A 452260-nucleotide genomic window follows, 5' to 3' on the forward strand; every position below is an offset into this window, starting at 1 on the left:
ACACACCGAGTACCGGGTGCCGTCGGCCGCGGTCGGCGGAGTCGAGGGCGGTGCGGTCGAGGGCGGTGCCGAAGGGGTGGGCGTCGGGGGCGGATCGTCGGTCGCCGACGATGCGGTGACGGAGCCGGAGGGGCGCGGATCGGCGGAGGCGGCGCCGTCCGACGCGGAACCGCAGCCGGCCAGGAGCAGCACGAGGGCCAGGACACCTACGGAGGAGCGGTACATGGGAACTCCCTGGCTGGAGGAGTAGGGGGAGAGGGCACACCAGGGAGTACCAGCGGGTGATCGGGACCCCTCCCGAGGGCCACCCGGGTGATCAGCCGGTCAGGGTCGGCTCGGACGGGACGTCGTCGTCCAGGTCTCCGCGCAGGGCGGCCAGGACGAAGGCCACCATGGACGCCAGGAGGAGCAGCGCGAGCGGCCCCCAGATCGCCGGGATCGCCCACATCGGCCAGTCGTTGGCCGACTGCGCCCAGAGCGTCAGGATGGCCGCGCCGCCGATACCGACGCCGTGCCACCGCACCACGGTCGCCGCCTTCGCGTGCCGCCGGTTGCCCCGTGCGAAGAGCGGCCACAGCGATCCGACCAGGGCGGGCAGGCCGAACGCGATACAGGCGAGCGCGCCGCCGAGGCGGTCCTCGGGCCACCCCACGGGCCCGGTAGAGGTCTGCTGCCGCCGTCCGTCGGCGTCCCGGACCTCGACGACCTGACCGTGCCAGATCAGCCCGACGACCTTGTCGCCCGGCTCCATCTCCGAGACCACCGGATCCGTGTCCCGGAACGTCACCCCCCACGGTTTGCCGGTCGGCAGGAGCAGCTCCGCCTCCGGTGGCCCGTTTCTCCTACCGCGGTTCAAATCCGCCTTCCGAACGGTGAAGTCCTGCTCCCACAGGCACCCCGAAGCCGTCACCGGGACGGAGGCGCACTTCGGCGCGGCACGGAACTCCCGCTCCCGCTCCAGCGCTCCCTGGACCTCGAAGGCCATCACCACTCCCGCGACGAGAGCCACGATCGACAGCACCAGCCATATGACGGTCCGCACGACCGTGTTCCCCGTCGCCCCCACCGTGTTCCCTGTCGCCCCCACCGTGTTCCCTGTCGCCCCCACCGTGTCCCCTGTCGCCCCCACCATGCTCCCTAGGCCCGCGGATATCTGGCCAGCCACCCCGGAGACGAGCCCCCCGGCCCGTGCAGGGCCGGCCCCTGGGTCATCTCCATGGCGAAGTCGTCGGCGAGTTCGAGGATGGTGGGGCGGCCCTCCAGTTCGGCCAGCCAGGCCGGGGGCAGAGCCGTCTCGCCGTGCAGGGCGCCGAGCAGGCCGCCGGTGAGGGCGCCCGCGGCGGCGGAAGGGCCGTCGTGGTTCACGGCGAGGCACAGGCCGTGCCGGACGTCCTCGCCGACCAGGGCGCAGTACACGGCGGCCGCGAGCAGTCCGTCCGCCGAGCCGTCGGCCGCGAGCTCCTCCACCCGGGCCGGGGTGGGCATGCCCTGCCGTACGGCACCGAGCGCGTGCTGCAACGCGTCCGACACGGGCTCGTGCCCGGGCCGCAGGGCGAGCAGGGCGCGCGCCCGCTGCACGGCGCCGTCGAGGCTCTCCCCGCAGGCGAGCCCGTGCACGATCACGGCGTACGCGCCCGCCGACAGGTAGGCGACGGGGTGTCCGTGGGTCTGCGTCGCGCACTCCACGGCGAGCTGGACGACGAGCTGCGGCTCCCACCCGACGAGCAGCCCGAACGGCGCGGACCGGGCGACGGCCTCGGGCCCGAGCTCGGCGGTGTTCTTGGGCGACTCCAGCGTGCCCATGGTGTCGTCACCGAGGCCGAGCAGGAGGGCGCGCGTGGGATCCCGGCGCGCGTACAGCCACTCCTCGCGCGCCAGCCAGCCGTCGTCCTTACGGCGCTCGTCGGGCCCCCAGTCGCGCTGCGTGGCGGCCCAGCGCAGATACGCCCGGTGCACGTCGGTGGGCGGATGCCAGGCGCCTGTGTCCCGTCTGACCTGGGCTCTTATCAGCCCGTCCACGGAGAAGAGGGTGAGCTGGGTGAGGTGACTCACGGCACCGCGCCGCCCGTACCCGAACCCGAGATCGACCAGGCCCTCGGCGCCGTACTGCTCCTGGATCTCCTCCAGCCCGAGCCCGTCGACCGGCGCTCCGAGGGCGTCCCCGACGGCCGCGCCCAGCAGCGTCCCGCGCACCCGGCTGCGGAAGTCCTGCTGTTCGGTTCGGCCCCAGACGGCGCCGGCTGTCGCACTCATCAGGACCTCCCCGTGGCACCGTCCGGCCGTTCGACAGTTCGCCACTGTAATCGACCGGAGACGATCGGTTCAGGGGGCTGATCGGTATGCGAGGTGTGCCCGAAGTGGGCTCAAGCGGTCAAGTGACGTCGGCGGCGTACACCGCCCCGGTGCCGGTGTACGCCGCCTCGCCTCCCGTGGCCGTGCGCTACTTCGGGTCGCGGCCGAACAGTGACCTGGACCAGAGGTAGCCGAGCGCGGTCAGGCCCAGGCACCAGGCCACGGCCAGCCAGCCGTTGTGGCCGATCTCGGTGCCGAGCAGGAGGCCTCGTACGGTCTCGATGGCCGGGGTGAACGGCTGGTACTCGGCGATCGGGCGGAACCAGCCGGGCATCGCGTCGACCGGTACGAAGGCGCTCGACAGGAGCGGGAGGATCATCAGCGGCAGGGCGTTGTTGCCGGCCGCCTCGGCGTTCGGGCTGGACAGGCCCATCCCGACCGCGATCCAGGTGAGCGACAGGGAGACGAGCGCCAGCAGGCCCACCGCCAGGAGCCACTCCAGGGCGGTCGCGTCCTTGGCCCGGAAGCCGATGGCCACCGCGACGGCCCCGACCAGCACCACGCTCATCAAGCACTGCAGCACGCTGCCGACGACGTGCCCGATGAGCACGGACCCACGGTGGATCGCCATCGTGCGGAAGCGGGCGATGATGCCCTCGGTCATATCCATGGCGACGGACACCGCGCTGCCGATCGTGGTGCCGCCGATGGTCAGCATCAGGATGCCCGGGACGAGATACGCGAGGTACCGGGACCGGTCCGCCCCGCCGCCGGTGATGCCCGCGCTCATCACGTCGCCGAAGACGTAGGCGAAGAGCAGCAGCATCATCACCGGCGTGAGCAGCAGGTTCAGGGTGAGGGACGGGTAGCGCCGCATGTGCAGGAGGTTGCGGCGCAGCATCGTGGACGAGTCGCGCAGGGTGAGGGAAAGGGTGCTCATCGGGCGTCCTTGGGCTGGTCGCGGCGGCCGCGCGGGCTCGGCACGGTGGAACTGGTCAGGGCGAAGAACACGTCGTCGAGGTCGGGGGTGTGCACGGTCAGCTCGTCCGCCTCGATGCCGAGCGAGTCCAGCCAGTCGAGGATGGAGCGCAGCTCACGCTGGCTGCCGTCGCTGGGGATCTGCAGCGCGAGCGCCTCGTCGTCCCGGGTGACCTCACGCAGGGCCTCGGCCGCGGACCGGTACGCGGAGGGGTCGCAGAAGCGGAGCCGCACATGTCCGCCGGGGATCAGCCGCTTGAGCTCCTCGGCGGTGCCCTCGGCGGCGATCCGGCCGTCGTTCAGCACCGCGATCCGGTCGGCGAGTTCGTCGGCCTCCTCCAGGTACTGCGTGGTGAGGAAGACGGTGACGCCGTCGGAGACGAGCTCGCGGATGATCTGCCACATGTTGTGCCGACTGCGCGGGTCGAGACCGGTGGTCGGCTCGTCGAGGAAGATGATCCGCGGATCGCCGACCAGGGTCATGGCGATGTCGAGGCGGCGCTTCATGCCGCCGGAGTAGCTCTGGGCGGGCTTCTTGGCGGCCTCGACGAGGTCGAACCGCTCCAGAAGCTCGGCGGTGACCCGCCGCCCCTCCCGCTTGGACAGGTGGTGCAGGTCCGCCATGAGGAGCATGTTCTCCTCACCGGTGATCAGCCCGTCGACGGCGGAGAACTGCCCGGTGACGCCGATGGCGGCACGCACTCCGTCCGGTGCCGCGGCGACGTCGTGGCCCGCGACCTGGGCCTGCCCGCCGTCGGCGGAGACGAGGGTGGACAGGATCTTCACGGCGGTGGTCTTGCCGGCTCCGTTGGGCCCGAGCAGCGCGAAGACCGAGCCGGCCGGGATGTGCAGGTCGATGCCGTCGAGGACGGTCTTGTCGCCGTACGACTTGCGCAGGCCGATGGTGGAGACGGCGGCGGGGGATGGGTGGCCGTCGGATCGACTCGTCGTGGGCATGACAGATGAAGGCACGGGGCCCTCCCGTTCGAGGGTGTGATGAAGGGGCGTGATGAAGGGGTGCGATGAGGGGGGTGGGTGAGGGTGAGCGCGGAGGGTCAGGGCCGGGCGCGGCGGACGTCGATGTTGCCGTGCCGGGTGCGGGCCCGGATCTTGACGGTGTCCTCGGTCCCCTCCGGTGCCCCGGACTCGGTGAGCGCGTTGCGCACCTGGCCGGAGCCCGCGTGGACGTCGAGCCAGGCGGCCGTGCCCTCGCGGACGCCGACGTCGATGGCACCGTAGGAGGTCTCCAACTGGACGGTGCCGCGGGTCACTTCACCCACGCGCAGGGTGCCGTGGGCGGTGGTGGCGGTGACCGAGTCCGCCGCGCGCCGGATCTCGATGTCGCCGTTGGCCCCGCTCACTCGCAGCTCGCCGGTCACGGCATCGACGGTCGTGGTGCCGTGCGAGTTCTTCAGGACGGCGGGGCCGTCGACGACGCCGACGCGCAGGCTGCCGGAGCTGGTGGTGATCTCGGCCGCGCCCTCGACCCGGTCCACGGTGATCGACCCGTGCGCGGCGGTCAGGTTCAGCGGGCCTGCCGTGTCGAGGCGGACGTCACCGGACGAGGTCTTTACGCGGACCTCACCGAGCCGGCCCTCGCCGAGCACCTGGGTCCAGGCGCCGCTCAGGTCGACGCGCGAGCCCGTGGGCAGGTCGACCGACACGTCGACGACGCCGGTGCGCAGGCCGAACAGGTTGGACTTGGGCGTCGTGATCGTCAGCACGCCGCTCAGGTACGTGACCTCGGTCTGGTCGGCCGTCCGTACGTCCAGGTCCTTCTTCGGGTTGCGGGGCCGTACCTCGACGACGGTGTCGCGGCGGTCGCTCGCGGTGAACTGGATGGAACCGGCCTCCACGCGCGCCGTGGCCGAGATCGGTTCAGGAGTGTCGAAAGAAGGCATGGCTGTCCCGTCCTCTTGAGTCATGGGAACGTCCCCGCTGGTGGGACGTGGTGTGGGTGAAGTGGTGCGGGCGCAGGCGCGGCTAGCGCACCCAGCCCGTGAAGCTCTGTCCGAAGGTCTGGGCCTTCTCCGGCGTACGCGGCCGCGTGCCGCCGTCGACCGCGGCCGACACGGCCCGCACCAGCCACGCGTTGACCGACAGCCCCTCGCGGCTCGCGGCCTCCTCGGCGCGCGCCTTGAGGTGGGCCGGCAGACGCAGGTTGACCCGGGCGGTGCCGCTCTCGTCGCCCTCGGCCGGGGCCCTGAGCGGTTCGGCGGGCGCGGCCCGCTCCTCGGGAGCACGGTCGTAGGTGGGCGGTGGTGTCACCACGAAGTCGGGGTCGAGCCCGCGCAGCCGTACGTCGACCGAGCCGGGGGCGAGTTCGCGGGTGATCTCGTCCATCGCGGCGGAGAGCACGTTGAGCATGGTCAGCCGGGTCGCCGACTCCAGGGGAGCGGTGAGCCTCTCTGCCAGCTCGCGGGCTTCGTCGCCGCCCGCCTCGGCGGCCACCGCGAGTTCGCGGCGGAGGGTGTCGACATACGGGGTGAGGTCCATGACGCCATCATGGCACCACACTGGCGCCACCCGCAAGCCGCGAGGCGCCATTCCTGGTGCGGCCCTCGAGAGCACCCTTCCGACCTGCACAAACACACCGGCACCCACCTGGGCGAATGTGGCACCACGTACACCCACACGCCTTCTGAGGCGCAAAGTGGCACCGGATGGCACCGAGCGACGCCAGATTGACGCCAGCCCTGCGCCACCCGATGTCAGGTGCCGCCGGTCCCCGCGTAACGCGCCCGCACCGCCTCGCAGGCCTCGGTGACCGCCGCCAGGCGAGGGGCGAGGTGGGTGGCGTCCGCGTCGGGGCTGTCCAGGATGTCGGTGAGGACGGCGGCGAGCCTCGCCAGCTCGTCCCAGCCGGGCTCCATGGCCAGGAGGCCGGCCAGCCCTTGATCGGCCTCGGACCACTCGGCGAGGGCGCAGGCGATGAAGCACCGTGCCTGGGCGCGTTCCAGCTCCCCCAGCTCATCGTCCTCGTGCACCAAGCGCGCCAACTCCCGCCAGAGGGGTTCCGCGGCCCGCAGTCCCTCGGACCGGCTCACGGTCGAGGCCAGTTGGAAGGTACCGGTGAGCGGCTCCGCCTCGCGCAGCCGCTCAGCGATCCGTCGCGCCTGCGCCCAGCGTCCGCTGTGACGGTGCATCTCGATGCGCAGATCGTCCAGGTCGGCGTCGGGTGCCCCGGCCCCTTCCGCGTCGGCCAGACGGACGGACGCCTCCTCCCGACGGCCGCAGAGCACCAGCACCTCGATGGCCGTGCGGCGGGCCCAGTCCGTCTCCGACTCCAGAGCGATGCACCGGTCCAGGTCGGCGAGAGCCTGCTCGCTCCGCCCGATCGCCAGACGGACTCGCGCCCGCCGGCCGTAGGCCCACCCGTAGTCCGGATCCTGTTCCAGTGCCCGGTGGAATGCGGTGAGCGCCTCGTCGTAGCGGCCGGTGAGCCAGTAGGCATGGCCCAGCTCACCGGCGGCCCATCCGCCTGCCGTGTCCACCTCGGCGGCTCGCCGAAGGTCCTCGAACCTGCCCTCCTGGTCATCCAGTCCGTCCCTCACCTGGGCTCGCATGACCAACGCCCAGGTGTAGTCGGGCTCCAGCTCGATGGCACGGCCGAGATCGGCCAGAGCTTCCTCGTGCCGGCCCAGCTCATGCTGGGTCCAGCCGCGGCTCGCGAGCGCCGAGCTGTAGTCGGGCCTGAGGGCGATCGCCCGGCCGAGCTCGGTGACGGCCTCCTCGAACCTGCCCGTGAGCCGGTAGGCGTCACCGCGTTCCGAGGCCGCCCAGGGAGAGTCGGGCGCGATGCGGACAGCGCGGTCGAAGTCCGCGAACGCCTCGTCCCACTCCCCCCGTATCCGGCGCAGCCGCGCTCTGCGCACGAGCGGCCACACGTGGTCCTCGTCGAGGCTCAGCGCCTGATCGAAGTCGGCGAGTGCCTCGTCGTACTGCCCGAGCTCCTGTCGGCACACCCCTCTGGCGGTCAGAAACGCCGGATCGGTCGGGTCGAGGGCGACAGCCCGGTCGAAGCCGGCGACGGCTTCCTCGAAACGGCCCGCCATCCGGCAGGTCTGCGCCCGCTCGGCGATGATCCACTCATCGTCGGGGGTCAGCTCGTCCGCGCGGTCGAGGGCGGCCAGCGCCGCCGGGAAGTCATGGAGGGCTCGGTGGGCAAGACCCCGGCCGGCGTAGGCCGGGGTCAGCTCCGGATCGAGCTCGATCGCCCGGCCGGAATCGGCCAGGGACAGCTCGTACTTGCCCGCGTGGCGCAGTTCCCTCGCCCGGAACGTGTACGCGACCGCCCGCCCGTGCGCGTCCAGCCCGGGACGGGACAGGACGAGGTCAGCCAGCTCGGCCATCGCGGTCGCGTCGTCCGCGAGCGCCTCGCGCAGCAGTCGGCCCCACTCGCGCAGGGTGGGGTCGTCCGTCGCGTCGCCCGCCTCCGCCAGCATCCGCGCCCAGCGGCGACCGGCCACCTCGTCCGCGGCGCACACCCACACCAGATCCCGCAGTGCCCCGCCGAGCGCGGTGCGCGGGCGGGCGCACAGCGAGTGGTACGTCTCCTCCAACCGCAGCTCGCGCCACGGCTCGTCCTCCCACTCCGTATAGGCGCGCAGGCCACTCGCCGCCTCCTCGCGCCAGCGCCCGAAGACTCCCGCGAGCCTCTCGTGACGCTCGGACCACCCTCGGGGAGAGCGCCGCCGCTGCATCCGGAGCATCGGCTCACGCACCAGGTCGTGATAGCGCAGCCGGTCCCCGCGGTCGTCCACGAACGCCAGGCCCCGCAGCCAGCCGAAGAGCGGGTCGACGTCCTCGTCCGCGCATTCCACGGCCGCCCGGAAGACATCCACGTCGAGGCGCCGGGGCAGCGCGCAGGCGAGGGCCACCGCCTTGCGGACGGGATCCTGCTCCCACTTCAGGAAGCGTTCGACGGCCGTGGTGCTGGGGTCACCTATGTCGTCCGGGCCACTGGGACGCTGCTCGGCCAGGGTCGAGACCAGCACGGGGAGCCCGCCGGTGAGGCGGAGCACCTCCTCGACGACCGGTTCGGCCACCACACCCTTGTCCGCGAGCAGACCGCGCGCCTCGGCCTCCGTGAACGGGCCGAGCGGTACGTCGGTCATGAAGTCGGCGAAGCCGGCCCAGCGGGCGGTGTCGAAGGGGTGCTGGCCGGCGGTGACCACGACGACCGTGGCGGGCAGCGTGCCGTGGCGGTCGGTGGTCATCACCTCGTGCAGCCAGCCGTCGAGGAACGGGCCGGTGCGTTCGTAGGTGTCGAAGAACAGGACGATCCACGGCGCAGCCGATGCCGCGTCGGACAGCTCCGTGAGCAGCGCCGGCGTGAGTACGCGCTCCGGTGACAGCACCAGCTGCACGTCGTCCTGGTTACGGAAGCGGACACTGAGCCCGGCCCGCAACCGATCGGCGCCCTGCGCGAGTTGGGCCGCGTCCAGCGCCCCGGCGAAAGCGCCGACCCCCGGCACCATGCCCAGCCCCACCAACCCGGCCCGCACCACGGCCGTGCTGCCGGCCGACGGTCCCTGCGGCTCGGGCTCCAGCGCGGCGGCAGCGGCCTCCGCCTCGTGCCGTCGCTCCCGATGGGCGGCCAGCAGCCGCTCCAGGTCCTTGAACCTGTGCCCCTGTGCGGCGAACTGACGACTGATCATCGTCATCGCCTCCGGCACACTGCCGACGGTCTCGTCGACGTAGGCGGTGAGCGCCCCCTTCTCCCGGGCCAGTTGCTCCCACTCCCGGACCAGGAAGGTCTTCCCGACCCCCGCATTCCCGTGCACATGAAACAGGAACCGGTGCCGCTCGTCCTCCGGCCCAACCTCGAAGTTCGCCCGGAACACGGCCCGTTCGTCGCTGCGGCCCACGAACCCGGCACGTCTGCGCCGCGCGATCAGCTCCTGCATCGACGGCCGTGTCGTCCTCACCCGCACCCCCGTACCCCGCAGCCGGTCGCCCGAAAGCCTCGCTCCGATTCTGGCTCACATCGATTCTGGCTCAATGCGTTCCGAACACACGGCCCGCACAGGGAAGATGACCATCATGCCTACGACACCCCCACGCACCGCCCTCCGCCTCGCCGCCACCCTCCTCACGGCGACCGCCGCCCTCTACATCACCCTCGTCGCCTTCGGGAACATCACCGATTTCGGGACGAACCAGCAGTTCGTGCGGCACGTCCTGGCGATGGACACCACGTTCAAGGACGAGGACCTGATGTGGAGAGCCATCACCAGCAAGGGACTTCAGGACGCGGCGTACGTCGCCATCATCGTCTGGGAGACCGTCGCCGCCCTCGTGCTCATATACGGCACCTGGCTCTGGTTCCGCCGGGACGACTCGCGTGCCCGCCGCTTCTCCACCTACGGCCTGCTGATGCTGATGCTGCTGTTCGGCGCCGGGTTCATCGCGATCGGCGGGGAGTGGTTCTCGATGTGGCAGTCCGGGGACTGGAACGGGCTCGACGCGGCGACCCGGGTGTTCCTGTTCAGCGGGATCGTGCTGATCGTCAACCACCTGCCCTTCGGGCAGGGACGACAGGCCGACGCCTGACCGGTGTCAGTGGCGCAGGGCCCATTTCTGGACCGACTCCAGGGGCCCTGCCGAGAACCGCCGCAGCCACAGCGTGGAGCCCACCATCAGCACCGCGCAGACCGTGACCCAGAGGCCCACGACCCACCACGGGCCCGTGTCGTCCAGCCGCTGCGCGAGGCCCAGCCCGATGCCGTACGAGATCAGCACGCACAGCACGTTCTGGAGAACGTAGCCGGACAGGGCGGTCCGGCCGACGGAGGTCAGGCCCGTCATCAGCGGGCCCGGCCGCCGTACCCGGTCCACCACGGCACCGATCAGCCCGATGTACCCGAGGGCCAGCAGCGGGGCGGTGCCGTAGCGGGCCAGCAGGAACAGGTCCGGACCGGCCAGTACCGCCGCCACGTTGAGCGGCAGCCCGAGGCCGATCCCCCACGCCAGCAGACGGGCGCGCAGCCGCCGCCCGGTCTCGTCCGCGCCGAACGCCCCCGCGCGGAACAGCCGGACGCCCAGCAGGAACAGGAAGACCAGCAGGAAGAAGGTCAGCACCGGCTCCATGCGCAGGGCGATCGCGTTCTCCAGGCGGAAGGCGATCTGGTCGGGGTAGCCGCCGTGCGCGTACAGGTCGACGACGTCCTGGGAGACGGTGCCGCCGCCGTCGTCGTCCGAGAGGGCCAGGCCCGCCGTCAGCAGGCCGATCACCGTCAGATGCGCCCCCGCCGCCCACCACATCACCCGCCGCTGCGCCCGCTCGGAGCGGGTCAGCAGCCAGGCGACGAGCAGTGCGGTGACCGCGTACCCCATCAGCACGTCCCACGCGAAGACCAGGACGAAGTGCACCGTGCCCTCGCCGAACAGGAACAGCGCCCGCCACCGGTAGCGCCCCGGCCACGGCTGCCCGCGGCGCGCCGCCGAGCCGTACTGGATGGCCAGCCCGACGCCGAACAGGATCGTCAGCAGCGAAAGGAACTTGCCGTTCGCCAGCACGCTGAACGTGCCTTCGACGGCCCCCGCGGCCGACCCGAACGACGGCTCGCCCGAATCCGACTGCAAGGCGCCCCACTCCGCCCCGGGACCGGTGAAGATCCATACGTTCGTCATCAGCGTGCCCAGGATGGCCGCCCCGCGCAGTACGTCGAGGAGGGGAAGCCGTCGTCCGGTGGGCCGCGCGGACTCCGATGTCCGCGAGACCGTGGCGTCCGTGTGCGTCATGCATCCATCGTCACGGCGGCACCGGCGCCGATCGTCATGAGCGAAGCCGAACCTGCCCTACATCGAAGGATGCAGCGGCCTCCTACGACTCCTACTTGACCACGACCACGGTCGTACCCGTCTCCCCGAACGTCCACAACGCCGCCCCGTCGGCCGCCCGCATCCGGACCCCGCCGGTCTGCTTGCCCTCGGCGGGCGGCGGCGAGGAGCCGTCCACGGCGTTGGAGAAGGCTATGGAGATACCGGACTTCGCCGCGAAGTAGACGATGTTCTCGATCTCCACGCCGTCCGAGCCGGTGGTGGCCTCGTTGCGGGACGACACCGTGTAGCTGCCGAGGTCCGGGCTCACCGTGCCCGGCCAGACGGTGAAGGTACGGCGGGCCGCGTCGCTCGCGTCGACCAGCCAGACCCGCTTCTGGCCGAGGGAGTAGACGATCCGCGCCCCCGTACCCGAGCCGTCCGGCACGGCGACGGGCCCGGCGGACTTGGTCGGCGCGGGACTCGCACCCGCCGACGCCGACGCACTCGGCCGGGCCGCCGCGGCCGTCGGATGCGGCCCCTTGTCGGCCTGCACGGCGAGAACGGCGACGGCGGCTGTCGCACCCACCGTCAGACCGGTCACCCAGACCTTGGGAGCAGGCACGGGCACGCATCTCCTCGGCTACGGAAGGCTATGAAACGCTACGGAACGCTACGGCCCCCTCCAGCGGGGGTCGGATCATCGTACCGACCCCCGCGGCACGCTCCTCCTCAGTCCAGCACCGGCAACAGCTCCGGCAGATGCCCGTCCGACGCCGCCGCGGCCCGCTGCCGCTCCTCGGGCACCTCGCCGTACAGCGTCGTACGGGGCCTGGCCGGGCGGCCGGCGGTTTCGGCGACGGTGATCAGGTCGCGTACCGACTTGTAGGAGCCGTACGACGAACCCGCCATCCGCGAGATCGTCTCCTCCATCAGGGTGCCACCCAGGTCGTTGGCGCCGGAGCGGAGCATCTCGGCCGCGCCCTCCGTGCCCAGCTTCACCCAGCTGGTCTGGATGTTGGGGATCCAGGGGTGCAGCAGGAGGCGGGCCATCGCCGTGACCGCGCGGTTGTCGCGGGTCGTCGGGCCGGGGCGGGCGATGCCCGCCAGGTACACCGGCGCGTTGGTGTGGATGAACGGCAGGGTCACGAACTCCGTGAAGCCGCCCGTGCGTTGCTGGATGCCGGCCAGGGTGCGCAGATGGCCGAGCCAGTGGCGGGGCTGGTCGACGTGGCCGTACATCATGGTCGAGGACGACCTGAGGCCGACCTCGTGCGCCGTGGTGATCACCTCGATCCACGTCGCCGTCGGCAGCTTGCCCTTGGTCAGGACCCAGCGGACCTCGTCGTCGAGGATCTCGGCGGCGGTGCCCGGGATGGAGTCCAGGCCCGCCTCCTTCGCCGCCGTCAGCCACTCGCGGATGGACATGCCGGTACGGGTCGCGCCGTTCACGACCTCCATGGGCGAGAACGCGTGGACGTGCATGCCGGGGACGCGGTCCTTCACCGCCTTCGCGATGTCGAAGTACGCCGTCCCGGGCAGGTCCGGGTGGATGCCGCCCTGCATGCAGACCTCCACCGCGCCCACGTCCCAGGCCTGTTGGGCGCGGTCCGCCACCTGGTCCAGGGAGAGCGTGTAGGCGTCGGCGTCCGTGCGGCGTTGCGCGAAGGCGCAGAAGCGGCAGCCCGTGTAGCAGACGTTGGTGAAGTTGATGTTCCGGGTGACGATGTACGTGACGTCGTCGCCGACCGCCGACTTGCGGACGTCGTCCGCCACCGCGCACAGCGCGTCCAGCGCCGGGCCGTCCGCGTGCAGCAGGGCGAGGGCCTCGTCGTCGGTCACCCGGGTCGGGTCGTCGGCCGCGACGCGCAGCGCCTGGCGGACGTCGGTGTCGATGCGCTGCGGCACCATGCCGGGGGCGGCCGCCTCACGCAGGGCACCCCAGTCGCCGTACACCTCGTCGAAGTCGTCGCGGCGGTCGGACGTACGGCCCTCGGTGTCGATGGTGCGGTGCAGGTCGGTGCGGCCGGACGCCTCGAAGGCCTCCTCCGGCTCCTGCCACGGGTGCCCCTCGACGGTCGCGTCCGCCAGGGCCAGGCCCGTCCGCGGGTCGGCGAGCGCGCGCACGTGCGGACGCAGCCGCGGGTCCAGCCAGGGCTCGCCGCGCTGGACGAACTCCGGGTACACGCAGAGACGTTCCCGCAGCTCGAAGCCGACGGCCGCCGACCGCTCGGCCAGTTCCTCGATCTGCGGCCACGGCCGTTCGGGGTTGACGTGGTCGATGGTGAGCGGCGACACCCCGCCCCAGTCGTCGATCCCGGCCCGGATGAGCCGCTCGTACTCGGAGTCGACGAGGTTGGGCGGGGCCTGCAGGCAGGCGGACGGGCCCATGATGAGCCGTGCCACCGCCACCGTGGCGACCAGTTCGTCGAGTTCCGCGTCCGGCATGCCGCGCATCGCGGTGTCGGGCTTTGCGCGGAAGTTCTGGATGATGAGTTCCTGGATGCCGTGGTAGGCCCGGGAGACCCGGCGCAGCGCGAACAGGGAGTCCGCCCGCTCCTCGTACGTCTCACCGATCCCGATCAGGATCCCGGACGTGAAGGGCACGGAGGAACGGCCGGCGTCCTCCAGGACGCGCATGCGTACGGCGGGTTCCTTGTCCGGGGAGCCGTAGTGCGGGCCGCCGGGTTCCGACCAGAGGCGGGTCGCGGTGGTCTCCAGCATCATGCCCATCGACGGGGCGACGGGCTTCAGTCGCTGGAAGTCTGTCCAGGTCATGACGCCCGGGTTGAGGTGGGGCAGCAGGCCCGTCTCCTCCAGGATGCGGATGGAGATGGCGCGGACGTAGGCGATGGTGTCGTCGTAACCGTGCGCGTCGAGCCACTCGCGCGCCTCCGGCCAGCGGTCCTCGGGCTTGTCGCCGAGGGTGATGAGGGCTTCCTTGCAGCCGAGGGCGGCGCCCTTGCGGGCGATGTCGAGGACCTCGTCCGGGGACATGAACATCCCGTGCCCTGCGCGGCGCAGCTTGCCGGGGACGGTGACGAAGGTGCAGTAGTGGCACTTGTCACGGCACAGCCGGGTGAGGGGGATGAAGACACTCTTCGAGTACGTGATGACGCCGGGCCGGCCGGCGGCTTCGAGGCCCGCGTCGCGCACCCGGCCGGCGGAGGCGACGAGGTCGCCGAGTGCCTCGCCGCGGGCCTGCAGCAGGACGGCGGCCTCGGAGACGTCGAGGGCGACGCCGTCCCGGGCGCGTTTGAGGGCGCGACGCATGGAGTTCTCGGTCGGGCCAGGGGTCGAGCCGGTTCCGGAGGTCGCGGAAGTCGTCATCCTTCGAGCATACGGTCGGGCTCCGCCGGTTCAGCGGGGGCCGGGGGGGTCCTGGGGACCCAGGTGCGTTGCCGGGTGCGGGCTCGTTGTGGCTGGTCGCGCCCACGCGGCGGAGCCGCATGTCGATACGGCCCCGCGCCCCCAGGTCGGCTGCTCGCCCGCTCGGCTACAAGTACTCGGCACAGTCGTCCAACACCCGCAGAACCTCGGCCTCCTCTGCCGGAGGCAGTTGCACCACGACCTCCTCGATCCCCAACTCCGCGTAGTGCGCGAGCTTCCCGGGGTTCGGGTACACGGCGTACGGCACGACCTGCAGGGCGTTCGGGTCGCGGCCGGCGTCGGCCCAGACGATGCGCAACCGGGGAAGGGTTTCGGACAATCCTCGGCCGCCGATGGGGAGCCAGCCGTCGGCGTACTCGCTGATGTGCGCGAAGAGCTTCGGCCCGGCGGCTCCGCCGATGAGTGTGCGGGGGCCGACGACCTTGGGCGCGCGCGGCTTCTGTGCGGGTTTGGGGTAGGCGAAACTGGCGCGTACGGCGCCGAACTCGCCCTCGTGGGCGGTGGGTTCGTCGACCCACAGGGCCCGCATCAGGGCCATCCGGTCGCGGACGAGTTCGCGGCGGGCCTGCCAGTTGACGCCGTGGTCGGCGGCCTCCTCGACGTTCCAGCCGAAGCCCAGGCCGAGGGTGAACCGCCCGCCGGACAGGTGGTCCAGGGTCGCGATCTGCTTGGCCAGGTCGATCGGGTCGTGCTGGGCGACCAGCGTGATGCCGGTGCCCAGCCCGAGCCGCTCGGTCACGGCGGCCGCCTGGCCGAGGGCGACGAAGGGGTCGAGGGTGCGGCCGTACTCGGGCGGCAGCTCGCCGCCGGCCGGGTACGGGGTGGTGCGCTCGACGGGGATGTGGGTGTGCTCGGGCAGGTACAGCCCGGCGAACCCGCGCTGCTCCAGCTCACGGGCGAGCCGGATCGGGGTGACGGTCTCGTCGGTGAGGAAGATCGTGACGGAGATGCGCATGCCCCATCTGTACCGGTCCGGGGGTCATATGTCGATACCGACCGGTCGGCACACCTCACTCAGGACGTACGCTCCGCCGACCTCCCCGCCGCGACCCCCAGCCGTGCCGGACGCCGCGCGGCTCGGGGCCGTCGGTGCGGGCGATCTCGGGGGTGTCGAAACTCCGGGTCAGCAGCAGGCTCCACAGGGTGCCCCAGCCGAACAGGACGGTGGCGGCGGCACTGCCGGCCATCGCCAGGAACTCCCCGCCGCCCAGCCCGTCCCCGCCACGGACCACCTCGACGAGGCCCCACCCGCTCAGCACGGTCAGCAGCGCCGACACCTTCCACAAGGGCCGGTACGGACGCCGTCTGCGCTCCACCTCGGCCGCGGACCGGAGCGTCACCCGCAGCCGCGCCGCGCAGTGGTCGCAGCTCACGGCCTCCTCGCTCGGCCGGTCGGCGAGCCGGTCCAGTCCGCTCGCCCGCTCGTTCGCCGAGCTCTTCGTCAGTGTGCGCCCGTCACCGGTGTGCCGTATCACCGCGGTGTGCGTCAGTACGTACGAGAATCTGTCCGAAACCCCACTCGCCACAGTGCCTCCCCCTCGCTCGATGCCCGCTGATTTCCTTCCCTTCCTTACGAGTTCACACCCACGGGGAACGCTCACGGGCATGTGTGATGACGACGCAAGACTCGGAAGACGCGCCCTGTTCGTGACGGGCGCCGCGGCCGCGCTTACGTTGGGAAGCGTGACCTTTGCGAGAGGGGCGGACGACATGCACGACGCCGAGACCCGCACGGTGCGCGGGACTCTGCCGCCCGGATCGCCCGACTTCGTGTACGTGCCGGTCGAAGTCCCCGACGGAGTCCGGGAGATCAAGGTCTCGTACACCTACGACCGTCCGTCGGTCCCGGCCGGCACCCCGGGCAACGCCCTCGACATCGGCATCTTCGACCAGCGCGGCACCGACCTCGGCGGCAGGGGCTTCAGGGGCTGGTCGGGCGGCGCGCGCACGGAGTTCTTCATCCGCGCCGACGAGGCGACCCCGGGCTACCTCCCCGGGCCGATCGACGCGGGCACCTGGCAGATCGCCCTCGGCCCCTACACGGTGGCCCCGCAGGGCCTCGGCTACGAGATCACGATCACGCTGACGTACGGCGAGCAGGCGGAGCCCGTCGAGCCGACGTACCCGCCGGAGCGGGCGAAGGGCCGGGGCCGTGCCTGGTACCGGGGCGACTGCCACCTGCACTCCTGGTACTCCGACGGCCGCCGCACCCCCGCGGAGATCGCGGCCCTGGCCCGCGAGGCCGGTCTGGACTTCATCAACAGCTCCGAGCACAACACGCACTCCGCGCACGCGCACTGGGCCGACGTGGCGGGCGACGACCTGCTCGTGATGCTGGGCGAGGAGATCACGACGCGCAACGGCCACGTGGTGGCGCTGGGCGTCGAGCCGGGCACGTTCATCGACTGGCGCTACCGGGCCCGGGACAACCGCTTCGGCAAGTTCGCCCGGCAGATCCGCAGGGCGGGCGGCCTGGTCGTGCCGGCCCACCCGCACGCCACCTGCGTCGGCTGCAACTGGAAGTTCGGCTTCGGCGAGGCGGACGCGATCGAGGTCTGGAACGGCATCTGGACGCCGGACGACGAGATGGCGCTGGCCGACTGGGACAGCACGCTGGTGGCGTCGGTGCGCGAGAACGGCCGCGGCTGGATCCCGGCGATGGGCAACAGCGACGCCCACCGCAGCCCCGACCCGGTCGGCTACCCCCAGACCGTCGTCCTCGCCGACGACCTCACGCGCGAGGCGATCCAGGAGGGCATCAAGGCGGGCCGCTCGTACATCGCCGAGTCCAAGAACGTCTCCCTCACCTTCACGGCGTCGGGCGGCCGGGGCCGGCAGGCGGGCATCGGCGGACGGCTGGAGGTCGACCGGGACACACCGGTGACGGTCCGTCTGGAGGTCACCGGCGCGCCGCGCTGCACGGTCCGCTTCGTCACCGACCAGGGAGTGCTGTTCACGAGCGCGCCGCTGCCGGTGGGCGGATCGGGGGTCGTGGAGTGGCGTACGACGCCCTCGTACGCGGCGTACGTACGGGCGGAGTTGCGACACGAGGCGGCGGCGGGGCCGCTGCCGGGGACACCGGCGGCGATCACGAACCCGATTTTCCTGGGCCGTTCGTAGGAGCCGGAATCCACTGAACGAGTTCTGCTGGTTCGCAGGACTGGCGCAAGGCCACGAAGATGTCCGTCGACGGCCATCCGATCGGCGGCGTGAGCGACTTGGCGAACCCGGTGTACCCGCCGGGCACGCGTGCGCGACCGCCGCCGTCAGGGCATCGGCCCATCCCCCAGGTCGGCCACGACGGCCGCGTGGTCGGACGGCCAGACGCCGTCGACCGGGCCGGCTCCCGCCCGTCGTACGCCGCGTACATGGCCCAGGCCGCCCGTCCCGGGTGGTCCCACGTGGATGTAGTCGATGCGCACGCTCGGCTCCAGGCCGGTCGCGACGTACGGGTTCTCGCGGTCCCAGGTGGCGGAGGGCGCGTGCGGGTCGGCGTACTGCCAGGCGTCGAAGAAGACCTGGCCGGGGACGACCGGCGCGGTGCGGTGGCCGCCGAAGAGACGGATCTCGTCGGAGTCGGGCCAGGCGTTGAAGTCGCCGGTGACGATCGTCGGGAAGGGCGTGTCCCCGCGGTTCTCCCCGACGAACTCGGCGAGGGCGGTGACCTGGCGGCAGCGTACGGCCGAGCCGTGCAGGGCGGAGGTGAGGTGGGTGGTGAAGAAGGGGATGTCGTAGGAGGGGGTGGACAGGCGGGTGAAGAGGGCGAGGCGGCCGTCGTCGACGTCGGAGGGGGCCGGGAGGCGCAGGGTGCGCTGAGCGGCGACCGGCCAGCGGCTCAGTACCGCGTTTCCGATGTCGACCGTGGGGTCGCCGATCCGGCGGCGCCAGCGCTCGGGGGCGGGCGAGGGGGCCCACGCCCAGTGCATGCCGAGTTCGGTGGCCAGCCACTCGGCCTGGTTCTCGCCGTCGGCGGCCCACACCTCCTGCAGGCCCACGATGTCGGGGCGCAGGTCGCGCAGCTCGGCGAGGATGGCCTTCTGCCGGGCCTCCCAGGGGCCGAAGCGCCACCACAGGTTCCAGGTCACGACCCGCATCGGCAGCCACCCGCTCTCGTCACGCCGCGTCGGGGACCATTGAAGCAACAGTTCGACCGTCGCGCCCTGATCCTCAGAACGAGACAGCGCAAGACAGTACGAGACAGGAGACGCACCCACCATGTCCCGCCTCGCCGACCTCAGGTTCCGCGCCGCCACCACGTTCCAGCGCCACGTCGGCAATCCGGTCCTGCGCCGCCTCCCCCTCCAGACCGTCCTGGAGACCACGGGCCGCGTCTCGGGCCGGCCCCGGCAGACACCGGTGGGCGGACGCCGGGTCGGTGACTCCTTCTGGCTGGTCTCGGAGTTCGGCGAGAAGTCGCAGTACGTCCGCAACATCAAGGCCGATCCGCGGGTGCGGGTGCGCCTGCGGGGGCGCTGGCACAACGGCACGGCCCAACTGCTGCCGGACGACGACCCGGTCGCCCGCCTGCGCGGCCTGCCCCGCCTCAACAGCGCCGGGGTGCGGGCGTTCGGCACGCACCTGCTGACGATCCGGGTGGACCTCACCGACTGACGCGTACGGCGCCGGTCACGCGGCCGGCGCCCGCTCGCACAGCTCCGTCACCAGCCGTACGAGAGCCTCCGGCGCCCGCAGCGTCGGGAAGTGGTCGCAGTCCGGCCGACGGAGCAGCCGGCAGCCGGGGATCCGGGCCGCCATCTCCTCGTTGCAACGGATCACCTCGGGCTGGTCCTTTTCGCCGAGGAGGAGCGTGCAGGGAGGTCGAGTTCGCCGAGCCGGTGAAGGCCCGGCGACCGGGCACACAGCCCAGCTCATTAGCCATACCCCCGGATGTTGAGGCTGATATGATGGGAGCATGACGGTGAACATGACGATGAGCCTGCCCGATGACGTGGCTGCCTTCGTGAAGGCGAAGGGCAACGCATCGGCCTACACGGCTCGCATACTGCGTCGGCAGATGCTCTCCGAGGAACTGGAGAAGTCCGCGCGGGTGCGAGCCGAGGCCGGAATCGTGCCGACGATCGCAGAGCCCGCCGAAAGCGAGGAAGCCACCCTGGAGCGGTGGGGCCGGGTGGCAGGCCGGTGAAGCGGGGGCACGTCTACGAACTGTCCTTCGCCGGAGGTCCCGCGCACGTCCTGGTGATCTCCTCCGATGCGCTCAACACCCAGAACAAGTCCGCGACCTGCGTGTTGATCTACCCACAGCAGGTGCGTGAGGCCACACTTGTGGACATCCCGGTCGATTCACCATCGGCAGGCACCATCGTCCTCGGCGAGTTCCGCACACTGTCCGCTGTCCGCTTCACCGACGACCTGGGCCCCGTCAGCGAGCGGATCATGGAAGCAGTGGAGATCGGCCTCCGCGCCGTGTTCGACCTCTGACCGGGGCGAGCGGACTCCCCTCATCCCGGCCACACGATCGCCTGCACCTCGCTGTACGCGTGCAGCGCGTACGACCCGACGTCCCGCCCGACCCCGCTCTTCTTGAACCCCCCGAACGGCGCCTCCATGTTGCGCCCGACGGTGTTCACCCCCACCCCGCCGGCCCGCAGCCGCCGGGCGACCCGGAAGGCGCGGGCCACGTCGCCGGACCAGACGTAGTCGATCAGTCCGTAATCCGTGTCGTTGGCGAGGGCGATGCCCTCTTCCTCCTCGTCGAAGGGGATGACGGACACCACCGGCCCGAAGATCTCCTCCCGGGCGACCCGCATGTCGTTGGAGCAGTCCGCGAGAAGAGTCGGCGCGACGTAGAAACCCCGCTCGTACGGCGGCCGTTCACCCCCGGCCACCACCACCGCGCCCTCCTTGCGGCCCGCCTCCACGTACGACTCCACCCGGTCCCGGTGCTCCGCGGAGATCACCGGCCCGACGATCGTGGACGCCTCGCGCGGGTCCCCGACGGTCAACCGGCGTGCGTACGCGGCGAGTTGCTCGACCAGCCGGTCGTACACGCCCCGCTGGGCCAGCACCCGGGTGGGCGCGGTACAGATCTGCCCGCTGTAGAAGGAGAAGGTCGTGCCGATCCCGGCCACCGCCGACCCGAGATCGGCGTCGTCGAAGACGAGGGCCGCGCCCTTCCCCCCGAGCTCCATCAACTGGCGTTTCATGTCCCGTCCGCACGCCTCGGCGATGCGCTGCCCGACGGCCGTGGACCCGGTGAAGCTCACCATGTCGACGTCCCGGGAGCCGACGGCCGCCTCCCCCACCTCCACCGCCCGCCCGGAGACCACGTTCACCACACCCGCCGGCGCCCCCGCCGCCTCCAGCGCCTCCGCCATCCGGTAGACGGACAGCGGATCCTGCGGGGCGGGCTTCACGACCACGGTGTTGCCCATGGCAAGCGCGGGCGCGATCTTGCCCGCCGGATTGGCCCAGGGGTTGTTGTACGAGGTGACGCAGGCGACGACCCCGACGGGCTGCCGCACGGCCAGCGCGCCCATCACGCCCGCCTTCCCCATCGGCCCGGCCTCGTTGATCTGCGGCGGGATCGCCCACTCGGCGGGCTCCACGCGCGCGTACCGCCGGAACCGGGCGGCGCCGACGCCCACCTGCATGCCCCGGGCCGTTCCCATGGTCGCGCCGGTCTCGGCCTGGGCCAGTTCGGCGTACGGCGCGAGGTGGCCGTGGATGATGTCCGCCGCCCGCGCCAGCACGGCCGCCCGCTCCTCGGGCGCGGTACGCGACCACGGCCCGAAGGCCTCGCGGGCCGCGGCACAGGCCGCGTGCACCTGATCCCGCGAGGCCTCCGGAGCCCATCCGACGGTCTCCTCGGACGCCGGATCGATCACGGCGTAGTACCCGCCGTCCGGCTCCACCCACGAGCCCCCGACGAACAACCGCTGCCGATCGACCGCCTTGGAGCTCACCGTGTGGCCACCGTCCTGGTGTCCCGCCCCGAACGCAGCACCCGCCCCGGCACGGCCCCGCTCACCACGTCGTCGCGGATCGCCTCGACCCCGTTGACCCACACGGCCCGCACCCCGATCGCCTTGGAGTCCAGCCGCGGACTGTCACCCGGCAGGTCGTGCACCAGGGTGGCCGTACCGGCATCGATCCGCTCCGGATCGAAGAGGACGAGGTCGGCATGGAAGCCCTCCGCCACCCGCCCCCGCTCCCGCAGCCCGAAGAGCCGCGCGGGGTCGTCCGTCAGCATCTTGACGGCCTGCTCCAGGCTGGTGAGCCGGCGCCCGCGCAGACAGTCCCCGATGAACCGCGTCGTGTACGGCGCCCCGCACATCCGGTCCAGATGCGCCCCCGCGTCCGAGCCGCCCAGCATGACGTCCTCGTGCTGCCAGGCCTCGGCACGCAGCGCCCAGGACGCGGGGTCGTTGTCGGTGGGCATGGGCCACAGGACCGTACGCAGATCGTCGGCGGCACAGATCTCCACCAGGCACTGGAAAGGTTCCTGCCCGCGCTCCTCGGCGATGTCCTCCACGACCCGCCCGCTCAGCCCGCGGTTGGCCTCGCTGTAGGTGTCGCCGATGACGTACCGCCCGAAGTTGGTCAGCCGCCGGAAGACACCCGCCTCCTTGGACCCGGCGTGCCGGAGCAGCTCCGCCCGCACGTCCGGATCCCGCAGCCGGGCGATCCGCTCGGGCACGGGCAGCCCCAGGACCGGCCCCCAGCCGGGAATCAGGTTCAGCGCGCAGAAGGTGCCCAGCGACATGTTCATCGGCGTGAGGATCGGCATGGTCAGCGCCACGACCCGCCCGCCCGCCTTGCGCGCCCGCTCACTCGCCAGCAACTGCCGGGGCACCCGCTCCGGAACCGCCGAGTCGATGGTCAGCACGTTCCAGTTGAGCGGCCGCCCGGCAGCGGCGCTCATCTCCACGAACAGCTCGATCTCGGCATCGCTGAACTGATCCAGACACCCGGCGACGATCGCCTCGATCTGCGTCCCCTCGTGCTCCCCGACCGCCCTGGACAGCGCCAGCAGCTCCGCCGGACCGGCGTGCCGCGAGGCGACCGGCTTCCCGTCCCCGTCGGAGTGGGTGGACGACTGGGTGGTGGACAAGCCCCACGCCCCGGCGTCCATCGCGTCGTGCAGGAGGCTGAGCATGGCGGAGAGCTGCTCGCCGGTGGGCTGCCCACCGATCGCGTCCGGCCCCATGACGTACCGCCTGAGCGCACAGTGCCCCACCATGAACCCGGCGTTGACCGCGATGCGCCCTTCAAGAGCGTCCAGATACTCCCCGAACGAACTCCAGCTCCAGGGCGCCCCCTCCTCGAGCGAGACCAGGGACATCCCCTCGACCTTGGACATCATGCGACGCGTGTAGTCGGCGTCCTCGGGCCGGGCGGGATTGAGCGGCGCCAGCGTGAAGCCACAGTTCCCGCCAGCGACGGTCGTCACCCCGTGATTGAGGGACGGGGTCGCGTACGGATCCCAGAAGAGCTGGGCGTCGTAGTGGGTGTGGGGGTCGACGAAGCCGGGGGCGAGGACGAGACCGGAGGCGTCCTCGCTGGTCCGGGATTCCTCGGTGACCGAGCCGATGACGGCGATACGGCCGTCGCGTATCCCCACGTCGGCGGTGTAGGCAGGCGCGCCCGTGCCGTCGACGACGGTCGCGCCTTTGATGAGGTGATCGAGCATGACGTCAACTCCTCAACTCACGTGTGGGATATGCCGCTAAGGGGCGCGGGGAACTGCGCGACCAGCCCCCACGAACCCGCAGCCGCCGACGGCGATCAAGCAGCGCTACGGAACCGCGAAGTCCGATGAACAGGATCCGTGTCGATCTTGGGAATGACGTGCTCCCCGATCATCCGAATCGTCTGCAACGTCTCCTCCTTCGGCACCCCCACCGGCAACCCGAAACTCAACTGATCGGCCCCGGCCTGCTCCCACCGCTTGCACTGGCGCAGCACCTCGTCCGGATCCCCGCAGATCACGAGCTCCTCCTCGATGAGCAGCTCGACGAACTCCTCGGTGTACTCCGGCAGCGTCTCCGGCCACACCGGAAAGCCCTCGGGCCGCGGGAAGGTGTCGTGGTACCGGAACACGAGCGACGGCAGATAGTGCAACCCCCCGCTCGCCGCGATCCGCACGGCCTCCTCGTGCGTGGGCGCGCATATGGCGGTCGTCGTCACCATCACGTTGTCGTTGACGAAGTCCCCCACCGGCTCCGCGTCCACGATCGCCGTCTTGTACTGCTCCAGCACCCACTCCATGTCGGCGACCTTCTGCACGCTGAACCCGAGCACCCCGAGCCCCTTCTTCGCCGCCATGGCGTACGACGGCGGCGACCCGGCCGCGTACCACATCGCGGGATGCGACTTCCCGTACGGCTTCGGCAGGACCTTGCGCGGCGGCAGCTGCCAGTGCTTGCCCTGGAAGCCGACGTACTCGTCCTGGAGCCACATCTTGGGGAACTCGGCGATGGTCTCTTCCCAGATCTCCTTGGTGTGGTTCATGTCGGTGATCCCGGGCAGGAACCCGAGGATCTCGTGCGACCCGGCCCCCCGCCCGCTGCCGAACTCGAACCGGTTGCCGGTGAGATGGTCGAGCATGGCCACCTTCTCGGCGACCTTCACGGGGTGGTTGACCTGGGCGAGGGGGTTGAAGATCCCGGACCCCAGATGGATCCGCTCGGTCGCGTGGGCCAGATAGCCCAGGTAGACGTCGTTCGCCGAGAGGTGCGAGTACTCCTCCAGGAAGTGGTGCTCGGAGGCCCACGCGTACTTGAAGCCGGACTTGTCCGCCTGGATGACGTACTCGGTCTCCTCCATCAGCGCCTTGTGCTCGGCGAGCGGGTCGGTCTCGGCACGCTTGCCCACGTATCCCTGTACAAAGAGCCCGAATTCCAAGGAGGTTCACCGTCCCCAGTAGTTTCTGACGCTTCGTCAGATTGCGATCTGCCGCCGACTGTGGCACCGGGCGCATGGATGGTCAATAGTTGACGAGCAGTCACATAGCGTTCAGATGACGGAGACCCCGGCCAGCCAGCCCCCGTCGATCACGAACGGCTGCCCGGTGATGTAAGAGGAGTCCTCCGAGGTCAGGAACAACGCGAGCCGCGCCACCTCCTCCGGCTTCCCGATCCGGCCCAGCGGCACGAGCTTGCGGTAGAGCCCGTCGAGCGCCCTGGACGTCTCCTCGGCGTCCGCCCCCGGATCCAGCAGCGACGGGTTGGACATCGCGGTGTCGATGGCGCCTGGGCACATCGCGTTGACGCGGATTCCGCGGGGCGCCAGCTCCAGGGCGGCGACCCGAGTGAGGCCGAGGATGGCGTGCTTGGTGGCGGAGTACGTCCCCACGGCCGCCATGCCGGTCACCGCGGTGTACGAGGCCGTGTTGACGATCGTGCCGCCGTCGACCATCTCCGGCGCGACGGTCTTGATGCCGAGGAAGCAGCCGACTTGGTTGACCCGTACGACCTGCATGAACTCATCGAGGGGCGTGTCCACGAGGGAGTTGAAGCGGAGGATGCCGGCGTTGTTGACCAGCCCGTCGACGTGACCGTGGGCCCTCCGTGCGGCGGCGACGGCGGCCTGCCAGTCGACCTCCCGGCCCACGTCAAGGTGGACGTACAGCGCGCCTATCTCCTCAGCGAGGGCCGCGCCCTGGTCGTCGAGCACATCGGCGACGACGACTTTCGCGCCCTCCGCGGCGAAGAGGCGCGCCTCCTGCTCCCCCTGTCCGCGCGCCGCCCCGGTGACGATGACGACCCGTCCGTCGAGCTTGCCCATCACGGCCCCTCTCACACGGTGGACTCAGCATCGTAGCGCCATACCTGACGATGCGTCAGATGCAAGTCGGTCGGGCAATCTCAGGCGTTGCTGAGGCGAATCTCACGTGACTCACAAGTAGGGACGTTTGACCCTGTCGGTGCCGGTCAAGGGAATCCAAAATTCTGCTCATGTCCAAGCGGAGACTGAAGAACAAGAAGATCCGGATTGTGGCGATCGGTTCGGCGCTCGCCACCGGCGGGGTCGTCATCGCGTTGCTGCCGTCGGCGAACGCTGCCGATGAGAAGACGCCGGAGCAGATCACGTCGATGTGCGAACGGTCTGCGGTGGTCAACGGAAAGCAGCAGTCGGTGAGTGATTTCGGTGGCGGTCTGGGAGACGGTTTCGCGGCCGACAACTGCGATTTCGTCGAGACGAAGTTCGAGACGTTCGACGGGCCCACCGAGAAGTCGTCCATCGATTTCCCGAACTGCGAGCCGAACGCCACCGAGCCGGCGAAGGTGTCCGTCACCTGGTCGGCGACGGCGGCCCAGGGCGAGGGCAAGTACACGTCGACCAAACAGGGCGCCGGTGGCGGCCTCTTCGGTTTTCTCAGCGGATCCTGGCAGTCGCACAAGGGAACGCTGGACATGACCGTCAGGTCGGCGACCGCCGGCGACACGGAACAGCGGGAAGTGCCGGCCGGCAAGGTGCTCCACATGGAGTTCACGCCGAAGATGCAGCGCATGACCGGTGAATGGCGGGTGCGGATCGACGCCCGCGAGGCGACGACCGTCACCAACGCCACTCCGGAGCAGAACTTCGTGGCCCCGGAGGTCGTCGAGGGCCCCGTCGTCCTGCCGGGCGCGGCGGGCGCCCCCGGTGTCGTGGACGGCACCTCCAAGGCCGTACTGGCCGACTGCTGAACCCCTGATCTCCCCTGACCTCGCACAATCCACAGGAGAACCCCATGACACGCGCCGGCCGCACCAGAAGCCACCGGAGCAAGAAGAAGCGCATCACCCTGGCCCTGTCCCCGCTTGTCGCCGTCGCGGTGGCCGTCCCGCTGATGAACTCGGCGGGGGCCGCCACCCCCTCCGAGGTGACCGCCGACTGCTCGGCGAACTCCGACAAGCTGGAGAACTGCGAGTTCGTCGATGTCCAGTTCAAGCGGAACAGCCTCGGGCCCAATGAACGGGTCTCCGCGGTGACCGACAACTGCGGATCGACGAGTACCGCCTCGAAGACCTTCAACGTGAGTACGTCCGTCACCCGGACCATCCAGCTCGAGAACGGGTTCTCCACCGACTCCTCGACGATGCTCGGGAACTCCTTCTTCGAGATCGGCGGGAAGTTCGCCACGTCGGAGATCAACATCACACGTGACGACAAGACGACCACTCTGGCGTTCAGCAGGACGGACACCGTACAGGCGGACAGCATCGGCTTCTTCATGTGGTCCGCGAAGCGTACCGATGTGAGCGGCTTCATACGGGCCACGTACAAGGAGCCACAGGACGGCCAGAAGGTGTTCTTCTCGCCGAGCGAGGGCGCCGCGAGCGTGCACGTCTTCTATCCGCAGATCCTGAAGAACGGCACCCCCGACGGGCGTCTGTGGCTGCGCAATGTGAAGTGCGGGACCCCCGAGGCCGCGGGACTGCGGAATTCCACGCGGGCCCTCAGGTCGGAACCGGCATTCGGTGCGGGCGGCGAGAACGTCACCGACGTGGAAGTCCCGCTGTCGGAGATTCCGGCACCGTAGCCCCGAAAAATCACTGTTCTCAGGTGCGAAGCGCGGGCGCGGCTCCCAGCCATCGCAGGACCGCGTCCGTCCTTCCGCGTGCGTCCAGCTTGGCGTAGATGTTGCTGAGGTTGTTGCGGACGGTCTTCTCGCTCAGGCGTAATCGCAGCCCGATCTCCTGCGCGCCCAGGCCGGTCGACAGCAGGTCCATGATCTGCCGCTCGCGCGGTGACAGCGGCGCCCGCAGCCGCTCCGTCACCTGACCGCCGGCCGGCCCCCGCAGGGCACCCTCCCGCAGGGCGGCGCAGGCCGCCGGGGAGAGGTAGGTGTGCCCCACGCCGGCGCCCACGACGGCCGACGAGAGCATGCAGGTGCAGTAGTCGCCCTCGACGAGGTAGCCGGCCCCGCCGCGGAACACCTCGACGATGGTCCCGGTGTCCCGGCGGGGGCTGATCACGATCACGGGGACGTCGGCGGCCGACAGACCGGCGAGGGCGTCCACCGGGTCGTCGCAGCACAGCACGACGGCGTCCGTGCCCTCGGGGACCCGGAAGGGCGGGTCCAGCCGCACGACGCGGCCCACGTACGGATCGTCCCGGGCCGGCCAGTCGTGCGGCCACTCGGTGCCGGAGCAGGCGATGGCGACGGAGAGTCGCTGGGAGGATCGCACTTCACGTGTCCTTCCGCCGGAGCCATGACGTCCGTACGTCCGTACATACGCGAACCGGCGTGGACATGTTCAAAGTTCAAGCTCCGGAGTTCCGCACGCCGGAGGCGATGCGCCGCCTACCTCTCCAGGAAGGCGAACAGCGCTTCCCACCTCTCGGCGATCTCCCGCGCCCCGTACCGCCGGATGTTCTCCCGCGCCGCCTCCCCCATCCGCTCCCGCAGCCCCGCGTCCGACATCAGCAGGTCCAGCTTGCGGGCGAGTTCGCCGGTGTTGCCGGGGGCGGCGAGGAGGCCGTCCTCGCCGTCGTGGACGATCTCGTGGACACCGGGAGCGCAGTCGAAGGCGGCACAGGGGACGCCCATGGCCATGGCCTCCATGAGCGCGAGGGGGAAGCCCTCGCTCCGGGAGGACAGCGCGAACACCGAGCCGCCCCGCAACGCGCCCGGCACATCGCCGGTACGGCCCATCCACACCACCGAGTCGTCGAGGCCCAGGGCGGTGCACTGCTTGCGCAGGATCTCCTCGTCCTCCCCGGAGCCGTAGACCTTCAAGGCCCAGTCGGGGTGCCGGGGGGCGACCTCGGACCAGGTGTCGAGGAGCATGTCGACGCCCTTCTCGTCGCTGAGCCGGCCGATGCTGACGACGGCCTTCCCGGTGCGCGGCGAGGGCTCGTCCGGCAGCCAGGGCACGGCGTTCGGCAGGAACGAGGCGTTGTTGAGGCCCGCGCCGATCCACAGGTCGGCGTCCTCGCGGGTGAGGACGAGCATGCGGTCGACGTCCCGGTAGTGCCGCAGGACCCGCTGGAAGCGCGAGGACCGCTTCGAGGCCTCGAAGGACTCGTGGCTCATCCCGATGACGGTCAGCCCGGCCGTGTCGGCGAGCTTGACCCACTCCATCGCCCACACCTGGGTGACGATGACGACCGCACCGGGGCGTGCGGCGCGGAACAGGCCCGTCAGCACGGTCGCCCTCTCCCGCATGCTCGCGTCGCGTGCCCGGCCGGGGCCCGGGGGCTGGCCGTCGTACAGCCGCGTGGTGGGGTAGGGGAGTTCGCCGAGGTCGTGCGGGTCGTCGGGGGTGGTGATGCCGATGACGTGCACGCGGTGGCCGCGCTCGGTGAGGAGCCGGGCCATCTGATGCGACCAGCTGGTCACCCCGCCCAGTTCGTCCACGCTGTTGGAGACCAGGAAGATGTCCCGCCCCGTCATGCCTTCCTCCACTCGGCGAAGAACTCCTCGACGATGTCCCGCGCGGCCGTGCCCTTGTCGTACTCGCCGAAGTCGGCCACGAACCGCTCCCGCTCCGCCGCGTACTTGACCGTCTGCTCCTCCAGCGACGACTCCTCCAGCAGGGAGGTCAGTTCGTCCTCCGTGCGGACGACCGGGCCCGGTGCCCGTTCCAGCAGGTCGAAGTAGGTGCCGCGGCCCGTGTGCACGTACTCCTCGTAGTCATAGGGGAAGAAGAGCATCGGCCGGTCCAGCAGGGCGTAGTCGAACATCACCGACGAGTAGTCCGTGATCAGTGCGTCGGCCAGGGCGAGGAGCGGGGTCACGTCGTGGTGGTCCGACACGTCGATGACGCGGCCGCGTACGGACGGCGGGAGGACGACGTGGTTGAGGTAGTGCGCGCGGACGAGGAGGACGTACCGGTCGCCGAACTCCTCCGCGAAGCGCTCCACGTCGAAGGGCAGCTCGAAGCGGCGCCCGCCGTGCTGCCGGAAGGTGGGCGCGTACAGCAGCACCTTCTTGTCGGCCGGGATGCCCAACTCGGCCGCCAGCGGCGGGCGTTCAGCCGATTCCCGGGCTCGCACGAGTTCGTCGTTGCGCGGGTAGCCCACCCGTAGCAGCGCCTTCTCCCGGAGCCGGAAGGCGCGGGCGAGGGTGCGGACGTCGTGCTCGGAGCGGACCAGGAAGTGGTCGAAGCGGTCCAGGGAGCGCTGCTGCTCCGCCTGCTCGGGCCGGGACTTGAGCTTCCAGCCGGGTTCGTCGAAGCCCATCCGCTTGAGCGCGGAGCCGTGCCAGGTCTGGATGTACGTCGTCCCCGGGCGTTTGGTCAGCTTCAGCGGGTAGCTCTGGTTGTCGATCCAGTACTCGGCGCGGGCCAGCGCCCTGAGGTAGGGCAGCGACCAGCGGCGCACCGGCGTGGCGTCGGCGGGGAAGCCCTTCGGGCTGCCCGTGTACGACCACACGGCCTCGAAGTCGAGCCCCTGACGGCGCATCTCCTCGTAGATCGCCCGAGGGCTGTCGCTGTACTGCCGGCCCAGATGGCTCTCGAAGACCACCAGCCGCTTCTGCACCGGCATGCGCAGGAACAGCTCGTGATAGATGCGGAGCTTGGTGTCGCCGGAGGTGGCCTTCTTGCGCAGCGCCTTCGCCTTGCGGTAGCCGGTCTTGGCCAGGCGGCCGGGGGCGCCCTGCAGGCCACGGGTGACGACGGCGTTCGCCTTCTTGTCGGGGACGAGGCGGAAGGCGAGGTGGCCCCGCGCGGACACCTGCGGCTCGATCCGGTCGGCGACGAGCCGGGTGAGGCGGGGGCGCACCGGCACCTCGCCGGAGGCCAGACCGGACCGGGCGGCGGTCAGGCGCGTCGTCGTGCGCTCGCCGTCGACGTCCAGGTGGAGGCGTACGTCCCAGACGGCGTCCACGATGCCGAGCGGGCGCAGGCCCTTCGTCAGGTCTGCCGAGGCCCCCCAGGACACGTGCGCGCCCTCGTGCCGGACCGTCGCCACCGGGAAGCGGAAGGTCTGCAGGCGAACGCCCTGCCGACGGGCGTAGAACTCCAGCTCGGCGGTGAGCCGGGCGCCGGGCGGGACGACACCGAGGGGGTTGGTGACGCGGCCCGCGAGCCGCACGGCACCGCTGCCCGCCTCGTGCCGGTACTCGGTCAGTTCGTTGCGCAGGAACAGCTTGCCGACCGGCCGGGCGTGGTAGCCGAGCGCGGTGACGTCCAGGATCCGGCGGGCGAAGGGGTCCTCGTCGATGTGCTCGGCACACCAGTAGACGCGCCCGTCGCGCTCGGCGAGCGGGGCGGAGACCTTGTCGCGGTTGGTGAGCGTGTCCACGGCCGGAAGCAGGTTGTCCCAGTCGCTCACCCGCAGCAGATACGCGCAGATGGCGTGGATGGGCTCGACCTCGTCGTAGGCGGCCGGGTCGATGGAGGCCAGGTAGGTGCGGGCGAGGGCGGCGAACTCCTGGCGGTAGGCGGCGTCCCTGAAGGGAAGGTCGCGCAGGTGCAGCACCAGGTCGTGCTTGAGGAACTTGACGTCCTTGCGGAACTTCAGCTCCGTGAGGCCCTTCTCCGCGAGCAGCGCGTCGACCCGGCGGTGGATCTCCATGCGGTGCGCGAAGTTGGCGATCTCGGCCCGGCGGTTGCTGATCGACTTGGTGCCGGCCTTCTCGGCCACGTTCCAGTCGTAGACCCGGTTCGGTATCAGCGTGATGCGGCGGGCCGCCGTGTACGCCCGGGCGGAGAAGAGCAGGTCCTCGTAGTGGATGCCGACGGGGAAGTCCAGGCCGCTGTCGACCAGGAACTCCCGGCGGTAGCACTTGTTGGTCGACAGGGTGTCGTAGACCAGCAGGTCAGGCAGCTCGGCGATGGAGTCGAGGGTGCGGGTGCGGGCGTACAGCCACGGGTACCACTTGACCTCCTTGCGGTGCCGCGAGTCGACGTGGACGCGCACGCACATGCCGGAGACAAGGTCGGCGCCGGTGGTCTCGGCCGCGTCCAGGAAGTTGCGGCAGGCGTCGCGCTCCAGGACGTCGTCGCTGTCGAGGAAGAGGACGTAGTCGCCGCGGGCCTTGAGGATGCCGTGGTTGCGGGGTGCGCCGCAGCCGCCGCTGTTCTCGGGGAGCCGGTACGCCCGCACCCGGTCGGGGTGCTCCGCGGCGAGACGGCGGGCCACCTCGTACGAGCCGTCCGTGCTGTGGTCGTCGACGATCACGACCTCGACACCGCGCAGCGTCTGCTCCAGCACGGAGCGTACGGCCGTGGACAGCCTGGCCTCGTCGTTGTAGACGATCACGACGACGGACATGGCGACGCCGGGCACGGCGACGTCGGATATGGAGGCTCGCTGATCCGCGTCCACCTTCACCCCATTCATCCCTGTTTCCACCCTGTAAGCGCGATGAGCCGCTTGAGGGTCACTTCAGTAGATGTCGATGGCGCCGCCCGGGTTGCCTGACGGACCGTCAGCTACGACTATGTAGTCCGCGTCAGTCCACCCGCCGGACCTCGACCGCGAACGAAGGGGGCACCATGCCGGCCCTGTCGTATGGCATCCAACTCCCGGTCCAGTCGCAGAGCACGATCTACGCCGAACCCTGGGAGGCCGCCGCCGGCCCCGAGGACCTCCTCGCCGTCGCCCGCGCCGCCGACCGCGCAGGCTTCGCCTACCTCGCGAGCTGCGACCACGTCGGCATCCCGCGCCGCCTGGCGTCCGCGATGAGCACGGTCTGGTACGACCCGGTGGCCACGCTGGCCTTCCTGGCGGCGGCCACCGACCGTGTACGGCTGCTCACGCACGTCGCGGTGACGGGGCTGCGGCATCCGCTGCTCGGTGCCAAGCAGTACGCCACCCTCGACCATCTCAGCGGCGGCCGGCTGATCCTCGGGGTCGGGGCCGGTCATGTGCGGGAGGAGTTCGAGGCGCTGGGGGTCGACTTCGAGCGGCGCGGGGTCGTGCTGGACGAGTCGATCGACGCCCTGCGGGCCGCCCTCGGGCCGGACGAGTTCCCCGAACACCACGGCAAGCTCTACGACTTCGAGGGGCTCGGCCAACGCCCGCGACCCGCTCAGGACCGTGTCCCGGTCTGGGTCGGCGGGTCGTCGCCGGCCGCCGTGCGCAGGGCCGCGCTCAAGGCGGACGGGTGGCTGCCGCAGGGCGATCCCCGGGACCGGCTGCCCGCGCAGATCGCCCGGATCCGGCGGCTCAGGCAGGAGGCCGGCATCGAAGGGCCGTATGTCATGGGCGCCATCGTCGAGCCCCTGTACGTCGGCACACCCGCCTGGGACGTCGGCCGCCGGACGCTCACCGGGCCGCCGGAGGCCCTCGCCGAGTCCCTGCGCGCCTACCGCGCGATGGGGGTGGACCAGATCCAGGTGCGGTTCCGCAGCCGGAGCCGCGCTGAACTCACCGACCAGATCGGGGCGTTCGGGGCGGAGGTGGGGGGCCTGCTGTAACGGCCTCAGAGGTGCGACGGCGCGGGAGCGCTCAGTTCCAGCCCGCCCACGCCGACGAGATCATGTCGTCCACCCCGTACCGCGCCTTCCAGCCCAGCTCCGCCGTGCTGCGGTCGGCCGAGGCGACGACCCGGGCGGGGTCGCCCGGCCGCCGGTCCACGACCACGGGGGCCAGGGCGTGGCCGGTGAGCGCGGTGATCCGGTCGATCATCTCGCGCACCGAGACGCCCTCACCGCGCCCGATGTTGAGCGTGAGGTCCGTGCCCGGTGCCTCGCGCAGGCGCCGCGCGGTCGCCACATGGGCCTCGGCCAGGTCGACGACGTGGATGTAGTCGCGGACGCAGGTGCCGTCGAGGGTGGGGTAGTCGTCGCCGAAGATGCGCGGGGGCGCGTTCTCGGTGAGCTTCTCGAAGACCATGGGGACGAGGTTGAAGACGCCGGTGTCGGCCAGTTCGGGGGTGGCCGCGCCGGCCACGTTGAAGTAGCGCAGCGATGCCGTGGACAGGCCCGTCGCGCGGCCCGTGGCCCGGACCAGCCACTCGCCGGCGAGCTTGGTCTCGCCGTACGGCGACATCGGCGCGCACGGTGTCTCCTCCGTCACCAGGTCGACGTCCGGCATGCCGTACACCGCCGCCGAGGACGAGAAGACGAAGGACCGTACGCGGGCGGCCCCGGTCACCGCTTCCAGCAGGACGCGCAGGCCCTCGACGTTCTCCCGGTAGTAGTGCAGCGGCAGGTCGACGGACTCGCCGACCTGCTTCTTCGCCGCGAGATGGACGACGCCGGTGATCCCCTGGTCCCGGATGACGCGTCCGAGCAGGTCACCGTCGAGCGTGGAGCCGACGACCAACGGCACGTCCTCGGGCACGCGCTCGGCGACGCCCGTGGACAGGTCGTCGTAGACGACGGTTCGTTCGCCCGCGTCGAGCATCGCGCGCACGACATGCGCCCCGATGTAGCCGGCGCCGCCGGTGATCAGCCAAGTCATGGACGAACGGTCCCTTCCCGGGGAGGTGATGTCGTGGATGCGTGCGAGGGGATCGCGCGGTCAGCGGAAGAGGCGCTTGACGCGCCGTTCCACGACGTCGGCCAGGCCACGCCAGCCGGGGGCGAGCCGCACCGCGAGCGACCCCGAGTGGGTGGCGTACGGCTGCACCAGCAGCACACCGTGGCGCGCGCTCGGCAGTGCGCTCCGGCGCAGCAGCCCGGCGCCCGCGACCGCGTGGGCGGTGGTCTCCCGGTGGCTGCCGTCCTTGAAGCCCAGCCGCAGCCGCAGGTCCCAGGTGCCGCGGCCGAGCGCCGCCAGGTCCAGGGGGAACTCGGCCGACCAGGTGTCGGAGACCGTGTCGGCCGCGAGGGGCGCCGTACCGGCGAATCCCACCCGTCCGCTGTCCCGCTCCACGAGCTGCGCCTGGACGGTCGCCGGCCCCGCGTCCGCCATCCGCCCGTACAGCTCGTGCAGGCGCAGCCGGAGCGCCGTCCCGCGTACACGCGGCCGCAGTTCGGCGTCGACGGCGGCGGGCAGCAGGTGCACCGGGCGGACGAGAAGGTGGTCCAGTTCCACCTGGGGCAGGTCCGCCGACCAGACCGGGCAGCCGTCGGCGGCGCGCGCGTACGGCGGGTTCAGCCGGGCCGGGCGGGCCGCGATCTCCCTGAGCCGGCCCACGTCGCGCGGCTCCTCGGCGGCCAGCACCACGCGGGCGACGACGCTGCCGGGCGACGGCGACGCCGCGAAGTCGCCCTCGTCGAAGGAGGCCAGGTACGCGCGGGTGAGGGTCCACCACTCGCGCCGGTACTCCGCGTCGCGCTGTCCCAGCTCGCGCGCGTACATCCGCAGCGAGTGGTCGAGGAAGCGCGCCCTGGCGGCCCGCGCCAGCCGCTTCTCCCCGGAGCCGCACAGGATGTCGTACGACAGCTGCTCGGCCTCGATGCGGGCCCGCCAGTTGGCGATGCCGGAGCGGTCGAGGGATATGGAGAGCCGGTCCGCCGACCGGCGCACGTGCCAGAGGTACACCGGCTCCGGGACGATCGCGACGCGGGGCCCGGCGGCCAGCACCCGTGCGGTGAACACGAAGTCCTCGTACGGGAAGGCCCCCTCGGGGAAGCGGATCGCCCGCTCGCGCAGGAACGCGGTGCTGTAGAGCTTGTTGACGCAGAGCGTGTCGTGGACCAGGCGCACCCGCCGGGCCGGGTGGGTGACCAGGGTGCGCCGGGTGTACACCTTGGGCTGCCAGGGGGTCTCGCGCCCGGACGGCAGCTCCTTGCGCAGGCACAGCCCGGCCGCGACCGGGGCGTCGTCGTCCAGGGCGGCGCCCAGCAGCGCGTCGACGGCGCCCAGCGGCAGCAGGTCGTCGCTGTCCAGGAACATCACATACGGCGAGGCGGCGGCGTTCAGCCCGTCGTTGCGCGGGGTGCCGCAGCCGCCGCTGTTGACCGGGCGACGGATCACCTTCAGGCGCGGTTCCTCGGCGGCCAGGCGTTCCAGCAGCTCCCCGCTGCCGTCCGTCGAGCAGTCGTCGACGGCGATCACCTCGCGGACGGCCGGCCCCTGCGCGAGCGCCGAGCGCACCGCGTCCGCCACATGGGCGGCGTCGTCGTAGCCGATGACGACGACGGTGACCTGCGCGCGCTGAAGAGCCATGTCTGCCCCGACCGAAGTGTGGTATGTGCCGATTTCTCACTTACGAGATGCTTCGCACCTCGGCCGGGAAGACGGTGCCTCTGGGGTCGGGGTTCCGTTCAGAAGTCCTTGATTACGTTTTGATTGCCTACCGCCCGGACCACAGCCCCTCCCGCGTCAGCCCCAGCAGCTCGATGGCGTTGCCGCGCACGATCCGCTCGACGACGTCCGCGTCCAGGTGCCCCATCTGCGCCTCGCCGACCTCGCGGGACTTCGGCCAGGTCGAGTCGGAGTGGGGGTAGTCGGTCTCGTACAGGACGTTCCCGACCCCGATCGCGTCCAGGTTCCGCAGGCCGAAGGCGTCGTCGAAGAAGCAGCCGTACACGTGGTCGGCGAACAGCTCGGACGGCGGCCGGTGCACCTTGTCGGCGACCCCGCCCCAGCCGCGGTTCTCCTCCCACACGACGTCGGCGCGCTCCAGGATGTACGGGATCCAGCCGATCTGGCCCTCCGCGTACATGACCTTGAGGTTCGGGAAACGCTCGAACTTGCCGCTCATCAGCCAGTCGACCATCGAGAAGCAGCAGTTGGCGAAGGTGATCGTGGAGCCGACGGCGGGCGGCGCGTCGGCGGAGGTGGAGGGCATACGGCTGGAGGAGCCGATGTGCATGGCGACCACCGTGCCGGTCTCGTCGCACGCGGCGAGGAAGGGGTCCCAGGCGTCGGTGTGCACGGAGGGGAGCCCGAGGTGCGGGGGTATCTCGGAGAAGGCGACGGCGCGCACGCCCCGTGCCGCGTTGCGGCGGACCTCGGCGGCGGCCAGCTCGGCGTCCCAGAGGGGGATGAGGGTGAGCGGGATGAGCCGGCCCCGCGCGTGCGGGCCGCACCACTCCTCCACCATCCAGTCGTTGTAGGCCTGGACGCACAGCAGCCCCAGCTCGTGATCGTGGGCCTCGGTGAAGGTCTGGCCGCAGAAGCGGGGGAAGGTCGGGAAGCAGAGGGCGGACTGGACGTGGTTGACGTCCATGTCGGCGAGCCGGGCGGGGACGTCGTACGAACCGGGGCGCATCTGCTCGTAGGTGATGACCTCCAGCTTGATCTCGTCCCTGCTGTAGCCGACGGCGGTGTCGAGGCGGGTGATCGGCCGGTGCAGGTCCTCGTACACCCACCAGTCGCCGACCGGACCGTCGTCTCCCGGCCGGCCCATGACGGGCTTGAACCGCCCGCCCAGGAAGGTCATTTCCTTCAGTGGCGCCCGGACTATGCGCGGCCCGACGTCCTGGTACTTCTTCGGGAGCCGGTCCTGCCAGACGGCCTGCGGCTCCACCGTGTGGTCGTCGACGGAGATGATCAGGGGAAACGTCGTCTCGGTGTCCATGGCGCTCACGGTAGCGCCGATCTGACGGTCCGTCAGCTACGCGGAAGGGGAGCCGTCGTGCGAAGACCGCGTGAGGGCCTTGTGATATCCCGCGCGTCCACCTGTGATCAGCCCATCCACAGCTGACGCATCAGCCGGAACAAGGCAAACTGGCGTCGATGTAAACGGGTCCTAGGGGGACTGCGATGGGCGGGGTACCGCGAGTGCCGGAGCAGAGGCGTCCCGGCTCCTCGACAGATGCGGCGGAGCCTGCGGCGACGCTGCGCTTCAGCGTGCTCGGTCCGGTACGCGCATGGCGCGGAGACGAGCGGCTCTCCACCGGCTCCCCCCAGCAACGCGCCCTGCTCGCGGCCCTGCTGCTGCGCGAGGGCCGCACGGCGACCGCGGCGGAGCTGATCGACGCCCTGTGGGGCGAGGAGCCGCCCTCGCAGGCGCTGGCGGCGGTCCGGACGTACGCCTCCCGGCTGCGCAAGGTGCTCGACCCCCAGGTCCTGGTGAGCGAGTCGGGCGGCTACGCGGTGCGGGGCCTGGCCGAGGGCACGCTGGACCTGGCGGTGGCTCAGGAGCTGGCGGCGGAGGCGGAGAAGGCGCGCGGCGCCGGGGATCTGTGCCACGCCCGGGAGGTGCTCGGGCGGGCGCTGGCGCTGTGGGACGGCGAGGCGCTGGCGGGGGTCCCGGGGCCGTACGCGGAGGCCCAGCGGGTCCGGCTGGAGGAGTGGCGGCTCCAACTGCTGGAGTCCCGCCTCGACATGGACCTGGAGCAGGGCTGCCACGCCGAGGCGGTCTCGGAGCTGACGGCGCTGACGGCGGAGCACCCGCTGCGCGAGCGGCTGCGGGAGCTGCTGATGCTCGCGCTGTACCGCAGCGGCCGGCAGGCGGAGGCGCTGGCGGTGTACGCGGACACGCGGCGCCTGCTGGCGGACGAGCTGGGCGTGGACCCGCGCCCGGGTCTGAAGGAGCTCCAGCAGCGGATCCTGCAGGCGGACCCCGGCCTCGCGGAACCGTCGGCACCGGCCGCGGAGCCGACGGTGGTCCCGGTGCGCCCCGCGCAACTCCCGGCGAGCGTCCCCGACTTCACGGGACGCTCCGCCTTCGTACGTGAGCTGAGCGAAGTGCTGGCGGGGGCCTCCGGGACCGAGGGCCGGGTGATGGCGGTGTCGGCGCTGGCCGGCATCGGCGGCGTGGGCAAGACGACGCTGGCGGTGCACGTGGCGCACCAGTCACGGTCGGCCTTCCCCGACGGGCAGCTCTACGTCGACCTGCAGGGCGCCGGTCCGCGGCCGGCGGAACCGGAGACGGTCCTGGGCTCCTTCCTGCGCGCGCTGGGCACCGCGGACTCGGCGATCCCGGACTCGCTGGAGGAGCGGGCCGCGCTGTACCGCTCGCTGCTGGACGGCCGCCGGATCCTGGTCCTGCTGGACAACGCCCGCGACGCGGCCCAGGTACGCCCGCTGCTGCCGGGCATGGAGGGCTGCGCTGCGCTGGTGACGTCCCGGGTGCGGATGGTGGATCTCGCCGGGGCGCATCTGGTCGACCTGGACGTGATGTCCCCTGACGAGGCGCTGTCCCTCTTCACGAAGATCGTGGGCGAGGAGCGGGTCGCGTCCGAGCGGGAGGCCGCGCTGGACGTGGTCGCCGCCTGCGGCTTCCTGCCGCTGGCCATCCGCATCGCCGCGTCCCGGCTGGCGGCCCGCCGCACCTGGACGGTGTCCGTGCTCGCCGCCAAGCTCGCCGACGAGCGGCGCCGGCTGGACGAGCTCCAGGCCGGCGACCTCGCGGTGAAGGCGACCTTCGAGCTGGGGTACGGCGCCATGGAGCCGGCCCAGGCCCGGGCGTTTAGGCTGCTGGGGCTGGCGGACGGGCCGGACATCTCGCTCGCGGCCGCCGCGGCCGTACTGGATCTGCCGCCGGAGGACACCGAGGAACTGCTGGAGTCCCTCGTCGACACGTCCTTGCTGGAGTCGGCGGCGCCCGGACGCTATCGGTACCACGATCTGGTCCGGCTCTACGCGCGTGCGTGCGCGGAGCGGGACGAGCAGCCGCCCGGCGAGAGGGACGAGGCGTTGTCGCGGTTGCTGGACTTCTATCTGGCGACGACCGCGCAGGTGTACGCGATCGAGCACGGCGAGGACCGGCTCACCGACCACCTGGAGCCCACCCGCTATCCGGGGCTGCGCTTCACCGAGGCGGCGGCGGCCCTCGACTGGCTGTACACGGAGGCCGGGCAACTCCTGGCCTGCGTACGGCAGGCGGCGGGGACGGAGCGACTGCGGCGGGCCGTCGATCTGCTCTGGGCGGCGAAGGACCTGACCGAGTCGGGCGCCAACTCGCATCAGTACGAGATGACGGCCAGGGCCACCTGCGAGGCGACCCGGGTCGCCGGCCACGAACGGGCGGAGGGCAGGGCCCGCACGGTGCTCAGTGATGTGCTGCTGGTCTCCGGCCGTGTCCAGCAGTCGGAGCAGGAGGCGCGGGTCGCCATGGAGCTCGCGGCGCGCGCGCAGGACTCCATCGCCGTCAGCTGGGTCGCCAACAACCGAGGGCTCATCTGCCTGCACGAGAGCCGGTTCGCCGACGGCAAGGTCTTCTTCGACCAGGCCCTCGAAGGTCTGCGGGCGGCGGGGAACCGACTGTTCGAGGCGACCGTCCTCGGCAATCTGTCCCGTGCCCACCTCGGTATGGGCAACATCGCGAAGGCCGTGGAGATCGCGCAGCGCGGTCTCGCCGTGCACACCGCGGTCGGCCGGACCGTGCGGCTGGCCAACGGCCACTTCCAGCTGGGCGTCGCACTGACCCGGGCGGGGCGTTCCACCGAGGCGCTGAGCCAGTTCTCCGACGCGCTCGGCCTCTTCAACGACCACCGGCAGCGGCTGTGGGAGGGCGTCACCCACTTCCGTATCGCCGAGGTGCACGCGGCAGAGCGCCGCCCGGCGCAGGCCGCCCAGCACGCCGAACAGGCTCTCGCGCTGGGCTGCATCGGCGGAGACCGTATGCAGGGCAACGTCCTGACGCTGCTGGGGCGTTCGCTGGCGGCCCTCGGTCAGGCGGACCGGGCGCGCGCGTGCTGGCGTGAGGCGCTCAGCCTCTACGAGCAGAACGGCTCGCCGGAGGCCGAGGAGGTGCGGGTGCTGCTCACGTCGGCCGCGGCGGCCTGAGCGCTCCGCTGGATTTGCCGCGACAGGAGCGCCGATCGTCTGCGGGGCCGTCGTGGCTGGTCGCGCCCCGCGGCGGATCCGCATATCGATACAGTCCCGCGCCCCTTAGGGACGCTGCCGAACCGCAGCCGACTACGCCAGGGCCACTCAGGTCGGACACGGCCAAGCGGGCGGGGCGCGCTCCCCACCTGGGGATCTCGGGCGTTCAGCGTTCGTTTATCTCCGCCCTACAGACTCTTACCCAGTCGGACCGTCGCCACGGGGGGCAGGCAGTTCGACGCGGAGCCCGGCCGGTTAGCCTGCGGCTCCGGACGCCCGTCCGGCAATACTCGGGGGAGTTACCGGACGGGCGTTCCTCACTCATCACCGAAAAAGAGGAACACGAGCCCATGAGCGACCAGAAGAAGGACGAGACCGTCTCTCCGGACAACAACTCCATGCCCAGCGAGCCCGTCGTGGACGAGACGATCACCACGCTGAACAACTCCATGCCGAGCGAGCCGACCAAGGTCAAGGGCGAGACGATCACGACGCTCAACAACTCCATGCCGGCCGGGCCCGCCGCTCTGGACCTGGACGACAAGTAGACCTCATCCCACGGGGATCGGCCGCGGTGGCTCGGAGGGGGAGCCGCCGCGGCCGAGGCATGTCCGGCGGGGGTCGGTGACTCCTCACGCCCTCCCGCGCAACTCGCCCTTCACCACCTTGCCGCTGGCGTTCCGCGGCAACTCCCCCAGGAACTCCACCGCCCGCGGCACCTTGTAGTTCGCCATCTCCCGGCGTGCCCAGGCGATCAGGTCGTCCCCGGTGAGCACCGCTCCCGGCCGGCGCACCACGTACGCCTTGCCGACCTCGCCCAGCCGAGCGTCCGGTACGCCGATCACCGCGACGTCGGCCACCTCGGGGTGCAGCCCCAGGACCTGCTCTATCTCCGCCGGGTACGCGTTGAAGCCGCCGACGATGAACATGTCCTTGATGCGGTCGGTGATGCGCAGACAGCCGTCGGCGTCGAGCACCCCGACGTCCCCCGTCCGCAGCCAGCCGTCCGGCGTCAGCACCTCCGCCGTCGCCGCCGCGTCCTCGTAGTAGCCCCGCATGACGTTGAAGCCGCGGACCAGGACCTCGCCGGGCTCGCCGAGGGGAGCCTCGACGCGTACCTCCGTGCCGGGGATCGCACGGCCCGACGTCGAGGCGATGACCGTCGGGTCGTCGCCGCGCCTGCACATCGTGACGATGCCGCTGGCCTCGGAGAGGCCGTACGCCGTCAGGACCGTCTCCACGCCCAGCTCCCCGCGCAGGCGTTCCACCAGCCGCAACGGCACGACCGCCGCGCCGGTCACCACGAGCCGCAGCGCGGAGAGGTCGTGCGCGTCGCGTGCCGGGTGGTCGAGGAGCGACTGGTGCAGGGTCGGCGGGCCTGGCAGCACCGAGACCCGTTCCGCCGCGATGTTCGCCAGGGCCGTGCTCACGTTGAAGACCGGCTGGGGGATCATCGTCGCGCCCCGCATCAGACAGGCGATCACCCCGGCCTTGTAGCCGAAGGTGTGGAAGAAGGGGTTCACGATCAGATAGCGGTCGCCCCGCCGCAGGCCCGCCAGGTCGCTCCACACCTCGTACGCCCGCAGCGTCTGCGCGTGGGTGATCACCGCGCCCTTCGGGCGGCCCGTCGTCCCGGACGTGAAGACGATGTCCGAGGGCCAGGAGCCGGCCACCGACTCGGCCCGTGCCCGCACCTGCGCCTCGCCCACCCCGTCCCCGCTCGCCAGGAAGTCCTTCCAGGTACGGAAGTCCGCCGGCGCGTCGTCCGACAGCACCACCACCTGTTCCAGGTCCGGCAGTCCGGGCCCCTCAGCGACCGCCCGCCGCAGCGACGCCACGTACGACGTCCCCAGGAACGTGCCCGTCACGAACAGCAGCCGCGCCCCGCTGCGCCGCAGCACATCGGCCGCCTCCCCGCCCTTGAAGCGGGTGTTGAGCGGCACCAGCACCGCGCCCGCCGACACCGCGCCCAGCGCCGCCACGATCCAGTCGAGCGTGTTCGGCGCCCAGACGGCGACCCGGTCGCCGGGCTCGATCCCGTTCGCCATACAGGCCGCCGCCGAGCGCTCGACGCGGGCGCCCAGTTCGGCGTACGAGATCCTCGTGCGGCCCTCCACCACCGCCTCGACGTCCGCGTACCGCTCGGCCGCGGTCCGGACGAGTTCCGGGATGCTGCCCCACTCCAGATCACCGCGCACAGTACGCCTCCCGACCCCTGAGCTGACTACCCGTCAGATTAGCTGTACCCTGACGGCCTGTCAGCAGCCCTTCAGCAGCGTGGAGGTGTGCGCATGGCCGGACTCAAGGACGCCGCCGCGATCGTCGGCATAGGTCAGACCCCCTTCGCCAGGCACCTCCCCGAGGACGAGAAGACCCTCGCCTGCCGTGCCGTCCTCGCCGCCCTCGACGACGCAGGGATCTCGCCCGGCGAGGTCGACGCCCTCGCCTCCTACACCATGGAGGAGACGGACGAGGTCGAGCTCGCGAAGGCGGTCGGACTCGGGGACCTCACCTTCTTCAGCAAGGTGGGGTACGGGGGTGGCGGGTCCTGTGCCACCGTCGCGCATCTCGCCGCCGCCATCGCGAGCGGTCAGGCCTCCGTCGGCGTCGCCTGGCGCTCGCGCAAGCGCGGCTCCGGGCCCCGCCCCTGGACCAACACCAGCGCTCAGCTCCCCACTCCGGCCCAGTGGACCCGCCCGTTCGGGCTGCTCCGGCCCGCCGACGAGATAGCCATGCTCACCCGCCGCTACATGCACGAGTACGGCGCGACCCGCGACCACCTGTTCAACGTCGCCCTCGCCTGCCGCAACCGGGCCAACCAGAACCCGGCCGCGGTGATGTACGAACGGCCCCTCACCCGCGAGATGTACATGACCTCCCGGTGGATCAGCGAGCCGCTCTGCCTGTTCGACAACTGCCTGGAGACGGACGGGGCGTTGGCCTGCGTCGTCGTCAGCCGCGAGCGCGCCCGCGACTGCCGGCACGCTCCCGTCTACGTCCACTCCGCCGCCCAGGGCCTGCCCGCCCAGCACCACGGCATGGTCAACTACTGGAACGACGACCCGCTCACCGGTCCCGCCTGGACCGCCGCCCGGCATCTGTGGAAGCACGCCGACTTCACCCCGCAGGACGTGGACGTCGCCCAGATCTACGACGCGTTCACGGCGCTCATACCGCTGTCACTGGAGGGCTACGGCTTCTGCGGCAGGGGCGAGGGCGGGGCGTTCACCGAGCAGGGGGCCCTGGAGATCGGCGGGCGGCTGCCGCTCAACACCAGCGGCGGCGGGCTCAGCGAGGCCTACGTCCACGGGTTCAACCTCATCAACGAGGGCGTACGGCAACTGCGTGGCACCAGCACCGCCCAGGTCCCGGGCGCCGCCACCTGTCTCGTCACCGCCGGCGAAGGCGTCCCCACCTCCGCGCTGCTCCTGAGGAGTTGACCGAGCGATGCTCTCCCCCGTCACCGATCCCGACGGCGCCCCCTTCTGGCAGTACGCGGCCCAGGGCGAACTCCGCGTCCAGACCTGCGCCGACTGCGACGAACCCCGCTTCCCGCCCCGCCCCTGCTGCCCGCACTGCCAGTCCTTCGCGTGCGAGTGGCGCAAGACCTCGGGCCAGGGCCGCGTCTGGTCGTACGTCGTCCCGCACCCGCCCCTGCTGCCCGAGTACGCGGAGCAGGCGCCGTACAACGTGGTCGTCGTGGAACTCGCCGACGCGCCCCGCATCCGCCTGGTCGGCAACCTCGTCACCGGCCCGGACGCACCGCTGGACTCCCTTCCCCCGGCGCGGATCCGCATCGGTGCGAAGGTCCAGGCCGTCTTCAGCGGCACCGGGCTGCCGCAGTGGGTCCTGGAGCGCCCATGAGCCTCGACCTCACAGCCGACAAGGACACCGGCGTCGCCGTCGTCACCCTCGACCGGCCCGACCGGCTCAACGCCATCGACCTCACCATGCGGGACGAACTCGTCGCGGCCTGGCGGGAGTTGCGGTTCGACGACACCGTACGGGCCGTCGTGCTCACCGGCGCCGGGGAGCGTGCCTTCTGCACGGGGCTGGACCGGGACGCCGTCGTGCCGCAGCCCGGGTCTCCGTACATGATGGACGATCCGCTGCTGCGGGTCGGGCCGAAGTCCAACGACCTGTGGAAGCCGGTCGTCGCCGCCGTGAACGGCATGGCCTGCGGGGGTGCCTTCTACCTCCTCGGCGAGACGGACTTCGTCGTCGCCGACCCGACCGCCGCCTTCTTCGACCCGCACACCACCTACGGCATGGTCAGCGCCTACGAGTCGATGCTCATGGCGCTGCGGATGCCGTACGGGGAGGTGGCGCGCATGGCCCTCATGGGGAGCGCGGAGAGGCTGTCGGCGCGGCGGGCGCATGAGATCGGGTTGGTCTGCGAAGTCACCGAGCCCGGTGGGGCGTTGGCCGCAGCGGTCGACTGTGCCGCCGTCATCGCCGGGTTCCCGGCGGAGGGTGTGCAGGGCACCGTGCGGGCGCTGTGGGCGGCCAAGGAGGCCGCCCTCACCCACGCCTTCGCTCAGGCGCCGCACCTGATCGCGCTGGGGAACCTGCCCACCGAACGCCAGGCCGAGCTGTTCGCGGCGCGGCGAGCCGGCGGGTACCGGGTGCGGTGAGCGGATCGGGCATCAGGGCATCAGGGGATCAGGGGATCAGGGGATCCGAACAGCTTCCGGGTCCAGGACGCAGGTGGCGACCTTCGCGGCGTTCTTCTCGGCGTTGTACATGGGCACCTGGACGGTCTTCGTCTGCCTCGCGGGCACGCTGAACTCCTGTGTGTTGTCGCTGAGCGCGCGGTCCTTCACATCCTCGAAGACGATGTGCACCTCGAAGCTCCGCCTGACGCCGTTCGGGTTGGTGACCTCGATGGTCGCGTACGACTTCTCCACCGTCGCGCAGGTCACGAGCCGCGCCGACCCGTCCTGAAGGTTCGAGGAACTGGAGCTGCCACTGCCACTGCCACTGCCACTGCCACTGCCGGATCCTCCGCCCGAGGTCGACGACGACGAACTGTCGTGGTCCTGGCTGGAGCTGCTGCACCCGCCGCCGCTGCTGTCGCCGTCGGATTTGCCATGACCGCGCCCCTTGGAGGAGAAGCCCGTCAGCGCCATGACGACCAGGACCGAAACCGCCGTGAGTTTGAGAATGTGCCCCCGTCGATGCATGGCGATCACTCTAGCGATCGACTGTCACGGTCATGTCACCGCGTGGCGACCTCCGGGTACCCGGCGTAGCGTCTGCCGTGGGAGCCGGTGCACAGTGCCGCTCCCAGCGGTGACGGCCGCCGTCCGGACCCTTCCGTGCGCCGGTACGACGGCCGTCACAAGCCTTGACTAGGCGTTGCGGGCCGTGCCCGTGCCCTTCTCCGCGTCCAGCGCGTAGACGCATCTGTCCTTGCTGCACGCGTACACGACGCCGTCCTTGACCACCGGCGACCCGGTGATCTCGCCGCCGGTCGCCAGCTTCCAGCGCAGGCGGCCGTCGTCGGCCTTCAGGGTGTACAGCAGGTGGTCGGTGGAGCCGAAGTGGATACGGCCCTCGGCCACCGCGGGCGCGCCCACGATGTCGCCGCCCGCCTGGAAGCGCCACTTCGGCGTCCCGGTGACCGCGTCCAGCGTGTACAGGCCCTTGCCGCTGCCGACGTGCACATGGCCCGCGGCCACCAGCACCGGCTCGATCGAGGAACGGGACTCCGTGGCGATGCGCCAGCGGTCGCGGCCGTCGGCGGCGTCCAGGGCGTAGACCGTGCCGAGGTAGTCGGCGAGGTACACACCGCCGCCGGTCACCGCGGGGCCCGGCACGAAGGCCGGCGGGCACAGGAAGACCGCGGGGGCCTCGAAGTGCCAGCGGACATGACCGCTCGCCACGTCCAGCGAGAGGACGCGCGTCCCGGCCGAGACGTACACATACCCGTCCGGCGCCTGCGCCACCCGGACCGGGACGCCGCCGCAGGAGGCCGCGTCGCCGATGGGGTAGGACCAGCGCTCGTCGCCGGTACGGGCGTCCAGGGCGCGCAGCCGGGCGTCCTGCCAGACGTACACCGTGCCGTCGTACAGCGCGGGCCCCGCCTCCGGGGACTCGAAGTCGGACTGCGCCCCGGTGATCTCCCACAGCTTCTGGCCGGTCGAGGCCTCCCAGGCCTGGACGCCGCCGCCGCGGGTGCCGGTGACGACGGTGCCGCGCTCGGCCTTGAGCGAGTAGACCCAGGCATCCGTCTGGAGCCGCCAGAGGTCCGCGCCGTCGCGGTGGTTCAGGGCGAACAGGGTCGGACCGTCGGAGGCGTGGATACGGCCGTCCGCGACCGCCATCGACCAGGCCACGTCCCGCGTCTTGAAGCGGCGGCGGCCGGTGGCCACGTCGAGGGCGTGGACCTCGAAGGAGGTGACGTAGACGAGGTCGTCGGCGACGGAGGGGGTGCCCCAGACGTCGTTCGACATGCGGAAACGCCAGGGGCGCCAGCCGGTCGCCGGCTCCTGGGGCACGGGCGGGGCCGCCGGGACGGCAGGGCCGACGGCAGGGTCCGTGCCGTTGACGCCGGGGCGGGGTTTGGACCAGGAGGCGACCAGGCCGGCCTCCGGAGGGGGCGGCTGCATGGCGGCGGCGCGGGCGTCGGCGACGCGCGGGCCGGGGCCGATGGGGACCGCTGCGCCGGCCAGCCGGACGGGGCCGATGTCGGGGGCGCCGACCGGGACGGGGGCAGGCTGCGGGCCGGGCACGACCGGGTCGTGCGCGGGCGGGGGCGGGACCGGCGCGGGGCCGGGGCCGGGTGCCGGGGCGATACGGCCGCCGCTGCGGCCCGAGGACGACGAGGGCTTCGCCGCCGGACGGCCGCCGCGCCGCGCCTCGATCAGGCTCACCGCCCGCTCGGGCAGCCACGCCGACGCCGTACCGCTGTCGTCGGAGCCGGAACCGAAGAGGTGCGGGGCCAGCTGGGCCTGGAGGTCGGCGGGGTTGGGGCGGCCCGTCGCCTCCATCTGCATACAGGACTCGATCAGCGGACGCAGTTCGTCCGGGAGGCCTTCGAGGTCCGGGCCCTCACGCAGCAGCATGAAGACCGTCTCGACCGGGTTGGCGCCGTGGAAGGGCGGGTGTCCGGTGGCGGCGAACACCAGCATCGAACCGAGCGAGAAGACATCGCTGGCGCCGGTGACGCTGCGGGAGTCCTTCGCCTGCTCCGGGGACATGTAGGCGGGCGTACCGACGGCGACGTTCGTCATCGTCAAACGGGTGTTCGAGACGCCGGACGCGATACCGAAGTCGATGACGCGGGGGCCGTCCTCGACGACGAGCACGTTGGAGGGCTTGAGGTCACGGTGGACGAGACCGGCGCCGTGGATGGACTGCAGCGCCTCCGCCACACCCGCCGCCAGCCAGCGCACCGCCTGGGCCGGGAGGGGCCCGCACTCGTTCACTATCTCCTCGAGCGAGGGCGCCGGGACGTACGCGGTGGCCAGCCACGGCACGGCCGCGCGCGGGTCGGCGTCGACGACGGCCGCCGTGTAGAAGCCGGAGACCGCCCGGGCCGCCTCCACCTCACGCGTGAAGCGGACGCGGAACAGCTGGTCCTCGGCGAGCTCGGTCCGGACCGTCTTGATCGCCACGCGCCGGCCCGAAGCCGAGCGCGCGAGATAGACCAGCCCCATGCCGCCGGCACCCAGCCGTCCGAGCACCTCGAACGGCCCGATCCTGCGCGGATCGTGCTGTGTCAGCTGATCCACCACTCTGCCTGCCACCTCCCCGTACGGGCCCCGTCACCCAGATATGTACGCGACCCCGTGCAGCGTCTCACCACCGCACCGCCTCGGCGGCACGCACCCTGATTCTTCCTGTCCGAGGGCGTGGTTGCGAACCCGAGGGCGGAACGGGGTGTCTTGGGACAAAACCACACCCCGGCACCCGACGGAAAGCGCCGGTTCGCATGGTGGGACGCCGGAGGTAAGGGTCAGGTCAGGTTTTCCCGGGCCGCCCGGCGCTCCAGGACCGCGAAGGACGCCCCCTGATTGTCGGTGACGACGGCGACCGTTCCGTACGACGTTTCGAAGGGCGGCACCTGGACCCGTCCGCCGAGCCGGTTCACCGTGCCGAGGACCTCCGCGCAGTCCGCCACCTGGAAGTGGACGACGAAATGGGGCGGCATCATCGCCGAGAAGCGCTCCGCGACCGCCGCGCGCCCGAAGTCCGGCTCGGCGTCCGGCCCGAACAGGGCGTCGGCGAAGAGGCCGCCGTAGAAGGTGTTGGCGACCTCGGTGTCCCGGGCGTACAGCTCGACCCAGCCGAAGGTGCCGGGCTCGTGCCGGCGCCCGAAACCCTGGTGCCCGCCCGCCTGCCACAGCCCGAAGACGGCGCCCTCCGGGTCGGTGACCAGCGCGGCCCTGCCCAGCCCTTCCCCGATCTCCACGGGCGCGGTGACCACCTGGCCCCCGGCCGCCCGGATCCGCCTGACCAGCGCTTCCGCGTCCGGGGTGGCGAAGAACACGGTCCACACCGTGGGAAACCGCCCGTCCGCCTTGCGGGCGAGCGAGGCGACGGGCTCGCCGTCCAGCCGGGCCAGCACGGTGGAGTCGTACACCTCCTCGAAGTCCCACCCGAAGAGCTCTCCGTAGAACCGCTTGCCCGCCTCGACGTCGGGAAGCTGCGCGTCCACCCAGCACGGGACGCCCTCCGCGTACCCCTCCCCGTTTCCCGTTCCGTCTGCGGATGCCCTGTTTTCGGCCATGTCGCCAAAGTAACGGCCTCTCACGCAACCCGCAGACCAGGCACACCAGCCTCCGCATCCCCGTGCACCCCATTTGCAGTCGGCCGAATCGCGCCCCGATCACGCCTCGGTAAGCTGACGGCATGACAGGACAAGTGCGTACCGTCGACGGCCGCGTGGCCGGCCGGCGTGGGCAGGCGACCCGGCAGAAGCTGCTCGACTGCCTCAGCGAGATGCTCAGCTCCTCCCCCTACCGGGACGTCAAAGTCATAGATGTCGCCCGGAAGGCGGGGACTTCACCCGCGACCTTCTACCAGTACTTCCCGGACGTCGAGGGCGCCGTCCTGGAGATCGCCGAGCAAATGGCCACCGAGGGCGCCGGGTTGACCGAGCTCGTCGAGGGCCGCAGCTGGGTCGGCAAGGCCGGCTGGCAGACGGCACAGGAACTCGTGGACGGATTCCTGGAGTTCTGGCGCAAGAACGACGCGATCCTCAGGGTCGTCGACCTCGGCGCGTCCGAGGGCGACAAACGGTTCTACAAGATCCGTATGAAGATCCTGAACTCCGTCAACAACTCCCTTTCGGAAGCCGTCACTCAGCTGCAGTCCAAGGGCAAGGTCGACAAGGACGTCAACCCGGCCGCGGTCGCGGGTTCGATCGTCGCGATGCTCGCGGCGGTGGCCTCGCACCAGAAGGGCTTCCAGACGTGGGGCGTGAAACAGGCTGAACTCAAGCCGAACCTCGCGCTGTTGGTCCACCTGGGCGTGACCGGCAAGAAGCCGACGAAGTAGCGCCGGGCGGCCGACGGTTCGGTCGCCGGGTTCCCAAGTCCTGTCTTGCACGCGGTGGTTCACACGTGTGGGCCACCACCTGCCGCGCGTCAGCGCCCCGAAGGGGCGCGGGGCTGCGTTCGACATGCGGCTCCGCCGCGCGGGCGCGACCAGCCACGACCGCCCGCAGACGATCGACGGCATATCGCGGCACATCCAGGGGAGCGCCTACGCGGGAAGCGGCCGGTCCTTCACCACGTGCTTCATCACCAGCGTCGACGTCAGCCGCTGCACCCCCGGCAGCGTGGCCAACCGCTCGTCGTACAACCGCTGGTAGGAGCCGAGGTCGGCGGCGACGATCCGCAGCAGATAGTCCGGCTCCCCGAACAGCCGCTGCGCCTCCAGCACCTCCGCCACCTCGCCGATCGCCCGCTCGAACTCGGCGACGGTGTCCCGGTCCTCCTGCCGCATGGAGACGAAGACCAGCGCCTCGAAGTTCAGCCCGACGGCGGCCGGGTCCACGACGGCCCGGTATCCGCTGATGGCGCCGGCCCGCTCCAGCTCCCGCAGCCGCCGGTGGCACGGCGAGACGCTCAGCCGCACCCGCGCGGCCAGCTCGGTCACGGTCAGCCGCCCGTCCTGCTGGAGCTCGGCAAGAATCTTTCTGTCCACGTCATCCATGAGGCAGATCTTCCCTCAGTTCGACGGATCATGGGCAAACTTCGACAACACTTTCGGGCCATTCCCGCCTAATGTCCCCAGCATGGACTCCGCACTGCTCCTTTCCTTCCTCGCCATCGACCTGCTGCTGGTCTGCATACCGGGCGCCGACTGGGCGTACGCGATCTCCGCCGGGCTGCGCGACCGCTCGCCGGTGACGGCGGTGGCGGGTCTGGTCACCGGGTACGCGCTGCACACGGTCCTCGCGGTGGCCGGTCTCGCGGTGCTGGTGGCGGGCGAGCCGGCGCTGCTGACCGTGCTGACGGCCGCCGGCGCCGCGTACCTGGTGTGGCTCGGGTGGGGAGTGCTGCGCCGGCCGGGCACGCCGGGGGCCGCCGAGGAGACGGTGGCCGCGAGCCCGGCCCGCGCCTTTGTGCGCGGTGCCACGATCAGCGGCCTGAACCCCAAAGGCCTGCTGCTCTACCTCTCCGTGCTGCCGCAGTTCCTGGTGACGAAGGGCGACCACCTGCCGGTCCCCGCCCAGACCGCCGTACTCGGCCTGCTCCACATGGCGTGCTGCGCCGCCGTCTATCTCACGGTGGGCCTCGCGGCCCGCGCGGTCCTCGGCGCCCGCCCGGCGGCGGCGCGGGCGGTCGCGCGCACGTCCGGGGCGGCGATGCTGGGGATCGGCGCGTTCCTCCTCGTCCAGCGCCTGGCGACGCTGTGACCCGCGGACACCGTCGCTATGACCTGCGGACGATCCTGAACAGCCGGATCTCCCGCTCCACCCGCGCCTGATACGTCGCGTACGGCGGCCAGAACACGAGCAGCTTCTTCCAGACGGCCGCCCGCTCCTCACCCTCCAGCACCTGCGCCCTGACAGGGATGTCGGTCCCCTTCCAGTTGATCTCGGCGTCCGGACGCGCCCGCAGATTCGCGGTCCAGGCGGGGTGGCCGGTGCGGCCGAAGTTGGAGCCGACCAGGATCCAGGAGCGGCCGTCCTCCTCGGGCATGCAGGCGAGCGGCGTGCGGCGGGGCAGTCCGCTGCGGGCGCCGGTGGAGGTCAGGATCACGCCGGGCAGCATCTGGGCGCTGAGCAGCACCTTGCCGCGGGTGAGCCGGTGCACGGCGCGGTCGAGCGCGGGGACGACGTGCGGGGCGACCCGGGCGAAGCCGCGTGTCGAGGACACCTTCTGTACCGCGCGCACGACCACCGGAATGCCGATCACACCGCCACCTCCCGGGCATCGGACGTCTCGAAGAGCCGGGCGGTGTCGGCGGCGTACGCCCGCAGCCGGTGCACCGGCCCGAAGAGCAGTTCGTCGCCGGCCGCCCGCTTGAAGTACAGGTGGGCCTCGTGCTCCCAGGTGAAGCCGATGCCGCCGTGCAGCTGGATCCCCTCGGCGGCCGCGGTCCGCGAGGCCTCCAGGGCCTGCGCCAGGGCGAGCCCGCCGACACCGCCCCCGTGCGCAACCGCCCAGGCCGCGTAGTACGCCGCCGAGCGCGCCGCCTGCACCCCCACGTACACATCCGCCAGCCGGTGCTTCACCGCCTGGAAGGACCCGATCGCCCGCCCGAACTGCTCCCGCTGCTTGACGTACTCCACGGTCCGCTCCAGCGCCCGGTCGGCGGCGCCCACGGCCTCGCAGGCGAGGACGGCCGCGGCCACGTCTCCCGTGCGGGAGAGGGCGGCGGGCACATCCGCGCCCTCCTCCCCCAGCAACTCGGCCTCCACGTCGCGCAGTTGCACGCGGGCCTGCGGCCGGGTGGCGTCCAGGGCGGTCTGCCGTACCCGTACCACCCCCGCCGCGTCCCCCGGCACCAGGAACAGCAGCGTCCGCGACCGGGCGAACCCCCCGGCGTGCGCGGCGACCACCAGGAGCCCCGCGCTGTGCCCGTCCAGTACCTGGTCGACCTGCCCGTACAGCCGCCAGCCGCCCGCCGCCCGCCGCGCCTGCACGCCCCCGGCCCGCCCGCCGCCGGCCCAGTCGCCGTCGCCCGGGCCGGTGAGGGCGAGGGCGGTGGCGAGGGCGGGGCCGGGGACGGCGAGGGCTGCGGTGAGGGCGCCGGAGGCGATGCGGGGCAGCAGGTCGGCGCGCTGGGCCTCGGTGCCGAGCGAGCCGATCAGCGGTGCGGCGAGGACGGCGGTGGCGAGCAGCGGCGAGGGGGCCAGGGCCCGCCCGGTCTCCTCGCAGGCGAGGGCGAGTTCGGTCGCCGAGCAGCCGACACCGCCGTACGCCTCGGGGAGGGCGAGCCCGGGCAGGCCGAGCCGGCCGGCGAGTTCGGTCCACAGGGCGGGGTCGTGTCCGGCGGGGGTGTCGAGGGCCGCGCGCAGCTCACGCGGGCCGCAGCGGCTGTGGAGCAGCTCGCGGAGGGTGCGGCGGATCTCGTCCTGCTCGGGGGTGAAGCTGGCGTCCATGGCTCTTCCCTCCGTATCTGACGGGCCGTCATATTAGGAGGGTCACAGCGAGATGCACAGAGGTTGGAGGCCTCCCTGTCATGACTCCCGCGAGCCGGAAAGTCGCCGTGGTCGGGGTCGCCCTCTCCGACTGCGGTCGGGTGGACGACGCGACCCCCTACGCCCTGCACGCCCAGGCGGCCCGCCGCGCCCTGGCCGACGCGGGTCTGGACCGGGCGGTGGTGGACGGCCTCGCGTCCGCCGGTCTCGGCACCCTGGCCCCCGTCGAGGTCGCCGAGTACCTGGGCCTGCGCCCCACCTGGGTCGACTCCACCTCCGTCGGCGGCTCGACCTGGGAGGTCATGGCGGCCCACGCGGCGGACGCGATAGCGAGGGGGCACGCGAACGCGGTGCTGCTGGTGTACGGCTCGACGGCCCGCGCGGACATCAAGGCCGGCCGGCGGACCGGGAACCTGTCCTTCGGCTCCCGGGGCCCGCTGCAGTTCGAGGTCCCCTACGGCCACACGCTGATCGCCAAGTACGCCATGGCCGCCCGCCGCCACATGATCGAACACGGCACGACCGTCGAGCAGTTGGCGGAGGTGGCGGTCCAGGCGAGGGCGAACGCCGCGCTGAACCCGGAGGCGATGTTCCGCGACCCGATCACCGTGGACGACGTCCTGTCCGGCCCGATGATCGCGGACCCCTTCACCAAGCTGCAGTGCTGCATCCGCTCCGACGGCGGGGCGGCGGTGCTGCTGGCCACCGAGGAGTTCGTACGGGACTGCCGTACGGCACCCGTGTGGATCCTCGGCACCGGGGAGCACGTCTCGCACGCCGCCATGTCCGAGTGGCCCGACTTCACGACGGGCCCGGCGGCGGTGAGCGGACGCCTCGCCTTCGAACGGGCCGGGGTACGGCCGCAGGAGATCGACTTCGCGGAGATCTACGACGCGTTCACCTACATGACCCTGGTGACGCTGGAGGACCTCGGCTTCTGCGAGAAGGGCGAGGGCGGGGCGTTCGTGGAGAAGGGACGCCTGCTGGTGCGGGGCGGGGAGCTGCCGGTCAATACGGACGGGGGTGGGCTGTCGGCCCAGCATCCCGGGATGCGAGGGCTGTTCCTGCTGGTGGAGGCGGTACGGCAGCTGCGCGGCGAGGGCGGGGAGCGGCAGGTGCGGGGGCGGGACGGGGAGTTGCCGCGGCTGGGGGTGGCTTCGGCGACCGGGGGGTGGTTCTGCTCTTCGGGGACGGTGGTGCTGGGGCGGGACTGAGGGACTGAGGGGGCTCAGCGCGCGGACTCGGGGGCCTTGCGGTCGGGTCCGTCGGGCAGTTCGCGTACGGTCCGCAGCGGCGACAGGAGGACCGGGAGGACGCTCAGTGTCATCCCGGCCGCACCGATCCACAGCGTGGCCGCCGCTCCGAACACGGAACCCGAGACGCCGCCCAGAAGCCCGCCCAGCGGAATGCCGCCCCAGGACACGAACCGTGCCGTCGCGCTCATCCGCCCCAGGAGGCGATCCGGGGTGAGGGCCTGCTGAAAACTCGCTTGGGCCACGAAGCGGACGACACCGCCCAGCGAAAGGGCCGCGAGTCCGATCGCGGCCACGTACACGCTCCAGCCAGGGTGCGCCATCGGCATCAGGACGGTCAGCGGACAGGTGACGAGTGAAGCGAGCCATACGGTCGGCCCTTGCCCGACGGTCTTCGAGATCCTGGTCGCCAAGAGCGCCCCCAGCAACGCACCGCACCCCATGCCCGAAAGGACGAGACCGATACCGAAGGACTCCAGTCCCATCTCCCTCTCCAGGAAGACCAGCAGCATGGTCTGGTACAGGACGAGGAAGAGGTTGAAGATCGCGTCCCCCAGCATGATCGCGCGCAGGGCGGGATGCGTGAGAACGAACTTCAGCCCTTCCTCGATGTCGCGGACCAGTCGAGGGCGCGCGCTGGACTCCGGCTTCGGCTCACGCTTGCGGATACCGCCCGCGAGCAGGCCGGACAGGGCCATACCCGCCGAACTCACCAACAGCGTCACAGGTGCTCCGACCCAGCCGACCAGCGGTCCCGCCATCGCCGGCCCACTGATGCTGGTCACCGAGCGTACGGCCGAGAGCTTCGAGTTCCCTTCGAGGAGATGGTCGCGCCCCACCAGGTGCGGCAGATAGCTGACGTGTGCGACGTCGAAGAAGACGGTCAACGTCCCATGGGCCAACGCGACTACGTAAAGCCAGCCGACGGTCAGCAGGTCTGCCCACCATGCCGCCGGGATCGTCATCAGGACGCACGCCCGCATGAAGTCGGCGCCGATCATCACCGAGCGTTTGCGCATACGGTCCACCCACGCGCCCGCCGGCAGTCCGACCAGCAGCGAGCCCGCCGAGGTCATCGCGGTCAGCAGTCCGACCTGGAACTCATCGGCGTGCAAGGCGACGATCGCGACCAGCGGCAACGCCAGGAAGACGATGCGATCGCCCAACTGGCCGAGCGCGGTGGCGGCGAACAGACGCCGAAAGTCCGGGTCACGTAAAAGACCGATTCGGGAAGGTGCGGGTGGTGTGGGCGCTGTGGGCATCACGGCTTGTCGACCTTGAACTCGTAGACGACTTCCCTGCGCGCGTCCGGGATGACGAGGTCGGCGGTCTCGACCGGCCGGCCGTCGATGTCGTAGATGGTCCGCTCGATTTCCAGCACCAGATCCCCGACGCCGATCCCCAGCAGATTCGCCCGTTCCTGGCCGGCCCGGGCCGGCCGCGGCACCTCGACCACCGTCTCGACGTCCACGCCGATGGAACGCATGCGCTCGACCACGCCCCTTCCCGCGAGAGGACCCTCCTCGGGCAGCACGACCGGGGTTCCGGCCGTGATGGCCATCGGCTCCCAGGACTCGGAGAGCTGGACGGGGTGCCCGTCGGCCAGGAACTCGTAGTGCGTGGTGACACACAGGTCTCCGGGGCCGATGGCGAGCCGCTCGGCGATGGCCTCGGGTGCGGGCACCCGCGCCTGGCTGTGCCAGTCCCAGGAACCGGCCCTGCCCCGTTCCCTCCCGTCGGCCCCGTACGGGGATCCGCCGCGCCGTTCCCGGTACCGCGAGCGGACCATGCGCAGTCGCTCACGCGGCACCCGCACATAGGTGCCCGAGCCCGCGCGCCCCTCGAGCAGACCGTCGCTGATCAAGTGGTCCACGGCCCGCTGCGTGACATTGCGCCCGACCCCGTACTCCTCGGCAAGCCGCACCCGCGACGGCAGGCGCTCCCCGATCCCCCACTCCCCGGCGAGAACACGCTCACGCAACGCGTCCGCCACTGCAAGATACGGCGCCTCTCGGGGCATTCACGACTCTCCGGGTGCTGTGCTGCGGGTCCGCCGCCGATGTGGGACGGCGTGGGAAAGCTAGTGCACCGCGAGAGAGCTACTGGAGTAGGAATACGTTCGGTGCGGGGCGCGGCTTCTGATCGGAGCGAACGGAACGGTCGGCCGTACGGCCGTAACTGCCGTGCGGGCGGCCCCACTTCGCGCCGAGGCCCCAGGGAACACGCAGTGCCCGAGACGTGTTGTGGTGCATCGGAAGTTCGTCCGACGCCCTGGAGGAGACTGGAATGGCCCTGACCCGGGAAGAGCGGGAGCAGTTCCTGGCCGAGCCGCACATCGCCGCGCTGGCGGTCGACGCGGGTGCGGGGCGGGCTCCGCTGACCGTGCCGATCTGGTACCAGTACGAGCCCGGCGGCGACGCGTGGATCATGACCGGGCTGGACTCCCGCAAGAGCGGGCTGATCCAGGCGGCCGGACGGTTCTCCCTGCTGGTGGACCGGACCGAACCCACCATGCGGTACGTGTCGGTCGAGGGGCCGGTCGTCGGGACGACGCCCGCCACGCTGGAGGAGCTCCGCGAGATCTCGGCCCGCTACCTCCCGGCCGAGAAGGTGGAGGCGTACGTCGACTTCAGCTGGAAGAACCACGGCGAGCAGGTCGTCTTCCGCCTGCGGCCCGAACGGTGGGTGTCGTCCGACCTCGGTCAGGACTGAGCGGCCCCCGCAGGCGACAATCGGGGCATGGGAACGGATCATCACGAGCGGGATCTTCACGAGCCGGGTCTTCATGAGCCGGATCTTCATGAGCTGCTGAGGTCGCTGCGGGTGTGGGACATCGACCTGCCCTCCTTCGACCCGGCGGCCGCGCCCGCCGGACCACTCGCCCTCTTCACGGCCTGGTTCGCGCAGGCGGTCGCGGCCGGGCAGGTGGAGCCCCACACCATGTCCCTCGCCACGGCCGACGAGGCGGGCCTGCCGGACGTACGGACCGTGATGCTGCACGGCGCCGACGCGTCCGGCTGGTCCTTCGCGACGCATGACGGCAGCCGCAAGGGACGCCAGCTGGCCGCCCGCCCGTACGCGGCCCTCGGCTTCTACTGGCCGGCGCAGGGCCGTCAGGTGCGGGTGCGCGGGCCGGTCACGAGCGCCCCGTCCGCCGAGTCCCAGGCCGACCTGCACGCCCGCTCGACCGGCGCGCTGGCGGCGGCGCTGACCGGGCGGCAGAGCGAAGTGCTGGCCTCGTTGGAGGAGTTGGCGCGCGAGTCACAGGCGGCCTGGGAGCGGGCCCAGCGGGAGCCGGACGCCCCGGTCCCGTCCTGGACCCTCTACCGCCTGCGCCCCGACGAGGTCGAGTTCTTCCAGGGCGACGCGGCGCGACGGCATGTGCGGCTGGTCTACCGGCGTACGGAGCAAGGGTGGGCCAAGGAGCTGCTCTGGCCCTGAGAGCCTGTCCACGGGCTCTCAGGGCCGGTGGGCTGTCAGAAGCCCCGGTTGCCCCGGAAGTCGTAGGCCGTGAAGTCGGCCACCGCCCGGTACCCGATGCGCTGATAGAGGCTGTTGCTCGTCTGGTTGGCCAGGTCCGTGAAGAGCAGCACCTCGCGCACCCCGGAGGCGAGCACGGCTCGGCTGACCTGTGCGGTGACCGCGCCCGCGTAGCCGCGTCCGCGCAGGTGAGCCGGGGTGTAGACGGGAGCCACCCGGACCTGGCCGGCGACCGTCGGGGTCACGCCGGCCATGGAGAGGGGAGTGCCGTCCTCGCCCTCCCACAGGGTGACGCCCCCGTAGGAGATCCGTGAGTCGGCCCACCCGGCGGCGTCGCGGGCGGCGGCATGGCCGGCGTCCTCGACGAACTCGCCGTACCAGCGGGCCAGTTGCTCCCGGTCCTCCTTGCCCGCGACCCGCGCCCGGCCCGCCGGAAGAGGCTGCGGAACGGTCAGGTTGCCGAGCCGGTACAGGCGTTGGCGCTGGCTGACCGCGCCCCGGGCGCCCGCCTGCCGGCGCCAGGCCGCGACGAAGGCCTCGGCGGTCTCGCTCGCCGCGATGACGCCGGGGACCGAGTGGCCGAGGGCGACCAGGTGGGCGGCGAGGGACTCGGCCTCGTCGGGGTTGAGGGGTGTGACGTTCAGGCGGTAGGGCGGGGTGCGGAAGTAGGCGGCTCGCACCTGTCCGCCCACCTCCAGCACGCCGAAGACGGGTGCCTCGTCGCCGTACGCACGCAACCCGCTCCTGCGCAGCGTCTCGGTCACCGTCAGGGCGACGGTGTGCAGGTCGGGGCGTGAGCGCAGGAAGCCACCGGCACGGGCGAGGAAGCCGGTGAGATCCTGGGTGCAGTACCAGTCGTCCGGGCGCATACCTCATGATCCCGCGCCCGGGCGGAGGTTGTGCACCCTTTTCCGCCGTGGACACCAAGCCGACACAAGACCCCACTCCCAGGCGGGGGTTGAAGGGCTCGGGGTTCACGCTCCGGCGGGTCTACAGGTTGACGTCCGGGGCCGGGGCCGGGTGCCCGTTCGGGCCCGGTTCGGGGTCCGTCGCCAGCCGCGCGTGCAGGTGCATGTCCCGGTACGCGTCGTGCCGCCCCGCCTGCCACATCGCGCCCCGCAGGGTCCCCTCGTAGCGGAAACCGCACCGGTCGGCGATGTGGCAGGAGGAGTCGTGGCCGACGGCGTGGTCGAGTTCGAGGCGGTGCAGGCCCAGGTCGGTGAGGGCCCAGCGGGCGGTGAGGGCGAGGGCGCGGGTGGCGACGCCGCGGCCGCGGGCCTCGGGCAGAACCCAGTAGCCGACGCGGGCGGAGTTCATCATCGGGTTGACGACGTTGACGGCGATGTGTCCGAGGAGTGCGCCGGTCGTCGCGTCGGTGACGCAGTACGGCGCCCCGGCACCCTCCGCCGAGTTCCGTGCCGCGTCCCGCAGGGAGCTGCGGGCGCCCTCGAGGTCCGTGGTGATCCGCAGCGGCGTGTTCCAGCGCCGGAAGTCGGGGTCGGTGCGCCCGCGGAACCAGGCGTCCACGTCGGCCTCGGAGTCCGGGTCCCAGGGGCGCAGGCGCAGACCGTGTCCGTGCAGGTCGGGGAGGGGGTGCCCGGCGGGTCGTATGTCGGCGTGGGTCATGGGGCCATTGAAGCCCGCGCCGGTCACCTCACAGGGCGGAACACCGGCATCCCGTCCCGGAAGGCGACCTCCAGCTGCGCCCCCGCCCGCAGCCGCGAGCCGTCCCCGCACTCCACGACCTCGGTCATCATCCGCGGCCCCTCCGCGAGATCGACGACCGCGGCGACGTACGGGGTGCGCGCCCCGAAGGGCGGCAGGTCGTTGCGGTGGACGACGGACCAGGTGTAGAGGGCGGCCCGGCCGCACGCGGGTTCCCAGTCGACGTCCTCGCTCCAGCAGTGGGGGCAGAACTCGCGGGGGTAGTGGTGGGCGCGCCCGCAGGTCCGGCAGCGGCGGACGAGGAGGCGCCCCTGCGCGGCGGCGTCCCAGTAGGTCTGCGTGAAAGCGTCGGCCTCCGGCAGGTCGTAGCGCATCAGAACAACCCCAGCGCGCTGTCCACCGACCACGACTGCCATGACATCCCGAACAGCGCGACCACCGAGATCAGCGCCATCATCGAGTTCTGCCCCTGCTCGGCCCAGTCGTGGATCATCAGGGCGAAGTAGAGGCCGTTGAGCAGTAGCCCGCCGACGAGGGCGAGCGGGGTCAGGAAGCCGAGGATCAGGCCGAGGCCCAGGGCCAGCTCCGCGTACAGGACGACGTACGCCATGGTCCGCGGCCGCGGCGTCACCACGACCTCGAAGCCGGAGCGTACGGCGTTCCAGCGGTGCTTGCCCGCCACGTCCGCCGCCCAGGCGATCCCCGCCCCCTCGGACCAGCTCTTCTTGTCCTTGTGGCGCCAGCTCTCCAACCACCACAGCCCGAGGCCTATGCGGAGCACGGCCAGCCATTGCGCACCTGTGAGCCAGATCGCGTCCATGAATCTGACGGTACGTCAGATAAAGGGAGTCTGACAATCGCCTGTGCGTCCGTGACGAGTTCACAGAATCGTCGGCAACGTCGTCCGCGCTCCGGTTGGGTTCACTCACGCAGACCGAGACCACGAGGAGCCGGACGTAAAGCACACGGCAGTCGAGCGCAGGAGCGTCGTCATGGGGATCGGGGCGACACACAGGTCCCCACCCGAACGGATCGGGCGATTCCGGCCCGGCGCACCCACACCCCACAACCACAACCAGGAGACCTACGCCACAAACCCCACCCACCCCTCCTACAGCCGTGATCGATCCGCAATCAATTCCGGGCTTGACCGAGACCCATCAACCGGCAGCGTGATTACGCTCCGGAGCATGGCCGACACCCCCCAGCACCCGGACCGCCCCGCCACGGACCAGCCCGCAACGGACCGCCCCGTCTACGTCATAGGCGGCGGCCCCGGCGGACTCTCCGTCGCACACGCCCTGCGCGCCCAGGGCATACGGGCCGTCGTGCTGGAGAAGTCGGACCGGGTCGGGGCCTCCTGGCGGCGCCACTACGACCGCCTCCATCTGCACACCACCCGGCGGCTGTCCGGGCTGCCCGGCCTGCCGATGCCCCGCCGCTTCGGGCGCTGGGTGTCCCGCGACGACGTGGTGCGCTACCTGGAGAAGTACGCCGAGCACCACGACCTGGAGATCGTCACCGGTGTCGAGGTGTCCCGGGTCGAGCCCGCACCCGACGGCTCCGGCTGGCTGCTGCGCGCCACCGGCGGGCGTGAACTGACCGGCGCCGCGGTCGTCGTGGCCACCGGGCACAACCACACCCCGCGCGTCCCGGACTGGCCCGGCCACGCCACGTACACCGGCGAGTTCCTGCACGCCGGGGAGTACCGCAACCCCGCGCCCTACGCCGGCCGCGACGTCCTGGTCGTCGGGGTCGGCAACACCGGTGCCGAGATCGCCGTGGACCTGGTGGAGGGCGGGGCCGCGCGGGTACGGCTGGCGGTACGGACGGTTCCGCACATCGTGCGGCGCTCCACCGCGGGCTGGGCCGCGCAGTTCACCAGCATCCTCGTACGGCGGCTGCCGGTCGGCCTCGTCGACCGGCTGGCCAGACCCGTGGCGAAGCTCAGCGTGCCGGACCTGTCGGACCACGGGCTGCCCCGCCCCGACACCGGCCTCTACAGCCGCGTCAAGGAAGGCTCGATCCCCGTCCTGGACGTCGGTCTGATCGACGCCGTACGCAAGGGGCGTATCGAGATCGTGGCCGCCGTCGACGGGTTCGAGGACGGCAAGGTCATCCTCGCCGACGGCACCCGCGTGTCACCGGATGTCGTCATCGCGGCCACGGGTTACGTCCGTGGGCTCGAAGGCCTCGTCGGCCATCTCAACGTATTGGACGCCCGGGGCAGACCAGTCGTGCACGGCGCCCGCACCCCGCAGCACGCGCGAGGCCTCTACTTCCAGGGCTACACCAATCCGATCAGCGGCAATCTCCGCGAGATAGCGATCGACGCGGAGAAGATCGCGAAGGTGATCGCCCGCGAGGGCGGCGGCCGGGTCTCCCGGCTTCCGGTGACGTAGCCGCCCTCGACGCTCGTAGGCACCCTCGACTCCCGCGGACACCCTCAACCCTCGTAGACGCCCTCAACTCTCGTAGACGCCCTCAACTCTCTTACGTAGATCTCCTGTTACTTGCGGGTCAGTTGTGACGGGAGAGCTGTACCGCGCCGCCGCACGGGGCCAGAATGTGAGCACTGTTCAACTTTTCTGCTCCGCCCCCTCTCGCCCCGACGGAGGACGCACGTGGCAAGCGAAAGACAGCTCCCCCGAACCTCCCGGCTCTCCCGAGCCCCCCGGCTCTCCCGCCGCTCCCTCCTGGGCAGCGCTGCCGCGGCCGCCGGCGCCGCGACCCTCACCGCGACCGGCGCCGGCACCGCCTCGGCCGCGGCCACCCTCCCCCACTCTCGGCTTCGCTCGAGCGGGGGGACCCCCACCGTCGACGTCGCGATCGTCGGCGCAGGCCTCGCCGGCCTCACCGCGGCCCGCGACCTGGTCGCCGCCGGAAAGTCGGTCGTCGTCCTGGAGGCCCGGGACCGGGTCGGCGGCCGGGTCCTCGGCCTGAACCTCGCGGGCGGCGGCGTCACCGAGGGCGGCGGTGAGTTCATCGGCCCCACCCAGGACCGCATCAAGGCCCTCGCCGACTCCCTCGGCGTACAGACCTTCGCGACCTACAACACCGGCAACAACCTCCTCTACAAGGACGGCAGGAAAACCCCCTACGCCACCGACGGCATCCTCGGCTCGGTCCCGCCCATCGACGCGGCCGGACTCGCCAACGCCGCGATCGTGCAGGCCACCCTCGACGACCTGGCCAAGCAGATCCCGGTCGACGCTCCCTGGACCGCCGCCAAGGCCGACGAATGGGACCGGCAGACCTTCGAGACCTGGCTGCGCGCCAACGCCGTGATCCCGTCGGCCAAGTTCCTCTTCGACGTGGCCTGCACGTCGATCTTCTCGGCCGAGCCCCGCGAACTCTCCTTCCTGTTCGTGCTCTTCTACATCGCCGCCGCCGGCAACGCCGCCAACCCCGGCACCCTGGAACGCCTCACCGAGACCGCGAACGGCGCCCAGGAACTGCGCTTCGTCGGCGGCTCCCAGCTGGTGCCGGTCAAACTCGCCGCGACGCTCGGCGACCGGGTGGTGCTCGGCGCCCCGGTGCGCACGATCGCCAGGTCCGGCGCCGAGTACGTCGTCACGGCCGACGGCGTCACCGTCACCGCCAAGAAGGTCGTCGTCGCCGTACCCCCGCCCCTCGCCGCCCGCATCACCTACGACCCGCTCCTCCCCGCCGCCCGCGACCAGCTCACCCAGCGCCTGCCCATGGCCTCGGTCGGCAAGGCGATCGCGATCTACGACACGCCCTTCTGGCGGGCCGACGGACTCAACGGCCAGGTCGTCAGCGACACCGGCGTCGTCAGCTCCACCTTCGACAACTCCCCGCCCGACGCCTCCTACGGCGCCCTGATGGGCTTCATCGAGGCCGACGAGGCCCGCAAGCTCGACGCGGCGAGCGAGGCGGAGGTCCGGGCCGCCGTGCTGAAGGACTACGCGACGTACTTCGGCGAGAAGGCGGCCTCCCCCACCTCCTTCGTCCTGCAGCGCTGGAACAACGAGGCCTACACCCGAGGCGGCCCCGTCTCCATCGCCGCCCCCGGCGCCCTGACCCAGTACGGCCCCGCCCTGCGCCGGCCCGTCGGCGGCATCCACTGGGCCGGTACGGAGACCTCCACCTACTGGATGGGGTTCATGGACGGGGCGGTGCGGTCGGGCGAGCGGGTGGCTGCGGAGGTGCTGGCGGTGCTGTGACGCCGTGATGCCGTGATGCGGGTGCGGGTGCGGGTGCGGTGATCTCAGCCGGGGGACGGCCAGGTCGGGGGAGGCTCCGGGACGTCTTCGGGGAGGAACTCGGCGCGGGAGGGACGGGAGGGATCGACCGGCGCGGCGCGGTGGTAGCGGGGGGCCTTGTACGTCTCCATCAGGTGGAGGAGACGGCGGACGGTGCGGGCGTTCTCGAAGCCGGACGGATCGGCGCGGCGGACGGCGTCCAACCAGGCTGCCGCGCGGGCCGGGACACCCGGAGCGAGCACGTAACCCCGCTCGGCGGCCATGCGCCGGAGGATCTCCACGAGGTCCTCGGTGTCGTGGTCCGGGAAGGACACGCGAGTGGCGAAGCGGGAGGCCAGCCCAGGGTTGGCGGCCATGAAGGCGTCCATCTCCTGCGGATATCCGGCGACGATCACACACAGGCGGCCCCGCCGGTTCTCCATCTCGCGCATCAGCGCGTCGATCGCCTCGGCTCCGAAGCCGCCGGCGCCTTCCCTGGGCGGCCCCAGGCTGTAGGCGTCGTCGATGAACAGCACGCCGTCCAGAGCGTTCTGCACCAGATGCTGCACCCGCTCCGCGGTCTGGCCCACATAAGCGGACACCAGGTCGGCAGGCGTCACCTCCACACAGTGCCTCCCGCGGAGAAGGCCGAGATCGTGGAACAGCCTCCCGACGAGCCGGGCCACCGTGGTCTTGCCCGTGCCGGGCGGCCCGGTGAACACCATGTGGGGCGGAGTGACTCCGCTGTCGTCCAAGACCTGCCGCATGCGCACTTGGACGGTCAGGTCCTCCAGGATCTCCCGGACCGGCTGCATGCCGACGAGGCCGTCGATTTCGGCGAGCACCGCGGACGGGTCGGGCACGGGGTGGGGCAGCTGGACGCGGTAGGCGTCGGGGATGTCGTCGGCGGTGACCGGTTCCTCCACGTCCCCTCCCGACCGGTCCGCCCAGCGGTTGACGACGGCATCAGCGAGGTCGCGCATGGCGCGGGCGTTGGTGAAGCCCTCGTCGCTCGTCCGCTGCATGGCCGTGACGACGAGCCGCAGCCCGTCCGCAGCCTCCTCTTCGAACCGCAGGCCACGCTCCTCGACGAGCCCTTCCAGGATCGTCATCAGGGTGTCCGGGTCGAGGTCGGGAAACTGGATGAAGTTCTCCGGCGGAAACCGTCCGGCGAGCCCTGGATTGGCCGCTAGGAGATCCCTCATCTTTTGCGGAGATCCGGCGAGGATCACGACCATGCCCCTGGGCATGGGCGGCATGTGACTGAACAGTGCGCTGGTCAGCTCGTCGCCGAACTGCCTGTGCTTGGAGGCGAGTTCGTGGACCTCGTCGATGAACAGGACGCCACCCCTGGCACGTTCGATCACGCCGTTCATCAATATGGCCGTCTCGCCGACATATTGGCCCACCAGGTCGCTCACCCGTGCCTCGACGACATGCCCGCTGTCGAGCAGGCCCAGGTCACGGCAGATCTCGCCGACCAGCCTCGCCGCGGTGGTCTTTCCGGTGCCGGGGTTGCCGATGAACACCAGATGGGGGTTCACCTGGTCGACGGCGCCCGGGAGACCGGCCACGCGGAGGTCCTCGGCCATCTCGGTCTGGGCCCTCAAGTGCTCCAGGAACTGCTTGATCCCACTGAGCCCCGGCAGGGCAGCCAGCCGCTCCCAGGCGCCACGCCGATCGCCCAGCGCCTCGGTCCGCTGCGCCTCGCGGGACGCGGTCAGTTCCTCCAGTTCGTCCAGGAACTGACGAGCCGTCGGGCGTCGGCGTGGATCCGTGTCGAGGCAGCGGCCGATCAGTGTCCGGAGGCCGCTCAGGTGGCTCGGCAATCGCGACAGAGCCCGAGGGGAGGGCGAGAGGATGCTGTCGCGGGTGGCCTCGTGAAGCACGATCGCCCCAAGCCCGTAGATGTCGAAGGACGGGTCCAGCGGCGCGTCCTGCGGGTATCCCTCGGGCGTCCGGTAGCCGGTGGCACGTTCGCGGTACTGCGGGTAGGGGTGGGGGCGCCCGTCGAACTGGGCGTAGACCCAGCTGATGAGCACCACCGTGTCGGGGACGACGAGTACGGCGTGCGGCGAGAGGTTGCCGTGCACGATGCCCGCCGTGTGCGCCCGGTCGAGGGCTTCGGCGAGTCTGCGGGCCAGCAGGGTCAGGGCGTGGAAGTCGTCCGCGGGGCCGTTGCTCGACCAGGGTCCGTGGATCAGGTTGGGCGCCGCGCGGCCGGTGACCGAGGTGACGTAGCCCATCGCCAGCCAGGTCGGTTCGACGTCCGGGTCGATGCCGAGAAGCGGCGGCGCGAACCGGCCGGCCATACGGCGCAGTGCCTCCGCCTCCACCCGCAGGAGCGCTTGGAGCACCGCGGGATCCAGCTCGGTGTAGCGCGGCTGGGTCTTCACCACGGCCCGGTTGCCGTCGGCGTCGATCCCGAGGTGCACGTCGGAGAAGTCCGCGATGGTGATGATGCCGCTCAGCCGGTACGGATTGTCCGCGCCGCGCGCAGCGGGGTCCGTGCGCACGGCGGAGTCCGTACGCACAGCGCGGTCCGCGTGGCCGGCGCGGTCCGCGTGGCCGACGCGCGGTGACGGAGCGCGTTCGGCGGGCGGCGCTGTCAGTCCGGCCCGGAGGAGGGCCTCTTCCCGCAGGAGCGCCCAGGGGAGCCCGTCGGCGGAGAGTTCCGCGTCGCCGGTGGGGTCGGGGAGCAGTCCTGAGACGCGTCCGGCCACGGCGCCTCCGCGTTCGACGAAGCGGGCGACTTCGCGGAGGATCTGGTCCACCTCGTGCGCGCGCAGCGACTCCAGGAGCGCCGCCCGCACGCCGGGCAGGAAGTCGTGCGGGGCGTCCGCCGGCGCGGTGGGGCCGTCCGTCGCCGTCGGGGTGATGAGTCCGCTGAACAGGACCTCGGCCAGCACGGTGGGCGGGGTCCCCGGCAGCATGGCCGCCTGTACGACCCGCATGATGGCCACGGTCAGCGGCACGGCCGACAGACAGGCCAGCAGTCTGAACGCCTGCGGCGTGGCGGTGGCGTGGAAGTCCTGCAGGCGCCGCTCCGGCGACCTGGCGTCGGTGACGGACTGTGTCGGCCGGGGGTCGGCGGCGAGGAGGGTGACCGCGGCGTCGGTGACCGGTGATCCGGCCCCGGCGACCAGCTGTGCCCAGGGCTTGAGCCACTGCGGACTCAGCTCCAGTACGGGGACGGGGATACTGCCCGCGGGCAGCTCGCGCTTGCCGCGCCGACGTCCGCTGTACACGAGATCCGTATTGGCCGCCGAGTTGGGTGCGCGACGCAGCCGGGCGGGGACGGCCGGCAGGGCGGTACGGCTCCAGAGACGTTCCGGCAGCGCCTGGAGTACGACGAGGGGCCCGGTCGCCGCCCACTGCCTCAGCGCCTCCCGGACGGCAGGGTTCTGCCAGCCGGGAGCCACACCGTCCGTGAGGACGAGCACCAGCCGGCGGCCCGACGGGTCGTGGATCTCGGACGTGCCCCGTATCCGGTCCGGGCGCGGGGCGGGGAGCGCGCTCAGTCCCGGTGAGCCGTCGGGTCGAGTGTGCAGGTAGCGCAGCCGTACGTCGCGGAAGGCGCCCAACTGGACGAGCAGGCGGTGCACTTCACGGGCCAGTGGGCTCCACAGCAGCAGGCCGGTCGGGTGGCCGTCCACCACGAGGACGGCGTCGAGCCAGCGTTCGGCCGACGGCCGCAGGACGGGCAGCAGGGCGCCCTTGCGATGCCGTACGGACCGCTGGGCCATGGATTCGAGGGTGGCCTCCTCGTCGAACTCGGCGACGCATGAGGAGGGGACCCGGCGCTTGAGCGGCCGAAGGGCGCGCAGCAGCTCCAGTTGGCGGGGAAGAAGCGGATCGGCGGCCAGCCGCACCGGTTTGGCGGCCGGCCGGGAGGCGTCGCCCGGTGTCGGGGCCGGCGCCGGAGCGTAGACGGGGACCTCCGGCGCGGCGACCGGGGCCGGCTGCTCCTCCGCGGGCTCCGGGAGGGTGTCGTCCGCCGTCTCGGCAGCAGGTGGCTGCGGGGAGTCGGTTTTTGGTACGTCCGCGGCGGCGGTGGAGGGGGCGGCGGGCAGCCGGGTCGCGAGCCAGAGGATCTCGGCGACCTCCCTCGGCGTGGGGTCCAGCCCGAGCCCCGCGAGGACGGACCGGAACGGCTCCACGCTCATCGGCGGTCCTGGTTGAGATATTGCAGGACGAGTTCGGCGACGTGGCCGCGGTCCGCCGCCGCCTCCCCGGCCGCGTGCCGGGCCAGGTAGACGGCCTGCAGGAGCTGGTCGGTGGCCAACTCGCCCTTGCTGCGCCGCTCGAGGAAGAGCGAGATGAGCGTCTCCGCGTGCGGGGCCGCCTCGCCCAGGTGGGCATGGACGATGGCGCGGAGGCGGTCGGGACCGGGCGCCGGAAGGTGCAGGCGCACACAGCGGCGCAGGAAGGCGGGCGGGAAGTCACGCTCTCCGTTGCTGGTGAGCACCACGAACGGGAACGCCCTGCACCGCACTCGGCCGGCCGTGACCGCCACCCGTGCCCCGTCGTCCGCGGGGCGCACCTCCGCGTGGGCGAAGGTGTCGGCCACGCGCGACAACTCGGGGATCTCGAAGAGACCCTCCTCGAAGACGTCCAGCAGGTCGTTGGGGAGATCGATGTCGCTCTTGTCGATCTCGTCCACGAGGAGGACCCGCGGCAGGGAGTAGGGCGCCATGGCGGTGCCGAGGGGCCCCAGCCGGAAGTACCGTCCGACGTCGGCGGGAGTGGCCGCGGACACCTTGTCGACCTCTTCGAGGCGGCCGATGGCGTCATAGCGGTAGAGGCCGTCCTTGAGGGTGCTCCGGCTGGTGATCGGCCAGCGCAGGACCGAGCCGAGCCGCAGTTCGTGGGCCACCGCGTAGGCCAGGCTGGACTTTCCCACTCCCGGATCGCCGGTGACGAGCAGCGGACGCCGCAGATACAGGGCGGTGTTGACCATTTCCACCGCGTGCCGGTCCACCTGGTAGGCGGCGGCCCGCAGCGGCCAGCGGGCGGAGAGGCCATAGTCGTGGTCCCGGTCGAAACGGGTCGGCTCGTCCGTGTAGAAGACACGCCAGGGCGGGGGCTCCGGCAGATCCGCGATGCCGTCGTGGGGTTCGCCGGTACCGCGGTAGACCAGCCAGTCACTCATCGGGCGTTCCTCTTCCTACGCGTAGCGCAACGGGGCTTCCGGGAGCCGCCGCTCGGGGTCGTCCCACAGCAGCACAAGGTCCTTGGCGTGGTGTCCGCCGGTCGAGCCGGCCGCGGCCTTTCCCCGGAGCTGCCTGACCCGTTCGGGCCACTGCGGAGGTTCGGTGGCCGCCACATCGGTGCGCAGGTCGGTGAAGAAGGCCTTGGCGGGGCAGGACCCGGCGTCCTCGGCGGTGGAGCAGTCGCGCGGGATCCGGTGCGGGCATCCGGAGTACGCGGAAGCCGAGCAGCGCTGTGGATCGGAGCGACGCCACAGGATCACCGGCACCCCCGACGCCAGCGCCACTTCCAGCACGGCTCCGGAGGACGGGATCCGCAAGGAGCCGGCGAGCACCAGCGCGGCCAGGGACGGCTCGGACTCGATCCACCCTTCGAGCATCTCCTGGTCGGCCTCGGCGTCGCAGGCGAGGGCCATCGCCGGTCCGCCCGACGCGGCCCCGGCCATGAACCGCTGCCAGCGGCTGCGCCAGTACTGGTGGAGTTCGTCGTCGTCGAACCGCTCCAGGTCGCGCAGCACCACCGGATGTTTGCGGCCCAGGCTGGACCAGGCCTTGCGCGCCCAGGGCTTCCACTCGTCGAAGTCCTGCTCCATGAGGTCCTGGGGGACGATCAGCTCCACCATCGCGGGGTCGCCGCCGGAGCGGCCCAGTATGGCCAGTTGCTCCGGAAGCAGGCTCCGCGCGTGCTCCAGTGCCTCCTGGAGGGGAAGCGCGTCCGACTCGGCGGCCGCGGGCGAGATGGCGTCCGGACCCGCGTAGCGCCACATCGCCACGTGGTAGCGGCTCGGATCGACCGCGGACGGCTTGAGGCGGATCATCACGGATCGCGGAACGCCGGAGCGGGTGCGCGGAGCCTTGAGCTCCCGGGCCAGCTCATGGCCGTCGAGGCCCAGTGACTCGACCCGCATCTCGATCCAGAAGCGGAGCCTTTCCGCGGCAGGACCGGACAACTCGCGGGCGACAGCCGCGGCATACAGCAGGGAGCCGGGCACCCGGCGCTCCGCGACCACGAACGCCTGCAACTCGCTGATGACGTCGCGGTGTTCGTGCAGCGGGAGCCGAGGCGGGGCCGCATAGCGTCCGGCCGCCTCGTGGAAGGCCGGCAGCAGGCTCTCCGGCGCGGGTGCGGAAACGGCGGCCAACAGGCCGAACAGGGTGCGCTGCGTGCGCGGCGGAAGGATCGCACGCCCACGGGGCGCGTCCTGGTGCGCCAGGGTGTCGGGCCAGCGCGGATCCGCCGCGTGATGGGCGTCATGGGCCCGCACCAGCGTCCGGTACGCGGTCGGGTCGAGGCAGCGCAACGCTCCCACGGGTGTGGCCAGACCACCCATGTCCGTGCTGTCCATGCGCGTGGCCTTCACCACCGCGCAGACTCCGCCGGCGCTCAGGTCGAGCACCGGCCCGCCCGACATGCCCGGGGTGACCTCGTCCTGCTTCAGCCGGAGCATCAGGCCGTCGTGGAAGTCCTGGTCGCCCTGATAGGTGAAGGTGGAGGTGACGATTTCCGGTTCGTAGGTGTACTTGTCGGAGTACCCGGCTGCGGTCAGCTGCTGGCCTCCCACGGGGATCTGGTCGTGCCACCAGGCGCACGGGTGGTCCTCGGGCGGGTCCTGGAGTTCCACGATGGCCAGGTCGGGATAGGGCCACAGGCCCTCGTCGTCGGGAGCGGGCGAAGCGGCCCGTACCGTGCCCCGCAGTTGGCGCCCCTGCCAGTACAGCTCGACGGCGCTTCCGGTGACCCCGGAGACATGGGCGCAGGTGACGACGTACCCGGGCGCTGCCAGGAATCCGCTCCCCGCCGTCCTCCCCCGCACCTGGACGAGGCAGTCCCGCGCGGATCTGATCAGCTGTGCCGATGACATGGACCGGTCTCCGGCTCGAGTCGACAGCGCCTCATCACTGCTGCGCCCCGCCCCCCGTCGGCCCGTTGCTCCACGTGAGGGTCACCTTGAGGGCAGCGGTGCCGCTCGTTCCGGCAAGGGCGGCGACCAGCCCTTCTTTCCCCAGGGACAGTTCCACCCCGAACTCCACGCTCACCTCGTCGGGGGCCGCCTGCGCCACGGCGTCGCGGACGTTGGCGGCCACCGACCGCAACGTCGTCTCGAACCCGCGCAGTGCCCGGGCTCCGCCGTCCAGGAGGCCGGAGTCCTGCGGCCCGCCGGGGGATTCGATCCGTGCCCAGATCTCCTGCCCGTCCGGAAGGCGCACTTCCACTAATCGCTGCATATCCCCCGTCCAGCCCTGTTCCGGCGTTCCCGGCTTCCACGATAAAGGTGTCGCACGGCGGCCCGCAGGGCATTCGACGGGCACCGGCAACAACTGCCCGACCGTGCACCGAACCCTCACAACGGTCCGGCGGAACAGTTGAATTCAGGCTCCGACCAGTTCCTGACTGTGCGTCAGTTCTGTAATCTGACACTGCGTCAGTTAATTGGCTGTCACACAGGAGCGGGGCGGACCGATGCTTGGATCAACCCACGGCACCCTCACCACCGACTCCCGCCGGGCCCGGGTCATCGCATGCGGCGAGCAGCCCGGACCCGCCGTCCACGGCCGGCCGGCCGAGGTCGACGATCTCGACGTCAGCGGCCGTCCCCTGTACTCCGACGTTCCCGATCTGGACCGCTTCTTCCGGCCGGAGTCGGTCGCCGTGATCGGCGCCTCGGACGCCGAGGGCCGGCCGAACACCGGTGTCACCCGCCAGCTGATCGCCTGGTCCGAGCGGGTCGGCGCCCGGCTCCACCCGGTGCATCCGAGCCGTCCGTCCGTCTTCGGCATCCCCTGCCGCCCTTCCGTCGCCGCCCTGCCCGAGCAGGTCGATCTCGCCGTACTGCTGGTCGCCGACCCCCTTCCGGTGATCGAGGAACTGGCCGAGGCCAAGGTGAAGTTCGCGGTCGTCTTCGCCTCCGGGTTCGCCGAGACCGGCGAGGAGGGCGCCGCCGCCCAGAACCGGCTCACCGCCGCCGTCGCGCGGTCCGGGATGCGGCTGCTGGGCCCCAACACCAACCTCAACGCCTTCGAGCGGTTCCGTGACGACCTGGACGGCCCCGCTATCGCCCTGATCACCCAGTCGGGCCATCAGGGCCGCCCCGTCTTCGCCCTCCAGGAGCTCGGTATCCGCCTCTCCCACTGGGCGCCCACCGGCAACGAGGCCGACCTGGAGACCGCCGACTTCATCTCCTACTTCGCCGAGCAGCCCGAGGTCGGCGCCATCGCCTGCTACGTGGAGGGCCTCAAGGACGGCCGTTCCTTCCTGCTCGCCGCCGACCGCGCCGCCCGCCGCGCAGTACCGGTCGTCGCCGTCAAGGTGGGCCGCACCGAGACCGGCGCCCGCACGGCCGCCTCACACACGGGCAAGCTGACCGGCGCGGACACGGTGGTGGACGCGGCGATGCGGCAGTACGGGGTGATCCGGGTCGACGGCCTGGACGAACTCCAGGACACCGCGGCCCTGTTGGCCCGCGCTCGCCCGCCCCGCGCAGACGGCGTGGTCGTCTATTCGATCTCGGGTGGCACGGGCGCGCACTTCGCGGATCTGGCGAGCGAGGCGGGCTTGAACCTGCCGGTGCTGTCGCAGGCCAGGCAGGCCGAGCTGCACCAGTGGATACCCGAGTACCTGAGCGTGGCCAACCCCGTGGACAACGGCGGCCATCCGGTCGGTGACCACCGTGGCCGGAAGATCATCGACGCCATCCTCGACGACCCCGCGGTGGGCGTGCTGATCTGCCCGATCACCGGGCCCTTCCCGCCCCTGAGCGACAGGCTCGTCCAGGATCTGGTGGACGCCGCCGAGCGGACGGACAAGCTGGTCTGCGTGGTGTGGGGGTCGCCGGTCGGCACCGAGCAGGCGTACCGCGAGGTCCTGCTCGGCTCCTCCCGCGTGGCCACCTTCCGCACGGTGGCGAACTGCATCACGGCCGTGCGCGCCTACCTCGACCACCACCGCTTCGTCACCGGCTACCGCTCCCCCTTCGACCGCGCACCGCGCACCCCGTCGCCTTCCTTCCGCAAGGCGCAGCCACTGATGCGCCCGGGTCAGCAGCTGAGCGAGCACGCGGCGAAGCAGCTGCTGCGGGCGTACGGGATCCGCGTCCCGCGCGAGCAGTTGGTGACCAGCGCCGCGGCGGCCGTACGGGCCGCCGGACAGGTCGGCTACCCCGTGGTCATGAAGGCGTCCGGCGCGCGGATCGCCCACAAGACCGAGCTGGGGCTGGTCAAGATCGGGCTGACCTCCGCCAGTCAGGTGCGCGACGCCTACCGGGAGCTGACCGACATCGCCCGCTACGAGGACGTCTCCCTGGACGGCGTCCTGGTCTGCCAGATGGTCGAGCGAGGCGTCGAGATGGTCGTCGGCGCCACGCACGACGAGCTGTTCGGACCGACCGTGACGGTCGGGCTCGGCGGGGTGCTCGTGGAGGTGCTGGGCGACGCCGCCGTACGTGTGCCGCCCTTCGGCGAGGAGCAGGCGCGGGACATGCTCGCCGAACTGCGCGGGCGGGCCCTCCTCGACGGGGTCAGGGGGCGCCCCCCGGCGGATCTCGACGCGCTCGTCGAGGTCGTCCTGCGCGTGCAGCGCATGGCCCTGGAACTGGAGGTCGACCTCGCGGAGCTCGACATCAACCCGCTGGTGGTGCTGCCCAGGGGGCAGGGCGCGGTGGCGCTGGACGCGTTGGTGGTGTGTCGCTGAGATGCCGGCCGACAATGAAATGAGCATGCCCGATTCCCCCCGTGTGCCCGGAAATTCCGTCGATTCCTTGGTACAGCAGGCCACTGACAATCAGGTCTGCCGCATCACCCTCAACCGCCCTGATGCCCTCAACGCCATCACCCCTGACCAGCGAGAACGCGTGATCCACCTGCTCGCCGACGCCTCCGCGGACCCGGACGTACGGGCCGTCGTGCTGACCGGAACGGGCCGGGGCTTCTGCGCGGGCGCGGATCTGCGCGGGACCACGACCGGCACGGAACGTCTCGCCGGCGACGTCGCCCGCACGATCCGGCTCGGCGCCCAGCGGCTGATCGCGGCCGTCCTGGACTGCGAGAAGCCGGTGATCGCCGCGGTGAACGGCACGGCGGCCGGGCTCGGCGCGCATCTCGCGTTCGCCTGCGACCTCGTACTGGCCGCGGAATCGGCGAAGTTCATCGAGGTGTTCGTCCGCCGCGGCCTCGTCCCCGACGGCGGCGGCGCCTATCTCCTGCCCCGCCTCATCGGCCCCCAGCGGGCGAAGGAGCTGATGTTCTTCGGCGACGCGCTCACCGCCGCGGACGCCGAGCGGCTCGGCCTCGTCAACCGCGTGGTCCCGGACGGCGAGTTGGGCAAGACGGCCCGCGAGTGGGCCGAGCGCCTCGCCACCGGCCCGACCCGCGCCCTCGCCCTCACCAAACAACTCGTCAACACCTCTCTCGACACCGACCGCACCACCGCCTTCGCGGCGGAGGCGACCGCGCAGGAGATCAACATGACGACGCAGGACGCGCGGGAAGGGGTGGCGAGCTTCGTGGAGCGCAGGAGCGCCGAGTACAAGGGGCGGTGAGGGCGAACGCTGAAGCGGAAGGACGGGGGCGCGGGGAGCGCGAACGCTGAAGCGGAAGGGCGGGCGCGGTGAGCGCGGGAGCTCAGCCCCGCACGAGGATCCACACCTCACCCGCGTCCGGGTCACCGAACCGGGCGAAGAGCTCGGGCTCGCGCTCGCTTCCGCCGATCATCCAGTACGTGCCCTGCCCGCATCCGTCGTCGAGTCGTACGACCACGGCGTCGCGACCACCCTCTTCGCCGGGCGACCAACGGCCTGCCCCCTCGCACACGGCGTAGGGCGGGTCGGCGGACCAGTCGCCGGACTCGGTGGGCAGCCCGGTGAGTTCGGCCCTGCCGCCCGGGTCCAGTCGCAGCACCGCCCCCTCCGTGCCCCGCCAGACCCCTGCGAGTTGCCGGGCGGACAGCACAGGGGGCTCGTAGCCGAGGACCCCCGTGACCGTGCCCAGCATGCCGCCGACGACGACCAGCAGGAACAGGGCGGTGCAGGCGGAGAGGGAGGGCGCCCATACACCCCAGAAACCCCGCGCCCGCCCGGTGATCCGCGTGAGCCTGCGGAAATACGCGAGGCCCAGGACGGGCAGCACGCCGAGGGCCGCGAGGATCAGTGCCGTGCTGGTGAACGGCATGTCCCACAGCACGGCGGCGAGTCCCGCCCCCAACGCGCCGAGCGCCACGACGGACACCAGGTGCCAGGCCCACACGGGCCCGCGTACATGACGGGCGGCGAGGCGCGCGAGGTGGTCCGCCGGGACGATGTGGACGACCGCGTGCGCGAGGGCGACGAACGGCAGCGCCAGCACCGCCATGCCGAGCAGGAAGACCGCGGCGATGACGACGTAAGGGCCAAATGGACCGGCGGCGTAGTCGTCGTAGCCCACGTAGGTCCCGATCCACCAGATCAGAGCGGCCGCCGGCAACTGGGCCGCGCACACCGCGGCCGCGGCGTTCACCTGGAAGAACGCCCTGATCGCAGCGCCCGGTATGCCACCCGGCCCGCCGCCCGGTCTGCCACCGGGCGGGTCGTCGCCCGCGCCGCCCTGCCCCATGTCGTCCCACCCCATACGCGGAGCGTACGCGCGCATGCCCCGCGCCTCGCACACCCCTTCCGATCTGACACTCCGTCAGCTTCAATGGGTGGCGTGATGGGACACGCAGGGATGGCGGCCGCCGCCGTCCGCTACCTCAGGTCGGTCGAGGCAGCCCCCGAACGGGAGCCCGTGGAAGTGCTGCCGCGCCCTGATCTGCGGTGCGTCGGCGAGGACGAGCGGGCGCCCGTCGGGCAGGCCGAGTTCCGGCGTGTGCTGGGGAACTTCGCGACGGGCGTCGCCGTTGTCACGGCACCGGCCCCCGCCGGTGCCCCCCACACCCCGGCCGGCTTCGCCTGCCAGTCCTTCTCCGCCCTCTCCCTCGACCCGCCCCTGGTCGCCTTCATGGTCGGCCGTACGTCGACGACCTGGCCGCGCATCGCGCGCGCGGGCGTCTTCTGCGTGAACGTCCTGAGTGCCGGCCAGGGCGAGCTGTGCCGTGGCTTCGCGGTGAGCGGCGCGGACAAGTTCGCGGGGGTGGCGTACGACGCGGCTCCCGCGTCCGGCTCCCCCCGCCTCGCGGGCACGCTCGCGTGGATCGACTGCACGATCCACGCGGTGCACACCGGGGGCGACCATCTGATCGTGGTGGGCCGGGTGGACGCCCTGGGCGCGAGCGACGGGGACGAGGCACCGTTGCTGTTCCACAAGGGGCGGTTCCTCCAAGACGTCCCCGGGAGGGCTTGACCGGGGCCACAGGAGTCAGGAGCGGCCACGGGCCTGCCGACGCCGTTCCTCCGCGTCTTCCTCGGCGCGCACCTGCCGACCGGCTCGAAGCAGCCCCACGGCGACGGAGACGGACAGCACCACGACCCCGATCCACACCCATGCGGGATCCGAGCCGTGGGCGATCCACGCGAGCAGCACCAGCACCACCGCGGCCTGCGCGGTGCACTTGAGGGCGGACAGCGCACGGCTGGCGGGAGGGTACGTGGAGAACACCAGGAGGGCGCACGGGTAGGTCAGAGCGGTCACCACGCATATGGCCTGCCAAGGCCAGTCACCGCTGTCGTACACCGTGTCCATCCGCAGCGCCACGGCGACCAGGTCCGCGGTCAGCAGCGCCCAGAACGCGAAGGCGCGCCACCTGATCGAGGAATCGGTCTCCCGGCCGGACTCGTCCCAGACCCTCGGCATGCGACCACCTCACCCCACCCGCCGACAGAACCAATGCGTCGGCACCCGGCCGAACTCCCGTCCCGCACATGCTCGAACCGCCCTCACGGGAGGGGTCCCGGCACGGCCCCGTCACCAGGCGCACTGATACGCTCCCGGGCCATGACGTACTTCTTCCCCCTCCGCTAGCCGCTCCGTCGGCAGGACGCGGATCAACCCGGCGCCGATGATGCGGGACGGTCGTCCACCGTCCCGGGCTGCGACGTGGGAGAAGACAGGATCATGCGCACACGGCGCGTGTTCGTTCAGCACCCCCGTCCCGGCACGCCGACCGTCTCGTGACGGCGGCGCGCCTGGTGGCGCGGTGCGTACGCGGGCTGGAGCCCGCACTCGGCACGGAAATACTGCGGACAGGGTCCGCGACCGTCGACTGGATCGGCCACCGCGAGGTGGGCTTCCGGACGGGGAACAGAATCGGGACCGGAACCGGGACCGGGACCGGCGACGACGGCCGTGACAGCCGCGGCGACGCCGTACGGCTACGGACCGCCGACGACGTCTTCCTCCTGGCCCGCCGCCAAGCCGACGTCGGTCCGCACAAGGGCGACCTGGTCGCCCTGGCCGAACTGGCCCGTGCCGTCGACCTGGAGGGCCTGGCACGGGAACGGCGGGCACACGGCGGTCCGGCGGCCGGGTTCGGCGGGATCGAGATCTCGGCGTCCTTCCTGGGGCGGCGAACGTACAACCGCTACGACATCGAGGACGCCGTCGGCCAGGTGCTCGCCGCGCGCGCCGGTGTGCCGTACCACGCGCGCCGGCACGGCGAGCCCGCGCCGCCCGGCCACAGTGGGTGGCGGCTGACCATGGACGGCACCCACGCCACCCTGCTGCTGCGGCTGGGGCGGCGCCCGGCACACCGGCGCGCCTACAAGAACACGACCGTTCCGGGCACGCTGCACCCGCCGGTCGCCGCCGCCATGGCCCAGGCCGCCGAACTGCGTCCGGGCCAGCGGGTGCTGGATCCGTGCTGTGGCGCGGGGACGCTGCTCATAGAGGCCCACCACATGGTGCCGGGCACCACACTGCTCGGGTTCGATCTCGATCCGGCCGCGCGCCGGGCGGCGCGGCGGAACGCCGGGCCGCTCCCGGTCGCCGTCGAGCACGGCGACGCCGGCTCCCTCCCTGTCGCCGACCGCAGCATCGACCGCGTCCTGTGCAACCCGCCCTGGGGAGAACAGGTCGACGCGGGCGGACGTCTCGCCGGGCACCCGGAGCGCTGGTGGCGCGAACTCGCCCGTGTCCTCACCGACGAGGGGCGCGCGATCGTACTGCTGCCCGAGGCAAGCGGCCTGGGCCACGCCCTGACGCTCGGCCTGACCCCCGTCCACGTACAGCAACTGAGCCTGTTCGGCAGCCGCCCGCTGCTGGTCCGTCTCGAACGCCAACGCGACCGGCGGCGTTCTCGAGCCCGGCAGAAAGCGGAGGTGGGTTAGCGCGTCCTTTTCGGGTCACCTCGCAGCCGGATGAGGACGGCTGCTAGGGATGGCGTTCGTGCGTCGGCGAGCGTTCGTCCCTGATGCCTGTGCGGCGTTCACCGGTTGTCGCGCACTGGGCCGTCCGGCAACCGGGCCCCGCCCCAGGGCCGTTCGGCCCGTGAGAGCCTTTCGTTGATCGTGATCGGTGTCGAGCCCGGAGAACGCGCGTGACCATCAACAGGCCGGGGCTGCCCGGGGATCTGCCGTCGGCGGAGGTGCTGTGGGCGCGCTGGGCGCTCATCGCCGTGCTGGAGGCCACCACGGCCGACGAGGAGGCAGGCCCTCATCGCACGGGAACCTGGGTGGACGACGGGGGGCTCCATCTGGACGACGCCGGCTGCACGTGGTGGGGCTTCGCACAGCGGGGCGAGGGGCGCTACGTGCTCTTCGGCGAGGACGAGTCCAGCGGCGCCAAGTGGCACAAGCCGCCGGTCGACATGCTCGCCGGCGCCCCCGACTGGCTCCCCCACGAGGAGTTGCGGGACCTGCTGAAGGGCTGGCAACTGGGCTGTGTCTACTGGTACGAGAAAGGCACCTGGGCCCGGGCCCCGTACCCGGCGACCCTGGACGACGACGGGCTCGACTGCGGTATGAGCCGCTTCGTCGACAGGAAGGAGGTGCTGTGGACGGTCGGCGACGAGGACCACGGCGCCCTGCCGGACCACGACGCCGAGACACTGCTGGGCCACGCCGAGGGCTACCGGCTGACGCCGGACCTCCTGATGTCCCTCGTCACTGAGCCCGACTGGCGGGAACTGGACCGGCCCGCCATGACCAGGGCACTGGAACGCGTGGGCCTGAACCGGGCGTAGGCACGCCGGGTCCTCGTCCCCCCGGCGGGGCGGTGGCCGCATCTGTCGGACCGCGGCTATCGGGAACGGCTCTCGACGAGGTGGGTGAGGCCGTCCAGGACGCGCTGCAGCCCGAAGTTGAAGGCGTATTCGGGGTTGTACACGCCCTGGTGAGCTTCGCCCGCGGCCCTTCCGACCCGGGCCGCGAGGGGGAACCGGGCAGGATCGAAGACCCTGGCCAGAAGGGGCGCGTTGGCGGCCCACCACTGCTCGTCGGACATGGCGCTGTCGCGGGTGGCGGCCTGGTTGTCGAGGTCGGCGCGGGCGACGGACTGGACGAAGCCGAGCAGGAACGTGAGGGCCGCGTCCATCTCGACGTCGTCGAGCCCGAGGCCGTCGAACGCGGCCAGTTCGTGTTCGTACTTGGCCATGAGCCCGGGGCCGAGCGGCGGGCGCGTGGTGGGCAGGGTCGCCACCCAGGGGTGGCGCCGGTACAGGTCGCGGTTCTCACGCGCGACGGCCTCCACCCTCGTCCCCCACGGGGCGGCCGTGTGATCGGCACGCGGCATCTGCAGATAGGCGGCGTCCAGCATGAGGTCGAGCAACTCCGCCTTGCCCGGGACGTATGTGTAGATCGTCATCGGCGTGACGCCCAGCTGCTGGGCGACGCTGCGCATGGTCAGGGCGTCCAGCCCACCGGAGTCGGCGAGTTCGATGGCGGCCTGGACGACGGCGTCGACCGTCAAGCCCTGCTTGGGGCCACGCCGCGGGCCACCCTTTCCGGGCTCGCGCCACAGCAGTTCCAGAGTGCGAGCGGGGTCGGCCGCACCGCTTCGTTCCTTGGCCATGCGCTCCATCTTCCCCTGAGGTCCGCCAACCCCACGCCCTAAACTCCGTACTATGTATAATGTACGGCATACAGAGATTGCTCTCGAGCTCCAGGAGAAGCCATGAAGATCACTTCCAGCGCCGTCTCCCTGACCGTCGACGACGTGCCCGCCTCCGCCGCATTCCTGACCAGGCACTTCGGCTTCCGGGAGGCCATGGCCGCCGAAGGCTTCGCGTCCCTGGTCCACGAGGACGCCGTCAACGTGATCTTTCTGCAGCGCGGCATCGAGGTGCTGCCCGAGGGGGTCAGGGACCAGCACGCCGCGGGCGTGATCACCGCGTTCACCGTCGCCGACCTGGACGCCGAATACGAGCGGCTGCGGAGCGAAGGCGTCTCCATCACCATGCCGCTGCGCGAGGAGCCGTGGGGCGAGCGCCTCTTCCAGGTCACCGACCCGAACGGCGTGATCCTCCAGCTCGTCGCCTGGGCCTGATCGGCCCGGGCCCAGATACCGGCACCAGCACCGGCCCCGGAACTCAGGCCGCGGCCACACCGTCCGCCGTACGCCGCCGGATCACCAGCACCATCAGCGTCGCCGCCGCGCACAGCGCCCCCGACGAGTACCAGACCATGTCGTACGTCCCGAAGACGTCCCGCGCGACCCCGCCGAGGAAGGCCACCAGCGCGGCGCCGACCTGATGGGAGGCGAGGACCCAGCCGAAGACGATCGCGCTGTCGTCGCCGTACTGCTCCCGGCACAGGGCGACCGTGGGCGGGACGGTGGCGACCCAGTCGAGGCCGTAGAAGACGATGAAGAAGATCATCGGCGGATGGACGCTCGGGGCCATCAGCATCGGCAGGAACAGCAACGAGATCCCGCGCAGCGCGTAGTACACCGCGAGCAGCCGGCGCGCCTCGAAGCGGTCGGTGAGCCAGCCGGAGGCGATCGTGCCGACCACGTCGAACACGCCGATGACCGCGAGCAGCGAGGCGGCGGCCTGGATCGGCATGTGGTGGTCCTGGGCGGCGGGCACGAAGTGGGTCTGGATCAGGCCGTTGGTGGAGGCGCCGCAGATCGCGAAGGAGCCGGCCAGCAGCCAGAAGGGGCCGGTGCGGGCCGCCGAGAAAAGCACCGTGACCGCCCGGCGCGCGGCGCCCGGCACGGGCGGCGGCTTGGGCACGAACTCCTTCGCGCCGTACGGCTTCAGGCCGACGTCGGCCGGATGGTCGCGCAGCAGCAGCCAGACGAAGGGGACGACCGCGAGGGCGGCCAGGGCCACCGTCACCGCGGCCGGGCGCCAGTCGTGCTCGTCCACCAGCCAGGACAGCACGGGCAGGAAGATCAACTGACCGGAGGCCGAGGCCGCGGTGAGGATGCCGGTGACCAGGCCGCGCCGCTCGGTGAACCAGCGGTTGGTGACCGTCGCGGCGAAGGCCAGCGCCATCGAACCGGTGCCGAGGCCCACCAGCAGACCCCAGCACAGCAGCAGTTGCCAGGCCGCCGTCATCCAGTACGTCAGGCCCGAGCCGAGCGCGATCACGCTGAGCGCGACGGCGACCACACGCCGGATGCCGAAGCGGTCCATCAGGGCGGCGGCGAACGGGGCGGTGAGCCCGTACAGCGCGAGGTTGATCGACACCGCGGCGCTGATCGTGCCGCGTGACCAGCCGAACTCCTGGTGCAGCGGGTCGATGAGCAGGCCCGGCAGGGAGCGGAAGGCGGCGGCGCCGATGATCGTGACGAAGGCGACGGCGGCGACGAACCACGCACGGTGGATGCGGTGCCTTCTGATCGGCCGGGTGTCCTCTGCGGCCGCTGCCGTCTCGGTTGTCTGGGTCACGACATAGAGCTTCAGGCCTGCGATCGGTCCGCAACGAGTGGCCGGGAGGACAGCATTCGTTAGGATCGGGCCATGGATACGGCCACCAGCGCGGCGCCCGCCCGGCAGGAACACGCTCGGCAGGAACACGCTCGGCAGGACCCCTTTCGCCCGCACCGCGTCGTCGTGCTCGCTCTCGACGGCGCCCTCCCCTTCGAACTGGGCATCCCGCACCGCATCTTCGGCCGCCCCAGGGACGCCCGGGGCCGGCGTCTGTACGAGGTCGTCACCTGCTCGATCCGGCCGCCGGGCCCGGTGCAGACGGACGCCGACTTCGCCATCCAGGTCGAGCACGGCCCGGAGGCGCTGGCCACCGCGGACACCGTCGTCGTCCCGGCGTCGTACGAACTCGGCCCGGTCTTCGAGCAGGGAGTCCTCACCGACGACCTGGCCGCCGCCCTCGCCCACATCCGCCCCGGCACCCGGCTCACCTCCATCTGCACGGGCGTGTACGTCCTCGCCGCCGCCGGCTACCTGGACGGCCGTCCCGCCACGACGCACTGGGCCGACGCCGAGCGCTTCCAGGAGCTGTTCCCGAAGATCGAGGTCGACCCGGACGTCCTGTTCATCGACGACGGCGACGTCCTCACCTCGGCCGGCGTCGCGGCCGGGATCGACCTGTGTCTGCACATCGTCCGCCGCGACCACGGCACGGCGATCGCCAACGAAGTGGCCCGCCGCACCGTCGTACCGCCCCACCGGGACGGCGGCCAGGCCCAGTACATCCACCGGCCGGTCCCCGACCCGCAGCAGGCGTCCACGACCACGGCCCGCGCCTGGGCCCTCGGCCGGCTCCACGAGCCGATCCAGCTGCGCGACATGGCGGACCAGGAGTCCATGTCCGTACGGACCTTCACGCGCCGCTTCCGCGAGGAGGTCGGCGTCAGCCCCGGCCAGTGGCTCACCCAGCAGCGGGTGGAACGCGCCCGGCACCTGCTGGAGTCCACCGACCTCTCCGTCGACCAAGTCGCCCGGGACGCCGGCTTCGGCACGGCCCAGTCGATGCGACAGCACCTACAGACGGCGCTCGGTGTCACACCCACCAGCTATCGGCGCACCTTCCGCGCCGGGAGCCGTGACGACGTCCGGGCCCACGGCGGCACTTGAGGTGTCTGCCCTTGAGGCGTCTGTCCTCGAGGCGTCCCTGCGGGCCTCTCCCCACCAGCCGAGCACGGTCAGCACCAGCGTCAGCTGCACTCCGGCCAGGATGGCCGTGGACGGCGTCACCACCTGGAGCAGGCCGCCCGCGAGGGAACCCGTCGCCGCGTAGCCCGCGCCCGCGGCCGCGTACAGCACGGAGTACCCGGCGGCCAGGGCGCTCGGCGGCAACGCCTCACGCAGGGACAGGTTGCGGGTGATCAGCGCGCCCGACTGGAGCATGCCGGCCAGGACGAGGGCGATCGCGATCCCGGCCGCGCCCGGTATCAGCGCGGCGAGGGACACGAAGACCGACATCCCGCACATCAGCACCACACTGCGCGCGCGGAGCCGCCCCGGCCACGATCTCAGGCCGTACAGGAACGCCCCGAGCCCCGCCCCGAGGGCCATGCCCGCCAGCATCGGGCCGGACCAGCCCACGCCGATGCCGCGCTGTTCGAGCAGGGCGGGCAGGGTGAGTTCGGACAGGCCCAGCAAGGTGATGCTGGCCGCGCCCGTGACGTACACCGGCCAGGCGCGTATCAGCACGCGAGTCCTGGCCCGGCCCGCCTCCCCCTCCTGCTCCCCGTTCGACCAGCCGGCCGGCAGCGCCAGCTGGCCCACGATCGACGACGCCATCAGCACGCCCGCGAGCAGCAGTGGCACACGTGGCGCCACCCCGAGGGCGAGGCCGGCCACCGCGACCGGGGAGACGGCCCACACGCCGGACATCAGCATCGACTCGGCCGACAGCGCCTGCGCCACGGCGCGCTCCGGGACCAGCGAGGTCAGCAGCGCCCGCTGACCACCGGCGGTCGCGGCCGGCGCCCCACCGGCCAGGAACGCGAACGCCCCCAGCACCAGGGGGTGCGCCCCGGCCAGCACCCCGAGCCCCGCGAACCCCACCGTCCCGCCCGCGAGCCCGGCGACCAGATGGCGCCGGCCGCGCGCCGGGTCCAGCCGCATCCCGAGGACCGGGGCGGCGATGATCTCGCCGAGCACATAGGCGGCCGCGAGCGTCGCCCCCAGCGTGTAGCCGCCGGGCCGCTCCCGCACCAGGAACACCAGAGCCAACGGCGTCATGGCGACCGGCATACGAGAGGCGACGGCGGTGCAGGCCCAGATCAGGACCTGCTTGGAGGCGACGTCTCGATAGGTCATGGAGATGAAGGTAAGCGCCCTCACTGACAACCCGGCAGTTGTTTTCCGGGCCTGTGGAAAACGGCGCCGGACCACCTCGCAGCCCCCGGAGAGCCAACCGTCTCCGAGCCGGAGGACCAGCCGCCCCGGATCCGGAAAGCCGGCCGCCTCAGAAGGTCAGCACCCCCCGAGCCACCTTCCCCGCCTCCGCATCTGCCGCCGCCCTCTCGAACTCCTCGACCGGATACGTCTCCGTCACCAACTCGTCCAGCAGCAGCCGCCCCTCCCGGTACAGGTCGGCGTACAGCGCGATGTCCCGCTGTGGTCTGGACGACCCGTACCGGCACCCCAGGATCGACTTGTCCAGGTACATGGACGACACGAGGAAGGAGGCCTCGGCGCCGGCCGGCGGTACCCCCAGCAGGACCGCCTGCCCGTGCCGGTCGAGCAGATCGACGGCCGCCCGGATCAGCTCGACGCGCCCCACGCACTCGAAGGCATGGTCCGCCCCCGTGGGCAGCAGCTCGCGCACCCCCTCGACCGACGTCAGGAAGTCGGTCGCCCCGAACCGCCGTGCCACCGCCTCCTTCGCCGGATTGGCGTCGACGGCGACGATCCGCAGCGCACCCGCGATCCGCGCCCCCTGAAGGACGTTGAGCCCGATGCCCCCGGTACCGATGACGAGCACGCTGTCCCCACGGTCCACCTTGGCCCGGTTCAGCACGGCGCCCACCCCGGTCAGCACCCCGCATCCGATGAGCGCCGCCGAGGGCATGGGAATGTCCTTCGGGATCCGGACCACCTGCACGGCCTTCACCACGGTCCGCTCGGCGAAAGCCGAGTTGGACGCGAACTGGAAGACGGGCCGCCCTCCTCGGGCGAACGGCTGCCCGGGCCGCCCGATCGCCTGCCGGCACATGGTCGGCCGCCCCCGATCACACTCGGCGCAGGTACCGCAGTTGGCCAGGGTGGACAGGGCCACATGGTCCCCGGGTGCGACATGGGTGACCCCCACACCCACCGCTTCGACCACCCCCGCCCCTTCATGCCCCAGCACCACAGGAACGGGGAAAGGTATGGTCCCGTCCACCACAGACAGATCGCTGTGGCACAACCCAGCGGCCGAGACCCCGACCATCACCTCACCCGGCCCGGGATCCCGCACCTCCAGGTCGTACGCGACCTCGACCCGCTTCCCGTCGAACACCACGCCGCGCATCACACAACCCCCTTGGGTTCCCTGGGCAGCCCGAGCACCCGCTCGGCGATGATCGTGCGCTGTATCTGGTCCGACCCGCCGTAGATGGTGTCGGCCCGGGAGAACAGGAACAGATGCTGTGCCTCGTCGAGTTCGTACGGCGCGGAGGGCGACCACTGCACCGGCCCGACCCCCGCCGCGGCCCCCCGCACCTGCATCGCCAGCTCCCCGAGCCGCTGATGCCAGCCACCCCACAGCAGCTTGGCCGCACTGGGCGCACCCGCGTCCCCGCCCCGCCCCAGCGTGCGCAGCGCGTTCCACCGCATCACCCGCAGCTCGGCCCACTGCCGCACCAGCCGCTCCCGCACGACCGGATCACCCACAGCACCCGACCGCACGGCCGCCTCCACGACCCGCCCCAGCTCCTGCGCGAACCCGATCTGCTGGGCAAGCGTGGACACCCCTCGCTCGAACCCGAGCAGCCCCATCGCCACCGTCCACCCCGCTCCCTCACCCCCGACGACGTGCTCCACGCGCGCGTGCGCACCGTCGAAGAACACCTCGTTGAAGTCGCTGGTGCCGGTCATCTGCCGGATGGGCCGCACCTCGATACGCCCCGGCTGGTCCATGGGAACCAGCAGAAAGGTCAGCCCATGGTGCCGGGTCGAGTCCGGATCCGTCCGGGCGAGAACGAAGCACCAGTCGGCCTCACGAGCGAGCGAGGTCCAGATCTTCTGCCCGGTGACCCGGTACGTCCCGTCGGAGCCGAGGTCGGCCTTCGTACGAACCCCCGCGAGGTCGGACCCGGCACCGGGTTCGCTGTACCCCTGGCACCAGAGCTCCTCACCGACGGCGATCGGCGGAAGAAAGCGAGCCTTCTGCTCGTCGGTCCCGTGGGCCAGGAGAGTGGGCCCCAACAGGTTCTCCCCGATGTGCCCGGAACGCGGCGGCGCCCCGCACCGGGCGTATTCCTCGGCCCAGACGACCTGTTGAGTCAGCGTGGCGGACCGATTCCCGTACCCGCCCTCGGCCCATCCGAGCCCGATCCATCCGGCTTTCCCGAGGGTGCGTTCCCAGGTACGACGCTCCTGAGCACCCGCAACATGCTCGGAGAGCCACGCCCTGACCTCCTCCCGAAACGCCCTATCCTCAGCGGTGAATCCAAAGTCCACAGGGACCTCCTAGGAACCGGTCAGATATCCCACCTTCAGGGGCGCGGGGCTGTATCGAACTGCGGCTCCGCCGCGTGGGCGCGACCAGCCACACACAACCCGCAGCCGCCCTCCCAGAACGCCCCCCGAGCTCTTAGGCGTTCGGCCGAGAACCGTCCCGCGCCGCCTTCTCCATCGCCTCCACCCGAGCAAGCATCGGCATCGGATCCACCCCCACCGACCCAGGCAAAACCTCCGCGAACAACTCCGGCGTCCACCCGCCGGAGGCATAAGCGGCGCGCAGCTCCCGCGGCTGAGCCCACACCGCGATCTTCGGCCCGGCAACGGTGTACACCTGCCCGGTCACCCCCTGCTCCCGAGCCGCGTCCGACAGCAGATAGACCACGAACGCCGCGACATCCTCCGGCTCGCCGATCTCCGCCAACTCCATGGGAACGTTGGCGGACATCCGCGTGCGAGCCACCGGCGCCACCGCGTTGGCGGTGACCCCGTACTTGTTCAGGCCCAGCGCAGCGCTCCGCACCAGCGAGATGACGCCCCCCTTCGCCGCGCTGTAATTCGCCTGCGAAACCGACCCCTGATGATTCCCGCTGGTGAATCCGATCAAGGTCCCGGCGCGCTGTTTGCGCATCACGGCGGCGGCGGCCCGGAAAACCGTGAAGGTTCCCTTCAGATGAGTGGCGACAACGGGGTCCCACTCCTCCTCGGTCATGTTGAACAGCATCCGCTCACGCAGGATCCCGGCGACGCACACGACTCCGTCGATCCGCCCGTACGCCGACACCGCGGTGTCCACGACGCGCTGTCCGCCCGCCATCGTGGAGATGTCGTCCCCGACGGCGACCGCTTCCCCGCCGGCCGCCTCGATCTCCTTGACGACGGCCTCGGCGACCGCGCTGGTGGGCGACGCGCCGTCCATGGAGACGCCATAGTCGTTGACAACGACCCGCGCCCCCTCGGCCGCGGCCGCCAGGGCCACCGCCCGTCCGATCCCCCGCCCGGCACCCGTCACGGCGACGACCTTGCCTGCCAAGAAGTTCCCCATGCCCCGGCCCCTTCCCGCAGTTTCTGACGGTCCGTTAGATTCGACTCGATTCTACGACCCGTCAGATACACGGAGACAAGCCCCGGGGAGGACCCATGTCACTGCCGGACGCGTTCCACGAGATCGCCAAGCGTGTGAACAACTGGGGCCGTTGGGGTTCGGACGACGAGATCGGGACCCTGAACCTGATCACCGACGACGTCGTCCGCGAGGCGGCCGCCTGTGTCCGCACCGGCCGCCGCATCCCCCTCGCCCTGCCCCTGCAACAGGACGGCGTCCAGACCGGGATGATCCCCGGACGCGTCAACCCCCTGCACACGATGGTGCAGATCAACCAGGAGATCTTCGGCCCGGGAACCGTCGCCTGCAGCGACGACATCGTGACCATGGGCCTGCAGGCGGCCACCCACTGGGACGCGCTCACCCACGTCTCGCACTCGGGCCGGCTCTACAACGGCCGCCCCGCCGACACCATCACCCCGCACGGCGGCGCCGAGTTCAGCGGCATCGACAAGGCGCGGCACATCGTCTCGCGGGGCGTGCTGCTGGACGTGGCACGCGCGCGGGGCGTCGCCCGGCTAGACGGCGGGCACGCGGTCACCCCGCAGGACCTGGAGGCGGCCGAGGAACTCGCGGGCACGCGCGTGCGTGCCGGCGACATCGTGCTCGTACGGACGGGGCAGATCCAGGTCTTTCTCGCCGGCGACAAGCACGCGTACGGCTATCCCTCGCCCGGCCTGTCGATCCGTACGCCGGAGTGGTTCCACGCGCGCGATGTGGCCGCGGTCGCGAACGACACGCTCACGTTTGAGATCTTTCCGCCCGAGACAGAGGATTTGTGGTTGCCCGTACACGCGCTCGACCTGGTGGAGATGGGGATGCCGCAGGGCCAGAACTGGAATCTCGAAGAGTTGTCCACAGCCTGTGGAGAAGTGGGCCGCTACGCGTTCCTGCTGTCGGCGATGCCCGAGCCCTTCGTCGGCGGCACGGGGACTCCCGTCGCACCCGTGGCCCTGCTCTGACGAGGTCGGCTGGCGGCGCGGCCTGACCGCCCCGAGCACGGCACCGCGCCACCATCCGACTCCGGCGTACCCGCCCCGGTTCCTCGACTCCCCCTGCCCTGAGAGAACCGACGCCGAATCACGACCCACACTCGGCAAGGGCTCCCGTCACCGAAACCCTCGTCGTCCCCTCGCGGCGAATCGCTGACCACAAGCGTGATCAACCGGACACTCGGCGTCAACACCCACACGGGGATTTGTTACTTAAGCCCTATTTGCAGCAGGCGCGCACAGAAGCATGCCCGGGCGCACCGAGGTCGGCCCGAGCAGGGGGGACAGCGCTTTCTGCAACCGTGCACCGAACCCGGCGCAGTTGTGGCGACGTGCGCCCGTCACACCGCTTCGTACGCGAGACCTTCGTACGCCGACGCCCCGCTCCCATAGGCGGACGCGGATCCCTCCGACCCCGCGGCACGGTCCAGTTCGCACCAGATCCGCTTGCCGGCGCCCTCGGAGCTCCAGCCCCACCGGTCCGCCAGACCGTCGACCAGCGCGAGGCCCCGGCCACCTGTCGCGTCACCGTCGACGCACCGGGGCACGGGCGCACGGCCACTACGGTCGGCCACCTCCAGCCGTACGGTGGCGTCCTCCTGGGCCGCCCCCGGCAGGGACAGCCGCAGCACGGCCGGACAGCCGGTGTGCACCACGGCGTTGGTGACGAGTTCGGACACCAGCAGGATCAGCGTCTCGGCGAGCGGCTCGTCGGCCCCTATCCCGGACCCGGCGAGCCGCGAGCGGGCCCACCGCCGGGCTCGCCCCACCTCAGCGGGGTCGGGCCGGATCTCCAGCTGCACTTGAAGCACCTGCACCGCTCACACCATCCGAACCGGCGGACACATAACCCCGCGCCTCACGAGGGCCACGATCCTAGCCATTTTTTTCATGGCCAGAACAATGGCCAAAGCCAGGGTCACGGAACGTGAATCCCTTAGCTGACAGCATGGTTGACGTACAGTCACCCCAACAAGCGCTTCGGGCATATTCCAGCGCGAAGGAGTACCCGTGCGGCATACTGTGCGACGCTTGTTGCGAGGAGTCGAACAGGCGGGGGCAGAAAGCCCTCCCACCCTGCGAGCAGCGGGGCGCACCGCCGGATCCGGGGCCACCTCAAGGGCAACTCCGCCATGGCTCATGCTCGGAACCACTCGCATCTCACACAAGGTACCGGAGCAGACCGCCGACTCCAGGCCGTGACGAGTCACGCGTAGGACACAACCCGATATCAACGCTGCGTAATTCCGGTATGCCACAATCCGCGACATCCGCGCGGGCGCCGTCGGCGATATCGCAGACCAAGCCTCTTTAGGTCGCGTGTGCGAGAAGTTCGGCGGCCAACCGTTCCTCACTGTCCGTAGCGTCGCCGGAACGGTGTGTTCGCACCCATGCGCGCTTCAGATGCAGGTGGACCTCGAACTCCCAGGTGAATCCCATGCCGCCGTGCACCTGGAGACAGTCGCGGGCGCCGTGCACGGCCGCCTCGTCGGCGAGCAACCGGGCCGCGTCGATGTCGACCGGGTCGGCGGTGACGGCAGCCGCGTAGACAGCCGTGCGAGCCGTCTCGGTCCGCACCAGCATCTCCGCGCACAGATGCTTCACCGCCTGGAACGCCCCGATCGGCTGCCCGAACTGCTCACGCGCCCGGGCGTGTTGCACGGCGAGCTCGCACGCGCGCGTGGCGCCGCCGAGCTGCTCGGCCGCGGTGAGGAGCACGGCGACGGGATCCACGGCACGGGCCAGGGGGACCCGGTGCAGGGGCGTCAGCGGGTCGACCGACCGCAGGGGCACGGCCCCCGCCGCGTCACCCCGGACGACGTCCGCCGCCGCGAGCCACTCCACCAGGCCGTTGCCGACGGCCGTCACGACCGCCTCCCCGGTGGCCGCGCCCGGCACGTCCCCCGCGGCGAGGTGGGTGGCCACGAGTGGCCCCGGCAGCAGCGCGCGGCCCGCCTCCTCGAACGCCAACACCGCCTCGGGCAGCCCGAGTCCGACCCCGCCCTCCGTCTCCGGCAGCCGCAGCGCGAAGAACCCGGCCGCCCCCAGCTCGCGCCACAGCGCCCGGTCCAGGCGTCCGGGCGCGTCGACGGCGGCCCGCAGCGCCTCGGCGCCGAAGCGGCGCGTCAGCAGCTCCCGTACGCCGTCCCGCAACGCCCGCTGGTCATCGGTCAGTTGGAAGCGCATCGCTCACCGCCCCTTCGGCAGCCCGAGAATCCGCTCGGCCACGATGTTCCGCTGGATCTGCGAGGTGCCGGCCGCGATGGTGTACGACAGCGAGGACAGCCGTTCGAGGACCCACGGCCGGTCGAGGTCGAGGGACTCCGGCCCCAGGACGTCGGCGGCGGCGTCGTAGAGCTCCTGGCGGGCGTGCGAATACCTCAGTTTGAAAACCGAACCCCCGACACCGGGCACGCCCCCCGTCCTCCCCCGGTCTCGGCTTCGCTCGGCCGGGGGGACCCCCATCGCCTCACTCACGTTCCACTGCGTCAGCCGCCAAAGCGCCCGGAACTCGGCGTTCAGCCGCCCCAGCCTCCGCCGCAGCACCGGATCGTCCCAACGCCCGTTCTTGCGGGCCTCACCGGCGAGTTCGCGCAGGACGCGCCGGCAGGCGACGACCTCGCCCACGAAGGCCGTACCGCGTTCGAAGGAGAGGGTCACCATCGTCACGCGCCAGCCGTCGTTCTCGTCCCCGACCCGGTTGCCGACCGGCACCCGCACGTCGTCGAGGAACACCTCGGCGAACTCGGCCGACCCGGCGAGGGTCCTCAGCGGCCGTACGGTGATGCCAGGTGCGTCCATGGGCATCGCCAGCCAGCTGATCCCGCGGTGCTTGGGCGCGGCGGGGTCGGTGCGCACCAACAGCTCGCACCAGTCGGCCACTTCGGCATGGGAGGTCCAGATCTTGGACCCGCTCACCACATAGTCGTCGCCGTCCCTACGCGCGCGCGTGCGCAGCGCCGCGAGGTCGGATCCGGCGTCCGGTTCGCTGAAGCCCTGGCACCAGACCTCTTCCCCGCGCAGGATCGGCGGCAGCCAGCGCGCCCGCTGCTCGGCGGTGCCCTCGGCGGCGATGGTCGGTCCCGCGTGCAGCAGCCCGACGAAGCCGGCGCCCACATAGGGCGCGCCCGCCTTCTCGGTCTCCTCCAGGAAGATCAGCCGCATGGTCGGCGACGCGTCCCAGTGGACGTCGGCGTACCCGGCGTCGTACAGCCTGCGCTGCCAGCCGAGGTCGTAGGCACGGCGCCCCGGCCAGTCGTCGGGGGACGGCTTCGGCGGGAGCGTCGGCAGGGTCTCTCCCAGCCACTCCCGCAAGCGTGCCCGGAACTCCTCCTCTTCGGGCGTGTACGTGAGGTCCATCCACCACCTGCCTGACGACCCGTCAGATTCCCCCGCAGGCTAGCCCCGCACCCCTGGACCGGCAAGGCGGTGAGCCCTACGCTCTCGGCACGATCTGACACATCGTCAGCTGGAGGGGGTCGTCGTGAACGACACCGCACACGCCCTGGGTTCCTCACGCACACTCTGGGAACTGGTCGCACGCCGTGCCGAACTGACCCCGGACCGCCCCGTCCTCCTCCAGGACGACCGCTCCCTGTCCTTCGGCGACCTACGCGCGCGTGCCGAGCGCGTGGCGGCCGGCCTGTACGACATGGGCGTACGCCCCGGCACGGTCGTCGCCTGGCAGCTGCCCACCCGCATCGAGACAGCCCTGCTCTCCTTCGCGCTGGCCCGCCTGGGCGCCGTGCAGTCGCCGGTCATCCCCTTCTACCGGGACCGCGAAGTCGGTTTCGCGCTGCGGGAGTCGAAGGCGGAGTTCTTCGCCGTGCCGGGCGAGTGGCGGGGCTTCGACCACACCGAGATGGCGCGGCGACTGGGCGCGAAGGGGATCTTCGAGGCGTACGACACCCTGCCCGACGGCGATCCCGCCGTACTCCCCCCGCCGCCGGCCGAGGGCACCTCCGTGCGCTGGATCTACTGGACCTCGGGGACGACGTCCGACCCCAAGGGCGTACTGCACACGGACCGTTCACTGATCGCGGGCGGCTCGTGCCTGGCACACGCGCTGCGGCCGACGGCCGACGACATCGGGTCGATCGCCTTCCCGTACGCGCACATAGGCGGCCCCGACTACATGGTGATGCTGCTGCTGTACGGCTTCCCCGCGGTGATGTTCGAGCAGTTCGCGCTGCCGGACGCGCTGGCGGCGTTCCGCGGGCACGGCGTGACGATCGCGGGTGGGTCGACGGCGTTCTACTCGATGTTCCTGACGGAGCAGCGCAGGCTGCCGGGCGGCGAAAAGGTCGTCCCCTCGCTGCGGCTGCTGGCGGGCGGCGGGGCGCCGAAGCCGCCGGAGCTGTATCACGCCGTGGTGCGCGAGATGGGCGTGCAGCTCACGCACGGCTACGGCATGACCGAGGTGCCGATGATCACGATGGGGGCGCCGGACGACACGGCTGACAACCTGGCCACGACGGAGGGGCGGCCGCCCGAGGAGATGGAGATACGGATCGTGGAGGGGGAGGTGCGGCTGCGCGGGGAGGCGGTGTGCCGGGGGTATCTGGACCCGGCGCAGACGGCTTCGGCCTTCGACGCGGAGGGGTTCCTGCGCACCGGTGACCTCGGGTATCTGACCGGCAGCGGGCATCTGGTGCTGACCGGCCGCCTCAAGGACGTGATCATCCGCAAGGGCGAGAACATCTCGGCGAAGGAGATCGAGGACCTGCTGCACCGGCATCCGGCGGTCGGTGACGTCGCGGTGATCGGGCTGCCGGACGCGGAGCGCGGGGAACGGGTCTGCGCGGTCGTGGAACAGCCGTCCGGCGCCGCCGGGAAACCGACCCTCGAGGAGCTGACCTCCTACCTGCGCGGGGAAGGGCTGTCGACGCACAAGCTGCCGGAGCAGCTGGAGGTGGTCGACGCCCTTCCGCGCAACGAGACCCTGCGGAAGGTGCTCAAGTACAAGCTCAGGGAGCGCTACTCGGGAACGGTGAAGTAGCGGGCGAACGCCGTCACGATCTCGCTCTCCGCCACCTTGCCGTCGCCGTCCGTGTCGAGCACGGCGGCGGCCGCCTGGGCGACGTCCTGCGCGACCCCGAGGCAGCCGAGCACGCGCGCGGTGTCGGTGACGGTGGCGTATCCGTCACCGTCGGGGTCCGCCACGGCGAGGGCGCCGTGCAGGAAGGGGCGGGCGATCTCCGCGAACCGGTCCGGATTGTCGCGCAGCCGCTTGACCGCGCCGTTCACGAACTCCTCGCGGGTGATGCGCTGGTCGCCGTCGCGGTCCGCGATCCCGGCCATGCCCTGCCAGAACGCCTCGGCCCCGATGTACAGGGCCTGGCCCTTGTCTGACCGGGCGGTGGTGCCGAACTCCGCGAGCAGCGCCTTGGCCGCCGCACTGAAGTCCTCCCGGTCGATGTAGCCGTTGCCGTCCTGGTCGAAGGTGGCGAACCGGGCGGCGATCCTGCGCTCGTACTCGCTGCTGACCATGTCTTATCGGGCCGCCTTACGTCACGTGGGGTACCTCTGGCAGGGAGCGTACGACGCCGCGGGCCGTCCGGGCGCGGGAAAGCGGCGGTTGTGCCAAGACCGGGGGAATTTTGGGACAACGGTGTGGCACTTCGAGGGAATGTGCGCTGTTCGCGCCCCTCGGGCGGACAGCGGGTTCCTCAGGCCGGCAACAGGTTCTCAGGCCGGCAACGGGTTTCTCAGGCCGACAACGGTCCCGCGTCGTCCGCGACCGCCGCCGCGACGTCGGGGTAGACGTCGAACAGCCGGCGCACTCCCAGCGCCCCCAGGACCCGGTTGACGTGCGATCCGTCCGCCGCGCCCTGCGCGGGGAGTATCAGCCGCAGGCTGCCCTGGCAGGAGCGGATCAGACGGCGGGCCGCGATGAGGACGCCGACCCCGCTGGAGTCGCAGAACATGACCTCGGAGAGGTCCAGGACGAGGCTGTGGCGACCCTCGGCCACCACGTCATGGATGTGCTGACGCATCACCGGCGAGGTCACCAGATCCAGCTCGCCCGACACCTGGAGCACGGCCCAGTCGCCCCGCTCGCCGCCGGTCACTTTCACCGTCACCACCACGCCCCTCGCTCGCCGACCTCGCCGAACCGGAAGCGACTCCTACGCTTCCTTGCAGCGCGGCTGCCCAGCGGCTGTTCCCTGAAACACCCTCCAGAAAACGGTCATCGATCAGAAGAGGCTTGTTTCAATCGCATTCGATCCTGTTCGATCGAGTCTGATCGCGCGACGCCCGGGTAACCGAGCGGGTGCGAGGCCCTGTGCCCTCCGCGGAGGCCCCCTATCACGAGTGCGAGGAGCGTCACCAGCCATGGCTCTTCCAGGGGCGCACATTGCGACAAAGGGGCGTGCGCTGTCAGCCGTGCCGACTACATTCGGGGAGACGGCGGACACACGCTGGACAGGGACGGACCGGTGAGGGGGCCGTATGGCGAAGAAGGACGCACCGCCCCGCTGGGACCGCAAGATGCAGCAGCGCCTCGCCCGCGGTGAGGCGGCCGCCCTCGGCGAGTTCTACGACCGGTTCGCCTCGCTGGTGCACGGCCTCGCCCACACGGTGCTGGGCGACGAGCGTGCCGCCGACCACCTCACCCGCGACGTCTTCGCCCATGTCTGGGAGCACCCGGACACCTATGACCCCAAGCAGGGCCCGCTGCGCTCCTGGGTCGCCGCGCTGACCCACCGCCTCGCGGTGCAGCGGCTGCGCGCCACCGAGACCGCCGCCCTGGTCCAGGCCGGCGGCCAGGGCTCCACCGAGGAACTGGAGCGCAAGGTGCGGCACGCCTCGGTCGCCGCCCGCGCCGACTACATCGTCCAGTCGATGCCCGTCCCCCTGCGCGCCGCCCTGGAACTGGCCTATTTCCAGCGCCGCGACTACCGCCAGACCGCCGTCGACCTCGGCGTCACCGAGGACGAGGCCCGCCGCCGCCTCCGCCTGGGCCTGCAGCTGCTCTCCACGGCCCACGACGCCGGAGCCGCGCCGGGGGCACCGCCGGGCTACGGGGGTGCGGTGTGAACGAGGCAGGACGGTTCGAGGTGTACGACGAGCACGAGGGGCAAGGAGGACACGGGGGCGAGGACCCGTACGAGAAGGGCGAGAGGGAAAGCGGCGCGGCGAACGCCTCCCGTGGAGCGGACGGTATGAGCAGCGGCAACGGCGACGACCGGCACCCCACCCCTGAGTCGGGCCCGGACCTGCCGCCCCGCATACCGCTCCCCCGCGCCTCCGTGGAGGACACCGGACGGCCCCTGCCCGACCTGCGGGCGCAGGACCTCGCCGCCCCCGCGCCACCGCCCAGTGCGCCGCTCGTCCTCGAACACCGGGTCCTGAAGGCGCTCCTCGGCGCGTGGGCGCTGGCCGCCTGCTCGCCGGAGGAGACGGCGGCCGTGGAGGAGCACCTCGGCGACTGCGGTGCCTGCGCGGACGAAGCGCGGCGGCTGCGTGAGGCCGTCGGTCTGCTGCATCCCGCCGAGTCCCTCGACCTGGACCCGTCCCTGCGCACCCGTGTCCTGGCGGGCTGCCTGGAGCGGCGCCCACCGCGCATCCCGGTGCCGGAGTGGGCGACGCCGTACGACGCCGAGACGGCCCGCCTCGACGCCCTGCTGCAGGACTTCGGCGACGCCGAGTGGCACGCGCCCGTGCGGCTGCGGTGGTTCGAGAAGGACGAGCCGACCAGCCGCCGTACGACCGTCGCCGGGGTCATCGCGCACCTGCTGACGGTCGACGGGCTGGTGGCGATCGCGCTGGGCCTCAAGGACCCGATGGGCGACGTGGCCGCGGACCGCCCGACCCCGTCCGCGCGCACGGAGGCGTACTGGCGGGCCTCGCACTACCCGCCGACGCGCGCCGTACGGGCACCGTGGCGCGAGCAGAGCCACGACCTGGTCCGCACGGTGTCCTTCACGGGCGGCGGCACGGGCAAGCTGTCGGTGCCGTACGGCGACTTCGAACTTCCGCTGCACGACGCGATGCTGGACCGCGCCTTCGAGTGCTGGGTGCACGCGGAGGACATCGCCGAGGCGGTGGACTACCCGTACGAGCCGCCGTCCGGCGGTGATCTGCACCAGATGGTCGACCTGGCGGCCCGCATGCTCCCGACGGTGCTTTCGGCTCGCCGCCGTGTGGGCCTGGCGGCGCCGTCTCCCGGCCCGCACCGCCACCTGGTGCCCGCCGGCGAGCCCGGCCGTAGCCTCCGGCTGGAGATCGAGGGTTCCGGTGGCGGGGAGTGGCTGATCCCGCTGGACTCTCCCGGGGCGGTCGGCTCGGCGGATCACGAGGTGGCGCACATCGCGTTGGACGGCGGGGAGTTCTGCCGACTGGCCGCGGGGCATGTGTCTCCGACGGAGGCGGCGGCGGGTCAGGTCGGCGACCGGGAGGCGATCAGGGATGTGCTGTTCGCGGCGGCGAGTTTGAGCCGGATGTAGGGGCGGGACGGGGCGGGACGGCGGCTGCGGGTGGTCCGTGGTTGCTCGCGCAGTTCCCCGCGCCCCTGAAGGTGCGTCCACTGCACGTACTCAAGGGGCGCGGGGAACTGCGCGACCGGCCCACGACTACCCGCAGCCGCCGCACATCAGAACTCCCCGAGCTCCTAGGCGAAAACGACCGTCCGCCGCCCGTTCAGCAAAATCCTCCGCTCGGCATGCCACTTGACCGCCCGAGCCAGCGCCTGGCACTCCACGTCCCGCCCGATCGCGACCAGCTGGTCCGGCGTGACGTCGTGCCCCACCCGCTCGACCTCCTGCTCGATGATCGGCCCCTCGTCGAGGTCGGCGGTGACGTAGTGAGCCGTGGCGCCGATCAGCTTGACGCCCCGGGTGTGAGCCTGGTGATACGGCTTCGCGCCCTTGAAGCTCGGCAGGAAGGAATGGTGGATGTTGATGATCCGCCCGCTCAGCTGCTTGCACAGGTCGTCCGAGAGGACCTGCATGTAGCGGGCCAGCACGACCAGCTCCACGCTCTCCTCGCGCACGATCTCCAGCAGCTGCGCCTCGGCCTCGGCCTTGTTGTCCTTGGTCACCGGGATGTGGTGGAAGGGGATGTCGTACGACCCCACGAGCTCGGCGAAGTCGGTGTGGTTGGACACCACGGCGGCGATCTCCACCGGCAGCGCACCGATCCTGGCGCGGAACAACAGGTCGTTCAGGCAGTGCCCGAACTTGCTGACCATCAGGACGACCCGCATCTTCTCCTCGGCCCGGTGGATCTGCCAGTCCATCTGGAAGGAGTCACCGATCGCCGCGAAGCTCGCCCGCAGCTTGTCCACCGTCACCGGCGACTCCGCCGAGAAGTGGACACGCATGAAGAACAGTCCCGTGTCGTGGTCACCGAACTGCTGGCTGTCCTCGATGTTGCAGCCGGTCATGAAGAGGTAGCTCGACACGGCGTGCACGATGCCCTGCTTGTCGGGGCACGACAGGATGAGGACATACTGCTCGGCGGGAACCGCGGCTCGGGTGGACTGCTCATTCATGCAGCACAGGGTCCCATATCCCAGGCCCTCGGCGGGCAGCCGTCCCGTTACGCGGACCGGGTCATGATCCGCAGCACCTCGAGGGTGCGCGGCGGTGCGTCCGGGTCCTCGCCGTCGGCCATGGCCATCCGGACGTGCGCGTCCCGCGCCGCCCGCACCGCCTCCGGCCATCCCTGGTGCTCCATGTACGCGGAGACCGGCGCGTCCGGGCCGACCTGGTGCATGATCCGCAGCACCCGCAGCACGGCGGTGTCGACGAGCGCCGCCTCCTGCGAGTCCCGGAATATGGTGCCGACGTACTTCTCCGCCGACCAGTTGTCCAGCCAGGTGTCCTCGACCAGGCGGTAGACGGCGTCGGTGACGTCGCCGTACCCGTCGACACCGGCGAGCCAGACGTCCCGCTGGAACGCCTGGTCGGAGAGCATGTGCAGCGCGGAGCGCACATTGCTGCGCCAGCGCCACCACGGCATGTCATTGAGTGGCATGCCGCCCATGGTGGATGAGCGACGGCCGCGACGGGAAGAGCTATCCGAACCTTGCACGGTCATCGATCGTACGTTCCCCCTCACAGGAGCCTCACCGGCCCCCGTAATTCACCTTCCCGTCACCGAAGGATAACCAAGGGTCACGCTCAGGTTAGTGATGTGGCGGAATCGTGCATAGCCATGACCGGCAGGCGACGCATCCGCAGCACCTTCCTCCCCAGCCTCACCAACCGGCCCGGCCGGAGTGCCGCATGTACCGCGGCGGCACTGGTGGCGTGCGCGTCGCTCGCCGTCGGATGCGGTGTCATCCCCGGTACCACGGGGGGTTCCGGGGATGGTCCGATCACCGTCATGACCTGGGCTCCCGAGAACACCAAGGCCACCAACAAGCCCGGTATGCCCGCCTTCGCGCAGGCCTACGCCCGCTGGGTCAACGCCCACGGCGGCATCAACGGCCGGGACCTGAAGGTCCTCACCTGCAACGACCACAACGACAGCGTGGCCGCGGCGAAGTGCGCCGACCGCGCGGTCGAGGAGAACGTCGTCGCGGTCATCGGCTCCTACAGCCAGTACGGCGACACCTTCCTGCCCTCGCTGGAGAGCGCCGGCATCCCGTACATAGGCGGCTACGGCGTCACGAACGCCGAGTTCACCAGCCCGCTCTCCTACCCCGTCAACGGCGGCCAGCCCACCCTCCTGGCGGGCCTCGGCAAGGAGCTGGCCCGCCGCTGCGGCCCCGTCGCGCTGGTGCGCCCCGACAGCATCGCGGGCGACGAGCTGCCGCCCCTGCTCAACTCCGGTCTCAAGGCGGGCAGGCACCTCGACTCGAGCGACCAGTTGGCCGACGAGGACGCCACCGAGTACGCGACCCAGTCGGCGCGGGCCCTGGACTACGCGGCCGACGAGCTGTCGGACACCGGCTGTGTGGTGCCCGCCCTCGGCGACCGCACCAGCACGTTCATGGACTCCTTCCGGCGGTCCCGGGAGGAGTACTCCGACGTGCGCACCGCCACCGTCCTCGGCAGCGTCGACCAGACCGTGATCAACGCGACCGGCGGGGCGTCGAGCCCGTACGAGGGGTCGTACATCACCGGCTGGTACCCCGTGGCGAGCGATCCGCGCTGGGACGCCATGAAGAAGGTGATCAGCGAGCAGGCCTTCGGCGACAACCGCATCGATCCCGCGGACGCCGGTGTGCAGACCACATGGATCGCGTACACGGTGTTCAAGAAGGCCGTCGAGTCGCTGGGCGACGGCGACGTGAGCGCCGACTCCGTGCGGGAGGCCCTGAACAAGGGCCTGACGGTCTCCACGGGCGGACTGACCCCGCCCTTGCGGTGGAAGTTCCAGGACGTCCTGGCCTCCGTCGGCTACCCCCGTCTGGTCAACCGCAAGGTGACCCTCCAGGTCGTACGGGACGGCCGGCTGGTGGCGGCCCGCAAGGGCTTCATCGACGTGACCAGGACGCTGCAGACCGCCGACCTGAACTGACCGGCCGGGGGCCCGGCCGGTCCTACAGCTGGGTCGGCTGGCGTTCCGTCAGGCCGTACTTCTTGGCGATCGTGTTCCACAGCTGCGCGGCCGATTTCTTCTGCGTGCTGGCGGTGCCGCTGGCGCGGTTGCCGGCCTGGGTCTGGCCGGTGGAGCGGGCCTGGCCCTTCTTGCACAGCTTCTGGTTGCCGGCGACCTGGTCGGCCCACGCCGCGTAGTGGTTGTCGGCGGACGCCGAGGCCTGCCACGCCTTGGTCAGCGCGGTGGTCAGCTCGGTGTGGTTCGGGAGCTGGTCGACCTCCAGCTTGGACAGGTCGGTGACCAGCCGGTTGCGCTGCCCGGCCGCGTCCCGCAGGTCCTTGGCGGCCTGCGCGAGGTTGTCGCAGGACTTCACGTCGTCCACCGCGTTGATCACGGACGTACGGCTGTCTCCGCTGTCGGCGAGGAGCTTGTCCAGGGCGACCGCCTGCTCCTCGGCCGGGTCGGCGGACGGCGAGGAGGAACCCTCGGTCGCCGGGGCCGTGGCCGAGACGGGGCTGTTGTCGTCCTTCTCGTCGTCCCCGCCCCCACCGGCGAGCAGCGCGCCCGCACCGATGCCGAGGACGGCGATACCGACGCCCACGGCGGCGATGAGGGGCAGCCGGGAGCCCGTACGACCGCCACGGCCGCCGTCGTCGTCGCCCGGGCCGTAGGGGCTGTGCGGGCCGTTCGCGCCGGGCGGGAAGTACCCGCCCTCGTGCCGGCCCTGCGGCTGCGGCGGCTGCTGGAAGCGGGGCAGCTGCTGGGTGGACGCGGCCGGGGGCTCGCCGCCCGGCTCGCTGCGGAAGAGGTTGTCGAAGTCGGAGAGCGGCTGCCGCTGCGGACCGCCGTGCGGCGCCCCGCCCGCCTGACCGGGCACCGGCGGGATGTACTGCGTGGCGTCGGCGTCGGGCCCGGACGCCTGCGGCATCGGTCCGGCGCCGCCGCCCTGCCGGGCCCGCCCCAGGATCTGGGTGCTCTCGTTGGACACCTCGGGCGGCAACGCGCCCGGCCCCACCGGCGGGATGTACTGCGTGGCGCCCTCGGACGCGGGAGGCGTGCCGGCCGCGCCGACGGGCGGTATGAAGCGGGTGGCCTGGTCGTCCGCGCCCGCAGGGGCCGCACTGACCGGCGGTATGTACTGGGTGGCGCCTTCGTCGGCCGGGGGCAACGGAGCCCCGAAACCACCGGCCCCCGCCCCGGCCTGCGGGAGGGGCGCGGCGGGCGGCAGCGGCGCGCCCGGGCCGCCCTGCTGGGCAGGCGGCAGCGCCCCACCGGAGCCGGGAGCACCGTACGCCTCCGCAGCGGAGCCAGGTGTGCCGTACGCCTGGGCACCGGCGGGCGGCAGCGGCGCATTCCCGCCCGGAGCCCCGTAGGCCTGACCGCCCGCGGGCGGCAGCGGCGTCGAGGACGGACCGCCGCTCTGCCCGTACGGCGGCTGCGGCGCGGGCAGCGACGGACCGGCCGGCGCCCCCTGCCCGTACGACGGCGTGCTCGGCGGTGCGCCCTGCACGCCCCCGCCGTACGCCCCGCCCTCCGGCGCCGCGCCCCACGGGGCCGGCGCCTGCGCCTGGTACTGCTGTTCCTGCCCGCCCCACGACTGACCGGGCTGCGCCCCCCAGGCCTGGCCCGGCGCGGCCGGCGGCGGGGTCGCGGGCTGCTCGGGTCCCCACGGGGTGCCCCAGGCCTGGCCGCCGGGCGGCGCCGAGGGCGGGGGTGTCGTCGGCGGCGTGGCCGGTACCGGCGTCGGCCGGCCCGTCATGCCCGGCAGCAGCGGCTCACCACCGTCCGAGGGCAGCACGATGCCTTCGCGCGCTTGCCGCGCCGAGGGCTCCTCGCCCTGTCCACTCTGCGTCACCGGGACTCCTACGAATGGGGGACCTTCGGAATCGTCGGCTCACGCTACCGGGTCTTCCGAGACTGCTGCTACGCGGCCAAGGACGTGACCTGCGTCCCTGTGACCGCGGTAACAGCAACGGCCCCCAATCCGCTGTTAACGCTCTCCCTTCCCACCGGCACCTTCATTTCCCTGCCGTTCACGCAGTCGTACCCGCTGGTTTCATGCCGCGGTCTGAAGGTCGAGCCGCGCCCCGAACTCCCTTACCACCGGCTCGTCCCGGAACGGCTCCAGCCGCTGTTGGAAGTCCTCCAGATATTCGGCACCCCGGTTGGAACGCAGCGTCTCCAGGAGTTCGACGGCCTTCAGCCCCGTGTGGCAGGCCTGTTCGACCTCGCGCTGCTGGACCTGTGCCGTGGCGAGCAGCACATAGCCGATCGCCCGGCGCCGCGCCTTCGTCTCCGGAAGCCCGGCCAGCGACTCCTCCGCGCGCCGCGCCGCCGCCTCGGCCTGGCCGAGGTCGCGGTGGCAGTGCGCCAACTCGTCGGCGAGATAGGCCTCGTCGAAGTGCGCGATCCACGCCGGGTCGTCCCCGGACTCCGGATCCGCCGTCTCCAGCGCGGTCACGGCCCGCCCGGACGCGACCTGGGCGCCCCGTGCGTCGCCCATCAGCGCATGCCCTCGCGCCTCGGCCGCATAGAACATGGACTCCGCGCGCGGGGTCACGCGCCCCCGCGCCCCCTCCTGCGCCGCCCGCGCCAACTGCGCGATCTCACGCGGGTTCCCGAGCTGCGCGGCGAGGTGGCTCATGGAGGCGGCCAGCACATACCCGCCGTACCCCCGGTCGCCCGCCGCCTGCGCCAGCCGCAGCGCCTGGATGTAGTACCGCTGGGCGAGCCCCGGCTGCCCGGTGTCGATGGCCATGTACCCGGCGAGCTCGGTCAGCCGGGCGACGGCGGCGAACAGGTCCCGCCCGACCGCCTCCCGGTACGACCCCGCCAGCAGCCCGGAGACGACACTGTTCAGGTAGTGCACGACGACCGGACGCACATGCCCGCTGCCGTACTGGTGATCAAGGTCGACGAGCGCCTGCGTCATCGCCCGCACGGCCGCCACGTCGGACTGCCCCACCCGCGGCCCCGCCGAGCGCGACACCTGCGAGTCGGGTGACGAGATCAGCCAGTCGCGGCTGGGCTCGACCAGCGCGGACGCGGCGACGGACGAGCCGGACAGGAAGTCCCGCCGCCCGACGTCGCTGCGCCACAGCTCGCAGACCTGCTCGATCGCCCCCAGGACCGTCGGCGAGAACTGGAGACCGACTCCGGACGCGAGGTTCTTGCCGTTGGCCATGCCGATCTCGTCGATCGTGACCGTACGGCCCAGCTTGCGGCCGAGCGCCTCGGCGATGATCGCCGGCGCCCGTCCCCGCGGCTGCTGTCCACGCAGCCAGCGCGCCACGGACGTCTTGTCGTAGCGCAGATCGAGGCCGTGCTCCGCGCCGCACATGTTGACCCTGCGGGCCAGCCCTGCGTTCGAGCAGCCCGCTTCCTGGATGAGCGCCTGCAGCCGTTCGTTCGGCTGTCGCGCGACGAGAGGCCTTGCGGCCATGGCGTACCCCCTGTGGCTGCGGTGCCTGCCCACGCACCGAGTTGACGTTCTTCCACCGCCGAATCCGGCCCTTCGGGCACTGGCTGTGCATCGAAAGGATCCGGCCGTGAAGATCAATGCCCCGTCGGCATACCGAAAATGCGAGGCTTGTGAGGATTGCCGGGGTAAAGGCGGAAGCCGACCCCACAGTTGGCTACCCAGCCCGGGCCATGGATCCTCCTGCGCGCCCCCACACATGCACCCATGCGCCCCAGATGAGGAATCAGTGCTCCTCCCCCGCGCGCGCTTCGGCCGTAACCCGAGGTGGGTGCGGGAGTTGTGTTCAGCGTGGAAGAGACGATCCCGGCCACCGAAGCCGCACAGATTCCGAAGCAGCGCGGCGAAACGCTGCTGGAGACCGCCGTTCGCTACGCCGAGGAGCGTCACTGGGACGTGTTCCCGGGTACCTGGCTGGAAGCCGTCGACGGGGTGCAGCTGTGCTCCTGTGGCGACGCCGCGTGCCCCGCGCCAGGCGCGCACGCCGCGCGCCCCGACTGGGCGTCACAGGCCACGGGGAGCGCGACGGTCGCTCGCCGGATGTGGCAGAAGCAGCCGAACGCGTCGATCCTGCTGCCGACGGGGCGGACCTTCGACGCGATTTCCGTCCCGGAGACGGCGGGGTTCCTCGCGCTGGCGCGGATGGAGCGGATGGAGCTGTCGCTCGGGCCCGTGACGTTGACGCCGGATCGTCGGATGCACTTCTTCGTGTTGCCGGGGGCCTCGGTGAAGGTGCCCGAGCTGGTGCGCAAGCTGGGGTGGTCGGTCGGGTCGCTGGATCTGGTCGCGCTCGGGGAGGGGGCGTATGTCGCCGGGCCTCCCACGCGGTTCGGGTCTCGGGGGGCTGTGCAGTGGGCCTGTCGGCCCACTCCGGCCAATCGGTGGTTGCCGGATGCGGAGGAGTTGATCTCGCCGCTTGCCTATGCCTGCGGGCGGGATCGGTAGTTCGCCGGTTCGTCCGCCTGGTTGATCGTCGTTGGCGGCCGCCGGTTTGTCTGTGGCTGGTCGCGCCCACGCGGCGGAGCCGCAATTCGATACAGTCCCGCGCCCCTTAGGGTTGGCGTTCATGACGTCGGCTGTTCGTGTGCGTGGGCTCTGGAAGCGGTTCGGGCAGCAAGTCGCTGTTGCCGGGATTGATCTGGAGTTGCCCGCGGGGAAGTTCATCGGGCTCGTGGGGCCAAATGGAGCGGGCAAGACCACCACCCTCTCCATGGTGACCGGGCTGCTGCGGCCCGATCAGGGGTCCGTCGAGGTGGCCGGGCACGACGTGTGGCGGGACCCCGTCGAGGTCAAGGCCCGGATCGGGGTGCTGCCCGAGGGGCTGCGGCTCTTCGAGCGGCTCTCCGGGCGGGAACTGCTCGCGTACTCGGGGCGGTTGCGCGGACTGCCCGGTGCCGAGATCGACAAGCGGGCCACTCAACTGCTCGACGTACTCGATCTGGCGGGGGCCCAGCACAAGCTGGTCGTCGACTACTCGACCGGTATGCGCAAGAAGATCGGGCTCGCTGCCGCACTTCTGCACAATCCCGAAGTGCTCTTCCTGGACGAGCCGTTCGAGGGCGTCGACCCCGTCTCCGCCCAGACCATCCGCGGAGTCCTGGAGCGCTACACCGCCTCCGGCGCGACCGTCGTCTTCTCCTCCCACGTCATGGAGCTCGTCGAGTCGCTGTGCGACTGGGTCGCGGTCATGGCCGCCGGGCGCATCCGTGCCCACGGCACCCTCGCCGAGGTGCGCGGTGACGCGGCCTCGCTGCAGCAGGCGTTCCTCGAACTCGTCGGCGCGAACGGCCGTGACGCCGGGAGCGACCTCGACTGGCTGGGCGGCGGGGCGGCGCGATGAGCACCGACGTCACCGGAGTCGTCGTACGGCTGAAGCTGTCCCTGCTGCGGAACGGACTGCGGCAGTCCGCCGGGCGGCGGGCCGCCTACGTCGCCTCGGCCGTCCTGGTCCTCCTCTTCGCCGCCCTGCAGTTCCTCGGGCTCGTCCTGCTGCGCGGCAACGCGCACGCCGGCTCCGTGGTCGTCCTGCTGGTCGCGGTGCTCGCCCTCGGCTGGGCCGTGATGCCGCTGTTCTTCCCCAGCGGCGACGAGACCCTCGACCCCACCCGCCTGGTGATGCTGCCGCTGCGCCCCCGGCCCCTGGTTCGGGCGCTGCTCGCGGCCTCGCTGGTGGGGATAGGGCCGCTGTTCACGCTCTGCCTGTTCGCGGGATCGGTGATCGCGGTCGCGCGGGGCGCGATGGCCTACGTCGTCGGCGTCATCGGCGTCGTCCTGGCCCTGCTGGTGTGCGTGGCGCTCGCGCGGGCCGTCGCCGCCGCCAACATCCGGCTGCTGACCAGCCGGAAGGGGCGCGATCTGGCGGTGCTGAGCGGGCTCGTCATCGCGATCGGGGCGCAGGTCGTGAACTTCGGGGCGCAGCGGCTGGGTTCGTCCGGGCTGGGCGAGCTCGATCCGGCCTCGGACGTGCTGCGGTGGGTGCCGCCGGCGTCCGCGATCGGTGCCGTGGAGTCGGTGAGCGAGGGCTCGTACGGCGTCGGGCTCCTCCAACTCGCTCTGGCCGCAGGTGCGTTGGCCGCTCTGATCGCCGTATGGTCACGGCATCTGACGCGGCTGATGACCTCACCCGACGGCTCCACGCTCCAGGCGGCCACCGAGGCCGCCGTACGGGAACGGACCTCGACCGGACTGGCCCGCTTCCTGCCGGCCGGCCGCACCGGCACCGTCATGGAGCGCAGCCTGCGCTACGTCTGGCGCGACCCGAAGACCAAGGCGGCCTGGGTGACCTCGCTCGCCATCGGGCTGATCGTGCCGCTGTTCAACGCCCTGCAGGGCACCGGCTCGATCTACTTCGCCTGCTTCGCCGCCGGGATGCTCGGCATCCAGATGTACAACCAGTTCGGGCAGGACACGTCCGCGTTCTGGATGGTCGCGCTGACCATCTCGTCGCCCCGGGACGCCTACGTCGAGCTGCGCGGCCGGGCCCTGGCCCTCCTCCTGATCACTCTGCCGTACGCCGCCCTCGTCACCGTCCTGACGACAGCGCTCCTCGGCGACTGGCCCAAGCTTCCCGAGGTACTCGGCCTGTCCTTCGCCCTCCTCGGCGCGATGCTCGCGACGGGCGCCTGGACGTCGGCCCGTTTCCCGTACTCCATCCCGCAGGAGGGCTACAAGAACGTCGCCCCCGGCCAGGCGGGGCTGGCCTGGATCGCCGTCTTCGGCGGCATGATCGCGGCAGCCCTGCTCTGCGCACCCGTCATCGCGGCGACGATCTGGCTGAACGTGAGCGAGGGCGGGGACGGGTGGACGTGGCTGCTGCTGCCGGCGGGCGCGGCATACGGTGCGGCGGTCATATGGCTGGGCCTACGCCTGGCGGCCCCACGAACCGCGGCACGCCTACCGGAGATCCTCGCGGCGGTGAGCAAGGGCTGACGGCGCTCGTTCTGACGCAGGGCCTGCAACACCGCCAACGGGCGCGGGGCTGTGTTCGATGTGCGGCTCCGCCGCGTGGGCGCGACCAGCCACACGCAACCCGCAGCCGCCGTCCAACAGAGCGAACCGAGCTCATAGGCGCCCGGCGTCACCCCGCGGAGCGCACCGCATCGAGAAACGGCTCGATCGCGGCCCGCCAACCGTCCGGCTGGTCGTAATGCACCAAGTGACCGGCGTCAGCCACCTCCGCATACTCCCCCCGCGGCAGCACCCGCACCATCTCCTGCGCCTCGGCCCGCCCCAACTCCCCGTCGAGCCCACGGACAACCAGCGCGGGGCACTGCACCTGAGCCAACTCCTCCCAGTGCGCGTCGTACACCCACGTCTCCCGGGAGGCGAGCATCTGGTCCAGCTCGAAGACCGGCCGCCACCCGTCCTCGCACTCGTGCATCACCTCGGCGTAGAACTCCCCGCGCGCCGGGTTCGGCCGCTCGACCCACGGGTCGTCCTCACCGAACCACTTGCGTACGTCGGCCAGCGTCGCGAAGGGAACGGGCCAGGACTTGAACCAGTCCGCCCACTCCCGCTGCGAGGCCGCTCCGAGCGCGGAGGCCCGCATGTCGCAGATGATCACGCCGCGCACCAGGTCGGGCCGCTTGGCGGCCAACTGCCAGGCGGTCAGCGCACCCATGGCGTGGCCGACGAGGACGGCCGGGGCGAGGCCGAGCTGTTCGAGGGCGGCCTCGGCGTCGTCGACGTACGCCTCGCGCGTGAAGGCGGCCTGCACCGGCTTGTCGCTACGGCCGTGGCCGCGCTGGTCGAGTGCGACGGCACGGTGCCGTTCGGAGAGCCAGCGGGCGGTGGAGGCCCAGTGGGAGGCGCGGCCCATCAGGCCGTGCAGTAAGAGGACGCCGCTCGTTCCGTCGTTCTGTTCCTTGGCGGGGTCGGTCTTGGGAGGGTCGCCGAACTCCCAGGCCGCGAGACGTACGCCGTCCGTCCCGGTCACGTCGATGCGCCGCGCCATAGATCCTGGCACCCCCCTAGCTCCGCTCGGACCGCTCGCTCCCGCTCGCGCCGGCCGATCCTGTGAACCGCGTCCTGCCTGCCGTGCCTGCTCTGCCTGCCGTATCCGCCATCGCTCCCCGGAGCACCGCGCGCCACCTGTGTCCCACGCGCCGTAGATGCCCTCGCATGCGATGTGCATGTCCTGTGTGTCTCACGTGATCTTATGCGCACATTCCTGAAGCGCACGTTCCGCCTGACCCGTCACCCGCAGACTATCGAACCCCTATTCGAAAATGCGGTCTGAGTGGCCAACACCCCTCATTCGAGTGACCCCCCGCGAGGATTGATCGTCCCTGCTGAGGGGAGATCTTCAGCGGGAGGCGGACCGATCGGGGAAACCGGTCCGAGGGGGATGACCCTGAGAGCTCGGGGCTCCGGGTCAGCACAGGGGAGGACAGGCCCCGGCGCCGCAAGGCGCCGGGGCCCTCTCCACAACCACGGCACATCCGCCCGCCCCCTCACCGGCCGGTCGCATCGATGTCGACCACGGCCCAGAGCCCTCGGGCCGTATGCCTCACGCGACAGCCTGGCACGCGAAAAGTCCGAGCGCTGCGATTTGACGCAGTGAATCTTCGATTCGACGCGTTGGACGGATCGCCACCCCGACCGCCCCAACTCCCCCTCCCTCAACGGGACTTACACGGGAGAGAACTCGAGATGGCCGGATCGGGACCGACCGGCACCGACGCCGCCTCAGCGCTTGGCGACGAACACATGGGAGGCGACGTCCGCCTCCAGCTCGGCCGCCTCGCCACCGCTGCCCACCAGGACACCGCCCGCCGACTCGGTCACGCTCACCACCGAGCCGGGCTGCACACCCGCCCGACGCAGCGTGTACATCAGCTGCGCGTCCGTCTGGATCGGCTCGCCGATACGGCGCACGACCACCGTCTTGCCCTCGACGCCCGGGTCGAGGTCGGCCAGCGACACCATGCCCTCGTCGAGGAACGGATCGGCGCCGTCCTTCTCGCCGAGCTCCTCCAGGCCGGGGATGGGGTTGCCGTACGGCGACTCGGTCGGGTGGCGCAGCAGCTCCAGCACACGCCGCTCCACGGCCTCGCTCATCACGTGTTCCCAGCGACACGCCTCGGCGTGCACCTGCTCCCACTCCAGCCCGATCACATCGACGAGCAGACACTCGGCGAGGCGGTGCTTGCGCATGACACGGGTGGCCAGCCGCCGCCCCTCGTCCGTGAGCTCCAGATGCCGGTCGGACGCCACGGACACCAGCCCGTCACGCTCCATCCGCGCCACCGTCTGGCTCACGGTCGGCCCGCTCTGGTCCAGCCGCTCGGCGATCCGGGCGCGCATGGGGACCACACCTTCCTCCTCCAGCTCGAGGATGGTGCGGAGATACATCTCCGTGGTGTCGATCAGTCCGGACATACGTGCCCCTCGATTAGCTCTGCGATTAGCTCAGCTAGCTCTGCGATCAGCTCAGCCGGAAGCGAGACAGCTCCACGGCGCGTGCGCTGGCCCTGCACTCAATTCTGCCGGATACCACTGACAACCGTGCCGCGCAGTTGAAACCAACGGGTTACGCGGGGGCGGTGCGTGCGGCCGAGCGGGGGCATCCGGCCGTATTGACACCGCACTGGTCCAGACCGCACGGTGATCCGCAACACACCGTCACCCGACGACCACCCCACCCGGAGGGCCCCGCATGAGCGACAGCACGCCGGCCGACCAGTTCTTCGACGCCGCCATCGGCCTGCTCCAGCGGGTCCGTGACGAGGAGGCCGAGAACATCGGGGCGGCCGGCACCCTGCTCGCCGACACCGTCGCCACCGGCGGCCGGCTCTTCGCCTTCGGCGCCGGTCACTCCTCCCTCGCCGCCCAGGACATCGTCTACCGCGCCGGCGGCCTCGCCCTGATGAACCTGCTGACGGTCCCCGGCGTCGTGGGCGTCGACGTCATGCCCGCCACCCTCGGCTCCGCCCTGGAACGCGTCGACGGCCTCGCGAGCGCGGTCCTGGACACCTCCCCGCTCCGCGCCGGCGACGCGCTGATCATCATCTCCCTCTCCGGCCGCAACGCCCTCCCCGTGGAGATGGCCATGAGCGCCCGCTCCCTCGGCGTCCGCGTCATCGGCGTGACCTCGGTGGCGTACGCCTCGGAAACGCGGTCCCGCCATGTCTCCGGCACCTACCTCAAGGACCACTGCGACATCGTCCTCGACTCGAAGATCGCGATCGGCGACGCGGAACTCACCCTCGACACCATCCCGGCCCCCTTCGCCCCCGCCTCCACGGTCGTCACGTCGGCCGTCCTCCAGGCGGTCATGGCCACGGCCGCGAGCACACTCGCCGAGCGCGGCATCGAGCCCCCGCTCCTGCGCTCCGGGAACGTCGACGGCGGCCTCGACTGGAACAGCCGGGTGTTCGAGAAGTACGGCGACCGGATCTTCTACCGGCACTGAAGCCCCGTCCCGGTGCTCGCTACTCCGAGTCCAGCGACCCCGCCAGATCCAACGCGGAAGCGATCCGCACCGCCACATCCTCCGCGTACACCGCGTCGCCCCGCTCGAAGGCGCTGCGCCCGGCGCCCCGCAGGAACGTCACGACCCCCAGCGTGCGCCCCCGACTCCGCAACACGGCACACAACGCGTGCACCACGTCGGCCGGCCACTGCCGGCCCACGGCCCACTCACGCGCCCGCTCCGCCGGCAGGTTCCCCGCGTCCGCCCGCACCGACCCGGCCCGCGCCACACACTGCAACGCCGGATGCCCCTCGGCATACCGCACCGGCAGCCCGGCCTCCCCGCCCAGCAGACTCGGCCCCGGCGCCCCGGAAGGCGTCACCGCGACCCGAACCAGCCGTACCGGATCCGCCGTATCCGCATCCATGACCGCACCGCCCGCGACCCGGTCGATCAACGCGTGATCGGCGAACCCGGCCAGCGCGAAGTCCAGATGCACGGTGGCCGCCTCCGCCGGGTCCTCGCACTCCGCGGCGGCCCGCGCGGCCCGATGCAACTGGTTCGTCCTGAACCGCAGCAGCGCCGCCTCCTGCTCCCCCTGCTTGGCCGCGGTCACATCCTGGAAGAGCCAGCCCACCCCCAACGGCACGGGCTCCTCCGCGAGCGGCGAGGCCAGCCGAACGAAGCCACACCGCCAGCACCGGCGCCGCTCGCCCTCCGGCGTCCGTACGCTCACCCAGACCTCGGCCGGCGCCGGCGGCGCACCCTCCGCGAGCACATGTGTGAGCGCGCTCTCCAGCTCCTCGACGCCCTGGGCGAGGAGTTCCCCGAGCGGCCGCCCGAGCACGGACGTACGCCCGATACCGAGCGCACGGGCCGCATGCGCGTTCACCACCGCGGGCCGCAGATCGGCGTCGACGAGCACGACACCCCACGACGCGTCCTCGAACAACGCCTCGCTCAACGCGATCGACCGCTCCAGATCGATCTGCGCGTGCACCTCGCTGAACGCGCAGTACACCCCGGCCGGCTTCCCGTCCGGCCCGCGAACGGCAGCCGACTGCGTCCGTACGAGCACCCGCCCGCCGTCCTTGGTCAGCAGGGCGAACTCGTGCACCTGGCGCCCCGGAGCGTGCATGGCGGACATCAGCCGCGCCTCGACCTCCTCGGCGTCGGCCTCGCGCACCGCCCACCCGGCGAACCCGTGCCGCCCCACCGCCTCGTCCGCACTCCACCCCAGGATCCGCTCGGCCTCACGGTTCCAATGGGTGACGACCCCGTCCGCGTCGAAGGCGCACAAGGCAGCGTCCATCCCGTCCAGCAGCGCGGCCAGCAGATCGGAACCGCCTGCCGAACCCTCCGAACCGGCCGGACCCGCCGGACCCGCCGACGATCCCTCCGGACCGTCCCGCCCGGGTTCGTCCGGCCCCAGCTCGTCGGTGGTCCCACTACGCCGGGAAGCACTCACATGGACCCCCTGCCAAGCTGCGTCCGCACGTACGACTCGTCGGTTCGCTCACTTGCAATCATCTAACTGGAACGTGACGCAGCACACACCGTGTTCCCCAAGATTGAAGGAATCGTTGTACGCGCCGTCGCGTCCCCCCGAGTGCTCACCCGCACCTACTCCAACCGCAGGTCCAGCCACAGATCGCTCTCGCCGTCCAGCACATAGCGATCGACCTCCACGAACCCACGCGCCCCGGCGAACCGCACCCCGTCCTCATTGGCGGCCAGCACACAGGTCTCGATCACCCCGGCGCCCAGCACGCGCGCGTGCGCGAGCCCATCCTCGTACAGCTCCCCGCCGTACCCGCGCCGCCGGTACTCGGGCAGCACGCGCGCGATGACCGTCGCCACGGCCTCCTCGCCCTCCGGCGGCCGCACGGTCGAACAGCCGACGAGGACATCACCGACGTAGGCGTTCCGCAGCCGGTACCGGCCGCTGCGCTCCCGTACGTCTGCCAGATCCATGGCCGCCGGCGGAACGATCACGTTGTGGACGTACCGCCACTCCTCAAGCATGACCTCGCCGGCGACCGGCACGATCCGAAGCTCAGACACGCGCGCCACTCCCCCGCCGGGCGTACACCTCGATCTCGAACCTCATACGAGGATCGGCCAGCCCACACACCATCATCGTCGCCGCCGGCCGCACCTCACCGAAATACCGCCGCAGCACCGGCCAGCACCGCTCGAAGTCCTCCCGCTCCGGCAGCAGATACCGCACCCGCACCACATCCGCGAACGAACACCCCGCCTCCTCCAGCGCGGCCCCCACGTTCCGCAGACACTGCTCGGCCTGCTCCACGACGTCCTCGGAGATCGTCATCGCCGCATAGTCGAACCCCGTCGTCCCCGACACATGCACCCAGTCCCCGTCGACCACGGCACGCGCGTACCCGATCTGCTCCTCGAAGGTCGAACCACTGAGAATCGCAACCCGCCCTGCATGCTGCTCCGTCATGATCGGAACGCTAGGTGAGCGCTGTTGATAGGTCTACCGGGAATCCAGCACCTCCCTAGCCCCACCAGCATCCACCGCATCAATCTCACGTGGAGTGGTGTTCCGGCTCGTGGCTCCGCGTACGCCCCAATCGACTATGCGTCCAGAGAATTCGATCAGTTCGCACGAATGAGCGACTTCTAATGACTTTCACCCGATGCGCAGATCATTGCCGTTAGCTTCGGCAGCACACGAGAAGGGAGGTCACTCGCTCCCCGACCACGAAGTCGTCGAGTGACCAGCCTCAGTCATCACGATCGGCATGATCAGGGAGGTGCCCCGATGACTACGTTTCCTGCAGGCGAGCAGACCCACCAGGCTGTGCTTCCTCAGCAGCCTGCTCTGGAATCCGTGGGAGCAGACACCCCCGGGAGCAGGGACGAAACGGCTCACGGACACCCCGCCACCGCGTGGGGCACCGGCAGGGAACATGGGCGAGGGGAGACCGACGGGCGCGGCACCAGGCCTCGTCGGCGTCACGCCAAGGGCGCCACCACGGTGGCGAACGCGGCAGAGAACGGGAGCGGTGACGCTCCCACACACAATCCGTCGTACAAAGGCGGCGTCGGCGCGAGCAGAGTCTTCGTGCTGTCCAAGGACGGACAGCCCCTCATGCCCTGCCACCCCGCCCGCGCCCGCGAACTCCTCGGCAAGGGACGAGCCGTGGTTGCCCGGCAAGTCCCCTTCACCATCCGCCTGAAGGACCGCACACGAGCCGAGTCAGCAGTCGAGGGCCTGCAGCTACGCATCGACCCCGGCTCCAAAGGCACCGGCCTCGTCCTCACCGACGAGAAGAAGGAGATCGACGAACACGGCACCACCGTAACCGTCCGACGCGGCCTCATCTCGATCGAGCTCCAGCATCGCGGCGAGCAGATCCGTTCATCCATGCGTAAGCGTGCCGGATACCGCCATAGACGGCGATCTGCGAACTGCCGCTACCGAGCACCCCGCTCGGACAACCGCACGCGCCCGGCAGGATGGTTACCACCCTCCCTGCGGCACCGCGTCGACAGCACGTTCTCCCTGGCGAAACGGCTGGGCCGCTTCGCGCCCGTCACCGAGATCTACGTGGAGCGCGTCTCCTTCGACACCCACTCCATGAGCGCGGGCAGACCCCTCAAAGGCGCTGAGTACAAGCAGGGAACGCTCGCCGGAACCGATGCCCGTGTCTACCTGCGCGCCATGTGGAACAACGCCTGCGCCTACTGCGACGCCACCGGCGTCCCCCTGAACATCGAGCACCTCAGACCTCGCAGCCGAGGAGGCTCCAACCGCATCACCAACCTCGTCCTCGCCTGCACGCCCTGCAACGAGGCCAAGGGCAGTAAACCCGTCGAGGTCTTCCTCGCCCAACGACCCGACCGCCTCGCACGCATCCTCCAGCAGATAGAGACACCACTCCACGACGCCGCCGCCATGAACGCGACCCGATGGCAGCTCACGGAGGCACTGGCCACGCTCGGCCTGCCGGTGCACACCTCGACGGGCATGTGCACCAAGGACAACCGATGCGCCATGGGGCTGGCCAAAACACACACCCTGGACGCGTTGTCCGTCGGGCACCTGGATCACGAGGCCGGTGACGCGATCGTGCGATACCCCGGGCAGGTCCTCGTCGCCAAGGCCACCGGGCGCGGCTCCTACGCCCGTACCACCACGGATCGCTACGGATTCCCGCGCCTGCGGCGGGCCCGGACCAAGCAGCACTTCGGATACTTCACCGGAGATCTCGTGCGCGCCAGTGTCCCGACCGGGAAGTGGGCGGGCACGTGGATCGGCCGTATCTCGGTCCGAGCCAGGGGACAGCACAGCCTCACGACGCCGATGGGCAGAGTCAACGTCTCGCACTGGAATCTGGAGCTCCTGCAACGGGGCGACGGATACGGCTACAGCATCCTGCGCGAATCCGCTCCTCCAACATCCCGGAAAAACGGTTGATCCGTGCCCGACCGGTTCCTAGGGTGTGGCTTACGCCGAAAGGAGGTGATCGGGTAAATGAGTGAAACCCGGACTCGCGAGGTGGCTGCGGGCTAGCGGCTCGCCACCACACCCAGTGCGGTGCCGGACCAGCACGCGAGAGAAACGTGCAGCCGGCCCAATCTCAAGCAGTCACCCGACCCGCGAGCTCGCCGGCACGTCCGGCCGGCTCCCCCGCCCAGGCGTGGGATCCGAGTTCGCGGGTCGTCTGCATTTTCGACGGCTCAATGCCTCGACAGCTCAGTCGTCCTCCTCGCCGTCGTCGTCCTGCGGCACCTCTTGCTGCCGTTGCTGTTCCCGCTCTGCCTGCTGCCGTTCCTGATCGCGCCTCTCCTCCCACTTCCCCTCGTCCTGCCCTTCCTGACCGGCGCTCGTCTCCGCAGCCGGGCTGGGGGAAGCCGTCAGGGACGGGGAGACCGACGGGGACGGGGGCGACTCAAGGGGAGGCGCGGAGGCGGACGCGCTCGGGCCGGGCGGGGCCTCCGACTTCGTGCCCTCCGACCCGGTGTTGTCGGGGGAGAACCACAGCATGCCGAGGAGCATCGCGATCATGAAGAGCACCGCGCCGGCGGCCGTGACGGCCACGCGGCTGGTCCCGGACCGCGATCTCGATCTGGACCTCGGTGTGGATCTCGGTCTGTGTCCCGGTCCGGGTCTGTCCGCGGACGCCGTCCCTTGGGCCGACGGCAGCATGTACGTCGTCGGGTTGCTGGTCTCACCCACCTGCTGCGCCCCGGCGACCGAGGCCGACACGGCCGTCTGGCGCCGGGAGGGCGGCGTCGCGTCGGGCAGTGGCTCGGGGCGACCCTGCCAGGCGCCGCCGGTGAACCACTCGGCGGCCTGCTGGGCGGTGGGCCGGTGCCCGGGGTCCTTGGCGAGCAGGCCGAGGAGGTAGCTCTCGAAGGCGGGCGGGAGGCCGGGGACACCCAGCTCGCGGGGCGGCACGGGGGCGGCGTCGAGGTGCTGGTGCAGGATGGCGACGGCCGTGTCGGCGTGGAAGGGCGGGCGGCCGGTAAGGAGCTGGTAGAGGACGCAGCCCAGCGCGTAGACGTCGGACGGCGGGCCCGCCGGCTTCCCCAGCGCCCGCTCGGGGGCGAGGTACAGGCTCGTGCCGACGATCTGCCCGGTGGCCGTGAGCGCGGCTCCGGGGTCGTCCAGGAAGCGGGCGATCCCGAAGTCACCGATCTTGAGGGTGCCGTCGGAGTCCAGGAGCAGGTTGCCGGGCTTGATGTCCCGGTGGACGATGCCCTGCCGGTGCGCCGCGGCCAGCCCGGCGGCGGCCTGGGCGGCGATACGGGCCACGCGCTCGGCGGGCAGCGCGCCGGAGCGGGCCAGCGTCCGGGCGAGGCTGTCGCCCTCGACCAGCTCCATCACCAGGTAGAGCTGGTTGTCGTGCTCGCCGAAGTCCCGTACGCCGACCACGTTCGGATGGTCGATCCGCGCGGCGGTCTGGGCCTCCAGCCGGAACCGGGGGGCGGCGGTGGGGTCGGAGTCCTGGGGCAGGAGGAGCTTGACGGCCACCTGCCGGGCGAGCGTCTCGTCGTAGGCCCGCCAGACCTCCCCCATCCCGCCGCGCCCGATCGACTCGCCCAGCCGGTAGCGGCCCGCTATCAGCACTTGTTTCCCCATCCCCATGCCGTGAGACGTCCTGATCGCCGCAGGCCGTAACTCACCACGTAGGGACGGGTGATGGTGGGTTGCCGCAGCCGCTCCAGCATACTGGCGGAGCGGATCAGTCACGTTCCGTGTGCGATCTTCAGCGGCATGGTTCGGGCGGTGCCGTGGCCGGGTGGCAGGCTCCGACAGCGGCCTCAGGCGGAGCGGGGTCCGCCGCGCGTACCCCTCTGGCACAAGCCCGCCGGAGGGGTACGCGCGCGTGGGGCTCAGTGCGCGATGTCGGCGTAGCCCACGACCTCGCGCGGGTCGCGCGGGCCCGGGCCGATGTAGCGCGCGGACGGGCGGACGAGGCGGCCGGTGCGCTTCTGCTCCAGGATGTGCGCCGACCAGCCCGCCGTACGGGCACACGTGAACATGGACGTGAACATGTGCGCCGGGACCTCCGCGAAGTCCAGGACGATGGCGGCCCAGAACTCGACGTTCGTGGCGAGGACACGGTCCGGGCGACGGGCGTGGAGCTCCGCCAGGGCGGCCTTCTCCAGAGCCTCGGCGACCTCGAAGCGCGGGGCGCCGAGTTCGCGGGCCGTACGGCGCAGCACGCGCGCGCGGGGGTCCTCGGCACGGTAGACACGGTGGCCGAAGCCCATGAGGCGTTCGCCCTTGTCCAGGGTCTGCTTCACATACGCCTCGGCGTCGCCGGTGCGCTCGATCTCCTCGATCATGTGCAGCACACGGGAAGGGGCGCCGCCGTGCAGCGGGCCGGACATGGCACCCACGGCACCGGAGAGGGCCGCGGCGACATCGGCGCCGGTGGAGGCGATGACGCGGGCCGTGAACGTGGAGGCGTTCATGCCGTGCTCGGCGGCGGACGTCCAGTACGCGTCGACGGCGGCCACGTGCTTGGGGTCGGGCTCACCGCGCCAGCGGATCATGAAGCGCTCGACGACGGACTGCGCCTTGTCGATCTCGCTCTGCGGGACCATGGGCAGGCCTTGGCCGCGCGCGGACTGGGCGACGTAGGAGAGGGCCATGACGGCGGCCCGGGCCAGGTCCTCACGGGCCTGTTCCTCGCCGATGTCCAGCAGCGGTTTGAGGCCCCATACGGGCGCGAGCATGGCGAGCGCGGACTGGACGTCGACGCGGATGTCGCCGGAGTGCACGGGGATCGGGAAGGGCTCGGCGGGCGGCAGGCCGGGCCGGAACGCGCCGTCGACCAGCAGCCCCCACACGTTGCCGAACGAGACGTGGCCGACCAGGTCCTCGATGTCGACGCCCCGGTACCGGAGGGCGCCGCCCTCCTTGTCCGGTTCGGCGATCTCCGTCTCGAACGCGACGACTCCTTCGAGCCCGGGTACGAAGTCGGACATCAGGCGGCTCCTCATGATGTGTGCGACGGGTGGGGTTGTGGGTGGGACGACCACATTCAGTCGGCAGAGATCAACGTACGCCGTTGGATCCACGGTCACGGACTCGGTTCGGTTTCGGATGCCAGGCTTCCGGCGTCCGGAATTCCGAGCCTCGGCGGACTCGCGGTCCGGTGGCGTACCCCTGTGATGCCCCGTGCGGCCGACAGTCATCCAACCGCGACGGCAACAGCACGATAACCCCGAGTGCCACCCTTGGGGAGGCTTTGCGGCACTCAGTGCCACGCAGTGACGAAGGACACCGTCCCGGACGGCACCCGCCGCATACGGCAAGATGACCGCGTGACCGACCGAGACGCCGTCCCCCTCGACCCCGCCGCGATGCGCAAGCATTACCGGGCCGAGGGCCTCGCCGAGAACGACCTGGCCGCCACGCCCGTCGAGCAGTTCGCGCGCTGGTTCAAGCAGGCCGCGTCGGAGGCCCACCTCTTCGAGCCGAACGCGATGATCGTCTCCACCGCCGACGCCGACGGGCGGCCCAGCTCACGAACGGTGCTGCTGAAGCAGTTCGACGAGCAGGGCTTCGTCTTCTACACCAACTACGACTCCCGCAAGGCCCGCGACCTCGCCGACAACCCCTACGTCTCCCTGCTCTTCCCCTGGCACCCGATGGCCCGCCAGGTCATCGTCTCGGGCGTGGCCCGGCGCACCGGCCGCGACGAGACCGCCGCCTACTTCCGCACCCGCCCGCACGGCTCCCAGCTCGGCGCCTGGGCCAGCACCCAGTCCAGCGTCATCCCGTCCCGCGCCGAACTCGACGCCTCCTACGCCGAGTTGGCCGCGCGCTACCCCGAGGGTGAGCAGGTGCCGGTACCGCCGCACTGGGGCGGGTTCCGGGTGGCCCCGCGGACGGTGGAGTTCTGGCAGGGGCGGGAGAACCGCCTGCACGACCGCCTGCGGTACGTGGCGGAGCAGGACGGCAGCTGGCGGGTGCAGCGGCTCAGTCCGTGAGTAGGGGGCTCGCCAGGGCTTGCCCGGCGGGCCGCAGGATCTGATGTACGCCGTACGGTGGCCGCCCAGGAGCTCGGATATGCGGGCGCGGAACCCGAGGGTCAGTTCGGACCAGTTCCGGACATGGAAGCCGAGGTGGGCGAAGGAGAAGTAGTCGTCGGTCCAGGTCCATTCGGTCAGGGGGACGGACTCGGCGCAGTAGGGGCAGGGGACGTCGGCCGCGCCTGTCTCGTGCCAGGCGTCGATGGCCAGGAGGAACGGGCACCAGGCCCCGGGGATCATGCCGCCGTCGTCCCGGAGGGGGATGGTGGTCGCGCAGCGCGGGCAGCGGGCGTGGTCCAACCCGCCTTGGCCACGCTTGTGGAAACAGTGCGCTCGGCGTATATCGCGAGGCCGTCGCCCGGTTCGGAGCGGGCACCTTCCGGTGCCACCGCGGTGCCAGTTCGGGCCCGGCATACGGCCGGACGGCTGCGCGTGCACGCGGTGCGGCGTCGGCTCTGGGAGCAAGATGCCCCGGCGACGAGCGACTCGACCACACGCTGCGCGAGGCGCGGTGCCTGCTGGGGGCTCGCGTCGAGGTCGACGATCGTTCGGAAGTGGTCCCCCATGCCGAAACCGTAGCCCCCGCCACCGACAACGCCCTCAGCCCAGCGTCTCCTCCAGCAGCCCCGCCCACTGCGCCACCACGCGCTCGCGGCGGGTGGTGTCGTCCGTGAGCAGGTTCGCCAGGCCCAGGCCCCGGGCCATGTCGAGGAGGCCCTGGACCGTCTCCCGTACGCCCGGCCTGGTCTCGTCCGCGCCCAGCAGGTCCACCGCGATGCGGTGGGTCTCGCGGCCCACGCGGGCCTCCAGTTCCGTCACGCGGGGGCGCAGCTGCTCCTCGTTCGAGGCGGCCACCCACAGGTGCAGGGCCGCGCGGAACAGGGGGCCGGTGTAGAGGTCGACCAGCGCCGAGACCACCGCGTGGCGGTCCCCGGCGGCGCCGTCGGGGAACAGGTCCCGCAGTGCCGTGGAGCGTTCCTCGGCGACGTACTCGACGGCCGCCGTGAAGAGGTCCTCGCGGGTCGGGAAGTGGTGCTGGGCGGCGCCGCGGGAGACGCCGGCGCGCTCGGCGACGACGGAGACGGTGGAGCCCGCCCAGCCGTGTTCGGCGAGGCAGGCCACGGCGGCTTCCAGGAGCCGCTGCCGGGTGACGCGGCTGCGGTCCTGTTTGGGCACGCGGTCCGTACGGTCCACGCGGTCGCCGACTGTGCTCACACCACCCATGCGGGATCCCGTCTTTCGAGGAAGGCCGTCATCCCCTCGCGGGCCTGCGGAGAGGAGAACAGCCGGGCCGAGAGTGCGGTCAGGTCGGCCGCGTCCCGGTCGAAGGTTTCCAGCACCTTAGCCGTGAGCAGCGCCTTCGTCTCGGCCAGGGCCTGGGGGGCTGCTCTGCGGAGGCCGTCGAGGATGGGGGAGAGTGCCTCGTCGACGTCCTCGCCCTGTGTCGTCAGCAGGCCGATGCGGGCTGCTTCGGGCGCGGTGAGGCGTTCGCCGGTGAGGTAGTAGCGGGCCAGGGCGCGGGGGTCGGTGCGGGGCAGGAGCGGGAGGGAGATCACCGCGGGGGCCACGCCTATGTGGACCTCCGTGAAGGCGAAGGTGGCCTGGGGTGAGGCCGCCGAGATGTCGCAGGCGGCGAGCAGGCCGAGGCCGCCCGCGCGTACGTGGCCGGTGACCCGGGCCACGACGGGTTTGGGCAGCTCAACGATCTGGCGGAGCAGCGCGACCATGCCCTCCGGGGGCGGGGGGTCGCGCAGGTCGGCGCCCGCGCAGAAGGTGTTGCCGGTGTGGGTGAGGACGATCGCGCGTACGTCGGTGTCCTTTGCGCAGTCCGTCAGCGCGTCGGTCAGCTCGCCGACGAGCGCTGCCGAGAGGGCGTTGCGGTTGTGCGGGGAGTCGAGGGTGAGGGTCTCGACGCCACGCGCGCGTGTGCGGCCGATCAGTGTCACGTGGCCTCCTTGGGTGCCCGCAGTTCGCGGCGCAGGATCTTGCCGGAGGCGGCCCGGGGGACGCCGTCGATGAAGGTGACCTGGCGGACGCGCTTGTAGGGGGCGACGCGTTCGGCGACGTACATCATGACCTCTCCTTCGGAGAGGTCGGTGGCGGTGGACTGACGGACCACGTACGCGTGGGGGACTTCGTTGCCGTCGTCGTTGTAGACGCCGATCACCGCCGCGTCCGCGATGGCGGGGTGGGTGAGCAGGAGGGCTTCGAGTTCGGCGGGGGCCACCTGGAAGCCCTTGTACTTGATGAGTTCCTTGACGCGGTCCACGACGAACAGCCAGCCGCCGTCGTCGACATGGCCGACGTCGCCGGTGTGCAGCCAGCCGTCGGTGTCGATCATCGCGGCGGTGGCGTCGGGGCGGCCGAGGTAGCCCTTCATGATCTGGGGGCCGCGGATGAGGATCTCGCCGGACTCGCCGACGCCGAGGTCCTTGTCGGGGTCGTCGAGGGCGACGATGCGCATCTCGGTGCCGGCTATGAGCCTGCCGACGGTTCCGGCGGGGGCGTCGTGCATCGCGGCCAGCGGGACGACATGGGTGCCGGGGGACAGTTCCGTCATGCCGTACGCCTGGCCGACGGGCGGCAGTCCGAGTCGCTGCGAGCAGGCGGCCGCGAGGCTCGCGTCCAGGGGCGCGGCGGCGCTGATGATGTATTTCAGGGATGACAGGTCGTACCGCTCGACGAGCGGGTGTTTGGCGAGGGCCAGGACGATCGGCGGGGCCACGTACAGGCCGGTGATGCGATGGTTCTGGATCGCCGTGAGGAAGGTCTGCAGGTCGAAGCGGGGCAGGACGACGACTGTCGCGCCCAGCCTCAGGGGTGCGTTCATCAGCGCTGTGAGGCCGTAGATGTGGAAGAAGGGCAGCACGGCGAGGATGCGGTCGCCGGGGCCTGCCGGGATGGTGGGTTCGAGCTGGGCGAGGTTGGTGGCGATCTGGCGGTGGGTGAGCATCACGCCCTTGGGGATGCCGGTGGTGCCCGAGGAGTACGGCAGGGCCGCGATGTCCGTCACGGGGTCGATGTCGATCTGCGGTTCGGGGGCGGCGGACGCCAGCATGTCGATGAGCGAGCGGTGTCCCGGCGCGCTGTCGCAGACGAAGATCTCGCGGACGCCGCCGGCGAGTTCGGCGGCGCGGCGTGCCGTCTCCAGCAGCGGCGAGACGGTGACGATCCAGCGGGCCTCGGAGTCCTTCAGCTGTTTGGCGAACTCCTCGGGCGTGGCGAGCGGGTGCACGGTCGTGACGGAGGCACCCGCGCGCGTGGCGGCGTAGAACGCCGTGGGGAAGGCGACCGTGTTGGGGCTGTGCAGGGCGAGGACGTCGCCCTTGTGCACGCCCGCCTCGGCGAGGGCGGCGGCTGTGCGCCGGTGGAAGCGGTCGAGTTGGTCGTAGGTGAGGGTGGTGCCGTCCGTGCCGTCGACGAGCGCGGGTGCGTCGCCGAACTCGGCGGCCCGGCCCAGTACCGCCTCGTGGATGGGGAGTTCTACGGCCGGGACGTCTGCGTACTCGCTGCGGAACACGGTTCCTCCTCGCGACACGGTGCCGGACAGGTGCCGGACGGGTGCCCGTCAGTACGACTTGGGCAGGCCCAGGGTCTGGTGGGAGACGTAGTTGAGAATCATCTCCCGGCTCACCGGAGCAATACGAGACACGCGCGCCGCGGTTATCAACGAGGCGAGCCCGAATTCGCGCGTGAGGCCGTTGCCGCCGAGGGTGTGCACGGCCTGGTCGACGGCCTTCACGCAGGCCTCCCCTGCCGCGTACTTGGCCATGTTGGCTGCCTCGCCCGCGCCGACGTCGTCCCCGGCGTCGTAGAGGTGGGCCGCTTTCTGCATCATCAGGCGGGCCAGTTCCAGGTCGATGTGCGCCTGCGCCAGAGGGTGCGCGATGGCCTGGTGGGCGCCGATGGGGGCCTTCCAGACGGTGCGGTCGCGCGCGTACTCGACGGCGCGGGCGAGGGCGTGGCGGCCCATGCCGATCGCGAACGCGGCGGTCATGATGCGTTCGGGGTTGAGTCCGGCGAAGAGCTGGAGGAGGCCGGCGTCCTCGTCGCCGACCAGGGCGTCGGCGGGCAGTCGTATGTCGTCGAGGGTCAGCTCGAACTGCTTCTCGGCCGCGTTGAGTTCCATGTCGATCTGGCGGCGGGTGAAGCCTTCGGCGTCGCGCGGGACGATGAACAGGCAGGGCTTGAGGTGGCCGGTGCGGGCGTCTGCGGTGCGGCCGACTATGAGGGTGGCGTCGGCTATGTCGACGCCGGAGATGAAGACCTTGCGGCCGGTGAGCAGCCAGTCTCCGGTGTCCGGGTCGCGGCGGGCCGTGGTGGTGATGCGGTGGCTGTTGGAGCCGGCGTCGGGCTCGGTGATGCCGAAGGCCATGGTGCGGGTGCCGTCGGCGAGGCCGGGGAGCCAGTGCTGTTTCTGGGCGTCGGTGCCGAAGCGGGCGATCACTGTGCCGCAGATGGCGGGTGACACGACCATCATGAGCAGGGGGCAGCCTGCGGCGCCGAGTTCTTCGAGGACGATGGAGAGTTCGGCGATGCCGCCGCCTCCACCGCCGTATGCCTCCGGCAGGTTGACGCCGAGGTAGCCGAGCTTGGCTGCTTCGGACCAGAGTGCTTCTCGGTCGTAGGTGCGGCCGTGGCGTTTGCCGAGGGCCGCTACGGCGGCTCGTAGGACCTTGTGTTCCTCGGATTCGAGAGTGGTGGGCATGAGACTCCTCCCGGGTGCGGGTTGTGGGTGGCTGGTCGCGCTCACGCGGCGGTAGCCGCATATTGATGCAGTCCCGCGCCCCTAGGTTTCTTGCACCACCGCCAGCAATGAGCCGACCGTCACCTGCTGGCCAGGTAGCGCATGCAACGCGCTCAGCGTTCCTGTGGCCGGTGCTGTGATCTTGTGCTCCATCTTCATCGCCTCCAGCCACAGCAGGGGCTGTCCGGCCTCCACGGCCGTCCCCTCCGTCAGGCCGTCGGCGACGCGGACGACCGTGCCCGGCATGGGGGCCAGGAGGGAGCCCGGTGCGTGCTGGGCCGTCGGGTCGGGGAAGCGGGGCAGGGCGGTGAGGCGGGTGGCGTTGACGTAGATCTCGTCGCCGTACCGGGCGACGTCGAAGTTCCTGCGTACGCCGTCCACTTCGAGTACGACCAGGGCGGCGTCGGCGTGTACGACGCGCACTCCGTCGGCCTCCAGGCCCGCACGGGTGTGGCGGTATCGGACCTCGATCTCCTCGCCGGTCACCTCGTAGCGCTTGGTCTGCGGCTGGGACGGCACGTTGCGCCAGCCGCCGAAGCGGGAGCGGCCGTGGGTGTCGGCGAGGGCCGCGGCGAGGGGGGCGTAGGGGTCGGGGGCCGGCTCGGTGAGGTCGGGGAGGTGGCGGTCGTAGAAGCCCGTGTCCATGCGGGCGGACGTGAACTCGTCGTGGCGCAGGGAGCGGACCAGGAGGTCACGGTTGGTGAGGGGGCCGTGGATCGTGGCCTGTTCCAGGGCGCCGGCGAGCCTGCGGACCGCCTCCGCGCGCGTGGGGGCGTGCGCGACGAGTTTGGCGAGCATCGGGTCGTAGTGGACGCCGATGTCGTCGCCGTCGGTGAAGCCGGTGTCCAGCCGGACGCTCTCGGGTACGGCGAAGCGGTGCAGTGTGCCGGTCTGCGGGGCCCAGTCGCGGCCGGGGTCCTCGGCGTACAGGCGGGCCTCGACGGCGTGGCCACGCGCGTGTGGCGGGGTGTCGGCGAGGGCGTGGCCTTCGGCGACGCGGATCTGTTCCGCGACCAGGTCGAGGCCGAAGACCGCCTCCGTGACGGGGTGTTCGACCTGGAGGCGGGTGTTCATCTCCAGGAAGTGCGCGGTGTCGCCGGCCACCAGGAACTCGACCGTGCCGGCGCCGACGTAGTCGACGGCGCGGGCGGCCCGTACGGCGAGCGCGTGCAGCTCGTCCGTGAGCCGCTCGGGGAGTCCGGGCGCCGGGGACTCCTCGATCACCTTCTGGTGGCGGCGCTGCAGGGAGCAGTCCCGGGTGCCGAGGGCCCAGACCGTGCCGTGGGTGTCGGCGAGGATCTGCACCTCGACGTGGCGGCCGTTCTCGACGTACGGCTCGACGAAGACCTCGCCGTCGCCGAAGGCGCTCGCGGCCTCGGTGCGCGCGCTCTCCAGGGCGGCGGTCAGCTCCTCGACGCGGCGTACGATCCGCATCCCGCGCCCTCCGCCGCCCGCGGCCGCCTTCACCAGGACCGGAAGGTCGGCCTCGGTGACCTCGCCCAGGGGGGACAGCCCCATCAGCTCCTTCGCCCGCGTCTTGGACGCCATCGCCTCGATCGCCTCCGGGGGCGGACCGATCCAGACGAGACCCGCGTCGAGGACGGCGCGCGCGAAGTCGGCGTTCTCGGAGAGGAAGCCGTAGCCGGGGTGCACGGCGTCCGCGCCGGAGGCCACGGCCGCCTTCACGATCAGGTCGCCGTCCAGATACGTGGCGGTGGGCGCCGCTCCCGGCAGCCGTACCGCCGCGTCGGCCACGCGCGCGTGGAGGGCGTTCGCGTCGGCGTCCGAGTACACGGCGACCGTCCGGATTCCCAACTCACGGCAGGTGCGGAAGACGCGGCAGGCGATCTCGCCCCGGTTGGCCACGAGCACAGAAGTGATCACTGGTGGTTCCTCACATCCGGAAGACGCCGAAGCCACCGCGCGCGCCCTCGTACGACGCCGTGTGGATGGCGGACAGACACATGCCGAGGACCGTGCGGGTGTCGCGCGGGTCGATGACCCCGTCGTCGTACAGCCGCCCGGACAGGAACATCGGCAGGGACTCGGACTCGATCTGCTGCTCCACCATCGCCCGCAGCGCCGCGTCGCCCTCTTCGTCGTACGGCTGCCCCTTCGCGGCCGCCGACTGCCGGGCCACGATCGAGAGCACGCCGGCGAGCTGCTGGGGGCCCATGACGGCCGACTTGGCGCTGGGCCAGGCGAACAGGAAGCGGGGGTCGTAGGCGCGGCCGCACATGCCGTAGTGGCCGGCGCCGTACGACGCGCCCATGAGGACGGAGAGATGGGGCACGCGGCTGTTGCTCACCGCGTTGATCATCATTGCGCCGTGCTTGATGATGCCGCCCTGCTCGTACTCCTTGCCGACCATGTAGCCGGTGGTGTTGTGCAGGAACAGCAGGGGGATGTCGCGCTGGTTGGCGAGCTGGATGAACTGGGCGGCCTTCTGGGACTCCTCGCTGAAGAGGACGCCTCGGGCGTTCGCCAGCACGCCGATCGGATAGCCGTGCAGGGCCGCCCAGCCGGTGGTCAGGCTCGTGCCGTACATCGGCTTGAACTCGTCGAAGTCGGAGGCGTCGACGATCCGGGCGATGACCTCGCGCGGGTCGAAGGGGGTGCGCAGATCGCCCGGCACGATCCCCAGCAGCTCGTCCGCGTCGTACTTGGGGGGTTCGGCGGGGCCCGGATCGCCGTACGCCTTGCGGTGATTGAGACGGGCGACCACGCGGCGTGCCTGCCGCAGCGCGTCCGGTTCGTCGACGGCGAAGTAGTCCGCGAGACCCGACACGCGCGCGTGCATCTCCGCGCCGCCCAGCGACTCGTCGTCGCTCTCCTCGCCGGTCGCCATCTTCACCAGGGGCGGTCCGCCGAGGAACACCTTGGCGCGCTCCTTGACCATGATCACGTGGTCGGACATGCCGGGCACGTACGCGCCGCCGGCCGTCGAGTTGCCGAAGACGACCGCGACGGTGGGGATCCCGGCCGCCGACAGCCGCGTCAGGTCCCGGAAGATGGCGCCTCCGGGGATGAAGATCTCCTTCTGGGAGGGGAGGTCGGCGCCGCCCGACTCGACGAGGTTGACGCAGGGCAGCCGGTTGGCCAGCGCGATGTCGTTCGCGCGCAGGGCCTTCTTCAGCGACCAGGGATTGCTCGCTCCCCCGCGCACGGTCGGGTCGTTGGCGGTGATCAGGCACTCCACGCCCTCGACGACCCCGATACCGGTGACCAGGGACGCGCCGACCGTGTAGTCGCTGCCCCAGGCGGCCAGCGGGGACAGCTCCAGGAACGGCGTGTCGGGGTCGAGGAGCAGCTCGATGCGCTCACGGGCGAGCAGCTTGCCGCGCTTTCGGTGGCGCTGGACGTACTTCTCCCCGCCGCCGGCGAGCGCCTTGGCGTGCTCGGCGTCCAGGTCGGCGAGCTTGGCGAGCATGGCCTCGCGGTTGGCCGCGTGTTCGGGGCTCTTCGTGTCCAGGGAGGAGGCGAGGACGGTCACAGGAGCGTCTCCGGGATGTCGAGGTGGCGGCTGCGCAGCCATTCGCCGAGGGCCTTGGCCTGCGGGTCGAAGCGGTGCTGGGCGGCGACTCCCTCACCGAGGACGCCTTCGACGACGAAGTTGAGGGCGCGGAGGGCGGGGAGGGGGTGCCGGGTGACCTTCAGCTGTCCGCTCTCGGGGATCAGCTGCCTGAATCGGTCGACCGTGAGCTCGTGCGCGAGCCAGCGATAGGCCTCGTCCGTCCGTACCCAGACCCCGACGTTGGCGTTCCCGCCCTTGTCGCCGCTGCGGGCACCTGCGACGAGACCGAGGGGAGCGTGCCGGGTGGGGCCGGGTGGCTGCGGGTCCGGTAGGGGCGGCTGCGGGTCCGGTGCGGGTGGCTGCGGGACGTCGTCGAATACGGCGGTGTCGGGGGCCGGCGGCACGGTGATCCGGCGTCCGTCGTGGAGGACGGCCACATGGTCGACGGCACCATGGGGGACGTACACATCCTCGAAGACCCCATAGGGCGAGCCCTTCCCAGGTGGCGCCAGCACATGGAAGCCGGGGTAACTGGCGAGGGCCAGCTCTACTGCGGCCCCGCTCAGGGACCGCCCGACGGTCTCCTGGTCCCGGTCGCGCACGACGAGCCGCAGCAGCGCGCTCGCCGTCTCCTCGGTCGGGGCGTCGGGGCGGTCGGTGCGCACAAGGTCCCAACGGACTTCGGCGGGCAGTGACTTGGAGAGCGCGTCCGTCATCTGCTCCCGCACCAAGGACGCCTTGGCCTCGATGTCGAGGCCGGTGAGCACGAAGGCGACCTCGTTGCGGAAGCCGCCCAGGCGGTTGACGCCGACCTTGAGGGTCGGGGGCGGGGCCTCGCCCCGTACGCCCTCGACGCGGACGCGATCGGGGCCGTCCTGGGTGAGCCGTACGGTGTCCAGGCGGGCGGTGACGTCCGGGCCCGCGTACCGGGCGCCCGCCGTCTCGTACAGCAGCTGGGCCGTCACCGTGCCGACGTCGACCAGACCGCCGGTCCCGGGGTGCTTGGTGATGACGCAGGTGCCGTCCTCGTGGAGTTCGGCGAGCGGGAAGCCGGGGTGGCGCAGGTCGCCGCCGCTCTCGCGGAACTCGTGGAAGAAGGCGTAGTTGCCGCCGGTCGCCTGGGCCCCGCACTCCAGCACATGTCCGGCGACGACGGCGCCCGCGAGCCGGTCGTGGTCGCCCGACCCCCACCCGAAGTGGGCGGCGGCGGGCCCGGTGACCAGGGCCGCGTCCGTCACCCGGCCGGTGACGACGATGTCCGCGCCCTCGCGCAGACAGGCGGCGATCCCGAAGCCGCCGAGGTAGGCGTGGGCGGCGAGGCTGTCCGGATACCGGCTGTGGAGGTCGTCGCCCTCGACATGGGCGACGCGGACGGGGATGCCGAGCCGGTCCGCCAGCTGCCGTACGGCGTCCGCCAGTCCGGCCGGGTTGAGGCCGCCCGCGTTGGCGACGATCCGGACGCCCCGCTCGTGTGCGAGCCCGAGGCATTCCTCCAGTTGCCGCAGGAAGGTGCGGGCGTATCCGGCGCGGGGGTCCTTGAGGCGGTCGCGGCCGAGGATCAGCATGGTGAGCTCGGCGAGGTAGTCGCCGGTGAGGACGTCCAGTTCGCCGCCGGTGAGCATCTCGCGCATGGCGTCGAAGCGGTCGCCGTAGAAGCCGGAGGCGTTGCCGATCCGCAGCGGGCGGGCGGCGGGCGTCACCGCGCGGCTCCCTTCGGCGTGCGGCCCTGGCCGGGCGGGCCCGCGAAGACCTGGGCGATGTCGAACCAGCGGTCCGCGTCGGGGCCCTCGGCGCGCAGGGCGAGGTCGGAGCGGTGGGCGCGCTGGGTGACGAGCAGGCAGAAGTCGAGCGCCGGGCCGCTCACGCGCTGTGGGGCGTCTTCGGGGCCGTAGGCCCACAACTCACCGGACGGCGCGACGAGTTCGATGCGGAAGTCGTCGAGAGGTACGGGGAGTCCGTGCACGCCGAAGGCGAAGTCCCGGGTCCGTACCCCGATCCACACCACATGCCTGAGCCGGTCGGTGGGTGTGCGCACCACACCCAGGGCGTCGGCGATGTCCAGACCGTGGGCCCAGGTCTCCATGAGTCGGGCCGTTGCCATGGAGGCGGCGGACATGGGTGGGCCGTACCAGGGGAACCGGACGCCCTGCGGCGCCTCGCGCAGTGCCGTGTCCAGGGCGGCCCGCCCTTCCCGCCACCGCGCCAGCAGCTCGGCGGGCGGCAGCGCGGCCCCCTCCTCCGCACCCTCGTCGACGAACGACCCCGGCGACACCAGCGCCTTCTCCACCAGCGTGTGGAACCCGTCCACGTCGGTCACCGCCAGCAGCGCCGAGCGGTCCGTCCAGGCGAGGTGGGCGATCTGGTGGGCGACGGTCCAGCCCGGGGCGGGTGTGGGGAGCCCCCACCGCTCGGGGCTCAACTCCGCGACGAGCCGGTCGAGTTCCTCACTCTCCGCGCGCAGATCATCGAAGACGGGCGTCGGATCGGACACTGTGCGCTCCCTGGGGCACGGCGGTGTGCGGGGTGGTGCGGGGTGGTGCAGCGTGGTGAGGAGCATGACAGCGGGAGCAGAAACAATCAAGCATGCTTGCATTGATTTGCGCAGGGGCGATGAGCGGCTTCAGCCCATGGCTACGGCGACTCGGGGGGCGACGCGCGCCACGCTCGCAGAGGGTCGGGGGTGGCCTGCCAGAGGGAGCCGTACTCCACGGCGTCCGCCAGGGCGCAGTCCTGGGCCTGGCCGTAGGCAGCCGCCGACTCCGGCCCCACTCCACCTCACCCCGTACAGAACGGTCAGCTACCGGCCCCCGGCTCCGTCGCCTTCCCCCGCCCCACCTGCGTCCGCACCGCTCCCATGCTCGCCGCGATGACGAGGGCGATGGCGACGGCCTGGGCGGTGGACAGGGCCTGGTCGAGGAGGAGGAAGCCGGCGGCTCCGGCGACGGCCGGCTCCAGGCTCATCAGGATCGCGAAGGTGGGGGCGGGCATGCGGCGCAGGGCGAGGAGTTCGAGGGTGTAGGGGAGCACCGAGGAGAGGATCGCCACGGCCGCGCCGAGCCCGAGGGTCACCGGGTCGATGAGCTTCGCGCCCGATTCGGCGATGCCGAGCGGCAGGAACAGTACGGCGCCCACGGCCATCGCGAGCGCCAGCCCGTCGGCCTGCGGGAAGCGTCGGCCGGTGCGGGCGCTGAAGACTATGTAGGCCGCCCACATGGCGCCGGCCGCCAGGGCAAATGCGACACCTATGGGGTCGAGACTCTCGAAGCCTCCGCCGCCGAGGAGGAAGACCCCGGCGAGGGCGAGTCCGGCCCAGACGACGTTGACCAGGCGGCGCGAGGTCAGGACGGAGAGCGCGAGCGGGCCGAGCACCTCCAGGGTGACCGCCGGGCCCAGCGGGATACGGGCGACCGACTGGTAGAAGAGGCCGTTCATCGCGGCCATGGTGACGCCGAAGACGATCACCGTGCCCCAGTCGGTACGGGAGTGACCGCGCAGCCGGGGCCGGCAGACCAGCAGCAGGACGACCGCCGCCACCAGCAGCCGCAGCGCCACCACGCCGAGCGCACCGGCGCGCGGCATCAGGCTCACCGCCAGGGCGCCGCCGAACTGCACCGAGATCCCGCCGGCCAGCACCAGGCCCACGGGACCGAGCGCGTCCCACCGGCGCGGGGCACCGCCCGTCGGCTCGGACGGGGCGGCCGCCCGGGTGTGGGCCGGTGTGGGCGTGGCGGCGGCGTCAGGGGTACTCACGGGCGTTCCAGGGGCTTGGCGCGGCTTGTTCATCATGCTGTACTGCCGAGTCCAGGGTAGTGGACCTCGTCAGGCGTGTGAACCCATTACGCCACTGTCCCGGAATATGGACTAAGCCCCCCGACCGTCCCTCGGTCCGAACACCCTCAGCGCGTCCGCATCCGTGGCGCGGGCGTTGAGAAAGTGATCCGCCCACTCCGCGATGCCGCCGTAGGCGCACTCCGCCGTCAGCCGTGCGATCGCCCGCGGCACGTCGTACGGCGTCACCCGCAGGTCGACCCCCGGCCCCAGCAGGCACCAGTGGGCGCCCGCCCGTCCGTACGGCATCCCGACGCTCCCCGGGTTGACCACCAGGCGCCCGTGGGCGAGCCGTGCGTAGGGCATGTGGGTGTGCCCGCAGACCACCGTGCGGACGGAGTCGGCGACCCCGTCGAAGACCTCCGCCCACCGGTCGGGGCGCGAGTCGACCAGGACGACCTCCTCGTCGTCGCGGGGTGTGGCGTGGCAGAAGAGGACGTCGCCGAGGCCTCGCACGCGCAGCGTGAGCGTCCTGGGAAGGGAGGCGAGGAACTCGACCTGGTCCTCGGTGAGCCGACCCGCCGCGTAGGGGGCGATCGGGTCGGGGATCTCGACCCGTTCGCCGCGCCGGTACTCGACCAGCTCCCGGTCCGCGTTGCCCGCGATCCACAGCACGCGGTCGCCCTGCCGGTACAGCAGGTCGAGCACCTCTGCGGGCTGCGGTCCCGCCGTGATGTCCCCGGTGAGCACGATGCGCTCGGCGGCGAGGACCTCCGGCTCGGCGAGCACCGCCTCCAGCGCGGGGAGCACCCCGTGGATGTCGGAGAGGACGGCCACCCGCTCCAGCTCAGGGCCCGGCGCGAGGTCCGGCGCAGGGTTCAGCCCAAGGCCCGGCTCATCGCCCCGGCTCATCGGTCACCCCTTCGCCGTCCCCCGACTCATCGGTCACCCCTTCGCCGTCCCCCAACGCCTCCGCCAGCACCTCCGCCAGGTGCCGCCCCCGCACCCCGGCCAGCTGTTCCAGCTGCGTCCGGCACGAGAACCCGTCCGCCAGCACCACCGCCCCCTCCCGCGCGCCCCGCACCGAAGGAAGCAACTGCTCCTCGGCGCAGGCCAGCGACACCTCGAAGTGCCCTTTCTCGAAACCGAAGTTACCGGCGAGACCGCAGCACCCCCCGCTCAGTTCGCCCGAGAGCAGAGCGGCTTGACGCAGCCGGCGATCGGCCCCGTCACCGAGGACCGCGTGCTGATGGCAGTGCGTCTGCCCGACCACCGCCCGGTCCACGCGGGGCGGCGTCCAGTCCGGAGCATGCCGCTCCAACACCTCCGCGAAGGTCAGGACCCGGTCGGCCAGGCGCCGGGCCCGCGGATCGTCGTGCAGCAGTTCCGGCAGGTCCGAGCGGAGGGCCGCCGCACAGCTCGGCTCCAGGACGACGACCGGGGCGGCCGTCTCCAGCACCGGCTCCATCAGGTCGAGCGTGTGCCGCAGCACCGCGCGGGCGCGGTCGAGCTGCCCGGTCGAGACGTACGTCAACCCGCAGCAGACGCGGCTTCGGCCCCGTAGGAGGGACAGCGGGTCCATCGCGACCGCCGTCCGGCCACCGACCCGCACACCGTCACCCCCGGACCCCCCGTCGCCTCCCTCCACAATCCCCTCGTCCCCCACCGACTCCCCGCCCCCCACCGGCACCCTCCTCAGCCGCACCGTGGGCGGCAGCGCCACCCGCAGTCCCGCCGCCTCCAGCACCCGTACGGCCGCCTCCCCCACGGACGGCGACAGGTGCTCGGTGAAGGTGTCCGGCCACAGGACGACCAGCTCACCGCGCTCACCGCGCTCGCGGACCCCGTCGGCCAAGGCGTCACCCCCGCCGAGCCCACCACCGCCCCCCGCCTCCGCGCGCCGCGCCTCCCACCACCGGCTGAACGTCCGCGTCGCCACCCGCGGAATCTCCCGCTCCGGCGCGATCCCGCCGAGCCGTTTCGCCGCCCGCGCCAACGGCCCTACGGCGGCCATGGCGTTGACCAGCGACGCCGTACGCGTGCGGGCCACCAGGCGCAGCCACTGCGGCAGCCGGCCCATGCTGTAGTGCGCGGCCGGGCGGCGGCGCCCCTCGTAGTGGTGGTACAGGAATTCCGCCTTGTACGTGGCCATGTCGACCTCGACCGGGCAGTCGGACCGGCATCCCTTGCAGGACAGGCACAGGTCCAGCGCGTCCCGCACCTCGGTCGACCGCCACCCGTCGGTCACCAGTTCCCCGGCGAGCATCTCGTGCAGCAACCGGGCACGCCCGCGCGTGGAGTGCTCCTCCTCGCCGGTGGCCCGGAAGGACGGGCACATGACGGACGGGCCCGCCACCGAGGTCGTACGGCACTTCGCGACCCCGACACACCGCCGTACGGCCGCAGAGAAGTCCCCGCCGTCGGCCGGGTATCCGAAGGCCACGTCCACCGGCTCGCGGTGCAGGACCGAGAACCGGAGGTTCGCGTCCAGGGGCGCGGGGCGCACCAGCATGCCCGGGTTGAGCAGGTCGTCCGGGTCCCAGACCCCCTTCGCCCGCTCGAAGAGGCGGACCATCTCCTCCCCGTACATCTTCGGCAGCAGCTCGGCCCGTGCCTGCCCGTCCCCGTGCTCCCCGGACAGCGAGCCCCCGTGCGCCACGACGACCTCGGCGAGCTCCTCCGAGAAGCGCCGGAAGCGGCCGATGCCCGCCTCCGTCAGCAGGTCGAAGTCGATACGGACGTGGATACAGCCGTCCCCGAAGTGCCCGTACGGCGTACCGCGCAGCCCGTGTGCGGTCAGCAGCGCGCGGAAGTCCCGCAGATACGCGCCGAGCCGCTCGGGCGGCACCGCGCAGTCCTCCCAGCCGGGCCAGGCCTCGCTGCCGTCGGGCATCCGGGTCGCCGTACCGCTCGCGTCCTCCCGGATGCGCCACAGGGCCCGTTGCCCGGCCGCGTCCGTCACGACCCGCGCGTCGACGACATCGGCGGCCCGCACGATCGCCTCCGCACGCGCGCGTGCCTCCCCCTCCGACTCCCCGCCCGTCTCCACGAACAACCAGGCGCCGCCCCGGGGAAGCGCGGCGGTCGAGCGCACGAGGTCGACCGCCATGCCCTCGACCGTCAACGGCCCGTACGGCAGCAGCCCGGCCGCCGCCTGTGCCGCCGCGCTCTCGTCGGCGTAGGCCAGCACGGCGAGCGCACGCGCGCGTGGAGCTTCGACGAGCCCCACGGTCGCCTCGGTGAGGATCCCCAGGGTGCCCTCGCTCCCGCAGTAGGAGCGGGCGACGTCGGCGCCCTTCTCGGGCAGCAGGGCGTCCAGGGCGTATCCGGAGATACGGCGGGGCAGTTCGGGAAACCCGGTGCGCAGCCGCGCCAGCTCGCCCTCGACCAGTTCCCGCAGCCCGCGCGGCGCCCCGGCCCACTCCTCCCCCAGCCGCAGCCGCTCCCCGCGCGCGGTGATCACGTCCAGCTCCCGCACGCTGTCCGCGGTCGTCCCCCACGCCACCGAGTGCGAGCCGCACGAGTTGTTGCCGATCATCCCGCCGAGCGTGCAGCGGCTGTGGGTGGAGGGGTCGGGCCCGAAGCGGAGCCCGTGCGGGGCGGCGGCCTCCTGAAGGCGGTCGAGGACGAGGCCGGGCTGGACGACGGCGGTGCGGGTCTCCGGGTCCAGGGACACGATCTGGTTCATGTGGCGGGTGAAGTCGAGCACGACGCCGGCGCCGGTGGCCTGCCCCGCGATGGAGGTGCCTCCGCCCCGCGCCACGACCGGCACCATGTGGTCCCGGCACACCTCCAGCACGGCGGCGACGTCGTCGGCGTCATGTGGCGCCACCACACCGAGCGGGACACGCCGGTAGTTGGACGCGTCCATGGTGGTGAGCGCCCGCGAGGTGACATCGAACCCGACCTCGCCCCGGACGACCCTGCGCAGATCCACCTCAAGTTCCGACATACGTCCACTCAATCAGCCCGTCCGGCGTTTCAGGACGAGGCCCCTCAAGGGCCGAAGCGGGGGTCTGGGGGCGGCAGCCGCCAGGTCACGACCGCGACAACGCCGTCTCACCCGACGGACGAGGTTTCACCGAGGTTTCCCGAAACAGCTACGCTCCCCCCGTGGCTGAGATCCAGATTCCCGCTGACATCAAGCCCGCCGACGGACGTTTCGGCGCGGGCCCCTCCAAGGTGCGGACGGAAGCGCTGGACGCGCTGGCCGCCACCGGAACCTCTCTGCTCGGCACCTCCCACCGCCAGGCCCCGGTCAAGAACCTGGTCGGCCAGGTGCGCGAGGGCATCAGCGAGCTGTTCCAGCTCCCCGAGGGCTACGAGGTCGTCCTCGGCAACGGCGGCTCGACGGCCTTCTGGGACATCGCGACGCACGGCCTGATCGAGAACAAGTCGCAGCACCTGAACTTCGGCGAGTTCAGCTCGAAGTTCGCGAAGGCCGCCAAGCTGGCCCCCTGGCTGGCCGAGCCGACCGTCATCGCCTCCGACCCCGGCACGCACCCGGAGCCGGTCGCCGAGGCGGGCGTCGACGTCTACGCCTTCACGCACAACGAGACCTCGACCGGCGTCGCCATGCCGATCAAGCGTGTCGACGGTGCGGACGAGGGCTCCCTGGTCCTGGTCGACGCCACGTCCGGCGCCGGCGGCCTGCCGGTCGACGTCTCCGAGACGGACGTCTACTACTTCGCCCCGCAGAAGTCCTTCGCCTCCGACGGCGGCCTGTGGATCGGCGTCTTCTCCCCGGCCGCGATCGAGCGCGCCGAGCGCATCCACGCCTCCGGCCGCCACATCCCCGAGTTCTTCTCGCTGCCCACGGCGATCGACAACTCCCGCAAGAACCAGACGTACAACACCCCGGCCCTCGCCACCCTCTTCCTGCTCAACCAGCAGCTCGAGTGGATCAACGGCCAGGGCGGCCTCGACTGGGCGGTCCGCCGCACGGCCACCTCCGCCCGGACGCTGTACGGCTGGGCCGAGGACATCAAGTACGCCAACCCGTTCGTCACCGACCCGGCCAAGCGCTCGGCGGTCATCGGCACCATCGACTTCACGGACGAGGTCGACGCCGCCGCCGTCGCCAAGGTCCTGCGCGCCAACGGCATCGTCGACACCGAGCCCTACCGCAAGCTCGGCCGCAACCAGCTCCGCGTCGCGATGTTCCCGGCGATCGACCCGGCGGACATCGAGGCGCTGACGAAGTGCATCGACTACGTGATCGAGAAGCTGTAGTCGTTCCCAGCAGTACGACGAAGAAGGGCACCCGGCAAACACCGGGCGCCCTTCTTCGTTTTCGGTTCGGGCAAGGGCCGTCATCGGGCCCCCGGCATGAGTTCGACCCGTAGGTCGTCGGTCTCCCGGATCACGTAGGTCGAGTCGGTGTCGTGCTGCCAGCCCACAGCGACGGCGTGATAGCGCCCGCCGCGCTCGATGATGAGGCTCAGCCCGGTGTACCGGTAGCGGTAGTGCATCCGCTCTCCGAGATCCTTCATCCGGAGTCCGCGGCCGGTGATGCTCAGCTGCTCGGTGCTGAAGACGACGATCGCCGTCCTGCCCAGCAGATGATCTGCGCTGTGCTCGGCGTCGCGCAGACCCGACTGCTGCGCCGCGAGTGCGACAGCCCAGAGCAGGCACAGGCATGCTGCCGTGAGCGGTGCACCCCGTGCCCGGATGCCGCTCGGGCGGTGGCCGTTGTTCGCAGCGGGGGACTGCCCCAGAAGGATGCCGGTGGCCAACAGCAAGGGCACCAGCCATTGGTACGGCTGGATTCGGCCCCAGCTGAACAACATGATGACGGCCACGCACAGCACGAGCAGATGGAGACGGGCCGCCCGCCGCGCGGCTCGTCGGCACGGGTCGACCACGGTGGACGGCAGAAGAGGCAGGACCGACCGGCTGAGCAGTTGCGGATCACGCAGCACGAGCACAGCCACTACAGCAGTCACCACCACCGGAGCAGTTACCAGCCGCAGGCTGCGCATGACGAACTCCGGGAAGCTCAGGCCCAGAGCCAGCACGTCGATGTGGAAGTACTCGAAGAACGCCCGGGTGTGCACCGCGCCGGCGTAGAACAACAGCGCCGCAGCGAGCGACAAGAGCGTCGCCAGATCGGCGGTGTAACCGACCGCCGGGTGCTGGGCGTTGGGCGGCTCGGTGCCACGAGGGACGGAATCGCGCCGCAGAGCCCGCCTGCGCCGTCGCCGGGCACCGGCACGCCGCAGGTGCCGTTCGCGCTCCGGCGTGGACGCCCGGATGCGGGGAGCGGGAAAGGAAGGCGCGTTGTTCATGACGGCGGCGTCGGCGTCGGCCCTGCCTCGGGTGATGCCGTGGATGTGGACATGCACGGACGCGTGCGGCCGCTGGAGGAGGAAGCTCCCGGAGACGCGGATGCGCTGGCGGAAGGGTCGGGGGAGCCGGATGCGCCGGAGGAAGGGTCGCCGGAACAGTCATCGGTGGAACACGGCTCGGCCGGACAGTTGGATTCCGGGCCCGGCACCGACCCTGACGGCACTGGTTCCGGCACGATCACGGGCGTGGGTGGCGGACTCGGATCCCGCGTCGGCTCCGGCACGGGGTCGACGGGGTCGCCACCCAGAGGCAGGGCGGTGCCCGACTCACCTGTTGGCTTCGAAGGAGTCCGGGTCCCCGCCGGAGCGGCACTGCTCCGGGGGGCGCTCGACGCGCCGTGCCTGCCGTGCCCGTCGTGTGCGCCCGGCCGGGCATGGCGACTCTCGCTGGGTGAGTCGGCCGCCGGTGCACCCAGAGGAGCGCGCGGTGCGTCCGGACCAGGTTCATGAGCGGACATGGAGGAGCAGCCCGCAGACGAGCCGACCGAGGCAGCCACCACCAACACAAGACTCTGCAGCCTCAGATGTCGAGCACGTATGCGACCCATCTACCGTTGCACCGGCCCTTTCAGATATCGCTTGTGGTCAGGTCGTTACGGAAAGCGACCGAGCCCAGGGCCCAGAAGTCTGCCGCAGAGATGGGCGCCCGCGATGACACAGATCGTTAATGGCGATCTCTGACGCCGACTGTTCTTGCGTGAACGATCAGGACAAGCAGTCGCAGGTGCGGCACGCCGACGGGGCGCCCGGCGATCACCGGGCGCCCCGTCTCATACCGTCACTGCGCCAGACAGCTCACCGTCGGCACACCCCCACCCCCAGGCGCACCCCCGAACCCGAAACTCGCCGCCCCGCCCACCGCAACCGCCCCGTTGTGCCCGGCGTTGGACGCGTTCACCGTCGCCCCGCTCTGGGTGTACGAGGCGTTCCACATGGACGTCACCCGCTGGGACCCGCCCCAGGTCCAGGTCACCCTCCAGGAGTTGATCGGGGTCGTCCCGGTGTTGGTCACCTTCACCTCGGCGTTGAAGCCCCCGCCCCAGTCGCTGCTGACGGTGTAGGCAGCGCTGCATGCCGCCGTGCCCCCGCCGGGGTCTCCCGGGTCACCGGGGTCAGCGCCCCCGCCGGCCGGGAACCCCGGTGCCTTGATGCTCGCCAGGTAGCCGTCCTTCACGGTGTCCACGGTCGACCAGTCGTCCTTCAGGATGCCGCCCGTGTCACCGGAGTTGGGGTTCCAGGACCAGAAGGTCCAGTGGAACGAGTCCGAGCCGTACGTCGACGTCGAGCGCAGGTACGTCGCCAGCGCGGTCAGCCATTTCTGGTCCACCGTCGACTGGAGGGTCGTACCGAACTCACCGAGCCACACCGGGGCGATGTTCTGCTTGAAGATGTAGCCCCAGTACTTGTCCCAGATGCCCGGCATGTTGTCGGGGAACGACGGATCGCTGAACCAGGGCTGCTGGGCCACGCTCGTCGCATAATCGTGGGCCGAGTACACGAGCCGGTTCGGGACGTCGAGCTGGACCGGGTACTGGGCGACGCCCATGAGGTTGCCGCCCCACCAGCCATTGACGCCGTTGTACGACTGGACGCCCTCGACCATGATCAGCAGGTCGGGGTGGACGGACAGCACGGCGTTCCCGGCGCGCTGTGCGGCGAGCCGCCAGTCACGGGTCGTGTCACCGCAGCCCCAGCAGGCGGGGTCGTGCGGCTCGTTGTGCAGGTCGATCCCGATGACCGTGCTGTCGCCCTTGTAGCGCCCTGCCAGCGCCTTCAGATTCGCGATCCACGTCGACTCGGGGACCGCCGACGTGTACCAGAGCGCCGACTGGCCGCCCGCGTCGGGCCGGTGCCGGTCGAGGACGATCTTGAGGCCGATCTGGCCGGCGTACGCCACGATCCTGTCCAGCACCTGCAAGGACGTCAGCCCCTGCAGATCGGCGTTCTTGCCGTCGGCGAAGTTGATGCTGTCCGGCATGGTGCCGGTCCTGAGGATGTCGTCGCTGAAGGGGACGCGGAGGGTGTTGTAGCCCAGCGACTCGATCTGGTCGAGCATGCTCTTGTAGTCGCGCGCCCACAGGCCGTGGACGACGTGGTTGCCGGTCTCGAAGCCGAACCAGTTGATCCCGGCGATACGGACCGGCTGCCCGGCCGCGTCCAGGATCTGCCGGCCGCTGGTGTGCCAGTAGCCGGCACCCGCCTCGGCCGCCGCTACGGCGCCGGGCGCTGCCGCGTGGGCGGTCTGCGCACCGAGTCCCGGCGGTAACACGAGCGCGAGCGCCGTCACGGCGGCGCCCAGCACTCTTCGCAAGCTGCGGAACATGTCGCTGCTTCCTCTCGGAGGCGCGGGCCCGGAACGGGTGGGAGCGCTCCCACCACCCGCACCTCCTATGGAAGTCAGGTCACATGGACACGTCAAGGACGCCGTATCAATTCGCGGCTCAGCCGCCCGGCGTCACCGGCTCAGCTTCTGGAACCTCCGCACCGCGAGCGGCAGGAAGATCGCCGTCAGGATCACCGGCCACACCCCCGCCATCAGCAGCGCGTGCTGCTCGACCCAGGAGTCCCCGGCCACGACGCCGGCCGGCACCCCGAACAGCTCGCGGGTGGCCGCCGCCGTGGAGGAGATCGGGTTCCAGGCCGCCACCCAGCCCAGCCAGTCCGGCATCAGCTGCGGTGCGACGAAGATGCTGGAGATCATCGTGAGCGGGAAGGCGACGGCGAACAGGCCGCCCGCGGCCTCCGGGTTGGGCACCAGCAGGCCCAGCCACACCCCGATCCAGATCAGCGCGAACCGCAGCCAGAGCAGCAGCCCGAAGGCGCCGAGGAAGCCGAATCCGCCGTCCGGGCGCCAGCCCATCGCGAAGGCGGTCAGCATCATGATCGCCAATTCCGCGCAGGCGGCGAGCAGATCGGTGATCCCGCGCCCGGCGACCACCGCCGACGAGGCCATCGGCATGGAGCGGAAACGGTCGATGACCCCCTTCGTGGAGTCGTAGACGACGAGCGTCGCGGTGTTGATGAAGCCGAACGCCATCGTCATCACGAACATGCCCGGCATCAGGAAGGGCGTGTAGTCCCCGCCGCCGGGCACCTTCATGGCGCTGCCGAAGACATAGCCGTAAAGGAGGACGGAGAGGATCGGGAAGCCCAACTGCCAGGCGATGTTGACCGGCTGGCGCTGATAGTGGGTCAGTCCGCGGCGGACGACGTTCCAGACGTCGGCGAGGGCCCAGTACAGGCGACTGCGCTCGGCCGGGACGGTCAGGTCGACGGCGGTCATGCGACGGCCCCCTTCTCGGGCTGCTCGGTCTTCTCGGTGCGGTGTCCGGTCAGGCGCAGGAACACGTCGTCGAGGCTCGGCCTGCGCAGCCCGATGTCCTCGACCTGGACGCCCTCGTCCTGCAGCGTCCGGGCGACCTCCGTGAGGGCGGACACCCGGTCGATGACGGGTGCGTGCACCCGCGACTCGCCCTCCTCCGCCTCGGGTTCACCGTCCGAGACCCGGGCGACGACCTTCACCACCCGCGGAATGTCGGACCGCTCCGCCACCACGACCTCGATACGGTCGCCGCCGACAAGGTTCTTCAGCCCGTCGGGGGTGTCGTCGGCGATGGCGCGCCCCTGGTCGATGACGGTGATGTGCGAGGCGAGTTTGTCGGCCTCCTCCAGGTACTGGGTCGTCAGCAGTACGGTCGTGCCGCCCGCCACCAACGCCCGTACCGATTCCCAGACTTCGCCCCGGCTGCGGGGGTCGAGCCCGGTCGTCGGCTCGTCCAGGAAGAGGACGGCCGGGGCGAGGATCATCGAGGCGGCGAGGTCGAGGCGGCGCCGCATACCGCCGCTGTACTTGCCGACGCCCCGGTCGGCGGCGTCGGTCAGGTCGAACTGCTCCAGCAGCTCGGTGGCGCGCAGCTTGGCCCGCCTGCCGCCCAGGTGGAAGAGGCGGCCGAACATCTCCAGGTTCTGCCGGCCTGTGAGCACCTCGTCCACGGCCGCGTACTGACCGGTGAGGCCGATGCGCGCCCGTACCTCGCGCGGCTGCCGGGCCACGTCCAGCCCGGCCACGGTCGCCCGGCCGCCGTCGAGCCGGATCAGCGTGGACAGGATGCGTACGGCGGTGGTCTTTCCGGCGCCGTTCGGGCCGAGCAGGCCGTGCACGGTGCCCTCGCGCACGGCCAGGTCGAAGCCGTCGAGGGCGCGTTTGTCGCCGTAGCGCTTCTCCAGCCCCTCGGCCCGTACCGCGTATCCGTCGTGTCCGTGGTCTCCGTGATGTCCGTCGTCACCCATGGATCGGGTCCCCCTTTCGGTAATTGAGTACACCGTACCCGATTGCGCGTACACCGTACCCAGTTTTTTCGGGAGGACTTAAGCTGAATCGCATGACGAGTGGCAAGGGCGGCACCAGCGGTACGGAGACCAGCGGCAGCGGCGACATCGTCCGCACGTTGGAGCTGCTCTGGGAGACGGGTCGACGCCCGAGCCGCGGGCCCAAGCCGGCCCTCACCCTGGACCAGATCGTGGACGCGGCGGTCCGGGTCGCGGACGCCGAGGGCCTGGAGTCGGTGTCGATGCGCCGGGTCGCCGCCGAGCTGGGCACCGGCACGATGTCGCTGTACCGCTACGTTCCCGGCAAGGGCGAGCTGCTCGACCTGATGCTGGATCGCGTCCAGCGGCCCTCGGAGAACCCCGCCGACCTCGGCGACGGCACCTGGCGCGCGGCGCTGGAGGCCATGGGCCGCGCGACCCTCGACCTCTACCGCCGCCACCCCTGGCTGCTCCAGGTCAACCAGTCCCGCCCGATCCTGGGCCCGAGCGCCCTGGACGGCATGGAGAAGGTGCTCGCCCGCATCAAGCCGATGGGCCTGTCCGACCCGGAGCTGGTCTCGGCGATCATCATGATCGACGGGTACGTCGTCGGGGCCGCGCGCACCCAGCTGTACGCGCAGGAGGCGGAGCGCCGGACCGGCCTGACGGACGCGGAGTTCTGGGAGGCCCAGACCCCGATGCTGGAAAAGGTCCTGGCGTCCGGCCGCTACCCCCTGATGGCCTCCCTCGACGAGAACACCTGGGGCCCCGACTTCGACCACTTCGAGTTCGGGCTGCAGCGGATCCTGGACGGGCTGGAGGTCTTCGTGGCGCGGCGGGCGGAGACGACCGGCGACGCCGACGGTGACGAGTCCTAGGGCGTGGGCTCCGCGATCATGGCGATCCAGCTCAGGACGCCCACGGGGATGGCGACCACGACGACGTAGCCCACCCGGTCGGCCACCTTCTGCCGCCGCGAGGGCTCCCGCCGGTGGGCCTCCTTGCGTCGGTCCTTCCCGCGCGGCTTGATCGCCTGGTACGCGAGGACCGCGAGGACGACCACGCAGACCGCGACCTGCCAGAGCTCGCCCACGACACCCCAGAAGCCGACCCGCTGAACCGTCTCCGGCTCGATCCCCTGCCGCGCGTCGAACCCACTGCCGTCCGGATAGTCGTGCCCGGTGTCCTCGAGGTGCACGTACACGGCGTCGCCGGCCGTGCCGCCGTCCGGCGTGAAGTCGCCGTAGCAGTCGTAACGGGAGTTCCTGCCGCCGCTGTTGGTGTCGCGGCAGGTGTCCACCTCGTACCTGCCCGGCGTGCCGTAGACCCCCGCGGACAGGGCGAGGTCGGCGGTCGCGGTGACGCACCAGAAGGCGGCGACGAGGGCGAGGAGTACCCCGCACACCCAGCCGAGTACACGCTTCATCCGCCCACCAAGATGTTCGGTTCCTTCTCCAACAGCCTTGAGATGCCGGCCTGTTCGGCGAGAGCCACGCGCTGCGGGCCGGCCTGGGCGCGCTCCTGCTCGTACTTCTTCCAGTCCGCGGGCTGCACGAAGAACATGTCGTCGCTCCCCGGCACGACCATGACGCCGCCGAAGGCCGGGTCCCCGGCGAACCAGGCACCGCCCTCCTCGGCCTCCTTCGGCCAACGGCGCACCGTCGAGGCGTTGACCGCGCGCAGCGAGGGCGCACCGCGCTGCCCGCGCACCGACAGCCGGACGGTGTGCACGTCGCCTAGGTACTTCCACTCCGAGCCCTTCCTGGAGACCCGGGTGCGGTACTCCAGGGGGTAGGTGTGCAACACCTTCTCGCACACCTTGAGCCGGGAGCCGTGGCGCAGCCGGAGCATCAGGAAGATCAGTACGAGCAGGGCGGCCGGGATGCCGAACCCGGGCAGGGCGGCGTCATAGCCGGCCAGGTGCGCCACGTACGGGACGGCGAACAAGGTCACGGCGAGCGCGAGGCGGGTGACGATGTGCCGGTACAGCAGAGCGCGGTTGTGCCTGAGCACCTGCGCGACGTCGGGTGCGGGGGGCGGATTGGCCATGTGGGGTGAGGTGATCCTTCGTACGAGGTCGGGCGCCTCGGGCATTCTCCGACACGCGGCCGATGCCCTTCACCCCCGCCGCAGCAGCCTGCGCAAGCCGAACACAACCACACACGCGACGACCACCGCGACGGCACCGACCTTGATGTCCCCGCTCGGCCCGCCGTCGCCGTCACCGTCGTCGCCGGAGGCCGAACTGCCGCCGCCGGACGAGGAGTCGGAGGATCCGCCGTCCTTGGGGGCGTCCTGGGCGACCACCGCGCTGCCGGCCCCTTCGCTCCCCAGCATGAGCTTGGTGCCGTCGGGTGAGTAGCTGACGGACTCGCCCTGGCCCAGGGGCACGCTGATGCGCTCCAGCCGTTTGAGTCTGCCGCCGTTCCAGTCGTAGGCGACGCCGCCGAAGTAGCCGCGTACGGCGAGGGCCCGGCCGTCCGGGGAGAAGGCGGCGTCGGTGGCCCACAGCTCGACCGGGGTGATGGGCTTGAAGACGTTGGTGCCTTTGGGGGAGAGCTCGGCCGGGGCCTCGTAGAGGTGCCCGCCGTCCTCCTGCTTGTCGATGATGTAGACGCGCCCGGTCTTGGGGTGCACGACGAGCGACTCGGCGTCGCGGCTGCCGTCGGAGTACTTCACCACGTACTGCGTGGCGCGGATCGACTGGTCCTTGAGCGTTTTCGGCTCCGGCAGCCGGTAGACCCACACATAGGGCCACTCCACACCGTCGTTGTCGCCGATGTCGCCGACGTAGATCTCGTTGCCGGGCCCGATGGCGATCGCCTCCACGTCGCGCGGGGTGCCCACGCCGGTCATGGTGATCGTCGCGACGGTCTCGCCGGTGCTGCTGTCGACCGCGTAGAGGAAGGCGCCCTCGTCCTGGTCGTTGTGCGTCCAGTAGATGCCCGGGTGCTGACGGGAGGCGGCGAGGCCGCTGGACTCCGTGATGCGGGGGTCCTTGATCGTGAAGTCCTCGTTGCCGTCCCCGGCGGACGCGGCGGCGGAGGCGGGCACGGCGGTGAACGCCCCCACGAGAAGGACCCCGGCAAGAGACGCGAGCAGTCGGCGCATGCCCCCAGCCTGCCATCCCGGCCGGGTTCACGAGCCGGGCCGGCCTGACTAAGATCCACGGGGACATCGCGTGCCGGTCACCGGCTGGGTGAGGCATGGAGGTGTCGGGAGATGCCCTCGGAGGCATTCCTTGTCAGTCGAGTTGAACCACACGATCATCCATGCCCGGGACAATCGGGAGTCCGCGGAGTTCTTCACGGACCTGCTGGGCCTTGAGATCACCGCGGAGTGGGGCCCCTTCATCGCCGTCGCCCTGAGCAACGGCGTCACGCTGGACTTCGCCACCATCCCCGCGGACAGGATCGCGCTCCAGCACTACGCCTTCCTGATCTCCGAGGAGGAGTTCGACGCGGCGTACGCGCAGATCAGGGAGCGCGGTATCGAGCACTACGCCGATCCGCAGCAGCAGCACCCCGGCACGATCAACCACAACGACGGCGGCCGCGGGGTCTACTTCATGGACCCGGCGGGCCACGCCATGGAGCTGATCACCGTGCCGTACGGCGGCTGGACCTCGTAACACCCCGCGCAGGCGGCGTGTCAGGCTTCACACGCCGCCTGCTCCTACCGACAGGTAGCGATCGTCCATCATGAGCGGATGCTCAGGTTCATGCCCGTCGGCGACTCCATGACCATCGGCAGCGCCGGCGAACACACGTGGCGCTACCGCATGTGGCAGCACCTGCGTGAGACGTACGGCGGCCCCTTCGCCCTCGTCGGCCCGCGCGAGACGCTGTACGACAAGGCGACGGACGAGCCGACGTCGTACGAGTACGCCGCCGACTGCGACCCGTCCTTCCCTCGCGCCCACCTCGCCGGCTGGGGCGAGGGCTGGCTGCACATGGCACCGCTGATCGGCGAGGCCGTGCGGTCGTGCCGGGCGGATGTGCTGCTGGTGTCGCTGGGCCTGATCGACCTGGGGTTCTACACGAACGCGGAGCAGACGGCGCAGAACGCGCGGGCGTTCGTGTCGGCGGCGCGGGCGGCGAACCCGAAGGTACGGACGGTCGTGCTGCCGGTGATCCCGAACGTCCGGGCGGAGTCGGACGCCGAGTTCGCCGTGCAGGTCAGCCGCTTCAACGAGCTGCTGGCGAAGGCGGTGGCCGACCTGGACGAGCCCCGCTCACCGCTGCTCCTGGCGTCCCCTCCCCCGTCGTACGACATCAATCTCGACACGTACGACGGCACGCACCCGAACGCGAGCGGCGAGCACAAGATCGCGGAGGCGTTCGCGGACGCGATGTATCAGGCGTGGGGCGTGGGCGAGCCGTACGCCGCCGACTGACCGGCGATGGCCTCGATGGCCGTCGGGGTCAGCCCCTGCGCCGGCTTCCTCCGCGCGTGGCCCCAACGGCCGGAGACCTTCAGCAACTCCTCGACCAGCGTGCGGCGTTGGGCATGGGTCGTGGGTTCGAGTGCGACGACCAGGACCGGGGTGGGCATGCGAGCTTCGTCTCCATGTAGTGGTCGCTGTGCGTATCGTTGAACTCATGGCCGAGAGCGACACCCACTGGCTGGATGAGATGTTCGAGCGGCTCGAGAAGATGCCCGTCCCCGAAGGATTCAGGGTCGAGATCGTCGGGGGCAACGTCTTTATGACGCCGCAGCGGAACACTCATTGGCAGATCATCCGCCGGTTCCTGTGGGCCGTGGAGGACAGGTTCGGGAGGGACGTCATGGTGTTCTCCGACGTCCGCATCGACTTTCCGGGCTACCAGAACGGCTTCTGCCCGGACGTGGCCATGCTCAAGGACTCAGCAAAGCAGGACGGCAAAGGCCACTGGCGTTACCAGGACGTCGAGTTCGTCGCCGAGGTCATCTCCGAGGGCACGGCCGCCAACGACTACGGCCCGAAGAAGACCGCCTACGCGGTCGCCGAGGTCCCCGTCTACGTCATCGCCGACCCCTACCAGGGGCGGTGCTGCGTCTACACCGACCCGAAGGACGGCGACTACCAGAATCGGACGCCGGTGGACTTCGGCACCGACGTCGACCTGATCGGTACCGTTGTGGACCTCACCCTCAAGACCGACGACTTCCCCCGCGACTGACGCCCCCGACGGCCCGTCAGAGCACCTTGCTCTCCAGCTTCCCCAGCGGGCTGGGGTCCTCCTCCAGCGAGGCGACCGCCGTCTTCCAGCCGGTGTCCTCGGGGTAGAGGGCGCCGCGCAGGAAGGCGGAGGTGAGCTGCTGGATCAGGGCGACGCGTGCGGGGCTCTCGTCGGTGGTCTCGGCGACCTCGTACCCGGGGATGCCGCCGAGCGAGTGCTCCGCCCCGAACAGCGTGAGCAGGCTCTTGCTTCCCGGGCTGTGGGTGTAGGCGTCGGTGAACCAGTCCGGTCCGCGCGTGGTCAGGTGGGACTGGTCGTGGTCCCCGGCGACGACGAGAGCCGGCGTGGCCATGTCGGCGAAGGACGGCCTCATGAAGGGGAAGTTCTCGGAGGCGAACGGCGTCAGGTCGTCGCCCAGGCCGGCCATGGCGAGCAGCACACCCGCCTTGACCCGGAGGTCGGACATGTCCTCGCCGGGAACGCCGTCGGAGCCGAGGACTCGCGCGCCCAGCAGGGCACTCGCCGTCTGAGCTCCCCAGGAGTGGCCCGCCACCGCGATGCGACTGCGGTCGAGGCGCCCGCCGAGTCCCGGCACCGAGGCTTCCAGGACGTCGAGTCCGTCCAGCACCCGCTTGAGGTCCTCGATACGGAAGCGCCAGATCCGCGGCGTACGGGGATCCTCGGCGGGGAGGCCGAGGGTCCTGGAGTCGAGGTGGGTCGGCTGCACGACCACGAAGCCCTGCGCGGCCCAGAAGTCCGCGAGCGGGGCGTAGCCGTTCATCGACCAGCCGAAGCCGTGCGAGAAGACGATGACCGGCAGGTCGCCGCCGCTCGCCGGGGCGGACACGCGGACCTGCAGGTCCTCGCCGCGGCCCGGGGCGGACAGTACGACCGGTTTCGCGGATATCACCGTGGCGGGCGCACCTGCGCTCTTCCGCACGTTCACGGTGCTGTTCGAGTCGGACATGGAAGTGCCTCCGTTGATGGAGATGGACAGACCGGTCCCCTGGTCTGCCATCATGGGCGAAACGGAACCTCGTTCCGCAAACAATACGGAACACGGTTCCGCTTTGGCAATCACGGAAGGAGCGCCGCGGTGAACGACAGCGGCCACAGCACGGGAAGCGCGGCCGGATCCAAGCGCAAGGACGCCCTGCGCAACCAGCAGACCCTGCTGGACGCCGCCGCCTCGGTCTTCGTCACCTCGGGCGTGGAAGCACCGGTACGCGACATCGCCGCCGAGGCCGGCGTCGGGACGGGCACGATCTACCGTCACTTCCCCACCCGGGCGGACCTGATCATCGCCGTCTACCGCCACCAGGTCGAAGCCTGCGCCGAGGCCGGGCCGGACCTGCTGACGACCTGCCCGACACCGCACGCCGCCCTGGAACGGTGGGTCGACCTCTTCGTCGACTTCCTGGTCACCAAGCACGGCCTCGCCGCCGTACTGCGGACTGACAGCAGCGGCTTCGAGACACTGCATGCCTACTTCCTCGACCGCCTCCTGCCGGTGTGCGCCCAACTCCTCGACGCTGCCGCCGCCTCCGGCGAGATCCGCCCCGGCATCGACGCCTACCAGCTCATGCGCGGCATCGGAAACCTCTGCATCGGCGCCGAGAGCGACCCCCGGTACGACGCGCGCCGACTGGTCGCACTCCTCGTCGCGGGGCTACGCCGGCCGAGCTGACCGTGGCCCGCCGACGGAGCTTCTCCCGACGACTTCATGCAGCAACTCGCCCTTGACGAACGGGACTTCCTCCGTCGGCATCGACCGCCATTCCAGCGGCCAGGTGACGCCGGTCAGAGCCGGTACGCCCACGTACGCCGAGTAGCCGGCGGCGCGGGTGAGGGTGCGTACGCCGGGGGGCCAGCGGTGGGTGGTGGCGGTTTGCGGGGGCAACAGGAAGTACAGGTACCGCTCTCCGGTCAGCTCGCGGATGATCGGGCCCGCGTCGAAGTGGGTGCGGAGCAGGAGTTCGGCGGCGGCGCCTTCTGCCTGGGCGCCTTTCATGCGTACGGCGTCGAAGTGGATGCCCGCGTGGCGGAGCGCGTGGCCGGTGTCGGGGATCCAGGTGGGGAGCCAGGGGTTGGCGATTTTCTCGTACATGCCGCAAATGCAACCGGGTGCTTACATACTGTGACCAGGGGTTCGTGGTGGTGGTGCGGGGCTGTGCAGTTGGGGAGGCGCGTGTGCGTTCCGGTGATCGAGGGTCGGAGTCGTTCGGTGCGTTGCTGAGGTTCTTTCGCGAGCAGGCCGGGATGACGCAGGAGGGGTTGGCGAAGCACGTCGGATACTCCAAGTCGCAGGTGGCGATGGTGGAGCGGGGGGAGCGGTCGCCGAAGGGGCAGTTCGTCGAGATCGCGGACCGGGTGCTGGGTGCACAAGGTGCACTGCTGGTGCTGGCGGAGAAGGAGTTCGGAAACAGCGGGCTCCGGCCGTGGACCGAGGACTATCTGGCGGAGGAGCGGAAGGCCGCGGCCCTTCACGTGTACCAGAACCACGTGATCCCGGGTTCACTCCAAACCGAGGCGTACGCGCGGGCGATCTACGGCTGCCACTGTCCGGCGCTGGACGACGACGAGATCGACCGGCGGGTGGCAGCGCGGCAGGAGCGGCAACAGCTCTTTCAGCGCAAGCCCAAGCCGATCGTCAGCTACGTACTGGAAGAGAGCACGCTCACACGTCCACTGGGCGGACCGGCCGCGCTGAAAGAGCAGCTGCTCCACATCCTCGATATCGGCCAACTTCGCCACGTCGAGATCCAGGTCATGCCGCATGCCCGCCAGGCCCACGCCGGACTCAACGGCGCCATGATCCTGCTGGAGACACCCGAACACCGCCAACTCGCCTACGTGGAAGGACCGAGTGGTGGCTATTTCGTCAGCGAGCAACCCGACCTGGGGGAACTCTTCGCACGGTATGGCATTCTGCGAGCGCAGGCTCTCAACCCTGACGAGTCCGCGAAGTTGATCGACGAAGTGGCAGAGGGGCTATGAGCGCGGACCTCCACTGGTTCAAGAGCAGCTACAGCGGCGACCAGGGCGAGTGCGTAGAAGTAGCCCTCACCCCCACCACCATCCACCTCCGCGACTCCAAGACCCCCAAGGACCACGAACAGAAGGCCGTCCAGATAACCCCCATCACCTGGACGACCTTCCTCAACTCCCTGCTCTAGAACATCCCGTTGTCGTTCGCGGACGTAGCCGGCACATCCTGGATCACGTCCCAGTGCTCCACGATCTTCCCGCCCCGCACCCGGAACAGATCCACGATCGCCTGACCCCGCTCCCCCGGCGCGTTCACGTAGTGACTGTGGACGGCCACGAGGTCACCCTCGGCGATCACCCGCTTCGGCGTCACCTTCAGCTGCGGGAACGCCGCGAAGTACCCGCCCAGCCCCGACTTCACGCCCTCCACACCATCCGCGATGTTCGGGTTGTGCTGGTGGTACTCAGGACCCCAGTAGCGGTCGATCGCGGACAGATCCTTCCGCACGAGCAGCTGGTCGAAGGCCTTGGTGACGAGCTGCTTGTTGTACGCCGTCAGCCACCCCGGCCCCGGCCGCTCCGTCCGCGGCCAACTCTCCGTCGAGAACATGTCGTTGCCGTTGGCCGAAGTCGCCGGCACGTCCTGCCCCACGTCCCAGTGCTCGGCGATCTTCCCGTCCTGGAACCGGAAGATGTCGAAGACGGCCTGCCCGCGCGCACCCGGCGTCGCGACGACGTTGGAGTGCACCAGGACGAGGTCGCCCTCGGAGATGACCCGCTTGATGTCGTACGAGAAGTCCGGGAACTGCTGGTGGACGGCCTTGCCCAGGTTCTTCAACGTCTCCGCGCCGTCGGGCGCGAGCGGGTTGTGCTGGATGTAGTCCGGGCGGACGTAACGGTCGACGACGGCCGTGTCGCCCTGCTCGAAGACGCCCTTGAGGACGCGGACGGCGACGGCCTTCTGGTAGCCGAGGCGGGCGGAGTCGTCGTAGCCGGAAAGCACGGACACGTGGGTGACCGGCACGGACGCGAGGGCCGGCACGGCGGCGGCGCCCAGCAGCGCGGCGGAGGCGACGAAGGCGGCAAGTGCCCTGCGGACAGGGCGGACAGGCGTGGTGGGGGGCATGGCGCTCTCTCCAGAGATGAATATTGAAAGTTCAATCTCGCACTGCGCATAGGAAAGCACTAACTTCCAGTTAGCGTCAAGATCCCTTGCCTAGAGCGCACTCCACACAGCTAGCGTTCAAGCCATGGAGTACACGCAGCTCGGACGCACGGGACTCAAGGTCAGCCGACTCGTCCTCGGCACCATGAACTTCGGCCCGCAGACGGACGAAGCGGACAGCCACGCGATCATGGACGCGGCGCTGGACGCGGGCATCAACTTCTTCGACACCGCCAACGTGTACGGCTGGGGCGAGAACAAGGGCCGTACCGAAGCCATCATCGGCAACTGGTTCGCGAAGGGCGGCGAGCGGCGCGACAAGGTCGTCCTCGCCACCAAGGTGTACGGCAACATGGGCGCCGACGGCCCGGCGTGGCCCAACCACGACAAACTGTCGGCCCTGAACATCCGGCGCGCCGTGGACGCTTCGCTCAAGCGGCTGCAGACCGACTACATCGACGTGTACCAGTTCCACCACATCGACCGCGCCACTCCCTTCGAGGAGATCTGGCAGGCCATCGACGTGCTGGTCCAGCAGGGGAAGATCCTCTACGTCGGGTCCTCCAACTTCCCCGGGTACAAGATCGCCCAGGCCAATGAGATCGCCGCCCGGCGCGGCGGCACCATCGGCCTCGTCAGCGAGCAGTGCCTGTACAACCTCTACGAGCGCCGCGTCGAGATGGAGGTCATCCCGGCCGCGCAGGAGTACGGCCTCGGCGTCATCCCGTGGTCCCCGCTGCACGGCGGGCTGCTCGGGGGCGTCATCAAGAAGGAGGTCGAGGGCGGACGGCGCAGCTCGGGGCGGGCCGCCGAGGTCCTCGCCGACCCCGCCGTACGCGCGAAGATCCAGGCGTACGAGGACCTGCTCGACAAGCACGGCCTGGAGCCCGGCGAGGCGGCCCTGGCCTGGCTGCTCACCCGCCCGGGTGTCACCGGCCCGATCGTCGGCCCGCGCACGGCCGAGCAGCTCGAATCCGCCCTGCGCGCCGCCGAGTTGGAGCTGAGCGAGGAGCTGCTGGCCGGGCTGGACGAGATCTTCCCGGGTCCGGGGCCCTCTCCGGAGGCCTTCGCCTGGTAGTCCTCTCCCCTTCCCCTCGCCCGCCTTCTTGGGCTCCGTTCCATCGAACGGTTGAACAAGGAGGCAGCGGGCGGACGACGCGGAGCATCCCCTCCGCTCGCCAGACTTGCCGCGCCGCCGCGTAACGGACGTGGCGGCGCGACAGGTCAGGAGGACCCCCCACATGTCCAGGGACTTCAGCAGGCGCCGACTGCTCGCCACGGGGGCCGGGGTCGCGCTCGGCGGTGCCGCCGCGGTCTCGGCGTCCGGCGTGCCGGCCAACGCGAACGCCCTCTCCGCGAGCAACTCCTTCGCGAGCACCCTCTCGTCCGGCCCCCGAGTCCGCGAGGAGACCCGCTCGCTCGAGGAGTTGTACGCGGCCGCCGTCGCCGAGGGCGGCAAGCTCGTCCTCTACCAGGGCGGGGACGTCGACAGCCAGGCGGCCGGTGTGCGGGCCGCCTTCGGTGAGCGGTTCCCCGACATAGATCTGACGGTCGTCGTCGACTACAGCAAGTACCACGACGTCCGCGTCGACAACCAGCTCGCGACCGGCACCCTGGTCCCCGACGTCGTACAGCTGCAGACCCTCCAGGACTTCACCCGCTGGAAGCGCGAGGGCAGGCTGCTGCCCTACAAGCCCGCCGGGTTCTCCAAGGTCCACGAGGGGTTCAAGGACCCGGACGGCGCCTGGACCGCGCTGATGGTCATCGGCTTCAGCTTCATGTACGGCATCGAGGCGGCCGGCGCCCACGCGCCCAGGACGCCCCTCGACCTCGTCGACCCGCGCTGGAAGGGGCAGATCGCCTCCTCCTACCCGCACGACGACGACGCGGTGCTCTACCTCTTCTCCCTCTACCAGCGGACCTACGGCTGGGACTGGGTGGCCGAGTTCGCCGCGCAGCAGCCGCAGTTCGCCCGTGGCTCGCACACGCCGGGCCTCGCGGTCAACGGCAAGCAGAAGGCCATCGGCGTCGGGGGGTCGGGCAGCGCGGTGTCGACGTCGACCGTGACGAAGTGGGTCGTGCCCGAGGGGCACCCCTTCATGGCGTGGGGGCAGCGGGCCGCCGTGCTGAAGCAGGCCGCCAACCCGACCGCCGGCAAGCTGTACCTGAACTGGGCGCTGTCCGAGGAGCGGCAGAAGGCCGCCTTCAACGGCTGGTCGGTGCGCACGGACGTCACCCCGTCCCCCGGTCTGAAGCCGGTGTGGGAGAACCCGGACGCCCATGTGGACGGCTTCCCGAAGTTCATGGAGGACCGCGCCGCGATCGAGCGCCTGAAGCAGACCTTCGCGCTGTACTTCGGCGAAGTGAAGGGCGACCCCACGCCGGGCTGGCTCGGGCTGCACCCGGGACGCTGAACCCTGTCGGTTCACTGTCATTCACTGTCGTTTACAACAGTCACACGAGTAACGGCTTAAACTCCTGACGGCATCGCCGCTTCCCATCGGCCCGTCCAGGGAGTCACCGCCGTGCCCGCCACCGCTCTCGCCGTTCGCCCGTCCCGCCTGTCGGCCCGGCACCTCCCGCACCTGGTCTTCCTGGTCGCCGCTGCCGGCACCCTCGTACGGCTCGTCGAGCTCAACAACGAACTGTGCTGGTCCGTCGCGCCGCCCATGGCCGTACTGGCCCTGCTGTACGCCGCCGGGCCGGCCCCGTGGGAGCGGCTGGGCCGGGCGGGGCGGCCGGTCTGGTTCGGGCTGCTCCTGCTGTTGTGGTCGTGGGTGGCCTGGGTCCTGCCCACGCCGCTCACCTTCGGATACGCGTGGCTGGCCGTGCCGCTGGCCGTCCTGGCGCTGCGCATGCCCACCCGTGCGGAGCGGGCGGTGGCCCTCGGCGTCCTCACAGTGCTGCTGATGGCGGCGCTCGTCCGGGCCGGCGGCGGCCTCGACCCGGATCTGCTGGCACCGCCGGTCACGGCCCTGTGGGCGACCGTCCTGCTCTACCGCGGCCAGCAGCGGCTGACCCGCGAACTGGCCGACACCCGGGGCGAGTTGGCGCGTCGCCAGCGGGAGGCCGGGCGGCTGGCCGAACGGGCCCGCATCGCCCGCGACCTGCACGACACGCTCGCCCAGGAACTCGCGGGCAGCCGCATGCTCCTCCAGGCCGCCGAACGCGACTGGGACCGCCGCCCGCAGGCGGCCCGGCGCCAGGTGCGGCTGGTCACCGACGCGCTCGGCGACCACCTCGCCCAGACCCGCGGCATCATCGACGACCTCACCCCGCCCGCCCTCGCCCGGGACGGCCTGGAGGCGGCACTGCGTGAGCTGACCGCCCGCACGGGTTCCGCCGCCGGGGCGCCCGGGATCTCCTTCAGCGCCGAGAACCCGCCCGCCGCCCTTCCCGTGGAGCAGGCCGTGGCGCTGCTCCGGGTGACCCAGGGCCTCCTCGCCAACGCCTGCGAACACGCCCGCGCCACGCACGTGCACGTCACCCTGATCCAGGGCGGGTCCGTCGCCGCCGTCGAGGTCCGCGACGACGGTGTGGGGTTCGAGCCGGAACCCGTACGGTCGGCCACCTCCAGGGACGGGCGCGGGTTCGGGCTCGCCGGGGCACGCGAGCGGCTCGGCGCCCTCGGCGGCACGCTCACCGTCGACACCGCGCCCGGCCACGGCACCCGCGTCCGGGCGACGCTGCCGGTCGCACGGGCCGCCGAGGACCGCGTCCCGGTCGGCGCCCGATGAGCGACGACGCGGCCGAGCCGCTGCGGCTGCTGATCGTCGACGACCACACCGTCGTACGGGCCGGTCTGCGCGCCCTGCTCGAAGGCGAGCCCGGTTTCGAGGTCGTCGGCGAGACCGGCGACGGCACCGACGCCGTACGCCTGGTGGGGCGGCTGCGCCCCGACGTCGTCCTCATGGACCTCCGGCTCACCGACCCGGGCAGGTCCCCTGCCGGAGCCGACGGCGTCGAACGCGTCGCCGACATGGACGGCATCGAGGCCACCCGCCGGATCCTCGCGGCCGGCACCGGGGTCCGGGTCGTCATGCTCACCAGCCACGGCCGTACGGCCGACGTCCTGCGGGCCGTCGAGGCCGGCGCCCGCGGCTACGTCCTCAAGGCGGGCCCGCCCGAGGAGCTGTTCCGTGCCGTGCGGGCCGCGGCGGCGGGGGGCATGGCGCTGGCGCCGGAGGCCGCCGCGAGTGTCGTCGGGCACGCGGTCGAGCCGGGGCCGGTGCTCAGCGAACGGGAGATCGAGGTCGTACGGCTGCTCGCCCGGGGGCACAGCAACCGCGCCATCGCGAACACGCTGTTCCTGGCCGAGGCGACGGTCAAGACCCACCTCGTACGGATCTACCGCAAGCTCGGCACCGAGAACCGGGCCGCGACCGTCAGCGAGGCCGTCCGGCTGGGGCTGATCGAGCTCGCCTGACCGGCGGGCGGCGAGAGAGGGCGCCGACGGCCGAGCGGCCGGCCACGGCTCCTACCTTCCGAGGGCCGCCGCCAGCGCCACCACCACGAACATCAACACAAGCGCACCGGCCATGATCCGGTTCCGGGTTTTCGGGTCCACGGGACCGAGCCTAACCGGCCCCTCCGAGCGGCCAGCGGGCGACCGCCTCGTACCGGGGCTGCTCGCCCGCCACCCCGGACTTCGGCAGATTGCTGCGCACCAGCGCCAGCTCGGCCACCGTCCAGGTCCGGCTCGTGAACTCGGCGAGGGTCGCCACATACGGCCGTACGTCCACCGCCGACCGGCTCCTGGCCACCGTCAGGTGGGCCTTGTACCGCCGGTGCTCCCCCATCGGCACCCCCGCCTTGCGCGCCGCCGCCTCGCTGCGGTCGGCCAGCAGCCGCAGTGTCGCCAGGTCCCCCTCCGCCCCCGTCCACAGGGCCCGCCCGTGCCCGAACTGGCCGCCGCCGCTGAGGGCCAACGGGAAGGACGGCGTACGGTGCGCGGCACGCTCCAGACGGGCCGACAGGTCGGGTACGAGGTCGTCGTCGACCTCGCCGTAGAAGGCGAGGGTGAAGTGCCAGCCGGGGCGGCCGGTCCAGCGCAGCCGGTCCGCGCCGGGCAACCCGCGCAACTCCGCGACCTCGGCGGCGAGTTCACGGGTCACGTCCTCGGGCGGCAGTACGGCGGCGAAGAGTCTCATGGCACCCAGCCTGGCACGATGAGGGGATGGAGATCATCATCCGGGACGGCGGGCCCGACGACATCCCCGCGATACTCGGCATGCTCGACAGCGGTGTGGAGTGGCTGGTCGCGCAGGGGCGGACCGGGCAGTGGGGGACGAAGCCGCTGTCGCAGAGCCCGAAGACGGTGGAGTCGGTGGCCCGGTACATGGACGAGGGCGATGTCTTCATGGCCGAGGTCGACGGCGTGCCCGCCGCCACCCTCACCCTCACCGACTCGCCCGGCCCCTACCTGGCCCACCTCCCGCCGGCCGGCGAGCCCGAGCGCTACATCCACTGGCTCGCCTCCGACCGCCGCTTCAAGGGCCACGGCGTGGGCAGCGCCCTGCTCACGCACGCCGCCGAGGTGACCCGGCGAGCAGGCGTCTCCCTGCTGCGCGTGGACTGCTACGCGGGCGCCGACGGCAAGCTCGTCCGGTACTACGAGAGCAACGGCTTCGTCCGCACCGAGACGTACAAGGGGACGGACGACTGGCCGGGGCAGGTGCTGGCCCGGAGGGTTTAGTCGCCTCGGTGCCGTGAGCGTGACCATGGCCACACGTGACGCCGTCACCGTGCGTATCGTTGTACTGCGCGGCTGGCCGTGACCGAGCGGCAGCCGGGGAGGAGCGCCACGATGACCGTCCTTGACGACAGGATCGAGATGGCCGAGGAGTGCGGCGAGCTGACTCTGGACGTCCTGTTCGAGTGGCTCGAGAAGATGCCCATCCCCGAGGGAACGAAGGTCGAGATCGTCGGGGGGAACATCTTCATGTCACCGCAGCGGCAGAACCACTGGGAGATCATCTTCGACATCGCGGAGCAGTTGCGCGCCAAGTATCCCCGCAAGCGGTTGGCATCGGATGTGCGGATCGACTTCCCCGGGCATCTGAACGGCTTCGCCTGCGATCTGGCGGCCATGGCCGAGCGGTCGGTGAAGGACAGCAAGGGCCGTTGGCGCTATCAGGACGTCGAATTCGTGGCCGAGGTCATCTCCAAGGACACCGCGGGCAACGACTACGGCCCGAAAAAGGACACCTACGCCGCGGCCGAAGTGCCGGTGTACCTGATCGTGGATCCGTACACCGGCGAGTGGCATCTGCACACCCTGCCGAAGGACGGCAAGTACCACAGCGACGTCAGTTTTTCCTTCGGCGAGGACATCAACCTGACCGGTACCCCGGTCGGCCTCACCCTCAAAACCGACGAGTTCCCCCGCGACTGACGCCCCTACACCACCGTCGCCAGCTCCTCCTCCCGCCGCTCCCGCGGCACGAACCGCACCCGCGGATGTCCCTGGTTCCAGCCCACCGACAACCGCAAGCCCCCCACACGGGCCAGGAACACGGCGATCGTCACGGCGGCGACAGCAGTGATCGCGCCGCCCACTGCCATGCCCGCCCGGACGCCGTACGCGTCCGTGATCCAGCCCGCGATCGGCGCGCCCAGCGGCGCTCCGCCCATGAACACCATCATGTACAGGGCCATCACCCGGCCCCGCATGGCCGGGTCGGTCGCCATCTGGATGCTGCTGTTGGCGGTGACGTTCACCGTCATGCCGAAGATGCCTATGGGGGCCATGAGCAGGGCGAACATCCACAGGGACGGGGCGAAGGCGGCCACGATCTCCATCGTGCCGAAGGCCACCGCCCCCGCGATCAGCACTCGCATCCGGGCCGTCCCGCGCCGGGCCGCGAGCAGGGCACCGGCCAGGGAGCCGACCGCCATCAGCGTGTTGAAGAGGCTGTAGGAGCCGGCGCCCGCACGGAAGACGTCGTCGGCGAAGGCGGACAGGTACACCGGGAAGTTGAAGCCGAAGGTGCTGACGAACCCGGCGAGGACGATGGTCCAGATCAGCTCCGGGCGCCCGGCGACGTACCGCAGGCCCTCCCGCATCTGCCCCTTCCCGCGCGGGGCCCGCTCGACGGGGTACAGCTCACGTGCCCGCATCAGCAGCAGACCGGTGATGGGCGCGATGAAGGACAGGCCGTTGGCGAGGAACGCCCAGCCGGTGCCCACGCCGGTGATCATCAGGCCGGCGACGGCGGGGCCGACCAGCCGGGCGGACTGGAAGTTCGCGGAGTTGAGGCTGACGGCGTTCTGGAGCTGGTCCGGGCCGACCATCTCGCTGACGAACGCCTGGCGGGCGGGGTTGTCGACCACCGTGGCCAGTCCTATGGCGAAGGCCGCGAGGTAGACGTGCCAGACCTGGACTTGTCCGGTCAGGGTGAGGATGGCGAGCGCGATACCGGTGGCGGCCATCGAGGTCTGCGTGACGAGCAGCGTGCGGCGCTTGGGCAGACGGTCGACGAGGACACCGCCGTAGAGGCCGAAGAGCAGCATCGGCAGGAACTGCAGGGCCGTCGTGATGCCGACGGCGGTGGCGGAGCCGGTGAGGCTGAGCACCAGCCAGTCCTGGGCGATGCGCTGCATCCAGGTGCCGGTGTTGGAGACGACCTGCCCGAGGAAGAACAGGCGGTAGTTCCTGACCTTCAGCGAGCTGAACATCGAGGACTTGCGGGGCCTGGGGAGCTTGGGGGGTTCGAGGGCGGGCGGGGAGTAGTCGGGGTCTGGTGCGGGGGCGGAAGCTGCTCCGGGTCCCGAACTCAAAAGGGTTCGCCTCCTTGCGACACGTACGGCTTACAGATGTGCGAGCTTCTCCAGCACGGGGGCGGCGGCGCGCAGTTTCGCCCACTCGTCCTCGTCGAGGCCCTCGACCAGGGTGGCCAGGAAGGCGTTGCGCTTGCGGCGGCTCTCCTCGAGCATCGCCTCGGCCTGCTCGGTCTTCGTGACGACCTTCTGGCGCCGGTCCTCCGGATGCGGCTCCAGACGGACCAGTCCCTTGCCCTCCAGCAGGGCGACGATGCGGGTCATCGACGGCGGCTGGACGTGCTCCTTGCGGGCGAGCTCACCGGGGGTGGCCTTGCCGCAGAGGGAGAGGGTGCCCAGCACCGACATCTCGGTGGGGCTCAGCGACTCGTCGACCCGCTGGTGCTTGAGCCGACGCGACAGTCGCATCACGGCGGAGCGAAGAGAGTTCACGGCGGCAACGTCGTCGCCATGGGTAAGGTCCGACATGTTCTTTAGCGTAACTCATTACCCTGACTAAAGACCACCAGGGGTAATATCACTCATCCGGGTGATTCGGTGGCGGAACGTGACACGCCGAACCGACGCATGCCGCAACCCTCGTGTTCATGGGGACCAGCGTGCTCAGCCTGCGGATAGACCACGAGCTGCTCGAACGACTCCGAGAGCATGCGGCGAAAAGAGGAATGAGCGTCCAGGACTATGTCGTCCGGACGCTCATCCGTGATGACTTCGACGAGCGGTTCCAGTCCGCCGTCGACGAGACCGAGAAGTTCTACGGCCTCACATGAGACGGCCTACGTGAGCCCCAGCGCCGGCATCAGGTAGTAGAAGGCGAAGACCGCCGCCACGACGTACATCGCCACCGGCACCTCCCGGCCCCGCCCGGCGGCCAGGCGCAGCACCGCGAAGGTGATGAAGCCCATGCCGATGCCGTTGGTGATCGAGTAGGTGAACGGCATCATCACCATCGTCACGAAGGCCGGGATCGCGACCGTGTAGTCGGCCCAGTCGATCTCCTTGACCGAGTTGGCCAGGATCAGGAAGCCGACCGCCAGCAGGGCCGGGGTGGCCGCCTGCGACGGGACCATGGTGGCGATGGGCGTCAGGAACAGCGCCACACCGAAGAGGGCGCCGGTGACGACGTTCGCGAAACCGGTACGGGCACCCTCGCCGACGCCGGCCGTGGACTCCACGAAGGCGGTGGTGGCCGAGGAGGAGCTGGCACCGCCCGCTGCGACGGCGAGGCCGTCGACGAACAGCACCTTGTTGATGCCCGGCATCTGCCCCTGGGCGTCGGTCAGCTTCGCCTCGTCGCTGACGCCCATGATCGTGCCCATGGCGTCGAAGAAGCAGGAGAGCAGGACCGTGAAGACGAAGAGGGTGCCGGTCAGCGCGCCGACCTTGTCGAAGCCGCCGAACAGGCTGACCTGGCCGATCAGGCCGAAGTCGGGGCTGGCGACGGGGTTGCCGGGCCACTTCGGGGTCGTCAGCCCCCAGGACGGCACGTTCGCGACGGCCTCGATGATCACGGAGAGCACGGTCATCGCGACGATCGAGATGAGGATCGCGCCGGAGACCTTGCGGACGATGAGCGCGAGCGTGAGCAGCGCGCCGAGGATGAAGACGAGCACCGGCCAGCCGTTGAGGTGACCGTCGGCGCCCAGCTGGAGGGGCACGGTCGTCTGGGCGACGTCCGGGATGCGGGAGACGAAGCCGGAGTCGACGAGGCCGATCAGCATGATGAACAGGCCGATGCCGATGGAGATGGCCTTGCGCAGGCTGTAGGGCACGGCGTTCATGACGCGCTCGCGCAGACCGGTGGCGACCAACAGCATCACGATGAAGCCGGCGAGCACCACCATGCCCATGGCGTCCGGCCAGGACATGCGGGGCGCGAGCTGGAGCGCGACGACCGAGTTGACGCCGAGACCGGCGGCGAGCGCGATCGGCACGTTGCCGATGACGCCCATCAGCAGCGTGGTGAACGCGGCCGTCACGGCCGTCGCGGTGACCAGCTGGCCGTTGTCCAGCTGATGGCCGTACATGTCCTTCGCGCTGCCGAGGATGATCGGGTTCAGCACGATGATGTAGGCCATCGCGAAGAAGGTGGCGAAACCGCCGCGGATCTCGCGGGGCAGGGTGCTGCCGCGTTCGGAGATCTTGAAGAAACGGTCGAGTGCACCGTATGTGGGCCCGGCTCCCGGCTGTTCAGGGGTGGGGGCCTTGGCAGGAGCCGAGGTGGGCATGCTTTTGGTTGTTCCTACGAAGAGAAGTGGTCAGACACAAACCGTTTCAGTATGAACATATAAAGCCGGGATCGGCCATCTCCGCGCGTAGATCGGTGTGGATCCGATCGCCTCGTAAGCTGTCCTTCATGGCGAAGTGGACCCCCAGGCACGAGGCACCCGAGCCCCTTGAAGGGCCCGTGGTCGCCACCATCACCGGCGGCACGATCCTCTGGTTCGTCCTCTTCGTCGTACAGCTGCCGTTCTACGGCTGGTTCGACGACCGCGACCAGACCTGGTGGGTGTGGACCTGCCTGGCCGGCGGCGGACTGGGGCTCATCGGCATCTGGTACGTCCGCAGGCGCGACGCGGCGATCAAGCGGGCCGCCGCGGCCCCCGCGGAGACCCGGGAGACGGCAGGCGAACCCCAGTCGTCCTGAGGTCGCCCCCTACAACCTGGGCACGACGCCCCGTCCTCCCCCGTCCTCCCCAAGTCGGAACTTCCGCGCACTCGGCGGGTGAAGCCGTAAATCCGCACGTACCGTCGAATGCATGACGCATACCGACGCGGGCGCCGGAATAGACACCCCTGTGCACTCCGCCCGCGCCCCGGTGGCGACGGGCGGGCTCACCGCCGCCGAGGTGGCCGAGCGGGTCGCGCGCGGGGAGGTCAACGACGTTCCGGTGCGCAGCAGCCGGTCGATGACCGACATCGTCCGCGCCAACGTGTTCACCCGGTTCAACGCGATCATCGGCGTGCTCTGGCTGATCATGCTGTGCGTCGCGCCCATCCAGGACAGCCTGTTCGGCTTCGTGATCCTCGCCAACACCGGCATCGGGATCATCCAGGAGTGGCGGGCGAAGAAGACCCTCGACTCGCTCGCCGTGATCGGCGAGGCCAGGCCGACGGTTCGGCGGGACGGGGTCGCCGCCGAGGTCAGCACGTCGGAGATCGTGCTGGACGACCTGATAGAGATCGGGCCGGGGGACAAGGCCGTCGTGGACGGGGTCTGCGTCGAGGCGGACGGGCTGGAGATCGACGAGTCGCTGCTCACCGGCGAGGCCGATCCGGTCGTCAAGCGGCCCGGGGACCAGGTGCTGTCCGGGAGCTTCGTCGTCGCGGGCGGCGGCGCCTTCCAGGCCACCAAGGTCGGCCGCGAGGCCTACGCCGCCCAGCTCGCCGAGGAGGCCTCCCGCTTCACCCTGGTCCACTCCGAGCTGCGCTCCGGCATCTCCACCATCCTCAAGTACGTGACCTGGATGATGATCCCGGCCGCGACCGGCCTGATCATCACCCAGCTCGTCGTCAAGGACAACCAGCTCGACGACTCGATCGCCCGGACCGTCGGCGGCATCGTGCCCATGGTCCCGGAGGGGCTCGTCCTGCTCACCTCGGTCGCCTTCGCGATCGGCGTCATCCGCCTGGGCCGCAAGCAGTGCCTGGTGCAGGAGCTGCCCGCCATCGAGGGCCTCGCCCGCGTGGACACGGTCTGCCTCGACAAGACGGGCACCCTGACCGAGGGCGGCATGGACGTCACCGAACTGCGCCCCCTCAACGGCAGCGACGAGGAGTACATACGGCGGGTGCTGGGCGCCCTCGGCGAGTCAGACCCCCGCCCGAACGCCTCCCTCCAGGCCATCATCGAGGCCTACCCGGACGCCGAGGACTGGCGCTGCACCGAGTCCCTGCCGTTCTCCTCGGCCCGCAAGTACAGCGGCGCCACGTTCAGCGAGGGCAACGGCGAGGCGAGCACCTGGCTGCTGGGCGCGCCCGATGTGCTCCTCCCGCCCGACGATCCCGCCCTGGCCGAAACCGATCGGTTGAACGAACAGGGCCTACGGGTCCTGCTGCTCGCCCGCACCGGCCGCGACCTCGACGCCGCCGACGTCGCGGAGGGCGCCAAGCCGGCCGCCCTCGTCGTACTCGAACAACGGCTGCGGCCCGACGCCGCCGACACCCTGCGCTACTTCGCCGAGCAGAACGTCCGGGCCAAGGTGATCTCCGGGGACAACGCGGTGTCGGTGGGCGCGGTGGCGAGCAAGCTCGGCCTGTCGGGTTCGACGGTCGACGCGCGCCGGCTCCCCGCCGACAAGGACGGGATGGCGACGGCCCTCGACGAGGCCACGGTGTTCGGGCGGGTCACCCCGCAGCAGAAGCGGGACATGGTGGGCGCACTGCAGTCCCACGGGCACACCGTCGCCATGACGGGCGACGGCGTGAACGACGTCCTGGCCCTCAAGGACGCCGACATCGGCGTCGCGATGGGCTCGGGCTCGGAGGCCACGCGGGCGGTGGCCCAGATCGTGCTGCTGAACAACAGCTTCGCGACACTGCCGTCGGTGGTGGCGGAGGGGCGGCGGGTGATCGGCAACATCACACGCGTCGCGACCCTGTTCCTCGTCAAGACGGTCTACTCGGTGCTGCTGGCGCTGATGGTGGTGTGCTGGCAGGTGGAGTACCCGTTCCTGCCACGCCACCTGACCCTGCTGTCCACCCTGACCATCGGCGTCCCCGCCTTCTTCCTGGCTCTCGCACCCAACAAGGAACGCGCGAAACCCCACTTCGTACGGCGGGTCATGCGGTACGCGATCCCGGGCGGGGTGGTGGCCGCGGTGGCGACCTTCGCGACGTATCTGATCGCCCGTAGCTACTACTCGGGCGAGGGCTCGCTGGACGCGGAGACGAGCGTCGCCACGCTGACGCTCTTCCTGATCTCGATATGGGTGCTGGCGATCATCGCCCGGCCGTACACGTGGTGGCGGCTCGGGCTGGTGGCGGCGATGGGTCTGGGGTTCCTGCTGGTTCTGGTGGTGCCGTGGTTGCAGGAGTTCTTCGCGCTGCGGCTGGTCGGGGTGACGATGCCGTGGATCGCGGTGGGGATCTCGGCGGGGGCGGCGGTCGCCCTGGAGGTTATGTGGAGGTGGGTCGACCGCCGCTTCCCTGCGTAGGGCGTTGTCCTACTGGACGTCGACGAAGTCGCCCGTGGCGTTGGCCGCCGGAGTCGTCGTCGTGCCCGCGAAGACGTAGCGGAAGTAGCCGTCCTCGGTGGCCTTGACGGTCGTCTTGAGGTTGCCCGTCGCGTTGGTCTTGATGGTCTTCACCGTGGTGTAGGTGTCGCTGTTCTTCTTGCGGAACTGCAGGTTCACCGGCTGGCTGACGTAACCGTGGTACTTGTTGTCCTCCCAGTTGGCGCGGGAGAGCTTGCCGGTGATGGTGATGGTCTTGTTCTTCTTCACCGGCTCGGGGGAGGCGTCGACCGTGAGCTTCGAGTGGCGCTGCACGAGGGTGGTGCCGAGGCCGTCCTGGCCCTTGTAGCCGACCTTGCTGTCGTCGTAGTTCTCGCCCGCCGGGTCCTGGCCGTTGAAGGCGGTGGCCTCAGCCGCGGCATGCCAGGTACCGGCGTTCGAGTTGATGAGCTCGTGGGCAGCGGCGCCCGGGTAGACGTCGATGGTGCCCTTGCAGTTGGCGGTGGTCGCGGAGGTCACGGTGCACTTGGCCGGCTTGTTGCCCAAGAGCCTGGCCTCCGGCGAGGTGTGGGAGCCCCGGTAGATGATGGGGTCGGTGATGAAGTCGTCGGCGGTGATGTCTACGTCCGCGCCGTGGGTCAGCGTGTACGACACGTTCGTGGCGACGTGGTTGGTCGTGCCGACCTTGATCGCCTTGGCGATCTTGAAGTTGGAGAAGGTGACGTCCAGGTCGTACCGGGCACCTGCCCGCTGACTGCCGGACTCGGCCTGCGCGGCCTGACGGATCTTCGCCACAGCGGCGCGGTAGGAGGCGACGGAGGCCGCGGGCTCCTCGGCCTGGGCGGCCGGCGCGGCGAGGGCGGAGAGGGCCAGGGCGCCGGAGAGAGCGGAGACGGCGGCCACGGTGGCTCTGATGCGCATGCGTTCCCCTGGTACGGAAAGGGGCCCCGCTGGTCGTCGTTCCCTGCACTGCGGGTCACGCCGGGGCCCGGGTGATCGAGGGGCCTGTTGGCCCATGTGATCAGATTGTCGGCAGGGGTTCCCGGTTGTGTGGTCGCCGAGGAAAGTTAGTGAGCTTCGTCACGAACTCCCCGTGGGTGACGGGAAGTTCGCGACGAATACCCCTACTGGCGCCCCTACGGGCGCGTCCTGCTGCTACTGCACGTCGACGAAGTCACCCGTGGCATTGACCGCCGGGGTGGTCGAGGTGCCCGCGAAGGAGTAGCGGAAGTAGCCGTCCGTGGACGCGGTGACCGTGGTCTTCAGGTCTCCGTACGTGTTCGTCTTGATGGTCTTCAGCGTGGTGTAGGTGCTGGAGCCCTTCTTGCGGAACTGCAGCTTCACCGACTGGGTGGAGTAGCCCGCGTACTTGTTGGTGTCCCAGTTGGCGCGGCTCAGCTTGCCGGTGACCGTGATGGTCTTGCCCTTCTTCACGGGCTCCGGGGAGGCGTTGACCGTCAGCTTGGAGAAGCGCTGGAGCTTGGTGGTGGCGAGGGCGTCCTGCTCAGCGACGCCGACCTGACTCCAGTCGATGTCCTCGTCGCTGAAGGGGTCGACCTCGTTCCAGTCGATGACGTAGCCGAGCGCCTTCCAACTGGTCGCGTCGGCGTTGGTCAGCTCCTCGGTCGGGTAGATGTCGATGGTGCCCTTGCACGTGTCGACCGTGGCGGAGGCAGCCGTGCACACCGGCCAGTCGTCGCCGATCAGGATGTTGCCGTTCACGGGGTCGCCGTACTCGCCCCGGTAGATCTCGACGTCCATCCAGGTGTCGACCGCGGCGAGGTCGACGTCGGCGGCGTGGGTGACCGTGTACGTCACCGGGACGGTCACCTTGTTGGTGGTGCCGACGACGATCGGCTTACCGTTGTTGACCTTCACGCCGGAGAACGTGACGTCCAGGGCGTAGGGCGTGCCGGTGTCAGCGGCGGTCGAGCCGGCAAAAGCCGTCTTCCCCGAGGCGGCCTGGCGAGCGGCCTCGGCGGCCTGGAAGACGTCGGCCTTGCTGGGCCCGCTACCGTCGGCCTGCGCGAACGGCGCGGCGAGGGCGGAGAGGACCAGGGCGCCAGAGACGGCGGCCACGGTGGCACTGATGCGCATGCGTTCTCCATATGGAGAGGAGCCCCGCGGTTGTCGGTCACACGGTCCGGGTCCCGCGGGGCTCAATTGATCAAGGAGTCTGTTGACTCGGTTGATCAGATCTTCAACAGGGGCTGATGGTTGTACAGTCCGTGAAGAATTTATGTAGGCCCGGACCAAGCTCGCAGGCCCGCAGGCCCGCAGGCCCGCCCCGGAAGGTGCCGTCGTGACCGTGTATTTCCTTGTCACCCGCTATCTCAAGGACGAGGACTTCCCCGACTCGACCACCGACGTCACCGCGGTCGGCGCGGAAGCCCTCGGAGAGATCCTGGGGATGCCGGCGGACGAGCTGTACGACGTGTATCCGCTGAAGCAGGAACACGCCGAGCGTGTCCGGCGTCTGACCGGTATCGCGCTCGACCTGGAGAAGTACGAGTACTTCCTGGAAACCGAGGCGGAATGACGGAAGATGACCATGAGTGACAGAGAGCTGATCGAGAAGATCCGCGACCGGCCGGGAATGGACAGCCTGGACGGCACCTACTACCCGACGGCCATGTTCCTCACGGGGATCGACTTCGGCAGGTCAGGTGGACTGCTGCGCGGCTTCACCGAGTGGCTGGTCGTCCGCAGGGGCGAGTGCAGCAGCTTCTACTGGCACAAGCTCGTCCTCCTCGACCTGTTCCCCGACATCGACCTCAAGGGCTGGAAGAACGAGGACCATCTGACCCCGGAGCAGCACCAACAGGCCGTGGACCACCTGTTCTCACTCGTCCTCGAATTCCTGGACGTACGGGACAAGCCACGAGAACTGGGGCTGATGTACAAACGGTACGAAGCGATGTACGCGCACATCTGGGGATAGACAGCCAGACGGAAAGGGCCGCCCCACCGGAATCTCACCGGCGGGGCGGCCTCTTCGTCCCTGCGGTTCAGTCGAACCAGCGATCCCGAGCCAGTTCCCCGGTCCGCGACGGATCCTCCAACAACGCCGCCACCTCGAACCGCCGCGGCCACTGCCCCGCCGCCCACGCCAGCCCGGCCGCGACGCCCTCCAGGGTCGCCGCATGCAGCACCCCGTCGTCCGTCAGCCGCCAGTCGATCTCGACCCCGTCCACGACGAGCTCCTCATGCTCGACGTACGACGCCGGCGTCCGCGCCCCCAGCAGCACCCGCACCGACTCCGGCACCTCGTGCTCGGTCCCCTCGGAGTCCACCGACCCCGTCACCGACTCGCTCAGCCGCCGTACCTGGAACAGCTCGGCCAGCTCGGCGGCCCGGGACGGGCGGACCGGCAGCAGCGGGACCCCGCCGGTGAAGGGCAGCAGATCCGGCGAGTCGACGACCACCGCGTCCGCCGCGTCCACGACCTCAAGGTGACCGTCGACCACGGCGCGCAGCTCGTCCGGCAGGGTCACCTGCTCGGGGTCGAGGTCGGCCAGGGCGCCGTACAGGGCGTGCAGTTGGGCGGCGGACACCTCCCGGTCCGGGTCGGCCAGGCGGTCCAGGAGTTCGGCCGCGCCGCCCGGCTCGTCCAGCAGCGCGGCGACCGACGTCCGTACGCCCAGCGCCCGCAGCACCTGTTCGTCGTCGAAGCCGGTCGCGTCGGCCTCGTCGTACAGGCCGCGCAGCAGGGGGTCGCCGCCGGAGGCGAGGAGGCCCGCCGGGCGGCGGCCGTCCAGGACCGGGTTGCCCCGCAGCCACCAGGCCGTGTACGGCCGTACGACCTCGTGCGTGCCGTCGGGCAGCAGGATCCGCACCTGCTGGGTGAGCGCGTCCCGCAGCGGCGGCCGGGCGAGCAGGGCGAGGGCCTGGGGCCACTTGTCCTCGTCGACCAGGTCCAGGTCGCGTACGGCGATCAGCTCGGTGGCGACCGGCGGGACCGGCGTGTCCGGGAAGCGGTCGAGGATGTCCTCGCTCCAGACGTCCACGGCATCCAGCAGACCCGCGTCGTCGGGCTCGGCGAAGTCCCCCTCGCGGGGCTCCAGTTCGTCCGGGTCCAGGACGACGTCCGCCGCCCGGACCAGGGCGAAGTTGGCGAGGACCCCGCAGGCGGCGAGCGGCGCCTCGCCCCATTTGTCGGCCAACTCGGCGTCGATCGCGGCCAGTTCACCCTCACGCATGACCTGGTGGAAGGGGCTACCGGGGAAGACCAGCTCACCGGCCGGCGCCAGCTCCCCCTCCTCGTCGGGCAGGGCGAGCGCGCCCAGCCACGGCTCGTCACCCGGCTCCAGGCCCGCCTCCCGGACGAGCGCGAGCACGGTGTCGGCCAGCTCCTCGGCGTCGGGGGTGTCCTCCTCCCAGCTCACACCGCCGTCTTCGTCGAGGGAGGCGGCGACGGCGGCCCGCACCTGCGGTGTGGTGAGGACCGCGCGGGGGGTCGCGGGCAGGGCGCCCAGCTTCTCCAGCAACGGGTGTGCGGCGTCCGGGTGGGCGACCTTGAGGCCGAGGCGGGCCAGGATCTCGGGGTCGACGGGCGCGCCGTCGGACGTGGGGAGGAGGACCTGCCGGGGCCCGATCGTCGTACGTCCGTCGGCCAGCGGCACCGGCAGCCCGGACAGGCGGTCCGGGTCGACCCCCGCGAGGCTGTCGTAGAGCCGCCGCCACCAGCCCGGTTCCTTCTCCAGCCCGGCGAGACGGTCGATCGCGTCGGTGAGCGGGACGCGGGCGACCCCCAGCGTCCGCAGCTCCACACGCCGTTCGAGCCCGGCGGGCAGGAGGGTGGGCAGAACCTCGGCCAGCACGCTCACCGTGTCGGCGCCGGCGCCCTCGACGATCTCGGCGTCGCGGGGGCGGAGGGACTCGGGCAGCTCGGAGTCGGGCTCGTGCGGCTCGGCGGAGGGCGGGAGAGACGACGGGTGGGCGGGCGAGAGAGACACCGGGTGGGCCGGCGGGAGGAACTCAGTGCGGGGCAGTCGTTCCAGGATCGCCTGGCGCAGCGTGCCGTCCAGCTCGCCCTTGCCGAGCGGGCCGGGCACGAGGCCGATGATGCCGTCGCTCACCGGGCGCCAGTCGGCGAGCAGTTCGGCGTACGAGTCCGCCGCGCGCTGCACGAGGAAGTCGGTCAGCGGGCCGGGGGCGGCGTGGCGGCGGGTGGTGTCGAGGGGGAAGGACGCGATGAGGAGGGCGGGGACGCCGAGGGGTTCGTCGCTGGGCGTGGGCGCGTGGACGACGGGGGCGGTGCGGGGCCTGGCGGGGGTGCTGTCGGCGGCGTTGACGGGGACGGCCCAGGTCAGCGACCAGTGCGGGCGCAGCCGCTCCTCGAGCGGGCGGTCGGCGAGGAGGTCGGGCGTGAGCGGGCCGTGGGCCGCGGACGTACGCCAGTGGGTGACTCCGTCACGGGAGTCCTCCACGACCGTGAAGGGGCCGTCGACCCGGCGGCGCAGCGTGCGCGGCTCGCCGTCGCCGACCTCGACCACGACCTCTTCGAGGCCGGGCAGGGCAAGGAGCAGCGCGTCGTCGACCCCGTGCAGCAGCCGCTCGGCGAGGTCGGCGGCCGCGGTGTCGCGCAGGGGGAGGATGACGGCGGTGTCGTACGGGTCCGGGGCCGTGCCCTCGGCGGCGAACGGCAACCGCAGCAGCGGGACGTGCCCGTCACGGCGCCGGATCTCGTCCCCCAGCCCCGGGCTGTGCCGCGCGGTGCTGCCGGCCAGCTCCCGGGCTTCGGCCAGGGCCCACCGGACACCGCCGTGCCGCCCGACGACGGCGGGCTCGTCGGTGACGGCGAGGACGGCGGCGAACCCGACGCCGAAGCGGCCGATGGAGGCGGTGTCCCGTTTCGCCGAGGCTCGCAGGGTGGAGAGCGACTCGACGCCGGCGGCGTCCAGCGGGGCGCCGGTGTTGGCGGCGACGAGCACCCCGTCGCGCAGGGTGAGCCGGAGCCTTCCCGGCACCCCCGCCCTGGCGGCGGCGTCGGCGGCGTTCTGAGCGAGCTCGACGACGAGTCGGTCCCGGTACCCGCCGAGGACGAGATCCTCCTCGGCGTTGGCGTCCTCCCGGAAACGGGCGGGACTGGTGGCCCAGGCGTCGAGTACACCGCGGCGCAGCCGGGCCGTCCCGAAGGGGTCGGCACCCTCGGCTGCGGGACGCACGAACTTGCTCACGATCACTCTCCTCATCGGCTGAGGAGAAGGTATCGCGCGGGAGAGAACCCGTGCCGCCTACGTCACTCGGCGTCCAGCTGGTGGTCGGCCCAGACGTAGCTCTCGGGGAGCAGGTCGGTGACGAGGACGGTTCGGACCCGGTCCTCCGCGCCGACGATGACCTTGAGGGCGGGGAAGTAGTCGAGAAGGACCTGACGGCACCGGCCGCACGGGGGGACGACGCCCCGGTCGCGGTCGCCCACGGCGACGATCGTGTCCAGCTCGTAGATGCCCTGGGCGGCCGCCGCGCCGATGAGGACCAGCTCGGCGCAGGGGCCTCCGGTGAAGTGATAGGCGTTCACCGCCGTGACGATCCGGCCGTCCTGCGCACGGCCCGCTGCCGCCATGGTGTGGTTGTCGCCCCGGCATCGGGTGCGGGCGACGTGCGCCGCGGCCTGGATGAGTTCGTCGTCGACGTGCGGGGTCTGCACGGTCACCTTTTCTCGTCGGTTCTTCTCGTCGGCCGGAGCTGCCCGGCGCCGCACCCGCGCGGGGAGCACCCTGCCGGGCAAGGCAGAGGCGAAGGGGAGGGCGGGGACCCTACGAGTGCCCCAGCTCCGCCGACTCCTCGTCCCCCGTGACCGACACCGACCCGGAATCCGCCGCCGGACGCAGCGGGAACGGGTCCACCCGGGTCTCGTCGATCACCGGCGGGGCCGGACGCGGGGGCTTGGGCATGACCGCGGCCTCGGAGTGGCCTCCGCAGCCGTAGGTGAGGGAGACAACCCGGCCGTCCGCCGGGGCGAACTCGTTCGCGCAGACACCGAAGGCCTGGCCCAGGGAGCCGCCGATCGGGGCGAGGAAGCCACAGGTGACGCAGGAGGCGGGGGCCGCCTGGGCCATGGGGGTCTTCGCGCCGTACGCCTCTTCCCAGCGGTCCGCGGCGATGTGGAGGCCGTAGCGGGACAGGACGCGGGCGCGCCGCATGCCCAGTTCCTCCGCCACCGCGGCGATCGAGCCGCGGGAGGGGCCGAAGGGCAGGTTCGCCGGGACCCCGGCCGTCACCTCCGCGTCCTCCGCCTCCACCAGCTCCGCCATCTCGTGCGAGACGGGCGCGTTCGGCGCCGGCTCGTCCTCGCCGGAGTAGCCGGGCTCCAGGCGCAGGTCCTCGGCGTCCGTGGGGAGCAGGTCGCCCGGGCCCATGTCGCCGGGGCGCAGGCGCTCGCTCCACGGCACCCACTCGGGGGCGAGGAGGGCGTCCGGGCCGGGGAGGAGGACCACCTCGTCCAGCGTCACCACCTTCGCGCGGGAGGCTCGGGCCACCGTCACCGCCCAGCGCCAGCCGCGGTACCCGAGCTCCTTGCACTCGAAGAAATGCGTGGCCACTCGGTCGCCCTCGGAGACCAGACCCGCGTGCTCGCCCACGACGCCGGGCGCGGCGGCCTCCTCGGCGGCACTGCGGGCGAGGTCGACGGCCTCGGCGCACAGACGGTCGGGGGTGCGGCTTCGCGTTGTCGCTGCGCTCACAGGTATCGCTTCTCTCCTACGCCGTCTCTCGGGTGCGGTGCCTTGAGGCGGTGGGAACGGACGGAGCGGACCTGTGGGCCGCGTCGACGTCCGCATCCGAATCGCGCTCGGGCGCACCTACGTCATCCATTGTGCGGGATGGCTGAGATACGCACGCTACCTGTTCGCGAGCGCTGGGCCTACACCGACGGCCCTTTCACCGTGCGCGGCGGCCCGCCGGACGCCATGGAACCCGTGCCGTCGGCCCGAGAGTTGCCCGGCACCGACCTGAGACCTTGCCCATGGCTTTCCCCCCATACGCGCCGTAACCGCACTACCCGCCCCCATCTCGGGGCACTATTGCGTCGTGGCAACCGCAAGGCAGCCGCAAGGAGCCACCGGTGTCGGTGGTTCCAAGGGCGGCCGGGGTCGAGGCGGCGGAACGGGCCGGATGGGCGGCCCCCTCCGCGCGCTCGGCCGTGCCCTGCACTTCCCGCTGACCGGCCCCGCCCGCGGCATCCGCAAGGCCACGCACGCGCAGGGCGCCGGCGAGTCCGGCCTCGGCAAGCTGATCGAGCTGCACGGTGTGAACGGCGCCGGGGACATGATGATCACCGTCGCGCTCGCCTCCACCGTCTTCTTCTCCGTCCCGACCGACGAGGCCCGTGGGCGTGTCGCGCTCTACCTCGGCATCACCATGGCGCCGTTCACGCTCCTCGCGCCCGTGATCGGCCCCCTCCTCGACCGCCTCCCGCACGGCCGCCGCGCCGCGATGGCCGGCGCGATGCTCGCCCGGGCACTGCTCGCCCTGGTCCTGTCCAGCGCCGTCGTCAGCGGCGATCTCCAGCTGTATCCGGCCGCGCTCGGGGTGCTGGTGGCCTCGAAGGCGTACGGGGTCGTCAGAAGCGCCGTCGTGCCCCGGCTGCTGCCACCCCGCTTCTCCCTGGTGAAGGCCAATTCACGGGTCACCCTCGGCGGGCTCCTGGCCACCGGGATCGCGGCGCCGATCGGTGCGGGGCTGCAGGCGATCGGGCCGCGCTGGCCGCTCTACGGCGCCTTCGTGATCTTCATCGCCGGTACGTTCCTGTCCTTCTCCCTGCCGCACAAGGTCGACTCGGCCAAGGGCGAGGACACCGCGCTGCTGGCCGCCGACGAGCAGCATCTGCACGGGCCGCACCGCAAGCCCGTCAAGCGCCCCGGCCTGCGCACGGTCGGTATCGCCGTCACCCACGCCCTGGGCGCGAACGCCGCGCTGCGCTGCCTGTCAGGCTTCCTGATCTTCTTCCTCGCGTTCCTGCTGCGCGAGCACCCGATGGCCGGCCAGAGCGCCGCCGTGTCCCTGGGCATAGTGGCCGTCGCGGCCGGCGCCGGCAACGCGCTCGGTACGGCCGTGGGGGCGTGGCTCAGATCCCGGGCACCGGAGATCATCATCGTGACCGTCGTGGGCTTCGTGCTGGCCGTGGCGATCACGGCCGCGCTCTTCTTCGGCTCGATCCTGGTGGCCTTCCTGGCGGCGGTCGCCGGGTTCGCGCAGGCGCTGGCCAAGCTGTCGCTGGACGCGCTGATCCAGCGGGACGTGCCGGAGCTGGTCCGTACGTCGGCGTTCGCGCGCTCCGAGACGCTGCTGCAGATGTCCTGGGTGCTCGGCGGCGCGATCGGCATCGTGCTGCCGCTGAACGGCTCGCTGGGCCTGGCGGTCGGCGCGGCGATCGTCGCCATCGGCTGGCTGACCACCGCGAAGGGCCTGATCGGCTCGGCCCGGCACGGCGGCCACACTCGGCCACGGGTGGCCTGAGACGCCGCGACACGGCCGTGGCGTACGCACCTTCGCCTCCCGTGACGTACGCCCCGACACCTCCGTGACGCACGGCACGCCGCCCCCACGTAGAGAGAGCGCCATACGAGCCCGATAGCCTTCGCCCATGACCATGCAATCCGTTGTGCGACGCCGCCGCGCGCTCGCCGCCGCCGGCGCCGTTTCCGCCGGACTGCTCGTCCTGTCGGCCTGCGACAAGCCGACGCCGATCGCCACGATCACCGTCGGCACGTCCTCCGTCCACTCGGAGGCGACCTGCGGTGGCGAGGGCGACGCCCTGAAGACCGCGGACCTGGCGGGGTGCCTGAAGGACAAGGGCATCGAGTCCATCAAGGTCGACCCCGACGACACCGTGCGCTTCGGCGTCGACCCGGAGATCGCGGACAACGGCTGGACCATCCTCATGAACGGCCAGCCGCTCACCGACTCCAGCAAGAAGACGTACCGCACCGTCCCGGGCAGCGTGTTCTTCAACGCCCAGTACGGCGCCAGCGGCGACTCGACGCTGGTCTCCATCAAGGAGGGCGAGAAGGACGTGACGGGTCTGTGGTCCTTCAAGCTGGAGAAGGACAGCTGATCGCTGCCGCCGCGCTGCGCGTGCTCGTGGCCACCGCGGTCCCTGCGGAGAGGGACGCGGTGGCCGAGGCGTTCGCGGCGGCCGCGGACGAGGGGCGGGTGCTCCTTGGGCCGGTCGGTCCGGTGCCCGATGCGGCCGGGCGGCCGGTCGTCGACCTCCTCGCCGCCGGCGTAGGCCCTGCCCGGGCCGCCGCCACCACCGCGTCCGCCCTCTCCGCCGCCGCCCTCGACGGCGCCCCCTACGGCCTGGTCGTCTCGGCCGGCATCGCCGGCGGCTTCGCCCCCCACGCTCCCGTGGGCTCCCTCGTCGTCGCCGACGAGATCACCGCCGCCGATCTGGGCGCGGAGACCCCCGACGGCTTCCTGCCGGTCACCGAGCTGGGCTTCGGCGCCGTCACCCACCGTCCGCCGGAAGCACTCGTACGAGAGGTCGCGACCGCCACCGGCGCGCGCCCCGGCGCGGTCCTCACCGTCTCCACGGTGACCGGCACCGCCGTCCGCGCCGCACGGCTGCGTGAGCGCCACCCCACGGCTCTGGCCGAGGCGATGGAGGGCTTCGGCGTCGCCGAGGCCGCCGCGGTCCACCGCACGCCGGTGCTGGAGCTGCGCGCGATCTCCAACCCCGTCGGCCCCCGCGACCGCGCCGCCTGGCGCATCGGCGACGCGCTGGCCGCCCTGACGGAGGGCTTCGGGAAGCTCACGCCCGTACTGGAGAGTTGGAACCCACATGACCGGTGAGCCGCTGCAGATCGCCTACTCCCCCTGCCCGAACGACACCTTCGTCTTCGACGCCCTCGCCCACGGCCGCGTCCCGGGCGCGCCCGCCCTCGACGTCACGTTCGCCGACATCGACATCACCAACGGCATGGCCGAGCGCGGTGAGTTCGACGTGCTGAAGGTGTCGTACGCCGTGCTGCCGTACGTCCTCGACGAGTACGTCCTGCTGCCCTGCGGAGGCGCGCTCGGCCGGGGCTGCGGGCCGCTGGTGCTGACGCGGGAGGCGGGGGTGGACCTCACCGGCCGTACCGTCGCGGTGCCGAGCGAGAGGTCGACGGCGTATCTGCTGTTCCGCCTCTGGGCCGCGGACACGCTTCCCGGCGGCGTCGGCGAGATCGTGGTCATGCCGTTCCACGAGATCATGCCCGCCGTGCGGGACGGGAAGGTCGACGCGGGCCTCGTCATCCACGAGGCGCGGTTCACGTACCAGAACTACGGGCTGCACAAGCTCGCCGACATGGGCGAGCACTGGGAGGACACCACCGGGCTGCCGATCCCGCTGGGCGCGATCATCGCGAAGAGGTCGCTGGGCGCGGCGGCGCTGACGCGGCTCGCCGACGCGATCCGCACGTCCGTGCGCGCCGCCTGGGACGATCCCGAGGCCTCCCGCCCGTACGTCATGGAGCACGCACAGGAGATGGACCCGGCCGTCGCCGACCAGCACATCGGCCTGTACGTCAACGAGTTCACGGCCGGGCTCGGCGAGGACGGCTACGCGGCGGTGCGCGGTCTGCTCACACGTGCGGCGGCCGAGGGGCTGGTGCCGCCCCTCGGCCCGGATGTGCTGGATTTCCCTTAGGACCGTTTAAGTCCGCAAAGGGGCTGTACGTCGAGAAATGCCCGCATGTCGAGAAAGGGTCTATACGTCGAGCTGGTCGGCGACCGCGCGCAGCAGGCCGGCGATCTTCTTGCCGGAGGCCTTGTCGGGGTAGCGGCCCTTCTCGAGCATCGGCGTGATGTTCTCGAGGAGGGTCGTCAGATCCTGGACGATCGACGCCAGTTCGTCCGGCTTCTTGCGGGTGGCGGCCGCGACCGAGGGGGTCGGATCCAGAACGGTGACCGAAAGCGCCTGGTCGCCACGCTGGCCGGCGACCACGCCGAACTCCACGCGCTGGCCCGGCTTGAGAGTCTCGACTCCGGCGGGGAGGACCGAGGAATGGACGAAGACGTCACCGCCGTCGTCGCGGGAGAGAAAGCCGAAGCCCTTCTCGCTGTTGAACCACTTGACCTTGCCGGTAGGCACGTCTGTCCTCGTCCTCGTACTCGTCGGAAAACTGCTTCTGAAAACGGCTCTTGATAGCACTACAGCGGGTCGACCATGACCCGCCGGTACCAAGGCTAATGCTCCCCGGGCAGGTGACAAGACGTCGCCCGGTTGTTCCCTCGCGCAGGGAACTACCCTGGTCCGGTGCGTGACAAAACCCAAACGAATTCCGCCGCTCCCGGTGACCGACTGATCCGTGCCGGTGCGGTCCTGTTCTTCATCGGTACCGTGGCCACTCTGGTCACGGTGGCGCCGTTCCTGCTCGGTACGACGCCATTTCCGACGTACATGTTCGGACTGAGCATGCTCATGGGCGTCGGATTCCTCGTCGCCGGCGCGGGGGTGTTCCAGTCGATCGCGGCCGGGAGGCGTCAGGCGCGGGGCGCTTCGCGGTAGCCGGCGAGCCAGTCGGGGAACTCCGTCAGGTCGTCGAGGACGACGTCCGCGCCGAGGGCGCGCAGGTCGGCGGCGTCGTACGGCCCCGTGGCCACGGTGACGGACAGGGCGTCGGCCGCGCGGGCCGCGCGTACGTCGCCCTCGTGGTCGCCGACGTAGACACTCGCTTCGTGCTCGCGCAGGGCCGCCGCCTTCTGCTCGGCCCAGAGGTTGCCGATGACCGCGTCCGGCTCGATGCCGAGGTGCTCCAGGTGCAGTTTGGCGTTCGGTTCGTACTTGGCCGTCACGACGATCGCGCGTCCACCGGCCTTGCGTACGGCGGCTATCGCCTCGCGGGCACCGGGCAGGGCGGGGGTCGCGGCGATGGCGATCGTCGGGTACATCCCGCGGTACCGGTCGGCGATGGCCGCGATCCGCTCCGCCGGGAACCAGTTGATCAGCTCTTCCTCGAGCGGGGGGCCGAGGCGTGTGATCGCGAGGTCGGCGTCGATGTACGTCCCCGTGTGTTCGGCCAGTGCCGTGTAGCAGGCGTGGATGCCGGGGCGGGAGTCGATGAGGGTCATGTCGAGGTCGAAGCCGACGGTGAATGCCATATGGGCCATTGTGCCCAGGCCTGTGGTGGGGCAGACGGGGGTGGGTGTGTGATGTGCGCCCAGTAGCTCGGTCCTTTCCCTTTCGGCGGCTGCGGGCCGGTGGGGGTTGATCGCGCTCACGCGGCGGAGCCGCACATCGATACGGCCCCGCGCCCCTAGGGGCGTTTCTGTGAGCGCCAGACGATGAACAGTGCCGATGCCACCGCCGCCCCCTTCAGTACCCAGGGCCAGGTGTCCGCGAGTGCGGCGTTGGTCTGACCCTCCGCGATCGGGTCCCCCCAGCGGCCGTTGGTGCGCCCCCAGAGCCAGGTGATGCCTGCCGTGAGAGACAGGGCGGGCAGGATCACCACCGCCCACTTCGTCTCGGCGTCGCTCAGGCGGCGGGAGCCCCAGGCGATGAGCCAGCCGAGGAGCAGGGCGATGAGGTTGCCGAGGACGGCGCCGGTGACCAGGAGGGCGGCGGCGAGCAGGAGGAGGGGGTTGCTCCAGCGGCCGGTGGGGAGGGTCGGGCGGGGCAGCAGGCGGCGGCGACGGCGGCCGGCGGTTTCCGCGTCCGGGTCCTCGGCCTTCTCCACGACGGCCGGGGCGGGTTCCTCCGCGGGCTCCTTCTTCCGCGCCGCCGCCTCGTCCTTCGTGGGCGGGCGTCTGAGCATCTCCGGGATCTCCACGCCGCCGACGAATCCGGGGACGTCCTCGCCGGGGCCGAAGGCGCTGCTGTCGATCCGCCACCAGTCGGGCTGGGTCGCGCTGCCGCCGAGGTCCGCCGTACTGGCGAGGTGCGGCGGTGGAGCGGCGTCGTCCGGTGCCGCCGGGGGCTCGGCGGGGCGGGGGCGGGGGACGAGGCGGCGCAGGCCCTTGGGGCGTTCCTCGTCCGTCCCGTCGTCCCGGCTCTCCGGCTGTATGGGCACGGAGGCGGCCGGGGCCTGGGGCGCGGGGGCGGCGTTGCCTCCCCCAGAGGGGGTACCCCCAGCGGCCGTGACGACCTCGTCCGGGGTGCCGAGGCGGGCGATGATGCGGCGGACGGCGGCGGGGCTGTCGACGGGGGCCTTGGCGCGCCGCCGGTCGATCTCGCCACGCAGCTCGGACACCAGGCGCATGCGGGTGGCCGACGGCAGCTGTCGCCGCTGGGCCACGTCGCCGACGCGGCTCAGATACTCGTAGACGACCTGGTCGCTCTCGATCCCCACGAAGTCCCCTCCGGGGTGGGTGCGTTGCGGTGCGTTGGTTACCCCGTGGGACGACGTTAGCGCAGGATATGAGGTGGGTCAGAGCGGGCGGCACTCCCCCGAGTTCTGTGCTTCGGAGCAGAGGCCGTGGCCGTGGTCGCGGAGGATGTCGCGGCCGCTCTGCTGGGTGAGGAAGTTGAGGAAGGCCGCGGCGACCGAGCCGGCCGGGGTCTCGCCGTAGGTGTAGGCGAACTCGGTCTGCCAGTAGGGGTAGTTGGTGTCCTCGACGCCGTCCGCGGTCGGTTTCCTGCCGTCGATCGTCAGCTTGGCGAGTCCGTCGGCCGCCTTGTGGCCGTCGACGCCGGTGGTCTCGCTGTAGCCGAGGGCGCCGGGGGTCGAGGCGGCCGTGTTCAACATGGTGTCCGTGCTGGTGACCTCGCAGCGGCCGTACCGTTTCGGGTTCAGGGACGCGCAGTCGGTCTCCGTGAACTGGGGCGGTTCCTTGCCGTTCAGGACCTTGGCGACGAGGGTGCTGCGGGTGCCGGAGCCGGGGTCGCGGTTGACGAGGTGGACGGGTACGTCGTTGCCGCCGACCTCGGACCAGTTCTGGACCCGGCCGGCGAAGATCTCGCGGATCTGGGCCAGTTTCAGGTTCTCCACGCCCGCGTCCTTGTTGACGACGAGGGTGAACACCGAGAGCGCGACGGGTCTGGGGATCAGCCGGGGGTGGCCGTCGGAGGCGAGGCCGTCGGTGAAGGCGATGTGGTCGCCGAGGCCCTCGCCGACCGGGACTTCGGCCTCCCGGCCGGCCCTGTCCAGGTCGGTGACGCCGTCGGTGCTGCCCTTGAAGGAGTCGTCCGCGAGCGGGATGTGCACGTCCGCGCCGTCGCACCTCTTGAGGTAGTCGCGTGCGGCGGCCCGTACCGCGGGCTCGAAGGCGGTGGAGCCGTGCAGGTACAGGGTGCCGCCCACGCAGTCCAGCGGCGGCCTGCGGTCCTCCCGCAGGAACAGGGTGAAGACCGCCTGGACGGCGACGGCCGCCGCCAGGAACCCGATGGCGAACCAGGCCGGGCGGGAGGCGAACAGGTGGCTCTCGGTCCTGGCCAGCTTGAACCGGAAGTACTTCGCCAGCGGGTCGAACCAGCGCCGGTCGGCGCCCACGGCACCGACGATGTCCGGCTTGGGGAAGTCCTCGGTGCTCTCGTCGTCCTGCCAGCGCTCCAGGATCACCAGGACCTTGTACTCGGCCCGCCGGGGCAGTTTGACCTTCGGCAGCTCGACGACGCCCGCGCGTCTGGCCTCGTCGTTGCGGAAGCCGTAGCCCGCGGCACCGTCCCGGAAGAACCGGCGCAGCTCGCGCTGGCTCAGCTCGGTGACCACGATGCCCGCGACCTGCCGGCGGCGGAAGGTCGCCCATATGCCGCTGGGGTCGTTCTCGTCGGTCAGGTAGTCACCGGGTTCGATGGGCGCCGATCCGGCGTTCTCGATGCGCAACAGCACGAACGAGGGGTCCTTCAGCCGGTGGCCGTCCCGCTCCAACTGCTCGAGGATCTCGGCGTGCTCCGAGCGGGTGTCGTCCGCGGCGAGCGTGTCCATCTGCACCCGGTAGCCGAGCCGCTTGCGGCCGACGACCGCGAACTCCCACAGGAACGCGAAGACGGGGATCCCGAGGCTGACGACGGCGATCCACTGCTCTACCTGCTCGCTCACCGCCGGAACCCCCAATTCCCTTGAGCCGTGAAGTAGTTGGCAGGGAGCCCAGAGTGACGACCGGGTGCGCGGTGTCGCCAGAGGTGCCGGAATCCTCCGGACGATGTTCATCCGGGGGTCAACTGCGAAACGTCCCGTTCGCCGACCGGACGGCGTTCGAGGCCCCGCTCCCACCCCGGCCCAGCCGCCCCACCCGCTAACGTGGGCAGGATGAGCGACCCGGCTACACCGCCCCGTTCCCTCGCGGAGGCCCTCCGCACGCGGGACGACGCCTCGCTGGCCGTGCTCCTGCGCAGCCGCCCCGACCTCATCACCCCTGTCCCGACCGACCTCACCCAGCTGGCGACCCGGGCCGGCACCCGGGCCTCGGTCGTGCGCGCCCTGGAGCGGCTGGACCGCTTCGCGCTGCAGACGGCGGAGGCACTGGCGGTGGCGGCGGACCCGGCGACGTACGACGAACTTCTCGGTCTGATGGCCGGCGACGAGGGCGACCCGGCCGTGGCGAGCGCCCTGCCGCACGCCCTCGGCGCCCTGCGCGACCAGGCCCTGGTGTGGGGCGGCGACGACCGGCTGCGCCTCGTCCGTACCGCACGTGAGCTGCTGGCGCCCGCGCCCCAGCATCCGTCGCCGACCGGGCTCGGCCCGAGCGTGCAGGAGGCCTCCGCGGGCATGTCCCCGGGCCGTATCCAGGAGATCGTCGCGGCGGCCGGGCTGACCTCGACCCACGACGCCGTGTCCGCCGTGGCGTCGCTGACCGCCCTGTTCACCGACCGGCGGCGCATGGCGGCGCTGCTCGCCGACGCCCCGGAGGAGTCCCGGGAGGTCCTGTCCCGGCTGGTCTGGGGCCCGCCGTACGGCCAGGTCACCGCCGATCCCGCGCCCCATCTGCGCTGGCTCCTGGACCGCGGTCTGCTCCTGCCGACGACGCCCGGCACGGTCGTACTCCCCCGCGAGGTGGCCCTGCACCTGCGCGCGGGCCGCGCGCACCGCGCCACCGAGCCATTGCCGCCGCCCGTCGAGGCGGCCGCGACGCACCGTCCACAGGTTGTGGACGCGACGGCGGCCGGGCAGGCGTACACGGCGCTGGCGACCGTAGAGGAGCTGCTGAAGGACTGGGACGAGGGCGGGCCGGCCGTGCTGCGCGCCGGCGGGCTCAGCGTGCGCGACCTCAAGCGGACCGCCGTCGCCCTCGACGTGCCCGAGCCCGTCGCCGCCTTCTGGGTCGAGCTGGCCTACGCCGCCGGGCTGCTGGCCTCCGACGGCGAGGCCGACGAGCGGTACGCGGCGACGCCCGCCTACGACGAGTGGCTGGAGCAGCCCGCCGCGCAGCGCTGGGCACGGCTGGCGGAGACGTGGCTGACGGCGACGCGTACGGCGGGGCTGATCGGGGGGCGGGACGCGAAGGACCGTACGTTGTCCACGCTGGGCCCGGGGCTCGACCGCTCCGCCGCGCCGGAGGTACGGCACCGGGTGCTGACCCTGCTCGCCGGGCTGCCGGAGGGGCAGTCCCCGTCCGCCGAGTCGGTGCTGGCGCGGCTGCGCTGGGAGCGGCCGCTGCGCGGCCCCCAGCAGGACGACGACCTGCGCGGCAGGCTCGCCCGGTGGGCGCTGAACGAGGCGGAGCTGCTGGGGGTGACGGGGCGGGGGGCCCTGTCGGCCCACGGCCGGGCGCTGCTGGGCGCGCCCGCGACGACGGCGGCCGAGCGGCGCCCTGCGGCGGCGGGCCGGGGCGCGGGCCCCTCGGCCACGGGTCCGTCGGCGGCCACCCGAGACGCCGACCCCACAGCCACGGGCCCGTCGGCGGCCACCCGCGACACCGGCCCGTCCCCCCAGTCACCCCCGCCCGCCGACGCTCCCACCGGCCCCGGCGACAAGCTCCCGATCCACCACGAGCACCCCCGCCCCGCCGCTCCCCCCGAGCCCCTCTCCCCCGCCGAACAGGCCACGGCCACCGCGGCCGCCGTACGGCTCCTCACCCCGCTGCTCCCCGAGCCGCTCGACCACGTCCTGCTCCAGGCCGACCTCACGGCCGTGGCTCCGGGACCGCTGCAGCGGCCGCTCGCCGCCGTGCTGGACGTGCTCGCGGACGTGGAGTCGAAGGGCGGGGCGACGGTGTACCGGTTCACGCCCGCCTCGGTGCGCCGCGCGCTGGACGCCGGGCGCAGCGCCTCCGACCTGCACGCCTTCCTCGCCGAGCACTCGCGTACGCCGGTGCCGCAGCCGCTGGCGTATCTGATCGACGACGTGGCCCGCAAGCACGGGCATCTGCGGGTGGGCGCCGCGTCGGCGTACGTCCGCTGCGACGACGACGCGATGCTGAACGAGATCCTCGCCGACAAGCGGGCCGCCGGCCTGCGTCTGCGCCGCCTCGCGCCGACGGTGCTCGCCGCCCAGGCCGACCCGGCCGCGCTGCTGGAGGGCCTGCGCGCGATGGGCTTCGCGCCGGCCGCCGAGTCGGCCGAGGGTGACGTCCTGATCACCCGCGCCGACGCCCACCGCACCCCGCCGCGCACAGCCCCCGCACCGGTCCCGGACGGCCCGCCGACGCCGGACGCCACGCTGCTGGCGGCCGCGATCCGGGCCATCCGGGCGGGCGACCTGGCCTCCACGACACCGCGCAAGCCGAGCGCGAGCACGGCTCAGGTGACCGGCGGCGACCTGCCCCGCACCACCTCCGCCGAGACCCTCGCCACCATGCAGGCCGCCGTCCTGACCGGCGAGGCGCTGTGGATCGGCTACGTCAACGCCGAGGGTGCCGCGAGCCAGCGGGTGATCGCGCCGGTGCGGGTCGAGGGCGGGTTCGTGACGGCGTACGACCACACGGCGGACGAGGTCCGGACGTATCCGCTGCACCGGATCACCGGGGTGGCCGAGCTGGCGGACGACCAGATCTGAGACCGGGTCCGGTGGCCGTGGGCCACTCGTTCGGGCGTACGCGGCGGTTCATGCACGCCACGCCGGGCTGTTCAGACTCTTGGGGGACCTTTCGGTTCTCTCCGCATCGCGCCGCGTGGCGCAGGGCAGCCACCCGATGTCCTGATCACGCTCAAGTGAGCGCAACAGAGAGGTAGTTGTCCCATGCGCACTGCTCGTCGTCTGGCCACCGTTCTGGCCGCCGCAGCCCTGATGATGGGCGCCTTCACCGCCCAGGCCGCGGCGATCGGTATCGACGCCGCCGGGCTGGTCATCGAGACCCCGCAGATCTGACGCGACCGCAGCGCACCCATCGGGTCGGTCCCGGCGCTCCAGGGCCGGCCCGCCCTCCGTACGTGAAAGGTCCCGGAGTCCCCATGCGTTCCAAGCGCCCCGTCCCCACCCGTACCTGCCTCGCCGTCGCCGCCCTCGTGTCGGCGGCCGCGACGGTGGCCGTCCTCGCGCCCGCCGCCTCGGCGGCACCCTCCGCCCTGCCGCTGCCGCTGCCTGCCGCCGGGGCCGAGTCCCTCGTCACCGAGGGGGTCACCATCGAAGGACCGCTGGTCAACAACCTCAATCTGCCCACGCTGAAGTAGCGCGGCGCATCCGGTAGCTGTCCCCGTCGATCCGTACGACCTCGGCGTGGTGGGCCAGCCGGTCCACCATCGCCAGTGCGGTGGGGCCGCCGAAGATCTCGTCCCAGCGGCCGAGCGGGCGGTCGCCGGTCACGATCAGGGAGGCCCGTTCGTAGCGGTGGGCGACCAGCTGGAAGAAGAGGGCGGTGGTCTCCGCGTCGAAGGGGGTGTAGCCGATCTCGTCGACGATCAGCACGGCGTGGTCGTCGAGCGCGGCCAGTTCCTGCGCGAGCCGCCCGGCGTCCCGGGCGCCGGCCAGCCGCGCGGCCCACTGGGCTGCGGACGCGAACAGCACCGAGTGCCCGGCCTGACAGGCGCGCACGCCGAGGCCGACGGCCAGGTGCGTCTTGCCGGTGCCGGGCGGGCCGACGAAGACCACGTTGCGGCCGGCGGTGACGAAGTCCAGCTTGCCGAGCCGGGCCACGGTCTCCCGGTCGAAGGAGCGCGGGTGCTCAAAGTCGAAGTCCTCCAGCAGCTTGCGGGCGGGGAAACCGGCGGCGCGCATCCGCTGCTCGGCGCTCGGCTCGTCCTCGCGGGACGCGGCCTGGGCCGGCACGAAGACCTTCTCGGCGGGCTCCTCGGGGGTGTGCTCGCGGTGCGCGTGCTGCCGCTCGGCCTGCGCGGCCATCGGCCCCGACATGTAGGCCAGGATCGCCGCCGAGGCGATGAACGCCATGTGGATCACCGTGCCCCACAGCAGTGAGTGGCGCGAGGTGTGGTGGACATCCACGAACATCTGGAGAAGATGGACGGAGGAGATGCCCACGATGGCGGTGGCGAGCTTGACCTTCAGCACGTTGGAGTTCACGTGCGAGAGCCATTCCGGCTGGTCGCGGTGGCCCTGCAGACCGATGCGCGAGACGAATGTCTCATAGCCGCCCACGATCACCATGATCAGCAGATTGGCGATCATCACGACGTCGACCAGCTTCAGCACGGCGAGCATGACGTACGTCTCGGTCGCCTGCCCGGTCACGCACCGGAGCACTAAGGTCCACAGCTCGTTGAAGAACTTGTAGACGTACACCCCCTGAGCGGCCACCAGGCCGAAGTAGAGCGGGGCCTGCAGCCAGCGGGTGGCGAACAGGGCGTACCCGAGGGTGGTGGTCGTGGGCGACGGATCACTGCTGATGGGCTGCACGCTCGGCATTCTTCGCAGCCGCCGCCGTCCAGGTGAAAACCACGTCACTCACAAGAATGAAAAGACATCCTGTAGGACTCCGTAAAGGATCAGGCACACTGGACGTTTGGCCGGGTGGTCGAGCGGAAGGGCTGACGCACGTGAACGGACCACTGATCGTCCAGTCGGACAAAACCCTGCTCCTGGAGGTCGATCACGAGCAGGCCGACGCGTGCCGTCGGGCGATCGCCCCGTTCGCGGAGCTGGAGCGGGCGCCCGAGCACATCCACACCTACCGGGTGACGCCGCTCGGCCTGTGGAACGCGCGCGCGGCCGGGCACGACGCCGAGCAGGTCGTCGACGCGCTGGTGACGTACAGCCGCTACCCCGTGCCGCACGCGCTGCTCGTCGACATCGCCGACACGATGGACCGGTACGGCCGCCTGACCCTCTCCAAGCACCCCACGCACGGCCTCGTGCTCACCACCACCGACCGCCCGGTCCTGGAGGAGGTGCTGCGCTCGAAGCGGGTCGCGCCGCTCGTCGGCGCCCGCATCGACCCGGACACCGTCGCCGTGCACCCCTCCGAGCGCGGGCAGATCAAGCAGACGCTGCTGAAGCTGGGCTGGCCGGCCGAGGACCTCGCCGGGTACGTCGACGGCGAGGCGCACCCGATCGAGCTCCACGAGGACGGCTGGGCGCTGCGGCCCTACCAGAAGCAGGCCGTGGAGAACTTCTGGCACGGCGGCAGCGGGGTCGTCGTGCTGCCGTGCGGCGCCGGGAAGACCCTCGTCGGCGCCGGGTCCATGGCCCAGGCGAAGTCGACCACGCTCATCCTGGTCACCAACACCGTCTCGGCCCGCCAGTGGAAGCACGAGCTGGTGAAGCGGACGTCGCTCACCGAGGACGAGATCGGCGAGTACAGCGGGACGAAGAAGGAGATCCGGCCCGTCACCATCGCCACGTACCAGGTGCTGACGACGAAGCGGAAGGGCGTCTATCCGCACCTGGAGCTCTTCGACTCCCGCGACTGGGGCCTGATCCTCTACGACGAGGTGCACCTGCTGCCGGCGCCCGTCTTCAAGTTCACCGCCGATCTCCAGGCCCGGCGCCGGCTCGGACTGACCGCGACCCTGGTCCGGGAGGACGGGCGTGAGTCGGACGTGTTCTCGCTGATCGGGCCGAAGCGGTTCGACGCTCCGTGGAAGGAGATCGAGGCGCAGGGCTACATCGCGCCCGCCGACTGCGTCGAGGTCCGGGTCAATCTCACCGACTCCGAGCGGCTCGCGTACGCCACCGCCGAGCAGGAGGAGAAGTACCGCTTCTGCGCGACGACCGACACCAAGCGGAAGGTCACCGAGGCCCTCGTCCGCCGGTTCGCCGGGCAGCAGATCCTGGTCATCGGCCAGTACATCGACCAGCTCGACGAACTGGGCGAGCACCTGAACGCCCCGGTCATCAAGGGCGAGACATCCAACGCCCAGCGCGAGAAGCTCTTCGACGCCTTCCGGGAGGGCGAGATCAGCGTCCTCGTCGTGTCCAAGGTCGCGAACTTCTCCATCGACCTGCCGGAGGCCACGGTCGCCATCCAGGTCTCGGGCACCTTCGGCTCGCGCCAGGAGGAGGCGCAGCGGCTGGGGCGGGTGCTGCGGCCCAAGGCCGACGGCCACCAGGCCCACTTCTACTCGGTCGTCGCCCGCGACACGATCGACCAGGACTTCGCCGCGCACCGCCAGCGCTTCCTGGCGGAGCAGGGGTACGCGTACCGGATCGTGGACGCGGACGAGATCCTCGCGGAGGGCTAGGGAGTGGGGAGTTTCGGAGTGTGATCGGCCGGTCACACAGTGAGCGTGGGCGTCACTTGTGGCGGACGCCCGCTTCCTCGCCGTACTCACCGAGGACGATCACGTCGAAGGCCGCACCCGCGAACACCCTGACAGCACGCAGGGCTTCGCCGAGGCGATGACGGTGGCTCCCCTGGATCGCTGTCGCTCCACGGGGGCCCGTAGGGGCTGGGTGGATGGTTGCTGCGCTCATGTCTCCATGATGGGCTCGCAGGCGTAAGGACGGCATCGGCCTGCGGTGCCAAGCCGTGTACTGCCGCCGTACGCCTCCGGACGGACCCCCCTACCCCCAGGGGGAGGGCCGCGTCCCCTAGGGGACGGAATATTCGTTGGCATCGGAGGCCGGCGCTCACCTAAAATCTCCGCTCTTGCCCGCCTCCGTTCATGGAGCGCCGTCGCCCGGACGGAAACCGGTCGGCATCTCGCAGCGCCACCCCGACTCACTCGTAGGTCCTCCGGAGGCACCCCCTTGTCCACGCCCGTCGACGACCCGCTCGGCCCCCTCGATCCGGTCGACCCCCTCTCGAGAGAGCGCTCGCACCTCGCCGGCTCCCGCGCCGCCCTGCGCGCCATGCGGGAGGACGTCGAGGCCCTCGACATCAGCGACGTCACCGCGAACTGGGTCAACGCCGAAGTCCTCGCGCACCAGATCGACCTGCGCATCAAGGCCCTGGCCGACCTCAGCGACACTCCGCTGTTCTTCGGCCGGCTCGACTATCTGCACGCACCCGGCGTGGAGCGGGCGGAGGGAGCGGAGGGGGAGCGCCCGCGGCCGGAGGCCGCTTATCAGACACTGCACATCGGGCGGCGGCATGTGCACGACGCCGACGGGGACCCGATGGTGATCGACTGGCGGGCACCGGTGTCCCAGCCGTTCTACCGGGCCTCGAAGAAGAGCCCGATGGGCATCGCGCTGCGCCGCCGCTTCGGTTACACGGGCGGCGAGCTCACCGCGTACGAGGACGAGCACCTCTCCGACCCCGCCGAGGCCGCCCGGACCAGCAAGCTGCTCCAGCAGGAGATCGAGCGTCCGCGCGTCGGCCCGATGCGGGACATCGTGGCGACGATCCAGCCGGAGCAGGACGAGATCGTACGGTCCGGGCTCGGCGGCACCGTCTGTGTCCAGGGCGGCCCCGGCACCGGCAAGACGGCGGTGGGCCTGCACCGGGTCGCGTACCTGCTGTACGCCCACCGCGAGCGGCTCGCCCGCACCGGCACGCTCGTCATCGGGCCGAACAAGTCCTTCCTGCACTACATCGAGCAGGTGCTCCCGGCGCTGGGCGAGTTGACGGTCCGCCAGGCGACGGTGGACGACCTGGTCGCGCACGTCGAGGTGCGCGGCACGGACGACGCGGCGGCCGCGGTGGTCAAGGGCGACGCGAGGATGGCGGAGGTCTTGCGGCGGGCGGTCTACTCGCATGTGACCATGCCGACGGAGGCGGTGGTCGTCGTCCGCGGCTCACGGCGGTGGCGTGTCCCGGCGTACGAAGTCGAGGAGATCGTCCGCGAGTTGCTCGCCCGCGACATCCGCTACGGCGCCGCCCGCGAGGCCCTCCCGCAGCGCATCGCGCACGCCGTGCTGGTGCAGATGGAGCGGTCCGGCGAGGCGCCGGACGACCGGGTGCAGGACGCGGTGGCCCGCAACAGCGCGGTGAAGGCGGCCGTCAAGGTGATCTGGCCGCCTGTCGACCCGGCGAAACTGGTGCTGCGGCTGCTGTCGGACGCGGACTTCCTCGCCGTGCACGCGGACGGGGTGCTCGACGAGGACGAGCAGAAGACGATCCTGTGGGCGAAGCCGGCGCGATCGGTGAAGTCGGCGAAGTGGTCCGCCGCGGACGCGGTCCTGATCGACGAGGCGAACGACATCGTGGCCCGCACGCCCTCCCTCGGCCATGTCGTCCTCGACGAGGCGCAGGACCTCTCCCCCATGCAGTACCGGGCGGTTGGCCGCCGCTGCACGACCGGTTCGGCGACGGTCCTCGGCGACCTGGCGCAGGGCACGACCCCCTGGGCGACCCGCAGTTGGGGCGAGGCGCTGGCCCACCTCGGCAAGTCGGACGGCGTCATCGAGGAACTGACGGCAGGCTTCCGCGTCCCGACGGACGTCATCACCTACGCCTCCCGCCTCCTCCCCCACATCGCGCCGGGCCTGACTCCGGTGGCGTCGATCCGTGAGAACCCGGGGTTCTTCGAGGTCCGTACGGCGTCGGGGGCGGCCGAAGTCGTCGCCGCGTGCGAGGAGTTGCTGGGCAACGAGGGGTCGGTGGGGCTGATCGCCGCGGATGCGCGCATCCCGGAGCTCTCAGCGGCGCTGACCGCGGCGGGCATCACCTGCCTGGCCCCCGGCGAGGAGACGACCCACGAGACCCGTCTGACGCTGGTCCCGGCGTCGCTCGCGAAGGGCCTGGAGTACGACTACGTGGTCCTGGACGAGCCGCGGGCGGTGGTGGACGGCGAGCCGGACGAGCGGACCGGGCTCCGCCGGTTGTACGTCGCCCTGACACGGGCCGTGTCAGGGCTGATCGTGGTGCATGGGGCGCCGTTGCCGGCTCAGCTGGGCGGCTGACGGGGTGCCTGGTGGGCTTCGCCGCCGGGTGCGGGTGAGCCATCGCGGCTACCAGGCGTCGTACGCCACGTCCAGGTACAGATAGCGGACCACCGCAAGCACCGACAGTCCGAGTGGCAGCAGGTACCAGCCCCGCCTGAGCCATCCGGCGGTGACGGTCGGCCAGGTGAGCAGCAGGGCGAGCCCTCCGGTGCAGGCACCGAGGAGGGCACAGGTCCCCGCGCTGTCCAGGGTGTCGCGGTCCAGGCGGTACTGCGGCATGAAGTAGTAGGCCAGGGCCACCAGGCACAGCGCCAGGCCGTTGAGCGCCACCAGCACGGCGGCGCCGGCCATCGCACGTTTCCTCACCGCAGTGCCCGCCCGGCTTCGGCGCGGTGCGCCTCGAAGTCGTCGGCGTACGCCTGCGCCTGCTCGCCCTGGTAGTACGGGCCGCCGTTGTAGCGTGCGGCCAGCTCGCGGTACTGGGCTGCCGTCATCTGCTCGGCCGGTACGTCGGCGAACTCACTCTCCGCCTTGAGGTTCGCCAGGTACTTCGAGGCGATGAACAGGTTCTGCGCCGGGTCCTTCAGCGCTCCGCGGATCTCGTCGCGCTGGTCCTCGCTCAGCCGCTCCGGGTCGTAGCCCAGCACCTCCGCAGCACGCCGGATCTGCACGGCCATGGGACCGTACGAGGTGTTGTCCCGGTCGCCCGCCAGCGGTCCCGGCAGATAGTCGGGGACGACCGGGCTCGCCCAGCCCTCCGCCGCCTCCCGGACGGTCTCCGTCACGCTGTCCAGGACGTACGGCTTGCCGCCGACCTCCTTCAACGCGATCCCCGCGATCATGTCCGGGGGCAGACCGGTCTGCCGTGCCGCCGCGTTGATCAGTTCCTTGTTGTCGGCGATGAACTGGTCCCGGCCGCCGAATTCGTCCAGCAGCCAGAGGCTGTCGCCCTCGGGCAGGCTCTTGAGCTGGTTGCGGATGTCCTGCAGAGCGGGCGAGACGCGAGCGTCGCCGGCGCCCGGGAACGGGTTCTTGCGCAGGTCGCCGCCCGGCAGCCGGGTGTCGGCGTCCATCCTGGTGGCCTGGGCCGCCTCCTCGATCATCGGGGCGATCCAGCCGATGACGTCCTGACCGTCCTTGAAGTCGCCGCCCCGGAAGTCCGGCAGGTCGGCGTACGCCGTCCGCAGCCGCCCCAGGCAGTCCCGGCGTGCGTTCTCCTCAAGGGTCCGGGCACGGGAGAAGGCCGCCTCCGCCGCGCTGTACTCGCGCTCGGCGTCCTCCCGGATGGAGTCCGCGTCCACCCCTATCTCGGCGATCCAGTCGAGCAACCCCGTGGTCTCACGGATGTCCTCCCACCGCCGCATCGGTTCGGCGGCCTGCGCGGTACGGGTGATGGCCGTCGCCACCGAGGCGACCAGCGCGTCGAGGCGCGTCTCGTGGTGGATGCCGGTCTCCAGGTGCCGCTTGGCGTCCGTCACCGCGTCCGCGTATCCGAGCAGGGCGTTGCGCGCCTTCCCGAAGCCGTCGGACAGCCCCCGGACCAGGGAGGCGACCTGCACCAACCGCTCGTCGTAGGACTCCCGGTGCACGCTCTCCCACTTGGTTCCGTCCTTCGCCCGTTTCACCGGGTCCTCGACGGAGTCCAGCAGATCCCGCATGCGGGTGAACTCCTGGGCGTTGCGCTCGATCAGCGCGGGGTTGCAGTCCTCCAGGAACTCCACATCGGCGTGGTACGTCATGGTGGTCTCGGTCACCGGTCCTTCGGGGCCACATATCGGCCGTCAGTGAGAATGCGGTCCAGGTCGGCCTGGACCGTGCCGTTCACCTGTACATACGCCGAACCCGTGGCGCGCAGTTTCGTGGACAGCGCGGTCAGCAGGGTCACCAGGTCCTGGTACTGGTCGTCCGCGAAGCGCGCGAACTCGTCGACCTTCCGGCCGACTTCGGGATGCGAGCGGGGTGCGCGCGCCATCGTGCCGGCGTCTCCGTCGAGGCGGCCCGCATGGAGCAGGGACGCTATCTCCAGCAACAGGTGCGCGCTGCCGTCGATCGACGGCGTTTCAGCCGAGAATCCACTTGTCATCCGCAAATTGTGACAAGGCCATGCCACGCCCGTCCAGAAGGCGCCGCTCGGCGATCCCGGTACCCGCCCGAGCCGACGTCCTTCACGGCCGGGAAGCAGCTCCCCGCGCCCCCAAGGGCGTTGCGGCCGGCCTTGCCGGCCGACCTCGGGCGTGCCCGCCTACGCCTCCCCGTCCAGCACGGCCCGCCACTGCGCGACGGCCTCGACGGACACCGGCCCGTCCCACCCCCCGGGCCTCGCCGCGCCGCCGATGTGAAACGCGTCGATCCCGGCCGCCAGCAGCCCCGGCACATGGTCGAGCCGCAGCCCGCCCCCCACCAGAATCCGCTGCTCGTACCCGGGCTCCCCGCCCCGTGCCGCCTCCGCGAGCAACGTGGGAAGCCCGTCGTCCACCCCCGCCGCCGAACCGGCCGTGAGGTACGTGTCCAGTCCCGGCATCCCGTCCAGCTGCTTGCGCAGCGCGTCCCGGTCGGCGGACCGGTCGATGGCCCGGTGGAAGGTCCAGCGGCAGCCGTCCAGCGCGCCCACCACCCGCTCGACGGCCGCGAGGTCCAGCCCCCCGTCGGCGTCGAGGAACCCGAGCACGAACTCGTCGGCCCCGGCGCCCCGCATCTCGCGAACCGTCCGGACCAGCCGGTCGAGGTCCCCCGCCGCGAAACCGTCCGCGAGCCGCAGCATCACGCGCAGGTCGATGCCGACGGCGGCGCGGATCGCGGCGAAGGTCTCGACCGGCGGGGTCAGCCCGTCGGCCGCCATGTCGGTGACCAGTTCGAGCCGATCCGCACCCCCGGCCTGGGCGGCGACCGCGTCCTCGACCCCGAGGGCGATCACCTCCAGGACTGCACGCTTGCTCATGGGACCCCATTCCTCGGCATTCGACGGCGGCTACAGGTCTAGTCCAATCCCAGGGTACGGGTCGGAGCAGCCGTCGCGGAGGAGGCCCACCCACTTGGCGCGAATCGCGCGGGTCACCCGAGGATGTTCAGCACCCTCGCCTCCGCCCACGCCAGCCCGTACGACGCACTCTCCGCCGACCGGCCCGCACAGAGCCGTACGAGGGTGGCGGCGTCGCCGATGAAGCGCGCGGGCGGGCGCGGGCCGTCGGCTCGCCCAGGCGCAGGGGCTCGTCGGCGTCGTCCAGGTCGGCGCGGAGCGGGATGTGCCCCCGCTCCCGGGTCAGCCTCACCAGCAGCCGCAGCGCATCCGGCAGACCGGCCCCGGCATACGCCCCCGGCTCCCCCAGCACCTCCCGCACAACACCGGCGTGCACCCTCCCCCACTGCCTTAAAGGCGTGGGGGGACCCCCATCCCGAGCGCGATGCCGTCCAGCGCCCCGCCCGCCTCGGCGATCACCGGGCCGGCCGACCCGCAACAATGACGCCATGGCCGATCTCGACGCCCTGCGCACCCGCTTCGCCCAAGCCCTGACGGCAGCCCGCTCCGCCGCCGCATCCCCCGCCACCACCGAACCGGCCGCGCAACCGGCCCCCGACCCGACCCCGTACGCCGACAGCCTCCTCACCCGCTGGCAGGAACCGCAGCGCCACTACCACACGCTCACCCACCTCACCGCGGTCCTGGACCGTGTCGACGAGCTGGCCGGGCACGCCGACGATCCGGACGTCGTGCGCCTCGCCGCCTGGTTCCACGACGCCGTGTACCTGCCGGACCGGTCGGAGAACGAGGAGCGCTCCGCCCGTCTGGCCGAACGCGCCCTCCCGGAAGCCGGTGTCCCCGCGGAGCGGACCGCCGAGGTGGCCCGCCTCGTGCGCCTCACCACCACCCACGCCCCGGCGCCGGACGACCGCAACGGCCAGGTGCTGTGCGACGCCGACCTCGCGATCCTCGCCGCGCCGCCCTCCGCGTACGCCGCCTACACGGCCGCCGTCCGCGAGGAGTACCACTTCGTGCCGAACGACGCCTTCCGCGAGGGCCGCGCCGCGATCCTGCGCCAACTCCTCGCCCTGCCGAGCCTGTTCAGCACCCCGCACGGAAAGCAGAAGTGGGAGGCCACCGCCCGCTACAACCTCGCCGGCGAGCTGGAAATGCTGTCGCCCTGAACAGCCCCGGCCCGTAGCCTGCCGCACATGCGACACATGGGCGGGATCACCGGGGAACCAGGGGCACGGGTCGAACAAGCCGTCGCGGGGGCCGTGACGTTCCTGCGTTCGGCCGTGGACCGGGACTGGGCCGGGGTGCGGGCCGGGCGGCTGGACTGGAGTTGCCGGGACACGGCCGAGCACATCGCCGGTGATCTCATCGCGTACGCGGGGCAGTTGGCCGGACGGGCGCAGAACGCGTACGTCCCCTTCGATATCACCCTTGAGGAGGACGCCGACAACGAGGGCATCCTCCACGTCATCGAGACGACCGGCACCCTCCTCACCACCACCATCCGCACCACCCCCCGCGAGGTGCGCGCCTTCCACCCCTACCCCTTCCGCAGCGCGAACCGCGTGGGCTTCGCCGCGATGGGCGTCGCGGAGGTGCTGCTGCACACGCACGACATCGCCGAAGGGCTCGGCCTGAGGTACGAACCGGCCGCCGAGCTCGCCGAGTTCGTGCTCACGACGCTCTTCCCGCACATCCAGCCCGGCCCCACCCCCTGGACCACCCTGCTGTGGGCCACCGGCCGCGGTGATCTGCCCGGCCGCGCGCCCGTCACCGAGTGGCGCTGGCGCAACAACCTCGTCATCCCCACCGACCGCCTCACCCTCCAGGGCGTCACCCCCGCATCCGCCGCCGACCTCCGCACGGGCGGCGACGGCGGCTTCGAGTGGGTCGGGGGCGGGCCCTTCGAGGGGACACGGGAAGCCGCGGGGATGATGGTGAAGGCGTACGAGGAGGGGGTGCACCGGCCCGAATGGGGGCTGTTCGTCCTCGTCCGGCGCGAGGACGGCCGCGCGGTCGGCGGCATGGGCTTCCACGGCGTACCGGACGAGCAGGGCCACGCCGAGGTCGGCTACGACCTCGCCGAGGCCGCCCGCGGCCACGGCTACGCGACCGAGGCCCTGCGCGCACTCTCCGAACACGCCCTGGCCAGGGACGACGTACAGCTCCTCGTCGCGGCGATAGAGACCGACAACCTCCCGTCGCAGGGCGTCGCCACGCGCGCGGGGTACGTACGGGCGACCGTGGAGGAGGAGCGGACGGCGCAGGAGGAGCAGGACATGGACCGGACGCTTCAGCTGTACGTCCGCAGGGGGCGGCTCTCGGAGGCCTAGGCTTGCGGAATCGTCCCATCTCGGGGCGAATCGACCCCGCATCGCCGGAGGGAAACCGTCCGCCATGTCGTTCACCGACGAGGAGACCGCCTACCTGCAGGCGAACCCGCTCGCCCGGTTCGCCAGTCTCTGCGCGGACGGGCAGCCCGATGTGGTGCCGGTGGCCCTGGAGTTCGACGGCACGCACTTCTGGGTGGGCGGTCCGCGCGCGGAGGTGCTCCGCACCCGCAAGTTCCGCAACGTCGGGCACGGCCGCGACAAGGTGGCCTTCGTCGTGGACGACCTGATCTCCATCGAGCCGTTCATCGCCCGCGGCATCCGGGTGTACGGCGTCGCGGACGGGCCCGTGCGGCGGACGGGCATGGTGGGTCCCGGGCACTACCTGCGCATCACGCCGACCCTCTCGTGGAGCTGGAACCTGTCCGACCCTCCGCTGCCCTCCGGCGACTCCTGGTACCCCATGCACCGCACCACGCATGCGTGACCCACGTCACGTTCGAGGGGCCACGACTCACGTCACATCCCGCCGAGCCGATCCGTCATAGCTGTGTAACCGACGACAACGGCAGGGAGTTGGCCATGAGCGCCCGTCTGAACCTCTTCGAGAACCCGATCGCCGGCAAGGTCATCAAGCACTTCGCCTCGGCCGGGAAGGCGGTGCACGACTCGCCGCTGCCCCTCAGCACACAGCACCTGGTGACGCTCCGCGCCAGCCAGATCAACGGCTGCGGCTTCTGCACCGACATGCACAGCAAGGACGCGGTGGCCGCCGGCGAGGACTGGCTGCGCCTCAACCTCGTCGCGGCCTGGCGGGAGGCCACCTGTTTCAGCGAGGCCGAGCGCGCCGCCCTGGAACTCACGGAGGCGGGCACCCGGATCGCGGACGCGGCCGGCGGGGTCTCGGACGAGATCTGGGAGAACGCCGCCAAGCACTACGACGAGGAGCAGCTCGCCGCACTGGTGATCCTGATCGCCATGATCAACACCTACAACCGGCTGAACGTCATGATCCAGCAGCCCGCGGGGAGCTACCAGCCCGGTCAGTTCGCGTAACGGGGGGCGTGGGGCGAGGGGGCGTGGGGCGAGGGGGCGTCAGCCCAGTCCTCGCCCCTTCGGCCTGCGCAACCCCGACCCCTGCAACAGCCGCACCACCTCACGGCTGCTGACCTCCACGGCACCCGCGCGCACCGCGTCGGCGTACCGATGGGAGGGGATGTCGTAGTGGTCCCGCTCGAAGGCCCGGCGCGGCACGCCCATCTCCTCGGCGAACGTGTGCAGTTCGTCGTACGACACGTCGCTCACGAGGTGCGACCACATCCGCCCGTGTCCGGGCCAGGTCGGCGGGTCGATGTAGATCGTCACGGCGTCACGGCTTCCGTCGCGGCTCCTGTCAGGGCTTTGGCCGCGGTTCTTGGCGCGGCTTCCGTCTCACGGTTCTTGGCGCGGCTTCCGTCACGAGGCCGGCCCGCCGCCCGCGCCGGCGGATCCGAGCGCCCCCACCGCCGCGACCTTCACCCCCGCCTCGTGGCACACCCAGTGCGGATCGGGGCCCAGCTCCGGCTCGACGTCCAGCGCGTGCGGGTCTCCGGAACGGCACACCGGACACAGCGGCCAGCGGCCGTACTTGTCGAGCAGCGCGTCCTGCACGTCCTGGGCGACGAGCCCGGCCACGTACGCCACGCCGTCCGGCCACTGCTCCACCCACCAGCGCCGCTGTACGACCGACTCCTCGACCAGCGAGACGACGTCCGCCTCGGCGACCTCGCCCGCGACCAGGTCGGCGAGTACGAGGGCGCGGGCCGTGTGCAGCGCCTGCTCCAGCGGACTGATGGGTTCCATGGTCCCATTGTGCGCACTCTTGACCACGACGCCGAGCCGAAAATATCTTTCATCTGTGACCCGGGATGTGAAGGAAAGTTTCGGCAGCGGCCCTGGCGGACCCCCGCCCGCGCCCGCCGCCCTCGCGGCCAAGGTGCGCACGCTCGCCCCGTCGATGACCCGCTCCATGCAGCGCGTCGCCGAAGCGGTCGCGAACGACCCGGCGGGCTGCTCGGCCCTCACCGTCACCGGCCTCGCCGAACACACCGGCACCAGCGAGGCCACCGTCGTGCGCACCGCCCGCCTCCTCGGCTACCCCGGCTACCGCGACCTGCGCCTCGCCCTCGCCGGCCTCGCCGCCCAGCAGCAGTCGGGCCGCGCCCCGGCCATCACCACCGACATCGCGGTGGACGACCCGATCGCGGACGTGGTCGCCAAGCTCGCCTACGACGAGCAGCAGACCCTCGCCGACACGGCCGCCGGGCTCGACACGGGCCAGCTGGGAGCGGCGGTGTCGGCCGCCGCCGTCGCCCGCCGTATCGATGTGTACGGCGTCGGCGCGTCCGGTCTGGTCGCCCAGGATCTCGCGCAGAAGCTGCTGCGGATAGGGCTGATAGCCCATGCGCACAGCGATCCGCATCTCGCCGTGACGAACGCGGTGCAGTTGCGGGCGGGTGACGTGGCGATCGCGATCACGCATTCCGGGTCGACGGGGGATGTCATCGAGCCGTTGCGGGTCGCCTTCGAGCACGGGGCCACGACGGTTGCCATCACCGGGCGGCCGGACGGGGCGGTGACGCAGTACGCCGATCACATCCTTACGACGTCCACGGCTCGGGAGAGTGAGTTGCGGCCCGCGGCGATGTCGTCGCGGACCAGTCAGTTGCTGGTGGTGGACTGTTTGTTCGTGGGGGTTGCCCAGCGGACGTATGAGACGGCGGCGCCTGCGCTTGCCGCGTCTTACGAGGCGCTGGCGCATCGGCATCGTAGATAGACCGTAGGTCCGACTGTTGTGGGTTGTCTGCGGGTCCGTTGTGGCTGGTCGCGCCCACGTGGCGGAGCGGCACATCGACACAGCCCCGCGCCCCTTGGGTCGGACAGCACACCGGAAACTGGAAAGAGCGGCCTCCCTCATGACCTCTACATCCAACCCCCGTGATCTCCGGGCCGAGTTGGAGGCACTGACCACTGAAGCCTTCCGTCCCGAGCTCGCCGAGATCGATCAGCTGCCCACCCTCGACATCGCCCGGCTCATGAACGGCGAGGACGCGGCCGTCCCCACCGCCGTCGCGCAGCGCCTCCCCGAGATCGCCGCCGCCATCGACGCCATCGCGGAGCGGATGGGCCGGGGCGGGCGTCTGGTGTACGCCGGTGCGGGTACCGCCGGCCGGCTCGGCGTGCTCGATGCCTCCGAGTGCCCGCCCACCTTCAACACCGACCCGGACCAGGTCGTCGGGCTCATCGCGGGTGGGCCGGAGGCCATGGTGACCTCCGTCGAAGGCGCCGAGGACTCCGCGGCGCTGGCCCGGGCCGATCTCGACGCCCTCCGGCTCACCCCAGCCGACACGGTCGTCGGTATCTCCGCGTCCGGGCGGACCCCGTACGCGATCGGCGCGGTCGAACACGCCCGGGCGCAAGGCGCGTTGACGGTCGGGCTGTCCTGCAACCCGGGCAGCGCCCTCGCCGCGGCGGCCGAGCACGGCATCGAGATCGTCGTGGGACCGGAGCTGCTGACCGGCTCGACCCGGCTGAAGGCCGGCACCGCGCAGAAGCTGGTCCTCAACATGCTGTCGACGATCACGATGATCCGCCTGGGCAAGACGTACGGGAACCTGATGGTCGACGTCCGCGCCTCCAACGACAAGCTGCGCGCCCGCTCCCGCCGTATCGTCGCCCTGGCCACCGGCGCGGCCGACGCCGACATCGAGCGGGCCCTGACCGAGGCGGGCGGCGAGGTGAAGACGGCGATCCTGGTGCTGCTGGCGGAGGTGGACGGACCCACGGCGACGAGGCTGCTGTCCGAGGCCGACGGCCACCTTCGGGCGGCGCTCAAAACGGCGGGCGGCTGAGTCAACTCCGTTGTTAGCGTGCCCGTATGACGGCAGCTACGACGTTCCGTATCGGCGGCGATCTGGAAGTACGACGGCTCGGGTTCGGGGCCATGCACCTGCGGCCCGGATCCGCCGAGGAGCGCGCGGCCTGCGTCGCGGTCGCCCGGCGCGCGGTCGAACTGGGCGTCACGCTGGTCGACACCGCGCACCTGTACGGCTGGGGAGCGAACGAGGATCTCCTCGCCGAGGCCCTGCACCCGTACCCGGAAGGGCTCGTGATCGCCACGAAGGTCGGCATCCGGCACACGACGTCCGGTGAGGGCTGGCGGCACGCGGGCGCGCCGGACGATCTGCGCGGGCAGGTCGACGAGGCTCTGCGCCGGCTGCGCCTGGACCGTATCGAGCTGCTCCAGCTCCACCGCCTCGACCCGGACGTACCGCTCCCCGACCAGCTCGGCGCCCTTCGCGACCTGCGCGACGAGGGCAAGATCGGCCGGATCGGCCTGTCGGAGGTGACCGCCGACGAGCTGGCCGAGGCGCGGGCCGTCGTGGAGATCGCGAGCGTCCAGAACCGGTACAACCTCCTCGACCGTGAGCACGAACCCGTGCTGAAGGCCTGTGAGGCGGCGGGCATCGCCTTCCTGCCGTGGCGGCCGGCGGCGGCGGGCGCGTCCGGGGGGAGGTCGGCGGAGATCACCGCGGTGGCGGCGGAACTCGGCGCCACGCCCACCCAGGTCGCTCTCGCCTGGCTCCTCGCCCACTCCCCGGTGATCCTGCCGATTCCGGGGACGTCGAGCGTCGCGCACCTGGAGGAGAACCTCGGGGCGGACGCCGTACGGCTGGGGCGGGAGCAGTACGAACGTCTGAGTCGCGCCGCCACAGAAACCCCGTAGGTCGCGCACAACCCTGCCCCGGTCACGTTGGTCTTTCGTGCGTGAGCTCCGCGCCGCAACCGGGCGCGGAGCGTTGAGCACGGGAGATACACCATGTCAGCCACAGCCATTCGTCGTTCCGTCCTGGCCGCTTCCGCGGTCTCCCTCGCCCTTCTGGTCACCGCCTGCGGTGGCGGCGAGGAGGCGGGCGGTCAGAAGGAGACGAAGGGCGGCAGCCAGTCCGAGCAGTCGGCGGCGAAGGCGCTCACCGCCGCCGAACTGGAGAAGCTCGTCGTCGCCAAGGGCGATGTCGAGGGCCACAAGATCACGGTGCCGGGGAAGGACGACACCTTCGAGCCCGGTGCCGTGTCCGTCGAGAAGGCCGAGTGCGAGCCCGTCGGCCAGGCGATGTCGGCCCTGCCGGCGAGCAAGCCGGCGTCGAGCGTCCAGCGGCTCGTGGTCCAGGAGCCCGACGCGGCCAAGAAGGACATGCCCTCGATCGAGGAGCTCGCGAAGATGACGGAGGAGGAGGCCGAGCAGGCGACGCTCGACTCGCTCGACATCACCAAGACGATGACCTCCCTCTGGTCCTACGAGGCCGACGGCGCCGAGCAGACCCTCGCCACGCTGCGCGAGGCGGGCAAGAAGTGCGCCGGTGGCTTCTCCATGACGCTCGACGGGGAGAAGCAGCAGGTCACCAAGGTCACCGAGGAGAAGCTCTCGGCGGGCGAGGACGCCGTCGCCTGGACGGTGGCGACGAAGACGGGCGGCACCCCCGCCGAGACCAAGGTCGTCGTCTTCCGGCAGGGCACCACGCTCGCGGGATTCTCGTCCTTCAACATCGCGGCGGTCACCCGGGGCGACGCGTACGAGCAGCCGACCGCCGTCATCGAGGCGCAGGCGGCCAAGCTCGGCTGACCGGAGGCCGGGTGGGACTGGCTTCCCCCTCCCACCCGGCCGGCTCGTCCCACGTGGCGCAGGACACGTTCGCTACGGGATTGCGTTGGGGAAGAGTCAGGGAAGTCATAGGGCGCCCATGATTGCCGAGAAGGGATGACCCGTGACGTCCACTGCGCCTCCCCCCATACCTCGGGCCGCAGGATCGTTTCCGCTGATCGGCCACGCCCTGAAGATGCGCGACAACCTGGGCTTCATCGCCTCGCTGCGCGAGACACGGGAACCGCTGATCGAGATCGTCCTGCAACCCGGCACGCGGACCGTCGTGGTGCAGGACCCCGCCCTGATCCACCAGATGCTCAAGGCGCTCGCCCCGAGCCTCGACAAGGGCCGGCTCTACGACAAGTTCAGCCAGTTGCTGGGCGACAGTGTCGTCACCGCCGCCGGCCGGCCCCACGTACGCAAGCGCCGCCAGCTGCAACCGGCCTTCGCCCACACAGAGATCAGCCGCTACGTCGACACCATGCGCGCCGAGGTGACGGCCGCGGTCGCCGGCTGGGAGCCCGGGCAGCCCCTCGACGTGCGCGAGGCGATGGTCCGGCTCAGCCTCGACATGCTGGCGAAGACGGTGTTCTCCGGCAGCCTGGACGAGGCCACCTTCCGCCGGTTGCGCACCGACCTGTCGGTGCTGATGAACGGCGTCGGCACCCGCATCATGCTGCCCGACTGGGTGGAGCGGCTGCCGCTGCCCTTCAATCGCCGCTTCGACCAGGCCTGTGACGGCGTACGCGCCACCATCAACACCGCCGTCGACGAGCTTCAGACCTCCGGGCACGACACCGGGGACATGCTGTCCATGCTGCTGCGCGCCAAGGACGAGGAGACCGGCGAACCGCTGACCGGAGATCAGATCTGCTCCGAGATTCTCACCCTGGCCGTGGCGGGCACCGAGACCACCGCGTCCGTCCTGTCCTGGACCCTGTACGAACTCGCCCGCAACCCCGGCATCGAATCCCGTGTCCTGGCCGAACTGGACGAAGTCCTCGGCGAACGGCCGGTCACCCTCGACGACGTGGCCCGCCTGCCGTACCTGAACCGCGTGATCACCGAGGCCCTGCGGCTGCACCACCCCGGCTGGCTCGTCACCCGCCGCACCATCACCGAGACCCGGCTCGGCGAGTGGACCCTGCCCGCGGGCACCGAACTCGCCTACTGCCAGCAGGCCCTGCACCGCGACCCCGAGCTCTACCCCGACCCGCTCACCTTCGACCCGGACCGGTGGGACGGCACCGCGGCGACGCCTCCGCCGGGCGCGTTCCTGCCCTTCGGGGAAGGAAAGCACAAGTGCATGGGAGACCGCCTCGCCCTCACCGAGATGACCACGGCGCTCGCGACCATCCTGCGGTCGGTGCGGCTGGAACTCGCCGAGGGCCAGGTTGTCCGCCCCGTCGCCCGGCTCACCGTACGGCCGCGCAACCTGCGGATGACCGTCCGCCCGCGCAGCCGTACCGAGCAGAGGTCGACGGTGGCCTGAACCGACACACCATTGATGTGCCGGGCCATTGAGGTCAGAATCTGACCTCAATGGCTCCTAGCGTGGGTCTCGACCGACGGAGCGGAAATCCGTCGGCACAGACATCCATGGAGGCCGAGACCATGCAGAACGCCACGCACGACGCCGCGCAGGACACCGCCACCACCGTCACCGACGAGCGCGCCGACCTTCTCGAAGCACTGGCCAAGCACCGCCACTTCCTGCGCTTCACCACCCGCGACCTCACCGACGAGCAGGCCGGGCGGCGGACCACCGCCAGCGAGTTGTGTCTCGGCGGCCTGATCAAGCATGTCGCTTCGGTGGAACGGAGCTGGGCGGACTTCATTCAGCACGGTCCGTCGGCCATGCCCGACTTCACCGCGATGACCGAGGCCGACTTCGCCAAGCGCGCCGACGAGTTCCGCATGCTGCCCGGCGACACGCTGGACGCCGTACTGGCCGAGTACGACGAAGTGGCCCGCCAAACCGACGAGTTGGTCGCCACCCTGCCCGACCTGAACAGGGCCCACCCGCTGCCCAAGGCCCCCTGGAACGAGCCCGGCGTCCAATGGTCGGCCCGCAGGGTCCTGCTGCACATCATCGCCGAGACCGCCCAGCACGCCGGTCACGCCGACATCCTCCGGGAGTCCCTGGACGGCGCGAAGAGCATGGGCTGACCCGGCCTCGGGGCGGTTCGGGGCTCGATCGGTTTCTCCGGTTCACCGGCGCTCCTCGGTGAACATCTCGATCAGGCCCTGAGCCGTGTTGTTCTCGGAGGCGATCCCCTGCACCTCTACACCTTCATAGGTGACCGCCTCGGCGCTGCGGGGGAACATCGCCTGCTCGTACGCGGTGAGCGCGGCCTCGACGTCGTCCGGGTGCGCGGCGAGGGCCTTGCCGAGTTCGGCGCCGTCGAGCATGGCCAGGTTGGCGCCCTCGCCGTTGGGGACCGCGAGGTGGGCGGCGTCGCCGAGCAGCGTCACCCCCGGCACGCGGTCCCACCGGAGCCCGGTCGGCAGAGCGTAGTGAGGGCGCAGGACCGGTGCGGTGTCGCCGTCGGTGATCAGCGCGGTGAGTTCCGGCGCCCAGCCCTCGAACTCCGCCGCGATCCGCGCGGTGGCCGCGGCGGCATCGGTGAAGTCGACGGCGGCGAACCAGTCCAGCGGCCTGGACAGCATCACGTAGGCGTGCAGGGTGTCGCCGCTCTCCCGGTGGGCGAAGATCTCCTTGCCCGGCGAGGGCGCGATCATCGCCCCGCCGCCGACGGCCTTCGCGGCCTCTGGGTGCCGGGTGTCGGAGTCGAACAGGTAGGTCTCGACGGCCGACGTACCGGCGTACTCGGGTGCGGCGGCGGACAGCAGCGGCCGCACCCGCGACCACGCGCCGTCCGCGCCGACCAGCAGCCTCGTGACGACGGTGCCGCCGTCGGCGAACGTCACCTCGTGACGCCCCTCACCGAGGGCACGGGTGCCGCTGACCTTGTGCCCCCACCGGACGGTGCCGTCCGGGAGCGAGTCGAGCAGGATCTGCCGCAGTTCGCCGCGCTGCACCTCGGGGCGTCCGCCCGTGCCGTCGTCGCCCTGCTCGAACATGACGGTCCCGTCCGGGTCGAGGACCCGCATCGCCTGCCGCCCCTCCAGGACGATGGCACGGAACTCCTCCATCAGACCGGCCGCCTCGAGTGCGAGCTGCCCGTTGTAGTCGTGGATGTCGAGCATCCCGCCCTGCGTGCGCGCCGCCGGGGAGGCCTCGGACTCGTAGACGGTGACCGGGATGCCGTGGACGTGCAGGACACGGGCCAGCGTGAGTCCGCCGAGTCCGGCGCCGATGATCGTGACAGGGGTGTGCATGGTGGCTCCTCGGGATCGGGGCCGCCCGGTGAACCCCGGCCGGCCGTCTCCGGAACCGTGCAGGACCCCGCTTACAAGCCACCGACAACGGACCGACAGCCACCGACAGCGGACCGACACGACTCAACGACTCAACGACTCAACGACTCAACAGGGCATACGGCCCTCCCGGTTGACGGCCTGAACCTGCTCCCGCAACACCTCCGCACGCGACGCGACCTGCACGGCATCAGGCGGACAGTCCCACTCCCGCCCACCCCCGACGGGCCGCAACTGCACCTTGCCGCCCACATGCCCCCTGACCTCGCCGATACGCCCGTCCCGCGCGTCCACGGCATGACTCCCGACGACCGGCCGCTCCCCACGCACCACGGAGGCCAGCTTCTCCGCGACACGGACGTTGCAGCGCCCGAGGTCGACGAGCGGGAACGGCTCGTCACCGGCGCCGGTCACCGGATCCACGCACAGGGAGGGCAGGACGACGCCGGCCCCCACCAGGGCCTCCCTCAGGGACATCACGACTTCCTCGGTCGACCGCACACTTGCCTCCACATCCACGCTGTCCACGCTGAGTTTGCGAATCGCAACACAGCGTGGCGACTGTGTGCCTAACCTGGCCATACGTGGCGCACCAACAACGCCGTCTGGTGAACCGGGAGTTGCCCATGCCAGGACCGAAGGACCTCGACCCGTCGTCGTCGCCGCGCGCGCTGCTGGGCGCGGAGTTGCGGCACGCGCGCGAGAAGGCGGGGCTCAGCCAGGAGCAGCTGGGCCAACTGCTGTTCGCGAGCGGCTCGTTCATCGGGCAGTTGGAGGCGGGGACGCGGCGGATACAGCCGGAACACGCCCGGGTGTTGGACGAGGTGCTGGGGACGGGGGATTTCTTCCAGCGGAACTGCAAGGCGTCGGCCAAGTCCCGCTATCCCGAGCACTTCGCGGAGGCGGCGGAGGCGGAGGCTGAAGCCACGGCGATCCGGATGTACGCGCCGATGCTGATCCCCGGCCTGCTCCAGACGCGCGCGTACGCACGGGCCGTCAACCGCGCATACGACCCGACGGCGCCGGAGGCGACCATCGACGAGTGGGTGGAGGGCCGGATGGTGCGCACCCGCCTGCTCGACCATCCAACAAATCCTGTGTTGTGGGCGGTGCTTGACGAAGCAGCGTTACGCCGGGAGACCGGCGGCCGGGCCCTCATGGCGGAGGCCCTGTGCCACCTCGCGGACCTGATCCGCCGGAACCGGGTCATCGTGCAGGTACTGCCGTTCAGCGCGGGAGCACATAAGGCAATGGACGGCTCATTGAAGCTGATGGACTTCGAGGACGCCCCTCCGCTGGTCTACTTCGAAGGGCCGGGAACCGGACGCCTGGAGGACGATCCAGCCACCGTCGCCCGGCTGCGGTTCACCTTCGAACTCCTCACGGCCTCCGCACTCTCGCCTCAGAAGTCCCTAGCCCTGATCGAGGCGTTGGCGCAGGATTACGCCCATGAGGAACATCCCTGACCACGACCTGAGCACGACCACTTGGCGCAAGTCGAGCTACAGCGGCGGCGGCGGCAACGACTGCCTCGAAGTAGCCGACGGCCACCCCACCCTCGTCCCCGTCCGCGACTCCAAGAACCCCCACGGCCCGAAGCTCGTGTTCCGGGCGGAGCCATGGGCCGCGTTCGTCGAGGACGTGAAGGCCCGGTAGATGACAGGGCGGGACGCCGGCGGCTGGACCGGCATGGACTATCGCGGCTGGCAGGACCACGGGGACGTCACGCGGCGCCTGGACGCCGGGGCCGATCCGGAGAGGTGGGGCGTCGGAGGCTCGCGGCCCCTGCATCGCGCCGCGGTGTTCGGCTCGCCCGAGGTCGTCGCGGAACTGGCCCGGCGCGTGGCGGATGTGGACGCGCTGGAGAACGGAACGACCGCGCTGTGGGACGCCGTGGTGGCGGGCCGTACGGAGAACGCGCGAGCGCTGGCCGCCGCCGGAGCCGACCCGCAGTGGGTCGGATACGGCGGCTGGACGCCAGGGCGGCTGAGTCTCGCCGGGCCGGAGCCGGACCTGTTCGACCTGTCCGAGGCTCAGCCGGGTCTGTCGCAGGCGGAGCGCGCGGTGGCGGAGGAGGGCCGACGGCTGATCGCGGCCCTCGGTGACTTCTACTACGACGGCCTGGGCCTGGCGGCCGTGGGCGGGATCGACGCCGAGGAGGCGATACGCCGCCTGGAGGCGACCCCGGCCGACGGCGAACTGATCGAGGACCTACTGGCGGACCCGTTCGACCACGACCTGGACGAGACCCTGCGGCTCGTCGGCGTGACGACAGTGCCGGGCGGCTGCGTCATCACCCAACCGTGGGGGTACGGCCCTTCGATGCCTGGCATACACACCCGCCTCTCCGCAGGCACCGTCTCCTACGGCCTGTACGCCAACCCCAAGAGCGGGAACCAGGGCAGCATCCACCGCGATGGCGTCGGCCAGGGCTGGGACCTGCACCCCGGGGGCGGCCCGTACCCGGAGGAGAGCCCGGAAGAGGTCCTGTTCTCGTACGTCTACTGCCACCACGCGGTGGCCTACTCGCTCGCGTACGCCGGACTGCGCCCGACCGACGCCCGCGCGGTCCTCGGCCCGCCGGACCACTGGGTCGAACTGCCGGATCGCGACTACTGGGCAACGTGACGAGAGTTCGTGGCCCAGTTGGAGGCAACGGCCCCCCAAGGTGCATGCTGAAGGTCGGCCGCAGCCCTTGACGGGGCCCCCGCCAAGCCCCGGAGCCACCCGATGAACCACGCCCAGCTAACCGCCCTCGGCCGAGCCCTCCGCCTCCTCGGCGAGCACGGCGAGGCCCTCGCCGCCACCACCCCGGACGCCAAGCTCCACGAGGTCAAGGCCGACCTGCGCCGCGCCCTCGACCTCCTCGACGAGAGCGTCGCCGGCGCCGCCCCCACCACCCGCTGCCCCGAGCACCCGAACGGCCCGGTCGACGAGAACGCCCACGACCTGTGCCTGCTCTGCGAAACCCGCCGCCGAGCCGCCCGCCGCGCCGAGTACAGCGGCGGTCCCGTACCCCCGCACGCCACCGAGACCGCCCCCTCCCGCTACGGCGTCCGCGCCGACCGCCCCCAGCCCCAGCAGCGCTGGCTGCCGGAGCTGTGGAACGGCCAGGAGTGGCAGCTCTGCGGCACCCCGCGCCGCGACCGCCGCGAGGCCGAGCTGTATCTCGCCGCCCAGCGCCGCGGCCCGCGCCCCGCCATGGCCTACCGGCTCGTGCACGAGTTCACCGACTACGAGGTGCTGCGCGTGTGGGGCGCACCGGTGAAGGTCGACATCGAGCCCTTGGGGAACCTGTAGAGGCCGTACGGCTTTCACACCCGTACGGCCTCCGCGCCTCCTGCCGCCCTACGACTTCGCCGTCGCCCCCACCCGCTCCGCCGCGCCCTCCGCCACCGGCTCCCCGCCCACGGTCACCGTCTGACGCGGGATGAACGACGCCACCACGAAGGCCAGCAGCGCCGCCCCGGCGCCCACCGCCAGGACCACCTTGAAGGCGTTCTCGGACGGCAGGGCGTACCCGCCGAGGTCCGTCGTCATCTGGGCGAGGATCACGCCCGCGACCGCACTCGCCATGGACGTACCGAGGGAACGCATCAGCGTGTTGAGGCTGTTCGCGGCGGCCGTCTCCGACGCGGGCACGGCGCTCATGATGAGCGCGGGCATCGAGCCGTAGCCGAAGCCGACTCCGGCGCCGATGACGCAGGCCACCAGGATGAAGTGCCAGACCTCGGACATCAGGACGATGTTGAGGCTGTAGCCGGCGGCCACGATGAGGACGCCGATCATGAGGGTGGCCTTCGGGCCCTTGGCCCGGGAGATCGCCGCGGACACCGGGGCCGTGGCCATCATGACCAGACCCGAGGGCGCCATGCACAGGCCCGCCACCAGCATCGACTTGCCCAGGCCGTAGCCGGTCCGGGAGGGGAGCTGGAGGAGCTGCGGGATGACCAGGCTCATCGCGAACATCGCGAAGCCGACCGCGATCGAGGCCAGGTTGGTGACCAGTACCTGGCGGCGGGCCGTCGTGCGCAGGTCGACCAGCGGCTGGTCGGTGCGCAGTTCCCACCAGCCCCAGGCCGGCAGGATCACCACGGCCGCCGCGAACAGGCCGAGCGTGGTCCCGCTGGTCCAACCCCAGTCGGCGCCCTTGGAGATGCCCAGGAGCAGACAGACCAGGCCGGCCGCCATGCCCATGCCGCCGACGAGGTCGAAGCGCCCGCCGGTGCGCACCTTCGACTCGGGCACCACCAGCAGCACGCACCCCAGCGCGACGACCCCCATGCCGGCCGACGTCCAGAACAGCACGTGCCAGTCGAAGTTGTCCGCGATGAGCGCGGCGGCGGGCAGCCCGAGGGCGCCGCCGATGCCGAGCGAGGCGCTCATCAGGGCGGTCGCGGAGCCGAGGCGCTCGGCGGGCAGCTCGTCGCGCATGATGCTGATGCCGAGCGGGATCACCCCGGAGGCCAGACCCTGGAGCACCCGTCCGACGATCATCGGGACCAGCGAGTCGCTCAGGGCGCAGACCACCGAGCCGCTGACCAGCAGCACGACGCTGACCAGCAGCATCCGCCGCTTGCCGTACATGTCGCCCAGCCGCCCCATCACCGGCGTCGCCACGGCCGCCGCGAGCAGCGTCGCCGTGACGGCCCAGGCGGTGTCCGACGCCGGGGCGTCGAGCAGCCTGGGCAGCTCCGGGACGATCGGGATGACCAGGGTCTGCATCAGCGAGACGACGATCCCGGCGAAGGCCAGCACCGCCACCACGGAATTCGTTCTCGGCGATGGGGGGTGGGACGACATGGCGGGGCCTCCGTCGGCGCACGAGCAAGGAAAGACTGCTGATTGACCGAGGCAACCTTAAGTCAGTTGATTGACTTACTCAAGCGACGCAGGTCACCCCCGCACAGCGGGAATGACCAACCGGACGTCAGCTCAGAGTCTTCAGCGCCGCCGCGTCGTACGCCGCCAGCTCGTCGACACGGCCCGACAGCACCTTGGCCGCCCACTCCGGGTCCTGGAGCAGGGCACGGCCGACGGCGACCATGTCGTACTCCTCGCGCTCCAGGGCGTCCAGGAGATCGTCGATGCCCTTGACCGCGGAGCCCTCACCGGCGAAGGCCCTGATGAAGTCGCCGTCCAGGCCGACCGAGCCGACGGTGATCGTGGGCTTGCCCGTCAGCTTCTTCGTCCAGCCGGCCAGGTTGAGGTCGGAGCCGTCGAACTCCGGGATCCAGTAGCGGCGGGTGGAGGCGTGGAAGGCGTCGACGCCGGCCGCGGCGAGCGGGGTCAGGATGGCCTCCAGCTCCTCCGGGGTCTCGGCGAGGCGCGCGTCGTAGGCCTCCTGCTTCCACTGCGAGTAGCGGAAGATGACCGGGAACTCCGCGGAGACCCGCTCGCGTACGGCGGCCACGATCTCCGCGCCGAACTGCGTACGGGCGACCGGGTCACCGCCGTACGCGTCCGTGCGGCGGTTGGTGCCCTCCCACAGGAACTGGTCGACCAGGTAGCCGTGGGCGCCGTGGATCTCCACACCGTCGAAGCCGATGCGCTCGGCGTCCGCGGCGGACTGCGCGAACGCGCCGATGACGTCGTCGAGGTCCTGGCGGGTCATCGCCCTGCCGGTGGGCTCGGTGGCGCCGATACGCAGACCCGAGGGGCCGACGGCGGGGGCGTCCGCGACCGGCGGCTGCCCCTGCTCGCGCACCATGCCGATGTGCCACAGCTGCGGGACGATCGTGCCGCCCGCCGCGTGCACCGCCTCGGCGACCTTCGCCCAGCCCGCGAGCTGCTCCTCGCCGTGGAACCGCGGGACGCGGCTGCTCTGTCCGGCGGAGTCGTGGCCGACGTACGTGCCCTCGGTGACGATCAGACCGACGCCCGCGGCGGCGCGGCGGGAGTAGTACGACGCCACGTCCTCGCCGGGTACGCCGCCCGGGGAGAACATGCGGGTCATCGGCGCCATCGCGATGCGGTTGGGAACGGTGAGGCCGTTGATCGTGGTCGGCCGGGACAGGATCTGGGCCGCGCGGGAGGCGGGGGACTCGGTGACGGTCACGTCGTGGGCTCCTCGAGGACTGTAGCTAGAGACCAGCTGGTATGTGCATGGGCATTGTTGCACCTCGTTAAGCAACGATGAGTGTGAGACTGCGCATTCCCAGAGAGGGGGATCGGTTCTGCGAGCGGCTGCGGGTGCGCCTTCTTCAGGGGCGCGAGGAACTGCGCGACCGGCCACGAACCACCCGCACCCGCCAACGCACCGAGGGCGGCACCCCCGTCGCGAATATCGCAACAGGAGGTGCCGCCCTCGGCAAGGACGTTGATCAACCGGAGCCGAAACCCCGAGGTCGATCAGAAGTCCATGTCACCGCCCGGCATACCGCCACCGGCGGGCGCGGCGGCCTTCTCCGGCTTGTCGGCGATGACGGCCTCGGTGGTGAGGAACAGCGCGGCGATCGACGCGGCGTTCTGCAGCGCGGAACGCGTCACCTTCGCCGGGTCGATGATGCCCTCGGCGACCAGGTCGACGTACTCACCGGTCGCGGCGTTCAGGCCGTGGCCCGGGGTGAGGTTGCGGACCTTCTCCACCACGACGCCGCCCTCGAGGCCGGCGTTGACGGCGATCTGCTTCAGCGGGGCCTCAAGGGCGAGCTTGACGGCGGCAGCGCCGGTCGCCTCGTCACCCTCCAGCTCCAGCTTCTCGAAGACACCGGAGGCCTGCAGCAGGGCCACGCCACCACCGGCGACGATGCCCTCCTCGACGGCCGCCTTGGCGTTGCGCACGGCGTCCTCGATGCGGTGCTTGCGCTCCTTGAGCTCGACCTCGGTCGCGGCACCGGCCTTGATGACGGCGACGCCACCGGCGAGCTTCGCCAGGCGCTCCTGCAGCTTCTCGCGGTCGTAGTCCGAGTCGCTGTTCTCGATCTCGGCGCGGATCTGGTTGACGCGACCCGCGACCTGCTCCGAGGAACCGGAGCCGTCGACGATGGTGGTCTCGTCCTTGGTGATGACGACCTTGCGGGCCTTGCCCAGGAGGTCCAGGGAGGTGTTCTCGAGCTTGAGACCGACCTCCTCGGAGATGACCTCGCCACCGGTGAGGATGGCGATGTCGTTCAGCATGGCCTTGCGGCGGTCACCGAAGCCCGGGGCCTTGACGGCGACGGACTTGAAGGTGCCGCGGATCTTGTTGACGACCAGGGTCGACAGGGCCTCGCCCTCGACGTCCTCGGCGATGATCAGCAGCGGCTTGCCCGACTGCATGACCTTCTCCAGCAGCGGGAGCAGGTCCTTGACCGAGGAGATCTTGGAGTTGGCGATCAGGATGTACGGGTCGTCGAGGACGGCCTCCATACGCTCCATGTCGGTGGCGAAGTACGCCGAGATGTAGCCCTTGTCGAAGCGCATACCCTCGGTGAGCTCCAGCTCCAGACCGAAGGTCTGGGACTCCTCGACGGTGATGACGCCTTCCTTGCCGACCTTGTCCATGGCCTCGGCGATGAGCTCGCCGATCTGGGTGTCGGCGGCGGAGATGGAGGCCGTGGAGGCGATCTGCTCCTTGGTCTCGACGTCCTTGGCCTGCTCGAGCAGGGCGGCGGAGACGGCCTCGACGGCCTTCTCGATACCGCGCTTGAGGGCCATCGGGTTGGCGCCGGCGGCTACGTTGCGCAGGCCTTCCTTGACCAGGGCCTGGGCGAGAACGGTCGCGGTGGTCGTACCGTCACCGGCGACGTCGTCCGTCTTCTTGGCGACTTCCTTGACCAGCTCGGCGCCGATCTTCTCGTACGGGTCCTCGAGCTCGATCTCCTTGGCGATGGAGACACCATCGTTGGTGATCGTGGGGGCGCCCCACTTCTTCTCGAGGACGACGTTGCGGCCCTTGGGGCCGAGCGTCACCTTCACGGCGTCCGCGAGCTGGTTCATGCCGCGCTCGAGGCCGCGCCGCGCCTCCTCGTCGAACGCGATGATCTTGGCCATGTGAAGTGGTCCCTCCAGGACTGGGGGTGATTCCTTCGGACCGCGCCCGCGCCCGCGACGGACGGCTCGCATGCCTTGTGGTTCCTTGCCCCACTCGGCCTGCGGGCCTCACCGACCCGGTCCTTCGTTGTCACTCTCACCTTCAGAGTGCTAACGCAATGATTAGCACTCGACCCATGCGAGTGCAAGCGGCTCTCGGGGATCGGGAGGGGTGATCCGCGGGGCGCGAACAGGGCGCCGGACGCGTCCGACCATGGCGAAGGGCCCGCACCCCCGGGGGGTGCGGGCCCTTCGAAGAAGAACGTCGCTGCAGTTAGTCGACGCGTGCTTCAGCCGGTCGCCAGACGAACCATGTCCGCCTGCGGCCCCTTCTGGCCCTGCGAGATCTCGAAATCGACCCGCTGACCTTCCTCCAGGGTGCGGTAACCGTCCATCTGGATCGCGCTGTAGTGGACGAAAACATCCGCACCACCGTCGACCGCGATGAAGCCGTACCCCTTCTCCGCGTTGAACCACTTGACGGTGCCCTGAGCCATGCCTAACTCCCCTATTACTGGCCCTTGCACAGATCCACACTTCGCGGATCCGGGTCAGACCTCACCCCCCATTGGTCGGGGGCGTGCGCCGGAACGCGTCGACCGCGGCTGAATGTATCTGCCCAACTGCCGTCTGCAACAGGTCAATCGGACGAGAAATCCAGGCACGACCGGTCGGGAATGTGGGGACAATTACCCTGACTTCAGGTCAAGTCGGACCCGGCAAAGGGAACAAAAGCCGCAAAAAACCCGCATACTTTGGCTACTTCTTGTCGGGCTTGCGGCAGAAATCAAAGGCCAATCAAGGGCCGCCGACCTGTGGAGCGGCGGTACGTTCCCCAACTGTACCTCGCTCAACCACACAGAATTGCCCCCTCCGCTTCTCTCACGGAGGGGGCAATTCGATGAACTCTTAGTGACCGGTGTTACCGATGGTAATGATCGGTCATTCGGTCACCCGCCGTCAGCCGCCGGCGACGGCCGGGATGATGGAAACGCCGGCACCGTCCGGGGTGGCCGTCTCCAGCCCCTGCTCGAAACGTACGTCGTCGTCATTGACGTACACATTGACGAACCGACGCAGCTTGCCCTGGTCGTCGAGAACGCGGGCGGCGATACCCGTGTGGTTCTTCTCCAGGTCGGCGATGACCTCGGCGAGGTTCGCGCCCTCGGCGGCGACCTCGGCCTGGCCACCCGTATAGGTGCGCAGGATGGTGGGGATGCGGACGGTCACGCTCATGCGAGGCCAGCCTCTCGGAAGGAGTCCAGGTTCGGGCGGATGGTGGCGGTGAGGCCGGTGCCGGCCACCGCGTCGAGGGTCTTGAGGCCGTCGCCCGTGTTCAGGACGACGGTGGTCTTGGTGGGGTCGAGGAGGCCATTCTCGATCAGCTTCTTCGTGACGCCCACCGTGACGCCGCCCGCAGTCTCCGCGAAGATGCCCTCCGTTCGGGCGAGGATCTTGATCGCGTCGACGACCTGCTCATCCGTCACGTCCTCCACCGCACCGCCCGTACGCCGCGCGATGTCCAGGACGTACGGACCGTCGGCCGGGTTGCCGATCGCCAGCGACTTGGCGATGGTGTTCGGCTTCTGCGGGCGGACCACGTCGTGCCCCGCCTTGTACGCCGTCGACACCGGCGAGCAGCCCTCGGCCTGCGCGCCGAAGATCTTGTACGGCTTGTCCTCGACGAGCCCGAGCTTGATCAGCTCCTGCAGACCCTTGTCGATCTTCGTGAGCTGCGAACCGGACGCGATCGGGACGACGAGCTGGTCCGGGAGCTGCCAGCCGAGCTGCTCGCAGATCTCGTACGCGAGGGTCTTGGAGCCCTCCGCGTAGTACGGCCGCAGGTTGACGTTGACGAAGCCCCAGCCCTCGCCGGCCGGGTCGCCGATCAGTTCGGAGCAGAAGCGGTTCACGTCGTCGTAGTTGCCCTCGATGCCGACGAGCTCGCCGCCGTAGACCGCGGCCATGACGACCTTGCCCTGCTCCAGGTCGTGCGGGATGAAGACGCAGGAGCGGAAACCCGCGCGGGCCGCCGCGGCGCCCACCGCGCCGGCCAGGTTGCCGGTGGAGGAGCAGGACAGGGTGGTGAAGCCGAAGGCGCGGGCGGCCTCCAGGGCCTGGGCGACGACGCGGTCCTTGAAGGAGTGCGTCGGGTTACCGGAGTCGTCCTTCACATACAGACCGCCGGTCACGCCGAGTTCGCGGGCGAGGTTGTCGGCCTTGACGAGCTGGGTCCAGCCGGGGTTGATGTTCGGCTTGGTGGCCACGTCGGCGGGGACGGGCAGCAGGGGCGCGTAGCGCCAGATGTTCGCGGGGCCCGCTTCGATCTGCTTGCGCAGCTCCTCGGTGTCGTACGCCGAGAAGTCGTAAGCGATCTCCAGCGGGCCGAAACACTCCTCGCACGCGAAGACCGGTCCGAGGGGTACCCGGTGACCGCACTCGCGGCAGGACAGCGCCGCGGCGGGACCGAGGTCTACGGTGGAATCGGTGGTGCTTGCAACAGTCTGCACAGCCATGTGAGGCGAGGCCCTTTCTCCTCATCTTCCTCACGACGCATCTCGCCGTGAGACGGATTTGGCACCTTCCCAAGCCGGGAGCCTCGCGGAGACGATCGACAGTGATCGTTACGAGAGCCGACTGGAGGGTTGCCGGGGCTTCATCGGGCCGTTTCCCTCTGCCCCTCTGGATGAGCTGTATGCGGTTGTTAACAACGGTTGACCCCGGACATGCGATGGTCATCCGCGTTGTTCAAGACTGTAACCGAAGGCCAGGACAGTTGAGATAGTCGTCCGAACCGCGAGATGGATCACACGATTACCTGCTGTGATCACGACAGTTAGGAGCCGCAGACTGTGCTGGAAGAAGTCGAGCGCTGGCTGAGCACCCGCTCCTGGTCCGTGACCGATCGCCCGCTCCATCAGATCCTGGCCGCCAAACAGCGTACGGGTCAGTCGGTCTCCGTCGTGCTGCCCGCGCTCAACGAGGAGGAGACGGTCGGCGACATCGTCGCGATCATCCGTCACGACCTCATGCAACAGGTCCCGCTGGTCGACGAGATCGTCGTCGTCGACTCGGGATCCACCGACCGGACCTCCGAGGTGGCCGCCGCAGCGGGCGCGACGGTGGTGCACCGCGACGAGATCCTCCCGCGCGTCCCCTCCGTGCCCGGCAAGGGCGAGGTCCTGTGGCGCTCCCTGCTGGTCACGAGCGGGGACATCGTCTGTTTCATCGACGCCGACCTGAAGGAGTTCTCCTCCGACTTCGTCTCCGGCATCGTGGGCCCGCTGCTCACCAACCCCGAGGTCGACCTGGTCAAGGGCATGTACGACCGTCCGCTGCGCGGCGCCGCCGGGCAGGGCGGCCGGGTCACCGAACTCATGGCGCGCCCGCTGCTGAACATGCACTGGCCGCAGCTGGCCGGTTTCGTGCAGCCGCTGGGCGGCGAGTACGCGGCCCGCCGCAACCTGCTGGAACAGCTCCCGTTCCCCGTCGGATACGGCGTGGAGCTGGGCATGCTGATCGACGCCCTGCACCTGGTGGGTCTGGACGCGCTGGCCCAGGTGGACGTGGGAGTGCGCAAGCACCGGCACCAGGACGGGCAGGCGCTCGGCCGGATGTCCGCCGCGATCTACCGCACGGCCCAGCTGCGGCTGGCCCGCGGGCATCTGATCCGGCCGTCGCTCACCCAGTTCGAGCGGGGCGAGGACGGATTCGAGCCGCGTACGTACTCCGTGGACACCGAGGAGCGGCCGCCGATGGTGGAGATCGCCGAGTACGCGACGCGGAAGGTCGCGTAAACGCCGGAAACCGGCCGTATACAGGGCGTGCAAGAGCCGCCCACTGAGCGGAACCGCACGTTTGAGCGTTTCCGGGCCGGGCTAGGTTGAGGCGTATGGCTACCACGCAGGATGCGCAGGGTGCGGCCAGGGTGCTGGTCGCGTCGAACCGCGGGCCGGTCTCCTACGAGGTGCGCGAGGACGGCTCGCTGCACTCCAAGCGGGGCGGCGGCGGAGTCGTCTCCGGGCTGTCGGCGATCGGGCCGGACGCGGGCGCCCTGTGGGTGTGCTCGGCGCTGTCCGACGGGGACCGCGAGGCGGTGCGGCGCGGGGTCGGCGAGGACGGCGTGCTGATGCTGGACATCCCGGCCGGCGTGCACGCGGACGCGTACAACGGGATCGCGAACTCGGTCCTGTGGTTCGTCCACCACATGCTGTACCAGACGCCGCTGGAGCCGGTCTTCGACGCGGAGTTCCGGCGCCAGTGGGCGTCGTACGAGACGTACAACCGTGCCTTCGCCGAGGCGCTGGCCGGCCGGGCGGCGCCGGGGGCGGCGGTGCTGGTCCAGGACTACCACCTGACGCTGGTGCCCGGGATGCTCCGCGAGCTGCGTCCCGACCTGCGTATCGGCCACTTCTCGCACACGCCGTGGGCGCCGCCGGAGTACTTCCGGATGCTGCCGGACGACATCGCCGGGCAGGTGCTGCGCGGGATGCTCGGCGCGGACCGGCTGGGATTCCTCACGCGGCGCTGGGCGGACGCGTTCGAGGCGTGCTGCGACCGGTTCGCCGGCGGGCTCGGCGACACGCGGGTCGGGGTGCACGGGCTGGGGGCGGACGCGGACTTCCTGCGGGCGCGCTCGCATCAGCCCGACGTGGCCGAACGGATGGCGGCGCTGCGGGACGAGATCGGCACGGCCGCGGACGGCAGCGCCCGCAGGACGATCGTGCGGGTCGACCGGACCGAGCTGTCCAAGAACATCGTGCGGGGTCTGCTGGCGTACCGGCAGCTGCTCGACGACCACCCCGAGTGGCGCGATCGGGTGGTGCACGTGGCCTTCGCGTACCCCTCGCGGCAGGACCTTGCGGTGTACCGGGACTACACGGCCGAGGTCCAGCGACTGGCGGAGGAGATCAACTCCGGCTACGGGACCCCGACTTGGACCCCGGTGGTCCTCCACGTCAAGGACGACTTCGCCCGCTCCCTGGCGGCCTACCGGCTGGCCGACGTGGCCCTGGTCAACCCCATCCGGGACGGCATGAACCTCGTCGCCAAGGAGGTACCGGTCGTCTCCGACGAGGGATGCGTGCTGGTCCTGTCGCGCGAGGCGGGCGCCTTCGAGGAACTGGGCGAGGACGCGCTCGCCGTGAACCCGTACGACGTCATCGGCACGGCACAGGCACTGCACGAGGCGTTGTCCATGGGCCCGGAGGACCGAGCGGAACGCTCAAAACGCCTCGCAGCCTCCGCGACCGCACTACCGCCGACCCAGTGGTTCCTGGAACAGCTGTCCGCACTGGAGGAGGGAAGGGCGAGCGAGCCGGACTGAGCCGGGCGGCTCGGCTGAGACCGGGCGGTCCGGCTGAGGCTGGTCGGCCCGGCTGAGGCTGGTCGGCCCGGCTGAGGCTGGTCGGCCCGGCTGAGCCGAGTCGGGCGCCCGGACCGGGCGGCCTGTCTGAGACCCACCCAGCCTGCGGGCAGTCGTGCCGCTGGGGCGGCACGGGTGGGCGCAGGCGGCACCCCGCAAGCGCGGGCGAGCGTCCCCACCTCCAGCGCAACCACAACCCCCTCGCGGGTCTGCGGGGTCAGGTCGTCCGGTTCGCCAGCGTCTGCAGCAGGCGTACGACCCCCTCCGGGCCGTCGACCACGATGTCCGCCCTCTCCGACAGCTCGGTGACCTCCTCGCTGCCGCTGCAGACCAGGAGGCCGGGGGTGCCGTCGGAGCGGAGTTTGTCGATGGCGGCGTAGGCGGGGAGGTCGCCGAGGTCGTCGCCGGCGTAGAGGACGGACTCGGCGCCCAGTTCGCGGACGTACTCGGTCAGGGCCACGCCCTTGTCCATGCCGGGTGGGCGGAGTTCGAGGACCATGCGGCCCGGTTCGACGATGAGGCCGTTGCGGGTGGCGAGGTCGGTGAGGGGTTCGCGGAGGGCGTCGAAGGTGCCCTGCGGGTCGGCCGCGCGGCGTGTGTGGACGGCGAGGGCGTGTCCCTTGTCCTCGATCCAGGTGCCCTGCCCGGCACCGCTCCCGTCGAGGAGGCCCGGCAGTTCGGCGCGGACGGCCGCGACGCCGGGGTGGGGGTCGGGTGCGGTGACCTCGCCGCTGACGGCGTCCCAGCGCTCGGCACCGTAGTGCCCGAGCACGACGAGGTGCTCCAGCCCCGGGACCCCGGCGAAACCGCCGTACCGCACGGCGACGTCCGCCGGGCGCCCGGTGATCACCGCGACGGCGGCCACCTTCGGGGCGAGCGCGGCGAGCGCCGGCAGGGCGTCGGGGTGGGCCCGGGCCTGCTCGGGGTCCTCGACGATCGGCGCGAGCGTCCCGTCGAAGTCGAGCGCGATCAGCGCCCGCGCGGGGCGGGCGAGAAGGGCGGCCAGGGCGTCACGCCCCGGCTGGGTCGAGGGTGTCGGCAGGGGGTCCATGGAGTTCGTCCGGTCCGAGATGGTCGAGTCCGAGGTGGTCGAGTCCGAGGTGGTCGAGTCCGAGGTGGTCGAGTCCGAAGTGGATGAGTCCGAGTCGGTCAGGTCCTTGTGACTGCCCATACGGCGACCCTATCCAGGGAACACCGCACGTACCCCTCCCTCACCGCTCCGACCGCCGCGCCTCCCGTACCCGCCGCAGGCGGTTCACCGTCACCGGGTCGTGGGCCAGGGCCCGTGGGTCGTCCAGCAGGGCGTTCAGGAGCTGGAAGTAGCGGACGGGGGCCAGGCCCAGCTCCTCGCGTATCGCCCGCTCCTTGGCGCCGGGGCCCGGAAAACCCCGGCGTTCCAAGGCGAGGATGGCCTGCTCGCGGTCGGCGAGGGCGGCGGCCTCGGGCTGGTCCTGGTCCATGTGTCGCACCGTAGCCCCCGCCACCGACAACCGGCGACTACTCCGCGCTCTCCGCCCGCGTCGCCGTCGACTGCAGCTGCCCCAGGATCGCCGCCGGGCTGCCGCCGGACGCGACCGTGCCGCCGATCCGCCGCTTGACGTCCGCGCTGACGGCCGCCCAGGAGGTCCGGCCTACCGGGTAGAGCTCGGAGAGCGGGAGTTCCTGGAGGAAGGGCTTGAGGTCGGCGTCCTGCTTGGCCGCGGTCATCACCCTGGACGCGGAGTTCGTGACGGGAAGCAGGTCGTACTCACGGGAGAAGTCCAGGACGTTGTCCTTGTCGTAGACGAAGTCGAGGAACTCGCCCACCTGCTCGGCATGCCCGTTCTGCTTGAAGGCCATCATCCAGTCGGCCACGCCCATGGAGATCTTGGTGGGCCCCTCGGCGCCGGGCATCGGCACCATGCCGAACTTCACGCCCTTCCTCTCCGCCATGTGCATCAGCGAGGGGTGACCGTTGAGCATGCCGACGTCCCCGGCCGCGAAGGCGGAGAACGCGTCCGCCCGGTTGAGCTCGCCGGGCGCGACCGGCCCGGTGAGCCCCTTGCCGACCAGGTCGTTCTTGAGCCAGTCGAAGGTGGCGACGTTCTCCGTGGAGTCGATGCTGTACGTGCCGAGGTTGGTGTCGGTGTAACCGCCCCCGCCGCTCAGCAGCCACTGCATCGTCTCGGCCTGCGCCTCCTCGGGACCGAGCGGCAGCGCGTAGGGGTACTTCACGCCCTCCGCCTTCAGCGCCTCGGCGTCGGCGGCCAGTTCCTTCCAGGTGGTCGGCGGGGTGAGGCCGGCCTTCTCGAAGAGCGTCTTGTTGTAGAAGAGCAGCCGGGTGGAGGAGGCGAAGGGTATGCCGTACTGCACGCCGTTCACCTGCCCGGCGTCCGCGAGCTGCGAGACGAAGTCGGCCTGGACGGGGATGGAGAGCAGCTCGTCGACCTCGTACAGGAGGTCCTTCGCGGCGTAGTCGGCGTACGCGCCGATCTGCGCCAGGTCCGGCGCGTCCCCGGCGGCGACCATCGCCTTGACCTTGGCGTCGACGTCGTTCCAGGAGTACACGGTGACGTCGATCGACACCCCCGGGTGCTCGGCCTCGTACGCCTTGGCGAGCTTGTCCCAGTACTTCTGGGAACCGTTCGCCGCACTGTCCCCGTAGTCCGCGGCGACCAGCTTCAGCGTCACCTCGTCCGAACCCCCGGTCAGCCCGCAGCCACCCAGTACCGCCGTCAGACCCAGCGCGGTCACCACCGCGATCGTTCCAGTACGTCCGTTACGTCCAGTACGCCCGGTATCTCCCGTACGCCTACGCCGCTGCACGCAAACCTGCCCCACACCCATGTTCGAAACTTTCGAAACGTCATACATATTGCCCCCATAAGGTCTACACCACGTAAGTGGACTAGACCTCTCGCGGGTGCGCAAGACACACTGTCCCCCGTGAGACATGTCATCGCCCTCGATGTGGGCGGCACCGGGATGAAGGCCGCCCTGGCGGGAGCGAGCGGCGCCGTGCCCCGTGGGGGCGACGTCGATCAGCGGCTGCCGCCGCGGGCCCCCACGGCCTCCCTGCTCCACCAGGCCCGCCGCCCGACCGGCCGCGAGCGCGGACCGGACGCGGTCGTCGAGGGCATCCTCGACTTCGCCGCCGAGCTGCGCGCGTACGGCGAGCAGCACTTCGGCGAGCCCGCGGCCGCCGTCGGCGTCGCCGTCCCCGGCATCGTCGACGAGGAGCACGGCATCGCCGCCTACGCGGCCAACCTCGGCTGGCGGGACGTGCCCCTGCGGCAGCTGCTCACCGAACGGCTCGGCGGAACCCCCGTCGCCCTCGGCCACGACGTGCGCACCGGCGGCCTCGCCGAGGGCCGGATCGGCGCGGGCCGGGGCGCCGACCGCTTCCTCTTCGTACCCCTCGGCACCGGCATCGCCGGCGCCATCGGCATCGACGGCCGGGTGGAGGCGGGTGCGCACGGCTTCGCGGGCGAGATCGGCCACATCGTCGTACGGCCCGAGGGTGCCCCCTGTCCGTGCGGGCAGCGCGGCTGCCTGGAGCGGTACGCGTCCGCGGCGGCGGTGAGCGAGGCATGGGCCGCCGCCTGCGGGGACCCGGAGGCGGACGCCGCCGACTGCGCCAAGGCCGTCGCGTCCGGCGACCCGAACGCCGTACGCGTCTGGGAGGAGGCCGTCGCCGCCCTCGCCGACGGCCTGGTCACCGCGCTCACCCTGCTGGACCCCCGCACCCTGATCATCGGTGGCGGGCTCGCCGAGGCGGGGGAAACCTTGTTCACACCGCTGCGGGACGCCGTCCGGCGGCGGGTCACGTTCCAGAAGCTGCCGGAGATCGTCCCCGCGGCCCTGGGCGACACGGCGGGGTGTCTCGGCGCAGGCCTGCTCGCCTGGGATCTCCTCACATCCACCGACCGCACGGAGGAATCGGCCTGATGGCAGCCCACCCAGGGGCGCGGGGAACTGCGCGAGCAACCACCCACAACCCGCACCCCGCATCCGGCAAGGCGCCCCTCATCCTGTCGGGCGCCAACGTGGTCATGCCGACGGGAACCCTCAAAGAGGGCCAAGTGATCGTCGACGGCACGCGCATCACCGGCACAGCCCCGGAGAACGCCCACCGCATCGACCTCACCGGCCACTGGCTCCTGCCAGGATTCGTGGACATCCACAACCACGGCGGCGGCGGAGCCTCCTTCACCTCGGGCACGCCGGACGACGTAGTCACCGGCATCCACACTCACCGCCTGCACGGCACCACCACCCTCGTCGCCTCCACCGTCACCGGCGACATGGACTTCTTGACCCAGCGGGCCGGCCTCCTCTCCGAGCTCGCCGAGCAGGGCGACATCGCCGGCATCCACTTCGAGGGCCCGTTCATCTCCCCGTGCCGCAAGGGCGCCCACTCCGAGGAACTGCTGCGCGACCCGCACCCGGCGGACGTACGCAAACTGATCGACGCGGCGCGCGGCCACGCCACGATGGTCACCCTCGCCACCGAACTGCCGGGCGGCATCGACTCCGTACGCCTGCTGGCCGATCACGGCGTCATCGCGGCGATCGGGCACACGGACGCGACGTACGAGCAGACGGTGGAGGCGATCGAGGCGGGCGCCACGGTGGCCACCCATCTCTTCAACGCGATGCCTCCGCTCGGCCACCGCGAGCCGGGCCCGATCGCGGCCCTGCTGGAGGACGAGCGGGTGACGGTCGAGCTGATCAACGACGGCACACACCTCCACCCCGCGGCGCTGGAGCTGGCGTTCCATCACGCGGGCGCGGACCGGGTCGCGTTCATCACGGACGCGATGGACGCGGCCGGCTTCGGCGACGGCCGCTACATGCTCGGCCCGCTGGAGGTGGAGGTGGCCGACGGTGTGGCGCGCCTGGTGGAGGGCGGCTCGATCGCGGGCTCGACCCTCACCCTCGACCGCGCCCTCAAGCGGGCGGTGACGATCGACCGGCTGCCGATCGAGGACGTCGTGGCGGCGCTGTCCGCCAACCCCGCCAAGCTGCTCGGCCGCTACGACCGCATCGGCTCCCTGGAGCCCGGCAAGGACGCCGACCTGGTCCTGCTGGACTCCGACTTCGAGCTCAAGGGCGTGATGCGCCGGGGCGAATGGGTGGTTGAGCCCCAACTGGGGTGAGTTGTCCTGCTGTTGGGGGCGGCGGTTGTCCTGGGAGACTGGGACGGCCGCCGCCCGTTTGGCATGATCAGGCCTCCGGGCGGAGCGTCCGGCAGACAGACGGCGAACACATTGCGAACTTCGGGGGAGGTCGGCCCAGGTGATCCTCACGGTCACACTGAACACCGCTCTCGACATCACCTACCGGGTACCGGCGCTGCGGCCCCACACCTCCCACCGGGTCTCCGAGGTGACCGAGCGCCCCGGCGGCAAGGGTCTGAACGTGGCCCGGGTGCTGGCGGCCCTCGGCCACGAGGTGACGGTCACGGGCTTCACGGGCGGCGCGACGGGCCGCGTGGTCCAGGAACAGCTCACCGACACGCCGGGCGTGGTGAACGCGCTGGTCCCGGTGACGGGAGCGACCCGGCGCACGATCGCCGTCGTCGACGAGCACACGGGCGACACGACCCAGCTCAACGAGCCGGGCCCGACGATCACCCCCGCAGAGTGGTCCGCCTTCCAGGAGGCCTACGAGGACCTGCTCGCGTCGGCTTCCGCGGTGGCCCTGTGCGGCAGCCTGCCGCCGGGGCTGCCGGTCGGGGCGTACGCCGGTCTGGTGCGGTCCGCGAAGGCGGCCGACGTACCCGTACTGCTGGACACCAGCGGAGAGGCGCTGCGCCGGGGCGTCGCCGCCCGCCCGGACATCATCAAGCCCAACGCCGACGAGCTGGCCGAACTGACCGGCTCCCACGAGCCGTCACGTGCCACGCAGGATGCCCGCAGGCGCGGCGCCCGGGCGGTCGTCGCCTCTCTCGGCGAGGCGGGCCTGCTCGCCCTGACCCCCGAGGGCCGCTGGCGAGCCACCCCGCCCACCCGCGTCCACGGCAACCCGACGGGCGCGGGCGACGCGGCGGTGGCGGGCCTGCTGTCGGGGCTGGTGGAGCGGCTGCCGTGGCCGGACCGCCTGACCCGCGCGGCGGCACTCAGCGCGGCGAGCGTGCTGGCGCCGGTGGCGGGGGAGTTCGACAGGAAGGCGTACGAGGAGCTGTCGGGGAGGGTTGCGGTGACCGGGGAGGTCAGCGCGGCCTAGGGTCTGTCGTTTGGATCAGGTCGGCTGAGAGAGACTGCGCATCTTGGCTGACCCGAGCGGGGCGTGGTGCGTGCAGCTGCAAGGCGGAGGAGGGCGGCGACGCGGAGCGTCGGCAACCGACGACAACGCGGCTGGGGGCCCCCTCTGGGGGAGCGCGTGCCACGCCCCGCGACGCCGGCATGATCCAAACGACAGGCCCTAGTCCTTGACCTGGCCTTCCTTCAACCACAGCTGGTCCAGCAGGACGTTGCACTTGTCGCCGTCCTGGCAGGAGATCGAGATCGTGTTGGTGCCCTTGTTGAGGGACGGCCAGGAGTAGGTCTTCGTCCAGCCCTTGGCGAAGTCACCCTCCTTGGCGTGCGTGAAGTTGCCCAGGTTGAGCTTGGTGCCGAACGGCTTGCCGTTGACGGTGAGCGTCATCGACTGGTCTTCGCCCGTCGCGCTGAACCGCGTGAAGAGGGTGTAGACGCCCTCCTTGGGAATGCCGTTGACCGTCCAGGTGACCGAGGAACCGACCTGGTTGAGGTTCGCCACATAGACGCCGCCGTCCGACTGGGCACCCTCGACGTCCGAGGCGGTCGCCGCACCCTGCAGGCGCAGCGCCTTCGCCTCGATCGCGGGCAGATCCACCTCGTCCTCGGCGCTGCTGCTGGCCGAAGGCTTGGACTCCGCGCTCTCGGACTGCGTCGGCGTCGAGCCCGCCTCGTTGCCGCTGCCGCCCGGCTCGTCGTCCCCGCCCAGCATCGCCACGCTGATGCCTATGACGACCGCCGCGACCACGGCGATCGCGCCGATCAGCAGGCCCTTGGTGTTGGGCCCCCGGCCGCGCCCCGCACCGGACCCGCTGCCGCCGCTGTACGCCGACTGCTGGGTCGTCGGGGCCCCGCCGGGAAGCGTCTCCGGGGCCGCGTAGTGCGCGTTCGGCTGGCCATAGGTGCCCTGCTGCTGCGGGATCTGGCCCTGGGGGGCCGCCGCCGGTGCCGGTGCCTGCTGGCCGTACTGACGCTGCCCGACCGCACGCACGCGGTTGACCGAGCCCGGATAGCCGTAGCCCCCGCCACCGGACGGCGGCTGGGCTCCATTGGCCTGCCCGTCGGCGTAGAGGTAGCCGAACGGGTCGTCGTCCTCAGGCGTGCTCGCGCCGTTGTTGCCGGACGTCATCCCTTGGTACTCCTCACCAGGTGCGGGCGGATGCGATAGGTCTGATGAATGGCGAGCCTACCCGCTCCGGCTGGCCCAAACGGGTGACGCGGATCGCATCAGCTCGCTGACCTGGGCGTTACCCCGCGCGTCTGTGCTGTTTGGGACGAGATCGTTTCTCTACGTACATCCGCTCGTCGGCGGACTTCAACACTTCGTCCGCAGTCATGCCGCAGTGTGCCCACCCGATCCCGAAGCTGGCGCCGACGCGGACCGCCCGCCCCTCGGCCCGGATCGGCTGGATGATCTCGTTGCGCAGACGTACGGCGAGGTCCTCGGCGTCGGCCCGGCCGAGCCCGTCGGCGAGGATCACGAACTCGTCGCCGCCGAGCCGGGCGACGGTGTCGCCGTCGCGGACCTGGCGGGTGAGGCGCCTGGCCACCTCGATGAGCACCGCGTCACCCGCGTTGTGCCCGAACCGGTCGTTGATCGACTTGAAGCCGTCGAGGTCGCAGAAGAGCACCGCGAGCCCCTTGGTGCCGTCGTCGCGCTCCCGCTCGTCGGGGGCGACCGTGTGGACGTGATGGTCGTAACCCTCGAACGCCGCCACGCCCGGCCGGAAGTCGAAGCCGTGACCGTTGGCGTCGTACACGGCGGGGTGACCGTAGGCCGCGTCGGTGGACTCCAGGGCGCCCGCGTTGGTGGGGCGGGTGCACAGCCGGGAGGAGAGGCGGGAGCGCAGCTCGGCGGAGTTCGGCAGGCCGGTGAGCGAGTCGTGCGAGGCGCGGTGGGCGAGCTGGAGCTCGCGGCGCTTGCGGTCCTCGATGTCCTCGACGTGGGTGAGCAGGAAGCGGGGGCCGTCGGCGGCGTCGGCGACGACGGAGTTGCGCAGCGACACCCAGACGTACGTGCCGTCCCGGCGGCCCAGCCTGAGCTCCGCCCGGCCGCCCTCGGCGGAGGTCCTGAGCAGCGTGCCGATGTCCTCGGGGTGGACGAGGTCGGAGAAGGAGTAGCGGCGCATCGCGGAGGCGGGACGGCCCAGCAGGCGGCACAGGGCGTCGTTGGTGCGCAGGATGCGGCCGTGCTGGTCGCCGCCCATCTCGGCGATGGCCATGCCGGAGGGGGCGTACTCGAAGGCCTGCCTGAAGCTTTCCTCACTCGCGCGCAGGGCCTGCTGCTCGCGCTCCAGCCTGACCAGCGCCCGCTGCATATTCGCGCGTAGACGTGCGTTGCTGATGGCGATGGCGGCCTGGAACGCGTACATCTGGAGCGCCTCACGCCCCCACGCGCCCGGCAGCCGGCCGTTGCGCGGCCGGTCCACGGACAGCACGCCGATCAGCTCGCCGCAGGCGCCGCCCCGTACGCCGGGCGTGTACATCGGCGCGAACAGGCGGTCCGAGGGGTGCCACTCGTCCTCGAAGCGGGGCGCGGGGCCGTCGGTGTACCACTGCGGGACGTCGTCGTCGTCGAGTATCCAGCCCTCGGTGTGCGGGATGAAGACCAGGTCACCCCAGTGCTCGCCCATGTTCAGCCGGCGCTCCCAGGACTCCCGGGAGCCGACGCGGCCCGTGATGAGGGCCTCGGCGGCGGGGTTTCCGGCGAAGGCGGCGACGACGAGGTCGCCGTCGGGGCGTACGAGGTTGACGCACGCGAGCTCGAAGCCGAGGCCGGTGACGACACCGTCGGCGACGGTCTGCAATGTGTCCGCCAGGCTGCGGGCCGTGTTCATGTCAGCCATCACCTGGTGCAGTTGTCGGAGGGTCGCAAGACGGACGTACGGCTCCGACTCGGTCTCCATGCTCGCCCTCCCCCCGAGACCTCGCAGCGAATCAAGGGTTCTACTTCGGCGTAACTTCCCTTGCTAGTTCCCCGCCACTGAATCACAGCGCGCTGCCCACTCGGTACACAGGGTCAACAATTAATGGCTCTTGTGACTCAAGTCACAGGCAAACGTGAACAATTGAGCGGTGTTTCTGCGTTTTTCCTGTGCGTTTACTGAACGCAAACTTTGTGCGCGTGTGGAGATCCCACGAAAGGTATCCGAACAGGCACTGCGGGGTTGTCGCTCGGTCCGCGGTCCTAGGTCCGTTCTCGGGCGGAGGCCCGATGCGGGAGGCGCGGAGGTGACATTAGCGTCTTCGGCGTGCCGAACACTTCCCCGCCCCCCGCGTCGCCCGTGACCGCCGTCCTCCCCGCCTCCCGGAGCGGCTCCGGGCATGCTGAGGGAGTGAGCAACGACGAGTTCCGTGCCGCCATGTCGCGGCTGGCCGCGGGTGTGGTCCTGGTGACCGCGCTGGAGCCGCCGCTGGACCCGGACGACCCGCACGCTCCGGCCGGCGAGGACGTCGGCATGACGGCGACCGCGTTCATGTCGGTGTCCCTGGACCCGCCGCTGGTGCTGGTCAGCCTGCGCGAGGGCTCCCGCATGGACGACCTGCTCGACGAACAGCCCCTGTGGGCCGTCTCGGTGCTCTCCGAGAGCCAGCGTCACATCGCCGGCCGCTTCGCCATGAAGGGCCGCGTCAGCGACCGCCTGCTGTTCGCCGACATCCCGTACGTGCGCGGCAAGGAGACCGGCGCTCCGTTGGTCGGCGGCGCCCTGGCCACCCTGGAGTGCCGCACCGAGCAGCGGGTGACGGCCGGCGACCACACCCTCGTGATCGGCCGCGTCCTGTCGGCCTCACTGCCGAGCTCGGACGGCGGACCGCTGACCTATTTCCGGGGCCGTTACCGGCAGTTGGGGTGAACTCCCGGGAAGGACGGGCACACAATTCCGTAGCGGCAAATGATCATCCGCCCTTACCGTGCCGGGATGACGTCGACGACTTCAACACCGCGCCTCGAAGAAATCACACCCGCGAACTTCGAGGCCGCCACCGGCATACGGGTCCGCCCCGAGCAGGAATTCGCGGTCTCCCCCGTGATGCAGTCCCTCGCCGAGGCATACGTCCACCCTGCGGGCGTCGCCTGGCCCCGCCTGATCGTCGACGGTGACCGCCCGGTCGGCTTCCTGATGGCCTTCCTCGACATCGACTGGCGCGCCGACGGCACCCTGTTCCGCTCGGGCCTGTGGCGGCTGAACATCGCCGCCGAGGAACAGGGCCGCGGATACGGCAGGTTCGCGGTCGAGTCCGTCGCCGCGGAGATCCGCCGCCGGGGCGGCAAGCAGCTGTACGTCACCTGGCACCCCGGCCCGAACGGCCCCGAGGGCTTCTACCTCGGCCTCGGCTTCCGCCCCGACGGCGAGACCAGCGAGGGCGAGACGGTGGGGGTGCTGGAGCTGGAGGGGCTGGAAGGGTCGTAGCAGGGGTTCGTAGTCGGTCGTCCGCGGCGCCGTCGGGCGGTTCGCGCGGTTCCCCGCGGAACCGCCCTAGATCAACCTGACATCGAGCCGGGACACCCGCCCGGGGTCCGTCACGATGTCGATCACGGTGATCCGATCCCGTACGAACGCAAACCGCAGGGCCCGTTCCACCCGTCCCTCGGCGAACACCACGAACCCCGGCACGCCGTCGACCAGCGCGGACCGCCCCGCCCCGGCGAGCGGCCCGAACGTCGCCGCGCCCCGTGCCACCGCCGCCGCGCCCGTGGTCACCCCGACCTCGGTGCGCGCGACGACGTCCGGGTCGAGGACGTCGAGGAGCCCCTCGAAGTCCCCCTCCCGCGCGGCGGCGAGAAAGGCCTCGACGACCTCCCGCTGCCTGCGCCGCCCGGCGCCGCCGGCCTCGGACGCGTCGGCGCCCTGCACCCGGCGCCGGGCCCGGCTGGCGAGCTGCCGAGTGGCGGCCGGCGTACGGTCCACGACGGCCGCCACCTCGTCGTACGCCACCCCGAACAGGTCGTGCAGCACGAACGCCAGCCGCTCGGCCGGGGTCAGGGTGTCCAGTACGACGAGCAGGGCGACGCCGACCGAGTCGGCGAGGAGGGCGTCCTGCTCGGGGTCGGGCACGGCCGCGGAGGCGAAGGCGGAGGGCTCGGCGGGCGACGGCGCCGCGGCGTCCAGGGGTTCCTCCGCGCGGGACCTGCGGGAGCGGAGCATGTCCAGGCAGACCCGGCCCACGACGGTCGTCAGCCAGCCGCCGAGGTTGTCGACCCGGGTGGTGTCGGAACGGCTCAGCCGGAACCAGGCCTCCTGCACCGCGTCCTCGGCCTCGGCCGTCGAACCGAGCATGCGGTGCGCCACGGCACGCAGGTGGCCGCGGTGCGCCTCGAAACGCCGGGCAAGGAAGTCGGTGTCGCTCATCGGTCCGTCACAGCCTCTCGTCGCGGGCCCGTGGTGAGGGGGTCGATGACTTGACGGATCTCGGGGCGACGATGTGACAGACGCGGTGCGGCGCCCTGCCCCCGGTGCGACCGCGGGCAGGGCGCCGGACGCGTGCGGTCAGTTCGCGCAGCCCGGCACGGCCCCCACCGGACGGCAGTTGTTCGGGGTGTTGTTGGAGACGAGGGTGGAGTCCAGGGTGACCTGGCTGTTGGGGCCTTCGTAGATGCCGCCGCCCTGGAGCGTTCCGAGCGCGGTGTTGCCGGTCACCACACTCGCGCGCAGCGTCGCCACGCCCGGCGACGTGGTGCGGATGCCGCCGCCCTCGAGACCGGCCGTGTTGCCCAGGACCCTGGAGAAGTCGACCCTCAGCGAGCTGCCGGCATGGCTGATGCCACCGCCGCTCCCGGTGGCGTCGTTCCCGCTGACGAGGGTGTTGAGCAGCACGGCCGAGCCGCCTTCCCGCAGGCGGATGCCGCCGCCGAACCCGGCGTCGTTGTCCCGGATGCTGCCGCCCCGCACGGTGAGGGTGCTGCCCGCGTCGGAGACCCTGATGCCGCCTCCGACGTTGCCGGGCACCCTTCCACCGCGGACGTGGATCGAGTTCAGCGTCAGGTCGCCGCCCGACTCGACGTTGAAGACACGGAAGTTGGGGGTGCCGGTGGCCGCGGAGCGTCTGACGGTGACGTTGAACCCGCTGATGCTGAACGAACCCGTGACCGAAGGCAGTCCGTTGCCTCCGTCGTCGGTGTTCGCCGTGTTCGTGATGGTGTACGTACAGAACGGCGCGAGCACGATGTTCTCGTTACTCGTGTTGGAGGCGGTGATCGCGGCCCTGAGGGCGGCGATGTTCCCGCAGGGCACGAAGGTCAGCGCGTGGGCAGGCGCTACGGGCAGTACCGACACGCTCAGGGCGAGACCTGCCACCGCGCCCAGGTTCGTCAGCCGGAAGATGCTCTTCCTCTTCATGAAGGACTCCTCGGGATCCCGCCCGAGAGCGTCCGGCGGCGACGGCCGCCCCGTCCTCGAAGCGGCCCTACCAGCGAAAACCGGAGTCGAGGAGCCCCGCCAAGCGGGCTGGTCCGTCCAGGCACCGGATCCACCCGTCCGGCCGCGCGGCACGACGGGCACTCTCACGCCGACCCTTGCTGGACACCGTCGGCCAGGGCCCTTCCGGCGGATCAGCCCCAGTCCCGCCCGGACCGCCCCCGCTTGGTGTCGGAGCGCTGCTTCTTCTCCCTCAGCCGCCGCTCGTTGATCCCGCGGGGGATGCGGGTGGGCTTGCGTGGCTTGGGCGGTGGGGCCGTCGCCTCGGCGAGGAGCGCGGCGAGGCGTACGGCGGCGGTCTCGCGGTTGCGCCACTGGGAGCGGTGCTCGGAGGCGCGGACGGTGAGGACGCCGTCGACGAGGCGGGACGCCAGCCGCTGCAGCGCCCGCTGCTTCCAGACCTCGGGCAGCGCCTCGGTCTTCGCCAGGTCGAAGCGCAGCTCGACCTGGGAGTCACTGGTGTTGACGTGCTGGCCGCCCGGGCCACTGGAGCGCGAGAAACGCCACATGAGCTCGGCCTCGGGAAGCGAGACGGAGCCACGGATGACGTGAGGACCGGACATGCCCTCCATGTTCCCCGTTCTGTCCGGTCCACGTCACGCGAATATCGCCCTCCCAGCCGTTCGCGTATCCCCTACGGGTGCTCTTTGGCAAAGAAAGTAAAGACACCTGGAACTTGAGGTACCCCTCTCTGCGTTCATAGGGGTAGCTGTAGCTTCTAGCCGTACCGCAACGAGGGAAGGGACTCCCAACAATGGCTGTAAGCCTGTCCAAGGGTGGCAACGTCTCGCTCACCAAGGAGGCTCCGGGCCTGACCGCCGTCACCGTGGGCCTCGGCTGGGACGTCCGCACCACCACCGGCACGGACTTCGACCTCGACGCCTCGGCGATCGCGGTCAACCCCACGGGCAAGGTCTACTCGGACGCCCACTTCGTCTTCTTCAACAACAAGCAGACGCCGGACAGCACCATCGTCCACACCGGTGACAACCGCACCGGTGAAGGCGCCGGCGACGACGAGGCGATCAACGTCAACCTCGCCGGCCTCCCGGCCGACGTCGACAAGATCGTCTTCCCGGTCTCCATCTACGACGCCGAGTCGCGCTCGCAGAACTTCGGCCAGGTCCGCAACGCCTACATCCGCATCATCAACCAGGCCGGCGGCGCCGAGATCGCCCGCTACGACCTGTCGGAGGACGCGGCCACCGAGACCGCCATGGTCTTCGGCGAGCTCTACCGCAACGGCGCCGAGTGGAAGTTCCGCGCGGTCGGCCAGGGCTACGCCTCGGGCCTGGTGGGCATCGCGCAGGACTTCGGCGTGAACGTCTGACCCTCGCTGCGCTGAGCGAGCGGGAGCCCCTGGCTGCGGTACACCGTGGCCGGGGGCTCCCGGCGTTGGAGGGCTCCCCGCGTTGCACGGCTCGACGTCGGACGGGCCGGCGCTGGAGGGCTTGGCCTGGCGGGCTCGGCGATCGGGGACTTCGATAGGTTGCCCCGCGTGATCATCGACCCCCTCCCCCGCACCCCCGAGGCGTCGCTCGCGCGCCGGGAGGCCTGAGCCACGTGGACTGGACGCCCCTGGCCGGCACCGCTCTCGGCGCACTCGTCGGCGTCGGCTCGACGCTGCTCGCGGACCGGGCCCGCTGGCGCCGCGATCTGGCCGACCGGACCCGGCAGGAACGCAAGCAGATCTACGTCACCGTCCTGACGAAGTACCGGCTCGCCTACGAGGCGATGCACGCGGTGGCCGTCACCGGCCGCGACGAGGCGCCCGCGGCCCGGGAGACGGCCGTACGGGAGGCGTTCCGGGAATCCGGCTGCGACGAGGCCCGGGAGACCGCCCTGATCTGCGCGCCGCAGGAGATGTCGGACGTACTGGAGAAGGTCTACGCGACCCTGCGCGAACTCCAGGACGCGTTCGCGGCCGGTGATCCGCCGCCGCACTCGCCGGAGTTGCAGGAGCTACGGCTCAGACACGCCGAGGCGATATGGGCGGCGCGTGCCGCGATGCGGCGGGACCTCGAGGGGACGGGCTGAAGCACCGGCCGCCGACACGGGGGGCTTACGGCCGGTCGGGTTTCCCGTCGCCGTACAGCCACTCCCGCCAGATGGACGTGAAGTCCTCGTCCGGCGCCTTCTCCTCCACGTACGCCGTGAAGTCGTCGGTGTCCGCGTTGCCGTGACGGTGGTCGGCCGTCCAGCCCTGGACGATGTCGTAGAAGGTGTCGTCGCCGACGGCCTGGCGGATCTTGTGGACGACCATCGCGCCGCGCTGGTAGACGGGGTCGGCGGAGACCTGCGCGGCGCCGGCCGGCTCGGCGGGCGGGAAGTCCCAGAGGTCCTCGTAGTCGTCCTCGCCGTGGTCGTACAGGGCGTCGAAGGTCTCCTGGGCGCTGTCGCCGCCGTTGTCCTCCTCCCACAGCCATTCCGCGTACGTCGCGAGGCCCTCGTTCAGCCACATGTCGCGCCAGCTCTTCGGCGTCACGGAGTTGCCGAACCACTGGTGGGCGAGCTCGTGGACGAGCAGCTCGGTGTCGGGGGCGCCGGGGAAGACAGGCCGGTTCTGGGTCTCCAGGGCGTAGGCGGAGGCGTTCACGCGGGCGACGATCGCGCCGGTGGAGGAGAAGGGGTAGGGGCCGAAGTTCTCCTCGCCCCACTCCATGACCTCGGGGATCCGGGCGAGGACCGCCCGGGCGGGGCCCTTTTGGGAGGGCACCACGGCGGTGTACACGGGGAGTTCGCCGCCCGTCGCGCCGTCGACCGTGGAGCGGTGGATCTCGTAGTCGCCGATGGCGAGGGTGGCGACGTAACTGGCCATGGGTTCGGCAGTGCGCCAACGGAAGGTCGTGCGGCGGCCGTTGGTCGTCCGGTTGGTCAACTCGCCGTTGGAGACGGCCTGGAGCCTCGCCGGCACGGTGACCGCGATGTCGTACGACGCCTTGTCGGACGGGTGGTGGTTGCCGGGGAACCACGCCATGGACCCCGTCGGCTCGCCGAGCGCGATCGCGCCGTCGTCGGTGGGGAGCCAGCCCTCCTCGGAGCCGTCGGGGTCGGTGATGGTCTGCGGGGTGCCGGAGTAGCGGACGGTGAGCCGGAAGGTCTCGCCCTGGTCGAGTTCGCCGTGCGGGCGGACGACCAGCTCCTGGCCGTTGCGGCTCCAGCGGGCGCGTGCGCCCTCCACCGTGACCCGCTCGACGTCCATGCCCTTCAGGTCGAGGTCGAATGCGGAGAGGTCCTGGGTGGCGCGTGCGGTGATCTCCGCCGTACCGGAGAGGCGGCGGTCGTCGGGGTCGTACGAGAGGTCGAGGGCGTAGTGGGTGACGTCGTAGCCGCCGTTGCCGGCCTTGGGGAAGTACGGGTCGCGCGCGCCGGAGCCGCCTGGGGTGCCCTGCACACCGCCGTCGCACGCGGTCAGGGCGAGGACGGCGAGCAGGGCGCAGCCTACGGACCGGAAGGGACGGAGGGCCGGGAGCGTACGGAGGGCCGGGAGCGTACGGAGGGTCGGCAACGCACGGGCGGCCGGGACCGTGCGGGCGGCCGGGACTCTACGGACCGTCCGGACAAGGGGCGCAGATCGGGACACGCCAGTGATCCTATGAGCGTCGGCCGTGACACCATCACCTGCGTGCTCGACATCGGCTACGCCCTCTCCACCCGCTTCCCGGACCCCCCGCAGACGGACTACCGTCGCGCGGACGTCCGCGCCCTGCGCCACGACCTGTTCTGCGGCGACGTCTACCTCGCCGACACCAAGGCGGACCGGGAGTTGTCCACAGCCTGGGGATGGGTTCCGGTGCTCGACTTCGCCTGGGCCCTGTGCGACATCGCCGAGCGGCTGGACCAGGACCCGGCCGGCTCCCGCGCCTCCCGCCCCCAGCGGGCGGAACTGGACTTCACCGAGTCCACGGACCGCATGTTCTTCGAGCGCCGCTTCGGCTGGGTGGACATCGAGGCGGACTGGATGCCGGCCGAGGAACCCGCGCTGACGTTCTCCCACACCGAACTGCGCCGCGAGGCCCGCGACTTCCTGCACGACCTGCTCGCCGACCTGATCGACCTGCACGAGGACCTGGGCGAGAACCCGGCGATCTGGACCCTGCAGGCCCGCTTCCCACGCGTGGCGTAGCCTCCGCGGGCGCCCCCGCCGTGCCTCGCCGGTGGCGCCCCCACGCCAAAGCACGACAAAGAAGGAGCCCCTCCCGTCATCCGGGAGGGGCTCCTTGTCAGAGCGCCGGGCAGGCCTTGCACCTGCATTTCCCCGCAGGAAGCGGGGCGTCTTTCCTTGGACCACCAACGCATCACCGACCGCCAGGAGTTCTGGCGAGCAGCTCTGCGTCAATCATACCGGACCCGCCCCGGTGCCGATCACGGACCGGCCTCCACCCGCACCCCCAGCTCCGCCGCCAGCACCGGCGCCAGATCGAGCAGTTGCGCCGGACTGATCACCGCCCCGGACAGCCGCTCCACCCCCCGCGCGATGTCCAGCTCGGCCGCCCTCCGCAGGTCCACGTCCGTCAGCGTGGCCCCGCTGAGGTCGACCCCCTTCAGCACGCAGTCCACGAACTCCACCCGCTCCAGGCGAGCGCCCCCGAAGTCCGCCTCGACCAGGACGCAGCCCTCGAGAACGACGTCTCTCAGCCTGGCCTTGCGCAGGTTCAGGTAGTCGATCTTGCCGCCTCGGATCACCACCCGCTCCAGGACCGCGCCGTGCAACTGCACCCCGCCCAGCCGGGCGTCCACCAGCTCCACATCACGCAGGGTCGCCTCGGCGAGGTCGGTGCCGACGCCGCGTGGGGCCGTCAGGACGGAGTCGAGGATCCGGGCGTGCCGGAGTCTCGTCTCGTCCAGGGCGCAGCCCCGCAGCGCGCAGTCCATGAACCGGGCGCCCGCGCCGTCCTGCCCGGTGAGGTCCTCCTCGCGGAACTCCAGGCTGTCGTAGTCCCCGTCCGGCTCCAACTGCCCGTCCCGGTACGGCTCCAGCGGCGGCAGCCGCACCTCGGGCCGCCGCGCGCCCTTCACGCCACCCTCACCCATCGCTTTCCTCGCCATGCCCCCATGCTGCACCCCGCCACTGACAATCGCCCCTGACCTGCGTCGACACCGCCCATGTCACATTCCGGGGGCTCAGGACCGTCGTACTCACGAAAGGCAAGAAAGGCGACCCCGACCAAAGAGGGAGACCCCCAGCCATGCACCGCATCACCGTCATCGGAGGCGGCTTCGCCGGACTCACCGCGGCCATCACCGCCGCCGAGGCGGGCGCCAAGGTCACCGTGTACGAAGCCCACCACACGCTCGGCGGACGGGCGCGGACCGCCGAGGGGCCGTACCGGACCAACGAGGGACCGCACGCCCTGTACAACGGCGGCCTGCACTGGGCCTGGCTCAAGCAGCGCGACCTGATCGGGCCGCTCGCGCCGCTCCCGCCCCTGGAGGCGGCCCGGCTGCGGCTGCGGCACCGGGGTGTGCTGCGCCGCACCCCGCCCTTCGCCATGCTCAAGCTGCTGCGGCGCGGCCTTCCGCAGGCACCCGTCGACGTCGACTTCCTGACCTGGGCCACCGGCATCGCGGGCGAGGAGGGCGCGCGGGCCGCCGCCCACTACTCCGCGGTCGCCCTGTTCCACCACGACCCCGGCGCCCTGTCAGCGGCGTTCGTGCGGGAGCGGCTGCGCCGGGCCACCAAGCTGCCGCCGGAGGCGCACTATCCGCGGGGCGGCTGGGCGACCATGATCGACCGGATGGCGGCCCGGGCGTGGAATCTCGGGGTGCGGATGGAGACCCTGTCCCGCGTCGACGAGCTCCCGACCGACACGCCCGTCATCGTCGCCACCTCCCTCGACGCCGCCCGCCGCCTCCTCAAGGACGACTCCCTGACCTGGACCAGCGGTCGTACGGCACTCGTCGATCTGGCGGTGCGGACCCGGCGCGGGGACGCCTTCGCCGTATCCGATCTCGACGAGACCGGGTGGATCGAGCGGTTCACCGCGCAGGACCGCTCCCTGGCGCCGGAGGGTGAGCAGCTGATCCAGGGACAGATCCCCCTCGCCCCGCACGAGTCCAAGGCGGAGGGTGTCGCCCGCGCCGAGGAGTTGCTCGACCTCGGCTTCCCCGGCTGGCGCGAACGCGTCACCTGGCGGCGCGAGTCCGTCGCGAACGGCCGTACCGGCGCCGTCGACCTGCCCGGCACGAGCTGGCGCGACCGTCCGGCCGTCGACCGCGGCGACGGCGTCTATCTGGCGGGGGACCAGGTGGCCGCCCCCGGTGTGCTGTCCGAGGTCTCCTTCAACAGCGCCCTCACGGCCGTGTCCCTGGCCCTCGGCCGGTACGCCCTTGACCTCAAGCACGCTTGAGGTCGCAGCATTGCTCACAGCCGCCTCCGGCGGCGGGGTGGGCGCCCAGCCGGCCCGATTCCACGACGATGGGGGATCCCATGCACGCCATCCGCCTGCACACCTTCGGCCCGGCCGAGAACCTCACCTACGAGCAGGTCGACGACCCCGCACCGGGCCCCGGCCAGGTCCGTGTCGCCGTGGCGGCGGCCGGCGTCCATCTCCTCGACACCACCCTGCGCGAAGGCGTGCAGGGCCCGGCGCCGCAGCTGCCCACGCTGCCCACCGTCCCCGGCCGCGAGGTCGCCGGCGTCGTCGAGTCCCTCGGTGAGGGCGTGGCCCCGCTCTGGCTCGGCAAGCGCGTCGTCGCCCACGTCGGCTTCGCGCCGGGCGGCTACGCCGAGCTCGCCGTCACCGACGTCGACCGCGTCCACGAGATCCCGGCGAACCTCGACTTCGCCGAGGCCGTCGCCATGATCGGCACGGGCCGTACGGCGATGGGGATCCTGCAGTTCGCCGAGCTCGGCCCGGACGCGGTCGCCGTGATCCCGGCGGCCGCCGGCGGCATCGGCACGCTGCTGGTGCAGTACGCCAGGAACGCCGGCGCCGTCGTCATCGGCCTCGCGGGAGGGCCCGAGAAGACCGCCCGGGTGCGGGAGAACGGCGCCGATCTCGCCGTCGACTACAAGGACCCCGCGTGGCCCGGCAAGGTCCGCGCCTTCCTGGGCGGCCGGCCGGCGACCGTCGTGTTCGACGGCGTCGGCGGCGAGGTCGCCCGCGAGTCCGTCGCCGTGCTCGGCCCCGGCGGCCGGCACCTCGTGTTCGGCTGGTCCGGCGCGGGACTGCACGACGGCAAGCCCTACTTCGTCGACGGCGTCTCCGAGCAGGTCCTCGGCCCCGTGATGATGCAAAAGGCCGGCGGCCCCAACCCCGTACAGACCCTGGAACTGCGCGCCCTCGCCGAGGCCGCCGCGGGCCGCCTCACCCCGGCCGTGCAGCGCTTCCCGCTCGCGGAGGCGGCGGCCGCGCATCGCGCCCTCGAAACGCGCGGAACCACCGGAAAGGTGGTACTGGAGCCGTGACCGGCCGCAGGCCCCCGCACCAGCGAATACGTCAGCCCTCCCCAGATGCGGTACGGCCTTGCCATGGTCTTCTGGGCGGGTGAGCAGCGGTCGAAAGTCTCGTCAGTGCCGCCCGGCCACCCGGTCGGCGATCCGGGCCAGTTTCGAGGCTTCGACGCTGCTGGTGAGGCGCTCCCTGCGGTCCGCCGCCCGATAGGTGGCGTACAGCCCGTGCACCCCGAGCCAGCGCAGCGGTTCCGGCTCCCACTTGCGCACCTTGTGCCCGACCCACGGCAGGTCGGTCAGCTCGGTCCGCCCGCCCTGCCCGGAGTCCTGCCGCACCAGGTCCCGCAGGGTGCGCGCGGCGAGGTTGGCGGTGGCGACGCCCGAGCCGACGTAACCGCCCGCCCAGCCGAGCCCCGTCGAGCGGTCCAGCGTCACCGTCGCGCACCAGTCGCGCGGCACGCCCAGCACACCCGACCAGGCGTGCTCGATCCGCACTCCGGCCAGCGCCGGGAAGAACTCGACGAGGACTTCCCGCAGGGCCTCGACGGTCTCGGGTTGCGTCCGCCCGTCGTTGTCGGTCCGCGACCCGAAGGCCCGTCGTTGTCGGTCCGCGACCCGAAGCGATACGGCACCCCGCGCCCGCCCAGCGCGATCCGCCCGTCGGCGGTGCGCTGCGCGTACATGTAGGCGTGCGCCATGTCGCCGAGCGTCTCGAGGCCCGCCCAGCCCACGGCCTCCCACTGCTCCTCGGTCAGCGGTTCGGTGGCGATCATCGAGGAGTTCATCGGCAGCCAGGTCCGCCTCTGCCCCTTCAGGGCGGCCGTGAAGCCCTCGGTGCAGCGCAGGACATAGGGCGCGCGGACGGTGCCGTACGGCGTGACGGCGTGCTTGGGCCGGATCTCCGTCACCGGGGTCAGCTCATGGATCGTCACCCCGAGCGCCGTCACGGCCGCCGCCAGCCCCTTCACCAGCCTCACCGGGTGCACCCGCGCCCCGTGCGGCGTCCACGTCGAGCCGACCGCGTCCGCGACCCTGATCCGCTCGGCGGTCTCCCGGGCCCCGTACAGCACACGGTCCTTCTCGCCGTACGACACCTCGTGCTCGTGGAAGGCCTTCAACCGCGCCCACTGCGCGGGCGTGCGGGCGACTTCGAGGACCCCGCCCTTGTGGATGCCGGCGTCGAAGCCCTCCTCCGCCACCGCCCTGATGACCTCGTCCACGGTGTCGTTCATGGCCCGCTGCAGCCGTACGGCCGCGTCATGGCCGTGCCGCTTCGCGTACCGGTCGCGCCCCGCGATGCCGTTGTACAGCCATCCGCCGTTGCGTCCCGAAGCCCCGTATCCGCAGAACTTCTGTTCCAGGACGGTGATACGGAGGAAGGGGACCGCTTTCTTCAGGTAGTACGCGGTCCACAGTCCCGTGTATCCGCCGCCCACGATGACCACGTCCGCGGAGGCGTCCCCCGCAAGCGGCTCGCGCACGTCGGGGAGGCCGTCGTCCGCGTACCAGTAGGAGATGCCGCCGTTCACTGCACCACTGACCGAGCTGCTCATGCGAGGACGGTAATGGGGGTGAGCCGATTCCGGGAGCCCACTAGGGTCCGTCATGTGATCGACATCCCGCGGGAACTCGCCGCATCACAGCAGGAGTACAACGGCGAGGAGGGCAGCGCCTTCATCGCCGGACTGCCGGACCTGACGGCCGGCTTCCTCGACCGCTGGGAACTGACGGTCGACGGACGGCCGATGCACGGGGTCTGCGCCCTGGTCCTCCCCGTCCTCCGGCGGGACGGCGCTGCGGCCGTCCTGAAGCTGCAACTCCTCGACGAGGAGAGCGAGGGCGAACCGGTGGCCCTGCGCGCGTGGGACGGCGACGGGGCGGTGCGGCTCCTGGACCACGACGCGACGACCGGCACGATGCTCCTCGAACGCCTCGACTCGTCCCGCATGCTCGCGCACCACCCGGACACCCACGAGTCGGTCCTGGTCATCGCACGCCTCCTGGCCCACCTCACGTCGTTCCCCGCGCCCGCCGGACTGCGCCGCCTCGGCGACATCGCGCAGGCCATGCTGGAGCAGACGCCCTGGGCGCTGGAGCGCATCCCGGACCCGGAGGCCCGCCGCATCGTCGCCGACTGCGCGGCGGCCGTACGGGAAGTAGTCGACGAACCCGGCGACCGCCTCCTGCACTGGGACCTCCACGACGAGAACGTCCTCGCCGGCGAGCGCGCCCCGTGGCTCGCCATCGACCCCAAGCCCCTCGCCGGAGACCCCGGCTTCGAACTGTGGCCCGCCCTCGACAACCGCTTCGACGCCGACGACGTCCGCTGGCGCTTCGACGCCATGACCGACGTCCTCGGCCTGGACCGGGCACGCGCGCGTGCGTGGACGTACGGCCGCCTCCTGCAGAACTGCCTCTGGGACATCGAGGACGGCCGCCCGGTGGAGGACCGCCAGCTGGAAATCGCGAGGCGGCTGCACGCGCGCGGCAGCTAGCCTGCGCCCATGATCCGACCCGCGACCCCCGCCGACATCCCCGCCATCCACACCCTCATCCGGGAACTCGCCGAGTACGAGAAGGCCCTGGAGGAGGCCAAGGCCACCCCGGATCAACTGCACGAGGCCCTCTTCGGCGACCACCCCGCCGCCTACGCCCACATCGCCGCCGACGACACGACCGGCGAGACCCTCGGCCTCGCGCTCTGGTTCCTGAACTTCTCCACCTGGCGCGGCGTCCACGGCATCTACCTGGAGGACCTCTACGTCCGCCCCACCGCCCGCGGCGCCGGCCACGGCAAGGCCCTGCTCACCGAGCTGGCCCGGCTGTGCGTGGAGCGCGGCTACCAGCGCCTCGAGTGGTCCGTGCTGAACTGGAACGCCCCGTCCATCGCGTTCTACGAGGCCCTCGGCGCCCGCCCCCAGGACGAGTGGACGGTGTACCGGCTCACGGACGACGCGCTCGCCGAGCTGGGCGCGGGACCGGACCGCGCCGCGGTGTGAACGTCCTGCGCATGACCCGCCCCCCTGGCCTGCCACTGGCAGCGCGTCGCGCAGGAGGAGGCCTTCGTGGGCCGCTGCGGCGAGGTCGGCGACGAACTGGGCTCCGCCGTCACCGCCGCCCGCCTGTCCCCCGTCCTGACGGCCGCCCTCACCGCCACGGACCGGCACACGCGCGAGCAACACCTGGTCCACGCCGACGAGATCGTCGCCCACCAGTACAACCAGCTCCACCTGACCGACCGCGTCGACCCGGCCACGCGCGCGTACCACTCCCGCCCCTTCCAGGCCCTGCGCGCCGACCGCTTCACCGAGGCCCTGACCGCCCGCATCACCGACCCGGCCCTCAGGGACCTGCCGCCCGTCGGGGCGGTGGATCAGTTCGCCGACAGTACGGACGTACTGACGCGCCCTGCCCTGGCCAGGGCTCTCACCACGACGGTCCGGCAGACCCGGCAGGAACGTCACACGCCGCCACTGCCTTCAGTTCCTGCGCCACGGCATCACCGATCATCCCCGCGGCACCCGCACGCGCGTGGCTGACGACGGTGAGCGTGTAGGTGTCGGCGGTGTGGACGAGACAGAGGTTCGCCGTGCCCGGCGGGGAGAGCTGCGGCAGGGGGACGATGCGCGACAGGGGGCGACCGAGCAGCCGACTGGGGTTGTCCCGCCACTTGAACGCGGTGCACAGGCTCGTGGTGGCCTCGGGACGGGCCAGGCTCCTGGCCATGACCCCGGCCAGCGACGGCACGGTACGCGCGGCCGCCTGCAGCGTGGGCAGGATCGCGCGGTGGGCGTCGAGGCGGCGGGGGAACGCCGCCACCATGTCCTGGCACGCCTGGAGCCGGGCCACCGGGGCGTCGCCGTCGACGGGCAGCGGGATGCGCAGCGCGGTGACGCCGTTGCCGAGCCGCTGTGCGTCGTGCCGGGTGCGCAGGTCGACCGGGACCGTGGCGTAGAAGGGGGTTGATCCCCTGGGCCAGGAGGACAGGGGGCCGTAACAGGCGCGGAGGGCGCCGGCGTACGTGCTGAGCAACAGCTCGTTGAGCGTCGCGCCCCGTCCGCCGGCCGGCTGACGGCGCGCCGCACGCATCACCTGCGGGTCGAGCCCGACCACGGCCACCGACGGCCGCGGTTCGCCGGACGACGCCGTGGGAAGGGGTTGGCCGACGGCCCCGATGCGGCGCAACTCCCGCCCCACGACGGCGGGACGGACCCGCGGGCGCGCCGTGGCGAGCGGTTGTGCGGCCGCTCCCTGCGGGGCCGGCGGTACGGCGTCGTCCATCAGCAGCCGGAAGAGGGTCTCCAGGGATCTGCCGTCCAGCAGCGCGTGATCGGCGAGCAGCACGAGGGCGTGGTCGCCCGCCGGGTCGGCGGCTCGCGTCACCAGCAGCCGCCACAGGGGCCGTTCGGCCGGCAGCGGGTGACTGACCCCTTCGGCCAGCAGCGATTCGAGATCCTGGTCCGTGTCGGTGACCTGCGCGCCGGGATCGAACGACCGGGCCTCGGCCCAGCGGTGGCCCGACAACGCGGCGGACCCCGCCGGGGGCAGGAGGACCCGGCTCATCCGCTCCAGTGCGCCCCACCTGTCGCGGACACGGGACCGGACCTCGGCCGGCTCGAACGGCCTCCCGGGGAACACCGCGGCGATGCCGATCGTCCCCGGAAGCCCGTTGCGCAGGTGTCCTTCTTCGATGGCGGTCAGTCTCATGGGCCGAACCCTCCGCTGATCAACCGTGCGGCGAATCGAACACGACACAGGCGTTGTGACCCCCGAAGGCGAAACTGTTGCTGATCACCGGACCGTTCGGGATCTTGCGCGGTTCGCCGGCGACCACGTCCAGCTCGCACCGGGGGTCCAGCCGCGTGAGGGACGCGGTCGGCGGCGCCAGCCCTTCCCGCACCGACAAGGCCGCGATCACGGCCTCCAGCGCCCCCGCCAGCCCCAGCCCGTGCCCGGTCACCGACTTGGGCGCGGTCACCGGCACCCTGCGAGGACCGAACAGGGCGGTGATGGCCTGCGCCTCCGCGATGTCGTTCAACTCGGTACCCGTGCCGTGCGCGTTGACGTACGTGACGGCCTCCGCGGTCGTGCCTGCGTCGGCGAGCGCCTGCTCCATGCACGCCCGCGCACCGGCACCGTCGGGATGCGGCGCCGTGAGGTGGTGGGCGTCGGACGTACGGCCGTACCCGGTCAGCGTGGCGTGGATCCGGGCACCGCGCGCCTGGGCGAGGTCCAGCCGCTCCAGCACCAGGAAGGCCGCCCCCTCGGCGAGGACGAACCCCTGCCGCCCGATGTCGAACGGACGTGACGCGGCGGTGGGATCGGCGCACTCGGTGACCATCGCACCGGCCCGCCCGAAGGCCAGCGCGGTCGTCGGGGTCAGGGGGCTGTCATGGCCACCCGCCACCACCACGTCCGCGCACCCCGCCCGGATCATCTGCATCGCCTCACCCACCGCGTGCGTCCCGGAGGCGCACGCCGTGGACACCGTCAGACTGGGTCCGGTGATCCCGAGCCGGGCACTGATCCAGTACGCCCCGGCGTTGTGCATCAGACGCGGCGCGTAGAGCACATCGGGATGCCCGATGCCGTTCTCCTGGCTGATGACCCCGCCGTACCCGGTACCGGTGACCACGGCCCGCCGCGCGGGCTCGACCTGCAGTCCGCCGGCGTCCGCCACGGCGTCCACGGCCGCGCACACCGCCATCTGCACCGACCGGTCGGCCCGCCGCATCTCCTTGGGCGCCAGGTAGCCGGCCGGGTCGAAGTCGGTCATCGGACACGCGGGATACACGACGGTGCCCTCGTCGTCGAACGTGTGCAGCGACGTCGCCGAACGGCCCTGTACGAGGCTCTCCCACAGCGCCACCGGAGTCGCTCCGGCCGCGCAGCGGACGCCCAGGCCCGTGACGGCGACAGCGGGTCGGCGGGTCACCGTGCGACGGGGGTGTGGGCGGGGCGGGTGCGCAGACTCACGATGAGGTCGGCGACGTCACCCACGGTGGACACCCCGGACTTGTCGGTCCCCCGCAGGGACACCCCGAACAACTCCTCGGACGCCGCCTCCAGTTCGGTGATGTCCAGGCTGTCGGCTCCCAGGTCGGCGACGAGCCGGGCCTGCGGCACGACCGCCTCCGGCGGCACCGACATCACCCGCGCGCACAGCGGGCGCAGCTCTTCCCATACGTCGCCGTGTTCCACATCCATGCAACTGCCTCCATCTCCTGGTGCCGTCAGGGCTGACTCACGCCGACGGCGTCGCCATCCGAGCCCATGTCTCGAACTCCGTGACGACCGCGTCGGCGAGCCGTCTCGCGTCGTCCGGGCGCACGTTGCACACCGCGGTGAGCGTGAACGCGTCTCCTGCCTGGGCCAGGGCGAAGCTGACGGTGCCCGGGTGCTGCAGGGGCGGCAGCCCGACGGTGCGCACGAGCCGGCGCCCTTCGAAGGTGCTCGGTCCGCCGGGCCACTTCATGGCCGTGGTCGCGGTCGCCGCGAAACAGGAGCGGCGACCGCGGTTGGCCAGCAGCCCGGTCACCCACGGCCCCGTCCGCCGCACCGCTTCCGCGGCGGGGAACAGCACACCGGCGTGGACGGCGGCCCGCTCGGGGACCGTGGCCAACGCGTCCTGACACGCCCGCAGCCGCGCCACGGGACCGTCCACGTCGACGGGCAACGGAACCCGAACGACCGTGAGGGTGTTCCCCAGTTCCCGCGGATTCGCCCGGGTGCGCAGGTCGCAGGGCACGGCCGTGTACGCGGGTTCGTCGCGCTGGCGCCAACCCCGCACCGGGCCGTACTGGGCCCGCAGCGCGCCGGCCACCGCACCGACCAGCAGCTCGTTCAGCGTCGCGCCCCGGCCGTCGGCGGGCTGCCGGCGCGCGGACCGGACCAGATGCGCGGGCAGTTCGCTCACCGCGACCGAGGGACACGTCTCCTGCGGCGACCGCATCGGAAGGGCCTGCCCCGCGGCCGCCATCGCCCTGAGTTCCCGGCCCGCGGCCCCCAGCCCGGTACGCGTGAGCGGCGCCGACCGCGCCGACTCCCGCGCCGCCACCGGGCTGTCCGTCAACGCGCGCATCAGCGTCGCCAGGGAGCGTCCGTCCAGCAGCACGTGCTGGGCCACGAGCGCCAGGGCGAACCCTCCGCCGTGCGCCGCGTCCGGGACCACGAAGAGCCGCCAGGGCGGGACCGCGCCGGTGAGCGGCCGGTCCAGGCTCTGCGCCCACAGGTCGTCCAACTTGCTGCGGGCCACCGTGACATGCACGGCGGGATCGAAGGGTCCCGGTACGGTCCACCGCACCCGCCGCCGCCGGAACAACCCCCGCCGCGCCGGCCCGCCGCCACCCGAGGGACGGTCGAGCACACAGTTCATCCGCTCCAGGCCCGTCCACCGCTCGGCGACGCGGGCCCGCACCTGATCCACATCCGGTTGTTCACCGGAGAAGACCGCCGCCAGGCCGATGACTCCCGGACACCCGTTGAGCAACAGCATCTCGTCGGCACAGGACAGTCTCATGCGACAGGTCGCCCACCCTTCCTGGTAAACGAGATCACCCTACACGCAGGGTGACGAACCTTCACTCAACGTATATGGCGCGTTCAACAGTCCAACGCCCGCCCCGTGCTGGAGCGGGCGTTGGACCGAACGCTTCACACCCTCTACTTGACCTGGCTGTTGCAGCCCATGTCCGAGCCGAGGTGGGTGGACTGCGCACCCGGGTTGCCCTCGCCGTTGAGCGCGTTCGCCAGCAGGCTGTTGAGGGCGCCGACGCTGCCGAGGACATCGATGTTCATGTCGTGCGAGCGGCACTCGATGCCCTGCGTGATGTCAAGGTCGTGGGCTCCCGCCTCGCCGTGGGCGGCGGCGGTGCCGACGCCGAAGGAGCCGACACTGCCGAGGACGGCGCCCACGAGGGCGACCTTCTGAAGCTTGCGCATTTCTTCTCCGTTGGTCGAGCAGATGTGCTGTGCAGCAGATCGAGTTGGAACGGTGGACAACTACGGGAGGCAGCTCAGCCGAGCCGCGGCAGACCCAACTGGCCCACGGGGGGCGCCTGGACCTGTCCCAGGCCGAGCCCGGGCACCTGCGGCGGGCCGGCGGTCGGGACCAGCGGGTTGATGAGCGGGTTCACCTGGGGGTTCACCTGCGGGTTCACCTGGGGGGCAACCCGCGGCGGGGGCTCCGGGTTGAACACCTGGGGCGCGTTGACCTGCGGGGCGACCTGCGGCATGACCTGCGGCGCCGTCTGCGGGGTGACCTGCGGCACGACCTGCGACACCGGCGACTGGGGGGCGGGCTGCGGCGCGGCGTGCGGACCGTTGGAGGCCTGCGCGGCGCCGCCCGACGACGCCGAGGCGGAGGCGTGGCCGCCCTGCGGCTGCGGGGCGGGCGCGGGGGCCGGGGCCGGCGCGGGCGCGGGCGCGGGGGGCGGAGCGGGCGCCGGAGCCGGGGGCGGGGCCGGGGGCACGTACTGCGGCGCCGGGGCGGGGGCCGCGTACTGGGGCGCCGGCGGCGGGGTGGAGGCGTGGGCGAGACCCGTCGAACGGGCCTCCGCCACGGCGTACTGGGGCGGCGGGTAATGGGGAGCGGGCGCCGGGGCGTACTGGGGTGGGGCGTACTGCGGAGGGGGTGCCGGGGCCGCGTACTGGGGCGGCGCGTACTGGGGAGGAGGCGCCGGGGCCGCGTACTGGGGCGGGTACTCGGGGGCGGGTGCCGGAGCACCGTACCCGTAGGGATATTCGGCCGCCTCGCTGACGCCGGCGCCGATGGCGGTCAATCCGCCGGCCGCCGCTACGACGAGCGCGGCCTTGTGAAGCTTGCGCATGAAACCCTCGGCCCTTCATTACCTGTACAGGGAATCCGTTGTATTCAGTGGAGCCAGCAGCGGATCCCGTTGCACCTCTCCGACTCCTGATCGCTGCCCTCTCTCCGCTGGCAACGACAATTTCCTGACCGAGTCACGGGATCGGAAAGCCCGTCACTCTATTGCCATCAATCCGATAAACGGTTCTGAGGATTTGTCATTGATTAATACCTCTGGCAAATGGGTGACCGAATCCCGATGCACGTGACCGGCCATGCGCCCGCCTCGTTCCCCACAAGGTCAGAGCAATGGCTCAGAGCATTTCCGTACGTTCCATGCACAGGTCAATGAAGGGCCGAGGTTCCATGCGCAAGCTCCAGCAGGTCGCGCTCGTCGTCGCAGCAGCCAGTGGTCTGTCAGCCATCGGCGCCGGCCCCAGCGTCGCCGACGCTCCCGTTGCATACCGCGGCAGCACTCCGCCCCCCGTCGGGCAGCGGGACGCCCAGGCCCACACCTGGACCCGCTCGCAGGCCAGCGTCCAGACCTCCGGCACGCCCTCGTCCTACGGGCAGCGACAGGCCCCGGTGCCTCAGCGCGGTGCCGAGGTCAGCCCGCAGGTCAGCCCCCAGTTGAGCCCGCAGATCAACCCGCAGCTCTCCCCCGCGCCGGCCTCCGAGTCGGGCCCGCTCGAGCAGTCCAACCTCTTCCGCCCGTACCAGGAGTGCAGCCCGCAGTCCCTGCTCAACGCGAACGTCCCGGTCGCCGCCCTCGCCGCCGCCGAGGCCACGGGTGTCGACTGCGACCAGGCCAACAGCCAGGCGAACGCGGCCGCCTCCGCCCGCGCCACCAGCTAGGACACCGTCCTCCACTTGCGACGACCGTGCTGGTCGCAGCCCTCGACAAACGGCTGTGACCAGCACTTTCCCATGCCTCGATCCGGCTTCTGGGTGCTTCTGATACGAGATCACGAATTCCGGCGTGCCGCTGTGAGACATATCGGATACTTCGTATTAACCTCCCGTAACTGTACGAAGTCGATCCCTCACAGATCGCACCCACCTCACTCCACCGGAGATGACATGCACAAGCTTCGCAAGGCTGCCGTCCTGGTCGCCGCCCTCGGCACCGTCAGCCTGCTGGGCGCCGGCACCGCCACCGCCCAGGGCCTCGACGGTCACGGCGGCAAGGGCGGCGGCAAGTTCAGCGTCCTGCAGAGCTCCAACTGCAAGTCGCACGACCTGAACGTCGACGTCCTGGGCCAGGTCGGCATCCTCAACGGCCTGCTGGGCAACGCGCTCAACGGCGAGGGCAACGCCGGTGGGCAGGACACCCACCTCGGCTCGTCGATGGGCTGCAACAACAGCGCCTTCTAAGCACATGACGGCCGCTTAGCCGGCCGCCCGCAGGAAAAGGTCCCGGTACCGAGCCTCGCGCCTGGTACCGGGACACCTTTTTGTGTCGCGATTCAAGTACGACGCGCAATAATTTCCGGATATCCGCCAAGGCGGTGAGACTTCTTCAAATTCGGCGTGCCGCTTATTAATCACGAATATTTCCTATTAGCCTCCGTAACTGTTCGAAGTCGATCCATTACGGGTCGCGTCCTCTTCACTCCACCGGAGAAGAACATGCACAAGCTCCACAAGGCCGCCGTCCTGGTCGCCGCCCTCGGGAGCGTCGGAATCCTGAGCATCGGCGCTGCCCACGCCGACCAGGGTGGCTGGAGCAAGAACAGCCGGAGCCACAGCGGCTCCAGCTTCAGCGTCCTGCAGAGCACCTCCTGCAAGTCGCACGACGCCAACGTCGACGTCCTCGGCCAGGTCGGCATCGCCAACGGCCTGGGCGGCAACCTGCTGAACGGCGAGGGCAACCCGGGCGCGCAGGAGACCGGCCTGGGCTCGTCGATGGGCTGCAGCAACGCCGTCGGCGGCAAGTAGGCCAAAGCCCCACCCCCACCCGGTGCCCCGGCCGCAAGCCGGGGCACCGGGCTTTCCCCGGGCGCCTTCCGCCCGGAAAGCAGAAATGCCGGACCGGGATCACATCCCGGTCCGGCATTCTCCGTTTCGCACCTCAGAACTTGAACTTCGGCACCTTGAAACCCTTGGGCAGCTTCGCCCTGTTCGAGCACTCCACGACCGGACCGGAGTGCAGGGACCCGTCCCTCAGCATCGTCTGCTCGGGAAACGTGAAGCGGGGCCGCTCGACGATCTGGCAGTCCTGCGCCTGCTTGATGACGAACTTGCGCTTGTCCTTGCGGACCTGCTCGCTCTTCTTGATGCAGACGATGTCCCCCTGGGCGGTGATCGTGCACGCACCCTTGGGATCGTCATCCGCGTACGCCGGCGCGGCACCGCCGTAGATCACCGCGAGCGCACCGAGGAGCCCCGAGACGGTGGCGATCTTCTGTCGACCGATCATGTACTTCGTTCCTTTGCAATCGAGGCCCGGGCGACCGCGCCGTCGACCGGCGCCCGCCCGAGCCTTGGAGAACGTAGAAATACGACGCCCGTCGCCCGGCACGTTCTCGGCCTGGTCCGGTGACGGCACTGCTGCAGCCCGGCCGCGCACCCCTGAGGGTTCTGCCGCGCGTCCGGGCTGCAATTCGCTAAAGGTCCGACTGATATCGATGCGCCTGTCGTGAGAAACGCCCTATGGGGTCGGCCGTGGCTCGGAGTACGGAGCCATCCGCTCCGCGGCCGTCACGACGACGTTCGCAGTGCCCTGAAACTCGCGCATCGATTCCTCGGTGCTTCGTTACTGAGCGGCGTAGGTAGGAGCGGAGTACTCACCGTAGCCGTACTCCGGCGCCACGGTCTTGGGGGCGGCCTCCGGAGCGGCGGCCGGCGCGGCAGCGGGCGCGGCAGCCGGCGCAGCGGCAGGCGCGGCCTGCGTGGCCTGCTGCGGGGCAGCCTGCGCCTTGTCGGTCGGAACGCCCCACGTGCCAACGGCGTTGGCCGTCGAGGTGGCCACGGCGGTCACGTTCTGACCGTCCCAGCCGTCCTCGTGAGCGAACGCGGAACCGGCGGCACCGAAGGCGGACAGACCCGCGACCGCTGCAGCTACGACCGCAACGCGCTGAAACCTGCGCATAGTTTGACCCTTTCTTCCCGGGCACGAAGCCCTGGTTGACTACTTAATGTGAGCATATACACTTAATCCGTAGCAATTTGGGATCTTTGACCCTTCTCTGTGTCGTGTCGGCCCATGGCAAGGAGCCCTTTCGTCCGGCTCTCCATGGACGCGAAGGGGAGGTGCTTTCCTGAGAGCAACGACGCTTCCCCGAGGGCGAGTCACGGGCGGCGAGCGGCAGTCACCCGTTTGCCGACCCATGAGGACCCGGAACCAGAAGACGGAAAACAGCGGACGGCCGGACCAGGTCAACCCGGTCCGGCCGTCCGCTGTTTGAGAGGTGGGGCAGGCCGTCGAGCGGCCCTTCGTCGGCGGTTACGCCCCCGGGCCGCCCAGGATGCGCCCCAGTGCGCTGAGGTGGCCGCCGTCGCTGGCGTCGTTGGCGGCGGGCGCCGGCGCCGGCGCCGGCAACGTGGGCCGCGTCATGTCCTTGCAGGTGATGTGGGGACCGATCCGCGTGGTCCCGCTGTTCAGCAGGCCCGCGGCAGGCAGGGTCACGGGCTCGGTCGGCTGGCAGGTGACCGACCGGCGGACGGTGAAGTCGCCACCCTCGGGCAGCTGGCCCACGATTCGCTGGGTGCAGATGATGTTGCCCTGGTTGTCGGGCGCACAGGCACCCGGGTTCGCCGCGGCGTGCGCCGGTGCGACGCCGATCCAGGTCATGGCGAGGCCGCCAAGAAGCCCCGAGACGGCCGCGATCTTCTTTCCGTTGAACATGTGTTGCGTCTCCTTTTGTGAGGGGTGCCCCGGCGTCATGCGCCGCGAACCGCCGCGCCGGACCCCGGGAAGTCGGAGATACGGGCCCCGGGTTCCGCTCATGTCCGGGATGCTCGGGGCCGTTTCGCTTACGAAGTGAAAAGGAGTGACCTGGGCTTCGAGGTTCGGGGTGCGCGCCGTACCCGCGCCGCACGCGATTCCGCCCGGAGGCGGCCGCCGTAACGACTCGTCGACGCACGGAAGTTCAGCGGTCGTGGACGCGTACGGGCCCCTTCGGGGGATGACCCCGAAGGGGCCCGCGGAAGGCGTCGCGCACGACCGTGCCGCCGACCTCAGCCAGTGAAGGCGTTGTTGAACTGACCGCAGGTGGTGTCAAAGGTCTCGGCGAGGCCGAGCACGGCGATCGGGAGGTCGCCACTGGCCACCGTCTGCGGGCTGCACTCCTGGTACGGGCGGTAGAGGTCGGTCGAGGCCGGCTTGACCTCGTAGGCGACACCGGTACCGGCACCGATGGCGGACAGGCTGCCGGCCGCCGCCGCGACGATCATGACCTGGTGAAGCTTGCGCATGGAACCCTCGGTTTTCATTACCTATGCATTGAGGCTGGTTGCCTACTGTGACTGAACGAACACTAGCAGTAGCGACGCGGTTCCATGCCGGTGCATATCCCGTGTCCGACGGGGGAGATGGGTATGCGCGGAATTACCGAGAGTGGTCTGTACGCTCAAACGCGGAGCGGCCCAGGCGTATTTGGATTCACGCCTGGGCCACTGCGACGAATTGTTCATATTGTCGGAGCCCCCTGTCGGATTCGAACCGACGACCTGCTGTTTACAAGACAGCCGCTCTGGACCAACTGAGCTAAGGAGGCCTGCGCGCGCCCGAGACGCACGCGCCCGTGCAGTGTACCCAGGTTCCGAGCGGGCCCTGTCGAAAATTTCCGCGAAGTTCACATGCCCCCAGGTACTGACAGATCAGGCGAACGCCGGGTACCGTCCAGAGCCAGTCCGCACATGTGGACTAAACAACCACCTTCCTACAACGGATCGTCCGGCACGTTCCTGCCGGTAGAAGGGGGCCCATTCACCATGGCCACTGTCTCGTTCGACAAGGCGACCCGGATCTACCCGGGCACCGAGAAGCCCGCCGTAGACGCGCTCGACATCCACATCGAGGACGGAGAGTTCCTCGTACTGGTCGGCCCGTCCGGCTGCGGCAAGTCCACCTCGCTCCGCATGCTGGCGGGGCTCGAGGACGTCAACGGCGGCGCCATCCGCATCGGCGACCGCGACGTCACGCACCTGCCGCCGAAGGACCGGGACATCGCCATGGTGTTCCAGAACTACGCGCTGTACCCGCACATGACCGTCGCCGACAACATGGGCTTCGCGCTCAAGATCGCCGGCGTCAACAAGGCGGAGATCCGCAAGAAGGTCGAGGAGGCCGCGAAGATCCTCGACCTCACCGAGTACCTGGACCGCAAGCCGAAGGCCCTCTCCGGTGGTCAGCGCCAGCGTGTCGCCATGGGCCGCGCCATCGTGCGTGAGCCGCAGGTCTTCCTCATGGACGAGCCGCTGTCCAACCTGGACGCCAAGCTCCGTGTGTCGACCCGTACGCAGATCGCGTCGCTGCAGCGCCGTCTCGGCATCACCACCGTCTACGTCACCCACGACCAGGTCGAGGCCATGACGATGGGTGACCGCGTGGCGGTCCTCAAGGACGGTCTGCTCCAGCAGGTCGACACCCCGCGCAACATGTACGACCGCCCGGCCAACCTCTTCGTCGCCGGCTTCATCGGCTCCCCGGCCATGAACCTGGTCGAGGTCCCGATCACCGACGGCGGCGTGAAGTTCGGCAACTCCGTCGTCCCGGTCGACCGTGAGGCGCTCTCCGCCGCCACCGACAAGACCGTCACCGTCGGTGTCCGCCCCGAGCACTTCGACGTGGCCGGCTCCGAGTCGGAGCAGGGCCTCGCCGTCACCGTCAACGTGGTCGAGGAGCTCGGCGCCGACGCGTACGTGTACGGCACCGCCAAGGTCGGCGGCGACGACTCCAAGGACCTCGTCGTCCGCGTCAGCGGCCGTGACGTCCCGGAGAAGGGCAGCACGCTGCACATCGTCCCGCGCTCCGGCGAGACCCACGTGTTCTCGACGTCCACGGGCGAGCGACTGTCCGACTGACGCGGCCGAGGACAACCAGCGGCAGTACAACCCGGGGTAATTCACCCAGGTTGACGAAGAGGGCCCCGCAGAGTGCTGCGGGGCCCTTCTCGTTGTCGACAAATACCCCGGCAGATCGGGTCATTTCGAGCGCTGTGCGTCAACACGCCGTTCGAGGGAGGGCACCACTTCGTCCCCCGAACCGGTGACCAAATGTCGCCATATCAGTACCGAACGCTACCCTCACTCGCGTGAAGCACTCCACCACCCAACAGACACGACGCGGCCACCGGGGCCCCGCCCGCCAGCTCGGCCGCACTCTCGCCCTCGTCCTGCCCGTCGTCCTGGTGCTCTCCGGGACCCTCGCGGTCACCCGGGTCAACTGGTCGGGGAACCCCTCGGACTCGGTGCTCACCGCGACCGACGTCACGAGCGCGGGTGACGCGAAGAAAGCCGCCGCGCGCGCCCCGCAGGACGTGCTGCGCGACCAGCTGCTGACCGAGCTGCAGGAGAAGGACCCGGGCACCGCCCTGACCCACCTCCAGCAGGCCGTCCACGAGCGCCCGTCCCTGGCCCGGCACTGCGCCTCGATCGCCCGTGCGCTCGGGCGGGCGGCGGTGCGGGTGTACGGTCCGAACCGCGCGCAGTCCTACGCCCGGCCCGTCTGCGACACCGCGTTCGCCTCCGGCGTGGCGGCCGCGCACAGCTGAACCCTCTCTGGCTGAACGCTCTCTCTCGCTGAACACCCTCTTAACTGAACACTCCTATTGCGGACGGTAACGGCTGATTACGGAACGGTTGCCGGGGAATGCCGTGAGCGGGGCGCCGCGTACAGTTCGGTCATGACTGATCCGAATGCCGCGTCCCGCCCCGTTCAAGCCGTCGTCCTGGCCGGTGGCCAGGGGTCCCGGCTGCGTCCGTACACCGACGACCGGCCCAAGCCGATGGTCGAGATCCCCGGGACGGGGACGCCGATCATCGGCCATCAGCTTGTCTGGCTGGCCGAGGAGGGTGTGACGGATGTGGTGATCAGTTGTGGCCACCTGGCCGAGGTGCTGCAGGACTGGCTGAAGTCGGCCGAGCTGCCGGTGCGGGTGACGACCGTCGTCGAGACGGAGCCGCTCGGCAGGGGCGGCGGTCTGAAGTACGCGGCCGCGCATCTCCCGCATCCCGATCGGGCCTGGTACGCCACCAACGGTGACATCTGGACGCGTTTCTCGCTGCGGGACATGGCGGACTTCCACACCGAGCGCGATGCCGTCGCGACGCTTGCGCTGGCCCGTCCTCGTATCCCGTGGGGTGCGGTGAAGACGGACGGCTTCGGGCACATCACCGACTTCATCGAGGCACCGCCGTCGACCTTCGAGATCAACGCGGGCGTCTACGTCTTCTCCCCCGCCTTCGCCGACCTCCTCCCCGAACGCGGCGACCACGAACGCACGACGTTCCCGCACCTCGCCCGAGAGCGCCGGCTGGCCGGGTTCCCGATCCCTCAGGGGGCGTACTGGCGCGCCATCGACACGGCGAAGGACCTGACGGAGGCGGCGAAGGAACTGGCGGCGCTGGGGCGCTGAGTGCTCCGCGGGTGCGATGTGGGATGCCTGCGGCGGCCTGTGCGGGTTTGGTGGGGGTGCGCGTAGCGCCTGCGGGTGGGTTGTGGGTCGGGGCCGTGCCGGGGGGTGTCCGTCCTCGGACCGGCGACTGGACTTAGGCCGGGAGGTGCCGCGTGTTGACGCCGGCCACTGCGGGCGGACACCCCCCGGCACGTCCCCTTCCCGCCGTACGCGACCGCCGGGTGCGTGGGGGTACGCCCCTCCCCGACACATCGACCTCCCGCCGTACGCGACCGCGGCGCCGTGGGAGTACGCCCCGCTCCGCGACGCCTGCCCAGGCAAACTCAGCCCGTCCGGCGCTTGAGGACGAGGGAGCCCCGTCCCGATCCCCCACCCACCCCCAGCGAGCCGTTACCTACGGACGCCGGTCCCGGCATTCCAGCCCGTCCGACGTTTGAGGACGAGGGAGCTCCGTCCCGATCCCCCACCCACCCGAGGGGGACGCCGTCCCCAGCCCCCACCCGCCCCCAGCGAACCGTCACCCATGGACGCCGGGCCAGGCAATTTCAGCCCGTCCGGCGTTTGAGGACGAGGCCCTTCGGGCCGAAGCGGGGGTCTGGGGGCGGCAGCCCCCAGGGACGGGACGGGTAGGGGCGGCGGGGGCGAGAACAATGGGGCCTCAGGCCGTGGCCCCACGGCGAAGGGCCCCGGACGTCACCACGTCCGGGGCCCTTCGCCGTCTTCGCGGGCTCGGCGTCATATCGGTGCTGTCAGCCGGTGGAGGAGCTGCCGAGAAGGTTGTCCACCGGCCCGTTTACCCCAACAGGCCGCCTACCAGTCCCGGTTCCCCGGAGGTGGAGCCCCCGGTGCTGGAGCCGCCACCCGAGGTGGGGCCTCCGGAGGTGGGACCGGTGCTGGTGCTGGGGGCCTCGTCGGCCGGAGTGGACTGCTGGGGCGGGGCCTGGCCCGCCGTGCCCTGGGTCTGGCTGGGCGTACCGGCACCCGTCGTACCCGTGTCGCTGGTGGCACCCGGCGTCGTCGCGGCCGACGGAGTGGCCGCTCCCGACGTGGCACCCTGGGTGGGCGAGTTGGACGCGGACGGCGTCTTCCGGCGCTGGTCGGGCTCGGGAAGCGGGGAGCCGGGGAGTTCGTTGCGCGGGGCCTCGCCGGGGCCGGGGACCACGACACGGTCGGCGTCGCGGACCGCACCGCCGAGCAACGAGCCGATGAGGAGGGTCAGGCCGGTGACGATCGCGGTGATCAACGCGCCACGGCGAAGGACGTAGTTGCGCAGCTCCCAGATGTCGGAGCGGGGGCCGAGGCGCCGCCAGGCCATCCCGGCCAGGCGGCCGTCGATCGAGTAGACCGGCGCACCGGCGATGATCAGCGGGGACCACGCCGCCAGGTAGATGATGTCGGGGGCGTCGTAGACCGGGACGCTCTTCCAGCTGACGGTGACCAGGAGCGCCGCCGACAGCAGCGCGCCGACGACCGCGGCGACCCGCTGCCAGCACCCCAGGACCGTGAGAACACCCACGATGACCTGGAAGAAGGCGATGACGAGCCCGGAGCCGACGGGGTGTTCGAGGGCGAACTGGCGCAGCGGCTCGGCGACTTCCCACGGGTGCAGGGTGTTGAGCCACTTCACCATCGAGCCGCGCTTGCCGCCGTCGAAGTAGACGGGGTCGCAGAGCTTGCCCATGCCGGCGTAGATGGAGATGAAGCCGAGGAAGACCCGGAGCGGGAGGAGGACGACGCCGAGGTTCATACGGCGGCCGGGGTAGTAGGCGTGCCGGGCCGGGTCGTCGCCCGGGCGCTTGAGCTGCGTGCCCGTCTCGTCCGGGCCGTCGGCCTCGTCTACGTCGTCGAAGTCCTCGGCCTCGTAGGTGAGTTCCTCGTCGTATGCGCTTTCGACCGTGCGCATGTTCGGAAGGAGGCGGGTCTCCACCGACTCGTGGGTGCGTTGAGCGCCGACGATCGGGGTTTCGACCGTCTGCGTCAACTCGTCGTCGTAACCCATGTCGTAGCCGCCGCCCACGTCCACGCGCGGGATGACCTGGGTGGCTCCGGCGGGGGCCGGTTCGTCGCCGTGGCGGACGCTGCCGTCCCGCACGGCCTGGAGCAGGCGGTGGGCGCCGGTGTCGTCCGGCGCGGACGTGCCGTTCCAGACGGCGACCCGGCGGCGGGGGCCGGTGGCCGCGCCCGCTCTGCCGGCCGCGTTGACGGCGGGGATGCGGGCGGTGTCGTCGGTGGCGCTCAAGTGCCGTGCGATCCGCAGCGATTTGGTGCGCCCGGTAGACGCGCCCAGCAGCACGCGGAAACTCGCGTGATTGACGATGATCTGCGCCGGATCGCTCGGCACCTTCACCATGCTCAGCGCGGGAGCGTCGTCGTATCCCGACGAGCGGTCCCCCGTGGGTGTGCGGGGTGTTCTGGTGTCCACACTCAACTAACCGAGTGACATGTGGTTAGGACACTGCTTTGACCGGTCCGATCTGTCCGGACCCCGTCAAGGATGCGCAGGTCGCACCACTCTCACCAGAATTAACCCGCACGGGTGACGCAACGGATATCTGTTCAGACGCGTCGGCGAGCCGCCTCGTAGAGGACGATGCCCGCCGCCACACCGGCGTTGAGCGACTCCGCCCCGCCCGGCATCGGGATGCGGACGCGGAAGTCGCACGTCTCGCCGACCAGCCGCGACAGGCCCTTGCCCTCGCTGCCGACCACGATGACCACCGGGCCGTCGAGGGCCTCCAGGTCGCCGAGCTCGGCCTCGCCGTCGGCGGCGAGGCCGACGACCACGATGCCCGCCTTCTTGTACGCCTCCAGGGCGCGGGTCAGGTTGGTGGCGCGGGCGACGGGGGTGCGGGCCGCCGTGCCGGCCGAGGTCTTCCAGGCGCCGGCCGTCATGCCGGCGGCTCGGCGCTCGGGGACGACGACGCCGTGGCCGCCGAACGCGGAGACCGAGCGGACGACCGCGCCCAGGTTGCGCGGGTCGGTCACGCCGTCGAGGGCGACGATGAGCGGGTCCTCACCGTCGTCGTAGGCGGCGCTGGCCAGGTCCTCGGGGTGGGCGTACTCGTACGGCGGGACCTGGAGGACGAGGCCCTGGTGGTTGAGGCCGTTCGTCATGCGGTCCAGCTCGGGGCGCGGGGCCTCCATGAGGTTGATGCCGCCGCGCTCGGCGGCGAGCTGGAGTGCCTCGCGGACGCGCTCGTCGTTGTCGATGAACTGCTGGACGTAGAGCGTCGAAGCCGGGACGCCCTCGCGCAGGGCCTCGACCACCGGGTTACGGCCGACCACCAGCTCGGACGTGCCCTTGCCGCCGCGGCCGCGGGGCGCGGGGCGGCGTACCGTCTGCTTCGCCTTGGCGCCCGCGATGCGGTTCTTCTTGTGTCCCTTGCGCATCTCGGCGGGCGGGGTCGGGCCCTTGCCCTCGAGGCCCTTGCGCCGCTGGCCGCCACTGCCGACCTGCGCGCCCTTCTTGCCGGACATGCGGCGGTTGTTCGCGGCCATGACCTACCTGTCTGTCGTGAAGCGTTCGTATGTACGTCTATGCAGTGTGCCGCCCGGAGGGCCGGGCGGCACAATCGATCTTTCCGAGCACCGGCCCCGTCAGCGCGGGCCGAGGGTCCAGCGCGGGCCCTGCGGGCTGTCCTCGATGGCCAGGCCCGACTGGTTGAGCTGGTCGCGGATGGCGTCCGCGGTGGCCCAGTCCTTGCGGGAGCGGGCCGCCTCGCGCTGGTCGAGGACCATGCGGACCAGGGTGTCGACGACGCCGTGCAGGTCCTCGCCGCGGTCGGTCTCGCCGGCCCAGTGCGCATCGAGCGGGTCGAGGCCGAGGACGCCGAGCATGGCGCGCACCTCGGCGAGGCGGGCCACGGCGGCTTCCTTGTCGTCCGCGGCCAGTGCGCTGTTGCCCTGGCGGACCGTGGTGTGCACGACGGCCAGCGCCTGCGGGACGCCCAGGTCGTCGTCCATCGCCTCGGCGAAGGCGAGCGGCACCTCGGCGGACGGCTCGACGACGCCCGCCTTCTCCACCACGCGCTGCACGAAGCCCTCGATGCGCGCGAATGCCGACTCGGCCTCGCGCAGGGCCTCCTCGCTGTACTCGATCATCGAGCGATAGTGCGGGGTGCCGAGGTAGTAGCGCAGGACGATCGGACGCCACTGCTTGACCATCTCGGACACGAGCACGCTGTTGCCGAGCGACTTCGACATCTTCTCGCCGCTCATGGTGACCCAGGCGTTGTGCACCCAGTACTGGGCGAACTCGTCGCCGTACGCCTTGGCCTGGGCGATCTCGTTCTCGTGGTGCGGGAAGATCAGGTCCAGTCCGCCGCCGTGGATGTCGAAGGCGGAGCCCAGGTACCGGTGCGCCATCGCCGAGCACTCCAGGTGCCAGCCCGGACGGCCCCGGCCCCACGGCGTCTCCCAGTCGGGCTCGCCGGGCTTGGCGGCCTTCCACATCGCGAAGTCGCGCGGGTCCCGCTTGCCGGTGATGCCCTCCTCGGCGGGCTGGCGCATCTCGTCGAGGTCCTGCCGGGACAGCTCCAGGTAGGAGGGCCAGGACCGGACGTCGAAGTAGATGCTGCCGTCCGCCTCGTAGGCGTGTCCGCGCTCGATGAGGCCGCGCATCATCTCGACCATCTCGGTGACATGGCCGGTGGCGCGGGGCTCGTACGTCGGTGGGAGGCAGCCGAGGGCGGTGTAGCCGTCGGTGAAGGCGCGCTCGTTCTCGTAGCCGATGGACCACCAGGGGCGGTTCTGGTCGACGGACTTGGCGATGATCTTGTCGTCGATGTCCGTGACGTTCCGGATGAACGTCACGTCATAGCCGCGGTAGGCGAACCAGCGGCGCATGATGTCGAAGTTGAGCCCCGAGCGGATGTGCCCGATGTGCGGCGCGGCCTGCACGGTGGCGCCACAGAGGTAGATCGAGACACAGCCCGGCTGGAGCGGGGTGAAGTCACGGATCTGCCGGGCGCTGGTGTCGTACAGGCGAATCGTCACGACACCAGGGTAGTGGGCGGAGGGCAGTGCCCGGCGCGCAAGGGCGGTTTGCCGTCGTCTGCGTGTGGTTTGGCCGTCGTCGGCCGTGGGCATGGTGGGTGGCCGGGTTTCCCCGGCCCTCGTCAGCCGGCCCGCACGACCAGCGCTGTCGCGACCGCCATCAGTCCCTCGCCGCGGCCCGGGAAGCCGAGGCCGTCGGTCGTGGCGCCGGATACGGAAACCGGGGCTCCGGCCGCCTCCGAGAGGATCTTCTGGGCCTCGTCGCGCCGCTTGCCGATCTTGGGGCGCGGGCCGACGACCTGGACCGCGATGTTGCCGATCCGGAAGCCCGCCTCGCGCACGATGCGGGCCGCCTCGGTGAGGAGTACGACGCCGGAGGCGCCCGACCACTCGGGGCGCCCCGTGCCGAAGTGCCGGCCCAGATCACCGAGGCCGGCCGCGGAGAACAGGGCGTTGCACGCGGCGTGTGCGACGACGTCCGCGTCGGAGTGGCCGGCGAGCCCCGGGCCTTCGCCCTCCCACTTCAGGCCCGCGCACCACAGCTCGCGGCCCTCTTCGAAGGCGTGGATGTCGGTGCCGATGCCGACCTGGGGCAGGGCCGGAAGCTGTTCAGAAGCCATCGTTCAGCCTCCGGCGCGCCAGGACCGCCTCGGCCAGGACCAGGTCCAGCGGGCGGGTGACCTTGAAGGCCTCCTCGTGGCCGGGGACGACCACGACCGTCAGCCCGAGCTGCTCGACCATGCTCGCGTCGTCGGTGACGTCGTCGGTCACCGTCTCGTGCGCACGGATCAGCGTGGCGCGGTCGAAGCCCTGCGGGGTCTGTACGGCACGCAGGCGGGCGCGCTCCGGGGTGGCCACCACCGGTTCGGGCTCTCCCGTGGCCGCGGCCGGCTCGACCTCCTTGACCGTGTCCGCGAGCGGCAACGCGGGCACGACGGCCGGAGCACCGTCCCGTACCGCCTCGATCACCGCGTCGACCGTGTCCACCGGGACCAGCGGGCGCGCCGCGTCGTGCACCAGGACGATGTCGTAGTCCCGCGGCAACGCGTCCAGGCCGAGCTTGACGGACTCCTGGCGGGACTCCCCGCCGGGGACCACCAGGAAGTCGGTGCGCTCGGGCAGCGCGTGCGCGTCGAGGAGGCTCTTGACCTCGGGGGCGCCGTCGGGCGGGGCCACGACGACCACGAGGGAGACGGCGCGGGAGGCGGCCATCGCGCGCACGGCGTGGATGAGCATGGGCGTGCCGTTCAGCGCGCGGAGCGCCTTGGGGGCGCCCGGGCCGAGACGTACGCCCCGGCCGGCGGCCGGGATCACGACGGCTGTGCGGACTTCCGCGGGCAAAGGACGCGAATCGTCAGACATCGGTTCCTGTCAGGTTTGTGTGCTCGGCCTACGTGGGTATGGCCTCAGCGTGCCGGGCGCGACGCCTTGACCGGACCCTTCCGTGACGCCGGTCGAGCCTGCTGCCCGGGCCCGGCACGCCAAGTATCGGGGGATCTTCCCCCGAGGGGTGAACCCGCGTAGGCGTGCCGAGTACGAACATGCCGCAGCGCCCGGCGACAGGAAATACGTCATCGGGCACCGCGGCACTTCTTTTAATGATTCAGCACAGTGCTGAACTGAGGCGGACGGACCGCGTCAGGACGCGAGAACCTCGTCGAGCAGGGCCTCGGCCTTGTCCTCGTTGGTGTTCTCCGCGAGAGCCAGCTCGCTCACCAGGATCTGGCGGGCCTTGGCGAGCATGCGCTTCTCACCGGCGGAGAGTCCACGCTCACGCTCACGACGCCACAGGTCACGCACGACTTCCGCGACCTTGATGACATCGCCGGAGGCGAGCTTCTCCAGATTTGCCTTGTATCGACGCGACCAGTTCGTGGGCTCCTCGGCGTACGGCGCGCGCAGCACCTCGAAGACCCGGTCCAGCCCGTCCTGACCGACCACATCACGCACGCCGACGAACTCCGCATTGTCCGCTGGCACACGTACCGTCAGGTCACCCTGGGCGACCTTCAGCACCAAGTAGGTCTTGTCCACGCCTTTGATCTGGCGAGTTTCGATGGCCTCGATCAGCGCGGCCCCGTGATGGGGATAGACCACGGTGTCGCCAACCTTGAACGTCATGTGACAGGTACCCCTTCCGTGGCTATCCAGGGTAACACGGAAACTGCGGGTTCTGAATGGCGTTTTCGCAGGTCAGGGCATATCTCGGGGCTTGACAACTCCGACAGGAACGTGCTTCGCGGGCCGATCGGAAGCAGGTATTCGCAGGTCGGAGCGGCTCTGCGGACGAGGTGAAACGCTCACGTTACACACGTCCGGAGGCACCTCCGAGTGGCCGAACATCCACATATGTCCGGTTCCAAGTGTGCGACTTACGCTACTCCGTTCGACGTCCGGAGTCGGGTACCGGACGATTCCGGAATTGATCACGACCCAGGTCGGCAGCGCTCTCGGTGATCAATTCCGGAAGGTCGTGCATTCCTTCACGGAAATTTTGCGAGGCGCCTTGCGAGGGGCTTATGTGAATGGCGGACGAGGCGCGCGGGGCAATCTGACTCGCGGGTCACTCGTGGGTGACGGGACTGATCATGAAGGGGCCCGAAGAGGGTTCGAAGAGGGGCCGAAGACGTCCGAAGAGGTACTGCGGCCGCTCAGGGGAGGGTCGGGTGCGGTCGCGCGGGAACGGCTCGGTAACCTAAGGCCGCTGACAGACACTTAGGGCGGCTTTATTCGCCCGCCCCGTTCGAGTCAAGGAGTTGCCGCCGCCGTGAGCAGCAGCCTTCGACGCGGCGCCCTCGCCGCCGCCGCCATCGCCCTCTCGATCGCCTCGCTCTCCGCGTGCGCGGCCGGCAACAACAGCCAGACCCTGGAGATCAAGCCGGACAACGCGGCCACCACGGTCGGCGACATCAAGATCCAGAACGCCATCGTCATCACCCAGCCCGACCTGGAGTCGACCGGCCCGGCCGTGATCTCCGCGACCCTGTTCAACTCCGGCCGGACCGCCCAGACGCTGGACGCGATCAAGGTGGACGACACCGACAAGACCGCCGCGCTCAAGCCCGCCAAGGGCGGCAGCCTGACCATCCCGGCCGGCGGCTCGCTGATCCTCGGCGGCAAGGACAACGCCTCCGCCACGCTGCCCAGCAGCCGCGAGGCCATCCAGGACGGCAACGCGCAGAAGATCACCTTCACCTTCAGCAAGACCGGTGACGTGAGCCTGCGCGCCTTCGTCGTCCCGGCCGAGCACTACTTCAAGGACTGGGGCCCGACCGAGGTCCCGGCGGCGCCGGGCAAGACGCCCACCCCGACCGGCTCGCCGACCGGGGTCACCCCGACCGAGGAGTCCACCGCGAGCGCGACGTCGACGGACGGCGCCGCGGCCGGTGCCGGTGCCGAAGCCGGCACGGACGCCGGGGGCGCGGCGACCGCGTCCGACAGCGCCTCGCACACGGCGGCCGGTCACTGAGCGGTCGGCACTGAGTAGTCGTACGACTCCTGCACAGTCGTAGAAGAAGGGCGGGACCCCCGGAAACGGGGGTCCCGCCCTTCGATGTAGCCGCCGTGCGGCCGGGCTCTTTACGGCTCGAACTTGTAGCCGAGCCCCCGCACCGTCACCAGGTAGCGCGGCGCGCCCGGGTCCGGCTCGATCTTGGCGCGCAGGCGCTTGACGTGGACGTCGAGGGTCTTGGTGTCACCGACGTAGTCGGCGCCCCACACACGGTCGATGAGCTGCATGCGGGTCAGGACGCGGCCGGCGTTGCGCAGGAGCATCTCCAGGAGGTCGAACTCCTTGAGGGGGAGGTCGACCTTGGAGCCGGAGACCGTGACCACGTGACGGTCCACGTCCATACGGACGGGACCGGCCTCCAGCGCGGCCGGGGTGACCTCCTCGGGCTCGCCGCGGCGGCGCAGGACGGCCCGGATACGGGCGACCAGCTCGCGCGAGGAGAACGGCTTGGTGACGTAGTCATCGGCTCCTATTTCCAGGCCGACCACCTTGTCGATCTCGCTGTCCTTGGCGGTCACCATGATGACGGGGACGTTGGAGCGGCCGCGCAGCTGGCGGCAGACCTCGGTGCCCGGCAGGCCGGGCAGCATCAGGTCGAGGAGGACGAGGTCGGCGCCGTTGCGCTCGAACTCGTCGAGTCCGTCGGGCCCGGTGGTCGCGACGGCGACCTCGAAGCCCTCCTTGCGGAGCATGTACGACAGGGCGTCGGAGAAGGACTCCTCGTCCTCGACGACAAGCACTCGGGTCACGGAAGGACCTCCGGGGCGGAAAGCGTTTCGTACGCGGGTGAGTCGGGGGAAGTGGGGGAATCGGGTGGTGCGGGTTGCCCGTCCTCGTCGTCGAGATCGGGGTGCTGGTGTGCGCGGTCACGGGCCGCACCGGCCTCCGGCAGCCGGAGGGTGAAGGTGGAGCCCTGTCCCTCGGAGCTCCACACCGTGACCTCCCCGCTGTGCGAGGCGGCCACGTGCTTGACGATCGCGAGACCGAGGCCGGTGCCACCGGTGGCACGGGAACGGGCCGGGTCGACGCGGTAGAAGCGCTCGAAGATGCGCTCCTTGTCCTTGTCCGAGATGCCGATGCCCTGGTCGGTGACGGCGATCTCGATGAGGTCCCCGCCCGGCGCGTTGATCCGGCGGGCGGCGATGCCGACGCGGGTTCGGGCGGGCGAGTAGTTGACGGCGTTCTCGACGAGGTTGCCGAGCGCGGCGGCGAGCTGGCCGCGGTTGCCCCACATGATGAGGTCCTCGGTGCCCCCGGCGGCCATGGTGATCTGCTTCGTGCCGGCGGCGTGCCGGCAGCGGTCCATGGCCTCGGCGACGAGTTCGTCGACGCGGACGGGCTCGGCGTCCTCCAGCGGGTCGTCGTTCTGCACCCGGGAGAGGTCGATGAGCTCCTGCACCAGGTTGGTGAGCCGGGTGGCCTCGATCTGCATGCGCCCGGCGAAGCGCTCCACGGCCTCGGGGTCGTCGGAGGCGTCCATGACGGCCTCCGACAGCAGGGAGAGCGCACCGACCGGCGTCTTCAGCTCATGGCTGACGTTGGCGACGAAGTCGCGCCGCACCGCCTCTATGCGCCGGGCCTCGGTGAGGTCCTCGACGAGGAGGAGGACCAGGCGGGAGCCGAGGGGCGCGACCCGTGCCGACACGGCGAGGGCCTCGCCGCGTCCGGTGCCGCGCCGGGGCAGGTCCAGTTCGACCTGCCGTATCTCGCCGTCACGTCTGGTGTCCCGGGCCATCTGGAGCATGGGCTCGACGGAGAGCTTGCCACCGCGCACCAGACCGAGGGCGTACGCCGCCGAGCTGGCCTTGACGACGGCGTCTCCCTCGTCGAGGACGACGGCCGAGGAGCGCAGCACCGACAGGACCGTGTCCACGCCGGGCGGCAGGACCGGGTCGGTGTGCAGAGAGGTTCGGGTGGGTCGCTTCAGGTCGCGTTCGCTCCAGCGGAACGCCAGCATGGCGATGACGCCGGTAAGCACCCCGGCGATCGCTGCCGCTGCGGCGACCGCCGCGTTCACGTCCATGCACCCAGGTTAGGCATGGCGCAGCCGGTGGCCACAGCCGTCGGAGTGCGAGCTCGAACACTCGTCGCCCAGAGTTCACCTTGGAGCCAGTGGTGGTTCATTTGGGGTGGCGGAAACGGACGCGTAGGCGCCGGATCGTGGGAGCGTCGGCTTCGCCCTGGCGGTTTAGCGTGGAGATCACACTGGCGGTTTCACGACAGTCCGACTGGCGTTTTCGGGACAGTCTTACTGTCGGAGGTCATGACCGTCAGACTGTCCGCTCGACGGTTTGACTGGTTTGAGGACAACGAAGCGGATAAGGCCGGCGGTCGACGGCAGTCTCCCGGCCCCCGGAACCCCCGAGGCAGACATAAGAGAGGGACCCCTGATGCGGGACGCGTACCACGAGGAACTGGACTCGATCGGCGACAGCCTGGTGGAGATGGCCCGGATGGTCGGGTCGGCGATCGGGCGCGCGACGACCGCCATCCTCGACTCCGACCTGAAGCTGGCCGAGAGCGTGATCGAGGCCGACCAGAAGGTCGACGATCTCCAGCACGACCTGGAGGCGCGGGCCATAGCGCTGCTCGCCCGCCAGCAGCCGGTGGCGACGGACCTCCGTATCGTCGTGACCTCGCTGCGGATGTCCGCTGACCTGGAGCGGTCGGGCGACCTGGCCCAGCACGTGGCCAAGCTCACGCGCCTGCGCTACCCCGAGCGCGCCATCCCGCAGGACCTGCACGCGACCATCCTGGAGATGGGCCAGCTCGCGCAGCGCCTGATGGCGAAGGCGGCCGAGGTGCTCGTGACCAAGGACGTCGACCTCGCGCTCCAGCTGGAGCAGGACGACGACGCGATGGACCTCCTGCACCGCACGCTCTTCCAGCACCTGATGGACGAGCGCTGGCAGCACGGCATCGAGACGGCCGTGGACGTGACGCTGCTCGGCCGTTACTACGAGCGGTACGCCGACCACGCGGTGGCGGTGGCGAAGCGCGTGGTCTACCTGGTGACGGGTGAGCACGCCGATGAGCTCCAGGCCGACATTCAGCCGGAGATCCAGTCGGTTTCGGGGGCGGAGGGGGCGTAAGCCCTGCGGGGGTGTCCGGGCCCGGGGTGCCCGGGTCGGGGGTGTCCGGGACCGGGGTGCCCGGGCCGGGGCGTCCGGTCGGGTCCGCGCGAGGGGCACGGGGCTTGTGATGTGCCGGTCCGGTGGGCTCGTGCGCGGGCTTGCGGGGTCTGACGGGGGCCTGTTCGGGGCGGGTGCAAGCCTCTGTGCGCCGTTGATGCGCCCAGCGGGGCGGGCATGGAATGGGCACAGGCACCAGCCCCGAGGAGGGACCATGGCCGAATCCCCCAGCACGCCCGGCACGACACCCGACCCCGCGCAGTCACGCCCGACGGACCAGCCCGCCGACATCAGGAGCCTCCCGCTCTTCGGCGCCTGCGGCTGCGGCTCCGGCTGTGGGTGCGGGTGCCAGTCGGGAAATCCTTGCCAGTGCGGGTGAGGGTGCGTAGATCTCGTACGACGGTGAAGGGCCCCGGCGCTGTGGAGGCGCCGGGGCCTTCGCTGTGCGCGGCCTTGGGTGCTCCGGGTGCGCCTCGCCTGCCGTGTCGGGCGGGCGCAGTATGGAAGGAGAGCAGGCGAACGCGCTCCGGGAAGTGGAAGGAGGTGCGGGGCATGCCTCGGTTCATGGACGTACACCACGGAATGCAGGGCATCACAGCCGAGCAGCTGCAGCAGGCCCACGACGCCACGGTCGCGATCGAGCAGGAAGAGGGAGTCCACTTCGAACACGCCTGGGCGGACCCCGGGTCCGGCACGGTCTACTGCCTCAGCGAGGGTCCCTCGGCCGCTGCGGTCAAGCGTGTGCACGAACGTGGGGGCGGCGGGGTGCCGGACGAGATCCATTCGGTGCCGCTGATGGTGTGAGGCGCGGTGGCGCGGCGCTGATGAGAATGGCGGTGCGGAGAGTGGCGCTGCGGAGAGTGGCGCTGCCGCCGCCTTTGATCCCCTGCCTGGGTACGTCGCAGGCAGGGGATGCCTCTGATCCGCCGCCTTGCAGGCGATCGCTGAGGCGACGAGATCGGGTGCCGCGTCGCGGTGGTGGTCAGCGAGGTCGGAGCCCTGTATGCCGGCTGGCGGCGGCGGTGTCGGCGTATACGTCGGCACCTCGGTCGGCGTCGGCATCGGCGCCCGAAGTCCCTATGAGCAGGGGTCAGTTTGCGAGCCGGGTAGGACAGCGCACTCGCAGGGCTGGGCAGCAATTAGGCTCCGCCCGGAGGGAGGGCGGGGCTGCGATGGCGGACGAGTACTTCTTGTTGGTGTGCGACGACGTGCCTCATGACGTGGTGCTGACCGACCCCGGAATCCGTGTGCTGGACGTCGCCCGGGTCGTGCGTCGGCTGACGGGGCTGAGCCTCTGGCGGAGCAAGGACCTGGCAACGCAGCTGCCTGCCGTGATTCTCGTCGGCGTCCCGCAGGAGGACGCGGAGGCAGCAGCCACGGCCCTGCGCGAAGTGGGAGCGCAGGCAGAGGTGAGGGACCGGCCGGAGACGGGAGTCCTGGAGTCCTGAGGCGCCCGATCACCCGGCCGACGCTCCTCGGCGTTCCCTTCAACAGGCGATCCGCGGGAGACGGACTTACCGTCGAGCGGTAGGCGGCGCTGCGGTGAGTGGGGGTTCTCGCTTGTCGGCGCCGGTCGAATCCCTTCTCGACACCGACAGGAGACGACCTCCCATGGCCACAGCTTCTGAAACCCCGGTACTGGACACCATCGCCGCGATGACGGTGGACTCGGTCGAGCGGTGCGGGCTGCGCCCCGAGACCTTCATGCTCACCCGCATCGCGGCCCTCGCCGCGTCGGACGCCCCGCCGATCTCCTACGTCGCCCATATCGACCCCGCCATCCAGGCCGGCATGACCGCCGAGCAGGTCCAGGACGTCCTCGTCGCCATCGCCCCCGTCGTGGGCACCGCCCGCGTGATGACGGCGGCCGGCAACATCGCCAAGGCCCTGGGCATCACGATCGCGGTGGCGGACGCCGAGATGCAGGGTCGGGCGTAGGCGCCCGCCGGGCGTAGAACGCCGCCGGGCGAGGGCTGACGGCCCGGCGGCAATCCCGGGGCAGCAGCACGGAGCCTCCTACCTGCGGCGACGCAGATAGGAGGCTCGACATTCGGACCCTACGAACGCCGCCGCCCCGCCAAGGCAACGGCCGTCCCGATCCCCGCGATCACCAGACCGATCCCGCCGAAGATCAGCGGCAGCAGCCACAGCGAAGCGAACCCGTTGATCCGCGCGTCGTCGGGGGAATCGGCGCGGTACAGCACCTCGACCCGCTCACCCACCTCGTACGACGGCGGATTGGAACCCGTGGAGCTCCGGAACGTCCTGGGCGTGCCCTGGGCGGACGTGTACTCCACCACCGGGTACGCCACGGGCCTGTCGTCCGTCCGCTTCTTGCGCGATGCGCTGTTGTTCTCGCTCCGCCACTCCAGGGACACCACCGTGCCCTGGGCACGCTCCGCATCCGCCAGGAACGCGACCGACACCCCCGCGAGGACGAGCCCGACGACCAGGAAAAGCGCTCCGAACGCGATCGCCCCGAACGTGATCCACCGGCGGGCACCCTGCCCACGCACCTGAACCTGCACGACGTCCCCCTCACTGATCCGGCGTGGGAGGGACGCTATCCCAGCCACCTCGCCCGCCGTGCTCCGGCCGGGGCGGGCACAGGCGCGCGCCTTCTTCGTTCACGGCCGCAAGATCCGGGGCGCCGAGGGGCTCTCAGTGGGCCCAGGCCATGAAAACGCCCCTGAACTGCGCCGTATGCGCAGCTCAGGGGCATGATCACGAAACCTACTTCTTCTTCCCCTGGTTCTTGACCGCCTCAATAGCAGCCGCAGCCGCCTCCGGGTCCAGGTACTTACCCCCCGGCGTCACCGGCTTGAAGTCGGCGTCGAGCTCGTAGTAGAGCGGAATGCCCGTGGGGATGTTCAGCCCGGCGATGTCGGCGTCGGAGATGCCGTCGAGGTGCTTGACCAGGGCGCGGAGCGAGTTGCCGTGGGCGGCTACCAGGACCGTGCGGCCCGACAGGAGGTCGGGGACGATGCCGTCGTACCAGTACGGGAGCATGCGGACGACGACGTCCTTCAGGCACTCCGTGCGCGGGCGCAGCTCCGGGGGGATCGTCGCGTAGCGGGGGTCGGCGGACTGGGAGAACTCCGTGCCGTCCTCGAGCTCAGGCGGCGGGGTGTCGTACGAGCGGCGCCACAGCATGAACTGCTCCTCGCCGAACTCGGCGAGGGTCTGCGCCTTGTCCTTGCCCTGGAGGGCTCCGTAGTGGCGCTCGTTCAGGCGCCAGCTGCGGTGGACCGGGATCCAGTGGCGGTCGGCGGCCTCGAGGGCCAGCTGCGCCGTGCGGATCGCGCGCTTCTGAAGGGACGTGTGGACCACGTCGGGGAGGAGATCGGCGTCCTTCAGGAGTTCGCCACCGCGGACCGCCTCCTTCTCGCCCTTCTCGTTGAGGTTGACGTCCACCCAGCCGGTGAACAGGTTCTTCGCGTTCCATTCGCTCTCGCCGTGGCGGAGGAGGATCAGCTTGTACGGTGCGTCGGCCATGCGTCCGAGCGTAATCGAAGGCTTTGGCCGGGTGCGCCCCGCGCCCGAAGGGCGGACGGTTGACGGGATCTGTTAATCCGGTGGCCTCCCTGGCGAGCGTGATTGTAAGTTGCGGATGCCGGTTGAGGTTCTTACATCCGCGGTCGTGGTCGACGCCGTGGTCGTGACCGAAGCCGTAGCCGCCGCCGTATCCGTAGTCGTCGCCGTAGCCCTAGCCGTAGTCGTAGTCGTTCCGTGGGGGATCCGCTGTGTCCATCGCCGGTCTGAGACGTGCCACCCGTGAGACCGTCTCCGGGCTCCCCCGCGAGTTCTGGTGGCTGTGGACCAGCACACTGGTGAACCGGCTCGGTGCCTTCGTGGCCACTTTCATGGCGCTGTACCTCACGATCGACCGCGGCTATTCCGCCTCCTACGCCGGTCTCGTCGCCTCGCTGCACGGCCTCGGCGGCGTCATCTCGTCGATCGGGGCCGGCGTCATGACCGACCGGATCGGCCGGCGGCCCACGCTGCTCATCGCCCAGGCCTCCACCGCCGTGTCCGTGGCCGCGCTCGGATTCGTGCACCACCCCGTCGCCATCGCCGGCGTCGCCTTCGTCGTAGGCGCCGCCTCCAACGCCTCCCGGCCCGCCGTGCAGGCGATGATGGCCGACATCGTGCGGCCCGAGGACCGGGTGCGGGCCTTCTCGCTCAACTACTGGGCCATCAACCTCGGGTTCGCCGTCTCCTCCATGGCCGCCGGCTTCATCGCCGAGGTCAGCTATCTCGCCGGGTTCCTGATCGAGGCGGGGATGACGGCCGTCTGCGCGGTCGTGGTGTTCGTCAAGCTGCCGGAGTCGCGGCCCCGGCGGACCAAGGCGGAGGAGGCGGCCGGCGAGGAGGTCCGGCTCGGCCACGTCCTGCGCGACGGGCGCTTCATGAGCGTCGTCGGGCTGTCCTTCCTCGTCGCCTTCATCTTCCAGCAGGGCTCGGTCGGGCTGCCAGTCGCCATGGGCGGCGCGGGGTTCTCGCCCGCCGACTACGGTCTCGCCATCGCCGTCAACGGCGTCCTGATCGTCGCCCTGCAGATCCCGGTCACGCGGTTCATCGAGCGGCGCGACGCCGGGCGGATCCTCATCGTGTCGTCCCTGCTCGCCGGGTACGGCTTCGGGCTCACCGCGTTCGCCGGGTCGGTCGGCGTCTTCGCGCTGACCGTGTGCGTGTGGACGCTCGGCGAGATGCTGAGCGCGCCCACCCAGACCGGGCTCGTGGTCCGCCTCTCCCCCACTCAGGGACGCGGCCGCTACCAGGGCATGTACACCCTGTCCTGGTCGGTGGCGGCGCTGGTCGCGCCCCTCGTGTCCGGGTTCGTCATCGACCGGTTCGGTGCGGAGTGGCTGTGGGGGCTGTGCGCGGTCGTCGGGACGGTGGCGGCGGTCGGTTACGGCGTCCTCATGCGGCGGCTGCCCGCCGAGACCCCGATCGCGGCCGAGGCGCCCGCCGAGGCGAAGCCCGAGGTCAGCACGGCCTGACGGGACCACCGGCCGCACGGACTCAACGGATGCACCCGTGACTCAACCGACTCAGGGGTGCATCCGCGCCCCCTTCATCACCTTGTCCACCGCGTTCCGCGGTCCGTACACCGCCAGCCCCACCAGATCCAGCTCCCTCGTCGACACCGCTCGCACGGCCGCCCGGTTGTCGCGGTCGTTGCCGGTGGTGAAGAGGTCGGAGGTGAAGACCGCGCGCGGGAGGGCTCGGGACAGCACGCGCGCGTGGGCCGTCGTCAGGGTCTCCTTCGTGCCCTCGAAGACCAGGACCGGCTGGCGGAACATCGGCAGGTAGCCCACCCCGTCCGCGTCCTCGTACGGCTCGCCGATCACCTCGGGAAGCGGCGTTCCCAGGCCGCTGACCAGGAACGCGGTGACGTTCAGACGCTGCCAGGTCTCCAGGTCCTCGCGCAGCAGGACGGCGATCTTGGTGTCGAAGCGGACCGGTTGCGCGGCGGTGGTGGTGATGGTGGCGTTCGTAGGGGTCGCGGCAGTCGTGGTGGTCGCGGCAGTCGCGTCGCTCATGTCGTTCATACGGCGAGACTGGCGGCCGCCGTACGCCTGCGTCTTGTACGTTCTTTGCATGGCCGCCGCCCGGAACCGCCAGGAAGTCTCCGCGTGGCGCCCCTCCGTCCCGGGCGTCACCGAGGTCTTCCACGCCCACTTCACCGAGTACGCGTACCCGATGCACGTCCACGAGGCCTGGACGCTGCTCATCGTCGACGACGGAGCCGTGCGCTACGACCTCGACCGGCACGAGCACGGCACCCCGCACGACACGGTGTCCCTCCTCCCGCCGCACGTCCCGCACAACGGCTCCCCCGCCACCCCGCACGGCTTCCGCAAGCGCGTCCTGTACCTGGACGGCACCCGGCTGGGTGACGATCTCATCGGTCCTGCCGTGGACTCCCCCGACCTCCGCGACCCGGTGCTGCGACTGCGCGTCGGCCAACTGCACGCCGCCCTCGCGCACCCCGGCGACGAACTGGAGGCGGACAGCCGGCTGACCCTCATCGGCGACCGGCTCCGCGCCCACCTGCGGCCCAGGAGCGTGACGGACGTCCCGCGCCGCGATCCCGCGCTCGCCGGGCGGCTGCGTGAACTCCTCGACGAGCGAGTGGTCCAGGGCATCGCCCTCGACGAGGCCGCGGCACTCGTCGAGGCCCATCCCGCCCATCTCGTACGGTCGTTCAGCACCGCGTACGGCATCGCCCCGCACCAGTACCTGATGTCCCGCCGCGTCGACCGCGCCCGCCGGCTGCTCCTGGAGGGCCGCTCGCCCGCCGAGGTGGCCGCCGCGACCGGCTTCTACGACCAGTCCCATCTCACCCGCCACTTCCGGAAGCTGGTGGGGGTGCCGCCGGGGCGTTACCGGAACAGCGCGCGCTGAGCGCCGTACCGGCCCGTGGGTTCAGTCGGCGGGGCGCTGGGTCAGATGGGTGAACGCGTCCAGGTTCCGCGTCGACTCGCCGCGCGCGACGCGCCACTCGTACTCCTTGCGGATCGCGGACGCGAAGCCCAGCTCCAGGAGGGTGTTGAAGGCGCCGTCGGCCGCTTCCAGAACCTGGCCGAGGAGGCGGTCGATCTCGTCGGCGGTGACGGCGGCGAGCGCGAGCTTGGCGGCGACGTAGATGTCACCGAGCCGGTCGACGGCGTAACTCACGCCGTACAGCTTGAGGTTGCGCTCCAGCAGCCAGCGGTGGACGCCCGGTTCGTTCTCGTCCGGGTGGCGGATGACGAAGGCGTTCAGCGACAGGGAGTGGCGGCCGACGATCAGGGAGACGGTCGTCGACAGTTTGCGGGTGCCGGGGAGCTTGACGACGTAGGTGCCGGGGGCGGGGCTCTCCCACTCCAGCTCGGCGTCCTTCAGGGCTCCCTCGACGACCTCCGCCGTCCTGTGTGTGTCAGTCATACGTCCGTCACCCATGGTGGGAGCGTACGTGACGCCTGTGGGCCTGGGTCGCGGCGACGTAGACCTCCGCCGTGGCGGCCGCCGCCGCGTCCCAGCCGAACGACTGGGCGTGCCGGGCCGCGGCCTCGCCCATCCGCGGGGACAGGTGCGGGTCGTCGGCGAAGGCGCGGAGCACGCGCGCGTAGTCGGCCGGGTTGTGGCCCTGTACCAGGAAGCCGGTACGGCCGTCCCGTACGGCCACCGGGAGGCCGCCCACCGCTGCCGCGAGGACGGGTGTACCTGCCGCCTGCGCCTCGATCGCCACCAGCCCGAACGACTCGCTGTACGACGGCATGACCAGCAGCGACGCCGCCCGGAACCAGTCCGCGAGCTGCTCCTGGCCGACCGGCGGGCGGAACCGCACGACATCCGCGATGCCCAGGCGGGCGGCCAGCTTCTGCAGGCCCTCGGGCTTGGCGAGGCCGCTGCCGCTGGGGCCGCCCACGATCGGGACGAGGATGCGGGAGCGAAGCTCGGGGCGCTCGTCCAGGAGGACGGCCACCGCGCGCAGGAGGACGTCGGGGGCCTTCAGGGGCTGGATGCGGCCCGCGAACAGGGGGATCAGGGCGTCCTGCGGGAGGTCGAGGCGGGCGCGGGCGGCGGCACGGCCGTCGGCGGGCGAGAAGCGGGTGAGGTTCACGCCGGGGTGCACTACGGCGACCTTGTCGGGGGCGGCCGCGTAGTGCCGTACGAGTTCGTCCGCCTCTTCGTCGGTGTTGGCGATGAGGCGGTCGGCGGCCGCGACGATCTGGGTCTCGCCGATGACGCGGGCGGCGGGCTCGGGGGTGTCGCCGTCGGCCAGGTTGGCGTTCTTGACCTTGGCCATGGTGTGCATGGCGTGCACCAGGGGGGCGCCCCAGCGCTGGGCCGCCAGCCAGCCGACGTGGCCGGAGAGCCAGTAGTGGGAGTGGACCAGGTCGTAGTAGCCGGGGCGGTGGCCTGCCCACGCCTGCATCACGCCGTGCGTGAAGGCGCACAGCTGGGCGGGGAGGTCCTCCTTGTTGAGGCCCTCGTAGGGGCCCGCGTCGATGTGGCGGACGAGGACTCCGGGGGCGAGTTCGACGGTCGGGGGCAGGCCCGTGGCCGTCGTGCGCGTGAAGATCTCCACCTCGATGTTGATCGCGGCGAGGCGCTGCGCGAGCTCCACGATGTAGACGTTCATGCCGCCGGCGTCGCCGGTGCCGGGCTGGTGGAGCGGGGAGGTGTGCACGGAGAGCATGGCGACGCGGCGGGGGCGGCGGTGCGGGAGGCGGAGCCGGGGGTGGGTCGCCGGGGAGCGACGCCCGAGCCTGCTGACGTAGTGGCTCACGTGGCGTTCCTCCTTGGCTGCGGGCATGCCGGACGGAGGGTGCGGGCGCCCTCCAAGGGGGTGCAACAGCGGAGGGAGGCATTCCCATTCCGGGTGGGGTGGTTTTTGCCGAGGCATTACCGCGGGTCGCTCAACTGTTCGGGGCTTGGGTGCGTTGTCAGGGATGCCTGCGGCGGCCCGTGCGGGGTCGGTGGGGGTGCGCGTTGCGCATCTACTCGTTCGTTGGGGGTCGGGGCCGCGCCGGGGGGGTGTCCGTCCTCGGTCGGGCGGTTGGCCGTGGCCTGGAGGGGCTCCTCCTTGACGCCCGACACTGCGGGCGGACACCCCCCGGCACGTCCCCTGCTCGCCGTTGCGCCGGTGCGGGTCGCGTTCCGCCTGGTGCGGGCCACTTACCCTCGTATGCATGACATCCCGTGCCTCTGCCCGGCCCGTGGGCACCGTTACGCGCGGGACCACCAACCCCAATCGGCTGCGCCGTATGGATCGCTGGATCGCCCAAGTGCATGGGGGCGAGCTCCGGCGGGCCGCTGATCCTGTCGCGGTCGATCTTGGGTACGGGGCTGCTCCGTGGACCGCGGTGGAGTTGCTCGGGCGGCTGCGTGGTGTGGCGCCCCGCGCGCGTGTGGTCGGTGTGGAGATCGAACCGGCTCGAGTCGCCGCCGCCAAGGCCTATGAGCGCGAGGGGCTCGTCTTTCGGCACGGGGGGTTCGAGATTCCCCTTCCGCAGCGGCCGGTGCTGGTGCGTGCGGCGAATGTGCTGCGGCAGTACGAGGAGGGCGAGGTCGCCGGGGTCTGGGAGCGGCTGTGTGCGCGGCTCGCGCCGGCCGATCCGGTCTCGGGGGCGCGGGGCGGGCTGCTCGTCGAGGGGACCTGCGACGAGATCGGGCGCCGGCATGTGTGGGTCGCGCTCGGGCCCGAGGGGCCGCGGACGGTGACCTTCGCGACGCGGCTCGGCTCGCTGGAGCGGCCGTCGGATCTCGCCGAGCGGCTGCCGAAGGCTCTGATTCACCGCAATGTTCCGGGGGAGGCCGTGCATGCGTTCCTGCGTGACTTCGACCGCGCCTGGGCCGCCGCCGCGCCCTACGCGTCGTACGGCGCACGTCAGCGCTGGATCCGGGCGGTGCGGGACCTCGCGGCCGACTGGCCGGTGACGGACGGGCCGGGGCGGTGGCGGCAGGGTGAAGTGACGGTGCGGTGGGAGGCGTTGGCCCCGCGCGGGTGAGCCCTGCGGGGAACGATCTCCACGAGTCGTTCGTCACAAAAGCGGGGAGACCGTCATGACGGGGAGGGAATGGGGGGAAGCAGACCTCTGTCACTTTGCGCGCTGTCGTGGCACGATCCCCCGGACGCTCGTAAGTTACTGACGGGACATCAGTTTGGGGGCAACAGGTATGGGCTCGGGCAAGCGCGGCCTGGTCGCATCGGCCGTGATCGTCGTCTGTGCGGTCACCGTACTGGCGGCACCAGGCACGGCATTCGCGGCACCCACACCCACCCCGTCGCCCAGTTCCTCGTCCTCGACCGCCGTGACGAGCAAGGACCTTGAGGAGGTCCGCCAGAAGCTCGAGAACCTCTATCACGCCGCGGCCGTCGCCACCGACGAGTACAACGCCGCCGAGGAGGCGGCCGAGAAGCAGTCCGCCGAGATCGTCGCGCTGGCCAAGAGGATCGTCAAAGGCCAGGAGAAGCTCGCCCAGTTGAAGAAACGTGCGGGTGACGCGGCAGCCGCGCAGTACCGCTCGGGCGGGCTGCCCGACGAGGCGAAGCTGATGCTCAGTGACGACCCGCAGGACTTCCTCGACAGCACGGGCCGGGTGCTGCAGGGCCAGCGCGCCACCAAGGGGATGCTGACCGAAATGACCCGCCTCCAGGAGGACTTGGAGCTCTACGCCAAGGACGCCTCAGCCCAGTGGCACAAGCTGGAGGCGGGCCGCAAGGCCAAGGCCGCCGCCCAGAAGAAGGTCGAGAAGCAGATCAAGGCGGCCGAACAGCTCGAGTCCCGGCTGGAGAAGGCGGAGAAGGAGCGCCTCGCCGAGCTGGAGCGGGAGGCCGCCTACCGGGCGCAGACCGCCTGGCTGGACTCCGGCATCCTGAAGGACCTCGACACCAAGGCCTCGGAGCAAGGCCGCAAGGCCGTCGAGTACGCCACGGCCCAGCTGGGCAAACCGTATGAATGGGGCGCCGAGGGGCCGAAGACGTACGACTGTTCCGGCCTGACGTCGCAGGCGTGGGCGAGCGCGGGGAGCGGCATTCCGCGAACCTCGCAGGAGCAGTGGAAGCAGCTGAAGCGCATCGACATCGAGGACATGCGGCCCGGCGACCTCATCATCTACAACGACGACGCCAGCCATGTCGCCCTGTACGTCGGCGACGGCGCCATCATCCACGCCCCGCGCCCGGGGCGGACGGTGACGGTCGCGGGGGCCGGCTCGATGCCGATCCTCGGGGTGGTTCGGCCCGATGCGTGAGGATTCAGGGGGTCTTGTGGCGGCCGGGTCGTGACCCTCGCCACGTGACCCACCCCACGTCACATCCCTCCCCAAACCCGGTGCGGACGTGACGTTCGTCATCCTCGCCGTCCCGTCGGCCTGTCCAACTGCGGTAGGGAACGCGGCATATGACAGTGGCCGGTGTCGGCGCAGGGTGGCTCACACCATTCCGCTGCGGCGCCGACTACCGCTATGGTCCCCGTCGGTGGATCGAGGTCCCTCGTTCCCACCAGCCCTCGGGGGGAGGGAAGGAACTCAGAACGATGCCCCTACCCATACCGCGGCAGAGAGCCATCCCGGCCGTGGAGAGTGGTCAGGCGCCGGCCGCGCCCCCAAGCGGCACCTCCAAGGAAGAGGCCCCGCGTAAGGAAGAGACGGTCGAGAACACCACCCACACCAACCTGACGCTGCTGCTGATCGAGGACGATCCCGGCGGCTCCGCACTCGTGCCCGAGCTGCTCGACTCCGCCGGCAAGCCGATCCGTGTGCGCACCGCCCGCAACCTCACCGAGGCCGAGCGGCTGCTCACCGATGACGTCCACTGCATCCTGCTGGACCTCGCGCTGCCGGCGCCCGGCCGGGCCGCCGACGACGAGCTGGGCGTACTCAAGCACGTCCTGGAGCTCGCGCCCCGGCATGCCGTCCTCGCGCTCACCGCCTCCGGCGACGCCGAGCGCGCCGCGGAGGCCGTGCGCGTCGGCGCCCAGGACTACCTCTTCCGGGACGAACTGGACGGGCGGCTGCTGAGCCGCGCGATCCGGTACGCCGTGGAGAGGAAACGTTCCGACACGGCCGAGCGGCGGCTTGCCGAGGGCCGGATGCGGGCGCAGGAGAACCGCCGCCTGGAGCGCGGTCTGCTGCCGACGCCGCTACTGGAGGGGTCGTCGCTGCGGTTCGCCGCGCGCTACCGTCCGGGGCGTTCGCGTGCCCTGCTCGGTGGGGACTTCTACGACGTCGTCCGCACCTCCGACGGCACCGTGCACGCCATGATCGGCGACGTCTGCGGGCATGGGCCCGACGAGGCCGCGCTCGGCGTGGAGCTGCGGATCGCCTGGCGGGCGCTGACGCTGGCCGGCCTGTGCGGGGACGCCCTGCTCGGGACGCTCCAGCAGGTCCTGGAGCACGAGCGGGCCGACGAGGAGATCTTCGCGACGCTGTGCACGGTGGATATCGCGCCGGACGGACGGCGGGCGGGGCTGTGTCTCGCGGGGCATCCGTCGCCGCTGCTCGCCCGGCCCGGGCGGCCGGCCCAGTTGTTGCCGTACGACAACAACGGGCCCGCGCTCGGTCTGCTGCCCGGTGCGCGGTGGCCGCGGATGGAGGTGAAGCTGGGGGCGGAGTGGAGTCTGATGCTCTACACCGACGGCTTGATCGAGGGTCGGATCGGCGAGGGCCGGGAGCGGCTCGGTCAGGACGGCATGGTGGAGATGGTGCGGCGACAGCTGTCCGAAGGGCTGCAGGGGGAGGCGTTGCTGCGGGCCGCCGTCAATGAGGTTCGGGACCTCAATGGGGGCGAGCTGGCGGACGATGTGGCCGTGCTGTTGCTGGACCGGGGGATCTGAGCGGGGACTCGCCGCGGCGGGTTCTGTCGAATGCCGGGTGCGGATCCGCTTGGGCTGGTCGCGCCCACGCGGCGGAGCCGCATATCGACACGGCCCCGCGCCCCTTCAGGGGCGTTGCCCCCCTGAGCGGCGCTGACTGGCACCCGTCCATTCCGGTTGACCGGCAGCCGCCGTTACCACTCGCCGGCTAGCGGCCGCCGTTCCACGGGCCGTAGGGGCCGTCGCTGCTGGAGCCGCCCTTTCTGCTGCGGCCGCCGCCCGGGAGGCTCTTGATCGCGGGGCGGACGTCGACCATGTACACGATCGTCGCGATGAGGCCGATGATCGGCAGGAACGACAGGATGTTGAAGATCAGGTTCACCACGAAGGCGAGGCCGAGGATGATCAGCCAGAACGGCTTGCTCTGCTTGTCGGCCGCGCGATAGGCGTCCTCTCGGCGCGTGGCCGCGTCGATCAGCGCGAAGCCGCTGAAAAGGATCAGGGCCATGCTCAGCAGCCACATGAACCCCGCGAAGCCCTGCATCAGCACAACGTCCACCACCTGAATCGGCTCGAACCTACGCGGTCACCGTACCCGCAACCCCAGGGCCGCTACCCGAACAACGGGCCGAGCACTCCGTAAGTGCCCGGCCCGTGTCGAACAGCCCCTCTTCACCCGTCCGTGTTACTTGGCGGGCGGAGTGGTCTTCTTGGCGGTGGTCTTGCGTGCCGTGGTCTTCTTGGCGGTGGTCTTCTTGGCCGGGGTGGCCTCCGCGGCGGCCGGCTCGGCCCCCGCGGGCTTGGCCTCGGCCTTGTTCTCCTTGACCTCGACCGGCTCGGCGTTCGGCTCGACGGCCACGGCGAGCTCCTCGATCTCCTCGGCCGCCTCGCCGCGCCAGGTCTTCACGGCCTGCTCGCCGTGCTCGGCGACCTTCTCGTAGGTCTCGCGGGCCTTCACGGCGTACTCGGCGGCGACGCCGACGCCGCGCAGCGCGATGTCCTGGGCGGTCTCGCCGAGCTTCTTCAGGTCGGCGTCGATGCTGCTGCCGAACTTCTTGAAGTCCGCGTCCAGGTTGCTGCCGAACTTCTTGATGTCGGCGTCCAGGCTTCCGATGAACTCGTTGACCTTGGCCTGGATGGTCTCCTGCGCCTCCTTGGCCTTGGCACCGGCCTCCTTGGCGCGGGCGGTGGCCTTGTCCTGGACGGCCTTCGGGTCGGTGTTGCGAACGGCCTCGAACCGGGCCGGCGCCTCGGCGCGCAGCTGCTCCACCAGGCCGGGCACCTTCTTGGCCTGCTGGAAGGCCAGGTCGGCGGTGCCGGCGGCGAAGTAGAGCGGGGTCGGGTCGCTGAGGGTCTTACGCAGGTCGTCGGCGATGGCCATGGTGATGGTCCTCCCGGGTTGCTGTGAGGTGAGGGTTTTGGGTTCCGCGGACGGCCGGCCAGACGGACGGCTGCTCGCCGTCGCGTGCCCTTGCGTGCCTACACGTGCCTGTCGTGGCGCGCGTACGACCGGTGCTCGGTCAGCCGGCCGACTGCTGCGGGTTGTTCGGGTTCTCCGGGTCGGCGTCGCTGCCGTCGGACGTACGGGTCGTGCGGGTGGTGCGGGGCGTACGGGTGGTGCGCGTCTTGCGGGTCGTACGGCTGCGGCGTACGGCGGCGTCGCCGCCCTGAGCGTCCGCCGGGTCCGCCGCGTCCTGCTGGCTGTCGCTCTGCCGGGTACCCACATCGGCCAGTCGGACCGCCTCGGACGGCTCGACCACCTCGGCGGCCTCCCCCGTCTGCGGGGATATCCCGAACCCGTTCTCCTTGCGGAAGGATTCGTAGATCTGGAGCAGCACCTGCTTCTGCCGCTCGTTCAGCGTGGGATCGGCGAGGATGACGGCGCGCGTCTCCACCTCGTCCCGGTCCCGCTCGGCGTCGAGGATGCCGGCGCGCACGTACAGCGTCTCGGCGGAGATCCGCAGGGCCTTGGCGACCTGCTGCAGCACCTCCGCGCTCGGCTTGCGCAGCCCGCGCTCGATCTGGCTCAGGTACGGATTGGACACCCCGGCGGCGTCGGCGAGTTGCCGCAGTGACAGCTGCGCGTTGCGCCGCTGCTCACGCAGATACTCGCCGAGATTGCCGACGTTGAGCGATGCCATGCCTCCACCTTGCCCCAACCCCGCTAACTATTGCAAGCAGCCGCTTGCAAAAGTGCGCCACGCCACGCCAGATCTCGGCACTTCGTCTGCGAGTGAGCCGTTGACCTGTCTCGCTGAAGGTGGGGCAGTCTCGGTCGATCTGGGCCATCCGGGCTTGCGTCTCAGTCGACCTTGGCCATCCGCTGATCCGTCTCGCTCTTCCTGAGCCACTGCCGCGTCCAGTTGCCTACGGTCGTTGTACGTGGTCAGCGTCGGGTGGGGGTGGCTGGTGGAGGTTGAGGACTTCTGGCTGGAGTACGTCGACGCTCGAGGTGAGCTGCATGGAGGGCCGCTTGAGGTGATGTGGTCGTCGCGTTTCGAGGCGGCCGGGCAGGTGCGGACGTTCCCGTCCTACCGGGGCCAGCGCAGCTTCCCCGGATGGTACTGGGCTGCCACGGGTGCCGAGTTGGTGGGTTACGAGTCGTGGGTGGAGCTCGGTCAACTGATGCGGCTGGACTCCGATCCGGGTGTGGTGGCGATGGCGTCGCAGCCGTTCCGGCTCTCGTGGCGGTCCGGCGGCCGGGCCCGGCGGATCAGCCATACGCCGGACTACTTCGTACGTCGTCGGGACGGCACCGGAGTGGTGCTGGACGTGCGTCCCGACGATCGGATCGAGCCCGAGGACGCGGTGAAGTTCGAGGTCACGGCAGCGGCCTGCGCGCGGGTCGGCTGGGGCTTTGAGCGGGTTGGTGTGCTTGATCCGGTGCTGGCGGCGAATCTGCGCTGGTTGTCGGGATACCGGCATCCGCGGGTACGGCGAGAGCCGGTGGCAGCGAAGTTGCGGACGGCATTCGCCCGGCCCCGGGGTCTCTTGGCGGGCGTTGGTGTGGTGGGCGATCCGATCGCCGTGCTGCCTGTGCTCTTCCATTTGCTCTGGTGCCGGCAGCTGGCGGTGGACTTGGAGGCGGGTCTGTTGTCGGCGGCCACGCTGGTGGGCCCGGCTCCTGCGGTCGCGGAGGAGGTGGGCGGGGATGCCGGCGCGTCCGCGGCTGCTGTCGCTGGGTGACAGGGTCCGCTACGACGGACGGGAGCACACGATTGCCGCCCTGCACGGCACGTCGGTGCGGCTGGTCGATGATGCCCAGGTCGCCAGTGTCGTGCTGCTGGGACACCTGCTGGCCTCCGAGGGATTCGCCGTGCTCAGCACCGCGCTGAGCCGCCCACCGCTGCCGGAGGCCGGGGTGTTGGAGGGCCTGCCAGAGGAAGCAGTACAGCGAGCTGAGTGGTGGCGGCGGCACCTGACCGAGCTGCTCACCGGCCGACCGGACGGCAATACCAACGTCCCGGTGCGGGCCGAGTACGACCCGACGGTGCACTCTCTGCGGCAGCGGGAGCTGACCAAGCTGGCCGAACTGCGGGTCTGCGGTGAGGAGGTGGGGCTGAGCACGCTGCGCCGGATGCGGTCCCGCTTCGAAAGCGAAGGGGTGGCGGGCCTGGTGGACGGCAGGCTGCGCAAGCCCGCCACCGGCACGAGCCGGGCCGATCCCCGGGTGGTCGACGCGATCGCGAAGGTCGCGGGCAGCCGGACCGACGAACCGACCGTCTCCGCGCAGGTGCTGCGGCGCCGCGTCGAACGGCTCCTGGTCGCCGAGCACGGTGCCGGAGCAGTCCGGATGCCGTCCAGGTCGACGTTCTACCGTCTGCTGGAGGCGATCTCGACCGGGCAGTATCTCTTCGGTTCGGCGCGCACTCGCCGCTCGCTGGGCAAGCAGCCGAAGCGGATGTTCAGGCAGCTGACGGCGGCTCGCCCCGGCGAGGTGATGGAAATCGACTCCACGCCGCTGGATGTCATGGTCATCCACGATGACGGGACAGTGGACCGCTGCGAGCTGACCGGGCTGATTGACCTGGCTACCCGGACGCTGGCCGCAGTGGTGCTGCGGCCGTCGACGAAGGCGGTGGACGCCGCGCTGCTGCTGGCACGCGCCATGACACCGGAACCGGTGCGGCCCGGCTGGTCCGACGCTTTGCGCATGTCGCGCTCCGTGCTGCCGTACGCCTCCTTGCTGTCGCTGGACGAGCGGCTGGACAAGGCCGCCGCGATCCCGGTGATCGTTCCGGAGACGGTGGTCAGCGACCACGGCAAGGCGTTCATCTCGGACAACTTCCGCAACGCCTGCCGCCACCTGGGGATCTCGTTCCAGCCCGCGCACCCGGACACCCCGACCGACAGGCCACACATCGAGCGGACGCTGGGCTCGGTGTCGACGATGTTCGCCCAGTACGTGGCCGGCTACACGGGACGCAGTGCCGAGATGCGAGGAAGGGACCCGGCCGCTCAGGCGGCCTGGTCCATCCATGAACTGCAGGAACTCCTCCAGGAGTGGATCGTCGTCTGGCAGGCCAGGCCGCACGACGGGCTGCGCGATCCCTTGATGCCGGACCGGCCGCTGAGCCCGAACGAGAAGTACGCCGCGCTGGTGTCAGCAGCCGGATACGTCCCCGTCGCGCTCAGCCCGGAGGAGTACATCCAGCTCATGCCTCGTGAATGGCGGGTCATCGGCCGCAGCGGGGTGCGGATCAACAACCGTACTTACGACGCCCCCAGACTCACTCCTTTCCGGCGTCAGCCCTCGGGGGAAGGTCCGGACGGCAAGCTCTGGGAAGTCCACTACGACCCCTACGACATCTCCTGCGTCTGGGTACGCAACCACCACGGCACGGGCTGGATCACCGCGACCTGGCGCCACCTGCGCACGTCTCCCGTCCCGATGGGCGAGCTGGTCTTCGACCGGGCCCACCAGATCCTGACCGAACGCGGGCAGCGCAAGCCGGACGAGGAAGCCGTCGCACAGGTGGCGGCAGAGCTGCTGGACCGGGCCTCGGACGGGCCCGGTGACGAGCCTGGCCGCCGGGCCGAGGGGAGGGACCGGCCGACCCGGCGGCGCGACCGAAAGGTCGCTGCCCGCACCCGGGCCACCAGCGAGCCCGCCTGGCCGCGGCCGGCGCCCGCGCGGGAGCCGGAACCGGCGGATGACGAGGACGCCGGCGAACTCGGCGAACTCGCCGATGTCGTCCCGCTGGAGATCTTCGATGCGCGCAAGGAGGCGGAGAAGTGGTGGTGAACGCTGCGGAGCCGGGCGGGGAAGAAGCCGGTCTGCCTGATGACCGGACCGATCCCTCCACCCGGCTGGAGGGCTGGCGACGGTTCGTGGAAGCCGATCCAGCCACCTTCGAACTGCTACCCGATCAGCAGTGGCAGGCCCTGTCCCCGCAGTTGCGGGAGACCTACGACGAGGCCCGCATCGCCTACCACTCCGAACTCCAGGTCGTGCGCACGTCCACGGTCAAGGAGATCACCCATCAGGGACGGCTGCTGACCCTGCTCAACCAGCGTGAGCACGGCGCCCGCCGCGGGATGATCGTCTCCGGCCAGTGGACGACCGGGAAGACCACCGCACTCAAGCAACTCGGCCGCACCCACGAACTCCGTATCCGGCAGCGCTACCCCGGCAGCGACCGCATCCCCGTTGTCTACATCACCGCCCCGCCCAAAGGCTCCCCGCGCAAACTCGCCCTGGAGTTCGCCCGGTTCCTCGGGCTTCCCGTGATCAACCCGCGGCACAACACCATCGACGTCACCAGCGCCGTCTGCCAGGTGCTGATCGAGGCCCGCACCGACTTGGTCCTGGTCGACGAGATCCACCTGCTCAACCACGCGACCACCGCCGGCGAGGATCTCTCCGACCATCTGAAGTACTTCACCGAACACCTGCCCGCGACGTTCATCTATGCCGGGATCAACGTCGAAAAGTCCGGCCTGTTCACCGGAGTCCGTGGCAAGCAGCTCGGGGGCCGCTGCATCCTCGTCCGCACCGGCGCCTTCCCGCCCAACGCCGAGTGGCAAGCGCTGGTCGCCTCCCTGGAAACAACCCTCCGCCTGCACCGGCACCAGAACGGCGCTCTGGTCAAGCTCGCGAAATACCTGCACCAGCGCACCGGCGGCATGATCGGAAGCCTGTCCCATCTGATCCGGGCCGCAGCCGTCTCCGCCATCCTTGACGGCAGCGAACGCATCACCAAAACCGGCCTGCGCGACATCCGGATCGACCACAACAGTGAATCCGACTCCCCGCCCGAACCGCGCAGGGCAGCCGGATGAGTGCACGGTTCGAACCCATCGTCTTCCGACCGCTGCCGCGTCCACTGAAACCCTTCCCGCAGGAGACCGAGGCATCGTTCCTGGACCGGCTCGCTGCAGCGAACGCGATGCCCGTTCGGCGCCTTCAGCAGCCCTCCCTCTGGCTGACCTCCCGCCTGGACCCGACCGACCAGCTCAGCGTCCTCAGCGGACAGCCCCGCACCAGCATCCAGCACGCGATCCCCCGCTGGGAGAAACAGGCGTGGAACCTCCCGCAGGGCCCCTTCGCTGCGACCATCCGGTGGGCCTGCCGCCGCTGCGTCGCCCGCAGGACTGGCAACCCGGACCAGGGCGTCATGGTCTGGATGTCGAAGCACCACGAACAGGTCTGCGTCCCCCACCGCCTCTGGATCGGCCGGGCCGTCGAGTCCCCCGCCACCCAGTTCGACCTCGCCGACCTCCCCGAGATCGTCGCCGCCCAACAGCGCCACTACAGGCTCCTTCGCCGCCACGGCCCCCACGTGCTCAACCCGTGCTACGCGCAGATCTCCCTGTTCTGGCACGTCCTCATACAGCACGGCTACCGGATCAGCGACCGCTCCCGCCGCCTCGTCCGGCTCCAACCCCGCCCTGCCCGCAGCGTCCGGCCCTGGGACCCCAAACGCTATGCCGCGGTCTATCCGGAGATCGTCACGACCATGGCCCTCTACGCCTCTCCGTACTGGCGCCGCCTGGCCATGTCCACCAACGAGGAAGACTTCCGGGCCTTCCACGCGGAGTTCACACGTCGGCTCCCCAACGAGAGCCCTCTGCGCACAACGGCAAAGCCCTGGTTCATCCAGCAGCTCCGCACCATCGCGCACACCATCCAGGACGCGGCCGGAAACCCTGGCGGAGGCAACACGACCAACCGTTCTGAGCCTGTTCCCTCCGGGTGAGTGAGACACAAGCCCGAAAACCGTCCCACTTGGGCGCTGCAGCCACCGTCATTCCGCTCCCGGCCCGGCCGGTGCTGGCCAGCGCCTCACCAAGGTCGACTCCTGGGTCCGGTGCTCGAATCATGTGGTGTTGCAGTGAGGTCCTATCGCCCAGCTGGCGGGCAGCCGGTCCTAGCTGACTGGTCGTGCAGGTAGCGGGACTGTTCCTGAGGGGTGAGAGCGGCGTCGATGGCCTCGCAGATGGTGCGGATCGCGCGGGCCGGGTCGGGCAGGTCGACGTTCCACAGTTCGACGGAGCTGCCAGTACTGATGGCCAGGGTGCGTCCGTCCGGGCTGAACGCCACCACTCCAGGCAAGGGGGTCGGCAAGGTGCGTCTGGGCTGACTGGTGGCGAGGTCCCACAACTGGACGCCTCTGGCGCTGCTTGTGGCCAGGGTGCGGCCATCGGAGCTGAAAGCCAGGGACTCCACCTCACCGCTGGTACTGAAGCTGTCCTGGAGCCGACCGGTGCGCGCATCCCACGTCTCCACGAGTCCGCTGCCGGCGCTTGCGGTGGCCAAGGTGTGTCCGTCCGGGCTGAACGCGAGGGTCAGCGGGCTCCGGCTGCTCGGCTTGATGGTGCGCTGTGTGCGGCCGGTAGCGGCGTCGAGCAGCGTGACCTGGTCGCCGCCGCTGTCCTCGACGTTCACCACGGCAAGGGTGCGGCCGTCCGGGGTGAACGCCAACGTTCTGACCGATTGGCCGTGGCCGGTGCGGACGGTGTGCAGCGCGCCCGTAGAAAGGCGCCAGATCCGCACCCATCCCTTCCCGCCGGCGACGGCGAGCCGCGTCCCGTCGGGACTGAAGACCGCCCTGATGGCGCCCAGGGCACGGACTTGGTAAAGGCCGCCCGTGGCGACGTCCCGCACCTCGATCACCGCCCCGGCCTTCCTGGCCCTTGCGGCCAGGGCACGCCCGGTCGGGCTGAACCCCGCAGCTCCGAGGCGCCAAACCGAGGAAGGCAGTTGCTTTCCTCGGAGGGCCAGGTCGGTGTCGAGCGCCAGTGTGGCTTTGCGATCGCCGGTCCTGACATCCCAGACCTGTACCGACCCACGGCCGGGCGGGCCTTGGTGAACCGTGGCCACCATGCGTCCGTCCGCACTGAAGGTCATGTCATCAACGGACGTGCCGGCAAGGCCCCGCAGAGTTATCAGCGGCTGATCAGCGGAGAGGCGGTGGACGCGGATGGTGGGTTCCGAGTAGCTGCTGGTGACCAGAGTGCGGCCGTCCGCGCCGAGGGCCATTGCCATGAGCCCGCGTCCCTGGTGACCGGCGGTCACGGTGGCCCGCGCCGTGCCGGAGGCGGTGTCCCACAGTCGGACCGTGTCCCCAGGGCCCGGGATGGCGAGGGTCCGCCCGTCCGGGGCGAAGGCCACCTGGTTCGCCTTCATGCGGCCATCCCTGATGGTGCGCCGGACGAGGCCGGTCGCCACTTCCCGCAGTTGCACCGAACCGTCGGTGTGGCCAACCGCGTATGTCCGGCCATCGGGGCTGAAACCCAGCCCACGCTCGATCTGCCTGTCGTGGACAGTGCGAGTTCGACCGGTGGCCATATCCCACACCCGCACCACTCCGTTGCCGCTTATCGCGGCAACGGCACGACCGTCAGGGCCGAAGGCCACCGCCTCCGGGTCGTCGGTACGGCTGGTGAAGCTGTGCCGCTTGCGCCCGGTGGCCACGTCCCATACCCGTACAGCCGCCGGCGAGGACACGGCCACGGCACGACCGTCAGGGCTGAAGTCCATCCCACGTACCGAACCATCGGGGGCGGTGAGGGTTCTGAGTTTCCTGCCGGTGACCGGATCCCACAGGCCTACCACCGCGCCGGTGCCCCCGGAGGTAGCGACGGCGAGGGTGCGTCCGTCGGGGCTGAACGCCGCGGCTTCGCTGCTGGTGTTGTGGCCAGTGAACAAGGCTCGTCGGACCCGGCCTCCGGGCAGGTCCCAAATCCGCACCGTGCCGTCTCCGCTGTGCGCGGCGAGGGTCCGTCCGTCCGGGCTGAGCGTGATGGCGTCCACGGGTTCGGTGCCGCCGGTCAGGCGCTTGCGCAGCGGTAGCGCCGCAGCGGCATACAGGGCGGCGGTGGCTTCGCGGGTCGGGCTGGTGCGGTACGCGTGGACAGCGAGCAGTGAGGCGAGGTCCGGTTCGGAGTCAAGCAACGCACTGGACTGAGCGGCCAGTTGCCGGGACTGGGCCAGGTGCTGGGCGGTGACCGCGCTCTGCCACTGCCCCACAGCGACGCCAGCGGCGACGAGGGCGAGACACAGGGCGGTAGTGACCGCGGCCAGCACCAGCCGGTACCGGCGACGCCCCTTCTGCTCGTGGTCACGGCTGGCTTCGAGGAAGGCGTGCTCCAAGTCGGTCAGGTCCTCGCGCGGTGCACCGCCGAAGTGTTCCTGGGCGGCGGCGAGCCGACTTCCCCGGACCAAGGCTCCGTCCTCGCGGCCCAGTTCCTGCCAGGCGTGGGCCGCATCGGTCAGGTTCCGGTGCACCCGCAGGCGTTCGCGGTCCTCCTCGATCCACCCGCACAGCCGGGGCCAAACCGTGATCAGGGTCTCGTGGGCCAACTCGACCGTGTCGCCGTCTAGGGTGAGCAGCCGTGCCTCGGCGAGTGCCTCCAAGACCTGGGCGGTGTCATCCCGTTCGGTGCCGGACAGTTCGGAGCGCTCGACGGAACGGCGGGTGTCGGGAGTGCCGTCACCGGGGGCGATCAGCCTCAGCAACACCCGGCGGGCAGCAGCCGCCTGGTCTTCGGTGAACCGGCCGTAGATCTGCTCGGCGGTCTTGGCGATCGCGCCGTCCAGGCATCCCGCCGCCTCGTAGCCCGCGATGGTCAGCGTCTTGCCACGGCGGCGGCGCCAGGTCTCCAGCAACGCGTGGGACAGCAACGGCAACCCGCCCGGCTCGTCGGCGACCTCCTTGACCAGCCGGGTCGTAAGGGAGCGTTCCACGGTCAGTCCAGCGGCCGTGGCCGGCTTGACGACAGCGTCGCGCAGTTCCGCCGGGCTCATCGCACCGGCCAGCAGGTTGGCATCGCGCAGTGTGTCGGCCAGGGCGCGGTGCTCGGCACAGCGGCCGTAGAAGTCGCCGCGCACGGCCAACAGCACCCGTAAGCGGCTTTCGGGCTGCCGGGCGGCCAGCAGCAGGTCGATGAAGCGGGCACGCTCGGTGGCATCGCGGCAGAGGGTGAAAACCTCCTCGAACTGGTCGACGATCACGAACGTGTCCGCCCCGGCACTGCCGTCGCCGGGAACTGCGGGTGTGAGGAGAGGAGCGTGGGTGCGGGCGGGGCGCTCGCCCGGGGTCAGGATGCGGATCGCGGCCGGACGCAGGTCCGGCTCCTGAGCCTGCCGGAGGACGGGTACCAGGCCGGCCCGCAGCAGGGAGGACTTGCCGCTGCCGGAAGGGCCGAAGACCGCCGCGAACCGCCGACGGCTCAGCAGGTCTACCAGGTCGGCGGTGAGCTGTTCCCGACCGAAGAACAAGGCGCTGTCACCGGGCTCGAACCGCGCCAGGCCCCGGTACGGCGGGAGTGTTCCGTCGTCGCCCCGAGAGCCGTCACCGGCGGACTCCTCCACCGCCTCCTTCCACCGGGCCTCCCACTGCACCGCATCGCCGCCGCAGCCGCGCACATAGGCCAGGGCCACCGCCAGCGTCGGCAGCTGCTCACCCCCTGCCGCCTGCGACAGCGTGGTCACCGAGTAGCCCGCCCGCTGGGCCAGCGCCCGGTAGGTGACCCCGCCCGCCTCCGCCCGCAGCTTGCGTAACTCGAACGCGAACCGCTGCACCGGACCCGCCGCCGGATCCACCGGCACCTCACGACGACCCGCCACGCCCTCTCCCCCTCCAGCTGTCCCTGCCTCAGAGCGAGCAGCCGACCCATGCACCCCTATGACACCCGAACGGCCCGCGCATCCCGTCATTGTTCGGCCGCCAGAACGGTACTGCCGAACAATGCTCCAGCCGCTGAACTCGGTGATGCGAGCGTCAGGGCGGCCTGCAAGCGGAGGTCTACTTCGCCCCTCGGCGTTCTCACCCGCCCATTGCGGACCACGTCGGCACGCCCCCACGACGAGCCCAACCACACCTCACCACAGAGGATTTTGTCCACGCATGGAATCCCCACCCGTCGTCCCCACTTCACCGGACGACTCACCCTCTGTTACTTCACGATTACTTAGAATCGTGGCGAAGGCCGGTCCGTCGCGGTTGGGCTGGCTGGATGCGTTGCGCGGCCTCGCCGCGCTCGTCGTGGTGTTCGACCATTCGTCGTACACCTTCATGGCGGACTTCCGGCGGGAGTTGATGCCGCAGTTCAACACCAGCCGCTACGGCATCATGGTGTTCTTCCTGGTGAGCGGCTACATCATCCCCGCGTCGCTGGAGCGCCGAGGCTGCGTCCGGACGTTCTGGATCGGGCGGATCTTCCGTGTGTACCCGCTGTGGGCGGCTGTCGTCACTGTGCTCCTTGCCGTCAACCTCTTGGGCATTGCGGAGATGCGTGACTTCGGTCAGCAGAGCGCTGCCATGGTGGCTGTCGCCCACGTGACCATGCTCCAGGAGTTGCTGGGGACACCCAATCTCCTGCTGGTCCTGTGGACGCTCTCGTACGAGATGGCCTTCTACTTGCTGGTCGTCGCCCTCTTCACAGTCCGCCTTCACCAGCGGCCCGCGGCGGTCGCCGTCATCTTGGCCGTGCTCGCCGCTGTGAGCGTGACGGCAGGGGCCGTGCTGCCGGCCTCTGCCCTGTCCGGCATGGTCGGCACCGGTCCCCTGATCGCGTTCGCCTCGATCGCCATGGTGGTCGCCATCTGTTGTGCGAGCGCCAGGTCACCTGTACTCCGGGTGCTCGGGGGCGCGTTGGGTGGGGTGCTGGCGCTCGTCCTGGCCGCATTCAACGGCACGGTACCGCTGTGGGAGGGTCTGGTGATCCTCGCGGTGATGTTCCTCGGCACCGCCGTCTACCGTGCCGAGAACGGTCAGAGCACCTGGAGGTACGCGGCGGGCACTGCCGTCATGGTGGTCGCCTGTGCCATGGGGAGTGCGTACCGGTACGGCGACGGTGACCACTTCACACGGCGCGGCTGGATCGTCGCATTCCTACTGGCTGTGCTCACCTTCGGCGCCGGACTGGCCTCGCGTCGCCGACGCATACCGCGTCTGCTGACCGGACTGGGAACGATCAGCTACTCGGTCTATCTGGTGCATCCGGTGCTGCTGGCGGTGATCGACAGCACGATCGGCCGCCGGCGGCAGGACAATCTCCCGCTCGAAGTAGCGTTCTTCATTGTGCTGCTGCCCTTGTGCGTGCTGACCTATCGTTTCATCGAAGCACCGAGCCAGACCTGGGGCCGCAGGTTGGCCCATCGCGTGCAGCCACCGTGACGAGCGGCCGTGCCGCACCGCCCTTGCAGCGCCACTGCTGACGTGTGGGTACCCGACCCGGCGCGGACCGTCCTCTGGGGAGCCAGAACCTGACCATGGGGCGGCAACCTCCTCTCCCTACAGGACCTTCTCCATTCGAACCGGGGCGGTTCAGAGCCCTGAAAGGGGAAAATCCCGATGACGTCGAACGCGACGCTGACCTAGCGTTCCGCCCATGACCTCCCCGGACGACAACACCGACGACAAGCCCAGGGTGACCATCCGCTGCCAGGACAACGCCTCCGTCGGCGTGACCTTCTGCGATCGGTTCAGCTTCGACGCGGACTCCGTGCACTATGCCGTCGAGCTGCGGGCCCCGGGCCTGACCGCTCGCGTCAACGAGGTCGTCGCCTGGATCTGGGACAGCGATCTCACCACGTTCCTGGAAGCGCTCGCCGCGGACTACCAGGGATGGGACGGCGAACGGAGCTGGCAGACCAACGACCGAGACCTGGCAGTGTCGGCCGTCTTCCGTTCCGGCGGCCACGTTGGGCTGACCTGGGCCTTGCGGCCCTGGCCACAGACCGCTGGCGGCTGGGGAGCCTCGGTGACCACCTGGCTGGAGGCCGGCGAGGAGATGGCTTCCCTGGCGGCCGATGTCAGGAACTTCCTCACCGGGGAGCAGCCGTGACATCCGGCATGCGCATCACTTGGATGCTGGCGGGATCCGGGTGGGCCGACTGCACCCTTGAAGATCACCAGGCGAAAGTCGAGCTCACCGCGTCCTACATCAGCAATGCGCCCGAGGAGTTTCTGAATGCGGTGGCCCGGCTCGTCGCCGGTGAGGCAGAGACCCGTGCCCAGTTCGAGGCCGAGCCGACCGCCTACCGGTGGATCTTCTACCGCGAAGGCGAGGACACCTGGATCCGCGTGCTCGAACTGCGCGACGGCAGCGACCACGACAACAAGGGAGCCGAGATCTGGTCGAGTCAGCTCGGCATCGACCAGCTCGCCCGCGCCGTGATCCGCTGCTTCGACGAGGTCGCACAGACCTATGGCGAGAGCGGCTACCGAGGCAAGTGGGGTGAGCACTTCCCCCGAACCGAACTCGAAGCCCTCAGACGTCTCTGGCGCACTCATCGGCATCCCCAAGACACGTAGTCCGGACAGCGCACACTGCTCAGGTTGAGTGAAACGAGTCAGCCTGTCCCCCCTCAGTTAACCTGAACCACCCCAGGTCAGCGCACCGGGATGGCCCACTTCTAGAGAGACGGGACAGCCGTCCTGCCTCCGCGATGTCCGGGCTGTCCGGAGATCTGGGCGACACCGCACACCGCCCCGACGGACAGGAACAGCCCGACTGGCTCGCCCTGCTGACGGTCGCCGGCCAACTCGCCGGCCAGATGCAGGCACTGGCGGACGACCTGGTCGAGGACTACGTCGAGCACTGCCGGATGCACGGCAACTCATGGACGGACATCGGCGCCCACATCGGCACCGAGCACCTGCTCTGGGGACTGACGGCGCAGGACAACAGCGCCACCCGCCTCCTGCGTGCCGCCAACGTTTCGCCGGAGACGGTCCACCGATCCGTCGGAACCCGGCTGAGCATGGGCGCCTCCCAGGCAGCCGAGCGCATCGCTTGGACGCCCTACTCCCGCAAAGCCATCGCCATCGCGCAGACACGGTCCGAGCGGAACGACTCCGACCGCATCGACTGCGACGACCTGCTGATCGGACTCACGCCACACCTGCAGACGCCTGAGCCCATCGCGGTCCGGCGACCACTAGGCCCTGTCGTTCGGGTCGGCATGATCCAAACGACAGGGCCTGGCCGCCGGACCGCGAGAGCACGGCTTCCTGCCCGGACTTGAGTGAGACAGGACAAGCGGCCCACCCGCCAGGGCTGAGCGCACTGGTCGGCGAGCCGAGCACGGCGGCCGGGAGAGCGAGTCGATCTCTGTTCGGCGACGATACCGGCGGATGCCGATGCCGGGCGGGTCCCTAGGATCGTCGGCATGGCACTGCGACCCGCTCATCTGAACATCAAGGCTCTTGACGCCTCGGCGGTCGGCCGGTTCTGGGCGGAAGCGCTCGGCTGGAGTGCTTACAGCGCCGGCGTGAGCACCTACGTCGGCCCTGCCGGCGGCCTCGTCTGGCCGGACCCGGTCGTCGTCGGCATCGACGTCGTTCCCGTCCCGGAGCCCAAGACGGCGACGAAGAACCGTGTGCACTTCGATCTCGCCACCACCTCCGCGGCCCATCAGGCGGAGTTGATCGCACGTCTGAAGGACCGCGGGGCAAGGCCCGTCGACGTGGGCCAGGGCGCGGATGTGCCGTGGACGGTCCTCGCCGACCCGGAGGGCAACGAGTTCTGCGTGCTGGAGCCGCGGGAGATCCACCGGGACACCGGGCCGGTCGCCGTGATGGTGGTCGACTGTGCGGATCCGCGGGCCATGGCGCGGTTCTGGGGTGAGGCGCTGGACTGGACCCTGCACGAGGTGACCGACGAGCATGCGCTGTTCCGCTCCCCCAAGGGTGTCGGCCCGTATCTCGAGTTCCTCCGCACGCCCGGCGTGAAGACCGTGCCGGACCGCATCCACCTCGACCTGCTGCCGTACCCCGGTGACGACAAGGAAGCGGAGGTGTCCCGTCTGCGGGCCCTCGGCGCCACCGACCTCGACCTCGGCCAGGGCGACGTCCCGTGGACGTGCCTGACCGACCCGGAGGGCCACGAGTTCTGCGTCCTCGCCCTGCCCTGACCGGACACTCGTCCGGCCTGCCCTGGACGAGGGGACTTCCGGGAGCTCTCAGCGGAAGGCGGCGGCGTTGTCCGACGCCCACTGCCGGAACGGCCTGGCCGCGGACCCGGTGACCCCCCAGACGGTGTCGTGCACCGTCAGCAGGTCGTCATTGACGTCCCCGCCCATCAGGTCGAGGACCGCGTCCGCGGTCTCGTCTCCCATGAGGGAGGCCATCTGCCGGTGGGCTTCCTCCCGGCTGATCTCGACGAGGGACACCTCCCGCCCCGACGCCGCGGCGATGGCCGCGACCTGCTGACGGGCCGTGACGGGTGCCGGCCCGGTCAGTACGTACGTCCGCCCCTGGTGGCCCGGCCCGGTCAGCGCCGCGCGGGCCACCGCCGCGATGTCCGCGGGGTGGATGGCGGGGAGCCCGATGTCCGGGTACGGCGCCCGGACCACGCCCTGCTCGCGTATCGCCGGCGCCCACCACAAGGTGTTCGAGGCGAACTGCGTCGGCCGCAGGACGGTCCAGGCCATGCCGCTGTCCTTGAGCAGCCGCTCGACGGCCAGGTTCCGGCCGGCCGCGGGCAGATGCGGATGGGTCTGCACCGTGATCGACGACACCAGCACCACATGCTCCACGCCGGCCTGCCGGGCAGCCGCCAGGACCTCGGCCTCCGCGCCCATCCCCGACAGCAGGAACAGCGAGCGCGCCCCCTCCAACGCGGCCTTCAGGGAATCCGCCCGCGCGAGATCGCCCTCGACTGCTTCGACGCCCTCGGGAAACGGGGCCCGAGCCGCGTCACGGGTCAGGCCTCGCACGGGGGCCGCGCCGGCCAGGTGCAACTCCTCCAGCAGAGCACTGCCGATGTTTCCGGTCGCGCCGGTCACGAGGATCATCGTCGTCGTCTCGTCTCTGTGGTCAGCCGGTGATCACGTCCACCGCACGCTAGAACCCCAACTCCGCTTGAGGTCAAGGAGGTGAGGCGCGGCTCCGCACCCCTCGTCTCCCGTGGGCTGGACGGATGAAAGCGGCTTGCTCCATAAGTAGTACCGCGAGCGGCTGTTGGGTCCTGGGCGGATCCGCTCCTCGATCATCTTCGCGTCGGCGCTCGGCCGGCCTGAGGCGAGGAGCGGCGCGTGGCGGATCGGAATGCATCCCGGGGACGGTCGAACCGGCTGCGCGCCAGGTGGGCCGCGGTCTGCGCGGGGCTCGCCCTGTCGCTGACCGCGGTTCTTCCGGGCGTGGCGACGGCGTCCGGCACTCCCGCGCCGCCGCGGCCGCCGGGTCGGCTCCTCGACGTCCCCGCGGCATTCACCAAGGGGTTCCTCCACCCGGACGCGCCGCCGGCCGGAGCCGACGACTGGAGTTGCCGTCCCACGCGCGAACATCCGCGCCCGGTCGTACTGGTGCACGCGACCTGGACGAACGCCTATTCCGACTGGAGCATGCTGGCCCCGTGGCTGAAGGATCAGGGCTACTGCGTCTTCGCCCCCAACTACGGCGGCGCGCCGGGCAGTCCGTTCAAGGCCAGCGGCCCCGTCCCGGTCTCCGCCCGGCAGATCGCCGCTTACGTCGACCGCGTGCTCAAGGCCACCGGTGCCCGCCAGGTCGACCTCGTCGGGCACTCCCAGGGCGGCGGTGTGACACCCCGCTGGTATCTGCGGTTCGAGGGCGGCACCGATGCCGCGCATCCGAAGCGGAACAAGGTGCACAGCCTCATCGGCCTGGCGCCGTCCAACCACGGCACGACCGCCCTGGGCCTCGGCACACTGGTCACCAAGCTCGGTCTCAACCCTGCGGTGTCCGCCCTGGTCGGCCAGGCCTGGTCGGACCAGATGGTCGGCTCGGAAGTGAACAGGAAGCTGGACCGGGACGGAGACACCCAGCCCGGGGTCGACTACACGGTCATTGCCACCCGGCTCGACGAGGTCGTCACCCCCTACACGAACCAGTTCCTCACCGCAGGCCCGCGCGCGACCGTCCGCAACATCACGATCCAGGACATCTGCCCCGAGGACCTCTCCGAGCACCTGTCCCTCGCCTACGACACCAACGCCGCCCAGCTCGTGAGCAACGCCCTCGACCCCGCCCACGCCGAGCCCGTCCAGTGCGGTCTCTCCCTGCCCGTGCTCGGCGGCTGAGGCCAGGCGTACGGACCACTGTCCCGGGGAAGCGCCGCCTCCCCGCCATGTCACACCACGGGCGGGCCGTCTCGTCCTAGGTTTCACAGACGTATTCCGGACTCGGGACGGTGAGTGTCATGCGGGTGTTCGTCGCAGGCGGGACCGGGGTCATCGGACGGCGCCTGGTGCCGCGGCTGGTGGAGCGCGGGCACCAGGTGACGGCCACGACGACGGGCGCGGCCAAGCTCGACCTGGTGAAGCGGATGGGCGCGGAGGGCGTCGTGATGGACGGGCTCGACGGCCCGTCCGTCACCGCGGCGGTGGCGGCGGCCCGGCCGGACGTGATCGTGCACCAGATGACGGCGATCTCCGCACCGCACTCCGGCAAGCCTGACATCAGGCACTTCGACCGGTGGTTCGCCACCACCAACCGGCTGCGCACCGAGGGGACCGACCACCTGCTGGCCGCCGCGGCGGCGACCGGCGGCCCCCATGTCGTCGCGCAGAGCGCCGCCATCTGGAACGGAATCCGGGAGGGCGGCTGGGTGAAGACGGAGGAGGACCCGCTGCCCGTGGAGACGGGCAGGCTGCGCGCGCTGGGGGAGGCGGTCCGGCACATCCAGGACGTGGTCCTCAAGGCCGACGGGACGGTCCTGCGCTACGGCGGGTTCTACGGGCCGGGCGCCACCGACGACCAGGTCGAACTCGTCCGCAAACGGCAGTTCCCGCTGGTCGGGGGCGGTACCGGCTACTGCTCCTGGGTGCATCTCGACGACGCGGCGAGCGCCACCGTCCTGGCCGTGGAGCAGCGGGCGAGGGGGGTGTTCAACATCGTCGACGACGAACCGGCGCCGGCCAGTGAGTGGCTGCCGTATCTGGCCGAATGCGCCGGGGCGAAGCCTCCGCTGCGGGTCCCCAAGTGGCTGGCCCGGCTGCTCGCCGGGGACGTGGTGGTGACGATGATGACCGAGGGGCGGGGGTTCTCCAACGCCAAGGCCCGGCGCGAGCTCGGCTGGGAGCCGCGCTATCCGTCGTGGCGCCAGGGCTTCCGGGAGGAGCTGGCACGGTCGTAGCCGTACCCCCGATACCCACTTTTTTGTGCGTACTTGGCAGCGCGCGACCGTCGTCGGACCCTTGATGTGGGTGATCGACGAGGTGCCCGGACGGACGAGGGGCGGATGACGGACGGAGGGGAGATTCAGGGAAGGGAGACCGGCCGGCCGCCGGTCATGCGATCCAGGCGCCGGTGGCCCCAGTCCGACAGCGGGCCGAGCGCCTCGGCCAGGTCGCGGCCGAAACCGGTCAGCGAGTAGACCGTCTTCGGCGGCAGGACGTCGTACACCTCCCGATGCACCAGCCCGTCCGTCTCCATCTCGCGCAACGCCTGGGTCAGCACCTTCTCGCTGAGGCCCGGCAGCCTGCGGCGCAGTTCCGCCGGGCGGCGGGGGCCGTCCTCCAGCAGCCACAGCAGCGACGTCTTCCACTTGCCGTCGATCACGGAGATCGCGGCGGTCACCCCGCACACGTTCGGGTCGTGGCGCCGATGCGTCATGTCCCACCCCTCATACGACACCCCTTTTGTCATCAATTATCGCCACCCTACAGGGAGTTGAGTCATGTCCACCTACGTCGGCGAATCGGCCGTCACCGTCCTCGGTCTGGGCCCGATGGGCCGGGCCCTGGCGGGCGCGTTCCTGGACGCGGGGCTGCGGGTCACCGTCTGGAACCGCACCCCGGGCCGGGACCGGGAGCTCCTCGACCGCGGTGCCGCCTCCGCCGCGTCCCCGGCGGAGGCGGTCGCCGCCAGTCCCCTGACCGTCGTCTGCGTGGTGAATTACGACGCCGCCGACGCCGTACTGCGGCAGGACCCGGTCACCGACGCGCTCAAGGGCCGTACGGTCGTGAACCTGACCGCCGACACCCCGGCCCGGGCCCGGGACACGGGCGACTGGGCCACCGCGCACGGCATCCGCTACCTGGACGGCGCGATCATGACGCCGACCACGACGATCGGCACGTCCGACGCGGTGTTCATCCACAGCGGCCCGGAGGAGCTCTACCGCGAGCACCGGCCCGTCCTCGACGCGCTCGGCGGCACCCACACCCACCTCGGCGAGGACATCGGTCGGGCCGCCGCCTACGACATCGCCCTGCTCGACATCTTCTGGACGGCGATGGCCGGCTACGCACACGCCCTGGCCGTGGCCCGGGCCGAGGGCATCACCGCGCGCGAACTCGTCCCGTTCGCCCAGGGAATCGGTGCGATCCTGCCGCCGCTCTTCGAGGAGTTCGCGGGCGACGTCGACGACGGCACCTACTCCGGCGAGCTCAACCCGATCACCTCCGGCGTCTCCACCATGGCGCACATCGTCGAGGCCTCCGAGTCCCACGGCATCGAGGCGGGCGTGATCCGCGCCGCCGAAGGACTCGCCCGCCGGGTCATCGCCCTCGGCCACGGTACGGACGGCTTCATGCGGGTCACCGAACTCCTGGGCCGCCACCTGCGGTGATCCACTCCTCCAGGACCGCGAAGTCCCGGTCGGTGAGGCCGTAGCGGTGGTCGACCCGGTGGAGGAGGGCGGGCGCGGGGTGGTGGCCGGCCACCCAGGCCCGGTCGGCGTCGGTGATCTCGTCGTCGACCCAGAGGAAGGGGCGGCCGGCGGCCCAGGCCGCGAGGGGCCGTGTCTTCCAGTGCAGGCCGCGGGGCCCGAGCCGGGGTTCTGCGCCCTCCTCCGGCCAGTCCACCACTCGCAGCGGGGGCAGTCCGAGCCAGGGTGCGACGGCGGTGTTCGCGTCGTTCATCCAGGTCGTGGCCCACACCGGCTCGCAGCCGAGTTCGGCGAGCCGGGCCAGTCGGGTCCCGAGTGCGGGGTCGATGCGGGCGAGGAGGGGGTGGGTGACCGTCCCGGGCAGGGGGTGGGGCGGTTCGTGCAGTGCGTACGGTCGCTCCGCCCCGAAGGGGATGAGCGTTCCGTCGACATCCAGGAAGAGAAGGGCGAAAGGAGGCATCGGAAAAAGAATCTCCCCCGGCCGGGCCGCTGCGCTACCGTCAGCTCCATGACTGCCGGGTCGGCCGTGTGCCGTGAGCGAGTTGGGTGTTGCCCGGCCTCTGAGTGAGGTCGCGGCGGCGGGCCAGGAGCCCGCCTCTTTCTCTTCGCCTTCCCTCCGTACGGAAACCAGCGACAGAGTAAGAGACACAGAAAGCAGAGCATGCCCAACGACTTCAATCAGCAGGTCATCGAGGAGTTCCGCGCCAACAAGGGCCGCGTCGGCGGCTACTTCGAGGGCGCCCGGCTCCTGCTGCTCACCACCACCGGCGCCCGCACCGGCCGCCCCCACACCACCCCCGTCGGCTACCTCCCCGACGGCGGCGACCGCGTCCTGGTCATCGCCTCGGCGGCCGGCGCCCCCAGCCACCCGGCGTGGTTCCACAACCTCGTCGCCAACCCCCAAGTCACCGTCGAGAGCGGCGCGTTCACTTACGAGGCGCGGGCTGTCGTCCTCGACGGCGACGAGCGGGACCGGGCGTTCGCGCGGGCCGTGGAGGCGGACCCGGGCTGGGCGGCGTACCAGGAGAAGACACGGCGGGTGATCCCCGTCGTGGCCCTGCACGAGATCGCCCAGGGCGGCCCGCCGAACATCAACGCGTCCTCCATGGGCGAGGCCATCAGGGTCGTCCACGACGTCTTCCGCCGCGAACTCGCCCTGATCCGCGAGGAGATGGCCAAGGGCGGCGCCACCCTCGGCGCCCAGCTCCGCGTCAACTGCCTCACCTTCTGCGCCGGCCTCCACAACCACCACACCGGCGAGGACCTGGGCATGTTCCCGTTCCTCGCCGACAGCCGCCCCGAGCTCGCCCCCGCCCTGGCCCGCCTCCGGGAGGAGCACGAGCGCATCGCCGGCCTGGTCGAGGACCTGCGGCGCGTCGTGACCGCCGAGCACCCGGAGCCGGCCGCCGCCCGCGCCGAGGTGGAGCGCCTCACGGCGGAGCTGGAGGCGCATCTGACGTACGAGGAGGAGCAGTTGATACCGGTGCTCGACGCCGCGTAACGCCTGATGGGAGGCCGTTGTCCCCGTCGCCCCTCAGAACGGCAGCGGCCTCCCGTGCACCACCTCCAACCCCGCCACCGCCCGCGTCACCACCACATACAGCCGGTGCAACCCCCGCTCCTCCGCGTCCACGATCGCGGCCGGCTCCACGGCGACGACATGGTCGTACTCCAGCCCCTTCACCACACTCGCCGGCACGACCGCCACCCGCGCCCCCAGCTCGTCCGCACCCCCCACCGCGATCCCGGCCGCCCCCAGCGCCTCCCGCACCCGCCCCACGTCCCCGTCGGCGGCGACGACCCCCACGGACCCCTCCCGGCCCAGCGCGTCCCGTACGGCATCCACGACCGCGCCCACCAGATCGCCGTCGGCCGCCCGGAACCGCAGCTCGCCGTTCCCCCGCAGCGAACGGGCCGCCGGCACCTCCACGTCCAGCCGCTCCAGCAACCGGTTGGCCAGCGCCAGCACGGCCCCGGGCACCCGGAACCCCGCCGTGAGCGGCACGACCACCGCGTCCGGCTTGCCCAGATGCCGCAGCACCGTCTCCCAGGACCGCGCGGCCCAGGGCGTCGTCGCCTGCGCCAGATCCCCCAGGACGGTCACCGACCCGAAGACCGCCCGCCGCGCGATCGCCCGGCACTCCATCGGCGACAGGTCCTGCGCCTCGTCGACGACGACATGGCCGTACCCCTTCGGGTGCTCGATGAGCCCGGCCACCTCGTCGAGCAGCACCAGGTCGGCGGCCGACCAGCGCGCCGACTTCCACGACCGCGGCGGCTTCGCCCACAGCAGCGCCTTGCGCTCGTCGCCGTCCAGCAGCCCGTCGGCCGCGGCCTCCAGTACCTCCTGATCGGTGAACAGCTCGGCCACGACCTCCTCGGGCCGGACCCGCGGCCACACGGCGTCGACATACGCCCCGACCGCCCGCGCCCCCGAGATCCTCCGCACCCACGCGCCGTTCTGCGGCCCGGCCCGCCGCTCGGCCTGCTCCTGGATCCGCCGTACGACCCGCGTACGCACCCGCTCGCGCCCGACGGCATACGGCGGCTCCTCGGCCCGCACCCCCGCGACGATCCGCCCCAGCTCGTCCGCCGAAACCCGCCACCGATACGAACCGTCGGGAACGACAAGGGAGTCGAGGGCCCCGCCGGCGTCACCCACCCGGGCATACAGCGCCCGGCGCAGCACCTCCGCCATCCGGACGTCATGCTTGACGACACCCGCCCGCTCACCGTCCACCGCCCGCACCGGACTGCGGGCGATCTCCTCCCCGAGCGTCGACTGCCGCACGCCCGTCTCGCCGAGGGCCGGAAGAACCTGGGAGATGTACGTCAGGAAGGTCCGGTTGGGGCCGAGGATCAGCAGGCCGCCGCGGCGGATGCGCTGCGGGTGGGTGTAGAGCAGGTAGGCGGCGCGATGCAGGCCGACGGCGGTCTTGCCGGTACCGGGCGCGCCCTGCACACACACCGACAGGGCGAGATCCCCTCGTACGAGATCGTCCTGCTCGGGCTGGATGGTGGCCGCGATGTCCCGCATGGGCCCGACGCGGGGCCGCTCGATCTCCCGGGCGACGATCTCGCTGGCCCGCGACTCGCCCCGGTTCAGGTGCTCGTCCTCCAGCCCGGTGAGGTCCGCGGAGTCCCCACGGCTGCCGGGCGCCCAGCCGAACCGTCGCCGGACCGCGACGCCCTGCGGGTCACGGGCGGAGGCCTGGTAGAAGGCGCGGGAAACGGGAGCCCGCCAGTCGACGACCAGCGGCGGGTCGGCCGGGCGCTCGGTGATCCGCAGCCGTCCGATGTGCAGGCTCTGCCGATCGGTCTCCAGCCGCCCGAAGAACAGGGGCCCCTCGGGCAGCTCGCGCATCTCCTTCGCGCGGCTGCGCAGCTGATACCCCAGCACTTCGGCGTCGGCACCGGAGGCGGAGACGTCCTCGCCGGTGACGACGTGTTCCTGGGCCCCGTCGACCATGGCGGCGAGGGCGGCGCGGCAGCGGTCGTGGTGGGCGCGTTCGTCGCGGAGGGCGTGGCGCAGGGCAGGGTCGGTCGACGTCATTCCACCGAGCGTACCGAAAAAACGTAACCGAGTTAAATATTTTACCGAGCCTCAACCGCGTCGGCCCTCACCGGACGGTCAGCCGCGGCAACCCCGTCTCCAACAGTCCGAACGCCCGCTCGGCCGCCGCCACCGCGTCCCCGCGCACCTCGGCCGCCCGCTCCCCCGCCGCGATCCGCCGCCAGTTCTCCAGCGCGAGCACCCGCTGCACGGCGACGATCTGCCCGGCCGCCAGCCGCGCGTCCAGCCCTCCGCCGAGCGCCTCGGCGAGCGCGGCCTCGGAGCGTTCGAGGTAGCCGTACAGACGGGCGGCCAGCGCGGGAGTCCCGTACAGCATCGACTGGTAGGCGAGCACGTGCGGATCGTCATTGAGCCCGGTGATCGGATCGAACCGCTCCAGCCCGTCCAGAAAATGCCGCCGCAGCGCCTCCACCGGCGAGGGCCCCTCCCGCACGACCCGCGCGGCCTCGCCCTCGTGGTCGGCGAACCGGTACAGGACGAGATCCTCCTTCGTCGGGAAGTACCGGAAGAGCGTCGGCTTGGAGATCTCGGCAGCGGCCGCCACCTCGGCGACGGAGACGGCGTCGAAGCCCTTCTCCAGGAAGAGGCTGACGGCGGTGTCGGACAGGGTTTGGTACATCCGCTGCTTCTTGCGCTGGCGCAGGCCGGTGTCGCTCATGCTCCGAGCGTACGGGCCACCTTTGGCCGGCCAGGTCCTGCTGCTCGAGCGCGGAGCGCTGCGGTGCGGCTCAGGCCGCCGCACCCCGGTGCCAGGGCGGCCGCTCGGCCAGACCCCACAGGTCGTCGAAGTGCTTGTTCCAGGTCGCGACGGCCGCCTTCGCGTCGTCGCTGTCCTCGCGGGACCAGACGTTGAGGTCCGTGCGGTAGCCCTTGGGGTCGTAGTACTCGGGCTCCGGGCCGAAGCCCATGGTGCGGGCGGCCATGTCGTAGAGACCGTGCAGCACCAGCTCCCGGTTGAAGATGCACACCTTGTCCCGCGGTATGCCGGGGTAGAAGCGGTACTCGCACTCGACCGTCACCCGCCCCACCATGGTCAGCCGCTGTGCGATCGCCGACAACGACCGGTCGTAGTCCTGGCACTTCAGCTCCAGGCGCTTGCGGAACTCCTCGTCGTCGACGGGTGCGCCGTCCGCACCCACCCGAGACGGAACGATCATGGGCTGCCGGAAGTCCGGGATCAGGAACCTGACCGAGACGCGCCTCGTGGGCCCCGGATCGTCGAGGAAGCCCTCCAGACGGTGGTAGAGCGCGTTGTAGAGCGTCTCGCCCGTGTAGCCGAGGAAGCTGATCTCCACGTTTCGCGCCTCGAAGGCCTCGGTCACGAACGTGCCGAGGTCCCGTGACTTCACCTGTGCGCGCGTCGGCGTCCGGAGGGAGGCGGCCAGGTCCTTCACGGTGTCGTACAGCACATAGCCCACCAGGCTGAGCAGCGCGCCGCCGAGGAAAGCCTTGCCCTCCAGGGCGTCACCGACGGGCTTCACGAACTGGGCGGTCAGTCCCGTGACGAAGATGCCGAGCAGCAGCAGACGTGTGGCGATGGGCTCGTAGCGCGCCTGGAATCTCTTCAGCCGTTCGCCCACACCCTCGTCAGGCCGCCTGCTCCCCCCACCGGACATGCGCAGCCCCTCCCCCGTGCGACGTGCCTGCCCCGCGTCACATGCCGTCGGGATACCCGTCCGCCGACCAGCTTCCATGCTCTCCGTGCGGCAGCGCGCGGGCAAGATAGGGGTTGGCGGTGGACTTGACCTGGAGGCCCATGTTGGCGGTGGCCTCGGACAGGGTCATGGCGTACCTCTGCACCGCCCGGTGGACGTTCGGGGCATCGAGACTGTCGCCGGTCACGAGGCGGTCGAGGTCCACATAGGCCGAGCGGACGGTCTCGATCCAGCGGTACACCCGCCAGTCCTGCCGCCAGCCCTTCGTGCAGTCCTCCGGCAGCAGACGGGACCAGCGGGCGAACAGACGCCCGCGGATGTCCGGCAGGGTCGGCGTCAGGTGCATGTGGCGGACGAGGTCGTAGAGCGGGTCGCCCACCATCGCCATCTCCCAGTCGATGAGGGTCAGACCGCTGCCGTCCTCACGGCGCACGAGGTTCCACGGGTTGAGGTCGCCGTGCAGCAGCACCGGCCGACGCGGCGTCACCATGTGCCGGCCGAGGATCAACCCGAGTCTGAAGCTGCTGGGCAGACCGAGCTCACGTGCGAGATCGGTGGTCTGCTTGGGGAGATCCGAGACCATGCGGATCAGTTCGTCACTGAGGTACGCGTAGAAGTCCGAGTACCCGAAGGGCGAGTCGAGCTTCCTGAGTTCGACATCGGTCAACGCACACAGCTGGTCGACGAGATCGTCGGCCTCGTACGGCAGCAGACCGTCCGCCGGATGATCCGGATGCCTGATCTCGCCCTTGGGACCCTCGTAGGAGTGAATGGTGAACTGATCCCCGAGTTCACTGGTGCCCAGCGCCAGCACCCTCGGCGCGCGCACCACCACCCCCGATGTCTCGATCGCCCTCAGGACCGCGTGCTCGTTGAGGAACCGTCTCTCCCGGGGACTGGCCGTACCCACCTTCCGCCGCACCATCACCGGGTCCGGGTATCCGCTCACCCGCACGGCCGTGCTGAGGTGTGCCGTCCCTTTGAACACCCGGTCCGCCGAAGCCGCACCCTCCTCGAACAGCGCCTCCTGCACCGCCGACGGGGGGAACATCGGGTGCTGCGGCACCCTCAGGTCGGGATCCCAGGAGATCGACGACACCGCACGGTCGCGGCTGTGCCGCTTGCCGTGGGAAACGTTCCAGCGGAAGAGGATGCGTTCGATCGCCGTCTCGTCCGGCACGCTCTTGAGCCTCAGGGGCTCCTCCGCAGCCACCAGAGCCCGGCGCACCGTGCGGGTCGCCGCCTCCAGGTCCCGCTGGTCGTAGGAGTCACCGAGGGAGTTCGCGGCGCGCATCACGTCCGGGTAGACGGACTGGGCGCGTTCGAAAGCGAGGTAGTGCTTCAGGTCCCGCTCAAGCCCGTTGACGGCTTTGGGGCGCCGCTTCGCCATGTTCTCGCGCCACGCCTGTGTCACCTCCCACCACTGATCCTCGGGGTACTGCATCCGCACCAGGTGGGTGGCGAGGTCGTGCAGCGGGTCGCCGTAACTCGCGAGTTCCCAGTCGACGCAGATCAGCGGTGGATCGCCGTGGTACGACACGATCACGTTGTCGCGGTGCAGGTCGGTGTGGAGCAGGCTGAAGGGGCGGCTGATCATCGCCGGCACCCGCTCGGCGAACCGCACCATCGCGTCCTCGGGGATGCCCAGCGTGGCGAACAGTCCACCGAACCTGGCCCAGTTCGGCTGCCTGATCTGCTCCTCGGCCGCATGGGCCAGGGCCCGCAGAAAGGCCCGGCTGTCGCGGCTGGAACGGGGCCAGGACTGCGGCAGTGGGGGCAGATCCTTTCTGCCCACCTGCGTCATGTCGGCGAGCAGACCGGCCAGGGCGGCGATCAGGCCGGAGTCCACCGGCTTGCCGTTGGGACAGATGCTGGACAGCGGCACACCCTGCACATAGCTCAGGACGGTCACACGGCGGTTCTGGACCAGACAGCGCGGCACATGCGGCAGAGACCCGCGGATGGCGCCGAGGATCTCCGCCTCGTCCTGCCAGGTCCTGATGACCACGGGCAGCGCGGAGCGGATCCGCTCCCGAACCGTGACCGGCTCCCCGTCCTCACAGCCGATGAGCGATCGCTGCGCCTCCGTCAGCGGCCGCACCATGTAGTTGAGATTGTGATGCCCCCGGCCGAACTCCCCCAAGGCTCGGGCATAGCGCACGAGATCGTCGTACGCCGACCGTCGAACGAAGGGGTTTGGTGGACCACCCAAGGGGCACTCCTGTTGAATGACTATGCTATGCTGCTGATTTTCATGCAGCATCCGGAATGGCCATACTCTAGTGCCCGGCGCGCGCTCGGGAGGCCAACGCCGCCAAAGAGCGGCACACTTGACCGCGTTGTGACCGGACTCGAGTCTCGCGCCACCCGAATTTCGGCCCGTGTCGAGCGAGTTTCAGGACGTCGGTGCCATTTCAGGACGTCGGAGCCAGGAGGTTCCACCAGGAGTCGAAGGCGTCCTGCCAGCTCTCGATGAATACCGATCCGGTGGAGTTGGGGTCGCCCTCGTCGTTGACATGCCGGGTCAGCGTCGAACCCAGGCCCAGCACATCCACAGCGTCGATGTCTGTGTCATCGTCCAGCAGGATCGAGCGCTCCACCACCTTGTAGGGGCCGAACAGGGCCTCGGTGTCGCGCAGCAGATAGAGCTTGAAGGGCGGGACCAGCGGTATCTTCCGGACCTCCACGGTCACGGACGGCACCAGCCCCTCCGTCTCCAGGTCCTTCAGCGCGGCGCGCAGCGAAGACGTGTGCCGTCGGGTGATGCCGTGCAGCCGTTCCTGGAGCCGCCGGTCGACGTCCGTCGTGTCGCCTCCGCCCTCGACCGGCCGCTTCGCCCGGGGATACGGCGACTCGGCCGACTCCGCGGGCAGGAGCATCCGCAGCTCGATGCGCTCGGGGCTGCTGATCTCCTTCGTGCGGATCCGCTCGGCCTGCAGCCGGATGTGCGCGTCCAGACTCTCGGAGGTGAGAGTGAAGACATCCAACCGCACGGTCCGCTGAGCAAAAGCCCGGGCGATGAAGGTCCCCAGCGCCGCCCGCAGTCGCGGCGCCGCCTGCGGCCGCGTCGTCGAGTGGATCGGCGGCTCGATGACCCGGGTCCCGCTGCCCTGGCGGGAATCGACCCATCCTTCGCTCTTCAACTCGCGCAGGACACGTTGCACCGTGTCGCGCGACACATCGAACTCCTCGGCGAGCACGCGCTGCGCAGGCAGGGACGAACCCACCGGGTACACGCCGTTGGCGATGCGGGCACGCAGCGTCTCCAGGAGAAAGGATCCCCTGCCGATGCCGTCTCCACGTTCCGCGCTCACATCGCGACCGTACCTCTCCTACGACCCGAGCAAACCACTTTCAGTCACATTGGATGCCGGTTTGAACGGTTCCACATCAGGAAGTTGAAGGGCCGTTAGGGGATCAAGCAGCCAGGGCACAACCAATTCAGTGCAGCAGTCCAATTGGACCGGTAGTTGATCGGTCTCCACAAGTTGATCGGAAATGGATTGGGGTGGGGTCGCGTGGTGGTACTCCAAGTGTTCATCGGCACCGTGTTGGCGCCCGGTCTGCAGCGGGTGCTCCTGACCCGCTGCGGGACTCTCGGGGTTCTGGGGCTCTGCTTCACCACCGTCGGCATCAAGGCCCGCAATGCGACATGTGCATCCATCGGCGCCGCGATGCTGGCACTCGCGATGACTCAGGCCTGATCCCGCAAAACCCGTAGCACCGGCAGCAGCGACCCGACAACGACCCGGGCGCCCGCCTCCCTCAGTTGCCTCGCCTTGTCCTCGTTACGCGCGTAGCCCAGGAACGGCACGCCGGCCTCCTCGGCCGCGTACAGGTCCGTGGGTGCGTCGCCGATCATCAGGGCGGCGGAGGGGGCGGCGCCCATGGCGTTCAGGGCACGGTTGAGGCAGTGGGGGTTGGGCTTCAGGAGGTCGAGTCTGCTGGTGCGGCCGTACACGTGCGGGGCGAAGCAGTCGGCGAGGCCGCGCAGGGAGAGGTAGTCGGACGCCGTGCGGGGGGAGTTGTTGGTGGCCACGGCCAGACGGCTGCCGACCGCCTTCCAGGTGCGTATCAGCGGATCCGCGTACGCCGTCGGCATGGCGGAGACAACCGCCTTGCGCTCGTGCTGGGTGAGCCTCTCCTCCAGCTCGGTCACCAGATCGCTCTGCGGATGCCGCCTGTTGACGGCGTACAGCACCACCATTGGATCCGGGTGGACCCGTTCCTCCTCGGTCAGCAGCCCCTGCAGGCCCTGCTGCTCCAGCCAGGCGACCAGCTCCTTCGCCACCTGTTCCGCTGTGTGCCCTGCGAACAGGCGACAGACGGGGCCGTCGAAGTCGAACAGGACGAAGCGGGCGTTGGTGATCAGTTCTCGCAGGTTCCCTGTCTCTACTGTCACCGGATCAGTCTGCGTCGTATCACGGGTCACTAGGAGAGTGTCAGGTTGGTCGTGATGGTTTCCCAGAGGGCGTCGAACCACTTCTCGGACTCCTCCACGAACGCGGCGTCACGCGCCCTGGCCTGCTTCACGAAGGAGAAGAGGACGGACTTCGAGCCCAGGGCGTCGTACATTTCCAGCATTTCGCTCTCGTACTCCTCCTGCCGCTCGGTGAGCACGTAGTAGCCGATCAGCGCTTCCACCCCGTTGAGCAGGTACAGCTTCACCGGCGGAGTGAAGGGCAGCGCGCGGAAGGTGACGTGCACGTCGATGCCGTGGGTGGACCGTACGGCCTGCAGGTTGTGCCGCAGCACCTGCGCCTGGGCGTTGCGCATCTCCAGCCAGCGCTGGTGGACCAGGTCGCTCTCGCGGCTCTCGACCGGGACCGGGAAGGCGAGGGTGATGTCCCGGGAGGGCAGCAGGATGCGAACGTCGATCGACTCGGGGTGCAGGGTGCCCTCATGGATCAGCCGGATGGGCTCGCCCAGCGCGAGCATCAGGCTCTCGGCCGTGAGACAGACGGCGTCGATGCGCACGCGCGGTGCCGCGAAGGCCTCTACCAGGCGTGGCGCCAACCCGACCACCGTCGGCTGCGGCCCCTCCCGCGCCGGCGTCGACTCGGCGATCCGCGGCGGGCTCCCCCTGCTCACATTGGTGAGCAGCCCGTCCTCCTGGAGCGCGCGCAGGGCCTGGCGTACGGTGCCTCGCTCCACGCCGAACTCCTCGGCCAGCTCGGCCTGGGTGGGCAGGCGGTCGCCCGCCTTGAGCTCACCGACGCGGATGCGTTCCCGCAGGATGTCCGCGATCTCCTGGGGAGAGAGTCTCCTGCTGCCGTTCACTGCCACGTTCTCCTGAGTCACGACCAAACGCTACAACTCATACCCATCTAGCGGGAGTTGTTTGTAGCTTGTTTCAAAGTAGGGGCCAAGTGGGGACAACTTAGTCAGAGTTGGCGTCAAGTTGGTTGAGTTGGCGGAAGTAATCCTTCCATCCCCAGGAGCCCGAAGGGGGAAACACCGATGCCCGTCCTCGCACTCCTCTCCGCCGTCTTCGTCGTAGGTGTCGAGCAGACCCTCCAGTGGAAGTACGGCGCCACCGGCATCATCGGCCTGCTGCTGCTCACCATAGGCATCAAGGCCAAGAGCCCGATCATCAGTTCGATCGGGGCCGTCGTCCTCGCCGTCCTGGTCTCGGGGCCCGCTCTATGAGCCCTGCGCCCGACCGGAGCGACGAGAACGACGAACACACAGGTCAAACGCTGTGGGGGACGATCAGCTCGTGAGCACCAGCTCCGAACTGATCGTCTCCCACAGCGCGTTGAACCACACATGCGACTGCTCCACGAACGTCGTGTCCCGCAGTCCCGCCCCCTGCTCGAAGGCGAACAGCGTCGACTGGATGCCCGGGGCGTCGTACATCTCCAGCTGCTGGTGGTCGATCTCCACCTCGCTGCGTGCCAGCGTGTAGTAGGCGAAGAGCGCCTCCGTGCCGTTGAGCAGGTACAGCTTGACCGGCGGGGTGAACGGCAGCGCGCGGAAGCTGATCCGCACATCGATGCCGTGCGTGGACCGCAGCGCCTGCAGATTGTGCCGGAGCACCTGGCCCTGGGCGTTGCGCTGGGCCAGCCAGCGCAGCCGCAGCTGCTCGTCGGCGGCGTCGGCCGTGGCGTCCACCGGCGTCGGGAACGCGAGCGAGATGTCCCGGCTCGGCAGCAGGACACGGACGTCGACCTTGGCCGGTTTCAGCTGTCCGGCGTGGATCTGGCGGAGCGGTTCGCCGATGGCGAGCGTGAGGGAGACCGCGGTCAGGCACAGGGCGTCGATCTCGACGTGCGGGGCCGCGAAGGCGGCGGCGATACGCGGGGCGAGGGCCACCATGGTGGGCTGCGGCGCGGCTCCGGGGCCGGTCAGCGCCCTGCCGAGGTCGGGGGCGACGGTCGCCGGCGCCCCTTTGGACACGTTGGTCAGCAGATGCTCGGACTGCAGGATGCGCAGCGCCTGCCGTACGGCTCCGCGCTCGACGCCGAACTCGTCGGCCAGCCTGGCCTGGGTGGGCATGCGCTGGCCGGGCCGCAACTCGCCCGAGGTGATCCGGGCGCGCAGCTCGTCGGCCACCTCCCGATGTGACTTCTGTGGCCGCTGTGACCTCTTCCGCCCATTGACGGAGGCGTGTTTCGGCTCCACGACCAAACACTACAACTTCCCGCCATCTTTAGGCAGTTCCAGGGATGGTGGTTATGAGACGTTCCAAGCGGTCATAAGTACAGTGAAGTTGGCGACCAACTTCAACAACATGGTCAAACTTCAAATGGGTTGGCCTGGAAGGGGGGTCGGCATGCCGCTCGTCTACCTCGCTGTCGCCGCACTCGCCATCGGATTCGAGCAACTCGTCCAGTGGAAGTACGGGCCGATGGGCATCGTCGCCTTTCTGGCGCTGTCCATCGGCATCAAGGCAAAGAACACCATGATCGGCGGCATCGGCGCGGTGATCCTCGTCATGCTGCTCGCCCACTAGGCCCTGTTGCTACGGCAGGACCCAGGTACCAGGTTCGGCCGACCGGGCTCCCTTCCGGAGGGGAGCCGGGAGCCCGGTCGGTCAGCACAGTCACAACTCCACATCGACAACCGAACAGCGAACGCACAGCCACAACTGAACAACAACCGCATCCACAACCGCACAGCTCGCTACGGATGAGCAGACCTGTCGTCGGCAGAGAGGAGACCTCAGAAGATGTCCGGGCACCAAGGTCGCCCGGACGTACGCAGCAGGGCGTCGGCCACCCGGGCGGCGCCCGCTCGTTCTTCCCGCACCAGCCCCAGCGCGGCAAGCCGTACGGCGGACTCGTCACCGAGCCACAGCCGCGCCAAGTCGGCGACGTCCAGGACGAGTTCGGCGGCGTCGGTGGTGGGCGTGCAGGACGCGCCGTCCGCGGACGCCTCCAGCCGGTACCGCCCCCCGGCCGGTCCGCCCCCGTCCACGACCTCCAGCACCAGCGAGCCCTCCCCGTCGTACGTACGCGCCTCCAGCGCCCGTACGACATCCAGGATCCGCACCCACAGCCAGTCCGCCAGCGTCGTGAGCCGGGCGGCGCGCGGATCGGGCAGGTAGAAGGGCAGCAGGTCGTCGGGGCCTCGCCAGCCGCTCTTGACCGTCGTGATCCAGTCGATCGAGCACAGGTAGCGCCACAGGTTGCGCTCGGCGGCCGGGGTCGCCGCGATCAGCCAGTTCACGGTCGCCGTGTTCAACGGCTGCTTGGCGTCGCCCCAGTGGTCGTCCGCCTTGTACGACACCAGGCCGTCGACCTCGCCGCTCGCCGAGCGGTACACGGCGAAGAACGGCTCGGCCCACGGGGAGCTGCCGTGGTGCAGCAGGCCGGTGTTGGTCTGCCACCAGCGCTCGTCGCGGTCGACGGCGCCCGGCTGGGCGCGGCGCAGCCGCTCGTGCAGTTCCGGGCCGATCTTGCGTACGTCCGCCGGGTCCACGATGTCGATACGGCCGCCGTCCTCGGGGCCGGGCCACCTCGGGTCGAGGCCGGTCCGGGGGACGTCCACCGTCCACTGGGCCGTCCAGGTCGCCGGGCCGAAGCCGTAGCGGCCGTAGATCGGGTACTCGGCGGAGATCAGGGTCGCGACGACGTCACCGCGGTCCTTCGCGGCCGCCAGGTCGTGGGCCATCATCCGGGTGAGCAGGCCGCGGCGGCGGTGGGTGGGGCTGACGGTCACGTTCGAGATGGCGTCGGCGGGGACGGGGGTGCCGCCGACGGTGGTGAGTTCCTGTGCGAAGGAACGGAAGGTGGCCACGCAGCGGCCGGCGTCGAAGGCGCCGAGGGTGCGGGTGGGGTCGATGTACGACGCGCGGTCCGCGATCTCCGCCTCGGTGGCGGCGGGGGTGCGCAGGAAGCCGGTGTTCAGGGCCCTGCTCCAGTCGGGGATGTCGGCCTCGGTGATCGGGCGGACCTCGATGTGGGGTTCGGGACGGCTCATGGGGTCACGGTAGGTGGGCGTGCGCGGGGGTGTCGCCGGGTTTTCCTCGCCCCCGCCGCCCCTACCCGTCCCATCCTCCAGGGGCTCCGCCCCTTCGACCCCGGGGCCCTTCTGGGGGCTGCGCCCCCAGACCCCCGCTTCGGCCCTGAACGGGCCTCGTCCTCAAACGCCGGACGGGCTGAGATGCCCGGGCCCGGCGTTGTGAGTCGCCCTCGTCTATGGCGCCCCGGCGGGACCGCGTCCCCAACTCCGCGCGGGCTGAAATGCCCGGGCCGACGTCGAGAAGCAGCCCCCCCGGCGGCCTGCGCAGCCCCCTGGCCCGTCGGCTACGTCAGCAGGTCGTCCACCTGGGCCTCGCCCTCCCGGTAGCGGCGGGTGATCTCGGCGCTGCAGTCGTCCGCCGTTCGCTGTAGGTGCTGGCGGCGGCGGGAGACCTGTTGTTCGTAGCGTACGAGGCGGCCCATCGCGGTGTTGAGTTCGGTGTCGGTGCGGGCCTCCAGGTCCGAGAGTTCCACCTCGGCGAGCATCTCCGCCGCCAGCAGCCGGTACTCCTCGCTCTGCGGGGTGCCCAGCGTCACGTGGCGGGCGGAGGAGCGGTGGCGGGCGGGGGCGTCGGTGAGGATCTCCGGGAGGCGGTCCACGACGGAGGCCGCGCCTGCCGGGGAGCGCCGGGCCAGCTCCGCCCGCAGGATGTCGATGCGGCCCTGCAGCAGCCGCCGTACATAGCTCAGGTCCGCCTCGTCGCTCTGCGCGTCCCGGCGCAGGGTGCGCAGTTCGGGCAGGCTCAGCACGGTCAGGTCCTGCTCGGGCGGCTCCGTGGGCAGCGGTGCGTGCGGGCCGGGGCCCGGATCGTCGGCGGTGCGTTGTGTGGGCGGCCGGATTGCGGCCGGCTGGCCCGCGTGGGTCAACACGACAGCCCCAGGGGGCTGCCCGGTACTCGGTGTGCTCATGTGCCTCTACCGTCCCCTCGACCGGCGTGTGGAAGCATGGTGCCATCCCAACTGGCCGCTATGTGACCGAGTGCCCACGAACAGCCCCAGATGGGGGGTTAAGGATCCAAAAAGAGGCCCCCAATGGGGTCTCCATCCGGGCCCTCACCAGGCCACTCCCCGCACACGGCATGATGGGCGGCATGCGAGCTGTGGTGCAGAGAGTGGACGGCGCGAGCGTCGTCGTGGACGGCGAGACGGTCGGGGAGATCACCGGCGAGGGGCTGTGCGTGCTCGTCGGCGTCACCCACGAGGACACCAAGGAGAAGGCGGCCCAACTCGCCCGCAAACTCTGGTCGATCCGCATGCTGGACGACGAGAAGTCCTGCAGCGACATCGACGCCCCGCTCCTCGTCATCAGCCAGTTCACCCTCTACGGCGATGCGCGCAAGGGCCGTCGGCCCACCTGGAACGCCGCCGCCCCCGGCGACGTCGCCGAGCCGCTGGTCGACGAGGTCGTCGCCCAACTGCGCGCGCTGGGCGCGACGGTGGCCACGGGCCGGTTCGGCGCGAAGATGCGGGTGGCGCTGACCAACGACGGTCCGTTCACGGTGTTGATCGAGATCTGAACACCATCCGAAAACGCGATCTGCACACCAACTGATCACCGCCGGTCGAGAGCCGATCGGCGGTGCCATCGTCCTGGGGGGACCATGAAGAGATCCGCGTACGTCACCGGAGTCGCTCTGCTCGCACTGGTGGCCTGCTCGACCGAGGGGAAGACCGAGGTCGGCGCCGAGGGGGGCACCAAGGGAGACACCAAGGGGGACACCGGGAAGCAGGCCCCTACTGATCCTCTCCCCTCGCCCTACACGGCGAAGGAACTGAAGGCCGCGCTGCTCACCACGGCACAGACGCCGAGCGGCTTCGAGGTCTACCGCACCGCCGCCACCGAACCGAGCAGCCCTCCGGCCGATGTCTCCGAGAAGGTCCGGCCGGAGGAATGCGCGGTGCTGCGCAACCCCGACACCAAGGCGAGGGCGGAGACGGTTGTCGCCACGGCGCAGCTCTACCGGCCCAGCGACGAGCTGGACCAGCACAGCATGGCGCTCGTCAGCTGGGCAGAGAGCGATGCGAAGGTGCGGATGGCGGCGTTGCGAAGCGCGCTCGGGAAGTGTCGGGCGATCCAGTTCGAGAACATCAACAGCAACGGCACCAGGGAGGCCGTTTTCCAGGCCGAGAAGGGCCCGGAACTGGGCGACGAGACACTGCGGTACTCGCTGAACTCGCCCTCGTTCTACCAGGGCTTCACCGTCGTACGCGTCCAGGGCGTGATCACGTACGTGAAGTCCGAGACGGTCTTCGGCATGGGCCTGACCGACCAGCAGCGTGAAGAGCTCACCCCCGAACCCCAGGAGCAGCTCATCCGTGCCCAGGTCGCCGAGGTCGAACGAACCCTGCGCTAGAGGCGCCGGTCGTCAGGGCTCGACCACGACCTCCTGCGCCGCCGCCGTCGTGTCCGCCATCAGCCGCGCGTCCACCGGCACGTTCCGCTTCACCAGCGCGAGCGCGACCGGACCGAGCTCGTGGTGGCGTACGGACGTCGTGACGAAGCCGATCTTCCGGCCGTCGGCGCCGTCGTCCGCGAGATGGATCTCGGTGCCGTGGGGCGGGAGGTGGACCTCGCTGCCGTCCAGGTGGAGGAAGACCAGGCGGCGCGGGGGCTTGCCCAGGTTCTGGACGCGGGCGACCGTCTCCTGGCCCCGGTAGCAGCCCTTCTGCAGGTGCACCGCGGAGCCGATCCAGCCCAGCTCGTGCGGGATGGTGCGGTGGTCGGTCTCGAAGCCGACGCGCGGGCGGTGGTGCTCGACGCGCAGGGCCTCGTACGCCAGGATCCCGGCCGCGGGGCCGGCCTTGTCCGCGTACGACTCCAGGTCCGCCCGCGGGACGAACAGATCGCGGCCGTACGCCGTCTCGCGTACGACGGCACCCTCGGGCACCTCGGCGATGGACCCGGCGGGCAGGTGCACGACCGCGAACTCGTCGGTGCGGTCGGCGACTTCGACCTGGTAGAAGAACTTCATCGACTCCAGGTACGCGATCAGCGCGCCCTGGGAGCCGGGCTCGACATGGGCCCAGACCGTCGCCCCGTCGTCCACGAGGTACAGCGCGTGCTCGATGTGGCCGTGCGCGGAGAGGATCAGCGCCTCGGTGGCCTCGCCGGTCGGCAGGTCGCTGACGTGCTGGGTGAGCAGCAGATGCAGCCAGCTCAGCCGGTCGTCGCCGGAGACGGAGACGACTCCGCGGTGCGAGAGGTCGACGAATCCGATGCCGTCGGCGAGGGCGCGCTGCTCACGGAACAGATCGCCGTAGTGGGCGGCGACGCCTTCGTCCACGCCCTCGGCGGGCACGGCGCCGGGCAGGGTCAGCAGGGGGCTCTTCATGGGCACAAGCCTACGACTCGGTAGTTGAAGTCTTGGCGTTCGATGCCTTCGCCGAACGGTCCGCACAGTCCCTGCACCGACCGAAGATCGCGAAGTGCTTCATGTCCGTGTCGAACCCGAAGGTCTGGCGCAGTTTGGCCGTGAACTCCGCGGCCACCGACAGATCGGCCTCGATCACGTTCGTGCAGTCGCGGCACACCAGGTGGATGTGGTGGTGCCGGTCGGCGAGGTGGTACGTCGGCGCGCCGTGCCCCAGGTGGGCGTGGCTGACCAGCCCGAGCTCCTCCAGGAGCTCCAGGGTCCGGTAGACGGTGGAAATGTTGACCCCCGACGCCGTCTTCCTCACTTCCACGAGGATGTCGTCGGGGGTCGCGTGCTCAAGGGTGTCCACGGCTTCGAGCACGAGTTGCCGCTGCGGCGTCAGCCGGTAGCCGCGCTGCCTGAGGTCGCTCTTCCAGTCGGTGCTCACCACACCGACGAGTCTAGGCCCACTCGCACGAAGGCCTACTTGAAGAAGGCGATCCCGTCGTCCGGCATATCGTCCGGCAGGGCCTTGGCCCAGCGCTCGACGTCCTCCGGGGTGACGACCTTCTTCAGATGCGCCGACATGTAGGGGCGCAGCTCGACCTCGGGGGTCTGCTTCTCGCCGACCCACATCAGGTCGCTCTTGACGTAGCCGTACAGCCGCTTGCCGCCGCTGTACGGGCCGGAGGCGGCCGTGCGCGCCACCGCGTCCGTGACCAGGTCGATCTGCGGCTTCTTGGCGGCCAGCTCGCCGTACCAGATCTCGACGACGCCGTCGTCGCGGACCATCGTGACCTCGACCTTGCGGTCGGCGTCGATGCGCCAGAAGCCGTGCTCGGACTCCAGCGGCCGGACCTTGTTGCCGTCGTTGTCCAGCACCCAGGTGTGGGACTCGTACGCCAGGAAGTCCCGGCCGTCGTGGCTGAAGGTGACCTCCTGCCCGAAGTTGCACTTCTCGGCACCGGGGAAGTCGTGCACGCCCGCGCCAGCCCAGTTGCCGAGCAGGAAGACGAGGGGGACGAGGTCCTTGTGCAGGTCGGACGGGATCTCGATCATGAGAGGCAGTTCCTAGATGTGGGTCAGCGCTGGCCCTGGTACAGCTTCTTCACGGTCAGTCCGGCGAAGGCGAGGACGCCGACGCAGACCAGGACCAGCAGGGCTTCGAAGAAGATCTCCACGGGGTGCTCCTCGATTGAGCGGAGGTTGTGCGGTACGTACAGGGCCGGGTCCCAAGCTTACGCGGCCGGAACCCGGCCCTTCCTGTGAGGTACGCCCTCGCCGGGTCAGCCGAGCAGCTGGCTCTGGAGGATCACCGTCTGCTGGAAGGGGACGGCCTCGGCACCGCCCTTGCGGGACTGCACGACCAGCCCCAGCACGTCTCCCGAGACCAGGTAGGCCTGCCGGACCTGCTCGGCGCCGTACGGCTTCGCCTCGGCGTAGGCGTAGTGCCGTACGTCCACGACCTCGGCGTCGGTGGGGAAGTCCTCGTCGAGGTGCACCTGGGCGGCGCCGCGCAGGGCGTAGGTGGGCGAGTCGTAGTTGGTGAGGTGGTCCTGCTGGAGCACGTCCGCCACCTGGCCGGACCCGAACCGCAGCAGGTAGATCCGGGTCCGCGTGCCGTCCGGCATGGTCCAGCCGCGGGCCGCGATGTGCCGCAGGGCGTGGTCCGTGAGCAGCTGGGCGAGGGTGTCCCGGTCTTCCCCGGACTCGTACGCCGCCAGGAAGTCCTTCGTCGCCAGCCAGCCGTTGCGGCCGCTCAGGGCCTTGTCGGCGGTGGCACCCTCGGGCGCCGGCAGGAGCAGTTCGCGCAGGTCCGCGTGGTGGAGGGAGGCCGCGTTCTCCTCGGCGAACGGCGCGGGACTGCCCGAGGGCAGCGGCGGCCTGGTGACCTCCGGGTACGCCCAGCGCCCGTCCGTCTCGGTCGCGAGACCGGGTACGTCCGTGCGCTCCATCCGTGTGATGCCGTACGCGGTGGAGGCGGCGACGGCGGCGAAGACGGTGACGGCCGCGGTCCACCGCAGGACGGCGCGCAGGACGCCGCGGCCCTTCTTCACCGGGGGAACGGCGGGATCGGCCTCCGGCGGCGGAGGTATGTCGGCCACGGGCGCCGTCATGGTGTGCTGCTGCTCGGTCATACGGCCATCCCCGGGTCGTCGATGCGGTCGAGCTGTCGGGTGACGAACACCCCGATGCCGTTCATGTCGACCGGCCGACTGCCCGACGCGGTGAAGCTGATCAGCACGTCTCCCGAATAGGCCGCGCAGAACACGCGGTCGAGCCCCTCGTCCTCGCTCTTGGGCGTCAGGAAGCACTTGGCGTTCTTGTGGCCCTCGATCTTCGGGCCCGCGCGGAAGACGCCCAGGGCGGAGAAGAACTTGTTCTGGGACGTCGCGATGTCCCGTGCGGCGGCGCGGCTCTCCATCCGTACCAGGCCGACGCTGACGGAGAACGCCTCGTTGAGGTTGATCGCGTGGCGGGTCGCATAGACGTAGCTGCGCATCGCCATGCCCTCGACGCTCTGCTTGTCGATCTCCTTCTCCAGCGACCGGCGCTCGCTGCGGGGCAGGTCCTTGAGCGACTCCTTGCGCAGGGCCGTGGCCTGACGGCCGCCGAGTTCGGCGTCGGAGCCGAACTCCGCGAGGTCCGGGCCGCGGGTGTAGCCGTGCTCGTCGTACGGCAGCAGCAGCCCGCGCAGCCCCGGGACCGCCCCCTTCGCCTTGTCACCGGCCGCGGAGGGCTTGGGGAACTTCCAGGTCGGCGCGCCCGGATCACGGTCGGCGTGCTGGACGGTCACGACGGTGTAGCCGGCACCGCCGAGGACGGCACCGAGCAGCAGGACGGCGCCGGCGAGGGCGGCGAGGCGCGAGGCGCGCGGGCGCTTGCGCTCGGGGCCCACGGGGCCGTCGGAAGGGCTGACGGAACTCTCCGGGCTCTCGGGGCTCTCGGGGCTCTCGGGGCTCTCGAAGCCCTCCCGGCTCTCGGAACTCTGCGGGCTCTCCGAACTCTGGGGGCTCTCAGGTGTCTCGCTCACAGCCGTCCCATCTGCCGCTCGGCCAGGTCCATGATCTTCTTCTTGGGGATCGGCTTGGTGTCGTAGACCCAGATGTTCATCGCGATGTCGCCGCGCCAGGCGTGCGCCTCGGCCGAGTACAGCGGGAGGTAGCCGGCCTCCCGCTCCGGGGTGTCGTGCACATAGGCCATGCCGTCGCCCGTGCCGGGGATGGGCCAGCTGCGGGTGTCCGACTCCTCGGCCCAGTAGTGCGCGCCCTCGGAGTTGGCGGAGGCCGCCAGGGTCTGTTCCTGGCGGTACTGCGTCAGGTGGATCGCGACGCTGTGCGTGCTGCCCACCCGCCAGCTCGCGACGGCGGCACGGCGGAACTCGTCACCGATGAGGTTGCCGATGACCTCGCCCGGCTCCTCGTAGGTCCGCGCGTAGTCGGCCAGGTTGAGCCAGCCGTCCGTGCCCAGCTCGAACTCTGCGTCCCGGGCGCCCTGGGGCCGCTTGAGCAGCAGCTTGCGCAGATCGCCGTCGGTCCTCAGCCGACGGTCCTCGGCGGCGGACAACGGCTCGACCTCGCCCTCAGCCTGATCGACCACCGGCTGGGAGAGGGGCGGCAGTCTCGTGGGCTCGCGGTCGGCCTGCACGAGGTAGCCGGTGCAGGTCCCGGCGACCAGCCCGAGCACGACGGCGGCGGCGATCAGCAGCGCCGTACGCCCGCGACGCCGGGGCCGGGGCGCGACGGCCGGCTCTGGCGGCGCGGGCACCTCCGTGGGCACGGGCGCGGCCCCTGCTGCTTCTTCAGGTACTTCCAAGACATCCCCCACGGAACGTGAAGTGCGCACTCCGTATGCGCGCACAGGAGACCCATGGCCAACACCCGAGGTTGCACCGCGGTTGATTACGATTCAGCCATGGCGAAGAAGCTGGTGATCAAGGTGACGGCGGGGGCCGACGCCCCCGAACGCTGCTCACAGGCGTTCACGGTCGCGGCGGTGGCCGTGGCGAGCGGTGTGGACGTCTCCCTGTGGCTGACCGGCGAGTCCGCCTGGTTCGCGCTGCCGGGCCGCGCCGCCGAGTTCGAGCTGCCGCACGCCGCCCCGCTGCCCGACCTCATCGACTCGATCCTGGCCGGCGGCCGGCTCACCCTGTGCACGCAGTGCGCGGCCCGCCGGGACATCACCGAGAAGGACGTCATCGAGGGCGTACGGATCGCGGGTGCGCAGGTGTTCGTACAGGAGTCGCTGGCGGACGAGACGCAGGCGCTCGTCTACTGAGACGGCTGGGTCCAGAGGCAGAAGGGGTGCCCGGCGGGGTCGAACAGCACGCGTACGTCGTCCTGCGGCTGGTACTCGGCGAGCGTGGCACCCTCGGCCATGGCACGCGCGGTCTCGCTCTCCAGATCGTCGACCTCGATGTCCAGGTGGAGCATCATCTGCTGGTCGCCGGGTTTCCTGGTGGGCCAGACGGGCGGTACGTACGCGGGCTCGGTCTGGAAGGACAGCCCCGTTCCGCCACCGGGCGGGCCGATGAGCACCCAGTCGGGCTCCTCGGCGCGCACGACGAACCCGAGCAGGCGCGCGTAGAAGTCGGCCAGCGCATGGGCGTCATGCGCGTCCAGTACGACCGTCGACAGCCTCGTGGGCGACATGCACGTCTTCTACCGCGGCCGCTTCTTGCCGTCCAGCTCGTCCCACCACTCGTCGGACTTGGGGTCCCCGGAGGGGTCGTCCCACCAGCGGTCCTCGGGCCCTCGGCGGTTGGCGATCATCGCGGCGACGGGTGGGATGACCATCGCCACCACGCACATCCCCACGGCCACCGGGACCGACCACAGACGTACGACGCCCCAGGCCAGGACGAACAGCGTGAGGCACGTGCCCATCATGGCGAAGTAGATGTGACGCCGCCGCGCGTACATACCTCCAGCGTAGGGCTCCGCACACGCCGAAGGGGCCGCACCCCGGGCGTCCAACCCATGGGATGCGGCCCCTCGGCCGACAAGTACCGTCAGATACCGTCAGACCGCGATCGCGACCTCGGCGAGCGCGCCCTTCTCGGCGACGACGACCGTGCGGTCGGCGGTGCCGCCGGGGATGAGCGCACGTACGGTCCAGGTGCCCTCGGCCGCGTAGAAGCGGAACTGGCCCGTGGCGGAGGTGGGGACCTCCGCGGTGAACTCGCCGGTCGAGTCCAGCAGACGGACGTAGCCCGTCACCGGCTCGCCGTCCTTGGTCACCTGACCCTGGATCGTGGTCTCACCGGGCTTGATCGTCGAGGCGTCGGGGCCGCCGGCCTTCGCTCCACACATGTCTTTCTCCAAGAGGGGTCTGACCGGAGGAAGGCCGGTCGGGATTGCGGGTTTGTTCGCTTACTGCCTGGTCTTACTTGCTGGCGCCGAGCTCGATCGGGACGCCGACGAGGCTGCCGTACTCGGTCCAGGAGCCGTCGTAGTTCTTGACGTTCTCCACACCGAGCAGCTCGTGCAGCACGAACCACGTCAGCGCGGAGCGCTCACCGATACGGCAGTAGGCGATGGTGTCCTTCGCCAGGTCCACCTGCTCCTCGGCGTAGAGCTCCTTGAGCTCGTCGTCCGACTTGAAGGTGCCGTCGTCGTTGGCGTTCTTCGACCACGGGATGTTGCGGGCGGACGGGACGTGGCCCGGACGCTGCGACTGCTCCTGCGGGAGGTGGGCGGGCGCGAGCAGCTTGCCGGAGAACTCGTCGGGCGAGCGGACGTCGACGAGGTTCTGCGAACCGATGGCCGCCACGACGTCGTCACGGAAGGCGCGGATGGCGGTGTTCTGCGGCTTGGCCTTGTAGTCGGTGGCGGGCCGCTCCGGGACCTCCTCGACCAGCTCGCGCGCGTCGAGCTCCCACTTCTTGCGGCCGCCGTCGAGAAGCTTGACGTTGTCGTGGCCGTAGAGCTTGAAGTACCAGTAGGCGTAGGACGCGAACCAGTTGTTGTTGCCGCCGTAGAGGATCACCAGGGTGTCGTTGGCGATGCCCTTCGCCGACAGGAGCTTCTCGAAGCCCTCCTGGTCGATGAAGTCGCGGCGGACCGGGTCCTGCAGGTCCTTGGTCCAGTCGATGCGGATCGCGTTCCTGATGTGGTTCTTCTCGTAGGCGGACGTGTCTTCGTCCACCTCCACGATCGCGATGTTGGCGTTGTCCAGGTTCTCCTGGACCCAGTCGGCGTCGACGAGGACGTCGCTGCGGCTCATGCTCTTCTCTCCTCCGGGGCAGTTGCGGCGGGGCGTGCGAGTGCGAGGGGGTGCGCGCTCGGACCGAGACGGCGCACCTGTGCCCTGGTCAGGGCGCGGGGAAACGCAGAAGTCGGAGCTTCCGCTCAGAAGGGGCGACAGAGCATGGCGGCGACGCGGCACAGGTCGACTGCCCGCCGCTTCGTGAGATCCGCCTGTCGCTTCATGGGCTCGATCGTAGGGACGGACATACGGGCGTGTCACCGGCGTGTCGCATACTGAGACGAGATTGTCCGCGATGTGGGAATGAATCACCGCGGACCGTGTCCCCACGCGGCTCGAGGGCGGGTGTATCGGCGATCACATCTACGGTGCGGACGGCGTCGTCTCGCCAGTCGGACACCCGGCGCCCGCCCGTCCCCGTACTACCCGGCGAGGCGGACGTTCGAACCCTTCACCGTGATCTCGACGCCGTCCTTCGCCGCCTGGACCTTGTCGAGCTGGATGCCGCCGGGCAGGCCGTCGATCTTCTGCTCGAAGTCGGTGATCGCGCGGACCCGGGACTCGGCGATGTCGACGCCGCCGAAGCTGGGCAGCGTGTCGGCCTGCACCCGCACGGAGTCGCCCTGGGCGGTGACCGTGCTGAGGACGTAGACCGGGTTCGGCATCCTGGTGCCGAGGACGGTGGCCTCGACGGCGACCTTGATCTTGCCGTTGCCGCCGTCGGAGAGGCCGACGACGTTGGCGGTGACGCCGGGGGCGACCTGGGTGGGCTCGGACTTGGCGGTCTTCAGCAGCTCGGCGTAGGTGACGGACGCGGTGCCGGTGGCGGTGGCCGCGGTGGCGGAGCTGTAGTCGCCGGAGAACTCGACGCCCTTCATGTTCGCCGTGAGGTCGTCGATCCGGATCGTCCTGCCGTCGGCGCCGGTGGCGGCCTCGTAGTCCTTGATGCCGACCTCGACGTCGTCCAGCGAGCCGCTCACGACCTGGGTCAGGAACGGGAAGCCCTTGATGGACACGTCCGGGGCGGCGGCGAGGTTCTCGCTGGCCTGGAGCTTTCCGGCCGCCTCGTCCTCGGCGAACCCGACGGCGAGCCGGTCGGCCAGCACGAAGAGGCCGCCGAGTATCACGACGACTATCAGCAGTATCCGCAGGGCGCGCATGGTGTGGTGTTCCCCCACATCGGTGGTCGACAACGACGAACGACGGTCACGACGGCCGGGTGGCCGTCCAGCGCGAGGGTAACCCTGGGGTGCGGGTGACCGACGGATTGTCGATCACCTGTGACAGGGCGGGCCGAGTCGTTTTTCGCCCCCGCCGCCCCTACCCGTCCCATCCTTCTGGGGCTCCGCCCCAGACCCCGCTCCTCAAACGCCGGAGGGGCTGGATTTTGCCGGGCCAGGCAATTTCAGCCCGTCCGCCGTTTGAGGACGAGGCCCCACCATCCCGAGCCCCCACCCACCCGCACGGGGCGTGATCTGGGCGGAAGTCACTTGTCGACGCCGGTCCCGGCAACTTCAGCCCGTCCGGCGTTTGAGGACGAGGCCCGTTTCAGGGCCGAAGCGGGGGTCTGGGGGCGGCAGCCCCCAGGGACGGGACGGGTAGGGGCGGCGGGGGCGAGGAAAATCCGGCCTCAGGCCAGCGCCCGCCCCAGCACATACACCGCCGGCGCCGCCGCGGCCAACGGCAGCGCAACGCCCGCCGTGAAGTGGACGAACCGTGACGGATAGTCGTAGCTCGCCACCCGGTGCCCGATCAGCGCACACACGGCGGCTCCCGCCCCGAGCAGCGCCCCACCGGCACCCACCCCCGTCATCGCACCCACGGCAACCCCGGCACCCGCCGCCGCAAGCAACGAGACCACCACGGAGGCCGCGGTCGGCAACGGCAACGCCCGCGCCAGCACGCCTACGGCGACCGCCATCGCCCCCACGGTCACCGCGTCCGCCTCGGCCGCGAGATACCCGGCCGCGATGATCGCCAGCGCCGCCGAGGCGACCGTCGCCATCAGGCCGTACATCCGCTCGTCCGGATCGGCGTGCGACCGCAGCTGCAGGACCAGCGCCAACAGCACCCAGACACCCAGCGTCCCGAGGATCGCCGCCGGCGCCCCGTCGGCCACCAGCAGCGCCACGTCCGCAGTCACCGCCCCGGCGAAGGCCAGCGCGATGCCCTGCCGGGCGGGCCACATGCCGTTCAGCCGGAACCAGCCCGCCGCGGTCACCGCCTGCAGGACGACGAGGGGTACCAGGAGGGCGTACGGCCCCATCGCCGCCGATCCCGACAGCAGCAGCCCCAGCAGCGCCGTGAGCGCGGCCGGCTGCATGCCCGGCTCGATGATCGGGGACCGGCCCTCCTGCCGGGCCCGCTGGGCGTCCGTGACGCGGGAGTTGCCGGAAAGGGTGGCAGGGCCGTAGCCGGAGTCCTCACCGTCCGCGGGCCGCGCGTCCGTGCCGGAGCTCTGCTGCTGCGCGGGCGACGGGAACGGCGCCTGCGACTGGTACTGCGGCTGCGGCTGCGGCTGCGGCTGCGGCTGAGCCTGAGGCTGCGCATGGGCCTGCCCCTGCGGCACGCCGTCCCAGCCGCCGCTCTGATACGCGGCGGGGTCCCCCGCCCCCTGCGACGGCAGATACGAGGTCTCCGCGGAAGCCGCGGCACCCGCAGAGCCCGACGTCACCGGCGTGTGCACCTGCGTTTCCCAGGTCTGCCCCTGCCACTGCTGCGTGTACTGCTGGGCGGCCTGCGGATCGTCGTGCGCCTGCTGCCCGGGCCACGCCTGCGGGGCGGGCTGCTGGTACGGGTCGTACCCGTCGTACCCCTGCCCCTGATGCCCTTGGTGGCCCTGGTGGCCCTGGTGTCCCTGATACGGCTGCTCGCTCATCGTCACCCTCCTGCGAACGGCGGGAGCACCTCGACCGTGCCGCCGTCGGCCAGCCGTACCGTCTCATGTTCGCGGGTGCCCACGGGGTCACCGTCGACGAGGAACGAGCATCGCTGCAGGACGCGCACGAGTTCCCCGGGGTGTCGCTCGCGCACCGCGTCGAGCGCCTCGGCGAGGGTGTCCGCGTCGAACGGCTCCTCGGCGATCCCGGCCGCGGCCTTCGCGGCGGCCCAGTAGCGCACCGTGACCTTTGGCATCCGGTTCCTCAATCGATCGGCTGTGTACCCCGTCAGGCTAGCCGCCCTGTGAGACGGCCCAGTGCCCGATGCGCTCCAGCAGGGCGTCGCCGGCCGCGTGCTCGGCGTGGCCCATGCCCGGCTCCAGCCAGAGTTCGCCGTGGTCACCGGCCGCCCGGGCCAGCATGCGGGGGTGGTCGAGGGGGAAGTAGCCGTCACGGTCGCCGTGCACGATCAGCAACGGCGTGGGCGCGATCCTCGGGACTGCCTCGACCGGAGACATCGGCACCGGGTTCCACTCCCGGTGGTGGATCCGGGTACGGAATCCGTAGCGGCCCACCAGACGCCCCTCCGGGCGGGTCACCAGCCAGTGCAGCCGGCGCATGTGGGGCGTACCCCGGTAGTACCAGCGCGCAGGCGCACTCACGGACACGACGGCGTCCGTATGCGCCCCGCGCTCAGCACCGCGCTCAGGCGCCGTCCCACCGTTCTCGCCGTAGATCGCCGCGTGCCGGAGCACCACCGAGCCCCCCATCGAGAAGCCGACGGTCACCACGCGCGCGTGCCCGAGCTCCCGCGCCCACCGCACCGCCGCCGCCAGGTCCAGCACCTCGCGGTCGCCGACCGTCGAGCGGCCGCCCGACGCGCCGTGCCCGCGGAACGAGAACGTGACGACGGCCCCCTGCCGGGTGAAGGCCTCCGCCACCCGGCCGACATGGGGCTTGTCCACGTCCCCGGTGAAGCCGTGGGCGACGACGAACACCAGGTCATCGGCGGGTGGACGGGAGGCGTCGTATACGACCGCACCCGGGTCGTATACGGAATCGATCGTCACCCCGTCGTCGGTGTACAGAAACGTCCGCATAGGTGTGCGTCTGGTCGTCTCAGAGTTCGGACGAACCGTCGATCGTGCCACATGACCTGCCGGACCGTTGCTCATGTGGGCTATTCTGCTGGGCAGAGGACTCGGGCAGCGTAGCCCCCGGGTCCTTTTGTGCTTTCGGAAGCGTTGTATACGACGCGGGAAACCGCAGGTGTACGGGGCCTTCGGGATCGCAGAGCAGTTCCGTACCGCAAACGTCCTCGCAGGGACCGAGGAGGAACCAGACGTATGAGTTCTCTGCTGCTCCTGACCAATGCCCTCCAGCCGTCGACGGAGGTGCTCCCCGCACTCGGCCTACTGCTGCACAACGTGCGCGTGGCGCCGGCGGAGGGACCCGCCCTCGTCGACACCCCCGGTGCCGACGTCATCCTCATCGACGGACGCCGTGACCTCCCGCAGGTCCGCAGCCTGTGCCAGCTCCTGCGCTCGACCGGCCCCGGCTGTCCCCTCATCCTCGTCGTCACCGAGGGCGGCCTCGCCGCCGTCACCGCCGACTGGGGCATCGACGACGTGCTCCTCGACAGCGCCGGCCCGGCGGAGGTGGAGGCGCGGCTCCGGCTCTCCATGGGCCGCCAGCAGATCGTCAACGACGACTCCCCCATGGAGATCCGCAACGGCGACCTGTCGGTCGACGAGGCGACCTACAGCGCGAAACTGAAGGGACGGGTCCTCGACCTCACCTTCAAGGAGTTCGAGCTCCTGAAGTACCTCGCCCAGCACCCGGGCCGCGTCTTCACGCGCGCGCAGCTGCTGCAGGAGGTCTGGGGCTACGACTACTTCGGCGGCACCCGGACGGTCGACGTCCACGTACGACGACTGCGCGCCAAGCTCGGCCCCGAGCACGAGTCGCTCATCGGCACCGTACGGAACGTCGGTTATCGATTCGTTACCCCGGAGAAGGGCGACCGGGTCGCCGACGATGCGAAGGCCAAGGCCGCCCAGGCAAAGCCGGAGGATGCGGACGAGGCGGACGCCCTGGACGGCATCGAGATCGGGGCCGAGGCATAGAAGGGCACGGCGGACGCTCGGGCGGGGCGTCATCGGCATCGCTTCGGCGCAACGGAGTGACAGCCGGGCGACAGGGAAGCTCCTTCACGCCCTGCCCAGAGCGGGTCCATCCGCGTAGACTCCGCGCGTGGCCAAGGTGACTCGGGATGATGTGGCGCGGCTGGCAGGGACCTCCACTGCCGTCGTCAGCTATGTCATCAACAACGGACCCCGGCCGGTCGCCCCGGCCACGCGCGAGCGCGTTCTCGCCGCGATCAAGGAACTGGGCTACCGGCCCGACCGCGTCGCCCAGGCGATGGCCTCGCGGCGCACGGATCTCATAGGCCTGATCGTCCCGGACGCGCGCCAGCCCTTCTTCGGGGAGATGGCGCACGCGGTCGAGTGGGCCGCCGCCGAGCGCGGAAAGATGGTTCTCGTCGGCAACTCCGACTACGTCGGCGAGCGCGAGGTCCACTATCTGCGGGCGTTTCTCGGTATGCGGGTCTCCGGGCTCATCCTGGTCTCGCACGCGCTGAACGATCTGGCCGCCGCCGAGATCGAGGCCTGGGACGCCCGGGTCGTCCTGCTGCACGAGCGGCCGGAGGCCATCGACGACGTCGCCGTCGTCACCGACGACCTCGGTGGCGCCCAGCTCGCCGTACGCCACCTCCTGGAGCACGGCTACGAGTACGTCGCCTGTATGGGTGGCACCGCGGAGACGCCCGCGGTCGGCGACCCGGTCTCCGACCACGTCGAGGGCTGGCGGCGCGCGATGGCCGAGTCGGGGATCCCCACCGAGGGGCGGCTGTTCGAGGCGCCGTACAACCGCTACGACGCGTATCGCATAGCGCTGGAGATTCTCTCCGGGCCGAACCGTCCTCCCGCGATCTTCTGCTCCACCGACGACCAGGCCCTCGGTGTGCTGCGGGCGGCGCGCGAGCTGCGGATCGATGTGCCGGGGGAGCTGGCTGTCGCCGGGTTCGACGACATCAAGGAAGCGGCGCTGGCGGATCCTCCGCTGACGACCATCGCGTCGGACCGGTCGGCCATGGCCCGGGCCGCGGTGGATCTTGTGCTTGATGACGGGCTTCGGGTTGCGGGGTCGCGGCGGGAGCGGTTGAAGGTGTTTCCGTCGCGGTTGGTTGCGCGGCGATCGTGTGGATGCGCCTGAGAGCTCGGGTGGTTGTGTCGTGGTGCGGCTTTCGGTCGTGTGTGGCTGGTCGCGTCCACGCGGCGGAGCCGCACATTGATACAGCCCCGCGCCCCTGAGGGCGTTTCCATGAAGCTTGCCTGAGAGGGCTCGCCGCGTTGCCGGAACCGCCTTTACATCGGGCATACGAGCTTCTGCCGGGCTTCTCAGGGAGCACTCAGGAAGCTCTCATGGTGGGGCGACAAGCTCATTTCCATGACCGAGAGCTTCCGCCGCAGCGGCGACTACGAGAACCCCTACCAGGGCGCCCAGCAGCACGCCTCCTCCCCCGTGAACCCGGAATGGCCGCCCCCGCCGGCGTACCAGCCGACGGCGGAGCAGGCGGGCGGCGGAGCCCCGACCGCTCTTCTCACCGAGCCCGTGGCCCAGCCGCCGAAGGCGCGGCGGCGCCGGCCCCGCGGTCCCGTCGCCCTCCTCGCGGCCGTGGCGATCGTCGCCGCGGCGATCGGCGGCGGTACGGCGTACGGCATCCAGGAGCTGACCGGCAGCGACACCGTCGCGACCTCCAGCTCCACCAGCACCAACGTGGTCCCCTCCAGCCAGAAGGGCACGGTCTCCGGGGTCGCCAAGGCGGTCAGCCCGAGCATCGTCGAGATCAGCGCGGCCTCGAACGCCGGGTCGTCCACCGGCTCCGGCGTGATCATCACCAGTGACGGGGAGATCGTCACCAACAACCACGTCGTCGCCGGCGCCTCGCAGATCAAGGTGACGACGAGCGACGGCAAGGAGTACACCGCCGAGGTCGTCGGCACCGACAGCAGCAAGGACCTCGCGCTGATCAAGCTGCGGAACGCGTCCGGGCTGACGGTGGCCACGCTCGGCGACTCCAGCGGTGTGCAGGTCGGCGACGAGGTCGTGGCGATCGGCTCGCCCGAGGGCCTGACCGGCACCGTCACCAGCGGCATCGTGTCCGCGCTCAACCGTGACGTGACCGTCTCGACGGACGAGAGCCAGGGCCGGCAGCAACAGCAGCAGGGCGGCGGCGGTTGGCCGTTCGAGTTCGGCGGTCAGGAGTTCAACGGCGACACCGGTTCGTCGACGACGACGTACAAGGCGATACAGACGGACGCCTCCCTGAACCCCGGCAACTCCGGCGGCGCGCTGATCGACATGAACGGCAACATCATCGGCATCAACTCGGCGATGTACTCGGCCTCAGGCTCGGGCTCGTCCGACGCGGGCAGCGTGGGCCTCGGCTTCGCGATCCCGATCAACACCGTCAAGGCCGACCTCGCGAAGCTGCGGTCGGGTTCGCAGAGCTGAACCCACAGGACTGAAGGGGTACGTCATGATCCAGCAGGTTGAGCACACCGCGACCGGCGTCGGTCCCTCCGACCTCGCCCTGGCCCTCGCTGTCGCCGGCGCCCTGCACGCGCCGACCGCCCCGTCCCGGGCGCCGGAGCTGGCGACCGTCCGCCTGAGCGCGGGCCGCAGGGCGACCGCGTCCCGCAGCCGTCGCCGTACCGTCCGGGGCTGAGACTGTACAGAATTGAGAACGTGCGAGGCTGAAGGCGTTCAAGCCGCTCAGCCCTCCGTCCGGCCCCCTGTCCCACCGCACCCGAGGATCCCGAGCCCATGAGCCCCGCCGATGGCGACCGTGACCCCCAGCGCATTCTGATCGTCGACGACGAGCCGGCGGTGCGCGAAGCGCTCCAGCGCAGCCTCGCCTTCGAGGGGTACGACACGGAGGTCGCGGTCGACGGCGCCGACGCCCTGGAGAAGGCGACCGCCTACCGGCCCGAGCTGGTGATCCTGGACATCCAGATGCCCCGCATGGACGGCCTCACCGCCGCCCGCCGTATCCGCGGCGCCGGCGACACGACGCCGATCCTCATGCTGACCGCCCGCGACACGGTCGGCGACCGGGTGACCGGGCTGGACGCCGGGGCCGACGACTACCTGGTCAAGCCGTTCGAACTGGACGAGCTGTTCGCCCGGGTCCGCGCGCTGCTGCGGCGCAGCTCCTACGCGGCGCCGGCCGGTGCGGGCGAGGCGCAGGAGGACGAGGCGCTGACCTTCGCGGACCTGCGCATGGACCTCGCGACGCGGGAGGTCACGCGGGGTGGGCGGCCGGTGGAGCTGACCCGTACGGAGTTCACCCTGCTGGAGATGTTCATGGCGCATCCGCGCCAGGTCCTCACCCGGGAGCAGATCCTCAAGGCGGTCTGGGGCTTCGACTTCGAGCCGTCGTCGAACTCGCTGGACGTGTACGTGATGTACCTGCGCCGCAAGACCGAGGCGGGCGGCGAGCCGCGGCTCGTGCACACGGTTCGGGGCGTGGGGTATGTGCTGCGACAGGGCGGGGCGGAGTGAGCAGGGTTCTACGCCGGTTCCGGTCGCTGCCGATCCGGGCGCGGCTGTCGATGCTGGTCGCCGCGGCGGTGGCGTTCGCGGTGGCGGCGGTTTCGGTGACGTGTTGGTTCATCGTGCAGGGGAAGCTGTACGAGCAGGTCAACGCCGACCTCAGGAAGATGTCGGAACCGCAGCGGTACAGCCAGGTCGTGGAGCTCCTCAACGCCTGCCCCCAGAGCGTCCCGACCGACGAGACCTTCCAGACCGGCGCCAACGGCCTGCGGGCGCAGAGCACCTACATCCAGCTGGTCAAGGCCGACGGGACGCCCTGCGTCTCCTCGACCTCGGCGGGCACCGTCAAGGTCACCGACGCCGACAAGAACGTGATCAAGGACGCGGACAACACCACGGGGAACATTCTCGAGGGGATCACCCGCAACGGCACCGACACGGACGGCAATGCCGTGCGCGTGTTCACCGTGCCGCTGGTCGTCAGCCAGGGCCCGGTGAGTCCGCCCCAGCTGTACCCCGACACCGCGCTTCTCGTCGCGGTGCCGCTCAAGAACACCCAGTCCACGCTCAACGAACTCGCCCTCATCCTCCTTCTCGTCTCCGGTATCGGAGTCATCGGCGCCGGAGCCGCCGGCCTGGCCGTGGCCCGCGCGGGCCTCCGCCCCGTCGACAAGCTGACGGCCGCGGTCGAACACGTGGCCCGCACGGAGGACCTGACCGTCCGCATCCCGGTGGAGGACGACTCCGAGGACGAGGTCGCCCGCCTCTCCCGCTCCTTCAACTCCATGAACTCGGCCCTGGCCAGCTCCCGCGACCTGCAACAGCAGCTCATCGCGGACGCCGGCCACGAACTGCGCACCCCCCTCACCTCCCTGCGCACCAACATCGAGCTGCTCACCCGCAGCGAGGAGACGGGCCGCCCGATCCCCGAGGCAGACCGCAAGGCGCTGCTCGCCTCGGTGAAGGCCCAGATGACCGAACTGGCCTCCCTGATCGGCGACTTGCAGGAGCTGTCCCGCTCGGAGGGCCAGCGCGGTGAACGCGTCCAGGTGATCTCGCTGGAGGACACGGTCGAGGCGGCGCTGCGCCGCGCCCGTCTCCGTGGCCCGGAACTGACGATCACCGCCGATCTCCACCCCTGGTACGTCCGCGCGGAACCGGCGGCGCTGGAGCGCGCGGTGGTCAACATCCTCGACAACGCGGTGAAGTTCAGCCCGGAGAGCGGCACGGTCGAGGTCGCCCTCAACGACGGCGTCCTGACCGTCCGCGACCACGGCCCCGGCATCCCCGCCGAGGAACTCCCCCACGTCTTCGACCGCTTCTGGCGCTCCCCCAGCGCACGGGCCCTGCCGGGCTCGGGCCTCGGCCTGTCGATCGTGGCCCGCACCGTCGAGCAGGCGGGCGGCGAGGTCACGCTGGCCCGCGCGGAGGGCGGCGGGACGGTGGCGACCGTACGACTGCCGGGGGCGCCGACGCCGCCGCCCGCGGAGCCGCAGGAGTAGTGCGCCGACAACCGGCCCATCGACGCGGGCAGGTGTGGTTGAGAAGCAGCTCAGCCTCCACCCCCCTCCCCCCGGACCGGGCCGGGCGCCGACGCGGAACATGATCGCGAACGCATACGGCGCCGGCCGCGGTACCCCTCCGCGCAGCCCCGCATCCACCATCGCCGCCATGGACCCGTATCACTCACGGAGAGCCGCAAGAGGACCAGCTGCTCCAATTCCCCCCACAGCCCAGCGGAGTTACCCCTGTGAAGCGGTGGCAGGCGAAGAGGGACAAAGAACGACAGACAGCCCCTCCCACCTGTCAATGTCCTGTCATCCGCACCTGTTCCCGACCCTACCCACCAGTTCTCTGCAAGCCTTCGTGGCTGTCAGACAGGTGCCGGACGTACCCGTCGGCACCGTGCACGAGCACACAGGAGTGAGCCACCCCCCATGCGACTCATTCGCAAATCGAAGCTCAGGAAGAGCGCCGGGAACAGCGTCAGGAAGAGCGCCCTGATCACCGCCTCCACCGCCCTCGCCATATCCGGCGTGCTGACCGGCACCGGTTCCGCCCAGGCGGCCGGGAACGGGCCGGGCGGTGCGTCGAACATCCGGGGTACGGACCCCGGGAACACCGACCTGCTGGTCGAGCGGCTCTGCAACCAGGAGCCGAGCCTGACCGGCGTCTACGGCGCATACAACGTGGACACCGGCGAGTTCAAGACGCAGGACGAGTACCTGCGGGACGTCTTCGGGCTGTGGAAGCCGGCCGGGCCGTGGGAGCTGTTCCGCGGCTGGTGCGGTTACGCCGAGGCCTCGACCTGGTCCACCAAGGGCGAGACGGTCCGCACGTCCCCGTGGATCGGCAACCACGGCTCGACGGACGACAAGGAGACCTTCGTCAGCGGCTACAGCACCAAGACGTTCGCCAAGAAGAGCGTCGGCGGCACCATCAGCCTCTCCCTCGCCAAGAGCATCTTCTCGGGCGGCGTGGGCGGCAGCGCCGGCTACGAGTGGGGCTGGGAGAAGACCTCCTCGTTCGAGCGCCGCAGCGAGAAGTCCGTCCCGCCCTGCACACAGGTGGCCGTGACCTGGACGCCGTACCAGCGCGTGGTGCGCGTGAACCCGATCTTCCAGGTCGAGGACTACCAGTGGAACAAGGGCGACGGCGACGTCACCACGCACACCTGGCGCGGCCGGGACGCGAGCTGGAAGACGATCTACTCGTACGGCTACTACATCGACGGCACCTCCGACAAGCTCCTCCCCAACGGCCAGCCCGACGGCCGTGAGGACAAGGTGGAAGAGAAGCTGGACCCCAACACCTGCGCCAAGTAAGGCCCTTCACCGCCCTCAGGGCGGCAACCTTTCCGTGCGGAGCGGCGACTGATCCCCGGATCATCCCCCCGCACGGAACGGATCGCCGTATGACTGATGGGCCACCGCCGCCGCCGACGGGTTCGCCTCCGTCAACTCACTGGAGCAGAACGGGACTTACGGCGGGCGTGACGGTTCGATCGTCACCGTGAGGACGCAGGCCGATCTGGAGAAGTACGCGACGGCCGCCGAGCCGTACGTCATCGTCGTGGCCGGGACGATCAACATGAACCCGGTCGGGAAGGAGATCAAGGTCCAGTCGGACAAGGCCATCGTCGGGTCCGGGACGTCCGGGCACATCGTCGGCGGCGGGTTCTTCCTCGGCTCCGGCGTGCACAACGTGATCATCCGGAACCTGACCGTCCGGGACTCGTACCAGGGCGCGCAAGGACAGCACGAACGTCACGGTGTCCTGGAACAAGCTGAGCCAGCGTGGGCGGCGTTGTCGGTGGACGGGTTGCGCAACGACGCCTTGAATGCGATCTCCATGGGTCGTCGGGATCGGGACCACGCCCAACGGGCCACAAGGGAGTTGAGGATGTTCGGAGCTTCAGGGCCGGGAAGAGCAAGGTCATCGAAAGCTCTGCGAAACACCAAGAGCAGTCCAACGCCCGATCATGACTTCCCCGCCCCCGTCCATGATTCAGCAACGCGAACGTTTATGTGAAGTTTCGAGCGTACGTTCCACCCCGTGAACTCCGACAGATCCGCCGGCTCACAGCCGGCCACCGCCGCTCACCAGCGGTTCGCTCTCCCCTCGCTCGCCCGCCGCGCACTCCTGCGGGCCGGGCTGACCGGGGCCGCGGCGCTGGGGACCACCGCCGCCCTCGGCACGGCCACCGCCTCCGCCGCGCCCCGCGCTACGCCCGCCACCCCCACCTCCCGTCGCCGCCCCGGCACCCCCGCGGAAGCCCTGCGTGAGCTCGCCGCGGGCAACCGGCGCTGGCGCACCTTCCGTGAGCAGCACCCCGACGAGTCGCCCGCCGTGCGGCAGGCCCTGACCTCGGGTCAGCACCCCTTCGCCCTCGTCCTCGGCTGCATCGACTCCCGGGTGCCGCCGGAGCTGGTCTTCGACCAGGGCCTCGGCGACCTGATGACCGTACGCTCCGCCGGTGAGGTCCTGGACGAGGCCGTACTCGGCAGCGTCGCCTACGGCGTGCTCGAACTGGACATCCCGCTGGTCCTGGTACTCGGGCACCAGTCGTGCGGCGCCGTGAAGGCGGCCGTCGCGGCGGACGAGTCGGGTGAGCAGTTGCCGGCGCACATCCAGTACATCGCCGACCAGATAAAACCGAACATAGACCGCAGCGAGGAGGGCGACGCACGCGTCGACTCCACCATCGACGCCAACGTGTGCGCCGTCCTCGCCCGCCTCGCCGCCGAACCGGACCTCGCCGCGAAGGTGGCCTCCGGCGAACTGGCCATCGTCGGCGCCCGCTACGAGCTGGACACGCAGCGCGTCCACCGGGTCGGCTGACGACCACACGCGACGGCGCCCCCGGCATGCCCGGCGACCTCAGTGGAAGCCGAGCATGCCGGGGGACGTCGCTGTCGACGGTTGGCCCTGCGGCCCTCACCGCCTCGAAACCAGCGTCTCCTCCGTCAACGCCTCGGGCACCGGCCCCGCCGGCCGCGCATACGCCCCGCCCCGCGCCACCTACTCCGCGTGCCTCAGCGGGAGCGGCCGACCGTCAGCCCCTCCCCCTCCAGCCGCACCCTGATCCCGTCCTTCTCCACCCGCACGTCCCGCAGCCGCAGTTGCCCGCTCGGCGGCTCGGGCAGCCGGAAGCCCAGGGACAGCTGGTCGGCGAGGACCGGACGGGTGAGCCGGGGCAGGGCGTCGAGGAGGGCGGGGTCGAAGCCCAGGAGCTTGAGCAGTTCGGGGTGGTCGAGGGCCAGGTCGATGAGGTTGAGCTGCATGGCGCGGTGCGCGAAGCGCGGGGTGCCGGTCAGCTCGGTGAGCCTGGACTCGTTGCGCAGGGCCTCGCGGACGACGGAGTCGGGGACCCCGAGCCGCCGCACGATCGACGGGACCGACAGCAGCGCCTTCGCCTTGCGGGTCTCGTGGGCGAAGCGGGCGACCGACTGCCGGCTCAGGTGCAGGCCCTCCGAGGCGCGGGCGCCGGGGCGGTACGTGGCCAGCTTCCCGATGTCCAGGCGCATGCCGCCGATGTGCGTCGCGATGCCGCGGTCGCCCTCGCGCACGATGCGCGCCTCGGCACGGAGCCGCAGGTCGTGGCCGGCGACGGGCAGCGTGCCGCGCGCCCGGACCCGGTCGTGACCCTCTCCGGTGAACGTCACCTGGGAGGCGCCCAGTTCACGGTTCAGGTCGGCGAAGGAGAGCAGCACGTCGCCCTCCAGCCGGGGGACGTCGGCGCCGCGCACCGACGTCGGACCGTCGGTGTCCAGCCGTACGCCTCGCGCCGTGGCCGTCACCTGGGCGAGCGAGACGCGGTCGGCGGCCACGTCGGGGACGGTCACCTTCACCGAGTCCAGTCGCTCGTCGGCGAGTTGGGTGAGGAAGGGGAAGCCGCCGATCTCGACTTCGGGGGCGGCGGCCAGGTCGAGGCGGTCCTTGAGGGTGTCCGCCGCTCTGCGCTCGGCGTACAGCAGGGCCCAGCGGTCGGCGAGGGTGAGGAAGGATGCGAGGACGACGAGGCCGACCACCGCCTTCAGTGCGAGGGGAAGCCCCGCGAAGCGGCCGCGTCGACGGCGGCGGCCGCCTCGGCGGTGGTTGGGCGGGGCCCAGGGATCGTCCTGGGCCTCCGCCTCGTCACGCTCGTCCGGTACGTCCTCGTGGAAGAAGTCGTCCAGCGGACCGAGGTCCTGTGGACCGGCGTGCGACGGACCAACGTCCGACGGACCGACGTCCTGCGGGCCGTCGTCCAGCCTGCCGAGCTCCTCGTACGGGTTCGTATAGGGATGCGCCGTTATGTGGTGGGGGGAACGCATCGGCCCATCCGACCATGCGCACGCCCCCCACCCGCAACCGCAATCGAAGGTATGCGATCTACCTCACGATCACTGACTCTCGGTCAATCATTCAACGACCAGTGCCGGCGCGCTCACTGACTCACGACGGTGATCCGGTTCGCCGCCGGCGGCGCGATCGGGTTCGTGGCCGAGGAGTTGGCCGTCAGGTACTTCTCCAGCGCCGTCAGGTCGTCCGAGCCGACCAGGTCGTTCGTCCCCTGGCCCAGCGTCGGGAAGCCGTCGCCGCCGCCCGCGAGGAAGCTGTTGGTGGCGACGCGGTAGGTGGCCGTCGGGTCGATGGCCCCGCCGTTCAGCTTGATGGAGTCCGTCACCACCCGGTCGGCGCCCGACTTGGTCAGGTCCAGCGTGTACGTCAGACCCGACGAGGGCTGCAGGATCTTCGGCGACGCCGCGTTCGTGCCGCTGACCTGCTCCTTGAGCACCTGGATCAGCTGCGCGCCGGTGAAGTCCTGCAGGTTCACGGTGTTGGAGAACGGCTGCACGGTGAAGCCCTCGGCGTACGTCACCACACCGTCGCCCTCGCTGCCCTTGGCCGCGTAGGTCAGCGGTGCCCGGACGCCGCCCGGGTTCATCAGCGCCAGGTCCGTCTCCGGGTCCAGCTCCTTGCCGTGCGCGAGCTGCGCGTCGGCGATCAGGTCGCCGATCGGGGACTCGGTGCCGGTGTTGGAGATGTCGGCGGAGATGTAGCCGATCGCGCGGTTGCCGATGGGCGCCGCGAGGGTGTTCCACTTGCCGATCAGCTCGGTCATGTCGGGCGCCTTGGCGACGGTCCGGGTGACCACGTGGTTCGCCGACTTCACGGACGTACGGGCGATGTCGCCGGTGAAGCGGTCGTACGTCAGCGTCGTGTCGGTGTAGAGGCGGCCGAAGGACGCGGCCGACGTCACCATGCGCGGCTTGCCCGCCGGGTCGGGGATCGTGCAGACGTAGGCGGCGTGGGTGTGGCCGGTGACCAGCGCGTCCACCTGCGGCGTGATGTTCTTCGCGATGTCGACGATCGGGCCGGAGACGCCGTCACCGGCGCCCGGGGAGTCGCAGTTGTAGTTGTACGACCCCGACGCCGGCAGCCCGCCCTCGTGGATCAGGGCGACGATCGACTTCACGCCCTGGCGCTGGAGCACCTTGGCGTACTTGTTGATCGTCTCGACCTCGTCCTTGAACTTCAGGCCCTTCACGCCGTCCGCGGAGACGACACCGGGGGTGTCCTCCAGGGTCACGCCGATGAAGCCGACCTTGACGTCCTTCTTCTTCCACACCCAGTAGGGCTTGAGGATCGGCTTGCCGGTCTTCTCGTCCAGGACGTTCGCGGCGAGGTAGGGGAAGTCGGCGCCCTCGAACTCCTCGTCCTTCACATAGCAGCCGGCCGTGGGGTGGCAGCCGCCGTTCTGCAGGCGGGCCAGTTCCTTGGCACCCTCGTCGAACTCGTGGTTGCCGACGGAGGTGACGTCCAGGTCGAGCTTGTTCAGCGCCTCGATGGTGGGCTCGTCGTGGAAGAGGCCCGAGATCAGCGGGGAGGCGCCGACCATGTCGCCGCCGGCCGCGGTGATGGAGTACTTGTTGCCCTCGCGGGCCTGGCGCAGATGCGTGGCGAGGTACTCGACACCGCCAGCGTCGATGGTCTTCGTCGTGCCGTCCGGCTGCAGTTCGGTGACCCGGCCGGAGGAACCGGCCGGCGGCTCCAGGTTGCCGTGCAGGTCGTTGAAGGACAGCAGCTGCACGTCCTGGTAGCGGTTGAAGTACCCGCTGCCGTGCTTGGCGGAGCTCTCCTCCGCCGTCGCGGTCGCGGGGAGCGCCGCGGCCAGTGCGCCGGCGGTGGCGAGACCGGCGGCCCCGGCGAGGAGAAGGTGAGTACGGCGTCTGCGGCGCTGGTGCGCGCGTGACTCGGCTGGCATACGCCCCCCTGTGGGTCGAAAGTGACATGGCCCCGTCGGGCGCAGCCTAGAGTCAACGCGCGTAGCGCGACAGAGGGTTCATGGTTACTTTCTGGTTTCCCTTTGCCCGCCCCTTTGCCGCCACATTGGCGGGCGCTCCCTTTACCCTCGTACGCATGACCAGCGACGACACCGCACGCCCCCTCCCCACCCGCGCCATCGAGACCCACTTCGCGCTCTCCCCGGAGCAGACCGAGGCCGTACTGGAGCTGCTGGCGGAGGCCGCCCGGAACGACGGGCAGCAGGCGGTGTCCGAGCAGGGCCGGCTGCAGCTGCGCGGCGGGGAGCGCGAGGGCGTGTCGCATCTGCTGCTGACCGTGGCCGACGAACTCGTCGGCTACGCCCAGCTGGAGGACACCGACCCGGTGGAGGCCCCGGCCGCCGAACTGGTCGTCCACCCCGCGCACCGCGGCCACGGCCACGGCCGCGCGCTCGGCTCGGCCCTCCTCGCCGCGTCCGGAAAGCGGCTGCGGGTGTGGGCCCACGGCGGCCACGCCGCCGCCCGCCATCTCTCCCAGGTGCTCGGCCTCACCCTCTTCCGCGAGCTGCGCCAGATGCGCCGCTCACTGGCGGACCTGAACCTGCCGGACCCGGTACTCCCCGAGGGCGTCACGGTCCGCGCCTTCGTGCCCGGCCAGGACGACACGGCCTGGCTCGCCGTGAACGCCGCCGCCTTCGCCCACCACCCCGAACAGGGCTCCCTCACCCAGCGCGACCTCGACGACCGCAGGGCCGAGCCGTGGTTCGACCCGGCCGGGTTCTTCCTGGCGGAACGCGACGACGAGCTGATCGGCTTCCATTGGACGAAGGTCCACGCGGAGGAGGGGCTCGGCGAGGTGTACGTCCTCGGCGTACGCCCCGGCGCCCAGGGCGGCGGCCTCGGCAAGGCCCTGACGACGATCGGCCTGCGGCACCTGGCGTCCCAGGGGCTGCCGACGGCGATGCTGTACGTCGACGCCGACAACAAGGCGGCGGTGTCGGTGTACGAGCGGTTGGGGTTCGTGACGTACGAGACGGATCTGATGTATCGGACGGAGACCTGAGAGTCGGAGACCTGAGAGTCGGAGACCTGAGAGTCGGAGACCTGGGGGCCGTAGGCCTGATAGTCGGAGACCTGGGGGCCGTAGGCCTGATAGTCGGAGACCTGGGGGCCGTAGGCCTGATAGTCGGAGACCTGGGGGCCGTAGGCCTGATAGTCGGAGACCTGGGGGCCGTAGACCTGAGCGCCGTAGACCTGAGGGCCGTATACCTGAGGGCCGTCACCGCACGACCGGCCGGGCGCGTACGACGAGTACGTCCAACCCCAGCTCGTCGTCCCCGATGTCCAGCCCCGCCCACAGGGCCTGCGCGGCCAGCAGGTTGAAGACCCGGTGCGGGGCGCACACCACATCACTCTCACGTCCGCCGCCGGCCAGCCGCTCGGCCACCACCCGGGCGGCCGCCTCGGCGTCGGCGGCGTGCTGGCCGAGGACGGTGGCCACCGGCTTCCCGGCCCCCGACACGAAGGCCTCCACCAGCAGCAGCCGCGCCGCATCCGCCGTGCCGTCGCTCCACCGCCGCACCTGAGTCGTGACCGACAGCCCGGTCACCACCCGACCCAGCTCGGCCAGCATCCACGCGCCCTGCACGAGCCCCGTCCCCAACGCCCCGGCCCCCGCACTCGCGGACCAGGGCCGATTCCCCTCCCCGGCGCGCCCCTTGCCCAGCAGCGCCCAGTCCCCCGACACGGGCACGGACATCGGCGCCTCCAGCGCGAGCACCGCCCGCCCGCCGCTCAGCAGGCCCTCGGCGACCGCCTCGACCGCCGTCGCCGGGTCGCTCCCGTACCCGGCGAGCGCCTCCGGCACCGGTCCCGCCCTCGGCACGTCGACGGCGGCCCAGGCGAAGGAACCGGTCCGTACGGAGCCGATGTCGACGGCGACCACTCGTAGGTCTCGCGGAGTCGGCTCGGCCATCTGCTCCTCCTCGCGGTCCGTGATCGGTTCTCAAGTAGGCCGTGCCACGCTCGGGCCTTCACGACAGGCCCCGTCTGTCGGAAGCCCATCGGGGCCGGGTGCGGCTTGGCCTCCGGGTCGGTGGACCAGACGAGGCGCAGTTCGAGGTTGTCCTCGCCGATGAGGTCGCACAGCAGATCTGCCCACGGGCTTGCCCGGGAGGCCGACGGGCACGAACGTACCGCCGCCGGCGAAGCGTTCCCTCACCCGGTCGGCGAGACGCCGGCTGAAGCCGACGCATCAGCTGCTCGCTGACCGCGCCGCCGATGCAACGCAGTTCCGAGCGTAGTTCGCTTGCCCGGGGCCCAGTGGCCCCGCCGGCCACCAGAGGCCCGACTTGACTTTTGATCCCCCCCGCCACCACCCTTTCACTACTCAATTAGTGAAAGGGTGGTGGAACGGATGGTCGAGTACCGCATCGACCGGCGCTCCGGCGTCGCCACCTACGTGCAGATCGTCCAGCAGACCAAACAGGCCCTGCGCCTCGGCCTGTTGGAGCCCGGCGACAAGCTTCCGACGGCCCGTGAGGTCGTCGAGGCGACCGCCATCAATCCGAACACCGTCCTCAAGGCCTACCGCGAACTCGAACGCGAGGGGCTGGTCGAGGCACGACGGGGGCTCGGCACGTTCGTGCGACGCGGGCTGAACACCGCGCCGGCCGACTCGCCGCTGCGCACCGAGCTGGAGGCGTGGGCCGTACGGGCCCGCGAGGCCGGCCTGGAGCGCGACGACGTGGACGCGCTCTTCACTTCCGTACTGGACACGCATTTCAAGGGGGACGAGTCATGACCGAGACCGCCATCGAGGCGGCCGCGCTGGGCAAGAGGTTCGGACGGCGCCGCAAGCGGGCGCTGGACGGCTGCGCCTTCCAGCTCCCGGCGGGCCGGATCTGCGCCGTCGTCGGACCCAACGGCGCGGGCAAGTCGACCCTCCTCTCCCTCGCCGCCGGTCTGCTGCACCCCAGCGACGGCACGATCACCGTCCTCGGCCAGGCCCCGGCGGCCGCCCGCGAGCAGGTCGCGTACGTCGCCCAGGACAAGCCCCTGCACCCGCAGCTCACCGTCGCCGACACCCTGCGCTTCGGCCGCGAGCTGAACCAGCGGCGCTGGGACGACCGGGTCGCCGAGCGGATCGTCGCCGAGGGAGACCTCGACCCCGATGCCAAGATCCGCACGCTCTCCGGCGGCCAGCGCACCCGCGTCGCGCTCGCCCTCGCCCTCGGCAAGCGCCCCGAACTGCTGCTCCTGGACGAGCCGATGGCCGACCTCGACCCACTCGCCCGGCACCAGCTGATGGCCACGCTCATGGCCGACGCCGCCGAACGCGGCACTACGGTTGTCATGTCCTCGCACGTCGTGGCCGAGCTGGAGGGCGCCTGCGACCACCTCCTGCTGCTCGGCGCCGGCCGCGTCCGCCTCGCCGGCCCGCTGGACGACCTGCTCGCCGCGCACCGGCTCGTCACCGGCCGCGCCGACGCCGGCCTGGACCCGCACACCGTGGTCGAGTCCCGCACCACGGGACGCCAACTCACCGCACTCGTACGGCCCGAGGGCCCGCTCGACGACACCTGGCAGAGCACCGTCCCCACCCTGGAGGAGCTGGTCCTCGCCCACCTGCGCGCCCCCGAGGCACCGGCCCTGCGGCTCGACTCCGTGCCGGAGGCCGCCGTATGACCACCGTCGTGACCATCGAGACGTCCACCGCCGTCGCGCCCTCCCGGGGGCCGCGCGGACTGGTCTGGGTGATGCTGCGGGTGCATCGCTGGGCGCTGTGGTTCTGGGTGCTGCTGGTGGCCGTCGGCGCGGGGGCGCTGCTGTTCGTCCACGGGCCGGGGACGGACGCCGCCTGGTCCGAGTACCGGGCGATGGGATGCGACTCGCCGGAGGTCGGCCAGGCCTGCGACTACTCGGGTCCCGCCATCAGCCGCCTCGGCCTGGCCAACAGCCTCGGCGGCCTCCTGAACTTCGTGCCGCTGCTCGCCGCCGCGTGGGCCGGCGGTGCGCTCATCGGGCGTGAACTGGAGAACGGAACCGCCCAGTTGGCCTGGGCCCAGTCCGTGTCCCCGGCCCGCTGGCTGGCCGCCAAGCTCGCCGTCCCGGCCGCCCTGCTCGTCGCGGGCACGACCCTGCTCACGCTGCTGCACCGCCTGGCATGGTCGTCGGCCGCCCCCCTGCGGTCCATCGTGCCCTGGCGGGAGTGGTACGACGACGACATCTTCCTGGCCAACGGCACCCTCGCCACCGCCCACGCCCTCCTCGGCCTCGCCGTCGGCGCCCTGGCGGGCCTGCTCCTGCGCCGCGCCCTGCCCGCGCTCGCCGCCGCGGCCGTAGGACTGCTGGTGCTCACGCAGGCCCTCGGCTCACTGCGCCCGTACCTGTGGCCGGTCGAGACGCTCACGCAGAAGGGCATGTACCCGCCGTACACCGGCATGGTCCTCGACGACGGCGCCCTCACCTCCACCGGCGCCCGCGTCGAAGACCCCCTCTGCATCAACGACACCAAGTGCCTCGCCGACCACGACATCGTCGGCTTCTACCGCGACTACCACCCCTCCTCCCACTTCTGGCCCCTCCAACTCGTGGAGACCGGCATCGTCCTCGCCGTGGTGGCCCTGGCGGTCCTCGCCGCCTTCCGGCTGCTGCGCCGCCGCACCGGAGCCGCCGTATGACCGCCACCCTCACCGCCACCGGCACCACCCCGGCCGGCACCACCCCGCGCGGGCCGCGCGGCCTGGTCTGGTCCGTCCTGCGGGTGCACCGGACCGCCCTGGTCCTCTGGGGACTCGCCCTGACCGCCGCGACGGCGGGACTGATCTGGATGTACGTCATCGCCGACGAGGCCCGCCGGGCCTACCTCCCGTGCTCCGAGCCGGTCGCCGCGGACGGCTACCCCTCCTGCTCCTCGCTCGATGCGATCACCGCCGACGACTACTACTCCACCGGCATCGCCCTCCTCACCTCGGCCCTGACCTTCGCGATCTTCCCCGTGGCCGCCTGGGCGGGCGGCGCGCTCATCGGGCGGGAGCTGGAGAGCGGCACCGCGCTGCTCGCCTGGACCCAGTCGGTCAGTCCGGTCCGCTGGCTGGCCGCCAAGCTCGCCGTCCCGGCGGTCCTGCTCGCCGCCGGCACCGGCGCGCTCGTCCTGCTGAACCGCTGGGCACAGACGGACGGCAACCCCAACGTGGTCGGGGACTGGTACGGCCCGGACGTCTTCGTCGGCATCGGCCCGGCGGCCGTCGGCTACGTACTGGCCGGCCTCGCCCTCGGCGCGCTCGCCGGACTGCTGGTGCGCCGGACGCTGCCCGCCGCCGGGGCGGGGTTCGCGTCCTCGCTCGTCCTGTACCTCGTGCTGGACCATTTCCGCAAGGACCTCTGGCCGAAGGCCGACCGCAGCCAGGCCGGTGAACTGGAGCTGCCCCGCTCGGCCTGGCAGGTGGACTGGAACGCGACCTGGGGCCGGTATCCCGGAGAGGGCACCCCGCGGTTCACCAGCGCGACCTTCCACCCCCGGTCCCATTTCTGGCCCCTCCAGCTCGTCGAGACCGGCATCCTCCTCGCCGTCGCGGCCACCGCAACCCTCGCCGCCTTCTGGCTGCTGCGCCGCCGCACCCCGTAAAAGCCTGCGAACCGGCTCCAAGGACCAGCCGCACGTCCCTCCACGGGGGGAGGGACGTGCGGCTGGGGCGTCGTCCGGACAGACGCTCCGTCATGTAGACGCCCGGGAGCCGCCCCCCGCTATCCCGCACGCCATGTCTCCGTAACCATTGGTTCAGACGGACTTGCGACGCTCAGCCAATGACCGCCGCCGTGCCAGCGCCTTCGCCGCCGCCGGAGGGAAACGCGAGGAACGGGGACGCCCGACATCTCCCCGCGACGCTCCCGCCCGCGCTTTCCGACGCGCCCATCGGCCTCGATGCGCGGAACAATGGGCATATGAGCCAGTCCACAAACTCCCAGGCCAACGTCCAGCACGCGCAGCCCTCCGTGGGCTCCATCGCGGCCCACCGCCCGCACACGGTCTCCGCGGTCGTCTCCGATCTGGAACCCGACCTCGACGCCGACCTCGACGCCTACGAGGAGTCACTCGTCGACGGGGTCCAGCTGCCCCAGGGCCGCTTCCTGGACCGGGAGCGCAGCTGGCTCGCGTTCAACGAGCGCGTCCTCGAACTCGCCGAGGACCCGAACACCCCGCTCCTGGAGCGGGCGAACTTCCTGGCGATCTTCGCCAGCAACCTGGACGAGTTCTTCATGGTCCGGGTGGCCGGACTGAAGCGCCGTATCGCCACCGGTGTCGCCACCCGGTCCGCGTCCGGCCTGCAGCCCCGCGAGGTCCTGGAGATGATCTGGGCCCGCTCCCGCGAGCTGATGGCGCGGCACGCCGCCTGCTACCACGAGGACGTCGCCCCCGCGCTCGCGGAGGAGGGCATCCACCTGGTCCGCTGGAACGAACTGCAGGAGAAGGAGCAGGCCCGCCTCTTCACCCTGTTCCGGCACCAGATCTTCCCGGTCCTGACCCCGCTGGCGGTCGACCCCGCGCACCCGTTCCCGTACATCTCCGGCCTGTCCCTGAACCTGGCCGTGCGCGTGCGCAACCCCGTCACCGGCACCCCGCACTTCGCCCGCGTCAAGGTGCCCCCGCTGCTCTCCCGCTTCCTGGAGGCCTCCCCCGGCCGGTACGTTCCGCTGGAGGACGTCATCGCCGCGCACCTGGAGGAGCTCTTCCCGGGCATGGAGGTGCTGGAGCACCACGCCTTCCGGGTCACCCGCAACGAGGACCTGGAGGTCGAGGAGGACGACGCCGAGAACCTGCTCCAGGCCCTGGAGAAGGAGCTCATGCGGCGCCGCTTCGGGCCGCCGGTGCGCCTGGAGGTCGAGGAGAACATCAACCAGGAGGTCCTGGACCTGCTGGTGCGCGAGCTGAAGATCAGCGAGGCCGAGGTCTACCCGCTGACCGGCCCGCTGGACCTCACCGGCCTCTTCCGCATCGCCTCCATCGACCGTCCCGAGCTGAAGTACCCGAAGTTCGTCGCGGGCACCCATCGCGATCTCGCCGAGGTCGAGTCGGCGTCCGCGCCGGACATCTTCGCCGCCCTGCGCAACCGGGACGTCCTCCTGCACCACCCGTACGACTCCTTCTCCACCTCCGTGCAGGCGTTCCTGGAGCAGGCGGCCGACGACCCGGACGTCCTCGCGATCAAGCAGACCCTGTACCGCACCTCCGGCGACTCCCCCATAGTCAACGCGCTCATCGACGCCGCCGAGGCCGGCAAGCAGGTTCTCGTGCTGGTCGAGATCAAGGCCCGCTTCGACGAGCACGCCAACATCAAGTGGGCGCGCAAGCTGGAGGAGGCCGGCTGCCATGTGGTCTACGGCCTCGTCGGCCTGAAGACCCACTGCAAGCTGTCGCTGGTGGTCCGCCAGGAGGGCGACACGCTACGGCGCTACAGCCACGTCGGCACCGGCAACTACCACCCGAAGACGGCCCGGCTCTACGAGGACCTGGGCCTGCTGACGGCCGACCCCCAGGTCGGCGCCGACCTGTCCGACCTGTTCAACCGTCTCTCCGGCTACTCGCGCCGGGAGACGTACCGGCGGCTGCTGGTCGCCCCCAAGTCCCTGCGCGACGGCCTGGTCTCGCGGATCAACAAGGAGGTCCAGCACCACCGTGCCGGGCGTCCCGCCCATGTCCGCATCAAGGTCAACTCGATCGTCGACGAGGCGCTCATCGACGCCTGCTACCGCGCGTCCCAGGCGGGCGTACCGGTCGACATCTGGGTCCGCGGCATCTGCGCGGTCCGCCCGGGTGTGGCGGGGCTGTCGGAGAACATCCGCGTCCGCTCCGTCCTCGGCCGTTTCCTCGAACACTCCCGGGTCTTCGGCTTCGGCAACGGCGGCGAGCCCGAGGTGTGGATCGGCAGCGCCGACATGATGCACCGCAACCTCGACCGACGTATCGAAGCCCTGGTCAGGGTCACCGACCCGGCCCACCGCGCCGCGCTCAACCGGCTCCTGGAGACCGGTATGTCCGACACCACCGCGTCCTGGCACCTCGGCCCGGAGGGCGAGTGGACGCGGCACGCGACGGACGCGGACGGCCAGCCACTGCGCAACGTCCAGGAGATGCTCATAGACGCCCGGAGGCGCCGGCGTGGCACAGCAACACCTTGATCCGACGGACCCCACGGCCGGCGCGGTGGCCGGGGACGCCCTCGCGGGCTACCTGCGCGCCCAGGCCACGGAGTTCCTCCGAGCCCTGCGCCTGCACCGGGAGACCGGGGGCGGCACGGGCAACGGTTCGAGCGGCTCGGAGGAGTGCGTCGACGCGGCCCGGGCCCTGCGCCGCTCGGCCCGCCGCATCAGCGCCAGCCTGCACACGTTCCGCCCGCTGCTGGACACCGACTGGTCGGAGTCCATCCGCCCGGAACTGGCCTGGCTCTCGGGAACCCTGGCCATGGAACACGCCTACGCGGCCCGCCTGGAACGCCTGCTGCTGGCCCTGCACCGCTTGTCGGGAGCAGCGGTCCTGCCGGCCCAGGCGGGCACGACCGACGTGGGCGGGGCGGGTGCGGGAGGCTCGGCCGGGGCGGTGGCGGGCAGCCGCCCCGACGTGACCGCGAGCACCCGCGCCGACGTGGCCGCGGGCAGTCGTGCCGCCGGGGCGGCGCCCGTCCCACCCAAAGCGGTACCCGGCGCCGCCGGCCCCTCGTCCCACCCGGCGCCCACCCCGGAACGCGGCAACCTCACAGTGGGCGCCGCCAAGGCAGGCGCCCTCCTCGACCGCCAGCTCACCCTCGCCCGCACCCGAGCGCACAGCACCGCCCTCCAGGCCCTCGGCTCCTCCCGCTTTCACGCCGTCGCCGACAACATCGCCGTACTGGCCAGCGAGGTCCCCCTGACCCCCGCCGCGACCACCGCCGACCTGCGCCCCCTCGCGGCCGCCGCCGAGGAGCGGCTCACCGACGCGGTCGCCGCGCTCCCCCTGGTGACCGCCGGCCACCCCTACAACGCCGAGGCCCTGATCCACGGCCTCTCCCCGGACCCGGCCCCGCATCCGCAGGACGCCCCCTGGCACCAGGTACGCCTGCTGCTGCGCCTGCACCGCTACGCCCGCGAGGTCCTCCACGGCGACGACTCCCCGGTGGACGTACGGCTGCTGGCGGCGGGGCAGGCCCTGAACCGGCACCGGGACGCCTCCGAGGCGGCGGCCGCCGCGGCCCAGGCGGCCCGCACCCCGCGGATCGCCCCGGCGACGGCGTACGCCCTCGGCGTGCTGCACGCCGACCAGCGGCACGAGGTGGAGGCGGCCCGTTTCGCGTTCCAGCAGTCCTGGCAGATGAAGACGGTGGGCGCGCCTCAGCGACCCTGAGGCCCGCCCTGGGAACCCCTGCACCACAGGTACTCCCGAAGGAGGCACTCTTCCGGTGACTCACCCGAACCAAGACCTCACCGTCCACGCGGCCGGCTGCGTCCTGTGGCGCCGTTCGCCGGTAGACGGTGAGGTGGAGATATGCCTGGTCCACCGACCGAAGTACGACGACTGGTCGCATCCCAAGGGCAAACTGAAACGCGGCGAGGACCCCCTCGAAGGCGCCCTGCGCGAGGTCGCCGAGGAGACCGGCCACCAGGCCGAGCCGGGCGCCGAACTGCCGACGCTGCGGTACATCGCCAACGACCGCCCCAAGGAGGTCCGGTACTGGGCGGCCGAGGCGGGCCCGGGCCGCTTCGCTCCCAACGCTGAGGTGGACCGCCTGCTGTGGCTCTCCCCCGCCGCCGCCCGGTGCCGTCTCAGCCAGCCGAGGGACCGCCCACTCGTGGACGCCCTACTGGAGTCGCTGCGGCCGGCCTAGTCCGAAGCAACCCGCACAAAGCGTCGGCATACACCCGTGTCCTCAACGTAAGCGTTCCGTTACCTCACCGCACCGTCCCCAGGGGTTCACCCCCCGTTCATTTACGGCCTTCGGCGCCTTCACCTGATCTGCCTAATTTCGGCCCTGCACGATGACGGACCGCGCCCCGGGGGGACGGGTTCGCATCACCCATTCTTCGCACGCCGCCGGAATTCAGGACGGCGGCTCCCGGAAGGAACACCCTCAGTGAAGCTTCAGCGCAAGAACCGGCGCGTCCTCGCTCTCGGCGCTCTCGCCGTCTCCGGCGCCCTGGCCCTCACGGCGTGCGGCTCCGACGAGACCGGCAACGGCGGCGGCGACGCCTCCTCCAGCACCGGCGCGAGCAACATCAAGTGTGACGACGCCTCGGGGCAGGTGCTCGCCGACGGCTCCTCCGCGCAGAAGAACGCCGTGGACGCGTGGGTCAAGCAGTTCTCGGCAGCCTGCAAGGTCGAGATCAACTACAAGGCCGGCGGTTCCGGTGCCGGTGTCACCGCGTTCACGCAGGGCCAGATCCCCTGGGCCGGTTCGGACTCGGCGCTGAAGCCCGAAGAGGTCGAGGCCTCCAAGAAGATCTGCTCCGGCGGCCAGGGCATCGACCTGCCGATGGTCGGCGGCCCGATCGCGCTCGGTTACAACGTCCCGGGTGTGGACAAGCTCGTCCTCGACGCCCCGACGATCGCCAAGATCTACAACGACAAGATCAAGAACTGGAACGACCCGGCGATCGCGAAGCTGAACCCCGACGCCAAGCTGCCCGACCTGAAGATCCAGGCCTTCCACCGGTCCGACGAGTCCGGCACCACGGACAACTTCACCAAGTACCTGATCGCCACCGCCAAGAGCGACTTCCCGTACGAGGGCGGCAAGGCCTGGCAGGCCAAGGGCGGCCAGTCCGCTCCGCAGTCCTCCGGTGTGGCCGCCCAGGTCAAGCAGACCGCCGGCGCGATCGGCTACTTCGAGCTGTCGTACGCCAAGGACGGCATCAAGACCGTCGCCATCGACACCGGTGCTGCCGCGCCGGTCGAGGCGAACGTCGAGAACGCCACCAAGGCCATCGCGGACGCCAAGGTCGTCGGCACCGGCAAGGACCTCGCCCTGGAGCTGAACTACGCCACCAAGGCCGAGGGCGCCTACCCGATGATCCTGGTGACGTACGAGATCGTCTGCGACAAGGGCAACAAGGCCGAGACCCTGCCCGCCGTCAAGGCGTTCCTGCGCTACGCGGCCTCCGAGGACGGTCAGAAGATCCTCGCCGAGAAGGACTACGCGCCCATGCCCGAGGACATCATCGCCAAGGTCCGCACCACCGTCGAATCCCTGAGCTGACCTGAGCGTGCGGTCCGGTCCCCCAGCGGGACCGGACCGCACCGTCCGGTGCACCGCCGCCAGGGGCCGCACACCACGTGCGGTTCCGCAGACCGGAGAACCCGATGGACACCACACACATAGCTGACGCACCTCCCCCCACTCCACAGCCGTCCGCGACCGAGCAGAAGCGCGCGGCCCGTGGTGCCACCCGACCCGGAGACCGGATCTTCCTCGGCCTCTCCCGTGGATCGGGCATTCTGCTGCTGGTGATCATGGCCGCGATCGCGGGCTTCCTCACCTACCGCGCCGCCCTCGCCATCAGCAAGGACGAGGGCAACTTCCTGACCACCTTCGAGTGGAACACCAGTGCCACCCCGCCGGTCTTCGGCATCGCGGTCCTGGCCTACGGCACGATCGTCTCCTCGATCATCGCCATGGTCATCGCGGTCCCGATCGCGGTCTCGATCGCCCTGTTCCTCACCCACTACGCCCCGCGCCGGCTGAGCGGCCCGATCGCCTATGTGATCGACCTGCTCGCCGCCGTGCCGTCCATCGTCTACGGCCTGTGGGGCGCCCTGATCCTGGTACCGCACCTGAACGGCCTGAACGGCTGGCTGAACGACTACCTCGGCTGGACGGGCATCTTCGAGTGGCAGGGCGGCGCCGCGCGCTCCATGCTCACCGTGGGCATCCTGCTCGCGATCATGATCCTGCCGATCATCACCAACGTGAGCCGCGAGGTCTTCCGCCAGGTCCCGCAGATCCACGAAGAGGCCGCCCTGGCCCTCGGCGCCACCCGCTGGGAAGTGATCCGCATGGCGGTCCTCCCCTTCGGCCGCTCCGGCGTGATCTCCGCCTCGATGCTCGGTCTCGGCCGCGCACTCGGAGAGACGATGGCCGTCGCCACCGTGCTCTCCCCGGACTTCCTGATCCACACCAGCCTGCTCGACCCGGGCGGCGGTACCTTCGCCCAGAACATCGCCAGCAAGTTCAGTGAGGCCACCGAGTTCGGCCGTGACGCGCTGATCGCCTCCGGTCTGGTCCTGTTCGTCATCACCCTGCTGGTCAACGGCGCGGCCCGCGCGATCATCGCCCGCCGCAAGGAGTACTCGGGGGCCAACGCATGAGCACCGCACCTTCCCTCGCCGGAAAGCGCCCCAGCACCCTACGCGGCGCCTCGCTGCCCAAGTGGGCCCCCTGGGCCATCGGCGCCGCATCCATCGCGCTCGGATTCGGCATCAGCACCGCCGCAGGTCTGGCCAGCGACATCCAGTGGGCGCTGATCGCAGCGCTCCTGTACGTCATCGGTACGTACGTCATCTCCGCCTGGATCGAGAACCGCCGCCAGGCCAAGGACCGCGTGGTCACCTCGATGGTGTGGGTCGCGTTCCTGCTCGCCGTGGTGCCGCTGGCCTCGCTGGTGTGGTCGACCGTCCAACGCGGCATCAAGGTCCTCGACGGCTACTTCCTGACCCACTCGATGGGCGTGGTCGCCGACTCGGAGCCGGGCGGCGGCATCTACCACGCCATTCTCGGCACTCTGGAGCAGGTCGGCCTCGCCACGCTGATCGCCGCGCCGATCGGCGTGCTCACCGCGATCTACCTGGTGGAGTACGGGCGCGGCAGCCTCGCTCGGGCCGTCACCTTCTTCGTCGACGTCATGACCGGCATCCCGTCGATCGTCGCCGGCCTGTTCATCCTCAGCATCATGCTGATGTTCGAGATGGAGCCCTTCGGCTTCGCCGGCTCACTCGCTCTCGCGATCCTGATGATGCCGGTCGTCGTCCGTTCCACCGAGGAGATGCTCAAGCTCGTCCCGAACGAGCTGCGCGAGGCCTCCCTGGCGCTCGGCGTGCCGAAGTGGCGCACCATCATGAAGGTGGTCCTGCCGACCTCGCTCGGCGGCATCATCACCGGCATCATGCTGTCCATCGCCCGTATCGCCGGTGAGACCGCGCCCGTGCTGCTGCTGGTGTTCGGCAGCAAGTTCATCAACTCGAACCCCTTCGACGGTGCGCAGGCGTCGCTCCCGCTGTACATCTACCAGCAGTACGGATCGGGCGAGGCTCCGGCTTACGACCGTGCGTGGGCGGCGTCGCTGACGCTGATCGCCTTCGTGATGATCCTCAACATGGTGGCCCGCGGCATCGCCCGCTGGAAGGCCCCCAAGACGGGCCGCTGACGCGGCCGATCAGCGACCCGATTCCCCCCTGAAAGAAGCAGTGATTTCCATGGCCAAGCGTATTGATGTCAGCGGCCTCAACGCCTACTACGGCTCCTTCCTGGCCATCGAGGACATCTCGATGACCGTCGAGCCGCGCTCCGTGACGGCCTTCATCGGCCCGTCCGGCTGCGGCAAGTCCACGTTCCTGCGCACCCTCAACCGGATGCACGAGGTCACGCCGGGCGGCCGGGTCGAGGGCAAGGTCATGCTCGACGACGAGAACCTGTACGGCGCCGGAATCGACCCCGTGGCCGTGCGCCGCGAGGTCGGCATGGTCTTCCAGCGCCCGAACCCCTTCCCCACGATGTCCGTCTACGACAACGTCGCGGCCGGCCTGAAGCTGAACGGCTCGTACAAGAAGTCGCAGCTGGACGACATCGTCGAGAAGTCCCTCAAGGGCGCCAACCTCTGGAACGAGGTCAAGGACCGCCTGAACAAGCCGGGCTCCGGTCTCTCCGGCGGCCAGCAGCAGCGTCTGTGCATCGCCCGCGCGATCGCGGTGGAACCGAAGGTCCTCCTCATGGACGAGCCCTGCTCGGCCCTGGACCCGATCTCCACCCTCGCCATCGAGGACCTGATCGGCGAGCTCAAGGAGCGCTTCACGATCGTCATCGTGACGCACAACATGCAGCAGGCGGCCCGTGTCTCCGACCGCACCGCCTTCTTCAACCTGGCGGCCGTCGGCCAGCCCGGCAAGCTGATCGAGATCGACGACACGGAGCGCATCTTCTCCAACCCGTCGGTCCAGGCCACGGAGGACTACATCTCTGGCCGCTTCGGGTGACCCACCCGGCCACATGAACCCCTCGCGGTGCTGCATGGCGGTGCCACCGCGAGGCAGATAAAGGGCCCGCCCCCTGGCTCCCGGGGGGCGGGCCCGTGTCTGTCGGCGGTGCGGGGATCGGGGCAGCGCTGAAGCTCATGGCCCCACCCGCCCCCGTCACCTCTGGACGCCGATGCCGGCATTTCAGCCTGTCCGGCGTTTGAGGACGAGGCCCTTCGGGCCGATGCGGGGGTCTGGGGGCGGCAGCCCCCAGGGACGGGACGGGTAGGGGCGGCGGGGGCGAGGAAAACCCGTGGCGCGCCGGCCGCAGCGACCCGTCGCCTACAGAAACGCCAGGTTCACGACCCCGAACGCCCCCGCAGCCACCAGCGCCGCCGCGGGCATCGTGATGAACCACCCGAGAACGATGTTCTTGGCCACGCCCCACCGCACGGCGTTCACCCGCTTCGTCGCCCCGACACCCATGATCGCCGAGGTGATGACATGCGTCGTGGAGATCGGCGCCTTGAAGAGAAAGGCGGTGGTGAACATGATCGAAGCCCCGGTCGTCTCCGCGGCGAACCCCTGCGGCGGATCCAACTCAATGATCTTCCGCCCCAACGTCCGCATGATCCGCCACCCGCCGGCATACGTCCCCAGCGACAGCATCACGGCGCACACGATCTTCACCCACACCGGAATGGGATCGCCGTAGTCCTCGACATCGGCGATGACCAGCGCCATCACCACGATGCCCATGGTCTTCTGCGCGTCCTGCAGACCATGCCCGAGCGCCATCCCGGCCGCCGACACGGTCTGCGCGATCCGGAACCCCCGCTTGGCCTTGTGCGGATTGGCCCGCCGGAAGATCCACATGATCGCCGTCATCACGAGATAGCCCGCGCACAGCCCGACGATGGGCGACACGAACATCGGGATGACGACCTTCTCCAGCACCCCGCTCCAGTACACCGTCGTCCCTCCGGCGAGCGCCGCCCCCACCATGCCGCCGAACAGCGCGTGCGAGGAAGAGGAGGGAAGCCCGAAGTACCAGGTGACGAGGTTCCAGGTGATCGCGCCCACCAGGGCCGCGAACAGAATCCCCATCCCCTTCGAGCCCTCGGGTGTCTGAATCAGGCCCTCACTGACGGTCTTGGCGACGCCGGACCCCAGAAAGGCACCGCCCAGATTCATCACCGCGGCCATCGCCAGCGCGGCACGCGGCGTGAGCGCCCGCGTCGACACGGACGTGGCGATCGCGTTCGCGGAGTCGTGGAAGCCGTTGGTGTACGTGAAGAAGAGCGCGACCCCGATGGTCGCGACCAGCGCGAAGGTGTCCATGGGCGGGTCTCAGGACTCCTTGACGGCGATGGTCTCCACCGTGTTCGCCACGTGCTCGAAGGCGTCGGCCGCTTCCTCCAGCACATCAACGATCTGCTTGAGCTTCAGCACCTCGATGGCGTCGTACTTGCCGTTGAAGAGGTGGGCGAGGAGCTTGCGGTGTATCTGGTCGGCCTGGTTCTCGAGGCGGTTGACCTCGATCCAGTACTCGGTGAGGTTGTCCATCGTGCGCAGGTTCGGCATTGCCTCGGCCGTGAGCTCCGCGGCCCGCGCCAGCACCTCGATCTGCTGCTCGACGCCCTTGGGCAGTTCCTCGACGTTGTAGAGGACGACCAGGTCGACGGCCTCCTCCATGAAGTCCATGATGTCGTCGAGGGAGGATGCGAGGGAGTAGATGTCCTCACGGTCGAACGGCGTGATGAACGAGGAGTTCAGCTGGTGGAAGATCGCGTGTGTGGCATCGTCACCCGCGTGTTCCGCGGCCCGCATACGTTCGGCGATCTCGGCCCGGCCGGCGTTGTCCGCCCCGAGCAGTTCCATCAGGAGCTTCGAGCCCGTGACGATGTTGTCCGCGGATGCGGCGAACATGTCGTAGAAGCTCGTCTCCCGGGGGGTCAGACGAAATCGCACGTGGGGTCCTCAGAGAGCATCGGTTTCGGTCAGGCTGATGCTAGGCGCATCATCCGGCCACGGCTAATGGGCCGTCCTCCAGTGTCGCCCATCAGGCACAGTGGTCGGCACGGGGGCTGCCCAGTGGTCCAGTCCAACGGCCGTTCGCGGCATCGGCCACAGGCCCTATACCCAGCAAAGTTCGGTACGATATACCCAGTAGGGGTATATGAAGCGGTTTACGTCTGGAGGACGCGATGACGACCACCGAGGCCGGCGCGGGTGCGCCCTCCGCAGCAGACCGGACCGCGGAAACGAACGTCACGGACGCGGCGGATGTCGCGAACGTCACGGAGGTCGTGACGGACCACGACCGGGGCATCCACGGCTACCACAAACAGAAGGACGAACACCTCAAGCGCCTGCGCCGCATCGAGGGCCAGATCCGCGGCCTGCAGCGGATGGTCGACGAGGACGTCTACTGCATCGACATACTCACGCAGGTGTCCGCCTCCACCAAGGCCCTGCAGTCCTTCGCCCTCCAGCTGCTGGAGGAACACCTCCGGCACTGCGTCGCCGACGCGGCCCTCAAGGGCGGTGCGGAGATCGACGCGAAGGTGGAGGAGGCGACGAAGGCGATCGGACGACTGCTGCGAACCTGACGGCTGCCGCCGCTGCGGGGGAGCTCACTCGCCCTCCGTACCCCGCTCCTCCGCGACTCTCAGCACCTCATCGATGCTTTCCAGACTCAGCCGGTCCTCACGGGCGGCCGAGGCCGCGATGATCAGCTCTCCGCACAGCTCGATCTCGGCGAGGGCCACGTAGTCCTGAACTGCCGTACCGCCGACCGGAGCCACGTGCATCACCTCGTCTCTGCCGTTACCGACTTCCTAGAGTAGGGAGCGGCCTACACACCGCGCATGGCACGGACGGGCTAGTTCTTGACGCCCGTCACGCACGCATACGCCCACCTCACTCCTCGGCGATCTTCCCCGCGTAGATGTCCTCGCGTTCCGGAAGGCGTACGTCGACAGGCGCCCCGAAGTCATAGAGCAAGGTCGTGGAAGCCACGGCAACGGCACCACCGCTCGGCTGGCCGTTGACGAAACTGAACCGATGCCGGACCTTCCGGATCCGGCCGTCGTCGTCGAGATACACATCGAACGGCACCTCGTCCGTGGCGAACCCTTTCGCCGCTGCCGCCAGCGCTTCCTTGTTCCCGTCGGACGCCTCCTGGGCGGCGGCACCGAGATCAGCGGTCCCCCGGTAATGCCGCACGGCGGTACCCGCGACCTCCTTGTCCCCCACATACGTCGCCGTCCGCGCCCCGCGCAGCACCTCGGCGGCGGCGAACGGATCGGTGGCGCCGCCGGTGACCAGATTCCCGTCCGAGAGCGACCGCGTATCGACCCGCACCCACTTGTCGGCGGGCACACCCGCGCCCCGGTTCTTCATGAACAGCGCCCCGGGAGCGAGGAGTTCCATGATCGGCCGATGCGCGGTCGCACCGGCGGGATCCTGGGGCAACAGCACCTTCAACTGCCCCAGCTGCTTGCGGAAGTCGTACACACCCTCACCGCGGATGGTGACGCGGGTGCCGCCGGTGGCCATCTCCATGGACGTACGGGCCTTGGAACTCCGGGCCCCGACGAGCGCGTCGGCAGCGCGCCGCACGACCTCCACGGCGTCCCGCCCACGCGAATCCTCCGCGGCCGCCCCGCTCCCCGCGCACCCGCTGCCCGCCAGACAGACACACAGGACCCCGGCCGCGACGCCGGCCCCTTGCCTCCGCCTGTGCTGCTGCCGCTCCGTCATCGCCTGCCTACCCCCAGCCGGTACGTCCGTCACGGGCCCCCTGTCGTTCCGGTTAACGACGAGTAGGTGCCCCCGTCACGCCGCCCGAGGGCGTTGCGCTTACTTGCCTTGGGTAACGTTGCTGACGTGGCGCAGCAGGACGGACCGACGTCCCCCCGAAAACATCGCGGCCCCGACGAACACCGCACGACGACGGTGGAAAAGGGCCCTTTCTGCACAGCCCGCTGCACCTGCGGCTGGCGGGGCCCGGCGAGACGCGCACGCAGCGCGGCGCGGGCCGACGCCGAGGGACACGTGGGGGGCTGACGGCCCCGTGAGCGCCGGGGAACGTTCACCGAGCACCTTCATCCCCGCGGCCCGCCGAGGGGACTCCGTTTCCGGCCCAGGTGTTCCAGCCCGTCTGGGGGTCCCCCCTCTGGGGGAGTTTGAGGACCAGGCCGGCCCGCCCCGATGGCCCCCCACACCATGGAACCCCGACCCCCACCACCCCGTCTCCGTCCACGTAACCCCCAGGAGGCGACATGGAACGGCGTACCTTCATCGGCGGCGGCGCAGCAGCGCTCACCGCCCTCACGGCAACCGCCTGCAAAAGCAGCAACGGCTCCGCCACAGGTACAGGGACAGGAACAGGCGCGGACACAGCCACGCGCACCCAGTCCGCCTCCTCCTCCTCCCGCCCTCCAGCCACCGCCCCCGCCAATTGGACCGCCCTCGCCCAGGACCTGGACGGCACCCTCATCCGCCCCGGCGACACCGACTGGAAGTCCGCCCACCAGCTCTACAACACCCGCTTCGACACCCTGAAGCCCGCCGCCGTCGCCTACGTCGCCCACCAGGACGACATCCGCACCACCCTCGCCTACGCCCGCGCCCACCACTTCCAGGTCGCCATCCGCAACGGCGGCCACTCCTACGCCGGCTGGTCCTCCGGCAACAACCGCCTGATCATCGACGTCTCCAGGCTCAACCGCATCCGAGCCTCGGGCAACACCGCGGTGATCGGCGCCGGCTCCAAGCTCATCGACGTCTACCGGGCCCTCGCCGCCAAGGGCGTCACCATCCCCGCCGGCTCCTGCCCCTCCGTCGGCGTCTCCGGCCTCACCCTCGGCGGCGGCCACGGCGTCACCTCACGCGCGTACGGCCTGACCTGCGACAGCCTCACCCAGGCCACCGTGATCACCGCCGACGGCAAGCAGCTCACCGCCAACGCCGGCACCAACAAGGACCTCTTCTGGGCCCTGCGCGGCGCCGGCAACGGCAACTTCGGCGTCGTGACGGAACTCCAGTTCAAGACCCACCCCGCCCCCCAGGCCGTCACGGCGTACATGACCTGGCCCTGGTCGAAGGCGGCCGCGCTGATCAAGGCGTGGCAGGAGTGGGGCCCGACCCGGCCCGACGAGATCTGGTCGGCCCTGAGCATCTCGAACCACGCGGGCGGCAACCCCACCATCACGGTCGCGGCGTTCTCGCTCGGCACCTACGGCGAACTCCAGAACGCGGTCGACCGCCTCGCCGACGGCCCCGGCGGACCCGGCCCCGCGAGCAGCGTCGCCCTCAGGCGCCGCTCGTACGAGGAGTCGATGGAGCTCTACGCGGGCTGCTCGTCCTTCGCCACGGACGCCCAGTGCCACCTCCCCGGCTCCACCCCGGGCCGCTCCCCCCAGGGCGCGCTGAGCCGCGAGACGTACACCGCGAAGTCGGACTTCTTCGACCGCTCCCTCTCGCAGGCGGGCATCCAGACCCTGATGAAGCAGATGCGGTCGGTCCGCGGCGGCTCCGGCAGCATCGCGCTCACGGCCCTCGGCGGAGCCGTCAACCGCGTCTCCCCCACGGCCACGGCCTTCGTGCACCGCCGCTCCCGCTTCCTCGCCCAGTACATCGCCTCCTGGCGCGCCGGCACGACGGGCTCCACGGCCCAGGCGTGGCTGAAATCGGCCCACGACGCGATGCGGCCGTACGCCTCGGGCGCCGCGTACCAGAACTACACCGACCCGTCCCTGAGCGACTGGCGCAAGGCGTACTACGGGGATGCGGCGACGCGCCTGACGAAGCTGAAGAAGCAGTACGACCCGGAGAGGTTCTTCACGTACCCGCAGGCGCTGTAGGCACCGACGCCTCGGAAGCCGGACCCGAAACCGAAACCGGAACCGGAACCGGTGTCGAAGTCGACGTCGAAGTCGAAGGCAGGACCCAGGCCCCTAGGCCGCCAGATCCCGCTCCTCAGCCCCGGCCGTCTCCTTCCGAGCCCCCGGAATCAGCGCGTCCTGGCCACCCACCCGGGACCGTCCCCGCGCGCTGACCAACCACCCCACCCGCGGCGACCGCTCGACGGCGGACATCACCGGTGTCAGCAGCGCCATGGCGAGCGGCGACAGCAGCAGCGCGACCGCCGTACCGAGCGCGAATCCGCCCACCACGTCGGTCGGATAGTGCACGCCCATGTAGACCCGGCAGAAACCCTCGAGAAGGGCGATCCCGATCCCGACCAGCCCGAACTTCCGGTTCGCGACGAACAACCCGACCGCCAGGGCCATGGCGATCGTCGCGTGATCACTCACGAACGAGTAGTCGGTCTTGCCGCTCACCAGGACCTCGAGCCCTTGATGATCGTTGAAGGGCCGCGGACGCTCCACGAACCCCCGTATCGGCACGTTCACGAGCACCGCGACGGCGGCGGCCAGCGGCGCCCACACGAGCGCGGCCACGGACGAGGCGGCGTCCTCCGCGCCCCTGCGCCGCACGGACCACCAGCACCACACCACGAGCAGGATCAGAGCGAGGACGAGCCCGTACTCACCGACGTACTCCATGACCCCGTCGAACCAGCGCGGCGCGTCCTTGGCCAGGCCATTGATGTCGTAGAGCAGCTCGACGTCGGGGTTCGACCCGGATTCTGCGAGTCCAGCCATGATGCCGCGGCCCCTTCGTCGTCTCTCGGCGCATCCTGCGTACGCCGCTCCGCCCACCCCCGTGGTTGTGATCCGGCTACGTCACCAGGAACGCACGGCCCCTGTGGATACGTTCCACACTCCACTGAATGATCACGCAGACGTTATCGAAGAGAGACCCATCACCGCAGCTCAGGGGGTGGGTTCACACTCCGTCTAAACCGCGGTGGGCAGCGCTTTCGCGCCATCTTCGGTGACTCGGGTGGCCCCGAAGTAGTCCGGGGTGTCGATCGGGTCGAACCGGATCACAGCACCTGTTCTCGGCGCGTCGATCATGTAGCCGCCGCCCACATAAATCCCCACATGCCGGATGGCACGCGAGTTGGTGAGGTCGTCCGAGAAGAACACCAGATCCCCCGGGAGCAGCTCGTCCCTGGCCGGATGCGGCCCCGCGTTGTACTGATCGTTGGCGACCCGCGGCAAGGAGATCCCGACACTGTCGTAAGCGGCCTGGGTCAACCCGGAACAGTCGAACCGACCACCGTCCGCGGCGGTCCCCTCACCGCCCCAGAGGTAGGGAGTGCCGAGTTTCTTCTGGGCGTAGTAGATGGCGCCGGCGGCCTGCTTGGAGGGGTCCACGCGGCTGACGGGCGCGGCGAAGCTCTTCTCCAGGCTGCGGATCCTGGTGACGTAGTTCTGCGTCTCGGTGATGGCCGGCACCCCGCCCGCCTTTATGACGCGGTACGCGCCCGCGTTGTAGGCGGCGAGCATGTTGTTCGTGGTGTCGCCGGGGACGTCCTTGACGTACTTGGCGAGTTCGCAGTCGTACGACGCGGCCGACGGAATCGCGTCGTTCGGGTCCCAGATGTCGCGGTCGCCGTCTCCGTCGCCGTCGACACCGTGCGTGGCCCAGGTGCTCGGGATGAACTGGGCGATACCGCGGGCGTCGGCGTGGCTGACGACGTCCGGGTCCCAGCCGCTCTCCTGGTAGAGCTGGGCCGCGAGCAGGGCGGGGTTGATGGCGGGGCACAGGTTGCCCCACTTCTGCACGAGCGTCTTGTACGCGCCGGGCACCGATCCCTTGGCCAGTCCGACGCTGCCCTTGCCGACGCCGTTGACCAGGTTTCCGGCGACGATGTACACCCCGACGACGAGCAGCATCACGAAGCTCAGTCCGAGCGCGACCGCGACACCACCGGCCACCCATACTTTTCGCACGGCTCAACCCTCCCCCATATCGCCGCTGTTCAAGACCGTATCCGGTGAGAGTGGCGTTATTTCACCGTGAAGCCACGGCAGAAGACGCTCGAGTAGTCGTCGGGCGTACGGATGTGATGAAACTGCACGGTCCAGTCGCCGGGGTCATTGGTCAAGGGGATGGCGGGGGACGGCTTGCCCCGCACCCAGGAGTTGAAGTCGTCCGGATACGTGACGTACTTCCAGTCTCCGGGGTTGCTGCCGCCGTACACGTCGACGGGCTTGCTCGTGTAGCCCACGTTCGCGTTGTCGGCCAGCAGTCCCTCGACCGGTTTCCCGGTGGACGGGTCGATGTCGTGCGGCGGCTTCACACTGACGGTGACGTAATAGGGCGCCTTGCCCTCGGTCGCGTACTTGTCGCGGAATCCGATCCGCACCTTGCCGTCGAGGGTGAGCGTCTCCGTGCCGGCATCCGGGTCGTCGGCGTCGCTGATGGAGCCCATGAAGCCGTTGCCTGCCCGCTCCTCCGGCGGCAGTTGGCACTCGCCGGTGTCCGAGTACCACAGCGTTCGGTCGAGCTTGTCCCCCGCGTACGCGGGTGCTTCCTTCGACGCAGCCGAGGACGACGGGCCGGGCGACCTGTCGCCCCCTGCGGCGGAGCCGCCGCCCTTGTCGTCGTCCGGCGCCATGAGCACGTAGGCCACGCCGACCGCGACCGCCATGGCCACGGCGACCCTCCAGGGCGCGATACGGCGACGGCGGACGGCCTGCGTGGGCCCGCTCACCTGCGTCGGCGTGTACCCGTACCCGTTCGGCGCACCGGCCGTGGGCAGTTCGTGCGCCCCCAGCGGCGGATGCGCCGGAGGCACCGGCACCGTGGCCCCCGCCTGCCCAGTCGGCGGCGTCTGCGGCACCGCCTCGGCCAGTTGGGCGAGCCCCGCGTAGAACGGGTCCTCGACGAGCGCCGCCCGCACCCCGCACCGCGCGATCACCTCGCCGAGCCCCGGCCGCTCCGCCGGGTCCTTGGCCACGCATGCCTCGACGAGGGCCGCCAACTCCGGCTCCACGCCCGCGAGATCGATGGGCTCGTGAACGGCCCGGTAACTGACCCCGGCCGGCTCGCCCATGCCGAACGGAGGCCGCCCGGTCGCCGCGTACGCGAGCGTCGCGCCCAGCGCGAACACGTCCGCGGCCGGACCGACCTCGTTGCGTATCAGCACCTCGGGCGCCGTGAAGCCGGGCGTACCCGGCGCGAACCCGGCCTCGGTGAGGGCCGTCTGACCGGCACCGCGTGCGATGCCGAAGTCGATGAGCGAAGGCCCTTGGGTGGCGAGGATGACGTTCTGCGGCTTGAGGTCCCGGTGCGTGACGCCGTGCGCGTGCACCGCCGCGAGGCCTTCGGCGAGGGCCGCGAGCACCCCACGGCACGTCTCGGCCGGCAACGCCCCCCGCTCCCCCACAGCCTTGCCCAACGTCGGCCCCGACACATACTCGGTGGCCAGCCAGTACGGCGCCACATCCAACGAGGCGTCAATCAGGTTCGCCGTGTACGCGCTCCGCACGGCCCGCACCGTCTCCACCTCACGCCGGAACCGGGCCAGCGCCTCCGGGTGATCGGTGATCTCGTCCCGGATGACCTTGATGGCGACCAGCCGCCCACCCGGCGACCGGGCCAGATAGACCTGTCCCATACCGCCCGCACCGAGCCGTGCCAGCAGTGTGTATGCGCCTATGTGCGCGGGATCCCGATCCCTCAGTGCGTCCACCGAACCGACCTTGCCACAGAGATCAGTTCGACGCGGAGTCCCTTTCCGCTTCCTGGAACAGCTCCGCCGCCTCCGCCCCCAGCACCACGCTGTACGACACGTCCGCCGTCGACCCACCCCCGTCGTGCCCGCCCAACACCCCGACGACCGCCCCGTCCCCGTCGACCCAGGGACTCCCGCTGCTCCCTCCGCTGAAGCCGGGGCATGCGATGCGCTGCTGCGTACGGCTTTGCGGTCGCGGCCTGTTGGTGCAACTGACCGGCGATTCACGGGAGTTGAGATACGCGGTGACGGTGACCGCCGTGGCCCCGGTGGCCGTGTCCGTGGCGAACCGTTCGCCGCCCACCACGTCCTCGACGCCTTCCCCACCCCGCTCCTCCACGACCGCGAAAGCCACGTCGCTGTCCTCGTCCCGCCTCTCCTTCCACCCCTCCGACAGGAACCGCCGCCCGACCTTCCACACCCCGTAGGGCGCCTCGCCGTCCCGGTACCCCGGCACGAACACGAGATCGTCGGGCCGTCCGTTCAGGCAGTGGGCGGCGGTGACGATGAGGTCCCGGTGGGCACTGTGGACGACGGACGCGGTGCAGAAGTGCCCGCCGCGCAGCCGGTCACGACGGTCCGCCGCGAACAGCGCACCCACCCGCGCGCTGCGCGCCGTGGCCGCGGCGAAGGTGGTCACACCGAAAGGACCTGCGCCGGCGCCGCCTGCCGCGGCGGAGGCCGATGTGAGGGCGAGGAGAAGGCCGGCGGCGTACAGGGAGAGGCGAGGGGAGTGGGAGGTACGGGAGGTGGGCTTCATCGGGGGTCACTGTGGCCCACGAAGGTGAGAGAAGCGTCAGACGCCCCCGCGGCCCCGACGCAAATCGGATCCGTCACACCCGCCGTACGGGCGTGCGAGTTCGGCCAGTTCAGGTGGCGACCACCGGGAAACCTCCAGTCGTGTGACCTGCAGCACATTGGACCGGATGTCACCCGATCGGTCGATTAGCAACATGTCTTTTGGGTAGCACCAATTTGACGACACCGACCCGACCGAAGCCATCCGACCGGGTCCAATCAGCCTAAAGCCGTCCGCTTCTGGCTGAATGACCTGGGCTAACAGAGTCATCACCTTTTCCGCAAGCCTCCTTCAGGGGTAGCCAATTCGCACCTAGCGTGCTACGCGACCATGCCCAGCCGCTGGTCGCGTGGCAGTTCGCACTGAGGCGCGTCCAGCGCGTCACAGAAGGAGCCCCATGCCCACCGCCTCGGACCCAAGCCTGAACCGGCGAAAGCTGCGCCTCGCACTCAAGGCCGCGCGCGACAAGAAGGCCCTGACGCAACGCGACGCCGCAGACCACCTTGACTGGTCTCTGTCAAAGGTGATCCGGATCGAGGCGGGCACAGTGAGCCTGTCCGTCACCGACCTCCAGGCGATGCTCCGCCTTTACGAGGTGACCGACGAATCGGTCGTCAAGGAACTGGAACAGGCGGCACGCGGCAGCAAGGGCCAGTCGTGGTGGTCGGAGTACAACGACATCATCGCGCCCCCGTTCGCCCAGTACCTGGGCTACGAGAACGCGGCGGACAGCATCCGCACGTACCACCCCACGCTCATCCCCGGGTTGCTCCAGACGACGGACTACATGACCGCGTTCTTCCACGCGTCTCCTCCGTCCACCCCCATCCCGCGCAACGTCGACCTCCGAACGGCCCGCCAGGAACGCGTCTTCGCGGACGGCGGCCCGAGCGTCACTGTGATCGTCGACGAGTCCGCACTGCGCCGGCTGATCGGTGGCATCGGCACCATGCGCGGGCAGCTGACCCACATCAAACAGCGGGCCGCCGAAGGGAAGATCAAGCTCCAGGTGCTGCCCCTGACTGCGGGCGCCCACGACAGCTTGGAGAACAGCTTCATCCTGCTCGGCTTCCATGACGACGAGGACGTGCTGTACGTGGCCGGACCAGGCGGTGTGCTCACCAACCGGGACAACCGCGAGATGGTCGCCCGCTACCAGGAGAGCTTCGAGGACCTGACGGACAAGGCGCTGAGCCCGGAGGCCTCGGCCGCATTCCTCGACGATCTCCTCGACCAACTGAACCGTTCCTGAGAATCCGACCAGGCACCGACGGGGGCACAGTCCATGGCGAACGAGAAACGGAGGCGCAAGGACCGGCAGCCATGCCCGGGCAACGGCCGCTCCCCCACCACGACGGCACGCCGGGTACGCCCACGGCCCGCACACGACCCGTCGGTGCCCGCTTCTCTCACAGCGCAGGGCATCACCAGCGACGACGCGTGTTCCCGCCTGCGGCACCTGCGCCAGGACGACACGGACAACGCCATACGGCGCAGAAGGGCGCACACGGACGATCTGATACGGATCGTGCGCAACCTGGCCGCACTGACCGTGTTCTCCTCGACCACCCTGACCCTGGTGGCCTACGCGGGCATCCGCATGGGCATCCCGCCCGAGGCGTGCGTGGCCGGCACTTTCGGTGCGGCCATCCTCCTCATCAGGACCTTCGCGAAAGCGTTCGAGTCGGTTCGGCCTTCGCTACCGGGCGCACCAAAAGACCCACCGTCCACCGATGAGCGGTAGCGGGCGCCGCGGCCCACCACCAGCCGGCGGCCGCGGAAACGACGATCAGGACCAGCGCCCACACCACAAGACGGACGACCGGTTCCCCGCCCAGCAGGGAGGCTCCGCCCCCGGCTGCGGCGGCGACCAGTCCGGTCACCGCGCAATAGCGCGCGAACTCACCCCGCCTTGTCTCCGCATGCCCGGCGCGATCGGCTGGATCACAACTGTTCATGACTGCCTCCGGCGGATTCTCCCCAGGCGAAATACGCTACAGCCACCTGCCAGATGGGCAAGGAGAACCGGAGCACAGCCCGTTGGGGGCACTTGGAATCACGTACTCGGACCTCAGTCGGGAGAGCAGCGACCTCACAGCATTCCGTGTTCGAACCGCTGTAACTGCTCTTCCGCCACACAATCAGGGCACTCTCCGCAGCCAACACCGCCTCCTCCCAACCGCCTGCCACATGCCCGAACTCGCCAACGGCCCACAGGGCAGGCCAGGATCCGGGCAGGAGAGGGCACCCGACGGCCCACCGCGCACAGGGGTTGTACCCACCGGACCCGGCCCCCCAACAGGCGTCGCGCCCACGCCCAAGGCTTCACGCCACCCCGCGGCCCACGAACGGCCCCCTCACACCGCCGCGTTGAGCACCGTGAGCCACACGGCACAGCCGGACGGCTGCCGCCGATGGTGCGCGGCAGGCCGCATGACCTGACAGGTCATCGACTCCGGCGGGCCCCGCTGTCACGATCGTCGGCACAAGGAGCCCCACCCGCCGGAAGGAGCCCACACGATGCCCGCCTACGCCATCGCACACCTCCGGGACGCCGCCCCGCACCCGGAGATCGCCGAGTACATCGAGCGCATACCCGCCACCTTCGAACCGTACGGCGGCCGCTTCCTCGTGCACGTCACGCCGCACGAGACGAAGGAGGGCAGTTGGCCGGGGCACGTGGTGGTGATCGGCTTCCCCGGGATCGAGGAGGCGCGGGCGTGGTGGGACTCGCCCGCCTACCAGGAGATCGCGCCCCTGCGCTCCCGGCACATCGAGGGCGACATCATCCTCGTCGAGGGCGTCCCTGAGGGCTACGACCCGACCGTCACCGCCAAGGTCATGCGGGACGCGCTGCGGGACGAGTAGCACTCAACTCAGCACTGCCGGGCGGCACTGCCAGGCAGCACTGCCGGGCAGCACTGCCGGAGGCACGCGGGCGTCCCGTCGTTGCGCAGCCGGCCTGGCTCACCGGGCCGGAGCCGGAGCAGGCGCGCCCTCAGCTGGTCAGCTCCGTCTGCGCCGTCGCCCGGGAGACCGCGTCCTGCCGGATGTACCACTCGGTGGAGAGGATCCCGTCACGGACCGCCTCGGGGAACCCGGCCAGCAGTCCGGGTGCGGCTCCCCGCTCCACCTCCGTGCGGTGGGCCAGTACGGCCGCCCATTTCTGCCGAAGCCAGGGGCTGACGTCGACGGTCGCGGTGACCCGTTCGTCCGGGACCGTGTTCACGCCCTTGCCCGCACGGGCCAGTTCACTCAGCGCGGCGAGGGCCGAGTGGGGGTGCGTGGCCAGGTAGAGGGCGCTCGGCTGCCAGGGGGCGCCGGCGTCCGGGTAGAGGCGTTCGAGGCCGGCCGCCTGGACGGCGAGCGTGGTGACGCGGTGGGTGTGCACATGGTCGGGATGGCCGGTCAGGCCGCCGTACGCGTCATGGGTCACCACGATCCGCGGACGGAACTCCCTGAGGTGGGCGACCAGTCGGCCCACCACCTCGTCGAGCGGCGCCTCGCACAGCCGCGGGCTGCCGGGCGCGGAGTGCGGCACCCCGGCGTCGGCGTAGCCGAGCATCCGCGGCTCACCGGCGCCGAGGATCCGCAGCGCCTCGGCGAGTTCGGCGCCGCGTTGCGTGTCCGGGGTCCAGGTCGCCGTGACGACCGCGGTGCGAGCGCCTTCGGCGGCGTGCCGGGCGAGGACTCCGCCCGAGAACAGGGACTCGTCGTCCGGGTGGGCGAAGACCCCGAGCAGGCTGGGCGACGGCATCGGGCGATCACCTCCGGGTGCCTTTCTACCCGTGGGCGCGCGGGCTCAGGCGGCCTACGGCCTGCGCGGCCTGCGGCGTGTGGCCCGCGGGCAGGCGGGCAGGCGGGCCGGTCCTCGGGACGGCACGCCGGCGCCGGACGGGCCGACCCTGGCACGGCGCCCCAGCACTCGGCGGGCCCCGGGAACGAGGCACCCCCGGCGCCCGACCGCCACCGCACCCGGGCCCCCCACCTCACCCAACCCCACCAGCCCCAATCCCACCGGCCACCTTGGCCGGCCCGGCCGCCCCCGACTCCCCCGACTGCCCCGACGGCCCCGACGGCCCCGACGGCCCCGACGGCCAGCTCACCCCGGTCAGCTCCTCCGACACCGTCCACAACCGCCGCGCCACCCCCGCGTCACTCGCCGCCGCCGTCCGCCCCACCAGCGTCGGCGCGCCCCGCATCTCGCCCAGCCCGTCCGGGCCGACGTAGCTCGCGCCGGGCAGATCCTGGGTCGCCGCGTACAGCGTCGGCAGCGCACCCGCCCTGTCGTCCTGGGCGAGGAACCTGTTGCCGAACTTCATGAGCCCACGCATCACCGGGTTCGCCGCATGGCTCTGCAGGTTGGTGGCGGCATAGCCGGGGTGCGCGGCCAGGGCCCGGACCGGGGACCCGGAGGCGGCCAGCCGGCGCTGCAGTTCCAGCGTGAAGAGCAGGTTCGCCAGCTTCGACTGGGCGTACGCGCGCTGCGGGTCGTAGTCGGCCGTGAAGTCGAGGTCCTCGAAGCGGATCCGCGCGTTGCCCCAGCGATGCGCCCCGGACGACACGGTCACCACCCGGTCGGTGACGTACGGCAGGAGCAGGTTCGTCAGCGCGAAGTGGCCCAGATGATTCGTGCCGAACTGCATCTCGAAGCCGTCCGCCGTCCGCTGCTGCGGCAGCATCATCACGCCCGCGTTGTTGATCAGCAGATCCAGGGGGCGCCCCTGCCAGCCGTCCGCGAACTCCCGCACGGACGACAGATCCGCCAGATCCAGGCGCCGCACCTCCGTGCTGCCGTTCACCGTCGCCGCCGCTGTCCGGCCCCGCTCCGGGTCCCGTACGGCGAACACGACGTGCGCGCCCGCGCGGGCCAGCGCGTCGGCCGCGGTGAGGCCGATGCCGCTGTTGGCGCCGGTCACGACGGCGGTGCGGCCCGCGAGGTCGGGAAGGCGGGTCGCGTCCCATGTCCCGTTGGTCTTCTTCTTCGTGTTGTCAGCCATGCCTCGAATGTAGGCGCCGCCAACAATGCTGTCAATGACAACAATGGTGACGACGCCAACAAAGATGACAGCGCCAACATCAAGCTACGATGGTGCGCATGCCCGAGAGCCGCCCCTACCACCACGGAGACCTGCGCGCCGCCCTGCTAGCCGCCGCGGAAAGCACCCTGCGCGACAAGGGCGCCGCCGCCCTCTCCCTGCGCGAACTGGCCCGCGAGGTCGGCGTCAGCCACGCCGCGCCCGGCCGCCACTTCAAGGACAAGCAGGCTCTGCTGAACGCCCTGGCCCTGGCCGGGTACGAGCGCCTCAGCCGGTCCCTGAGCGCGGCCGAGGACCCGGCACTCCCGCTGGAACCCCGCCTCACCGCCCTGGCCCGGGCCTATCTCACCTTCGCCATCGACAACGCCGAGCTCCTGGAGCTCATGTACGCCCGCAAGCACGACCCGGACGCCTCGGAGCAGATGGCCGTCGCCGTCGAGCGCACGGTCGGCAGCCTCGAACGGGTCCTCGCGGACGCCCAGAAACGAGGCGAGATCATCGAGGGCGACCCCGAGGAACTCAACCTCGTCACGGGCGCCACCCTCCACGGCATGGCCGGCTTCATCGCGGCCGGCTGGCTGACACCGGAGGCGGCCCTAACAGGGGTGGAGGGCCTGGTCCACCACTTGCTGCACGGCTTGAAGCCCCGCTGACGAAGCCTGCTCCACGCCGTACTTCCGCACCGCCCGCACCGGCTACGACGGCCCCACCGGCTGGGGCACTCCACAGGGCCTGAACCCCTTCACCGGCTGACACCCCCCTGACACTCCGTCACCACCCCTGACAGCAACGGGCCACGGCACCCCGCCGTGGCCCGTTCGCGCTGCCGGGATAGCCTTCACCCGCAGAACACGGGCGCGATCACTCACCCGACCGGCCGCCAGAAACGGCACCCGGCGTGAGGAGGGCTAACGACGGAACCACACGACAGGTTCCGCTCAGACCTCATTGCCCGGCGTGACCAGCCGTGATACACAGAGTGACCGTACGTGCCATTCGTACGAATCCCGCCCATCAATGACGCCAAGTCGACATACGACGGCGACAATGTCGGCGAGAATGAGGCCTGACCTCTGCGCAGCGCAGGGGACTGCGGAACTACCCAACAGGGGCGGTGACTTACATGCTCTTTGCGGCCGATAAGGGCGACATCAACACCATCATCGGTGGAATCGCTCCGGACTGGGGCCCCTTCGGCAGCCTGGGCAACGAGGCGAAGGTGATGATCGAGGTCGTGATGGCGGTGGCCATCCTGATCTGCCTCGGCATCGCCATCTGGGGCGCGGCCAAACAGCGCATCGGCGCCACGGCCCTGCGCGACACGTTCAGCGCCGAGCAGGGCAAGGGACTGATCATCGCCGGTCTGACGGGCGTCTTCATCATCGGCTCACTGGGCACGCTGTTCACCATCGTGTACGGCATGGCGGTCTAGCCCCCGCGGCCTCCTCCGCTCCCTCCGTCCGCTCCGGGCACGCCCGGTCCCTCCCCGAGTCCCCCACCCACCCGTCGTGCTCACCGGCTGAGGTTGCGTTTCCCTGATGTCGAGTCACCACACCGCGCCCACGCGGGAACCAGCACGGCTACCGTCGTACTCCTACGTGTTTTCGTCCGACGCCGAGGGGGCGTACGCGGCATGAGTCTCGGAGACGAGCGGGAGTCCTCCGGCGGTTACGGAGGCACGGGCCAGACCCGCACACGACTGCCCGAGAGCGGCGGTGACGTGTACGGGGGCGCACGGAGAGGCGGCCGCTCGTCGTCCCGGAGCCTGGTCACCGTGGTCGGCGTGGTGGTCCTCCTCATCGCAGCGATCGCCTTCGCGAACCGTGGAGGCGACGACTCCGATTCCGCGACCGGGGACGAAAACCAGCCGAATTCCTCGGCGACGGCGGCGAGTGGGGCGCGGCCGGTGGAGGGGGCGTCCGGGGGGATTCCGGCGGGGTTCGCTCAGGATGCGCAAGGCGTACAGAGCGCCGCGGCCAACTACGCGGTGACACTGGTGTCCGCCGACATCCTCAAGCCGGCCCGCAGGGCCGAGATCGTCCAGCAGGTCTTCGTCGCCGACAAGCAGGCCGAACTCGCCGCCAAGTTCGACCAGGCATATTCCAAGGAGTTCCTGAGCAGCATCGGCCTTGACGAGAACGGCGACGCGACGGAGGGCAACACCTACGTCTCGCGCACCGTGCCGGTCGGGACCAAGGTCACGAGCTACTCGGCCTCCGCGGCGACCGTCGAGGTGTGGTGCACCGGCGTGTTCGGCATGGCCGGGGAGAGCTCGACCAATCCGGCCAGCAGCGACTGGTTCACCATGACGCTCCAGCTCCGCTGGGCAAACAGCGACTGGAAGGTCGACAGCTTCTCCCAGAAGAACGGCCCTGCACCCGTCCCCGGGGACAACCGGGCGTCCAGCGCCGACGAGATGGCCAAGGCCGTCGAGGAGTACGGAGGCTTCACGTATGCCCGCTAACCCGCGCCGCGTACTCAAGGTCGCCGCCGCCTTCACCGCCGTACAGACCACGGTCGTGCTGCTGGCCACGCGGGCCGTCGCCGCGCCCACGCCCTCACCGACCCCGTCAGGTGACAACTGCGACCTCATCGTCGGCCCCGCCAAGGACTACTGCGAACAAGACAACAGCGGATCCGGCACCAGCACCGGCGGCCGCTCCCTGACCGACCCCACCTCCACCCTCGACCCCCTCTCCTCCCTCGCCAAGGGCTGTGCCGAAGCCGCCGCCTGGACCGTCGACAAGCTCAGCGAGGCCGTGAAGGACACGGCGAACGTCGACTTCACGAACCCCAAGTTCCTCCAGCAGTACGCGGTCGTCTTCGCGGCGTCGACGATCCTCACGCTCCTCCTCTGGCTCCTGGCCGTGGCCAAACGAGCCGTCCGCGGCGTCCCCCTGACCACCGCCATCAGCGAAGCGATCGGCTTCCTCTGGCTCACAGTCCTCGCGTCCGCGTTCACCCCGCTGATCCTCTACACGGTCGTATCGGCGACCGACGGCATCACGGACGTCCTCGCGAAAACGACAGGCGACCAGACGGACACCTTCTTCGGCACCTTCTCCGGCGCCCTGGAGAAGGGCGAGGACATCGGCGGCGGCCCGATCATGCTGATCGTCGTCTCCCTGGTCAGCATCCTCGCCGCCGGCATCCTCTGGCTGGAGCTCGTCATCCGCGCCGCCCTGCTCTACGTCGGCGCCCTCCTCGGCACCGTCGTCTACGCGGGCCTGGTCGACAAGAACCTCTGGGGCCACGTCCGCCGCTGGGCGGGCATCATGATCGCCGTCATCCTGGTGAAGCCGGTCATCGTCATAGTGCTCGGCCTGGCCGGCGCCCTGTCCGCCGACGACGGACCGAACGCCTTCTCCGCCGTCGTCTCCGGCCTGGCCATCATCCTGCTCGCCATCTTCGCCAGCGCGATGATCTACCGCTTCGTCCCGGGCTTCGGCGACGAGCTCGCCGGCTCCCGCAACAACCGCATCATGCGCGGCGCCGAGGGCAAGGCCGCCGCCGTCATAAGCTCTCCCGCGACCCTCGTCGCCCAGGGCATCAAGACCCACAGCTCCCGCGCGGACAACCAGGGCGGCGGCGGCCAGTCGGGCGGCGCCCGCCCCTCGAACCCCGCCTCCGGCGGCGTCGCCGCGCACAGTTCGCGCTCCTCGAACGGAGGCGGCGGATCTGTCCCCTCCGCCGCACCCGCACCCCGCTCGGGCAGCCCGGTGAACACCCCCCACGCCAGCAATACCCGCAACAGCAATCGTTCAGGAGGTGACGGGCGTTGACGACGCAGTCCCACGTGTCCCATCCGGTCACGCCCCGCCGTACGTATCTGATCGGCCGCGCCCGGCCGAACGCGGTCGTCGGCCGGAACCGTGAAACCGGCGAGATCGCGTTGATCATCGGCGGCGCGTTCCTCGGCATGATGTGCGGGCTCCTCGTCCCCGTCCTGTCCCTGCGCATCGTGCTGCTCATGGGCTTCCCGATGCTCGCGCTGGCCGCGGTCTACGTGCCGTACAAGCACCGGACCATCTACAAGTGGTTCGAGATCAACCGCAGCTACAAGCGCACCCTCCGCCAGGGCACCACCTACCGCTCCGGCGTCATGGAGGCCGGCACCCAGGCCGACGGACGCGAGGTCGAGGTCGGCCCGCCCCCCGGCATCGGCCGCGTCACCTGGCTGGCCGCCCCGTTCGGGCCCGACGAGATCGCCGTACTGCTGCACGCCGACCGCCGCACCGTCACGGCCGTGATCGAGATCGAGGGACCCGGCGTCGGCCTGCGCGACTCCGAGGACCAGGAAGCCCTCGTCGACCGCTTCGGCACCCTCCTCAAGCACGTGGCCAACGGCGACGGTTTCGTGACGCGCCTTCAGATGCTCGCCCGCACCCTCCCCGCCGACCCGGACGCCCACGCCAAGGACGTCGCCGTACGCGGCGACGAGCGGGCCCCGGGATGGCTGCAGCAGTCGTACGACCAACTCCAGTCGATGGTGTCGACGAGCAGCGAGCAGCACCGCGCGTACCTCGTCGCCTGCATGCACTACACCCGCGAACTCGCCGCCGAGGCCATGGCGATGGCCCGCGCGGCCCGCCCGCACGGCGGCAAGGTCGACCGCGACGCGGGCCTGGCCGTCGTCATGGCACGCGAGCTGACCGACATCTGCTCCCGCCTCCAGGAAGCGGACATCCGCGTCCGCCAGCCCCTCGGCCAGGGCCGTCTCGCCTCCCTCATCCACTCCATGTACGACCCGGACCACCCGATCGACCACATCCAGGCGATGACGAAGCGCAACGCCTGGCCGGCCGAGCTGGACGCCGTGGAGCCGACGTTCCTCCAGGCGAAGACCCGGGAGTCCTCCACGCGCGCGCCCTGGTGCCACTCCACGGCCTGGGTGAAGGAGTGGCCGATGACCCCGGTCGGCGTCAACTTCCTGGCGCCGCTCCTCGTCCACACCCCCGACGTCATCCGCACGGTCGCCGTCACGATGGACCTCGAACCCACCGAGGTCGCCATCGAGCGCATGCTGACCGAGAAGACCAACGACGAGGCGGAGGCGAGCCGCGCCGCCAAGATGAACCGCACCGTCGACCCCCGCGACGTCGCCGCCCACACCCGCCTCGACCAGCGCGGCGAGGACCTCGCGAGCGGCGCCGCCGGCGTCAACCTGGTCGGCTACATCACCGTCTCCTCCCGTAACCCCGAGGCCCTCGCGCGCGACAAGCGGACCATCCGGGCGTCAGCCGGAAAGTCGTATCTGAAGCTGGAATGGTGCGACCGGGAGCACCACCGGGCATTCGTCAACACACTCCCCTTCGCCACCGGCATTCGGAGGTAGGACCTGATGCGGGACCCGCTGTCCGTCCTCACCGACGCCTTCACGTCCTTCCTCTTCGGGAAGGTCGAGACGACCCGGCTGCCGGTGCGCACGTCGACGGGCCAGGCCCAGGCGGTCTACCTCCCGACCGCCGCCCCCGGCCTCGGCGACTCGGGCGTCATCATCGGCCGCGAGGTGTACTCCGGAAAGGGCTACATCTACGACCCCTTCCAGCTCTACGGCCAGCAGCTCCCTGCCCCCCACTGGCTGGTCCTCGGCGAGTCCGGCAACGGCAAGTCGGCGCTGGAGAAGACGTACGTCCTACGACAGCTGCGCTTCCGCGACCGCCAGGTCGTCGTCCTGGACGCCCAGGGCGAGGACGGGGTCGGCGAGTGGAACCTCATCGCGCAGGAGCTGGGGATAACCCCCATCCGCCTGGACCCGATGGCCGCCCTGGACCACGGCATCCGCCTCAACCCCCTCGACCCGTCGATCACGACGACGGGCCAGCTGGCCCTGCTGCGCACGATCATCGAGGTCGCGATGGGCCACGGCCTGGACGAACGCTCCGGCTTCGCCCTGAAGGTCGCGCACGCCTACGTCAACGAAACGATCATCGAACGCCAGCCGGTCCTGACCGACATCGTCGAGCAGCTACGGCACCCCGAGCCGGAGTCGGCCGAGGCGATGAACGTCGCCATAGACGACGTACGGGCCTGGGGCCTGGACGTGGCGCTGGTGCTGGACCGCCTGGTCGACGGTGACCTCAGGGGCATGTTCGACGGCCCCACGACGGTCGGTATCGACCTGGACGCGCCCCTCATTGTGTTCGATTTGTCCCACATCGACCGCAACTCCATCGCCATGCCGATCCTGATGGCGATCGTCGGCGTTTGGCTGGAGCACACCTGGATCCGCCCCGACCGCAAGAAGCGCATCTTCCTGGTCGAGGAGGCCTGGCACATCATCGCCAGCCCGTTCGTGGCCCAACTCTTCCAGCGCCTGCTGAAGTTCGGCCGACGCCTGGGTCTGTCCTTCGTCGCCGTCGTCCACCACCTCTCGGACGTCGTCGACGGCGCGGCCGCGAAGGAGGCGGCCGCGATCCTGAAGATGGCGTCCACGAGGACGATCTACGCCCAGAAGGCCGACGAGGCCAGGGCGACGGGCCGGGTACTCGGCCTGCCGCGCTGGGCCGTGGAGATCATCCCCACCCTCACCCCCGGCATCGCGGTGTGGGACGTCAACGGCAACGTCCAGGTCGTCAAACACCTGGTCACCGAGACCGAACGCCCCCTGGTCTTCACCGACCGCGCCATGACCGAGTCGGCCAGCGACCTGACCGACGACGCCCTGCGCGCCGCCGAACTGGAGGCTGAGGAGCGGGCGGCGGCCTTCGTGGAGCAACACCTGGGCGACTCCGAATCGACGGTGGCGTAGGGGGCAGCGTGAGACCGGACGACCGCCGGGAACACCGGGACGGCCGCGGCAGCCGGGAAGGCCAAGGGGGCATCCCCGACGGCCTGCTCATCGGCATACTCGCCTTCCTCCTCGGCATGACGCTGCTGGTGTGGACGGCGACGGGCCTGGCGGCCCTGTTCGCCCACGGCGCCTGGCCGTCCGGAGTCACCTTCACCCGCACCCCACTGGCCATGCGCTACCTGATCGAGGAGCCCCACGACATCCCCGGCGCCTGGCCTTCCACACCGGCGGGCCAACTGTCGGGGTACGGACTGTTCTGGGGCTTGTTCATCGGCCAGTTGATGGTCCTCGTCGTACTGACCGTGTTCGTGCTGGGAACGGTGGCCAGGTGGCGGGCCGTCAGGGCGGGCCGGCGCGCGGCGAAGACAGAGGGTGCGGGGGAGCAGGGCCCCTCGGGCGCGGGGGCGGGCGTATCGGGCTCCGGAGAGAGCTTCTCGGGCTCAGGAGGGGGCTTCTCGGGCTCAGGAGCGGCTCCTACGCCGGTCCAGGGCGAGGTGCCCGCGCCGCGCACGGAGGCGGAGCCCATGAGGCCTCAGGCGGAACCCGAGCCGGAACCCCACGGCCTGCTGCTGGGCGAACGGACGAGCGCCCAGGAGAAGCTCCTCGTGGCCCCGAGGGAGCGCCGCCAGGCGACCGCGACCCAGGCAGTCCGCGACGCGGAAGGCCCCGCCCTCGTAGTCACCTCGAACCCAGCCCTCTGGCAGGCGACCAAGGACGCCAGATCCAAACTGGGCCCGGTCCTCCTCTACGACCCCACCCACCTCTGCGACACCCCGTCCCGCCTCCACTGGTCCCCCACCACGGGCTGCGAGGACAGACAAACGGCAACGGAGAGAGCCGCCGCCCTCCTCGCACCGGTCCGCCCCACCGCCAAACTGGACCAGGCTCTCGCGGCGGTGGCCGAAACGCTCCTGCGCAGCTACCTGCACGCCGCGGCCATCGACGGCCGCACCATCCGCCACGTCCACCGCTGGTCCCAGGGCACCCAGGTCCAGGACGCCGTACGAACCCTCCGCACGAACCCGAAGGCAGCGCCCGGCGCGGCAGGCGAACTCGAAGCCGCCCTCACGGCCCACCCCGAACGCCGGGACATGGCGCAGGAGTTGACGACCCGGGCTCTCTCCGCCCTCCACACCGTCAACATCCGAGAAGCCTGCACTCCAAACCGAACTGATGCCCTCACCTTGGATTCCTTCGTCCACGAAGGGGGCACGCTTTATCTGGTGGGTGAATCCATCGAGGACCCCCGAGCCAACCCGGGCGCCATGCCACTCCTGACGGCCCTCGCCGCAAGCGTGGTCGAGCGCGGCCGGCGCATGGCCGAACGGTCATCCTCCGGTCGCCTCGACCCACCAATGACGCTCGTCCTGGACGACGTCGCCGCCGTGGCTCCGCTTCCCCAGCTCCCGGAGCTGCTGGCCACCGGAGCGGACCGGGGTATGCCGACCCTGGCCCTGCTCCGGTCTCGGGAACAGGCCCGCTCCCGCTGGCCGCACGACGAACTCCCGGTGTAGCCGATCACTCTCGTTCCAGGACGAACTCCAACTCCACCTCACCCGGGCGCTTCGCGAGCGGCACGATCCGTCCACTCGGCTGGAACCCCGCCCGGCGGTAGAAGGCCTGGGCCCGACCGTTCTCCTCATGCACGATGAGCCGCACTCGCTCGACACCACGCCCCCACGCCCACTCCAGACCGGCATCGAAAAGCACCTCGGTCAGACCGATGCCACGGAGCTCGGGCCGTATGAACACCGCGACGACATGCCCCTGCTTCCGCTCGATCGGAAACCCGGCCCAGTCCGTCGCCCCGGGCTCCTCGATCAGCACGGTCAACGTTCCCACCCATTCCCCGTCCGGCCCCTCGGCGATGAGTTGCTGCGCGTCGGCCGCACCGTCGGCGCCACGGGCGGTCCGCTCCTGCCAGTAGGAATCCGGGCGGGCCGAGGCCTCCTCGTAGCTCTCCAGGAAGGCGAGATGCGCCACGGGATCCTGCAACGAGGCGAGCCGTAGCGCCTTTGCAGAGGGCCATTCGTCAGCGCGCACGGAACGGATCTTGTAGTTCATGCCAGCCACCGTAGCCGAACGCAGAAAACCCCCGTACCAATAATTGGTACGGGGGTTTTCTTCAAATTTTGTTCGGCGGCGTCCTACTCTCCCACAGGGTCCCCCCTGCAGTACCATCGGCGCTGTAAGGCTTAGCTTCCGGGTTCGGAATGTAACCGGGCGTTTCCCTCACGCTATAACCACCGAAACACTATGAAACTGTCAAACATGCCGCACCACGCTCCATGGGAACGTGGGGCCGTTCGTGGTTTCAGAACCAACACAGTGGACGCGAGCAACTGAGGACAAGCCCTCGGCCTATTAGTACCGGTCACCTCCACACCTCACGGTGCTTCCAGATCCGGCCTATCAACCCAGTCGTCTACTGGGAGCCTTACCCCATCAAGTGGGTGGGAGTCCTCATCTCGAAGCAGGCTTCCCGCTTAGATGCTTTCAGCGGTTATCCCTCCCGAACGTAGCCAACCAGCCATGCCCTTGGCAGAACAACTGGCACACCAGAGGTTCGTCCGTCCCGGTCCTCTCGTACTAGGGACAGCCCTTCTCAAGACTCCTACGCGCACAGCGGATAGGGACCGAACTGTCTCACGACGTTCTAAACCCAGCTCGCGTACCGCTTTAATGGGCGAACAGCCCAACCCTTGGGACCGACTCCAGCCCCAGGATGCGACGAGCCGACATCGAGGTGCCAAACCATCCCGTCGATATGGACTCTTGGGGAAGATCAGCCTGTTATCCCCGGGGTACCTTTTATCCGTTGAGCGACGGCGCTTCCACAAGCCACCGCCGGATCACTAGTCCCGACTTTCGTCCCTGCTCGACCCGTCGGTCTCACAGTCAAGCTCCCTTGTGCACTTACACTCAACACCTGATTGCCAACCAGGCTGAGGGAACCTTTGGGCGCCTCCGTTACCCTTTAGGAGGCAACCGCCCCAGTTAAACTACCCATCAGACACTGTCCCTGATCCGGATCACGGACCCAGGTTAGACATCCAGCACGACCAGAGTGGTATTTCAACGACGACTCCACGAACACTGGCGTGCCCGCTTCACAGTCTCCCACCTATCCTACACAAGCCGAACCGAACACCAATATCAAACTGTAGTAAAGGTCCCGGGGTCTTTCCGTCCTGCTGCGCGAAACGAGCATCTTTACTCGTAGTGCAATTTCACCGGGCCTATGGTTGAGACAGTCGAGAAGTCGTTACGCCATTCGTGCAGGTCGGAACTTACCCGACAAGGAATTTCGCTACCTTAGGATGGTTATAGTTACCACCGCCGTTTACTGGCGCTTAAGTTCTCAGCTTCGCCATGACGAATCATGACTAACCGGTCCCCTTAACGTTCCAGCACCGGGCAGGCGTCAGTCCGTATACATCGCCTTACGGCTTCGCACGGACCTGTGTTTTTAGTAAACAGTCGCTTCTCGCTGGTCTCTGCGGCCACCCCCAGCTCAAGCAGCAAGTGCCATCACCAGGTGTGGCCCCCCTTCTCCCGAAGTTACGGGGGCATTTTGCCGAGTTCCTTAACCATAGTTCACCCGAACGCCTCGGTATTCTCTACCTGACCACCTGAGTCGGTTTAGGGTACGGGCCGCCATGAAACTCGCTAGAGGCTTTTCTCGACAGCATAGGATCATCCACTTCACCACAATCGGCTCGGCATCAGGTCTCAGCCTTAACGGTGTGCGGATTTACCTACACACCGGCCTACACCCTTACCCCGGGACAACCACCGCCCGGGCTGGACTACCTTCCTGCGTCACCCCATCACTCACCTACTACAAGTCTGGTCCGTCGGCTCCACCACTCCCCTTTGCCCGAAGGCTCCAGGGCGGCTTCACGGACTTAGCATCGCCTGGTTCGATGTTTGACGCTTCACAGCGGGTACCGGAATATCAACCGGTTATCCATCGACTACGCCTGTCGGCCTCGCCTTAGGTCCCGACTTACCCTGGGCAGATCAGCTTGACCCAGGAACCCTTAGTCAATCGGCGCACACGTTTCTCACGTGTGAATCGCTACTCATGCCTGCATTCTCACTCGTGAACCGTCCACCACTGCCTTCCGGCGCGGCTTCACCCGGCACACGACGCTCCCCTACCCATCACGATCCCCGTTGGGGGTATATATCGCAATGACACGACTTCGGCGGTACGCTTGAGCCCCGCTACATTGTCGGCGCGGAATCACTAGACCAGTGAGCTATTACGCACTCTTTCAAGGGTGGCTGCTTCTAAGCCAACCTCCTGGTTGTCTCTGCGACTCCACATCCTTTCCCACTTAGCGTACGCTTAGGGGCCTTAGTCGATGCTCTGGGCTGTTTCCCTCTCGACCATGGAGCTTATCCCCCACAGTCTCACTGCCGCGCTCTCACTTACCGGCATTCGGAGTTTGGCTAAGGTCAGTAACCCGGTAGGGCCCATCGCCTATCCAGTGCTCTACCTCCGGCAAGAAACACACGACGCTGCACCTAAATGCATTTCGGGGAGAACCAGCTATCACGGAGTTTGATTGGCCTTTCACCCCTAACCACAGGTCATCCCCCAGGTTTTCAACCCTGGTGGGTTCGGTCCTCCACGAAGTCTTACCTCCGCTTCAACCTGCCCATGGCTAGATCACTCCGCTTCGGGTCTTGAGCGCGCTACTATATCGCCCTATTCGGACTCGCTTTCGCTACGGCTTCCCCACACGGGTTAACCTCGCAACACACCGCAAACTCGCAGGCTCATTCTTCAAAAGGCACGCAGTCACGAGATGGAAGCAAGCTTCCATCCGACGCTCCCACGGCTTGTAGGCACACGGTTTCAGGTACTATTTCACTCCCCTCCCGGGGTACTTTTCACCATTCCCTCACGGTACTATCCGCTATCGGTCACCAGGGAATATTTAGGCTTAGCGGGTGGTCCCGCCAGATTCACACGGGATTTCTCGGGCCCCGTGCTACTTGGGTGTCTCTCAAACGAGCCGCTGACGTTTCGACTACGGGGGTCTTACCCTCTACGCCGGACCTTTCGCATGTCCTTCGCCTACATCAACGGTTTCTGACTCGTCCTGTCGCCGGCAGACGACAGAAGAGAGATCCCACAACCCCGCATACGCAACCCCTGCCGGGTCTCACACGTATACGGTTTAGCCTCATCCAGTTTCGCTCGCCACTACTCCCGGAATCACGGTTGTTTTCTCTTCCTGCGGGTACTGAGATGTTTCACTTCCCCGCGTTCCCTCCACATACCCTATGTGTTCAGGTATGGGTGACAGCCCATGACGACTGCCGGGTTTCCCCATTCGGAAACCCCCGGATCAAAGCCTGGTTGACGACTCCCCGGGGACTATCGTGGCCTCCCACGTCCTTCATCGGTTCCTGGTGCCAAGGCATCCACCGTGCGCCCTTAAAAACTTGGCCACAGATGCTCGCGTCCACTGTGCAGTTCTCAAACAACGACCAGCCACCCGTCACACACCACTCACGCGATGCTTCACCGGGGCCGGCACTGAAGGCAGCCGCATTCGGCCGTACCCTCAGACACCCAACAGCGTGCCCGGCCAGGCTCCGTCCGGAGATCATGCGTTCCACGCTCTTGCGAGCAGTACTAGCAGCCTCCGACCCGAAAACCCGGCCGAATAATCAACGTTCCACCCATGAGCAACCAGCATCAGACATTCGCTGATGTACTGGCCTCTGACCTCGCCCCGAAGAGCTCGGTAAGAAGTGCTCCTTAGAAAGGAGGTGATCCAGCCGCACCTTCCGGTACGGCTACCTTGTTACGACTTCGTCCCAATCGCCAGTCCCACCTTCGACAGCTCCCTCCCACAAGGGGTTGGGCCACCGGCTTCGGGTGTTACCGACTTTCGTGACGTGACGGGCGGTGTGTACAAGGCCCGGGAACGTATTCACCGCAGCAATGCTGATCTGCGATTACTAGCAACTCCGACTTCATGGGGTCGAGTTGCAGACCCCAATCCGAACTGAGACCGGCTTTTTGAGATTCGCTCCACCTCACGGTTTCGCAGCTCATTGTACCGGCCATTGTAGCACGTGTGCAGCCCAAGACATAAGGGGCATGATGACTTGACGTCGTCCCCACCTTCCTCCGAGTTGACCCCGGCGGTCTCCTGTGAGTCCCCATCACCCCGAAGGGCATGCTGGCAACACAGGACAAGGGTTGCGCTCGTTGCGGGACTTAACCCAACATCTCACGACACGAGCTGACGACAGCCATGCACCACCTGTACACCGACCACAAGGGGGCGACCATCTCTGGCCGTTTCCGGTGTATGTCAAGCCTTGGTAAGGTTCTTCGCGTTGCGTCGAATTAAGCCACATGCTCCGCTGCTTGTGCGGGCCCCCGTCAATTCCTTTGAGTTTTAGCCTTGCGGCCGTACTCCCCAGGCGGGGAACTTAATGCGTTAGCTGCGGCACCGACGACGTGGAATGTCGCCAACACCTAGTTCCCACCGTTTACGGCGTGGACTACCAGGGTATCTAATCCTGTTCGCTCCCCACGCTTTCGCTCCTCAGCGTCAGTAATGGCCCAGAGATCCGCCTTCGCCACCGGTGTTCCTCCTGATATCTGCGCATTTCACCGCTACACCAGGAATTCCGATCTCCCCTACCACACTCTAGCTAGCCCGTATCGAATGCAGACCCGGGGTTAAGCCCCGGGCTTTCACACCCGACGTGACAAGCCGCCTACGAGCTCTTTACGCCCAATAATTCCGGACAACGCTTGCGCCCTACGTATTACCGCGGCTGCTGGCACGTAGTTAGCCGGCGCTTCTTCTGCAGGTACCGTCACTTTCGCTTCTTCCCTGCTGAAAGAGGTTTACAACCCGAAGGCCGTCATCCCTCACGCGGCGTCGCTGCATCAGGCTTTCGCCCATTGTGCAATATTCCCCACTGCTGCCTCCCGTAGGAGTCTGGGCCGTGTCTCAGTCCCAGTGTGGCCGGTCGCCCTCTCAGGCCGGCTACCCGTCGTCGCCTTGGTGAGCCATTACCTCACCAACAAGCTGATAGGCCGCGGGCTCATCCTTCACCGCCGGAGCTTTCAACCCTCACAGATGCCTGCGAGAGTGATATCCGGTATTAGACCCCGTTTCCAGGGCTTGTCCCAGAGTGAAGGGCAGATTGCCCACGTGTTACTCACCCGTTCGCCACTAATCCCCACCGAAGTGGTTCATCGTTCGACTTGCATGTGTTAAGCACGCCGCCAGCGTTCGTCCTGAGCCAGGATCAAACTCTCCGTGAATGTTTTCCCGTAATCGGGACGACACATCACGAGAGCGGAACAGTCGAGCGGAATAGGCCCGACCGTTCACAGCGTCCTCGCTGTGTTTTTTCAAAGGAACCTCGTCCCGACCGTGATGGCCGGAGACGGGGTATCAACATATCTGGCGTTGATTTTTGGCACGCTGTTGAGTTCTCAAGGAACGGACGCTTCCTTTGTACTCGCCCTCTCGGGCTTTCCTCCGGGCGCTTCCCTTCGGTCTTGCGTTTCCGACTCTATCAGATCTTTTCTCGATCCGATTTCCTCGGTGCTTTCCAGGTTTCCGCTCTCGCGTTTCCCTTTCCGGCGGTTCCGACTCTATCAGATCCTTTCGGAGCTGATTCCCGGTCAGGCGGGCTTGTCTTTGCGGCTGTTGGGCCGTTCCGACGTCTCAAACCTTAGCGGATCCTCTCGGCGATTCCCAATCGGGCCGCCGAGCCCCAATTCGAATTGAATTCGGGCATGCCGAAATCAACCCCGCGGGGAGATCGTGCTGGTGGTTTGAGTTGCCGCTCACGCGGCGGGAGGTGCTGTCGCAGAACCGTTACGGCTCGGCGGCAACCCGAAGAACTTTACGGATCGGGCAGAGGGCTGTCAAGCATCCCCTGTCAAGATCTTTTGCTGTCCGGGGCGACCTCGCATCAGTCCAGGTCGCTGAGGCGTCCGCCGGCGTCCGGCTGGGCGTGTTCCACCCGGCGGAGCAGGCGGGTGAGGACTTCGCCGAGGGTGGTGCGCTCTTCCGCGGAGAGGTCCTGCAGGAGGTCTTCCTCGAAGACGGACGCGAGGCGCATCGCCTCGAGCCACTTCTCGCGACCCTCGACGGTCAGCTCGACGATGACGCGGACGCGGTTGGACTCGTCGCGCTCCCGGGTGACCAGACCCTCGGCGACCATGCGGTCGATGCGATGGGTCATGGCGGCCGGGGTGAGTCCGAGGCGCTTCGCGAGGTCGCTTGGGCCCATGCGGTAGGGGGCGCCGGAGAGGACGAGGGCCTTGAGGACCTCCCAGTCGGCGCTGCTGATGCCGAGGGCGGCGGTCTGGCGGCCGTAGGCGACGTTCATGCGGCGGTTCAGGCGGGACAGCGCCGAGACGATCTTCTCGACCTGGGGGTCGAGGTCCTGGAACTCGCGCTGGTAGGCGGCGATCTGTTCTTCGAGTGTCGGCTCACTGGCGCCGGGGGTGTCACCCATGGGCCGAGTATGGCATGGGCCTGCTTGGCGTTGAAGTCCTTCTCTGTGTACTCTTTAGCTTCGAAGTTTAGCTTTGAAGTCTTCAGGTCTGCATATGAGGAGAGGTGAACGTGACCAGGGCGATGGGCGCAGCGATGCGCCGGATCCACGTGGGCAATGCACTCAGCGCGTTCGGGCTCGGTTTCACGGTCCCCTACCTGTACGTCTATGTGGCGCAGGTGCGGGGGCTGGGTTCCATGACGGCGGGGCTCGTCCTCGCCGTCTTCGCCGTGGCCGCGCTGGTCGTGCTTCCGTTCGCCGGGCGGGCGATCGTCCGGCGGGGCCCGCTGCCGGTGCTGCTCGCCGCCCTGGTCACCGCCGCGCTCGGGGCGCTGAGCCTGGGGCTCGCGGGGAGTGCGGCGGCCGTGCTGCTGTCGGCGGCCGCGCTCGGGGCGGGGCAGGCCGTGATGCAGCCGGCGCTCGCGACGATGATCGTGGACTGCTCCAGCGCGGAGACCCGGTCGCGGGCGTTCGCGACGCAGTTCTTTCTGCAGAACCTGGGGCTGGGCGTCGGTGGGCTGATCGGTGGCCATCTCGTCGACACGTCGAGCGTCTCGTCCTTCACTGTGCTGTTCGCGATCGAGGCGGCGATGTTCCTGCTGCTCGTCGTGGTGATGTCGACGGTGCGGATGCCGCGGGCGCCTCGGATCGAGGGGGCGCCGGGGGGCGCGAAGGGGAGCTGGAAGCAGCTGCTCGGGAACCGGGCGATGGTGCAGCTGTGTGTGCTGGGCTTCGTGCTGTTCTTCGCTTGCTACGGGCAGTTCGAGTCGGGGCTCAGTGCGTACGGGGTCGAGGCGGCCGGGGTCTCCACGTCCGCGCTCGGGACCGCGCTGGCGGCGAACACCGCGATGATCGTGGTGGCACAGTTCGCGGTGCTGAAGTTCGTCGAGCGGCGGAGGCGGTCGCGGGTCATCGCCGCTGTGGGGTTGATCTGGGCCGTGGCGTGGGTCGCGGCGGGGTATGCCGGGCTGGGGCACGGTAGCCAGGAGATGGCTACGGCGGCCTTCGTCTCGACGTACGCGCTGTTCGGGCTGGGTGAGGCGATGTTGTCTCCGACGGTTGCTCCGCTGGTGGCGGACTTGGCGCCGGAGGGGATGGCTGGGCAGTACAACTCTGCGTTCGCCCTGGTGAAGCAGCTTGCGCTGGCTGTTGGGCCGGCGGTGGGTGGGCCCATGGGGGCGGCTCTGCACGGGCCGTATGTCGTGACGTTCTTGGGGTTCTCGTTGGGGATCACGTGGCTTGCGTTGCGGATGGGGCGTCAGCTCACCGCCGTGCAGGATCAGCCGTGGCTGGCGAAGAGCCGGGTGGTGGCGCAGGGGAGTGCGTCGGCCAGCGGGCAGGCTCGGGCGCACGCCTGAGTTTTTCTCGCCCCCGCCGCCCCTACCCGTCCCGTCCCTGGGGGCTGCCGCCCCCACACCCCCGCTTCGGCCCTGAAGGGGCCTCGTCCTCAAACGCCGGACGGGCTGAAACACGCCGGCCTTCCCGTCAGGTTCTCGAGGTGTCCACGGCTGCCTTCGGTAGTGCGAACTCGCACCAGACCGCCTTTCCGCCGCCTGGGGTCCGCCGTGAGCCCCATGCGGAGGCGATGGTGGCGACGATGGCGATGCCTCGGCCCGACTCGTCGGCCGGTTCGGCTCGGCGGCGTCGGGGGAGGTGGTCGTCGCCGTCGGTGACCTCGATGATCAGGCGGCGGTCGGTGCGGCGCAGGCGCAGGCGCATGGGTGGGGTGCCGTGCTGGAGGGAGTTCGCCACCAGTTCGCTGGTGGCCAGGACGCCCAGGTCGTGCAGGTCCTGTGGGAAACGCCAGCTCGTCAGGACGCCGGAGGCGAAGGCACGCGCGCGGGGGGCCGCTTCCACTCCGCCCAGGAGCTCCAGGGCGGCGTTGCGGAAGAGGTCGCTGTCGGGGCCCGTGCGGGCCGGGTGCTGGAGGACGAGGACCGCTACGTCGTCGTCGTGGTCGGCGGTGACGCCCGCTGTGCGGACCAGGCGGTCGCAGACCACCTGCGGGGTGCCGGTCGCGCCGGCCAGGGCGCGCTCCAGGGAGGCGATGCCCTCGTCCAGGTCCTCGTCACGGCGTTCGACCAGGCCGTCGGTGTAGAGGACCGCCGTGGAGCCGGGGCTCAGGGCGATCGAGCCGGACGCGTGCATCCAGCCGCCCGTGCCGAGGGGCGGGCCGGTGGGTTCGTCGGCGCGCTGGACCGCGCCGTTCTCGTCGCGGACCAGGATGGGGAGGTGGCCGGCGGAGGCGTACACCAGGCGGCCCTCGTTCGGGTCGTGAATGGCGTAGACGCAGGTGGCGATCTGGTTGGCGTCGATCTCCGTGGCCAGGCCGTCCAGGAGCTGGAGGACCTCGTGCGGGGGGAGGTCCAGACGGGCGTACGCCCTCACCGCCGTACGGAGTTGGCCCATCACCGCCGCCGCGCGTACCCCTCTGCCCATCACGTCGCCGATCACCAGGGCCGTGCGGCCGCCGCCCAGGGTGATCACGTCGTACCAGTCGCCGCCGACCGCGGCCTCCGTGCCGCCTGGGTGGTAGGTGGCGGCGATGCGCAGGTCGTCCGGTTCCTCGAGCTCCTGGGGGAGGAGGGAGCGCTGGAGGGTGACGGCCGTTTCGCGTTGGCGGCGTTCGCTGGCGCGGAGGCGTTCGGCGGCTTCCGCGTGGTCGGTGACGTCGGTGGCGAACACGAGGACTCCGCTGCCGCTGCCGTCGCCCTCCATGACGGGGGTACAGGTGAAGGTGTACGAGCGGCCGTCGGGGGCCTTGCGGGACTTGAGGGTGCGGGGCTTGCCGCTGCGCTGGACCTGGTCGAGGAGCGGGAGCAGGCCCAGTTCGGCCAGCTCGGGGAGGGCCTCGCGGGCCGGTTCACCCGGGGGGCGTGCGCCGAAGGCCGCCACGTACGCGTCGTTGACGTACGCCAGACGGTGGTCGGAGCCGTGGACGAGGGCGACCAGGGACGGGACGCGGTCGAGGACCTCGCGGACCGGCAGTTCGTCCAGGGCGGGGATCGGCTTGGCCTCGTCGGTGAGGTGTTCGGCGCGGGCCGCCGGGACGGCGCCCGGGCTCTCTCCCCGGCGTTCCTGGGTGACCGCCGCCGCGGTTTCGGTCCGCGCTGCGGCGCGGCGCTGCGTTCCGGGGAGCCGGGCGCTCCAGCGCGTGAAGTTCACGAATCCTTGCCTCGTGTCGTCGTCTTCGGCCGGCTCCGGACCCGGCCTGGGGTCTGAGGGGCGGCAATGGCACCCCGGGAATGCAGCACTGTGGGGGAGCCTCGTGGGTCGAAGGGCGGGCGGGTGCCCGTCCAAGGTCGTCCAGGGTCGGGATCGGTTCGGGGATCAGTCTGGCAGTGCGGCCGACCTGGCCGACACCCGTCAGACGCCTGCCCCGTCGGTGGAGTTCCTGGGTCCGGTCAGGACGACCCCTTCGTGTCGTCTCCCCGGTTGAGGTGATGCTTTCCACCGGCCGCGAGTTCGAACTCCGCTCGGGGATGTTCGAGCGATCCGAGGGAGACGACCTCCCTCTTGAAGAGCCCCGACAGTGTCCACTCGGCCAGAACGCGGGCCTTGCGGTTGAAGGTCGGCACCCTGCTGAGGTGGTAGACGCGGTGCATGAACCAGGCAGGGTAGCCCTTCAGCTTGCGTCCGTAGACGTGTGCGACGCCCTGGTGGAAGCCGAGGGAGGCGACCGAACCCGCGTACTTGTGGGCGTAGGCCTCCAGGGGTTCGCCGCGCAGGGCGTGGGCGATGTTGTCGCCGAGCGTCTTCGCCTGGCGCAGTGCGTGCTGCGCGTTGGGGGCGCACTCCTTGCCGGGTGCGCCAGCGGTGACATCGGGGACGGCGGCGGCGTCTCCCGCGGCCCACGCGTGCGTGGTGCCCTCGATCGTCAGCTCGGGAGTGCACTTCAGCCTGCCGCGCTCATTGCGTGGCAGGTCGGTCGCGGCGAGGATCGGGTGGGGTTTGACGCCGGCCGTCCAGACGACCGTACGGGTCGGGAAGCGGGCGCCGTCGCTGAGGACGGCGACGCGGTCCGCGCAGGACTCCAGGCGGGTGTGCAGGCGTACGTCGATGTTGCGGCGGCGCAGTTCGGTCACGGTGTAGCGGCCCATGTCCTCGCCGACCTCGGGCAGGATGCGGTCGGAGGCCTCGACGAGGATCCACTTCATGTCCTCGGGCCGGACGTTGTGGTAGTAGCGCGTGGCGTAGCGGGCCATGTCCTCGAGTTCGCCGAGCGCCTCCACGCCCGCGTAGCCGCCGCCTACGAAGACGAAGGTGAGGGCGGCGTCGCGGATCGCGGGGTCGCGGGTGGAGGAGGCGATGTCCATCTGCTCGATGACGTGGTTGCGCAGGCCGATGGCCTCCTCCACGGTCTTGAAGCCGATGGCGTGGTCGGCGAGCCCGGGGATCGGGAGCGTGCGCGAGACGGAACCGGGGGCGAGGACGAGTTCGTCGTACGACAGCTGTTCGGTGCCGGTGCCCTCCTCCTCGGAGGCGAGGGTGCTCAGGGTCGCGGTGCGCTTGGCGTGGTCGATGGCCGTGGCCTCGCCGATGATGACCCGGCACTGGGACAGGACGCGGCGCAGCGGTACGACCACGTGGCGCGGGGAGATGGAGCCGGCGGCCGCCTCCGGGAGGAACGGCTGATAGGTCATGTACGGGTCGGGGGTGACGACGGTGATCTCGGCTTCGCCCCGGCCGAGTTCCTGTTTCAGCCTCCGTTGAAGACGCAGGGCCGTGTACATCCCGACGTAGCCGCCGCCGACAACGAGAATGCGCGCACGTTCCTTCACCATCCCATGACGCACCCGACGCTTGCGTTTGTCCACAGGCTCGACAATTTGTGTGACCGGAGGCCGTCGACCTCACGGTTTGGCCGATTTGCCGGAGTGCGCGGAAACATCGCAGGTCAGAGGGTGTGCGCCGGGGCATCACAGGTGGCTTAATCGGGACGTAAACGACGCGTACTCCGATCGAGGGGCGCTCCGTGCGGAACGTGCCCCTTCTGAATTGACCCTCGCTCAACTATGTTCTTGTGTCGACGGGGTGTAGGGGGATGCGCTCTTCGGGTCCGTGAGTCACACACGGCGGGCTCGTTGTCCGGGCTGGTTCCGCGACGCTCCGGCTTTGCAATGACGGGGAGTGTCTCCGGGGGGAGACGTCATTACCGGGGGATCGCTTATGCATGTTCAGGATTCTCGATGGTCTTCCGCATCCGCCATCGCATCGGGCGGCGGAGCGGTGGGCGGCACGATGAGCGCGGCGGCGGGCAACGGACGCGCGGATGCGCGTACGACGCCGCTGCGCGTGGACGCACAGCGCAATCTGGAGCACGTGCTGCGTGCGGCGCGCGAGGTCTTCGGCGAGCTGGGGTACGGCGCGCCGATGGAGGACGTGGCGCGGCGCGCGCGGGTCGGCGTCGGGACGGTGTACCGGCGCTTCCCGAGCAAGGACGTCCTGGTGCGGCGGATAGCCGAGGAGGAGACCTCCCGGCTGACCGACCAGGCACGTGCGGCGCTCGGCCAGGAGGACGAGCCGTGGTCGGCGCTCTCGCGCTTCCTGCGCACTTCGGTGGCGTCGGGCGCGGGTCGGCTGCTGCCGCCGCAGGTGCTGCGGGTCGGGGTCGCCGAGGACGGTGCCGGGGTCGACGAGGCCCGGGTGCCGCAGCAGCGGACGCAGCCGGGCGCGGGTGAGCTGCGGCTGGTGCCCGAGCAGTCCACGGCGGTGCCCGCGGACGACGCGGGGGCGGCGGCGCTGCTCGACGTGGTGGGCCAGCTCGTGGAGCGGGCGCGCGCGGCGGGTGAACTGCGGGCCGACGTGTCGGTGTCGGACGTCCTGCTGGTGATCGCGACGGCGGCGCCCTCGCTGCCGGATGCGGCGCAGCAGGCGGCGGCCTCGTCGCGACTGCTGGACATCCTGCTGGAGGGACTGCGGTCGCGGCCTCAGTCGTGAGCCGGCCGAGGTGACCGTCGTGGCTCGGTGACCAGGAGAGCGACCAAGACGCTGACCAGGCAGGTGTCCGAGAGGCGGGGTGCTGCGCCGCCCTCGCCTCGAACACCGTCACGGAACAAGCCAGACATTTCCGGCCTCATGGTCAACTTTCGTCCTGTGAAGGTTCTTTGAGCGTTTCCCACATGGGCGAGAGGTAGCACTACGGTGCTGGAAGTCCCCACGGATGGGTGGATGTCCGTACAGGTGGGGCCTGACCAAAAGCCCATATGGCACCCTGACCCGGTGTCCGGGACTGGTAGAGCTGGCGGCGGGGGCTTTCCGCGATGAGCAGTGACGGGTGGGACGAGTCACGCGGTGACGGTGACTCGGCGACTCCGCAGGTGCCGAGTCAGGGCGGACGGGCGGATCTGCCGCTGGGCGGCGGCCCCGCCGAGAGCCGTCGAAAGGCGCGCGCGGAAGGCAGTGTCCCGGCACAGCGCGACCGGCGCGAGGACGGCGCGTTGCCCACGCCGCGCGACCTGCCGCCGTCGGACGCCGACCTGATCGGGCGGATGCGCGCCGGCGATGACGGCGCGTACGAGGAGTTGTACCGGCGCCACGCGGAAGCGGTGCGCCGGTACGCGCGCACCTGCTGCCGTGACACCCACACCGCGGACGACCTCACGGCCGAGGTCTTCGCCCGCATGCTCCAGGCGGTGCGCGGCGGCTCCGGTCCCGAGCACGCCGTACGCGCGTATCTGCTCACCTCGATCCGGCGGGCCGCCGCGGACTGGACGAGGTCTGCTCGGCGCGAGCAACTGGTCGACGACTTCGCGGTGTTCGCCGCGCAGTCCGCGCGCGTGTCCGAGGTCTCGGACGACGACACCTTGGACCTGGGCGCCGATGTGCGGGCGATGCACGAGGCCGAGCAGTCCCTGGCCATGCAGGCCTTCCGGTCGCTGCCGGAGCGCTGGCAGGCGGTGCTGTGGCACACCGAGGTCGAGGACGAGTCGCCGAGCGAGGTGGCCACGCTCTTCGGGCTCGACGCCAACGGCACGCGCGTGCTCGCCAGCCGTGCCCGCGAAGGCCTCAAGCAGGCCTATCTGCAGGCCCACGTCAGCGCCAGCCTCGTCGGCGACGAGGGGTGCGCCCGCTACGCCGACCGGCTCGGGGCCTACGCCCGCGGCAGCCTGCGCGCCCGTGCCGAGCGGGGGCTGCGCAAGCACCTGGAGGAGTGCGCCAAGTGCCGGCTGGCCGCGGGCCAGATCAAGGAAGTCGCCAGCGGTATCCCGGCCGTCGTGCCGGTCGCGGTCATCGGCTGGTTCGGCGCCGCCGGGTACGCCAAGGTGGCCGGGCTCATCGCCGGTGGTGCCGGGGCGGGTGCGGCCGGTGCCGCGGCGGCGAGCGGCGGTTCGTCGAGCAGTGCGGCGGCAGGCGCGGCCGCGGCGGGCGGCAGTTCGTCCGGCGGGGCGGGTGCCGGGGGCGGTGCGGCGGCCTCCGAAGGGCTGGGCGCTCCGCTGAAGGCCGGTATCGCGGCCGGTGTGGTCGCCGTGGGCGTGGCGGCGGCGATCGTGCTCACGCTGGCCGGCAACGACCGGCCGGCCCACAAGGAGGACGCCAAACAGCCCCCCGTGCCCTCCCCCATCGTCGAGGAGACGCCGACGCCCGAGCCGTCGGAGAAGGAGCCCGCCCCGCAGCCGCCGGCGATCGTCCCGGCCGCGAAGCCGAAGCCGGCCCCGACACCCACCCCGGCCCCGACGCCCACCCGCACGCCCGGTCAGACGCCCACGCCCTCCGCGACGCCGACACCTACCCCCACCCCTACGCCGCCCACGCCGACTCCGACTCCGACTCCCCCGCCCGCCCCGGTCGTCTACCAGCTGAGCGAGCTGTCGTACGACGTCGCCGGCGACGGCAGCGCACCCGAGATCCGGATCGGCGAGAGCAGCTGGGTGTGGCAGCGGTACGGCGTCTCGATCGCCGACAAGCGGTACTCGCACGGCGTCACCGTGCACGGCCGGTCCTCCGTCGTCATCGACCTCAACCGGGAGTGCTCGGCCTACGACGCGCTGGTCGGCGTCGACGACACCGCGCTGGGGCTCGGCAGGTTCTCCTTCTCGGTCCATGCCGACGGCGTCCGCCTGTGGCGGTCCGGAGTGCTCAAGGGCGGGGACGCGGCGGTGCCCGTCCATGTGAACCTCGCCGGGCGCGAGACCGTACGGCTGGTGGTCGAGCCGCACAGCACCGTCGACACCCTGATGCTGGCGGACTGGGCGGAGTCGAAGTTCAGCTGCGTGTAGCTGCGTTCAGCCGCGTACAGCGGGTTCCGCCGCGTGTAGGGGCGTTCAGGCGGCTCTCGGGTTCAGGGCGCCCGTTCGGCCGGGACGTGGAGGTCGCGCACGGCCTCGTCGAGTTCGCGCAGGACGTCGTCGTAGGTGAGGGCGGTGCCCCGGGTGTGCTCGGCGGTGAACCGCTCGGCTCCCAGGGCGGTGCGGGCGGCGGACTCGGCCCGCTCGGCGTACGTGCGCTCCGGCAGGAGGCGCGGATGGCCACCGCGCCAGTGCTCCGAGGCGGCGAGCAGGCGGACCGCGCGCGGATGGTCGCCGAGGCGGGTCAGCAGCTCCGCCGCGCCATCCGCGAGGGTCGCCGTGATCACGTCGGAACAGCGGTTCTCCACGGCCATGCGCAGGGTGGCGGCCAGGCGGGGCAGTCCGTGGGTCGGACCCGACTCCGCCGTCACCGTCAGGGCGTCGACCGCGTTCAGCATCGCGAGGAACTGGGGCGGTGGCGTGGCGCGCCCGGTCTCCACGCGGGCCGCCTCACACAGCTCACGCGCGCGTGCGGTGTCCTTGTCGTCCAGCGCGATCTGGGCCCGCATCAGCAGGACGAACGCCCGGGAGTCCGCCACGCCGTACCGGTCGGCCGCGGCGCTCGCCTCGTCCAGCGCGGCCACGGCGGCCGTACGGTCGCCCGAGCGATAGGCGATCTCGGCGAGCCGGGCGATGAGGAAGGGCGTCTCGGCGTACGCGCCCACCTCGTGGGCGAGGCGCAGCGCCTCCTCGAACTCGCCCCTGGCCTCCTCGAAGCGGCTGCGCAGCATGGCCGTCTCGCCGACCGCGCTGCACACCTGGGCCCGCATCCACCGGTCGCCGGCCCGGCGGCTGAGGCTCCGCAGCTCCGCGAGGCCGACGTCGACGTTCGCCAAGCCGCCCGGTGAGTCGACCAGCATGTGTGTGCGGAACATCAGGATGCAGCCGACCTCCCAGTCGCCGCCGTGCGCACGGCAGTTGGCCAGCACGGCGTCCATGACAGGCCCGGCGTTCGCCGTCTCACCCAGCATGTAGTGGGTCAACGGCCAGACCAGGCCCGGGAGGCGGGCAGATTCGGGGCCGCCCCGCGCGAAGTGGGCCCGCATCCGCTCGACGTACCGTTTCAGTCGTTCCTCCCGCCAGTGCTCCACCGGTTCGAATTCGATGGCGAGGAACAGATGCAGCATGCGCAGACTCATCCGGGGTGCGTGCCGTGGGTGGTGTGCCTGGCCTTCCGGGGCGGAGAGGAAGGCGTCCACGGGGTCGGCCGCGGGGGCGGCACCGAGGGCGGCGGCATCCAGGGAGGCGCACAGGCGCAGGATCCGGTCGATCCAAGCCGCGCCCTCGACGCGGTAGTTGCGCAGCCACCAGAACCAGCCCATGGCGAGGGCGATGGACGTGGCGTCCGCTTCGTCGCCTGCCGTGAGGGCGCGGTCGAGGGCCGCCCGGATGTTGTCCAGCTCCGTCTCCAGGCGGGATATCCACGGGAGTTGGCGGGCGGAGCGCAGCAGCGGGTCGGCCTCCTCGACGAGGGCGCGCACCCATGCGCGGTGCCGGCGCTCGGCGGCGAGGAGCAGCTCGGGAGCCTCGGTGGCGCGCTCGACGGCGTATTCGTGGATGGTCTCCAGCATGCGGTACCGCATGCCGTCTGAGCCGTCCCGCTCGCACGGGGTGGCCACGATCAGGGACTTGTCGACGAGCGCGCCGATGAGGTCGGCGGCCGGGCCGGTGCACACGGCCTCCGCCGCCGTGAGGTCCCAGCCGCCCGCGAAGACGGACACCTCGCGCAGCACCGTCCGCTCCCGCTCGTCGAGCAGCTCCCAGGACCAGTCGACGACGGCGCGCAGGGTCTGCTGGCGGGGCAGGACCGTGCGGCTTCCGGAGGTGAGGAGGCGGAAGCGGTCGTCGAGGCGGTCGGCGATCTGGCGAGGTGTGAGCAGCCGTAGCCGGGCCGCCGCCAGCTCGATGGCGAGGGGCAGTCCGTCGAGGCGGCGGCAGATCTCCGCGACGGCACCCTCCTCGCGCGCGTCGCGCAGCACGGCGGCGGCGTCGGGGCGGACCGCCGCCGCGCGCTCCGCGAAGAGGCGGTGCGCCTGGTCGGGGAGCAGGGGCTCGACCGGACGCACCGACTCGCCGGGGACGCCCAGGGGTTCGCGGCTGGTGGCGAGGACGGTGAGGCCCGGGCAGCGGGTGAGGAGGTTCTCGGCGAGGGCGGCGGCCGCGCCGATGACATGTTCGCAGTTGTCAAGGATCAGGAGTTGGCTGCGCGGGGCGCAGTACTCGATCAGCAGGGCGAGCGGGTCGTCCTGCGGGGCCGTCAGTTCGGTGGTCTTGAGCACGGTCTCGCGCAGACCGAGCGCGCTGACCACCGCGCCTGGCACCGCCTCCGGGTGGTCGAGCGGGGCGAGCTCGACCAGCCATGCCTGTGGGAGCCCGGCGGCGGCTTCCTCGGCGAGGCGGGTCTTTCCAGAGCCGCCCGGTCCGGTGAGCGTGACCAGTCTGGCCCTGTGCAATTCGGAACGGATGGCGTGGAGTTCGAGTTCCCGGCCCACGAAAGAGGTAAGGCGGGGGCGGAGGTTGCCGTTGCGTTCGGGGTGGACAGGGGGGTGTGCGTGGAGTGGGGGGTGCGGGTGGAGAGAGGGGTGTGGGCGGTGAGAGGGGTGCGGGTGGTGTGGGGTCTGTTGGCTGGGCTGCGGTTGGCTGGGCTGCGGTTGGCTGGGCTGCGGTTGGGGTTTCGCAGCAAGGGACGGCTGCGTACTTGTCTCGACGGGCGCCGGTGTCAGCAGGTCGGTGTGCAGGGCGCGGAGCTGCGGGCCGGGGTCCGTTCCCAGGCCTTCGGCCAGGGTGCGGCGGGCCGTTTCGTACGCGGCCAGGGCGTCCGCGGGGCGGGCCGTGTCGCGCAGGGCGCGGATGAGCAGGGCGTGCAGTGGTTCGTCGTACGGGTGCGTGGTGGTCAGTTCCCGGAGTTCCGGTACGGCGGCGTGGGCGCGGCCGAGTCGTAGGTCCGCCTCGATGCGGGCTCGGGTCGCCTCCAGGCGCAGGGCCTCCGGGCGGGTGGCGGCGGCGGTGCGGTCGGGGAGGTCTGCGAGGGCCGGGCCGCGCCACAGGGCGAGGGCGGTGGTGAGGGTCCGGGCGGCGGAGGACGGGTCGCCTCGGCCGAGGGCCGCGGTGCCCTCGTGTACGAGGCGTTCGAAGACGAACAGGTCCACGTCGTCGTGTGCTGCCGTGAGGCGGTAGCCGCCGGGGGCGGAGGTGACGGTGTCCTTGCCGAGGGTGCGGCGCAGGCGGGCGATCAGGGCCTGGAGGGCGGCGGGGGCGTCCTGGGGCGGGGCGCCGGCCCAGACCTCGTCGATCAGGGTGTCGGGGGTGGTGATGTGGCCGGGGCGCAGGGTGAGGGACGTGAGCAGGGCGCGGAGGCGGGGGCCGCCGATGGGTACGACGGTGCCCTGGTCGTCTTCGGCCTGGGTGACGCCCAGGATTCTGTACCGCACCGGGTCATTGTCGCGGGGGTGGATGTTGGGGGCACGGGTTTTGTCGGCGTCGGGTGTCGTGGGTGAGGTGGCCGTTCGGCGCGGCGGGAGGGGTTTCGCCCCCGCCGCCCCTACCCGTCCCGTCCTCCAGGGGCTCCGCCCCTTCGACCCCGGGCCCTTCTGGGGGCTGCGCCCCCAGACCCCCGCTTCGGCCCTTGAGGGGCCTCGTCCTCAAACGCCGGACGGGCTGACATGCCTGGTCCGGCGCTGAGATGTGGCCCCGGTTCGAGGGGCGCCCTGCGGGTGGGTGGGGGGTTGGGACGGCGGGACCCCGTCCTCGAACACCGCACGGGCCGAAACGCCCGGGCCGGCGCTGAGATGTGGCCCCGGTTCGAGGGGCGCCCTGCGGGTGGGTGGGGGCTCGGGACGGCGGCCTCCCCCTCGAACGCCACACGCGCCGAAACGCCCGGGCCGGCGCCGAGAAGTCGCCCTCGCCCCAGTGGCGCCCCCCTGCGCGTGGGTGAGGGGTCGGGACAGCCCTGCGCAGCCTCGCCGGCGGCCACAGCAGCCACCGCCCCTACCCCCGCCGCACCCCCGTCCCCGCCCCCGCCCCCAACGCCCCCCTCTGCGGCGTGATCCCCGCCGGTACCGCTCGTTGTCGGGCGGGGGTGCCTGTCCAGCAGGTGCCGCGGCGGGACAGTAGGCGGCGTAGCCAGAGTTCCAGGGAGACGAGGTCGGCCAGGCCGTCCAGGGGGAGGGGTTCGCCCTCGGCCGCTGCTCGGAGGGCCTTGCGGACCACTCGGGCCTCCACCAGGCCCGCCTGGGCGAGGAGGGGGGTTCCGAAGAGGGCCATCAGGGAGTCGGCGGCCACTCTCAGGCCGGTTCGTGCCGCCACCGCCGACGACGCGTGGGAGGGGGCGCCCCAGCCGGGTGGGAGGTCGGCCACTCCGGCGCCCTCCAGGACCGTACGGAGTATCTCGGCGCGGGCGCCGGGCTGGACTCGTAGGGCCTCGGGGAGGGCGCGGCAGGCGCGGACGACCTGGTTGTCGAGGAAGGGGGCGTGCAGGCGCTGGAAGCGGACCTCGGCGGCCTGTTCCAGGACGCGGAGGTCCGCGGCGTGGCGGGCCAGGGCGGCACGCGCGCGGTAGTCGCCGGGACGCTGGCCCGGGCCGACCCCGTTGCGGTGCGACGCCGCTTGCAGGCGAACCGATACTTCAGCGAGCGCCTCGCCGGTCAGCCAGCGTGCCGCCGGGCCCGGTCTGGCCCAGGTGAGCGCGGCGAGCGACGCCCCTACGGCACCTCCGGGTTCGTCGAAGCGGCGGTGGAGGAGGCGGTCCGCCAGGGCGTCCAGGCCCGTTCGGTAGGGAGTGCGGGCCAGCTTGCGTGCCGCGCCGTACACGCGCGCGGGGACCAGCACCGAGCCGTCCGCCTTGGCCAGCGCCGCGACCGGGCGGACCAGGTGGCGCCGTTTGCGGTCCATCAGGAGGTCCGCGAGGCGGGCCGGGTGCGCGTCCAGGACCTGGCGGGCGCCGTAGCCGGTGAAGTGGTCCGCACTGCCCGACGCCAGGCGTGCGCGGTGCCTCGCCGCCGTCACCAGGCTCGGGCCCGGCTCGTCCGTCAGCGGGCCGTCCAGGTCGGCGTACGGGAGTGTGTCCTCGCCGCCGGTCACCACCACGTGGTGCAGGCGCGGGTTGGCCGCCAGGGTTCCGGCGCGTTCCAGTTCGGCCTCGCGGCCGCCGACCGCCAGGTCGTTGAAAGTGACTGCCAGGAGGCGCTCCCCCGCGCCCGTGCCGTGGCCCAGGACCGTGCCCGGCATCCCCGGCAGGCCCGCGGCGAGCAGCGCCAGCGTGCCGGAGGCGGGGCCGCCGGACAGGTCCGCGCCGATGCCCGGAACCGGCATCCCGCGCGCGGCACGCCGTTCGGCGGGGCCCATCCCGGGCACCGGGCCTGGGTCTATGTCGGCGCCGGGCACATGGCGCGGCGCGGACAGACGCGCGCGTACCGCCTCCACCAGGGCGTCGCGTACGGCGTCCACCGCGCTGTCCGGATCGGCCGTCGGCGCCGCCACCGCCAGCGAGGCGACCGGTTCGTACCCGGCGATCTCGCGCGCCCCGGCGCGCAGGATCAGCGCATGCCCCGGCGGAATGCGTCGTACGCCGTCGTACGGGGTGGAGTCGTGCAGGGCGGCCGGTACGTCGGGGGCGGCGAGCAGTGCGGCGAGGTGGCCGAAGTCGAGGTTGGCCTCGATGAGGTCGGCGAGGGGGAGCGCGGCCGTCGCGTACGCCGTACCGCCCGCCCAGGGGGTGTAGAACACCGGCCGCGCGCCCGCCAGATCGCCGCACACCGTGACCCGGCGGCCGACCTGGACGACGGCCGTGTAGCTGCCGGACCACGCCGTCAGATGCCGAAGTGCCCCTCCGCGCGCGGCGAACAGGCCGACCCGCAGCTGTTCGTCGCTCGCCCCGCAGGTGCCGAGCACCGCGATCCGGGTCTGCGCGTCGGCCTTGACCACGCGCACCTCGTCCGGGCGCCAGTCGCCGACCGCCCACAGCGGATCGGGGTCACCCCACAGGAGTTGGGAGCCCACCGGGTGCACGGTCTCGCCGTCGCTTCCGGTCGCCCCCGCGGAGCCGATCCCGGCTGCCACCGCGGTGGTGCTGCTCCATCCCACCAACCACCGCATCGACGCCTCCACAGGCTGTGGACAACCAGTGCACCGTACGAACCGGTTCACCATGCTGCCATGAAGGACGCGCGCGGAGGGGTGGCGGAGCCGCTCGAGCTCCGGTAATCGCGCCCGCGTGGGCGCCCCCGGGCGGCCGCGCGGCACCTGAACTCCCGCACGGGGAAAGGGGATCCACCCTCGCGGAGCGAAGGGATCCGGCCGGGCGGGGCGAGGAGATCGCGTCACGCCTGCGACGCGAATGCGCCCCCGATGCGCTCCCCGAAAACGCCCTCTGCGCCCTCAAGTACCGTGGTAGGAGCGGTAATCACCCGGGAGAACCGGGGTCGATTTTCAGCCAAATCGGCGCCGTAGGGACAGGCTCACGCACGCTCCGTACAAGCCCTCCGCACTACTCGCCGTGCTCGCCGTGCGCGCAGTCCGGGGAACGGAGTGCGCCCCCCGGACCGATCCGCCACCCGCGGGGATGTAGGCGGCGGAATCCCCCAGCCCACTGGATCCAGTACAGCGGGCCGACCCACGCAAGAGCCATGGAACCGCTCCCCCGGTGGCTGGAGAAGAGCGCACGGACGGGCGCACAGCCACACAGCGGGAGCACGCCACAACTGTGCGTAGGGGGTGCGCACTTGAGTGCGGACCACAATCCCGCCATCCGGAAGAATGCCCCTTAACGCTTGGGATGCGGCGAACTACGCTGGGTTTACGAATGCCGCGTGGTTATGCCAGCGCGGCAGCCGTCTGTGTCGAGGGGTGGCGCATGTCCAGGGAGCAACGCGGGCCGAACGAAAAACTCGGCACCGTTCTCGCCCTCGCGGGAATCAGCAACGCAGGACTCGCTCGACGCGTCAACGACCTTGGCGCTCAGCGGGGCCTGACTCTTCGCTACGACAAGACCTCGGTGGCGCGCTGGGTGTCGAAGGGCATGGTGCCGCAGGGTGCCGCGCCCCACCTCATCGCCGCCGCGATCGGCCAGAAGCTCGGCCGCCCTGTGCCGCTCCACGAGATCGGCCTGGCGGACGCGGACCCCGCACCCGAAGTGGGCCTCGCCTTCCCCCGGGACGTCGGACAGGCGGTGAAGTCGGCGACGGAGCTGTACCGTCTCGACCTCGCCGGTCGCCGTACCGGCACCGGCGGCATCTGGCAGTCGCTGGCCGGTTCGTTCGCAGTAAGCGCATACGCAACGCCTGCCTCACGGTGGCTGATAACCCCGGCCGACAGCTCGGTGGCGCGCGAGGCGAGCCCCTCCGAGGGCTCCGGCGCACCGCTCAAAGTCGGCCACAGCGATGTGCAGAAGCTGCGGGAGGCCGCCGACGACGCCAGGCGCTGGGACTCCAAGTACGGAGGCGGCGACTGGCGTTCGTCCATGGTGCCGGAGTGTCTGCGGGTGGAGGCGGCGCCGCTGCTGCTCGGCTCGTACTCCGACGAAGTGGGACGCGCCCTGTTCGGAGCGAGTGCCGAACTCACGCGGCTCGCCGGGTGGATGGCCTTCGACACCGGGCAACAGGAGGCCGCCCAGCGGTACTACATCCAGGCGCTGCGGCTCGCTCGCGCGGCGGCCGACGTACCCCTCGGCGGGTACGTGCTGGCGTCGATGTCGCTCCAGGCGACCTACCGGGGCTTCGGCGACGAGGGCGTCGACCTCGCCCAGGCCGCGCTGGAACGCAACCGTGGCCTCGCCACGGCCCGCACCATGAGCTTCTTCCGCCTCGTCGAGGCACGCGCACACGCGCGCGCCAGTGACGCACAGGCCGCCGGCGCGGCCCTGAAGGCGTCGGAGAGCTGGCTGGAGCGGTCCAGAGAGGGCGACAACGACCCGTCGTGGCTCGGCTTCTACTCCTACGACCGCTTCGCCGCGGACGCCGCGGAGTGCTACCGGGACCTGAAGGCGCCGCGCCAGGTACGGCGGTTCACGGAGCAGGCGCTGTCGAAGCCGACGGAGGAGTTCGTGCGCTCGCACGGGCTGCGGCTCGTCGTCTCGGCGGTCGCCGAGCTGGAGTCGGGCAATCTCGACGCGGCATGCGAGCAGGGCGTGCGGGCGGTGGAGGTCGCGGGGCGCATATCGTCCGCGCGCACCACGGAGTACGTGAAGGACCTGCTGCACCGCCTGGAGCCGTACGGCGACGAGCCCCGGGTCGTCGAACTGCGGGAGCGGGCGCGGCCGCTGCTCATGGCACCGGCCTGACGGAGACCACGGAGATCTTCGGTACACGCACACACGCGCACGCGTGCGGAGCGTTCGGCGGCTCGGCAGACCCGGGCCGCCGCCCCCTCCGTCCTGCCCGGGGCGGGCCGTCACGACGCGCTGCCCGCGCGCCCGAAGCAGCGCTCCAGCTCGTCGAGGTCGTAGAAGGAGCTGCCCTTGGCGATCGGCCGACAGCCGGTCCTGAAGGCGGTCTCCCGCTCGTTGTAGAACATGCGCAGCAGGTAGGTGTCGCCCTTGCGGAAGGCGTCCCACCGGATGTTCGAGCCCAGCGGCGCCACGGAAGCGCCCCGCCACGGGTTGTCGGCATAGGTGTACGGCTGCTCGGCCGTGGCACCCTTCGTGCTGCCGGGCAGGCCCATCAGCGCGGCCAGCGGAATGATCTCCTCGGCGTGGTAGAAGTCCTCGGCGTCGCTCAGGTACCCGAACCAGGCCGCGTCCCGCTTGGAGATGAACCGCTCCATGCCCCATCCCCTCAGTACGTCGCGGGCGGCGCGGTGGGTGGTGGGCTGGTCGGTGATCGACTTCAGGGTGCTCGCGAGCCGCTGGTCGTTCGCGATGTGGTCGCGGTAGGCCACGGCGCCGGCCGCCTTGTGGAAGTAGAGGAGGTCGACGTCGGTGCGGGTCGGGCTCACCTGTGCGGCAGCCGGGGGATCTGCCGCATCGTCGGAGCGGTACGTGAAGACGCCGTGGCCGGATCACGGCTGATGAGTGGCCGGAAGTCCCGCCCTTGCCAAAGGTTCCCCTCTGGAATCGCCTTGTCCGCCCGGCGCCGCCCCCGCGGGTGCCCCGCGGGGGGTTTGAGGGCGTTGTCAGTGGCGCAGTGCATTATCGAAACCGGGAGGTGGAGCAGGTGCGGACGATCGCTTACGACTGTGATGTGCTCGTGGTCGGCGGTGGGATCGTCGGGCTGGCAACGGCGTATGCGATCACACGTGCCGCGCCGGGTACGCGGGTGACGGTGCTGGAGAAGGAGCCGGGGCCCGCCCGGCATCAGACGGGGCGCAACAGCGGGGTCATCCACAGCGGGATCTACTACCGGCCGGGGTCGCTGAAGGCGCGGTACGCGGTCGGCGGCGCGGCCGAGATGGTCAAGTTCTGCGCGGAGTACGGCATCGCGCACGCCGTCACCGGCAAGCTGATCGTGGCGACCGAGCGGGAGGAGCTGCCGCGGCTGCACGCGCTGGTGCAGCGCGGGCGGGAGAACGGCATTCCGGTACGGGAGCTGGGCGCCGCGCAGATCGCGGAGTACGAGCCGGAGGTGCGGGGACTCGCGGCCATACACGTCGGGACGACGGGTGTGTGCGACTTCGTCGGGGTCGCCCGGCAGCTGGCGGAGGCGTCGGGGGCCGAGATCCGGTACGGCGCGCAGGTCGAGCGGGTGGACCGGCGGGCCGGGCTGGGGGTCGCGGTGCGGACGACGCGCGGGGACGTCGTGCGGGGGCGGGTGCTGGTGAACTGTGCCGGGCTGTACTGCGACGAGGTGGCCCGGATGACGGGGGACGAGCCGGGGGTGCGGATCGTGCCGTTCCGGGGGGAGTACTACTCGCTGGCGCGGCCAGATCTGGTGCGGGGGCTGGTGTATCCGGTGCCGGATCCGGCGTTTCCGTTCCTCGGGGTGCATCTCACGCGCGGGATCGACGGGGATGTGCACATCGGGCCCAACGCGGTGCCGGCGCTGGCCCGGGAGGGGTACGGGTGGGGGGTCGTACGGCTGTCGGAGGTCGGGGGGACGGTGGCGTGGCCCGGAGCGTGGCGGATGGCTCGGCGGCACTGGCGGTACGGGGCCGGGGAGCTGCGGCGGTCGGTGTCCAAGGGGGCGTTCACGGAGGCGGTGCGGAGGTTGTTGCCCGCGGTGACGTCCGATGATCTGGTGCGGGCGGCGGCGGGGGTGCGGGCGCAGGCGGTGTTGCGGGACGGCGGGCTGGTGGATGACTTTCTGATACGGGAGGGGGCTCGGGCCGTGCATGTGCTGAATGCGCCGAGTCCTGCGGCTACCGCTTCGCTGCCGATCGGGCGGGAGGTGGCTCGGCGGGCGTTGGGGGTGTTGGAGGGGGCTTGACGGGGGTGGGCTGCACGGGCGGGCGCGGTGCGGGTGCGAACGCAGGGTTCTTTCGCCCCCGCCGCCCCTACCCGTCCCGTCCTCCAGGGGCTCCGCCCCTTCGACCCTGGGCCCTTCTGGGGGCTGCCGCCCCCAGACCCCCGCTTCGGCCCTTAAGGGGCCTCGTCCTCAAACGCCGGACGGGCTGAGATTGCCTGGGCCTGCGCTGAGATGTGCCCTTGGCCTCGAACGCCGGGCCGGCTGGCATGCCTGGGCCGGCGTCCAGAGGTGACGGTCGGGGGGCAGCCCTCCCCCTCCCCGTAAAATCGGTCCCACTGTGTCTGAGTCTCTCAACGCCCCAGAAGTCCCCCAGCCCGGCACCGACGGCGGGCGGCCCCGTCATGTCCCCGGGGTGTCTGTCCGGCACACCCGGGCCAAAGGTGAGCCCCGGTTCCCGGACGGGCCCAAGGCCGATCCTGCGGGGTCGCACTTCGAGCGGCGGATTCGGAGTTTTCAGCCGCGCCGCAGTCGGGTGACCGCGGGGCAGGCGGACGCGTTGCAGCGGCTGTGGCCCAAGTGGGGGCTGGACATCGACGGGCAGCGGATCGTCGACGTCGGTGAGCTGTTCGGGAACGAGAATCCGGTCGTGCTCGAGATCGGGTTCGGGATGGGGGAGGCCACCGCCCAGATGGCCGCCGCCGACCCGGAGACGAACGTGCTCGCCGTCGACGTGCACACGCCCGGGCAGGGAAACCTGCTCAATCTCGCCGACCAGCACGGGCTGAACAACGTCCGTGTCGCCAACGGCGACGCCATCATCCTGCTGCGCGAGATGCTCGCCCCCGACTCGCTCGACGGGCTGCGCGTCTACTTCCCCGACCCCTGGCCCAAGAAGCGGCACCACAAGCGGCGCCTCATCCAGCCCGAGTTCCTCAGCCTCGCCGCGACCCGGCTGAAGCCCGGCGCCCTGGTGCACTGCGCCACCGACTGGGAGCCGTACGCCGAACAGATGCTCGAAGTTCTGACCGCTCACCCCGACTTCGAGAACACCCGGGCCGACGGCGGTTTCTCGCCCCGTCCGGACTTCCGGCCGCTGACCCGTTTCGAGGGGCAGGGGTTGGACAAGGGTCATGTGGTGAACGACCTGCTCTTCCGCCGCGTACAGCCGTAGAGGCAGCGGGAGGAGCAGCCGGAACGAAGACCGGGCAGCAGACCGGCAAGAAACAGCACCGACAGCAAACCCCCCTCGGGCGCCAGAGCCCCTCGCGCGGCTGCGGGTGGCGCCCCTGTCTCGTTAGGGTCAATGCCGTGGCCACCAGTCCCCTGTACCCGACGTACCCCACCGGTCCCGCCGGCGGGACACTGCGGCACGCGCACTGGTGGCAGAAGCGGTGGGTGCGTTACGGCGCGCTGAGCACGCTGCTCGCGCTCTCCGGGCTGGTCATCCTCGCCCTGGTGCGGGAGCAGACCGGCACCGAGGGGTTCCTGGTCGGGCTCGGGCTCGCCGTTCTGCCCGTGCCGCTGCTCGTCGCCGCCTTCCGCTGGCTGGACCGGGTCGAGCCGGGCCCCTGGCGCAATCTGGTGTTCTCCTTCGCGTGGGGCGCGTTCGCGGCGGCGCTGATAGCGATCATCGCCAACAGCTTCGCGACCAGATGGATAGCCACGGCGACCGCCGATCCGTCCCACGCGGACACCCTGGGCGCCACCGTCATAGCGCCCGTCGTGGAGGAAACAGCCAAGGCGGCCGCCGTCCTGCTCGTCTTTCTCTTCCGCCGACGTGACTTCACCGGGATAGTCGACGGCGTGGTGATAGCCGGCGTCACCGCGACCGGCTTCGCCTTCACCGAGAACATCCTCTACCTCGGCACCGCCTTCGGTACCGACCAGCTCTCCGGCGACCGCGGCATCGCCTCCGTCACGGCGGCGACCTTCTTCGTCCGCGTCATCATGTCGCCCTTCGCGCACCCCCTCTTCACGGTCCTCACCGGCATCGGCTTCGGCATCGCCGCCCTGTCGGGCCCGCGACAGCATGTGCGCCGCGTTCTCCTCCCGCTCTCCGGGCTCCTGCTCGCCATGGGCATGCACGCCCTGTGGAACGGCTCGTCGGCCTTCGGCGAGTTCGGGTTCTTCGCCGTGTACGCCGCCTTCATGGTGCCCACGTTCGGACTGCTGACCTGGCTGGTGATCTGGACCCGGCAGCGCGAACTGCGCACCGTGCGCGAGGAACTGCCCGCGTACGTCGTCGCCGGGTGGCTGGCCCCGGGCGATCCCTTCGCGCTCGGCTCGATGCGGGCGCGGCGGGTGGCCCGGCAGTACGCGCGGCGGCGTGGGGGGCGGGCGGCGGCCCGGGCGGTGGCGCAGTACGAGGCGTACGCCACGTCCCTGGCGTTCCTGCGGCACCGGGGGCGGCGTGGGCGGGCCGGCGCGGACTTCGTCGTACGGGAACAGGAGCTGTTGCACGAGCTGTGGGGGCGGCGGGGGTTCGCCCGGCCGGCACTGGAGCATGCGGTCGCCGCGCAGCCCTGGCGTGCTTACGGGCACGGCTACGGGACCCCGGTTCAGTGGCAGCCGTACGGACCGGGGCACGCCGCCAGATACGGGCCGACCCAGGGTGCCACGTACGGGCCGACGCAGGGCGCCCCATACGGACCGACGGCGCCGTATCCCGCGTACAACCCGTATCGCACGTGATCGTGGGCCTCCGCGACTTCGACGTCGGGGACCTGTGGCTGCCGGCCCTGGCCGCCGTCGCGTTCGCCCTCACCGTCGTCCGGGGCTTCATCCGGCTCGACGACGACCTCGACAACCCCGAGGGCGGATTCTCGGGCCGGCAATGGGCGGGCCGGTCCGGCGCCTGCGATCCCTGAAACAACGTGAGCCCGGCCTCCTGCGAGGAAGGCCGGGCCGGAACGTCAACGTTCTTGTGCGATCAGGAGACCGCCCCTCAAGGGCCTCAGGGCGTAAGCCCCTTGCCACGCAGCCAAGCCATCGGGTCGATGCCGCTCGTGCTGCCGTCGGGGTGCACCTCGAGGTGGAGGTGGGCGCCGGTCACGTTGCCGGTGGCGCCCACGCGGCCGATGACGTCGCCGGTGTTGACCTTCTGGCCGACGCTGACGCTGATCGAGGACTGGTGCGCGTACCACAGCTCGGTGCCGTCGTCGAGGGTGAGCACGGTCTTGTAGCCGTACGAACCGTCCCAGCCGGCGAACGTGATGGTGCCGGAGTGGACCGCCTTGATCAGGGTGCCCGAGGGGGCGGCGAAGTCGAGGCCGGTGTGGTAGCCGGAGGACCAGTAGGCGCCGGCCTGACCGAAGGTCGAGGTGATGGTGTACGAGGAGGTCGGCAGCGTGTACTGCCTGGCCAGCTCGGCGAGGCGCTCGGCCTCGGCCTTCTTGCGGGCCTCTTCCTCGGCGGCGGCCTTCGCGGCGGCGGCCTTCTCCTTGGCCTCCTGCTCCGCCTTGGCGGCCGCTGCGGCGGCCTCCTTCTCGGCGGCGGCGATGGCCTCGGCGGCGGCCTTGCTGTCGACCTGGTCCTGCTGCTGCTCGACCTGGGCGATGATCCGGGCCCGCAGCGCCTCACCGGCGTCGCCGGTGCCCTGCTTGGTCTCCTCGGTCGCGGCGCCCATGGTGCTCAGGGCCGTCCCGGTGTCCTCGGCGGGCGCGGAGGAGTCGTCGTCGGATATCAGGGGCAGGTCGGGCATGGTGATCGCGACCGGCGGCTTGCCGCTCTGCGCGCTGGCCATGCCGCCCGCGCCGACGGCGGCTATGACACCGACGCCGAGAACCGTGGAGCTGCGGGCGAGTCCCCCGCCCCGCTGCTTGGCCACGCGGTGCCTGCCACGTACGGGACGAATGGACTCCGCGGTGGGGTTCCACTCCTCGAACGGGCCCTCGTCGGTGCGATAGCGGTCGTAGCCGAAGGTGTCGTCACTGCGCTGACTCGGCACGAACGGGGCTTGCGTAGCAGGCCTGTTGGACGCCACGTGGGCGTGCTCCTTTCCTTCCTTCTCGCCTACCGGGTTAGCTGACGGGTTCGGAGCAGGAAGGTCTCCTACGCGCGTAAACCAACCGTGATTTCACGGTGGAATCCGCGCGATTCACCCCAGGGTGGTGGTTCCCCGGCTCCCTTGCGGGACTCGGCGCGTGCGCACGGAGCCGTCTCTTGTGACGGCTGGGACGACCGCGCTGCGTTATCGAACGTTAATAGACCCGGGGTGCGGATTCCAAGCTGTTCCACTTGATCATTAACGAATTTCGCCCGGACTTACAGGTCACGAGCGGCCTAAATCGGGCGAGTTGGCCGAGGCTCAGGCACCACACAGGTATTGACGGTATGTCAGTTGTTATGCGGAGGGCGGTCACCCGATCACCCTTGGTGAGAAGGATCAAGGACGGGTAACGGACGCCGTACGGCGATGAGCGCCAGGTCGTCCGCCATCCCGCCCCCGGAGTGCCGGCGCACGTCCGCCGCCAGCACACCGAGCAACTCGGCCGGAGCGCGTCGCGCGTTGGCCCGTCCCGCGAGCCCCGCCTCGGGGTCGTAGAACCGCCCCTCGGCATCGCGCGCCTCGGACAGGCCGTCGGTGTGCAGCAGCAGCGTGGCCTCGCCCGGGAAGTCGGCCTCCTGGGCCCGGTCGGGCCATGCGCCGAGTTCGCCCATGCCGAGCGGCAGCGCCGGCTCGACGGCGGGCAGCGCACGCACGGTGCCGTCGGCGTACAGCAGCAGGGGCGACGGATGCCCGCGGTTGACGAGGCGGACGACGCTGTCGCCGTGCGGCAGCTCGGCGAGGACGACGGTGGTGAACCCCTCGGAGGACTCGACGCCCTCGCTGCGCGTGCGCTCACGGGCCAGCGCCCGCTCCAGTCGCTGGGCGACCGCCTCCAGCGTCGCCTCCTGCTCGGCCGCCTCCCGAAAGGCCCCGATGACGACGGCGACGGCCCCCACCGCCCCCATGCCCTTGCCGCGCACGTCCCCGACGATGATCCGCACGCCGTGCGGGCTGTCCTGCACGGCGTACAGGTCGCCGCCGATGGAGGCGCCCTCCTGTGCCGCCTCGTACCGCGCCGCGATCTGGAAGCCGCCGATCCGCTCGGCGGGTTCCGGCAGGACCGCGCGCTGGGCCGCCTCGGCGATCTCGCGGGCGGAGGCGAGGCGCTCGTCGCTGCGCCGGACGAGGAGGTTGATGAGGACGGCGAGCACGGAGACGACCACCACGGTGACCAGCTCGGTGATCACCTCCGCCGAGGGGAGGCCGCCGATGGCGATGCGGAGCACGAGCAGTACGGCGACGGCCGCGAGGCCGGTGAGCACCGTGCCGCGCTGCGAGTAGAGCGGGGCGGCGACCAGGGGCGCGGCGGTGAAGAAGGGGGCGCCGGTGAAGTCGGTGGGGGTGACGTAGTCGTACACGCTCCCCGCCCCGATCAACAGGGCCGGGAGCAACCGGACGAACCGGCGTGCGTACGAGATCCGCCGTTCCTCCACCTGACCAGCGTTGCCGAAGTGGGGGTGGGGGGCGAGCGGGGAGGGCCGACCGGACGAGCGGACGGACGCCGGTGACGGGAGAAACACTCAGGGCCGGAACTGACTGATCAGTTCCGGCCCTGAGTCTTCAGTAGCGGGGACAGGATTTGAACCTGCGACCTCTGGGTTATGAGCCCAGCGAGCTACCGAGCTGCTCCACCCCGCGGCGATGACTCAACAGTACCCCATCCGCAGGACCGAAAGCACACGGCTTTCCCTCGACGCCGCTGATGAGAGCCGGATCACTCAGTCCGGCAGGTGCCCGTTCGGTGCCTTCGCCCGGTCCTCGTACTCCGGCAGGACCACCACCTGAACGCCCTCCCCCGCCAGCATTCCGCTCCCGTCGGCCCCCGCCACGAACGTGTCCGGCTCCCGCCAGGCCGTCACGACCCGCCGGACCCCGGCCTCCAGGATCAGCCGCGCGCACGGCACGGGACGGGAGGCACGGCGGGTGCACGGCTCCAGGCTGCTGTACACCGTCGCGGACGCCAGCCGTGGATCACCCGGCGCGATCTTCGCGAGCGCCGCCTCCTCAGCGTGCACCGCGGGATCGCCGTCCTCCCGGGAGTACCCGCGCGCCAGCTCGGTCCCGTCGGCGGCCACCACCACGGCCCCGACGCTGAACGCCGTCTGAGACGGCGGGCACTGCGCCGCCAGCTCGCACGCCAGCGCCAGCCAGTGCCGGTCCGCCGCGGCGGGCAGGTCACCGGCGCCGGGCGCCGTCGGCTCGTAGCGCATCAGTACGACGTCCTCGATGCGCCGCGTCTCCAGCAGGCGCAGCCGCCCGCCCTGGTACCCGCCCGGCCCGAAGAGGCGGGGCGCGTCCGGGTCGCCGACGAACAGCGGCGCCAGCACCAGCTGCAGCTCGTCCGCCAGCCCCTGCTGGAGCAGCTGCGTGTGGATCGTGCCGCCGCCCTCCACCATCAGCCGCTCGACGCCGCGCACCTCACGCAGGTGCCGCAACAGACCCCGCCAGTCCAGCTCCGTGCCCAGCGCGACCACGTCCGCAGCGACCGGCTCCCGCCGCAGCCGCTCCGCGCCCTTCTCCGTCGTATAGACGATCTTCTCGCCGCCCGTGTGCCAGAAGTTCGCCGTCGGGTCCAGCTCGCCGGACGCGCTGACCGTGACCTTCAGCGGATACTCCGGCCTGCCGGAAGCCACCCGGGCGGCCCGCCGCTCGGCCGAGTTCACCAGCAGCCGCGGGTTGTCCGCCCGGATCGTGCCGGCGCCGATGAGGATCGCGTCCACGGAGGCCCGTACCTCGTCGACCCGGTCGAAGTCGGCCGGGCTGGACAGGAGCAGGCGCTCGGGGGTGGTGTCGTCGAGGTAGCCGTCCAGGGAGACGGCGGCTGACAGCAGGACGTAGGGGTACGACGGCATCGGCGCGCTCTCCGGCTCGGCGGTCTCGGGCTTGGTTAAAGTTTGAAACAAACTTACACTGGCAGCATGACGACCCGCTGGCTCACCCCCGAGGAGCAACGCGCCTGGCGCGCGTACATCGGCGCCGCCCTCCTCGTCGAGGACGCGCTCGACCGGCAGCTCCAGCAGGAGGCCGGCATGCCGCACATGTACTACTCCATCCTCTCCACCCTGTCCGAGTCCCCGGAACGCCGACTTCGGATGACCGATCTCGCGGAACGGCTGAAGATCACCCGCAGCCGGCTGACATACGCCGTGACGCGACTGGAGAAGGACGGCCTGGTGCGGCGCGAGGACTGCCGCTGGGACAAGCGGGGCAGCGTGGCGATCCTCACCGACGAGGGGATGCGGGTCCTGGAGGGCGCGGCGCCGGGCCATGTCGAGACCGTACGGTCACTGCTCTTCGACCGGCTGACCCCGGAGCAGGTCGGGCAACTGGAGGAGATCTTCACGGCGGTCGGCGAGGGGTTCCAAGGGGGCACCGCACAGGCCACCGGGGATGACGTGCCGTGGCGGCGGCGCTCGTCCAAGTCCTGTTCTTGACCCGTCGGCCCCGTTCATGGCCCGTCGGCCCCGTTCGTGACCTGTCGGCCCTGTTCGTGATCTGTGCGACAAACCCATGAAGCGTTTCTGAAGTTGTTGCTTCAAATTTAAAGCATGGGGTAGGGTCCTGATCCGAGGAGCTGCTTCAAATCTGAAGCAGACAGCCCATGTACGGAACCCGGAGAACCCGCATGCCCGACTTCACCGCCGCCGCCACCCAGCGCGCCCGTGTCCGGGTCCCGCTGCGCTTCCAGGACGGCTACCGCGCCGACGCCGAACTGGTCACCTTCCACGGCCTCGCCGACGGTCAGGAACACGTCGCCGTCGTCCTCGGCGACCCGGCCCCCGGCACCACCCCGCTGGTCCGCCTCCACTCCGAGTGCCTGACCGGCGACGTCTTCGGCTCGGCCCGCTGCGACTGCGGCCCCCAGCTGCGCGAGGCCGTCGAGCGCATCGCCGAGCGCGGTGGCGTGCTGCTGTACCTGCGCCAGGAGGGCCGCGGCATCGGGCTCTACAACAAGCTCGACGCGTACGCCCTCCAGGACCAGGGCCTCGACACCTACGCCGCGAACGCCGCGCTGGGCCTGCCCGAGGACGACCGCGACTACACGGCGGCCGCCCAGATGCTCACCGCCCTCGGCATCGGCGCACTGGACCTGCTCTCCAACAACCCCGACAAGGCCGACCAGTTGCGCGACCTCGGCATCGAGGTCCGCGACCGCGTCCCCACCGGTGTCTTCGCCACCCCGGACAACGTCCGCTACCTGCGCGCGAAGGTCCTGCAGACCCAGCACACGCTGCCGCTGGGCGACCTCGCGGGGCTCAACGTGGGCTGAGCGCACGCAACAAGAAGGGGCGGGCGTCCGAACTCCGGACGCCCGCCCCTTTGTCGTGTGTACGACGGTTACGGCGTGACCTTCTCGATCGTCACCCCGCCGACGCCCGCGGTCGTCCCGCGCGCGTTCAGCAGCCGTACCTCACCGAAGAGCTGCCGGCCCTCGGGCACGGCCCGCGCGACGGTGATGTTCGCCGACGCCTTCGCCGAGTCGCCCGTGCCGAGCTTCACCGGCGTCGACTCGTCGACGGTGACCGAGCCGAGCGCGGAGGAGAAGAACGCGTCCCGGTAGTCGAACGCGGTCGAGCCGGACGGCACCTCGAAGCCGATGACCTCGACGGTGTAGGTCCCGGCGGCCGGGTTCGCGATGGAGACGGCCTCCTCGGAGTCACCGTCCGCGGACTGGCCGACGAGCTTGCCCTCGGCGTCGTACACGTTCAGGTCGAGGTCGGAGCTCAGGTCGGAGACCTTGCCGATGGCGACGTCCAGGGACGTGGTGCCCTCGGGCACCTCGACGGTGCTGGTCTGCGTCGCGCCGTCGGCGATCGTCGGCCGCGCGGTCTTCGAGGAGCCGAGCGCGCCGCCCTTCAGCTTGCCGTCGACGGCCTGCAGCTTGTTGGTCACCGTCCAGTTGGCGGCGACCGGGGTGCCGACCTTGGCCTCCGGCACGGTCACGGCGGCCGGGTCGAAGGACGCGGCGTAGACCGTGGCGTTCAGCTTGTACGGGTTGTCCAGCAGGGCAGACGTACGGCGCACGTCGACCTCGATCTCCCAGACGCCGGGCAGCGGGTCCTCGTAGGAGGCGATGTCCGTCGTGTCGGGGTCGTTGTCGGGGGCCGTGACGCCGTACGGGCTGATGGCGCTGAACTTCGCCAGGCTGCCCTCCTTCAGTCCGTCCAGCGTGACCTGGAGCGACTTCGCGCCCTCGGGAACGGTGACGAAGTAGGACTTGAAGTTGTTGCGCTGCACCGAGCCGGAGGCGGTGAAGGTGTGCTGGACCGGCGTGGAGACCACGACGGTGTTCAGGATCTGCTTGTCGACGCCCGCGGTCCTCGGGTCGTCGGCCTCCAGGATCACGCTCTTGATGCCGGCGTGCTTGGGCGCGGCCTGCAGCTTGACCGTCACCGCCTTGTTCAGCGGCAGGTTGACGACCTTCGGGCCGGCGATCGAGAAGGTGCGGGCCTTGTTGTTCGCCAGGCGCAGGGTGTGCGGGAGCGAGCCGGCGGGGCCGGACGTACGGGTGATGGTGACGTCGTACGTCTTCTTCTGGCCCGCCTTGAGGCCGCCCTCGCGGTCGTAGACGCCCGTGCCGAAGCCCGGCGTCTTCAGGGCCTGGTCGAGCGCGGTGTCGACCGGGGCCTTCACGGCGTAGTCGTGCGCGGTGGCGCCCGCCTTGATGGCCTTCCAGGCGCCGGCGACGTCCATGAGGCCGGCACCCTCCTCGTAGGCCTGAAGTCCCTCGATGTGCTTGGCCGTTGAGGTGAGAGCCGTGCGCAGCTTCTCGGGCGTCAGCTTGATGCCCCGCTGCTCGGCGGCGGACAGGAGCAGCGCGGACGAGCCCGCGGCCTGCGGGGACGCCATCGAGGTGCCGTTGTACATCGCGTAGCCGGCCGGCAGCTTCCAGCCCGCCTCGGCGATCGGGGCGCCGGGCATCCAGGCCGGGATGGTGCTGACCGCGGAGCCGGGGGCGACGATCGTCGGCGTGAAGCCGCCGTCCTCACGCGGGCCGCGCGAGGAGAAGTTGAACAGCTGGTACTCGTTCTCGACGCCGGTGCCGTAGTTGGCGGCGAAGGTCTCCTTGGAGACGCCGGCGCCGACGGAGATCACCTTGTCGGCGAGGCCGGGGTCGCCGATGGTGTTGGCGCCCGGGCCGGAGTTGCCGGCGGAGATGACGAGCTGGACGCCGTAGGTGTCGATGAGCCGCGTGTACATCTCGGCGCGGGCGTTGTTGCCGTCGTTCAGCGGGGGCAGGCCGCCGATGGACATGTTGACGACGTCGACGCCGCGGTTGGCGACGAGGTCGATCATGCCCTCGGTGAGCGCGACGTTGGAGCAGCCGGGGCCGAAGACGCAGGCCCGGGACGACACGATCTTCGCGCCGGGGGCGGCGCCGTTCATGTTCTTGCTGCCGAGCAGGCCGTTGGCGGCGGTGATGCCGGCCACGTGGCTGCCGTGCGAGCCGGCGGTGAGGCCGATGTTGACGAAGTCGGCCTTCTTGCCGACCCAGTCGCCGCCCAGCGGGTCCATCGGGACGTCCTTGCGGACCTCCACGACGAAGTCCTGGGTCTCGGGGATGTCCGTGGCGGGGTTGTCGGTGCCGAAGTGGCCGACCTGGTGGCCGTCCTTGTACGGCTTCATCGGGGTGTCGTCGGTGAAGTCGCCGTTGTCGTTGACGTCGACGGTGACCGTGCCGGCGGTGGGGTTGTACAGGACGCCCCAGTCGTCGGTCTTGTCGCCGTCGCGGTTGACGTCGCCGTCGGCGTCGCCGTCCTTGGCCTCGCCCTGGTTGGTGACGGCCTCACGGAAGGTGCTGATCTGGTACGAGCCCTCGGGCGCCGTCCAGCTCTTGCCCCCGAAGGTGAAGGACGGGCCGGAGACGGAGGTGGTCATCGCCCGCCAGGTGCCGTCGCCGTCGACGATCGGGTCGGTGGCGGTCACCCAGTCGACGATCTTGCGCTCGCCGGTCGTCGTCTTCTGCAGCGCCGGGCTGGCGAGGTCGACACCGGTGTCGAGGACACCGATGGTGACGCCGCGCCCGTCGGCCTTCGGGTTCTTCTTCACGAAGTCCACGGCGCCCGTCTCGAAGGACGGGTTGTACGGGTTCTTCGCGGGGGTGTTCTCGTCCGGGCCCGGGTAAGTGGCCGCGGTCGCGCTCGACTTGGTGCCGCTGTCGAGGCTCGGCTCTTCGAGGGGTATCTCGTCCCGCAGGTCGATGGCCTGCACGGAGGAGAGCTTCGCGGCGGCCGCGATGGCCGAGTCCGCCTTGCCGGTCGGCACGGTGGCGCGTACGTAGCCGAGCTTGTCGTACGTACGGCCCACGGAGCCGCCCTTGATCGCGTCCAGCTCCGCGGCGACCTTCTCGGTCTGGCCGGGCGCGGTGGCGATCATCATCGTGACGGTCTTGTCGCGCTGTGCCTTGGCCTCCGCGAGGAGGTCGGCGTCGTCCGAACCGAGCTTGTCGTGGGCGGACTTGACGCCGGGGTCGGCCGCGGTGGCGGTGGTGCCGTCCGCGGCGAGGGCGAGGGGTATGGGCCCGGCCGCGGAGAGCGCGGCGACGAGGCCTGCGGCCACGGCGATACGGGCAGCGCGTTTCGCGCCCGATATCGGGGCCGAGTGGGGGGTGGTGGGCATGGTGATCCCTGGTGCTGAAGGAACGTAGGCGTCGGCGGCCGGAACGAGCACCTTCGACCGCCGCGGTCCGGATAGTGATCCCGGATGATCGCCTAGCTTTCCTCAAGGGACCGATTTCTGTTGATAGTTCACGGAGGAGAGATCGTGGACTGGCACATACTCGCCATACGCCACGAGGGACTTAACGGACCATGCTGTGACATTCCTGTGAGTCGGCAGGGGTTGCTGGGGTTTCTGGTGAGCCAGGGGCCTGATGAGTCGTGGCCTGTTGGGTCACGGCCCGGCGAGTCACGGCCTGGTGGATCACGGCCTGGTGGATCACGGCCTTGCTGAGTCAGACCGTCGGCTTCACGGCCCGGACGATGGCGGAGTGCATGCCGTCGGCGACGGCGTGCGTGGCCGTGATCTCGACATCCGTGAAGCCGGCCGCCTCCAGCCCCTCCCGGTACTCCGCGAAGGACAGCGCGCCGGCGATGCAGCCGACGTGGTCGCCGCGCTCGCCGCGCTGGGCGGGGGTGAGGGTGTCCTCGGCGACGACATCGGTGACGCCGATCCGGCCACCCGGCCTGAGCACGCGGAAGGCCTCGGCGAAGACGGCCGGCTTGTCGACGGACAGGTTGATGACGCAGTTGGAGATCACGACGTCGATCGTGGCGGCGGGCAGCGGGACGGCCTCGATGGTGCCCTTGAGGAACTCGACGTTGGCGGCTCCCGCCTTCCTCGCGTTGGCGAGGGCCAGGGCGAGCATCTCCTCGGTCATGTCCAGCCCGTACGCCTTGCCGGTCGGGCCGACCCGGCGGGCGGAGAGCAGGACGTCGATGCCGCCGCCGGAGCCCATGTCGAGGACACGCTCACCCAGGCGGAGTTCGGCCACGGCTGTGGGGTTGCCGCAGCCGAGGGAGGCGGCGAGGGCCTCGGCGGGGAGGGTGTCGCGGTCGGCGGCGGCGTAGAGGGTGGAACCGAAGTTGTCGTCTACCTCTACGGGCTCGGGTCCGCAGCAGGTGGAGTCACAGCAGGCGGCGGAGCCGCCCTCGGTGACCTTCAGGGCTGCGGTGGCATACCGCTGACGGACGGTTTCGCGCAGGTCGGTGGGCTGGTCGCTCATGACTCACTCCTGGGTTGCCGCGAACGGGTGGATGGCCGCTACCGGGCTGCATTGAAGTTCTTCGATGCAGCTGACTCCAACGTTGCGCCTTGAATCGAAGGATGTCAACATAGAAGTGTGTCGAAACAAGAGCTGGAAGTGCTCGGCCAGGACGCGGCCGACGCCTGCTGCGCGGGCCTGGCCTCCGCACCCCTGGCCGAGGACCGGGCCGCCGAGCTGGCGAAGCTGTTCAAGGCCCTGGGCGATCCCGTGCGGCTGCGGCTGCTGTCGATGATCGCCTCACGGGACGGCGGCGAGGTCTGCGTGTGCGAACTGACCCCGGCCTTCGAGCTGTCCCAGCCGACGATCTCCCACCACCTCAAGCTCCTCCGCCAGGCCGGCCTCATCGACTGCGAGCGGCGGGGCACGTGGGTCTACTACTGGGTGCTGCCCGACACCCTCGACCTGCTCGCCCAGTTCCTGAGGACACCGCAGGCCGCCGGAGCGCCCGCGTGAGCGCGCCACTGGCCCGGCGGGCGGCGGCCGAGGCCGTCGGTTCGGCAGCCCTGGTCGCGGTGGTGGTCGGCTCCGGCATCCAGGCGACCGAGCTCTCCCGTGACGTCGGAGTGCAGCTGCTCGCCAACTCGCTGGCCACCGTATTCGGCCTGGGCGTGCTCATCGCGCTGCTCGGCCCGGTCTCCGGCGCCCACTTCAATCCGGTCGTCACGCTCGCCGCCTGGTTCACCGGCCGACGGGGCGGGGACGGTCCGACCGGGCGGGACGTGGCCGCGTACGTCCCCGCACAGATCGCGGGAGCGATCGGGGGCGCGGTGCTGGCCGACGCCATGTTCGCGCGACCGCTGGTCCAGTGGTCCACGCACGACCGCTCGGCCGGTCACCTGTGGCTCGGCGAGCTCGTCGCCACCGCCGGGCTCGTCCTCCTCGTCCTCGGCCTGACCCGCGTCGGCCGCGACCGGCTCGCCCCCGTGGCGGTGGCCTCGTACATCGGCGCCGCCTACTGGTTCACGTCGTCCACGTCCTTCGCCAACCCGGCGGTGACGGTCGGCCGGGCGTTCACCGACACCTTCGCGGGGATCGCGCCCGCCTCGGTCGGCGGGTTCGTGGCGGCGCAGCTGGTGGGGGGCGCGCTCGGACTGGCGCTGGTGGCGGTGGTCTTCGGGCGGCGGGGGACGGCCGTACGGGTGGAGACCGCCGCACCCCGGGAGGCGCCGGGCGTCACCGCGCCCACGCTTCCCTGACCTCCCTCGGACAACCGCGACCGTGACCCGGACAACCACCACCGCTGCTCGGAGACACACGGACCCGCCACCCCGAAACGCACGGACCGTCACCCGGAAACACACAGAAGGCCACGTCATGAGCCCCAGCTCCCCCGCCGAGCGCCCCTCCGTCCTCTTCGTCTGCGTCCACAACGCCGGCCGCTCCCAGATGGCCGCGGCCTTCCTCACCCATCTTGCGGGAGACGCGGTCGAGGTCCGCTCGGCCGGCTCGGCGCCCGCCGACACGGTGAACCCCGCGGTCGTGGCGGCGATGCGGGAAGCCGGTATCGACATCTCCGCGCAGACCCCGAAGATCCTGACCACCGAGGCCGTCCAGGCGTCCGACGTCGTGATCACCATGGGCTGCGGCGACACCTGCCCCGTCTTCCCCGGCAAGACCTACCTGGACTGGACGCTGGACGACCCCGCCGGCCAGGGCGTGGACGCCGTACGGCCCATCCGTGAGGAGATCGAGCGACGCGTCCGCGCGCTGCTGACCGACCTCGGCGTGACGACCTCTACGGCCCCCTGAGCGCCGCTCAGCCCAGCTGAAGCCGGTCGATCAGCCCGGCCGCGGTGAATTCGTCCACCAGCTCGGCGCGGCCCTCGGTGAAGTGGGCCCAGCTGTCGAAGTGGACGGGAACGATCCACCGCGCCCCGAGTATCCGCGCGGCCTCCGCGGCCCGGGCGCTGTCGAGGGTGAGCAACTGGCGGTCGAGGATGTCGCCGCGAGCCGCGCCGGCGAAGAGCACGGCGGTGTCCACCGGCCCGAACCGCTCGGCGATCTCCTTGACCGGCCCGAGCTGGGCGTTGTCACCGCTGACGTACACGGTGGGCAGACCGTCCCCGGCCAGCACGAACCCGACGACCTGCCCGATGACCGGTTCGAGTTCCTCCCGCTCGCCCGGGCCGTGCAGCGCGGGCACCCCGGTCACGGTGATCGCGCCCCCGCCGGGCCGCCCCACCTCCACGGACTCCCAGTCCTTCAGCCCCCGAGCGGTACCGCCCAGCCGTCCCGCCCCACTCGGCGTGGTCAGAGTGAGCGGCACATCGGCGAGCAGGGCACGGCCGGAGACGTCGAGGTTGTCGGGGTGCTCGTCGTGCGAGAGCAGCACCACGTCGATACGGCCGAGTTCGGCGGGCGAGGCGGAGGCGGCGGCGGTCTTGGTCAGCGCGCGACCGCCACCCAGGGGGTAGTCGCCGGGGGCGTCGAAGGTGGGGTCGGTGAGGAGGCGCAGGCCGCCGTACTCGATGAGGGCGGTGGGGCCGCCGAAGACGCGGACGGAGACGGGGGCGGGGACCTGCTCGGTGGTGGTGCGGGTGTCGACCATCGCCAGACCTCACGTTTGATAGGGATCGCATCCGTGAGACACAGCTAACCGCGCCTCACGGATGGATGCAACCCAAACGTGAGAAGCCACGTGTCGCGTGCCCGGGAACTCGTCGATGCGAACCGGGCCGCCGAAGGTGACCGACGGGACGGCGGCGAGGGCGATGGGCGGGACGGCGCGGGTGTTCTCGCCGGTGGCTGGACTTCGCCGAACTCTGACATGCGCACGCGCATCCGGAGCGACAATGGCCGCTCGGGCCCCAGGGTGATCCAACGACGCGCAGGGACGGAGTTCCGTATGACGAGCCGGGGGGAGTCGGACGGGCTGAGGATCGCCGAGGCGCTGTCGTACGTGTGCCGGCGCCGGGACCGACTGGCCGCGCTGCTCCACGAGGACGGCACCGCCTTGCGCGCCCTCGAAGCCGCGGTCGCCGGCCCCGTCGCGGACGACGCCTCGCTCTCCCCCCTCCTGGACACCCTGCACAGAGCGGTCCGCCGTGCGGGCGACCCGTTCGGGGTGTACGGCGGAACGGGCCGCAGCGTGACACCGGCGGGTGTCGGTGATCTGGACGTCGTGTACCGGTGCCCCTTGCAGTTGTGCACCGGCCGCTCCGGCCACGAAGTCGACGGCGATCCGCCGAACTGCCGGTTCGCCCCGCAGGGGACGGCACTTGTCCGGGAGAGGCTCCCGTAGTGGGAGGGCTCCTGGGCGAACTCGGCAAGAAGCTGGCGGAGCAGTGGCTGACCCTCCTCGTCCTGCCGGGCGCGCTGTATCTGGCGGTCGTCGCGGCCGGACACACCCTCGGGCACGGTGCGGCGCTGGACGTCGGGCGGCTCACCCAGGCCGTCTCGGCTGCCGCGCGGGATCCCCAGGTGACCACCGTGGGCGGACAGGTCGTGCTGCTGACCGCCGTCCTGGCCGGTGCGGCCGCCGCCGGCCTGGCCGCCCAGGCCCTCGGATCCGCCGTCGAGCGTGCCGCCCTGGCCGCCGGCTGGGCCGCATGGCCGTGGCCGTTCGGGGAGTTGGCCGAGCGCCGCACGGCACACAGGCGACGCCGATGGGACGCGCTGCGGGCGGCGTACGAGGTTCTACTCACCCAGGAACGCGCTCCGCGTCCGGCCGACCGGCCCAGTCCCCTGGAGCGTCACCGTGCGGCCCGCAGGTGCGAACGCGTCTCCGTGGAGCGGCCCGAGCGGCCGACCTGGAGCGGTGACCGCATCCATGCCGCCGCGGTCCGGCTGGACCGGGACACACACATCAGCCTGCTCGTCGTCTGGCCGCACCTCTGGCTCGTGCTGCCGGAGGAGACACGGCTCGAGATCGGCAGGGCCCGCGCCGCGCTGACCCGGGCCGCCGTGCTCGGCGGATGGGCACTGCTCTACCTGCCCCTGACCTGGTGGTGGTGGCCCGCGGCGCCACTCGCCGCCACGCTCGTGACCATTTCGGCACGACGCCTGCGTACCGCCTCGGACACCTACGCCACCCTGCTGGAGGCATCCGCGCGCCTTCACCTGACGGACCTGGCCGTCAAGCTGAACATCGGGGAACTGCCGGTGGGCCCACGGCTCGGTGCGGCGCTCATGCGACAGCTGAGCAGCCCGGTTCCCCGGCCGGATCCGGCCCCGTAGAACTGGTCGGAACCGACGCTGCAGAGGGGTCGGACACGACCCCGTAGAGCCGTGTTCGCCACCGCCCCGACGGCATTGTGCTCCCGTCAACTGTGGGACAGACTACGGCGCATGGCACAGGCGGGGCACTTAGGAACAGCGGACGACTCCTCAGGTGAGGATCGTCGCGTCTTCCTCCTGGGGTTCGATGCCGACGGACGTGTCGTCATCGCGCGGAACAACCCGGATCACGCGCGCTACGTCGTCATCCTCATCCCCGGTGTCGGCGCGTGGCCGTCCGGCCTGGACCCGCTCCTGCTCCGCGCCGAGGTCCTCTGCCGCGAGCTGTCCTCGACACCGGACGACGACGCCGTCTCGGTCATCACCTGGGTCGACTACAAGGCACCCGCGTCGCCCTCGGACGCCCGCGATCCGGCGTTCGCCGCGCAGGGGGCGACCCGGCTGGCCCACTTCATCGTCGACCGCCGGGTGACGGCGGAGGCCTGGGGCCGCGGGCCCGGCCCTCAGCGGATCACGGTCATCGGGCACGGCTACGGCGGACTCGTGGCCGGCTTCGCGGCACGGGACCACGGCATGGACATCGATGCGCTGGTCCTCCTCGGCTCCGCGTCCGCGGGGACCGAGACCGCGAGCGGGCTGCGCGTCACGGGACCGGTGTACGCGACGTCCCCCGAGGTCAACGGCGACGGCACGCCCCACGGCGTCCACGGTCCCCGGCCGGACTCCCCCGGGTTCGGCGCCATCGTGCTGCACCCCGGACCGCTGTCGTACGGAGGCGATCCGACGGTCCGGTATCTGTCGTCGCTGAAGAAGATCATCCTCGGGACTCGCTGACCTCCCTCAGGCCCCGTGCGCTGACCTCCCTCAGGCCCCCGTATACAGGTGCGCGGCCCACAGCGACGGCGTACGGGGGTACAGGTCCCGCTGCCTGCGGGCGGCGCGGTGCAGCGCGTGCGCGGCCCGTCCGAGGTCGAGCGTGCCGTCCCGGGGGTCGCGCAGCGCGGAGTAGAAGTCCTCGGCGATGTCGACGGCGACCTCGTCGTCCACCATCCACAGGGAGCCGACCACTCCGGGGAAGCCGGCGAGCTGGAAGGCACCGGCCAGGTGCAGTGACTCGTCGAGGAGACGACCGGCGGCGTTCAGAGCGGTGTGGCACGCCGAGAGATAGGTGAGCTGGGCGTCTTCGAGGTCGATGCCGGCGAGGCTGCCGACGGTCAGCGGACTGTGTTCGTGGTCGTGCAGGAGGAGCCTGCTCGCCGACGGGTCCCGGTGGTCGTAGTCGCCGTGGCAGGCGAAGTGCACCACGCCGCGCCCGGGAAGCTCCGCCAGCACGAGGTCCCGGGTGGGAAGCGGCCTGCCGTCGTCGGCACCGGACGCCGCGTCCGGGTCCGGGTCCGGTTCGATCAGCACCAGGGGATCGGGGAGCAGCCGGGCGAGCGCCTCCGTCTCGGCCTCGACGTACCGGAGCGGCCCGCCCTGCGGCAGCCCGGGGGTGGTGGGCATCGCGACGACGAGCGAACGGTCCGCCGCCCCGGCGGCGGACCGGCGTCGACGCGCGTGCCGCAGGGCCCTGATGGTGGGGGTGTACGAGGACACCACCCGGTCCATGACCGTACGGCGGGCCGGCGAGACCGGGTCGTCGTGGTGACCGGCCGCATGCAGGGGCAGCATGCCCAGGCGACCGCTGGGCGCCCACCACAGACGTGGCAACGTGATTCCCTCGGCCGGAGTGGTGTCGTGGCCGAGGGCTTCGAGAACCGGCCCGGCGGCGCTGTCCCAGAGCCACTTCAGTATGTCGCCGAGGGCGGCCTGGGCGGCGACGCGGTCCGCGTCCGGATCGGTGGCCTCGCGCAGCGCCACATGGAACGCGTTGACATTGTCGATCACCGCTCGCGGTGTCAGCGCGGGCAGGGACAGCGCGGTGACGCCGTCCGCCGTGAGCAGCAGGGCATGGCTGTGCCAGTCGTGGAGGACGAAGGTGACGACCGGTCCCGGCCCGGCGTCGGACCGCAGTTCGTCGGCGGTGGGCGGCAGGGCGAAGCCGGCGAAGCCGTCCAGGGCACGGATCCGGCCGAGCAGCGCCGTCATCTGTGCGGCGGCGTCGACGCGGTCGTCGGGCCGGCGCGGGCCGGCGTTCCCGGCGTGAAGAGGCTCGATGTCACGGTCGAGGCTCTCCCTCAGCCCGGCGAAACGTGCCGCGAGTTCAGGGTGGACGCGGCGCAGCTCGGCCAGGTCGCTGCGGGCGTCGAGGGTCTGGCCCAGCAGGACCGCGCGTCCCGCCTCCAGCAGGGAGAGCGCGCGCTGCGCACGCTCCGGGAGCGGCCGGGTCGTATCGGCCAGCACGGCGCCGGCGGCACTGTCCGCGAACTCGGCGACGGATGCGATGGCGTACTCCTGATCAGCGCGCCCCATGCGGTGCGAGGCGAGTTCGGGCAGCAGCAGGACCCCGGTCTCCAGCAGTTCGGCCTCCAGAGCGGGATCCGTGTTGTCGATCAGGAGCGCGCCGAATCGGGCACCTTGGATGCGCACCGTCGGGGGCGCCGTCTCGCACCGGACCAACTCGGTGAAGAGACGCAGCGCTTCTTCCTTGTCCGCGGGAGCCTTGCCACGGATGAACCGGGACCGTAAGGCCGCCGCCGTCACCAGCAGGGTCGCGGGGCGGTAGCCGTGGTCGGCGGAGGCCGCGTCGAGGGCTTGGCGTCCCGTGTCCACCGCTTCGTCGAGATCCCTCCTGTCCCCGACGAAGTCGAAGCGGGCCTCGAGGAGATGGCACAGGTTGGAGAGGGCCTGGACCCGGTCCTCTCCGTCCCCGGTCGCGCGTTCGAGGGCACGGCGGCCGAACTCCAGTGCTTCGTCGAGATCGGCCGCCTCCCTGTTGCGCTGGAACCGGAAGTGCAGGGCATTGCTCAACGACGCGAGGTACAGGGCGCGCTGGGATCCCTCGGCGAGGGAGGCGTCGACGGCCCCACGCCCGGCTTCCACCGACGCGTCGAGATCCGCCCGCCGGCCGGCGCGCTCGTAGCGGAGCCGGTACGCGAAGCTGAGGGCTGCCAGACGCCCTGCCCGTCCGGCGGCGTCCGGGGCCGTGGCCTCGACGGTCCGACGTCGTGCCTCGACCAGTTCATCCGCGTCGGCCAGCGAGCGCGTCCGCTGGAAGCGATCCCCGAGGCAGTCGGCGAGCTGATCCAAACAGTCCGCGTGCTCGGGACGGCCGCCGACGGCGATTCTGACGGACTGTCCCTCACCTGCGGCCCTGACGGCCCGTCCCCCGGCAGCGGCCCCACCACCGGCCTCCTCCGGACTCCCGCTGGGAATCCCGCCCGGACGCCCGCCCGGAATCCCGTTCGGACTCCCGTCCGGATTCCTCAGCGCGGCCGTGTCGGCGGCACGGCGGGCGAAGCCGACCGCCTCGTCGAGGTCGGGCAGCGATCTTGTCAGCCGTGAGCGGCGGAGCAGCACCTGCGACAGATTCCGCAGGGCGGTTCCGAGCGCGTCGTCGGACGGATCGTCCGACGCCGCTACGGCCACCCGGCCGAAGGCGACCGCCTCGTCCAGATCCTCCCGGTCTCCCAGGCGGTCGAAGCGGATGAACAGCGAGCTGCAGAGGTTGGCCGCACACGCCGTGCGCCCGGAACCGTCCTGCGCGGCTTCGAGCCCCTCGCGCTCGGCGGCTATCGCCCGGTGCAGATCGTCGAGCGCCTCCTCGCGTTCGTAACGCCGGATCAGCGCGGTGGACAGGGCGCGCAGCCGTGCGCACCGTTCGGCATGGCCGGCGGCGGTCACCTCGACGATCAGCTGCCGAGCGGTGACGGCCGCGTCAAGATCCTCGGGCGTTGCGAGCAGTTCGAAGCGCTTCCACAACGCGGTGGCGAGGGCGATCAGAGACAGCTCACGATGAAGGTCGTCGTCCGCCGCGTCCGTGACGGCTCGACGGCACGAGTCGATGGCCTCGTCCAGGTCTGCCGCCCCGTTCGTCTTCTCGTGGCGCGACAGCAGCACGGTGCCGAGGTTCGTGAGCATCAGCGCCCGCGCGGAACGGTCGGCGTCATCGACGGACTCGACGGCTTGCCGGGCCGCGTCGACCGCTTCGTCGCCCTCGGCGGCCGCGCCGGTCGCCCTGAAGCTCTCGTTCAGCGTCCTGCTGAGCTCCAGGAGGAGAGGTGTGGGCCGGCGGACGTGTGGCGGTGTGGCGGTGGCCGCCCGGCGCAGTACGTCCATCGCCTGTCGCAGATCCGCCCGGGCGCCGGTCAGGTCGTACCGGGAGCGCAGGGCGCTGCCGAGCTCCGCGAGGCGCGAGGCCCACTGCTCCTGCCCCGCCGGGGTCGCCTCGACGGCCCGCCGCAGCGCATCCACGGCCTCGTCCAGATCCGCCGCCGACCGGGTCTGCCGGAACCGGCTGTGGCAGGCCTCGCCCAGGGTGGTCAGATACCTGGCCCGGTCCGGATGCGCCGCCCCGGCTTCCACGCACGCACGGCCGACCCGCACCGCCTCGTCCAGGTCCGCCGTCCGCCGCCGATGCGCGAACGCGCTCCGCAGAGCGGTGCTGAGGTTGTTGAGCATCGCCGCGCGGTCGGGGTTGTCCGCGCTGGTGGCGGCAAGCGCGCGTCGGGCCACGGTCGTCGCCTCGGCGAGATCCTCCCAGTCGCCCTTGAGACCGAAGCGGGCCTGCAGCACCGCGCCGAGATTCGCCAGCATCGGGCCCTGCCCCGGAAAGCCCTCGGCGGCCTCGACGGCCCGTCGCGCGACCGTCACCGCCTCGTGCAGATCGGGCTCGGCTCGGGTGCGGTCGTAGCGTCCCTTGAGCGCGGCGCCGAGATTCGACAGGGCCATCACCAGGTGACGGCGTTCCGAGGCGATCTCCACGGCCCGCCGCCCGGTGGCCAGCGCGCCGTCCAGATCCCGTGGGTCCCCGGTCCGCGAGAACCTCATCCAGAACGCGCCGCAGACGATCGCCAGACGGTGAGGCCGTTCCGGATGGCCTTCCGGCGTGGCGTTCACCAGATGGACCCAATGGTCGACGACATAGGAGAGCAGGGTCGTGTCGGAGCCGGCCGAGGCGTACTCGAGCAGATCGAGCAGGCGCGGTGCGGCCCTGTCCGCCAGCGCGGACAGCAGCGGTTCGGGCAGTTCCCACAGCCCCATGGTGATCGCGGCCGGGGTGAGCTGCTCCAGAGCCTCTTCGAGCACCGCCTGCTTCCGAAGCCCCTGAGGCAGCGCCTGGAACTGATACCACTTCAGCCAGCCCAGCGCGTGCCTGGCCTCTGTGTCCGTGATCCCTGACTCGCCCGTGCCCGTGCCCGTGGTCCCGGATTCGTCGAGATCGCGCTTGATCTCGGCGGCCATGGCGTCGAGGCCCGGCGTCAACGCCAGTGACGGATCACCCGAGTTCCCGATCCATCGCAGGGCCTCCGCCAACCGGCCCACCAACTCGTCCCGACGCCGCATCGGACCCCCTAGTCGCAGCGGCCTCCGATCGTATGACGCCGGCCCTCTACACGGATATGGGAAGGCAACCGTCCGTGATGGCCTCTACCGCATCATGGCGCTCACACATCGCTCACGCAGGACCTCCCGCTGATCAGCAGCAGCTCTCGTGTCAGCGGTGTTCGACATGGCGAAGGTCCGCGCGAACCCTTCCGGGACCACGCGGACCTCCTGTCGTCTGCCCGTCGGCACCAGGCTCAGCCGGGTGGTTCGGTTCCTGCCGCGTTCGACGGTGTCGGTACGACGCCGGGCAGCGGAGCCATTACCCAGTTCCCGTCCTCCCAGGCGACCGTCTCCGTGACGCGGACGGGTTTGTCCTCCGCACGTGCGGTGCCGGTCATGTCGACCCTCCACGCCCCCTCGAACTCCGAGGTGCGGCTCCATCGGACGTCCCACTGCTGTCCGCCGTATGCCTTGATCCGGGCCCGGGCGTCCTTGTCGCCCTGAGGGTGGGCATCGAGAAGCCGGGCGAGGCCGCTCTCGTCCGACTCGTTGAGGAACTCCACGTAGTCGTGCAGGAAACGGTCCTGGTCGGCCAGGTCTGGGGACTTCGCCTCAGCGCCGTCCCCGCCACCGCACGCGGTGAGCAGTACGGCGCTGAGCATGGCCATGAGCAGTCCGGCGCGACGCTGTCGCGGCCGGCGGCCACGCCTGTCAGGTGCGGAAGGTGTAATACTTCGCATTCGGGTACTGCGCTCCTGTACACGGTGATCATGGAGTGGTCTTTGGACCGGTTGCCGGTGAAGTCCATCTGGAGGATGTCCCCGATACCCAACTTGTAGACATTGTCCAGGAGTTGTAGCTCCTCCAGTACTTCTCGGCGTACTTCGCCATGTCGTTGTAGTCGTAACCCGCCCGGACGAGGGCCTTCTGGCTCGTCGCGGCTCGGGAGCAGATCACCGAGGAGCAGGCGCGCGACGCCGTCAGGTGGGTCTCAGACAGCCAGGGAATCAAGCACGATGCTCTCGTCCAAGCAGCAGGATTCATCGGTCACCCGGACGCGCCGAATGTGACGCTCAACGAGGCGATCGAGCACTATGGGGGCGACCCGATCAACTTCACCCTGTACATGGTGATGCTCTGCGGCGGCCTGGTCGCGACGGTCGGCGACGCCGATCCGGATTGGCTCAAGCAGTTCGATCTGCCGGCATGAGCAAGCCGAAGGCTCTCCAGGCGGAGCGTCCCCCGGCGCATCCGCTCACGCATCGCCCACGCACAGCCCCGAAAACGAAACAGCGCCCGACCCGACCGAAGCCGACTCAGGCGCTGCACAGCAGGTCAGAGGGGGGTACCCCCGTCACCCGCGCGGTAGGCCCTGTGGGACTCGAACCCACAACCAATGGATTAAAAGTCCTGGCGGGATCTTGCCGGGTGGTTCCGGACGCTTCTTCGGTGTCCGGAACCACCTGGTCAGGACAGCTGCGGCTCGTTACGCGGTCTCCTCCGTGATGACCTGTGCGACTCCGTCCGCTCACGCATCGCTCACGCAGAAGGACGTGTTGACCAGTGCGTTCGGCAGGTTCAACTGCTCCTGCACAACGCCCACATCGTCCTGACCGAAGTGCTCCTCGCTTCGTCGCCCTAAGCCGCGGGGGCGTTCTCGTCGTGGAACGGAAACTCATGCCGCAGTGGGCTGCACTCGAAGGCGAGTCGCACATTTGTGCTGGATCCGCTCAGGCTGAGGCTGCCCCCGGCGTGGTGAAGAGCCTGTCTCACGCCGAGCAGGACATAGAAGCTGGCGCTGTCGCACTGGGTCACCCCGTACAACACCAGCGTCACATGCCGGCTGCCCTCAGCCAGCACGACGGAGACCAGTTCGCACAGTGCGGGGATGCTGGCGGAATCCAGCTCGCCGGTCACATGCAGCGTCATAAAGAAGCAGGGGCCGGCAGGCACCCGTCGAAGCGACAGCCGTTGACCACCGCGCGGCTCGACATCCATCAGGGGTACACGCCCTCGCGGTAAGAAATGCCCGCGTCGCCCCACGTCCCAGGCCGCCACACGAGGGGCGAGTCATACCGCATGCGGGAGACGAGATGTCCGCCCGGCACGACCTCGACCGACCGCACACCCGGGCGGCCCACTGCCCGTGGACAGGTGTCCCAGACCGCTCCCACGGCCCGGTCGGTCTCGGACACCGTCCGCGGGCGCGCCTCCTCCATCAGCCGGCTCGCGGTCGACGTGCCCGGTGGATCGCTCGCGGCCGCCATCAGCCACGCGGCCGAGACGGGAGGGGTCTGCCGCAGGACCACCAGGAGGCCCCAGCGGCCCATATGGCGCGAGAGCGGCAGCAGTTCGTGCAGGGCCTGCTCGGGCAGGAACCAGCCCACCATCACCACGTGCCCGGCGACAGGCACCTTGCGCTGGACGACCGACCAGTGGATGGGATGTGCCGTGACCTGGGTGATCCGCTCCCACGAAGAGTCCAAAGCGGCGGTCAGAGAAAGGAGTTCCGCCCCGAGATCGCGGCAGCGGAACCACCCGGCGCCGTCCAGCGGAGCCAGTGCGGAATCGACGGGAACCAGCGACCGACGAACCGAGGACGCGGAGGAACGGCAAGCAGCCTCGAATGTCGGCGAGAAGGAGATGGTCGCAGTCATCACGAGCGCGGACCCTGCCCCGGGCCGGCTGTGACCGGCCCGGCATATTCGATCGCCGAAAACGACACGGGCGTGGAGGCCGGTGCGCGAAATATCCTCGGTAATTTCAGCGTACCCCCGAGGCAGCGCGAACAGACCGTACGACCAACGGAGGAACAGCCCCCCGCGTCCCTACCTGCAACGCCGTCCCCGACGGCAACCATCAAGGCACACGGTCCCGGGCCAACACGACCGGACTTGGGCGACACCAGAGGACACCTTTGAAAATCCCGTCAATTACCGGCGATGGGGCCCGTCTCCTCCCTCCCGGCAGTAAGTTGACGCTCGCCCAGGCCCTCGCCGACGTGGCCACCATCGCGATCCTGCGGCAGCGCACGCTGGAGCAGTCATACGTCGAGAACAGACAGTTGGAGACCGCGCTCACCAGCCGCGTCATCATCGACCAGATCAAGGGCGGAGTCGATACGGACGACACGGTCGTCGGTGGTCGTCCGCGTCGGCGGCTCTTCCCAGACGTCGGCGTCCAGGCCGACGGGTGTGATGGGGCCGAGGCACTCGGTCAGTGCGGTATCAGGTTGGGAAGCTCGGCGGCGACGTCGCGGGAAACGGGGAGCCGGGGTCGGACATCGCGCCTGCCCGCCCGCCGGTCACTCGCGGGGGCTGTGGGGCACGCCGGAGTAGAGTGAGAGATCCGGTCCGTCTCATACCGGGAAATCGAACTCCGAGGTCGCCATGCAGTCCACGGAAAGGCCCTCGGACGGGCACGCCGAGGTTCGTATCGTCGCCGCCTCGCCCGAAGTCGCCCGTCGGGTCGCGGAGGTTCTCCGCCGTTGCTTTGCCGCCACCGAGCAGCGCAGCTACCCCGCGGGCGCCGACGGAGGGACCCGCCTCGACCTCACAGTGGACACCTCCCGCGCGGCAGAACCCGCACGGTCGTGGCTGGAGACCAGCCGGTCCGCGGAGGACGGCCGCGGGCGGATGTGAGCCGGGCTCGGGGAACGGTCCGCCGGCCCTCTCGGGGGGCGTGAAAAGTCATCGGGAGCGCTTCGCGCACCGGCCCCGAAGCCGGTGTCGTTCCCGGTGAGTGACGACGTCGGGCGGCTGTGCTCGCGCAGCGGCCCGAAGACAGGTTTGCCTGATGTCCGCGACCACCTCCCGACGTCCCCCGCCACGGACCGTTCCCTTCAGGGCCCCGACCGCGCGCCTCGCGCTGAAATCCGAGAACCCTCCCGGCGGGCCCACTGCATTGGACGGCGCCTGGTGGCTTCGCTCACGTGACCTTCCGAGCGAGCTCTCGATCCTCCCGCCCAGGACTTTCGTCAACGGGCATGCGGTGAAGGTCGGTTGGTTCACCGCTGAGCTGGATCCATACTCGATCCTTCTGCTGACCCGCACCGCGGGCCGGGAAGGACGGCACCGGCGGGGCCTTCTTGTCGTGCGGGCGGATTCAGCAGAGCGCCGTGGGGGTGTGGCCGCCGTGGTCACCGCCCTGGCTGTCAGTGCTCTGCTGATCCTGGTCGTTGCGGTGAGACGCCTGGTCCATCGGTTCGAGGCACAACACACGGGTCCCACGGCGAGCGCGATGCGCACGGGCCGGGCGGGAATGCAAGGAAGGGGCCATCGCCCGCTCGCGGCCCGGCGAGATGCTCGACTCAACTCCGGGCCAGGTTCTTCTCCATGACGTCGATGTAGTTGAAGATGAAGTGGTCCTGATGCCGTCGCTTCCCGGGGCGAAGAGGTCGGCCGTCAGGCCCCTGGCCCGCGCCGAACGCACACACCGCTTCGTCAACAACAACGACATCGTGCCCCACCTGCCACCCGAGCCCGTCTACACCCACACCCAGCTCCTGCGGTACCTCGACTCCACCGGCAAGCTGCGCGAATCCATGCCTCTGCTGGGTGGGCTGACCGACGCGCGTACGGGGGATAATCGACACAAAGGATCACCCGGACGAGTCGCCGCCGGATGAACACCCCGATGCTCTCGGCCCGATGAGCGATCAGGAAGCCGGCATGCCCGTCCGTACACAGCAGGGCGCCATACAACGTGAACAGGACCTTGCCGACCCGTGGCCCGGTCACCTTCTGGATGCCCACTCCTTGGCCGTTGCCGCCTTGGGATTGCGATTTCAGCCCGCGACCACCTGCACACCGGCGGTCCGTTGTGCCGGAGGCATGGACGTACGGTCCCACCGCGGTACGTCGTGGGTCCACGGGTACGGTTCCCGCCGCCCATGGGCCCATTCGTCGTTGGTTTCGGCGGGAGGCGGATGACCATGTCGTACCTGGTCCGGCGGGCTTACAGTGGGGCCAGGCACTGAGCGCAGTCGCGCAGCTGTCCGTGCACCGTCGGCCCAAAGTGTCGGCGGGCCGGCACACGGGCCCCACTCCCTGCCCCGCACCGGTGGACAGCCGTTCACACCGCAGCTCTGGAACCTGCGGGGCACCATGCGAACGACCGCATCGGCATCAGCCGGGATCAGAAGTCAGTTCGGTCACTGAGCCCCGGCCGGTTTCCGCCCCGTGTTCCGCCGGGATGTCCCTCAAGCCCGTCCCGGTCGTCGGAGGAATTCGTGCCGAGAACGGAGGCTCCCCGCCCCGCTTGGGGCCGGACGAGCCGGGCCGCCGGGCGCCGTGACGGCATCGCCCCGGCGGCCTTCGGCGTGTCAAGGTCCCGTCTGCGATGCCGCACGGTCCCCACCGTGCCCGTACGGTGGCGCGCGTGCGTCCGGGTCCGGCCGCACGCGGGATCCGGCCATGTGCCGCACGGCATGGGGCCGGGGACGCGGTCGCAACACACAGCCCGGACCGGGTGTCCGGCGTCGGCCGTAGCTCCGCCGTTGGGTCAGGGGCGGTGAGACGGCGGGGACGGATGGCGGGAACAAGCCGGGCGTGTCCCCGTCGGCGCTCTCGTCGTGGTTCTCTGACAGATGCGGGCTCCCTTCCCGTGAGCCGTGGGAAGCGGGGCCGTGGACGTGTCGTGTCCGCAGTGGGTCGCCCGTCACGATCTGCCGTATTCGCGCCGGCGCCGGTACTGGTGCCTCGTCGCGCGAGGAGGGGATACCCGCGTATGCCCGTTCCCCCGCTACCTGCCCTCACCGACCGGCTCGTCGGCCCGGCCGACGGTCCGGTCGGCCGGCCGCTGCTGGCCGCCCTGGGTCGGCTGACCAGTCCACTCGCCGCCGACGACTACCTCTGCCTGATCGACCCGCTGCTGTCCGCACGCCATCCCACGGGCCGTGTGACGGCTGTACGGTCCGAGGGACCGCGTGCGGCCACCCTGGAGATCCGGCCGGGGCGGGGATGGTCGGGTCACCGGGCCGGCCAGTATCTGCCGGTCGGGGTCGAACTGGACGGTGTACGGCACTGGCGGACGTACTCGCTGACCTGCCCGCCGGGCGGCGGGCGGTACGGAGCGCTCACCATCACGGTCCAAGAGGAGCCGCGCGGCACGGTCTCCCCGCATCTGGTGCGTCGTACGCCGCCGGGGTCGGCGGTGCGGCTCGGGCCCGCGCAGGGGGAGTTCGTGCTGCCGGAGCCCCCGCCTGCCCGGATGCTGATGGTGACGGCGGGCAGCGGCATCACGCCGGTCATGGGGATGCTGCGCACGCTCGCCCTCCGCCCCTCGCCAGCACCTGCCGACGTCTTCCTGCTGCACTGCGCGCCCGGTCCCGGCGACTGCCTTTTCCGCGCCGAACTGGCCGACCTGGCCGCCCGGTTGCCGTGGCTGCGTCTCCATCTGCGGTACACGCGCACCGTCGGCCGGCTCACCGCCGAGCACATCGCCGTGGCCTGCCCGGACTGGCGGGCCCGGGAGACCTGGGCCTGCGGTCCGGCCGGGCTCCTCGACACGCTGGAGGGGCACTGGGCCGCGGCAAGCGCGGCGGAGCGGCTGCACGTGGAGCGGTTCCGCCTCGTCCCCCTGGACGCGCCGGACGCCGGCGCGTCCGGCGGGCGGATGCGGCCCCGTCCGCCCCCCTGCTGCACATCGGTGAGGCGGCGGGTGTCGTGATGCCGTACGGATGCCGCATGGGTGTCTGCCATGGCTGCCTCGTCCGGCTCGTCGACGGGCGGGTCCGCGATCTGCGGACCGGTGAAGTGCACGGTGAGCCGGGCGAGTTGATCCAGACCTGTGTCAACGGTGCCACGGGTCCGCTCGTCCTCGATGTCTAGGACCTCCGAGGAGGACTCCGTGACCGCAAGTGCCCTGCCCGTCAAGGCTGTTGACCCCACCGAAGAACTGGGGAAGGAACTCGACCGCGTCCGCTCCGACGTCATCGCGGCACGCGGCGCGGACGACGCCCACTACATCCGCACCGTGATCGCCGTCCACCGCGGCCTGGAAACCGGCGGCCGTCTCGCGCTCTCGGTCTCGCTCTTCCCGCCCGCCTGGTGCGCCGGCACCGCGATGCTGACCGTTGCCAAGACGCTGGAGAACATGGAGCTGGGCCACAACATCCTGCACGGCCAGTGGGACTGGATGGGCGACCCGGCGATCCACTCGACGACCTGGGAGTGGGACTTCGCCACTCCCGCCGACGCCTGGAAGCGCACCCACAACCACCTGCACCACACCTACACCAACGTCGTGGGACGCGACCGCGACCTCGGCTACACCATCCTGCGGATGAGCCCCGAGCAGCCCTGGCACCCGGTGTACCTCCTCCAACCTCTGTACGCCGCGCTGCTCGCGCCGGTCTTCGAATGGGGCATCGCCCTGTACGACCTGGAGGCGGACGCGGTCGCCGACGGCCGCAAGAGCGTGCGGAGCTTCCTCGGCGACGTGGCCGGACTGGCACGGAAGGCGGTCCACCAGTTCGCCAAGGACTATGTCCTCTTCCCGCTCCTCGCGGGCCCCTCCGCCGTCCCCTGCCTCCTCGGCAACCTCACCGCGAACGCCCTGCGCAACGTCTGGGCCCACACCGTCATCTTCTGCGGCCACTTCCCCGGCGACGTTCAGACCTTCACGGAGGACCAGATCGAAGGCGAGACCCGCGGCCAATGGTACGAACGCCAGATCCAGGGCTCGGCGAACATCGACGGCGGCCTCCTCTTCCACGTCCTCTCCGGCAACCTCGGCCACCAGATCGAGCACCACGCCTTCCCGGACCTCCCCAGCAACCGCTACGGCGAGGTCGCGCCCCGGGTACGGGAGATCTGCGCCCGGCGCGGACTGCCGTACATCACCGGACCGCTGTGGCGGCAGTACGCGTCGATGTGGGGGCGTGTACTGCGCCACGCCGTGCCCTAGGTGTATTGACCCGCAGCGTTGTTCACGCGGCTGATCGGTGGGTGGCCGCCGAGTGCGGTGTGGCAGCGATGGTGGTTGTAGGTGTGCAGGAACGGGCCGGACACCGGCAAGGTGTTCACCGAAGCGCCTCCGCGACGCTCACGCACGGGAGGCGGCGGCGACATCCGCGAGATCGCCGAGAGGCAGCGAAGCTGATCCCCGGTCTCGCCCGGCGGCCGACGATTAGGTCGGACGCGCTGGTGCCGCGAGGTACCCGGAGTAGCGTGGTCGGGGAGGCGAATCGCGTCTTCGCACCGGATCCCGAACGAGGGTGGTCCCCGTGACCCACTCCGAGTCAACCCCTGGTCCCCGGAACTTGCCGAGTGGTGTGCACCATGCCGTGCGGCCGGGGACCGTGCTGCTCCGGCTGGAGACGACGGCATCGCGCGAAGGCATCCTCGACGGCGCGTGGTGGCCGCGATCGCGGGACATCGGTGCGGAGTTGCCCGCGCTGCTGAGCGCGCTCACGGGGCACCTCGGCCCGTTGACCCGTGTCGGGCTGGACGCCACGGCCTGGGACGGGCTCCCGACGAGGATCGTCGTGGACGACCGGGTGGTGCACATCGACTCCTTCCCGGTGGGCGACAGCACCGTCCTGATCACCCGGGGCGAGACGGACGTGTTCTCGCTGCTGGTGGTCCCGCCGGACGCGACCCCCGAGGCCGCCCACGCGGCGATGGCTCAGGCTGCCCGAGCCGACAATCTCAGCCCGGCGAAGCAGATCCTCATCGACACGGGAAGCGGACAGACGCCGCAGCAGTGACGCGCGGACCGAGCCGCCCCACGGCCGAGACCGGCGGTGTGGCCGACCGCACCGCTCCCCCGCGCCCTACCGGCCGAAGCCGTCCTCAGCCCGTGCCAGGATGCGCTGGGCCGACAACGAGTTCCACGGATCGGCGGCGGCGGTCAGCAGGCGCTCGGCCGTTCGGACCGGCTCCTCGGGCGGGATGACCAGGAGTTCCCACTGCCCCACGGTGCCGCAGTCCAGGGTGATGGTGTGCTCCTCGTCGGCGGCGTAGGTCAGGACGACCTCGATCACGTGGTCGGGCGCCGATATCGTCCGCGGGGAGTCGGCCCACGTCGCGGCACCCACCGTGACGCGGGTGACTGTGCCATGGCCGGGGTCCAACGAGCCCACGAGCGCAGGCAATTCCAGTTCCAGGGCGTCACAGCGTGGCCACCATGCTCCGTCCAGCGGACCGTGGCTGGCCTCCGGCGTGAGGCTCAGTCGCGACAGCGGCATCGTGTATGTGTGCGCGTCACCCGGTGGGGTGCTTCCGGCGGGCGTTGTGGGGGAGTCCATCGAGCGGTCCCGTCCTGGGCGGCCCTCGGACCGCCCTCGTTCGTCACTCGCCGGGAACGGCGCCGTCGTGATCGTGCGCCCGACATGCTCTCGGTGTCTCCCAGGCTACGCCCGCCCCCGCCCGGCATCCCGAGGCACCGGCACCGCAGGGGCGCTCTCGCGGGACAGGGTCAGCACGCAGGGAGCGCCCCGACCGGGCAGCCCGATGAGCTCTCCGTGGTTCCGCCAGCCCCACGACTCGTAAGCGGCCTGTGCGGCCCGGTCCGCCGGGTGGAGCAGGGCGACCCCGAGTGCCGCGTGCCGATCGACCAGCAGGCGCTGTTGCAGGAGGCGGCCGATGTCGCGGTGCTGGCCGTGATGCTGCGCCACGACCTGGGTGAGGAGCAGGAACCCGGTACGGCCGGTGAGCCGCCCGATGCACTCCTGCAGCCCTCGCTCGGACCGGCCGCCGGGGCCAACGGGAAATCCGAAGGCACATCCCACCGGTACCGTCGTCTCGGCGAGCAGCAACGCGAACCCGGTCCGTCGTGCGCTGACGGCAAGCCGCCACAGGAAGTCGAGCCGTTCTCGGTGCGCCTGTCCGGAGGAGCCCGCGACGGGTTCCACCACCAGGTCGGCGATGTCCTCGCTCATCCCCTCCGTCTGCCGGCGAGTCAGCCGGCGCAGACGAATCCCGTCCTTGACCACCGGCACAGCCGCACTGTCGCCGGACGCGTGTGTCCCTCCGGCCGACGCGACCGACGCAGATGTGTCCAGCAGATCATGGAGCAGCGCGGGTGGCACCGGATGGACCGGGGCCGCGAGGAGCAGGGGTGCGGAGCCGGTGACCGCGAGGAGCCGGGTGATCTGTGCGCACGGATGGTGCAGCCGCAGCGCGGCGTGCACCCGCTCGGCACGGCGTGACGCCGTTAGGAACACGTCCAGGCCCTTGGCGTCGCAGGAGTCGACGGTGGTGAGATCGACGTCGATGACGGTCATGCCGTCGCGCAGGCACCGCTCCAGCGCGGCCCGCAGCAGGGGTGCCGTGGCCGGCCCCACCTCGCCCAGGAGCGTGACCAGGGCCCGCTCCCCCTTGTCACGCCGGTGGATGTCCAGCCGCCGCACCGCCATCCCCGTCCCTCGACAGGGATTCACAACGACAGGGGAAGTGCGCGGAGTTGCAGTGATCGCAGCGTACATGATGCCGACCCGTCTCCGCACCGTCCGCTCGGACGGCCCGGGGTTCGTCTCACGCCGAGGACGACCCAGCAGGGCGGCCGGAATGCACGATGCCCTCGGTATCTCCACCGTACGCCGCCGACGACCTCGACCCACGGTATCGGGCGGGCTCGTCCGAACCGAGCGCACCGCCTGCCGAGGGCTCGTGGAGACATCCGGGGCAGACGGCCCACTGGTGGGGCACACTGCCTGGCTCCACGCCCACTCGGGTACCCGCCCAGGCCCCACACAACCCGCCACAGGCGCGCACAATTCCCGCTCACGCATGGGCCGGAGAACGAAGCAGCGCCCGACCCGACCGAAGCCGACTCAGGCGCTGCGTAGCAGGTCAGAAGGGGTTTCCCCTCCCCGCCACCGGTAGGCCCTGTGGGACTCGAACCCACAACCAATGGATTAAAAGTCCACTGCTCTGCCAATTGAGCTAAGGGCCCAGGCGATGTTGCCACCCCGAGCATAGCCGCACGTGGCCGAGTCTCCGATCGGGTATCGGGGACACGGCCGCGTCGTCGTCGGCGGAGGGCGGTGGAATGAGCCGTCAGTGGCCCTGATGCGACGAAGTGCTACGGATCGACCGGTTCGGGTGCCCCCGCACGCCCCGCCTCCCGAGCCGCCGTCCGCTCGTGCTCGGGATTGAGGAACCAGTGCCGAGCCGAGACCCCCCACCAGATCGCGGCGAAGCCCAGGACGACCAGGACGGCGACCGGGGCGTAGTTGAAGGTCTCCCAGGTGACCGGGGAGACCTGCGGCAGCATGAACAGCACCGTGATCACGCCGACCCACGCCACCGCCACCACTCCCACGACCCCGGACCAGCGGCCCAGATGCCACGGCCCCCGCTCGAAGGCCTCGCCCTTCCGCAGCCGCAGCAGCGTCGGGATGACGTACGCGATGTAGAGGCCGATCACCGCGATCGAGGTCACCGCCGCGTACGCCGTGACGTTGATCAGGTACGGCAGGCCGAGCACCAGCGCCCCGCCCGCCGCCAGCCACACCGCCGCGACGGGCGTGCGGGTGCGCGGGCTGACCGTGTGCCAGACGTGCGAGAAGGGCAGCGCACCGTCGCGCGAAAAGGCGTAGATCATGCGGCTGTTGGCCGTCACGGACGCCATCCCGCAGAACAGCTGCGCCCCGATGACGACGAGCAGCAGCAGCTTGCCGGCGGTGGCGCCCAGCGCGTCGAGCAGGATCTGCGCCGGGGGCGCGCCCGTCGCGGAGTTCAGCGCACCGTCGTAGGACTGGATCGCGAAGGTGAAGCCGAGGAGGAGGACGAATCCCGCGATCCACGACGTCCAGATCGACTGCACGATCCCCTTCGGGCCGGCCGTCGACGCGTCGTGCGTCTCCTCCGTCATGTGGGCGGAGGCGTCGTAGCCGGTGAAGGTGTACTGGGCCATCAGCAGGCCGAGCGCGACCACGTACACCCCGCTGCCCCAGCCGGTGTTGTTGACGAACTCCGTGAACACGAAGGACGCCGACTGGTGCTGGTCGGGGACGAAGGTCAGCGCGCCGACGATCACCGCCACGCCGATCACGTGCCACCACACGCTCACGCTGTTGAGGATCGCGACGATCCGCACGCCGAAGGTGTTCAGCAGGCCGTGCAGCACCAGGATCCCCGCGAAGAGCAGGATCGTCCGGCCCGGTGTCACCTCGAAGCCGAACTGCAGGTTCAGATACGCGCCCAGGAAGGACGCGGCCCCGAAGTCGATGCCGGCCGTCACCGCCACCTGGCCGAGGACGTTGAACCACCCCGTGAACCACGCCCAGGCGGCGGCCGTACGGGGCGGAGCGAGCCGGTGCGCCCAGAAGTACAGGCCGGCGGAGGTCGGGTACGCCGAGCAGATCTCGGCCATCGACAGGCCGACGAAGAGCGTCATCAGGCCTACGGCCACCCAGCCCCAGGTGATCACCGCCGGGCCGCCGGTGTTCATGCCGAACAGATACAGCGTCAGACAGCCCGACAGGACCGAGATGATCGTGAAGGAGACCGCATAGTTGGAGAACGCCGACATGCGGCGGGCGAGAACCTGCGTGTAGCCGAGCTGGGCCAGCCGCTCCTCGTCGGAGAGATTTCCGTCCGGCCGCCCACTCGCTATGGCGTCATCTGTCATGTCCCCAGCGATTCCCGCGCCGGGGGCATGACACACGTCACAGCTTGGCTAGAAAAGGCCCTTGTACCCCTGCCAGCCAGTCGCGATCTTCACCCGCGCCCCGAACGACCCCTTGCCATCACCGTTGTTGCGCCAGACATTGCCGCTGCCGTCCCGCGAGACGAGGTCGGCCTTCCCGTCCCCGGTGATGTCCCCGGGGCCGACGATCACGTTGTAGCCGGTGCCCCAGCTCGCGAAGACCTTCACGCGGTCCTTCAGCAGACCGTTGCCGAGACCGTCGTAGCGCCACAGCGTCCCGGCCTTGTCGCGGGCGAGGACATCCCCGTGGCCGTCGCCGTTCAGGTCACCGGCGCCCAGGATCTTCGTGTAGCCGGTCCACGCCGAACGGATCTTCTTCGCGGCCGCCAGCGTGCCGTCGCTCTTCGCCGCGAACAGGTGGATGTCCCCGGTCGAGGCCTTCCGCGCCAGCAGATCGGCCCGCCTGTCCCCGGTCAGATCGCCGGGCGAGGTGAGCACGTCGTACGCGTTCCAGCCGGTGCCCAGCTTCGTGTACGCCATCGAAGTCTCCGGCGCCAGACCGCACTTGACCTTGTAGCCGCGCAGCGAGCCGTCGCTCATCCGCACCAGCACGTCGTTGCACCGGTCGCCGTTCAGATCCCCGAAGGGCACCGCGACCGCCTTCGTGGACCAGCCGCTCCCCGAGACCTTCCCGGAGAAGGTGCCCTTGCCGGTGCCCTGCTGGAAGGTCAGGGTGCCGGAGGAGTTGAGGGTGAGCAGGTCGCCGGCGCCGTCGGGCAGCCCGTCCGGGCCCACGTGGTCGTGGCGCGCGGGGTTGCCGTGCATCAGCTTCACTGAGCCGCGCACTTCCAGGGGGGCGCCGACGCCGTCGGCCGGGGTGACGGTGAGCGTCCAGTCGTAGGTCCCGTTCGGCAGGAACACGTCCCCCTGGACCGCCGGGTCGTCACCGTGCCAGCCGACATTCAGCTCACCGCGCGCCGCCTCGCCGTCCACGCCGTCGCCGTAGACCTTGCCCGTGGCGCGATGACGCACGGTCAGGTTCCAGCCCGACGACGGCTTCGACAGCGGCACGGTGGTCAGGGTGTCGGGCGCCGTGTCGATCTCGCGCGCCTCGACGGACGGCGCGTTGCGCACCGGCCCGAGCAGCCGCAGCGGCTGCTGCGCCACCCCGGAGGGTACGAGGTGGACGCGCTCCTGATCATCGACGTAGGCCGCGTTCGCGCCCGACTCGTCGACGGTCCAGCGCACGTCGCGCTGCGAGACGCCGGTGTCGGGCAGATCGCCGATGACCCGGCTCACGGGCGTGCCGTCCGCGACGGTCGTCATCGTCAGCTTCCCGGCCTGCCTGTCGTGCGTGACGACGAACCCGTCACCGAGCTCGGCCTCACCGCCCGGCACGGGCACGGACGCCTTCGCCGTACGGTCGTAGACCCCGGCTGTGCCGTCCGCGCAGGTCCAGTACAAGTACCACCCCAGCGCCTGGAGTTCCGTGAAGGAGCAGTCGGCGTCGGTGGTGAGGGTCTCGGTGGTCTTCTTGGCGGTCAGGTCGTACGCCGTGACACCGCCGGGGGTGGTGCCCGCGGTCCACAGGGTGTCGCCGGAGAGGGCGGCCGCGCCGGGGGCGCGGGTCACCGCCGGCGTACCGTCGTTGCCGATCTTGAGGACGGTCTGCTGGGTCGCGGTCGTGTGGATCAGATACTCGCCGGAGACATCGGTGATCCGCCCGCCCGCCGGGACCCCGCGCTGCCAGAATGTGTAGGGGGCGGACCCGTTGACCCGGAGAAGGTCGTAGCCCGCCGAGTCCTTCATCAGCCAGACGGCCCGGTCGTCGGCGGTGTTGTGCAGGGCGCAGCCGCCCTCCTGCGCCGGGCAGTCGTACATCACCAGCTCGGTTCCGTCGTACGAGGAACGCTGGCCGAAGGTGGGCGTGCCGGTGGCGGCCACTGTCCGTACGTAGGTGTCGCGGTATCCGGCCCAGCTCTTGTCGGCGACGAGCAGCCGGCCCTGCTCCAGGGCCAGGCCCTGGATCTTGTACGGCGGCTTGGGGAGGGCCTTGACCATGGTGACCGTCGGCCTGCCGTCGGCGCCCGGGTGGATGCGCTGGATACCCCAGTCGTCGGCGCCCGTGCGCCCGACCACGACGGCGGTGCCGTCCGGGGCGGCGGAGATGCCGGAGCCGGAGGAGGGCAGCACGGTCACCGGGTCCCCGCCCGCGATCGGAACGGCGGTCACCGGCGCGGTGCCGCCGGCGCGGTGGACGAGCCAGTCGCCGACCACGGAGAGGTCGTCGGCGGGGGCGGTCGTGTCGGCACCGTCCAGCGTCACCTCGGTGGGGGCGGCCGACAGGTCGGAACGGGAGTAGACGTACACCTTGGAACTGGCGGGGCCACCGTAGACGGCCAGGTGATCCGGCGAGATCTTGGCGTATATGGCGGGCAGCGGCGGGGTCCAGCTCTGGACCTGGCCGGTCGCCGGGTCGACGGCCACCATATGGGTGTTTCCGTCCAGCGCGGCGCGGAAGAACAGCGTCGTCGCGTCGCCCCGCACGGGCCCCGCCAGCTTCATGCCCGCGGGTTCGCCTCCGACGGTCACCTCACGCGTGCTCCCGTCGGGCCGCGGGGTCAGCAGACGGGTGATCCGCGTGGTGGTGCCGTCCTCGGCGGGGACGATCTCCAACGTGACGACGGTGCTGCCGAAGACGCCGAGCGTGTTGTGCCCGTCCGGCACCTGGACGGTGGCGGTCGTGCCGTCGACGGGGTTCCAGAAGTCGACGGTACGGCCGTGGCGGTAGGCGAGGACGTCGCTGCCGGTCCCCACCGCGATCGCCGAGCTGTTGAAGGCCGGCGCGTCGAAGGACCTGCCGTCGTCGTACCGCGTCCACACCTGCCTGGGGTGGCCCTCCATCCGGTGGAACACGCCCTGCGCGCCCGCGCCGTCCCCGCCGATGGTGATGTCGGGGCTGATCAGGGTCGCCGACGTGTACGTGCTGCGGTAGGTGGCCGGCACCACCGTCTCCTGCGGCGCCTCCTCAGCCGACGCGGTCGGCAGCAGCGGGCTCAGCCCCGCCGCGAGCGCCGCGGACGCGGCGACGGCGATGGCGGCGCGTCTCGCGCGTGTGAGACGTACGAAGGCATGACGGGCCAAGGCGTTCCCTCCCCAGGAAGACGAGGGGGGAGCGGGCGCTGCGTCAGATCTGCTTCGGATGCCCCCGGCCCGGCCGTCGCACCCCCCTCAAAAGTGAGCTGATCTTACAGTCGACCCACACCCGTCGCACAGCGAAGCGCCGTGACCCGAAGGGGCCACGGCGCTTCGCTCACTCACTCGGCGTCAGCCGTTGCGCTTCCAGCGCGGCTTGTCCTCGCGGCGCCCGAAGGACGAGCCGCCGGTGCTGCCGCGGTGGTCGTCACGGCGGCCGTAGGGACGCTCGTGGCCGCCGGAGCGGAAGCCCGGACGGTCGTCACGACGGTCGCGGTTGAACGGACGGTCGCTGCCACGGTGCCCACCGCGCTCGTCACGGCGCTCGAAGGGACGGCCGGACGGACGGTCGTCGCGACGGAAGCCGCCACGGTCGTCGCGGCGCTCGAAGGAACGGCCACCACGGTCACGGTCGAAGGTACGGCCACCGCGGTCGTCCCGACGGTCGTCGCGACGGAAGCCGCCACGGTCGTTGTCCCGACGCTCGAACCCACGGTCGCCACGGTCACGGTTGAACCCACCGCGGTCGTTGTCCCGACGCTCGAAGGAACGCCCACCCCGGTCATCGCGACGGTCGTCGCGACGGAAGCCGCCACGGTCGTTGTCCCGACGCTCGAACCCACGGTCGCCACGGTCACGGTTGAACCCACCGCGGTCGTTGTCCCGACGCTCGAAGGAACGCCCACCCCGGTCGTCCCGGCGGTCGTCCCGGCGGTCGTCCCGGCGGAAGCCGCCACGGTCGTTGTCCCGACGCTCACGACGCTCGTACGCCGGAGCCTCCGCCCGGTCGACGTCCTGCGCCGCCGGCTGCTCGGGCACGGCCACCTCGACGGCCTGGGCGGCCTCGGCCACCGCGGCCTGCGCCTCGGCCACCGCGGCCTCCGGGTCGTCACCGCGCTCACGCGCCGCGCGGGCCACGAGCCGGTCGGACTCCTCACGCAGCTCGACGGCACGCCGCTGCGCCCGCTCCAGCTGCTTGGTGAGCTGGGCGACCTCACGCTCGGCCTGCTGGGCGGCGTTGCCCGCGGACTCGGCCTGCACCTCGGTCATCGAACGGGCGCCGGTGATCTCGGCGACCTCCGGGTCGAAGGCGTTGCCGCCCTGGATGATGTGGCGCGAGGCGTCGACGCCCGCGTCCTCCATCAGCCGGAAGATCTGGCGGCGCTGGTGCGGCAGCGAGAGGGAGACGACCGTGCCGGTACGCCCCGCACGCGCCGTACGGCCGGCCCGGTGCAGGTAGTCCTTGTGGTCACCGGCGGGGTCGACGTTCAGCACCAGGTCGATGCCGTCGACGTGGATACCGCGCGCGGCGACGTCGGTCGCGACGAGGACGTTGACGTACCCGTCCTTGAAGTCGGCCAGCGTCCGCGTCCGCGCGCCCTGCGTCATGCCGCCGTGCAGCGCGTCGGCCTTGGCGCCGGCTTCGCGCAGCTGCTCGGCGACTCGGTCGGCGCCCAGCTGGGTGCGGACGAAGATGATGGTGCGGCCCTTGCGGGAGGCGATCGCGGCGGTGACCGGCGCCTTGTCCTTGGGCTTCACGATCAGGATGTGGTGCGACATGGTCGTCACCGCGCCCTGGGCGGCGTCGACCTCGTGAAGGACCGGGTCCGTCAGGTAGCGGTCGACGAGGGTCTTGATCTCGTTCTCCATGGTCGCGGAGAACAGCATTCGCTGACCGCCCGCCGGAACCTGGTCCAGCAGCTCGGTGACCTCGGGCAGGAAGCCCAGGTCGGACATCTGGTCGGCCTCGTCGAGCACGGCGACCTCGACGTCCTGCAGCGAGCAGGCGCCGCGGTTGATGATGTCGCGGAGGCGGCCGGGAGTGGCGACCAGCACATCCACACCCCGCTCCAGGGCGTAGATCTGGTTGCCCATCGACGTACCGCCGCACACGACCTTCATCTTCAGGCCGAGCTGGTCGCCGTAGGGCTGGAGGGCGTCCGCGACCTGCATCGCGAGCTCCCGGGTCGGGGTGAGGATGACGGCGCGCGGACGGTGCTTCTCGGTGCGGCCGCCGGAGAGACGGGCCAGCGTCGGCAGACCGAACGACAGCGTCTTGCCGGAGCCGGTACGACCGCGCCCCAGGATGTCCTTGCCGGCCAGGGCGTCCGGGATGGTCGCGGCCTGGATCGGGAAGGGGGTGGTCACGCCGTTCTGCGCGAGCTTGCGCACGACGCCCTCGGGGAGACCGAGGTCGGCGAAGGTGACCGTGGGGGTCTCCTCGACCTGCTCGTTCTCGCCGTTCTCGGGCACGACGACGTGATCAGTACTGGAAATGGACATGCGTATGCGAAACCTTCCGGAGTCTCGTCGGCACGCGCCCGTCAACTCCGTGATTCGCAATACGACCGCCTCAATGCGGTCAGCCACGGCAAGGGAGAGTACGCGCCACACGGCGCGCTCTGCGGTGGCGCCGGGCAAATGGGATCAAACGATCTACCACCATACGCACCCCCAGCCCCCCAAGGCAAACCGACGGCCACCCGTGTAGGCAACGTCACGTATGACCGCCCCGCCGGCCCTGCCTCACGCCGGTGCCCCCGCGGCCGGCGCCGGCTCCCGCTGGGCCAGTTGCGGCCCCGTCTCCTGGTGCGCCGACGACGACGGCTCGGCCTGCGTGGGTGTCGGCGTGGCGGACGTCGGCTGCTCGGTCGGCGTCGGTTCGGGATCCGCCGTCCGGGTGGGCGTCGGCTCGGCCGTACGCGTGGGTCCCGGCTGCTGGCTCTCCCCCGGCCGCCCCGGCTTGCCCCCCGCCGGAGCGGACGCGCTCACCTCCGCGGACGGCGAGGCCGAGGGCGCCGCGGACTCGCCGGCCTTCTTCTTCCGCGCGCCCTTGCCGTCCTTGTCCTTGCCCCGCTCCCGCTTGCCGCCCTCCGCATGGGCCCCGTCCCCGGCCCCACCGCCGGACACGGCCGACCCCCCGTCGGGCGCCTCACCACCCCGCTGCCCGGCCGACTGCGACGGCTTCGCACTCCCGCCTCCGCCGTCGTCGCCCACGCTCATGCAGCCGGCGGCAGCGGCGACGGCCATGACCGTGGCGGCCAGACGGACGGGTACGTACAAGGGGCGCACGCGAGCCACCTCCAAGGGCGGGCGAAGAAGTCAACCTGCCCAACTCCCGCCGCCCACAAGAGGACACGCGCTCCGCGACAGAGCCTCACACCGGCACGACCGGCGCTCGCTCACCCGTACCCGAGCGCGTGCAGCCGCTCGTCGTCGATCCCGAAGTGATGCGCGATCTCGTGCACCACCGTCACCTCGGTCTCCTCGACGACCTCCTCCCGCGACTCGCACATCCGCAACGTCGGCCCCCGGTAGATCGTGATCCGGTCCGGCAGCACCCCGGCGTACCACTCCCCGCGCTCGGTCAGCGGCGTTCCCTCGTACAGCCCGAGCAGCTCGGGATCGTCCGCGGGCGGTTCGTCCTCGACGAACACCGCGACGTTGTCCATCAGCCGCGTCAGCTCCGGCGGAATCCGGTCCAGCGCCTCGGCGACCAGTTCCTCGAACTCCTCGCGCGTCATCTCCAGCACAGGCCCATTGTCGGGTACGACACCCAGGATGCCGCGGGGCAGGAGCCGCCAACGGCCCCGCATATCCATCCCGGCGCCTGGGCATACGGGACCAATGGCCCGCGTCCCCGCCGCAGTCCTGAAGGCCCTCGGTCACCTCCCCAGGGCCCCACACGCCCTGGCCCGCCGCTACGCCAACCGCCGCCCGCACCCCACCCCGGAACTCGTGTCCCAGCCGCACCCCTGGACACGCGCCCTGGGCCTGGTGACCGTCGCCCTCGTCGGCACCTGGCTCGGCCTGCTGATCGTCGGCAACGTGCGCGTCCCGGTCGGCCCCATGGACACGACGATGACCCTGCGCCCCTCCCTCACCGGCGGCACGAAGATCAACGTCTCTCCGCTCGGCGCCCTCCAACTCGACAGCCACGTGGCCCCCGTGCGCCTGGACGTCAACGTCGACCAGCTGGACGCAGCCCGCTCCCAGGCCCTCGTCGACCACCCCGAACGTCTCTCCGGCCTCCAGGACGAGGTCTCCCAGGACGTCGCCCACGGCACCCGCGACCTGGCCGTACGCAGCTGCGTGGCCGTCGTCTCCGGCGCCACCGCGCTGGGCCTCGCCGTCTACCGCCGCCCCCGCCGGGCCCTCGCGGCCGGCGGCCTGGCCCTCACCCTCCTGGCCGCCTCCGGAGGCACGGCGTTCGCCACCTGGAACCCCGAGTCGGTCCTGGAGCCGAGGTTCTCGGGCCTGCTCTCCTCGGCCCCGTCCCTGGTCGGCAACGCACGCAGCATCGTCACCGAATTCGACGTCTACCAGAAGGAGTTGGCCCGCCTGGTCACCAACGTGACCAAGCTCTACGACGCCACGTCCACGCTCCCCGCGTACGCCCCGGACCCGAGCACCATCCGTGTCCTGCACGTCTCCGACATCCACCTCAACCCCGCGAGCTGGAAGATCATCGCCTCGCTCGTCGACCAGTACAAGGTCAACGTGATCGTCGACTCCGGCGACACCATGGACCACGGCACGGCCGCCGAGAACGGCTTCCTGGACCCCATCGAGGACCTCGGCGCCCCCTACGTCTGGGTCCGCGGCAACCACGACTCCCGCGTCACCCAGCGCTATCTGGAAGACCTGAAGAACGTCCACGTCCTGGACGACGGCAAGGCGAAGACCATCGCGGGCCTGCGCTTCGCGGGCATCGGCGACCCCCAGTTCACCCCCGACCGCTCCCAGGTCCCCGGCGGCGACGCGGCCAACGAACTGGCGGGCGCCCGCCTGGCCACGTCCCTGCGCGACCAGGAAGCCGCCGGCACCCCCGTCGACGTGGCCGTCGCCCACGAACCGGTGGCCGCCCGCCAGACCGACGGCGAGGTCCCCCTGGCCCTCGCCGGCCACCTCCACCACCAGGAGATGGAGGTCCTGCCGTACGGCACGCGCCTGCGCATCGAGGGCTCCACGGGCGGCAGCGGACTGCGCGCGATCGAGGGCGAACACCCCGACCCCATCCAGACGTCGATCCTCTACTTCGACCGCGACACCCGCCGCCTGCAGGCCTGGGACGAGATCGAACTGGGCGGCCTGGGCCTGACGACGGCGGAGGTACGCCGCCACCTCCCCGAGGAGAACCAGCCGGGCGCGACGGGCTCCCCCAGCCCGTCCGTCACCTCCCCCACCCCCAGCCCGTAAACCGTTTTGGCGATACCTCCCGCCATCCCATATGCTTCTCACGTCCCCGACGCGCTGAGAAGCGCCCAGGCGGGCCGATAGCCCTCATCGTCTAGCGGCCTAGGACGCCGCCCTTTCAAGGCGGTAGCACGGGTTCGAATCCCGTTGGGGGCACGCAGTACGGTGTGCGACACTGTCGTACGCATCGCTTGGTCCTGTGGAGCAGTTTGGAGTGCTCGCCACCCTGTCAAGGTGGAGGCCGCGGGTTCAAATCCCGTCAGGACCGCTGAGGCTTCTCGAAGCCTCATGGCTGGGTAGCTCAGTTGGTACGAGCGTCCGCCTGAAAAGCGGAAGGTCGCCGGTTCGACCCCGGCCCCAGCCACCGCAGCCCTGACCAGGGCGAACACCCCCTCAGGGACCTCCCCGAGGGGGTGTTCTCATATCCCCGCACCCACCCCACTCGCTACCCCGCCCAGGCGGAGGCCGCGCCCGCGGCGCAGCCGCAATCGGGTACAGCACATCCCGTCAGGACCGCTGAGGCTTCTCGAAGCCTCATGACTGGGTAGCTCAGTTGGCACCAGCGTCCACCTGGCCGTATCGGATTGCGGCTGCGCCGCGGCCGGAAGGTCGCCGGTTCGACCCCGGCCCCAGCCACCGCAGCCCTCACCAGGGCACGCGGCCCCACCGAAGATCTTCGGTGGGGCCGTTTCCGTGTCGGACCAGACCGTGCGCGGGGGCCGGCACAAAAGGGTTCGACCCTTCTTTCGCCGGGATGAGATCCTGGATCGCGTATGTCTACGCACCCTGCCCCCGCCCTCGGCCCCCTGGCCCCCCGCCTGAGCGAGCTCTCCCTGCGCGACGCGCACCGGCTCGGTCGGCGGCTCGAAGGTGCGCGCAAGATCCGTAAGCCGGAGGCGCGCGCCGCCGTGCTCGCCGAGATCGAGGCGGAGATCGCCAAGGGCGAGGAACGCATCGCCACCCGCCGCACGCGCGTACCGGTGGTGACGTACCCCGAACAGCTGCCGGTCAGCCAGAAGAAGGACCAGATCGCGGCCGCCATCCGCGACCACCAGGTCGTGATCGTCGCCGGTGAGACCGGGTCCGGAAAGACCACGCAGATCCCGAAGATCTGCATGGAGCTGGGCCGCGGCGTACGCGGCATGATCGGCCACACCCAGCCCCGCCGCATCGCCGCGCGCACCGTCGCCGAGCGGGTGGCGGAGGAGCTCGACACGCCCCTCGGCGAGTCCGTCGGCTGGAAGGTCCGCTTCACCGACCAGGTGAACCAGGACGCCACCTTCGTCAAGCTGATGACCGACGGCATCCTGCTCGCCGAGATCCAGACCGACCGCGAGCTGCGCGCCTACGACACGATCATCATCGACGAGGCCCACGAGCGGTCCCTCAACATCGACTTCCTGCTCGGGTATCTCGCGCAGCTGCTGCCGAAGCGTCCCGATCTCAAGGTCGTCATCACCTCCGCGACCATCGATCCCGAGCGGTTCTCCCGGCATTTCGGCGACGCGCCGATCATCGAGGTCAGCGGGCGGACGTATCCCGTCGAGGTGCGCTACCGGCCGCTCCTCGAAGAGGACTCCGACGACGCAGACCGCGACCAGATCACCGCGATCTGCGATGCCGTCGAGGAGCTCCAGGGCGAGGGCAAGGGCGACATCCTCGTCTTCCTCTCGGGAGAGCGGGAGATCAGGGACACCGCCGACGCGCTGGTGAAGAAGAACTACCGCTTCACCGAGGTGCTCCCCCTCTACGCCCGCCTCTCGCACGCCGAGCAGCACCGCGTCTTCCAGCCCCACACCGGGCGCAGGATCGTTCTGGCGACCAACGTCGCCGAGACCTCGCTCACCGTCCCGGGCATCAAGTACGTCATCGACCCCGGCTTCGCCCGGATCAGCCGGTACAGCCACCGCACCAAGGTGCAGCGGCTGCCCATCGAGGCGATCTCGCAGGCCAGCGCCAACCAGCGCAAGGGCCGCTGCGGCCGTACGTCGGACGGCATCTGCATCCGCCTCTACTCCGAGGACGACTTCCTCGCCCGCCCGGAGTTCACGGACGCGGAGATCCTGCGGACGAACCTCGCCTCCGTCATCCTGCAGATGACCGCGGCCGGGCTCGGCGACATCGACAAGTTCCCGTTCATCGACCCGCCGGACCACCGCAACATCCGCGACGGCGTGCAGCTCCTGCAGGAGCTCGGCGCGCTGGACCCGACGCAGAAGGACGTACGCAAGCGGCTCACGGACACCGGCCGCAAGCTCGCGCAGCTCCCCGTCGACCCGCGCCTGGCCCGCATGGTCCTGGAGGCCGACAAGAACGGCTGTGTCCGCGAGGTCATGGTCATAGCGGCCGCGCTCTCCATCCAGGACCCTCGCGAACGCCCGGCCGACAAGCAGGCCCAGGCCGACCAGCAGCACGCCCGCTTCAAGGACGAGACCAGCGACTTCCTCGCCTATCTCAACCTCTGGCGCTACGTCCGCGAGCAGCAGAAGGAACGCGGATCGTCGTCCTTCCGCCGGATGTGCAAGCAGGAGTACCTGAACTTCCTGCGCATTCGCGAATGGCAGGACATCTACTCGCAGTTGCGCACGGTCGCCAAGCAGATGGGCATCCACCTCAGCGAGGACGACGCCCCGGCCGACCGCATCCATGTCTCCCTCCTCGCCGGCCTGCTCTCGCACATCGGCATGAAGGACGTGAAGGAGTCCAAGGACTCCGGCCCGGGCGGCGCCCGCAAGGAGGGCGGCCGCAACGAGTACCTCGGCGCCCGCAACGCCAAGTTCGCGATCTTCCCGGGCTCGGCCCTCTTCAAGAAGCCCCCGCGCTTCGTGATGTCGGCGGAGCTGGTGGAGACGAGCCGCCTGTGGGCCCGCGTCAACGCGAAGATCGAGCCCGAGTGGGTCGAACCGCTCGCCGAGCACCTGATCAAGCGCACCTACTCCGAACCGCACTGGGAGAAGGACCAGGCGGCGGTGATGGCGTACGAGAAGGTCACGCTGTACGGCGTCCCGATCATCGCCCAGCGCAAGGTGAACTACGGCCGCGTCGACCCCGAGGCCAGCCGCGAGCTGTTCATCCGCAACGCCCTGGTCGAGGGCGACTGGCGCACGCACCACAAGTTCTTCGCCGACAACCGCAGGCTCCTCAGCGAGGTCGAGGAGCTGGAGCACCGGGCCCGGCGCCGGGACATCGTCGTCGACGACGAGACGCTGTTCGACTTCTACGACCAGAAGGTCCCCGACCACGTCGTCTCCGGCGCGCACTTCGACTCCTGGTGGAAGCACAAGCGGCACGAGGAGCCGGAGTTCCTGGACTTCGAGCGCGAGATGCTCATCCGGGAGTCGGCGGCGGCGGTCACCAAGGCCGACTATCCCGACTCGTGGCGGCAGGGGCAGCTCAAGTTCCGTGTCACGTACCAGTTCGAGCCGGGCGCGGACGCCGACGGCGTGACCGTCCACATCCCGCTCCAGGTCCTCAACCAGGTCACGGACGAGGGCTTCGACTGGCAGATCCCGGGCCTCAGGGAGGAGTTGGTGACGGAGCTGATCCGTTCCCTCCCGAAGCCGATCCGCCGCAACTACGTGCCGGCGCCGAACTTCGCGCAGCGGTTCCTGGACACGGCGGTGCCGCTGCAGGAGCCGCTGACGGTGACCATGGCGCGCGAGCTGAAGCGCATGGTCGGAGTGCCCTTCACCGCCGACGACTTCGACTGGCCCAAGGTCCCCGACCACCTGCGCATCACCTTCCGGATCGTCGACGAGCGCCGTCGCAAGCTGGCCGAGGACAAGGACCTGGAGACCCTGAAGCTCCGTCTGAAGCCGAAGGCACGGCAGGCCCTCTCGCAGGCCGCGGCGGCCACCGCCTCCCGCGAGGGCGGCGAGTCCCTGGAGCGCAAGGGCCTGACCGACTGGACCATCGGCTCCCTCACCCGCGTCTTCGAGACCCGTCGCGCCGGCCAGCCGGTCAAGGCGTATCCGGCGCTGGTCGACGACGGCGACACGGTGTCGGTCCGCCTCTTCGACACGGAGGCGGAGCAGCAGCAGGCGATGTGGAAGGGCACGCGCCGGCTGATCCTCCGCAACATCCCGGTCAACCCGGCGAAGTTCGCGTCCGAGAAGCTCACGAACGCCCAGAAGCTGGCGCTGTCCGCCAACCCGCACGGCTCCATCCAAGCCCTGTTCGACGACTGCGCGATGGCGGCCGCGGACAGGCTGATCGGCGACTTCGGGGGGCCGGCGTGGGACGAGGAGTCGTATCGGAAGCTGTACGACAAGGTGCGCGCCGAGATCGTCGACACGACGGTCCGTGCGGTGGGCCAGGTGCAGCAGGTCCTCGCCGCCTGGCAGGCCGCTGAACGCCGCCTGAAGGCCGTACGCAGCCCCGCCCTGCTCCCGAACCTCACGGACGTGCGAGGGCAGCTGGACGCCCTTGTGAAGCCCGGATTCGTGACCGAGGCCGGTCTGCGGCGCCTGCCCGACCTCATGCGCTACCTGATCGCGGTGGACCGCCGTCTCCAGCAGATGCCGACCAACGTCCAGCGCGACACGACGCGCATGGAGAAGGTCCACGAGATGCGGGACGAGTACGCCTGGCTTCTGGAACAGATGCCGCAGGGCCGCCCGGTGCCGCAGCAGGTCCTGGACGTCCGCTGGATGCTGGAGGAGCTCCGCGTCAGCTATTTCGCCCACGCGCTGGGCACGGCGTACCCCATCTCCGACAAGCGGATCGTGAAGGCGATCGACACGCTCGCCCCGTAACGGAGCGTGTACGCTGGGTGAGTTCGACCGGGGGCTCACCCTCCTGTACAGTCTCTTCTCGCAGCGCAACGCACGAATGGCGCAGCGAAATCTGGTCCTGTGGAGCAGTTTGGAGTGCTCGCCACCCTGTCAAGGTGGAGGCCGCGGGTTCAAATCCCGTCAGGACCGCAGTGAAGCAGAAGGCCCGCTCCCGTCGAGGGACGCGGGCCTTCTTCATGTCCGGCAGTAGGAGTCTCGCAGGGCAGGCGCCCTCGAGGACGAGGCCCTTGAGGGCCGAAGCGGGGGTCTGGGGGCGGCAGCCCCCAGCGACGGCCACCACAGCACCGGGCACCCGCCAAGGCGCCGGGCACACAAACAGCCGCGCCCGGCGGAGCCCCACGCCACCTTGACGGAGTCACATTCGCTCGGTACCCAGAAATCAGGGCTCTTCCCGGCACGGCTCCCCGGAGGTGGCGCATGGCGGCATCGGCTAGGCACGAAACGCGGGCCTTGCTCCGCGCCCACCTGTCGGCCGCCACCTCGTACCGCCACCTGACCCGCCACTGCCCGATCTGCCACCGCCTGCTGCGGCTCGCGATGGACTCCGCCCCGCGCCCCGTCCAGACGGCTCCGGACGAGGTCAGCGAGGACGAAACCGCTTCCACCGCGTGAGCCTCGCGGGATGCCAACTCCCGTGCGGGCATGGGGTGCTGGAACCCGAGAACCCCATTAGCGCACTTGGGTCGATGACAACAAGCTCCCCGGTATGTGACGGGTGTCACCGCATGAGTTTCCGGAAGCGCGGTACTTACACCCCACCTACAACTGGTCAATTTAATATGTGCAATTGCACCAACTGACGGGGATCGACCCGCACACGCTCAGCAACCACCCAGAGCGACTCCACAGGAGATCCGACCCCCCTCCCCAGACTCCGACAAGCCTCCCCACAGGAGGACGGCCGGCACACGCTCCGCACACAAAAAAGATCGCGCTGGACCCGGCGGAGTCCAGCGCGATCTACGACGCACCCTTGTTGCGTGCCTGCGAAGCTCTGATCGGCTTGGGCGTGGGCTCTGTTGGGGCAGAACCCGCGTCGCTTGGAGCTAGAGTTCGGGCGCCACGGCAAGTTGGGGGAACCGCCGGTTTGCCCGGTTATGCAGTTGTTCAGGCCTCGCTGCGCTGCTGCGGGATGCCCGCGAGCAGCGCGCGGACCTCAGCCTCGCGGTAGCGGCGGTGTCCGCCGAGCGTACGGATGGAAGTAAGCTTCCCGGCCTTCGCCCACCGCGTGACCGTCTTGGGGTCGACGCGGAACATCGTGGCGACCTCAGCCGGGGTCAGCAGCGGCTCGGCATCAGGGGTGCGAGCGGTCATGAGCGGCCTCCTCGGGAGAACCGAACCTTCTCGGTTCTTTCCTCTAAATTCTGCACCTTGACCCGCGTTGCCCGAAATGGCGCACACGAGTCGAGTCGGTTATAGGACGAACGGCTTGTCCTCGGCACTACAACTACACCATCTGTCCAGCCGCGTCGGCCAAACCGATGGAATTGCCCTCCCAGGTGTTCATCAGCGACGGAAGCCGATGGACCATGCCATAGCGGACAGTCACGCCACTGTGACGATCAGTCACAGTGGCGTGCAGGAGTCTCAAGACCCCCCATAGCGTGCAATGTCGAGATGGAGCCCTCCCCGGACTCCTTGTCCTATTTTGGCACGAGGAGGGGTTAGGGGCGCAAGGGCCGCGTACGTGCGGTCCGTCACGCTTACGCGCGTTGACGCATCCTTGATACATACGCCCGGATCGGGCCCTACGTCCCTTGTTGACGTGGCATCAAGAACCTCAGAGCGAGCACGAAACCCCAAAACGGGCGCCCCGTCAAACGCCAGTTCGTTACGTCACACAGTGTGTCAGATCACACCGGACGCAGTGCGTCAGGTCACACTGGCCCGGCTCAGTTCGCCGAGCGCCGGTCCCGCACCGCCCGCCACCGCTCCACGAGCCGCGCGTAAGCCGCCCCCGCGGCCGCCCCGTCACCGTGTCGCAGCGCCTCGATGCCGGCGGCCACGTCGGCCGCCGAGTGGTCGTCCTCCAGATCGCCGGCCGGCAGGGTGTGCACCAGGCCGCCGTAGTCCAACTCGACCAGCGAGCGCGGGTGGAACTCCTCCAGCCAGCGCCCGACGTCCACGAGGCCGTCGATGAGCGGCCCCTCGTCGATGGCGTCCTTCAGCGTCCGCAGGGCCCGCGCCACCCGCCGCCGGGCCTGCACCATCGGAGTCCGGTAGCGCAGCATCGGCGGGATGTCGCCCGAGCCCTTGTCGAAGCGCCGCTCCTCGTCCGACACCAGCACGAACCAGTGCAGCGGCACCTGCCAGGCCGCGGTGCGGATCCACGGCCGCGCGTCCGGGTTGCGGGCCAGCCAGCGCTCGTAGTCCTGGGCCGCCTGGTGCCGTACGACCTCCGGCAGCGCCGCGTCCAGCACCGGCTTCGGCAGCTCCTCGGGGAGCTCTCCGAGCGCCTGCCAGCCGCGCAGCCGGGTGCGCCACGGGCACACGCACAGCACCCCGTCGACCTCCGTGACGAAGGCGTCGCTGCTCTCGTGCACCGGCACCGGGATGGGCGGGGTGGGCAGCAAGTCGGCGAGGGAGCGGCGCAGTTCGTCCTGGTACGACGGACGGTCGGGGCGGCGGGCGTAGCGGTCCCAGTGGCCGCGCTCCGGCTCCGGGAAGGCGGCCAGCGGCTCGTAGACGCGCAGATAGGTCGCGTACGGGACGATCACCGGGGACACCTTGGGCACGCCTGCTCCCTCCCCCGCCGTCTGCCAGGAAAACCTGCGAAACCCGCTGACAAACGTGCGGGAAATCTATGCAAATCGTCGCACGGCCTTACTCCGCGAGTAGGTGATCCTGAGCACTGCGGGTTGGACGGGCGCCAACGGGTCTAATCTCATGCTCACAGCCCCCGCCACCCGTACGGGAGCTCGCTCCAATCGCCGCCAGTACTCAGGAGTCACCACAGTGACCGACGTAACACACGGCGTCCTGCACACCCTGTTCCACTCGGACCAGGGGGGTCATGAGCAAGTCGTGCTCTGCCAGGACCGCGCCAGCGGCCTCAAGGCCGTCATCGCCATCCATTCCACCGCGCTGGGCCCCGCTCTCGGCGGTACGCGCTTCTACCCGTACGCGACCGAGGAAGAAGCCGTCGCCGACGCGCTGAACCTCGCGCGCGGGATGTCGTACAAGAACGCCATGGCCGGTCTCGACCACGGCGGCGGCAAGGCCGTGATCATCGGCGACCCGGACCGGATCAAGAGCGAGGAGCTGCTGCTGGCCTACGGCCGGTTCGTGGCCTCGCTCGGCGGCCGGTACGTCACCGCGTGCGACGTCGGTACGTACGTCGCCGACATGGACGTCGTGGCCCGCGAGTGCCGCTGGACGACCGGACGCTCCCCCGAGAACGGCGGCGCCGGCGACTCCTCCGTGCTCACCGCCTTCGGCGTCTACCAGGGCATGCGCGCCTCCGCACAGCACCTGTGGGGCGACCCGTCGCTGCGCGGCCGCAAGGTCGGTATCGCGGGCGTCGGCAAGGTCGGCCACCACCTGGTGGAGCACCTGCGCGCGGAGGGCGCCGAGGTCGTCATCACGGATGTCCGCGAGGAGGCCGTCGGCCGGATCCTCGCGGCGCACCCGGACGGGGTGACGGCCGTCGCCGACACCGCGACCCTGATCCGCGTCGAGGGCCTCGACATCTACGCCCCCTGCGCGCTCGGCGGGGCCCTGAACGACGACACCGTGCCGGCGCTGACCGCCACGGTGGTGTGCGGCGCGGCCAACAACCAGCTCGCCCACCCGGGCGTCGAGAAGGACCTCGCCGACCGAGGGATCCTCTACGCGCCCGACTACGTGGTGAACGCCGGCGGTGTCATCCAGGTCGCCGACGAGCTGCACGGCTTCGACTTCGACCGGTGCAAGGCGAAGGCTGCGAAGATCTACGACACCACGCTGGCCATATTCGCTCGTGCGAAGACGGACGGGATTCCGCCGGCCGCCGCGGCCGACCGGATCGCCGAGCAGCGGATGGCGGAGGCACGCCGGGCGCTCTGAGAAGTGGAACGGTTCCGGCCGGAATCCGAAAACGGACCCGGCCGGAACCCAATAACACGGGTTTGGCCGGTACCCGCGGGTGGGCAGTTGGAGAGAACTCTCACTTCTACCGGCGGGTCGACCGCCAAGAAGTGGTTAAAATCGCGGTTGACCAGCGAGGACGGGGCGCCTCGAAGGTCCTGGGCACACGCGCGTGCTGCGGGCGACGTACCGTATGGGCGCGGGCTCAGGTACCGTGGAAGCCCTACGGACCGGCCTCTCCACGGAGAGTCCGTTCCAGATCATGAACGCGTGTCGAGACTCTGGGGCCGTCGAGCCCCGTCACCGAGGGGGTCGAGCCATGGGGCGCGGCCGGGCCAAGGCCAAGCAGACGAAGGTCGCCCGCCAGCTGAAGTACAACAGCGGCGGGACTGACCTGTCGCGTCTGGCCAACGAGCT

General features: G+C 70.7%; 414 protein-coding genes, 8 tRNA genes, 3 rRNA genes, 5 pseudogenes and 2 riboswitches (2 of these 432 running past the window's edge). Of the genes and pseudogenes, 199 read left to right on the forward strand and 231 right to left on the reverse strand.

Translation table 11 applies throughout. From position 1 onward, the window contains the following. The 8 genes from EJ357_RS49395 to EJ357_RS19725 form a co-directional block, all read right to left on the reverse strand. Nucleotides 1-225 carry the start of a hypothetical protein gene (locus EJ357_RS49395; protein WP_228473098.1) on the reverse strand. 318 nt of this gene lie to the left of the window's left edge, so only the first 225 of its 543 coding nucleotides appear in the window; it begins with the start codon at nucleotides 223-225; its stop codon lies off the left edge, out of view. 91 nt (nucleotides 226-316) lie between these two features. After that, nucleotides 317-1042 (reverse strand): hypothetical protein, encoded by a 726-nt coding sequence (locus tag EJ357_RS19695; RefSeq protein WP_228473099.1) that lies wholly within the window; start codon nucleotides 1040-1042, stop codon nucleotides 317-319. Between the two features lie 95 nt (nucleotides 1043-1137). Next, entirely contained in the window at nucleotides 1138-2253 is a 1116-nt protein-coding gene (locus EJ357_RS19700) for an ADP-ribosylglycohydrolase family protein (RefSeq protein WP_126392922.1), read from the reverse strand. A 187-nt stretch (nucleotides 2254-2440) separates the two neighbouring features. Continuing rightward, entirely contained in the window at nucleotides 2441-3232 is a 792-nt protein-coding gene (locus EJ357_RS19705; protein WP_126392923.1) for an ABC transporter permease, read from the reverse strand. After that, the gene (locus tag EJ357_RS19710; protein WP_126392924.1) at nucleotides 3229-4227 is read right to left on the reverse strand and encodes an ATP-binding cassette domain-containing protein; all 999 of its coding nucleotides are present in this window, start codon (nucleotides 4225-4227) and stop codon (nucleotides 3229-3231) included. The genes EJ357_RS19705 and EJ357_RS19710 overlap by 4 nt, the downstream gene beginning before the upstream one ends. 98 nt (nucleotides 4228-4325) lie before the next feature. After that, nucleotides 4326-5171, reverse strand: a complete 846-nt coding sequence (locus tag EJ357_RS19715) for a DUF4097 family beta strand repeat-containing protein (RefSeq protein WP_126392925.1) — start codon at nucleotides 5169-5171, stop codon at nucleotides 4326-4328. Nucleotides 5172-5253: 82 nt separating this feature from the next. Next, nucleotides 5254-5766 carry a toxin-antitoxin system HicB family antitoxin gene (locus tag EJ357_RS19720; RefSeq protein WP_126392926.1) on the reverse strand — a complete coding sequence of 171 codons (513 nt, stop codon included), beginning with the start codon at nucleotides 5764-5766 and terminating at the stop codon, nucleotides 5254-5256. A 215-nt stretch (nucleotides 5767-5981) separates the two neighbouring features. After that, nucleotides 5982-9179, reverse strand: coding sequence for a tetratricopeptide repeat protein (locus EJ357_RS19725; RefSeq protein ID WP_175647445.1), 3198 nt, complete (start codon nucleotides 9177-9179; stop codon nucleotides 5982-5984). Between the two features lie 136 nt (nucleotides 9180-9315). Between EJ357_RS19725 and EJ357_RS19730 the strand changes: the two genes are divergently transcribed. Next, nucleotides 9316-9825 (forward strand): DUF2165 domain-containing protein, encoded by a 510-nt coding sequence (locus EJ357_RS19730; RefSeq protein ID WP_126392928.1) that lies wholly within the window; start codon nucleotides 9316-9318, stop codon nucleotides 9823-9825. Nucleotides 9826-9831: 6 nt separating this feature from the next. Here EJ357_RS19730 and EJ357_RS19735 read toward each other — a convergent pair whose 3' ends face one another. The 5 genes from EJ357_RS19735 to EJ357_RS19755 all read right to left on the reverse strand — a co-directional run bounded on the left by EJ357_RS19735 (nucleotide 9832) and on the right by EJ357_RS19755 (nucleotide 15950). Then, nucleotides 9832-11016 carry a DUF418 domain-containing protein gene (locus tag EJ357_RS19735; RefSeq protein ID WP_126392929.1) on the reverse strand — a complete coding sequence of 395 codons (1185 nt, stop codon included), beginning with the start codon at nucleotides 11014-11016 and terminating at the stop codon, nucleotides 9832-9834. A 91-nt stretch (nucleotides 11017-11107) separates the two neighbouring features. Next, nucleotides 11108-11659: a hypothetical protein gene (locus EJ357_RS19740; RefSeq protein ID WP_126392930.1), complete on the reverse strand. Its 552-nt coding sequence runs from the start codon at nucleotides 11657-11659 to the stop codon at nucleotides 11108-11110. 107 nt (nucleotides 11660-11766) lie between these two features. Next, the gene (locus tag EJ357_RS19745; protein ID WP_126392931.1) at nucleotides 11767-14364 is read right to left on the reverse strand and encodes a bifunctional FO biosynthesis protein CofGH; all 2598 of its coding nucleotides are present in this window, start codon (nucleotides 14362-14364) and stop codon (nucleotides 11767-11769) included. A 166-nt stretch (nucleotides 14365-14530) separates the two neighbouring features. After that, nucleotides 14531-15379, reverse strand: coding sequence for an LLM class F420-dependent oxidoreductase (locus EJ357_RS19750; RefSeq protein ID WP_126392932.1), 849 nt, complete (start codon nucleotides 15377-15379; stop codon nucleotides 14531-14533). Nucleotides 15380-15434: 55 nt separating this feature from the next. Continuing rightward, nucleotides 15435-15950, reverse strand: coding sequence for a hypothetical protein (locus EJ357_RS19755; RefSeq protein ID WP_126392933.1), 516 nt, complete (start codon nucleotides 15948-15950; stop codon nucleotides 15435-15437). Between the two features lie 79 nt (nucleotides 15951-16029). Here EJ357_RS19755 and EJ357_RS19760 point away from each other — a divergent pair, with 79 nt between their 5' ends. Further along, nucleotides 16030-17544 carry a CehA/McbA family metallohydrolase gene (locus EJ357_RS19760; RefSeq protein WP_126392934.1) on the forward strand — a complete coding sequence of 505 codons (1515 nt, stop codon included), beginning with the start codon at nucleotides 16030-16032 and terminating at the stop codon, nucleotides 17542-17544. A gap of 146 nt (nucleotides 17545-17690) precedes the next feature. Here the strand turns inward: EJ357_RS19760 and EJ357_RS19770 are convergent, their stop codons facing one another. Continuing rightward, the gene (locus EJ357_RS19770) at nucleotides 17691-18518 is read right to left on the reverse strand and encodes an endonuclease/exonuclease/phosphatase family protein (protein WP_126392935.1); all 828 of its coding nucleotides are present in this window, start codon (nucleotides 18516-18518) and stop codon (nucleotides 17691-17693) included. 121 nt (nucleotides 18519-18639) lie between these two features. On the opposite strand from EJ357_RS19770, the gene EJ357_RS19775 reads away from it, so the two are divergent. Next, a complete protein-coding gene (locus EJ357_RS19775) occupies nucleotides 18640-19035 on the forward strand; it encodes a nitroreductase/quinone reductase family protein (protein ID WP_126392936.1) in 396 nt (131 codons plus the stop codon). A gap of 15 nt (nucleotides 19036-19050) precedes the next feature. Here EJ357_RS19775 and EJ357_RS49400 read toward each other — a convergent pair whose 3' ends face one another. After that, nucleotides 19051-19200 (reverse strand): alpha/beta fold hydrolase, encoded by a 150-nt coding sequence (locus tag EJ357_RS49400; RefSeq protein WP_228473100.1) that lies wholly within the window; start codon nucleotides 19198-19200, stop codon nucleotides 19051-19053. Nucleotides 19201-19336: 136 nt separating this feature from the next. Between EJ357_RS49400 and EJ357_RS48345 the strand changes: the two genes are divergently transcribed. Further along, nucleotides 19337-19567, forward strand: coding sequence for a hypothetical protein (locus EJ357_RS48345; RefSeq protein WP_175647446.1), 231 nt, complete (start codon nucleotides 19337-19339; stop codon nucleotides 19565-19567). Further along, a complete protein-coding gene (locus tag EJ357_RS19785) occupies nucleotides 19564-19863 on the forward strand; it encodes a type II toxin-antitoxin system PemK/MazF family toxin (RefSeq protein ID WP_175647447.1) in 300 nt (99 codons plus the stop codon). The genes EJ357_RS48345 and EJ357_RS19785 overlap by 4 nt, the downstream gene beginning before the upstream one ends. Nucleotides 19864-19883: 20 nt before the next feature. Here the strand turns inward: EJ357_RS19785 and EJ357_RS19790 are convergent, their stop codons facing one another. The 4 genes from EJ357_RS19790 to EJ357_RS19805 form a co-directional block, all read right to left on the reverse strand. Then, nucleotides 19884-21347 carry an aldehyde dehydrogenase family protein gene (locus tag EJ357_RS19790; RefSeq protein ID WP_126392939.1) on the reverse strand — a complete coding sequence of 488 codons (1464 nt, stop codon included), beginning with the start codon at nucleotides 21345-21347 and terminating at the stop codon, nucleotides 19884-19886. Then, entirely contained in the window at nucleotides 21344-23074 is a 1731-nt protein-coding gene (locus tag EJ357_RS19795; protein ID WP_126392940.1) for an N-acyl-D-amino-acid deacylase family protein, read from the reverse strand. The genes EJ357_RS19790 and EJ357_RS19795 overlap by 4 nt, the downstream gene beginning before the upstream one ends. Before the next feature lie 95 nt (nucleotides 23075-23169). Further along, nucleotides 23170-24288: an LLM class flavin-dependent oxidoreductase gene (locus EJ357_RS19800; protein ID WP_126392941.1), complete on the reverse strand. Its 1119-nt coding sequence runs from the start codon at nucleotides 24286-24288 to the stop codon at nucleotides 23170-23172. A 111-nt stretch (nucleotides 24289-24399) separates the two neighbouring features. Continuing rightward, entirely contained in the window at nucleotides 24400-25170 is a 771-nt protein-coding gene (locus EJ357_RS19805; RefSeq protein WP_126392942.1) for an SDR family NAD(P)-dependent oxidoreductase, read from the reverse strand. A gap of 170 nt (nucleotides 25171-25340) precedes the next feature. Here EJ357_RS19805 and EJ357_RS19810 point away from each other — a divergent pair, with 170 nt between their 5' ends. Both EJ357_RS19810 and EJ357_RS19815 read left to right on the forward strand, forming a co-directional pair. Beyond that, nucleotides 25341-26075: a hypothetical protein gene (locus EJ357_RS19810; RefSeq protein ID WP_175647448.1), complete on the forward strand. Its 735-nt coding sequence runs from the start codon at nucleotides 25341-25343 to the stop codon at nucleotides 26073-26075. Nucleotides 26076-26119: 44 nt separating this feature from the next. Then, on the forward strand, nucleotides 26120-26911 hold the full coding sequence (locus tag EJ357_RS19815) for a hypothetical protein (RefSeq protein ID WP_126392943.1): 792 nt from the start codon (nucleotides 26120-26122) through the stop codon (nucleotides 26909-26911). A gap of 19 nt (nucleotides 26912-26930) precedes the next feature. Here EJ357_RS19815 and EJ357_RS19820 read toward each other — a convergent pair whose 3' ends face one another. The 3 genes from EJ357_RS19820 to EJ357_RS19830 all read right to left on the reverse strand — a co-directional run bounded on the left by EJ357_RS19820 (nucleotide 26931) and on the right by EJ357_RS19830 (nucleotide 31662). Next, the gene (locus EJ357_RS19820; RefSeq protein WP_126392944.1) at nucleotides 26931-27560 is read right to left on the reverse strand and encodes a response regulator transcription factor; all 630 of its coding nucleotides are present in this window, start codon (nucleotides 27558-27560) and stop codon (nucleotides 26931-26933) included. A 116-nt stretch (nucleotides 27561-27676) separates the two neighbouring features. Further along, complete coding sequence (locus EJ357_RS19825; RefSeq protein WP_126392945.1) at nucleotides 27677-28768, reverse strand: glycosyltransferase; 1092 nt, start codon at nucleotides 28766-28768, stop codon at nucleotides 27677-27679. Next, entirely contained in the window at nucleotides 28765-31662 is a 2898-nt protein-coding gene (locus tag EJ357_RS19830; protein ID WP_126392946.1) for a bifunctional glycosyltransferase/CDP-glycerol:glycerophosphate glycerophosphotransferase, read from the reverse strand. Before EJ357_RS19830 ends, EJ357_RS19825 begins: the two co-directional genes overlap by 4 nt. 155 nt (nucleotides 31663-31817) lie before the next feature. Here EJ357_RS19830 and EJ357_RS19835 point away from each other — a divergent pair, with 155 nt between their 5' ends. Then, entirely contained in the window at nucleotides 31818-32741 is a 924-nt protein-coding gene (locus EJ357_RS19835; RefSeq protein WP_126392947.1) for a TIGR03619 family F420-dependent LLM class oxidoreductase, read from the forward strand. Nucleotides 32742-32772: 31 nt separating this feature from the next. Here the strand turns inward: EJ357_RS19835 and galE are convergent, their stop codons facing one another. From galE to EJ357_RS19850, 3 genes are all read right to left on the reverse strand, one after another. Next, nucleotides 32773-33729 carry a UDP-glucose 4-epimerase GalE gene (gene galE / locus EJ357_RS19840; protein ID WP_126392948.1) on the reverse strand — a complete coding sequence of 319 codons (957 nt, stop codon included), beginning with the start codon at nucleotides 33727-33729 and terminating at the stop codon, nucleotides 32773-32775. Between the two features lie 60 nt (nucleotides 33730-33789). After that, nucleotides 33790-35382 carry a glycosyltransferase family 2 protein gene (locus EJ357_RS19845; protein ID WP_126392949.1) on the reverse strand — a complete coding sequence of 531 codons (1593 nt, stop codon included), beginning with the start codon at nucleotides 35380-35382 and terminating at the stop codon, nucleotides 33790-33792. Nucleotides 35383-35509: 127 nt separating this feature from the next. Next, complete coding sequence (locus EJ357_RS19850) at nucleotides 35510-36739, reverse strand: amidohydrolase family protein (protein ID WP_175647449.1); 1230 nt, start codon at nucleotides 36737-36739, stop codon at nucleotides 35510-35512. Between the two features lie 185 nt (nucleotides 36740-36924). Between EJ357_RS19850 and EJ357_RS19855 the strand changes: the two genes are divergently transcribed. Next, entirely contained in the window at nucleotides 36925-39894 is a 2970-nt protein-coding gene (locus tag EJ357_RS19855) for an AfsR/SARP family transcriptional regulator (protein WP_126392951.1), read from the forward strand. 389 nt (nucleotides 39895-40283) lie between these two features. Continuing rightward, nucleotides 40284-40481, forward strand: a complete 198-nt coding sequence (locus EJ357_RS19860) for a hypothetical protein (protein WP_126392952.1) — start codon at nucleotides 40284-40286, stop codon at nucleotides 40479-40481. An 84-nt stretch (nucleotides 40482-40565) separates the two neighbouring features. Here EJ357_RS19860 and EJ357_RS19865 read toward each other — a convergent pair whose 3' ends face one another. Further along, the gene (locus EJ357_RS19865; RefSeq protein WP_126392953.1) at nucleotides 40566-42131 is read right to left on the reverse strand and encodes a FadD3 family acyl-CoA ligase; all 1566 of its coding nucleotides are present in this window, start codon (nucleotides 42129-42131) and stop codon (nucleotides 40566-40568) included. Between the two features lie 93 nt (nucleotides 42132-42224). On the opposite strand from EJ357_RS19865, the gene EJ357_RS19870 reads away from it, so the two are divergent. From EJ357_RS19870 to EJ357_RS19880, 3 genes are read left to right on the forward strand one after another with little or no spacing between them, the layout of a single operon-like run. Continuing rightward, nucleotides 42225-43373, forward strand: coding sequence for a lipid-transfer protein (locus tag EJ357_RS19870; protein WP_126392954.1), 1149 nt, complete (start codon nucleotides 42225-42227; stop codon nucleotides 43371-43373). A 7-nt stretch (nucleotides 43374-43380) separates the two neighbouring features. After that, a complete protein-coding gene (locus tag EJ357_RS19875) occupies nucleotides 43381-43797 on the forward strand; it encodes a Zn-ribbon domain-containing OB-fold protein (protein ID WP_126392955.1) in 417 nt (138 codons plus the stop codon). After that, nucleotides 43794-44567 carry an enoyl-CoA hydratase/isomerase family protein gene (locus tag EJ357_RS19880; RefSeq protein WP_126392956.1) on the forward strand — a complete coding sequence of 258 codons (774 nt, stop codon included), beginning with the start codon at nucleotides 43794-43796 and terminating at the stop codon, nucleotides 44565-44567. The genes EJ357_RS19875 and EJ357_RS19880 overlap by 4 nt, the downstream gene beginning before the upstream one ends. A gap of 36 nt (nucleotides 44568-44603) precedes the next feature. On the opposite strand, the gene EJ357_RS19885 is transcribed toward EJ357_RS19880, so the two are convergent. From EJ357_RS19885 to EJ357_RS19895, 3 genes are all read right to left on the reverse strand, one after another. Further along, the gene (locus EJ357_RS19885) at nucleotides 44604-45116 is read right to left on the reverse strand and encodes a hypothetical protein (RefSeq protein WP_228473102.1); all 513 of its coding nucleotides are present in this window, start codon (nucleotides 45114-45116) and stop codon (nucleotides 44604-44606) included. Nucleotides 45117-45284: 168 nt separating this feature from the next. Then, nucleotides 45285-47672 carry an outer membrane protein assembly factor BamB family protein gene (locus tag EJ357_RS19890; RefSeq protein ID WP_126392957.1) on the reverse strand — a complete coding sequence of 796 codons (2388 nt, stop codon included), beginning with the start codon at nucleotides 47670-47672 and terminating at the stop codon, nucleotides 45285-45287. A 221-nt stretch (nucleotides 47673-47893) separates the two neighbouring features. Further along, nucleotides 47894-48667, reverse strand: a complete 774-nt coding sequence (locus tag EJ357_RS19895; RefSeq protein WP_126392958.1) for a VOC family protein — start codon at nucleotides 48665-48667, stop codon at nucleotides 47894-47896. Between the two features lie 122 nt (nucleotides 48668-48789). On the opposite strand from EJ357_RS19895, the gene EJ357_RS19900 reads away from it, so the two are divergent. Continuing rightward, nucleotides 48790-49437: a TetR family transcriptional regulator gene (locus EJ357_RS19900; RefSeq protein WP_126392959.1), complete on the forward strand. Its 648-nt coding sequence runs from the start codon at nucleotides 48790-48792 to the stop codon at nucleotides 49435-49437. A 207-nt stretch (nucleotides 49438-49644) separates the two neighbouring features. Here the strand turns inward: EJ357_RS19900 and EJ357_RS19905 are convergent, their stop codons facing one another. Next, on the reverse strand, nucleotides 49645-50097 hold the full coding sequence (locus EJ357_RS19905) for an Lrp/AsnC family transcriptional regulator (RefSeq protein ID WP_126392960.1): 453 nt from the start codon (nucleotides 50095-50097) through the stop codon (nucleotides 49645-49647). An 82-nt stretch (nucleotides 50098-50179) separates the two neighbouring features. Here EJ357_RS19905 and EJ357_RS19910 point away from each other — a divergent pair, with 82 nt between their 5' ends. Then, on the forward strand, nucleotides 50180-50803 hold the full coding sequence (locus EJ357_RS19910; protein WP_126392961.1) for a LysE family translocator: 624 nt from the start codon (nucleotides 50180-50182) through the stop codon (nucleotides 50801-50803). 16 nt (nucleotides 50804-50819) lie between these two features. Here EJ357_RS19910 and EJ357_RS19915 read toward each other — a convergent pair whose 3' ends face one another. Next, nucleotides 50820-51305 (reverse strand): nitroreductase/quinone reductase family protein, encoded by a 486-nt coding sequence (locus tag EJ357_RS19915; RefSeq protein WP_228473103.1) that lies wholly within the window; start codon nucleotides 51303-51305, stop codon nucleotides 50820-50822. After that, a complete protein-coding gene (locus EJ357_RS19920) occupies nucleotides 51302-52495 on the reverse strand; it encodes an acyl-CoA dehydrogenase family protein (protein WP_126392962.1) in 1194 nt (397 codons plus the stop codon). Before EJ357_RS19920 ends, EJ357_RS19915 begins: the two co-directional genes overlap by 4 nt. Before the next feature lie 80 nt (nucleotides 52496-52575). Between EJ357_RS19920 and EJ357_RS19925 the strand changes: the two genes are divergently transcribed. After that, nucleotides 52576-53748 (forward strand): thiolase C-terminal domain-containing protein, encoded by a 1173-nt coding sequence (locus tag EJ357_RS19925; RefSeq protein WP_126392963.1) that lies wholly within the window; start codon nucleotides 52576-52578, stop codon nucleotides 53746-53748. A 14-nt stretch (nucleotides 53749-53762) separates the two neighbouring features. Here the strand turns inward: EJ357_RS19925 and EJ357_RS19930 are convergent, their stop codons facing one another. Next, the gene (locus EJ357_RS19930) at nucleotides 53763-55049 is read right to left on the reverse strand and encodes an MFS transporter (RefSeq protein WP_126392964.1); all 1287 of its coding nucleotides are present in this window, start codon (nucleotides 55047-55049) and stop codon (nucleotides 53763-53765) included. Next, entirely contained in the window at nucleotides 55049-55807 is a 759-nt protein-coding gene (locus tag EJ357_RS19935) for a GntR family transcriptional regulator (RefSeq protein ID WP_126392965.1), read from the reverse strand. The genes EJ357_RS19930 and EJ357_RS19935 overlap by 1 nt, the downstream gene beginning before the upstream one ends. A gap of 266 nt (nucleotides 55808-56073) precedes the next feature. On the opposite strand from EJ357_RS19935, the gene EJ357_RS19940 reads away from it, so the two are divergent. Together EJ357_RS19940 and EJ357_RS19945 are read left to right on the forward strand one after the other, a co-directional pair. After that, nucleotides 56074-56499, forward strand: coding sequence for a pyridoxamine 5'-phosphate oxidase family protein (locus tag EJ357_RS19940; RefSeq protein WP_126392966.1), 426 nt, complete (start codon nucleotides 56074-56076; stop codon nucleotides 56497-56499). Between the two features lie 27 nt (nucleotides 56500-56526). After that, complete coding sequence (locus EJ357_RS19945; RefSeq protein WP_126392967.1) at nucleotides 56527-57228, forward strand: pyridoxine/pyridoxamine 5'-phosphate oxidase; 702 nt, start codon at nucleotides 56527-56529, stop codon at nucleotides 57226-57228. A gap of 35 nt (nucleotides 57229-57263) precedes the next feature. Here EJ357_RS19945 and EJ357_RS19950 read toward each other — a convergent pair whose 3' ends face one another. From EJ357_RS19950 to EJ357_RS19965, 4 genes are all read right to left on the reverse strand, one after another. After that, complete coding sequence (locus EJ357_RS19950) at nucleotides 57264-58136, reverse strand: GNAT family N-acetyltransferase (RefSeq protein ID WP_126392968.1); 873 nt, start codon at nucleotides 58134-58136, stop codon at nucleotides 57264-57266. 121 nt (nucleotides 58137-58257) lie between these two features. Further along, nucleotides 58258-58893 carry a GNAT family N-acetyltransferase gene (locus EJ357_RS19955; protein ID WP_126392969.1) on the reverse strand — a complete coding sequence of 212 codons (636 nt, stop codon included), beginning with the start codon at nucleotides 58891-58893 and terminating at the stop codon, nucleotides 58258-58260. Nucleotides 58894-58916: 23 nt separating this feature from the next. Beyond that, nucleotides 58917-59306: a Zn-ribbon domain-containing OB-fold protein gene (locus EJ357_RS19960; protein ID WP_228473104.1), complete on the reverse strand. Its 390-nt coding sequence runs from the start codon at nucleotides 59304-59306 to the stop codon at nucleotides 58917-58919. After that, nucleotides 59306-59752, reverse strand: a complete 447-nt coding sequence (locus EJ357_RS19965; protein ID WP_126392971.1) for a DoxX family protein — start codon at nucleotides 59750-59752, stop codon at nucleotides 59306-59308. The genes EJ357_RS19960 and EJ357_RS19965 overlap by 1 nt, the downstream gene beginning before the upstream one ends. A 370-nt stretch (nucleotides 59753-60122) precedes the next feature. Between EJ357_RS19965 and EJ357_RS19970 the strand changes: the two genes are divergently transcribed. Both EJ357_RS19970 and EJ357_RS19975 read left to right on the forward strand, forming a co-directional pair. Further along, nucleotides 60123-61334: a flavin-containing monooxygenase gene (locus EJ357_RS19970; RefSeq protein WP_126392972.1), complete on the forward strand. Its 1212-nt coding sequence runs from the start codon at nucleotides 60123-60125 to the stop codon at nucleotides 61332-61334. 222 nt (nucleotides 61335-61556) lie between these two features. Further along, on the forward strand, nucleotides 61557-63119 hold the full coding sequence (locus EJ357_RS19975; protein WP_126392973.1) for a flavin monoamine oxidase family protein: 1563 nt from the start codon (nucleotides 61557-61559) through the stop codon (nucleotides 63117-63119). A 44-nt stretch (nucleotides 63120-63163) separates the two neighbouring features. Here EJ357_RS19975 and EJ357_RS19980 read toward each other — a convergent pair whose 3' ends face one another. Genes EJ357_RS19980 through EJ357_RS19995 form a run of 4 tightly spaced genes read right to left on the reverse strand, consistent with a single transcriptional unit; the run spans nucleotide 63164 to nucleotide 70561 of the window. Continuing rightward, nucleotides 63164-67303 carry an SAV_2336 N-terminal domain-related protein gene (locus EJ357_RS19980; protein ID WP_126392974.1) on the reverse strand — a complete coding sequence of 1380 codons (4140 nt, stop codon included), beginning with the start codon at nucleotides 67301-67303 and terminating at the stop codon, nucleotides 63164-63166. Continuing rightward, nucleotides 67300-68289: an AAA family ATPase gene (locus EJ357_RS19985; protein WP_126392975.1), complete on the reverse strand. Its 990-nt coding sequence runs from the start codon at nucleotides 68287-68289 to the stop codon at nucleotides 67300-67302. The genes EJ357_RS19980 and EJ357_RS19985 overlap by 4 nt, the downstream gene beginning before the upstream one ends. A 15-nt stretch (nucleotides 68290-68304) precedes the next feature. Then, nucleotides 68305-70209, reverse strand: coding sequence for a VMAP-C domain-containing protein (locus tag EJ357_RS19990; RefSeq protein ID WP_126392976.1), 1905 nt, complete (start codon nucleotides 70207-70209; stop codon nucleotides 68305-68307). 34 nt (nucleotides 70210-70243) lie between these two features. Beyond that, entirely contained in the window at nucleotides 70244-70561 is a 318-nt protein-coding gene (locus tag EJ357_RS19995) for a CU044_2847 family protein (RefSeq protein WP_126392977.1), read from the reverse strand. Nucleotides 70562-70808: 247 nt separating this feature from the next. On the opposite strand from EJ357_RS19995, the gene EJ357_RS20000 reads away from it, so the two are divergent. Then, entirely contained in the window at nucleotides 70809-73034 is a 2226-nt protein-coding gene (locus EJ357_RS20000) for an acetate--CoA ligase family protein (RefSeq protein ID WP_126392978.1), read from the forward strand. A gap of 25 nt (nucleotides 73035-73059) precedes the next feature. Further along, nucleotides 73060-73881 (forward strand): enoyl-CoA hydratase/isomerase family protein, encoded by an 822-nt coding sequence (locus EJ357_RS20005; RefSeq protein ID WP_228473105.1) that lies wholly within the window; start codon nucleotides 73060-73062, stop codon nucleotides 73879-73881. Nucleotides 73882-73963: 82 nt separating this feature from the next. Here the strand turns inward: EJ357_RS20005 and EJ357_RS20010 are convergent, their stop codons facing one another. Further along, entirely contained in the window at nucleotides 73964-74944 is a 981-nt protein-coding gene (locus EJ357_RS20010) for a hypothetical protein (protein WP_228473106.1), read from the reverse strand. An 81-nt stretch (nucleotides 74945-75025) separates the two neighbouring features. Between EJ357_RS20010 and EJ357_RS20015 the strand changes: the two genes are divergently transcribed. Next, entirely contained in the window at nucleotides 75026-75655 is a 630-nt protein-coding gene (locus EJ357_RS20015) for a flavin reductase family protein (protein WP_228473184.1), read from the forward strand. Nucleotides 75656-75670: 15 nt separating this feature from the next. Here EJ357_RS20015 and EJ357_RS20020 read toward each other — a convergent pair whose 3' ends face one another. Then, on the reverse strand, nucleotides 75671-76105 hold the full coding sequence (locus tag EJ357_RS20020) for a hypothetical protein (protein WP_126392980.1): 435 nt from the start codon (nucleotides 76103-76105) through the stop codon (nucleotides 75671-75673). Nucleotides 76106-76422: 317 nt separating this feature from the next. Between EJ357_RS20020 and EJ357_RS20025 the strand changes: the two genes are divergently transcribed. Together EJ357_RS20025 and EJ357_RS20030 are read left to right on the forward strand one after the other, a co-directional pair. Further along, nucleotides 76423-77577 (forward strand): TRM11 family SAM-dependent methyltransferase, encoded by a 1155-nt coding sequence (locus tag EJ357_RS20025; protein WP_126392981.1) that lies wholly within the window; start codon nucleotides 76423-76425, stop codon nucleotides 77575-77577. A gap of 209 nt (nucleotides 77578-77786) precedes the next feature. Then, nucleotides 77787-78431, forward strand: a complete 645-nt coding sequence (locus EJ357_RS20030; RefSeq protein ID WP_126392982.1) for a hypothetical protein — start codon at nucleotides 77787-77789, stop codon at nucleotides 78429-78431. 56 nt (nucleotides 78432-78487) lie between these two features. Here the strand turns inward: EJ357_RS20030 and EJ357_RS20035 are convergent, their stop codons facing one another. Continuing rightward, nucleotides 78488-79258, reverse strand: coding sequence for a TetR/AcrR family transcriptional regulator (locus EJ357_RS20035; RefSeq protein WP_126392983.1), 771 nt, complete (start codon nucleotides 79256-79258; stop codon nucleotides 78488-78490). A 102-nt stretch (nucleotides 79259-79360) separates the two neighbouring features. On the opposite strand from EJ357_RS20035, the gene EJ357_RS20040 reads away from it, so the two are divergent. Further along, nucleotides 79361-79732 (forward strand): VOC family protein, encoded by a 372-nt coding sequence (locus tag EJ357_RS20040; RefSeq protein ID WP_126392984.1) that lies wholly within the window; start codon nucleotides 79361-79363, stop codon nucleotides 79730-79732. Between the two features lie 43 nt (nucleotides 79733-79775). Here EJ357_RS20040 and EJ357_RS20045 read toward each other — a convergent pair whose 3' ends face one another. Continuing rightward, nucleotides 79776-81080, reverse strand: coding sequence for an MFS transporter (locus EJ357_RS20045; protein ID WP_126392985.1), 1305 nt, complete (start codon nucleotides 81078-81080; stop codon nucleotides 79776-79778). 72 nt (nucleotides 81081-81152) lie between these two features. Here EJ357_RS20045 and EJ357_RS20050 point away from each other — a divergent pair, with 72 nt between their 5' ends. Continuing rightward, a complete protein-coding gene (locus EJ357_RS20050; RefSeq protein WP_228473107.1) occupies nucleotides 81153-82226 on the forward strand; it encodes a GlxA family transcriptional regulator in 1074 nt (357 codons plus the stop codon). Here the strand turns inward: EJ357_RS20050 and EJ357_RS20055 are convergent. The 4 genes from EJ357_RS20055 to EJ357_RS20070 form a co-directional block, all read right to left on the reverse strand. Next, the gene (locus tag EJ357_RS20055) at nucleotides 82134-83417 is read right to left on the reverse strand and encodes an MFS transporter (protein WP_126392986.1); all 1284 of its coding nucleotides are present in this window, start codon (nucleotides 83415-83417) and stop codon (nucleotides 82134-82136) included. The genes EJ357_RS20050 and EJ357_RS20055 overlap by 93 nt on opposite strands. 148 nt (nucleotides 83418-83565) lie before the next feature. After that, nucleotides 83566-84615 carry an alcohol dehydrogenase catalytic domain-containing protein gene (locus EJ357_RS20060; protein WP_126392987.1) on the reverse strand — a complete coding sequence of 350 codons (1050 nt, stop codon included), beginning with the start codon at nucleotides 84613-84615 and terminating at the stop codon, nucleotides 83566-83568. Beyond that, nucleotides 84615-85766, reverse strand: coding sequence for an acyl-CoA dehydrogenase family protein (locus EJ357_RS20065; protein ID WP_126392988.1), 1152 nt, complete (start codon nucleotides 85764-85766; stop codon nucleotides 84615-84617). The genes EJ357_RS20060 and EJ357_RS20065 overlap by 1 nt, the downstream gene beginning before the upstream one ends. 133 nt (nucleotides 85767-85899) lie before the next feature. Then, nucleotides 85900-86811: an SDR family NAD(P)-dependent oxidoreductase gene (locus EJ357_RS20070; protein ID WP_126392989.1), complete on the reverse strand. Its 912-nt coding sequence runs from the start codon at nucleotides 86809-86811 to the stop codon at nucleotides 85900-85902. A gap of 95 nt (nucleotides 86812-86906) precedes the next feature. Between EJ357_RS20070 and EJ357_RS20075 the strand changes: the two genes are divergently transcribed. Beyond that, nucleotides 86907-87833, forward strand: coding sequence for a cyclase family protein (locus EJ357_RS20075; RefSeq protein WP_126392990.1), 927 nt, complete (start codon nucleotides 86907-86909; stop codon nucleotides 87831-87833). 371 nt (nucleotides 87834-88204) lie between these two features. Here the strand turns inward: EJ357_RS20075 and EJ357_RS20080 are convergent, their stop codons facing one another. The 3 genes from EJ357_RS20080 to EJ357_RS20095 form a co-directional block, all read right to left on the reverse strand. Continuing rightward, nucleotides 88205-88666 carry an ATP-binding protein gene (locus EJ357_RS20080; protein ID WP_126399692.1) on the reverse strand — a complete coding sequence of 154 codons (462 nt, stop codon included), beginning with the start codon at nucleotides 88664-88666 and terminating at the stop codon, nucleotides 88205-88207. Nucleotides 88667-89174: 508 nt separating this feature from the next. Then, on the reverse strand, nucleotides 89175-90050 hold the full coding sequence (locus EJ357_RS20090) for an acyl-CoA dehydrogenase family protein (RefSeq protein WP_126392992.1): 876 nt from the start codon (nucleotides 90048-90050) through the stop codon (nucleotides 89175-89177). Between the two features lie 3 nt (nucleotides 90051-90053). Next, entirely contained in the window at nucleotides 90054-91223 is a 1170-nt protein-coding gene (locus EJ357_RS20095) for an acyl-CoA dehydrogenase family protein (protein WP_126392993.1), read from the reverse strand. 124 nt (nucleotides 91224-91347) lie between these two features. On the opposite strand from EJ357_RS20095, the gene EJ357_RS20100 reads away from it, so the two are divergent. Beyond that, on the forward strand, nucleotides 91348-92862 hold the full coding sequence (locus EJ357_RS20100; protein ID WP_126392994.1) for a class I adenylate-forming enzyme family protein: 1515 nt from the start codon (nucleotides 91348-91350) through the stop codon (nucleotides 92860-92862). Here EJ357_RS20100 and EJ357_RS20105 read toward each other — a convergent pair. Both EJ357_RS20105 and EJ357_RS20110 read right to left on the reverse strand, forming a co-directional pair. After that, complete coding sequence (locus tag EJ357_RS20105; RefSeq protein WP_126392995.1) at nucleotides 92841-93353, reverse strand: EF-hand domain-containing protein; 513 nt, start codon at nucleotides 93351-93353, stop codon at nucleotides 92841-92843. The genes EJ357_RS20100 and EJ357_RS20105 overlap by 22 nt on opposite strands. A 218-nt stretch (nucleotides 93354-93571) precedes the next feature. Next, nucleotides 93572-93952 carry an STAS domain-containing protein gene (locus EJ357_RS20110; RefSeq protein ID WP_126392996.1) on the reverse strand — a complete coding sequence of 127 codons (381 nt, stop codon included), beginning with the start codon at nucleotides 93950-93952 and terminating at the stop codon, nucleotides 93572-93574. A gap of 364 nt (nucleotides 93953-94316) precedes the next feature. Between EJ357_RS20110 and EJ357_RS20115 the strand changes: the two genes are divergently transcribed. Both EJ357_RS20115 and EJ357_RS20120 read left to right on the forward strand, forming a co-directional pair. Beyond that, nucleotides 94317-94904, forward strand: coding sequence for a sigma-70 family RNA polymerase sigma factor (locus EJ357_RS20115; RefSeq protein WP_126392997.1), 588 nt, complete (start codon nucleotides 94317-94319; stop codon nucleotides 94902-94904). Next, nucleotides 94901-96313, forward strand: coding sequence for a zf-HC2 domain-containing protein (locus tag EJ357_RS20120; RefSeq protein WP_175647451.1), 1413 nt, complete (start codon nucleotides 94901-94903; stop codon nucleotides 96311-96313). The genes EJ357_RS20115 and EJ357_RS20120 overlap by 4 nt, the downstream gene beginning before the upstream one ends. Before the next feature lie 164 nt (nucleotides 96314-96477). Here the strand turns inward: EJ357_RS20120 and purU are convergent, their stop codons facing one another. Together purU and EJ357_RS20130 are read right to left on the reverse strand one after the other, a co-directional pair. After that, nucleotides 96478-97359 carry a formyltetrahydrofolate deformylase gene (gene purU, locus EJ357_RS20125; RefSeq protein ID WP_126392998.1) on the reverse strand — a complete coding sequence of 294 codons (882 nt, stop codon included), beginning with the start codon at nucleotides 97357-97359 and terminating at the stop codon, nucleotides 96478-96480. A gap of 47 nt (nucleotides 97360-97406) precedes the next feature. After that, on the reverse strand, nucleotides 97407-97907 hold the full coding sequence (locus EJ357_RS20130; RefSeq protein WP_126392999.1) for an SCO4402 family protein: 501 nt from the start codon (nucleotides 97905-97907) through the stop codon (nucleotides 97407-97409). A gap of 117 nt (nucleotides 97908-98024) precedes the next feature. Between EJ357_RS20130 and EJ357_RS20135 the strand changes: the two genes are divergently transcribed. Next, nucleotides 98025-99335 (forward strand): ABC transporter substrate-binding protein, encoded by a 1311-nt coding sequence (locus EJ357_RS20135; protein WP_126393000.1) that lies wholly within the window; start codon nucleotides 98025-98027, stop codon nucleotides 99333-99335. A 22-nt stretch (nucleotides 99336-99357) separates the two neighbouring features. On the opposite strand, the gene EJ357_RS20140 is transcribed toward EJ357_RS20135, so the two are convergent. Both EJ357_RS20140 and EJ357_RS20145 read right to left on the reverse strand, forming a co-directional pair. Next, the gene (locus EJ357_RS20140; protein WP_126393001.1) at nucleotides 99358-101211 is read right to left on the reverse strand and encodes a hypothetical protein; all 1854 of its coding nucleotides are present in this window, start codon (nucleotides 101209-101211) and stop codon (nucleotides 99358-99360) included. A 201-nt stretch (nucleotides 101212-101412) separates the two neighbouring features. Further along, nucleotides 101413-102798: a transcriptional regulator gene (locus tag EJ357_RS20145; protein WP_126393002.1), complete on the reverse strand. Its 1386-nt coding sequence runs from the start codon at nucleotides 102796-102798 to the stop codon at nucleotides 101413-101415. Nucleotides 102799-103116: 318 nt separating this feature from the next. On the opposite strand from EJ357_RS20145, the gene EJ357_RS20150 reads away from it, so the two are divergent. From EJ357_RS20150 to EJ357_RS20160, 3 genes are all read left to right on the forward strand, one after another. Then, nucleotides 103117-103779: a bifunctional DNA primase/polymerase gene (locus tag EJ357_RS20150; protein ID WP_126393003.1), complete on the forward strand. Its 663-nt coding sequence runs from the start codon at nucleotides 103117-103119 to the stop codon at nucleotides 103777-103779. Nucleotides 103780-103900: 121 nt separating this feature from the next. Next, nucleotides 103901-104674: an ABC transporter ATP-binding protein gene (locus EJ357_RS20155; protein WP_126393004.1), complete on the forward strand. Its 774-nt coding sequence runs from the start codon at nucleotides 103901-103903 to the stop codon at nucleotides 104672-104674. Further along, nucleotides 104671-106263, forward strand: coding sequence for a transporter (locus EJ357_RS20160; protein WP_126393005.1), 1593 nt, complete (start codon nucleotides 104671-104673; stop codon nucleotides 106261-106263). The genes EJ357_RS20155 and EJ357_RS20160 overlap by 4 nt, the downstream gene beginning before the upstream one ends. A gap of 148 nt (nucleotides 106264-106411) precedes the next feature. On the opposite strand, the gene EJ357_RS20165 is transcribed toward EJ357_RS20160, so the two are convergent. Beyond that, nucleotides 106412-107287: an alpha/beta fold hydrolase gene (locus EJ357_RS20165; RefSeq protein WP_126393006.1), complete on the reverse strand. Its 876-nt coding sequence runs from the start codon at nucleotides 107285-107287 to the stop codon at nucleotides 106412-106414. A gap of 734 nt (nucleotides 107288-108021) precedes the next feature. Continuing rightward, a complete protein-coding gene (locus EJ357_RS20170) occupies nucleotides 108022-108714 on the reverse strand; it encodes a metal-dependent transcriptional regulator (protein ID WP_004000347.1) in 693 nt (230 codons plus the stop codon). 277 nt (nucleotides 108715-108991) lie between these two features. On the opposite strand from EJ357_RS20170, the gene EJ357_RS20175 reads away from it, so the two are divergent. Beyond that, nucleotides 108992-109747 (forward strand): SIS domain-containing protein, encoded by a 756-nt coding sequence (locus EJ357_RS20175; protein WP_126393007.1) that lies wholly within the window; start codon nucleotides 108992-108994, stop codon nucleotides 109745-109747. Between the two features lie 19 nt (nucleotides 109748-109766). Here EJ357_RS20175 and EJ357_RS20180 read toward each other — a convergent pair whose 3' ends face one another. The 3 genes from EJ357_RS20180 to EJ357_RS20190 all read right to left on the reverse strand — a co-directional run bounded on the left by EJ357_RS20180 (nucleotide 109767) and on the right by EJ357_RS20190 (nucleotide 112214). Then, entirely contained in the window at nucleotides 109767-111215 is a 1449-nt protein-coding gene (locus EJ357_RS20180; protein ID WP_126393008.1) for a PAS domain-containing protein, read from the reverse strand. A gap of 155 nt (nucleotides 111216-111370) precedes the next feature. Next, nucleotides 111371-111772 carry a GNAT family N-acetyltransferase gene (locus EJ357_RS20185; protein WP_126399697.1) on the reverse strand — a complete coding sequence of 134 codons (402 nt, stop codon included), beginning with the start codon at nucleotides 111770-111772 and terminating at the stop codon, nucleotides 111371-111373. A 31-nt stretch (nucleotides 111773-111803) separates the two neighbouring features. After that, nucleotides 111804-112214 (reverse strand): RidA family protein, encoded by a 411-nt coding sequence (locus tag EJ357_RS20190; RefSeq protein WP_126393009.1) that lies wholly within the window; start codon nucleotides 112212-112214, stop codon nucleotides 111804-111806. Between the two features lie 624 nt (nucleotides 112215-112838). On the opposite strand from EJ357_RS20190, the gene iscB reads away from it, so the two are divergent. Continuing rightward, nucleotides 112839-114194, forward strand: a complete 1356-nt coding sequence (gene iscB, locus EJ357_RS20195) for an RNA-guided endonuclease IscB (protein ID WP_228473109.1) — start codon at nucleotides 112839-112841, stop codon at nucleotides 114192-114194. 279 nt (nucleotides 114195-114473) lie between these two features. On the opposite strand, the gene EJ357_RS20200 is transcribed toward iscB, so the two are convergent. Both EJ357_RS20200 and EJ357_RS20205 read right to left on the reverse strand, forming a co-directional pair. Beyond that, on the reverse strand, nucleotides 114474-115862 hold the full coding sequence (locus EJ357_RS20200) for a serine/threonine-protein kinase (protein WP_228473110.1): 1389 nt from the start codon (nucleotides 115860-115862) through the stop codon (nucleotides 114474-114476). A gap of 254 nt (nucleotides 115863-116116) precedes the next feature. Then, nucleotides 116117-117217, reverse strand: coding sequence for a citrate synthase 2 (locus EJ357_RS20205; protein WP_126393011.1), 1101 nt, complete (start codon nucleotides 117215-117217; stop codon nucleotides 116117-116119). Nucleotides 117218-117556: 339 nt separating this feature from the next. Here EJ357_RS20205 and pdxH point away from each other — a divergent pair, with 339 nt between their 5' ends. Continuing rightward, nucleotides 117557-118225: a pyridoxamine 5'-phosphate oxidase gene (pdxH, locus tag EJ357_RS20210; protein ID WP_126393012.1), complete on the forward strand. Its 669-nt coding sequence runs from the start codon at nucleotides 117557-117559 to the stop codon at nucleotides 118223-118225. 642 nt (nucleotides 118226-118867) lie between these two features. On the opposite strand, the gene EJ357_RS20220 is transcribed toward pdxH, so the two are convergent. The 12 genes from EJ357_RS20220 to EJ357_RS20270 all read right to left on the reverse strand — a co-directional run bounded on the left by EJ357_RS20220 (nucleotide 118868) and on the right by EJ357_RS20270 (nucleotide 134248). Then, nucleotides 118868-119491, reverse strand: coding sequence for a TetR/AcrR family transcriptional regulator (locus EJ357_RS20220; protein WP_126393013.1), 624 nt, complete (start codon nucleotides 119489-119491; stop codon nucleotides 118868-118870). After that, on the reverse strand, nucleotides 119479-120213 hold the full coding sequence (locus tag EJ357_RS20225; RefSeq protein WP_126393014.1) for an enoyl-CoA hydratase family protein: 735 nt from the start codon (nucleotides 120211-120213) through the stop codon (nucleotides 119479-119481). Before EJ357_RS20225 ends, EJ357_RS20220 begins: the two co-directional genes overlap by 13 nt. Beyond that, nucleotides 120210-121787: a 4-coumarate--CoA ligase family protein gene (locus EJ357_RS20230; protein WP_126393015.1), complete on the reverse strand. Its 1578-nt coding sequence runs from the start codon at nucleotides 121785-121787 to the stop codon at nucleotides 120210-120212. Before EJ357_RS20230 ends, EJ357_RS20225 begins: the two co-directional genes overlap by 4 nt. Nucleotides 121788-121835: 48 nt before the next feature. Then, nucleotides 121836-122975: an acyl-CoA dehydrogenase family protein gene (locus EJ357_RS20235; RefSeq protein ID WP_126393016.1), complete on the reverse strand. Its 1140-nt coding sequence runs from the start codon at nucleotides 122973-122975 to the stop codon at nucleotides 121836-121838. Between the two features lie 81 nt (nucleotides 122976-123056). Further along, nucleotides 123057-124898 (reverse strand): acetyl/propionyl/methylcrotonyl-CoA carboxylase subunit alpha, encoded by a 1842-nt coding sequence (locus EJ357_RS20240; RefSeq protein WP_126393017.1) that lies wholly within the window; start codon nucleotides 124896-124898, stop codon nucleotides 123057-123059. A gap of 10 nt (nucleotides 124899-124908) precedes the next feature. After that, nucleotides 124909-126507: an acyl-CoA carboxylase subunit beta gene (locus EJ357_RS20245; protein WP_126393018.1), complete on the reverse strand. Its 1599-nt coding sequence runs from the start codon at nucleotides 126505-126507 to the stop codon at nucleotides 124909-124911. Next, nucleotides 126504-128228 (reverse strand): acyclic terpene utilization AtuA family protein, encoded by a 1725-nt coding sequence (locus EJ357_RS20250; RefSeq protein WP_126393019.1) that lies wholly within the window; start codon nucleotides 128226-128228, stop codon nucleotides 126504-126506. The genes EJ357_RS20245 and EJ357_RS20250 overlap by 4 nt, the downstream gene beginning before the upstream one ends. Next, entirely contained in the window at nucleotides 128225-129019 is a 795-nt protein-coding gene (locus EJ357_RS20255) for a TIGR03084 family metal-binding protein (protein ID WP_126393020.1), read from the reverse strand. Before EJ357_RS20255 ends, EJ357_RS20250 begins: the two co-directional genes overlap by 4 nt. A 140-nt stretch (nucleotides 129020-129159) precedes the next feature. After that, nucleotides 129160-129297 carry a hypothetical protein gene (locus tag EJ357_RS48350; protein ID WP_175647452.1) on the reverse strand — a complete coding sequence of 46 codons (138 nt, stop codon included), beginning with the start codon at nucleotides 129295-129297 and terminating at the stop codon, nucleotides 129160-129162. A gap of 24 nt (nucleotides 129298-129321) precedes the next feature. Then, complete coding sequence (locus tag EJ357_RS20260) at nucleotides 129322-130278, reverse strand: EamA family transporter (protein ID WP_407698500.1); 957 nt, start codon at nucleotides 130276-130278, stop codon at nucleotides 129322-129324. A 111-nt stretch (nucleotides 130279-130389) separates the two neighbouring features. Continuing rightward, nucleotides 130390-131208, reverse strand: coding sequence for a metallophosphoesterase family protein (locus EJ357_RS20265; RefSeq protein WP_126393021.1), 819 nt, complete (start codon nucleotides 131206-131208; stop codon nucleotides 130390-130392). Continuing rightward, the gene (locus tag EJ357_RS20270; protein ID WP_126393022.1) at nucleotides 131192-134248 is read right to left on the reverse strand and encodes an FAD-binding and (Fe-S)-binding domain-containing protein; all 3057 of its coding nucleotides are present in this window, start codon (nucleotides 134246-134248) and stop codon (nucleotides 131192-131194) included. Before EJ357_RS20270 ends, EJ357_RS20265 begins: the two co-directional genes overlap by 17 nt. A gap of 161 nt (nucleotides 134249-134409) precedes the next feature. On the opposite strand from EJ357_RS20270, the gene serC reads away from it, so the two are divergent. Continuing rightward, nucleotides 134410-135528, forward strand: a complete 1119-nt coding sequence (gene serC, locus EJ357_RS20275; protein ID WP_126393023.1) for a phosphoserine transaminase — start codon at nucleotides 134410-134412, stop codon at nucleotides 135526-135528. A gap of 80 nt (nucleotides 135529-135608) precedes the next feature. Here the strand turns inward: serC and EJ357_RS20280 are convergent, their stop codons facing one another. The 4 genes from EJ357_RS20280 to EJ357_RS20295 all read right to left on the reverse strand — a co-directional run bounded on the left by EJ357_RS20280 (nucleotide 135609) and on the right by EJ357_RS20295 (nucleotide 140933). Continuing rightward, complete coding sequence (locus tag EJ357_RS20280; protein ID WP_126393024.1) at nucleotides 135609-136640, reverse strand: hypothetical protein; 1032 nt, start codon at nucleotides 136638-136640, stop codon at nucleotides 135609-135611. Nucleotides 136641-137421: 781 nt separating this feature from the next. Continuing rightward, complete coding sequence (locus EJ357_RS20285; protein ID WP_126393025.1) at nucleotides 137422-138966, reverse strand: cellulase family glycosylhydrolase; 1545 nt, start codon at nucleotides 138964-138966, stop codon at nucleotides 137422-137424. 132 nt (nucleotides 138967-139098) lie between these two features. Further along, the gene (locus EJ357_RS20290) at nucleotides 139099-139926 is read right to left on the reverse strand and encodes an ABC transporter permease (protein ID WP_126393026.1); all 828 of its coding nucleotides are present in this window, start codon (nucleotides 139924-139926) and stop codon (nucleotides 139099-139101) included. Continuing rightward, entirely contained in the window at nucleotides 139923-140933 is a 1011-nt protein-coding gene (locus EJ357_RS20295) for an ATP-binding cassette domain-containing protein (protein ID WP_126393027.1), read from the reverse strand. The genes EJ357_RS20290 and EJ357_RS20295 overlap by 4 nt, the downstream gene beginning before the upstream one ends. A gap of 92 nt (nucleotides 140934-141025) precedes the next feature. On the opposite strand from EJ357_RS20295, the gene EJ357_RS20300 reads away from it, so the two are divergent. Beyond that, a complete protein-coding gene (locus EJ357_RS20300) occupies nucleotides 141026-141829 on the forward strand; it encodes a TetR/AcrR family transcriptional regulator (RefSeq protein ID WP_126393028.1) in 804 nt (267 codons plus the stop codon). Here the strand turns inward: EJ357_RS20300 and EJ357_RS20305 are convergent. The 3 genes from EJ357_RS20305 to EJ357_RS20315 form a co-directional block, all read right to left on the reverse strand. Continuing rightward, a complete protein-coding gene (locus EJ357_RS20305; RefSeq protein ID WP_126393029.1) occupies nucleotides 141826-142377 on the reverse strand; it encodes a hypothetical protein in 552 nt (183 codons plus the stop codon). The genes EJ357_RS20300 and EJ357_RS20305 overlap by 4 nt on opposite strands. After that, nucleotides 142374-143000 carry a hypothetical protein gene (locus EJ357_RS20310; protein ID WP_126393030.1) on the reverse strand — a complete coding sequence of 209 codons (627 nt, stop codon included), beginning with the start codon at nucleotides 142998-143000 and terminating at the stop codon, nucleotides 142374-142376. The genes EJ357_RS20305 and EJ357_RS20310 overlap by 4 nt, the downstream gene beginning before the upstream one ends. A 69-nt stretch (nucleotides 143001-143069) precedes the next feature. Beyond that, the gene (locus EJ357_RS20315) at nucleotides 143070-144062 is read right to left on the reverse strand and encodes a TolB-like translocation protein (protein ID WP_126393031.1); all 993 of its coding nucleotides are present in this window, start codon (nucleotides 144060-144062) and stop codon (nucleotides 143070-143072) included. 130 nt (nucleotides 144063-144192) lie between these two features. On the opposite strand from EJ357_RS20315, the gene EJ357_RS20320 reads away from it, so the two are divergent. Continuing rightward, nucleotides 144193-144582, forward strand: a complete 390-nt coding sequence (locus tag EJ357_RS20320; protein WP_126393032.1) for a VOC family protein — start codon at nucleotides 144193-144195, stop codon at nucleotides 144580-144582. Nucleotides 144583-144660: 78 nt separating this feature from the next. After that, nucleotides 144661-145347, forward strand: coding sequence for an SGNH/GDSL hydrolase family protein (locus tag EJ357_RS20325; RefSeq protein ID WP_126393033.1), 687 nt, complete (start codon nucleotides 144661-144663; stop codon nucleotides 145345-145347). On the opposite strand, the gene EJ357_RS20330 is transcribed toward EJ357_RS20325, so the two are convergent. After that, the gene (locus EJ357_RS20330) at nucleotides 145308-145505 is read right to left on the reverse strand and encodes a hypothetical protein (RefSeq protein ID WP_126393034.1); all 198 of its coding nucleotides are present in this window, start codon (nucleotides 145503-145505) and stop codon (nucleotides 145308-145310) included. The two genes, EJ357_RS20325 and EJ357_RS20330, sit on opposite strands and share 40 nt — an antisense overlap. A gap of 47 nt (nucleotides 145506-145552) precedes the next feature. Between EJ357_RS20330 and EJ357_RS20335 the strand changes: the two genes are divergently transcribed. After that, on the forward strand, nucleotides 145553-146113 hold the full coding sequence (locus EJ357_RS20335; protein ID WP_126393035.1) for a Uma2 family endonuclease: 561 nt from the start codon (nucleotides 145553-145555) through the stop codon (nucleotides 146111-146113). A gap of 16 nt (nucleotides 146114-146129) precedes the next feature. Here EJ357_RS20335 and EJ357_RS20340 read toward each other — a convergent pair whose 3' ends face one another. After that, nucleotides 146130-147080, reverse strand: a complete 951-nt coding sequence (locus EJ357_RS20340; RefSeq protein WP_126393036.1) for an alpha/beta hydrolase family protein — start codon at nucleotides 147078-147080, stop codon at nucleotides 146130-146132. A 129-nt stretch (nucleotides 147081-147209) separates the two neighbouring features. On the opposite strand from EJ357_RS20340, the gene EJ357_RS20345 reads away from it, so the two are divergent. Further along, a complete protein-coding gene (locus EJ357_RS20345; RefSeq protein WP_126393037.1) occupies nucleotides 147210-147800 on the forward strand; it encodes a TetR/AcrR family transcriptional regulator in 591 nt (196 codons plus the stop codon). Here EJ357_RS20345 and EJ357_RS20350 read toward each other — a convergent pair. After that, a complete protein-coding gene (locus tag EJ357_RS20350) occupies nucleotides 147783-148220 on the reverse strand; it encodes a hypothetical protein (RefSeq protein WP_126393038.1) in 438 nt (145 codons plus the stop codon). The two genes, EJ357_RS20345 and EJ357_RS20350, sit on opposite strands and share 18 nt — an antisense overlap. Before the next feature lie 83 nt (nucleotides 148221-148303). On the opposite strand from EJ357_RS20350, the gene EJ357_RS20355 reads away from it, so the two are divergent. Together EJ357_RS20355 and EJ357_RS20360 are read left to right on the forward strand one after the other, a co-directional pair. Further along, nucleotides 148304-149110, forward strand: a complete 807-nt coding sequence (locus tag EJ357_RS20355; RefSeq protein WP_126393039.1) for a helix-turn-helix domain-containing protein — start codon at nucleotides 148304-148306, stop codon at nucleotides 149108-149110. After that, nucleotides 149107-149289, forward strand: a complete 183-nt coding sequence (locus tag EJ357_RS20360) for a DUF397 domain-containing protein (protein WP_126393040.1) — start codon at nucleotides 149107-149109, stop codon at nucleotides 149287-149289. The genes EJ357_RS20355 and EJ357_RS20360 overlap by 4 nt, the downstream gene beginning before the upstream one ends. On the opposite strand, the gene EJ357_RS20365 is transcribed toward EJ357_RS20360, so the two are convergent. After that, nucleotides 149286-150227 carry a nuclear transport factor 2 family protein gene (locus EJ357_RS20365; protein ID WP_126393041.1) on the reverse strand — a complete coding sequence of 314 codons (942 nt, stop codon included), beginning with the start codon at nucleotides 150225-150227 and terminating at the stop codon, nucleotides 149286-149288. The two genes, EJ357_RS20360 and EJ357_RS20365, sit on opposite strands and share 4 nt — an antisense overlap. A gap of 124 nt (nucleotides 150228-150351) precedes the next feature. On the opposite strand from EJ357_RS20365, the gene EJ357_RS20370 reads away from it, so the two are divergent. From EJ357_RS20370 to EJ357_RS20385, 4 genes are all read left to right on the forward strand, one after another. Next, nucleotides 150352-151344, forward strand: a complete 993-nt coding sequence (locus tag EJ357_RS20370) for an aldo/keto reductase (protein ID WP_126393042.1) — start codon at nucleotides 150352-150354, stop codon at nucleotides 151342-151344. Nucleotides 151345-151507: 163 nt separating this feature from the next. Further along, nucleotides 151508-152680 carry an ABC transporter substrate-binding protein gene (locus tag EJ357_RS20375; protein WP_126393043.1) on the forward strand — a complete coding sequence of 391 codons (1173 nt, stop codon included), beginning with the start codon at nucleotides 151508-151510 and terminating at the stop codon, nucleotides 152678-152680. A 111-nt stretch (nucleotides 152681-152791) separates the two neighbouring features. Beyond that, a complete protein-coding gene (locus tag EJ357_RS20380) occupies nucleotides 152792-154003 on the forward strand; it encodes a sensor histidine kinase (protein WP_126393044.1) in 1212 nt (403 codons plus the stop codon). Beyond that, nucleotides 154000-154692 carry a response regulator transcription factor gene (locus EJ357_RS20385; RefSeq protein WP_126393045.1) on the forward strand — a complete coding sequence of 231 codons (693 nt, stop codon included), beginning with the start codon at nucleotides 154000-154002 and terminating at the stop codon, nucleotides 154690-154692. Before EJ357_RS20380 ends, EJ357_RS20385 begins: the two co-directional genes overlap by 4 nt. Before the next feature lie 151 nt (nucleotides 154693-154843). On the opposite strand, the gene thpR is transcribed toward EJ357_RS20385, so the two are convergent. Continuing rightward, nucleotides 154844-155416: an RNA 2',3'-cyclic phosphodiesterase gene (gene thpR, locus EJ357_RS20390; protein ID WP_126393046.1), complete on the reverse strand. Its 573-nt coding sequence runs from the start codon at nucleotides 155414-155416 to the stop codon at nucleotides 154844-154846. A gap of 26 nt (nucleotides 155417-155442) precedes the next feature. On the opposite strand from thpR, the gene EJ357_RS20395 reads away from it, so the two are divergent. Both EJ357_RS20395 and EJ357_RS20400 read left to right on the forward strand, forming a co-directional pair. Next, a complete protein-coding gene (locus tag EJ357_RS20395) occupies nucleotides 155443-155961 on the forward strand; it encodes a GNAT family N-acetyltransferase (protein WP_126393047.1) in 519 nt (172 codons plus the stop codon). Nucleotides 155962-156072: 111 nt separating this feature from the next. Then, nucleotides 156073-156660 (forward strand): Uma2 family endonuclease, encoded by a 588-nt coding sequence (locus tag EJ357_RS20400; protein ID WP_126393048.1) that lies wholly within the window; start codon nucleotides 156073-156075, stop codon nucleotides 156658-156660. A gap of 5 nt (nucleotides 156661-156665) precedes the next feature. Here EJ357_RS20400 and EJ357_RS20405 read toward each other — a convergent pair whose 3' ends face one another. After that, nucleotides 156666-158045, reverse strand: a complete 1380-nt coding sequence (locus tag EJ357_RS20405; RefSeq protein WP_126393049.1) for an MFS transporter — start codon at nucleotides 158043-158045, stop codon at nucleotides 156666-156668. Nucleotides 158046-158075: 30 nt separating this feature from the next. Beyond that, nucleotides 158076-158513, reverse strand: coding sequence for a MarR family winged helix-turn-helix transcriptional regulator (locus tag EJ357_RS20410; RefSeq protein WP_126393050.1), 438 nt, complete (start codon nucleotides 158511-158513; stop codon nucleotides 158076-158078). Nucleotides 158514-158632: 119 nt separating this feature from the next. Here EJ357_RS20410 and EJ357_RS20415 point away from each other — a divergent pair, with 119 nt between their 5' ends. Beyond that, on the forward strand, nucleotides 158633-158815 hold the full coding sequence (locus EJ357_RS20415) for a ribbon-helix-helix protein, CopG family (RefSeq protein WP_126393051.1): 183 nt from the start codon (nucleotides 158633-158635) through the stop codon (nucleotides 158813-158815). A 6-nt stretch (nucleotides 158816-158821) separates the two neighbouring features. On the opposite strand, the gene EJ357_RS20420 is transcribed toward EJ357_RS20415, so the two are convergent. After that, on the reverse strand, nucleotides 158822-160273 hold the full coding sequence (locus tag EJ357_RS20420) for an NCS2 family permease (RefSeq protein WP_126393052.1): 1452 nt from the start codon (nucleotides 160271-160273) through the stop codon (nucleotides 158822-158824). Nucleotides 160274-160401: 128 nt separating this feature from the next. Between EJ357_RS20420 and EJ357_RS20425 the strand changes: the two genes are divergently transcribed. Then, nucleotides 160402-160692 (forward strand): DUF2530 domain-containing protein, encoded by a 291-nt coding sequence (locus EJ357_RS20425; protein WP_126393053.1) that lies wholly within the window; start codon nucleotides 160402-160404, stop codon nucleotides 160690-160692. Between the two features lie 112 nt (nucleotides 160693-160804). Then, nucleotides 160805-163201, forward strand: coding sequence for a cation-translocating P-type ATPase (locus EJ357_RS20430; protein WP_126393054.1), 2397 nt, complete (start codon nucleotides 160805-160807; stop codon nucleotides 163199-163201). Between the two features lie 9 nt (nucleotides 163202-163210). Here EJ357_RS20430 and EJ357_RS20435 read toward each other — a convergent pair whose 3' ends face one another. Then, nucleotides 163211-164140, reverse strand: coding sequence for a hypothetical protein (locus EJ357_RS20435; RefSeq protein ID WP_126393055.1), 930 nt, complete (start codon nucleotides 164138-164140; stop codon nucleotides 163211-163213). A 234-nt stretch (nucleotides 164141-164374) separates the two neighbouring features. Next, entirely contained in the window at nucleotides 164375-165316 is a 942-nt protein-coding gene (locus EJ357_RS20440) for a hypothetical protein (protein WP_126393056.1), read from the reverse strand. 205 nt (nucleotides 165317-165521) lie between these two features. Here EJ357_RS20440 and EJ357_RS20445 point away from each other — a divergent pair, with 205 nt between their 5' ends. Together EJ357_RS20445 and EJ357_RS20450 are read left to right on the forward strand one after the other, a co-directional pair. Next, a complete protein-coding gene (locus tag EJ357_RS20445; protein ID WP_126393057.1) occupies nucleotides 165522-165758 on the forward strand; it encodes a DUF7683 domain-containing protein in 237 nt (78 codons plus the stop codon). Nucleotides 165759-165770: 12 nt separating this feature from the next. Beyond that, nucleotides 165771-166160, forward strand: coding sequence for a hypothetical protein (locus tag EJ357_RS20450; RefSeq protein ID WP_126393058.1), 390 nt, complete (start codon nucleotides 165771-165773; stop codon nucleotides 166158-166160). Between the two features lie 67 nt (nucleotides 166161-166227). Here the strand turns inward: EJ357_RS20450 and EJ357_RS20455 are convergent, their stop codons facing one another. From EJ357_RS20455 to EJ357_RS20465, 3 genes are all read right to left on the reverse strand, one after another. Beyond that, nucleotides 166228-169398: a sacsin N-terminal ATP-binding-like domain-containing protein gene (locus tag EJ357_RS20455; protein WP_126393059.1), complete on the reverse strand. Its 3171-nt coding sequence runs from the start codon at nucleotides 169396-169398 to the stop codon at nucleotides 166228-166230. 62 nt (nucleotides 169399-169460) lie between these two features. Next, a complete protein-coding gene (locus tag EJ357_RS20460; protein ID WP_126393060.1) occupies nucleotides 169461-169874 on the reverse strand; it encodes a cytidine deaminase family protein in 414 nt (137 codons plus the stop codon). 103 nt (nucleotides 169875-169977) lie between these two features. Next, nucleotides 169978-170904: a DUF3027 domain-containing protein gene (locus EJ357_RS20465; protein ID WP_126393061.1), complete on the reverse strand. Its 927-nt coding sequence runs from the start codon at nucleotides 170902-170904 to the stop codon at nucleotides 169978-169980. 346 nt (nucleotides 170905-171250) lie between these two features. Here EJ357_RS20465 and EJ357_RS20470 point away from each other — a divergent pair, with 346 nt between their 5' ends. The 4 genes from EJ357_RS20470 to EJ357_RS20485 all read left to right on the forward strand — a co-directional run bounded on the left by EJ357_RS20470 (nucleotide 171251) and on the right by EJ357_RS20485 (nucleotide 174851). Then, complete coding sequence (locus EJ357_RS20470; RefSeq protein WP_126393062.1) at nucleotides 171251-172678, forward strand: MFS transporter; 1428 nt, start codon at nucleotides 171251-171253, stop codon at nucleotides 172676-172678. A 127-nt stretch (nucleotides 172679-172805) separates the two neighbouring features. Next, the gene (locus tag EJ357_RS20475) at nucleotides 172806-173276 is read left to right on the forward strand and encodes a DUF2771 domain-containing protein (RefSeq protein ID WP_126393063.1); all 471 of its coding nucleotides are present in this window, start codon (nucleotides 172806-172808) and stop codon (nucleotides 173274-173276) included. Further along, on the forward strand, nucleotides 173246-174013 hold the full coding sequence (locus EJ357_RS20480) for a futalosine hydrolase (protein WP_407698501.1): 768 nt from the start codon (nucleotides 173246-173248) through the stop codon (nucleotides 174011-174013). The genes EJ357_RS20475 and EJ357_RS20480 overlap by 31 nt, the downstream gene beginning before the upstream one ends. Next, nucleotides 174003-174851, forward strand: coding sequence for a 1,4-dihydroxy-6-naphthoate synthase (locus EJ357_RS20485; RefSeq protein ID WP_126393064.1), 849 nt, complete (start codon nucleotides 174003-174005; stop codon nucleotides 174849-174851). Before EJ357_RS20480 ends, EJ357_RS20485 begins: the two co-directional genes overlap by 11 nt. A 60-nt stretch (nucleotides 174852-174911) precedes the next feature. Here the strand turns inward: EJ357_RS20485 and EJ357_RS50520 are convergent, their stop codons facing one another. Beyond that, complete coding sequence (locus tag EJ357_RS50520) at nucleotides 174912-175295, reverse strand: cold-shock protein (RefSeq protein ID WP_126393065.1); 384 nt, start codon at nucleotides 175293-175295, stop codon at nucleotides 174912-174914. Between the two features lie 165 nt (nucleotides 175296-175460). On the opposite strand from EJ357_RS50520, the gene EJ357_RS20495 reads away from it, so the two are divergent. Continuing rightward, nucleotides 175461-175712 (forward strand): hypothetical protein, encoded by a 252-nt coding sequence (locus EJ357_RS20495; RefSeq protein ID WP_126393066.1) that lies wholly within the window; start codon nucleotides 175461-175463, stop codon nucleotides 175710-175712. Here EJ357_RS20495 and EJ357_RS20500 read toward each other — a convergent pair. From EJ357_RS20500 to EJ357_RS20510, 3 genes are all read right to left on the reverse strand, one after another. After that, the gene (locus EJ357_RS20500; RefSeq protein ID WP_407698502.1) at nucleotides 175688-176314 is read right to left on the reverse strand and encodes an HAD family hydrolase; all 627 of its coding nucleotides are present in this window, start codon (nucleotides 176312-176314) and stop codon (nucleotides 175688-175690) included. The genes EJ357_RS20495 and EJ357_RS20500 overlap by 25 nt on opposite strands. Nucleotides 176315-176460: 146 nt before the next feature. Further along, nucleotides 176461-177492: a hypothetical protein gene (locus tag EJ357_RS20505; RefSeq protein ID WP_126393068.1), complete on the reverse strand. Its 1032-nt coding sequence runs from the start codon at nucleotides 177490-177492 to the stop codon at nucleotides 176461-176463. A 78-nt stretch (nucleotides 177493-177570) separates the two neighbouring features. Then, nucleotides 177571-179181: a substrate-binding domain-containing protein gene (locus EJ357_RS20510; RefSeq protein WP_126393069.1), complete on the reverse strand. Its 1611-nt coding sequence runs from the start codon at nucleotides 179179-179181 to the stop codon at nucleotides 177571-177573. A 210-nt stretch (nucleotides 179182-179391) separates the two neighbouring features. Here EJ357_RS20510 and EJ357_RS20515 point away from each other — a divergent pair, with 210 nt between their 5' ends. The 3 genes from EJ357_RS20515 to EJ357_RS20520 all read left to right on the forward strand — a co-directional run bounded on the left by EJ357_RS20515 (nucleotide 179392) and on the right by EJ357_RS20520 (nucleotide 182690). Next, nucleotides 179392-182076, forward strand: coding sequence for a helicase-associated domain-containing protein (locus tag EJ357_RS20515; RefSeq protein ID WP_126393070.1), 2685 nt, complete (start codon nucleotides 179392-179394; stop codon nucleotides 182074-182076). A gap of 183 nt (nucleotides 182077-182259) precedes the next feature. After that, nucleotides 182260-182388: a hypothetical protein gene (locus tag EJ357_RS50245; RefSeq protein ID WP_267132852.1), complete on the forward strand. Its 129-nt coding sequence runs from the start codon at nucleotides 182260-182262 to the stop codon at nucleotides 182386-182388. 83 nt (nucleotides 182389-182471) lie between these two features. After that, nucleotides 182472-182690, forward strand: a complete 219-nt coding sequence (locus EJ357_RS20520) for a hypothetical protein (protein ID WP_126393071.1) — start codon at nucleotides 182472-182474, stop codon at nucleotides 182688-182690. Here the strand turns inward: EJ357_RS20520 and istB are convergent. Next, the gene (gene istB, locus EJ357_RS50525) at nucleotides 182668-183879 is read right to left on the reverse strand and encodes an IS21-like element helper ATPase IstB (protein WP_126393072.1); all 1212 of its coding nucleotides are present in this window, start codon (nucleotides 183877-183879) and stop codon (nucleotides 182668-182670) included. The genes EJ357_RS20520 and istB overlap by 23 nt on opposite strands. 131 nt (nucleotides 183880-184010) lie before the next feature. Here istB and EJ357_RS20530 point away from each other — a divergent pair, with 131 nt between their 5' ends. Then, a complete protein-coding gene (locus EJ357_RS20530) occupies nucleotides 184011-185654 on the forward strand; it encodes a DNA repair helicase XPB (RefSeq protein ID WP_126393073.1) in 1644 nt (547 codons plus the stop codon). Nucleotides 185655-185706: 52 nt separating this feature from the next. Here the strand turns inward: EJ357_RS20530 and EJ357_RS20535 are convergent, their stop codons facing one another. Further along, a complete protein-coding gene (locus EJ357_RS20535; protein ID WP_175647453.1) occupies nucleotides 185707-185886 on the reverse strand; it encodes a hypothetical protein in 180 nt (59 codons plus the stop codon). 276 nt (nucleotides 185887-186162) lie between these two features. Here EJ357_RS20535 and EJ357_RS20540 point away from each other — a divergent pair, with 276 nt between their 5' ends. After that, the gene (locus tag EJ357_RS20540; RefSeq protein ID WP_126393075.1) at nucleotides 186163-188259 is read left to right on the forward strand and encodes a HelD family protein; all 2097 of its coding nucleotides are present in this window, start codon (nucleotides 186163-186165) and stop codon (nucleotides 188257-188259) included. Nucleotides 188260-188307: 48 nt separating this feature from the next. On the opposite strand, the gene EJ357_RS20545 is transcribed toward EJ357_RS20540, so the two are convergent. The 5 genes and pseudogenes from EJ357_RS20545 to EJ357_RS20565 all read right to left on the reverse strand — a co-directional run. After that, a complete protein-coding gene (locus EJ357_RS20545; RefSeq protein WP_126393076.1) occupies nucleotides 188308-188592 on the reverse strand; it encodes a hypothetical protein in 285 nt (94 codons plus the stop codon). Between the two features lie 11 nt (nucleotides 188593-188603). Then, nucleotides 188604-189995, reverse strand: coding sequence for a hypothetical protein (locus tag EJ357_RS20550; RefSeq protein WP_228473111.1), 1392 nt, complete (start codon nucleotides 189993-189995; stop codon nucleotides 188604-188606). Further along, nucleotides 189992-190324 (reverse strand): hypothetical protein, encoded by a 333-nt coding sequence (locus EJ357_RS20555; protein ID WP_126393077.1) that lies wholly within the window; start codon nucleotides 190322-190324, stop codon nucleotides 189992-189994. Before EJ357_RS20555 ends, EJ357_RS20550 begins: the two co-directional genes overlap by 4 nt. Nucleotides 190325-190483: 159 nt before the next feature. Beyond that, complete coding sequence (locus EJ357_RS20560; protein WP_126393078.1) at nucleotides 190484-191179, reverse strand: copper homeostasis protein CutC; 696 nt, start codon at nucleotides 191177-191179, stop codon at nucleotides 190484-190486. A gap of 113 nt (nucleotides 191180-191292) precedes the next feature. Further along, nucleotides 191293-191686, reverse strand: a pseudogene (locus EJ357_RS20565) (maleylpyruvate isomerase family mycothiol-dependent enzyme); the annotation flags it as partial. 20 nt (nucleotides 191687-191706) lie between these two features. Here EJ357_RS20565 and EJ357_RS20570 point away from each other — a divergent pair. The 4 genes from EJ357_RS20570 (at nucleotide 191707) to EJ357_RS20585 (ending at nucleotide 194601) form a co-directional block, all read left to right on the forward strand. Continuing rightward, nucleotides 191707-192384, forward strand: coding sequence for an HD domain-containing protein (locus tag EJ357_RS20570; protein WP_126393079.1), 678 nt, complete (start codon nucleotides 191707-191709; stop codon nucleotides 192382-192384). 36 nt (nucleotides 192385-192420) lie between these two features. Then, nucleotides 192421-193548: a GNAT family N-acetyltransferase gene (locus EJ357_RS20575; RefSeq protein WP_126399714.1), complete on the forward strand. Its 1128-nt coding sequence runs from the start codon at nucleotides 192421-192423 to the stop codon at nucleotides 193546-193548. Nucleotides 193549-193612: 64 nt separating this feature from the next. Next, nucleotides 193613-194032 carry a PPOX class F420-dependent oxidoreductase gene (locus tag EJ357_RS20580; protein WP_126393080.1) on the forward strand — a complete coding sequence of 140 codons (420 nt, stop codon included), beginning with the start codon at nucleotides 193613-193615 and terminating at the stop codon, nucleotides 194030-194032. A 95-nt stretch (nucleotides 194033-194127) separates the two neighbouring features. Beyond that, a complete protein-coding gene (locus EJ357_RS20585; RefSeq protein ID WP_126393081.1) occupies nucleotides 194128-194601 on the forward strand; it encodes a carboxymuconolactone decarboxylase family protein in 474 nt (157 codons plus the stop codon). A 39-nt stretch (nucleotides 194602-194640) separates the two neighbouring features. Here EJ357_RS20585 and EJ357_RS20590 read toward each other — a convergent pair whose 3' ends face one another. Both EJ357_RS20590 and EJ357_RS20595 read right to left on the reverse strand, forming a co-directional pair. Next, nucleotides 194641-194910, reverse strand: a complete 270-nt coding sequence (locus tag EJ357_RS20590) for a DUF4031 domain-containing protein (protein ID WP_126393082.1) — start codon at nucleotides 194908-194910, stop codon at nucleotides 194641-194643. Between the two features lie 90 nt (nucleotides 194911-195000). Further along, nucleotides 195001-195387: a hypothetical protein gene (locus tag EJ357_RS20595; protein WP_126393083.1), complete on the reverse strand. Its 387-nt coding sequence runs from the start codon at nucleotides 195385-195387 to the stop codon at nucleotides 195001-195003. Between the two features lie 55 nt (nucleotides 195388-195442). Here EJ357_RS20595 and EJ357_RS20600 point away from each other — a divergent pair, with 55 nt between their 5' ends. The 6 genes from EJ357_RS20600 (at nucleotide 195443) to EJ357_RS20625 (ending at nucleotide 201397) form a co-directional block, all read left to right on the forward strand. Further along, complete coding sequence (locus EJ357_RS20600) at nucleotides 195443-196360, forward strand: MurR/RpiR family transcriptional regulator (protein WP_126393084.1); 918 nt, start codon at nucleotides 195443-195445, stop codon at nucleotides 196358-196360. Between the two features lie 139 nt (nucleotides 196361-196499). Next, entirely contained in the window at nucleotides 196500-197435 is a 936-nt protein-coding gene (murQ, locus tag EJ357_RS20605; protein WP_126393085.1) for an N-acetylmuramic acid 6-phosphate etherase, read from the forward strand. A 26-nt stretch (nucleotides 197436-197461) separates the two neighbouring features. Then, nucleotides 197462-198310, forward strand: a complete 849-nt coding sequence (locus EJ357_RS20610) for an aldo/keto reductase (RefSeq protein WP_126393086.1) — start codon at nucleotides 197462-197464, stop codon at nucleotides 198308-198310. A gap of 93 nt (nucleotides 198311-198403) precedes the next feature. Then, nucleotides 198404-199207: a hypothetical protein gene (locus EJ357_RS20615; protein ID WP_126393087.1), complete on the forward strand. Its 804-nt coding sequence runs from the start codon at nucleotides 198404-198406 to the stop codon at nucleotides 199205-199207. Nucleotides 199208-199349: 142 nt separating this feature from the next. Further along, complete coding sequence (locus EJ357_RS20620) at nucleotides 199350-200720, forward strand: cytochrome P450 (RefSeq protein WP_126393088.1); 1371 nt, start codon at nucleotides 199350-199352, stop codon at nucleotides 200718-200720. Nucleotides 200721-200842: 122 nt separating this feature from the next. Next, on the forward strand, nucleotides 200843-201397 hold the full coding sequence (locus EJ357_RS20625; RefSeq protein WP_126393089.1) for a DinB family protein: 555 nt from the start codon (nucleotides 200843-200845) through the stop codon (nucleotides 201395-201397). A gap of 42 nt (nucleotides 201398-201439) precedes the next feature. Here the strand turns inward: EJ357_RS20625 and EJ357_RS20630 are convergent, their stop codons facing one another. Both EJ357_RS20630 and EJ357_RS20635 read right to left on the reverse strand, forming a co-directional pair. Continuing rightward, on the reverse strand, nucleotides 201440-202570 hold the full coding sequence (locus EJ357_RS20630; protein WP_126393090.1) for an FAD-dependent oxidoreductase: 1131 nt from the start codon (nucleotides 202568-202570) through the stop codon (nucleotides 201440-201442). A 147-nt stretch (nucleotides 202571-202717) separates the two neighbouring features. After that, entirely contained in the window at nucleotides 202718-203110 is a 393-nt protein-coding gene (locus EJ357_RS20635; RefSeq protein WP_126399717.1) for a hypothetical protein, read from the reverse strand. A 125-nt stretch (nucleotides 203111-203235) separates the two neighbouring features. Between EJ357_RS20635 and EJ357_RS20640 the strand changes: the two genes are divergently transcribed. The 4 genes from EJ357_RS20640 (at nucleotide 203236) to EJ357_RS20655 (ending at nucleotide 205909) form a co-directional block, all read left to right on the forward strand. Continuing rightward, the gene (locus EJ357_RS20640) at nucleotides 203236-204075 is read left to right on the forward strand and encodes a helix-turn-helix domain-containing protein (RefSeq protein ID WP_126393091.1); all 840 of its coding nucleotides are present in this window, start codon (nucleotides 203236-203238) and stop codon (nucleotides 204073-204075) included. Further along, nucleotides 204059-204265 carry a DUF397 domain-containing protein gene (locus tag EJ357_RS20645; protein WP_126393092.1) on the forward strand — a complete coding sequence of 69 codons (207 nt, stop codon included), beginning with the start codon at nucleotides 204059-204061 and terminating at the stop codon, nucleotides 204263-204265. The genes EJ357_RS20640 and EJ357_RS20645 overlap by 17 nt, the downstream gene beginning before the upstream one ends. Further along, nucleotides 204266-205237: an ankyrin repeat domain-containing protein gene (locus EJ357_RS20650; RefSeq protein ID WP_126393093.1), complete on the forward strand. Its 972-nt coding sequence runs from the start codon at nucleotides 204266-204268 to the stop codon at nucleotides 205235-205237. 102 nt (nucleotides 205238-205339) lie between these two features. Then, on the forward strand, nucleotides 205340-205909 hold the full coding sequence (locus EJ357_RS20655; RefSeq protein ID WP_126393094.1) for a hypothetical protein: 570 nt from the start codon (nucleotides 205340-205342) through the stop codon (nucleotides 205907-205909). A 48-nt stretch (nucleotides 205910-205957) separates the two neighbouring features. Here the strand turns inward: EJ357_RS20655 and EJ357_RS20660 are convergent, their stop codons facing one another. The 6 genes from EJ357_RS20660 to thrC all read right to left on the reverse strand — a co-directional run bounded on the left by EJ357_RS20660 (nucleotide 205958) and on the right by thrC (nucleotide 213138). Beyond that, nucleotides 205958-207412, reverse strand: a complete 1455-nt coding sequence (locus tag EJ357_RS20660) for an MFS transporter (RefSeq protein ID WP_126393095.1) — start codon at nucleotides 207410-207412, stop codon at nucleotides 205958-205960. A 127-nt stretch (nucleotides 207413-207539) separates the two neighbouring features. After that, nucleotides 207540-208667: an NADH:flavin oxidoreductase gene (locus EJ357_RS20665; RefSeq protein ID WP_126393096.1), complete on the reverse strand. Its 1128-nt coding sequence runs from the start codon at nucleotides 208665-208667 to the stop codon at nucleotides 207540-207542. A gap of 293 nt (nucleotides 208668-208960) precedes the next feature. Continuing rightward, a complete protein-coding gene (gene groL / locus EJ357_RS20670) occupies nucleotides 208961-210583 on the reverse strand; it encodes a chaperonin GroEL (RefSeq protein ID WP_126393097.1) in 1623 nt (540 codons plus the stop codon). A 329-nt stretch (nucleotides 210584-210912) separates the two neighbouring features. Then, nucleotides 210913-211119: a cold-shock protein gene (locus EJ357_RS20675; protein ID WP_007493268.1), complete on the reverse strand. Its 207-nt coding sequence runs from the start codon at nucleotides 211117-211119 to the stop codon at nucleotides 210913-210915. A gap of 463 nt (nucleotides 211120-211582) precedes the next feature. After that, on the reverse strand, nucleotides 211583-211858 hold the full coding sequence (locus EJ357_RS20680; RefSeq protein ID WP_031478909.1) for a MoaD/ThiS family protein: 276 nt from the start codon (nucleotides 211856-211858) through the stop codon (nucleotides 211583-211585). Next, nucleotides 211855-213138 carry a threonine synthase gene (gene thrC, locus EJ357_RS20685; protein WP_126393098.1) on the reverse strand — a complete coding sequence of 428 codons (1284 nt, stop codon included), beginning with the start codon at nucleotides 213136-213138 and terminating at the stop codon, nucleotides 211855-211857. Before thrC ends, EJ357_RS20680 begins: the two co-directional genes overlap by 4 nt. 18 nt (nucleotides 213139-213156) lie before the next feature. Next, nucleotides 213157-213315: riboswitch (SAM riboswitch) on the reverse strand. Between the two features lie 159 nt (nucleotides 213316-213474). On the opposite strand from thrC, the gene EJ357_RS20690 reads away from it, so the two are divergent. Continuing rightward, complete coding sequence (locus EJ357_RS20690) at nucleotides 213475-214419, forward strand: glucosyl-3-phosphoglycerate synthase (RefSeq protein ID WP_126393099.1); 945 nt, start codon at nucleotides 213475-213477, stop codon at nucleotides 214417-214419. Nucleotides 214420-214550: 131 nt separating this feature from the next. After that, nucleotides 214551-215948 carry an alpha,alpha-trehalose-phosphate synthase (UDP-forming) gene (locus EJ357_RS20695; protein ID WP_126399720.1) on the forward strand — a complete coding sequence of 466 codons (1398 nt, stop codon included), beginning with the start codon at nucleotides 214551-214553 and terminating at the stop codon, nucleotides 215946-215948. A 256-nt stretch (nucleotides 215949-216204) separates the two neighbouring features. Here the strand turns inward: EJ357_RS20695 and otsB are convergent, their stop codons facing one another. The 3 genes from otsB to EJ357_RS20710 all read right to left on the reverse strand — a co-directional run bounded on the left by otsB (nucleotide 216205) and on the right by EJ357_RS20710 (nucleotide 218720). Next, complete coding sequence (gene otsB, locus EJ357_RS20700; RefSeq protein ID WP_126399723.1) at nucleotides 216205-217038, reverse strand: trehalose-phosphatase; 834 nt, start codon at nucleotides 217036-217038, stop codon at nucleotides 216205-216207. Between the two features lie 160 nt (nucleotides 217039-217198). Further along, complete coding sequence (locus EJ357_RS20705; RefSeq protein WP_126393100.1) at nucleotides 217199-217447, reverse strand: DUF3263 domain-containing protein; 249 nt, start codon at nucleotides 217445-217447, stop codon at nucleotides 217199-217201. A gap of 37 nt (nucleotides 217448-217484) precedes the next feature. Beyond that, nucleotides 217485-218720, reverse strand: coding sequence for an ABC transporter substrate-binding protein (locus tag EJ357_RS20710; protein WP_228473112.1), 1236 nt, complete (start codon nucleotides 218718-218720; stop codon nucleotides 217485-217487). A gap of 192 nt (nucleotides 218721-218912) precedes the next feature. Here EJ357_RS20710 and EJ357_RS20715 point away from each other — a divergent pair, with 192 nt between their 5' ends. The 3 genes from EJ357_RS20715 (at nucleotide 218913) to EJ357_RS20725 (ending at nucleotide 222194) form a co-directional block, all read left to right on the forward strand. Beyond that, on the forward strand, nucleotides 218913-219914 hold the full coding sequence (locus EJ357_RS20715) for an ROK family protein (RefSeq protein ID WP_175647456.1): 1002 nt from the start codon (nucleotides 218913-218915) through the stop codon (nucleotides 219912-219914). Next, a complete protein-coding gene (gene nagA / locus EJ357_RS20720; protein WP_188142320.1) occupies nucleotides 219914-221125 on the forward strand; it encodes an N-acetylglucosamine-6-phosphate deacetylase in 1212 nt (403 codons plus the stop codon). Before EJ357_RS20715 ends, nagA begins: the two co-directional genes overlap by 1 nt. 139 nt (nucleotides 221126-221264) lie before the next feature. Further along, on the forward strand, nucleotides 221265-222194 hold the full coding sequence (locus EJ357_RS20725; protein WP_126393102.1) for a 1-phosphofructokinase family hexose kinase: 930 nt from the start codon (nucleotides 221265-221267) through the stop codon (nucleotides 222192-222194). Nucleotides 222195-222392: 198 nt separating this feature from the next. Here EJ357_RS20725 and EJ357_RS20730 read toward each other — a convergent pair whose 3' ends face one another. Together EJ357_RS20730 and cdgB are read right to left on the reverse strand one after the other, a co-directional pair. Next, complete coding sequence (locus EJ357_RS20730; RefSeq protein ID WP_126393103.1) at nucleotides 222393-223355, reverse strand: carbohydrate-binding protein; 963 nt, start codon at nucleotides 223353-223355, stop codon at nucleotides 222393-222395. Nucleotides 223356-223473: 118 nt separating this feature from the next. After that, nucleotides 223474-225132, reverse strand: coding sequence for a diguanylate cyclase CdgB (cdgB, locus tag EJ357_RS20735; RefSeq protein WP_126393104.1), 1659 nt, complete (start codon nucleotides 225130-225132; stop codon nucleotides 223474-223476). A 345-nt stretch (nucleotides 225133-225477) separates the two neighbouring features. Between cdgB and EJ357_RS20740 the strand changes: the two genes are divergently transcribed. Beyond that, entirely contained in the window at nucleotides 225478-226080 is a 603-nt protein-coding gene (locus tag EJ357_RS20740) for a flavin reductase family protein (RefSeq protein ID WP_126393105.1), read from the forward strand. 66 nt (nucleotides 226081-226146) lie between these two features. Beyond that, nucleotides 226147-226638, forward strand: a complete 492-nt coding sequence (locus tag EJ357_RS20745; protein ID WP_126393106.1) for a GNAT family N-acetyltransferase — start codon at nucleotides 226147-226149, stop codon at nucleotides 226636-226638. 66 nt (nucleotides 226639-226704) lie between these two features. On the opposite strand, the gene EJ357_RS20750 is transcribed toward EJ357_RS20745, so the two are convergent. The 3 genes from EJ357_RS20750 to arfB form a co-directional block, all read right to left on the reverse strand. Beyond that, a complete protein-coding gene (locus EJ357_RS20750) occupies nucleotides 226705-227577 on the reverse strand; it encodes a sigma-70 family RNA polymerase sigma factor (protein WP_126393107.1) in 873 nt (290 codons plus the stop codon). Nucleotides 227578-227715: 138 nt separating this feature from the next. After that, nucleotides 227716-228564 (reverse strand): hypothetical protein, encoded by an 849-nt coding sequence (locus EJ357_RS20755; protein ID WP_126393108.1) that lies wholly within the window; start codon nucleotides 228562-228564, stop codon nucleotides 227716-227718. Nucleotides 228565-228776: 212 nt separating this feature from the next. Beyond that, nucleotides 228777-229214: an alternative ribosome rescue aminoacyl-tRNA hydrolase ArfB gene (gene arfB / locus EJ357_RS20760; protein ID WP_126393109.1), complete on the reverse strand. Its 438-nt coding sequence runs from the start codon at nucleotides 229212-229214 to the stop codon at nucleotides 228777-228779. A gap of 182 nt (nucleotides 229215-229396) precedes the next feature. Here arfB and EJ357_RS20765 point away from each other — a divergent pair, with 182 nt between their 5' ends. Then, on the forward strand, nucleotides 229397-229972 hold the full coding sequence (locus EJ357_RS20765) for a TerD family protein (protein ID WP_126393110.1): 576 nt from the start codon (nucleotides 229397-229399) through the stop codon (nucleotides 229970-229972). A gap of 233 nt (nucleotides 229973-230205) precedes the next feature. Next, nucleotides 230206-230679, forward strand: coding sequence for a hypothetical protein (locus EJ357_RS20770; RefSeq protein WP_126393111.1), 474 nt, complete (start codon nucleotides 230206-230208; stop codon nucleotides 230677-230679). 25 nt (nucleotides 230680-230704) lie between these two features. Here EJ357_RS20770 and EJ357_RS20775 read toward each other — a convergent pair whose 3' ends face one another. Further along, a complete protein-coding gene (locus tag EJ357_RS20775; RefSeq protein ID WP_228473186.1) occupies nucleotides 230705-232075 on the reverse strand; it encodes a M1 family metallopeptidase in 1371 nt (456 codons plus the stop codon). A 162-nt stretch (nucleotides 232076-232237) separates the two neighbouring features. Here EJ357_RS20775 and EJ357_RS20780 point away from each other — a divergent pair, with 162 nt between their 5' ends. Further along, nucleotides 232238-232768, forward strand: a complete 531-nt coding sequence (locus EJ357_RS20780) for a hypothetical protein (RefSeq protein WP_175647457.1) — start codon at nucleotides 232238-232240, stop codon at nucleotides 232766-232768. Between the two features lie 239 nt (nucleotides 232769-233007). On the opposite strand, the gene EJ357_RS20785 is transcribed toward EJ357_RS20780, so the two are convergent. Next, nucleotides 233008-233691 (reverse strand): pentapeptide repeat-containing protein, encoded by a 684-nt coding sequence (locus tag EJ357_RS20785; protein WP_126393113.1) that lies wholly within the window; start codon nucleotides 233689-233691, stop codon nucleotides 233008-233010. 140 nt (nucleotides 233692-233831) lie between these two features. On the opposite strand from EJ357_RS20785, the gene EJ357_RS20790 reads away from it, so the two are divergent. Both EJ357_RS20790 and EJ357_RS20795 read left to right on the forward strand, forming a co-directional pair. Further along, entirely contained in the window at nucleotides 233832-234992 is a 1161-nt protein-coding gene (locus EJ357_RS20790; RefSeq protein WP_126393114.1) for an FAD-dependent oxidoreductase, read from the forward strand. Between the two features lie 80 nt (nucleotides 234993-235072). Continuing rightward, nucleotides 235073-236053: a zinc-binding dehydrogenase gene (locus tag EJ357_RS20795; RefSeq protein WP_126393115.1), complete on the forward strand. Its 981-nt coding sequence runs from the start codon at nucleotides 235073-235075 to the stop codon at nucleotides 236051-236053. Nucleotides 236054-236155: 102 nt separating this feature from the next. Here the strand turns inward: EJ357_RS20795 and EJ357_RS20800 are convergent. After that, nucleotides 236156-237591 (reverse strand): annotated as a pseudogene (locus EJ357_RS20800) (NAD(P)/FAD-dependent oxidoreductase). Nucleotides 237592-237603: 12 nt separating this feature from the next. Here EJ357_RS20800 and EJ357_RS20805 point away from each other — a divergent pair. From EJ357_RS20805 to EJ357_RS20815, 3 genes and pseudogenes are all read left to right on the forward strand, one after another. Beyond that, entirely contained in the window at nucleotides 237604-238533 is a 930-nt protein-coding gene (locus EJ357_RS20805; RefSeq protein WP_126393116.1) for an aminoglycoside phosphotransferase family protein, read from the forward strand. A gap of 9 nt (nucleotides 238534-238542) precedes the next feature. Further along, nucleotides 238543-239037 (forward strand): GNAT family N-acetyltransferase, encoded by a 495-nt coding sequence (locus EJ357_RS20810; protein WP_126393117.1) that lies wholly within the window; start codon nucleotides 238543-238545, stop codon nucleotides 239035-239037. 24 nt (nucleotides 239038-239061) lie between these two features. Beyond that, nucleotides 239062-239448 (forward strand): annotated as a pseudogene (locus EJ357_RS20815) (DUF4037 domain-containing protein); the annotation flags it as partial. 16 nt (nucleotides 239449-239464) lie between these two features. Here the strand turns inward: EJ357_RS20815 and EJ357_RS20820 are convergent. The 6 genes from EJ357_RS20820 to EJ357_RS20845 form a co-directional block, all read right to left on the reverse strand. Next, the gene (locus tag EJ357_RS20820; RefSeq protein ID WP_126393118.1) at nucleotides 239465-240745 is read right to left on the reverse strand and encodes a wax ester/triacylglycerol synthase domain-containing protein; all 1281 of its coding nucleotides are present in this window, start codon (nucleotides 240743-240745) and stop codon (nucleotides 239465-239467) included. Between the two features lie 19 nt (nucleotides 240746-240764). Continuing rightward, the gene (locus EJ357_RS20825; RefSeq protein ID WP_126393119.1) at nucleotides 240765-241973 is read right to left on the reverse strand and encodes a beta-ketoacyl-[acyl-carrier-protein] synthase family protein; all 1209 of its coding nucleotides are present in this window, start codon (nucleotides 241971-241973) and stop codon (nucleotides 240765-240767) included. After that, nucleotides 241970-242245, reverse strand: coding sequence for an acyl carrier protein (locus tag EJ357_RS20830; RefSeq protein ID WP_126393120.1), 276 nt, complete (start codon nucleotides 242243-242245; stop codon nucleotides 241970-241972). The genes EJ357_RS20825 and EJ357_RS20830 overlap by 4 nt, the downstream gene beginning before the upstream one ends. Nucleotides 242246-242282: 37 nt before the next feature. Next, nucleotides 242283-243557, reverse strand: a complete 1275-nt coding sequence (locus EJ357_RS20835; protein WP_126393121.1) for a WS/DGAT domain-containing protein — start codon at nucleotides 243555-243557, stop codon at nucleotides 242283-242285. A gap of 143 nt (nucleotides 243558-243700) precedes the next feature. After that, nucleotides 243701-243979: a hypothetical protein gene (locus tag EJ357_RS20840; RefSeq protein WP_126393122.1), complete on the reverse strand. Its 279-nt coding sequence runs from the start codon at nucleotides 243977-243979 to the stop codon at nucleotides 243701-243703. A gap of 74 nt (nucleotides 243980-244053) precedes the next feature. Further along, the gene (locus tag EJ357_RS20845) at nucleotides 244054-244866 is read right to left on the reverse strand and encodes a hypothetical protein (protein WP_126393123.1); all 813 of its coding nucleotides are present in this window, start codon (nucleotides 244864-244866) and stop codon (nucleotides 244054-244056) included. 344 nt (nucleotides 244867-245210) lie between these two features. Here EJ357_RS20845 and EJ357_RS20850 point away from each other — a divergent pair, with 344 nt between their 5' ends. The 3 genes from EJ357_RS20850 to EJ357_RS20860 all read left to right on the forward strand — a co-directional run bounded on the left by EJ357_RS20850 (nucleotide 245211) and on the right by EJ357_RS20860 (nucleotide 246782). Beyond that, nucleotides 245211-245699, forward strand: coding sequence for a hypothetical protein (locus EJ357_RS20850; protein WP_126393124.1), 489 nt, complete (start codon nucleotides 245211-245213; stop codon nucleotides 245697-245699). Between the two features lie 225 nt (nucleotides 245700-245924). Then, nucleotides 245925-246218, forward strand: a complete 294-nt coding sequence (locus EJ357_RS20855; RefSeq protein WP_126393125.1) for a hypothetical protein — start codon at nucleotides 245925-245927, stop codon at nucleotides 246216-246218. Between the two features lie 255 nt (nucleotides 246219-246473). Beyond that, nucleotides 246474-246782, forward strand: coding sequence for a hypothetical protein (locus EJ357_RS20860; protein WP_126393126.1), 309 nt, complete (start codon nucleotides 246474-246476; stop codon nucleotides 246780-246782). A gap of 133 nt (nucleotides 246783-246915) precedes the next feature. Here EJ357_RS20860 and EJ357_RS20865 read toward each other — a convergent pair whose 3' ends face one another. From EJ357_RS20865 to EJ357_RS20885, 5 genes are all read right to left on the reverse strand, one after another. Then, nucleotides 246916-247263 (reverse strand): hypothetical protein, encoded by a 348-nt coding sequence (locus tag EJ357_RS20865; RefSeq protein ID WP_228473114.1) that lies wholly within the window; start codon nucleotides 247261-247263, stop codon nucleotides 246916-246918. A 336-nt stretch (nucleotides 247264-247599) separates the two neighbouring features. After that, on the reverse strand, nucleotides 247600-247935 hold the full coding sequence (locus tag EJ357_RS48355; protein WP_175647458.1) for a hypothetical protein: 336 nt from the start codon (nucleotides 247933-247935) through the stop codon (nucleotides 247600-247602). A 354-nt stretch (nucleotides 247936-248289) separates the two neighbouring features. Continuing rightward, complete coding sequence (locus tag EJ357_RS20875) at nucleotides 248290-248691, reverse strand: hypothetical protein (protein ID WP_175647459.1); 402 nt, start codon at nucleotides 248689-248691, stop codon at nucleotides 248290-248292. A 332-nt stretch (nucleotides 248692-249023) separates the two neighbouring features. Further along, complete coding sequence (locus tag EJ357_RS20880) at nucleotides 249024-249260, reverse strand: hypothetical protein (protein WP_126393127.1); 237 nt, start codon at nucleotides 249258-249260, stop codon at nucleotides 249024-249026. A 227-nt stretch (nucleotides 249261-249487) separates the two neighbouring features. Then, a tRNA-Thr gene (locus EJ357_RS20885) sits at nucleotides 249488-249562 on the reverse strand. A gap of 217 nt (nucleotides 249563-249779) precedes the next feature. Between EJ357_RS20885 and EJ357_RS20890 the strand changes: the two genes are divergently transcribed. The 3 genes from EJ357_RS20890 (at nucleotide 249780) to EJ357_RS20900 (ending at nucleotide 252424) form a co-directional block, all read left to right on the forward strand. Further along, nucleotides 249780-250871, forward strand: coding sequence for an ABC transporter ATP-binding protein (locus EJ357_RS20890; protein ID WP_126393128.1), 1092 nt, complete (start codon nucleotides 249780-249782; stop codon nucleotides 250869-250871). Between the two features lie 230 nt (nucleotides 250872-251101). After that, entirely contained in the window at nucleotides 251102-251560 is a 459-nt protein-coding gene (locus EJ357_RS20895; protein ID WP_126393129.1) for a hypothetical protein, read from the forward strand. Between the two features lie 132 nt (nucleotides 251561-251692). Beyond that, complete coding sequence (locus EJ357_RS20900; RefSeq protein WP_126393130.1) at nucleotides 251693-252424, forward strand: nucleotidyltransferase family protein; 732 nt, start codon at nucleotides 251693-251695, stop codon at nucleotides 252422-252424. A gap of 793 nt (nucleotides 252425-253217) precedes the next feature. On the opposite strand, the gene EJ357_RS20915 is transcribed toward EJ357_RS20900, so the two are convergent. From EJ357_RS20915 to EJ357_RS20945, 6 genes are all read right to left on the reverse strand, one after another. Then, nucleotides 253218-254846, reverse strand: coding sequence for a DoxX family protein (locus EJ357_RS20915; protein WP_126393132.1), 1629 nt, complete (start codon nucleotides 254844-254846; stop codon nucleotides 253218-253220). 134 nt (nucleotides 254847-254980) lie between these two features. Next, nucleotides 254981-255922: a 23S rRNA (guanosine(2251)-2'-O)-methyltransferase RlmB gene (rlmB, locus tag EJ357_RS20920; protein WP_126393133.1), complete on the reverse strand. Its 942-nt coding sequence runs from the start codon at nucleotides 255920-255922 to the stop codon at nucleotides 254981-254983. 99 nt (nucleotides 255923-256021) lie between these two features. Next, a complete protein-coding gene (gene cysS / locus EJ357_RS20925) occupies nucleotides 256022-257419 on the reverse strand; it encodes a cysteine--tRNA ligase (protein ID WP_126393134.1) in 1398 nt (465 codons plus the stop codon). Between the two features lie 122 nt (nucleotides 257420-257541). Next, nucleotides 257542-258039, reverse strand: coding sequence for a 2-C-methyl-D-erythritol 2,4-cyclodiphosphate synthase (gene ispF, locus EJ357_RS20930; RefSeq protein WP_126393135.1), 498 nt, complete (start codon nucleotides 258037-258039; stop codon nucleotides 257542-257544). Beyond that, nucleotides 258029-258781, reverse strand: coding sequence for a 2-C-methyl-D-erythritol 4-phosphate cytidylyltransferase (gene ispD / locus EJ357_RS20935; protein ID WP_126393136.1), 753 nt, complete (start codon nucleotides 258779-258781; stop codon nucleotides 258029-258031). Before ispD ends, ispF begins: the two co-directional genes overlap by 11 nt. A 276-nt stretch (nucleotides 258782-259057) precedes the next feature. Then, nucleotides 259058-259540 carry a CarD family transcriptional regulator gene (locus EJ357_RS20945; protein WP_003953493.1) on the reverse strand — a complete coding sequence of 161 codons (483 nt, stop codon included), beginning with the start codon at nucleotides 259538-259540 and terminating at the stop codon, nucleotides 259058-259060. Between the two features lie 646 nt (nucleotides 259541-260186). Between EJ357_RS20945 and EJ357_RS20955 the strand changes: the two genes are divergently transcribed. Then, on the forward strand, nucleotides 260187-260888 hold the full coding sequence (locus EJ357_RS20955; RefSeq protein WP_126393138.1) for a copper chaperone PCu(A)C: 702 nt from the start codon (nucleotides 260187-260189) through the stop codon (nucleotides 260886-260888). 110 nt (nucleotides 260889-260998) lie between these two features. Here EJ357_RS20955 and EJ357_RS20960 read toward each other — a convergent pair whose 3' ends face one another. Together EJ357_RS20960 and EJ357_RS20965 are read right to left on the reverse strand one after the other, a co-directional pair. Then, on the reverse strand, nucleotides 260999-261679 hold the full coding sequence (locus EJ357_RS20960) for a response regulator transcription factor (RefSeq protein ID WP_015659563.1): 681 nt from the start codon (nucleotides 261677-261679) through the stop codon (nucleotides 260999-261001). Beyond that, nucleotides 261676-262953, reverse strand: coding sequence for a sensor histidine kinase (locus tag EJ357_RS20965; protein WP_126393139.1), 1278 nt, complete (start codon nucleotides 262951-262953; stop codon nucleotides 261676-261678). Before EJ357_RS20965 ends, EJ357_RS20960 begins: the two co-directional genes overlap by 4 nt. A 367-nt stretch (nucleotides 262954-263320) precedes the next feature. On the opposite strand from EJ357_RS20965, the gene phoU reads away from it, so the two are divergent. From phoU to EJ357_RS20990, 4 genes are all read left to right on the forward strand, one after another. Next, nucleotides 263321-264022 carry a phosphate signaling complex protein PhoU gene (gene phoU / locus EJ357_RS20970; protein WP_126393140.1) on the forward strand — a complete coding sequence of 234 codons (702 nt, stop codon included), beginning with the start codon at nucleotides 263321-263323 and terminating at the stop codon, nucleotides 264020-264022. A 591-nt stretch (nucleotides 264023-264613) separates the two neighbouring features. After that, entirely contained in the window at nucleotides 264614-264865 is a 252-nt protein-coding gene (locus tag EJ357_RS20980; protein ID WP_126393142.1) for an SCO4226 family nickel-binding protein, read from the forward strand. A 368-nt stretch (nucleotides 264866-265233) separates the two neighbouring features. Beyond that, entirely contained in the window at nucleotides 265234-265509 is a 276-nt protein-coding gene (locus EJ357_RS20985; protein WP_126393143.1) for a ribosomal protein L7/L12, read from the forward strand. 163 nt (nucleotides 265510-265672) lie between these two features. Beyond that, on the forward strand, nucleotides 265673-265999 hold the full coding sequence (locus EJ357_RS20990; protein ID WP_126393144.1) for a carboxymuconolactone decarboxylase family protein: 327 nt from the start codon (nucleotides 265673-265675) through the stop codon (nucleotides 265997-265999). Between the two features lie 119 nt (nucleotides 266000-266118). On the opposite strand, the gene EJ357_RS20995 is transcribed toward EJ357_RS20990, so the two are convergent. Then, complete coding sequence (locus tag EJ357_RS20995) at nucleotides 266119-266589, reverse strand: DUF3592 domain-containing protein (RefSeq protein WP_126393145.1); 471 nt, start codon at nucleotides 266587-266589, stop codon at nucleotides 266119-266121. A 205-nt stretch (nucleotides 266590-266794) separates the two neighbouring features. Next, a complete protein-coding gene (locus EJ357_RS21000) occupies nucleotides 266795-267556 on the reverse strand; it encodes a phosphoglyceromutase (protein WP_126393146.1) in 762 nt (253 codons plus the stop codon). Between the two features lie 248 nt (nucleotides 267557-267804). Between EJ357_RS21000 and EJ357_RS21005 the strand changes: the two genes are divergently transcribed. Next, the gene (locus EJ357_RS21005) at nucleotides 267805-269064 is read left to right on the forward strand and encodes an MDR family MFS transporter (protein ID WP_126393147.1); all 1260 of its coding nucleotides are present in this window, start codon (nucleotides 267805-267807) and stop codon (nucleotides 269062-269064) included. A 51-nt stretch (nucleotides 269065-269115) separates the two neighbouring features. On the opposite strand, the gene EJ357_RS21010 is transcribed toward EJ357_RS21005, so the two are convergent. Continuing rightward, on the reverse strand, nucleotides 269116-269667 hold the full coding sequence (locus EJ357_RS21010; protein WP_407698503.1) for a DUF2000 family protein: 552 nt from the start codon (nucleotides 269665-269667) through the stop codon (nucleotides 269116-269118). On the opposite strand from EJ357_RS21010, the gene EJ357_RS21015 reads away from it, so the two are divergent. Next, nucleotides 269666-270472, forward strand: coding sequence for a helix-turn-helix transcriptional regulator (locus tag EJ357_RS21015; RefSeq protein ID WP_126393148.1), 807 nt, complete (start codon nucleotides 269666-269668; stop codon nucleotides 270470-270472). The two genes, EJ357_RS21010 and EJ357_RS21015, sit on opposite strands and share 2 nt — an antisense overlap. A 21-nt stretch (nucleotides 270473-270493) precedes the next feature. Here the strand turns inward: EJ357_RS21015 and EJ357_RS21020 are convergent, their stop codons facing one another. Together EJ357_RS21020 and mshA are read right to left on the reverse strand one after the other, a co-directional pair. Then, nucleotides 270494-270994, reverse strand: a complete 501-nt coding sequence (locus EJ357_RS21020) for a type III secretion system chaperone family protein (RefSeq protein ID WP_126393149.1) — start codon at nucleotides 270992-270994, stop codon at nucleotides 270494-270496. A 7-nt stretch (nucleotides 270995-271001) separates the two neighbouring features. Next, a complete protein-coding gene (gene mshA, locus EJ357_RS21025; protein ID WP_126399743.1) occupies nucleotides 271002-272342 on the reverse strand; it encodes a D-inositol-3-phosphate glycosyltransferase in 1341 nt (446 codons plus the stop codon). Between the two features lie 403 nt (nucleotides 272343-272745). Here mshA and EJ357_RS21030 point away from each other — a divergent pair, with 403 nt between their 5' ends. The 3 genes from EJ357_RS21030 (at nucleotide 272746) to EJ357_RS21040 (ending at nucleotide 276393) form a co-directional block, all read left to right on the forward strand. Further along, nucleotides 272746-273564, forward strand: coding sequence for a class I SAM-dependent methyltransferase (locus EJ357_RS21030; protein ID WP_175647460.1), 819 nt, complete (start codon nucleotides 272746-272748; stop codon nucleotides 273562-273564). Nucleotides 273565-273733: 169 nt separating this feature from the next. Beyond that, nucleotides 273734-274810 carry a C40 family peptidase gene (locus EJ357_RS21035; RefSeq protein ID WP_126393150.1) on the forward strand — a complete coding sequence of 359 codons (1077 nt, stop codon included), beginning with the start codon at nucleotides 273734-273736 and terminating at the stop codon, nucleotides 274808-274810. Nucleotides 274811-275094: 284 nt separating this feature from the next. Beyond that, complete coding sequence (locus EJ357_RS21040; RefSeq protein WP_175647461.1) at nucleotides 275095-276393, forward strand: PP2C family protein-serine/threonine phosphatase; 1299 nt, start codon at nucleotides 275095-275097, stop codon at nucleotides 276391-276393. 187 nt (nucleotides 276394-276580) lie between these two features. On the opposite strand, the gene EJ357_RS21045 is transcribed toward EJ357_RS21040, so the two are convergent. The 3 genes from EJ357_RS21045 to EJ357_RS21055 form a co-directional block, all read right to left on the reverse strand. Then, entirely contained in the window at nucleotides 276581-276916 is a 336-nt protein-coding gene (locus EJ357_RS21045) for a DUF2516 family protein (RefSeq protein WP_175647832.1), read from the reverse strand. 141 nt (nucleotides 276917-277057) lie between these two features. After that, complete coding sequence (locus tag EJ357_RS21050) at nucleotides 277058-277753, reverse strand: hypothetical protein (protein WP_126393152.1); 696 nt, start codon at nucleotides 277751-277753, stop codon at nucleotides 277058-277060. 139 nt (nucleotides 277754-277892) lie between these two features. Beyond that, a complete protein-coding gene (locus tag EJ357_RS21055) occupies nucleotides 277893-278513 on the reverse strand; it encodes a helix-turn-helix domain-containing protein (RefSeq protein ID WP_126393153.1) in 621 nt (206 codons plus the stop codon). A 268-nt stretch (nucleotides 278514-278781) separates the two neighbouring features. Between EJ357_RS21055 and EJ357_RS21060 the strand changes: the two genes are divergently transcribed. The 4 genes from EJ357_RS21060 to EJ357_RS21075 are packed head-to-tail and all read left to right on the forward strand — an operon-like array spanning nucleotide 278782 to nucleotide 283571. Further along, nucleotides 278782-279558: a TnsA-like heteromeric transposase endonuclease subunit gene (locus tag EJ357_RS21060; protein ID WP_126399749.1), complete on the forward strand. Its 777-nt coding sequence runs from the start codon at nucleotides 278782-278784 to the stop codon at nucleotides 279556-279558. Continuing rightward, on the forward strand, nucleotides 279524-281617 hold the full coding sequence (locus EJ357_RS21065; RefSeq protein WP_126393154.1) for a Mu transposase C-terminal domain-containing protein: 2094 nt from the start codon (nucleotides 279524-279526) through the stop codon (nucleotides 281615-281617). The genes EJ357_RS21060 and EJ357_RS21065 overlap by 35 nt, the downstream gene beginning before the upstream one ends. Continuing rightward, nucleotides 281608-282654, forward strand: coding sequence for an ATP-binding protein (locus EJ357_RS21070; protein ID WP_126393155.1), 1047 nt, complete (start codon nucleotides 281608-281610; stop codon nucleotides 282652-282654). Before EJ357_RS21065 ends, EJ357_RS21070 begins: the two co-directional genes overlap by 10 nt. Further along, a complete protein-coding gene (locus EJ357_RS21075) occupies nucleotides 282651-283571 on the forward strand; it encodes a hypothetical protein (protein ID WP_126393156.1) in 921 nt (306 codons plus the stop codon). Before EJ357_RS21070 ends, EJ357_RS21075 begins: the two co-directional genes overlap by 4 nt. A 143-nt stretch (nucleotides 283572-283714) precedes the next feature. Here EJ357_RS21075 and EJ357_RS21080 read toward each other — a convergent pair whose 3' ends face one another. Beyond that, nucleotides 283715-287443, reverse strand: coding sequence for an nSTAND1 domain-containing NTPase (locus tag EJ357_RS21080; protein ID WP_126393157.1), 3729 nt, complete (start codon nucleotides 287441-287443; stop codon nucleotides 283715-283717). A gap of 280 nt (nucleotides 287444-287723) precedes the next feature. Here EJ357_RS21080 and EJ357_RS21085 point away from each other — a divergent pair, with 280 nt between their 5' ends. From EJ357_RS21085 to EJ357_RS21105, 5 genes are all read left to right on the forward strand, one after another. Then, a complete protein-coding gene (locus EJ357_RS21085; RefSeq protein ID WP_126393158.1) occupies nucleotides 287724-288995 on the forward strand; it encodes an acyltransferase family protein in 1272 nt (423 codons plus the stop codon). A 214-nt stretch (nucleotides 288996-289209) separates the two neighbouring features. Further along, nucleotides 289210-289665, forward strand: coding sequence for a DUF6228 family protein (locus tag EJ357_RS21090; protein ID WP_175647463.1), 456 nt, complete (start codon nucleotides 289210-289212; stop codon nucleotides 289663-289665). Then, nucleotides 289662-290135 carry a hypothetical protein gene (locus tag EJ357_RS21095; RefSeq protein WP_175647464.1) on the forward strand — a complete coding sequence of 158 codons (474 nt, stop codon included), beginning with the start codon at nucleotides 289662-289664 and terminating at the stop codon, nucleotides 290133-290135. The genes EJ357_RS21090 and EJ357_RS21095 overlap by 4 nt, the downstream gene beginning before the upstream one ends. 134 nt (nucleotides 290136-290269) lie before the next feature. Next, nucleotides 290270-290848 carry a Clp protease N-terminal domain-containing protein gene (locus tag EJ357_RS21100; RefSeq protein ID WP_228473115.1) on the forward strand — a complete coding sequence of 193 codons (579 nt, stop codon included), beginning with the start codon at nucleotides 290270-290272 and terminating at the stop codon, nucleotides 290846-290848. A gap of 144 nt (nucleotides 290849-290992) precedes the next feature. Then, complete coding sequence (locus EJ357_RS21105) at nucleotides 290993-291736, forward strand: VOC family protein (RefSeq protein ID WP_126393159.1); 744 nt, start codon at nucleotides 290993-290995, stop codon at nucleotides 291734-291736. A gap of 48 nt (nucleotides 291737-291784) precedes the next feature. Here the strand turns inward: EJ357_RS21105 and EJ357_RS21110 are convergent, their stop codons facing one another. After that, the gene (locus EJ357_RS21110) at nucleotides 291785-292618 is read right to left on the reverse strand and encodes an NAD(P)H-binding protein (RefSeq protein WP_126393160.1); all 834 of its coding nucleotides are present in this window, start codon (nucleotides 292616-292618) and stop codon (nucleotides 291785-291787) included. 240 nt (nucleotides 292619-292858) lie between these two features. Between EJ357_RS21110 and EJ357_RS21115 the strand changes: the two genes are divergently transcribed. Next, the gene (locus tag EJ357_RS21115) at nucleotides 292859-293863 is read left to right on the forward strand and encodes an esterase/lipase family protein (RefSeq protein WP_126393161.1); all 1005 of its coding nucleotides are present in this window, start codon (nucleotides 292859-292861) and stop codon (nucleotides 293861-293863) included. A gap of 119 nt (nucleotides 293864-293982) precedes the next feature. Continuing rightward, a complete protein-coding gene (locus EJ357_RS21120; RefSeq protein ID WP_126393162.1) occupies nucleotides 293983-294918 on the forward strand; it encodes an NAD-dependent epimerase/dehydratase family protein in 936 nt (311 codons plus the stop codon). Between the two features lie 125 nt (nucleotides 294919-295043). Here the strand turns inward: EJ357_RS21120 and EJ357_RS21125 are convergent, their stop codons facing one another. After that, nucleotides 295044-295397, reverse strand: coding sequence for a winged helix-turn-helix transcriptional regulator (locus EJ357_RS21125; RefSeq protein WP_126393163.1), 354 nt, complete (start codon nucleotides 295395-295397; stop codon nucleotides 295044-295046). A gap of 64 nt (nucleotides 295398-295461) precedes the next feature. Between EJ357_RS21125 and EJ357_RS21130 the strand changes: the two genes are divergently transcribed. Further along, nucleotides 295462-296355, forward strand: coding sequence for an NAD(P)-dependent oxidoreductase (locus EJ357_RS21130; protein WP_126393164.1), 894 nt, complete (start codon nucleotides 295462-295464; stop codon nucleotides 296353-296355). Here EJ357_RS21130 and EJ357_RS21135 read toward each other — a convergent pair. After that, the gene (locus tag EJ357_RS21135; RefSeq protein ID WP_126393165.1) at nucleotides 296324-296854 is read right to left on the reverse strand and encodes an HAD domain-containing protein; all 531 of its coding nucleotides are present in this window, start codon (nucleotides 296852-296854) and stop codon (nucleotides 296324-296326) included. The two genes, EJ357_RS21130 and EJ357_RS21135, sit on opposite strands and share 32 nt — an antisense overlap. Nucleotides 296855-297055: 201 nt before the next feature. Here EJ357_RS21135 and EJ357_RS21140 point away from each other — a divergent pair, with 201 nt between their 5' ends. Continuing rightward, nucleotides 297056-297895 (forward strand): nitroreductase/quinone reductase family protein, encoded by an 840-nt coding sequence (locus EJ357_RS21140; RefSeq protein WP_126393166.1) that lies wholly within the window; start codon nucleotides 297056-297058, stop codon nucleotides 297893-297895. A 33-nt stretch (nucleotides 297896-297928) separates the two neighbouring features. On the opposite strand, the gene EJ357_RS21145 is transcribed toward EJ357_RS21140, so the two are convergent. From EJ357_RS21145 to EJ357_RS21165, 5 genes are all read right to left on the reverse strand, one after another. Beyond that, nucleotides 297929-299947, reverse strand: coding sequence for a HelD family protein (locus EJ357_RS21145; protein WP_126393167.1), 2019 nt, complete (start codon nucleotides 299945-299947; stop codon nucleotides 297929-297931). A gap of 67 nt (nucleotides 299948-300014) precedes the next feature. After that, nucleotides 300015-300626 (reverse strand): TetR/AcrR family transcriptional regulator, encoded by a 612-nt coding sequence (locus EJ357_RS21150; RefSeq protein ID WP_126393168.1) that lies wholly within the window; start codon nucleotides 300624-300626, stop codon nucleotides 300015-300017. A 70-nt stretch (nucleotides 300627-300696) separates the two neighbouring features. Then, complete coding sequence (locus EJ357_RS21155) at nucleotides 300697-301584, reverse strand: hypothetical protein (protein ID WP_126393169.1); 888 nt, start codon at nucleotides 301582-301584, stop codon at nucleotides 300697-300699. Nucleotides 301585-301621: 37 nt separating this feature from the next. Next, nucleotides 301622-303727 (reverse strand): aminoglycoside phosphotransferase family protein, encoded by a 2106-nt coding sequence (locus EJ357_RS21160; protein WP_126399760.1) that lies wholly within the window; start codon nucleotides 303725-303727, stop codon nucleotides 301622-301624. 310 nt (nucleotides 303728-304037) lie between these two features. Further along, the gene (locus tag EJ357_RS21165; protein ID WP_126393170.1) at nucleotides 304038-304937 is read right to left on the reverse strand and encodes a GntR family transcriptional regulator; all 900 of its coding nucleotides are present in this window, start codon (nucleotides 304935-304937) and stop codon (nucleotides 304038-304040) included. Nucleotides 304938-305156: 219 nt separating this feature from the next. On the opposite strand from EJ357_RS21165, the gene EJ357_RS21170 reads away from it, so the two are divergent. Continuing rightward, the gene (locus tag EJ357_RS21170; protein WP_228473116.1) at nucleotides 305157-305327 is read left to right on the forward strand and encodes a hypothetical protein; all 171 of its coding nucleotides are present in this window, start codon (nucleotides 305157-305159) and stop codon (nucleotides 305325-305327) included. Here EJ357_RS21170 and EJ357_RS21175 read toward each other — a convergent pair. Both EJ357_RS21175 and EJ357_RS21180 read right to left on the reverse strand, forming a co-directional pair. After that, entirely contained in the window at nucleotides 305318-306055 is a 738-nt protein-coding gene (locus EJ357_RS21175; RefSeq protein WP_228473117.1) for an HAD family hydrolase, read from the reverse strand. The two genes, EJ357_RS21170 and EJ357_RS21175, sit on opposite strands and share 10 nt — an antisense overlap. Continuing rightward, complete coding sequence (locus EJ357_RS21180) at nucleotides 306055-306930, reverse strand: GntR family transcriptional regulator (RefSeq protein WP_126393173.1); 876 nt, start codon at nucleotides 306928-306930, stop codon at nucleotides 306055-306057. Before EJ357_RS21180 ends, EJ357_RS21175 begins: the two co-directional genes overlap by 1 nt. Before the next feature lie 153 nt (nucleotides 306931-307083). Between EJ357_RS21180 and EJ357_RS21185 the strand changes: the two genes are divergently transcribed. Continuing rightward, nucleotides 307084-307272 carry a hypothetical protein gene (locus tag EJ357_RS21185; RefSeq protein WP_126393174.1) on the forward strand — a complete coding sequence of 63 codons (189 nt, stop codon included), beginning with the start codon at nucleotides 307084-307086 and terminating at the stop codon, nucleotides 307270-307272. Nucleotides 307273-307335: 63 nt separating this feature from the next. On the opposite strand, the gene EJ357_RS21190 is transcribed toward EJ357_RS21185, so the two are convergent. After that, nucleotides 307336-308253, reverse strand: coding sequence for a winged helix-turn-helix domain-containing protein (locus tag EJ357_RS21190; RefSeq protein WP_126393175.1), 918 nt, complete (start codon nucleotides 308251-308253; stop codon nucleotides 307336-307338). Between the two features lie 145 nt (nucleotides 308254-308398). Here EJ357_RS21190 and EJ357_RS21195 point away from each other — a divergent pair, with 145 nt between their 5' ends. After that, complete coding sequence (locus EJ357_RS21195) at nucleotides 308399-308578, forward strand: hypothetical protein (protein ID WP_126393176.1); 180 nt, start codon at nucleotides 308399-308401, stop codon at nucleotides 308576-308578. Between the two features lie 209 nt (nucleotides 308579-308787). On the opposite strand, the gene EJ357_RS21200 is transcribed toward EJ357_RS21195, so the two are convergent. Both EJ357_RS21200 and EJ357_RS21210 read right to left on the reverse strand, forming a co-directional pair. Next, a complete protein-coding gene (locus tag EJ357_RS21200; RefSeq protein ID WP_126393177.1) occupies nucleotides 308788-310047 on the reverse strand; it encodes a GNAT family N-acetyltransferase in 1260 nt (419 codons plus the stop codon). Between the two features lie 326 nt (nucleotides 310048-310373). Then, nucleotides 310374-310997, reverse strand: coding sequence for an RsiG family protein (locus EJ357_RS21210; RefSeq protein ID WP_126393179.1), 624 nt, complete (start codon nucleotides 310995-310997; stop codon nucleotides 310374-310376). Between the two features lie 182 nt (nucleotides 310998-311179). Between EJ357_RS21210 and dtd the strand changes: the two genes are divergently transcribed. Together dtd and EJ357_RS21220 are read left to right on the forward strand one after the other, a co-directional pair. Continuing rightward, a complete protein-coding gene (dtd, locus tag EJ357_RS21215; protein ID WP_126393180.1) occupies nucleotides 311180-311605 on the forward strand; it encodes a D-aminoacyl-tRNA deacylase in 426 nt (141 codons plus the stop codon). Nucleotides 311606-311689: 84 nt separating this feature from the next. After that, nucleotides 311690-312442 (forward strand): hypothetical protein, encoded by a 753-nt coding sequence (locus EJ357_RS21220; protein ID WP_126393181.1) that lies wholly within the window; start codon nucleotides 311690-311692, stop codon nucleotides 312440-312442. A 12-nt stretch (nucleotides 312443-312454) separates the two neighbouring features. Here EJ357_RS21220 and ygfZ read toward each other — a convergent pair whose 3' ends face one another. The 6 genes from ygfZ to EJ357_RS21255 form a co-directional block, all read right to left on the reverse strand. Then, nucleotides 312455-313420 carry a CAF17-like 4Fe-4S cluster assembly/insertion protein YgfZ gene (ygfZ, locus tag EJ357_RS21225; protein ID WP_126393182.1) on the reverse strand — a complete coding sequence of 322 codons (966 nt, stop codon included), beginning with the start codon at nucleotides 313418-313420 and terminating at the stop codon, nucleotides 312455-312457. 10 nt (nucleotides 313421-313430) lie between these two features. After that, entirely contained in the window at nucleotides 313431-313892 is a 462-nt protein-coding gene (locus EJ357_RS21230) for a Fur family transcriptional regulator (RefSeq protein ID WP_126393183.1), read from the reverse strand. A gap of 32 nt (nucleotides 313893-313924) precedes the next feature. Further along, the gene (locus EJ357_RS21235; RefSeq protein ID WP_126393184.1) at nucleotides 313925-314500 is read right to left on the reverse strand and encodes an FABP family protein; all 576 of its coding nucleotides are present in this window, start codon (nucleotides 314498-314500) and stop codon (nucleotides 313925-313927) included. A 227-nt stretch (nucleotides 314501-314727) separates the two neighbouring features. Beyond that, on the reverse strand, nucleotides 314728-315579 hold the full coding sequence (locus EJ357_RS21245) for a hypothetical protein (protein ID WP_126393185.1): 852 nt from the start codon (nucleotides 315577-315579) through the stop codon (nucleotides 314728-314730). Beyond that, a complete protein-coding gene (locus tag EJ357_RS21250; protein ID WP_228473118.1) occupies nucleotides 315576-316475 on the reverse strand; it encodes a hypothetical protein in 900 nt (299 codons plus the stop codon). The genes EJ357_RS21245 and EJ357_RS21250 overlap by 4 nt, the downstream gene beginning before the upstream one ends. Further along, on the reverse strand, nucleotides 316472-317221 hold the full coding sequence (locus tag EJ357_RS21255; RefSeq protein WP_126393186.1) for a hypothetical protein: 750 nt from the start codon (nucleotides 317219-317221) through the stop codon (nucleotides 316472-316474). The genes EJ357_RS21250 and EJ357_RS21255 overlap by 4 nt, the downstream gene beginning before the upstream one ends. A 135-nt stretch (nucleotides 317222-317356) precedes the next feature. Between EJ357_RS21255 and EJ357_RS21260 the strand changes: the two genes are divergently transcribed. Beyond that, complete coding sequence (locus tag EJ357_RS21260) at nucleotides 317357-317719, forward strand: DsrE family protein (RefSeq protein WP_126393187.1); 363 nt, start codon at nucleotides 317357-317359, stop codon at nucleotides 317717-317719. Here the strand turns inward: EJ357_RS21260 and EJ357_RS21265 are convergent. The 9 genes from EJ357_RS21265 to EJ357_RS21305 all read right to left on the reverse strand — a co-directional run bounded on the left by EJ357_RS21265 (nucleotide 317713) and on the right by EJ357_RS21305 (nucleotide 323702). Next, nucleotides 317713-318093 carry a VOC family protein gene (locus EJ357_RS21265; RefSeq protein ID WP_126393188.1) on the reverse strand — a complete coding sequence of 127 codons (381 nt, stop codon included), beginning with the start codon at nucleotides 318091-318093 and terminating at the stop codon, nucleotides 317713-317715. The two genes, EJ357_RS21260 and EJ357_RS21265, sit on opposite strands and share 7 nt — an antisense overlap. 9 nt (nucleotides 318094-318102) lie before the next feature. After that, on the reverse strand, nucleotides 318103-318363 hold the full coding sequence (locus tag EJ357_RS21270; RefSeq protein WP_093904297.1) for a DUF3099 domain-containing protein: 261 nt from the start codon (nucleotides 318361-318363) through the stop codon (nucleotides 318103-318105). Between the two features lie 99 nt (nucleotides 318364-318462). After that, nucleotides 318463-318753: a DUF1416 domain-containing protein gene (locus tag EJ357_RS21275; protein ID WP_126393189.1), complete on the reverse strand. Its 291-nt coding sequence runs from the start codon at nucleotides 318751-318753 to the stop codon at nucleotides 318463-318465. A gap of 73 nt (nucleotides 318754-318826) precedes the next feature. Beyond that, a complete protein-coding gene (locus tag EJ357_RS21280; RefSeq protein WP_126393190.1) occupies nucleotides 318827-319666 on the reverse strand; it encodes a sulfurtransferase in 840 nt (279 codons plus the stop codon). A gap of 125 nt (nucleotides 319667-319791) precedes the next feature. Continuing rightward, a complete protein-coding gene (locus EJ357_RS50765) occupies nucleotides 319792-319896 on the reverse strand; it encodes a putative leader peptide (RefSeq protein ID WP_370260121.1) in 105 nt (34 codons plus the stop codon). 174 nt (nucleotides 319897-320070) lie between these two features. Then, nucleotides 320071-320808, reverse strand: a complete 738-nt coding sequence (locus tag EJ357_RS21290) for an LmeA family phospholipid-binding protein (protein WP_126399766.1) — start codon at nucleotides 320806-320808, stop codon at nucleotides 320071-320073. 470 nt (nucleotides 320809-321278) lie between these two features. Then, complete coding sequence (locus EJ357_RS21295; RefSeq protein ID WP_126393191.1) at nucleotides 321279-322526, reverse strand: hypothetical protein; 1248 nt, start codon at nucleotides 322524-322526, stop codon at nucleotides 321279-321281. A gap of 2 nt (nucleotides 322527-322528) precedes the next feature. Continuing rightward, nucleotides 322529-322783 (reverse strand): MoaD/ThiS family protein, encoded by a 255-nt coding sequence (locus EJ357_RS21300; protein WP_126393192.1) that lies wholly within the window; start codon nucleotides 322781-322783, stop codon nucleotides 322529-322531. Nucleotides 322784-322820: 37 nt separating this feature from the next. Further along, complete coding sequence (locus EJ357_RS21305; protein WP_126393193.1) at nucleotides 322821-323702, reverse strand: alpha/beta hydrolase; 882 nt, start codon at nucleotides 323700-323702, stop codon at nucleotides 322821-322823. A 171-nt stretch (nucleotides 323703-323873) separates the two neighbouring features. On the opposite strand from EJ357_RS21305, the gene EJ357_RS21310 reads away from it, so the two are divergent. The 9 genes and pseudogenes from EJ357_RS21310 to EJ357_RS21350 all read left to right on the forward strand — a co-directional run bounded on the left by EJ357_RS21310 (nucleotide 323874) and on the right by EJ357_RS21350 (nucleotide 332487). Continuing rightward, on the forward strand, nucleotides 323874-324653 hold the full coding sequence (locus EJ357_RS21310; RefSeq protein WP_126393194.1) for a winged helix-turn-helix transcriptional regulator: 780 nt from the start codon (nucleotides 323874-323876) through the stop codon (nucleotides 324651-324653). Between the two features lie 127 nt (nucleotides 324654-324780). Beyond that, on the forward strand, nucleotides 324781-325803 hold the full coding sequence (locus EJ357_RS21315; RefSeq protein WP_126393195.1) for a LacI family DNA-binding transcriptional regulator: 1023 nt from the start codon (nucleotides 324781-324783) through the stop codon (nucleotides 325801-325803). Between the two features lie 234 nt (nucleotides 325804-326037). Beyond that, nucleotides 326038-327105 (forward strand): S1C family serine protease, encoded by a 1068-nt coding sequence (locus EJ357_RS21320; RefSeq protein ID WP_175647465.1) that lies wholly within the window; start codon nucleotides 326038-326040, stop codon nucleotides 327103-327105. Between the two features lie 25 nt (nucleotides 327106-327130). Next, a complete protein-coding gene (locus EJ357_RS21325) occupies nucleotides 327131-327319 on the forward strand; it encodes a hypothetical protein (protein WP_126393197.1) in 189 nt (62 codons plus the stop codon). 98 nt (nucleotides 327320-327417) lie between these two features. Beyond that, entirely contained in the window at nucleotides 327418-328155 is a 738-nt protein-coding gene (locus tag EJ357_RS21330; protein ID WP_126393198.1) for a response regulator transcription factor, read from the forward strand. Next, a complete protein-coding gene (locus tag EJ357_RS21335) occupies nucleotides 328152-329648 on the forward strand; it encodes a HAMP domain-containing sensor histidine kinase (RefSeq protein ID WP_126393199.1) in 1497 nt (498 codons plus the stop codon). Before EJ357_RS21330 ends, EJ357_RS21335 begins: the two co-directional genes overlap by 4 nt. Nucleotides 329649-330083: 435 nt before the next feature. After that, entirely contained in the window at nucleotides 330084-330971 is an 888-nt protein-coding gene (locus EJ357_RS21340; protein ID WP_126393200.1) for a hypothetical protein, read from the forward strand. Between the two features lie 97 nt (nucleotides 330972-331068). After that, nucleotides 331069-331450, forward strand: a pseudogene (locus EJ357_RS21345) (pectinesterase family protein); the annotation flags it as partial. A 251-nt stretch (nucleotides 331451-331701) separates the two neighbouring features. Continuing rightward, nucleotides 331702-332487 carry a carbonic anhydrase gene (locus tag EJ357_RS21350; RefSeq protein ID WP_126393201.1) on the forward strand — a complete coding sequence of 262 codons (786 nt, stop codon included), beginning with the start codon at nucleotides 331702-331704 and terminating at the stop codon, nucleotides 332485-332487. A 194-nt stretch (nucleotides 332488-332681) separates the two neighbouring features. Here the strand turns inward: EJ357_RS21350 and EJ357_RS21355 are convergent, their stop codons facing one another. Together EJ357_RS21355 and EJ357_RS21360 are read right to left on the reverse strand one after the other, a co-directional pair. Further along, nucleotides 332682-333962 carry an LmeA family phospholipid-binding protein gene (locus EJ357_RS21355; RefSeq protein ID WP_126393202.1) on the reverse strand — a complete coding sequence of 427 codons (1281 nt, stop codon included), beginning with the start codon at nucleotides 333960-333962 and terminating at the stop codon, nucleotides 332682-332684. A 113-nt stretch (nucleotides 333963-334075) separates the two neighbouring features. Next, nucleotides 334076-335896, reverse strand: a complete 1821-nt coding sequence (locus EJ357_RS21360; protein WP_126393203.1) for a bifunctional metallophosphatase/5'-nucleotidase — start codon at nucleotides 335894-335896, stop codon at nucleotides 334076-334078. A 155-nt stretch (nucleotides 335897-336051) separates the two neighbouring features. On the opposite strand from EJ357_RS21360, the gene mshD reads away from it, so the two are divergent. Next, nucleotides 336052-336978 carry a mycothiol synthase gene (mshD, locus tag EJ357_RS21365; RefSeq protein WP_126393204.1) on the forward strand — a complete coding sequence of 309 codons (927 nt, stop codon included), beginning with the start codon at nucleotides 336052-336054 and terminating at the stop codon, nucleotides 336976-336978. Nucleotides 336979-337194: 216 nt separating this feature from the next. Here mshD and EJ357_RS21370 read toward each other — a convergent pair whose 3' ends face one another. After that, entirely contained in the window at nucleotides 337195-337890 is a 696-nt protein-coding gene (locus EJ357_RS21370; protein WP_126393205.1) for a hypothetical protein, read from the reverse strand. A 441-nt stretch (nucleotides 337891-338331) separates the two neighbouring features. Here EJ357_RS21370 and EJ357_RS21375 point away from each other — a divergent pair, with 441 nt between their 5' ends. The 11 genes from EJ357_RS21375 to pstB all read left to right on the forward strand — a co-directional run bounded on the left by EJ357_RS21375 (nucleotide 338332) and on the right by pstB (nucleotide 350133). After that, entirely contained in the window at nucleotides 338332-338718 is a 387-nt protein-coding gene (locus EJ357_RS21375) for a GntR family transcriptional regulator (protein WP_126393206.1), read from the forward strand. After that, complete coding sequence (locus tag EJ357_RS21380; RefSeq protein WP_126393207.1) at nucleotides 338715-339602, forward strand: ABC transporter ATP-binding protein; 888 nt, start codon at nucleotides 338715-338717, stop codon at nucleotides 339600-339602. The genes EJ357_RS21375 and EJ357_RS21380 overlap by 4 nt, the downstream gene beginning before the upstream one ends. Beyond that, a complete protein-coding gene (locus tag EJ357_RS21385; protein WP_126393208.1) occupies nucleotides 339599-340597 on the forward strand; it encodes an ABC transporter permease in 999 nt (332 codons plus the stop codon). Before EJ357_RS21380 ends, EJ357_RS21385 begins: the two co-directional genes overlap by 4 nt. Beyond that, nucleotides 340594-341544, forward strand: coding sequence for a hypothetical protein (locus EJ357_RS21390; protein WP_126393209.1), 951 nt, complete (start codon nucleotides 340594-340596; stop codon nucleotides 341542-341544). The genes EJ357_RS21385 and EJ357_RS21390 overlap by 4 nt, the downstream gene beginning before the upstream one ends. A 179-nt stretch (nucleotides 341545-341723) precedes the next feature. Next, the gene (locus EJ357_RS21395; RefSeq protein WP_175647466.1) at nucleotides 341724-344096 is read left to right on the forward strand and encodes an RNA degradosome polyphosphate kinase; all 2373 of its coding nucleotides are present in this window, start codon (nucleotides 341724-341726) and stop codon (nucleotides 344094-344096) included. Further along, nucleotides 344077-345294: a CHAD domain-containing protein gene (locus EJ357_RS21400; protein ID WP_126393211.1), complete on the forward strand. Its 1218-nt coding sequence runs from the start codon at nucleotides 344077-344079 to the stop codon at nucleotides 345292-345294. The genes EJ357_RS21395 and EJ357_RS21400 overlap by 20 nt, the downstream gene beginning before the upstream one ends. Nucleotides 345295-345349: 55 nt before the next feature. Continuing rightward, entirely contained in the window at nucleotides 345350-345775 is a 426-nt protein-coding gene (locus EJ357_RS21405; RefSeq protein WP_126393212.1) for an NUDIX hydrolase, read from the forward strand. Nucleotides 345776-346021: 246 nt separating this feature from the next. Beyond that, entirely contained in the window at nucleotides 346022-347143 is a 1122-nt protein-coding gene (gene pstS / locus EJ357_RS21410) for a phosphate ABC transporter substrate-binding protein PstS (protein WP_126393213.1), read from the forward strand. 104 nt (nucleotides 347144-347247) lie between these two features. Continuing rightward, nucleotides 347248-348252: a phosphate ABC transporter permease subunit PstC gene (gene pstC / locus EJ357_RS21415; protein ID WP_126393214.1), complete on the forward strand. Its 1005-nt coding sequence runs from the start codon at nucleotides 347248-347250 to the stop codon at nucleotides 348250-348252. Continuing rightward, entirely contained in the window at nucleotides 348249-349307 is a 1059-nt protein-coding gene (pstA, locus tag EJ357_RS21420; RefSeq protein ID WP_126393215.1) for a phosphate ABC transporter permease PstA, read from the forward strand. Before pstC ends, pstA begins: the two co-directional genes overlap by 4 nt. A gap of 49 nt (nucleotides 349308-349356) precedes the next feature. After that, a complete protein-coding gene (gene pstB, locus EJ357_RS21425) occupies nucleotides 349357-350133 on the forward strand; it encodes a phosphate ABC transporter ATP-binding protein PstB (protein WP_126393216.1) in 777 nt (258 codons plus the stop codon). Nucleotides 350134-350454: 321 nt separating this feature from the next. Here pstB and EJ357_RS21435 read toward each other — a convergent pair whose 3' ends face one another. Next, a complete protein-coding gene (locus tag EJ357_RS21435; protein ID WP_126393218.1) occupies nucleotides 350455-351453 on the reverse strand; it encodes an inorganic phosphate transporter in 999 nt (332 codons plus the stop codon). 9 nt (nucleotides 351454-351462) lie between these two features. Continuing rightward, on the reverse strand, nucleotides 351463-352083 hold the full coding sequence (locus tag EJ357_RS21440; protein ID WP_031479208.1) for a DUF47 domain-containing protein: 621 nt from the start codon (nucleotides 352081-352083) through the stop codon (nucleotides 351463-351465). 236 nt (nucleotides 352084-352319) lie between these two features. Here EJ357_RS21440 and EJ357_RS21445 point away from each other — a divergent pair, with 236 nt between their 5' ends. After that, entirely contained in the window at nucleotides 352320-352724 is a 405-nt protein-coding gene (locus tag EJ357_RS21445; protein WP_126393219.1) for a metal-sensitive transcriptional regulator, read from the forward strand. Nucleotides 352725-352748: 24 nt separating this feature from the next. Here EJ357_RS21445 and EJ357_RS48360 read toward each other — a convergent pair whose 3' ends face one another. After that, on the reverse strand, nucleotides 352749-352925 hold the full coding sequence (locus tag EJ357_RS48360) for a hypothetical protein (protein WP_175647467.1): 177 nt from the start codon (nucleotides 352923-352925) through the stop codon (nucleotides 352749-352751). A 109-nt stretch (nucleotides 352926-353034) separates the two neighbouring features. Beyond that, nucleotides 353035-353877: a hypothetical protein gene (locus tag EJ357_RS21450; protein ID WP_126393220.1), complete on the reverse strand. Its 843-nt coding sequence runs from the start codon at nucleotides 353875-353877 to the stop codon at nucleotides 353035-353037. Between the two features lie 126 nt (nucleotides 353878-354003). Here EJ357_RS21450 and EJ357_RS49420 point away from each other — a divergent pair, with 126 nt between their 5' ends. Continuing rightward, nucleotides 354004-354183 (forward strand): hypothetical protein, encoded by a 180-nt coding sequence (locus tag EJ357_RS49420; RefSeq protein WP_126393221.1) that lies wholly within the window; start codon nucleotides 354004-354006, stop codon nucleotides 354181-354183. Between the two features lie 215 nt (nucleotides 354184-354398). Further along, a complete protein-coding gene (locus EJ357_RS21460) occupies nucleotides 354399-355982 on the forward strand; it encodes an FAD-binding oxidoreductase (RefSeq protein WP_126393222.1) in 1584 nt (527 codons plus the stop codon). 93 nt (nucleotides 355983-356075) lie between these two features. Here EJ357_RS21460 and EJ357_RS21465 read toward each other — a convergent pair whose 3' ends face one another. The 4 genes from EJ357_RS21465 to EJ357_RS21480 all read right to left on the reverse strand — a co-directional run bounded on the left by EJ357_RS21465 (nucleotide 356076) and on the right by EJ357_RS21480 (nucleotide 360530). Next, a complete protein-coding gene (locus EJ357_RS21465; protein ID WP_126393223.1) occupies nucleotides 356076-356786 on the reverse strand; it encodes a phosphatase PAP2 family protein in 711 nt (236 codons plus the stop codon). A 195-nt stretch (nucleotides 356787-356981) separates the two neighbouring features. Continuing rightward, a complete protein-coding gene (locus EJ357_RS21470) occupies nucleotides 356982-357926 on the reverse strand; it encodes a C40 family peptidase (RefSeq protein ID WP_228473188.1) in 945 nt (314 codons plus the stop codon). A gap of 113 nt (nucleotides 357927-358039) precedes the next feature. Beyond that, nucleotides 358040-359728, reverse strand: a complete 1689-nt coding sequence (locus EJ357_RS21475) for a serine/threonine-protein kinase (RefSeq protein ID WP_126393225.1) — start codon at nucleotides 359726-359728, stop codon at nucleotides 358040-358042. Nucleotides 359729-359750: 22 nt separating this feature from the next. Further along, a complete protein-coding gene (locus EJ357_RS21480; RefSeq protein ID WP_126393226.1) occupies nucleotides 359751-360530 on the reverse strand; it encodes a trypsin-like serine peptidase in 780 nt (259 codons plus the stop codon). Nucleotides 360531-360966: 436 nt separating this feature from the next. Here EJ357_RS21480 and EJ357_RS21485 point away from each other — a divergent pair, with 436 nt between their 5' ends. Next, nucleotides 360967-361821, forward strand: a complete 855-nt coding sequence (locus tag EJ357_RS21485; RefSeq protein ID WP_126393227.1) for a helix-turn-helix domain-containing protein — start codon at nucleotides 360967-360969, stop codon at nucleotides 361819-361821. A 144-nt stretch (nucleotides 361822-361965) separates the two neighbouring features. Further along, entirely contained in the window at nucleotides 361966-362313 is a 348-nt protein-coding gene (locus tag EJ357_RS21490) for a hypothetical protein (RefSeq protein WP_126393228.1), read from the forward strand. 200 nt (nucleotides 362314-362513) lie between these two features. Here the strand turns inward: EJ357_RS21490 and EJ357_RS21495 are convergent, their stop codons facing one another. After that, a complete protein-coding gene (locus EJ357_RS21495; RefSeq protein ID WP_323378038.1) occupies nucleotides 362514-362759 on the reverse strand; it encodes a DUF397 domain-containing protein in 246 nt (81 codons plus the stop codon). A gap of 330 nt (nucleotides 362760-363089) precedes the next feature. Between EJ357_RS21495 and EJ357_RS21500 the strand changes: the two genes are divergently transcribed. Beyond that, on the forward strand, nucleotides 363090-363437 hold the full coding sequence (locus EJ357_RS21500; protein ID WP_126393229.1) for a DUF1330 domain-containing protein: 348 nt from the start codon (nucleotides 363090-363092) through the stop codon (nucleotides 363435-363437). A 130-nt stretch (nucleotides 363438-363567) separates the two neighbouring features. On the opposite strand, the gene EJ357_RS21505 is transcribed toward EJ357_RS21500, so the two are convergent. Together EJ357_RS21505 and EJ357_RS21510 are read right to left on the reverse strand one after the other, a co-directional pair. Then, complete coding sequence (locus EJ357_RS21505) at nucleotides 363568-364326, reverse strand: PIG-L family deacetylase (protein ID WP_126393230.1); 759 nt, start codon at nucleotides 364324-364326, stop codon at nucleotides 363568-363570. 232 nt (nucleotides 364327-364558) lie between these two features. After that, on the reverse strand, nucleotides 364559-365569 hold the full coding sequence (locus EJ357_RS21510) for an oxidoreductase (protein ID WP_126393231.1): 1011 nt from the start codon (nucleotides 365567-365569) through the stop codon (nucleotides 364559-364561). A gap of 89 nt (nucleotides 365570-365658) precedes the next feature. Here EJ357_RS21510 and EJ357_RS21515 point away from each other — a divergent pair, with 89 nt between their 5' ends. The 7 genes from EJ357_RS21515 to EJ357_RS21545 all read left to right on the forward strand — a co-directional run bounded on the left by EJ357_RS21515 (nucleotide 365659) and on the right by EJ357_RS21545 (nucleotide 373915). Further along, a complete protein-coding gene (locus EJ357_RS21515; RefSeq protein ID WP_126393232.1) occupies nucleotides 365659-366261 on the forward strand; it encodes a TetR/AcrR family transcriptional regulator in 603 nt (200 codons plus the stop codon). A 470-nt stretch (nucleotides 366262-366731) separates the two neighbouring features. Then, nucleotides 366732-367040, forward strand: a complete 309-nt coding sequence (locus tag EJ357_RS21520) for a hypothetical protein (RefSeq protein ID WP_004000049.1) — start codon at nucleotides 366732-366734, stop codon at nucleotides 367038-367040. A 201-nt stretch (nucleotides 367041-367241) separates the two neighbouring features. Further along, on the forward strand, nucleotides 367242-368072 hold the full coding sequence (locus EJ357_RS21525) for a hypothetical protein (protein WP_126393233.1): 831 nt from the start codon (nucleotides 367242-367244) through the stop codon (nucleotides 368070-368072). Further along, entirely contained in the window at nucleotides 368062-369390 is a 1329-nt protein-coding gene (locus tag EJ357_RS21530; protein WP_126393234.1) for a hypothetical protein, read from the forward strand. The genes EJ357_RS21525 and EJ357_RS21530 overlap by 11 nt, the downstream gene beginning before the upstream one ends. Continuing rightward, the gene (locus EJ357_RS21535; protein ID WP_126393235.1) at nucleotides 369387-370943 is read left to right on the forward strand and encodes an SCO6880 family protein; all 1557 of its coding nucleotides are present in this window, start codon (nucleotides 369387-369389) and stop codon (nucleotides 370941-370943) included. The genes EJ357_RS21530 and EJ357_RS21535 overlap by 4 nt, the downstream gene beginning before the upstream one ends. 6 nt (nucleotides 370944-370949) lie before the next feature. Further along, complete coding sequence (locus EJ357_RS21540; protein ID WP_126393236.1) at nucleotides 370950-372359, forward strand: ATP-binding protein; 1410 nt, start codon at nucleotides 370950-370952, stop codon at nucleotides 372357-372359. Between the two features lie 8 nt (nucleotides 372360-372367). Further along, complete coding sequence (locus EJ357_RS21545; RefSeq protein ID WP_126393237.1) at nucleotides 372368-373915, forward strand: type IV secretory system conjugative DNA transfer family protein; 1548 nt, start codon at nucleotides 372368-372370, stop codon at nucleotides 373913-373915. Between the two features lie 4 nt (nucleotides 373916-373919). Here EJ357_RS21545 and EJ357_RS21550 read toward each other — a convergent pair whose 3' ends face one another. From EJ357_RS21550 to EJ357_RS21575, 5 genes are all read right to left on the reverse strand, one after another. Next, a complete protein-coding gene (locus tag EJ357_RS21550; RefSeq protein ID WP_126393238.1) occupies nucleotides 373920-374465 on the reverse strand; it encodes a GNAT family N-acetyltransferase in 546 nt (181 codons plus the stop codon). 70 nt (nucleotides 374466-374535) lie between these two features. Continuing rightward, nucleotides 374536-374652: ribosomal RNA gene (rrf, locus tag EJ357_RS21555) — 5S ribosomal RNA — on the reverse strand. A gap of 93 nt (nucleotides 374653-374745) precedes the next feature. Further along, a 23S ribosomal RNA gene (locus tag EJ357_RS21560) occupies nucleotides 374746-377867 on the reverse strand. Between the two features lie 317 nt (nucleotides 377868-378184). Then, nucleotides 378185-379710: ribosomal RNA gene (locus EJ357_RS21565) — 16S ribosomal RNA — on the reverse strand. The 16S, 23S and 5S rRNA genes sit together here, the layout of an rRNA operon. Before the next feature lie 659 nt (nucleotides 379711-380369). Next, complete coding sequence (locus EJ357_RS21575; protein WP_126393239.1) at nucleotides 380370-380918, reverse strand: MarR family winged helix-turn-helix transcriptional regulator; 549 nt, start codon at nucleotides 380916-380918, stop codon at nucleotides 380370-380372. A 134-nt stretch (nucleotides 380919-381052) separates the two neighbouring features. Here EJ357_RS21575 and EJ357_RS21580 point away from each other — a divergent pair, with 134 nt between their 5' ends. Then, nucleotides 381053-382315 (forward strand): MFS transporter, encoded by a 1263-nt coding sequence (locus EJ357_RS21580; protein ID WP_175647835.1) that lies wholly within the window; start codon nucleotides 381053-381055, stop codon nucleotides 382313-382315. Between the two features lie 127 nt (nucleotides 382316-382442). Here the strand turns inward: EJ357_RS21580 and EJ357_RS21590 are convergent, their stop codons facing one another. Both EJ357_RS21590 and EJ357_RS21595 read right to left on the reverse strand, forming a co-directional pair. Continuing rightward, on the reverse strand, nucleotides 382443-384122 hold the full coding sequence (locus tag EJ357_RS21590; protein ID WP_126393241.1) for an ATP-binding SpoIIE family protein phosphatase: 1680 nt from the start codon (nucleotides 384120-384122) through the stop codon (nucleotides 382443-382445). Nucleotides 384123-384361: 239 nt separating this feature from the next. Then, nucleotides 384362-385741, reverse strand: a complete 1380-nt coding sequence (locus tag EJ357_RS21595) for an NAD(P)/FAD-dependent oxidoreductase (RefSeq protein WP_126393242.1) — start codon at nucleotides 385739-385741, stop codon at nucleotides 384362-384364. 385 nt (nucleotides 385742-386126) lie between these two features. On the opposite strand from EJ357_RS21595, the gene EJ357_RS21600 reads away from it, so the two are divergent. Together EJ357_RS21600 and EJ357_RS21605 are read left to right on the forward strand one after the other, a co-directional pair. Further along, nucleotides 386127-386897 carry a TetR/AcrR family transcriptional regulator gene (locus tag EJ357_RS21600; RefSeq protein WP_126393243.1) on the forward strand — a complete coding sequence of 257 codons (771 nt, stop codon included), beginning with the start codon at nucleotides 386127-386129 and terminating at the stop codon, nucleotides 386895-386897. Nucleotides 386898-387220: 323 nt separating this feature from the next. Further along, the gene (locus EJ357_RS21605; RefSeq protein ID WP_126393244.1) at nucleotides 387221-389176 is read left to right on the forward strand and encodes a sigma-70 family RNA polymerase sigma factor; all 1956 of its coding nucleotides are present in this window, start codon (nucleotides 387221-387223) and stop codon (nucleotides 389174-389176) included. A gap of 62 nt (nucleotides 389177-389238) precedes the next feature. Here EJ357_RS21605 and EJ357_RS21610 read toward each other — a convergent pair whose 3' ends face one another. Both EJ357_RS21610 and EJ357_RS21615 read right to left on the reverse strand, forming a co-directional pair. After that, a complete protein-coding gene (locus tag EJ357_RS21610; RefSeq protein WP_126393245.1) occupies nucleotides 389239-392676 on the reverse strand; it encodes an AfsR/SARP family transcriptional regulator in 3438 nt (1145 codons plus the stop codon). 556 nt (nucleotides 392677-393232) lie between these two features. Then, nucleotides 393233-395338 carry an asparagine synthase-related protein gene (locus EJ357_RS21615; protein WP_126393246.1) on the reverse strand — a complete coding sequence of 702 codons (2106 nt, stop codon included), beginning with the start codon at nucleotides 395336-395338 and terminating at the stop codon, nucleotides 393233-393235. Nucleotides 395339-396095: 757 nt separating this feature from the next. On the opposite strand from EJ357_RS21615, the gene EJ357_RS21620 reads away from it, so the two are divergent. Next, nucleotides 396096-397520, forward strand: coding sequence for an MFS transporter (locus EJ357_RS21620; protein ID WP_126393247.1), 1425 nt, complete (start codon nucleotides 396096-396098; stop codon nucleotides 397518-397520). Between the two features lie 110 nt (nucleotides 397521-397630). On the opposite strand, the pseudogene EJ357_RS21625 reads toward EJ357_RS21620, so the two are convergent. Next, nucleotides 397631-398197 (reverse strand): annotated as a pseudogene (locus EJ357_RS21625) (histidine-type phosphatase); the annotation flags it as partial. A gap of 194 nt (nucleotides 398198-398391) precedes the next feature. Here EJ357_RS21625 and lhgO point away from each other — a divergent pair. The 4 genes from lhgO to EJ357_RS21645 all read left to right on the forward strand — a co-directional run bounded on the left by lhgO (nucleotide 398392) and on the right by EJ357_RS21645 (nucleotide 402446). Beyond that, nucleotides 398392-399600: an L-2-hydroxyglutarate oxidase gene (gene lhgO, locus EJ357_RS21630; protein WP_228473119.1), complete on the forward strand. Its 1209-nt coding sequence runs from the start codon at nucleotides 398392-398394 to the stop codon at nucleotides 399598-399600. A 316-nt stretch (nucleotides 399601-399916) separates the two neighbouring features. Then, nucleotides 399917-400750 carry a tRNA (guanosine(46)-N7)-methyltransferase TrmB gene (gene trmB / locus EJ357_RS21635; protein WP_126393249.1) on the forward strand — a complete coding sequence of 278 codons (834 nt, stop codon included), beginning with the start codon at nucleotides 399917-399919 and terminating at the stop codon, nucleotides 400748-400750. A gap of 137 nt (nucleotides 400751-400887) precedes the next feature. Then, entirely contained in the window at nucleotides 400888-402270 is a 1383-nt protein-coding gene (locus EJ357_RS21640; protein ID WP_126393250.1) for a PrsW family glutamic-type intramembrane protease, read from the forward strand. Continuing rightward, nucleotides 402267-402446: a hypothetical protein gene (locus tag EJ357_RS21645; RefSeq protein ID WP_126393251.1), complete on the forward strand. Its 180-nt coding sequence runs from the start codon at nucleotides 402267-402269 to the stop codon at nucleotides 402444-402446. Before EJ357_RS21640 ends, EJ357_RS21645 begins: the two co-directional genes overlap by 4 nt. Nucleotides 402447-402532: 86 nt before the next feature. On the opposite strand, the gene EJ357_RS21650 is transcribed toward EJ357_RS21645, so the two are convergent. From EJ357_RS21650 to EJ357_RS21665, 4 genes are all read right to left on the reverse strand, one after another. Continuing rightward, nucleotides 402533-403561: a M23 family metallopeptidase gene (locus tag EJ357_RS21650; RefSeq protein WP_126393252.1), complete on the reverse strand. Its 1029-nt coding sequence runs from the start codon at nucleotides 403559-403561 to the stop codon at nucleotides 402533-402535. A gap of 11 nt (nucleotides 403562-403572) precedes the next feature. Continuing rightward, nucleotides 403573-403730: riboswitch (cyclic di-AMP (ydaO/yuaA leader) on the reverse strand. A 214-nt stretch (nucleotides 403731-403944) separates the two neighbouring features. Beyond that, nucleotides 403945-405060 (reverse strand): PP2C family protein-serine/threonine phosphatase, encoded by a 1116-nt coding sequence (locus EJ357_RS21655; RefSeq protein WP_126393253.1) that lies wholly within the window; start codon nucleotides 405058-405060, stop codon nucleotides 403945-403947. 131 nt (nucleotides 405061-405191) lie between these two features. Continuing rightward, nucleotides 405192-405265: transfer RNA gene (locus EJ357_RS21660), tRNA-Met, on the reverse strand. A gap of 80 nt (nucleotides 405266-405345) precedes the next feature. After that, a complete protein-coding gene (locus EJ357_RS21665) occupies nucleotides 405346-406479 on the reverse strand; it encodes a dihydrofolate reductase family protein (RefSeq protein ID WP_126399772.1) in 1134 nt (377 codons plus the stop codon). A gap of 66 nt (nucleotides 406480-406545) precedes the next feature. On the opposite strand from EJ357_RS21665, the gene EJ357_RS21670 reads away from it, so the two are divergent. Both EJ357_RS21670 and EJ357_RS21675 read left to right on the forward strand, forming a co-directional pair. Next, nucleotides 406546-407061, forward strand: a complete 516-nt coding sequence (locus EJ357_RS21670; protein WP_126393254.1) for a MarR family winged helix-turn-helix transcriptional regulator — start codon at nucleotides 406546-406548, stop codon at nucleotides 407059-407061. Between the two features lie 191 nt (nucleotides 407062-407252). After that, entirely contained in the window at nucleotides 407253-407897 is a 645-nt protein-coding gene (locus EJ357_RS21675) for a GTP cyclohydrolase II (RefSeq protein ID WP_126393255.1), read from the forward strand. Nucleotides 407898-407965: 68 nt separating this feature from the next. On the opposite strand, the gene EJ357_RS21680 is transcribed toward EJ357_RS21675, so the two are convergent. Beyond that, nucleotides 407966-411247, reverse strand: coding sequence for a S8 family serine peptidase (locus EJ357_RS21680; RefSeq protein ID WP_126393256.1), 3282 nt, complete (start codon nucleotides 411245-411247; stop codon nucleotides 407966-407968). A gap of 334 nt (nucleotides 411248-411581) precedes the next feature. After that, entirely contained in the window at nucleotides 411582-412352 is a 771-nt protein-coding gene (gene arsM, locus EJ357_RS21685) for an arsenite methyltransferase (protein ID WP_126393257.1), read from the reverse strand. A gap of 117 nt (nucleotides 412353-412469) precedes the next feature. Between arsM and EJ357_RS21690 the strand changes: the two genes are divergently transcribed. From EJ357_RS21690 to EJ357_RS21700, 3 genes are all read left to right on the forward strand, one after another. Then, nucleotides 412470-412847, forward strand: a complete 378-nt coding sequence (locus EJ357_RS21690; protein WP_126393258.1) for an ArsR/SmtB family transcription factor — start codon at nucleotides 412470-412472, stop codon at nucleotides 412845-412847. Continuing rightward, nucleotides 412844-413590 carry an aquaporin gene (locus EJ357_RS21695; protein ID WP_126393259.1) on the forward strand — a complete coding sequence of 249 codons (747 nt, stop codon included), beginning with the start codon at nucleotides 412844-412846 and terminating at the stop codon, nucleotides 413588-413590. The genes EJ357_RS21690 and EJ357_RS21695 overlap by 4 nt, the downstream gene beginning before the upstream one ends. A gap of 118 nt (nucleotides 413591-413708) precedes the next feature. Then, a complete protein-coding gene (locus EJ357_RS21700; RefSeq protein ID WP_126393260.1) occupies nucleotides 413709-414143 on the forward strand; it encodes an arsenate reductase ArsC in 435 nt (144 codons plus the stop codon). 7 nt (nucleotides 414144-414150) lie between these two features. Here the strand turns inward: EJ357_RS21700 and EJ357_RS21705 are convergent, their stop codons facing one another. Continuing rightward, the gene (locus tag EJ357_RS21705) at nucleotides 414151-414942 is read right to left on the reverse strand and encodes an MBL fold metallo-hydrolase (protein ID WP_126393261.1); all 792 of its coding nucleotides are present in this window, start codon (nucleotides 414940-414942) and stop codon (nucleotides 414151-414153) included. A gap of 297 nt (nucleotides 414943-415239) precedes the next feature. Between EJ357_RS21705 and EJ357_RS21710 the strand changes: the two genes are divergently transcribed. The 3 genes from EJ357_RS21710 (at nucleotide 415240) to EJ357_RS21720 (ending at nucleotide 417404) form a co-directional block, all read left to right on the forward strand. Next, on the forward strand, nucleotides 415240-415635 hold the full coding sequence (locus tag EJ357_RS21710) for a hypothetical protein (protein WP_126393262.1): 396 nt from the start codon (nucleotides 415240-415242) through the stop codon (nucleotides 415633-415635). After that, nucleotides 415635-416570, forward strand: coding sequence for a hypothetical protein (locus EJ357_RS21715; protein WP_126393263.1), 936 nt, complete (start codon nucleotides 415635-415637; stop codon nucleotides 416568-416570). Before EJ357_RS21710 ends, EJ357_RS21715 begins: the two co-directional genes overlap by 1 nt. A 111-nt stretch (nucleotides 416571-416681) precedes the next feature. After that, complete coding sequence (locus EJ357_RS21720) at nucleotides 416682-417404, forward strand: alpha/beta hydrolase (protein ID WP_126393264.1); 723 nt, start codon at nucleotides 416682-416684, stop codon at nucleotides 417402-417404. Between the two features lie 30 nt (nucleotides 417405-417434). Here EJ357_RS21720 and EJ357_RS21725 read toward each other — a convergent pair whose 3' ends face one another. Next, nucleotides 417435-422015, reverse strand: a complete 4581-nt coding sequence (locus tag EJ357_RS21725; protein ID WP_126393265.1) for a CHAT domain-containing protein — start codon at nucleotides 422013-422015, stop codon at nucleotides 417435-417437. A gap of 236 nt (nucleotides 422016-422251) precedes the next feature. Continuing rightward, nucleotides 422252-422665, reverse strand: coding sequence for a hypothetical protein (locus tag EJ357_RS48365; protein WP_175647468.1), 414 nt, complete (start codon nucleotides 422663-422665; stop codon nucleotides 422252-422254). A gap of 398 nt (nucleotides 422666-423063) precedes the next feature. Between EJ357_RS48365 and EJ357_RS49430 the strand changes: the two genes are divergently transcribed. Next, complete coding sequence (locus EJ357_RS49430; protein WP_228473120.1) at nucleotides 423064-423207, forward strand: hypothetical protein; 144 nt, start codon at nucleotides 423064-423066, stop codon at nucleotides 423205-423207. 428 nt (nucleotides 423208-423635) lie between these two features. Here the strand turns inward: EJ357_RS49430 and EJ357_RS21735 are convergent, their stop codons facing one another. Together EJ357_RS21735 and EJ357_RS21740 are read right to left on the reverse strand one after the other, a co-directional pair. Next, nucleotides 423636-423995 carry an STAS domain-containing protein gene (locus tag EJ357_RS21735; RefSeq protein ID WP_126393267.1) on the reverse strand — a complete coding sequence of 120 codons (360 nt, stop codon included), beginning with the start codon at nucleotides 423993-423995 and terminating at the stop codon, nucleotides 423636-423638. Next, nucleotides 423995-424654, reverse strand: coding sequence for a DUF5994 family protein (locus EJ357_RS21740; RefSeq protein ID WP_407698504.1), 660 nt, complete (start codon nucleotides 424652-424654; stop codon nucleotides 423995-423997). The genes EJ357_RS21735 and EJ357_RS21740 overlap by 1 nt, the downstream gene beginning before the upstream one ends. Nucleotides 424655-424971: 317 nt before the next feature. Here EJ357_RS21740 and EJ357_RS50530 point away from each other — a divergent pair, with 317 nt between their 5' ends. From EJ357_RS50530 to EJ357_RS21770, 7 genes are all read left to right on the forward strand, one after another. Beyond that, on the forward strand, nucleotides 424972-425340 hold the full coding sequence (locus EJ357_RS50530) for a hypothetical protein (protein WP_323378040.1): 369 nt from the start codon (nucleotides 424972-424974) through the stop codon (nucleotides 425338-425340). Nucleotides 425341-425386: 46 nt separating this feature from the next. Next, a complete protein-coding gene (locus EJ357_RS21750) occupies nucleotides 425387-425638 on the forward strand; it encodes a hypothetical protein (RefSeq protein WP_126393268.1) in 252 nt (83 codons plus the stop codon). A 728-nt stretch (nucleotides 425639-426366) separates the two neighbouring features. Beyond that, entirely contained in the window at nucleotides 426367-426624 is a 258-nt protein-coding gene (locus tag EJ357_RS50535; RefSeq protein WP_175647470.1) for a hypothetical protein, read from the forward strand. Nucleotides 426625-427724: 1100 nt separating this feature from the next. Beyond that, nucleotides 427725-428666: a ferredoxin reductase gene (locus EJ357_RS21760; protein WP_407698505.1), complete on the forward strand. Its 942-nt coding sequence runs from the start codon at nucleotides 427725-427727 to the stop codon at nucleotides 428664-428666. Nucleotides 428667-428683: 17 nt separating this feature from the next. Beyond that, nucleotides 428684-428827 (forward strand): hypothetical protein, encoded by a 144-nt coding sequence (locus tag EJ357_RS50770; protein ID WP_407698550.1) that lies wholly within the window; start codon nucleotides 428684-428686, stop codon nucleotides 428825-428827. A gap of 19 nt (nucleotides 428828-428846) precedes the next feature. Then, complete coding sequence (locus tag EJ357_RS21765) at nucleotides 428847-429905, forward strand: fatty acid desaturase family protein (RefSeq protein ID WP_228473121.1); 1059 nt, start codon at nucleotides 428847-428849, stop codon at nucleotides 429903-429905. 319 nt (nucleotides 429906-430224) lie between these two features. After that, nucleotides 430225-430707, forward strand: coding sequence for a DUF5994 family protein (locus tag EJ357_RS21770; protein WP_407698506.1), 483 nt, complete (start codon nucleotides 430225-430227; stop codon nucleotides 430705-430707). Between the two features lie 66 nt (nucleotides 430708-430773). Here the strand turns inward: EJ357_RS21770 and EJ357_RS21775 are convergent, their stop codons facing one another. The 8 genes from EJ357_RS21775 to EJ357_RS21810 form a co-directional block, all read right to left on the reverse strand. Next, entirely contained in the window at nucleotides 430774-431247 is a 474-nt protein-coding gene (locus EJ357_RS21775; RefSeq protein ID WP_228473122.1) for a DUF5994 family protein, read from the reverse strand. 105 nt (nucleotides 431248-431352) lie between these two features. Continuing rightward, nucleotides 431353-432357, reverse strand: coding sequence for an STAS domain-containing protein (locus EJ357_RS21780; protein WP_126393271.1), 1005 nt, complete (start codon nucleotides 432355-432357; stop codon nucleotides 431353-431355). 466 nt (nucleotides 432358-432823) lie between these two features. Further along, nucleotides 432824-432896: transfer RNA gene (locus tag EJ357_RS21785), tRNA-Lys, on the reverse strand. A 129-nt stretch (nucleotides 432897-433025) separates the two neighbouring features. Further along, nucleotides 433026-434576, reverse strand: coding sequence for an amino acid permease (locus EJ357_RS21790; protein ID WP_126393272.1), 1551 nt, complete (start codon nucleotides 434574-434576; stop codon nucleotides 433026-433028). Nucleotides 434577-434624: 48 nt separating this feature from the next. Then, the gene (locus EJ357_RS21795) at nucleotides 434625-437738 is read right to left on the reverse strand and encodes an FG-GAP repeat domain-containing protein (protein ID WP_228473123.1); all 3114 of its coding nucleotides are present in this window, start codon (nucleotides 437736-437738) and stop codon (nucleotides 434625-434627) included. Between the two features lie 183 nt (nucleotides 437739-437921). Next, nucleotides 437922-440072: a DEAD/DEAH box helicase gene (locus EJ357_RS21800; RefSeq protein WP_126393273.1), complete on the reverse strand. Its 2151-nt coding sequence runs from the start codon at nucleotides 440070-440072 to the stop codon at nucleotides 437922-437924. Between the two features lie 243 nt (nucleotides 440073-440315). Further along, complete coding sequence (locus EJ357_RS21805; RefSeq protein WP_126393274.1) at nucleotides 440316-440861, reverse strand: hypothetical protein; 546 nt, start codon at nucleotides 440859-440861, stop codon at nucleotides 440316-440318. A 110-nt stretch (nucleotides 440862-440971) separates the two neighbouring features. Then, nucleotides 440972-441322 carry a metallopeptidase family protein gene (locus EJ357_RS21810; RefSeq protein ID WP_188142321.1) on the reverse strand — a complete coding sequence of 117 codons (351 nt, stop codon included), beginning with the start codon at nucleotides 441320-441322 and terminating at the stop codon, nucleotides 440972-440974. A gap of 94 nt (nucleotides 441323-441416) precedes the next feature. Here EJ357_RS21810 and EJ357_RS21815 point away from each other — a divergent pair, with 94 nt between their 5' ends. From EJ357_RS21815 to EJ357_RS21845, 8 genes are all read left to right on the forward strand, one after another. Beyond that, the gene (locus tag EJ357_RS21815) at nucleotides 441417-442988 is read left to right on the forward strand and encodes a metallophosphoesterase family protein (protein ID WP_126393275.1); all 1572 of its coding nucleotides are present in this window, start codon (nucleotides 441417-441419) and stop codon (nucleotides 442986-442988) included. Between the two features lie 80 nt (nucleotides 442989-443068). After that, a tRNA-Glu gene (locus EJ357_RS21820) sits at nucleotides 443069-443141 on the forward strand. Nucleotides 443142-443178: 37 nt separating this feature from the next. Then, nucleotides 443179-443253, forward strand: a tRNA-Asp gene (locus tag EJ357_RS21825). Between the two features lie 22 nt (nucleotides 443254-443275). After that, nucleotides 443276-443349, forward strand: a tRNA-Phe gene (locus tag EJ357_RS21830). A 174-nt stretch (nucleotides 443350-443523) separates the two neighbouring features. Further along, nucleotides 443524-443621: transfer RNA gene (locus EJ357_RS48370), tRNA-OTHER, on the forward strand. 137 nt (nucleotides 443622-443758) lie between these two features. Continuing rightward, entirely contained in the window at nucleotides 443759-447739 is a 3981-nt protein-coding gene (gene hrpA / locus EJ357_RS21835; RefSeq protein WP_126393276.1) for an ATP-dependent RNA helicase HrpA, read from the forward strand. A gap of 93 nt (nucleotides 447740-447832) precedes the next feature. Further along, a tRNA-Asp gene (locus tag EJ357_RS21840) sits at nucleotides 447833-447907 on the forward strand. 288 nt (nucleotides 447908-448195) lie between these two features. Further along, nucleotides 448196-448390, forward strand: a complete 195-nt coding sequence (locus EJ357_RS21845) for a DUF6274 family protein (protein WP_126393277.1) — start codon at nucleotides 448196-448198, stop codon at nucleotides 448388-448390. Between the two features lie 495 nt (nucleotides 448391-448885). Here the strand turns inward: EJ357_RS21845 and bldC are convergent, their stop codons facing one another. Both bldC and EJ357_RS21855 read right to left on the reverse strand, forming a co-directional pair. Continuing rightward, nucleotides 448886-449092 carry a developmental transcriptional regulator BldC gene (gene bldC, locus EJ357_RS21850; protein WP_003949541.1) on the reverse strand — a complete coding sequence of 69 codons (207 nt, stop codon included), beginning with the start codon at nucleotides 449090-449092 and terminating at the stop codon, nucleotides 448886-448888. A gap of 578 nt (nucleotides 449093-449670) precedes the next feature. Beyond that, nucleotides 449671-450513, reverse strand: a complete 843-nt coding sequence (locus EJ357_RS21855) for a hypothetical protein (RefSeq protein ID WP_126393278.1) — start codon at nucleotides 450511-450513, stop codon at nucleotides 449671-449673. A gap of 220 nt (nucleotides 450514-450733) precedes the next feature. Between EJ357_RS21855 and EJ357_RS21860 the strand changes: the two genes are divergently transcribed. After that, complete coding sequence (locus tag EJ357_RS21860; RefSeq protein ID WP_126393279.1) at nucleotides 450734-451822, forward strand: Leu/Phe/Val dehydrogenase; 1089 nt, start codon at nucleotides 450734-450736, stop codon at nucleotides 451820-451822. A gap of 340 nt (nucleotides 451823-452162) precedes the next feature. Continuing rightward, on the forward strand, nucleotides 452163-452260 hold the 5' portion of the coding sequence (locus tag EJ357_RS21865) for a DUF3073 domain-containing protein (RefSeq protein WP_126393280.1). It continues 160 nt past the right edge of the window; 98 of the gene's 258 nt are visible here — the first part of the coding sequence; the start codon lies at nucleotides 452163-452165; its stop codon lies off the right edge, out of view.

Origin of the sequence: Streptomyces cyaneochromogenes (genome assembly GCF_003963535.1) — a bacterium.
Lineage (GTDB): Bacteria > Actinomycetota > Actinomycetes > Streptomycetales > Streptomycetaceae > Streptomyces > Streptomyces shaanxiensis.

Excerpts from the sequence above, each read along its gene's own strand:
- EJ357_RS21055 (WP_126393153.1), bottom strand. The coding sequence starts at position 278,513 with ATGGCATCGCTCAACGTCGGCAATCTCGGCGAGTATCTGCGTGAGCAG.
- EJ357_RS20805 (WP_126393116.1), top strand. The coding sequence starts at position 237,604 with ATGGGGGTGAGCCGATTCCGGGAGCCCACTAGGGTCCGTCATGTGATC.
- EJ357_RS20440 (WP_126393056.1), bottom strand. The coding sequence starts at position 165,316 with ATGCGCATCAGTGCCACCGTGGCCGCCGTCTCTGGCGCCCTGGTCCTC.
- EJ357_RS19810 (WP_175647448.1), top strand. The coding sequence starts at position 25,341 with ATGTCCAAGCGGAGACTGAAGAACAAGAAGATCCGGATTGTGGCGATC.
- EJ357_RS21030 (WP_175647460.1), top strand. The coding sequence starts at position 272,746 with ATGACATCCCGTGCCTCTGCCCGGCCCGTGGGCACCGTTACGCGCGGG.
- EJ357_RS21145 (WP_126393167.1), bottom strand. The coding sequence starts at position 299,947 with ATGACGTCGACCGACCCTGCCCTGCGCCACGCCCTCCGCGACGAACGC.
- EJ357_RS19700 (WP_126392922.1), bottom strand. The coding sequence starts at position 2,253 with ATGAGTGCGACAGCCGGCGCCGTCTGGGGCCGAACCGAACAGCAGGAC.
- EJ357_RS21325 (WP_126393197.1), top strand. The coding sequence starts at position 327,131 with ATGATCCAGCAGGTTGAGCACACCGCGACCGGCGTCGGTCCCTCCGAC.
- EJ357_RS19900 (WP_126392959.1), top strand. The coding sequence starts at position 48,790 with ATGACAGGACAAGTGCGTACCGTCGACGGCCGCGTGGCCGGCCGGCGT.
- EJ357_RS20820 (WP_126393118.1), bottom strand. The coding sequence starts at position 240,745 with ATGAGACTGACCGCCATCGAAGAAGGACACCTGCGCAACGGGCTTCCG.
- EJ357_RS19905 (WP_126392960.1), bottom strand. The coding sequence starts at position 50,097 with ATGGATGACGTGGACAGAAAGATTCTTGCCGAGCTCCAGCAGGACGGG.
- EJ357_RS20435 (WP_126393055.1), bottom strand. The coding sequence starts at position 164,140 with ATGCGCATCAGAGCCACCGTGGCCGCCGTCTCCGCTCTCTCCGGCGCC.
- EJ357_RS21575 (WP_126393239.1), bottom strand. The coding sequence starts at position 380,918 with ATGGGTGACACCCCCGGCGCCAGTGAGCCGACACTCGAAGAACAGATC.
- EJ357_RS20015 (WP_228473184.1), top strand. The coding sequence starts at position 75,026 with ATGGGACACGCAGGGATGGCGGCCGCCGCCGTCCGCTACCTCAGGTCG.
- EJ357_RS20415 (WP_126393051.1), top strand. The coding sequence starts at position 158,633 with ATGGGGACCAGCGTGCTCAGCCTGCGGATAGACCACGAGCTGCTCGAA.
- EJ357_RS21090 (WP_175647463.1), top strand. The coding sequence starts at position 289,210 with ATGACCTCCCCGGACGACAACACCGACGACAAGCCCAGGGTGACCATC.
- EJ357_RS19940 (WP_126392966.1), top strand. The coding sequence starts at position 56,074 with ATGGCCCTGACCCGGGAAGAGCGGGAGCAGTTCCTGGCCGAGCCGCAC.
- EJ357_RS20860 (WP_126393126.1), top strand. The coding sequence starts at position 246,474 with ATGCACAAGCTCCACAAGGCCGCCGTCCTGGTCGCCGCCCTCGGGAGC.
- EJ357_RS21705 (WP_126393261.1), bottom strand. The coding sequence starts at position 414,942 with ATGGTCGACACCCGCACCACCACCGAGCAGGTCCCCGCCCCCGTCTCC.
- EJ357_RS19795 (WP_126392940.1), bottom strand. The coding sequence starts at position 23,074 with ATGCTCGATCACCTCATCAAAGGCGCGACCGTCGTCGACGGCACGGGC.
- EJ357_RS21110 (WP_126393160.1), bottom strand. The coding sequence starts at position 292,618 with ATGATCCTCGTGACCGGCGCGACCGGAAACATCGGCAGTGCTCTGCTG.
- EJ357_RS20515 (WP_126393070.1), top strand. The coding sequence starts at position 179,392 with ATGAGCGACCCGGCTACACCGCCCCGTTCCCTCGCGGAGGCCCTCCGC.
- EJ357_RS20790 (WP_126393114.1), top strand. The coding sequence starts at position 233,832 with ATGCACCGCATCACCGTCATCGGAGGCGGCTTCGCCGGACTCACCGCG.
- EJ357_RS20745 (WP_126393106.1), top strand. The coding sequence starts at position 226,147 with ATGACGTCGACGACTTCAACACCGCGCCTCGAAGAAATCACACCCGCG.
- EJ357_RS20965 (WP_126393139.1), bottom strand. The coding sequence starts at position 262,953 with ATGGACGTGAACGCGGCGGTCGCCGCAGCGGCAGCGATCGCCGGGGTG.
- EJ357_RS19925 (WP_126392963.1), top strand. The coding sequence starts at position 52,576 with ATGACTCCCGCGAGCCGGAAAGTCGCCGTGGTCGGGGTCGCCCTCTCC.
- EJ357_RS20375 (WP_126393043.1), top strand. The coding sequence starts at position 151,508 with ATGTCCAGGGACTTCAGCAGGCGCCGACTGCTCGCCACGGGGGCCGGG.
- arsM (WP_126393257.1), bottom strand. The coding sequence starts at position 412,352 with ATGAGCGACCAGCCCACCGACCTGCGCGAAACCGTCCGTCAGCGGTAT.
- EJ357_RS21050 (WP_126393152.1), bottom strand. The coding sequence starts at position 277,753 with ATGGCCATCGCCGACGACCTGCGTAAGACCCTCAGCGACCCGACCCCG.
- EJ357_RS19965 (WP_126392971.1), bottom strand. The coding sequence starts at position 59,752 with ATGGACGCGATCTGGCTCACAGGTGCGCAATGGCTGGCCGTGCTCCGC.
- EJ357_RS20235 (WP_126393016.1), bottom strand. The coding sequence starts at position 122,975 with ATGCCCACCACTCTCGAATCCGAGGAACACAAGGTCCTACGAGCCGCC.
- EJ357_RS21550 (WP_126393238.1), bottom strand. The coding sequence starts at position 374,465 with ATGAACTACAAGATCCGTTCCGTGCGCGCTGACGAATGGCCCTCTGCA.
- EJ357_RS21500 (WP_126393229.1), top strand. The coding sequence starts at position 363,090 with ATGCCCGCCTACGCCATCGCACACCTCCGGGACGCCGCCCCGCACCCG.
- EJ357_RS20785 (WP_126393113.1), bottom strand. The coding sequence starts at position 233,691 with ATGGCGAGGAAAGCGATGGGTGAGGGTGGCGTGAAGGGCGCGCGGCGG.
- EJ357_RS20040 (WP_126392984.1), top strand. The coding sequence starts at position 79,361 with ATGAAGATCACTTCCAGCGCCGTCTCCCTGACCGTCGACGACGTGCCC.
- EJ357_RS20900 (WP_126393130.1), top strand. The coding sequence starts at position 251,693 with ATGACTGATCCGAATGCCGCGTCCCGCCCCGTTCAAGCCGTCGTCCTG.
- EJ357_RS20360 (WP_126393040.1), top strand. The coding sequence starts at position 149,107 with ATGAGCGCGGACCTCCACTGGTTCAAGAGCAGCTACAGCGGCGACCAG.
- thrC (WP_126393098.1), bottom strand. The coding sequence starts at position 213,138 with ATGGCTGTGCAGACTGTTGCAAGCACCACCGATTCCACCGTAGACCTC.
- EJ357_RS21460 (WP_126393222.1), top strand. The coding sequence starts at position 354,399 with ATGGAACGGCGTACCTTCATCGGCGGCGGCGCAGCAGCGCTCACCGCC.
- EJ357_RS21320 (WP_175647465.1), top strand. The coding sequence starts at position 326,038 with ATGACCGAGAGCTTCCGCCGCAGCGGCGACTACGAGAACCCCTACCAG.
- EJ357_RS21725 (WP_126393265.1), bottom strand. The coding sequence starts at position 422,015 with ATGCGGCGTCGGGACGAGTTGGTGGGCCGGTTGGCGGAGGCCCTGCGA.
- EJ357_RS20485 (WP_126393064.1), top strand. The coding sequence starts at position 174,003 with ATGACCGGTGAGCCGCTGCAGATCGCCTACTCCCCCTGCCCGAACGAC.
- EJ357_RS19735 (WP_126392929.1), bottom strand. The coding sequence starts at position 11,016 with ATGACGCACACGGACGCCACGGTCTCGCGGACATCGGAGTCCGCGCGG.
- EJ357_RS21245 (WP_126393185.1), bottom strand. The coding sequence starts at position 315,579 with ATGACCGAGCAGCAGCACACCATGACGGCGCCCGTGGCCGACATACCT.
- EJ357_RS20645 (WP_126393092.1), top strand. The coding sequence starts at position 204,059 with ATGAGGAACATCCCTGACCACGACCTGAGCACGACCACTTGGCGCAAG.
- EJ357_RS50770 (WP_407698550.1), top strand. The coding sequence starts at position 428,684 with ATGGGTGTCTGCCATGGCTGCCTCGTCCGGCTCGTCGACGGGCGGGTC.
- EJ357_RS20945 (WP_003953493.1), bottom strand. The coding sequence starts at position 259,540 with ATGACGTTCAAGGTTGGCGACACCGTGGTCTATCCCCATCACGGGGCC.
- EJ357_RS19875 (WP_126392955.1), top strand. The coding sequence starts at position 43,381 with ATGCTCTCCCCCGTCACCGATCCCGACGGCGCCCCCTTCTGGCAGTAC.
- EJ357_RS19835 (WP_126392947.1), top strand. The coding sequence starts at position 31,818 with ATGCCGGCCCTGTCGTATGGCATCCAACTCCCGGTCCAGTCGCAGAGC.
- EJ357_RS20835 (WP_126393121.1), bottom strand. The coding sequence starts at position 243,557 with ATGAGACTGTCCTGTGCCGACGAGATGCTGTTGCTCAACGGGTGTCCG.
- EJ357_RS20070 (WP_126392989.1), bottom strand. The coding sequence starts at position 86,811 with ATGGGGAACTTCTTGGCAGGCAAGGTCGTCGCCGTGACGGGTGCCGGG.
- EJ357_RS20165 (WP_126393006.1), bottom strand. The coding sequence starts at position 107,287 with ATGGCGCGGCGCATCGACGTGACCGGGACGGACGGCGTACGTCTCGCG.
- EJ357_RS20630 (WP_126393090.1), bottom strand. The coding sequence starts at position 202,570 with ATGCACACCCCTGTCACGATCATCGGCGCCGGACTCGGCGGACTCACG.
- EJ357_RS19715 (WP_126392925.1), bottom strand. The coding sequence starts at position 5,171 with ATGCCTTCTTTCGACACTCCTGAACCGATCTCGGCCACGGCGCGCGTG.
- EJ357_RS20090 (WP_126392992.1), bottom strand. The coding sequence starts at position 90,050 with ATGCGCTTCCAACTGACCGATGACCAGCGGGCGTTGCGGGACGGCGTA.
- EJ357_RS20265 (WP_126393021.1), bottom strand. The coding sequence starts at position 131,208 with ATGAGCCGGGGCGATGAGCCGGGCCTTGGGCTGAACCCTGCGCCGGAC.
- EJ357_RS50245 (WP_267132852.1), top strand. The coding sequence starts at position 182,260 with ATGCGCACTGCTCGTCGTCTGGCCACCGTTCTGGCCGCCGCAGCCCTG.
- EJ357_RS21620 (WP_126393247.1), top strand. The coding sequence starts at position 396,096 with ATGTCCAGGGAGCAACGCGGGCCGAACGAAAAACTCGGCACCGTTCTC.
- galE (WP_126392948.1), bottom strand. The coding sequence starts at position 33,729 with ATGACTTGGCTGATCACCGGCGGCGCCGGCTACATCGGGGCGCATGTC.
- EJ357_RS19880 (WP_126392956.1), top strand. The coding sequence starts at position 43,794 with ATGAGCCTCGACCTCACAGCCGACAAGGACACCGGCGTCGCCGTCGTC.
- EJ357_RS21530 (WP_126393234.1), top strand. The coding sequence starts at position 368,062 with ATGCCCGCTAACCCGCGCCGCGTACTCAAGGTCGCCGCCGCCTTCACC.
- ispF (WP_126393135.1), bottom strand. The coding sequence starts at position 258,039 with ATGGCTTCTGAACAGCTTCCGGCCCTGCCCCAGGTCGGCATCGGCACC.
- EJ357_RS21600 (WP_126393243.1), top strand. The coding sequence starts at position 386,127 with ATGCATGTTCAGGATTCTCGATGGTCTTCCGCATCCGCCATCGCATCG.
- EJ357_RS19760 (WP_126392934.1), top strand. The coding sequence starts at position 16,030 with ATGTGTGATGACGACGCAAGACTCGGAAGACGCGCCCTGTTCGTGACG.
- EJ357_RS20615 (WP_126393087.1), top strand. The coding sequence starts at position 198,404 with ATGTCAGCCACAGCCATTCGTCGTTCCGTCCTGGCCGCTTCCGCGGTC.
- EJ357_RS19920 (WP_126392962.1), bottom strand. The coding sequence starts at position 52,495 with ATGGACGCCAGCTTCACCCCCGAGCAGGACGAGATCCGCCGCACCCTC.
- thpR (WP_126393046.1), bottom strand. The coding sequence starts at position 155,416 with ATGAGACTCTTCGCCGCCGTACTGCCGCCCGAGGACGTGACCCGTGAA.
- EJ357_RS21155 (WP_126393169.1), bottom strand. The coding sequence starts at position 301,584 with ATGTCCGGTGGGGGGAGCAGGCGGCCTGACGAGGGTGTGGGCGAACGG.
- EJ357_RS19935 (WP_126392965.1), bottom strand. The coding sequence starts at position 55,807 with ATGCCCCGAGAGGCGCCGTATCTTGCAGTGGCGGACGCGTTGCGTGAG.
- EJ357_RS20310 (WP_126393030.1), bottom strand. The coding sequence starts at position 143,000 with ATGGCCAATCCGCCCCCCGCACCCGACGTCGCGCAGGTGCTCAGGCAC.
- EJ357_RS20850 (WP_126393124.1), top strand. The coding sequence starts at position 245,211 with ATGCGCAAGCTCCAGCAGGTCGCGCTCGTCGTCGCAGCAGCCAGTGGT.
- EJ357_RS19720 (WP_126392926.1), bottom strand. The coding sequence starts at position 5,766 with ATGGACCTCACCCCGTATGTCGACACCCTCCGCCGCGAACTCGCGGTG.
- EJ357_RS20475 (WP_126393063.1), top strand. The coding sequence starts at position 172,806 with ATGACCATGCAATCCGTTGTGCGACGCCGCCGCGCGCTCGCCGCCGCC.
- EJ357_RS20330 (WP_126393034.1), bottom strand. The coding sequence starts at position 145,505 with ATGCCCACCCCGGTCCTGGTCGTCGCACTCGAACCCACGACCCATGCC.
- EJ357_RS19775 (WP_126392936.1), top strand. The coding sequence starts at position 18,640 with ATGTCCCGCCTCGCCGACCTCAGGTTCCGCGCCGCCACCACGTTCCAG.
- EJ357_RS19705 (WP_126392923.1), bottom strand. The coding sequence starts at position 3,232 with ATGAGCACCCTTTCCCTCACCCTGCGCGACTCGTCCACGATGCTGCGC.
- EJ357_RS21445 (WP_126393219.1), top strand. The coding sequence starts at position 352,320 with ATGACGACCACCGAGGCCGGCGCGGGTGCGCCCTCCGCAGCAGACCGG.
- EJ357_RS20985 (WP_126393143.1), top strand. The coding sequence starts at position 265,234 with ATGGCGGACGAGTACTTCTTGTTGGTGTGCGACGACGTGCCTCATGAC.
- EJ357_RS21035 (WP_126393150.1), top strand. The coding sequence starts at position 273,734 with ATGGGCTCGGGCAAGCGCGGCCTGGTCGCATCGGCCGTGATCGTCGTC.
- EJ357_RS50535 (WP_175647470.1), top strand. The coding sequence starts at position 426,367 with ATGCCGTCGCTTCCCGGGGCGAAGAGGTCGGCCGTCAGGCCCCTGGCC.
- EJ357_RS19805 (WP_126392942.1), bottom strand. The coding sequence starts at position 25,170 with ATGGGCAAGCTCGACGGACGGGTCGTCATCGTCACCGGGGCGGCGCGC.
- EJ357_RS20200 (WP_228473110.1), bottom strand. The coding sequence starts at position 115,862 with ATGGGGAAACAAGTGCTGATAGCGGGCCGCTACCGGCTGGGCGAGTCG.
- EJ357_RS21140 (WP_126393166.1), top strand. The coding sequence starts at position 297,056 with ATGCCCAACGACTTCAATCAGCAGGTCATCGAGGAGTTCCGCGCCAAC.
- EJ357_RS19885 (WP_228473102.1), bottom strand. The coding sequence starts at position 45,116 with ATGCATCGACGGGGGCACATTCTCAAACTCACGGCGGTTTCGGTCCTG.
- EJ357_RS20450 (WP_126393058.1), top strand. The coding sequence starts at position 165,771 with ATGAGTGACAGAGAGCTGATCGAGAAGATCCGCGACCGGCCGGGAATG.
- EJ357_RS21290 (WP_126399766.1), bottom strand. The coding sequence starts at position 320,808 with ATGCGCGCCCTGCGGATACTGCTGATAGTCGTCGTGATACTCGGCGGC.
- EJ357_RS21265 (WP_126393188.1), bottom strand. The coding sequence starts at position 318,093 with ATGTCGCCCACGAGGCTGTCGACGGTCGTACTGGACGCGCATGACGCC.
- EJ357_RS21310 (WP_126393194.1), top strand. The coding sequence starts at position 323,874 with ATGAGTTCTCTGCTGCTCCTGACCAATGCCCTCCAGCCGTCGACGGAG.
- EJ357_RS48355 (WP_175647458.1), bottom strand. The coding sequence starts at position 247,935 with ATGCGCAGGTTTCAGCGCGTTGCGGTCGTAGCTGCAGCGGTCGCGGGT.
- EJ357_RS20575 (WP_126399714.1), top strand. The coding sequence starts at position 192,421 with ATGGGCGGGATCACCGGGGAACCAGGGGCACGGGTCGAACAAGCCGTC.
- EJ357_RS20050 (WP_228473107.1), top strand. The coding sequence starts at position 81,153 with ATGGATACGGCCACCAGCGCGGCGCCCGCCCGGCAGGAACACGCTCGG.
- EJ357_RS21275 (WP_126393189.1), bottom strand. The coding sequence starts at position 318,753 with ATGTGTGGAGCGAAGGCCGGCGGCCCCGACGCCTCGACGATCAAGCCC.
- EJ357_RS21135 (WP_126393165.1), bottom strand. The coding sequence starts at position 296,854 with ATGCCTCCTTTCGCCCTTCTCTTCCTGGATGTCGACGGAACGCTCATC.
- EJ357_RS20580 (WP_126393080.1), top strand. The coding sequence starts at position 193,613 with ATGTCGTTCACCGACGAGGAGACCGCCTACCTGCAGGCGAACCCGCTC.
- rlmB (WP_126393133.1), bottom strand. The coding sequence starts at position 255,922 with ATGGCCGCGAACAACCGCCGCATGTCCGGCAAGAAGGGCGCGCAGGTC.
- EJ357_RS19815 (WP_126392943.1), top strand. The coding sequence starts at position 26,120 with ATGACACGCGCCGGCCGCACCAGAAGCCACCGGAGCAAGAAGAAGCGC.
- EJ357_RS19945 (WP_126392967.1), top strand. The coding sequence starts at position 56,527 with ATGGGAACGGATCATCACGAGCGGGATCTTCACGAGCCGGGTCTTCAT.
- EJ357_RS21295 (WP_126393191.1), bottom strand. The coding sequence starts at position 322,526 with ATGAGCGAGCAGCCGTATCAGGGACACCAGGGCCACCAGGGCCACCAA.
- EJ357_RS21595 (WP_126393242.1), bottom strand. The coding sequence starts at position 385,741 with ATGGTGAAGGAACGTGCGCGCATTCTCGTTGTCGGCGGCGGCTACGTC.
- EJ357_RS19730 (WP_126392928.1), top strand. The coding sequence starts at position 9,316 with ATGCCTACGACACCCCCACGCACCGCCCTCCGCCTCGCCGCCACCCTC.
- EJ357_RS20300 (WP_126393028.1), top strand. The coding sequence starts at position 141,026 with ATGACGAGTGGCAAGGGCGGCACCAGCGGTACGGAGACCAGCGGCAGC.
- EJ357_RS19990 (WP_126392976.1), bottom strand. The coding sequence starts at position 70,209 with ATGTCATCGGCACAGCTGATCAGATCCGCGCGGGACTGCCTCGTCCAG.
- EJ357_RS21540 (WP_126393236.1), top strand. The coding sequence starts at position 370,950 with ATGCGGGACCCGCTGTCCGTCCTCACCGACGCCTTCACGTCCTTCCTC.
- EJ357_RS20535 (WP_175647453.1), bottom strand. The coding sequence starts at position 185,886 with ATGAGCGCAGCAACCATCCACCCAGCCCCTACGGGCCCCCGTGGAGCG.
- EJ357_RS21270 (WP_093904297.1), bottom strand. The coding sequence starts at position 318,363 with ATGTACGCGCGGCGGCGTCACATCTACTTCGCCATGATGGGCACGTGC.
- EJ357_RS20865 (WP_228473114.1), bottom strand. The coding sequence starts at position 247,263 with ATGATCGGTCGACAGAAGATCGCCACCGTCTCGGGGCTCCTCGGTGCG.
- mshD (WP_126393204.1), top strand. The coding sequence starts at position 336,052 with ATGACCAGCGACGACACCGCACGCCCCCTCCCCACCCGCGCCATCGAG.
- EJ357_RS48365 (WP_175647468.1), bottom strand. The coding sequence starts at position 422,665 with ATGGCCATGCTCAGCGCCGTACTGCTCACCGCGTGCGGTGGCGGGGAC.
- EJ357_RS19750 (WP_126392932.1), bottom strand. The coding sequence starts at position 15,379 with ATGCGCATCTCCGTCACGATCTTCCTCACCGACGAGACCGTCACCCCG.
- EJ357_RS21120 (WP_126393162.1), top strand. The coding sequence starts at position 293,983 with ATGCGGGTGTTCGTCGCAGGCGGGACCGGGGTCATCGGACGGCGCCTG.
- EJ357_RS21075 (WP_126393156.1), top strand. The coding sequence starts at position 282,651 with ATGAGTGCACGGTTCGAACCCATCGTCTTCCGACCGCTGCCGCGTCCA.
- EJ357_RS21450 (WP_126393220.1), bottom strand. The coding sequence starts at position 353,877 with ATGACGGAGCGGCAGCAGCACAGGCGGAGGCAAGGGGCCGGCGTCGCG.
- EJ357_RS20220 (WP_126393013.1), bottom strand. The coding sequence starts at position 119,491 with ATGGGTGGTGTGAGCACAGTCGGCGACCGCGTGGACCGTACGGACCGC.
- EJ357_RS20290 (WP_126393026.1), bottom strand. The coding sequence starts at position 139,926 with ATGACCGCCGTCGACCTGACCGTCCCGGCCGAGCGCAGTCGCCTGTAC.
- EJ357_RS21395 (WP_175647466.1), top strand. The coding sequence starts at position 341,724 with ATGACCGCCGCCGTGCCAGCGCCTTCGCCGCCGCCGGAGGGAAACGCG.
- bldC (WP_003949541.1), bottom strand. The coding sequence starts at position 449,092 with ATGACCGCTCGCACCCCTGATGCCGAGCCGCTGCTGACCCCGGCTGAG.
- EJ357_RS19860 (WP_126392952.1), top strand. The coding sequence starts at position 40,284 with ATGAGCGACCAGAAGAAGGACGAGACCGTCTCTCCGGACAACAACTCC.
- EJ357_RS20035 (WP_126392983.1), bottom strand. The coding sequence starts at position 79,258 with ATGGCCAAGGAACGAAGCGGTGCGGCCGACCCCGCTCGCACTCTGGAA.
- EJ357_RS20890 (WP_126393128.1), top strand. The coding sequence starts at position 249,780 with ATGGCCACTGTCTCGTTCGACAAGGCGACCCGGATCTACCCGGGCACC.
- EJ357_RS21720 (WP_126393264.1), top strand. The coding sequence starts at position 416,682 with ATGGCACAGGCGGGGCACTTAGGAACAGCGGACGACTCCTCAGGTGAG.
- EJ357_RS21380 (WP_126393207.1), top strand. The coding sequence starts at position 338,715 with ATGACCGAGACCGCCATCGAGGCGGCCGCGCTGGGCAAGAGGTTCGGA.
- EJ357_RS21510 (WP_126393231.1), bottom strand. The coding sequence starts at position 365,569 with ATGGCTGACAACACGAAGAAGAAGACCAACGGGACATGGGACGCGACC.
- EJ357_RS21710 (WP_126393262.1), top strand. The coding sequence starts at position 415,240 with ATGACGAGCCGGGGGGAGTCGGACGGGCTGAGGATCGCCGAGGCGCTG.
- EJ357_RS20780 (WP_175647457.1), top strand. The coding sequence starts at position 232,238 with ATGAGCGTCGGCCGTGACACCATCACCTGCGTGCTCGACATCGGCTAC.
- EJ357_RS20175 (WP_126393007.1), top strand. The coding sequence starts at position 108,992 with ATGAGCGACAGCACGCCGGCCGACCAGTTCTTCGACGCCGCCATCGGC.
- EJ357_RS21195 (WP_126393176.1), top strand. The coding sequence starts at position 308,399 with ATGCCGCTCGTCTACCTCGCTGTCGCCGCACTCGCCATCGGATTCGAG.
- EJ357_RS20115 (WP_126392997.1), top strand. The coding sequence starts at position 94,317 with ATGGCGAAGAAGGACGCACCGCCCCGCTGGGACCGCAAGATGCAGCAG.
- pstC (WP_126393214.1), top strand. The coding sequence starts at position 347,248 with ATGGACACCACACACATAGCTGACGCACCTCCCCCCACTCCACAGCCG.
- EJ357_RS21105 (WP_126393159.1), top strand. The coding sequence starts at position 290,993 with ATGGCACTGCGACCCGCTCATCTGAACATCAAGGCTCTTGACGCCTCG.
- EJ357_RS20430 (WP_126393054.1), top strand. The coding sequence starts at position 160,805 with ATGACGCATACCGACGCGGGCGCCGGAATAGACACCCCTGTGCACTCC.
- EJ357_RS20190 (WP_126393009.1), bottom strand. The coding sequence starts at position 112,214 with ATGACGGAGCAGCATGCAGGGCGGGTTGCGATTCTCAGTGGTTCGACC.
- dtd (WP_126393180.1), top strand. The coding sequence starts at position 311,180 with ATGCGAGCTGTGGTGCAGAGAGTGGACGGCGCGAGCGTCGTCGTGGAC.
- EJ357_RS21130 (WP_126393164.1), top strand. The coding sequence starts at position 295,462 with ATGTCCACCTACGTCGGCGAATCGGCCGTCACCGTCCTCGGTCTGGGC.
- EJ357_RS20400 (WP_126393048.1), top strand. The coding sequence starts at position 156,073 with ATGACCGTCCTTGACGACAGGATCGAGATGGCCGAGGAGTGCGGCGAG.
- EJ357_RS21065 (WP_126393154.1), top strand. The coding sequence starts at position 279,524 with ATGCCGGCGCGTCCGCGGCTGCTGTCGCTGGGTGACAGGGTCCGCTAC.
- EJ357_RS20755 (WP_126393108.1), bottom strand. The coding sequence starts at position 228,564 with ATGAAGAGGAAGAGCATCTTCCGGCTGACGAACCTGGGCGCGGTGGCA.
- EJ357_RS50765 (WP_370260121.1), bottom strand. The coding sequence starts at position 319,896 with ATGTCCGTCCCTACGATCGAGCCCATGAAGCGACAGGCGGATCTCACG.
- EJ357_RS20855 (WP_126393125.1), top strand. The coding sequence starts at position 245,925 with ATGCACAAGCTTCGCAAGGCTGCCGTCCTGGTCGCCGCCCTCGGCACC.
- EJ357_RS20875 (WP_175647459.1), bottom strand. The coding sequence starts at position 248,691 with ATGTTCAACGGAAAGAAGATCGCGGCCGTCTCGGGGCTTCTTGGCGGC.
- EJ357_RS21360 (WP_126393203.1), bottom strand. The coding sequence starts at position 335,896 with ATGCCAGCCGAGTCACGCGCGCACCAGCGCCGCAGACGCCGTACTCAC.
- EJ357_RS20095 (WP_126392993.1), bottom strand. The coding sequence starts at position 91,223 with ATGGACCTCACGTACACGCCCGAAGAGGAGGAGTTCCGGGCACGCTTG.
- EJ357_RS19710 (WP_126392924.1), bottom strand. The coding sequence starts at position 4,227 with ATGCCCACGACGAGTCGATCCGACGGCCACCCATCCCCCGCCGCCGTC.
- EJ357_RS20555 (WP_126393077.1), bottom strand. The coding sequence starts at position 190,324 with ATGACAAGTGGATTCTCGGCTGAAACGCCGTCGATCGACGGCAGCGCG.
- EJ357_RS20570 (WP_126393079.1), top strand. The coding sequence starts at position 191,707 with ATGGCCGATCTCGACGCCCTGCGCACCCGCTTCGCCCAAGCCCTGACG.
- EJ357_RS21750 (WP_126393268.1), top strand. The coding sequence starts at position 425,387 with ATGCAGTCCACGGAAAGGCCCTCGGACGGGCACGCCGAGGTTCGTATC.
- EJ357_RS21200 (WP_126393177.1), bottom strand. The coding sequence starts at position 310,047 with ATGAGCCGTCCCGAACCCCACATCGAGGTCCGCCCGATCACCGAGGCC.
- EJ357_RS20395 (WP_126393047.1), top strand. The coding sequence starts at position 155,443 with ATGGAGATCATCATCCGGGACGGCGGGCCCGACGACATCCCCGCGATA.
- EJ357_RS21470 (WP_228473188.1), bottom strand. The coding sequence starts at position 357,926 with ATGCTGCTCGTCGTCGGGGTGTACATCGTCGCCGGAAACCTGGTCAAC.
- EJ357_RS21520 (WP_004000049.1), top strand. The coding sequence starts at position 366,732 with ATGCTCTTTGCGGCCGATAAGGGCGACATCAACACCATCATCGGTGGA.
- EJ357_RS21815 (WP_126393275.1), top strand. The coding sequence starts at position 441,417 with ATGGCCCGCGTCCCCGCCGCAGTCCTGAAGGCCCTCGGTCACCTCCCC.
- pstB (WP_126393216.1), top strand. The coding sequence starts at position 349,357 with ATGGCCAAGCGTATTGATGTCAGCGGCCTCAACGCCTACTACGGCTCC.
- EJ357_RS20980 (WP_126393142.1), top strand. The coding sequence starts at position 264,614 with ATGCCTCGGTTCATGGACGTACACCACGGAATGCAGGGCATCACAGCC.
- EJ357_RS20810 (WP_126393117.1), top strand. The coding sequence starts at position 238,543 with ATGATCCGACCCGCGACCCCCGCCGACATCCCCGCCATCCACACCCTC.
- EJ357_RS21040 (WP_175647461.1), top strand. The coding sequence starts at position 275,095 with ATGCCCCTACCCATACCGCGGCAGAGAGCCATCCCGGCCGTGGAGAGT.
- EJ357_RS20060 (WP_126392987.1), bottom strand. The coding sequence starts at position 84,615 with ATGCGCGGCGTGGTGTTCGACGGGAAGCGGGTCGAGGTCGCGTACGAC.
- EJ357_RS20730 (WP_126393103.1), bottom strand. The coding sequence starts at position 223,355 with ATGACGTCCGGCAACAACGGCGCGAGCACGCCTGAGGACGACGACCCG.
- EJ357_RS21260 (WP_126393187.1), top strand. The coding sequence starts at position 317,357 with ATGGCGAAGAAGCTGGTGATCAAGGTGACGGCGGGGGCCGACGCCCCC.
- EJ357_RS20020 (WP_126392980.1), bottom strand. The coding sequence starts at position 76,105 with ATGCCGAGGGTCTGGGACGAGTCCGGCCGGGAGACCGATTCCTCGATC.
- EJ357_RS19870 (WP_126392954.1), top strand. The coding sequence starts at position 42,225 with ATGGCCGGACTCAAGGACGCCGCCGCGATCGTCGGCATAGGTCAGACC.
- EJ357_RS20500 (WP_407698502.1), bottom strand. The coding sequence starts at position 176,314 with ATGGCCCATATGGCATTCACCGTCGGCTTCGACCTCGACATGACCCTC.
- ispD (WP_126393136.1), bottom strand. The coding sequence starts at position 258,781 with ATGTCTGACGATTCGCGTCCTTTGCCCGCGGAAGTCCGCACAGCCGTC.
- EJ357_RS21210 (WP_126393179.1), bottom strand. The coding sequence starts at position 310,997 with ATGAGCACACCGAGTACCGGGCAGCCCCCTGGGGCTGTCGTGTTGACC.
- EJ357_RS21700 (WP_126393260.1), top strand. The coding sequence starts at position 413,709 with ATGAGCCCCAGCTCCCCCGCCGAGCGCCCCTCCGTCCTCTTCGTCTGC.
- EJ357_RS20660 (WP_126393095.1), bottom strand. The coding sequence starts at position 207,412 with ATGTCGTCCCACCCCCCATCGCCGAGAACGAATTCCGTGGTGGCGGTG.
- phoU (WP_126393140.1), top strand. The coding sequence starts at position 263,321 with ATGCGGGACGCGTACCACGAGGAACTGGACTCGATCGGCGACAGCCTG.
- EJ357_RS21675 (WP_126393255.1), top strand. The coding sequence starts at position 407,253 with ATGCCCGACTTCACCGCCGCCGCCACCCAGCGCGCCCGTGTCCGGGTC.
- EJ357_RS21330 (WP_126393198.1), top strand. The coding sequence starts at position 327,418 with ATGAGCCCCGCCGATGGCGACCGTGACCCCCAGCGCATTCTGATCGTC.
- EJ357_RS21800 (WP_126393273.1), bottom strand. The coding sequence starts at position 440,072 with ATGTCCATTTCCAGTACTGATCACGTCGTCGTGCCCGAGAACGGCGAG.
- EJ357_RS20750 (WP_126393107.1), bottom strand. The coding sequence starts at position 227,577 with ATGAGCGACACCGACTTCCTTGCCCGGCGTTTCGAGGCGCACCGCGGC.
- EJ357_RS19745 (WP_126392931.1), bottom strand. The coding sequence starts at position 14,364 with ATGACGACTTCCGCGACCTCCGGAACCGGCTCGACCCCTGGCCCGACC.
- EJ357_RS19845 (WP_126392949.1), bottom strand. The coding sequence starts at position 35,382 with ATGGCTCTTCAGCGCGCGCAGGTCACCGTCGTCGTCATCGGCTACGAC.
- EJ357_RS20315 (WP_126393031.1), bottom strand. The coding sequence starts at position 144,062 with ATGCGCCGACTGCTCGCGTCTCTTGCCGGGGTCCTTCTCGTGGGGGCG.
- EJ357_RS19850 (WP_175647449.1), bottom strand. The coding sequence starts at position 36,739 with ATGGACACCGAGACGACGTTTCCCCTGATCATCTCCGTCGACGACCAC.
- EJ357_RS20010 (WP_228473106.1), bottom strand. The coding sequence starts at position 74,944 with ATGGGGTGGGACGACATGGGGCAGGGCGGCGCGGGCGACGACCCGCCC.
- EJ357_RS20370 (WP_126393042.1), top strand. The coding sequence starts at position 150,352 with ATGGAGTACACGCAGCTCGGACGCACGGGACTCAAGGTCAGCCGACTC.
- EJ357_RS21150 (WP_126393168.1), bottom strand. The coding sequence starts at position 300,626 with ATGAGCGACACCGGCCTGCGCCAGCGCAAGAAGCAGCGGATGTACCAA.
- EJ357_RS20675 (WP_007493268.1), bottom strand. The coding sequence starts at position 211,119 with ATGGCTCAGGGCACCGTCAAGTGGTTCAACGCGGAGAAGGGGTACGGC.
- EJ357_RS21580 (WP_175647835.1), top strand. The coding sequence starts at position 381,053 with ATGCGCCGGATCCACGTGGGCAATGCACTCAGCGCGTTCGGGCTCGGT.
- EJ357_RS21615 (WP_126393246.1), bottom strand. The coding sequence starts at position 395,338 with ATGCGGTGGTTGGTGGGATGGAGCAGCACCACCGCGGTGGCAGCCGGG.
- EJ357_RS21185 (WP_126393174.1), top strand. The coding sequence starts at position 307,084 with ATGCCCGTCCTCGCACTCCTCTCCGCCGTCTTCGTCGTAGGTGTCGAG.
- EJ357_RS21665 (WP_126399772.1), bottom strand. The coding sequence starts at position 406,479 with ATGCCGTCGTACCCCTACGTCCTGCTGTCAGCCGCCGTCTCCCTGGAC.
- EJ357_RS19855 (WP_126392951.1), top strand. The coding sequence starts at position 36,925 with ATGGGCGGGGTACCGCGAGTGCCGGAGCAGAGGCGTCCCGGCTCCTCG.
- EJ357_RS20610 (WP_126393086.1), top strand. The coding sequence starts at position 197,462 with ATGACGGCAGCTACGACGTTCCGTATCGGCGGCGATCTGGAAGTACGA.
- istB (WP_126393072.1), bottom strand. The coding sequence starts at position 183,879 with ATGCCGAGCGTGCAGCCCATCAGCAGTGATCCGTCGCCCACGACCACC.
- EJ357_RS20105 (WP_126392995.1), bottom strand. The coding sequence starts at position 93,353 with ATGGTCAGCAGCGAGTACGAGCGCAGGATCGCCGCCCGGTTCGCCACC.
- EJ357_RS20765 (WP_126393110.1), top strand. The coding sequence starts at position 229,397 with ATGGCTGTAAGCCTGTCCAAGGGTGGCAACGTCTCGCTCACCAAGGAG.
- EJ357_RS21780 (WP_126393271.1), bottom strand. The coding sequence starts at position 432,357 with ATGGCGGTGCGGCGGCTGGACATCCACCGGCGTGACAAGGGGGAGCGG.
- EJ357_RS20625 (WP_126393089.1), top strand. The coding sequence starts at position 200,843 with ATGCAGAACGCCACGCACGACGCCGCGCAGGACACCGCCACCACCGTC.
- EJ357_RS21020 (WP_126393149.1), bottom strand. The coding sequence starts at position 270,994 with ATGACTGACACACACAGGACGGCGGAGGTCGTCGAGGGAGCCCTGAAG.
- EJ357_RS20840 (WP_126393122.1), bottom strand. The coding sequence starts at position 243,979 with ATGCGCAAGCTTCAGAAGGTCGCCCTCGTGGGCGCCGTCCTCGGCAGT.
- EJ357_RS21845 (WP_126393277.1), top strand. The coding sequence starts at position 448,196 with ATGGCGGCATCGGCTAGGCACGAAACGCGGGCCTTGCTCCGCGCCCAC.
- EJ357_RS21385 (WP_126393208.1), top strand. The coding sequence starts at position 339,599 with ATGACCACCGTCGTGACCATCGAGACGTCCACCGCCGTCGCGCCCTCC.
- EJ357_RS21235 (WP_126393184.1), bottom strand. The coding sequence starts at position 314,500 with ATGATCGAGATCCCGTCCGACCTGCACAAGGACCTCGTCCCCCTCGTC.
- EJ357_RS20155 (WP_126393004.1), top strand. The coding sequence starts at position 103,901 with ATGACGTCGGCTGTTCGTGTGCGTGGGCTCTGGAAGCGGTTCGGGCAG.
- EJ357_RS21045 (WP_175647832.1), bottom strand. The coding sequence starts at position 276,916 with ATGCAGGGCTTCGCGGGGTTCATGTGGCTGCTGAGCATGGCCCTGATC.
- EJ357_RS21790 (WP_126393272.1), bottom strand. The coding sequence starts at position 434,576 with ATGACAGATGACGCCATAGCGAGTGGGCGGCCGGACGGAAATCTCTCC.
- EJ357_RS48360 (WP_175647467.1), bottom strand. The coding sequence starts at position 352,925 with ATGCACGTGGCTCCGGTCGGCGGTACGGCAGTTCAGGACTACGTGGCC.
- EJ357_RS21605 (WP_126393244.1), top strand. The coding sequence starts at position 387,221 with ATGAGCAGTGACGGGTGGGACGAGTCACGCGGTGACGGTGACTCGGCG.
- EJ357_RS20005 (WP_228473105.1), top strand. The coding sequence starts at position 73,060 with ATGCCCGATTCCCCCCGTGTGCCCGGAAATTCCGTCGATTCCTTGGTA.
- EJ357_RS20185 (WP_126399697.1), bottom strand. The coding sequence starts at position 111,772 with ATGCTTGAGGAGTGGCGGTACGTCCACAACGTGATCGTTCCGCCGGCG.
- EJ357_RS21740 (WP_407698504.1), bottom strand. The coding sequence starts at position 424,654 with ATGACTGCGACCATCTCCTTCTCGCCGACATTCGAGGCTGCTTGCCGT.
- EJ357_RS20880 (WP_126393127.1), bottom strand. The coding sequence starts at position 249,260 with ATGCGCAAGCTTCACCAGGTCATGATCGTCGCGGCGGCGGCCGGCAGC.
- EJ357_RS21735 (WP_126393267.1), bottom strand. The coding sequence starts at position 423,995 with ATGGATGTCGAGCCGCGCGGTGGTCAACGGCTGTCGCTTCGACGGGTG.
- EJ357_RS20990 (WP_126393144.1), top strand. The coding sequence starts at position 265,673 with ATGGCCACAGCTTCTGAAACCCCGGTACTGGACACCATCGCCGCGATG.
- EJ357_RS19825 (WP_126392945.1), bottom strand. The coding sequence starts at position 28,768 with ATGACGGGGCGGGACATCTTCCTGGTCTCCAACAGCGTGGACGAACTG.
- EJ357_RS20350 (WP_126393038.1), bottom strand. The coding sequence starts at position 148,220 with ATGTACGAGAAAATCGCCAACCCCTGGCTCCCCACCTGGATCCCCGAC.
- EJ357_RS20170 (WP_004000347.1), bottom strand. The coding sequence starts at position 108,714 with ATGTCCGGACTGATCGACACCACGGAGATGTATCTCCGCACCATCCTC.
- EJ357_RS21775 (WP_228473122.1), bottom strand. The coding sequence starts at position 431,247 with ATGGACTCCCCCACAACGCCCGCCGGAAGCACCCCACCGGGTGACGCG.
- EJ357_RS19955 (WP_126392969.1), bottom strand. The coding sequence starts at position 58,893 with ATGACCCACGCCGACATACGACCCGCCGGGCACCCCCTCCCCGACCTG.
- EJ357_RS19970 (WP_126392972.1), top strand. The coding sequence starts at position 60,123 with ATGGCCGACACCCCCCAGCACCCGGACCGCCCCGCCACGGACCAGCCC.
- EJ357_RS20845 (WP_126393123.1), bottom strand. The coding sequence starts at position 244,866 with ATGCGCAAGCTTCACAAGGCCGCGCTCGTCGTAGCGGCGGCCGGCGGA.
- EJ357_RS20520 (WP_126393071.1), top strand. The coding sequence starts at position 182,472 with ATGCGTTCCAAGCGCCCCGTCCCCACCCGTACCTGCCTCGCCGTCGCC.
- EJ357_RS20410 (WP_126393050.1), bottom strand. The coding sequence starts at position 158,513 with ATGTCGGACCTTACCCATGGCGACGACGTTGCCGCCGTGAACTCTCTT.
- EJ357_RS20160 (WP_126393005.1), top strand. The coding sequence starts at position 104,671 with ATGAGCACCGACGTCACCGGAGTCGTCGTACGGCTGAAGCTGTCCCTG.
- EJ357_RS21125 (WP_126393163.1), bottom strand. The coding sequence starts at position 295,397 with ATGACGCATCGGCGCCACGACCCGAACGTGTGCGGGGTGACCGCCGCG.
- EJ357_RS19985 (WP_126392975.1), bottom strand. The coding sequence starts at position 68,289 with ATGAGTGACTGGCTGGTCTACCGCGGTACCGGCGAACCCCACGACGGC.
- EJ357_RS20420 (WP_126393052.1), bottom strand. The coding sequence starts at position 160,273 with ATGCCCACCTCGGCTCCTGCCAAGGCCCCCACCCCTGAACAGCCGGGA.
- EJ357_RS20545 (WP_126393076.1), bottom strand. The coding sequence starts at position 188,592 with ATGGCCGGCGCCGCCGTGCTGGTGGCGCTCAACGGCCTGGCGCTGTGC.
- EJ357_RS21100 (WP_228473115.1), top strand. The coding sequence starts at position 290,270 with ATGTCCGGGCTGTCCGGAGATCTGGGCGACACCGCACACCGCCCCGAC.
- EJ357_RS21485 (WP_126393227.1), top strand. The coding sequence starts at position 360,967 with ATGCCCACCGCCTCGGACCCAAGCCTGAACCGGCGAAAGCTGCGCCTC.
- hrpA (WP_126393276.1), top strand. The coding sequence starts at position 443,759 with ATGTCTACGCACCCTGCCCCCGCCCTCGGCCCCCTGGCCCCCCGCCTG.
- ygfZ (WP_126393182.1), bottom strand. The coding sequence starts at position 313,420 with ATGAAGAGCCCCCTGCTGACCCTGCCCGGCGCCGTGCCCGCCGAGGGC.
- groL (WP_126393097.1), bottom strand. The coding sequence starts at position 210,583 with ATGGCCAAGATCATCGCGTTCGACGAGGAGGCGCGGCGCGGCCTCGAG.
- EJ357_RS21355 (WP_126393202.1), bottom strand. The coding sequence starts at position 333,962 with ATGCGTTCCCCCCACCACATAACGGCGCATCCCTATACGAACCCGTAC.
- EJ357_RS20325 (WP_126393033.1), top strand. The coding sequence starts at position 144,661 with ATGCTCAGGTTCATGCCCGTCGGCGACTCCATGACCATCGGCAGCGCC.
- EJ357_RS20305 (WP_126393029.1), bottom strand. The coding sequence starts at position 142,377 with ATGAAGCGTGTACTCGGCTGGGTGTGCGGGGTACTCCTCGCCCTCGTC.
- EJ357_RS20650 (WP_126393093.1), top strand. The coding sequence starts at position 204,266 with ATGACAGGGCGGGACGCCGGCGGCTGGACCGGCATGGACTATCGCGGC.
- EJ357_RS21305 (WP_126393193.1), bottom strand. The coding sequence starts at position 323,702 with ATGAGCAACGGTCCGGCAGGTCATGTGGCACGATCGACGGTTCGTCCG.
- EJ357_RS21480 (WP_126393226.1), bottom strand. The coding sequence starts at position 360,530 with ATGAAGCCCACCTCCCGTACCTCCCACTCCCCTCGCCTCTCCCTGTAC.
- EJ357_RS20640 (WP_126393091.1), top strand. The coding sequence starts at position 203,236 with ATGCCAGGACCGAAGGACCTCGACCCGTCGTCGTCGCCGCGCGCGCTG.
- EJ357_RS20425 (WP_126393053.1), top strand. The coding sequence starts at position 160,402 with ATGGCGAAGTGGACCCCCAGGCACGAGGCACCCGAGCCCCTTGAAGGG.
- EJ357_RS20285 (WP_126393025.1), bottom strand. The coding sequence starts at position 138,966 with ATGTTCCGCAGCTTGCGAAGAGTGCTGGGCGCCGCCGTGACGGCGCTC.
- EJ357_RS21435 (WP_126393218.1), bottom strand. The coding sequence starts at position 351,453 with ATGGACACCTTCGCGCTGGTCGCGACCATCGGGGTCGCGCTCTTCTTC.
- EJ357_RS21515 (WP_126393232.1), top strand. The coding sequence starts at position 365,659 with ATGGTGCGCATGCCCGAGAGCCGCCCCTACCACCACGGAGACCTGCGC.
- EJ357_RS19950 (WP_126392968.1), bottom strand. The coding sequence starts at position 58,136 with ATGCGCCCGGACGACTGGTACTGCACCCAGGATCTCACCGGCTTCCTC.
- EJ357_RS20655 (WP_126393094.1), top strand. The coding sequence starts at position 205,340 with ATGAACCACGCCCAGCTAACCGCCCTCGGCCGAGCCCTCCGCCTCCTC.
- EJ357_RS19980 (WP_126392974.1), bottom strand. The coding sequence starts at position 67,303 with ATGAGCGTGGAGCCGTTCCGGTCCGTCCTCGCGGGGCTCGGGCTGGAC.
- EJ357_RS21160 (WP_126399760.1), bottom strand. The coding sequence starts at position 303,727 with ATGGTGCGGCCGCTGACGGAGGCGCAGCGATCGCTCATCGGCTGTGAG.
- EJ357_RS19830 (WP_126392946.1), bottom strand. The coding sequence starts at position 31,662 with ATGAATGGGGTGAAGGTGGACGCGGATCAGCGAGCCTCCATATCCGAC.
- nagA (WP_188142320.1), top strand. The coding sequence starts at position 219,914 with ATGGCAGCCCACCCAGGGGCGCGGGGAACTGCGCGAGCAACCACCCAC.
- EJ357_RS21680 (WP_126393256.1), bottom strand. The coding sequence starts at position 411,247 with ATGCCCACCACCCCCCACTCGGCCCCGATATCGGGCGCGAAACGCGCT.
- cdgB (WP_126393104.1), bottom strand. The coding sequence starts at position 225,132 with ATGGAGACCGAGTCGGAGCCGTACGTCCGTCTTGCGACCCTCCGACAA.
- EJ357_RS20295 (WP_126393027.1), bottom strand. The coding sequence starts at position 140,933 with ATGGGTGACGACGGACATCACGGAGACCACGGACACGACGGATACGCG.
- EJ357_RS20130 (WP_126392999.1), bottom strand. The coding sequence starts at position 97,907 with ATGACCGTGCAAGGTTCGGATAGCTCTTCCCGTCGCGGCCGTCGCTCA.
- EJ357_RS21670 (WP_126393254.1), top strand. The coding sequence starts at position 406,546 with ATGACGACCCGCTGGCTCACCCCCGAGGAGCAACGCGCCTGGCGCGCG.
- EJ357_RS20595 (WP_126393083.1), bottom strand. The coding sequence starts at position 195,387 with ATGGAACCCATCAGTCCGCTGGAGCAGGCGCTGCACACGGCCCGCGCC.
- EJ357_RS21370 (WP_126393205.1), bottom strand. The coding sequence starts at position 337,890 with ATGGCCGAGCCGACTCCGCGAGACCTACGAGTGGTCGCCGTCGACATC.
- EJ357_RS21375 (WP_126393206.1), top strand. The coding sequence starts at position 338,332 with ATGGTCGAGTACCGCATCGACCGGCGCTCCGGCGTCGCCACCTACGTG.
- EJ357_RS19910 (WP_126392961.1), top strand. The coding sequence starts at position 50,180 with ATGGACTCCGCACTGCTCCTTTCCTTCCTCGCCATCGACCTGCTGCTG.
- EJ357_RS20585 (WP_126393081.1), top strand. The coding sequence starts at position 194,128 with ATGAGCGCCCGTCTGAACCTCTTCGAGAACCCGATCGCCGGCAAGGTC.
- EJ357_RS21000 (WP_126393146.1), bottom strand. The coding sequence starts at position 267,556 with ATGGCCGACGCACCGTACAAGCTGATCCTCCTCCGCCACGGCGAGAGC.
- EJ357_RS20145 (WP_126393002.1), bottom strand. The coding sequence starts at position 102,798 with ATGGCCGCAAGGCCTCTCGTCGCGCGACAGCCGAACGAACGGCTGCAG.
- EJ357_RS20055 (WP_126392986.1), bottom strand. The coding sequence starts at position 83,417 with ATGACCTATCGAGACGTCGCCTCCAAGCAGGTCCTGATCTGGGCCTGC.
- EJ357_RS20205 (WP_126393011.1), bottom strand. The coding sequence starts at position 117,217 with ATGTCCGACTTCGTACCCGGGCTCGAAGGAGTCGTCGCGTTCGAGACG.
- EJ357_RS21525 (WP_126393233.1), top strand. The coding sequence starts at position 367,242 with ATGAGTCTCGGAGACGAGCGGGAGTCCTCCGGCGGTTACGGAGGCACG.
- EJ357_RS21015 (WP_126393148.1), top strand. The coding sequence starts at position 269,666 with ATGGCCGCCGCCCGGAACCGCCAGGAAGTCTCCGCGTGGCGCCCCTCC.
- EJ357_RS20335 (WP_126393035.1), top strand. The coding sequence starts at position 145,553 with ATGGCCGAGAGCGACACCCACTGGCTGGATGAGATGTTCGAGCGGCTC.
- EJ357_RS20830 (WP_126393120.1), bottom strand. The coding sequence starts at position 242,245 with ATGGATGTGGAACACGGCGACGTATGGGAAGAGCTGCGCCCGCTGTGC.
- EJ357_RS20340 (WP_126393036.1), bottom strand. The coding sequence starts at position 147,080 with ATGTCCGACTCGAACAGCACCGTGAACGTGCGGAAGAGCGCAGGTGCG.
- EJ357_RS21280 (WP_126393190.1), bottom strand. The coding sequence starts at position 319,666 with ATGAGCCGCAGCGACGTCCTCGTCGACGCCGACTGGGTCCAGGAGAAC.
- EJ357_RS21085 (WP_126393158.1), top strand. The coding sequence starts at position 287,724 with ATGGAATCCCCACCCGTCGTCCCCACTTCACCGGACGACTCACCCTCT.
- EJ357_RS20365 (WP_126393041.1), bottom strand. The coding sequence starts at position 150,227 with ATGCCCCCCACCACGCCTGTCCGCCCTGTCCGCAGGGCACTTGCCGCC.
- EJ357_RS20270 (WP_126393022.1), bottom strand. The coding sequence starts at position 134,248 with ATGTCGGAACTTGAGGTGGATCTGCGCAGGGTCGTCCGGGGCGAGGTC.
- EJ357_RS21340 (WP_126393200.1), top strand. The coding sequence starts at position 330,084 with ATGCGACTCATTCGCAAATCGAAGCTCAGGAAGAGCGCCGGGAACAGC.
- EJ357_RS20560 (WP_126393078.1), bottom strand. The coding sequence starts at position 191,179 with ATGAGCAAGCGTGCAGTCCTGGAGGTGATCGCCCTCGGGGTCGAGGAC.
- EJ357_RS20795 (WP_126393115.1), top strand. The coding sequence starts at position 235,073 with ATGCACGCCATCCGCCTGCACACCTTCGGCCCGGCCGAGAACCTCACC.
- EJ357_RS21465 (WP_126393223.1), bottom strand. The coding sequence starts at position 356,786 with ATGGCTGGACTCGCAGAATCCGGGTCGAACCCCGACGTCGAGCTGCTC.
- arfB (WP_126393109.1), bottom strand. The coding sequence starts at position 229,214 with ATGGAGGGCATGTCCGGTCCTCACGTCATCCGTGGCTCCGTCTCGCTT.
- EJ357_RS19960 (WP_228473104.1), bottom strand. The coding sequence starts at position 59,306 with ATGCGCTACGACCTGCCGGAGGCCGACGCTTTCACGCAGACCTACTGG.
- murQ (WP_126393085.1), top strand. The coding sequence starts at position 196,500 with ATGACCTCTACATCCAACCCCCGTGATCTCCGGGCCGAGTTGGAGGCA.
- purU (WP_126392998.1), bottom strand. The coding sequence starts at position 97,359 with ATGAATGAGCAGTCCACCCGAGCCGCGGTTCCCGCCGAGCAGTATGTC.
- EJ357_RS20705 (WP_126393100.1), bottom strand. The coding sequence starts at position 217,447 with ATGGACCAGGACCAGCCCGAGGCCGCCGCCCTCGCCGACCGCGAGCAG.
- EJ357_RS19725 (WP_175647445.1), bottom strand. The coding sequence starts at position 9,179 with ATGCAGGAGCTGATCGCGCGGCGCAGACGTGCCGGGTTCGTGGGCCGC.
- EJ357_RS20135 (WP_126393000.1), top strand. The coding sequence starts at position 98,025 with ATGACCGGCAGGCGACGCATCCGCAGCACCTTCCTCCCCAGCCTCACC.
- EJ357_RS21505 (WP_126393230.1), bottom strand. The coding sequence starts at position 364,326 with ATGCCGTCGCCCAGCCTGCTCGGGGTCTTCGCCCACCCGGACGACGAG.
- EJ357_RS21010 (WP_407698503.1), bottom strand. The coding sequence starts at position 269,667 with ATGCAAAGAACGTACAAGACGCAGGCGTACGGCGGCCGCCAGTCTCGC.
- EJ357_RS20385 (WP_126393045.1), top strand. The coding sequence starts at position 154,000 with ATGAGCGACGACGCGGCCGAGCCGCTGCGGCTGCTGATCGTCGACGAC.
- EJ357_RS21760 (WP_407698505.1), top strand. The coding sequence starts at position 427,725 with ATGCCCGTTCCCCCGCTACCTGCCCTCACCGACCGGCTCGTCGGCCCG.
- EJ357_RS21390 (WP_126393209.1), top strand. The coding sequence starts at position 340,594 with ATGACCGCCACCCTCACCGCCACCGGCACCACCCCGGCCGGCACCACC.
- otsB (WP_126399723.1), bottom strand. The coding sequence starts at position 217,038 with ATGGACCCCCTGCCGACACCCTCGACCCAGCCGGGGCGTGACGCCCTG.
- EJ357_RS48345 (WP_175647446.1), top strand. The coding sequence starts at position 19,337 with ATGACGGTGAACATGACGATGAGCCTGCCCGATGACGTGGCTGCCTTC.
- EJ357_RS20680 (WP_031478909.1), bottom strand. The coding sequence starts at position 211,858 with ATGAGCGTGACCGTCCGCATCCCCACCATCCTGCGCACCTATACGGGT.
- EJ357_RS20000 (WP_126392978.1), top strand. The coding sequence starts at position 70,809 with ATGCTTGGATCAACCCACGGCACCCTCACCACCGACTCCCGCCGGGCC.
- EJ357_RS21300 (WP_126393192.1), bottom strand. The coding sequence starts at position 322,783 with ATGCCAAAGGTCACGGTGCGCTACTGGGCCGCCGCGAAGGCCGCGGCC.
- EJ357_RS21220 (WP_126393181.1), top strand. The coding sequence starts at position 311,690 with ATGAAGAGATCCGCGTACGTCACCGGAGTCGCTCTGCTCGCACTGGTG.
- EJ357_RS19895 (WP_126392958.1), bottom strand. The coding sequence starts at position 48,667 with ATGGCCGAAAACAGGGCATCCGCAGACGGAACGGGAAACGGGGAGGGG.
- EJ357_RS19930 (WP_126392964.1), bottom strand. The coding sequence starts at position 55,049 with ATGCCCACAGCGCCCACACCACCCGCACCTTCCCGAATCGGTCTTTTA.
- pstA (WP_126393215.1), top strand. The coding sequence starts at position 348,249 with ATGAGCACCGCACCTTCCCTCGCCGGAAAGCGCCCCAGCACCCTACGC.
- EJ357_RS20075 (WP_126392990.1), top strand. The coding sequence starts at position 86,907 with ATGTCACTGCCGGACGCGTTCCACGAGATCGCCAAGCGTGTGAACAAC.
- EJ357_RS19770 (WP_126392935.1), bottom strand. The coding sequence starts at position 18,518 with ATGCGGGTCGTGACCTGGAACCTGTGGTGGCGCTTCGGCCCCTGGGAG.